Raw genomic sequence first — 461373 nt, forward strand, 5'->3', positions numbered from 1 at the left:
ATTTACCTGCACGCATGGCATAGATAGCCTGTTCCTTGTGAAACTGCCAGGGCGTAGCTATAATAACCCCGTCAATATCTTTTCTGTCCAATAGTTTTTTATAGGCATCAAGTCCACCCGTATATTCTTTGGGCAATCTTTTACCGGCTTTAACAAATTGCTCCCTGCAATATTTTAAGGAGCTTTCCTGTAGGTCACATATGGCAACGATCTCTACGTCTGAACGAAGCAATCCTTCCCCAATATGGTTTCTTCCACGTAGACCAACGCCAATATAGCCCAGCCTGATCTTATCTGCATTCTTCCCGAATAATAGTCCTGAAGGCAATATTGTTAACCCTGCTATTCCAACAGCGGTATTCTTAACAAAATGTCTGCGATCCATAGTTTTTAATTTTTAATTTGGTTTATATCTTATGTGTTATTCTTCTATTCCTCGTTCATCTGTGTAAAGAAAGTGTAGTGCTATCTGATCAGATCTCTTCTTTTAAGGAAGATTTATAATTTTTAATTTCCGACAATATTGTGTTTTGCATCTGGACTGTACTGGCATCCAGCATCTTCAACAACTGTAACTGTGCCCTGCAACGTTGCAGATTGTGGTGTTCAAACTTGATCTTGAAATACGTATCCCCGTTGATATAATCGGTAAGAAACCTGACGGCCTGCATGTAAGGCAACAGCAGCACACCCTTTACCAGGGAATTGACCTCATTATCCGTAATGAACCGGCCTGCTTCCTGCAGGTAACCTTTGGTATATGCATTGAAAAGCGGCATATTCAGTTGTATAGCCGAAAGGTTTTCTTCATCCTCAGGACGGGTATTGATAATGGTCCGTATGGCATCACCAAAATCAAATGCAATATATCCATCCATTACCGTATCCAGGTCGATTACACACTGGGCTTCATCTTTGGCATCCAGCAGCACATTATTGAACTTGGTATCATTATGTGTGACCCTTTTCTGCAGCATAAGCTGTTGTTCGGGCTGTTGAAAATACAACATAGAATCGGCATAACCGGCAATCCTATCCAGTTCTGCCGCTACACTGCTCAACCTGGACGACAAATTATTCCTTATGGCTTCATCCAGTTGTTCCAGACGTTTTTGAATATTATGGAAATCGGGAATCACTTCATACAGACTTCCTGCTGGCAGATCGGATAACATCGCCTGGAATTTGCCAAAGGCCTTACCACCTTCGTAAGCTTGTTTTTCTGTTTCCACCAGATCGTAGCTCTTGGTGTCTTTGAGAAAATAACACATCCGCCAGTAATCTCCTGCAGTATCTTTATAAAAGAATTTCCCATTTTTTGCAGGGATCAGGGTCATCACCTCTTTCTCCGTATCTCCTCCCTCTGCCATCACCTTCAGCTTTAAATGATCAATCACCTTCGTCATATTTTCAGTCAGTTCTTCCACATTCTTAAATATATGATGATTGATCCGTTGTAACAGGTAATCACAACCGTTAGTGCTGTTATTTTTAATCAAATAAGTATCGTTTATATGCCCTGATCCATAGACTTTCAGGGAAAAAACAGCAGCCTCACAATCAAATTGTGAGATAACCTCTGATATGTTCTTTACACTTTGCAAAATATAATAGGTTAATTGTTCATAATTAATAACAGGACATTATTGTTTTATCAGTTCAAACACGGGTAACCTGTCCATGGCTACTTCCTGTTCTATAAGTGTTGGTCCTTTGATCTTTTTCCCGTTATCACTCTTCCAGGTACCTTTCGGCAGGTATATCTTTTTCTTAGCGGAGCTCGTTACCACAGGGGCTACGAGGTACTTACTCCCTAGCATGAACTGTTCGGTTACTTCCTCCATTCCCTGACCGGGAAACTCATATTCCATGCTCCTCACTATGGGCTGCCCGGTGGCTACGGCTGTTTTCAGCAGCTGCATCAGGTATGGGGTATACTTTGCTCTCAGCGATACCGCTTTCTTAATCATCTCCAGGTTTAAGGGGGACAACACCCGCCAGGGGGCGACAGAAAACTGCATCATTGGCATCAAGGCAGAACATTGTGCCGAGCGTACCACCAGCGACTCATCGAGTTTATCCCGACCAATGAACGAACCATATTCGCCACCGCCAATCATATCGGGACAGGTAAACTGATACCCCAGCAGACCAGCAGTAGTCAGGTGAGGGATCAGCTTCTGAAGATCCTCCCAATTGTGTTTTTTATCACGCAAACGCTGAACCAATGGTTCCCCGCCCATCTTCCACATGGCACGGTATTCATTCAGCGGATAATCGAGCCCCAATTCCCCCCATAACCTGCTGTGCTCATTGGGACTTGCTTTTTTGAAGGATAAGGCTGAAGCAGGATAAAAATCAGCATCACCGGCATCAAACTTAAAACCATCCAAATGATAGGTGTTCACCATATGGTCCAGTCTTCCCTGAAACCATTTTTTCGCTTCCGGATTCGTGAAATCCATCACCGCACTATAGCCGTTCCACCAGCTGATGATGGCAGGTTTGTCGGCCTGAGCCCATTCCATGGATTGGTCGCCCGTATTGTCAAACAGCAGTAGCTTTTGCGCCTGAAGATCTCTGAACACCTCTGTATCAGGCGAGATAAAAGGACTCACCCAAAGCATCACTTTAAATCCAAGCTGGTGCAATGTATCCACCATACCGGTAGCATCCCTAAACCGGTCTGCCCTGAAATCAAACCTTCCATAATAGTCTGCCCAGTTATCATCAATCATAATTACTCCTGGAGGAAAACCATTTGCGATGATATCCTTCGCATATTTCAGGATATCGTCCTGATTCTGGTTATAGACCAGCTCAATCCAGGTATTGTATTGCGGACGCGTAAACAATAATGTATCTGGCAGCTTATTTTTGCTCGGAAAAAAACGCTTGCTTGCATTGCTGAAAGCATCCCTCAGGGTCTTCCCACTGGCGTCCAGTGTCAACACACTTTTTACTTCTGTAAGGACTAGCTGGTTATTGCTGAAGGAAAATTTAAAGGGTTCTTCGCTCCAGATATACCTGCCTTTGGTAGACAGCAATAAAGGAACGGCCTGATTCCCCTGAATATCTGCATACAAATTAAGGCTGTATCCTTCCTTGAAAGGCATCAGATGGGCATTGTTTACTGCACCGCCATACCATTTCTCACCCTCAGTGATATCGATAGTTTGTTGGGCAGCTAAGTTCGTAGCCATGCTGCAACAGAGCAACACGACATAGAGATATTGGATAGACCTGTTCATTCTTCTTTTTTAAGGTATAGATTGTGTTTTAATATCATCAGCAGGATAAAATCCTGCTATTTAATGTACTTCGATCGTATGGTTCAGTTTATTGAAACCAGTAGTTTCTTCCCAGACATTGTTGTTGGCCAGGCGGATACTGTATTCTGGCCTTGACGCAATGCTGGCATATTCATCCGGCAGGTTCAATAACATTTCATACTTACCGGCAGGGAAATCTGATGGGATTTTGATACTTTCTTCTACTTTCAAGGTTCCACTGAACCATCTTCTCACATCCGTAGCCAGGTCAAACGTTTTCAGCTCACCACTCGTCGTATTCCGCAATACCAGCTTTGCTGTTCTTTTATTGTAGGGTGAAGCATAACCCGCATTTTTTACATTCAGCACAAGGTTCAGGGAAGTCCCTTTCACCACATGGTCAGGAATAACGGCAGTTTGAAGGACAAAGCGGTAACCCAGGTTTTTCTTAATATTATCCATACAACCACCGGATTGCCAATCGTTGTTTACAGCGGTATTGTAATGTGCATTCAGGTAGCTAAAATGCATATCTGCAAGTTCCTGCTGCGCTTTACCTGAAGGTTCACAGTCGTTCAGGCTATAATCATCTGAACAGGTTTCCCCACCTACCACAACAAACTTACTATCGGCCTTCATATAATCTCTAAGGGCGTTCAATACCACTCCATCGGAGGTACGTGGACCAGAGCTGTTTCCATAATCCTCAAATGTTCCGAAATCGTTGGTACTGGCCAGGAAGCAATCGTTATGGTACCCTATCCTGGCATTATCCTCTACACCAAAAGCAGCAAGTTCTGCTAAAGGTGCTGAAGTCAGCACTGAATTTACACCAAATAGGTAACGTTGCTTAAATTGAGGATAACGTACCTGTACCATTCGGTCGGTCGGCATCGCCGCCAGTAAGGCTTTCAATACCTCTATCCTGTCCAGCCAGTTCTGATCCGTTAATGTACTGTTCTGTCCCCCATTCAAAGAGGCATCTCCAAAGAAATCACTGTAATAATTTTCTCCCCAAATGCCCATAAATCCGAGCTGGACACAGGCAATCACATCTGCATTGTTCGTAAGAACAGTTTTAAGCTGGGTGATATGGTTTAGCACCACACTTTTTGCTGCATCACCATAAGGCGGACAGATAAAGCCTTCCGGACAAGTGCCCGGAGTGGCAGTTGCGGTATAGACAAAACGTGGGATCAGTTTAACACCCGCTGTTCTTGCGGCCACCATATCCTTTTCCATATTGCTTAGAAAATCTGCTGAGATGGCGGTAGTAATGACATTGTCTAGGATATAGTACCTGAAGACCAGGGTACTGTAGACATCATAAGTGGCACTGGGTATCGTCTGTAGACTACGGTAGCTTTTCAGTTCTGCAGCATCCAGCAGGGAGTAATCACTGGAGTTGGTTTCTGAGTACCTGTAAAATCCCCTTTCAGGATTTGGAAAGTCTTCTGTACTTTCTGTATAGGTCACATTTATTTTTTCCACTTTCACCAGGCCTGAGTCTTCGCTTTTGCAGGATGCAAACGACGTTGCCACTGCAATAGAAAGACAAACACTATAGTGCCTTAAGTTTTTATATATCATGTCATTGAAGCCGTTCATATGAATATTTTAATTAGAGTTTAAAGAAGATATTGTTTTTATAAAGCCAGTAGCACAATCCCCATTCGGCGACTAAAGTAGCCAGGGCCGAAAGCACTGCCCCAATGTCTGCGGGAACTCCCATCAGGGTATGCAAAAGGCCACCGGTAAAAATGGCGATCAGCCCATTTAGCCATTGCAGGCCTACAGTTTCAAAGAAGAGATAAATAAAAATGGCATTCATTCCAATGACCGAGCAGATCCACACATATCTCGTGTATTGTTTTACATCAACTAGCCAATAGGTAAAAGCCAGCATCAGTAAGACCCATCCCCCAGAAGCAAAGACAAAAGAACTGGTACTGATCCTTTTGATAATGGGACTGACATTCAGCAGGTCCAGTCCAAACCCAATCAGCAAAGTGAGGATACCGGCGATAAAGAGCACCCGTATTTTATAGGCATTGGTATTTTTTGAGATCAATAACTTCCCGGCAACTGCCCCCCATATGGTATGTGCTGCAGTGGGAATGGCATTGATAGCCACCCAGCCATCGCTGTTGATCTTTCCCATCAGTAAGGTATCCACATAAGATCCAAAGTTATGCGATTCAACAAAAGGCTGATCAAAACCTGGCACCTGGATGCAACGGTACAACAATTCTGTTAACAACAGCAGACCAGCTGAAATGCCGATTTGCAACGTCCATGGCAGACCAATGATCAGGTAGGCAACAATTGTCATAAAAGCCAGCTGGGTCAGTACATTCCAGAGCTCCCAGACAGGTTGCCCGGCATATACACAATGTAATGCTACTCCACAAAGGAACAACCTGAAACTCCGGTACAGGATATGTCCCCAGTTGCTGCCCCAGCTCTCCCCTTTTTCAAGTTTACGGCTATAAGAGATATACAATGCTGATCCTGCCATAAACATAAAGGCAGGCTGTACGAGATCCCAAAAGCGGAGACCATGCCATGGGTGGTGAAAAAACTGATCCACCACCATCGCGGCCGGTACCGGCAGATCAAGATTTTTTAATGCAACATACACCAGGCAGCTTTCCGCACAAAGCAGGATCATGATCATTCCTCTTAAGGCATCAAGGGAAAGCAGGCGACCAGCAGCAATTGGATTAGCGGAATTTTTAGTCATATCTGTGGTATTGTGGAGCGTAGAACGCTCCGTTATCTGATGTAAATGAAAGTGTTACCGGAAGCTTATTCATTCATATCCAGCAGGAAAGCTGAAGAATTGGGATCAGGGATACTGCCTAAAGTTGCCGACCAGTCACTCTTGGTCACCATAATTCCCATACGCATACCTGTTCCGGTCAATCCTTTTAATTTTCCACGGGCTATTCTCATCTCGAATTTCAGGATATTGCCTGTTTCTACGACAGTACCCACCTGATAGGCTTCAGAAATAGATTGCTGTGCGAAGCTGAAAGAGTTCTGTGCACCAGTATGGTAGAAAATATCTACACCTGAAGTCAGTAGCTGCCCTTCCAGGAGAATATCAAAACCACCATCAGCATAGGCACTCAATAAACCTGTTGCGGCACTGTTATCTGAGTCAATATAGAAATCGAAGATGTCGCCATTGGCTCTTTTCGATTGCATTTCCGCATAGATATAGATGTAATTTCCATCATAATCGAATTTTGCAGAGCGGAAAATTCCTCCGTTCGGGCCAGCGGTCAATACATTTGTGGTTACATTATCCCAATCACTTAATGTATTGTCGTCAATTTTAACCGGTGTGGTCTTTGCGATGCGGATCACTGTTGATGCTTCAGCAACCTTTCCGTTGATGGTAGCGGACAGTGTGGCTACATATTTTCCTTTACCTGCATATTCATGAACAGGATTAGCCTCTGTAGAGGATGCCCCATCTCCGAAGTCCCAGTTGTAAGCACTTATTCCAGCAGTTACAGTCGTAAATGTCACCTCATTCCCTTCCACACTCAGTTCATACAATAAATCTGTCAATTTGGGTGTTTCCTCCTTTTTACAGGAACCGAGTACTGTACCTATAGTGATCAAAACGAACAGGTACCCTATATTTCTTATATTCTTCATATCAATTGATCTTTATACCGTAAACAATATTAACAACTATGGATTCTGGGCTGCCAGTGGATTACTGAGTGTCTCATCAACAGGCAGGAAATAGATAATCCTTGGACTCGTATAGCTAACCGATAAATTGGCGTAACCTGCAGGTGTTTTGGTCAGGTCGATATCCGTTTCTTTTAAACCAGCCAGGTGATATCCCCAATAAGCTTTATTAAGGCTTCTTTTATTGCGGTACACATCATAAGTGCGGTGTCCTTCAAAAGCCATTTCTATACGTCTTTCTTCCAGCACGGCATCCAGGACAGTATATCCTGAAGGCAAGGTACCATTGTAAAGGGAAGCTTCCAGTCCCCGGTTCTTACGGATCATATCTACATCCGTCAGTGCAGCTGCGGTATTGCCCATCTTCGCTTCGGCCTCCGCTTTGTTCAGGTACATTTCAGACAATCTGAACATCACTGGTGAACTCAAAGTCGGTGATCCGTCCTGAAAAGAGAACTTGCTGATATAATAGATTTCAATACCATTTTTCTTCTGCATATTTCCACTTTCATCTTTCAGGGGCACGATATAAGACCAGCGTACATCTTCCGGATGTTTGGACATCACATTACGTAAAGATGATGAGGCATACTCCTCCCCCCAGCCCGAGTTTCCGTCAGAATAAATCATGGAAGCAATAGATCCTGCTTTACCATAATCATCAACCTGAGTAAAGGCCACACAGAAAATGGTTTCTGTGCTGGTTTGCGCGTTGGCAAATAAGGTAGGATAAGTGCTGGCAGTTGAAAGACTGAACCTGCCTGATCCAATCACCTGGTCAGCATAATCTATAGCTTTCTGATTGTCCTCTTTGTATAAATTCACCCGGGACAAAAGTGACCATGCAGCCTCTTTTGAAGCATACTGTACACCTCTCGACTGTGTCATTAGTGAGGCTGCCTTCTCTGCATCAGCAATTACTGAAGCATATACCTCAGCAACAGAAGACCTTGCTTTTGTGGACTCATCTGTCAGATTCGTCCGCAGGACAATACCTGGGGAAGCCGGATCAACACTGTAAGGTTTAGCAAATAAACGTACCAGGTTAAAGTGGCAAAATGCACGGAGGAAATAACATTCACCCAACAATTGCTGTTTCGCAGCATCCTGAACATCCGATTTCTCTACTGCACTGATCACCGTATTCACACCGCTGATGATTTTATAAGATACATACCAGAAATACCTGGTATTGTTCTGTGTCGGTGAATGTGACAGGTTAAAGCTGTAGAAAAAAGGATCAGTGGTCACCTGTCCGCAAACAATATCATCACTTGCAAAATCTGACAGCTGGTAAAACTGGCGGAGATACATATTGTTCAGATCGGTGGTACCATTAAAAGCAATATGATCTTTCATGAGTGCATATGATCCATTCAGCGCATTGGTTAAACCAGCGGTTGAAGTGACCAGCGTTTCTGTGCTAATTGCATCGCTTGGGTACACGTCGAGGTTCTTACAGCCCACATTGGCGATGGTCAGAAGAATAAATATGGTGGATAAGTACTTTTTCATGTTCTTAAAAGTTAAAGTTAACGGTCAACAAATATTGCCTGTTGTTCGGATACTTAAAGTCTGATACCCCCGGGGTGACAAAGCTTGCCGGGGTAATGGTAGTCTGTGGATCCTGACCCAGGAAATTAGAGAAGGTAGCCACATTATCCGCTGTAATCCCTACGGTAATGGCCTGAAAATTCAGTCTGCTGACGAAGGCTTTAGGAAGGGAATAACTCAGGGCGATATTCCTGATGGTAAAATAGCTACCGTTTTTGAGGTAACGGGTAGATGTTTCTGTAGAGTTTGCCGAATTCTGGGGACTTGGCTCTGTGGCTTCCGTATCACCGGGCCCGGTCCATACTTTTGCACCATCAGGTAAGTTAATCTGGTTGTAATAAGGTTCGCTTCCGTCATTCATCAAAAAGCGAAGGTTATTGCTAAACACCTTGTTGCCATAATTGAAATAGGTACTCACATTCAGATTGAAGCTTTTATAACGGAAGCTATTGTTGAAACCACCCTGGAATTTCGCCAGTGCGGAGCCTGATTCCTGCAACGTCGCCTCAGCATATACGGAAGTTTTTTCAGCGACCACGGCCTTTCCGCTTTCATCGTAGATCAACTTCTCCCACACAGGGGCACCCGTCTGACTGTCAACACCTAACCATTTTGGCATATAGAACTCATAAAGATCACCCCCATCGCGGTAAATCTGGGAAATACTTTTCGAATCTGTTTTAATGATAGTTGAAGGTAATCCGTATAATTTATTGCTGTTGAAGTTGATGGTAAAGTCTGTATTCCATTCAAAATCATTCGTTCTGATATTGGTAGCGTTGATGCCGATCTCAATCCCTTTATTGATCACATTTCCAGCATTGTCCCATTTGGTCTCAAAACCAGTAGAGGGGGCTTGCGAAACTTGCAGCAGCAAATCTTTCGTGTTATTGCGGTAGGCATCTACCGTTAAGTTCACTCTTTTAAACAAGCCAATATCTATACCGGCATTGATCTGGTGTTTGCTTTCCCAGGTTAACCTTGGGCTCTCCAACTGATAAGGTACAGCACCAATGGCAGAGTTATACTGTGTAGTGAGGGAATATAAACCAAGATATCTGGACGAACCAATATCCTGTGTACCGGTAACCCCATAACTCAGCCTGAGCTTCAGGTTATCGATAACTTTACTTTCTTTCAGAAAATCTTCATTACTCAGCAACCACGCTCCCGAAACAGAAGGAAAATAAGCGTACTGATTGTTGGAAGGAAATGCAGAGGATCCATCTGCACGGAAGGAACCCGAAAGGAAGTATTTGCTTTTATAATTATAGTTGATCTGCGATAAAGCCGACTGCAGGAGTCTTTTGTCGACATAACCATTGACGAGTTGCGTGTTAGATACCACATTTAAAACCCGCAGTGACTCCGGTAAACCCTTACCAGACCCACCAGAATATTCCGTTTGTCCCCCTTCAAAAGCAACTCCTGCCAAACCGCTCAGGGAGTGGTCGCCAAACTGGAAGTTGAATTTTAACAGGTTGTTCGAAATACCGCCGTAATTGAGTACATTCAATTCCTCCAGAAAACCGGTACCATGGTTCTGACCCGACACTAATGGAGAGAAATAGTTTGAGCTTTTATTAAAAGCAGCTGAAGCCCTGTTGGTACTGGAGAAGGTCAGCCAATCGGTAATATTATAGTTGAGCGCAAAATCGTAGTTGACATCAAACCCTTTGTAAGGATGGTCAGAATTTTCAACAGTATGAATAGGGTTCACCCTATCCCTTGACCACCACTTGAAAGTAGAATTTCCATCTACATAGACTGCGGCACCATTTGCGTCATACGGATTATCCCAAGGCAGGTTTACAAACGAATTCAGCACATCTGTATAATCATAGCTATGCCCTATGGAGGCACTTATATTGATATTATTGGTTACGCTTAATTTTTTAGAGAAAGTATAAGTGGAATTCGCGCGAAGGTTGATGCGTTGAAAATCAGTATTCAGGAAAGTTCCTTTCTCATTATAATAAGAAGCTCCGATATAATAACTGTTCTTTTCTGTTTTTCCTGTAGCTGACAGGTAAAAATTATTTACAGCAGCAGGCTTGAATGTCTCTTTGGACCAGTTGTAATCCTGATCCAGCAAGGAAAGCGGACGTTCTCCATAAAATTTAATCAGGTCCACTTTGTAAGAATTATCTGTAGCACCAAGGATATAATCTCTGTAAAAGCCTTTTTGGTGGTCATACAATTCAGCACTGTTCATCAGGTCCATTTTACCAAAATCCGCTGTCCTGAATCCGGACGTAGCCTTAAATTCAAAGCGGGTTGTGCCTGTTTTGGCACTTTTAGTCGTCACAATGATCACCCCTGCATTGGCCTGTGAACCATACAATGCTGTAGCTCCAGCATCTTTAAGGACTGTAACCGACTCTACGTCATTGGGATCATAATTACCGCCAATCACGCCGTCCACAACGACAAGGGGACTTTGATTTGCATTGATAGAAGACACCCCGCGCAATCTAATTTCCGGTGCAGAGCCAGGATTACCAGAGCTGTTCAGTACTTGCAAACCGGCTACTTTACCCTGGAGCATAGTACCGATATTGTTTGCGGTCACATCTTTCAGCTTTTCGGCAGACACAACAGACACGGCGCTGGTCAGTTCACTTTGTTTTTTACTGCTGTATCCAACCACCACCACATCGTTCAGCTGACCAACGTCTTCGCTCAGCACAATGTTGATTTTCTGATTGGCTGTGACTTCCACTTCTTTAGTCACAAAACCAATGGAACGGATAATGAGGGTAGCTTTCTGGCCGGGGATCGCAATAGTAAATGCACCATTGTTATTCGTTACTCCGGTAGTAGTCGTTCCCTTAACGGAAACTATAGCCCCAATTAATGGCAGCTTGTCCGTGCCTGAGGTTAGTGTGCCTGATACCTGCGTGGTTTGAGAAAACCCGGCAAGACTAAATAAGAGGCAACAACAGAGGAGTACAACTTTTTTCATAAGCATACAATTGAATTTAGGGTTCCTGAAAGGTACATCACCTATTACATCGTAATTGGTTCAGGGATGCAAATTCAGGAGCTGGTTAGAAGGTTAAAAGTTTGGTTAATTAGTTGTTTGTTATTCTAAAGTTGAACTAAAAAATCTATAAATAAAACAGCGGTGAAGCAGGAAAGCCAAATTTAAATCTATGCAAACGTTTGTGTAGGTTACGCAAACGTTTGCTCAATTTTCGGCCGAAAAAGAAATAATAAATTATGGAGGAATAATTTTGGCACAAAAAGCCATAATAACCGTCAAATCAACAGTTATTACACAGCATATTTTAATATTTTTCTAGAAAACAACAATAAATCAAGAAGAATAACTCACCATTTCAGAATCTATGATACACTGCAAGTATTTAAAATCCACAGATTGGCCATTATTATTGGCATCAATCAATTCAAACAGAAATTCAGTAGCCTTTGAGGCCTGTTGATAAGCAAATTGTTCAATTGAAGCCAACGGCATGGTATCCATATACTCCCAGATAGGCAGATTGGCAAAACTAATGAAGCTGATATCTTTATTTACAACTAAACCTGCGGCCTTTACAGCGGCAATACAATCCAATAAAACATAGTCATTGAACACAATGACCGCAGTCGGACGTTCTTCAAGATCGAGCAGCCTTTGCATGGCAGTCACATTATCGGTCTTGCTCAGTGTTGTCGATACTATGATATCATAATTTACAGGAAGGCCATTTGCCCTTAAACATTTGAGGTAGATTTCCAGCCGCTGCAAGGTAGCCGCCAGCTTTGCCGGACCGTTGATCAGGCCTATTTTTTTATGCCCCATACTCACCAGTTTAGTGATGGCCTGCAACATTCCGGAGTGCAGGTTACCAGCTACATAATGGATATCTTTTTTATTGGGCACACGGTCAAAAAATACAATAGGGATATTGTATTTTTTAAGGCTTTCGAAGTGGTCGTAGGTATTGGTATCTTTAGTCAGGGAGACCAGGATCCCATCTACCCGATGGTCCTTCATATTTTCCACGATCCTTTTTTCCCTGTCGAGATTGTCAAGGGACTGACCGATAATGACAGTATATTTAAAATTCTCTGCAAAATCTTCGACACCGCACAATGCAGAAGAAAAAAAGGGTTCTGCCAGATTAGGGATGATCACTCCTATGGTATAAGTCTTCTGTTGTTTGAAAAAAAGTGCTGACTTATTGACCTCATAGCCCAGTTCTTTCGCTGCCTGATGAACTCTCATGGTCGTTACTGCCCCAATACTTTTATGGTCATGTAAAGCCCTGGATACGGTCGATGCCGATATATTTAGCTTTTTTGCAATTTCCTTAATAGTTGGCAGCTTGTTCTTTTGCATAGATGGGGTGGATAGGTCATTTAAAAACGGCACCAATGCCGGATTTTTCAGCTTAAATTTATCAAAAAAAATAGGAAATACTTAAAGGACGAGGTAACGATTTGAATAAAGTACATTTCAGGCTTTACCTTTTTGCAGCAAATATAGGGGCAAAAGCACAGCAGCATCCACCAGCTGTGCTTCTAACCATTATAACAATTAACCGAAAACAGTCTTGCTAACCACATGCCAACAGTTAAAAAAAATCATAACAAACTTTAAATCAAGTCCATAAATCACTATAAAAACAACAATGGTGTTCATTAATGAACAATACCGTTCATAAATGAAATATATTTACAATCTTAAAAAACAATTTAACATCTTTAAACAAAGAAATTTAGCCAGCCATTTATGATTAAAAATTTAGCCCTATGAAAAAAACAGTAGCTCTCCTGTTACTCTTTTGTGTTACCCTATTTTTCTCCTGTAAAAAAGAAGTATCCCCTTCTTCCATTAGCGGATCATGGACACTGACCAATGTCCAGGGAGGATATATGGTTACAGGGACAGGGGAACAAAAACACAAACACGTGATAAAATTCAACGGTAACGTATACGAAAAATATGTGGATGACAAATTGGTAGTGTCAAGCAATTATACCCTCACCACAGACAAATTTGCTGGAACAGGAAAAGAGATGGATGCTTTTGTACTGGAAAACACTAACTATAAAGTTTTCCTGGAGATCAAAAAGAAGAAGCTGATCTTATATGACGGTACAATCGCAGCCGATGGCACAATATCCACTTATACTAAAAACTAATTTTATCATACAGTATTAAAAAAGCTGGTCCTAATTTGAGTAACCAGTTTTTTTTAATACTGTATAGGCAAAAAAAAATTTTCAATTCTATCGCAGGACACGATACTTCAGCTAAAGTCTGATAGGCGGAATTTTAAATAGAATTATTATTTTATAACAGCTTATTTTCCTTTAAAAACCTCAGTTCTTCGCTTGTAATATGATCATCGTCTATTGCAGGCGCTGTAGTGATATTCGCCAGCTTCATTTCGTCCATGATATCCACAAAATTCTGGAAGTTAGCTCCTGATGTGGGCTTGATGACCACGATTAATGAGGTTTTGCGTCCATCCAGCGCTACCTTACCCGTATTCTTCACCATCTCCTTATTGGCCAAGATCGACTTCCTGACCTGTCTGATTCCCTCAATATTCGGATGACTTTTTCCAGCCTCCCCCATATACCAGGCCACCTGATTGTCCTTACCCAAGAGGATAGTCATTGTTCTGGAGGCTGGAAAAGCAAATCTTGCGCCCTCTTCTCCTTCATCAGGTTTAACAATGTCCATCGCTACGGGTCTGGAAAGTGTCGTGGTTAACATGAAAAAGGTAATCAGCAAAAAGGCAAGGTCAACCATTGCCGTTAAATCTACTTTAGGAAGTGCCTTTGCGTTGTTTTTAGTGTTCAGTTCAGCCATGATTAAATGATTTAGGGAAACATTCCGTGGATTATTATTTTAATCATGATGACCATTATCTCCAGATTCCACAAAGAAAAGAACAATAGATTATTCTTCCGCCATCACAATCAGAATTGCCCCGCCTACCATGACCGCAGCCCCAAGTACGAGCTGCCAGCTGATCTTCTCTTTTAAAAAGATGACCGATAAGATAATAGCAAAAACAAGAGATAACCGTTCGATAGTTACGACATAAGAAGCCGGTCCCAAGGACAGCGCCTTAAAGGAAAATAAAGTGGACAGAGAAGTGGCTATACCTGCCAGAATTAGCAACATCCATGTTTTTCCCTCTATCTGCTTCAATTCTGCAAATGTTCCCTGATAGGTCACTACTCCCCAGGTGATACAAAGAATGAGAACGGATTGTATGGCAAAGGCCATACTGGAGTCTACATTTTTAAGCCCCGCTTTAGTCAGAACAATAACCAATGCCGCTGAAACCGCTGCCGATAAAGCCCATAATACCCACATAATTTAAATTTAAGTTGTATACAATCCCTTTCTTTGATAACACAACTTCCTGAAATTGGTTTATCCTGGGGGAATTAAAAGAAACAAAGGCAGGAAGGAATGATAAAATGTATTTATTTCTGCAAATAACGCATATTAAACGACAGAAATTTATTTTTTGGTTTGAAAGTTGTTACAACATTGATTTTAGCTATAAACACCAACATCTTATTTAATTTAACAAAATCCGTATTCCATATGACGCTCTTCCTGCTGATTTTTTCTTCGCTCCTGCTTTGTTCAACCCTATTATCGCTGATAAAAAATGACTATTGGATTTTCAGGGTTTTTGATTATCCACGTCTGCAGAAATTTGTACTTTCTCTATTTTGCCTTACTCTGGTCATTATTTTTCTGGAAAGTACCCCAACTATGTATTGGACGGTTATCATAACACTGACAGCAAATGCCGCTTACCTGTTTTCATTGATCCTGCCCTTCACCATCTTCTCTAAAAAACAGGTACTAAACATCTCTAAAGTGTTGCAGGGTCAAGGGATCAGCATCATGATTGCCAATGTGTATGAAGACAATACGAATTCGGCAGGTTGCCTGAAAGAAATATACAAAACGGATCCAGATGTGGTTTTACTGCTGGAAACCAATGAAAGATGGGACAAAGAAACAAGCGTACTGGCCGATAGATATGCCTACCAGGTTAAAGTGCCATTGGAAAACACCTATGGCATGTTATTATATTCAAAATTTGCCTTAAGTGATACCGCAGTCAAATACCTGGTAGAGGATGATATTCCATCCATCCATACCCGAATTGAACTGCCATGCGGGCAAGAGCTGCAATTATTCGCCGTACATCCTACCCCTCCGGTACCTAGCGAAAACCCAAGGGCTACAGAAAGGGACAAGGAATTATTGCTGGTGGCCGACCTGGCAAAAGCATCTACCCTTCCAGTCATTGTGATAGGCGACCTGAATGATGTAGCCTGGAGTTACACTACAGAACTATTCCTGAAAATGAGCGGATTACTTGATCCCAGGAGAGGGCGGGGATTTTTCAATTCCTTCCATGCGCACTATCCTGTCATGCGGTTTCCTTTGGACCATGCCTTCATATCGACAAATTTCAAATTAAAACATATCGACCGCCTAGCGAACTTCGACTCTGATCATTTCCCCATATTTATTAACCTCCAGTATGAGGAAAATGCTAACCTGCAACAAGAATCCATGGAAGCAGATGCAGATGAAATACAGGAAGCAGAAGAAAAAAAAACCAAAGAATAAGCAGCCCTTTACTTTAAAATTTTCTAAGCTTCTTTTGGGGCAGAAGATTCCCTGATCAACAGGGCGGTTTCCAATACTGTTGTGGCGGCTTCGGCTGCGATTTCCGTTCTGGCCATCAACTTATTCAGCATGGTGTTGATCACCTCATCGGATATCTGCTGGATGGGCTGGCAAATTGCAGTGATACTGGGATTAAAGAGATCAAAACTGCTGTAATCATCAAAGGCGATGACAGCAATATCCTGAGGCACTTTACGCCCCATTTTTTTTAAAGCCTGCAGCCCGGTGATGGCCATATAGCTAGTGGCAAAAAAGACGGCATCAACCTCTTTATTTGCCTCTAGAAAACGCTGGATGCTATCGATACCTTTTTGCTTGTCCACATGGAAGACTACCCGTTTCAGGAGATGTGGCCTTTCATATTTATCCATCAAATCCTGATACGCATTGAGCCTGTCGAGCATCTGGTGCTGTTCAGAGACAATAGTAATCATGGCAATATTTTTATACCCGTTTTCGATCAGATGCAGGATCGCCTTACGGGTACCGTCATAGTTATCGACCACAACGGCATCACACTTGGCCTCCCCCGACTTCCTGTCAAAAACCACTACGGGAAGACCATCATTGATCAGTTCCTGGATTTCATTATCCAGACCGGGTGAAGGAGCAATGATATATCCATCCACTTGATGATTACGAAACAACTGGATGAGGTCAATAGACTTAATGGTATCATTATCAGTGCTTCCAAAAACTATCCTATACCCATTATCATAAGCAACTTCTTCCACCCTGCGTGCAATTGACGAGAAGAAAGGATCTGAAATATCCTCCACCATCATGCCAATGGTATTGCTCTTTCCAGTCCTGAGTCCCTGCGCCATCCTACTGGGCTTATACCCTACTTTTTCAATAAAATCAAGTATTCTCTTTTCCAGGACCACACTAATCCCCTGTGCCCTGGCCTTGCCATTCAAAACAAACGAAACAGCTGTCTTAGAGATCTTTAGTTGCTCAGCAATATCTTTAATGGCTAGCTTTTTTTTCATTGGTTTAGATTTGGTTTTTAGATTGCAGCAGGGTGATATATAAACGGACAATGATGCTAAGATAGCTATTTAGTGGAGTATCTTTACAGATTTCTTACTGAACAGTTGTATTTACTCAGCCATTCATAGCGCTCCTCAACAAGGAATCTTCTTCATAACATCTATGGACATTATTTAATTATATACTTTATATAAAATACACAAAAATACTGAATTACAACACATTGAAAATAAATGAAATATTGAATTTGACAAATTGGCAGAACTAAAAAGACCAAACACACGTGTAACCAAGCGTACGCAGAGAAGGTTCTTTTAAAAGCACCATCAGAAGTTTAGCTTTAGTTTTTACCATGTGATATTGAATGCGCAGGTGGTCCAGAAAAAATGCGGCGAAGCACTATAAAAAAAGGCCGACAAAATTTGCCGACCTTTTTTTATTAACTATTAACTACCTATTTTTACCTTATGGCATCCACCAGCTAGGGTAAAACTCTTATTTGTAGGCTTTAAGCCCACTATTTAAAAATGTCACATAATTGGACACTTCATAATCCGCTCCTTGTGGTTGTACCAGTGGCTGTTCCGTTTTGGGATCCAGCAGTACATAAAATGGTTGCGAATTGGCCTGAAACTTCGAAGCCTGTAAATCACTCCATTTTTTACCTATCGTATTTAAAACCTTACCTTTTGCATTGGTGACCACATCTTCAGGCGCAACCTCTGTTTTATCGTCAACGTATAGCTGGATAAGTACATAATCCTGGCTGATGAGTTTATACACCTCTTTGTCGGGCCATACGTTTGCTTCCATCTTCCGGCAATTCACACAGGCATGGCCTGTGAAATCAATCATCACCGGCTTATTTACCTTTTTTGCATAGGCTATCCCTTCATCATAATCAAAGAAAGTATCCAGGTTTAAAGCGGCATGAAAAATATCAGCATATTTATGCGGACCGGAAGCATGTGTTGCAACAGGGGCACTTCCACCACCACCGAGCAATGAAGGGGTGTACAAATCAAAGTCCTGTGTTTGCTGCGGAGGCAGGAAAGCAGAAATTGACTTCAATGGGGCACCCCATAATCCCGGAATCATGTATACTGAAAATGACAATACGACAATGGCCATCATCAGGCGGGGAACAGAGATAAACTGGAGATCACTGTCATGTGCAAACTTGAGTTTACCCAATAAATAGAGTCCCATCAGTGCAAAGATAATAATCCATAACACCAGGAAAATCTCCCTGTCAAACCATTCCCAATGGTAAGCCAGATCCACGTTACTCAAAAACTTAAGAGCAAAGGCAAGCTCCAGGAAACCCAGTACAACTTTCACACTGTTTAACCATCCACCAGACTTTGGCAAAGCACTTAATGCCGAAGGAAAAAGGGCAAACAGCGCAAATGGAATAGCCAGTGCAAAGGAAAATCCAAACATCCCTATAGCAGGCCCCAGTAAAGCACCACTGGTTGCAGCCTGCACCAATAAGGTACCTATAATCGGTCCGGTACAGGAAAAAGAAACCAAGGCCAGTGTTCCTGCCATAAAAAACAGTCCGGCAATCCCCCCCTTATCCGAATTGGCATCCATCTTATTTACCCATGAAGAAGGAAGGGTAATTTCAAAAGCGCCCAAGAAAGACGTCGCAAAAGCAACCAACAACAGAAAAAACAGGAAGTTGAACACTCCATTTGTAGATAAACTGTTCAATGCATCTGCGCCGAACAAAACCGTCACCAGTAGTCCCAACACTACATAGATCAGAATGATGAAAAATCCATATAAGGCTGCTCTGCTAAATGCTTTTCCTTTTTCATTCCCCTTGGTAAAAAAACTAACCGTTAAGGGCAACATAGGAAATATACAAGGCATCAACAAGGCGGCAAGTCCACCGACAAACCCTGTGATAAAGATGCCCCATAATGATTGTTGCGCTTCCTGCTTATCAATTGTTTTAACAGCATTGTCTTTCGCTTTGACCTGCTGTGAAGAATCTATTGAAGACGAATCTTTTAAAACACTAGCTGCCACAACTGTATCTTCAGGTGCATCAGTGATTTCCGTAAATTCAATTCCCTCAGCAGATAAAGTATCGGCCGTTTGCGCAAAACTGAGATTTCCCGAGAAAATCAGCATCAGCATCACAAAAGCCCACATTTTAAGACCTGTCTTAACCCCTCTTAAGTTCATTATACTAATTATTTTACAGGAATACTAAAACTGATTTCTTCAGGAGGAAGACATTGTTTATCATCGCAGGTCATGAATTCCACTGTTCCTTTTACCACTGCAGTTTTACCTTTAAGCTTTACTTTTTGTTGGAATACAGCTGTTTTTTCAAAAAAGCTAACTTCCATTTTAAAGGTATCCTCATATCTGGTAATCGCTTTCGGTTCAATAGTTTTTCCAACTACCGTATATGCACTGTTGGCCGGAAAAGTAAAAGTGGTTTTAACAGGCCCGCCATCCTTTACATTTTGTGAATACAAGTGCCATCCTGCATCTATTGTTGCTTTGATAAAAACAGTAGCTTCAGTTTTACTGGTTCTTTTTGCGGCATAACTCCAGTTAACTGGTTTCAGGATCTGACTGTGCGCTGCCATGCTGAACATGGAAACAGCGATACCTAGAAGTAATTTTTTCATTGGTTTACGGTTTGTTGTTTGATTTCGCTGAAGCTAACCAGGATTAACTTCAGCTATATGGTTTGATTTGTGTTTTATTTTAAACGGCTGATTGGGTGGTAATCGATAAATTCAGTATCCGGAGTCAGGTAACCCTCTTTCACCGGCTCTTCTTTCATCAGGTCGGTGCTTAGGTATTTTTTATTACTGTCTGAGAATACTGTCACTACACAACTGTCCAGACCTAGTTCCTGCTGTAATTTAATGGCTCCGATAACATTTGCACCAGAAGAAATACCCACGGCCAAGCCCAGCTGACTTGCCAGCTTCTGGGCCATCAGGATCGCATCTCCATCATTGGCTTGTATAACGGCATCCAGTTGATCCAGTTTTACAATCTCCGGAATAAATTCATCCGATATACCCTGAATCCTGTGGCTTCCTACTTTATAGCCAGTAGTCAACGTTGGTGATTCCGCAGGCTCCAGTGGGTGAACTTTGATGGCGGGATTTTTCGATTTTAAATATCTTCCTGTCCCCATAATGGTACCACCTGTACCCACACCGGCAATAAAGGCATCAGGGACAAGGTTATTCAACTTCAGTTGCTCCCAAATCTCTACTCCCGTACTTTGCTCATGCGCATTTGCATTGTCACAATTTTCGAACTGACGTGGTAAAAATGTATTTGGATTTTCTGCAGCCAGCTGCTCCGCCAATTTAATACTTCCTAAAAAGCCGCCATCTTCCTTGCTGATCAGCACCACTTCCGCGCCAAGACTTTTGATGATATCAATTCTTTCCTTACTCAGCCAGTTCGGCATAATGATTTTTACCGGGTGGCCCATGGCCTTACCGATCGCAGCAAAGGCAATCCCTGTATTTCCGCTGGTAGCCTCAATGATTTCGTCACCTGGCTTGATCCTGCATTCTTTGTAGGCATTAAATAAAGTAAATAATGCAATCCTATCCTTGATACTCCCCGTCAGGTTATAATGCTCACACTTTACGTATAATTTTCCCGCATTACCCTTGTATTTGTAATGCAACTGTAACATTGGTGTGTTACCTACCAAATGCCATAAGTGTTCAAATTTACTTTCAAGTCCTGCAGTTAAACAGGTTGCTTCTTTTAGATCGATTGACATATTCCTTAACTTAATCTCCTCAAACCTAGTGTCTGATTATTCGGTAAAATTGTATATAACAACTTTAATTAGCAATGAATTGATGTAATTCCATAAATTTTATGGAAAATTTGCTTTTAAATGATATTATTTCCATTTTCACCAGTAATTTGTAAGCCTTACCCAAACTTTTTTCATTTCATCATCTATAAACCTATCCGAATGCTGACCGATTTAGACCCAACAGACAGGGAAATTTTAGCACTTTTGCAGAAAGATGCGACCTTAACCAACAAAGAGCTCGCTTTTAAACTCAATAAATCTATTGCAACAGTTCATGAAAGGATAAAAAAATTAAAAGAACAAGGATACATCAAAAGAATTGTGGCTATTTTGGACAGAAAAAAGATCAATAAAAGCCTTATCGCATTTTCACAGGTTCTTTTGAAAGAACATACTGCAGAGACACTGATACAATTTGAAAATGAAGTCGCGAAATTCAGTGAAGTCATGGAATGTTTTCAAATGACGGGTGCATTCGACTTTATTTTACGTATTGCTACCAGTGATATGGACACTTATCATTTGTTTTTAAGAAATAAATTGGCCACATTAAACAACATCAGCACCGTACAAAGCTTTTTTGTACTTTCTGAGACCAAGAGTGAGACTGCTTATCCTTTATAGGATTTAAAAATCTAACATTTCAGTAAAGTAAGCCTAAACAGGATTGGGTGATTTTGAAAAAGGAAATCAGCCAATCCTGTTTTGTACCCAAATAAATTTCTATCTTCCAAAATTCTATATTCACAATTATTTGGTTAAATTAGTCATACAGTACTTTTAATACAAAGTATAGATACATGAAACCAAATATTAACTAAGCGAATTCCAAATACAGCGCAATGATGCAATTCTTAATGAATATAGAAATTTCTTACCGCTCCCTTTCAGGACAAGGTGAATTTATGGCTTAATCAGGCTACATCTTAATAAAAAAAATAATGGAAAGACGTTTAGTGATTAAACAGGTACTGATTATGGCTGGAGGTATGGTACTGCTTCCCTCCTGTTTACGACAAACAGGAAAATCTACGATTCTGTTAAAGAAGATCAGCATTGACCTGGATCAGGAGAATTTACTGGCTGAAATTGCAGAGACAATTATTCCGGCTACCGATACCCCCGGCGCCAAAGAACTTAAGCTGCATTTGTTTGCACTCAAAATGCTGGACGACTGCTATGAAGTAGCCGAGCAGGACCAGTTTATGGAAGGCCTGAAGGAATTCAGCAAGCTTGTCCGGAATAGGTTTTCTACTTCGTTCGAAAAACTTAATCCGCAACAACGCCTGGAAGTACTGAGCGGAATAAACACCAGTACAAAAACGGACTCCGCTCTTACTTTATTTTACCGGATATGGAAAGAGCAAACAATAAAGGGCTATCTGAATTCAAAATATGTCATGACCAACCTGGTCATCTATGAACTGGTCCCAGGCCGGTATAATGGTTATTATCCTGTTAAAACAGCTTAAAAAGAAAAGAATGTCAAATCTAAATATAGATGCAGCGAAAGTTAATACCTATGATGTGATCATTATCGGATCAGGAATAAGTGGCGGTTGGGCAGCAAAAGAATTTACAGAAAAAGGATTTAAAACGCTGGTATTGGAAAGGGGTCAGGATGTACAGCACCTAAAAGATTATCCCACTACCAATAAGTTCCCTTATGAATTTGAGCACCGTGGAGAACTGACACTAGATATCAAAAAGGAAAACCCAATTGTCAGCCGCTGTTATGCCTTTAAAGAAGATGCCATGCACTTTATGGTGAAAGACCATGAACACCCCTACCTGCAGGAAAAACCTTTCGACTGGATCCGGGGTTACCAGGTAGGAGGAAAATCATTGTTATGGGCAAGGCAGACCCAGCGCTGGAGTGATTTTGATTTTGAAGGACCGGCAAGGGACGATTTCGCCGTGGACTGGCCGATCCGTTACAAGGATATCGCACCATGGTACAGCTATGTAGAGAAATTTGCCGGGATAGCAGGGAACAGCGATGGATTGGCAGTGCTGCCCGACGGGGAATTCCTTCCCGGATACCCGCTAAATGCTGTAGAAGATTATTTCAAGGGGGTCATGAAGAACAAGTTCAGCAACAGGCATGTCATCAGTGCCAGATGCGCCCATTTATCGAAGCCGAAACAGATCCATTTTGATCAGGGACGGGGGCAATGCCAGAACAGGACACTTTGCCAGCGGGGATGTCCTTTCGGTGGATATTTCAGCAGTAACGCTTCTACCATTCCATGGGCCGCAAAAACAGGAAAACTCACCCTCAGACCATTCTCCGTGGTACAATCTGTGATTTATGACGATGCCAAAGGAAAAGTCACCGGGGTAAGGATTGCCGATGCAAAAACGAAAGAAATTATAGAATTCTATGCAAAAATAGTTTTTGTCAATGCCGGTGCATTGAACACCAATCTGATCCTGCTGAATTCCACGTCCAAAAGATTCCCGCATGGCCTGGGGAATGACCATGGCCTGCTGGGTAAATATGTGGCATTCCATAATTACAGCGCTAGGATAAGCGCCGAATATGACGGATTCAAGCAGTTTACCACTGACGGAAGAAATCCTGCAGGCGGCGGTTACATTCCCCGATTCAGGAATGTATTCAAACAGGAAACAAATTTTAAAAGGGGCTATGCAGCGGGATTTGGGGCCAGCCGTTACCTGGAAAGGGACCAAACAAGTATTGGGGCCTCCCTGAAAAGCAACTTACTGAATGCCAGTCTAAGCCCATGGATAGTGAGTTCCCATATGATGGGAGAAACGATTCCAAAGGAAAGTAACTTTGTGAATTTAAGCAAAGACCAGAAAGATGCATGGGGTGTACCCCTGCTGAATGTCTCGGTAGATTATGATGAAAATGATGCCCTGATGAAAAAGGATTATATTGAGCAGCTCACGGAAATGTTCAGGGAGGCTGGCTTCAAAAAAATTACACCAAACATATCTGATCAGGCACCGGGATTGGACATTCACGAAATGGGCGGTGTCAGGATGGGCAATAACCCTGAAACATCCCTGCTCAATAAATGGAACCAGTTGCATGCCTGTAAAAATGTATTCGTCACAGATGGAGCCTGTATGACCTCCACCTCTACACAAAACCCTTCACTCACCTATATGGCACTTACTGCCAGGGCTGTAGACTATGCGGTAAAAATGTTAGACATTTAAGGAAGGCTCTCTCCAGCAGAATACATCAGGAAAGAACATATTCAGAAATATATTCTAATGTTCTTTCCACCGCATGGACTATGGAATCTTTAAAAACGATAAAATTGGTCTGCTGGGCCTCTTCAGTGAAACTCTTCTTAATAAATTGCTTATTATCCTTTATGGTCTTTAGATCATAATTGTATAAATTTCCGAAGACATTTGGTCTGTTATTAAACAATAACCGGATTACTTTGGAGTATTCCAGATAGGCTTCGTTCACTAAGCTATAATTCTCTTCATTATATATTTCTACACCAGCAATCGGGATCAGTAAATTTTCAAGTCTCGCCTTCTCTTTATTAAAATTCATAATAACACTAAAGTAATCAAAATATCGTTGCTAAAAGGTATGTAAATCATTATTTTTGATAGTGATCATAGCAAGCCCTTGCAATTCTTGCAATTACATTATCCCTTGTCTGCTTGTCGGCAGCAGAATTGAAGAGTAGTACCACCAGGGCGAGGTGCTGTCCGTTCGGCAAAGTGATCATCCCAATATCATTTGTTGAAGGAGAGATTCCTTTTTTATCGGTCGCTGAAGTCCCTGATTTATGTCCTACAGGAGTACCGGGAGGCAACATCCCCTTCATGCGTTGTGGTGTAGTGGAAGTCTCCTCCATGATCTTCCACAAGAACTCTTTTCCCTTAGCTGAAAGTACATTTCCGCTATAGGTCATTTCAAGTAGCTTCAATAAATCCAGGGGCCTGGCCCTGTTGCTGAATTGTGCATTCCAGTTAGCCAGCATTTCACTTTCCGTGGCACGCAGCTCAAATCCCTTGATCCCCAACTGGTGCATCAATTGCTCCACCTCCTTTTTGCTGGTCACTTTATCCAGTAGGATATCGCAAACATCATTGTCACTCAAGGAAACAACATAACTGAGCAATGTACTGATTGGCAACCCGCTATGGCCTTCCGGATATTTATCCCGCAGCGGACTGTAGTTTTCTGGCAAATCGGACTTAAGGATAGGAATGGGCTGTTCCAAATGATATTTACCCTGATCGATCAGCCGAAGTACTGTCACTGCCAGTGGAAATTTCAATACACTCTGCATTCCCATCCAGGATTGGCCGTTATAACTCAGTGTATCTCCTGTTTCCAGGTTCATCAATGCCACACCAACAGTACCCTTGGCATGTCCTGAAATACGGATGATCTCCTCACGCAGGGAAATGTCTTGTGCAAATGAATGTTTGCTTAAAAAAAATATCAGGCACACCCACAGGGTCATTTTAGAGGTCATCATCTAGTTCATGTCTTGAATAAGGCAGATAAATTAGTAAATATCTCCGATAAAACCTTCATTTCACCAACGTTTTTGCTTCCATACCGCTATGCATAAAATGGCAGAAAATGGTGGCAGCCCAGTATAAAAATTGAGCGTATAAATACGAGGAGATGAGGCACAAACACCTGATTTGAAGAGGATCTTCCATTTTGAGAAAAAAGGCACTTAATTTGATTTATAAGTAATCGCCATTGGTATTATAACAGGATTAGAACATGACTTTCCCCTCAGGCATAACGTATTGATGATAAACAGATAGAACCCTGTAACGAGAATAAGAACAAAGCAAAGAAAGAAAATTAAGATGTGCAAAAAATGCTACAATTTAAGACACGCGTTACTTCCCCATCTGCTATCTATTGCACTATTCAGGACCCCACATCAGAACAAGGCGAAAAATTTATATAAGATTTAGAGAAATGTATAAAATCAAGACTAAAAGAATAGAAAAGGCTGAATTCAGTTCAATTGTCACCTGGCTGGATGACGGACATTCCCGGTTTGGTACGGAAAATTCCAAATTACAAACCATGGCCTTCATGGGTTACAATGAAAACATCAGAACAAAAATCGGATTATCAGGTGGAGATGCAGAACAGGTGATTCACCAGCTCACAAAAGAATTCAGGAAAGACTATGACCATGTCATCAATCACCTGCTCAATATAACCACTTTAGAGGATGTGACAGAGATGCTCCAGATTGTAGAGACTTTCATCAGGGTGAGTGTAGTTAAAAATGAAATCCTATTGTTAAAAGACCACAATTAAACAATCACTTTTTGCTGGCCTGCCCGCAGTTGTTCCTGCGGGCATTCTCTTCCTAAAATTTCACACCTACGATACAAGTATCAGATCTTTCGAATAATCTCATTAAGTATGACTAAATTAAAGTACAGATATAAGATTTAGAAAAACTGATTAATGCCTCACCTTACCAGATGATCATTTCTTCTAATTCCTGAATCAATTTTAAGAATACAGAAAAAATAATCATCATGAAAAATCAAACTATTCCCAGTCTCAACGGATTGAGAGCCATTTGTATTTTAATTGTCATTGGCGATCATTTATTCCTTAACCATTTTATTCCAAGGACAGCAATTAATAAAGTACTTGATGTCATTTTATACAATGGGGGCCTGGGAGTAGGTGTATTTTTTGTCATCAGTGGTTTTCTGATCACCTCCCTGCTGATCAGGGAAAACGAGCGTCAGGGAAGTATCTCTTTGAGATCTTTTTATCTGAGAAGGTCACTGCGAATATTCCCTGCATATTACATGCTCATGGCCATCTATTTTATGCTGCAATCGGCAGGGTACCTACACCTCAGCCACCTGCACTGGGCTGCCATACTCACCTATACCACTCAATTTATTAAAGATACACCTATTGAAATCACGCATTTATGGTCACTTTCTGTAGAGGAGATATTCTACCTTTTATGGCCATTGTTATTTATCCTGTTTTTTAAAAGAGGAAATCTGGTTTACCTGTATGCCGCAATTTTATTATTCCCCCTGCTGAGACTGATAAATTATGATTATCCTTCTTTTCCTTATAGCAAAACCATTTTAAGTAGTGGGGATGCCCTCCTCATTGGATGCCTGACTGCGATTAAATATAAAAAGATATCGGTGTGGGTAATTGCCCATCACAGACTGGTACGCCTTGCCTTCCCATTACTGGCTGTCTTCCTATTTTCCGAAGTATATGTGTATCACCTGGTTTCCCAGTCCGACCAGGGATCGGCACAGGTCTTCCTGCGTAAAACCGTACTTCCGGTACTCAACGCCTTATGCGGAGATAAGGGCTTGCTGGTAAACATATTGATCGCATTCATCATTGTCTATTCCATAAACATCCGGAATTACTGGTACCGGTTTCTCAATCTTAAAGTAGTCAACTATATCGGATTGCTTTCCTACAGCCTGTATCTCTGGCAGGAAATTTTTATTACTCCTGATACCTATAAAAACTTTTCTCTTCCACTTGTGTTGTGTTTGATTTTTATCACTGCAAACCTATCCTATCACTGTATTGAAAAACCAATTTTGCTATTAAAAGATAAGGCCAATATCATGGACATGTTAAAAGTAAAAATGAGGCTAAAACGTGCTGGCTGAGTCGACTGTTTCCTCCTTATAATCATTGAAATTTTCCATGACGAGAATTGCAGCACCGATAAGTTCTGCATCGAAACCAATTTCAGATATAATCAGGTCCATTTCATTGGCAAGACGTGGGATACAGTATTTATTTAAAGCCTGCTGGATTGGAGCAGCCATAATTTTCCCGATCTTCACTCCTCTGCCACTGATCACGATAGCTTTGGGATTCATAATATGGATCAGGATAGATAAGGCACGTCCAATCTGGTAGGCCGCTTCAGAGAGTACCTCCACGGCAAACTGGTCGCCCATCACAGCAGCATCCATCAAGGCATCTGCTGCCTCCAGTTTCGATTCTGCCACAAAATGCTGGAAACTTGATCTTCGTCCATTCTTTATGCCTTCCAGTGCCTTTTCAGCTACGGCAAGCAGAGAAGCTTCAGCCTCCAGACAGCCCTGTTTTCCACAGGAACAAATTTTACCGTCCTCTATAATGGGGATATGGCTCAACTCACCTGCATAACCTGTGGCACCTCGGAACAACTTACCGTCTATGATCATGCCTAACCCTATACCCCAACCTAAGTTGATCACCATTGTAGCTTCATTTATTGCCCTTGCAGCACCAAATTTAAGCTCTGATAAAGCAATCAGACTGGAATCATTATCTATGAAAACCGGCAAACCAATCTCATCAGTAATATATTGGGTCAGACTTTTATCCCCTGCCGGAAGATAAGTATGGTTCACCCCTTCTTTTATACTGACAAAACCTGGCATCCCTATGCCTATTCCAATGATTTTTTCTTTGTCAAGCTCATTACTTTCAATATGATCAGCAATAAGCGTTGTAAGACTTTGCAATGAATCTGGATTATTCAACAATTTCAACTCCAGAACATCCACAGGGGTGACATAATTATTCACCACATCAACCGTAACAATACGGGTAGACAACTGATCCATGGCCACGGTAATCATATATAACCTGTCGGCTTTCAGGGCATACATTAATGGCCTTCTTCCGCCACTTGAAGGTGCATAGCCCTGTTCTGTCACAAAGCCCATGTCTATTAAATGGTTCAATGCTTTTGTGATTAAAGGGATGCTTTTATCTATATGTAAACTTAACTCTGCGCAGGACATGATTTTACCATAATACATCTGGCGGATAATTTCATGATATAACTTCGAGTTTTTTTTATTTGTATTGAACACTGCTGTTGAATTTAAATATTTTAAATGTACCGGTCTCCGGAAATATGAACTGTGGGATAAGCAAAGAGAAAATTAAGGGTAACGCATTTGTTAATGATGCTGTAAAACTACTCATACCATAATTATTTTCCACATTAAAACGGCATAAGAGCAAGATTTTAACATTCTTTAAGATTTCTGCCCTGCCATTCTCAGCAGCAATAACCATTGGTAACGCACAACCAGTCCACAACTTACTGAATATGAATCAGGAAGAAAAAAAAACAGGCGATGTCAATTTATCTGATATTCATTCTGATCATTCAATTCCATTACTCCAAATTCTAATACCACTCTAACTTAAATAATATTTCAAGAACACACAAATTCTTTTTAATTTTTTTTGAAAGTTTCAAACTTATTTTATTAAGTTTGGTAAGCGTTACCAAATACCCGCTTTTGTTTTGTTTTGCATGGTTGCTATAAATTAAGATTTCTGACCACAATCTTATAAAATAACCTATACTGATTTTATTACTGTATAAAATATAAAAATTACTGCCCTCAAATAATCAACTAAACCAAAACAAAATGAAAAAAAATCTACTTTACTACCGCTTTTATGGCCTTTCTGCTAAAACGGTTTTGTGTGTATTTTTAACCTGTACGGTGATTAGACCTTCCCAGGCCGCGACAACTTCTTCTATGTCTTTAATGACCCTAAAGTCTTTCACTTTAACAGGAGTGATCAAAGATGAAAATGGCGCCCCCCTGCCCGGAGTAGTGATTACCAACACGAAGCAGAATACCTCAGCGACTACAAATGAAAAAGGGGAATTTAGTATTGTTGCCGATAAAGGCGATATCATTAAATTCCGCATGATTGGCTTTGAAGAGAAAATCATTGTAGCGAACCAGCAGGCCAGCATTACGGTGGTCCTGAAGGAAAAAATAACCATGCTGGAAAATACGGTTGTTACTGCGCTAGGTATCAAAAGGGAACAACGCTCCCTGGGTTATGCCGTTTCTGAAGTTGACGGATCCGGCCTGAATAAAGCAAGGGAAACGAATGTGATCAACTCCCTTGCCGGTAAAGTTCCGGGACTGGTGATTACGGGTACTGCCGGTGGTCCATCAGGTGCATCAAGGGTGGTGATCCGCGGGAGTACCATGGTCACCGGAAACAACCAACCCCTGTATGTGGTGGATGGTATTCCAATAGACAATTCCAACTATGGTGGTACGGGAGGTGGCATGTACGCCTCCGGTGTAGATATGGGGGATGCAATCTCTGCCATTAACCCCGATGACATTGATAAGATCAGCGTACTCAAAGGCGCCTCTGCTTCTGCGCTGTATGGCTCCAGGGCAGGAAACGGGGTAATTCTCATTACCACAAAAAAAGGCACAAAGAACAGTGAATTGGGCATTGAGTTTAACAGTACCTCTTCCATTGAAGACCAGCTAACGAGTTATGACGGTTATCAGTCCTTATATGGACAAGGAACAAACCAAAAACTGAATACCTTAGCCATTCAGGATTACAATACACTCACCAGAAGTTTTGGTGCACGTATTGACCCTGACCTCACCGTGATTACCGGTACCGGCGCACGTGTTCCTTACGCTTATGTAAAAAACAATATTGACGGTTTCTTCAGAACAGGCGCTACCTTTACCAATACACTGTCCTTTACCAACTCAACGGACAAATCTAACTTCAGGTTCTCTGCTTCCAACCTCAGCAATCGTGATATCATTCCCGAAAGCGGGATCACCAGAAACTCCTTTACTTTCAGTGGAAGTTCTAAATTCGGCGAAAAAATAACACTGGAAGCCAGGGCTTTTTACATGAATGAAAAAGTCAAAAACCGCCCTGCACTGGCAGATGACCCGACAAATATTGGTCTCAGTTTCCTTTCTTTAGCCAATACAGTCGACCAGTCGCGTTTTGCCAATGAATACAAAAATGCAGACGGCACCTACCTGGACTGGAATAATGGCAACCAATATCGCCTGAACCCGTATTGGGTGATCAATGAGATGAGAAACGATACGCAAAAAGATCGTTTGCTTGCTTCATTGCAGTTGAATTACACTATCCTAAGCTGGCTGACTTTCCAGGGAAGAGCTTCTGCAGACCAGACACAGGTAAACTTTGAAAAATATAGTCCACGTACTACTCCTGGTGCATTGACGGGAACATTGGATCAGAACAACAGCAAATACGGAACGATAGAGGCCGATGCATTATTGACTGCACAAAAGCAGATTACACCGGACATCAATTTATCTTTGCGTTTGGGTTCAAGTATCACCCGGAACCAGATGGATGGTAATGCCATGCAATTTACCAATCAAACAGTGACTGATGTGGCCATACCAACCAGCTATACTACACAATCTGTGCTTCCTCTTGCCAGTAAAAGAAGTATAAATTCCTATTACGGGTTAATTACAGCCAGTTACAAAGGCTGGTTATACATTGACGCGACCTTGCGTAATGATATTTTCTCGACTTTACCAGTGAATAATAACAGTGAGCTGTTCCCTTCATTAAATGGTAGCTTTGTATTTACTGATGCATTTAAAATAGACAAAAAGGTACTGTCATTCGGTAAATTCCGTGCATCTGTTGCCGGTGTAGCCTCTGATACGAATCCTTACCTGACTTTACCTTATTATAAAAGCAATGCCCTTTCCTTTGGTGGATTGACCACGGGGGGCTTATCTACTGAAGTGAGGTATAGTGAGGATTTAAAAGCAACACGTACCAATTCCTATGAGTTTGGGACAGAACTGAAATTTTTCAACAACAGGGTCGGACTTGATGTGACCTATTACAATTCCAAATCCAAAGATCAGCTGAATATTGTTCCAACAGCGCTGAGCTCCGGATATAAAACCCTGATTACAAATGCGGGTACCATATCCAATAAGGGCGTGGAGGTTGCTTTCAATTCTACACCGATTGCTACTAAATCGTTTAACTGGGAACTGGGTATCTCCTTTGCCAGGAACAAAAATGTAGTCGAATCCTTGGCTGCAGGAACCCCTTATCTCACTTTATCTGATGCCAGATGGATGGGCGTTTCCGTTATTGCGATGCCTGGCGAAGATTATGGCTCTCTGCTGGGCTATGATTATCAGCGTGATCCGAATGGAAATATTATCCTGAGTTCTACTGACCTACAGCCGCTGCTGAGCACTGACCGTAAGGTTCTCGGGAAAGGGATTTATGACTGGACAGGGGGCTTAACCAGTTCCATGACTTACAAAAACTTCACACTGGAGGCAATTGTAGACGTTAAATGGGGTGCAGACCTCCTGTCGCTGACCAACTATTTCGCCGCTGCAAATGGCTCATCGGTAACCACTTTAGAAGGCAGGGCAGAATGGATTGAATCAGAAGAATCAAGACTTGCTGCTGGACAGACGCCTGCGCAATGGGAAGCTTCTGGTAATGTAAGGGGGCTGGTACCCAAAGGCGTAATTCAAACCGGCACTGATGCTGATGGAAATCCTGTATACACCGAGAATACCAGGGCAGTAGATCCTTCCATTTACTGGGGAGCTTTGAATGATATCTCCAATTCCGTAGGTACACCGTTTATCTATGATGCTTCCTACATCAAGATGCGCCAGCTTACGTTAAGCTACCGCCTACCCAGAGCGTTGACAACGAAATGGGGAATCAGGGATGTGCAGGTAGCTGTAGTTGCCAGAAACCCTTTCATCATTTACAAAAATGTACCCAATGTGGATCCCGATTCCAACTACAGTAACGGTAACGGCCAGGGTATCGAATATGGCTCCTTACCGGGAAGACGCAGTTTTGGCTTTAACCTTAATTTTAGATTCTAATGAAACGATTTATATATAAATTATCCGTTGCTGCTGTGGCTTCGCTGCTTCTGGCAAGCTCCTGCAAAAAATTCGGTGATACAAACGTAGATCCTACAAGGTCATCCAATATGGATCCGTCTATACAACTTACCAATACACAACTCCGGTTCTCGGGCGACCTGAATACCAATGAAAGGGTAAGTTTCATGATGACCATGCCTTTGGTACAACATATTACCGGTTCCTATAGTAACCGATGGGGAAGTACTTACTTCAATAATCCCAATTTTATGGGCGTGTTGTGGGAAGAAGCCTATCCCAATGATCTGGTGAACATTATTGATGCAGTGAAGAGAACTGATGGTGTCGAGAATAAAACGAACCTGAATGCTGTATGCCGGATTGTTAAGGTGTACAGCTTTGCAAGAATGACAGATTTATATGGTGATATCCCCTATTCCGAGGCCGGTTTGGGCATCAAAGCTAAATTTGATACTCAGGAAGCTATTTATGACAGTTTCTTTGCAGAATTAACAGCTGCAACTGCACAGCTTGATGCAGGAAAAGACGTTGTTGCCGGTGATATATTTTACAATGGAGATATTACCCTCTGGAAAAAATTCGCCAACTCCCTGCATTTGCGACTGGCCATGAGGCTGGTTAAGGTGAATCCTGCAAAAGCACAGGCAGAAGCACAAAAAGCATACAACGCCGGTGTTTTCACCAGCAATAGTGATATCTGCAAAACCAATCATGAAGATATCCAGAACCCTTATGAAGAAGTAGGAAGGGGAAATATAAAAGGTAATGCGGTATCCGCTTCATTCTTTAACGGAGGTGCCACACCAAGTCGTTTTACGACTCCGTTTATTGCCCAGTTGCGCGATACAAACGATCCGAGATTAAAATACATTGCCAGGTATTATATCGATGAATCAAGCGCTACCCCCCAAAATCGCACAGACATTACCGACCAGCTGGTTCCCCTGGCAGGTTATGTAGGCATTGCACCGGGAAGTTATATCTGGGATGAGCCTTATTTGCCTGCAGTGTCTATCACCGTTCCCGGTAAAGGGGTGATTTCTGCAAGTAACAATGACCAGAAAGTACAATTGGCCAGTTTCCTTATACGGTTTAATGCCCCATTTTTACACCAGACTTATTCGGAAGTGGAATTGTTACTTGCTGAAGCCACAGTACGATTTGGTGCCAGCTTTGGAGAAAGTGCCGCGTCACATTATGCAAAAGGTATAGAAGCAGCCTGCCTGCAATTGAGTCTTTTTCCTGGCGGTCCAACGATGACGTCGGCTGAGATGAACAATTTTATCACCCAGAATGCATTGCTGCCTGGCAGAGAAATAGAACTGATCAATAAACAATTGTGGATTACCTTATTGCTAAACGGCCCGGAAGCTTATGCCAACTGGAGAAGATCCGGATTTCCGGCATTGGTACCAGCAGTGGGTGTTTCTGAAACGTCGGAAAGCCTGACCATTCCACGCCGTTTTGAATATCCATTTTCAGAACAGGAACAGAACCGGGAAAATTATTTGACTGTGTTACCTGCTTTAGGCGGTACGGACAGCTGGAATGGCAGGGTTTGGTGGGATAAATTATAAGAATATGAGAACTTTAAGAATTTTATTGACACTCTGTCCCCTATTTTTTTCACTGGTCTGCTGCAGTAAACCGGGTAACGGACCACAGGCAAATGAACCGGGGGGGATTAGAAGCGCTGCTAAATTAAGGGTAATCGGTTATATGTTCAGCTCAGGTGACCTGGATGTGGAATCTGCTAAAATAGATTTCGAAAAGATTACCGACTTAAACATTGCCTTTATCAATCCAGATATCAATGGTAAAATTACTATACCTACAGGATTGGCTGCAGCGGTGAAACGGGCCCACGATAAAAATGTGAAGGTGTTTTTTTCCTTTGCTGGTGGCGTTCCGCCACCCCATATCAAAGATCTGCTGCAACCAGCCAAACGGAACCTGCTGGTGACTGCCTTAACCAACTTTGCAATCGCGCACAACTTTGATGGTGTGGATGTAGATATCGAAAACGACTACATCGATGAAACCTATGAGCCTTTTGTACTGCAGTTATCCGCAGCACTGAAACAACACCAAAAGTTAATGACAGCAGCAGTAGCCACCTGGACAGGGCCTAAAGTTTCCGACAAGGCACTTGTTTTATATGATATGGTGCATATCATGTCGTATGACCAGACAGGTCCCTGGAACAAAGACAATCCAGGCCCCCACTCTACCTACGAAGCAGCGGTAGCCGACTTTGATTACTGGAACAAAACCCGTGCTATCCCTGCCGAGAAACTTTCCCTTGGCGTACCTTTTTATGGTTACGGCTTCGGCCCTGATATCCTGTCCGACTGGACTTTTGCATCGATCGTTGCTACCTATCCGGGCGCTGAGCAGCAGGATGAATGGAAAGTTGAAGGTAAAGGGACTATCTATTACAATGGTATTCCCACCCTCAGGAAAAAGATAAAACTTGCGAAGAGCAGGAAAGCCGGAGGAATGATGATATGGCAACTCATTGGCGATGGCACAGGTACCAATTCACTGCTGAAAGTGATCCATGAAGCCAATCAATAGATTATTTACATGTTAAATTAAACATCATGAAGAAATTTACTTACCTCATATACGCTGCCTTACTGCTAACCTTTTCCGGCGCATGTAAGAATGGAGAAGACATGATGACGGATGATAATTTTCATCCCAGAATCATTGACAATTCCGGTGTGTTTACCGCACCCTCAAGAATCATCAACCAGGGGCAATCAGCCATCTATACTGGCCTCACATTTTCACCAAAACCATTCGAGAAATCAAAAATTGTATGGACGGTGAACGATGTGGAAGTATCCACCGACACCGCATATACGTTTACCCCTACTACAGGTGGGGAATATCAGCTGAAATTAACAGCAACTTATAACGGTCAAACCTCTACGCGTTTATCTAAAATCCTCGTTAGTCCGGAAAGCTATACCCCAAAGACCTACACGAATGTAGCCATGAGTTATCTTTCGGAAGAAGGAAAAGCGGCCGCAGTAAACTGGGCAGAAGTTACCCATGTGGCTTTCAATGGAGCCAGGGTTATTTCCTCTTCTTCAGTAGATTTTTCAAAGAGCATCCAGGCGCAGAATGGCGACGAAATTGTTGCACGCGGCCATATCAATGGCGTACCTGTATTATTGGGTGTATCCGGCAGATTATCAGGGGTTGACGGATGGTCTTTATACAACAGTACCGATTTTGGTACAGCCATCCTGACTGCTGAAGGCAGAACGACTTTGGCAGGATTGATTGCTGCACACGTAATTGCCCATAAATTTGATGGTGTAGATATCATGATGACTGACCTAAGCAATGACAGTTATGACGCATCAGCTTCCCATGCCAGGGCGGTAACTCCGTTTATCGCTGCACTTAAAGCCGCATTGCCGACAGGTTCCCTAGTGACGGCTACAGTGACCACAAATTATATGCATTGGGAATATGGAGATCTTTCCGCGGCCGACTGGTTAAATGTGCACGCATTTGAAATCGGAACGAACGTAGGTCCAGGTGCCCCCAGAGCGCAGGGTTCTACCTACAGTTATCTGGTTGACTGTGCCGCCATATGGTTAAACAAAGGTATCCCGGCGAATAAGCTGGTCATAGGCATGCCCGCGTTTGGAGTACGTTACACCGCTATCGATGCCAATGGCAATAACCTAAGCTGGGGATCTTATGATTACCTGAGCTACAAGGCTATAGTAGCACTGGATGCTGCTGCACCGGAAAAGGAATATGCAGCCGGAATTGCCGAAGGTGTATATTATAATGGGGTTCCACTGATTTCACAAAAAGCACAATACATCAGGGATAATGGATTCAAGGGCGGTTACCTCTGGGCCGGAGATTATGACATGGCTGGCACCGGATCTTTAACCAGTACCATACATTCATTCCTCAAATAATTCAACGTATTCCTCATCAAACAGCTATTTTTTACCTGATCGTTATGTCAATATCTGCAGTTCCTGTTTCCAGACTGATTTCTATAGATGCCTTTAGGGCATCCATTATGGTCTTAATGATTTTTGTAAATGACCTGTGGAGTTTAAAGGAAATCCCTTTATGGCTTGAGCATGTGTCTGCCGAAACGGATGGAATGGGACTTGCAGATATTGTCTTTCCGGCTTTTTTATTTATCGTAGGATTATCCATTCCTTTTGCGATCCTGAACAGCAGGAAAAAAGGGAACAGCACCACAAAAATATTCCTGCATATTGTCTCCAGAACAACAGCCCTGCTCATTATGGGACTATTTCTGGTCAATACAGAGGTTTACGGAGAAGATGCACCTATACACCGTTCTGTGTATACCATTCTTCTGGTCATTGCATTCTTCCTGGTATGGATGGCTTATAAAAAGCCGGAAACCCTGTTGGTGAAAGTACTTAAAGGTTTAGGAATTTCCCTGCTTATTACACTTGCCTTCCTATATGAAAGCAATGAAGCCACAGGCATTACTGCACTGGGTATTCACTGGTGGGGTATTCTTGGATTAATTGGCTGGGCATATTTTGTATCTTCCTGTATTTTTCTTTTCTCCAATGGGAAAGTAATGGTTCAGGTTGTTGCCATGGTGTTTTTTATTTTCATCTGCTCGGCCTCTTTTTTGGGCTGGCTTGCACCTGTAGCTTTCCTGAAGGAATATATCTGGTTTGCCGGTGAAGGTGCGATGCCGACCTTTAGCATGGCAGGAGTACTTACTTCTTTAGCGTATAAAAACCTTGGTGCAAACCATAAAAAATTCTGGATCCTCCTGTTTGGCTTTGCCTTTATACTGATCGCATGTGGTATGGTGACGCGCCCTTTGTGGGGCATATCCAAGATCAGGGCTACCCCATCATGGACAACAATCTGCTCAGGCATCGGGGTGTTAAGTTTTCTGTTTACAGTCTATATCACTGATGTAAAGCAGATCACGGGCTGGTATAAAATAGTGAAGCCGGCAGGCACAAGCACATTAACCAGTTACCTGATCCCATATGTCCACTACGCGATTATTGGCCTTGTCGGGATACAATTGCCCCTATTTTTGAGAACTGGATATGTAGGATTGGGTAAATCTTTTATTTATGCACTGTTGATTGTCACCCTTACCGGTTTAATGGAGAAAAAGAACATTCGCTTAAAGATCTAAAATTGTTATATTCATATGAATCTTTGATCAAAAAACTATTCCTGCATCAGGTGCTGAATATGTTTTCTAATACTTAAAGATCGCTTTTGACCACAAAAATAAATAGATGAAATCATTAGTTATTAAATTCAGGTGTACCCTAATGCTCTCCCTGATCACCTTTTCTTCTTTCTCCCAGAAAGTATCGGATATGGATGCAGGAAAAATAAAAATCAGCTGGGAACTGCTGGAAAACAATTACAAAAATACTGGTACCGCAAGGTCACGCATGACCTTGACCAATAGCAATAATGTACCCCTCTCCCCTGCATGGGTCATATACTTTAATGCCGCAGACCCGAAACCATTGGACAAGAAAACCGCTGTATTTGATATGGAGTTAATTAATGGTGATTTTTTCAAACTTTCCCCGACTTCTTCCTTTAAAACCCTTCCTCCAAAAGGTTCAGTGACCATGGAGGTTTTGTCCCGAAACCTGAAAGACGTAACGGATTTCCCAAAAGGATTTTATATCGCGTTTGATGAACAGCCGGAAAAAGGAAAAGCCATCGATTATGAAGCGAAATCAGTTATAAATTACAGCGCTGCAGAAAAAACACTGGCTGCACAGATTTTTAACAAAAACAAATCTATTGTAAAAGTTGCGCCGCAGGATTTGCCCCCCGTCTTTCCCAGCCCCTCAGGTTATAAGAAGAACAATTCCCGTTTTACCCTGACAAAGGAAGTGAAAATTATTGCTGACCCTTTATTTAACCAGGAGGCTGGCTATCTGGCAGAGGAATTGAAAACTGTATTTGGGGTTAAACCTGTTACCGGAATTTCGGAAAGTAAAAATGTCATCCTACTTCGAAAAACAAATCTTAAAGGTGCAGAAGCTTACCAGTTGCAGGTTAGCAACGACCAGATCATCATTAGTGCATCCGGTAATGCAGGTATATTTTATGGTATTCAGTCACTAAAATCACTGTTCCCGGCAAAATCATGGTCGGCAACCCAATCTTCCATTTCCCTGACAGGCCTGGAAATCGAAGATGCCCCACGTTTTGGCCACAGGGCATTTATGATGGATATAGCACGCAATTTCCAGCCTAAAAAACAGGTCATTAAAATTCTCGATCTTTTATCATTATATAAGTTAAACGTTCTTCACCTGCATTTCAATGACGATGAAGGATGGAGAATAGAAATTCCGGGACTTCCGGAACTGACTACTGTGGCAGCGCAAAGAGGACATACGCTTACAGAAAAAGATCATTTGATTCCTTCCTATGGCTCAGGCCCTGAAACCAATACGGGTTCAGGCAGTGGCTACCTGACAAGGGCCGATTATATCGAGCTGTTAAAATATGCTACAGCCAGACATATTACGGTTATCCCGGAATTTGAAACACCTGGTCATGCCAGGGCTGCCATTAAAGCGATGGATGCCCGTTATGAAAGATTATCGAAAGAAGGGGATCAAAAGGCTGCCGAACAATACCTGTTGCGCGATCTCCGGGATCAATCGGACTACCGCTCTGTACAGGGATGGAGTGACAATGTGATTAACCCGGCATTACCCTCTGTATATAATTTTATAGAAAAGTTGAGCACAGAGATGATATCAATGTATAATGAAGCCGGAGCCCCGCTGAAGACCATTCATTTTGGCGGGGACGAAGTGCCTGCTGGTGTATGGGAGAAGTCCCCGGCTGTGGCTGAGCTGTTGAAACACGATACTACGGTGACTTCAGTTGATGAGATCTGGTACTACTATTTTGCAAAGGTAAATGCCATCCTCAAATCGCACCAGCTTTATTTATCGGGATGGGAAGAAATTGGCCTGCGGAAAAAGGAAGTAAACGGAAGAAAAAGCATGGTGCTTGATCCGCGTTTTGCAAATGAAAACTTTCATACCGATGTATGGAACAATTTAGCGCCCAATGAGGACCTGGCTTATCAACTGGCCAATGCCGGATATAAGGTGGTGCTCACCAATGTGACCAATATGTACATGGACCTGGCTTATAATAAAAGTTATGAAGAGCATGGACAGTACTGGGGAGGTTATGTGGATGTTGATAAACTATTTGATTTTATCCCATTCAATTATTATAAAAACCAGAAGGAGAACGAACGTGGAGAAATATTGAAACCCGCTTATTTTGCTAACAAAGAACGTTTAACTGAAAAAGGTAAAGCTAACATTATTGGCCTGCAGGCACCATTGTGGAGCGAAGTGATCACCAATGAAAAGGAGATGGAATACCTTTTGCTTCCCAAGATACTTGGGTTGGCTGAACGTGCCTGGTCGGCCGACCCAGAATGGGCTAAAGAGCAAGATGAGGCCAAAAGCAACTCCTTGTATCCACAATCCTGGTCTTCATTTTTAACCATAATTGGTGAACGGGAATTACCAAGGCTCGATCACTATGCGGGAGGATTCAATTACCGTATTCCTACTGCAGGCTTGATTTCGGCAGGACATAAATTAAAAGCAAATGTTCAGTTCCCAGGGTTCATCATCCGCTATACCACAGACGGCACTGTACCCACAAAGAACAGCAAAATCTTTGCAAATGGAATGACTGCGGTTAAAAATATATCCCTTAGGGTGTTCAACCAGGCCGGCCGGGGCGGTAGGACTATCAAATTATAATTATGAAGCGATATCATTTGAAATATTTTTTATCGGCCTTGCTCTTAAGCAGTGTCACATTTACGGCCTGCTCCCAACAGGCCGCAGCGGATAAAAGCCAGGAAAGACCTGTGCAAAATATCGCTAAAGGGCCTTATATCTTTGAAATCGCTCCGGCATGGTCAGAAGAATTCGAGTATACAGGGATACCTGATCAGGCCAAATGGAAATACGATAGAGGTGGCGGTGGCTGGTATAATCATGAAAAACAGTATTATAGCGACCGGGAAGAAAATGTAAAGGTTGAAGATGGAAAGTTGAAAATAACTGCTATACGGAAGAATGCAGGCCCAGAAACATATACCTCAGGGAAAATAACGACAAAAGGTAAACAAAGTTTTTTATACGGCCGTGTGGAGGCCCGACTGAAAGTTCCTCAGGGAAGAGGCACATGGCCGGCATTATGGATGTTATCGACAAACGATGCCTATGGATATTGGCCGAATTCCGGGGAGATTGACATCATGGAACATGTGGGTTATCAGCCTAATGTAATGCACATGACCATACACAATAAAGCCGCAAATGCGAAGGATAAGGCAGAATTAGTCGCCAACAAATCTAAAACTATTCCTACTGCAATAACGGCTTTTCATGTCTACCGACTGGACTGGACACCTGAGGCTATCCGGGGATATATTGATGATGAGCTCTTACTGGAATATAAAAATACGAACAAGGGATTCGAATCCTGGCCATTCGACAAGGAGTTTTATCTCCTGCTGAATTTGGCAATTGGCGGAGACTGGGGTGGTGTGGAAGGAATTGACAATGATATTTTTCCGGCAACCTATGAAGTGGATTATGTGAGATACTATAAAATGAAGAACAACTAACTCAATTGTCACGAGCTCAATCTTCCCTGGTAAAGTTAATATGATATCTCCTCAGCCAAGGAAGATTCAATTGACTATCATAAATTTTAAATATTGCTCCGTCATTCTGTTCTTCACCTTCTTTAATTAAGGGACCAGTGTTCATCTTGGAATGGTCATGAAAAAGGTAAAATTAAGCATACTTATAAAACTTGTTCAGCAATCAAACGCTCCAGCATCTCTTCAGGATCTTTACAGAAACCGGGGTGCACCTTAGATGACTGAACAACAGTACTTCGTGTAGCTGTAAGCCAGCGAAAACGTGAGGCAAGATCAAGTTGCGCAATAGGCCCTCCATCCTTTTTACCGGTACAAATCCGCTTAATCGCATCAAGGTTACAAATGATTTCACTTAAATCTGATTGCCGGGAAAATGCACTGAGCCTAATTTCATCCACCACAAACGACACCTGCAAAAATTTCTTTCTCGCACAATAAAGGATCACTCCTACATTCATAAATTCCTCCCGTTCTACCCTCGGCACAACACGGATCACAGCATACTCAAATAAGTGATTCTCTTGCATGTTGTGCTTCTTTAACGAAAATTTCTGAATGGGCAACCCTGATCTCTAAAAAGCGGGCATAAGCATCGCGGTGTTCAGCGGGAGATTCAAAAGATTCTCCTGTTAACCACTCATCAGGAATTAGGTCTACCACCCTACGGATCAATTCCTTATTTACAATTGCACTGAATTCTTTATCTACAGCTGCTAGTTCAGAAGCCTGGGGCAATAAGACATGGTCTTTGATCAGTACAAAAGGACGACAGGCCTGTTGCTCCCAGTTCTGCCAGGAATGATGGAAATACAAGGATGCCCCATGGTCTATCAGCCAAAGTTCTTTATGCCACATCAGCATGTTTGTATTTCTTGGCGTTCTGTCCATATTCGTCAGTAGGCAATCAAGCCAAACAATCTCTGAAGCCAGTTTTGGTTCAATGGTGTTTACTGTAGGGTCGTATGTAATCGCGCCAGACAAATAATGCAGGGCAAGATTCAAACCGACACTTGCCTTTAATAAGTCCTGTATTTCTTCATCAGGTTCTGTACGGCCAAAAGCTTGGTCAAGATTTGCAAACACGATTTCCGGCATTTTCAATCCCAGTGCACGCGCAATTTCTCCACCAATAATTTCCGAAATCAATGCCCTTACTCCCTGTCCGGCTCCCCTGAATTTTAATACGTATAAAAAATCGTCATCTGCTTCCGCAATTGCCGGCATTGAACCTCCTTCACGAAGGGGCGTGACATATCGCGTTACATTGACTGTCCTCAGTTCAAGTTTGTCTTTATTCATTTGATCTTACTTTCCAGGTCTTACCTGATTTTTAGACAAAGAAAGCACAAATAATAAAATTAAAAGCTATAATGTTTCTTCTTTTATACTTTCTACAAATGGCCATATCAAATTAACCAACGCTAAACTCTAGCTTTCCAGTCTTCTGTAAGTTTTTTTCTATACGCATCGATCTGATCAAGACAGGGTTTCAGGAAATTCATTTCCGGTAGGCCAACCATGGCATCAATATCGCAATTGTCATATATGTTTACCCATGTGCCGTCAATCTGGATCTCCATCAAAGGATGAGGAAGATATAATCCCGAACCCATACGCAGAAACAGGGAATGATTTCCCGGTCCTTTCCTATGTAATTCATTTTTACTTAAGATGCTGGAGATATACGTTTTTTTACGTCTGTATTGCGGTAGGACATGGTCGGAAAAATTCCCAAAAAAATCAAATAAGTCAATCGCCGTAAAACCAGGTTTAACAGATCTTGTGCTTACATCATTGTGGATAGTTTTATCGTTTTCTCCGATAGGATGATCACTTTCATGATCTGGCTTGGCCTCCCATAATTTGGAATGTAAGTTAGCAAGCATTGTATTTAAAATCAGGAATTCTGCCTGATAATTATTGATTTTGATCAGTTTATTATTTATCCTTAATCTCAAACTTTCCGGTACAAGCCTATGATAAAAAGTATTGAGTATGGGTTCTGTTTGCCGATGAACATAGAAACAGGTTTGCAATGCAATCCGAAAAGCATCATTCCCAACATTGTTCACCAGGTCTGTTCTCGCTCCATTTTCAAGAAGATAGTCAATAGTTTTTAATGCCGATGACATCAGGCAAATCATGAGCGGCGTGAAATTGACTTCAGTCCGGTAATCTACGCCATATTGAAGAAAGTAAGGCTTTAGTGATTTTAAGTTGTCAACAATATACAAATTCACCTGACCTGTATTGATCTCTGCGTAATTGTATAACAGCCAGTTTTCCGCAGCTTTATATTTTAGCTGGGCAAGCGGTTTCCTGTATTGCAGTTTATTATAGTAAACAACATAACAGTAGAATCTATCTTTCGCCTTTCTGTTATATATTTCAGGGTTCAGGGCATTCTCTTTTAATTCGGCAAAATCCATTCTTCTGGTCACCGACCAGGGAACGGGCTTGAGTTGTAAGATCTGTTCCCGGATGGCATCTGCCTGCTCTTGTTTCCCCTGCATTTCCAGTCGCCTGGCCTCCTGCTGCCATTCATCTTTACTCGAAGTCTGATCAGTCAAGGAGGATTGTTGTTTGATATGAACCAGGCCGAGCAGTTCCAATAACGCATGTTTTTTGTTATCTTCAATGATGTACAAATTCTTTACCGCCCTGGTGATACCCACGTATAAGGAATTCACATAAAACTTATACTCCTCAAGCGATTTGTCATATTTATCTCTAGACCGGGAAAAATTGAGATTCTCAGGCAGCAGGTCATTCTCGGTTACCCCATTGGTCAATTCCCTAAATTCTTTGTCATACGAAGAAATAGTATTAAAGAGTATAATATTCTCATACTCCAAGCCTTTTGCTTCCTGAATGGAGAATAACAAAGGTGTATTATAGAATCGTTTTGCCGCTGCTTTATCCTCATTGCGCAAGACCAATACCGCAAATTTCGTCGACATACTGGTCTTGGAATTGAGCTCAGCATTGATTTTCGCCGTGTTTTCCAAATATTCTACAGACCCATTGCTATCCGAATTAGGGATGACAAGATAGGTACTTTCTTTATCGATAGATCCGAACCTGGTATTTTTAATCAGCAGCAACCTATTCGCAATAGCTGTTACCGCGGGTGTATTACGGAAATTGACATTAAGTATCCTTGTGATAATATCTGATTTTAGTTCAAGATTGTAAAACAATGTTTTTACCTGCGACCAGGAAAAGAAATTCGGATGAACAATCTGGTTTGAATCCCCACAGATGATAAAGTTGCCTTGTTTATGAAGCGATTTCAGGATCAGCAGGAGCTGCACATTGGTCAGGTCCTGGACTTCATCGATAATCACATAATCATACACAGGAAGAACCTTATTCAATAATTCATATGAATGTATATTGCTGTCAAAATACTCCCCTTCCGCAATCCAGTTTTTATACTTCAGGAACAGGTCATATGTCTGTTCGCGTTCTGTACCGTTGAAAATTGATTGTTTGATCCCAAGAGAAAGGTATTCTTCTTTTGACAGGAAAGCATTTGCTACTGAAGACCCCGTGATGACACCTTTGATTTCTTCATATACCCGATACGTGTCTTTGATCTTATGGCTTTGGGCATATCTGGCAATCCAGCGATCAAAGCTCACATAATCTGCTTCTTTACCGAAAGGCATATCAATTGAAGACAAATATTCGTAAAAAGACAGGAAAGCGACTTCCTGTTTTGCATTCTCATAACCGAATGAGGAATACAGCTGACTCGCATTTTCTACCAAGTATGGAGAAAGGGAAGTATAAAGGACATTCCCTTCCAGGATTTTAAGCTTTTCCAATGTTAGGGCTGTTTTACCGCTCCCTGCTGAACCTATAATAATTCCGGGCGTAGGCAGATGCAGTATTTCTTCCTGATTCTGATCGAATGAAATGATTTTATCCTGGATATGAAAAGATTTCTCATCCCTGTTGATATAACTTATCGTGGTCGTATCACAATCGTTAACATCGTCTATTTCATATACTGAGGACAACTTATTTTCATCGATACGCGCACCATTGAGAAACCTGGATTTCTCATAGGCATGATTGTGGATGACTTCCAGGATAAAGATATACCGCTGCTGCTGATAAGTACTGATATTAAACAAAAGACGATTGGTATCATCAAGTTTTGCACGGTAAAACCCGTTGTTCATTTTCTTTACATCCGCTGTTCTAAAGTCCCCCTCCGCAAGCGACTTGCAGATTTTTTCAACCTTCGACCCAAGTTTACCAATATTCAACCCTTTATATATACGAATCTCCATAACTATAGTTCAGCAATACGCGACAAAATGTAAAATTATTAATTTCATACCACACTGGGTTAATTATTAATATATTTTTCAAGAAAAGACAAAACTGGTGCTGGGTCTACTTAAACAATTCAAAGCTGTATTGCGCATCTGTCCAAAATTCATCGAGCGCTATAATTCTTGGCTTAAAAAAAGAGATTATCCTGGGCCAGTCTTCTTGTTTAAAGACGTTCACCCCAGGCAGAAATTTAATTATCCTGCTCACTGTTTTATACTGTTCATCCAGGGTATGCAGTTGCCATTCCCAGTCCTCATTCAAATGATTATTTAATATCTTTTTTAATGCAGCGAATTGCTCAAACATTAATTCCTGTATTCCCTGATCGGTATGGGAAATTGAAATGGCAATGAATCATTTTTTGTATCCGCATGCATTTTAAAGTGCAGGTATTTGATACCTGTTTTATAATTGACCCAATTGATTTTAATTCCTTCTGCAGAAGGATGAGGAGTAATATACTGCCCAAATGCAGTCCAGAATGCCTGCCGGAGTTGTGAAGCCTGATCTTTTGAATACAATGGTGGATTATTTCTGTAATAAACGAAGGATATGTAAAAAACAAATATCGCTTTAAACCATTACAAAAAAGAATTGTTCTATAGGTGTTAACCAATAAACGTGTAACTATGGAAACTTTAAAAGGTAAAAAACCAGATAAAAATGAACCCCGGCTGAATACTGAACATATAGCAAATCAATCTGATGCGGAGGAGACCCGGTTTGAAAATCCAAGTGTAGATCCGGGGTTTGAAGGAAATTATGTAGACCTGGAAGAGTGGAATGATGATCTTAATGCAGCCCAAAATCCGGAAGAGTTACTACCTGACCAGCAAAACGATGCAATGAATTATAAAAATGACAGGGAAAATGGGGCTTATGATCCAAAAAACATTTAGCAACCTGCCAACACATTGCTGAATTATTCTTGTTTTTATCAACAGTAGGACACATTTACTGTTAGTACGAATGATCCTTTGAATAGAGATAAGACCACAGTAAACCTTAAGAACTCAATTGAGAACTTAAGGTCTGATCAGTTTTAGAATCTGATTATTTCCGGCAGGAAAGAGTTGTTGTTAGATGTGTGATCATGGCATCCCACTCCTACCGGATGATATCCGAACCAAACATGATTTTAAAATATATTATCAATTGATATGAATCTCTGCTTATGCTGCATTTCTTATTTCGGCCTTTTGGCTGTAAAATAAGATGATTGCAGAATAATAAAGACATTAAAGAATCCGTAACTTTCTTTTTAGTGCTATAGGCTTTTGGTTTCTCTGCCGATTTTCAGCTTGTTTCACTTCATCCTTTTCGGCAATAGGATTTTCTGTTTTCGGCTTGTGCTGTGTTTCATTGGTGCCAGTTGTTTTAGTAACACCTCCATGGTCATGACCAATGTGATTATCCTGTTTCATATCGTTTATATTTGATGGTTAAAGACACAATCAACATTCAAATAATTCTGATCTGAATATCAATACTTTAATTAAACAAAAAGATAATTATAAAAGTTTATCTTTTTATTCAATTACGTGATAAATAGCTTATAAGATGACAATTGAAGGATTTTAATTAAAAAAGAGGGCAAATGCCCTAACCTTGCCTCTTAGTATACATATTTCTATAGCTTTTTATACAATTTGGATTAAATTTATCGACATGAACATATACCAGACACAATTACAACTCAATGAAAGAAAAAGGGGATTCCATATCATCACTACTGAGGTTGTACATGCCTTACCGGAAATTTCGGAAATAAGAACAGGAATTTGCCAGGTGTTTATTCAGCATACCTCTGCATCCTTAAGTATTAATGAAAATGCAGATCCTACAGTAAGAAAAGATTTCGAAATGTTCTTTAATAAAACCGTTCCGGAAAATGATCCGGAGTATCTTCATGATGACGAAGGATCTGACGATATGCCTGCACACCTTAAAGCAGCCCTGTTGGGTACATCGGTAACCATTCCCATACGAAATGGGAAGTTGGCCTTGGGCATATGGCAAGGAATCTATCTATGTGAACACAGAAATTATGGTGGTGGGAGGAATTTAATGATCACTGCCTGGGGAAAATAGCCTGACAGATTTTTTAAAATGTATTCCTTACAAATATATAGCATTCCCGATTTCCTATTCAGAAGGATAAGGCTTATACTTGTCCATATATGAATATTGGAATAATTGGTTTAGGGGATATGGGAAAGATTTATGCTAAATCTTTTGCAAGGGCAGGTTATCATGTATTTGGATCAGACCTACCTGATCTTCGTGAAAGTCTTGATAAAGAGCTGGGTTCATTCGGAATTACGGTTCTGAATGATGGTAAAGAAGTATCACGCCAGTGTGATGTCATCTTTTACTCAGTTGAAGCAGAACATATCGCTGAAGTAGTGAGCCAATATGCCAGTTCCACAAAATACGGTGCTATTGTTGCAGGTCAAACTTCAGTTAAACATCCTGAGATTGCAGCATTTGAGAAATATATGCCCCGTGATGTGAATATTATCACCTGTCACTCTCTACATGGCCCCGGATTCCAGCCTGAAGGACAAAAACTGATTGTCATTCCCCACCGTTGCACTCCGGACGCTTACCGGCGGATGATGGATGTGTTATCGGTCTTGGGTTCGGATATTGCGGAAATGTCCGATTACCATATGCACGATAAGATCGTGGCAGATACACAGACAACTACGCACGTAGGCTTTGAAAGCATGGGTACCGCCTGGAAAAATGCTGGTTTTTATCCATGGGAAAGTGGTTCTTATCTGGGAGGAATCGATAACGTTAAGATCCTGACAACGCTGAGAATATTTAGCTATAAAGCACATATCTATGGTGGCCTTGCCATCCTCAATCCTTATGCAAGACAACATGTCAAAAGTTATGCTGAAGCAGAATCAGAATTATTTAAAATGATGATTATGGAAAATGAATCTGATTTCCGCAAAGTTTTATATCAGGTAAAAGATTTTGTTTTCCATGAAAGCAATGAGCCCTTATTGCTGGATGACCAGGTAATGCAGGAGTTTTCCTTAGCAGAGAACCCCGGTAACAGGCTGCCAAATTCTCACCTGAGTTTGCTGAGCATGGCTTATTCCTGGTATAAACTCCAGGTAAATCCCTATCATAACCTCATTTGCCAGACTCCACCATTCCGTTTACGGCTGGGAATTGTCGAATATCTTTTCAGAAATGAAGCGCTTTTTGAAGAATCCATTGAGGCTGCATTGTACAAAAAATCTATACGTTCAGATGATTTGGAATTCCATAGTGCCGTACACAAATGGGCAACCATTATTGGCTACGGTGATATGAAAGGATATAAAGAGCTATTTGAAGATACGAAGCTATTCTTTAGTGACAGACTGGAACACGGGCGTATACATAGCGCTGAAATGATCAGGAGATTAACAGATATTTAAAACAAAGAAGGAGTGTCTTTAAATAGGATAGACCACTCCCTCTTGTTAAAAAAAATATGCTATACATTAACAGGATCGAAAGGTATAAATACCTGCGATACCTAAAAATGATGGCCATCATGTTTGCTCCTTATTTTCCTATCCAGGATCGGAGATTAACCTTTATGCGCCAAATGATTTCAATTATTTTATTTTAGTAACTTAGTCATATGAGAAAACCATCTAACCATCATAAAATGAAATTCTACACTTCCATCTTTACTGGTACATTAATTATCGGATCATTTCAGGCCCTATATGCGCAGGAAACGGCAAAACATGAGGACACTGAATTCTATACTCCTGTACCAAAAGTGCTTACCCCAGGAAAACTGAATACTGATGCACCTTCAGATGCACTGGTTCTATTCGACGGAAAAAATCTTGACCAGTGGGTAATGGCAGACGACAGAACCCAGCCAGCCAAATGGAAAGTCGAAAAAGGAATATTCACCGTAGATAAAAAAACAGGCAATATTGAAACGAAACAAGCATTTAATAATTATCAACTGCACCTGGAATGGCGTATTCCCACCAATATTACAGGGGAAGGTCAAGCCAGAGGCAATAGCGGACTTTTTCTGGCCTCTATAGGTAAGGGAGATCTTGGCTATGAACTTCAGATCCTGGATGCTTACCAGAATGATACCTATACCAACGGAATGGCAGGAAGTATCTATAAGCAAACGACACCATTGGTTAATCCGGCAAAGAAACCCGGGGAATGGCAGACCTATGATGTCCTTTGGACAGCACCAACATTTAACGCGGATAGCTCGCTGAAGACACCAGCTAAAGTGACAGTATTATTTAATGGTGTAGTTGTACAAAATGGTTTCGAACTCAAAGGACCTACGCAATACATCGGACAGCCAGCATACAGACAAGCACATGGTGCTTCTCCCATTAAACTACAGGCACATGGTGATAAAAGTGAACCTGTTAGCTACAGAAATATATGGATCAGGGAGCTTTAAATGTTAAATTTTATGGGCCAGGGTACCATTTATGTGAACTAAGTTTAAAAAATCAATTTTATGTTTTTACTTTTGGGGTCAACCCTAGTCAAACACACACACAATTGAAATTAAACATTAAGCACACGAATGCCTGACACATTAAAAACGAACACACCCCTTAAAATTGTTTTTTTAGCATTTTCCCTCTTCAGTTCTACCTATGCAACCGGCCAGACAACTACCACCATAAAACCAATGGTTATTGTTGTTGATGCAGGTCATGGTGGTAAAGATGGGGCAACGAGAGGACTCTTTTCAAAAGAAAAAGATGTAGCCCTAGCCACTGCCCTACTATTGGGACAAACCATAGAAAAAGAAATAGAGAATACAAAGGTGATCTATACCCGGACTGAAGATGTATTTATCCCTTTGTATGAACGTATTGCCATTGCCAACAGGGCACATGCAGATTTATTTATTTCTATTCATTGTAACTCTATGCCATCTAATATGAGAGGCAGGACACATACCAATGGTGTAGAGACATTTGTTTCTGGTTCCGGAAGACTTGGAGAACAGGATGTTGCAGTAAGGGAGAATGCTTCTATCTTACTGGAGAAAGATTATAAATCCAATTATGAAGGTTTCAATCCTGATGATCCGGAAAGTTACATCATTCTCTCCTTGATGAAAAATGCCTACCGTAGACAGAGTATTAAACTGGCCAGTCTCATCCAGCAGCAATATATAAAAACAGGCCGGGTGGACAGGGGCGTTAAGGAACAAAGCCTTGCCGTATTGGCAAAAGCCGGAATGCCGGCAGTACTGACTGAAATTGGCTTTATTAGTAACCCAGAAGAAGAAGAATATATCAATTCAGCTGCAGGGAGACAAGAAATTGTTCAGAATATTAAAGATGCTATCCTGGAATACAGAAAGCAGATGATCATCAACTAAAAATAAATAAAAAAAAGCTATCACTCCTGGGATAGCTTTTTTTTATTCATCCAATTATTTCTTGTGAGCTCCAGCCATCGATGGCTTTCCCCTTCCAGAATAAATTCTTCTATATCAATAAGTCCAATTTTTTCCAGGACATGTCTTGATGCCATATTCCGCGTATCAGCTATTCCATAAATTGAGAGCAGACGGAGCTGCTCAAATCCATAATCCAGAGCAGCTTCAGCCGATTCCGTAGCATAACCTCTGCCCCAGTATTTTCTGATCAGCCTATATCCAATATCATAATAACCGATATGGTTATTGGTCAGTTCCGTAATGTATTTTAAGCCTGACCAGCCCATAAAATCATTTGTTTTTTTATCAATCACTGCCCATCGCCCTATCCCGTTATCGATGTACTGCTTCTTGATGAATTCAATCATTTGTTCTGCCTCAGTAATTGTAGTTACCGGTTTGTTCCCGAGAAACCGGTGTACTTCAGGATCAGCATCCAGTATAAAAAATGCTTCTTTATCTGTTGATTCTACTTCCCTTAAAATCAGCCGATCTGTTTCTGCTATAATTTTCATTTCATTGGTTTGATTGTATACCTGTTTAAAAATTCAGTACCCGATGAAGGAAAAAGAATTCTCACTCTTAAGGCTTTAAGTCCAGAAATACCCTGTAAATCTTCTACCTCAAACTGCTCAATTTCATGATCAAGCATACCAGAGGTATGCAGGCCATGAATGTATCCGCGATACTCTCGTTCTTCTGCCTCACTTGAATAGACTATGGTTATCTTTCCTGCCTCAGTAATGCGTTGAGTGCTACTTTTAATATATGCCTTATCAATTCGTTTTTTAACAATTTCAAAGCGGGCATTATAGGTACCATCTACATCAAAGCGCTTCTCATCCATTCTAAAACGCATGGAAATCGTACTATTATAAACCAGGATAAGTGAAGTGACCTCCATTGGATAAGGAAGTGTAAATTTTAACTGGTGATGCGCTGCTTCCATTTTACAAAGTACCTTCAGTTGCCAGAAACGAAGGGCATATAATTTTTCAATGGTAAATTCCCGTAAAGGAGCAATGGAACTTCCGATGTATAGGTTATGTTCTACTCCATCTGTTTTAAAGCGTTCATAATAATGAGGAAAAATCTCCTGTGCCTCCAGCTGACTTTTATCAATGACCAGTGCCATCTTCTCATTAATCAGGGAGATCGTCTTGTCATACTTCCGACGATAGGTATAAAAACTACCGGAATTTTTATCCGTCTCTATAAAATAATCATGTATTGCTTGTTTAAACTGTCCCGCATCTAAAGCACCCAAAGCAGGGTGCAAGACAGTTTCCAAATAATTTAGAATAAACTGTTCGGTATTGGCGAGGATATTAAATTCCAGTTGTTCCAAAAAAATATTCAGCTGTGCCCGCTCCTCTTCAAATGCTTTACGGCCGCCTAATTTTACTATTAAATGAAGCAGCTCATTCAACTGATTTTTAAGATCGATCTGTACACTTGAATTTCTTGCTTCAGAAGAACCTTTAATATCAATCTGTCCATAGAGCGGAAATACATCTTTAAAAATAACTTCCCTGGGAATATATGGTTCATCGTCCATAAGTGTTTCAAGGTTGCGCAATGCCTCTGCTTTAAATTTCCAGTATACACTCGCATGGATAGACGTATAGTAGTGCTGAATAACGGCCTGTTGCTGGTGCTGAAATTCATTAACCAATCGCTCAATGCTATCCGTCAAAAAAGGCATCGTAATGGACAGCTTATTCGCATTCACACTGTTCAATTCTTTAATTCGTGGAGATACCAATTCCAGAATACCAAGCAAAATACCATTTTTAACTACAGGAGCAAGTATAAAGCTTTTGACGTTTTTAGACTTCAATACGATTCCTAAAGGACTTTCAGGATTTGATGCCAGGTATTGATCCGTGTCAGATACCGAGAAATATGCATTCGACTTTATCAAGTGGCGGTAAGCGTCCATACATAAAACATCTTCGCTATCCTGCTGTTCTTCGTCAGGTAAAATATAACTCTTCATGGACTGGCCAAAAACAGCTACTTTGAATTTATTTTCTTCATGCAGATATAGGGTAAAGCCTACCCCAAGGTCTGCAATGCGGTAAATTGATTGAAAAATTGATTCTACATTCTGTCTGAACCGAACATTATTTAATCCGAGTAATTTCTCCTTTAATAAGGAAACAGCATTCTCAACAGTTGCATCATATAGGGTCATGATTGCAAAACCTTTCATTAACCAGCTTTCCCTTGGAAATTTCTCTTTCCATAAATCCAGGTTATCATAGTTATTCATTAGATTATCAATATCTTCAGCAGTTAATTCTACAGATTTTTCCGTAGGAGAAATTTCCATAAAATCAGCATTATACATAATCCTGTAGTGACGGACAATTCCATCAGCAGTTGGGATATCATAAAAAAGAGGCCGGCTGAAGTCGAGCTGCGTGCCATAAAATTCATTCAGAATCAGGCAACAGCTAAGGATATAAAATTGATGCTCATCAAAATCCCTGATGTTAAATTCAAAATCGGGGCCAGCCATTCTAAGAATGCTTTTAAATCGCTGGGTACGGTTAAACATGAAATTTCTATAAGGAATACTGATCGCTTTAATTTCATTCAGGGTAAGTACTTCAGGAAAATGATCCCCTAATAATTTCCTGATTAGCTTTTTATTGCCCTCAATCTGGGAAATATCTGTAAATCCCTCCCTGAATTCAGGGAAAGGCTTTACTTCCTCCAGCAGCGCTATTGCTTTTTCAGCACCTTCTTGTTGAACATCTGCAGCTATCCGTTCCAGGTTTTCGATAACCGGGGACAGAGACAATTGAAGCTGGAACGGGGTCTCTCTGAATATCGGGAGCTGCATAGGTAATGACTATTGAAATTTTGATCTGCACTAATGTAATAAAATTTAATAGGTTCGTATAATTTGGGCTCGCCAGGACAGTTTTCCACTGAAGGAACACAAAAACAGTAATACATAGATTTACAACAGATTATCCGTTCTATTTGATCAGAAAATGTGTCGATTGTCACCCTACAAATTGATCTCCATCATTTGTAAAAATCGTAAATAGCGGAATATTTGGTCTCCGTTAAATCATTATTACTTTGTTATGAAAACAGTATTAGTACTTACAGACTTCTCAGAAAGCGCAAGGGTTGCGGCTGACGTAGCAATAGACATTGCAGTTAAATTAAATGCCAATATTATGGTATTAAACACCTATAAGGGCCTTTATAAATTTCCATCAGTTGAGATTACCTCCTGGACTATGGGAAACTATGCTTTACTGATGCAGACAAGCAAAAGTAATATGAATAAAGAGGTCATTCGAATGAATAAACAGATTGCAGCTTTTTCAACGGAGGAAAGAAAACCAAAGATCATTAGTGTATGCCATTCAGGTCCACTCGCAGAGACGGTACGCGATATTGTCCATTCTGAAAACATTATGATGGTCATCATGGGTGGAAGAAAGAAAATAAATGAGAACGCAGCCCATGGTAGTGATATCAATGCTGTTTTATCAAAGTTGTCCTGCCCCACCCTCATCATTCCGGAAGATCAGAAAGCTACCGTAATCAATAGAATTGTTTTTGCAACTGATTTGGGCGGTAGTGATATCAATGCAATTAAATGGTTAAGCAAACTTTCAGAAATCTACAAAATCCTCATTCATGTAAGACATATCCAAAAAGAAGTACTAGCCGGGGAGATTGAAGAACAAGATGATATTTCAGCATGCATGACTGCCATAAGTGGGCTAAATTCAAAAAATATTTCTTTTCAATACCTCAGGGGAAATGATGTCGCACAAGAATTAGGAACATTTAATAAAATAACTCAAGAGGATATTCTTGCACTGGTACATAAAAAACACTCATTTATTTGGCGCCTGTTCCATGCTAAGGCCTGCGAAGTTGTTGCCACCCATAGAAAAACACCTATACTCATCATCCCTGAATCCTGGTAATTCAGGGATGATGAGTATAGGTGTAAAATTAATTATTGTAAAGCAGAAATTTAAATTTGCCCGTTCTAGAATACGGGCAATCTCCTGACTGATGAGGGAAATACCAACAAAGGTAGGTTAAGTTTCGCAGCCATTCTTTGGGTATTGCTACCTTTAAAAAATTGATCCCAGAAACTTTTGTTACGGTGTACCATCACCAGTATATCAAAATCAACATTATTGGTTAACCAGTTTAAGCCTTTTTCTATACGTTTCTCTTTTACATTCCTGTAATAAATACTAGGATAATTGATTACATTACCTACTTCGTCAAGGAAATGCTGGATCATCTTTGCTGATGCGCAATCTTCAGGTTGGTCAGCACAGATATGGGCAAGCATGATCTCCGCCCCAAATGGTTTAGCCAGTCCGGTCAAAGAACTAAGGACCTCAAGATCAGTTCCTTTCATGTCTGTCGCAAATGCAATCTTGTCAATGAGCTTAAATGGATGTTTTTCCGGCACAATAATTACCGGAATAGATACCGCGTCGATGACTTCCCGCATATGGTTACTCATCATAAATCCAGAAATCCCTTTCTTATGGGTACCCATGACCATGAGTATAATTTCCCCATCTGTTAAAAGCAGGTTCAAATTATCAGAAAAACCACCATTATCACATTTGCAATAAATGGTTGGTTTAAATGGGCCACTTGGCGAAACAGATAAATTGTACTTTAATTTCGCAGCGAGTTTATGTAATTCTTTCTCCGTATCTTCCTGAAACTCTTCAAGGCCATCATACGCACCCACAACCGGCATCCCTAAAGGATCCACAACCGGCAACAAGAATGAATGATACAATAAAATATTCGCATGAAGATGTTGAGCAATACCTAATGCATAATTGGCCGCAATCTCAGCCCTTTCAGAAAAATCGGTTAATACAGCTATAGTTTTCATATCCTTCAGTTAAAAATTGAATTTGTTTTCATATAAATTTAATTTAAACATGATGATTTAACCATGATCAAGATCATTGGATAGTAATGACCTTGATCACATGGTATGATGTTATGCTTTATACAATAAATTATAGTAGTCCTTCGCTAATCTGGAAGATTCAAACTCTGGAGAAACAGCTTTCGCAGCCTGTTTGACCATCTGGATCCAGCTCGTTTTATTTTTGTAATAAAGTGGTAATACTTCATTCTCCAATGTATCCATTAAACTGATATTCTCTTGTTTATCTATCTCTTCTATGGACAAGTGCTGATCGGCAGGAGGTATAATAAAACAGTTCACCCCATCATTTGCGAACTCAGGAACCCAGCCATCAGGCATGGATAGGTTTAAGGTTCCGTTCATGGCAGCCGACATGCCACTGGTACCTGATGCCTCACGGTACATCCTGGGATTATTGAGCCATACATCCGATCCTTTTTTTAATAAGGCAGATAAGCCAAGTTCATATCCTGTCAGTACAGCGCAATTGGCAATTGGTTTTGCCCTGCTTATGATCGTATTAAATAAATCTATAGAGCCCGTATCTTTAGGATATGGTTTTCCCGCCCAGATCACCTGCACAGGAAATTCCTGGTTATTCATCAGTTTTTGGAAACGGTCCCAATCGGCCATCATCAGATCCGCCCTTTTGTATCCGGCAAATCTCCTTGCCCACACAATGGTCAATACATTTTCATCAAATAATTTGCCACACTGGTCTGCCACTACTTTAAACAACTCTCTTTTCATCTCCTTTTTTCTGGCAATAATCGGCTCATCACTATCCAGGCCAATGGCTTTACCCATGGCTGGATCTGTCCAGTAAGTTTTATTCTGGGCATTTGTAATGGAAGTGATTTCACAGACTCCAGTATTATGCCCCCACATATCACGTGCAACTTCACCATGCAGCTTAGAAACACCATTCGCTTTACGGGCAAATTTAAGGGCACCAAGCGTATAATTGAACATATCTCCACCCATCCCCAGAATATGCTTGACTTCATGCACCTGCAAGTGGTAAAAGAAAGACATTTCTTTGAGCAATTCATAATTATGCTCTTCATTACCTGCCATTTCAGGGGTATGTGTGGTGAAAATCACATGTTTTTTCACTTCCTCCAGACTTTTCAATTTGGCATAGAGATAAAAATTAAGCGGGATAGCATGCCCTTCGTTCATATGGTAAATCTCCGGCGTCATATCGATTTTATCGAGTAGCATGGCTCCTCCGATCCCTAGAATAATGCTTTGTGCAATCCTCGCTGCTTCATTGGCATCATAGAGATGATGCGTAATGGTACGGGAGATCACATCATTTTCAGGAATGTCTGTAGTCATCAAAAATATAGGTGCCGACTGAAAAGTTTCCGGCTTGAGTAAGTATACTTTTACATTCACCTGTGCATCATGAACTGGCACTGTAAAGATGATCCCGGTGTCCTGTAAAAATGAATAATCCTTTTTGACAAATTCCGGCTTCATCAGGTCTTCTTCACTTCTAAGCTGGTCGTAATAACCATAAGTCCATAAAATACCAACTCCAACGAGGTTCTGTTTTAATTCATAAGCACTACGCATGTGGGAACCGGCAAGAAAGCCTAATCCACCACTGTAAATTTTGAGAGATTGATCAATAGCAAATTCCATTGAAAAATAAGCCGCAGGCAACGCGTAATCAGCAGCAGGTTCATAACCAAAGACATCGTTTCGTTTCATTACATTATTTAAATTAATCTATAAACACCTTCACACTAATATCTACCAATTTAATACATAATTTGTTTTGATCAGATAAAGTTAGTGTTAAAGCTAAAACAATTTAATGTATGCAGTCACCACCAGGAATGACATATATCAGTTATAACCTATTGGAATGGCAGCAAAAGGAAAACAGGAGAAAGATTCCAAAATAAAACCATAGCAAAAAAAACGCCAGTCAAATAGAAAGACCGGCGTTTTTGAATAACTATTTTGAAATTACACGAAAGCCATCCAGGAACTATTTTCTGTATAATCATTTACAACCTTAACCTCATTATCACTATTAAATGATGCCATCAGCGCTGTAATTTCCTGTTTTACCATCACTACACAATTATCAATCAGATCTTTCCTGAATCCCCTCTGCTCGAGGTCAAGCACGTAACCTACAGAAATTACCCTGCCAAGAACACGTCCCAGGTCAATAAGTTTACGTTGTGAAAAATTGCTGACAAAAGAAAAACTAAGTTCATTCTTGAAGTGAAGGCATGCTTCTGCCGTCAAAGAGAAACCTTTGAGGAAATCAAATAAATGTGTCTCTTTTTGTTTTTTCATCATCCTGGTTACCATATCAGCAATTTGCGCATAAAGCATTTCATTGGAACCTTCAAAAATCTGAAATGGCCTGCTGTCCATGATTCCACGTCCGCCAATATTACTGATCCTATATCCTTTGGCGCCAGACAACTGTACCAGAATCTGCGAAGACTCCTGCATCAGGTCTGTGACTACAGATTTCATCGCATTTGCTTCAAGTCCCTCCACAGCAAGGTTGTGTTCAATCCCGCTAATCTTACTGCTTCTTGCACACATCGCCGAACAAATCGTATACGCTGCCTGTATCCTGGAAATTTGAAACTGGATCTGGTCAAGCTCTAATAAGTTACCTGTACCAACGATCCTGTTTTGACAATGGGTCAATGCTTCATCCAACATACGCTTAATAAAACCCATCCCCATTCCTGGAAATTGCATTCTGCTTCTGTGCAGAATATCCAGCATCATTTTTATACCTGTAGTTTCAGGCTGCAATTTAAAATTTTTAGGTACCTCAAGATCAAGTTTATTTAATCCATAAGGAATCATATAAAGTCCCAGGTTATCGTATAATTCTTCTACTACCACCTGCTGCTTTTTAACCGTATTGTCAGCCAGGAAGAAATCTATATCCCTTCCCAGTTCTCCATTTGTAGCTTTTTGCCTTGAAGCGATGATCCAATAGTCAGCCAGCCCCGTAAGTCCCTGCCAATGTTTTGTGCCCTTAATATGATAACCATTTTCAACCTCAGTATTAGAAGTTTTCATGTTCAGCGCATCACTGCCATAATCTGGCTCTGTGATCATTAAACCGCCCATATTCTGGTTTTCAAGGAATCGGGTAAAAATACCCTGCCTTACACTTTCCTCAGCATACTTAGATACAGGCTCTAAGAAAAGCGCGATGTTAATTCCAAAAGTAAGCGAAAGTGGAAGCGATTCATAAGAAGCCGCCGCGAGTATTCCAAGACATTCCTTTACCTTACTCCCACGTCCGCCATATTGTTCTGGTATGGCAACTGACAAAGGCTGCGCGGATAAGATATCTTTCATCATTGAAGAAGGCAATCCCCTTTCTAAACTAAGTTTATTGATGTCCTCTTTTTCGTGAAATAAATGTTTTAAAGTTTGTTCAAAGTCTTTGATAAATTCTGAAAAACTAATATTCGTAATTGTCATGTAGCTAGGTAATGTATATATAATGCGAAGTTCCGACTGTAATTTATAAAATCATATGATTTAAATCATTTTTTTAAATCATATATTTTTTATGCAACTTATTTAAAGTAGTTTAAAAATGTAAAGTACGGAACAAATATCGGTTAAATTATTTATAATCATACTAAATAGGTAAATAATCAGCAGGTACTCCCTTTTTTCAGATATTTCTTGACCTCATTGAGTGAGGTACCGACAGATTTTACAGCTTCAATCAGATCATCATTGGATATGCCCAATTTTTTCGACCAGTAGTGTATTTCGTACTTTTCAGTGATATTAATTTTATTCTGCTGCAGTTTACGGAAAGAGAGATTATTGTTCATCGCTAAGTTATTTGGTTGCCTGTAAACATAGACAACTACAAATAGTTTAACTTTTTTAAATTAAATTTTTAAACAGTAGGAGAACTGGTCCATCAGACCGCACAATTAGGGATTAGATCCTTTCGTTATCACTAATTCATAAATGTAATCACTTCACTAGTAGTTTTAGTTAACACCATGTAAGCAGAACTTTCTGCGATAGAAACCCAATCCCCATTGCTATCGTTATTTGATCCTTCCTGGCAGAGCATCGTCTGTTTCATCTGAAGTGTCAATTTATTCAAGCAATCAGCAGATGCAGTATCGTCAATCCACTTAATATTATCTTCAAATAATTTAATATCCATCCGACATACTCACGTTTTATGTGATCAATACAAGTTTAAACTAAAAAAATCCATTTAAAATACCAATATATAAGTATTTTTTAATTGTTTTTTGAAGGCCATGAATCTTGCATAAAATTCATTTCAGCTTCTAAGATGAAACCTTATGCTGGTTTCATCAAAACATAATTGATTTTTAAAGGTGATGAAGCTATCATGTGCCTATTCATTGCTGTTTGTAAGCGGTAGGCTTATGAGGTTTTCATTAGCTCATACTGTTTCTTTATTTGAATTCAAAAATTCGCAAGCTCGGTCTCATTACTGTTTACAAGTGGGTAGCCACCTATACTTCTCCTATTTTTATTCTGGAATTGTTAATTTTTTAAAATCTATTCGTCTGGTTGACTTTATTCTCCCAACTCAGCTTCTTTCCGAAACCAAGTGTATGATCAGTAAATTTTATCGTATTTAGACTGATTGCCCATAGATCTCCGGGAATTGCCAGGGCGAATGGATATTTTTTATAATACGCAAGTTTAGCTTTGCTAAACATCTCATCTTCAGGCTGGAAGAATAGACCTGAAAATTGTAAGCCCTTTACCTTTCCTGTGATTAGTTTATCAGGAAGAATACTCCCGGATACTTTATTGTTCCGGATACCATTTTGAACATGTATCGTATTGATGGAGGATTTAAACACAAGTAAATTTGCTTCCTCACAATAGGCATAAAAACAAGTAGCACAATAAGGAGTATTGTTAACAGAAGTAGCAATTGTCATTGCAGTCTGCATTTTCAGAAAGGCGATAATTATTCTATCAGGCTCCATAAATCATTGGATTAGTAATTCTTGACAAATGTTGACAATTTCTGATCACCAAAATATGATCAATATCAACAATAGCTATTAAATTATCATTAAATCTTCAGAAACAACAAATAATAACAACCTGTATATTAAAACATTAACCACAAAACCCTTTAAAAACACCTGCTGTTCCACAAAAAAAAGTCATTTCTTTGTTATTTTTGAATCCTTAACATAGAAAATCTCGTATAGTATCCATTAACAATGGGATTATCACAATAAAGTTTATCAATGAAAAAATGGATAGTAGCCATTTGGCTTCTGCTACTCACCCTTATTGTATCTGTTTTTTTCTGGTATAACCAATTGGTCTATCTCTTACCCACTCCTGTTCCGAAGAACTACAAGGATGTGAGCAGGAATACGGTAATTTCACTAGATCCAGGACTAAATTTTAAAAATAATCTCCCTGTCTTTCTTCATTTTTTCAACCCCGACTGCCCCTGTTCAAAATTCAATATCAGCTATTTTAATTCTTTGGTAAAGACCTATCAGAATAAGGTCAACTTCGTCATCGTATTAATGACGGAAAAACCTTATACACCTATTGAAATCCAGCAACGGTTTAATATCCACATTCCGGTTATTGCAGATATGTCCCTGGCTGCTGTATGTGGTATCTATTCTACTCCCCAGGCAGTGATCCTAAAGGCGGATCACAGACTCTATTATAAAGGCAATTATAACCGTACCCGCTATTGTACCGATGAAAAAACAGGTTATGCCAAAATTGCACTTGATGGCTTATTAAATAATACTGATGTTCATTTCAGCCCTTTGACATTAAAAGCTTACGGCTGCACATTACCGAATTGTAAAAATTGATGGATCGCCCCAACTTTGATACCTCCCTTACTGATTATAACCACGTTGTTGACAATTACAGATTTAACGTAAAAAAAAGATCTGACAGGCTGATCAACTATTTTCTAAGTACCTATTTTTTAGCTGGTTTATTTCTTGCCACCTTTTATGATACCTGGAATATTGCTATTGGCATAGGTGGAATTACCCTGCTAGCCTATTATTCTGTGAAATGGATGCTCCCTGAATCCAATCTGTACCAATATGTCCTGAGTGTTTGTTTAGGGGTTTTCATGGCACAATTTATTTACCAGATGCATGGCCTGTTTGAAATGCATTTCTTTGCTTTTATTGGAAGCGCCATTTTAATTACCTATCAAAAATGGAAACTGCAGATACCTATGCTGATTTTTGTGGCCATCCACCATCTTGGGCTTAATTATTTGCAAAGTGTGGGGGTTGGTGAGGTATTTTTCACGAATCTGGATTACCTGGAAGTACAGACAATGGCTATTCACCTTATCCTAACAGTGGTGATCTTCTTTATTTGTGGATTATGGTCTTACCATCTCCATAAATACAGTGTATCACAGGTAACAATGCTCACACAGATCCAAGAGCGAAAGAATCATGAAGAAGAACTGGAAAAACTAAATAGGGAATTAAAAATTTCACATCAGGAGGCAGTTGATGCCAAACAGGAAGCGGAACGTGCAGCACAGGCAAAGAGTATCTTCCTTGCTACCATGAGCCATGAAATACGTACCCCAATGAATGGTGTAATGGGAATGACTTCTTTATTAGCTGAAACGATTTTGTCGGATGAACAAGCCGATTATGTGAATATCATCAGCACCAGCGGAGAAGCCTTGCTGACGGTCATAAATGATGTCCTTGACTTTTCAAAGATCGAATCCGGGCATCTGGAACTGGAGATAAAAAGTTTTGAACTCAACAAGTGCATAGAGGATGTAATCGACCTTTTTGCCAACAAGGCTTCCATACAGGGAATAGAATTACTATACGAAAAAGATAACACACTGCCAGATAGGTTCCTGGGTGATTATTTAAGAATACGCCAGGTTCTTATTAATCTCATCAATAATGCGTTAAAATTCACGCATGTCGGAGAAGTTCACCTTAAAGTCAGCCAGATAAATATAGATGATCGGAAAAGCAGGTTAATCCGCTTTGAAATAAGGGACACGGGTATTGGAATTCCTACCGAAAAACAATCGCGGCTATTTAAAGCATTTTCCCAGATAGACTCCTCGAATACAAGGAAATATGAAGGAACCGGATTAGGATTGGTGATTAGTGAACGTCTGATCAATTTAATGAATGGGACAATCACAGTGGAAAGTGAAGTGAATATAGGAAGTACCTTTTCTTTTCAGATCGCCTTACCCGTTTGTGAGGATCCAAATATAAAAACAGTTGACTATAATCCTGTTTATCATTTAAGAAAGAAGATTTTGGTGGTAGATGATAATGATACTAACCTCAGGATTTTAAAAGGCTTGCTGAGTTCATGGGATTTCTCTCCTGTCTTGGTGAATAATGCCAGGGCAGCTATGAAAGAATTGACGGAGAATGAACTTCCTGATATGATTATTACTGATATGCAAATGCCTGAAATCGATGGTGTAGGATTTGCCAAAAAGGTGAAACTGTTAAATCACCATATCCCAATTATACTATTAAGTTCTGCCGGGGATGATAGTAAATATAAATACCCTGAATTATTTGCTGGAGTACTCAATAAACCAGCTAAAAATAAACAATTATTAAACGTGATCTTACAGACACTTAATGATCAGCTGAACAGTAAACAGGTATCCAGAAAACATACACCTGGTAATTTGCTTGAAAAACACTTTGCCACCAGCTATCCTATGAGAATTTTGTTAGTGGAAGACAATCTGATTAACCTTAAGCTGGCTTCAGTAGTATTAAAAAAGCTAGGCTACGACCCTGATTTTGCCCATGATGGAAAAGAAGCGGTTGATATGTCTTTTGCTAAAGATTATGACCTGATTTTAATGGATATCATGATGCCAGAAATGAATGGGCTGGAAGCAACGAAAATCATTCGGTCTCTTCATAAGCATCAACCTAAAATCATAGCAATGACGGCTAATGCAATGCCAGAAGATAAGAACAAATGTCTGGATGCCGGAATGAATGAATATTTGTCAAAACCTGTCAATCTGAATCTGCTTGTTGATATCCTCAGGAATATACTATAAAAAAATTGCTATCTTGGTGTACACCATAACAAATCGCTAATCATGGATCAGAAAATTATTAATCTATATGATGAGTATACGCACAGTCAGTTAAGCAGGAAAGATTTTATAAGAAAACTTGCCTTACTTACCGGAAGTACAGCATTAGCGATGACGGTCTTGCCCTTGCTCGAAAACAATTATGCAAAAGCAGTAACGGTAAATGAGGAACTGTTAAACATGGAAATGGTTTCCTATCCAGGTGTTGACGGCGAGATGAAGGCATTTCTTGCCAGGCCAAAGAATAAAACCAACCTCGGGACAGTACTGGTCATACATGAAAACAGAGGATTGAACCCCCATATTATTGAAGTGACCAAAAGGGTAGCAGCCGAGGGATTCATCACAATGGGAGTCGATGCCCTCTCAGCCTTTGGTGGCACACCAGAAGATGAAGATAAAGGAAGGGAGTTAATTGGCCAACTCCATGCTGGAAACACGCTACAGAACTATTTAAATGGCCTCAGTTATTTAAGAACCAGAAAAGATGGGAATGGAAAAACTGGATGTGTAGGTTTCTGTTGGGGGGGCGCAATGGCAAATAGGTTATCTGTTAATGATCCGTACCTACTTGCCTCCGTTGCATATTATGGCACACAACCGGCTATTGACGAAGTGCCAAGAATTAAATCCAGCGTCATGCTTCATTATGGCGGATTAGACGAACGTATCAATGCTGGTATTCCAGCATATGAGACTGCTTTAAAAGCAAATCATATTGACTATCAATTGTATATTTATAAAGATGTAAACCATGCTTTCAATAACGATACCTCGCCAACCAGGTATAATGAAGCTGCTGCAAAATTAGCCTGGCAACGAACAATAGATTTGTTTAAAAAGAAATTGGGCTGATGTGCCGATACGTCAGTCTACCCTCTTTGGTAAGTACTGGGTAAATTCTTCCATGCAGTAACAATGATATCCGACGGAAGCTCTCCTCCCGTAATGAAATACCATTTATCTAATTTTTCCTTATAACACAGTATCTCATGGTATACATAGTTGTTATCTTTCACATTAGCCATGATAAATTTCGAATCTTCAGGCAATCCAGCAGAAATTGAGTTCCATTCCTCCATATTTTCAATTTAGTTTAGCGACAATATACAATTAATGGCAAATATTAACAATCATTCCGGTAGAAATTTCAAAAATTCCTGTAGCTAATGATTAATATTTTTAGCACTAACTCTAATCTATCCGCATTTTTTTCATTCTATTCTTCACTGTTATAAATACTTATCCAAAAACGATGTTTATACGGTAATAAAACAGGTAAATACACCTGACTTCAATTCAGCTGTATTCCGATACCTTAGAAAACTTTTTCACACTTACAACAATGCCCATGAGATGCTATATAATTTATAAAATAACAATGATAGAAGAACGCCCACAATCTACTGACCATGACGTCAGTGGCTCTATTTCTCTAATGCTGGTATACCTGAAACGATTCCTGCATATTGCATTGAAAATCCTGGAAATACCATATATATATGGTCTAACCTGTCAGAAATAGAGGCAATAATACTTATGTTACCGCGTTGTGGTGGCACAAAATTGTGAGTCCGGACCTAGTATGGAGAAACCTAAGAACTTCTTTTTTTATTTCAACTCATTACATTTTTTTAACACACATCTTTACAGCTTTTGAAACTAATTTTTATTATGCAGCTACCAACTCAGGAATTCACACCACTAATTATGCTCGTCACTTTCATTTTTTTGCTGGTCCCGTCATTTTTATTCATTTATTTCCACGTATATAATTCAAGAAAGAAAAGGCGCCTGGAAGAAACAATCAGGCTCGAACAGGAGTTCGCTACAGAAATATTAAAAACCAGGATAGAAGTGCATGAAAATACATTACAGGCCATTGGTGCAAATCTCCATGACAACATAGGGAATTTAGTCAACCAAATCAACCTTACCTTGAAATCTTTAACAGAACAAACAGAAAGTCTCGATGAGAAAATTACAAATGCGATCGATCTGACCAATCAAACCCTAACGGAACTTAACTTTTTGGATAAATTATTCCAAGGAAAAGAATTAAAAATGGGATTACCCTATGCAATTAAACATGAGCTCCTCTTGCAGAAGAGAATAGATAAATTTAAATATGTTTACATCAACTCAGACCAGCACCACATCAGTCAGGAAAAACAACTGGTCCTATTCAGGATATTCCAGGAAATAATTAAAAACATCACCAGACATGCTGAAGCAACGCTCATACAGGTAGAAGCCAATTTCTGTAAAAACGTGTTTATAATGGACGTTCGTGATAATGGAAAGGGCTTTAACACCAACCTTCCAATGGGTAAAGATGCCATGGGTCTTCATCATATGTATAGAAGAGCCCGTATGATTAATGCTGAAGCCATTGTCAAGAGCCAACCTGGTGCTGGAACCCATATCAGCATCCAGGTTCAGTTATAAGGACTACATTCGTCAATGAGCACTAAAACTTGTCGTCTATAAACTCCAGCCCATTATTTGCATCACCCTGCTAAACTCTTGATTTACCGATGCTTTTAAATGTATCTCCTCCTGGGTTACAGGGTGTTTGAATAGGAGTTCAGAAGCATGCAATAACATGGTAGTCATGTCCCATTGTTCTTTAAAAAAGCGATTTTGCTTATTGCAACCATGCTTGCGATCGCCTATAATGGGATAAAAAATATGTGCAAAATGCTTACGCAATTGGTGCATACGACCGGTAGTCGGACTTGCTTCCACAAGTGAGTATCTTGATGTTGGATGCTGCCCCAATGGTATAGGTAATTCAGCCCTGTCTAAAGTAACGAAGGACGTAAAAGCGTCTTGCATATTTCCATTTTCTTTAGCAAGTGGGTAATCAATATCCTGCATATCTGGAGAAAAGCCCCTTACAATTGCAAGGTATTTTTTTTGAACTGCCCCATTTTGGAACTGCTGGTGCATCGCTACTTCTACATCCTTTTCGAAAGTAAATAAGAGCAATCCTCCTGTTTTCCTGTCCAACCTATGGACAGGACTTACCCTCCTATTCACCTGATCCCTCAATAGTTGCAGGGCAAATTCCTTTGCGTCGTTCGCGATGGAAGAGCGGTGTACCAATAGTCCATGCGGCTTATTGATGGCAATGATATGCTCATCCTGGTATACAATTTCAAGCATTAATTTTTTTCACGAAGATAGCGCTTTACACGAAATCCGAGGCCAATTTATTTTCAGACTTGTTTTTTCTCCAATTCTTCATGGAACTCAATAATCTTTGTCATCGTATCAACAGTTATTTCATAATTTTTAATCCCAACAGTCTTAATGTAATCAGCCTTAATATGATTGGCATTTTGCTTAATACTGCTGTAAAGTGACTTCCCTGTATCTGTTAGATAAATCATAATTGACCTGGCATCAGTCTCACTTTTTTCTGAATAAACAAGTCCAAGATTTTCAAGCTCCTTGACTGTTTTACTGACCCCTTGCTTGGTCACCAGTATTCTCTTGACAAGGTCGTGATTGGATATACCTGTATCACCTATACTCATGAAATACGGCAAAAAGGTAACATTAAATCCTTCAGACCAAATTGAAGCCAAGTTCCTCCCTGCATAACGATCCATTAACCGTTTAAGAATATAATTAAGCCTAAATAATATTCTTTCAGACTCTATATGATCATCCATATGGTAAAAATAGGTGTAAAAGTTTAATTGTTAACATGACCTACCATCTAAATAACATTTTTCTTTCCTTATACCTACAGCCCGCATGTGATCCTACTTATCTTTGCAAGATGAAGGTTTGAAAAGAATAAAAGCAAATAAGCCAAGGTCTTTCCCATAAAAAAGGTACAGCAAATATACGCTATACCTTTTAAAATTAGTTCCTGTCCACCCCCCCGGAACGATTATTTACTGTGCCAGGATAAGTTAATGAATTCAAATGAACAATAATCAGGGCATATCGCCAATGCTTAATCTGTTTTCACCAGTAATTTATTTTTCTTTCCCGAGTAGTACCTGAAGCCGAGATATCCGCAAACAATAAAAAGTAACAATACCCATAAGTTAGCCACGAAAAGAATAAACTCCACAAAAAGAACCCAACCATTAAGAAAGTTTGTCATCAGTCTAGTAAAGAAATGAGGACGATAATCTGATAAATCCTCATTGGCAACCACCACTTGTTTAACGGTACCTGATTGATAGAAATTTAAGGTAATTGTACTCATTTTCACCCTTTCGTCAATCAACATATTCGCTATCTTTTTATCAACATTTTCATTTTTCAGATCAAGAGTCGACTTCACCTGATTATTCTTCTTTGAAGCATATTTTTTAAGCTGTCCAGTGGCTTCCGAATTGTTCTCCTTCTTCAGGAAATTTGAAAGATAAGCGGCACCCTGATTGTCCATTTTCATCGATTGGTCTTCTACAAATACAGCCATCCTGGCAACTTTATTCATAAATGCATCTATCCTGTCCACTGGAATATTTGCAATGACTACACCATCTGTCTGGTAAGAATTGAGCTCCAGTAAAGAATCTGCAGAATACCGGACCTTCTCCGTCTGAAGTATCCTGTTGTGTATGGAAAATTCAGTTACAGCACCTCCCTCTGTTCCGATGATGCTGCTTAACCTTTCTTTGGTGGACTGTACATCCCTGACTCTAAACCGCATATCTGCAGTTTTAATGATTTTCTCCGTCAGGGTATCCAATAAAGGCTCTTTTGCCAATTGATCAGCATATTCATTAGATTTTTCACTATTGCAGCCGAATAATGCTATTGTTATTAAACAATAGATAAAACTATTTTTCATACAGATTAAATTAAAGATTACAACCTTAATACCTACTTGCATCATAGGTAACCCTTAAAAAGAAGAAATGAACAGGAATCAACAGCAAAAGCCTGATCGGACAAAGATCAGGCTTTAATTTATACCGAAGCGCCAAACACTGATAAACAACAATTTATGAACATGCGCGAGCCGTATCCTTAGCTACTTATACCTGATACAGGCCCACGCAAAATTCATAAAACAAAAAAACACTCCACTACATGAATCTTAATATTTTAATCGATGAACTCCGGAACTTCATCATGCCATGCATTTTGAATTTCCAGTTCCATTTCTTTTTCTGCACGCAATTTTTTGATTTCCAGTTTTAACAAAACTGAAAACACAAGTGCAATGATCAGTAAACCTGCAAAGCTGTACATTGTCGCATTATAGCTATTTGTAGCACTGCGGATCCCTGCAGAAAACAACGGCCCAGCCATCCCCGCAGCAGCCCATGCAGTAAGCATATAGCCTAATATTGCCCCAAGTTCCTTAGTCCCAAAAAGATCCCCTATATAAGCTGTAACAGATGAAAAACCTCCACCGTAACACGAGATGATCAGAAAGATCACCACCTGAAATAAAATTGCATCAGTTATACTTGGAACAAGCAAAAATGCAAGGATTTCAATCCCCAGGAATAGTATAAAGGTATTCGGCCTACCCAGATAATCTGATAGTGTAGCCCAGCCAATGCGGCCTCCTCCGTTAAATATACCCATTAGACCTACCATTGCACCTGCTGCCACAGCTGACAGCCCGGCAAATTCCTGGGCCATTGGAGAAGCAGCTGAAATGATAGCCACACCGCAACTGATATTGATAAAGAACATGATCCATAAATACCAAAAACGTTTGGTTTTAATGGCTTCAGCCGAAGTAAGCTGAGAAAGGTCTTCTTTAACTATTTTTTTATCAGAAGTATTGTCTGTGGTCATTCCCGCAGGAGCCCAACCAACTGGTGGTGCAGCGATATAACGGGAAGAAGCAAAAATCACCAAAAAATAACTTCCTCCCATAATAAAGAAAGTATTGGAGATACCAACAGAAGCAATTAAAGCAACAATCAATGGGCTGCTGATGACAGCGGCAAACCCAAATCCCATGATAGCCAATCCTGTGGCTAATCCACGCTTATCCGGAAACCATTTTACCAATGATGATACAGGTGTAATGTATCCTATTCCTAGACCTATCCCACCAATTACCCCGTAAGAGAGGTAAAGCATCGGTAAAGATTCCAGCTGTATGGCCAATCCAGATCCGGCAATCCCCAGGCCAAACATAACCGCCGCAATAAGCCCCGATTTTCTCGGCCCCATTTTTTCTGCATAACGCCCAAGAAAGGCAGCTGAAATTCCAAGAAAGAAGATGGCAAGACTAAATGTAAACTGTGTCTCCTTCAATCCCCAGCCAAATTTATCAATTAAAGGCTTTGTATATACGCTCCATGCATAAACAGAACCGATAGATAGGTGCATTCCTACAGCAGAAGCTGCAATTAACCACCTGTTTTTTACTTTTTTCATAGCATCATCATTAAAAATTTGATAGTGCAAAGTAAAGTGATAATCAGAGGCTAAAAATGATAGTTATCAATATAAATACTGATAGTTGTGACAAGTTTTCTTTAAAATTAACCCAAAAATTTATCCATTTTTTAATTATATTGTTACATATCATTTTTAAACTAAAATAAGCTGACTATTTTTGAAAAAATTCAGGCTGCGTCTATGTCAACAATTCCTCAGAAGAACGAAATCAAAGACCTTGGGTCAACTTTACTGGATATTGCGATGGTTTTAATGGTCTCTGGTGCCAGTACTGCCAGGATCAGAAATACAATAGACAGGATTTCCGATTCTTTTGGTTTTACCTCAAATATGCTCATCAGTCAAAGAAGTATCATGTTGAGCATATACAATGATGACAATGATTGTATTTTCAACAGTTTAAAACGCACCTCACTCCATGCTGTAAATTTTCATGCCGTTTCAGAAATCAGTCAGATGAGCTGGCTGGTGGTAGAAGAAAAATGGGACATTAAAAAAATTAATGCCGAACTCATCAGGATCATGTCATTACCGCATTATCCAAGATGGGTAATTATTGGACTAACAGGCTTGGCAGGTGCATCATTCTGCCGTCTGGCAACAGGAGGTGCTTTTGATATGGCTTTTGTTTTTCTGGGTACTGCAGCAGGTTTATTTATCCGCCAGGAGGCTACAAAGATGAGATTCAACCCTTATCTATGTGTTTATTTTGCGGCACTTACTTCCTCTTTAATTGCAGGCAGTCTCGTTAAATTTCACCCACAGATGAACCACGAATTTGCTTACGCGACATCAGTGCTGTTTTTAATTCCAGGAATTCCTTTAATCAATGCATTTTCAGATATGATTGAAGGAAACCTGCAAAATGGCTTAATAAGAGGGCTTAATGGATTCATTATATCATTTTCAATTGCTTTGGGTTTATTGACATCAATGGCTATTTATCAGTTTTAAAAAATGGATTGGATTATACTACTTTCAGAAAAATGTATTTGGTTCGGATTTGCCGCCCTCGGTTTTGGGGTTCTCTTTAATGTACCCTCCAGATCACTGATACCCATTTTTATTTTGGGGGCACTGGGAGGTTTTACCAAAGTTGTCATGATGCATTTTGAAATAAACATTGTCGTCAGCTCCTTGTTCGGAGCAGCCTTAATCGGTTTCCTGAGTATCCCTTTTGCCCATTTGAAACACGCTCCACCACCGATATTTGCAATTCCAGCAGTTATTCCCATGGTACCAGGCGTGTTTGCCTATCGCATGATGCTCGGCCTCATCGACCTCGCCTCCGATAAAGACCCTGAAACTTACAGCAATATCTTATCACTGACCACCCATAATGGTTTAAAGGTCATGTTCATCCTGATGAGTCTGGCCATCGGTGTAGCATTGCCCATGTTGGTCACCAGGAAAGAATCAGCCAAACAAATCAGGTTCAGGAATCCGATCAAACGAAATTAAGCCTGTCCCCAGATTTTACCAGGATGATTTGATCTTTACAGAAAGATAATAATTCAATTGGGCATCCACCAGCTCACCCATGGTTTTACAAGCCTTAAATGAAGAATGGTCATGGTATTCACTTAATTCAAGGGCCAGTTGATCCACTTTTCGTTGCGGAGAAATCAAGTCGGTCTTCATACAGTTCAACAGATCCATCAGACGGTAATGAACTAATCTGGCCCGGCTATTAATTAAACTCCGCTCCTCTTCCTGGTATTGCCGCATGGTTTGTTTGTCCATATGCTTAATGCCAAGCATCACCAGGGGATTGTTTTCCTTAAAATAATGTGGCAGGTAAAACTGTCGACGTCCTTCATAAGATTGCTGGTCAAAATCTATTGCCCTGATCCGGTACTGGTTACCTTCAATATCAGGTGTAATATGTACTACATAATTATAGGAACGCATATCACCCAGCAACCGTATAAAACACCTTTCATTGAACTTCACAAATTCCTTACAAATCCTTATCTGATTAAATTTAGAAGTATTAATCCGATGTTCAATGAATACATCTCCGGGAAGACCAGAAATATGTTCTTCTATCAGCGTCTCTCCGTCGGTGAGGTAACTGATCCTGTTTGGGGAAAGGATATGTTCCAGTTCCAGTCCGTAAACCCTTGAAGCATCAGCAACCTTCACATAAAAGTAATCATAATTGTCATTAAACTTGTTAATCACCCGAATCCTGAACGGTTTAGAATTGCCAAAAGTACAATAATCTATTTGTGCAATCTGCAGGTGTTCCACCACTTCCAAATCCCCGGAAGCAGTCATCAGCGAATAAATACCTGTTAAACTCGGATACAACTCCATCATTTCCGACTGATCATAGTATACAGTCTGCCATAAGGTATCGTGCCCATTTTTATCCAGCAACGGAACACTTAACTGAAATCGTAATAGATCTGAATATTGCACGGCAAGCTTCAGGTTTCTGTTATACTTTACCAGATAATCATTCAGTTTATCATTAATGGTATAAAAATATTTTTTTCTTGACGGGACATCAAGCCGGGATTCATACTCTGCCATAGGTTGAAGTTAAAAATTTTATTCATTTATCACCTTTACAGCAATAAATAAAAAGTAAAAGCGACCACCAGAAGGTAGTCGCTTTGGGTAAACTGCTAATTATTATATTGGATTACGCTTCTATCAATTCATTTTTTGTTGCTTTTGGAGCTGGCGATTGTTTACCTTCAAAAGCTTTGATATACAATTGTTTCATCTCACTGATCAATGGGTAGCGAGGATTGGCACCTGTACATTGGTCATCAAAAGCCTGCTCGGACATAGTATCCAAGCTAGCATAGAATTTACCTTCATCAACACCAAATGCTTTAATGGATTTAGGAATATTCACTTTAGCTTTCAGGTCTTCAATGGCTGCAATCAATAACTCCACTTTCTCGTCTTCAGTATTGCCACCAAGGTTAAGGTATTCTGCAATTTTTGAATATCTCCATTTAGCATTCGGATATTTATACTGAGGGAAGGCCGCCTGTTTTCTTGGGTTATCCACGGCATTAAAACGGATCACATCAGTAATCAGCATACCGTTGGCTACACCATGCGGAACATGATGCGTAGCACCTAATTTATGGGCAAGAGAATGGCATATTCCCAGGAACGCATTGGCAAAAGCCATACCTGCAATTGAAGAGGCATGTGCCATTTTCTCCCTGGCTTTGATATTAGATTCCCCTTCTGTATAAGCAAGCGGCAGATATTTAAAGATTAACCTGATGGCTTCCAATGCCAGACCGTTCGTGAAATCTGAAGCCAGAACAGAAACATAGGCTTCCAAAGCATGAGTAAGGGCATCAATACCTGTTGCTGAGGTCAGACCTCTAGGCATCGTCATCATCAACTCAGCATCTACAATAGCCATGTTCGGTGTCAACTCATAATCTGCCAACGGATATTTAATGTCCGTATTCTCATCGGTAATTACCGCAAATGGGGTAACTTCTGAACCCGTTCCTGCTGAAGTTGGAATAGCTACAAAACTAGCTTTACCACCCAGTTTCGGGAATTTGTATACACGTTTACGGATATCCATAAAACGCATGGCCAGATCTTCGAATTTCACCTCAGGATGTTCATACAACACCCACATGATTTTTGCAGCATCCATTGGAGAACCACCACCAAGAGCAAGAATGGTATCTGGCTGGAAGCTGATCATTTCCTCTGCCCCTTTTCTCGCTGTACGCAATGTCGGATCAGGATCTACATCAAAAAATACAGTATAAGCTATACCAAGTTCCTCCAATACTTTAGTCACATGTGTAGTAAAGCCAAGTCCATGTAACACTTTATCAGTCACAATGAATACTTTCTTTTTACCCAGATCCTTTAATTCTTTCAGTGCTACAGGTAAGCAGCCATATTTAAAATAGACCTTCTCTGGCATTCTGAACCAAAGCATATTTTCTCTTCTACTCGCCACGCTTTTTATGTTTAAAAGATGTTTAACTCCGACATTTTCTGATACTGAATTACCTCCCCAGCTGCCACAACCAAGTGTCAGTGAAGGTGCAAGTCTGAAGTTGAAGATATCACCAATCGCACCTTGTGATGCAGGCATATTGATAATGGTACGTCCCGTTTTCATCGCAGTTCCGAATTTCTCAATCCTGTCCTGAGATTTAGCAGGATCGGTATACAAAACAGAAGTATGTCCGTAACCACCCAACTGAACCAATCTCACTGCTTTGACTAAAGCTTCATCAAAGTCTTTGGCTTTATACATGGCCAATACAGTGGAAAGCTTCTCATGTGAAAATGGTTCCTCCAGCTCAATAGACTGAACCTCACCAATAAGAATTTTAGTTTCTTCAGGAACCGTAATTCCGGCAAGAGCAGCAATTTTGAAGGCCGACTGACCAACAATATTGGCATTCAGCGCACCGTTAACCAGGATAAGTGCACCAACTTTACCAACTTCAGATTTTGTCAGTAAATATGCACCTCGTTCCTTTAACTCCTGTTTAACAGCATCATACACTTTATCAACAACAATCACACTCTGCTCTGAAGCACAGATCATTCCATTATCAAAAGTCTTAGACAGGAGGATTGAATTCGCTGCCATTTTAATGTGCGCAGTTTCATCAATAATTGCAGGTGTATTACCTGCCCCCACACCAATCGCTGGTTTGCCTGAGGAATAGGCTGATTTCACCATACCCGGACCACCGGTAGCGAGGATTAAATCTGCCTGCCCCATCAGGATCTGGGAAAGCTCTACTGAAGGCTCTTCAATCCAACCAATAATGTTTTCAGGAGCTCCGGCTTTTACCGCTGCATCTAAAATAATTTTAGCCGCAGCAATCGTAGAATTTTTAGCACGTGGATGCGGTGAAAAGATGATACCATTACGGGTTTTTAATGCAATAAGTGCCTTAAAAATTGCTGTAGACGTCGGATTTGTTGTCGGAACAACTGCAGCAACAACACCAATCGGCTCTGCAATTTTCTTGATACCGAAAGCTTCATCGCTTTCAATCACCCCACAGGTTTTCTCATCCTTGTACTGATTGTAGATGTATTCCGATGCGAAATGGTTTTTGATAACTTTATCTTCCACCACTCCCATTCCCGTTTCTTCAACGGCAAGTTTTGCGAGCTGTACGCGGGCGTTATTGGCCGCCATAGCTGCTTGTCTAAAGATCTCATCAACTTGTTCCTGGCTGAAGGTAGAGAAGAGCACTTGTGCCTCCCTGATCTTTTCGATTTTTTTGATTAACTTTTCTGCGTTAGTCGCTTCCATAATTAAGGGAATTTAGCCGGCCCCCACTACTCAACATTTATATATAATGTTTACCGGCGGTTAAAATTCTTTTTATATCAGTTGAAAACTGTCAAACTTTTTATGAATTAAAGATAGTGTACTTTATACACTATAAAAATGATTGTAGTCAGTCAAACTGCTGATAGTGATCAGTTTTAAAAAAATAATAAGCGCCATATACCCGAAAATCACTTCAACACCACATTGTTAAAATATTTACTAAAAATATCAAATGTTTTCTTCTTAATTTCTTCTGATGGTGTAGGTGTATCTTTCAGGGGATATTCCAGATTAAGCAATTCCCATTTATGCATACCCAGTTGATGGAAAGGGATAATTTCTACTCTTTCTACGGTTTTATAATCCGCAAAATACCTGGCCCACTCTTCTACGTATTCTTCCTGGTCACTCCAGCCTGGCACCAGTACATACCTGAGCCACATTTTTTTACCGGTCGACTCCCTGTAGGCTGCCAGTTGAAGAGAAGTTTTATTGGACTGTCCGGTCAGTTTAAGATGCCATTCTTCATTGATGTGCTTTACGTCTAGCAGCAAAATATCGGTATGTCTCAACAGTTCATGTACGTCCGGCGTATTCAAGCGGCCATTAGAATCCAGACAGGTATTTATTCCTTCTTCATGAAGCATTCTGAAAAAGGTACTGAGTTTACTGCGCTGCAACAATGGCTCTCCACCGGAAACAGTCACACCTCCTTCTTTCCCAAAATAGTTTTTCTGACGTACGGCACGTTTCACCAATTCCTGAATCTCCACGATTGTGCCGCCTTTAACATCCAGAGAATCTGGATTCTGACAGTACAAACAGCGAAACTGACATCCCTGAACAAAAACAACCATTCTGATCCCTGGACCGTCATGCGTTCCAAAAGTTTCCAGTGAATGGATTCTCAGGTGTTCTGGATCATTTTCATTGAGTTTAGCGGCTTCAATATCCTGTAAAGGTAAATACATATTCTAATTTAGTAAAAAAAAAAGAACCAGGTCATTTTACCGACCTGGCTCCACTATATACACATGAACACTCGAATTCTACATTTTTTCGTGGAAGGTCCTGGTGATTACCTCCAGCTGATGGGCCCTTGATAATCTCACAAAGTTAACTGCGTATCCGGAAACCCTGATGGTCAGTTGCGGATAGTTTTCAGGATGTTCGTAAGCATCAATCAACGTTTCACGATTCAGCACATTTACATTCAGGTGATGTGCACCTTGTTTAAAGTAGCCATCCATTGTATGGTAAAGGTTCTGCACCTGCTCTTCTCTGGTGTCTCCCAATGATTTTGGAATCATCGAGAAAGTGTTGGAGATACCGTCCTGAGCATCATTATAATCCAGTTTACAAACCGAATTTAAAGAAGCGATCGCACCACTGCTATCTCTGCCATGCATCGGATTTGCACCCGGAGCAAATGGCTCACCTGCTTTACGACCGTCTGGGGTAGCACCTGTATTCGTACCGTACATTACATTCGAAGTAATGGTCAGCAGGGATAAGGTAGGCACAGAGTTTTTATAGGTAGCATGTTTGCGAAGCTCACCGATAAAGTATTTGGTCACTTCCTGTGCGATTGAATCTACACGATCATCATCATTTCCATACTGAGGATATTCACCTTCAATTTTAAAATCAACAGTAAGTCCTTTTTCGTTGCGTACAGGAGTTACTTTTGCATATTTAATCGCAGACAGTGAATCTGCAATAATTGAAATACCAGCAGCACCATAAGCGATATCGATCCTTGGATCACTATCAACGAAAGCCATCTGGGCTCTTTCATAATAGTATTTATCATGCATGTAATGGATGATGTACATTGCTTTTGCATACACTCTTGCCAATTCAGCCAACGTGCGTTTAAACACATCAAAAACAATATCATAATCCAATGGTCCCTCAGGCACAGCCGGAATGTTTTTAATCAGTTCTACTCCATCATGTTCCTCTTTACCACCATTCAAAGCAATTAAGAGTGCTTTAGGTAAATTGGCCCTCGCTCCAAAATGCTGAATTGATTTTCCAATCTCCTGATAGGAAACACAGCAAGCAATACCATAATCATCAGAACCACGTGTGGTACGCATCAGATTATCATTTTCATACTGGATGGATGAAGTATCAATTGATGCCTGAGCACAGAATTTTTTAAAGTTTTCAGGTAACGCATCAGACCACAACACTGTTAAGTTCGGTTCTGGTGAAGCACCCAGGTTATATAATGTCTGAAGGAAACGGAAGGATGTTTTGGTCACTTTCGTACGTCCGTCTTTAAGGATACCACCGATAGCTTCGGTTACCCATGTCGGGTCACCACCAAAAATCTCATCATAAGATCCTGGACGCAGGTGACGCACGACACGCAATTTCATCACAAACTGGTCAATCAGCTCCTGCGCAAGATCTTCTGTCAACAATCCGTTTGCCAGATCTCTTTCAATGTAAATATCAAGGAAGGAAGAGACATTACCCAGAGACATCGCTGCACCATCCTGCTCTTTAACGGCAGACAGATAAGCAAAATAAACCCATTGTACAGCTTCCTGTGCTGTTTCAGCAGGACGGGAAATATCAAAGCCATATTCTTTAGCCATGGTCACCATATCCTTTAAAGCACTAAGCTGCGCATTGATCTCCTCACGTAAACGCACTTTATGCTCAGTCATCTCTCCACCTACATTCAGTAAATCTGCTTTTTTGGATTTGATAATCTGATCAATACCGTACAGGGCTATCCGGCGAAAATCACCAATGATACGGCCACGCGCATAATTATCAGGCAAACCTGTCAGCACATGTTTCGAACGGAAACCACGGATTTCAGCATCATACGCATTGAAAACTCCTTCATTGTGATTTTTAGCATAGTTGAAAATATCCACAACCCTTTCGGATACTTTTAAGCCCCGCTCATTCACAGCAGACTCCACCAGCTTGATCCCTCCAAAAGGTTTCATTGACCTTTTCAACAACTGATCCGTCTGAAGGCCAACAATCACTTCATCTTCCTGTTTGATATAACCAGGCCTGAAGGCTGTAATATTTGAAATGGTCTCGGTATCAATTGCCAGAATGCCATTATTCGCTCTTTCCTGTAATAATACTAATTTACAGGCTTCCCATAAACTGTTTGTTTTAGGGGTTGGCCCCGCTAAGAAAGATGAATCTCCCAGGTAAGGCCGAATATTTTTTACAACAAAATCATAAACATTGATTGTTGAATTCCATTCACCTGACTCGAATTGAATGGCTTTTGTATCTGCTTCCATAATGATATGTATTAAGATTATGATTCAAATGTAGGGAGATAGTGAACCAATAACTATGATATTAATCACATAAAGAGATGATATTTAATTTATTTTAAAAAAAATAAAACCAGGCAAATCAACCGACTGGTAAACAGCCCGATTACTTCATTTTATGAACGGAATTCACTGATATCAACAACCCGGTCAGCATCCGTATTTACTCTAAGAAAAGAGATTCCTTCCGCATTTTTCTGCCAGCTGTAATTGTGCTGGATCCATGCATATAATTCACCCGGCTTCCCTGGTGCTTTGGCAGACAAAGGCTGGTTAAAAACTTTCCCTGAGGGGTAATGAACCTGATATAACGAGGATTCCAATAAAAAAACTATGGTCTTGCGGTCAGGAGAATTCACAAAATGTAATCCCTGAATCCGCTGTCCTTCATCTTTACGCTTGACCAGATAGGCTTTCGGGTTGACAGTACTGATAAAAAAATCATTGTTAATCAAATATCCGGACCTGCCTATTTTCGTCATCCCTTTGGTAAAACGACTATCTTCAGCACCATTGGATGGCCGGTACAGGCTGACGATATCCAGCTTTTTATCTTTTAACGTAATCATATAAAAAGGAGCGGTCAAACCCGAACTGTCGGCCGATTGTACCAGCATACAGGTCTTCTGACTATTCAGGAACTGGGCAGAGGAAAACTTGTCTGTGAGATCAGTTCCTGCACCGGATTGTATCCTAATCAGTGTATCACGTAACTTCACCTGCATCAAGTCTTTGGAATCACCATCAGAATTAACAGAAGCTGAAGTGTTTAACGTAAAAATAGATAAAGAATCCTCTTTTGCTTCAACATATGCATTAAAGCTTTCATTGGCAGTAAGGATCCTGGGAGTGTAAGTCTTTTCGAGTTGTTTTTGCTGGCAACCGAATAAAAAAAGAAGAGCGAAGGAGGCGTATAAATTTGATTTCATAAATAGTTTTAATCCTCTCTGCCTGATCATATACCATCAGGCTACAGGAGCGTAAATACGCAGGATTAACGACTATTTATGAAAAAAATTATAGGGTATACGAATACATTGATAAAAAAAAAGTCAGGCACAACTCCTGAAAGGGAATATTAACTCACGATTACAAAGCTTATATACCGCCGATTGTTTTATAAATGGTTCTGGCACTTGAAATGATGACCAGCGTACCTACCAGTATCAATATCGTTTTGGTATTCAGTTTACCCGCCAGTTTTGCAGCAATGGGAGCAGCGAGTAATCCCCCAATAATCAGTCCGGCGATGGTCTGAATATGGCTGGTGCCAAGAATAAGAAAAAAAGTCAACGCACTTCCAAGGGTGACAAAAAACTCAGTTAAACTTACCGTTCCAATGATATAACGTGGTGTTTTACCTTTAGCAATGAGTGTACTGGTCACCAGTGGTCCCCATCCACCACCTCCAAAGGAATCAAGAAAACCACCGGCACCGGCCAGCCATCCCGCATGTTTAACCTTTCTCGATTCATTTTTCTTCCTGAAAGCATTCAAGAGGATACGGCCACCAAGCAGAAGTGTATAAACCGATAAAACCGGCCGCAGCCAGCTTCCGTATTCCTCCCCCAGATAACAGAGCAGAAGGGCCCCCAGAATTGCCCCCAGCACACCTGGCAGCAGTAAAGTTTTAAATAATTTTTTATTGATATTACCGAAACGGTAGTGACTGAAGCCGGAAGCACCGCTGGAAAACATTTCTGCCGTATGGATACTGCCACTGATCGCTGCAGGGTTAAGTCCGGTGGAAAGCAAAACTGTTGTTGAAATCACCCCATACCCCATTCCCAATGCCCCATCAACCATCTGTGCCACAAAACCGGCAAGAACCATCCAGCCAAAAACAGCATCAATATCCAGATTCACCGCAAAGGTATTAAAAGCCCTCACCAGATTGTCCATCGGATAAAAGGAAGAAACTGCATGCCCAATGATAATGAAGGCAAGGGCAAACAAACATCTCCCGGCAAAACGTTTCCAATAGCGCTCCTCCCTGAAATTATAGGCCTTGGAAGGAATAATCTTGAGTCCATCATTGCCAATAAGTGAAACAAGTATTCCCTTCTCCGTTGCTATTTTCCTAATGTGCTGATTCAATTCCGAATCCGTTACTTTTATAAGGATCAAATCATATTTACCAATGCTTTCAGAAGTATACAAAGCAAGATCGCTAGGTGAAGTGTCTTTTATCGTATCCGAATGAATAATCCGGTTCTTTTTTTCCAGGCTAGCAAGCGCATTATTCAGCTCAGGGCTTTCTCCTACAACCAGAATTCTGAATCCATTATTTTTTTCCAGGTTTGCCGTGGTTCCAGATAAAATATCTTCTTTAAGTAAGGTGTCTTTCATTTATGATCGCCGTTTAGAATAGCTATTTTTTACTGAGGGTAAATATATAAATATTCTACCAAACTAATAGACTTAATATGCTAAATGATATGAATCGCAGCAAATGATATCAACTTCATGGATATAAATAAGTGTTGAAAACTTCAAATACTTTTTACAATCATTCTTAATAACCTATATTTGTCCTCCTAATCCTCTGGAATTTTGTTAAAAAAAGTCATAAAGATCAATTATAATCAAATAGCTAATGTTTAAATCTGTACAAACAGCTATAGTTCAACTGTTATCTGTCTTTTTTTTGTTTATTTGTTCCTGTACAGGCATTCAGGATAAAAAAGAAACTGATAACAAATACAGTCTTTATATCCTGAATAAAGATGAGCGTAGATTTTTGGTGGAGACCCATACCCTCGACAGTGGTATACTGATCCCGGAAAAAGCCGGAGCTGAAATTATCGGCGATAGCCTGGACCGTGATATGATTGTAAAAGATGGCTTTTATTACGCCAAAGATTCTGAAAATCCTTTTTTCTCCAAATACAGGATTCAGGAAAAAAAACTCATAAAAGTTGCCAGAATCTCCGCGAATGACTTTTTTCTTGTCAATTATTTCTGGACAGCTGCAGATACGGTTTTACTTACCGGACTCAACAAGGGCGATTTCTCGCAGGCAAAATATAAGCTGGTCAATACTGCCGAAATGGTGGTTATAGATTCTGGCACGATGGATATCCCCAAACCTTCCGGAAAGTATTCGTCCATATCCCTGGGCTTTGCGGAGCTACATAAAAATAAACTTTTTGTTGGGTATACCTACCAACAGCAGCTCAGTTCATTCAACTATACCACAAGTGATACCACCTACCTGGCGGAAATGCAATTTCCACAGATGAAGACTTTAAAAACAGAAAAAGATACACGTTCAACCTATCCTGGTGGAATGAATACCGTACAACCCTATGCCTTTGAGGACGAACAAAGAAATTTTTACTTCATCTCCTGCCCAGGAATTGCGCTTGGAAACAGACCCGATCTTCCAACCGGAATATTCCGTATTAAAGCAGGTGAAGAGGTGCTTGACCAGTCCTACTTCTTCAATGTATCATCACAAATACATAACCATGCCTATGGAATATGGTACCTCGGTCAACAGAAGGCCTTGGTAAGAACCGAAAGAAAAGATCTTTTTAAAGGCCTGGGTGACCATTACAGCGCCGCACATTTTGAATTTTATGTTATAGATCTTTCCGGTAAAGTCATTCAAAAGCTCGCTTTACCTTTAGATAAGGGTACACGCCGGGCTTGCGTAATCGTGGAAGGGCAAAAAGCCTATATTGCGACCAACTCAGATACAGCTGGCAATTATATCTGGATCTATGGAATCAATGACGGAACCCTAAAAAAGGGCCTGCAATTGGGAGGCAAAACAAACTTCATTATGAGATTAGACAGGCTGCACTAATCGTACCCGGAAGAACCAATTTGTCATACATAACTATAGGCCTGGAGCTCCTGTCCTTGCTGAACATCCTGAAATTCATTCCCCAATAAGGTGACCCCAACCTCCATACTCCTGAACTGAATATTTCCGAAAATACTGGCCAATGCCGTATCAGTAGCATCAATACCTGTAGCTATTTTGATCAACCCGGTCAAAGGAACCAATTTTGTTGCGTCCATGATCACCCATCTGCCACCAAGATACACTTCAAAACAAGCATGAAAATCCTGTGGTTTTAATTGGTAGGCATATCCGGTGAAATACCTTGCAGGAATAGTCATCGCACGGCAAAGCGCAATCCCAAGATGTGCAAAATCACGGCAAACACCAACCTGCTCCGTAATGGTATCATTTGCGGAAGTCTGCGCCGTAGTGTAGCCCCCGGCATATTCAACATTGCTGTAAATCCAGTCGCAGATTGCCATCACTTTTTCATAGGCATGATCAATCTTACCGAATTTATTGAAAGCAAACTTATACAGTTTGTCCGATTGACAATACCGGCTCGGATGAAGGTAAGACAATACCGAAAATGGCATCTGAGTAATGGGTACATCATATAATTTTTCTGTAGGAATGATATCAAATTTATTTTCCACCTCCGCTTTATATAGAAAGGAGATCTTCCCGGCATCAGGAATTTCAATGACCTTTATTCTTTTCTCACCCGGTGTAATAGAATAGGCATTGTTAATTTTCACCTCATTCGAAGAGCTGAATTCTTCCTTTAGCACCTGCTGGCCGGAGGATTGAAAAGGTTCAATATTTAAAATCAATGTAGATGGAATCCATGTTTCGTAGGCCAATTTGGCTGACACCTCAAATTTCATATTTCCTTTTCTTTAGGTCCCGGTTTTTTATTAAAAGCTAAGTCCATCCATTCCTCAGGTATTCTTTCCAATGCGGTTTTCAACTCATCTGCCCATTGTTCAGAAATACTTTCAAGGTCTTTTTTACCATAGCGCTGCTCAATCATATCAAAACTATTGTTATGGTAAAGCACCACATCAATTGGAAAATCTACATCATTCGCACTCACACGCGTCGAGTCAAAAGAAAGAAATCCGGTTTTCAGTGCCAGCTGCATACTTGATTCACTCGTTAGTGTTCTGTTCAGTATCGCCTTTCCATGTCCCGAATTACCGATCACCACAAATGGGGCTCCCTCACCCAGCTCCACCCAGTTCCCTTCAGGATACAAAAGGAACAGCTTGTGTTCTTCATCATCCTTCAACTGTCCGCCAATAATGGTATGCAGGTTGAACTTCAATCCGGATTGGTCAAGCGCCTCTTTGTCTTCTTTGGCTACCCGTTTGATCTGCGCACCAAATGCATTTACAGCTTTATATAATTTGTTGTGTTCAACACCTTCATCTATCAGTTCCCTGAAATACAGTACAGCCTTATCACGTACAGAACGCAATCCGCTCGTCATGATAAACAGTGAGTATTGATCACTTTGCTGAATATAAACCTTCTTCTTTTCAGTAGTATCTGACCCTGATGTAATCCTAGTATCAGCTATTGCTACGAGGCCCTCTTTAACCTTTATTGCTAAACAATATGTCATAATAGGAGTTTTAATAAAATTCAAATATACCAATCAGCGATCAACAAAGAATCGAATTTTATATTTTCAGCCTGTTTATGTTATTATTTATCCATCTTCTAGGCTTAAAATTTGATAATTTTCACTTTTTCACTTATATTTTCTTTTGAAGTGACCGGTAAAAAATAAAAACTATAGTGGTAGTCTTTAGCCTGCAGCTGGTATTTCGCCAATGGTGCAGCTTCATTGCTCCAGCTATCATTGCCGCCAACGCCCATTTGAATCAGGTCAATATTCAGGGTCAGATACCCAGCATCCTTCAGTTTATTGGTATGTTTAGCTGCTTCTATATTCTCTTCCGTATACGGCCATACACTCATACTTAATAAGCTGTCGGCCACAACAGCGACCCCCTCCTTACCATCGGAAAAAGACATCCATCTCACATCCGTACGGTTTCCATTCTCCTGCGGAACAGCATAGGGTTCCATAAAGTCAGCTAAAGACTGCGTATAAATGGCAGCATCAAAACCATAATTCCTGTCGATGTAATTTTCCAGCAATCCCTTACCATACCAGGAAATGGTATCATATTGACGGTTAATTCCTCCCTGCATCCCTACCTTTGGCAGGTTAGGCAATCCCGGCTCGGCCTGAAGTGAATAATCCACTTTTAGGACCCCTTCTCCATTTAAAGTATATTTCAGCACTACCTTTGCACTGTCATGAATTAACGTATAGGTACTTTTCAGACTAATCAGTCCTTTATCTATACGTTCCAGCTGAATATCCTTTAGTTTCAGATCAGGTGCATACCAGGGCTTCAATTTCTTTTGTGTTTTCCATCCCCTTTTATCATTATCAGTTAAAGGACGTGAAAAATGCGGAAGGAGCGGTTTGACCACCTGTTCTTTGCCTTTCCATAGATAGGAACTCAGCGCACCATCACTTTTACTGAAACGAAGCTCGAAATCTTTACCACTGAAAACATAATATTTGTTATTTTCTGTAGAATTTACTTCAGGATATTTCCGCACGGCGACCTTCACTTTAGCCATTGTATTCAGGGCAAACTGACTTCCTGCAACCTCATGTCCGGCAGGAGCCCATTGAACTGCCTTAGGCAGGCTGAAATGAACTTCCCCAAGATATTCTGATCCCTCATCCATTTTCAGCAGCAAACGGGAAATATTGATTACGGTATCTTTTCCAGCCTTTAGGTTCAATGGTGCCAGTATTTTGTTGAAGATCAATTTACCATCTTTACGGATCAGCAAGGTGGCGGTGTACCTGTTCAGATTGCTTACCGCATAGCGGTTGGTTACTTTCAATAGTCCTTTGGAAGGATCAGTCAGTTCCACTACAGCTCCCTGATACACCCGTTTACATTCATACATGGCTGCTTTCGGTCTTCCATCAGAAGCAACAACTCCTTTGATGGTGAAATTATCGAAGTATTTTTCTCCAAAATCCCCCCCATACGCATAGTACGCTACCCCGGCACTGTCTTTCTGCAAAATCCCCTGATCCTTATATTCCCAGATACACCCCCCTATTATTCGTGGTGTAGAACGGAAAACATCCCAGAAATCTTTCATATTCCCTACGGAATTACCCATGGCGTGTGCATATTCCACAAAGAAAATCGGACGCTTATCGCCGTTATCCTGCTCCGCCAATAATTTCGGTGTAAAAATACCAGGGTACATCCGGCTCACCAAATCAACGTAGGAAGCATCCTGCGGATTTTGTGTACGGTGTGAATGGTCATTGGGCTTTAAATACAATGGGTTTGAAGGATCCATATACCCCTCTAGTCTCGGATCACCCATTGCCGGCTCATAATGTACCGGGCGGCTGATATCAAAATCATGGATCCAGGCCGCCATCGCCGCATGGTTTGGTCCGCGGCCAGACTCATTACCCAGACTCCACATGATGATACTGGGGTGATTTTTATCCCGCATCACCATCCTGCTGCTTCTCTCCAGATAGGCAGCTGTCCATAGCGGGTCGTTACTTAATTTACCACCTAATCCATGTGTTTCAAGGTTAGCCTCATCAATCACCAGAATACCATATGCATCACACAAATCATAAAGGTAAGGATCCATCGGATAGTGACTGGCACGGATACAGTTGAAATTAAACTGCTTGATCATTTGTACATCCCTCCGGATATCTTCCCGGGAAAGTGCTTTTCCTTTAACCGGATCATGATCCGGACGGTTTACGCCATAGAGGTAAGTTTCCTTTCCATTGATCAGTAATTTACCAGTTGTTGTAGAGAATGCTATACTTCTGAATCCCACCTTACAACTCTTCACTTCAAGCACATTTCCGGTGCTGTCTTCCAGAGCAATCAGCAATGTATATAAATCCGGTACCTCGTCACTCCATTTATCAGGATTTACCAGTTTGGTTTCCAGCAATCCGAACTTCACATTATCCAGTCTGGGATAAATCTCATTAATGATACTTTCTGCCTTTCTTTCCATGGGTTCCGTCTGTACCTTCTTCCCATTTTTATCGAATAAGAAGGCTTTAACCTGATATCCCAATACTTCTTTTCCAGTTAGGTTTTCAATCCTTGGACGTATACTCAATACCGCATCCCTATAGTCCTTATCCAATTTGGCCTGCCAGTGAAAATCGGCAATCCTCAGCTTAGGTTCTGCCAGCAGCATCACCTCCCTATGGATACCACTCAACCGCCAATGGTCCTGATCTTCAAGGAAACTGCCGTCCGTCCATCGGATCACCTGAACAGATATGATATTCTCCCCCGCCTTCAGGTATGGCGTTATATTAAACTCTGAAGACAGGAAACTATCTTCAGCATATCCCAGAAACTGTCCGTTCAGCCATACCTTAAATCCTGAACTCACCCCTCCGAAATGGAGGGTAACATTCATGTCCTTCCAGTTTTCAGGCAGGTTAAATGTACGCTGGTAGCTACCTGTACCATTATAATCCTGCGGCACATGGGGCGGATTTACCGGACGAAATGGATAGACTGCACTTTTATATATAGGTTTATCATATCCTTTCATTTCCCAATTGGAAGGTACCTCAATCTTTTTCCATCCGGATACCCTGCCTTTATAAAAATCCTTAGGGGCAGCCGAAGGGTTAGCAGCAAAAGAAAAATCCCAATCTCCATTAAGCGAGATCATCCTGGATGTTTTGGTCCTGTCGCCACGCAGGGCATCAGCAACATTTTCAAAGGAATAAGCAGTAGCCCGGGAAGCATCGCGGTTTATACCACTGACCAAAGGATCCTCCCATGGCTCCCTGTTATAGATTACCGGGGCATGGGGAATGGCCGTTGGTGTTTTATCAACCAGTTGTGCGTAAGAAATTGAATTTAAGAAGATGAAAAGAAGGATAAGCGACCCTTTAAGGAGCGCACAGCTATTTGATAGTTTCATTTGTTGCTATTTACAGGTGGGCACAATGGCCCAAAATCATTTCGTTGGATGGTAAAAATAAATGGTTTGCGGAAGCCATAATTATATTATTTTTCCTAAATACAATGATATATTGCTAAATCCCCAAAACAGCAGGTAAGCAAATGACCTGCCCCCCTGCTACCCGGAAAACCGCTTAGATTTATTCCAGCCTTAAAAATTTTATTTAGGCCCATAAACCGCGCCCTGGCTAGTTACAAGCCACATATCCTACTCAACACCTCCAGCAACACAAATAAATAAATGATTTTCAGATAATTAATTGTACCTTCGTATCATATTTAATAAATAATACAATGCAACAAGGAACAGTAAAATTCTTCAATGAGACAAAAGGTTTTGGATTTATCATACCAGCAAATGGTGATAGCGAAATCTTTGTTCATTCTTCAGGCTTATTAGACAACATTCGTGAGAATGATTCAGTAAGCTACGATGTCGAGCAGGGCAAAAAAGGCCTGAACGCGATCAATGTTAAAATCAGCTAATAAACTCATTTTATAAATCGTTAAAAGCATCCATCTCAACAGGTGGATGCTTTTTTTATATCCTATATTTGCATTTGGTCAATGACAGGGAAAGAATTATCTTTCAGGTGTTTTTCCCCAGTCAGCACTAACGTTTGAATACTATATGGATTTCACCGCACAGTTCCCTATTTTAACCTCCTGTTCCTATCTAAATACGGCCTCATCCGGAATTTTATCAAAATCATTACTGGAATGGCGTAACCACCACGATCTCGAATTTTATACAACCGGTTCAGCTTTCCGGAATAACCAGGCCGATTTCCTTCAGGAAGTAAGAGCTACAGTCTCAGGATTTTTTGGTGCAGGCATCCGGCATACTTTCCTGACCCCAAATTTCTCCTTTGGCTTTAACACTTTTCTTTCCGGCTTACCCGCATCAAGCCGCTTTTTATTGTTGCAGGAAGATTATCCTTCTGTAAATTATGCTGTAGAGAGCCACGGATTCAGCACAGCATATCTGCCTGTTAACCAATACCTGGAAGAAAGGATCATAGAAAAAATCAATCAATTCCAGCCTTCTGTATTTGCTTTTAGCCTGGTGCAATATACAACTGGAAGGAAACTCAGTCTGGAATTTATTAAAAAACTCAAAGGAATGTTCCCCGATGTACTTCTGGTTGCCGATGGAACGCAATATTGCGGAACGGAGAGTTTTAACTTTGAGCAATCCGGACTGGATGTTTTAATCGCCAGCGGATATAAATGGATGCTGGCTGGATATGGCAATGGATTTTGTTTGTTAAAAGACCAGGCTGCAACCCTGTTATATCCCCAGGCCCATAAAAAATCTTTTCCTAAAGAGTCTTTTCTAAAAGATAAAGAGATCTTATCCTTCTATTTTGAACCTGGACATCAGGATACTTTTGCTTTTGGCAGCCTTTATCATTCCATAAATGATCTGCAGAAAATCGGCATGGCCGTTATTGAAGAAAATATCCGAAAAATCAGTCAGCAGGCAAAAACAGCATTCGCTGAACGCGGCTTACTGGAACCTGATATTAAAATGGCTTCCCGGCATTCTTCTATTTTTAACCTGAACATACCGGATAAGGCATACAACAACCTATTGGAAAATAAGGTGATCTGCATCCCGCGGGGCAAAGGTATACGTATATCTTTTCACTTCTATAATACCCAGGAAGACCTGGAAAAACTACTGTACTTTATCGACAAATAAATGCTATTTCTCTAAAAACCGTCTTATAAATCGTATCAGTTTCTTACCTGCCCCTCAGGCACAACTATAATCACGCTTTATAAGACGGTGGATAAACAACCTAATTATACTTATATCAGCTAATTCCCTGTTAAATCAGCTCGTCATCGTCATCTTCCTCCTCATCAAAATCCAGATCACTGTTATACGTATCCAGGTCTTCATCAAGCAGATCGGTATCATCCTCACCCGGTGTTAAATCCGGATCATCTTCAAAATCATCTTCATCAAAATCATCCTCGTCAAGATCATCATCAAAATCCTCTTCATCTTCCGGATCATCCGGATCATCAATATTACTGATCAAATCATCCACATCAGCGTAGCCAGTAGCTCCATTATTCAATGGGATATGTTCCAGATCATCTGCAGCAGGACCTCCAATGATATCAGATTTATCTCTAGAAGTATCATGGCCTTCTATCGTTTCAATCGGGTTAATTACCTCTAAATCTTCATCATGTCTGTAAATTTCATTTGTATTTTCCATAGCATTATGTTTTTATAGGTTATATATTCATAACAGCCAAATTCAGATTTGGTTCTCCCAATAATCACAAAACAATTGCAATTTATCCTGCAAAACACAAAAACAGGCAAATACCTTTTGGTATATTTACGCCATGGAAAAGCCATCCCGGAAAGCTGAGCGCACACGCAATTTTATTATCGAAAAGACCGCTGCTATTTTTAACAAAAAGGGATATGCAGGTACATCCCTTACCGATCTTACCCTGGCGACCGGACTCACAAAAGGCAGTATTTACGGTAACTTCGAAAATAAAGAGGAAGTGGCCCTCGCAGCATTTGATTACAATTATGGCAATGTGAACCAGGTCATCCGGCAACAGATGCTGAATGCGGAAACTTATTATGATAAATTGACCGTCTACACTAAAGTATACGATCAGTTGCTCGCCAATAACTTTCCTGAGGGAGGTTGCCCCATTTTAAATACCTCAACAGAAGCTGATGATACACATGAATTGTTGAAAGACCGTGCAGCAAAAGCCATCCTGACCTGGAAAAAAAATATGCAACAACTGATACAAGCTGGTGTTGAGGCAGGAGAGTTTAAAAAACAAGAAGATGATTCAGCACTGGCCATATCCATCATTGCCCTTATTGAAGGCGGAATGATGATTGCCCGGGTCACCGGAGACCACAATGAAATGGGAAAGGTAATGATGACCGTTGAAATACTCCTCAAACAGATCAAATTAACTTAAGCAACTTAAACGTCTATATCTCTTTCAGTTCATTCAGATTCATCCAGCCCTCATTCCCATTTGCCAAGCCAACTTTTATCCAGCTATCTTTCTTTTCCAGAATATTTACTTTTGTGCCTTCATGGACCACGAATAATGCACGTGCCTTCTCCCCCGGTTCACTTTTAACCGTTACCGTACTGGCAAAAATAATTCCCTGTTGATTGTCCTCAAAATAACTCAATTGCCGGTTCCCCATAAAAATACAGAAAAGTCCTAAAAAGAATAGGGTCACTGCCGTAAAAAAGGCTGACTTCTTCAACAGCGGCAAAGCAGAGAAAAAATAAACAATGAGGAGTCCAGAGCCCAGCAAAATAAACAGCAGGCTGAACACGGCAAGTGTTTGGGCAGAAAATCGTAAGATCAGCGATTTCAACCATACATTAATAAAAAAATCAGGTACCTGCTCTATTTTATCAACTGTCTTTGAATTGGCAAACCTGATATTAAAATTAATATCGGCATCTCCCGGAAGAAATTTATGTGCTTTCTCATAATAGAGTATTGCCGAAGGGAGATCTTCTAATTTATAACTCGCATTCCCCATATTAAAGTAAACCGGAGCAGAGCTATATCCTTCATCTAAAATTTTTTGATACGTATCCAATGCGGCCTTATACTGGGCTTTTGCATAAAAACTATTACCCTTTTCAAATAATGCATCAGCCTGGCTCTTAGCAAAAGTCAAGCCTGGAATCCCCATGCATAGCCATAATAATGCTGCCCTTATTAGCTTATTTAATTTCATTTTCAATAGTATTGATAATACGTTTTGCTTTTTCCAGTACTTCCTGCTCAGACAACTGTGTAACCGGAGCATAACGCGCCATTTCACATAAATCAAGCGTTTCTATCAACTCACCGATCAACTGTTCATTCAGCTGCCGTAATTGCAGGGCCGCCACGATGGTTTCTTTATTTAAGTCTGCCGCCAGAAGGTTAAGTTTATCTCCCAGGTATCCGTACAGCCCTTTAAATATAGCCTCATAAAATTCACTCCGCTTTTGCGCTTTCAGCTGCGTCTCGGCATTTGCCAGATGTTTGGCTGCAACTTTTCCGGCTTGCCTGCTCTTCACTTTTACGACATCACTGTTATTCCTCCGATTTCGGTTTCGGTAGATAAATGCAGCAACACAGGCCAGCGGGCCGACAAGAAGCATCAGGATATGTCCTGCAGAACCGAAGAAACCATTGCCATCACTCAAACCAGCATCCCCAGTCTTGATATATCTGATATCATTATCCAATACTTTCACATCCTGTTTCTCCGCCGAAGAAAAGGCAGTAACATTGCGCTCTGCAATACCTTTTTCCACTTTAATGGTGAATGGTTTAGTCGACAGCATGGCATATTTTCCCGTAGCCGGATTAAAATATGAAAACTCTACGGGATCAATCACAAACTCCCCCTGATGCCTCGGAATAAGCAGATAGTTGTAAACCTTACTGCCCGAAAGCCCATAAGCTGTTTGTGTTACCGTATCTTTGATGGTAGGATCATATTTTTCTATATCAGGAGGAAATTCAGCATTCAGCGTCTGTAAGAGTTTGAGGTTTCCTGAACCCGAAACGGTAACCTTATAATTCAGGGACTCATTAGATTTCAGTACAGATCTGTCTACCGAGGCATTCACGTTGAATTTACCTACTGCCCCCGTGAAACTTGCAGGTTTTCCCGCTTCCGGCAACGGTTTAACGCGGATGACCACAGGAAGACTTTTGACATTGTAATTCACATCTTTATAGGATCCTCCAAAAAACTGATCAATGAGGTCACCCGAAGAGGGAGCCTGCAGCCTGACAATAAAAGTCATTTCAAAAGGATCAATTTTTATATTTCCCGAATGCTCCGCGAAGAGGATCGTTTTTTTCACCTCCGCAACATTATATTTCAGGCCTTTATAAGTTTCCGTAGTCCATTGTGCCTGCTGGGAAGGATTTTTAATATCCTCACTCCAAAAACCATTCAGGTCGGGCATTTTATCCAGGCGACTGTCAACGATACCTACACGGGTATATAGTTTGAAACTGACCGTGATCTGTTCTCCCTGGTATACGTTTGTCTTGTCTACTGCTGTTTTAATAAAAATAGATTTCGCCAGGTCCGCCGCTGAAACATTGTTCTCTGGTGCCTGCTGTGGCTGATTATTATGTTGCTGAAGCTGGCCTTTCACTACTTTAATAGTAATAGGAGCCGTACTCAGGCGTTTGTCATCCACTGTAATTGAAGCAGGACCGATGGTGTACGTTCCTTCTTTTACCGTAGTCAGGTAATAACTATAGGTATTGCTCACAGAAGTCCGGCCATTAACAGAAGAGTAACTGGAAGAAACATTCGGCCCGGAAAGCACCTGAAAGTCACTAAAGTCAGGTGCCGCAAAACGACTCCCATTACCATTCAGTGAAAAACTGACTTCAAATGTTTCCCCCGTTCCTACCTGTGTCCTGCTGGCAGAAGCAGTAAGCTTTACCTGCGCAAACGCCAAATTCGCGCACAACAGCAAACACGCAATAATATAATACCTGATCTTCATTTCTTTTAACACTACCAGTTTACCAATCTTTTGTGGTACGTCCTTTTCCACCTTTAAACTTCTTATTTTTTAACTTATCCTGCGTCTGTTTTTCATTATTGTTCAGGGCATCAAGCATGCGCTGTGCATCCTCTTTCGACAGCTTATCGGGCTGAGGTTTTTCTCCCCCTTTATCGTCTTTCTTATCATCTCCCTTATTCTGTTTATCCTTATCCTTGTCGTCTTTATTCTTATCCTTATTGTCGTTCTTATCCTTATTCTGCTGTTTATCTTTATTTTGCTGATCTTTATTCTTGTCGTTCTTATCTTTGTTCTGTTTATCCTGTTGCTGCTGTTTTTTAAGCTTTTCCTGCGCATAAGCCAGGTTATATCTCGTAGCGTCATCATTCGGATTATTGATCAATGCCTTTTTATAGGCTTCAATTCCTTCTTCCAGTTTTTGATTTTCCAGATAGGAGTTCCCCAGATTATGGTAGGCCTGTGAAGCCACGGTCTTGTTTCCTTTAGCAGATTCAGCTATTTGTTTAAATTTCTGTGCTGCCTCAGGGAATTTTTTCTGTTTGTACAAGGCATCACCTAAATTAAAATTACCTTCAAGCGGCTGGTCTTTCCTGCCAAAAGATTTACGGTAACTTTCTTCAGCTTCCTTAAACTTCTGTTGCTGGTACAGCTCGTTCCCTTTTTTTATATAACGCTTTCCCTGCTGCGCCCAAACCAATGGAACCTGCAGGAAAAACAATATGACCATCACTAACTGCTTCATCTTTTTCAATTAATTTCTATTCAACTATAACGAGCGCTGGGTTTTCTGCACAGGATAGACATCCGGTGATTTCACTTCAAAAATATTCACTTTGCTTAACCTTAAATTTTTACGGTCGGAAATAAAAAATTCAATCATCAGCAATAAAAAGGCAAAGCCGAGGAAAAATTGAAAACGGTCTTCAAAATCCTTGAAATCTTTAGTATCCAGTGTCTTCCGCTGCACCTTGCTGATCTGGTCGATCACGATAGCCAACCCGCTATTGGCATTGGTTGCCCTAACATAAGCCCCCTTACCCCCTGCGGCAACTTCCTTACACATGGTTTCGTTTAACTTACTCACTACAGGTTTCCCCAGACTGTCGGTATGAAAACCAGCCTCCCTGCCATTCTGGTACAAAGGTATCGGCGCACCTTCAACAGACCCCATTCCAATCACATTTACAGTCACTTCCTTATCCGCTGCCGCTTTGGCAGCAGCAACAGCATCATCCTCATGGTTTTCCCCATCGGTTATGATAATCATGGCTTTCCCCGTACCATTCTTGAAATCAAAGGAACGCATCCCCAGGTCAATAGCAGCACCAATGGCTGTACCCTGCGTAGGCACCATCTCCGGATTAATCGTACTCAAAAAAAGTTTGGCGGCAGAATAATCCGTTGTCATCGGCAGCTGAACATAGGCTTCACCTGCAAAGACAATGATCCCTATCCTGTCATTGTGCAAATTCTCAATCAACTGCGAAATGGCCCTTTTGGCACTCTCCAGCCGACTGGGTACAACATCCTGCGCACGCATACTATTCGATACATCCAGCATGATCATTAAATCAGCGCTCTTCTTCTTCACTTCCTCCAACCTTGATCCAATCCGCGGATCTGCCAGACCAATAATCAGAAAGGTATAGGCAACCATAAAGAGGATAAACTTAATTACCGGTCTTGAGAATGAAACCTCAGGCATCATGGCATGTACCACCCCTTTATCACCTAAAGCGGCAATAGCTTTCTTTTTCCAGCGGCGAACCCCTAAAAAAAGAAGGATAAAGACCGGAATAGCGGCCAGACCCCAAAGAATTTCTATATAGGCAAAACGTAACATGTATTTAAGTTATAGCTCCTTTAAGCAATGTATTTTTAAGTATAAACTCTGTTAATAAAAGGAATAAAGCAATCAGGGCAAATGGCAAAAAACATTCTGTTTTTTTATGGTATTGGGTAACATCGATTTTCGCTTTTTCCAGTTTATCAATCTGTTCATAAATCTGTTTCAGCTTTTCATTATTGGTTGCCCTGAAGTATTTGCCACCGGTAGCCGCAGCAATTTTATTCAGTGTTCCTTCGTCAATATCTACTTTCACCTTTTGATATTGGGTACCGAAGGGGGTCTTCACCGGATAAGGTGCATAACCATTGGTCCCTACCCCCACAGTATATACCCGTATATTAAACTTTTTGGCAATCTCAGCCGCCGTCACCGGAGGAATGGAACCGCCGTTATTGGATCCGTCAGTCAACAGAATGATGACTTTACTTTTTGCTTCACTGTCCTTCAACCGGTTTACAGCAGTGGCCAGCCCCATCCCAATCGATGTACCATCGTTCACCATTCCATTTTTAATGTCCTTGAACAGGTTAATCAACACATCGTGGTCTATCGTCAGCGGACACTGCGTAAAGGCCTCCCCACTAAAAATAACCAGTCCTATCCGGTCATCCGGACGATCTTTAATAAAATTGATCGCAATTTCTTTCCCTGCCTCCAGGCGGTTAGGTTTAAAATCTTCCGCAAGCATACTGCCCGAAATATCTGAAGCAATGACAATATCAATTCCTTCTGTCGTAGAATTTTGCCAGCTCAAAGCCGACTGCGGACGGGCCAATGCGACAATCAGCAGCAATAAGGCCAGCGTCCTCAACACAATACCCGCATGCCGTAACCGGGGAATTACCGCCTTCTTTGGCAGGGAGAATCCCCTGACTGCAGAAACACTGAAACTTCCGTGCAATTGTTGTGCCTTCCATACATACCAGGCAATCATCCCGGGAATCAGCAGCAGCAGCCAGAAAAATCCCGGATTTGCAAATTCAATATCTTTAAGCATGTTCACTCCGATAGCCTCCTTCTGTATCTTTTACCTTTGGTTCCTGCTGTGTTTTATGAACAAATGCTATAGCGCGCTCCATATGCTCTTCATTTTCTAAAGCTGAGGGTTTCTCCTTGGCAAACTTCACAAGATCTGCTGTGAGCAAGACCTGATGAAGCAAGGCCTTCTGTTCTGCTGTCAGTTCCTTATGGGATAAGCCCTCAAAAATCTCCTCTGTAGTTTTTTCATAGGTTTTAACCCCATATCTTTTTTCAAGATATTCGCGCATCACATCACTCAGTTCAATGTAATACAGTTTCACTTCATCCTGCTGCCATAGTTTTTTATCGCGCAGCGCCATTAGTTTATTTAATGCAATGGTATGCACCGGTATAACCGGTGTGACAATGTTCATTTCAGGCTTACGCTGTTTCCTTTTTTTCAGGTACCAAACCAGGCCCGCAATGGCAGCAATCACCACCAAGGTCAACACTACCCCCTGCCAGTTATCGCGAAGCCAGTCCATAAAAGTATAGGATACTGCCAGCGGCTGTTTAATATCATAAATAGCTTTTGTGGTATCCACTTTAACAGACTGCACTGATAACTGCGTTTCTGCTGTTTTCAGTTCCCCTTTGCTTGTCCCAAAAGTGAAAGCCGGGATTGTATATTCGCCGGCATCAAAACAAGTCAGCAGCACACTTTTAGTAACCGTAATCCTGTCAGGATCACGCTGATCACGGATCGTATCCGGCTTACTGCTACTGATCACCTGAATTTTGGAAGTCAGTGTATCGGTCAATTTTGGAAAAACAACCCGTTCCTTCAGGGATTGCTCCACACTCAGGTGTAACTTTGTCTGGTCACCAATCCTGATGGTAGACTGATCCAGCTTAGCCCTTGCTTCTGTTTCCTGGGCACAGACCTTAAGGCCGGTAAAACAGCATAAAATCACTAAAACCAGGAAATATTTTACAACGTGTTTTGTCATATGTTTTCTTAACGCGCTTCGCTTTTAACGCTTGCGCTCCCTCTTTTTAAATAATGTTCTCAAAGGTGTAATGTAAGATTCATGGGTACCGATAGTCGTGAAATCTACACCAGACCTGGTAAACACCTCCTTCAACAAAGCATTCCTTTTAAGTGCATCCACCCTGAAAGCTTCCCTTACCCTTTTATCTCCTGTATTCACCCACGATACCTCACCGGATTCTTCATCCTTCATCGGAATCAGGCCAAGATCAGGAAACTCCTCTTCATGTTTATCATACAGGCGTAATGCAATCACATCATGTTTTTTATTGGCCAGCTTCAGTTCATTTTCAAAAGCAGGACTCATAAAATCGGACAGGATAAAAGCCGTACATTTTTTCTTGATCGCACTGGTAAAATAGCGAAGTGCTTCCCCCACATTCGTCCCCTTATTTTCAGGCTTAAAATCAATCAGTTCCCTAATGATCATCAGGATATGGCTCTTCCCTTTTTTAGGGGGAATAAATTTTTCCATCTTGTCACTGAAAAATATCACTCCAACTTTATCATTATTCTGTATGGCTGAAAAAGCGAGGACAGCACATAATTCCGTAGCTAGATCCTGCTTTTGTTGTTTCTGTGTCCCAAAATTCTCTGAACCACTCACATCCATCAGGATCATCACCGTCAGCTCCCTTTCCTCATCAAAGACTTTAACATAAGGGTGGTTAAAACGGGCAGTAACATTCCAGTCAATGGTTCTGATTTCATCTCCCGCCTGGTATTCCCGCACCTCATTAAAAGCCATTCCCCGCCCTTTAAAAGCAGAGTGATACTCTCCCGAAAACAAATGATTACTTAATCCCTTTGTCTTGATTTCAATCTTTCTTACTTTTTTCAGTAACTCTTTCGTGTCTCTGGCCATCCTCAGGTTATTACAGATTAAGGTACTTCCACTGCATTCAAAATGCCGGTAATGATATCTTCACTGGTCATATTTTCTGCTTCTGCCTCATAGGTAAGTCCTACACGGTGCCGCAATACGTCATGACAGATGGCACGGACATCTTCAGGGATCACATAGCCCCTGCGTTTGATAAAAGCATATGCTTTAGCGGCCAGGGCCAGGTTAATACTTGCCCTTGGTGATGCACCAAAGCTAATCAGATTTTTGTAATTCTCCAGTTTAAACTGTTCCGGGAAACGGGTAGCGAAAACTATATCAATAATATATTGCTCAATTTTCTCATCCATGTACACCTCTTTAACGACTTGCCTTGCCCTGACAATATCATCCGGATGTACAACAGCATTTGGTTTCAGCATCCCCTGTGCAGAAATATTGGCACGAACAATTCGTTTTTCATCTTCTTTGGTCGGATAGCCAAGTACCACTTTCAACATAAAACGATCCACCTGCGCTTCAGGTAAGGGATAGGTTCCCTCCTGTTCAATGGGATTTTGTGTGGCAAGTACCAAAAAGGGTTTAGGCAAAGGATAGGTTGTATCCCCTATCGTCACCTGACGCTCCTGCATCGCTTCCAGCAAAGCACTCTGTACCTTTGCCGGGGCCCTGTTGATCTCATCAGCAAGTACAAAATTGGAAAAGATCGGCCCCTTTCTCACTACAAATTCTTCTTTTTTCTGATTATAAATCATCGTCCCCAGTACATCGGCGGGTAACAGGTCCGGTGTAAACTGAATACGGCTGAAATCTGCCTGAATGGCTTTGGAAAGTGTATTGATCGCCAGGGTTTTGGCCAGACCAGGTACCCCTTCCAGAAGAATATGACCATCTGCCAGCAAACCGACCAGGAGTCGTTCTACCATATACTTCTGGCCCACAATTACTTTGTCCATCTCCATTTTCAGGAGATCAACAAATGCGCTTTCACGCTGTATCATTTCATTTATAGCTCTTATATCCGTTGAATACGATGAATTAGCAGTCGTAACGCCAGATGAAAGATGCTCATTGTTACTTTTCAATTCTTCCATTAAATATGTATTTATATCGATAGGCAAACTTAAACAGTAGAATTGTTTCCTACCAGAGAAATATAAAGGTTAATTGTTAAAAAATGTTAAATTTATATAACAAAGCTGATAGATAACGGGATATGATGTAAGTCATTTTCTGTATACCTATCAAAAAATACTTTTGCATTTTTTATCATTTAAACCAAATTCACTGTATGATCCCTACTACGCCTGCAACTGTTCATGTCCTTTCCAATGAAACAGCTAATCCCGCTCCATTAGGCCTTTGTGCCTTCGGTATGACTACCGTACTCCTCAATATCCACAATTCCGGATTCTTTGAGCAAAATTCCATGATCCTCGCCATGGGTATATTTTATGGAGGTATTGCCCAGGTCATTGCCGGGGTGATTGAAGCGAAGAAAAATAATACCTTTGGCTTAACGGCTTTTACCTCCTATGGCTTTTTCTGGCTTTCTCTTGTCGCACTGCTGGTGATGCCGAAATTAGGCTGGGCGGAAGCTGCCTCCAATTCCGCTATGATCGCCTATTTAAGTATGTGGGGAATTTTCACTTTATTATTATTCTTTGGCACCCTGAAACTTAGCCGCGCCCTGCAATTTGTATTTGGCTCATTGACCCTGCTTTTCTTCTTATTGGTATTGGGTGATGCGACTGGCAATACGGCAATTAAACATTTTGCGGGCTATGAAGGCATTATTTGCGGTGCTTCTGCCATTTATACCGGGATTGCACAGGTACTGAATGAGATTTATGGCAGGGAAATCTGGCCAATCGGACAAATGAAGAAATAATTGTCTCATTTACCCCCTAATTTTTGTCGCTCTGCACCTTATGGGTGTGGGACCAAAGGATTATTTTTATCGTATATGCTGAGGATAGGAAGCATTTGAAAAAATCTAAACCAACCTGAACAACCATGAGTACGACAACAAAAAAAACCAGGATCATTTACTGGACAAGCACAGGGATACTGGCATTATTCATTATCCCTGGCTTCTTCTTTGCAGGAAGCGAGATGGCATTAAAAGGCACGGCACACTTAGGCCTGCCCTTGTGGTTCCATTGGGAACTGAGTATTGCAAAATTTATTGGTGGCCTAGTCCTTATACTTCCTTTTTTTCCAAAACGCTTAAAAGAATGGGCCTATGTAGGTCTTGGAATAGATTTCATTTCTGCATTTATTGCTATCCTCGCGGTAGACGGTGCAGGTGGAATGTGGTACAGCCCAATTGTCTGTTTTGTTTTCCTGGTGCTGTCCTACACTACTTTCCATCAGCTCTGGGCAGACAAAAAATACTGATTAAGCCCTTTTATGGTTTAACAGGTAGGTAATATATCCTCTATCATGCTGGAATGATGATCCACCTCCAGACATGAAAGAGGAAAATATTGATTATTTTTCTGCCTTAATATCCCACCATTTCAGTGGAAACTCCAGTTTATTCACTGAACCGATAATCAGATCAGGTTTAAACGCATATTTACTCAGGTCTTCCTTACTGGCAATTCCGGATAAGACTAGAATAGTTTTGTAGCCCATCTGTACGCCACCCTGAATATCAGTTTCCATGGTATCGCCAATGACAGTTGTGGCAGCAGTCTCGAGTCCCAGAAATTTTCTCGCAGAACGCATCATCACCGGCCCAGGTTTTCCAATAACAAAGGCCTTAATACCTGTAGCTTCTTCAATCATCGCTGTCGTTGCCGCAATACCCAAATTATTCCAGCCTGGTTTTTTAGGCGATGGATCCCTGTTGGTCGTAATAAATTTTGAACCCGCAAGAATCATATCTACTGCACGCTGAACCATTTCCAGTGTAAAGTTCCTTCCTTCACCTAAAACAACAAATTCCGGATCGGTATCTACCAGCGTCACGCCGTTTTCATGCAGACTGGAGATCAGTCCCCCTTCACCCAGCACGTAGGCCGTAACATTTGGTCCCTGGTCACCGAGAAATTTTCCTGTAGCCATGGCACTGGTGTACACATGTTCTTTAGTGACATCAATTCCGAGCCTTTTCAGCTTCCTGGTCACTTCCAAACTCGTCCGCTGACTGTTATTAGTCATAAAGGTAAAAGGAATCCCCTTCTTCAACAATCCCGCAATAAAAGTATCAGCTCCCTGAATGAGTGTTTCTCCGTTATAGATCACCCCATCCATATCAATTAAAAGTCCTTGTTGCATAATTTCTTGTTATAATTTTAAATAGTTCATTAAAACGTTTTATGAATTGAAACCATAAAAATAGCAGTAAAAATTAAACGCTATAATTCTGCACGAATATAATTCTTGGCAGCACCTTTTCATAAAAATAGTCACAATAACTTGTTGTGCGATTAAAGTAAGCGCGCATATTTAGGGGGAAACAGTTTTACTACTTTTTTAATACGCCATCGACGAACGGGCATTTTTGTTCTACCAACGGGTACAAAAATGGAAATAATTGATTTTTTGGCGTTTATCTATAACAATCAATCATTCGTCTAAAACATTTTAGCTAAGAATTTAAATTGATTCTATTTGTTTTATCAAAACGAATTATTATGAAAAGATTATCTAATGTTTCTCCGTTTTTACTTCTACTGGTGCCAATTTTTGTCATTGCTTTACTATCCATGACCGTTTCAACTAAAAATACGGACCAGAATAATATAGTTATTAATTTAAGCTCGGTCATGAAAATAGGTTAAATAGTTTTAACACTATCCAACCCGGGCGGCTCCAATCATATCACGATTTATCAGATAAATCTATTCATCATCGGACAGTAAAGCTGAATACTCCAATTAATCTAAATCATTGGATGGTTTTCATTATACCGTTTTATTACGGCACGTATCTCATCATAGCCATATTTATCCTTATCGTTGAATTGCTGTAATAACTCAGGGTCATCACCAATCGCTAAATACAAAGAAGCTTTCCTCTCCCCCCTATTGGTCTTCCCATTAAAGAGGGTATTTATTTTAATCAAATAGAGGCTGTCACTGCCTTTCTTTGTCACATACCATTGTTGCGTAACTCTACTCCCGGTAGGCGCACCAAATGCCCCCCCTCCTCCTGTAGATGTGGTTATATAGAGCTCATATAAATTAATGGTACCGGTTTCCAACCTTTCCACAAACATGGGCCTTGAAAAATCGGGCAGTTTCATCGCCTTAAAAACATGCTTTCTCTTTACGTCATAATACTCTTTAACCATCTTCACTTTAACCTTACCTCTTTTCTTCCCATCTGTGGAAACATATACCGCGGCCCCCATAAATTGGTTAGTAATCTTGCAAGGAATCGTATCTCCTAAATTCGTAATGACATATTCATTTGGAGATTGGGCAGCACTGTAATAGCTGAGAGAAAGAAAAAACAAAGTTGAAACTACTTTTAGCAGGGAGTTTTTTGATAGAGAAACCATATTTTTATTTGTCATTTTTTGACATAAATGAGAATATTTTTAAAAATTGAGCAAATATATAAGATTTTAAAATCAAATAATGAAAACATTAAAATCTATAAAACAAATAAAACATGAAGATTCAAAAAAAACAAACCAAATAAGGATATAAAAATTAACCTATATCATATTATCTATATTTCCATACCACTAAATTCCAGGTTTCTGCACCATCGTCATAATTACCCAGTACCTGGAAGCCGAGTTTACTATGTGCCCTTAGTGATTTTGAATTCCTGACAGCGATTTCTGTAATACACAAATCATAATGCTCTCCTACCAGATTTTTTGTTTCCTGGTACAGATTCCGAATCAGGCCACGGCCCCTGAAAGCGGAATCCACACATACCTGTCCGCCAACAATAAACCGGTAATCCAGTAAAGGTTTACCCTCATAACTCCAATTCTTAAACTCTTCAAACATGGGTTTCAGACTGGGTAACTCATCCTCCATCGAACAATCCATTGCCAGGTTATATCCTATTACTTTCCCAGCTGCAAGGGCAATCACCTGCGGCTGCTTCGCGGCCATTAATTTTAACAATCGCATATCATGCTCCGCAAATACAAAGCCGTCCTGAAGCTGCTGGTCTTCATGAATTGAATTCAGGTGGTTTTTACGCTGTAATTCAAGGATCTGTTCGAAATGACTGTCCGTAACAGCCAGCTCAAAAGTAACAGGGGGTGGTAGTATGTTTTCCATCATCATTTTAATCTTTTGCCAAAAATAAGGTCTTAAAAAAAGACCAGACAGACACAGTTTTAGAAAAAAGAACCAGTACAGCTACAGCATAACACCGTCCAATCGGGGAAAAATAACTTTTTCCGGAAAAAACAGATTAAATAAGTGCCAGGACGAATGCTTGCAATTCCATCCTTACAGACGATGTGCTATCAGTTGATGGTTTAAAACAGCCGCGGCTTTTGAACCAGCAGCAACAGCTGCAGACACCGAACGAAACAGGGTAGAATTATCACCAGCCGCATAAATCCCATCTATACTGGTTTGCTGCATTTCATTTACTTCAATATGCCCCGAATTGGTCAGTGCACAACCCAAGTCCTGCGGAATCTGACAATGCTGTTCAAAAGGTAGCCTTGCATACAAGGCTGCTAAAGGATAAGATTCGCCGTCTGAAAAAACCAGCCGGTCAAGGTAACCCTTTTGGTGTACAAGTTCTTGTATAGTCTTTTCTATGATGGTTATTTTCATTTCCTTCAACTCATCCTGCTGCGCTGCACTCATCGTACACTGGCCATTGGTGAAAATAACCAGCTGATCAGTCCAGTTCCTAACCAGGCGGGCAAAATCCAGCGCAGTCTCACCGTTGGATAGCAAGCCGGTCACTTGTCCCCTGTATTCATAACCATGGCAATAGGGACAATGAATAACCGAAATTCCCCAACATTCAGCGAAGCGCTGAATCCCTGGCATCAGGTCCCTTATGCCTGTCGTAAAAATCAGCTTTTTCGCCTTTATCCTTCTCCCAGCCAGTGTCGATACCATAAAGCTCAAATCTTCACCATCCACAGCACTCACCGTATCCTCCATAAATTCCACTGTAGGATACGCCATCACCTGAGATTTCGCCAGTGAAGAAATTTCTGCAGGTGTACGCCCATCCTGGGTAAGAAAATTATGGGAATGTGGTGTCTGTTCATTACATGGCTTCCCGTTATCAATGACCAGTACTTTCCTCATTGCCCTTCCCAATGTCATTGCAGCCGATAGACCGGCATAACTTCCACCTACAATAACTGCGTCATAATTCCTATTTTCTTCCATATCTTATTTCTAATTTTAAATCCCTTTTAAACAAATCTTTCGCAGCACAGGCCAATCCTTTCCTGCAAGAAAAAAACACCATATTGCCACTAAGTAAGGTTGTCTGCAATCCCCCGCTCCACCTGGGCACCTCTTTTTCATGTCTCTAAAATGAGACACGAACAGACAATTTTTTTATATGCCAATTCCTTTACTAAAAGAAAACCAGGCAAACTGTTTTAAGCTGTTTCTTGCTACAGTACCCTGCTCCGCGCTGCTTACCGTTGCAGCAATTACGCTGGAAAATAACATGGTCACCCATTCAACCGTAATATGCTGACTAATTATCCCCCGTTCACGAAGAATCGCAATGACCGCTGCCTGTCGTTTCGAAAGTGCATCAAATGATGCGCAGTCCTGATTTTCCTTACGGTGTGTATGCCCCTCGCGAGAATGGAGCTTGTGGAAAAACGAATATTTTGCCCCACAGTCAATCCCTGCATAAAGCATCCGCTCCAGCTGAACCAGCGGATCTTCAGAACTTTCCAATGCTCCTGTCATCGCTTTTCTGCAATTTTCCTGCATATCTGTCTCACAGGAAGCCAGAAGGTCGCTCCTGTCTTTAAAATAACGATGCAATGTTCTTCGGGTTACCTCCGCTTTATCGGCCACCTTCTCCAGAGGAGCAGAAAGATCTTCATTGAAAATTAAAATTGCTGCATCAACTATCTTTTTCTGGGTCTGTTCCGTCATATCACAAACATAGGTTATATTTCTCAGATATGTGACACATAATTGTCAAAGACAACCACTGATTGCCATTTTTTATTCACCAAATACATTGTCAGATCATTGTCTTTTTCGCAAAACATAGAAAAATAAAGTAAACTAGGTTGACCACGTTTAGTCAACTTAGTTTACTTTTGCGGCGTTAAATTCAAATCATGGAACAACAAGAAAACACGCAACCACAAACCAACAAAGTAGTAAAACCAATAATAATTGGTGCAATCATTATTGTCGCAGGTTATTTTGCAGTCACAAAAATTAGCCATTCCCTATCACATGAAAGTACAGACAACGCGCAAATAGAATCGAATTCCGTTCCTGTCCTCAGCAGGATTCCCGGATACATCGACCACTTCAGTTTACTGGATTATCAGCTGGTCAAAAAAGGAGATACCCTTGCCGTCATTGATGACAGTGAATATATTTTGGCTGTAAAACAGGCGGAAGCTGACCTTCTGGCGGCAAAAGCAGACCTGAGCAGCGCTGAATCACAACTTCCCACCATTGGTTCCAATGAAGATGTAGCCTCAGCCGGAATAAGTGTGGAAGAAGTTGCCCTGAAACAGGCGAAACGCGATGTGCAGCGTGATGAATCCCTGTTCAGGGAAGGTTCAATCACCCAGCGTCAGCTGGAAAAAAGCCAGTCGGCCTACCAGACTGCCATACGTCTCCTTAGCTCCAGTAAAAGCAAGCTGAAACAGGCAGGCACCCAAACGGCAAGTGCCAACGCCCAGATTTTGCGTGCAAAAGCGACCATTGCAGCAAGGGAAATTGCACTTGACAAAGCGAAGCTGAACCTGAGTTATACAAAAATCATTTCCCCAACCGATGGCAAAGTGGGCAAAACAAACCTGAAAACCGGACAATATGTTCAGGGTGGGCAGCAATTGTTCAACCTGGTCAGTAATGACAACTACTGGATTGTGGCGAATTTTAAAGAGACGCAACTGGAACACATGCAGGTTAACCAGGAAGTAGAGATCACCGTTGATGGTTATCCTGATCAGGAAATCACCGGTAAGATCACTGGTTTCAGCGATGCTACGGGAGCAAAATTTTCCTTACTGCCGCCAGATAATGCTACCGGTAATTTTGTGAAGGTAACGCAGCGTGTTCCGGTAACCATAGCCATTGATCATGCTGAAAAACTTAAAGGTATACTTAAAGCAGGCTTAAGTGTCGAGGTGGACGTAAAAGTAAAATAGTCCATTCCTTAATCCTATAACACCTCTTCACATGGAAGGTAAAAAAAATAAGTTCATAAAAATTATTATTGTAATTACCAGTATTACAGCGGCAATAATGGAGCTGATCGACACTTCCATTATCAACGTTGCACTGAATAATATCAGCGGTACACTAGGTGCCACCCTAGAGGATGCCTCCTGGGTCGTGACCGCCTATGCGATCGCAAATGTTATCGTTATTCCACTCACCGGTTTTTTAAGCCGCTATTTTGGCAGAAAAAACTATTACCTGGCCTCCATCATCCTCTTTACCCTGGCTTCATATATGTGTGGTACCTCTACTTCCTTATGGATGCTTGTATTCTGGAGGTTTGTACAGGGAATTGGCGGCGGAGCGCTGCTGTCCGTTTCACAGGGAATATTATTTGACCAGTTTGAACCGGAAGAAAAAGGTATTGCAGGCGGTATCTTCGGAATGGGAATCGTGGTCGGCCCAACAATCGGCCCTATCCTGGGCGGATATATTGTCGATAATTATCATTGGGCACTGATTTTCGATATCAATATCCCTATTGGCATTATTGCTGCAATTTTGACCTGGAAATTTGTGGACAAAAAACCCGATGAGTATAATATTGATAAAAAGTCTATTCCGATCGACTATATAGGCATCCTGTCCCTCACCGTAGGTGTGGGTGCCCTTCAGTATATTTTGGAAAAAGGCCAGTCCGAAGATTGGTTTGAAGATGAAACAATCAGGTACCTGACTGCCGCAGCCGTCCTCGGACTGGGGATGTTTATCTGGTGGGAACTCCATACCAAGAATCCGGCGATTAACCTGAAGGTGATGAAAAGCCGCAACCTTATCGGCAGCAATATCTTAACCTTTGTTTGTGGTTTCGGATTATTCGGTTCTGTTTACCTGTTTCCGGTCATGGTACAGCGGGTAATGGGCTATACCCCTACAGAAGCCGGTTTATCAATGATTCCAGGAGCACTGGTGACCATTTTTGCCATGCCTTTTATTGGAGCAGGATTAGGTAAAGGTATCAAACCCATTTATTTTGTTTCCCTGGGATTTGCCCTTTTCATCCTGCATGGATATACCTCTTCACAGGCCGCACCAGACGCAGATAAATGGTGGTTCATTGTCACCCAAATCTGCAGGGGTGTAGGAACAGGCTGTCTTACCGTGCCCCTGTTGAGTCAGGCTGTAGTAGGACTGAAACCATCCGATATGCCTTATGGAATATCACTGAACAATATGTTCCGTCAGCTTGGTGGCGCATTTGGAATCGCCATCATGAACACCTATGCCACCAACCGTTATGCCACACACCGCCTTGACCTGGTGTCCAATCTCCAGGGGAATAACCCCTTATTAACAGAACGCCTCAACGGACTGACACAGGGGGTAATAGCCAAAGGTGTAAACCCTATTGCTGCAAAACAAGCGGCAAATGGATTGCTCGACCATGCCCTGTCCAATCAGGCACAGATGCAGGCCTACCTGGATGGTTTCCTTTTAATTGCTGTATTCTTTGTCTGCACCATCCCCTTTATGCTACTCCTCAAAAATGAGAACATGGATGCAGAGACCAGGGCAAAAGTGGCTGCTGCCGCACATTAATATTAATACAAAAAACATGAAAAAATTAAGCATCATTATATCTATCTGCACACTTTCCCTGGGTGTTTCACAGGCACAGGGGCAAACAGCAGATTTAAAAACGCTCATTAACCAGTCATTCAGCTATTTTCCTGCATTTAAGGAATTGAATCAGGGACTCGATGTGGCACAGCAGCAAGTGGTCCTTGCCAAATCTTCCGGTTTACCTTCAATTGAAGCCAAAGGAAGTTACAGGTACATCGACCCGGTTTCAGAAATCACTATCCCGACAGGTTCTACACCTGTCAGCTTCCAGATCATGCCGAATAACAATTACAGCACAACACTGAATGCCAGTTATACCCTATGGGATTTTGGAGTGGTGAAAGCTGGTGTTGACCGTGCGAAGGCCGGCCTGCAATATGCAGCAGACAATGTCGCCCACAACAGAAACCAGATGGCCTTCCAGGTAGGAAGCATTTATTACCAGATCGCTTACCTCAAAGAGGCAATTGCCATTCAGGATAGCGTAATCAACTTCCTGGAAGCCAACAAGAAGGATACAGAAGTGAAATTCAAAAACGGTGATGCCTTAAAATATGATGTATTGTCTATTCAGTCGGGCATAGATCAGGAAAACAACCGTAAGATTGATTTACAGAACAGCTTAAACAAACAGTATGCACTGATGGAATACACTACCGGGACAAAGGTGAATACTACGGCAGCTGATTTCAACTTCCCTGCAGAACACCAGTCCAGCCTGGATGAAGCCCTGCAAACTGCACAGGCCAACAACCCGGAATTTAATCTGATCAGAGACAGGATTACCCAGGCTGAAGCCGAACTTAAAGTCAGCCGGACGAATGGAAAACCTTCCTTAAGCATGAATGCAGGAACGGGTTTCACCAATGGATATGCACCCGAAATTGACCGTTTCAGGTACAATTATTCTGCTGGCGTCACCCTCAGCATCCCAATCTATCAGGGAGGAAGAGCAAAGAAACAAGTACGCTTGTCACAAAGCCAGCTGGCACAGACTAAATATTCCGAAGAAACCCTGAGCAATACGTACCGCAAGGACATTCAACAGGCCTTACTGGATATCAGCAGCAATACTTCCAGCCTCGTGAATGCAAAAAGGCAGATCGATGAAGCGAAGGAAGCACAGAAACTGGCCCAAAGCCGCTATCGAAATGGGATAGGTACCAATCTGGAGCTGACCAACGCCAGCACCAATGTGCAGCGCGCTGAACTAACCAACCTTCAGTATGAATACCAGCTTTGCATTGCGAAACTGGCTATTGCCCGATTAACAGGCGTACAATACTGGTAAACCTCTTATAAATAAATGCTATGGAAATACATATTTTCGTTACCAATATCAGCAATGACAGGGATATTCTTCAGCTGAGTACCTGCCTGGACTTACATGCTGAAATTCAAAACTGGAATGTTGATCTTACCGATGATGAAAAAGTATTGAGAATAGTCACTTCGAATCCGGTCCGCAATGATTTTATCGCTTTGGTGGAATCTTGCGGATTCGCTTGCAGTCCAATGGACTGGTAAAAGCACTACCAGAATACAATGTACAGTGCCGAAAGAATTCCACAGATAATAACTGAAGCTACCATAAATGAGGGACTCACCCTGAACATCTTCGCATCTATTTCCAATCCCTGGGGGTTATTTTTACTTTTCGGATCCATCAGGGTAATGGCCATCATCAGCACAATAATGATGCAGAATACCCATGACATGCGGTTTAAGAATGGGATCTGCCCAATTGCACCGTCTGTCAGTTCCGGTAGGAATTTAAACAATGTAGATAAGGGTATGGTCAGTAAAGCGGCAGTCAGTGCCGCTGCTGAAGTTGTTCTTTTCCAGAAAAACCCCAATAGGAATATCGCGAAGACCCCTGGCGAAATGAAACCCACATATTCCTGTACGAACTGGTAAACCTGATCAAAACTGCGTAAAGCCGGAGCAATAATCATGGCAATCACGGAAGAGATCACAATCGACCAGCGTCCCACATGCAACATCCTGCGTTCAGAAGCTTCTTTATTGATAAATTTCTTGTAAATATCCAGTGTAAATATGGTGGCGATACTGTTACTTTTCCCAGCTAATGAAGCCACAATAGCCGCTGTCAATGCAGCAAAAGCCAGGCCCTTTAGTCCGGATGGCAGCAGGTTCATCAATACAGGATAGGCATGATCAGGTTTGACCACTCCTGAAGCATCCACCATTTCCGACTGGAAATAGCCATTTTGGTATAAAACATAGGCACATATTCCTGGAATGACCACAATTAAGGGAATAAGCAGCTTCAGGAAAGCCGCAAATAAAAGACCGCTGCGCCCCGTTTTCAGATCTGCCCCCAATGCCCGCTGCACAATGTACTGGTTACATCCCCAGTAATTCAGATTGTTGATCCATAGTCCCCCAACCAGCACCGCAATCCCCGGCAACTCATTGTAGAATTTATCGTCCTTTGAAAATATCATGTGAAAATGATCTCCGGCCTCTGCCCTCAAAACCGGTAGTGCGCCCATTACGGTATCAATATGCAGCTTGTCCGATACCATATCCAAAGCCATATAACAAGTCACCAGTCCCCCACCGACCAGCACAAAAACCTGGATCACATCAGTATACCCAATCACTTTCATCCCGCCCAGGGTAATGACCAGGGAGAAAATGGCCAGTCCCACAATACACAGATTGAACGAAATCCCTGTAATGGTTTCTATGGCTATGGCGCCCAGGAAGAAAATGGAAGTCAGGTTAACGAGTACATAAACCAGCAACCAGAATACAGTCATAATGGTACTCACTGTATTATTATACCTACCTGAAAGGAATTGCGGCATGGTATAAATACGGTTTTTCAGGTATATCGGAAGAAAGAATACAGCCACGATAATCAGTGTAGCCGCAGCCATCCATTCATAACTCGCAATGGCAAGCCCCATGGCAAATCCTGAACCCGACATCCCGATGAAATGTTCGGCAGAGATATTGGACGCAATAATGGACGCACCAATTGCCCACCAGGTCAGGGAACCTTCCGCTAAAAAGTATTCCTTGGTTGTTGAACCTGCCGATCTCTTGTTCCTGTATACCCAGTATCCATAACCTGAAACAATAACAAAATAAATGAGAAAGACGGTATAGTCGAAAACGGATAAATGATTCATGGAACTGGTTTAACAGGATGCAAATTTAGGATTATACCGCAATAAAAACTCAAAAAGAATCCTGATATCTATTCTGTTTACAACGCTGTGCTGACAGCAATAACTATACATCCAGATCAAATAATTAAAAGAAAATTTTTTTAATTATTAAATACAACCATAGATATTTATTGATACCTTTAATACCATAACTACTTATTTATCATCATTTACTGCTTATCTATGAAAAAGTATACCCTGATGCTTTTACTGGCGTCTTTATGCCTTGCCTGTAAAAAGGATCCTAAAGTCACTCCTGATCCGGTTGGTCCCGTTACCGTCCCCGTAGACACAGGAAAAACCGCACCAATAAAGTCAACAAAATTTGCAAAAATCGACTCTATCCGAAAAGTAATCAGTGCCAAAGCAACGTATGACGTGCTTTCTGACAGCGTCTGGGCAGATTCCGCAGGAATCACTTTCCGGGTTCAGGCAAAGGGCAGTTTCATGACAAATCAGTTTTCTCCAACACCACTGTCCAAAAACCGGATCTATCCGGGATCTTTGCTGAAAGGAAATACCATTCTCAATCAGAAATATGAAGCCTTAACAGGTTATCCACAAAATGCAGTTACAATTTATTCTTCTCTACTTAGCGTGGAACTCTTCTCAACAGCAGTTCCTTCTCTTGGGGAAACCACAAAGTATATCAAAGCTTTTTTAGGAAATAGTACTGGCGGACAGGTAGATGCCATATCTTTCAGTAATGGATCTTCATTTACCAATTATAGTGAAATTTCCATCAATACAGGTACCTCATGGGACTTCTCCAGCCTCGCCATCCTGAGACCGGCAGATAACGGACATATCAAAAAGAAAAACGGCTTTTACGCCACCATTGATTTATCGCTTTTCTCCGTATTGCTTGATCCGACTTCGGAAGGAGGATACTTTGCCCCTGGAACAAATATTGGCAGCATTCCCGATAACCCCGTGATTATTGAAGGCGTCACTTACGGACGTACCGCAATTGTCGCGATCGAATCAGATGAAGATTTTAACACCATTAAAACAGCTTTTCAATCGGTTCTCAATAATGAGTCGGCAGCCGCTACACAGAAACTACTCAATGAAGCTACCATCACTTTATATATGGAGGGTTTCAATGAAACAGAGACCAGAAATGTGAAAACGGCTACCGGCTACACGCAGCTGAGCTTATTTTCAACTGCAGTAAAAAACAGCGGAAGTTATTCTGCCAACGATTATGGCAGTCCGATCAGGTTTTTCGCAGGAACAATTGCCGATAACACCAGCGTTAAATATGGGTTCAACTATCGCCTGGATTATCCCATAGAAAAACTCTAAACATATAGGAGCTTTTCAAAACTGAAGAGCTCCAATGCGACATGAGGAGATATGCATAAAAAACAATTACAGGAATTCCGTGTTAATTACTTGTTTCTGTTTATTAAAGCATATCTCGTCTCATTTGAAATTCACACCTCATACGCCGCTAAAAACATACAGCCGCAAATTCAGCGGACTCATCATCGTATCCCGTATCGTCTTCTCTATTCTATTCCTTGGTCTGCCGGAATATGCTTCCGCCCAGGTGAACCTTCCTTCAGATACCCTGAAAAAAGATACAACAGTCGCAGATACGGCATTGCTTCAACCTCCTGCAGACAGTTCTTATAAACATTATGATGTATCTGACTTATTGAGGACGATCCTACATCCAAAAGCCAAACCCAATCCCCTGCGTAAGAAATCAGGCATCACCCTGATGCCCAATGTGGCTTACAATCCGAGTATCGGAGCACAGATCGGAATCAAAGCCGTAGCCGGAAGGATATTGGGCAAGGATCCAAATACCTTTATGTCTGTTGCCGCTACCTCAGCCTCTATTACCACAAAGGGAATTATCTACGTCTACCTCAGCCACAATGTGTTCACTCCTGGCAATACATGGAACCTGCAGGGCAGTCTCGTTGCTGCCAAAACTGTCACCCCCGATTTTGGGCTGGGAATAGGACAAGTAGCAACCGGAAGTGAAGCCGACAGGATTTTATCCAATCCAGACCGTAAAGGATATGTGCTCCATGCAGAGTATTATAACTTCAGGGAAAAGATATATAAACAGATTAGGGAAAACCTGTTTGTCGGTGCCGGAGTATCATTTGATATCAGGCGCAACATTGAAGACAGGCAAACGACAGACGAACTGACACCATACAATATCTACAGCGACCGTTATGGTTTTGACAGGGATAAATATATGGCCAACGGACTGTTGTTTAATATGCAATATACTTCGAGGGATAACCAGAACAGGGCTTATAAAGGCATTTATGCAGATGCCGGCGTGCGTATCAACCAGACCTGGATGGGAAGCAGTAAAAGTGCGGTACAGATAAGTACCGACTTCAGGAAATACTGGAGCCTTTCCGCACGTAACCCTGAACATGTTCTGGCCTTCTGGAACTGGGGTTCTTATCTCGTCAGTGGAGCCCTGCCCTATCTTGAACTTCCGGGAACAGGAAAAGACCAAAGTCTTCGCAGTGGTCGCGGATATACCATTGCCTATTTCAAAGGAACAAAATTCTTTTATTCTGAGGTGGAATACCGGTTTCCGATTACCAGGAACAAATTTCTCAGCGGGGTTACCTTCTTCAACATAGAGACAACCAATGATAACCTGGGGACCAAAATCTTCCAGAAATGGCAGCCGGCAGGGGGTGCCGGTTTACGTGTTCTCTTCAATAAGGCCACCCGCACAAACCTTTGCCTGGATTACGCCTTTGGTAAATATGGTGCGAAAGGATTGTTTCTTGGCCTGAATGAAGCATTTTAAATGCCCATCTTAGCTGGCGCATATCAAAGACATAAAAAAAGTCGTACAGAACCAACATCATCGAGTTGGACTGTACGACGTTAATACGACAAGAATACAGGCGCTTAAGCTACAGCCACCTCCCCGAATACTCCAGAAAAAAGGTCAAACGTTTGATTGGCCGCGGCCATGACAATAGCCTCTTCTTCTTCAGTTTGAGCAGCTTCATTCATAATGGCTACAAACTTAGCCCACATCATTCCTGTAGCCTCACCATAACCGGAAAAGAAAGAAACACCTGTGCTTACCCCATACTTCGCCAGCATTTGCACAATGATAGGTCCGCCCATAATAGAACCTTCCATGACGTACATCGCACCCAGTGCCTGCAAGGTATTGGTGATTTCGGGAACAGTTACCACTGGCAGGTCATTTACCTCTGCCCCCAGTGCCTCAATATCTTGTTTCAGATATTCAGCATTCCGACGCTCCGCATGGTCAGGTAATAATTGAGTAGTAAGATACGGCGCAATAGCTATTTCTACAGCATTGAAAAAGGCATAAAAATGTTTGAGTAGCTCTGCATAGTCCGCATGGCTGCGAATCGCTTTTAGTTTGAATATTACTTTTTTTTCCAGCGCCTGATGCCCCGGTTTGGTTACTTCTTTGATGTTTGTACTTAGCATGTTTGAATAGTGTTTAAGGTTGTATTTTTTCTTTAAAGCCTTACTGTTTTAGAAATGTGTATGATGGATGTGAATCATGATCCATTATTTTTTACTCTATAATTGTAATATTTGCACTTATCGCACTCCCCCCTGCATTATAATAACCTGCGGGTATATAATTATAAATCAGTTGCTGGTACACCCCTATTGGAGTGGTATCCGGAACCTTAAAAACAACGCTCTCATTCGTGGCCTGTGTGACAATGAGGTTGGCGGTACTCACAGGGAGGGTAAAGCTACCCAGTTGCGCAGTATTAACTCCACTTAATAAAGTTCCTCCGGTTACGGTAAAAGAATCCCCCCGCTTTAACACTAAGGGAACAGCAAGGGCATTATAAGGAAGTGTAGGCGCAGCATAGACCGCTATCACATCAAATGCATCTGCATAAAAAATGGTATCGGTGTTGCTCACCACCTTCATTTTGTACGTCCCCAATTCAAATGGGACTTTTGTAGTGATGCTGATCTCAGTCAGTCTGGACACGACGGCCTGTGTTTCGACATTCTGGGCATCAATAAAAAACACTTTCGTTTTTTCTAAATTTGGATTAAAATAATCCCCACTGATTGTTACTGATGCACTTTGCAAGGCAAAAACCTTACTATTTCCTGTGCGCAGGCTGGTTTGTCTAATAAACGGCGGAATGGATTTAAGCACAAGCCTGATTTTATAAACTTCAGTGCTGCCATCCTCTGCAGTAACGGTATAAGTTGTCCCATTTTCAAGTTTTACCTCAGTACCGGAAGCAGGTGAAATACGCGCCCTTTCTGCAATATTGATCTGGGGGCTGATATGATCAGGCAGTTCCTGTTCCACAGGCCAGTTGATCACAATTTCATTGTTTGATATAAAACCTTTAAGGGGCTCTCCATGGGCATCTTCCATGTTAAAACTAATGATGTCTTTAAAAGTATACTCCTGGTATTCCTTTTTACAACCTGCAAGGATAATTAACAAAAGGAATAAAGAGGTTATTTTATAAATATGTTTCATGGGGTAATAGCTCTAATTAAATATCTGTTTATTTTGCTTGTACAGTAATGTTCCAATAGGTAGGAACATTCGAAAACTGTTCAAATTGTGCTGTTGGGGCATAAGATCCGGGAGGTACCGATTCTGGTAAACGAATCGTCGCTGAAGTCCGGTCGTAAGAAATAATAGGACATATGACTTTAGTCCCGTTTACCAGTATACTGAATTCCGTAAAGTTGACAAAAATACTGCCGGAGGTCTTTATGGTAAATGTTTCTCCTTGTTTTACCGTTACTGGAAGATAATTTATAGAAGGGCGACCAATAACCAATTGTATTGGGTTTACATTCATGGCCATAAGGGATTGTATTTTTACTTTAAGCTTATAACTGCCTGGTTCCATTGAAGGAGGGATGGCCAGATAGGAAAGTACATAATTCTTTGTTCCATCAGAATTAACGTTGATAGTGATACCGTGGCTGGTGTAAACTACACTTGGTGTCAAAGCCGTTTCGACGTTATCTTCTCCAACCAGAAAAGCCTTTATCTTGGTCGGATCTGCTGTGTTAAAGTTACCACTGATCACCAGCCCCCCTGAACCTATAGCGACTTCTGAAGGGCTGGCGCCAGTCGACAGTTCATTGATAACCAAAGGTGAAATCTGTTGTATTTTAATGATTAATTTATAGACCGTAACAGATTTATCGGCTCCTGTTACCGTATAAATGGTTTTATCATCCAAAACATCAATAGGCAGTAACTCTTCTAAAATACTGGCACCAGTTGCCAGTTTAATAATTGGATCTATGACGTCCAGCTGGTAATAGAAAGGGAGATAAACAGTAATTGTTTTATCGCTTTCATCAATGATGCCAGAAAGTTCACCATCGTAAACAGGAATGGTATAAGATACGATCTTGCTATTGGATTGTTCTGGTGGAGATAGGGTTTCTTTACATGCATTAAACATAGTCAGCATCATCAGGCTGCCTATAAAAACGGTTATTTTGAATTTCATTATTGACAATAATTTTAAAGTGTTGGGTATATAGGCTATTTATTTGATTTCGAATTTTGTGCTCCCTTTCGGAACAATCACATACTCAAAAGTAAAATACATATGTGGGGTGTTTCTAAACCATTGGTCAGGGGTAAATGCATCCTTATAACAGCTAATCATTTTTATTTTGGCATAATCGCCCTTCGCCGTGCGCAATACAACGGTTCTTCTTTCCGGTAAAGCATAAGCAACGTGCATCTTATCATAACTTGAATCGCCCAGAATATTTCCTCCGAAATCATACAGGTACCAGCCTATCCCCTCTCCAAAACTTCCTTCATTATCTGTCCCTATCAGATTTTTACCTGTACGGAACAGGTTATCCGCAGGGACATCCGTCACCTCGGCAAAGGGTTTTTCAAGGATAAGGATCCCCCCCTGCCCAATACTTCCACCACCAAAATTAGTGGCATCCTTCCCATTGTTACCACTTAAAAAACTGTTGTAAAGTCCGCCAAAAGCCAAATCCCAGCGCACGGTCTTAGCGTAAGATGCCCGAACTTCCTTACCTGTTTCCAGGCTAAAATAAACGGTCGCCGGTGTAACCGTAGGATTTGAATCGTCTGTTGGTGCCAGGAAGTTCTCTGTACGCTGAAGCTTGTAATAGGAAACAGCACCAGCCGGTTCTTCCGGCTCGATAACAGGATCGTCATCTTTTGAACACCCTGCAGCCAATACACCGGCAAGCATTAACACGAACATCCATCGAACTGATTGTCTAAATCTTATTTGCATAGTTATATTTATTTTGTATTTAAATTCTTACTGCCATCCTGTTGAACATAGTACCTGAAGGTGAAATAGGGCGCTGGCCAATTCAGGTCCGTTACGGTTGGTGGATTTCCTTTATAGGCATTAACCAATTGGAGTTTCGCATACTTTCCATCAGGCAGGCGAATAGCATAGGTGCGATCCGGGATAGCCTGCATAATGTGGGTATTCAAGCTATAGAAAAACCAGCCATTAGAATTTTCTGATGATGCCCAACCTATTTTATTGGCCGTGCTCTGGTCAAATTCAGTGTCTGAAGGTGCCTGACTCACATTGGCGTAAAGCTGCCCCAACATGATCACTGCACTGGACGCTTCACCTTCGTAACCCGGATTAAATTGATAACTCTTGTCATTTACATATACTTCACTGTTATACGGCCCTGTAAAAGCCAGGTCCCAGTCCCTGCTTTTTAACCATTGCGCGGAATCTGCAGCATTCCTGATCCAGATTTGCTTCTGGTCCCTCAACCGGAACAAGAAAATATAAAAAGGCCTGTTCACCTTCCCGGGTGCACTTGTTCCCATAGCAGCTTCTGTATCGCCTGCCAGGTCTTTAATTACAGTGCTCTTTCCATCTTCAAGCAGTAGGGTTTGGTCTATCGCTTCTTTTTTACAGGCCGTGAGCAGTAGCATTCCACCCAGGAGTATCGACAGTGTTGATTTTAATTGATGCATTGTTATGTGTTTTAAATAGTCATGAAGCTATCATGAACTTGTGTCCATGCGGTTGATTAATCTTTATAAAAGCGGTACGTAAGTCCCCCCAATATCACCCTGCCCGATTGTCCCGGCATTAACGGATCTACATAATCTGCGATGTTATCGGCAGTGAGCCTGACACTCAGGTGCTGGTTGATCAGTTTCTTCTCTATGGCAGCATTGACCAGAAAATACCCCTGTACAAAAGTGTCGTAACGATCAATGAAATTATTGCCATTGCGGTCGCCAAACGGATACTTCCCTCTGTAATTGACCCTGGCATTGATACTGATATCCCAGGGACGGTATACATAAAATATCCTTGTATTGATCATATGTCTGGATCTATTTTCAATTCCCCAGTAGTCCGATGGTTTCGGTGCATATGAATTTCCCGTTGCCGGGTCATGTATATTCTGGCCATAAGGCCAATTGCCCAGACGGATACTATCTTCCACACTCCGGTCTTTCGCAACCAGGTATTGATACCCCGAACTCCATTCCAGGTCTTTTGATAAGTTTACCACGATGGAAGCATCAATCCCTTTATTTACAGCCTTCGGCAAATTCTGGTAGGTATAAATATTACGGTTATTGGTTCCTGTCGCAATCTGTATACTATTGATCTGATTTCTCAAATCATGGTAAAACACACCTGCTTCTATTTTTACCGTTTCTTTCGGCTTCCAGACAAAACCCGCATTGAATGAAGTACTTCGTTCGGCCTTCAGATTGTTTCCCAGCTGCTGAAGCAGGTATTCCCTCACTTCACTGATCTGTCCTTCACGCTGCAATTGTGCCAGTGTTTCTTTAAGCACATCATTTCCAATCACCAGGTAGTTTGCTGTCGGATTATAGAATACCAAATACCTGGTTTTGAAATCTGGTGTTTTAAATCCTGTACCTACACCCGCCTTCAGCGTTAGATTTGGCAGGATATGATAGTGTAAGCCTAAACTTGGATTCAACCTCCCACCGTAATTATTGGTATGGTCATACCGGACACCGGCCAGGGCATCAATTTTTTCATTGAGCTTCCAGTCGCCCTGCAAATAAGCGAATAGATTCACCATATTCCCCGGATTTGTAAGCGCCTCATCGTTCATACGCTCCAGGCTCCCGCCAAGACCGGAAGTAAGTTTGATTCCATTGGACGGTGTATAGGCAAACTGTTGCTCAAACCGGTTAAGGTTTTGCTTAAAAATATCCTGGCTTACCCTGGTATTGCTCTGCTGCCAGGCCACACTCATATCTGAGGAGTAGGTGGTTAAATAATAACGGCTAACACTCTGCAGCCCATTATTGAAGTGATGGTCAAAAGTAAGCGACAGATTTAAATCCTTTTCATCCTGACTATCCCCGGAGACATTTCCAAGGCCGAAATCTTTCGGCATAAATGATTCCCGGAGGGCATACCTGCCACTTATCCCTATGGTACTTTGTTTGGTCAGACGATACCTTGCCCGTCCCTGAACCGCATAATTGTTATAGGGTGGCGAAGTGGTGCCCGACTGAATATAATCTGGATTGGTATTGAACCCATCACTGTGGTAATAATTGGCAGAAACATTTACAGAACCCCGTTGGGAAGCAAAAGGTGTTTCCCCTTCAAGCGTAACATCAAGAATATTCAGACTTCCATAATTTACCGAGGCCACTGCCTGAGGCTGTACAGCACCATGTCGGGTGATAATATTGATGGCACCACCCAGGGCTTCACTACCAAATATACAGGAGGAAGCTCCTTTTATGATCTCAATTCGTTCGATATTGGAAACACTGATTCTCGACAGATCAAAGTTCCCGCTGTTACGTCCCGTCATTGGCTGTCCGTCTATCAGTACCATCACATATTCACTTCCAAATCCCTGCATCTGCACCCCAACAGCCCTGGCACCTCCCCCAATATTGTTTACAATTGCAATTCCGGTTTGTTCTTTCAACACCTCATCCAGCCTCCGGCTGCCCATGAGTTCAATCGTACGGCGGGTAATGATGGTTACCGGCATAGCACTCCTTGTGGCTTTCAGCAAATTGTCCGGTGCCGCTAAGGATCCTGAAATCTCAACTTCTTCAAGATCGCTTTCACCAGGCTCCATACGTATATTTAAAACTGATGTTTTACCGGTTTGAATGACCGCTCTCCCCTGGTAGGTCTTAAACCCAACCATGCTCACCCTGAGCTGGTAGGCTCCTGCATAGATATGCTGAAATAAAAATTGCCCTGTTATACCGCTTTTAAGCAAATGCCGGTCCGGCTCCATTAAAACGGTGGCACCTGGCAATGGTCTGCCTTTCTGGTCGGTTATCATGCCTTGTAAACTACCGGTCGACTGTGCCCGAATGGCAGCTGGGCTGAGGAAAAAAAATATAATAAACAGGAAGTATTTGATCATTTTATATCGTAATGTTGTTGGGCTGAATTATTTTTAATCGTTCTAAATAAACCGCATGCAAATGTTTGAATAGTTTTGATAATTTATTGTATGCAATTCGGTTTATCCTGTATGCAATCCGCTTTTTTTTGTATGCAATACGGTCAAAAAACGGGAAAAGCGAGGTTTGGAAAGAGAGGCAACACCCACAAAAAATTCACACAAATTCATGTATATCAGTTATTTGTAAAACAATTACAATTTTTAACATCCATAAACCCTTGCTTTCGGATTGCATACCTGCAAAATTCCTGATTTGCGGAGCGCAAAATTAAATGCTTGTTTTGCAGCAGAATTGAAATGACATGAAACCACTTTACTGCCTGTTGCTCTTCTGCCTGATATATGGCAAGACCAGAGCACTGCCCACTACGAAAGCACTTCACACGATAGCTCCCCCGGCCAGGATCATCACCCTCGGTGCAGCAATTAGCGAAACTGTTTATGCCCTTGGTTATGGTAGCAGTATTGTGGCCACAGATGTAACCAGCTTATACCCCCAGGCGGTCAAACAATTGCCAAAAGTAAGCCGCAACCGCATCTTATCTGCTGAAGCCCTACTGTCTTTCAGGCCAGACCTGGTATTGGCTCCGGAACAGGACATCACAAAAGAAATACGGTACCAACTAAAGATGGCAGGTATCAGACTGGTTACTTTCAGACAGCAATTCAGTACCAGGGCTGCGATAGATTTCATCCGCCAGGTCGCTATAGCTGTTGGAAACCCCAAAAAAGGACAAGAATTGATCGTCCGTACAGAGAAATCCTTGCAGACCGTGCTCAACCAGGTAAAATTGAACAGCAAAAAAACTAAAAAAGTGCTATTCATTTATGCCCGGGGTACAGGTACCATGACTGTTGCAGGTAAAGGAAGTCAGATAGATGCCATCATTTCGCTAAGTGGCGGTGCCAATGCGGTGAAAGAATTTGCAGAATTCAAGCCCTATAGTACTGAAATGATGGTGAAGACAAATCCAGATGTTATCCTCCTTTTTGATTTTGGGCTCAGCAGTCTCGGGGGAATGAAATCAATATTAGAAATGCCTGGTGTATCCGGCACCAATGCCGGTAAAAATAAAAACATTATACAGGTAGACGGACCCTTAATGGTCAATTTCAGCACACGACTTCCGGAAGCCATAAAAGTACTGAACGAAAAATTATATTAAGTGCTACGGAATGAAAAGAAAGTTTATTTATATCATACTCATCTTGTCCCTGGCCCTGGCCATTTGCTTCTCGCTCGCCATGGGTGCCATGCAGATCCCCCTGAATGAAGTATTGGTGATGCTGGGAAACAAACTGGGCGTATGTTCACAAACCGTAGCGCCTCCATATGAAACCGTACTGTACCTCGTACGCTTGCCAAGGGTCTTATTGGGTTTATTTGTGGGCGCAGCATTGGGCATTTCCGGCGCGGCCATACAGGGCATATTTCGCAATCCCCTGGCAGAACCCGGTTTAATTGGAATTTCTGCCGGGGCATCCCTGATGGCAGTTCTGGTTATTGTGCTTGAAGTTACCTTACTTTCCAGCCTCTCTGCTCTTGTTGGTTATTATCTCGTGTCCATCGGTGCTTTTCTGGGCGCCGCTTTGTCGGCCACCCTGGTTTACCGCTTGTCAAAAAATCAAGGCAGGCCAAATATTACCACCATGTTGCTTGCGGGGATAGCGATAAATGCATTATGTGGCGCCTTAACAGGGCTAATTACTGCCAATGCTGATGAACAACAACTCCGGACCATTACTTTCTGGATGCTGGGCAGCCTGGCAGGGTCTACCTGGCAAACCTTATTTTCAGTCTTGCCTTTTATACTCATTCCCTTGATACTCTTACCACTCCAGGGCAGAAAACTGAATGCCTTTGTACTCGGAGAAAAACAGGCTGACCAGCTGGGAATGCGTACTTCGAAAGTAAAACTCAGGGTGGTTATCCTCTGTACCATGGCAGTGGGGGCATCGGTGGCAGCATCCGGAATCATCGGATTTGTGGGACTGCTGGTGCCCCATATGACCCGGTTGATAGGTGGTGTGGATAACCGTTATGTATTGCCCGCTTCCGCATTAATGGGCGCTTTAGTCCTTTGCCTCTCCGATCTTCTGGCCCGCATGCTTACTGTTCCTATGGAACAGCCGATTGGCGTAATCACCGCCTTAATTGGCAGCCCTGTTTTTCTGTACATCCTTTTAAAAGACAAAAATGCTAAAAGTTGAATCAGTAAGCTATAAAATTGGCAACCGCACCATTATAAACGGCGTAACCCTCTCCTTGAGAAGAGGGGAATTGCTGGCGATTACAGGAGCAAACGGAGCGGGAAAATCGACCCTGATCAGTCTTTTAAATGGAGAGAATCTCCCCTCTGCAGGAAAGATCATCTTCGATGGAAAATCACTTTGCACGTATAAACCTGAAGAACTGGCCAGAAAAAGAGCCACACTAAGTCAGCATAATGCCGTTAACCTATCCTTCAGCATCGAAGAGATTGTCATGATGGGCCGTTATCCTTACTTTACCGGGAAGGCCAGAAAAGAAGACTATACCGCAGTAAATGAAACACTGAGTGTATGTGGGTTAACGGGTTTTGCTTCCCGGTCCTACCTCAGCCTATCCGGCGGGGAACAGCAACGCGTACAACTGGCAAGAATACTTGCCCAACTGTGGGACCAGCCCGGCGGATTACTCTTACTGGATGAGCCAGTGGCAGGCCTGGATCTGTTATACCAACAACAGACGCTGTCTATTGCCAAAGCATTAACCAGAAAAGGCTTTATGGTCGTGGCCGTACTGCACGATTTAAACCTTGCAGCCCAGTATGCCGACCGGATCCTGATGTTAAAAGACGGACGCAGATGGAAAGATGGAAGTCCGGCCCAAGTGTTGAACCAATTGGATATCTACAGTGTATTTGGCCTTGAAACAGAAGTAATTATGAATGCCAAAACCCTCACACCTTACATTATTGCCAAGGAAATCAGAATGGCCGCCGACGAATTCAATTCAATGATCACAAAAGAGATACAAATAAACACGCCATCTATTTAGAAAGAATATAAACAATAAAGTATCTTTGGTTCCTTATCCCTTTCCTCATAACCATAGCCATGATCGTAAAAAGCAAGATAGAAGGATTAAATGAATGGCTCTTTATAGAGGATATACCGGATGCTTTTACCCCAGGAAATACAATTGGTGAGAAAAAAGTAACCATTGAACGCTCCCCTATAAAAATGGTTAACCACCAGCTGACCAGCGGCGGACTTTTTTTAATGTACTCAGAAATGAAATTTACTGAGAATGTACGCATTTATACTGCAGTAGAAGGGGAAACCGTGACCAGTCATTTTATCTTCTATCATCCCGCATCAACCAAAAGAATTTCCCCTTACAGCGGTGGAAGCAGGCACAACATCCGTTTTATTCCATCATCAAGTGCCACCTACGAACTCAAACCTGGCATTGATTACACCTATTTTATGATGGTGATTTCTAAGGAATACTATTATAAATTAATAGACCGCCACTCCTCACTTCATGAAGATTTTGTACAGGAAATAGATAAAGGCTTATCTGCATCTTATGGAGCACAGGATATGCTCGTCACACCTGAAATGCACCGTATCATTTCAGAGCTCCGGGAGGATAAAAAAACCGGAGAACTCAGAAGATTGCATACGGAAGCCAAGGTATTGGAACTCCTCATTTACCAGATCGAACAGCTGAACAATGAACAACCGGAAGCAGGTAAACTGCTAAGGGATGCCGATATCGACAAATTGGAACGCGCCAGGATTATTCTGGAAACGCGCTTCGCCGATCCCCCTACCCAAAAAGAACTGGCGCAGGAAGTCATGCTGAACGAATCTAAACTCAGAAGGGGTTTTAAAGAATACTTTGCCACGACCATATACGATTATATCACGCGCTTGAGAATGGAACTCGCGAAAAATTTGCTTCTCGAAGAACGCAAAACGATCTATGAAGTTACCCTGATTACAGGCTTCCGGCATCAGGCGAATTTTAGTATTGCCTTTAAAAAGTATTTTGGAATATCGCCAAGTGATATCAGCGGACTAGGAAATACAGGGTAATGACACGGAGAACTGGCTCCCCCTGATGCTCCATCAGCAATGAACCCCTAAACAAATAACATTTGGGCTTTTAAACAAAGTCTCATAGGATTATTTGAATTACATTTGCCCTGTCCGTCATAGCTGATGGATTTTTTATCTCATGAGATTACACAAAACACTAAAGAGAACTATGGTCACAATTTTCTTAGCCATCGGAATAATGGCTTTAATTATTTATTTATTCATGCAGCAGGCATCTTTCGGTAAGGCCCCTTCCGGAGCCAGGCTGGAAAGAATAAAAAAATCGGCACAATACCACGATGGTGCCTTTCAGAATCAGTCACCTACCCCAACATTTACCGGAGGAGGCACTTTCTATACGGTATTCAAAGATTTTCTGTTCGGCAAACATGAACGCAAATCTCCTGATTATACCCTTCCATCAATTAAAAGAGACCTCCATGTTCAGCCCTCCTCAAAACCAGAGATCACCTGGTTCGGCCATTCCTCCTATCTCCTTCAGGTCAACGGGATGAACATACTGGTAGATCCCGTATTCAGTGGAAGAACCTCACCAGTGAGTTATGCAGGTACCAAGGCTTTTAATGGTGCAGATATCTACCATGCAGAAGATATGCCGAAAATTGATGTGCTGGTGATTACCCATGACCATTATGACCACCTGGATTATGAAACCATTTTAAAACTAAAAGATAAAATCGGTACCATCGTGACCTCACTTGGCGTAGGTGCACACCTGGAATATTGGGGCGTTCCTGCCAGCAAAATCAGGGAACTGGACTGGTGGGAAACAGCTTCGATCAATTCCACCACTACCTTTACAGCAGCACCGGCAAGACACTTTTCCGGCAGGGGCCTGGTACGCAACCAAACCCTGTGGTCGTCCTTCATCTTTAAAACCAATGGATACAGTATTTATATGGGTGGAGATTCAGGTTACGACCAGCATTTTGCAAAAATCGGCAAGGAATACGGGCCATTTGACCTGGCCATCCTGGAGGATGGACAATACAATGCCTATTGGGCCAATATCCATATGATGCCGGAAGAAACAGCCAAAGCTGCACAGGATCTGCAAGCAAAAGTATTGCTTCCCGTGCACTGGGGTAAATTTGCCCTGGCTACACATACCTGGGACGAATCTATCGACAGGGTATTGAAAGAAGCAAAAGTATTGAACCTGGAAGTGATCACCCCACTGATTGGGGAAAAGGTCATACTGGATAGTATATTGCCTGCCAAACACTGGTGGATTAAAGAGCGGCCTTAACCCTCCTGCGTCTTTTCATCTGGAGTTTTCCGGATGAAAAGGCCCAGTAAACCCACAACAGGATACACAGCAGCAAAGCTGTATTCGGCCAGAAAAACGACAGGGCAAAAGCAGCGAAATAAGTTGGCATCCCATAAAGATACGTATTCCTGATCTCAAGGATCGACTGGTCATCGATATCAGGCCGCAGCAAACTCCTGTCCCTGCTGGCCAGAAACCACAGTAGATTGAAGGAGAGATTCATCAGTACAAATAATCCCGTGTAGAGGGTAATGCTTAGCTGCTGTGCCTCAGAATGGTAAAACCTCGCCAGCAGATTGGTAGGAAAGGACACGCAGGTCACCAGAAACAGAATCAGCCCATTGGCAAACATCAGTCCCGTGTTTCTCCTGTAAATTTGCTTAAAGAGCTTGTGGTGACTCACCCAGACAATAAAAATGCTGAAGAAAGAGATGACAAAAGCCATATAACCAGGCCATTGCGCCGACAATTCGCGCCATAGGGCAGTACCGTTCATCCCTTCCTTCAACTCCGGAACATGGAGATCAAGGACGAGTAAAGTAATTCCAATGGCGAATACACCATCACTGAAGCCTTCAATCCGGCCCGTTTCTTTTTCCATGTGATTTCCAGTCTTTATTGTTTGTTCCAAATGTCCGCATACCGCTCCGCATGTCTTTTGAACTGCGCGTGTACATATACACACATCGGTATCACCTTGAGCTGATTGGCTCTTACATATTCCACCATTGCATTCAGCAGCAACCCGGCATATCCTTTCCCTTCCCTTGCAGGCTCAACCTCTGTGTGGTATACCGTTAAATTTCCGGCAGAGATATCAAAAATCATCTCTCCCTGTTTTCCTTCTTCATCAAAAATTTCAAAGGCATTCGGCCCTTCGGGCGGCATACTTAACCTAACTTCAGGATTTTCCATAGCTGTATTATTTTCGTGTAAAAATTGGTTTTCATCAGGATGAAGCGGCACTGTCCTTCGTATACAAATAGCAAACTGCCATAGCAAGCCCTGGAAGAACTACAGCTACCAACCCGAATTGTTTCCCAAAAAAAGCACCCAGCAGACAGCCGGCCAGGAACCCGCCAATAGTGATCAGCTGGTTCTTAAAGCTGGCCAGGATATTTACATCTTTCAGACGCGTACCGATCAGGCTACACAGATCCAGTGAAGCCTGCGTCACATTTCCGGTCATCATGGTCGTCGGACCATACGTAGCTTTGCTGAACAGCTTTCCAAAAGCATTCTGGAACCCCATCGCAACCACCACCAGCATCGTGACCACATACATCGGCCAGCTCAGCTGTGCCCCTTCCAGGTAACCTGAAAAATAAGCCAGTACCCCGGCAAAGATAAGCAGCAAGGCTTCGCAGAAAAGTAGCAGGGGTCTGCGGACAGAGCGCTGTCCTATCCATCCCCCAAGCATCACGGCAGCGACAAAAACAGGAAAAGTGAGCAGCTTGATCCATGCATCTGCTTCAGAGCCTTTGATCATCTGATAGGCAAACGTGATGAAATTTCCGGTCACATGTGCAGAAAAAATCCTGTCCGCCGCAACAAACGTTACGGTATCGCAAAAACCCGCGGCTGCTGTAAGCATTAATGTGACAAACCAGATATGCTGTTTATGATCTTCCATGTGTATGATTTAAATAAGTTTATGATAAATGTGCCCTTAACATCCAGGCCATCTTTTCGTGTTTCTCCATTAATCCTGTGATATAATCACTGCTGCCTGCATCATGAAGTGCATTCGCATAGCCATTGATGTTTTCACGCAAATGGATAAGGATACTTTCATGATCTGCAAGTAAAGCCCTGATATGCCCCAGGCTGTCATTTGCATGTCTGCTCTCTTCAGTCAGGTGCGTCAGCTGCAAAAACTCTTTCAATGATCCCGGCGCATAATGCCCCAGTGTACGGATGCGTTCTGCCACCTCATCCACGATCTCGTCCAAAGCAGTATACTGCTCCTCAAAGAACTTATGTTTATTGTAAAAATCCGGGCCTTCTACATTCCAGTGTGCTTTTCTTGTTTTTGTGTACAATACAAACTCGTCTGCGAGTATTTTACTTAATGAGTGCGCCACTGCTTCCAGGTGCGCAGGCTTAATGCCAATTGTAATTTCCATTTTAATCTATTGTTTAATTTCCTGTTATGCTTAATAAATTCTGTACTACTTAGTAACTGTAAAAACTGTTGACCAACCACTGATCAATGGAATACGTTCCTGGTCCGATAATGAGCAGGAACAACATCGAAAGGGTGTACATATAAGGCACATCCCTCACCTCCGCCGAATCATTGCGGTGAACCACAAAATAACCTATTGCCGTAACACCAATACTCGGCAATAACATCAGCCGCGTACCCAGTCCCAGCATCACCACAAAGGGGACAATGGTATCGGAAAATGTAGCTACCAAGCCGTTAAGCTTCTCCGGTAGTCCCAGGGGATTGGGAACGTGTTCTTTCTCCCCGTTTTCCAGCCTGAACTTTTTCAATCCATGTACCCGGAATAGTTCCAGCATGAGCAATACCCTGAATACCAGCACCGCCATATTGTTCCATGATGACCCCAGGTCCGATTCCAGTATCATTTTAATTATCTGTTCCATAACGTTTAAAAGGCAAAACATGAACAGCCCAGGGCACCCCAGAAAGCTGTATAATTATTTACAGGAACATTGCTTTTCCTTACCGCTTCATGGGCATGACCATGAACATCGCAGCTACCCACACAAGAATGAATGGTACTGGCCACTACGGGCTGTAACTGACCGCCATTGTAACCGTTGTACAGGGCTACGGGCGACCAATCCGGAAGCACCGGGATTTTCGGAGGGGAGAAGGAAGAGAAATCATCTTTCGCATACACAACTTTTCCACCAACTACAGTCAGAACTGATTCTATACCTTTGATCGCTTCGTCTTCAATCTGGAAATAATCTGCCGTTAATACCGTCAGATCGGCGAACATGCCTACCTTGATATCTCCCTTTTTTTCCTGTTCATTAGAGAACCAGGCACTACCCCTGGTATATAATTCCAGCGCAGCTTCCCTACTCAGTTTGGTATCGGTATAAATCTGCTGTCCCCCAATGGTTTTCCCTGCAGAAAGCCAGTACATAGATACCCATGGATTATAACTGCTTACCCGCGTGGCATCAGATCCACCTCCTACCGGCACGCCCATTTCCATCATTTTCTTCACCGGAGGGGTTTGCGCTGCTGCAGCTACCCCATAGCGGTCGGTAAAATACTCACCCTGGTACGCCATACGGCTCTGGATGGCAATACCACCGCCCAATGCTTTTACACGTTCAATATTCCGCTCATCAATGGTCTCCGCATGGTCAAAAATCCAGGGCAATCCCGCAAAAGGAATATCCTGGTTTACCCTTTCGAAAACATTCAGGAAACGGCTGATGCTTTCATTATAGGTGGCATGTAAACGGAAAGGCCATCTTTTTTCCACCAGCAAGCGCACTACCTTTTCCAGTTCTGCTTCCATATTTTCAGGCAGGTCGGGTCGCGGCTGCAGGAAATCCTCAAAATCTGCCGCAGAGAATACCAGCATCTCCCCTGCACCATTGTGACGGTACATGTCGTCACCCTGATATAGTTCCACCGAATTCGTCCAGTTCTCGAAATCTTCGAATTCCTGTTGAGGTCTTTGTGTAAACAGGTTATAGGCAATACGTACGGTTAAAAGTTTATTCTCATTCAGTTCGTTTACCACCTTATAATCGTCCGGAAAATTCTGGAAGCCACCCCCTGCATCAATGACGCTGGTGATGCCAAACCTGTTCAGCTCCGTCATAAAATGGCGGGTGGAGTTGACCTGGTGTTCCAGGGATAATTTTGGTCCCTTGGCCAGGGTGGAATACAGGATCATTGCATTGGGACTGGCAATAATCAGCCCTGTAGGCTCTCCGGATGAATCTTTCTGGATCACTCCTCCTGCCGGTGCAGGGGTGTCCCTGGTATAACCAACAGCACGTAGAGCTGCCCTGTTCATAAAGGCACGATCATACAGATGAAGGATAAACACCGGTGTATCCGGGGCTATCGCATTGATTTCTTCCAATGTCGGCATCCTTCTTTCAGCAAACTGAAATTCAGACCAGCCCCCCACCACCCGTACCCATTGCGGAGAAGGTGTGCGGTCTACCTGTTCTTTCAACATCCTTAGCGCATCGGCCAATGATGGCACTCCGTCCCAGCGCAGTTCCAGGTTATAGTTCAATCCACCTCTGATCAGGTGAATGTGTGAATCGTTAATCCCCGGTACTACCCTTTTCCTCTTCAGGTCAATCAGCTTCGTCGAACTGCCGGAAAACTTCATCACCGCATCGTCACTCCCGAGTGCAATGAACTTACCATCCTGAATGGCTACCGCAGTCACCGGTTCTTTATATGTAGCAATGGTATGAATTTTACCATTAAACAGAATCATATCCGCATTCATGTTATTAATTTTTAATGATTTCCAAATCGGTTAATTGTTGAAGCCCGCAATCGCTTCACTGATTCCCTCACCGGCAATGTTGAAAAAAGAAGGTCCTGCAAGTAAGACGATCTTCTTGAGTGGCTTGGAATGGTCCATTTGTTTGCCTTTCAACCAGGCTTGTGTGCGGTAAGCCGTTAAAGCACCCCTGACAACATTCCCCGCCACCAAAGCCGTCGGCGAATCTATCCCCGCATCCTTCAGGTCACTTGCCAGTGCGAAGCTCTCCACGCCAATTTTCAGGGCTTCCCTCATGGCCACACGCCCAATGGAAATCATGAGCTCGGGAGCAAACTTATTCCGGTCCCCCAGGCCAATCAGCAACAGGCTTTTGCCTCCTATATATCCTTTCGGCGGATGAATCAGCAGGGTTTCGAAAGCCTGCCCGGAAAACCTGCCTGATTTGCGCAACTCCGTCAGCAATCCCTTCAGGTCATGGTCCAGGTGGACCAGCCCGTTCAGTGCCGGCGGTAAAGCAGGCGGGGAATTGTAGATATCATTCTCCGTATATTCAAAAACACAGGCCACCTGCAAAGGCGTAACCTGTGCGGAGGGGCCTTGTACTACTCCTTCAATGGCTATTCCGTCCACTGTGCCCCATACTTTTGACGTTCCTACTGCAGTAGTCTGCTGTGCGTTTATACTCCCGTAAAAACCTGTAAACAGGATGCTGAAGCTCAATAACCTCAGTGTTTTAAAGGATAAAAAGGTGATCGCATGATCATTAAATTTCATATGCGGATTTTTTAAGGTGAATTAAAATTTAAAAGCGATACGGGTATTTATAAATAACCCGTTCTGGGCATCAGGAATGATATCATTGATAAATGCCCCGGTATCGAAATATTGTATACCTACATTCAGGTTTAAAAATTTATTTAGGCTATAGACGGCACTCGCCAGGTAACCTGTACCAATGTACCGTTTAGAAGAAGAAGATCCTGGCAGGTTGAATGTGCCGCTGGGACGGTATACCCCATCCTGTAAAGCATATCTCCAGTTGAATACCACATCCAGCTGTACCATCAGTGCATTGCTGAGATTCAGTGAGGCATAGGGATGGATGTCGATCAGGTTAACCGGCCCAATCTGTGGATTAAACCCAAAATAACCACCCTTGGGATAAAGGGGATTAAAGGTTCCCAGCCTGCCGTCGCCGGAATTCGCATCTCCGGAGATATAGTCATTTCTCAGGTTGATCTTTGGCTTCAGTGCCGCATTTTCAAAAGAGTAGCCCAATTCTGCGGAAGCTGTCCAGGCCCGGATATTTCCCGAAGCAAATGTGCCGAACTGGTAAGCCCCTTCAAAGTTATAGATGAATCCCCCGCCCTCTTTCCAGATCCGTGTACCCACCGTATGCCGGCGTTCCTGGCCTGCCCCTTCTTCAAATACAGATTCATTTCTCCGGATGCCAAGGTAATACACGTCCAGGTTAGCTGATTCCGGAAGAATGATCCGGGCATAACTTCCCCAAAGGTTCAGTTCTTTAGAACGTGTATTGTCAAAGCGCCCAGGATTAATCGTGTCGGCATACATCACAAAAGCATCTACCGACAGGTTTTTAGCTGCGAATTTCAGCTTTGCACCTGTAAAATAGAGCCTTGCATTCGGGCCTTCCCTTACAGAAACCAACCGTCCGGAACCATAATCTATTTCCTGCCTGCCTACCCTTAGCGTGATTTTTTGATCTCCCCTGCTATAGGGCACGAAGTCAACAAATAGATTCTGGACGTTCATGGCGTCTTTATCAATAGGTCGCGATCCGTTTTTGCGTCCTCCCTGTAATGCACTTCTCATTTGCCCAAAAATCCTGACCCGGCTGCCCAGGTGAAGATCGGCATGGATATCATAGCGCTGCAGCAGGAAGTTATTGTGCCCGATTCCTGTTCTGCCCCAATCTTCATTGTCAAAGGCCACATATTCCAGCCTGGCCTCCCCACCAAAAGACACATAGGCAGACGCTTCCTTATTCAGGGGCACAAATTTTATGCGGTTATAAAATCCCGATGAAGAATCGCGCAGTGCACTGTAATCTTCATCGTATCTCATCAGTTTAAAACTTTGTGCATCAGCAATGCTCAGCTTAAGCAAGCCAAGGAGGAGGAAAAGGAGTATTTTAGGCTTTGAAAATTGGGGCATACAGAATTTATGGTAAAAATGTTTCAGGTATTGACGGTAAACTTTTAGTGTTTAACCATTTTATGCGCATACTGGATACCAAGGCCGTAACCTGCACCATATTTTTTCATCAGGTCGGTTACCGCCACATAAGTTTCAGTTCTTGCCCAGTCACGCTGAAGCTCCAGGATATACTGTACTGAAGTAACCGGCTTCACTCCTGCATGCACCATTCTTTGTACCGCACGCTCATGTGCTTCAGTACTCACATCACCACAGGCATCTGTGATGACAAAAACATCATAACCTTCATCCATAGCAGAAAGTGCAGGTCCAACAATACATACCCCTGTCCACAATCCTGCTAGCACCAGTTTTTTCTTCCCTGTTCCTGTAATCGCTTGATACGCCGCTTCGTCCTCCCAGGTGTTCATTGAGGTCCTGTCGATATAAGCTGAGGTCTCCTGAGGATAAAATTCTTCCACTTCAGGAAATACCGGACCAGCGAATGAATCTTCCATCACTGTAGTCACAATCGTCGGTACATTGAATATTTTCGAGGCACCGGCAATGATGGCCACATTCGTGCGAAGTTCAGTGATAGAAATACTTTTCGTTGCAAAAGCCATTTGACCTTCAAAGTCGATCAGAACCAGGGCATGGTTCTCTGGTGATAATAAATTCTGTGATGGTTTCATAAATTATATATTTTTTGATCCGGAAGGCCAAGAAGCATACCACAGACACATCACCCTGTAAAACAACATATTAAAAAATAAAAGCCCTGATTTTACTTACTTTATATCGCCAATTCACGAACATCCGGCGTAAATTCCCTACTTTTATCCCCCATGAAGGATCTAAGCACACCGGTTTCTGCTGAGTCACCGTTCAAAGAAAAAGCAGCTCCCCTCAACCGTACCGCATATACTGAAAGAGAAACCGATATTCTTCTTTCCCTGAGCAGTGCCATTGCGACCATAAGGAATAAAACTGATCTTTTTAAGGTGATTGACCAAAAACTGAAAACACTGTTTTCCTTTGAAGAATTTGTCATCTGTACCATTAGTGAAGACCGGCTTACCCATAGTGCTTTTTTATACAACCAGCAGGAAAGTTTCCAGAACAAACCCGGAATCTCCCCCCGTTCCAATAAAAGTTACCCTCTGGATGATGGCTTGTGCCATCTGCTCCAGGCAACCGGGGGGCCAGAGGTCTACAATGTTGATCAGGTGATGCAATGGGACCATACACCACCCTGGTTAAGCTTCTGGCAGCAAATGGGGATCAAAGAAATGATTGGTCTTTGTCTGTCAGACGAACACGGCCCAACCGGATTTTTCTATATTTTCTCCAAAGAGGAAGGTGCAGTGCAGCACCTGTATTACCGCCTGCTTAAAAATATCGGTCAGCAGATTGGTGTGGCGGTATCTAATATCCGCGCCAACGAAAAAATAGAAGAGCAGCTCCAGCAGATTAACCTGTATAAACAGCAGCTGGAAGGAGAGAAAATATACCTGGAAGAACAAATCAATACTTCCAATAACTATACAGACATCATTGGCCAGAGCACGGCCATCAAAAAAGTATTCCACCTCATCGACCAGGTGGCGCCGGCCGACAGTACGGTACTCATCACCGGGGAGACCGGAACCGGAAAAGAGCTTGTCGCCCGTGCCATCCATAAGGGCTCGCTGAGGAAGAAAAAATTACTGATCAAGCTCAACTGTGCTACCCTACCACAGGCTATGGCGGAAAGCGAGCTCTTCGGACATGAAAAAGGAAGCTTCACCGGCGCAATAGACCGTAAAATCGGGAAATTTGAACTGGCCAACGGCGGTACCCTCTTTCTGGATGAGATCGGCGAGCTCTCTCCTGAACTACAGGCCAAACTGCTGAGAGCCCTGCAGGAAAAAGAAATTGAACGCATTGGCGGTAAATCGGTTATCCATACCGACGTCAGAATCGTTGCCGCCACCAACCGCAATCTGCTGGAAGATGTACGGGCAGGTAAATTCCGGAGCGACCTGTATTACCGGCTGAATGTATTCCCTATCCAGCTTCCCCCGCTCAGGGACAGGAAGGAGGATATTCCTGCATTAACCAAACATTTCCTGGCCCACTTTGCCTGGAAAACCGGAAAAGAAAAGAAAGCCATCAATGCCCTGATGGTAAAAAAGCTGAAGAACTATTCCTGGCCGGGAAACATCAGGGAACTGGAACATGTAATGGAGCGAAGCATTCTCCTTACAACCACAAAAGTCATCACAGAGGTCTACCTTCCGGAAATAGAAATGCAGGAATTGAACGGTAGCTCCGCAGCTTTAGCCGTCAAAAGCATTGAAGAAAATGAACGCGACCATATCCTGGAGGTCCTGAAACGCTGCAAAGGAAAAATATCGGGTAAAGGCGGCGCGGCAGAATTGCTTCAGGTACCTGCAACAACCCTCAATTCAAAGATGAAAAAACTGAAAATTAAAAAAGGGCTCGTGTTACCATCGTAAATCCACGGTATATCGTCAGTCTCTGCAATCATCCATTCACAACATTTTAATTAACAGCAGTTTAACTACTGGTATTTTTATTGCAGGCAGTCCATACAGCGCCATTCCCATGAAAGAAACGATTTTAATTGTAGAAGATGAATTTATAGTAGCCAACGACCTGCGGATCATGCTGGAAAAAGCGGGATATACCGTCTGTGGGATTTCACCTTCTGTGAACAAAGCGCTGGAGGTCATTGCCACAGAGAAACCCGGCTGGGTATTGCTTGATATCTTTCTGCAGGGAGACAAAACGGGCATTGAACTGGCCGGGAAGCTCCACGAACTGGACATCCCTTTTATCTTCATCTCCGCCAATACCAACCAGGCTATCCTTGAAGCTGCCAAGGCGACACTCCCTTACGGTTTCCTGGTTAAACCTTTCCGGGAAAAAGACCTGCTGGTGATGCTCGACATTGCACACTACCGTCACAGCCAGGGCATAAAATATAATTTTCAGCAGGAATCCGGAATTGATCAGAAGCTGGAACTCATCCTGGATAAAAATGAACACTACCAGGAGAAACTGAAACAGGTATGTCAGGTCTTATCGGCCGTTATTCCATTCGACTTCATCCGGTTCAGCAAGATAAATCCGGAGACTTCACCGCAGGATATCCAGCTGTATAAATCAGACAATAGCTATGAAATACCGGATTCGGAACAGTTGATGAAATTGATGAATATTGCACCGAGGGAATATAAATCCAGGAACACCGGGGCTTTTGATGGAAAGGACAAGGTCATATTTAACGGATATGCCTTCAGGAAATTCAGAATGGACAACCCCTGTGCAAAAGTACTTTCCGATCATTTTCAGCTTCAGTCTGCTTTTCTAACCCGCCTCAGCATACCCGGTGCCGGAGCATACCAGATTGCGTTTTTTTCCAGGGCTCCGGATAGCTATAACCAGGTGTATGCAGAACTGATCCATCAGCAGGAGGAACTCCTCAGCATCATCATCAGCCGGCTCGTGGTCAACAAGGAACAGGCGAAACCATTAAAGGCAGATACGCTTAAACATCCCTTAGTCAAAATGGCGGAGCCTGAAAATAGCTTTGAAGGCATTATCGGGAATAGTCCCCTTCTCCAGGCAGTATTCAGGAAAATTGAACTGGTCGCCCCGGATGAGACTTCAGTGCTCATTCTTGGAGAAAGCGGGACAGGTAAGGAAAGAATTGCACAAACCATCCACCAGCTGTCACCACGCAAACTGAAACCAATGGTGACCGTCAACTGCGCTGCCCTTCCCTTTTCCCTGATTGAGTCGGAACTCTTCGGTTATGAAAAAGGTGCCTTCACCGGGGCAAACGAAAGAAGGATCGGCAAGTTTGAACAGGCCGACGGAGGCTCCGTTTTTCTTGATGAGATTGGCGAGCTCCCCCTAGAGGCACAGGTAAAGCTGCTCCGTGTCCTGCAGGAAAAAGAAATTGAGCGGATTGGCGGTACAAAAACAAGGAAAATTGATGTAAGGATCATCACCGCCACCAACAGGAACCTGGAAAAGGAAGTGGCAGAAGGCCGGTTCCGTCTCGACCTGTACTATCGCCTCAATGTGTTCCCTGTCGAACTCCCTTCCTTACGCCAGCGCAAGGAAGATATTGAACTGTTAACCTTACATTTCATCGGGAAATTCGGGCAAAAGAACAACCGGAAGGTATCAGGGATTGCAGCGAAGGCACTGGAGCGGATGAAGGGATACGACTGGCCTGGAAATATCCGTGAACTGGAACACCTCATCGAAAGGAGTATACTGATGAGTACAACGGAAGAAATCCAGGACATTGATATTCCTGCAACAACTGCAGCCTTGCCCCATCAATCTGCTCTCCCGGAGGAAGAACAAAGCATTATGACCCTTGAGGAACTGGAACGGGCACATATCATCAAAGTGCTGAAGCATTGCAACGGGAAAGTCTCCGGTCCCGGCGGTGCAGCAGAATTGCTTCATATCCCCTCCACCACATTAAATTCCAAGATTAAAAAACTGGGAATTACTTTTGAATATACCCAATAGCTCAACACCGGCACCATGGCAGCACAGCTTAAAATGCTTATTTTTTATATCTTCCTGCAGCTTTCCTACCTGACGCTGTTCGCGCAGACTGAACTGAGGTATTCGCTGGCAGACCTTAAAAATCAACTGCAAAACAGCAGTGACAAAGCCCTTACAGCTACTCTCAATGCCAGGATCAGCAATTTCTATATCCACAATAAAATAGACAATAAAGTCAGCCGGGATAGTGCCATGTACTATGCACAGCATGCTTTAGAGGTTTCTGAAAATTTAAATAAACAACTGAAAGACAAGCTCTACTTATCGCTGACTGAAGTATATCTTTATAAAAACGAACCCAATAATGCGCTCACGGTAGCCGCATCCATGTCGCCCCTTACCAGGATAAAAATCATGATCAGTACAGGTGCATATTACCTGTATAAACAGGAAGAACACAGGAACGACCTGGATAGTGCCATTTACCTGTTAAAAAAAGCCATTACCCTGAGCAGGAATCTACGGAACCAGCCCCTGCAGCACGAAGCGGAACTGTATCTCTATGATGCCCTGGAAGAATATGGAAACCACGAAGGATTCCGCCGGGGCATGGAATCACTGATCAAACGGGCAGAGGAGTCGGACGATTTCCTGTGGGCTGCTTCTGCCGTATCCAGAATGGGCGACCACCAGCCCAATGGGACGAAAAAACTCGACTATTACCGGAAGGCCCTGGAACTGTTCTCCAGGGCAGGAGAAAAGGCAGAAGAAACCAACATGATCAAAGCCATTGGTGATGTGCTGTTGAATATGGGAAAACTTCAAACCGCAGAAAGCTACCTCCTGGATGCTTTACGCCGGTACAAAGCCATGGGGTACCAGAACCTGCAGTACACTTATGATTTGTTGTCGATTGTCAACCGGACCAAAGGAGACCTGAATACCGCCCTGTCCTATGCTATACTGTCGATAAAAACAATGGAGCATACCGAAAGCAATGCTTCTGCCGGGTACTTTTATAGTGGTCTCGCCAATATCTATGCAGAGCTGGGCAATACTTCCGAAAGCATCAACTATTACGAAAAGGCCTATGAAAATATCCAGCCCCAGGAATACGACCCCAAGTTAAGCGTATTGAAATTATTGTCGGAACAATTGCTGAAAAAAGCTCAGGTAAAAAAAGTCTTTAGCCTGGTCAACACCGCAAAAAAGGAACTGCGGATTACCGCACTGGGCAATGAAATCATTGCAGGAATTATCGGCAATGCACACTATGCCAACGGGGACTATGCCAAAGCAGAAGCCAGTTATAAGCAAATGATTAAATGGGAATCACGTACCGAGTTCAATCCCTTTCAGTCTGCAGAAAGCTTCAATACCCTGGCAGGCTTTTATATTTCACGTTCCAGGTACACCCAGGCACGGCCTTTTCTCAGCAAAATCCTTCAACTGCCCCAGGGTACCTACCCCCCTTCCAAACTGAAAATGGTCTATTACCAGTTGTACCAGACAGATTCTGCCGGAAATGACCCCACCGCAGCATTGGCGCATTTTAAAAGCTATAAACAACTGAACGACTCAGTGCTCCATGCGGCAAACAATAAAAACATGCAGCAACTGCTGGTAGAATACCAGACCGACCAGCGGGAAAAAGACAATGTCCTGCTAAGGAAGGAAGCCAACCTGCAGCACAGCAAACTGGCACAGGCACAGCTCATGACCAAATTAACCGTATCCATCCTGGTCGCCATGCTGATTATCGCGATGCTGGTATATTTCAATTACCGGAACAGGCAGGAAGCCAACCTGCAGCTCTTGCAGCACCAGAAGGAGATTACCCTGAAAAATGCCTCCCTGCAATCGATGAATGACCGGCAGGCCAAACTCCTGATGGAAAAAGAATGGCTGATCAAGGAAATACACCATCGGGTGAAGAATAACCTGCAAGTGATCATGAGCCTGCTGAATACCCAGGCCAACCACCTGGAAAACCAAACCGCTATTGATGCGATCACCGATAGCCAGAACCGCATACAATCTATTGCCATCATCCACCAGAAACTCTTCAATTCAGAGGATGTCGCCGTGATCAATATCCAGTCCTACATGGTCGACCTGATGAAATTCCTATGCGACACCTTTCATGTTAACCAAAAGATCAGGTTCGACTTCAATATTCCTGATTTACTGATTCATATCTCACAGGCTATACCGATCGGACTCATCATCAATGAAGCCATAACCAATACCCTCAAGTATGCTTTTCCCGACAATGGCGACGGACGTGTACAGCTCAAACTCCGGGAACTGGCCGATGGCAGGATCTATTTTTCCATCAGGGACAATGGTATAGGCCTCTCCCCCGATTTCGTGCCTTCCAGGGCGCAAAGCCTTGGAATGACACTCATCATGGGTCTTGGGGCACAGCTGAATGGTACAACTGAAATCATCTCCAGAAATGGAGTGCTCATCCGGATGGTCTTCCAGCCGGAAAACCTGGATAAAGGGTAAAAGGAAACTTACTTTCGCTTCCTTCTGATCAGGACCACCGCACCAGCCAGTAAAATCAGGGCCGGCACCCCAGCATTTAAACCCGTTTGTATCCTGCCAATCGCCCTTCTGCTCAGGAGAATGGCATTGTCAGTTCCTGCCGGGCGACTCGTATCCACCGGAAACAAGCCCTCAGAGAACCAGTTGAACATCCTGCTGATGAACCGCTCATTCATCCCTTTGGGATGTGACAGCTCCTGGTTAGACAAGAAATCTGCATCAGCAGCAACCATAATCTTTTGTTCCCTGCCGTTCCGCTTCCTGCTCAGGGCCATCACTACAGGGAAAGAACCCTTACGATCGCCACCCGCGGCATTAAACTGTAGCAGCTGCTGCGAACGGTCCTGAGGCGCAGACTGGATCCATCCGGAAAGCGGACTGCTCAGCACGGTATCTGCCTGAAATCCTCCGGTTCCGGAAAAAGTCAGTGCAGCAGCATTCTGGATCACCAGTCCACCATTCCCTTCGGAAAGACTTCCATAGAAGACATCAGGCGCATCTTCTTTCGAGGGATTTACCAACACACCTTTCTGCATACTTAGTCCCATCACCTCAAGTAAAGGATTAACTAAATCCTGATGTCCTGGTTCTGCAGTAATGAGCATATTTCCGCCCTTATTGATAAAAGATATCACCCTTTGCTGCTCTTGCGGAGATAAGGGAGCTGCCGGATCTGCAAGCACCAGCGCGCACAGGCTATCCGGTATTTCTTCCCGACTCAGGTTAAGATCCCCTACCTCAAAACCCTGGTTAACCAGTGCATGCCGCCCTCTCCTCAGGGTACTGAACTGCTGGTAATTCCTATCCCCTTTTTTGAATATACTTCTTTCATTATGGCCGCTGATAAAAGCGATCCTGGGTGCAGGTACCAGCAACCGTTGTATCGCTGCTGCAATTTCTGTTTCGGAAGGAAACTGGTCAATTTCATCATAAAACCTTAGCCTGCTTTCCCTGCCTTTATACCGAAGGATGCGGACCAGGTTATTCTCCTCACTGCGCAGGTCTATTATTTTCCTGATCGCCGATGGGGGCATAAACATATCCAGGTCGAGCCCCATGTTATCGGCAACTTTTTCTGCGATCTGCTGCGTAGTCAGGCCCGACAGATCTCCCTGGTAGGAAAGGTTGGTATTGTTCTTCAGGTCCGCAGCATCATAGTAATACACATATTTCATCCTCAGTCCCGGTATAAACCGGCGAAACTGTTCAAACTTTTCCAGATCAAAATTACGCGACTGGGGAAGTCCGAAATAAACATTCTGGTCCAGCAGGTTCACATAAGTTGTAATTTCCAGAGTCCCCTCTATCTGTCCTGCAATCTCCTGACTGCGTTTGGTGAGTGTTCTTGATTTGGTAGCGGTCATGTCCAGGTAACCGGTCAAAGACGGTCTGGTGGTCAGATACCCCGCAAATAACACCGAGCAAACCACCAGGGTATACACCAAAACCTGTCTGGGTACGGGTACGGCTTCCCTTCCATTCTTCAGCCGCAAAATACAGAGGTATAAAAAGAGGAAAATAATCAGCAGAAAATACAGCACATCCCGGGTCGTCATCAATCCTTTGATCATATCATCAGCCCTGCCGGAAATGGACAAAAAGTAAGTCAGGTCCCGGAGAAAATCGGTTCCCTGCCCTACGTTGCCCACAAAACGAAGCGCTGCAAATACGGCCAGTGTGCTGATGGCGGCAACCACCTGATAAGAGGTCAGGCTCGACATAAACAATCCGATCGCACTATAGGTACAGATCAACAGGAAGAGTCCAATCATTCCGGAAATAATCAGCCTGATGTCCGGATTCTTAATCAGCACCATTCCTGCTCCCGCATAGATCATCAGAATGAACACCAGAATCAGCGCAAAGCAAACCATCGACAGGTATTTTCCAAGAATGATCTCCCTGATCTTTACCGGAGAAGAAAGCAACAGCTTAATAGAGCCACTATTGATTTCCCTGCTCATCAGTCCCATGGTAATCAGCGGAATATACAGATACAAGTGCTGCTGAACCGTATCATACAGTCCATTCAGCCCCGGAAACACCGAATAGGTCAGTTTATCTACAGGAATCCCCATTGATATCGCTTCCTTGAAACTCTGAAAAAGGGAAAGAAAACCCATTCCGCTTTGCACCATAAAGATAGCGATCGCCAGCCAGGCTACGGGGGAATAGAACAGAATACTCAGTTCCAGTTTAGCAATTTTAAATATTTTAATCATCTTAGTTATGCGGTAAATGTTTAGTGGAAAGCTGGGCGAAGATCTCGTCGAGCGAGCTTTTCTCCAGGGTAATTTCTGAGAGCTGCCAGTTACGGAAAACACTTTCCTGCACGATATGCCCTGAAATAGCGGCAGAGGAATCGAAGTGCAGCCGGAAAGTCTTTTCCGTCAGCTGTTCCACATGAATGATATGTTCCATTTCCTGCAGCTGTTCCATAGGCGGCGGGTTCTGCAAGGTCATCACCAGTGAATTCGGGGCAATATAATTGTTAAAAGCATCCATCGTATCGGCAAAAATCAGTCTGCCTCCTTCAATCATTTTGATATGCTGGCAGGTAGCCTGCACTTCGGACAACATATGGGAGGAGAAGATCACTGCACGTTCCCTTGCGATTTCCAGGATCAGTTTACGCACCTGGAGGATCTGATTCGGATCCAGTCCATTTGTCGGTTCATCCAGCACCACCAGTTTGGGATCATGGATAATGGCCTGTGCAATCCCTACCCGCTGACGGTATCCGCCGGAAAGATTATGGATCAGACGATTGCTAAAATGTGCAATACCACACTTTTCTTTCACTTTATCCAGCTTTTCGGCGATTTCTTTTCCAGGAATATTCCTGATATAGGCGCAATAAGTCAGGTATTCATCAACTGTAAGATCAAGGTGTAAAGGGGCATGCTGTGGTAAAAATCCAATCAGCTTTTTGGCCTCCTCCGGCTCCTTGCGCAGGTCTATCCCATCGATCAGGATTTTACCTTCCGTCTGGCTCAGCACACCGCAAAGGATATTCATGATGGTAGACTTTCCTGCACCGTTGGAGCCCAGGAGCCCCAGGATACCGATCTCCCTGATTTTAAAGTTAATATCCCTGACCGCCCAGTCTTTGCTGTAACGATGCGACAGGTTTTCTATGCTCACAATATCTTTTTCCATGGAATTTTAAGTGTTTTTTAGGCAAGACAAGGGCTGCCCCCCTCCTGTTTAAAGGGGAAAAAGGGCAAACCTTGTTGCTGAAAATGCAGGTATCTGCAGGGTATCTTTCTAGTTTTGTGTTAAGCCGGAATTATTGATCACTTCCTGGGGAATCTTCAGCGTATACCTGCTGTCGTTTGGCGGAAGAGTATACGTTGTTCCATTTATCGTTCTGCTCAGCGTACGGGCAAATCCCGTTTCCATATTCAGGCGGCGTAAATCTGACCAGCGCAGACCACGCATCACCAGGCCCTTACGCCTTTCCAGCAGAATCAGGGACAGTGCAGAAGCCGCATCTGCAGCGGTTTTGCTGACATAAGTACCGCTCAGCCAGCGTGTCGTCAGCAGTGTATTCAGATCGGCCATGGCTGCTGCTACATTGCCCGCACGTGCATAACATTCCGACCTGATGAAATACAACTCATCCACTGCCAGTCCGTTGAATAACCTGGATGAACCTACTGCAGGTTCATAATTTCCCGTAAAGCGATAGCTGCCATGAGGTTCAGCAACATCTGTATTTTCCTTGAACAGGATATCCTTCCGCAGATCATTTGTGGTAAAAGCATTAATAATTTCAGGGTTCACCAATGCCTGGTCTTCATACCCATATCCCGGTTCAAGCACGCGGTTATTACTGAATACCACTGAATGGAAAATCACCTCCTTGTTAAACCTGGTAAATGGACTCAGTGTCTCCGTATTCAGGGTATTGAAATCGATCAGGTCATTTTTTAATTCCAGGGCTGCCGTAGCACTGCTCAATGCTTCCGGATAGGAAGACATGGACAAATACACCCTCGCCAGCATTGCGAAAACCGCACATTTATTGGGACGGGAAGCCAGCGTTGAAGTAGTGCTGATCAGTGTGGAGGCCTCTTTCAGGTCGGCTACAATCTGGTCATACGTAGCTTTCACTGTACCCCTGCCCGCACTTTCGTTGATATCTGATTTCAGGCGCAGCGGAAGTCCCGCATCCTGTGCCGCAGCTGCACTGTAGGGTTTGCAATATAACTGTGCTGCATTCCACAGGGCATAGGCCCTGAAAAACAAGGCACTGCCCTTGATATTATTCAGCGCTGCCTGATCTTCCTTTCCCTGAATTTCCTCCATAGATTCCAGCAGCAGGTTAGCATTATAAATCACATTATAAGGGGTCACCCACTGATAGGCAGAACTCCGTATCGCTGCAGCATTCCAGGTATACAGAGAGCGGTCATCATTATCCAGGGCATCATTGGCATACCTTGCATCCGTCAGCAGGTAATCATCACTGGAAATTTGCCCGTCAACCGGATAATTCATATTGAACATCTCATAATTGTCAAGCAACAGCTGTCCGTCTTTGGCCGATTCAATAAAGGATTGTGAACTGCTTTTTTTGATATCTACGTATTTCTGACAGGAAACCAGTGCAGTGCAAAGGGTCAGCAGAAAGAATTTATATAATTTCATAAAGTTCAGGATTAAAAGTTAGCGGAAAAGCCCAGACTGTAAGTTCTCGGTGTAGGATAATCAAACACCTCCGGATCAAGTCCCTGATCATTTGCACGCCAGATCAACCCAAGATTGGTGACGTTGGCATACACCCTTGGATTTTTAATCCAGCGGCTATTTTTGGCGTTGATCAAATAGGAAAGGTTGATTTCCTGCAGACGGATATGATCCCCCTTCAGCACATTGATACTCGAATAATAATAGAAATTATCGCGGTTGGTACTCATGGAAGAATACACTGCTGAAGGTACATTTGTACGCAGCTCATCACCAGGTTTCTGCCACCTATTGGCGTATTCAGCCCCCTGGAGTGTTCCTGTAGGTGAAAACAGCTGACTGTAACTCACTACCTGCGAAACCGGTCTCCTGAAATAGTAACCCAGTTTATACTGGATATTGGCAGAAACTGAAAACTCACGGTATTGGAAAGTATTCCTGAAGGAACCATAATACACGGGAACAGCAGAGCCAAAATACTGCAAAGAAGACAGCGGTGCATTCTGCAAAGCATTATAGCCCTCATTGCTATTGCCACTCACAGCCACTGGCACCCCATTCAGGAAAGCCCGCGGATCTCCGGTTTCTGGATCCAGTCCCGCCCATGAATAGGCAAACACCCTGGATAAATCATATCCTACATTATAAGAAAACCCGGAAATTCCGGCTGAGGCAAAATCGGAACTTTCATCATACAGCTTCAGCACCTTCACCTTATTGTAGCTAAAAAGGAAATTACTGTTCCACCTGAATTGACCGGCCTGGACATTTAAAGAGTTGAGCGACAAATCTATCCCTTTTCCCAATAAATTACCGGTATTGATCACCAGGTTGGTATATCCTGTACTTGGGTCAAGTGGACCGTTCGTCAGCAAATCGGTCGTTTTCTTCCTGTAATACTGCAGGCTACCACTCACACGGTTTCCTTGAGATGCAAAATCCACTCCAATATTCCAGATTCCCGTTTTCTCCGGTCTCAGCAAAGAGTTGGTCACACCCGTACTGTAGCCTGTTGAGGCATAAGGAAAACCGGTAATCGGATTATTCTCTAAGGAATAAGCAATCTGCGCCCTTGCCTGAGCCGAAGGATTCACATTTCCGTTGTATCCATAGGTGGTTTTAAGGCTCAGTGAGGGTAGAAAACTGAAGGCATAGAAGCTTTCATTTGCAATATTCCAGCTTCCTCCGAAGGAATAATAAGGTGTTGCTCCTGTATTTGTTCCGGCACCAAATTCACTGGAAATATCCTTACGCAAACTTGCGGAAAGGGTGTATTTACGGTTATAGGTATAAGCGGCATTGGTATACCAGCTATAGGTACGCACATGGTTATCCACGTAACCGATATTCAGGTTAGGAATATACGTCCCATTATAGCCCAGTTGGTCCTCCGCAAAAATAATCGGCAGCATGTGGACATAATCGATCCTGTTGTCAGAGCGTAAGGTTTGCTCATTATAACCATACACCCCATCCCTCTTCTGGATCGCATAAACATTGGTGGCATCAATACCGGCGATGGCAGAAAGCTGGTGTTTCTCCTTCCAGTTCTTTTCGTAATTCAGCTGACCTCTTAATGTTTGGTTGCTCGATTTCAGCAGGTCGGTCAGGTACTGTCCACCCAGCGGAAGCTGGTTCACAAATGGGGTAACCGAATCTCCCGTCATGGGGTTCATCGATGCCGGGGAGGTTGTAAAGTAATTCAGCTGATTGCGCATATAAAAAGAATTCTGCCTGTACAGCGTATTCTCCTCATTTCTTCCGGTATTGTAATTATAGATCAACTGAGCAGACAACCCATTTACAATCTTATAATTAGCTGAAAAGGCCACATTCAGGTTTTGTGATTTCAGGCGGGTATAACCTTCATGGATATCCTCCAGCGGTGTATATCTCCAGCTCAGGAACTGATCCGGGTAAGCCGCTTCAAAAGCAGTCACAAAACCGGGACGGTAAGTTTTTGGCAACTCCAGGGCAAGACCATTCTCGTCTGCCAGACGGCTGTATGGATAAAATGTCGGATCTGTGGCGCCGGTAATGCGGTTATTTAATGCCTGTTCATTGTTACGCTGAATATTGTAACTGATATTGGCCTGTATTTCCAGGTTTTTCAGAGGTTTGGCTGAAGCGCTGTAAGTCAGCACCATACGGTCCAGGTCTGAATTTTGTGTATTGTTGATACTCTTATCATATGCGCCGGAAACGCGGTAATTGAAAAATTCAGAACCTCCGTCAACAGCCAGTGAATAACTCTGTGTCACAGCATTGCGAAGAAAATATTTGGTATAATCCCTTCTGATGTCATTCCCCCTTAGCGCATCCAGTTGCTGCATAGCCTGGGCATCCGTCAAGGTATTTTTATACTTCCAGGCATCAACAATCTCCGCTACAGGTGATCTGTAATCCTGCATATACAGGCTGCTGATGCTGATCTCCGGCAAAGGGACATCCTGAAACGTAAATTGCTGTACCTGGGCATCTATAAAATCAGAGATGCTCATTGTCTTGTTGGAGAAAAGATCCACCTTTTCTGTTACATTCACATTTCCGTTAAATGAAATAGTTGCTGGTTTGTTGTACTTTCCTTTTTTCGTTTTCACTACAATAACGCCATTCGCCGCCCTGGAACCCCAAATAGAAGCAGATGCCGCATCTTTAAGGACAGTAATGCTTTCCACATCATTGGGATTAACCTTATCAATCGAATAAGGCGACGCAATTCCGTCAATAATCACCAATGCCTGTCCGCTGTAATTGCCGTTCAGGTCGGCACTCACCGACTCATTCAGCGTATTCTTGCCCCTGATGGTCAGGGTAGCCAATGGCGAACGCTGTGCATAAATATTACTCGAATTCGCCGGCCTCAGGTCATTCCTGAAATCCATTGAATTGGTAATTCCTTCCAATCTCCTGATCAGATTGGGATCTGTACTGTGCTGCAGCTGTTCTTTGGTAATCACCTCAAATGAACCCGTAGCGCGTTCCTTTGGCAAATCCTGGTATCCTGTTGAAACGATATTCACTTCCCTGATCTGGTTTGCCTGCGGATCCATCCTGATGATAAAATCTGTTTTCCCATTTATAGACACCGTATCGGTTCTGTAGCCCACAAAGGAAATCACCAGTTTTCCATCATCGGGAACATTACCGAAGCGGAACTTTCCGTCCACATCAGTCAGCACGGCCCTTGAAGTCCCCAGGAGTTTCACATTGGCACCCATCAATGGTCCGCCCAGCTCATTCCATACCTGACCGGTGATATCCACCTGCTTCATGTAATTCCGGATGCGTTCAAAAACCGACTTCTCCCGGTCCTTCACAATCACCGTATTGTCCTCCATACTGAAGGTTAAAGGCTGATCGTCGAATATCTTGTCCAGCACCGCTTTCAGTTCCATACGGGAGACTGAAATATCTATAAGTTTCGCCGACTGCAGCTGTTGTTCTGTATATAAAAAATTATAACCACTCTGTTTTCTGATCTGGCGGAACAGCGATTTCATGTCCGCTTTCTTTTCCGACAGGGATATTTTCTGGGCAAAGCCGGAGGCACTGACCTGCAGAAATGTTGCTGTTAATATGACGATGGTTAAGCGCATGATAAGCAATAGTTGAAGTAGATGCCTATTGGGCATAACTCGTTTCTTCGTATAAAATTTATACATTTGTTAATCTGGTTTAGAGTTGATAGAATCGCAAATTTTTTAAACATGAACCAGCCTTACTGCCAGTTGTGTTTCAGCACATCTGGCATTTTTTTTAGGGGGTTCATTCTGGTGAAAGGGGGTAGTTATTTCTTCACTGTAATCCTCCTTCCTTCCACCTTAAAGTGAACCCTGCCGGTTAATTCCAGTTTTTTCAGCACCTGTGAAACATTGCTGAAGCGGCTTACTGTTCCGCCGAACTGATCATCAGGGATTTCCCCTTCATAGACGATCTCCACGTTGTACCAGCGTGATATTTTTCTCATGATAGATTTAATGTGCTCCCCTTCGAACATAAAATAGCCATTCTTCCAGGCCATAGCCTCTTCCAGGTTTGCTTCGGCCACGCTGAGCTTATTTTCCAGCAATACCGACTGTTGTCCCGGTTTTAGTATAATCTCACCTTCCTGAACCCTTTCCAGCGATGGCGTCAGGATACGTACGCTGCCTTCCTCCAGGGTAGTTTTCCATAAGGGTTCATCGGCATAGGCATTTACGTTAAAGTGCGTACCCAGGACTTCCACCGTCTGTTTCTCCGTTTTAACACGGAAGGGTTTCCTGCGGTCATGTGCCACTTCGAAATAGGCTTCTCCTTTCAGCTCCACCCTGCGCTCATTACCACTGAACACGACCGGATAACGGATAGAGGAGGCTGCATTCAACCAAACATGCGTCTGATCGGGAAGGATCAATTGGTATTGTTCTCCCTGATAGGTAGACAGTTCATTAAACTGCACTGTTCCTGGATTTCCTGTGGAAGGAATAGCCTTATAAATCAGTTCTCCTTTACTGGTTTTGCTGATCGAAATCCCCGACTCTGCCAGTACCTGTCCGGCATTTTTTTCTCCAAGTACAATCTTACGTCCATCGGCAAGAGTCAATGTTGCCTTATTTGCTCCTGGCTGCAGGTCATTCTTCACCTGCAGCTCTGTAATAGGCGAAACATCCTGCTTTAGCAACAGATAGGTACCAAAGGAAAAACCGATCAGGGTCAGAATAGCAGCAGCAGTTCTCAACCACAATCTCCAGGTCCTGCCGGGTGTTGGCTGATCAACAGACACGGTTAGATTAAGATTTCCCCATACTTCATCCAGGTCCTGTACACGTTCCTGCATAGAAAGTACTTCCTCTCCGGTTTCCCTGTACGTCATTGCCCAGGAATTCAGGAATGCGACTTCTTCTGCCGTAGCCTTGCCGTCCCTGTATCTGTTCAGCAAATTCTTAACCTCTGTTTCTGTCATGGCGTATGCTTATGATCTGTCTTGCGTGTGTTTATAAAAGTAAGACAAGCTAAGGGGCCTGCAGGGGGTAGAAGAAATTTAATTTTTTTTCCCATTTCAAACCCTTTCCCTGAAAACTGCCAGCAAAATAAATGGAATCCCTCTTCAGGGCTTGTAATGTACGAAGTGAATGGCATAAAAAAACACCAATCCCAGCTTACCGCGTAAGATTTTAAGTGCATATCCCATTTGTTTTTTAACCGTTTCTTCCGATATACCCATGATTTCGGCAATTTCCTTATGCGTAAGGTGTTTTTTCCTGCTCAGGACAAAAACCTCACGCATCCTGGAAGGCAATTCATCAATTTCCTTATCAATTAATGCCTGAAGAATACTTTCCCTGACTTTATGGTCAGTTACAACGGAAGCTTCCATAGAAAATTCGCAGATGGAATTGATATATTTTGTCTGCACCTGTTTTCTCACCACCATGTTCAGAAACTGGTGGTGGACACAGGTATATAGATATCCGGAGAGATTATTTCCGATTTGAAGGGTATCCCTCTTCGTCCAGATCATGGAAAACACCTCCTGGATCAGGTCCTGGGCTTCTTCCCTGTTTCTCAGCTTATTCCATGCATGGTCATGCAGGACAAACCTGTAGCGGTGATAAATTTCAGCAAAAGCATTCCTGTCGCCCGACTTCAGTAAGTCTGCCAGATCCTGATCAGAATATTTGCTATAACCCTCTATCATTGTTTTACCCTCCTCAAAGAGTAAAACAATGATAAGAAATATTCAGCACATTATGGCTTTATAATCATGACTGAAGGCGTATCAGACAGCCATACACTTCTGGTCGCCAGTGCTTTTTTCCAGCTGTCGAGGCTAATTAAAAGCAGATCCTGCTGCGCCATAAAAGACTTTTCGATCAATTTGACCTCCTGAATACTCACCTGTTCAGGGAATACATTTTCCAGTGTACGCACTGCATCTTTAAAAGCCGGATTTTGCTTGGACAACTGTGCAGCATCCAGTATCGTCATCTTTACCCCGCCATTCTGAACTAATTTTTTCAGGTAGGTCAGCAGGAAGATATCACCAAGAGAAAAGAAGGGTACAAACACATTTTTAATGGCGCCCATATTCTTATCAATTAATATCCCTGTAGGGATGTCCACCGATTTAATGATACTTTTTGTCCGTTCATCAAAAATCCCTGCAGCAAAAAGACTGTCCTTTCCGGTAATGGAATCATACAATCTTTCCGGGTTAATCACCCTGCTGGTAAAACCGAGGATCTTACCAAGAAGTGTACCCTCAAAAACAGACTGTCCTATTCCGATTAACAACAGGTCGTAATCGCCTTCATTGGCGATATCTATAATATCAGTGTCAATATCCTGTGCCGGTTTAAATATAGGGACATAGGGTTGTGACAGTGCTGTGGCTTCTTCATCAATTTCCTTGAAACTCTCTTTCTCATATTCTATAGAATTGAACTGGTTGAGTTCATCCGCCAGGGAAAGGTGGAGTGCAGTAACGGTAGAATTGTCTTTAGACTTTCTGGTCATGGTATTGGCCAGTCGCATCAGCAATTGTCCTGAAAGCGGATTGCCAAAAGAAATCAGGACATTATACTTGTCGGCATGGAGCAGCAGTTCCGATCCGTCGGCCTGTTTCTTGAAAAACCGGTTAATCAGGTCCAGTGCGGGCCCAGTCATAAAGGTAGTCACCAGCGCCATAAGCACAAGGATGGCAAACATCTCCGGAGAAAGCACCCCCAGGTCGTATCCAATATTAAGGGCAACCAGCTCCATCAATCCCCTGGTATTCATCAATGCCCCTATCGTCAGACTGGAATGCCAGTTTTGCCCGACAAACTTTGCTGCAAGGGCACTGCCGACAAACTTTCCGGTCACGGCAACAATAATCACCACGATACAAATCTGCCATAATCCAGGTTCTGCCAGGAGTCCGATATGTGTTCTCAGTCCTGTAAACACAAAAAAGAGTGGCAACAACAGCACCAGGGCAATATCTTCCACTTTTTCAATAAACACATTTCTGAAATTCACATTTGGAGGCATGATCACGCCTGCCATAAAAGCACCAAACAGTGCATGAATACCAATCGTCTCCGTACACCATGCAGAAATCAGGAGAGTCACAAAAAACACCCCGACAATAGATTTATTCAGGCTTTCCTTATTGGAATGGATCTCCCCGATTCTTTGCAGAAATGGCCTCACCAACTTTAACATCACAATCACATAAGCAATGGCAAGGATAATGGTATATCCTGCACTGATGAAGGACCCCGCCTTAACAATAGCAATCACCGCAGCGAGAATACACCAGGCGGTAATATCATCCGCGGCAGCGCAGGTAATCGCTATGGAACCCAGCCTGGTTTTAGTAAGTCCCCGCTCCTGCACAATCCTCGCCAGCACAGGAAAGGCGGTAATACTCATAGAAATACCAATAAACAGCGCGTAAGACAGAAAATTCACTCCTTCAGGTGCGGTTTGCTGGTAGAGGAAATACGTTAAAATCACCCCAAGGGCAAAAGGAAAAACGATACTGGCATGACTGATCACCACTGCTTCATGGGCTTTATTTTTCAGGACATTCAAGTCCAGTTCCATACCTACGACAAACATAAAAAGGATAAGTCCCACCTGGCTCATAATTCCCAGATTGGGCAGTGAGCTTGCCGGGAAAAGGAATCCGGAAAATTCCGGGAAATAGGCACCCAGTAATGAAGGGCCGAGTACAATACCGGCAACGATCTCACCAATAACCGAGGGCTGTCCTATTTTACTAAACAGAAAGCCGAAAGCTCTGGCAACAAGGATAATAGTGATAATTTGCAACAAGAGAATAGAAAGCGGGTAACTTAGGTTATGCTGAAGCGCAGAAACAAAATGATCCCAGCCAGAGCCGGTATGTTCATGCCCGGTACCGCCTGTAACTTCCAATTTTCCACCCTGTACAATAATCAGGTAAATGAGGGCCGACAGGCCGCCAATAATGATCACATAAAACAAAAAGTTCCTGAATTTCTTCATATAAAATATTTAATTGGTCACAGCAAAAATCTTAAGATAACCATTGAAACGTAAATGAACCGCATTATAATAAAAAATTTACGAATAGCGGCATGAAGATTTTGTTAAGTCTGCCGCCTGAACGGGCAACTCAGTTGAGCTGCACAAACAGCTTGAACCTGCCATATTTTCTGCTCAGCAATTGCAGTTTTCTCTCCAATCCTCCTTTATAATTTTCGGGCGCCCTCTCTTAAAAATAATCAATTTTATCCAGCTAAAGAACTATTGGTGATTATCTTTAACCGAATTTTTCCGGATTAAAATTTAACAACATGCCTGAACCACTTTACCAGCTCGCATTGTATAACAACTGGGCCAACAAGCTACTCTTAGCGGAGTTTAAACGTCTGGGAGATGCTGTTCCATCCAGCTGTTTACACCTCATGAGTCACATCGTCAATGCCCAGGTCATATGGGTAAGCAGGATGAACGGAGAACAGCCTGTGCTGGGCGTCTGGCAGGACCATGACCTTCCGGCATGCGAGCGGTACCACGAGTCCTCTTCTGCTGCATTGCTGCAAAAAATAGCTTCCTGGAACAACGGGGAAATGACCCAGGTAAATTATACCAATACGCAACATAAGAGCTTCGAAAATTCTTTACTGGACCTGTTGCTGCACACTTTCAATCACGGAACATACCACCGGGCACAGATTGCACAGGAAATGCGGAAAAATGGACTTCAGCCCATCAATACGGATTATATTGTATTTGTAAGGCAGTAATGGAACCATACCATCAATCAAAGGTTGTTTTTCATTGATGGCATTTCCAACTCTGATCTAAAAAACTGATGAGCTAAAAAAAAATAGTTAGCTATCCTGATCAATATCCAGGTTAAAATGATAAAGTAAGCCCTGCAGATTGGACGCAGAAAACTTAGCTCTTTTCACATTATTTACCGCTGGGTCAAGACTAAAATTCCGCGAAGTACGAAAATCTGTCTTTTCCAGGACTGACCTGATAAAAGTAGCACCAGAGAGATCGCAATTGTCGAATACACTAGCGGTAAGGTCTGTAGTTTCAAAATCCGTTTCCTTCAGTGAGCAATTTATAAAATATGTTTTTCTAAGCTTGGTACCATAAAAAGTAGAATAATCGATATGGCTCGACTCAAAGCGGAAAGAGAACAGAAACTTATTGCATTTCGAAAAATCGATACCCAGCACTTTACACCCCGTAAAAGTAACATCCTTAAAGCCGGCACCATTAACTATGGTGAGTGAAAAATTGCATTGCTTAAACTGGCAGTCTACAAAATCGTTGTCGCTCAGGTCACTTTTAGAGAAATCACAGTTCACAAATTCACAATTGATGAATTCTCTGTTTTTCAGTAATTTCTCCGCATAATTGACCCCCGTAAATGTTTTGTCCTGATGGACAACCGTTTCGCTAGAATTGCTCATAAATGAATTTTAATAGATTTTTCAGCTGCAAAAGGTACCAAACGAATGCCTGATATCAAAATGTTTTAAACTTTCAATTTACCTGGAAGCAAGCCAAATTTCTTTTTAAATGCCACTGTAAAGTGTTGCTGGTGTTTATACCCCAATCTGTCAGCTACTTCGGAAACAAACAGCTTATCCTCCAGGAGCATCCTCCTCGCCTCTTCCATTCGCTTGTCATTTACATATTCAAACACAGTACTGCCAAATAACGATTTAAACCCCTGACTAAGGCTTCGCTGATTGAGTCCTGCTTCGCCGGCAATTTTTGAAAGGGAGCAATTATTCATGTAATGCCCATCCATATAAGCTTTGGCAAAAGTTAAGCGCTCCCTGTTGATCTTCTGCAATGGCTGTTTCCCCCGCCTCACAAAATCCTCATATTGTGCCACCTGGAGCAGAAAGAGTTCTGTCATCTTTGCTTCCTGGTATAAGCCATTGCTTATCCCCTGATAAGGAGAGTTTTTCATCTGACTGATTACACCGTACATTTCCGCTGAGATGGACAGCTGATGGCCAGACCAGATACAATTTCCTTTCCTGGCAGGTTCCATAAACAATTCGTGTAACAGCTGATCCTGTCTGAACAGGCGGTTAAAATGTTTGGCCGGCATACGTATTTCCAGAAAACTACCCTTCTGGTGTAAGGTTGGCAACATGTTTACTTCCACTGTATTTCCCTTGTGGTAAAACATCGCCTGCTTTCCTGAGGACATTCTTATGGCATGGCCATGGTGATATAATGTACTCTCCCCCTGCAGTCTGAAATGCAATTCCAGTACTTCCTCTTCTATATTTAACTGGATATTTTTAGGTTGCTGCAGGGCATAATCACACCATACAAACTGTAAGGCATCAAAACTCTGTTCATGGAAATTAAAACTTCCAGCCCCTTCCTGATGTGGAGTTGTAATCCGGACAGACTTCTCCGCATAAGGAATAAAAGAGGGGTTATCTAAATCCGGGCGGTCTATAGAAATCATTGTGCAGGCCATCTTGTAAAGTTAACATGCTTGTGTTATGTTTTCGTTTTTTTATTAAAACATATCTTCCACTAAGGCTAACCTTCTTCCATAACAAACCTTCACAGAAAATCTTAAGATACCATTGGTATGTATTGAATTTCTTCACAATGAAATTTCCATTCCATTGTGAATATTTTAGCGGTAGAGCTCAGTTTTTGTCAGACGGAAAAGTATGAGAGGTCGACATCCCAGCATCTCATTCGTTTTGTATTGTGTCGATAAACTTGCAATTTGTTTTCATCCTTTAAACTACTGATATTTACCATAGCGATTTTACCCATTGGGGCTACTAAGGAAAAGTTGTTACTCGCTTCTTTCTTTGAACTACTGATAGTTACTGAATCCCTTGCAGTTAAGCAATATACGGATAAAAGTTGTGATTTGCTTTCATCCTTTGAACTACTGATATTTACAACAGCTTAGTGGGCAGGTAACAGGAAGTACGGCGAGTTGTGATTTGCTTTCATCCTTTGAACTACTGATATTTACAACAGCTTGAGTCCCTATACCAGTCTTCGCATACCCGTTGTGATTTGCTTTCATCCTTTGAACTACTGATATTTACAACAGCTTTATATTCGAAAAATGATGCGACTAACTGTTGTGATTTGCTTTCATCCTTTGAACTACTGATATTTACAACAGCCGTGGTTGGACTCTGCTGCATCGTGCAGCTGTTGTGATTTGCTTTCATCCTTTGAACTACTGATATTTACAACAGCTAGTCTCAAAAATTCACTGTCTAAACACCGTTGTGATTTGCTTTCATCCTTTGAACTACTGATATTTACAACAGCTGTATTTGCAGATTGCGCCGGGGAATTAAAGTTGTGATTTGCTTTCATCCTTTGAACTACTGATATTTACAACAGCTGATACAACCGCATGTAAGTTGAGGTACGGTTGTGATTTGCTTTCATCCTTTGAACTACTGATATTTACAACAGCTTTACTTACCGCAACCTCTTTGCCGTCAAGTTGTGATTTGCTTTCATCCTTTGAACTACTGATATTTACAACAGCTTTTGATGATCATCAACTTACCATCCATAGTTGTGATTTGCTTTCATCCTTTGAACTACTGATATTTACAACAGCTACCGGTGATTATAGCATTGGCACCAACAGGTTGTGATTTGCTTTCATCCTTTGAACTACTGATATTTACAACAGCTTGTACTCGCTAATCCCTTTGAGTCTCTAGGTTGTGATTTGCTTTCATCCTTTGAACTACTGATATTTACAACAGCTTTCTTTCCTTACCGGTAATCTTGCCGGCTGTTGTGATTTGCTTTCATCCTTTGAACTACTGATATTTACAACAGCAAAACAAATTATTATGAATATCAACGGCATGTTGTGATTTGCTTTCATCCTTTGAACTACTGATATTTACAACAGCTGTGGATAGTCACGAAGTCCGGGCGCGTCAGTTGTGATTTGCTTTCATCCTTTGAACTACTGATATTTACAACAGCACCGTGGAATTACGGGCGGCACGCGACGATGTTGTGATTTGCTTTCATCCTTTGAACTACTGATATTTACAACAGCATAAGCCAGCGTAATTAACATTTTGTGGGTGTTGTGATTTGCTTTCATCCTTTGAACTACTGATATTTACAACAGCGTTTATTGGTACGGCTAGACCAAGACCCTTGTTGTGATTTGCTTTCATCCTTTGAACTACTGATATTTACAACAGCATTTGCCAACTTCTAAGTCAGCTAACTCATGTTGTGATTTGCTTTCATCCTTTGAACTACTGATATTTACAACAGCCGGGTTTTTTTTTGGAAAAACAGTGCACTTGTTGTGATTTGCTTTCATCCTTTGAACTACTGATATTTACAACAGCGCCGTATTGGTTTTATTGCGGGAGACAGAGTTGTGATTTGCTTTCATCCTTTGAACTACTGATATTTACAACAGCTAATTATCATAAACAGGCAATATCCCCCCAGTTGTGATTTGCTTTCATCCTTTGAACTACTGATATTTACAACAGCAAGTCTTTTCGATAGAATTGAAGATATTTAGTTGTGATTTGCTTTCATCCTTTGAACTACTGATATTTACAACAGCCATACAAGATCAGGAGATAAAGGTAATACGTTGTGATTTGCTTTCATCCTTTGAACTACTGATATTTACAACAGCTAAACATATTGATCTATGTGAACCAGCTAGTTGTGATTTGCTTTCATCCTTTGAACTACTGATATTTACAACAGCTAAGCGATAGGTTTGTATAGTCCATCTGCAGTTGTGATTTGCTTTCATCCTTTGAACTACTGATATTTACAACAGCCTACGGTGGTGACTTCTATAGCGCCCGTGCGTTGTGATTTGCTTTCATCCTTTGAACTACTGATATTTACAACAGCACCGGTTAATGATGATCAGCCGCAGCTTAAGTTGTGATTTGCTTTCATCCTTTGAACTACTGATATTTACAACAGCTAAGGGTGCGGTTGCCAGTCAGGATGCGCTGTTGTGATTTGCTTTCATCCTTTGAACTACTGATATTTACAACAGCTCGACAAAGCTGCACAGAGCGGTGATGAATGTTGTGATTTGCTTTCATCCTTTGAACTACTGATATTTACAACAGCACGGGGTTTATGGTCTTAAAACCTTACCTAGTTGTGATTTGCTTTCATCCTTTGAACTACTGATATTTACAACAGCTATAGATTTTGTTTCCATCCGCTTGCCTTGTTGTGATTTGCTTTCATCCTTTGAACTACTGATATTTACAACAGCTCATTAAAGTGGGTACCGATGGCGCTACTGTTGTGATTTGCTTTCATCCTTTGAACTACTGATATTTACAACAGCAAGAATTTGACAAGGATACAGGTGTTCTGGGTTGTGATTTGCTTTCATCCTTTGAACTACTGATATTTACAACAGCTGTGCTGTTTAAGGTTTGCTTTGGCTCTAAGTTGTGATTTGCTTTCATCCTTTGAACTACTGATATTTACAACAGCTATAAGTCAAAGTTTCCATATACCCTATAGGTTGTGATTTGCTTTCATCCTTTGAACTACTGATATTTACAACAGCATATCAAAAAATACCTTACTAGGTTTACCTGTTGTGATTTGCTTTCATCCTTTGAACTACTGATATTTACAACAGCCAGATGGGTTTGTATGAAGAGGCCAGACAGGTTGTGATTTGCTTTCATCCTTTGAACTACTGATATTTACAACAGCGGAAAAGCTGACAGTTAAAGCCAACAACTTGTTGTGATTTGCTTTCATCCTTTGAACTACTGATATTTACAACAGCAGCGGGAATATAGTTACGAGTTCCCTTAATGTTGTGATTTGCTTTCATCCTTTGAACTACTGATATTTACAACAGCAATAAAATTTTAAGGGTATGTCAGATATCAGTTGTGATTTGCTTTCATCCTTTGAACTACTGATATTTACAACAGCAATCCAGAATAAGTTGCAGGCAATGACCCTGTTGTGATTTGCTTTCATCCTTTGAACTACTGATATTTACAACAGCGACAACCCCGGAACCCAAAGGCGTGGTAAGTTGTGATTTGCTTTCATCCTTTGAACTACTGATATTTACAACAGCAATGCTTATAAAAAGCAAACCGGCCTTTGGGTTGTGATTTGCTTTCATCCTTTGAACTACTGATATTTACAACAGCGCACGTGGGCGTATCTCAAACGTACCGGAAGTTGTGATTTGCTTTCATCCTTTGAACTACTGATATTTACAACAGCACACCATAGTGTAAAAATCTAAATATCAGATAGTTTCATTGAAAATTAGAATTAAAAAATCCGGTGACATTAAACCATCGGATTTTATTCTGATTATTAAATTTTAATCCTGAACATCCTTGCAAGAATACCCAACATCTAACTCCTGAGAATTTCAGTCAAAATAACTCCAATTGTTGTGGTGTATCGGGAAGCGCTTCGGCATCCTTTCCATAGAAAAGTTCCATCATACCAAACTGCTTATCAGTAATAGTCATAATTCCCACATGACCTTTTGGGGGAAGTGATCTCTTCACCCTTTTAATATGAACATCTGCATTTTCCCGGCTGCTACAATGCCTTAGATAAATAGAAAACTGAAACATACTAAAACCGTCGCACATAATATCCTTTCGAAACTTGGCATACACCTGTCGTTCTTTTTTGGTCTCTGTTGGCAGGTCGAAAAATACTAAAATCCACAAAATACGGTACTCATTAAAGCGCATATCATATTAAAAAAGGCAAACCACTCCCAAAAATAATCGACATTGATATGTCCATCCTAATCTCCAACATCCAGATCATTCCGTTTGTATAAAGAAATACGTCTGCTATCAAATACCTTCATCAACGGATAATTAATCCGCCTGGCGGTTCCTTCATAACACTTAACCAGAGAAGCTGTAGTTTGTTGTAAACCCACCATCAGCGGACTAGTCCCACGTTCAAAATGCACATCAACAGTAGCAATTCCCAGCAACTGAGCTTTTATTGCACCTCCCAATTCCAGAAAATTCTCACCTCTGTCAATAATTCCCAGTACGATCTGATCTACATATGGACGATAGGGTTCCATAATATCGTCCGCGAGGCAATACGCATTATACTTATTCCGGTGATGGATACCCAATGTAGGTAGTAATCCCGACGAAACTAAACCACGCGCTACAATAGCCCTCAAAATAGCATAACCATAATTCAGCAAATTATTTGGCGGATCGCCCTCACGTCCACGGAAAAACTGCAATTTCTTAGGAAAAACATTCTTCCAGTAATAAGCTGCTGCCCTTGCCTCATAATTATCCGGATCACCCGATCGTACAGAATGCGCCCAATACACCATATTGTCACAGGCAATACCCCTCTCATACAAGACCGCGGCCTGATTTAATATTTTTGCCTGTACCGTTAACTGCCACAATTGTTTTTTCAAAGGTCTTGAAGCATCAATCTGATAACGAAATCGCTCACTTTGAATATCATTACCATCTATAGGCAACATCATACCGGTAGGATGATGCGTTTGATTACAAGTAATAATAGCTGCATTATTCTGAAGCAAGGCTGCTATACAACCATGCGTAATCGTAATTTGTTGATGATCTAAAATAATGATCCCAATATCTTCTATAGGTACTGCTTTTTTTGATTCCTTTTCGCCCAGCAATTTTAAATGAGGTAGATCAATCAACAATTGATTTTGCTGCAGACTCAAATAAGCAGGGTTGGAAAAATGAAGTGTTCTCTTGATCATACTTTAACCAGGTTTATTCAAATAAAAACAACCATTACCGAATCCCCCCTATCCTGTCAATTTCCAACTTGATACAAACTTCTTTTATCATCGCTCCATCCAGGCTTCTTTCCATCTTATTGTGTAAAGAATATTCTGCTTTGTTCACAATGCTCGTCGCTGTTTCATGTTTTATAAAAAAACACTGATAGCTAGAAGAACTGACCATTTTATATATTTGTCCCCTCTGTGTCTTTGATAAATTCTTGACATCAACCTGCAAACCATTCGATAATTCTTCCTGACTAGGGACATAGACAAGATCGTTTGGAGAGAGATGAAATAGTAACGTACCACCTTTCTCATTCACTAATGGAACAGCATTCAATCTTTGTTTCTGTCTCTCAATTACCATATTCAATGGAATGGTCTCATAACTCCTACCCCCTTGGCTAAGCTGGTAAATGGCAAAAAACAAATTCGTTCCTTTAGCAGCCTCTACATATTTATCCTTCTTATTTCCAGATTGCCCCAGTGGAAATTTACTCCCCAGTTCAAAAATCCTGACTTTATAAATTGGCTGATGAAACTTACCATCATTATACAGCGCTATATTTTTGTTCATATCTTCGATCCCTTCAGCAGAAAAAGCTATCTCATGCGCATTATTCTTACTTTCGAGATAATTCTTAAGGATCTTCTGAATTCCTGTATCCGTTATAGACTCAATAGTTTTTAAATTGAAAGACGTATCAATACTTTTCCTCGTCGCAGTCAAAACCTTTCCTTTCGGTACTTTAATTCTGTCTAACGTGACAACTCCTGAGACGGTGTCTTTATGCATTGGCTTTCTGATAGCCCAACTATCGCCCTTAACTTGCGGAACCTTTTCCTTTACTTTCTTCCCCTCTCTATCTACCCATTTTTCATAATTATTGGTAGTTTTATTGATTATCCGAAGATTCTGTTTAAAACTCACAATAATGTTTTCCAGATGATTTTTAGCATCCGCAGTAAAATTTGCCCAGGGTTTCAAAAAATCTTTGGGTATTTCCTTTTCTATCCTTTCACCCGTCTTAAAGTCTGTATAGACAGCCTTCTCAAACTTTCTAAGTTTTCTGTTGAGATCAAACCGTTCTTTGGATTTTGCATGTTTATTATTGAGCAAATTAATATGATCCCTGGTAGCACATGCAATAACAAGTGCATCCAATGCATGATGTCTGTGGTCAATCCGTTTTTTTTGAAATCCTTGCGCATACATGAACGGTATAGCCGGTAAAAACTTCTGGTGATTCTCATTCCATGCAGTGAATTCATCCGAATTCGTCAATTTATTCATCCGCTCAAAACGAGGTAGGATCAATTCATTCCAGACCTCACCCAATCCCCAGTCTTGCCTTAATCTGGCAGTGATCTTACCATTACCAGGCAGTACATTTTTAGAATTTACCCCGTCATCATTAACTTCGGTACGAACAAGATGAGATAAAACTGAGGTCACAAATTTACTGATATAGCGGGTATCATTCAGTTGCCGCTCAATCATCTTGTCCGGAATTTCTTCCAACATCAACTTGTTGCGTTTAGCACGATTCCGGCCATAATGCTCATTGATAAAATCGATGTACCCCTCAACGGTCAGAATTGGTGTAGGTTTCCCAAATCCCAGCTCCAGCATCATTCCACCATGATTTTTTATAAACTCATACCCCAGCTGCTTGTCTTTTAATTTATTTACTGCCGACTCACAAATGATCTTGTTGCTAAAGCTGTCGTCAAAAAAACGGCTTTGTGGTATAATATGTTCTATTTCATACTCAGGTGTGAATAGTTTATTCAGCGGAATAATTTTCCCGGTATAAGGCGAACGATATTTTTGTTCCAGCCACAACTTATAGCGTTGCAGCTCTGAGGACGTTGGCAATGCTGTTTTACTTATTTTTAAAATATCATCAGGAATCTCAACGGAAGAATTCAGTACACCATCCTCAAAAATCTTTAAGGCTTCCTGTTGCATAGGCGAATAGGGACGTACATTTTCAACACCAACATCGTTTAACAATTCTAATAGTAAAGCTTTAATCCGGAGATTGGTATTTTCATTATTGGTGATCTGTTCTGTAAGTTGTTTTCTGTCTTCTGCTGTATTTTTCATTTCTCTACCCAGTTCAATATGAATCTCGCTAAAGAAATCTTTTACACCTCCACCATACTTCAACCAAATATCTTTCACCACCCGCAGCGTTTCAGTTACCACCTGTTCCACAATAGGATTACGCAAAGAATGTTGCTTAAAATCCTCCAGATAGGTCTCTAAATCCGCAACAGAATTCCATTTGCCGGCTGAGGCAGCTTCGGAATGACGTCCATACACCACATAACTTGCCAGCCACAATTGTAATCCCTGAAAGTGTTTTTCCTCCGTTAAATGAATCGCTTTCTCCCGAATCCTATCTTTAATTGTTTCGTCAAACTCAGCTGTCAATATTTTTTGGATCCTATCTTTTGTCTTTTTATCAATAGCATCCCAATTCCAATACTTCCCTATCCTGAGCAAGGGTAATAATTTTCCAATCGCCTTTTCTGAAAAAGCACCATATTCACTTTTAAAAGGAGGGAATTTTTTAAAGTTTTCTACGAAACCGTCGACATCCAAATGATGCTTTTCCGCAAAGGTCTTTAACGCCTTTTCATATTCTACTTTATCCGTTACGGAATAGATAATGTGCCATAAATTTCTTGCGACTTCAGCCGTCAAAAATTGGGGGTCAGGATTTTCCAGCTTGTCCAGTCTGGTCCTGATCTGTGTGCAGGTCTCATTGCAGGGGTATCCTTTATCTTCTATATAATTCCACCTGTACTTTTCAATCTCTACATTCAGCATTTTACCCTTAAAACCCCGCTTTTCCAGAAAATACTTCAGCAATATTTTTTGTTCAATTTCCTTCCTGGAGTTTAGAAAATCAAATAACTGCTCCATATCTTCTATACTATTCAGAAATTCTGAAGTGACATTCGCATCAGTATCCTTATGATAAATTCCAAGGTTGTACATCCATTGCCATAGACGGAATTCCTGGTATAAAGGGTGTGATTTTGGAATATTTTTCAGATACTCCGTTTTCTCTATCCCGTCTTTATCTTTAAATCTCCGAAATTCTAAACTACAAGTACCAATGGATGATTTTTGACTACGCAAAGGACGCTGGTAAAAAATAATATCCTCTACAAACAAATGCACAAAATCCTTATTGCTCAACGTGATCTGCTGTGATTCATTGTGACTGTATAATTCCCTAACGCAGTCATTGTATAGATTTTCATCTTTCAATTCCTGATGGAAGACCTGCTGAACCTTTAATATCGCCTTCAGTTCCTCTTTATAAAATTTACGCTCAATCGTTCGCACCAGGTTTCCCTTTATTTTCTGTTTAGGGTTTTGCAGTAGCGTATCGTAGATATAGGCACCCACCGTTTTATGGGAACGTTCAATCTCTTTTTCTGTTTTCTTTTTTAATAATGTCCAGTCATTCTCTCCGGGAGCACGGAAACTTCTTTTTTCATTTCCCTCTTTATCCATTTTTATGGTACCATCATTATTCAAATCGGTAGTAACAATAAAGTCCCGTACCTTATCTTTCCAATCAAATAATGGATTTTTACTTGAGCGACGATAAATCCAACCGTTTTCTAAAATCAGAGAATACCAGATCTCCGCCTTACCTTTTTGCACTTCATCAGCAACCACCTCCACTACCTTTAGCGAATGAAATTCCACTAACTTGTTCGGGTTCTCATCTTCCTCCTCTCCCCGCAATTGATAATAGCCACGTTTTTGATTAAAGTTCAATAAGATCCAGGCCAATTCTTCCTTTGCAATTTTTTCTGTTAATGCTTTCTTTCTTAGGTAATAGATTGTCCAGTCGTAAGGCACCAATTTCCCATCTTTTACCAATTCCGGTTGATTTTCCCGGAATTCTTCCAGCATGGTTTCAAATGACTGTTTTAAAATAAAAACATTGTTGTGGTATACCAATTTTGGCTCGGCATTCGAAATGAACTTACCCAAACGCTTTCCAAAATCAATTTGAGCCGCATAATGTTCAGGTAGGAAATCCAAAACATGAAGCACCCTATGTAAGCGCTCCCTTCTCAGCAGGTGACGCTCCCTCAATCTGCGGACACTCCTGAATTTCGTTCGGTCAGCCGTTTGGGAAAAAGAGTTGCCCTTTCCAAATTCATCTTTTATATCCTGACCCATTGGAATAATACGGCTGCCCATTCCAATAATATTGCTATTTTCATTTGAAAATATTCTTTTTTTATCGGTTAGTGAGCTATCCCTTGAATTTTCCTTACTGTTTGTAAGCGGTATGTTCTGGTTAGTTTCATTAGAATCTCTTTGAATTAACGCCCAGCCTATACTATTCGTTCCCAAATCTAGGCCCAAGATGATTGTTTTAGACATATGATATAGATCTTGTATTACAATAAAGTATCTTTCTTACAAATGCATTCCTATTTGAATTCAATAAATATTTAACCAAATTCAGCTTAATGATTATCACCGTTATTAGATTACTATAAACATAACAAGAAAAAAAATCATACAATTACGGATTTCCTTATTTTAAATATAATTATATGTTTTATCTTTGTTACCGAAAGCAAATCACAATAAGGATTATTCCGTTGTGAAAACATTTAAGTTGCCTCGCCTTACAATGCGGGGCTTTTTTTTGCAATAGACTTATGTTGCAATGTGAAGATGTTATACTTTATTTTAAAATAGTACTGGGCTTTCTAGCTATATGGCGAATGGATCATCACCAATGAATATTCTTTTCAATGAAATCGATCAATTGATCTGCCATTAACTGCTGCTCTACTTTCTTGGGATGGCCACCTGTATTCTTATAGGGAAATACCAGCGAATAGATTTTAGGATCTTTAGTCATGGCAACCGCCTGTTGGATATATCCCGGCCACTTCGACCCGGCTTTAGTCGCATCCATATTCCCCAGAGCACAAATGATGGCAGATTGGGGATGAGCTCGGCGGATACTTTCAATGAAATTCAGATAAGACTTCACAATGAATTCTTCAGTTGGCTTTTTGTCGCCAAATCTGGCTTTGAATTGCGGGTGTTCCGGACGCTCCACTAACCAGGAATCATTCTGAAATAGGTTGACCACCACCACATTCGGCTCATAACTACTGAAATCCCAATGGCTGTTTCCATCCATAGGATCAACTCTGTCGTAAATCTCTGGCATAATTTCCGGAAACCAGCTCAGCATGATGCCAATCCCACTACGCGCTATGATGGATTGCCGGGCATTGAAATGCCTGGCGGTAATAGCCGCATAAGTATAATAATTATTAAACAAATCAGGCGCTCCGGAGTCCTTTCCTACCTCTTCAACATCAACCCCATGGCCGGCAGTGATAGAGTTTCCATAAAACTCTATCTTACGGTTTGGCAATTTTGCAGGCTTCAGCAACTTGCCATTACTTCCCAGGTCGTAACTATAAATTATATTTGCCGAAGTATTATTTGTTAACTTATAAAGCTGAAGTGTATGTTCACCAGTACCAATATCACTGCCAAAAGTAAAAGTCTGCGTCAAACTATCTGAACCAAATTTCACAGCACCAGCAACATTATTATCTATGATAGCATAGAAAAACGCAGTTTCTCTAACTGATTTCATCTTGACCTTAACAGCAGATCCATAGTATTTTATTGAAGCAAAGCTCCCAGGCCAAAACAATACAGTGGAGTCCTGGGTCTTTAACACGCGACCACTGTAGTCAACATATTTATCTGAAGGGCTAATAATAACTTGCGCACTGGTTTTACCTGCAAGAACTACTGAGGCAGTGATAAAAAACAACAAAAATTTCTGTGACATCTATCCAATATTTTTAGTGAATGGAAACTGAAAATCGAATTTATCCATTTGGATCCATTTAAACAATTCCAATAGCGTACAGATTCGACTATTCTCAGCCACAGCTTCATAACAGAACATCAGATTCCTCCTAATTTATATGCGGTAACTATTGTATCGTAGCTATGGAGTTGCCAAATATCACATCGTGTGAAGGGCTTTATCGCCATTTACTTAAATATACAGCTTTCCTGATGCGTGGCCGATTATAACGTTGAAGGAATATCGGGTAAAGGTTGAGTAAGACATTTAACACCAATAACCACAAAGATTTGACAACTCCAAATTTGAATGCCACGAAAACATTAAATCCCAACACAATAACCAGGATAATGAGGTGATCCAGTTCAGATTTTTTTGTCTGATAATATAATTTCGTTAATGCCTGGTTGTTCTTTTCTATGGGAAAAGCTTTTCTAATCACCTTTTCCCAACCAATCAACACCAATAACTTTCTGAAAATTTTCACCCCAAAACGTTCATATATTTTGCCCCTCTGCTCCCATTCCTTTTCATCATAGTAGGGAGAAGTAAGCGGATTGTTCAGCGCTTCCGTAAAAGCAACCACACACATCATCAGCAGGAAATTCAAAGCCCAGGCAAATGCAAAACCATCCATTTTAATAAAACGGACCAAGGCATAAACTAAGCCAATTGTAATTATTGCAATTAAGTATTTCTTCATTTTTAAATCAGTTTGGATGTTAAGCCATCGCAGTACGCCTCCATATGCACGGCCATGCTGTACTATAATCAATCAGCCGGAACTTGATTTCCATATAGTTTTGCATGATTTGAGTCGTCTTTATTCCTCGTTTAAATGATTGTAAACATTTAAAATGACTGTAAACATGTAAACAGAATAGTTGAGATTGAGCATGACTGTTAATTTAATTACCGCAATATATAGATTTAGCATGTCAAATAAAAAATGATGAACTAAAAGACTGTCGTGATCATTACTCAATTCTGTATTTAAAGAGAACCATTGTTCTTGTAAAGCATAGAATACGCCGGGAAATTTCAAAAGATTGCCTTGGCAAAATAGTTGAGCCAATTCATTCACCGAATTTAATACATCTCACTTTTGGCAATACAAAACGCCGACTCTTTAAAACCTGTAAAAGAAACAATGAGCCATACACGCAAGTAAATTGAGCCGTGTGCGAAATGTCCAATTCAAAAAACCGCTGATCTTCGTATCGTTACATATAAAATAACAGCTATGACAAACTTAACACAAATAAAACTCGGTAAAAATGGTCCCCTTGTCTCTAAACTCGGCCTCGGCTGCATGCGCATGTCGCCCGTCTGGGGAGGGTCAAAGAATGACGAAACTGAAAGTATAGCCACCATTCAGTCGGCATTAGACAACGGCATCAATTTTATAAACACGGGAGACTTTTATGGAGCAGGCCACAATGAATTGCTCCTGGGCAAGGCAATTAAAGGCAGAAGAGACGATGCATTCATCAGTGTCAAATTTGGTGCTGTTTTTTACAACGGACAATGGATAGGCCTGGATCTGCGCCCCATGTCTATCAAGAATTTCATCAACTACTCCCTGGTACGTTTGGGCATAGAAACCATCGATCTTTATCAGCCCTGCAGACTGGATGATAGCGTTCCGGTAGAAGATGTCATTGGCACCATAGCAGACCTCATCAAAGAAGGAAAAGTACGTCACCTGGGCGTTTCCGAGATCACTGCAGCTCAACTTAAGCAAGCCAATAGCGTATATCCTGTAACAGCCTTGGAGATAGGGTATTCTTTGGCCGACCGACAGATTGAAAATGACCTGCTGCCCACAGCCAGGGAACTGGGCATAGGCGTTGTGGCTTTTGCGAATACTGCTGAAGGCTTGCTTTCCGGTGAGATGAAAGCCCCGCTTACTGCCGATGATTATCATCTTCATTTCTCACGGTTCCAGGGAGAAAACCTGATCAAAAATTTAGAGAAGGTAGAAGTGTTAAAACAACTCGCCAATGACAAAGGATATACGCCTACCCAACTGGCAATCGCCTGGGTAAATGCTCAGGGCGAACAGATCATGCCATTGGTCAGCATGAGCCGCCGGACACGCTTACCTGAAAACATACAGGCCATGGAGATCAGTTTCAGTCCTGAAGAAATGGATCTCCTGAACACGAATTTTTCAATCGGCTCCATCCTTGGTGGCACCTATTTGCAACGATAATTGGTGGAGCATAAAAAGCTCCGCCTCTTTTATATCTTTGTGTAATTTGATATTCCGACGAAAGTAATGACAAATCCTACTGAAATAATTCCGGAAGTAATGTTTTATTCCTATTTATCTGATATAAAAAAGGATAAAGTAGCATTTTTAGAACATTCTATTCTTGTGATGCAGGTTTCCGGCCGCTTTACAATGGAAACAGCCAGCGAGAGATTTTCTATGGAGAAAGGCGAAATGCTGCTGATCAGAAGGAATCAATTGGGAGAGCTCACCAAATCTCCGCTAAATGGCGAGGGATACCAGACCATTGTCATTTGTCTGAAAGAAGACCTGCTCAGGCAAATTGCATTGGAGCAACACATAGAACCAGGGAAGAAATATACCGGTCCCACGAACATTCTTATTCCGGGAAACGATTTTCTTCATGCGTTCTTTCAATCTGTCATTCCTTATGTGCGTCATTCTGAAGAAAAAATAACCGATCATATCAGCATGCTGAAAGTACGGGAGGTGGTACAACTCCTGCTCCATGTGATGCCAGAGCTGAAAGATTTCCTATTCGATTTTTCGGAGCCTTACAAAATTGATCTGGAGAAATTTATGCTCAGTAATTTTCACTTCAATATTCCTATAGAAAAATTTGCCAGGCTAACAGGAAGAAGCCTGGCAGGTTTTAAGCGTGATTTCCAGAAATTATTTCAAATGTCACCCCGGCACTGGCTTCAGGATAAACGACTTCAGGAAGCCCGTCACCTTATAGAAAAAAAGAAAAAGCCATCAGAAATTTACCTCGACCTGGGGTTTGAAAGCCTCTCTCATTTTTCGTACGCTTTTAAGAAAAAGTTTGGGCAGACACCTACTCAGTGGGCATAAAATCCTATTGTCTTCATCCTTCGTTAAATAATAACTACCTGATGCGTTGCCTTTATAGCGGGGTTCGACTTTAAGGAAACTGTAATCAGTACTATCCCTCTATAGTTTGTCTCTCCTGCCGTAAAAGACACAGTCGCAGCACCACTGGCATTACTTGCTGAGCCATTTGAAAATACGCCAATTACATTTCCCGATGCATCAATGGCTTCATAATTGAATAAAAAATCTGCATTCGGATTTCCAACAGAACGTTTAAGGTCAATGCTGAGCACAAGTGTATTGTTTAACCCATGGGAAAGGCTTGCATTTCCAGTGAGCAGCATAAAGTCTGGATTGGCTTTTGCAAAGTTTACCGTAAGGTTTCGGGTAATACTGCCGGCAGTTACACTTACATACACTGGCCCAGGTGTATTGTGCTTAAGATATCCTGTCAGTTTGCCATCGCTGTCAGCGCTGATCGTTACCGGATTTGGGATCTGGAAAGAACCTCCTGTTGACGTAAACGTTACCTTTTTGTCAGCGATAGCAAGGTTTTTGTTCATACTTACAGGTATGGCAATCGTACTGATACCATCGGAGGCGATATTGTCCGTAAAGCTATCTATCTTAAATATATCGTCAGCTGCAGGCTGTGTAAAAATAACTGTTTTGTTTGCAGTCATCGCAGATGATCCTGTAGCCACAATAGTAGCAGTACCGACTGCTATCCCTTTCAGGTGAGTAAATGCATTTCCTGCAACATCAATTGGCAGTGACACCACTTTTTCATTGTTCGAAAAGGTGCCCATATCGGTTTTAAAGGAAATGAAACGTTTTGAAGGATCTACATTTGGATCAATATGCGCTGAAATCTTTAGTAAAGAAAAACCATCGGCCACCAAATTCTCTATAGCGGCATTTTCGAAATTAATCGCTCCGGATGAAGTCAGCGTAACCATTTTTATAGCGGTAGCATCAAGGTTAACCGCTTTGACATTGGCCGTTCCCGTTGCACTGGCCTTTAAATAAGCCTCGGCCTTACCCTCTATAGCAACAACTGATATCGTATTCGCATTATTTGAAAAAGTTCCATTATCGGTTGTAAATACCACATCCCTTTTATCTGTCGGCGTTAATGGATCTATTAGTGCGGTTATTTTTAATGTAGCGTTATTATCGGCCACCAGGCTTTCAATGGCAGGGTTCTCAAAACTTATCCCACTTGGATAGGTAAAATTCACCTGAACAGTTGCCGAGAAAGTCAAGACTGTTGCTTTTACCGTAGCCGTACCTGTTGAAGTAGATTTTAGGAATACCTTTCCATCTCCATTTTCATCCACTACAACGGTTATTGTAGCCGCCTTGTTGCTGAATGTTCCAATATCACTGCTCACCGTAACCGTTCTTTTATCCCTATCCGAATCTGCGCCGATATGCACCATCAATTCAATTTCATTTACGCCATTTGCAGGTTGGGATAATGGTGATGCAGCCTTAATGCTGATCGCATCCGATAATAACAATGGTTCATCTTTACATCCTGCAAACAGCGATAGAAAAAAGAATGAAATGACAACTCGCGTGACTCTTTTCATGAGATTGAAATTTTACAGCTTTTAACATCTCCATTTAGGCCATGTTCAGCCGTCACTTTTATGGTAAAAAAGCTAAACAGTTTAGACCCTTTGCTTATGATCCGAACATCCTGGTTGAAAACTGCTACAGCCCCACCCATTGTACCGCCATCCGTTAAATGTTTGGTTAGGGTACCGTCAGCCTTCTGAAAATACAGATTGTTGCTCAAGGCTAAATTATAATTGATTGTGTATTTTACCCCTACACTTGATGAAAGGGTAAAGTTTAAGGAGATATCCTCCGGTGGAGTGATACTGCTTTTTGAGGGCTGGATTGTACTGAGTTGAAATGGCATATGAGAAGGCGTTAAAGTTTGACTGGTAGAGTGGTTACGTCACTGGGAAAAAGTTTATGAAAAGCTGTTTTTATCTGCAGGTCAAAAGAGAGGGAAACAAATCCCGAACCTCTTACGGTATTATTGGTATTGAGTGGATTGGAATTTAATCTGGTATACCATACCACGCCGCCATTTACCTTTACGAAATCTGCAATTCTCAATCCGGCACCCGTAATCAGGTTAAATGTAGCCATAAGATCATCCCTATACCCATCCTTCTTCAAAGTACTATAGGTAAGTCCCAGCATCAGCGAAAAGCGACGATCGAAATCCCTCAGGGAAAATAGATCTTTCATAAACAAAGGCCTGTCCTGATTAATTGGTCTCAGATAAATATTCGTCCCCAAATAGGGAACCATTTTTCCGATGGATGGCAGCAGCGCAACCCCGATGTCAGCGGTAATAAATGATTTTGAACGGGTTACAAAATTATTGTTTATCGTATTTGCATTCACAATAACTGCGTCTTCATAGGAAGTAATCACCGCGGAAACGAAGTTGTTAACTTCGGTATCAGTGATTAAGATTGTATTATTTACCGCCTCTGTGTACCCGTTAAAATTGGTTGTTATATCCTCCAGGTGATCAACAAGGTCTTTCTTGATATTTTCAAAGGGAGAATTGGGTGGAAACTGGACTTTCTTCAGCTCCGCTTTTACATAATCTATCTGGGCAAGGTAATTTTTCGCATTTTCCGGGATAGTCGCATTTTCTCCTTTTGGATGGAAAAAAATTGACTTCAATGAGTGCAGTACATTGTTCATTGCACTTACATACTCAGGCTTTTTTTTCGCTGAAGCTTTATAACCGGCTAAAAATTTTGCCAGATTTAAGGAATCCGCTTTGAGTACCCTCATATTCATCGACAAGCTTTGCTGTTCATCAATCCTTTGTTCAAAGGAAAAAGCAACTTCCTCCATTGCTTTTGAGACAATTTTTTGATTCGTTTCACTTAGAGCGATTTTATCAATTTCCTGTCCGTTTACCTTCAGATCTTTATTCAGTTCATCGATTGTAGCAGACAAGATTTCCTTCATATCCTCTATGCTTAATGAAACGAAGCTATTATCCGCCTTTTGGGCCACTAGTTTTGGGATAATTTTGGATGCATGGTTAACCAATTTCGCTTTTTCATCCTCTGATAATTTACGTTTGAATTTGAAGAAGAACGAGAAATCCCTGTTTGGTGGAAGCTCTTTGATAGAAAGCCTCCATTTGGCATCAGCGCCATTGTTCTCCCAGTACGCATACATCCGGCCATCTTCCCAGTCCTTATATTTTTGCTGCTCAGCCGCACAAGGGAATACCTTGTCAGTTTTTTTATCCTTCTTTACTTTATAGAAACATTCAATGCTGATGATCTTGTCCAAAGTTATTTTACTATTTATACCCTGGGTACCGGCCAATATAAAGGGCACATCAAAGGGAAGGATATCTGAAAATGACCGACCAGAAATGTCGAGCGTGATTTCCTTTGCACCTATAAGTACAACATTTGAAGTTTTCGTAATCGTTTTCTGCTTGGTCACGACCTGGGCGTCCACAGCAGTGTAACAAAAAAAGAATAGCAGAAAAATCCTGAAAAACAGGTTTCCCCCTAAAGGGTAGAGATGATTCATGAGCGTAATTTTTTAGTTCCCCGATCAAGTCAAAATATAATATGATCAGTTTACACACTGAAGATAAGCATATTAGATTTACTTAACAAATTAATCTAAAAAAAATAAAAACAATAGCTGAGTGGAATTTTCTAAGCCTTCGTATTAAAGGAACATAACGCTTAATTATAACCATTGCCAGCAGTTTTACTTAACCTGGAAAAGGTAATACTTGAAAATATCGTAATTATTGCCAGGGTAATAAAGGTATAATGAAAAGCATGCTGCAGATCCAATGCGAAACATCCTAACTTAATACCGAGAGTACCAGGTTGGATATCGAAACCCCAAAACTAACCGACAGTTGCTGCATAATCACCAGCATAGTATTGCCCCCGCTTAATACCCAATTTTTTCGACTGCCAAATCAGACCAATTGACTAATCCCGAAGCCAGACCTCAGCAATGGGCTTATTAATTCTGAAGGGTAAATAGTGGAGACAATACATAAGTTGACATGAATATTCCAAAAAATACCTTAACGTGAATATCATGACATAATCGACAATTAAAAGCCTAGCAGGACTGCCAGCGAATTGACCAATGGTATGTACGCTTATACTACTATTTGCATAATCCGTTATTTTTGATAGGTCTGCAGTTTTATATTGGCTATATCCTTTCAACATTATTAACATGAAGCTATTGTTATAAATGTTTTTTTAATTGCATCTTGGTCTTCCTTTTTGATTCATATAATACCGTACAGCTCATAGTAATTTCCCGTCAAAGTTTAGCTTATATTGCGTTTTTTCAAAGTCTGTAAGTATAATATGGTTATCTTCCACTACACATTCTTCAGCACCTTCCAATGAGACAAAAATGTCATTTCCACCAAACTGCCATTTAATTACTCCCTGCTTATCAACCCTGCTTATCAGTAGTTCACCATGAACCAGATAGTCATCTTGTAATTTGATAACCTTAAAGCAAGTCGCCATATCGGTTTGCGTCTTCCATTTTGCTTCAAGGTCAGGAAGCGTCAGGCAAAACAAGGTATCACAACAGCAGACGATCAATTGATCGTTATCCAGGAGTGACGAATTTTTATGAATAGTCGTCGCACCACCGGAACCACTTATGATACAGCTATTAATCATTTCCTTATTCTGAAAAAGTTTAATGCCATGTTTAGAAGTGGGATATGTTTTTGCAGCCTCCCCAAAATGTTGTCTTGAATAATTAAAACTGTTGTCCGCTGAACCGTAACTATACATCGGGTCGTCTACGACCTCAATTGTCAGGTCATGGTATTCATATTGGTTCATTGTTTCCTCTTATATTAGGGCTAGCCAGTGATTTTGTTTGATTTATTGCTCCTTTTTCCTAACCAATGGTTGAATACCAATAATAAAATGCTCTTTGTCAAATACAACCTTTACCATGTCATTCGGTTGTTCAGGTGCACTGGCATAGCAGAACTGAATCACCAGATAATTTGTCCCGGCAATAGATTCCAGCGTCTGACTAAAGACTTTAAAGTCACCCGGCTTAATGGCAGCTCTAAGATTATTAAAGGCAGGTTCGGTCAGCAGATTACGTATTTGCGAAGACAAGAAAGCCTTTGCCCCTTCCTGGTTCCCAGCCCGCAATTTACTGATGAATTGGTTATAGCTTTTCATTGCTGCGCTAATCGCTTCATCACTTAATTCAGGACTAGGCTTTTCCGTTTTTGTAATGCTCAACCTGATCCGGTTAGCCGGTAAACTTTTGGCATTTGCTGCTGTTGCCTGGTAATTACTGAACACCGAATACATATAGATATTGGTTGTATCATTAGGCTCCCATTCATCGGTACGTGTCAGTCCGTCAATGCCATTAATTTTAGAGAGGTCATTTAAATCTCCCTTTTGTTTGCTTTTACCTACTTTCATAGTAAGCTGCTCAGCCAGTGAAAGGTATTTTTTAATAAATGCTTGTTGAATCTTGAGTGACTGAGGTTTATATTTGGGCCCGAAATTGTTCATGTCCCATTCATATTCAATACTGTTCAATAAAGAGTCTTTTATACTAAAAGTATAAGTCACCAATAAATCTGGAATGCCGTTCTCGGAACGTCTATAAGTAAGCGGCATAGCCATACCGCCAGGAATAATGATATCCCCTTCACCCAGATAGGGTTTACTCCCCATTTCCTTCTCATCATCCAAATAAGGTTTCACTTTTTCGCCATGTATCTTAATGGGAATCTCCTGAGCATTTACATTAAAGGAGCAAATGGATACAGTGATTATAAGAAGTAGAACCACGCTGCGCAAGAAGTATTCAGCAAAAATCATTATTTAAAGGTTAATTTTTTCTGCCAATATACAGGAATTATGCCATATCAAAAACCATAAAACCCACGAGAGTTAATTTTCTTCTTCTCCAACAGGAAATATGCGAACGATAAAGAAGGTAAAAAAAATGATAAAGAAAATATAGTTGTCATTGGGACTTAATGATATCCGTTCCCGGCAGTTTTACTTAACCGCGAAAAAGTAATACTTGAAAATATCGTAATTATTGCCAGGGTAATAAAGGTATAATGAAAAGCATGCTGCAGATCCAATGCGAAAGCATCCGAGCTAAACACAGACAGCACCAAACTGGATATCGAAACCCCAAAACTAACCGACAGTTGCTGCATAATCACCAGCATGGTATTGCCCCCGCTTGCAGAATCCTCGTCCAGGTCAGACAAGGTAACCGTATTCATTGCAGACATTTGTATGGAAGTGAAAATCCCGTAAAAAACCATCAGCAGAATATAATACCCTATAGGCGTATCCTTTTCCACAAAACCCAAAACGATTAATACCAGTCCCAGCAATATCGTATTACTAATCAGCACAGTTCTGTAACCCAAAGTTTTGATAATCCGTATAATAAATGGTTTAATAGCCACATTAGCCAATGCCGAGGGCAGCAAGAGCAAACCGGAAACAGATGCAGAATAACCAAACCCGGTCTGCAGCATCAAAGGCAGCAACAATGGCAGTCCGCCGATACCTAACCTGGTAATCAGACTGCCGGATAATCCGATCTTCAGGGTATCAATATTGAGTAACCGAAGATCAATGATCGGAGCATCGGTCTTCTTGAAGTGCTTGTAGTAAAACACAGACAATAAACCCGCCAGGAACAATCCTCCTAAAATCCACATCCAGTGGGTAAGACCGATACTCACCAGCTCCAGCACCATCGTAATCAGGATCAGGGCAAGACTAAAGTAAGCTAAACCCCTGAAATCAAACCGTCCCACAGCATGCTTGAAATTGGGCATAATCTTGTAGGCCATCGAAATACCAATAATTCCTATAGGTATATTCACTAAAAAGATCCAGTGCCAGGACAAATGATCTGATAAAAAACCTCCCAGACTGGGGCCAACCACCATCCCCAGCAGACCAAATACCGTAATAAAGTTCATGGTTTTCAAAAGCTCGCTTCGCGGGTACTGGTATAAAATAGCCAGCCGCGCAATGGGCACCATCATCGAAGCGCCAATAGCCTGAAGCACCCTGGAAAGATTAAATGTCAGCAGATCTACTGATAAGGCACAGCATAAAGAACCCGTCACAAACAGGGCCACTGCAATCATAAACATAGTCCTGGTACCGAATTTGTCAGACAGCCATCCCGATAAAGGGATAAATAACGCAAGTGTAAGCGCATAAGTAACAATCACAGAATGCATCTCCGTGGGCGAATAATTCATATCGCGCGCTATAGAAGGCAGTGAAGTATTCAAAATGGTACCGTCTAATGACTGTATAAACATCGCAATCGCGGTTACCCATGGCAAGAGGCTTGTAGCAGTAGTTTCTTTTTTATCCTGTATAGTATTTTGCATTCGATCTTAGTTCATTCAATAGGGATATCCATAAAACAGGCCCATAATTGTAAGGTTTTGATCAGTGCAAAATTAGTACCTAATTCTTTCAACTGCCAAATCAGACCAATTGGCAAATCAGACCGCCCGGATTTTGTTTTTACCTATTGTCAAATTCCTACTTATCATCTACAGTCCTACAAAAAGACATTCTCCAATGGATGATTAATTTCAGCATAGGGGAAACCGTATAAATAACATCCTTAGGCTACTTAATTTGCACCACAACGGCAATTAATGGATGAAAATTGAAGTCAATCTATATGCAATAGATTTTTAAAGAATCCGTGGATTCGCACAAGGCGAAAAATATAATACATTTAAAAATGGCAATTGAATTGCAAATTTCTTGCATAAACAAAAGCGATCGTACAAATGCTTACGAGAGAATCACCCACGTTGGCGGTGTACAAAATGGCTCACGATGGAAACAGAGACAAGCGGAAGCAATCAAGAACATAGAAGATAAGAAATATTCATTTTATACTTCTGTTGGCGGTCATGTTAGAAATGTGGTAGTAGCCTCAAGAAATGGTGTTAAGTATCTGAAAACAGAAGCGGATAGAGACACACCAGATAATTTATTGAGTTTACCTGAGTGCCCATAACAAATTACTGCCCAGAATAGCCTGGGCAGTAATTTATTAAACGAATCGAAAACCAGTCCATCCAGATAAACAAAAAAAATTCCATTTTTGATTATTCCTATTGATTATTTTGATGTTCATTGTAACTTAGCCTACGTTATATTTATATAATATTTCAAGATAGAGAAACTTAAATCGATTATTCATCAATACATAAATTGGGTATAACCATCACTTATACACTAACGAACAATCAATTAAGAGAGCTATGGAAAAAGGGTTGCAGGAGCAAATTAAACCAAAGCCATACAAACCTTAATTCACATCTTCATCCTTTGCCCAATCTTCATCCAAAGAATAGGTATAGCATTATCTGTGTTCAATTCCCTCAAAACATTTTCAGGGTAATAAACAGGTTCATCACTCAAATCAAAAGTGCCGTAATGCATTGGCATTAAGGTTTTAGCTTTTAGATCTGCGAATGCCTTCAAGGCATCTTTCGGCCCTGTATGCCCGGTGTGCATAAACCATTGGGGTTCATAAGCGCCAATTCCCAGAATTGCCAGGTCAATCGTGTACAACTCCCCTATTAATCCAAAATGTAAACCATAACCACTATCGGCACCAAAATATATGGTCTTTTTCAATTTTGTAAACTGGATCATAAAACTTCCCCAAAGGTTAATATTGGTATCAGTTAACCACCTTCTGGACCAATGTTTAGCCGGCAGATAATCAATGATAACTTCCTCAGTTGTCTGAAAACGCTGAAACCAACCTGCCTCTTCTATCTCATTTTTAATGCCCCAGCTTTTCAACAACCTTCCTGTTTCCAGGCCTGTTAAAATCTTACAGCCGGGATTGAGTTCGGTAAGCAATTGAATCGATTTTTTATCAATATGATCCCTGTGGTTATGTGAAAGCAACAAATAGTCCACACCCCTCAACTCAGAAGGACTAAAAGGAATTGGAGTAAATCTTTTCAAAAAAGGACTGCTGTGTAGTATCGGATCAATTACAATTCTCACACCATCGGCATCAATTACAAAACCGGCATGACCGATAGGAATAAGACAATCAATAGTTTTGTCACCTATGTTTGTGGTAGGCGTAAATGATAAAACAGACTGCTGATTTTTTTTCAACTTTGTCAGCGGCCGCTCGCCTCCTATCCATTTCCATACTTCTTTTATACTTCTGACAGACGTACCGTCCAAATTTTCATAACACTCTTTTTCTGAAACCGGATTTCCCGTCCAACCTTCCTTTATAAAAGAAAGGTCCGGGTTATGCGAAGGTCTTTTGCCCATGTAATCTTTAAAATAATTTATACCGTATTTAATCCCAATGAACAGGACCTATTAGATAAGACGATTAAGAACGCATAATAATTTAAAATCGGCAATAAAAACTATCTATTTTACTGAGGAAAGCTTGACCAAAGCACCCCATAAGTGTAAGTCCTGGTAAGTGACCCCACTCTTCAAATCTATTAAGCAAATATTGCTGGTTCCTATGCAAGCTCTTTGCAAAGCGGGTATTACCGCTATGAAAGCTAAATTCGACGCTGATCCCGAAAAAATAATGTCTTTTAACTGGCTCATCACCAATGCTACACATACCTCAACGATTCAAAAAGAGACCGATATAAAACATGCGGATCATTGGCAGGCTTGAAAAGAAACACTTATCTTAGTTATATGCAAAAAATCCGGAACGTTTCTTTCCTACAGATCTGCTTCTACTCATTGCTCATGAGCCTGTTTTTTTGCAACAAAGTCTCCGGTCAATCACAAATCATTCCACTCACATCCGATACACTTTCAGGAAATAAAATCGAATATTCCCTGGTCAAACAAAAATGGGCTTTTCAAAATGGCGATCGTGCTGCCTCTGCCCAGCCGACACTTGCTGATACACACTGGCCCAGGGTGGTTACCAATTTTGGTGAAGGCAAGGAACTGAAAGAATGGCAAGGCATTGGTTGGTTCCGGCTTTGGATACAGGTAGACACCGCGTTAACACAAAGACTATTGGGCTTACGCATCAATCATGACGGCGCTTCAGAAATCTACATCGACGGGAAATACCGCGGTGGTTTTGGAAAGGTGGGCCGATCCAAAGCCGAAACACAAATAACCCGTGCACCGTTCGAGGTAGTACCTATAGAACTTAATGATACCCAACCGCACCTCATCGCCATCCGGTATGCCAACTATGGCCACATTTTCCCCGATTTTGTAGGGTTTCAAACCTGGATCGGCGACTATGAACGGCTTCGCCAGCACGCCCGCCACAACTTCGATTTGTTCAGGGACATGAGAATTTGTTCCGCAGCGCAGTTATCCCTTGCCCTACTGCATTTATTTTTATTTCTTTTTTATCCTAAGCAAAAGCTTAACCTATACTATGTCATCTTTTCTGTGCTTTTTGCGGGCACCAACCTTGCTATCAGCGGTGACTCCATCTCTACAGATCCGATCATGCAATGGTGGTGGCAGCGGATCTTCTGGATCTGCGGGGTCCTCGGAACTATCTCTGCGTGGCATTTGCTCTACGCGGTTGGTGGCACGGCCATTCCACGCTGGAAGGCCATCGCAGCAGTTGTATTTACACTGGTGTACCTGATTAAGAAAGTGATTTTTGCGGAAACCAATCCCAACGACGGCTTCAACCTGCTGTTCCTTGTCATTTTGCTGGATGGGCTATGGACATTAATGGGCGCAGTCCGCCGGGGTCAGCCCAACATTTGGCTGATCGGTCTAGGGATGATGCTGATCATACTATTATACTTTTTTGTTGGAGCCGATGTATTCCACCTTTGGAAAAGCCATGCAGAACGCTGTCTCGTCATGAGTATTGGTCTGCTAACTTTCCCCTTACTTTTTTCCATTTACCTCGCGCTGGATTTTGCACGCACCAACCAGGACCTCTCGCTCAGGCTAACAGAAGTAGAAGACCTTTCCACCAGGGCACTGGCACAGGAAGCCGAGAAACTGGAACTGATCACAAACCAGGCAGAAAAATTGGAAAAAACAGTCATTGAGCGAACAGCCCAGGTGCAGCAACAAGCCGATCAGTTGCGGGAACTCGATCAGGTCAAATCACGTTTCTTCATCAATCTGACCCATGAATTCCGCACACCATTAACGCTGATCCTCGGCCCCGCAAAACAGATCCTATTAAGAGAGAACAATCCCCAAACCAAAGCCGATGCAGAAACAATCAGCAGTAATGCCGACCGTTTGCTGAAACTGATCAACCAATTACTAGACCTGAGCAAACTGGAAGCCGGGAAAATGGAACTGAACAACACTTCGGCAGAATTAATAGTACTTACCCGGCGCAATGTATTACTCTTCCAGTCTTTGGCAGACCAGAAGACAATCACACTCAGTTTTGAAGCAGCATGGGACACCATCTGGCTATCCCTCGACCCGGCGAAACTGGAAGACATCCTTTATAACCTGCTGTCCAACGCAATCAAATTCAGCAAACCCGGTGGTGAGGTAAAAGTAGAGCTGAAAGACAGCGGAGCAATGTTCGATCTGCTGGTGATTGATACAGGAATTGGCATCCCTGCCAACAAGATCCCCTACATTTTCGACCGTTTTTACCAGGTAGATGCCTCCGACACACGGGTACAGGAAGGAACCGGTATTGGGCTGGCTATCACCAAAGAAATAACCGAATTAATGGGTGGGCAGTTGGCAGTACACAGTATCCCTGGTAAAGGCACCACAGTGAAGGTCAGTTTACCCATGCAAAAGGTCGCTGCTCCATACCCAGAACAGCCGCAGCAGGAAACAAATCCCTTGCCCTCCATTCCGGCTGTTGTCATGAACACTACCACAGCTGCAAATGATGAACAACCGCTGGTTTTAGTAATTGAAGATAACCTTGAACTGCGTCGGTTTATCATGACAGTATTAAACGGCAATTATCAGGTAATAGACGCAGCCAACGGCGAAGAAGGACTTGCGCTGGGTTTAGCACGCATACCCGACCTCGTGATTACCGACCTGATGATGCCGCTGATGAATGGTTACCAGGTATGTGCCGGATTTAAAAGCAATGAAAACACCAGCCATATCCCTGTAATCATGCTCACCGCGAAGGCCGACACCGAGAGCCGGATCGCGGGGTTGGAAACCCAGGCTGATGCGTATTTGAATAAACCTTTCGATCAACGCGAACTGCTCGCCACTATAGCCAATCTCATCAGCATTCGCCGCCAGCTACAGGAGAAGTACAAACAAAGTAACATCTGGGTGGCTGACAGCAGTATCATGCCTTCTATGGAAAAAATGTTCCTGGAAAAAATAAAAAAATCGGTTGAGGCACACCTGGACGATGAGCAGTATAGTGTCGATCAGTTAGGTGATGATATCGGTTTAAGCCGTACCCAACTTCACCGCAAACTAAAGGCACTAACCGGGCAAGGGCCAGGTGAACTGATCCGCTCCGTACGCTTGCAGCGCGCTTTTGATTTACTCAAGCAAAAGGCCGGGACTGTTGCCGAAATCGCTTATAGGGTAGGCTTCAGTAATCCTAATAATTTTTCTACCAGTTTTTCCAGACATTTCGGTTTTGCACCCAGCGAGGCTGAAAAACATTAGGCCTGCAACATATTCAGAGGTATTTGCAACTTTTCCAAAGCTCATTTCAAAACTGGCAAACGTACTTTGTGGTATAATTCATTCCAATTAATACCCCAAAACGATGAACACCAAAATTTTTATACTTGCTTGCTTAACCTGCTCATTTATCCTAAGCGCAACAGCACAAACTAAGGATAATCAAAACAAACCGGCCTCAAAAATCCAAAAGTGGCCCTGGTCTGTCAAACTTGATGCAGTCGTAACCGCACCGAAAAATCATAAAATTGTTTATGAAGACAGTAATGTAAGAATTTTACAAGTGATTTGTCCGCCCGGGAATGAAGAGCCCGTACATACCCATCAATACAAAAGTACCATGTGGTTTACGCAAAGCGCCCACTTTATGTACTACACCTATGACACGGACAGCAACAACCAACTGATTAAAAAAGACAGTGTTGAAGTCAAAGGATTTCCTCCGGAAACTTTAAACAAAGGACAAATGGTTGACCGGGAAGCACCACATTCCATAAAAAACATAAGCAATGATACCTTCATAGCTTACCGTATAGAATATAAAAAAGACTTTAAAAAGTAACCGCATAAATTTTACCCTCAAAAATCTCTGCCATGAAAAAAGTAATTTTAATAAGTCTGCTCACTTTGCTGCTGTCAACCGCGTTTAAGCTTATCGATGAACCCAACCCTATCCTTGGCCGCTGGGAGTATAAAGGTGTTTATCAGGGGCAACCCTACTCCTTTCTGGTCGTGTTTCGCAATAACGGGAACTATGATGGTTTCCTTGACAAGAAAATATTCGTCAGTGGTACGTATCAGATGAAACACGATACACTTCATGTAGCCGATCCGCTGTGCAATAATGATTACTATGGAACTTACAAGGTCCAGTACCACGGCCAGATGGATTCGTTAACGCTTCATGTCGTCCAGGATACCTGCCGTGCCCGCCGTGAGGGTTCAGACGGATTCACTTTTAAAAGAGTAAACACAAAACGGTAAATGCCAGGGCAATGAAAAAGCTATATCACCTTGCAGGCTTGGCAGGCATTGTGCTGTTTTTATCGCAAAATGCCTTCATCAGCAGCGAACCAAAAACACCGGCTGAATTGGGGCGCAAGCTCTTTTTCGATCCCATCTTATCGAAAACCAAAAAGATCAGTTGCGCATCCTGCCATAAAGAAGAATTCGCATTTGCCGACACCTCCGCCCTAAGCTTGGGTGTACGTCATCAAATAGGGCTGCGCAATACACCCTCTGCCATGAATATGAAATTACAGGTAGCGTTCTTTTGGGACGGGCGTGCCAACACGCTGGAAGAACAGGCATTGATGCCTATTGAAAATAAGCTCGAAATGGATCTTCCTATAAAAACCGCCGTTTGGCGACTCAACAATAGCCGGACTTATTCAGCGATTTTTCAAAATATCTTTCACGAAGCTCCCAATGCCCAAAACCTGGCGAAAGCACTTGCAGAGTTCGAGCGCACACTGGAAACCAGCGACTCGCCATTGGATGACTGGCTGCTCAATGACAACGAAATGGCGGTCAGCGCATCAGCCAAACGTGGTTATGCGCTATTTAACGGTAAAAAAGCCAATTGTGTGCAATGCCATTTTGGGGCAGATTTTAATAATGTAGAATTCCGGTCTATCGGACTGTACGACGGCAAAATGCTGAGAGACAGCGGCCGGGCGGCAATTACAAAAAAAATTAGCGACATCGGTAAATTCAAGATCAGTGCGCTACGCAATGTGGCCATTACAGCTCCCTACATGCATAATGGTATGTTTAAAACCTTGCGCCAGGTGATTGATTATTACAATGACCCAGACAAAATAGTACCGCATGCCATCGGGCGTGATAGCTTACTGTCCAGCCCCCTAAACCTCACAGAACAGGAAAAAACTGACCTTGAAAACTTCATGATTGCGCTGACTGACAAACGTTTCCAAAAGAAATTGAAGAAAGCCAAATAAATTCAACAAATATGAAAAGAAGACATTTTATGCTGTCAATATTGCTCGCTATTCCTGCCGCAACCCTGGCTAAATTCAGCTGGTTAAAAACAGCAAAGACCCAAAAACCCTTTCTTATCCGGGCCGACGAAAGCCGGTTCCAAGGCGAGCAGAAAAAAATGGGAAACGATCTGTTAAGATGCGTTATATCCTGCGAAGACACACATTCCGGAATGCTCATGGGAACCACCACCGCAAAATCACTGGCTGATAAAGGCGGGCCACCATTGCACCTCCATACACATCAGGATGAAATCCTGTTCGTTTCTTCAGGTGAGTTTTTGATTCAAATAGGCACCGAAATATTCAGAGCCAAAGCCGGGGATGCCGTTTTTATACCGAGAGGTACCCATCATACCTTTGCGAATCCGATTGCAAATAATCCTGGTATGCTGATCTCCATTCATCAACCCGGCGACAAACAAATGGAAGTAGATTTTGCAACAGTCGCATCAGGGCATTTCCCCAAATCATGGGAAAATGATCCCACTATTGTTGGCCCTCCAATTCATGTTGATTAATTAGTTTATCTGTCATTATTATGATAACAACCCATTAATCTAATTAAGGGGCAATATTACAACAATTGCCACCCTTAATCCAATAAACAACGGCTTAATCACCCGTTTCCTCTTCCTCTGACAATTCCTCCTCCAGTTTCAAGACAGGCATTTTCAACCTGCAAAGGTTCTTCACTACATACATAAATTCATTGGCTTGATTATACACCTGCGTGGCATCAAGCTTAGACACTTCGAATTCATCATCATAACGCATCTGAAAATAGCTGTTCTGCAAAACGGAAAAAAGTCTCCTCTCCTCCTCCGTTTCCCTTGGAAAAATGGCATTGAGTTCATCAACGAAACATACCGTCAAATCAATCAGCCAGCCTAAATGATGAATATCCGGTCTAAGATCCAGATAAACATTCAGCAAGGCCTTACAGGAATGTTCAATCGCCTGATGAAACAGGAATACTGAGGCTCCGTATTTTTCCTCCTGATAACATTCAATAGCGCTGTCCTGGAAAGCCTCAGCCATTGGATAACGGTACATAAACCTTTTCATCGCATGAAGTTGCTGATCACTTTTGCTGCTGGAATCCAATGGAATCACATCATTGATAACCAATCCGCGTTTGGAATATAGCAATTGTCCTTCCTCCATCGTTTTACAGAAAAAAAAGCTCCCTTTTTGCAGAAAGCTGGCAACTGCTTCTTTATGATATACCAAAATCGTAATCTTTCCGTCCATAAAACTGCTATCCATATATTCCTGTACTTCATGGGCAATGTTACCCTCCTCGTCTACCACCATCAATAAAAAATAATGGTACTGCTTAATTTTGCAACCGGGCATGAAAACACCTTTGTATAGGCTGCTCATTACGCGCCTGCCAAAACAGATAATCCGGTCCGGACTATATCTGTCAATTAGCTTCTCCATCGATTCATTCAAAATTTGGTTACCCCGGGTAGTATCGTCTATTGTTTTCATCTCTTGTTATTTTTAATTGGTATTGATGAAGCCATCATAAACACCTGCAAAACACACCTGTAATCAGTGTGCCTATGATGGCTTCACCGTTAATCTTTTAGTTATCAATTTCACATTCTTTTATCTGAGGTTGAATCCTGACATACTTCACTCTTCCGTCATGAATAATTGTCTTCAGTTTATAATCCCCGGGAATTCGAACAAGCAAGTTCAGAACAAGCTGTAAATCCTGTGGTCTCATTTTATTTTTCAACAGATTCCTGCTGTACAGAAAAATACCACAGGCCTCTGCACCTCCATTAAAGGAATAGCTTTCCGAATAGCTGATGACGGCATTTATCAATGATTTCCTTAACTCATCAGACATGGTTTTATAACTGATGTCTTCCATGAAGGTATACAATACCCTGTTTTTATCGCCCATGAACAGATAGGCCTCCGTACATTGCGTATCTTCATCCGGAAGATATTGGTAAACGCCCACCTCTACTTTACTGTCCGACTTGAAATTTTCTCCTAAGAGATATTTGGGATCACATTTGAAGATTTGCGACATCCTGAATATATCAGTAACTGTATATTCTTTGCCGGGAGTAAATGTTTCTATGTCTGAAACATAGTTTTGCGGCTTGCCCAGTAAGAAGGATAGCTCCTGCTGCGTATACCCTAATAAAATACGTGTTGACTGGATGTTGCAAATGTTATCAATGTAACTTTTGAATAATTGTGCCTTTACCTTAATCAGGCCGGCATTGTTGATTGTTGTTTCCATTACCTATGAATTTATGAATCCAAATATCTGATGCCGCTGTATTTTGCAAGCATAATTTGCTGCGTCTCGTACGTAAACCATTGTGTATTTGAAATAATGCTGCGTAAAAAACGGAGGCCATTTTTTATGTGATTTTAGAAAACAGACACGTATGTTTGTAACGCTGATTTTAGAGGTAATGCAGAGATAAAGCTTTATTTGTAATACGTTCGAAGCAGACTGATTTCAGCAATATTTGATGTTAGGAAATATATTAGTTCTCATTGATAAAAATATTTTTACTGTCTGAATATTTATTTATATTTACATATGGAAACAACAGCTAAACCAATTAACGTGCACATCGGGAGAAAGATAAGTAGATTGAGGGAAATTCGCGGCATCAAACAGGAGGCCTTGGCGATTGACGTGGGTTTGACTCAGCAGGCGATGTCTAGAATTGAGCAGACTGGTAATGTAGAAGATACCTTATTGGAGAAGATTGCAACCGCTTTAGGTATTTCTGTAGAAGGGATTAAGAATTTTAATGAAGAGGCTGTCTTTACTATAATATCCACGACCTTTAATAATAATAGTACTGATGATTCAACAATTATTGCTAGCACTGTAAATTACCAGCCTACATTCAACCCTTTAGACAAGATTGTTGCGCTATATGATGAGAAAGTAATTCTGTTAGAACGATTGCTACAAAGTGAAAAGGAAAAGGTTGAACTCCTTAAAAATATTAAAGGTTAATTCATACTCTGATATAAATGAAATGTTAGGCTCCGGATTGGAGCCTAACAAAACAGGCGCCTAATTATATTGGTTTAAAAAGTAAAATTTTATATTAAAAGATTCAAGAAATTATGTAATTATGAGTTTTGCAAACATATTAAACAGCCATCACCCAGACTTTACTTCAATGCCTCGTCATTGTGCAGAATCAATAATTAATACTTTATCACGGAAAGACATTATCGGATGGTTGTCGTGGAACGATCCAAATGGAATCTACAATGACGTACAATCTTTGAAGGAATTGGGCAATATAATGACTGAACAGGAAGGTCGAGAGATAATGCTAAGACAGATTGATGAGAATCGGTTCATATAGCTTAATTTTGATTACAAATTGTGCTCAATTTCCTCTAAATAAACCAATCAAAATGTTATTTACATCCCCTCATTGCCAGTACACTAGTGCTAATATTAAAGTCTCAAATGAATTGTACTGCATGTAAACAAAAAATATTTTATGGTTCACGCAATTAATAAATATTGCCAAGAGCTATTCAAATACAATTATTTTTTGCTTACTTTACTATTAGATTTGGTTAAAGATAGATGAATTTTATTGACTTATTTGCTGGGGCTGGAGGCCTTTCAGAAGGCTTCATTAGAGCAGGGTTTGATCCGGTTGCTCACGTAGAGATGGATGCTGCTGCTTGTTATACACTTAGGACCAGAACAGCGTTCCATTACCTAAAGAATAATGGTTTAATGGGTGTTTACAATTCATATCTCAACGGCACAATTGATAGAAATAATCTCTATAATCATATACCAAAACGGTTACTTGATTCCGTAATTCACAGTGCGATAAGTGAGGATAAAAATCAGGAAATATTCACTAAAATTGATGCTGCTTTGCAGGGGCAAGAGGTAGATCTCATAATTGGCGGCCCCCCCTGTCAGGCATACTCTCTTGTGGGTCGTGCCCGTTCTGAAAACAATATGCAAAGTGATCCTAGAAATTTTCTATATGTGCAGTACGGAAAATACCTTGAGAGGTACAATCCAAAAATGTTTGTTTTCGAAAATGTTCTGGGTCTCCGTTCTGCTGGTGGTGGAGCTTATTTGGCACATATGCAAAAACTTTTCGCTAAGAAAGGTTACGAGATCAAAATCTCGCTGGCTAAGGCAGAGCAATTTGGTGTTCTGCAGAAACGTCGTCGTCTGGTGATAATTGGGTGGAAAAGAGGTTTGAACATTAACCTTCCAGATCTTGAAAACTTTGATGGTGGTGTAAATGGAATCGTCGAAGAAATTTTTGAAGATCTTCCTGCCCTTAACTCAGGAAATGGAATAGATAAAGGTGGATCCTATATTGAAAATACAAATGATTATCTTATAGCATCACAAATTAGGCCTGAAAATGGTGTGCTAACCCAACATATTTCCAGACCTCATACAGAACAGGATAAAGAAATTTATAGAATTGCAGTTGAGAAGTGGAATACAACTAACCAGCGCTTAAGCTATAATGATTTGCCTGATCGTTTAAAAACTCACCAGAATCGAAGTTCTTTTATGGACCGGTTTAAAGTTGTTGCCGCTAATTTGAGCTCGTGCCATACAATAGTTGCACATATTTCTAAGGACGGACACTATTACATACACCCTGATATAAATCAAAATAGATCAATCAGTGTTAGAGAGGCAGCCAGGCTACAAAGCTTCCCTGATGACTTCTATTTTGAAGGAGTAAAAGAAGGTGCAAATAGAACTGCGGCATTTAAGCAAATTGGGAATGCAGTTCCACCTTTAATGGCAGAGAATATTGCAAACTGTTTGTTAGAAACTATTACGTCTTATCAGTTATTATTAGAGCTTTTCGATTAAATATTATTATCATTGTATTAGTTAATACGATTATTTTGATTATTTATTAATGAAGCAATATATAGCTGAAGAGGCCAAGCCGAATCCTAAATCGACAATAAATTCATATCGTAGTTTTGGATATACCTTGTCCACTGCTATTTCTGACATTATTGATAATAGTATTTCCGCAAAAGCAAGTGAGATCTACATAGATTTCATCTGGCAGGGAAAAGATTCCTACATATCAATATCGGATAATGGTATAGGCATGAATCTTGGCGGACTGATAGCTGCAATGACACCAGGCAGTAAGGATCCTGACGATTTCAGACATGAAGGTGATCTTGGGAGATTTGGAATGGGCCTTAAAACAGCATCTTTCTCTCAGTGCAAGAGACTCACTGTTTCAACTAAGCAGGATGGTGTGTTGCACAACCGATGCTGGGATATCGATTTTGTAAACGAGGTGGAAGCTTGGACTTTGCTTAATTTTATATCAAATCCGGAGCTAACTCACAAAATTAACACTCTTAATAGCGGCTCAGTTATTATTTGGGAAAAGCTCGATCGGATTGTGGGAAACTCCGATACTTCAAATGAAGCTGTAAAGTCTGCTTTTTACCATGAATTAAAAATTGTAAGAGACCATATTGCTTTAGTATTCCATAAATTTATAGAAAATAAAAAAGTACAGATAATTATAAATGATTCGGAAGTAGAACCATGGAACCCATTTTTATTGGACCTTAATCCAAAGCCAGAAATGGGTTTACCAGAAATCCTAAATGGAAAGGTAGAGGTTGTGTATTATATTCTCCCTCACATGTCGCGAATTTCGCATCTGGACTATGAGAAATCAGGCGGTCCTTTGGGTTGGTACCAGCAACAGGGATTTTACATCTATAGGGGTGACAGATTATTAGTAGCTGGAGATTGGCTGGGACTGGAGAAACAACGAGAGTATTCAAAACTCGTCCGAATAAGTATCAACTTCACAAATACAAGTGATTTTGACTGGCACCTGGATATAAAAAAATCCACTGCCAGTCCACCATTTGAAATAAGAAAGGACCTTAAGCGAATTGCTAAATTAGCATGCCTTAAATCGGCCCAAATTTATAACTGGCGGGGACAAAAGAGTTTTGGAGTAAATAATGAGCCTCATTCTATACAGACACTTTGGTATGAAGAAGTTAATAGAGAAAATGTCAAAAAGTATAAGATAAATAAAAAACATACTTTAATAAAAAGGGTTCTTGATCTCGATAAAAGTGGGAACCATTTATTTAGTAAAGCTCTCAAACTCATCGAAGAGAATATACCCGTAGAACTTATTTTATATAACCAGAATGAAGATCCTTCTCAGCACGAAATAGAAAAAATTGCAGATATACCAGCAGATTCCCTCATTGATCTTGCAGTTGAACTTTATTCTATGAATATAGAAATGGGAGTTCCAAAAGAACTGGCAGCTCAGCAAATTATGAATTCAATGCCTTTTAATCAATTTCCTTTAATTAACGATTATCTACGATGAACACAATATTAGATTCTGCACGAGGATTCGCTCACCAATTTATACAATTTGAGAAAAGTAAAGGCAACCAGAATATTTCTCCTGAAGTGCTGTATCAAATAGTTGATAAGGTTGCAGCAATAGGGATTTTAGAAAGCATCGATAAAGATCAGTTATTCGAAATTCTTACTGCAGATTTGAGTAATGGAAGTGGAGAAATCACTGAAATTTCAGATCAGGTGAAACCGTGGTTAAATGATGCAAAGTCGGGTATTTCGTTTAAATTATGGAGCCGATACAAGCTTTATATGGATGAAAAGGACCCATCATTTCCTATAAATGACCTTGATGATTTTACGGACAGAATTCTTGATAAATGCGTTAATCCAAAACAAGAAGGATCTTGGGACAGAAGAGGAATGGTTGTTGGTCACGTTCAATCAGGCAAAACCTCCAACTATGTTGGATTGATTAATAAAGCTACAGACGCCGGATATAAATTAATTATAATCATAGCTGGAACAATGAATTCTTTGAGAAGACAAACCCAGCAAAGAGTCGATGAAGGATTTGCAGGTGTAAACAGCTCAACCGGGAAGGTAATTGGAGTGGGGGAAATTAAGACAGACGATCAGATATATCAATTAACCTCATCATCCATTATTCCTGATGGTGATTTCGAGCAGAAAGCTGCGACTCGAAAAGGCATTCCTATTGGTAAAAATCCTGTCGTCCTTGTAATAAAAAAAAATAAAAGTATCCTCGAAAACCTCATAGACTGGTTAGCTGCAAATCAGAAAACAGAAATTGTAAATGGGGAGTATAAGTTGCTGGACGTACCAACACTTATCATTGATGATGAAGCAGATTCGGCATCTGTAAACACAGTTAGTAAAAAAAAGATTACGAAAGCTGATGCACTTGAAGAGGCTAAGGCAATCAATAAGTTAATAAGAACGCTACTCAATCTTTTTGATAAGAATACCTTTATTGGTTACACAGCTACCCCATACGCTAACCTTTTTATCCCAAAGGAATGGAGTTCGGACCTTGAGGCGAATGTAAAAGGGAAGATCTATAAGGTCGGAGAAGATCTTTTTCCTAAAGACTTTATTCTAAACATACAGGCTCCAAAGAACTATCTTGGTGCATCGGCTATCTTTGGCTACGAATCTGCGGAATCAAGTAAAACCCCACTTGATATTATACGTCATGTGGATTTGACCCAAACGCCATTTGTAATTGCTACTGATATCGACGAGAATGGCGACATTATTTATAAAAGTCCAAAAAAGGATGATGAGCTGCCTGACAACCTTCCGGAAAGTATTAAAGAAGCTATTAAAGCCTTTTTGCTTACCTGTGCTATTCGCAGACTTAGAGGGCATGATAAAAAACATAATTCAATGCTAATTCATGTCATGCTATATGTCAGATGGATAGACAGAATAGCTCTTCTGGTCAATGAAGAACTGAGAAAGTATAAAGATTATATTTTAGGGAATGATGGTATATTTCTTGATGAGCTTAAGAGACTTTTTGATAACGACTTTGTACCAACTACAACGGAAGTAAAGGAAAATTTAAAGTATACCGATATTCGGATCAGAGAGCATGCCTGGGCAGATGTTAGAAAGGAATTAAAAAGTGCAGTAAGCAAAATTGAAGTTCGAGCTGTCCACGGTACCAAAAGTAATTCAAATCTTGAATACAAGAATATAAAGGAAATTGATTACGATGAGTACAATGGAATCGGGCTTTCTGTAATTGCTGTTGGCGGGAGCAGACTTGCGAGGGGCATTACTCTCGAAGGGCTATCTGTGAGTTACTATTTAAGGGCTTCAAAGATGTATGATACACTTATGCAAATGGGGCGCTGGTTCGGCTATCGTCCGGGATATGCAGATTTGATCAGGTTGTATACAACAGATACGCTAAGTCAATGGTTTAATCATATAGCCATGGCAACGGAGAATATGAGAGGAGATTTTGACGAACTTGCTTCCCTACCTGATGTTACTCCGAGAGATTACATGCTAAAAGTACAAAATCATCAGGGGCTATTGACCATAACTGCCGCAACTAAATTATTTTGGGCAGAAAATATTTCTATCTCATTTTCGGGACAAAATCCACAAACCTATCAACTTTCCCGATCACAGAAAGTGATTACAAATAACTTCAACGCATATAAACAGTTACTTCGATCTCTTGGTCACCCGTCAGATCAAAATTTGATTAAACGCATGGATGGAGAAATAAGTCATCTTATTTACCGGGATGTAAATACGAACTATCTCTGCAGTTTTCTAGATAGCTATCAGATTAACCAGCCTTCAATTAAGAATGCTACATTATCTGAATATATAAAGAAACAGGAAGCGAACAGGAATATTAAAAGATGGAATGTAGTATTCAGGTCAAACAGTGACAAACAAGTTTTCATCAATACAACTGGTGCCAAAAAACCCGATAGGACGCCTTTGCATGATTTAATTCTTTATCCCTTCTTTGAGAATAGCGAGAAAATCAACATTGGAGCAGTTGTAAGAAATCAATCACCACGGACATTAACAGAGCACTATCTGATATCAAAAAATCAAATTGATGATATTAGTGACAGAAAGGTCGATTTAGATGATAAAGAGCTGAAGAATAATAATGAGATAAAGGAACGCAGACAAACTGAGGGAAGCGGTCTCATTCTTATTTACCTGTTAGATCCGAGAGGAACTGTGAATGCAGATGAGTCTATGCCGTTTGTAGGATTTAGTATTCACTTCCCAAAGATACAGCATGAAGAAAAAGTATCCTATACTGCGACAGCTATTTCTGACAGTGATTATGCGCAAGACGATGATGATGACAAAGATGGGGAGGTAATATGATATCAATTAGAGAAATTTGGGACGAACAAGCTACTTTAAGTGAGAAATATATTAAAACGCCCATTGATTCTATTGAGGCTTTTAAGGTCTTTATTGCAACTAATCAGTTTACAGGAAAACGGCTTTTCATCATCAATCTTGACAAGCAAACACCAGACAACTTACTAAAGAAAGCTAAATTCCGTGGCCTTGCGATAGAGATATTGGAATTTGATGACCACAAAGAACTAACAATCATATTATTTGATAATGCTCTGGTTGATATTTTCAGTGCATTTATAGAAGATATTATTCTAGAGTTAACACAATGCCTTACAAACGATGATATTCTAAATAGTGTCTCTAAAGTAACCTCCAGATGGAAGAGATTATTTGATAAGGCTAATACTGCTGCAATGACATCAGAACAGCAAAAAGGTTTTTTTGGAGAATTATTTTTATTAAAGAATCTTTTAAATGAAGGCTATCCTGCTCAACTTTTAATGGAAGCCTGGACCGGCCCACTAGGTGGAGATAAAGATTTTATATTTGGTGATGCCGGAATTGAGGTCAAACTTACATCATCTAAACATCCTGCTCTTAAAATTACGAGCGAGCTCCAATTGGAAACTGGTAGTTTGGACAAGCTTTATTTATTTCTATTTGTAGTAGAAGAAGTCAAAAAAAATGGTCTGAGCATTATAGATTTAATTGCTGAAATACGAATAAGTTTAAACAGCAATCCTGACATATTTCAGATTTTCAATGATCGAATCAGGATTGTTGGATATCTGGAGGATGATAATGAATATTACGAACAACAGTACCATTTGAAAGAGTTCATGAAATACCACATTGATGGGGATTTTCCAAGATTGACAGGGAGTGATCTGGCAACTGGTATTTATAGTGTATCTTACAGTATTGAATTATCAGCTTGTGAAGAACAGAAAATAAATTCAAGTACAATAACTGAACTTCTAAATGGATATTGATTTTAAGCAATTTCTCGAAAACTTTAAGGCTGATGTCTCTTCAATGGTGTACACTGAAGGCGATGGGGCAATTTTTGAAGACAAATTTACTGAGTACTGCCTCGAGATTCTGGAAAATGCAGGAGAAACTGAGGGTCCGGTAGCTCAGTCTTACATATATCCTGGGGATCAAGGGAAAGACTGGAAAATCAATGGATATGCACTACGTGATAGCTACAAGGATGAATCTAAAAAGACCTACTACGAAACGCTCGATCTGTTTATAACCCAATATCAACAGGATTACGATTACACAATCACCAAAGATGTTTTTACAAAGGGCCTAAATCAGTTAAAAAGATTTTTAAATGGTGCATTGAAGGGACATATCGATTATCTGGAGCCATCTAATACTATTGCCGAACTTGTTAAACTAATCTATCGTCAGGGACATAGTTTTGATAGAATTAATATTTATTATCTCATAAATGGAAGTTCTTATCAAAAGGCTGACAAGATTGTGATCAAAGGATTCCAAGATTTAGGAGTATATTTACATGTATGGGATATACAAAGGTTCTTTCGTCTTAGTGTTTCTTCTACAGAACGTGAAGCAATTGAAATCAATGTAATTGACTTCATGCCTGACGGATCTCATGGCATCCAATGCTTGAAAGTACCCGCAATAAATGATTTATACGAATGTTATCTTGCCATTCTTCCCGGCAGCCTATTATCCAAGTTATACGCAGAATATTCAAGCAAATTACTTGAAAGTAACGTCAGGGCATTTTTGGGACAGAATGGTAAATACAATAGTGGAATACGCGATACTATTAAAAAGAAACCACATATGTTTCTGCCATATAACAATGGACTTTCAGCAACAGCAGAGTTTGTTGAAACTCAAAAATTGGATTCTTCTTTATATATCACCAAACTAAATGATTTCCAAATTGTGAATGGAGGGCAAACAACAGCATCATTGTATCATACAGAGAAATTACATAAGGATGTAGATCTCAATCAGATTTTTGTACAGATGAAACTAACGGTGATAAAGGATGCCGTAGATAAAAATATAGAAGTACCATTTATAGCGAATTTTGCAAATAGCCAAAATAAGATTTCAGCACTTGATCTTTCCTCCAACAATCCTTATTTTGTCAAAATCGAGGAATTATCGAGACGGAAATATGTAAGCTTGCCAGGCAATAGCAATCAACAAATATTATGGTTTTTTGAACGTGTAAATGGTCAGTATAGGGAGTTTCTAAGCAGACAGAAAGGAAATTCACTGAAAATATTTAAAGAAAAAAATCCTCTGACCAACAAGTACAATAAAGCAGAAGTAACGAAACTGATTACACTTTGGGAACTTGAGCCCTACTTGGTTTCACTGGGACCTGTTAAAAACTTCCCTTTATTCAATAAAAAAATCAGCGTCCTCGTCTCAAAGAATAAGCTGCCCGGTGAGAATTTTTATAAAATATTAATTTCGAACGCTATCATTTACCGTAGTGTAGACAAAATGTATGGGCGTAAAAATGTAGATGCCATCGGAGATACCAATATAAAATCTTTCATCTTAGCTTATACAATTTCCTACTTCCACCATATTACCGGCAATACTTTAGATCTATGGAAGATATATGAAGACCAGAAATTAGAGAAAGATCTCGAGTACATTTTCAAGGAATTACTTCTATTTGTACATAATTACATGACTAACGCAGCATCAGGAACCCTTTTTTCTGAATATGCGAAGAAAGAATCTAGTTGGATCCTATTGAAATCACAAAATTATTCTTTAGACAAATTTCCTATTGGAAAATATATAATTTCTCCTGAAGAAGCATTGGCAAGGCAGCAGGAAAATGAAAATGTAGATGTGGAAAACGAGATCATCATGGTCTCTAAAATCACATCGCTTGGCTTAAAATTTTGGGACGGATTGAAATTGCATATAAGAAACACAGGACAATTACAGGAGCTTGAGTTTCATGTTTGGGATCTTATAAAAATAATTAGGGATCAGAAAAACCTGGACCATTCTGCTCTAAGGACTGGGAAAATCGTGTTAGAAATGATTGAAAAGAATTTACTTGATGTTGATAGCATTAAACAGCTATCTGCATTACCAGAATTAGAGACAGTAGATTTAAAGGCTATTTATGATAGAATAAATATGCTTAAAAAAGAAGATTGGAGTAAACTTATAGCGCTGAGTGAACAAACACATATCTTTGATACATTAGAAATCAGCAATCTCAAATCCGTCCAGCGCGCTATACTATCAAAAGATAAGGTTAAGGAAGCATCACTATTAAAAGCGAACGATTCTTTGATTAAGCTAAAAAGATTCAATATAAAATACTAATCAGACATTACTTACTTGATAGATAAAAGCGCATCACTGAGTTTTCTCAAAGTAGATTCAACCTGCTTTTTCTTAAGGTCACATTCCCATATTTCAATTATATTCCAGCCTTCTCTTCTGAGTTCTTCATTAGACTTCGAGCCCCTAAGTATGTTTCCATTAATCTTATTAACCCACCATTCAGTCCGGGATTTTGGAATAACGAAATATGGGCACCCTTGATGACCATGCCAAAAACAGCCGTGAACAAAGATTACCGTTTGATATTTTTTGAGTACAATATCTGGCTTGCCAGGTAATTTTTTATTATGAAGGCGATATCTAAAACCTTTGGAATGAAGATATTTTCTTACAAGAAGCTCAGGTTTAGTATTCTTACTGCGGATACGTGACATGTTATAACTTCTAGTCTCCTTAGAATGTACATCGGTCATATTAAGGTAATTGCAACTATAATGCCAATATTAAAATATTTTTGAGTTCCAAAATAACATAAACGCTAAAACTGAAAAAGATCATGCTTATCCTTCAGCTTAACATCTTCAACCATATGATGATCTATATTAGTTAAATCCTGGATATATAAGTTACTTAAAATTTCATATTTAACAAATAGTCTCAGCATTTTCTTATACGCAAGACTGTTATGGTAAGGTACTCCTAATCTGTCGGACAGCTTTAGGTCAAACCTGTCGACAGAGTGTGACGTAATAAAACTTGTTTGAGATCTTCTAATACTTGATTATTTAATTTTCATTGTTTAATAACAATTCACTATAATTGAATAACTCTATATATTCAGATTTGAATCCATCATTACAAAAATACCTAACCGCCTTCCAACGTCTTAGACGTGCAAATACGTGTTATGGCAAAGCTCCACATAAACCTGTTCTGCTTATCACCTTATTAGAACTAGTCAATAGAGGGCTTGTAACAGATAACAGGTTTTGCGTAAGCTCCGAGCTTGTGGGGACGTTCAAAGAAAATTGGCAGTTACTAGTACCAACCTTACACCAACCAGATTTTAAACAACCCTTTTTCTACCTGCAAAGTGAGAAAATTAATGGAGAAGGTTATTGGAGTCTACAACCAAAACCTGGTTGCCAAATAAATAGCCATATAAGTTCAATAAACACCCTAAAAGCCGTCTGTGAAAAAGGATACTTCACACACGAACTTTTCGACATCATGCAAACCCCACTTGATAATGCGATACTCACAGATCATCTTTTAAACCTGTACTTTAGCGATCATAAAGATACATTCTTTAAAGCCAAAAAACGTGGAGAAGGATATCTGCATGAACAGGAAATCAGTATCTTGAATGAGCCGGAAGCGCGAACGAAACATATAAGTATACATACTGAGGAAGACATTTTTGTGAGAAACGGTCTGTTCAAGCGTCTTGTACCGAAAGCATACCTTCATTGCTGCAGTTTCACAGGCATGAAGTTGAATAGCACTTATGGACATAGCTTTGTAGATGCCTGTCACATTATCCATTTCAACATTACCCATAACGACAGTATCACTAATGGAATTGCACTGTGCCCAAATCTGCATCGTGCATTCGACCGTGGTCTGGTAAGTCTGGACGATGATTACCAGATCCTCGTATCCGATCACATCTACGAAGATGAAAACCACCCTTATAGTCTGAAGAAGCTGAAGGCGAAAAAGATGTATCTACCCGTACATCAAAATGCTCATCCTGCCTTAGAGAATTTGCGATGGCACAGACAACATATTTTTAAAGGGTAAAACCAGAAACTGTAATCATATGTCTAAAAAGAACAAATTCACTACATATTGCCTTTAAAATACTCACGCAACTCCTCATCTTCAAAATACACATAACAGCCCTTCATACCCCTAGTCATCAACGTCCTATAAGTATTCTTAATAATAGACCTCACCAGTGCTTTAGTTTCTTCAGGTTTCTCAATCATCCTCTTTTTGTAACCAAATATAGATTTATCTGATTTTGCCCTGCTTCCCGGATGAGTAAGCACCTTACCATCCACCAATCTCAAATCCTTACCCACAATCACCCCTATGTAATCTACCTCCAGGCCCTGGCAGGTATGTATACAACCGATTTCCTTAACAGATTCAGGACTAATAATCCATAAGCTTCCATCAACAGTCAGGTTCCACTGCATGCCAAAATCAAACTCAGGGATAATCACATCATTCACCGCCGGATTCCTCCTGCTATTCCATTCCCAGCAGTAGCCAGCAACCATACGCGATTTATTATTGATATTATTCTTTTCAACGATTTCCTTCCGCAGCGCATTAGGATCATCAAAGATCCGAAAATCATAGTCTATACCTTCCAGCGTTGGATTAGCCGTCTCCCGTATTTGCAGCACATTGTCGAGCCAGGAGAGATAACCATTCGACCCCCCGCAGCGGAATTGAGAACTCAGTTCCATCTCCGTCACCTCAGCATCTACAATACCCGCCCAATGCCTGACTTCATCAATAGAGCCTATATCATTGATATGAACCCTCTGATCTTCATCCAGGAAGAAAACTGTACACTGTGCGGCATTAATAATCTCTTTCACCTGGTTATCACCAAGGTTATTATACAAACCAGACTTTTCATTTAACCGGTGTGCTTCATCCACAATAAGCGTATCAAAGGTATTTGGTTTCGTATTAACGTATGCACCAGACCCACCAAACAAATTGGAAATTACTGTTTTCTTAACTGTACCCGTAAGCTTGCGTTCAATCACAGCCCGGGGCGCTGCATTTTTAGAGACATATTTTGATAGTAATTTCCTGTTAATAAGCTCAACCAATAAATTGATGGCGACAACGGATTTACCCGTACCTGGTCCGCCTTTTACAATGAATACCTGCTTCTTATTAAGGTCAGCAATAGTCGATAATTTCAAAGCCGTTTCATAAACGATTTTCTGCTCATCGATCATCACAAACTCTGAATTTCCCTGCAGCATGGATGCTATGCTATCCATCAGCATTTTGGAAGGTTTAAAACGCCCCTGATCTATTCTGAACATCAGTTTGCTCTTGTCGCCATAACGCACGTACTGCTTAATGAACTCACGTAACCTCACCGCCTCCCCTTTCAGAAAAACCGGAGCTTTTTCAATATGCGTAGCATAATGCACATTTCTGATCACATCATCGTTTACGTAATTATGTAGATAAGCACAAGGTATCAACTGGATATCATCAACTGAAACCGTTTCATTGAAATTTTCAAGCAGTGATGCGTATGACCACGCCTGATAAGAAGGATGTGTAAGTTCACGCTCAGCCCCTCCTACATAGGAATGCACAATTGCATCTTTCGACGAGATCAAAGCAGAAGACCATTGCTTTAATTCAATAATCACTGCGTATTCCTTTTTATCCAGCCCCTGACCGGTAAGAATAAAATCAATTCTTTTTGCACTCTGGGGAATTTGGAATTCAATTGATACGCCACAATCATCTGGAATCGCCTGATCATTCAATACCCTGTCCATATATTGCATGGAATTTTTCCAGGAAAGAATTTCCTGCTTGCTGACATCAGACCTCAGATTTTTCCTGAAGAATTCCCGGATCTTAACTTCAATCTGATCATTGAGTACATCCTCATTAAAACCCGTTTTAGTTGCCTGATAAACTATCATCTATTGAAAGGTTTATAATTCATCATATTTCGTGGCATTACCTTTGGCCTTGTCTACAGGATATTTGTCGGCATTTCTGCTGATTTTCGCCAGCACAATTTCCTTGACATCGAACTTATACTTTTCAGCAAGCAGGAAAGCATAAGCAAATACATCAGCCAATTCATCCTTTACTTTCTCTTCCTTTGCCAGCTCACTCTCTTTCCATAGGAAGGTTTCCAGTAACTCACCTGCCTCTATGCTGATAGCCAGTGATAAGTCTTTAGGATTGTGAAACTGTGCCCAATCCCTTTGATCCCGGAATTCCAGAAGAGCTGATGTGATTTCTTTGATATCTGACATGAAGTAACTTTTTGTATTAAAGATAACAGTCTTACTACTTTATTATAACAACACAGCAGTTTTACTCAAAAAATTCACATTCAAGAATATCAAAAGATAGCTTTCTGCATATTTTACCTGTTTGGGAAAGTCATATTTTGATTCATTACGGATAAGTTAGGCGATATGAAATGAATTTTGACATGGCCCAACAAAAAACAGAGGAATTATTTACTTTGCGACATGATAAAAAAGATACTTGCATTGATATGTTTCTGTACTTTGGCCTTGTTTGCTTATGCAAAGGCACAAGACAAATATTTCAAATTGCTTCCTATCTGAATTCAAGAACTTTCAAGCTTAGTTTTCATTGCCGTTTATAAGTGATATGCTCGTGGTGGTTTTATTAAATCACGTGGTGAATGATCTTTATGAGAATATATTTTAGATCTGCTGTTAAAAATATAATTTGTTTATCAGGAATAAAATAGCATTATTTGAATAGAAATTAAAATGATGCTCCCCTAATGAAGAAATTATTATTTCTCACCCTATTTATTTTTCATGTAGTCTGTTTAAATTTAAGTTCTTTCTCCCAGAATCTGAAAGAATTCAAGAAAGTAGATAAATTTAAATTATCAGATTACACTATAGAAGTGTATTTCAAAGACCCCCTACTTGAACTAATCAAAGCATATCCGAATTTTGACGAAAAGGATAACCAAGCTAAACATAAACTTCTTTCAGACTACTTACGCCATAACAGCCTTTATGTTTTTCAATCCATCAGGAAAAATAAAGTGCAAAAGAATTATGAATTATTAGGAAATCCAAAGAATTTACGAGGTAGGAGCTCTTTCAGCTTAAACGTACAGACAGCTGATGGTGTATTGGAGAAAAACATTGATAAAGTTAATCTAAGTGGGGAATTCTTCGAACACATGGTTCTTTTTCAATCTGAAAGAGGCAAACAGGCAATAGGAAAAGGCATCCAAATCTGGGGATATTTCGTTAAGATTGAGCCTTATGAGACTTTTAAAAATAGGATCACAGAGCTGATTCAAATGGATATTGAAAATTCTATTCCCGTTGATTTACTGGCTAAAAATCCGGAAACAATAGAACCTCTATTTGATTATCAAAGGTTTGGCTTATCTCGCGTAAAAAACCGTAAAGTTACAATATCTGTACTCCAATATGACTCTTTGGGCAATGTGTTAAACAAATACCCAAGAGTAGAAAATGATGAAGATCTCTATTTATCTTCTACCAGTAAAGAACTGATCTGGGTAATGGCTTTTCCCTGGTTTTCTGCTCAGGATAGCGTCGTCAAAAGCGGGAATCAGGTTAAGGTGAACAGTAGACTTGAAAATATAAATCATTACCTTAAAGATATCAGTGTATTCCTCAATCCGACAACCAGGCAAGTGGAAAGAATATCAGGTAAGCTAATTATTCATGGTTATGGTAGTGAAGGTCATTCCACTTCTGATATGCTTTACGTCGCTGAGTTCGCTCCTATCGGTGAGTCTACATTACCAAAAAATATTAAATACACTGGCTTGAACGATAGGGAATTTAAAAAACCTGCATTAACTATTGATGTTGAGTACGAACTAAATTAAGTTGTAATGCCAATAATTGTATTTGATCAGGCTTAAACAATATGGTAAACAGGCCATTTTCATAAATAAAAACGACCTGTTTTGTCCTATGAACTATGATTGGGTTCAACTCTTAAACAAAATAAAGCTAAACCAACAGAATAGTTCTGATCCTTCAACCTCATCTATCTTTTATTAAAAATTCATTATCATACGGAACGATGTCCCATTTGATCTGATTATTATATATAAATGGAAAATCTTCCAATTGATAGAGCTGTGGCTCATAAAAATCAACCAACAACTCCTTTAGTGCCAACCCATTAAAAATAATAGATTTATTATAACAGAATTCATTTATGAAAAAGATATTTTTTCCAGGTACTGATTTCTTCAATTCCATTGAAGGATACAAGAAGAAATCTTTCAATCCGGAAGCTCGTTTTTTCGACTCCGCATGGAAGCTAAAAAGCTCATCATCAAATTTACCAAACCGTAAAGCCCAATATCTTTCATTAGTAATTAAATCTCCCTTTAGATTCACTATGAATAACTTAGCCTTTTCATAATAAGATGCATCTAATCCATTTCTCTGCAAAAAACCTAAAAACCTGTCTGATACAAAAGCTACATTTTTTTGATGGCTATAATAATCGAAGGCTACCCTTTTGGTAGATTTGGTAATGACCATGTACAATTCATCAGGAAACTTGTATTCATCGACCGGAGGAAATTCCATTTGAGATGGATTAAATAGTTTCCATCTTTGATCAGGCATGTATTTTGGCCTGACTTTATCAAAAATGTCTTTGATTATAATTTCATCAGTTAATGGATAACCGACCGGAACTTTAGCCCTGTTAAACCAGATAAATAAGTCGCTCATAATTAAAAATCACTATACCTCCCGTTATATAGAATTGATAATTCAGTATAACAAACCAGATCGAAGCCATATAACTTTTCTCCTAGCAGTTCTTCCCTCACCAGGTTTGAACAAAAAATATATTTTTGGAAGGTGGAATCCAATGGTATAAACATATCCTCTATCACATCATTTGGCACAATCGTCTCAAATCTGTCAATTCCAAATCCTGCTTTGCTTACTAAATCTGCATTTGCATCTTTCTTAACATGGAATTTAGACTCTGAATAATTGATAAAACTAGTTTTCTCTAAAAATCGAAGATAAAAATAGACTTTATCAGTTATCTCCTGACCACTGCTTGAACATACTTTTAAAGGAACATATTGAACATTTTCTTTTTCCACATGATTTTCAAGTACGGCTAAAAAACTCCTTGAAACAATAAAACCACTGCCAAAGGGATAATAATCGAATAACAGAAGTTTTTCCCGGCAGATCAGCCACAAAAAATCAGGAAATTCAATTCGCTTCTTCCCCCGGATGCTCGCCCATTCATACGCACGCTCAGCCATCGGGTTATCCATATCGAATTTCTCCGACAATACGCCATCTAAAAATACCGGTACGCCCTTTTGCGGTTGAGGCCATAAACAGAATATATCTTTCATGTACTTGCTGATTAATTCATGTAATCTTTTACCATTCTGTAGTGAATACTTATGACATCGCAAAAACCGGACTTCTATCCGGTGATGTGATATGATCAGATAACGTCTTTGCAGGCCTTAAATCAAAATAATAGCCATAATTATGTTCATCCTCGTATTCAGGAACCTTCCTTTTCAACCCCATTACAGTCAATAAATAATTACCTGCATCAAGCCTATATTTCTGTCCCGTATATTCAAATTCTTCTTTCCCCTCTGCCCCAGACTCAGTAAGATATCCGGTATAGTCTGCTGTAGTGCCGAAGTTCCCGGGATTCCAATTGTGGAACTGCGCAAGAGAAATGAACCATAATGAATTGCTGTTATCAATCTTCAAATTAAATTCACCCTCTTGTAAAACAACTTCCCATCTATCATAAAGACTGTCTAAAGAAACTTCCGTACTGACAAAAATTGAGTAAGTGTAGGCGGGAATCTGGTTCACTGGCATCAATATGCCCTCCTGTATCGCTTCATTAAGATCTTCTTTTCTCTTACTAAAGTGAGCGAGTATTTTTTTGCTCTTTATCCCTTTAGATTTTAAAAACAACTCCAGGACAGTTGGAGAAAGTAACAAAAAACCATAATCATCTGCCGATATTTGACGTTCCACTTCCATTTTGTTATGATTTAATTACTAGTTTTTCATTATGCTTAAGTTACAGATGAGATGTTGGATTGCAGATGATGTGCAATTGATACACGATTACAAGTGTAGGCCATATTTTATCGTTAATCACAATCCCACATGGTGATGATGCTGTCTGAGTGGAGGCTTTTGAAAACATAAAATAAAGTACTGTATTGGTTACTGTCCTCGTAGTGCTGAATTGATTGCTCCGGCACAGCATCCGTCCATAATCCATCCTGATAGAACTCTGTCTTATAGAAAGAGCTTTTAAAGAATTCTTCTACTGGAATATCCTTTGCTAAGTGCTGATAAAAGGGTTTGGAACCATACCCTATAAATTTACAATAGTCACCATCCGCACAAGGCCAGCTCCAATCTTGCCATGTAATTAAATGCGGAGTTGTCTTCTCTAATTCAAAGTTTTTTTGTCCGGCAATATGTTGAATTTCCTCATCTGTCAAATTGGGATGTAGTTCACGCAATTGTCCCTTCAAATTTTTGAGGTCACCATCACAAGTAAATGAATCCAACTCATTTAACTTTCCACTGGCTAAACATTCCGGACAAATAGCCCCCAATTTCTGAGTACCATAAAATGATTCTCCGTCAAAACACATTTTACTCTGCCTGCAAATATCACAAGGTACTTCTGTATCCATAAACCCAACATACAGCTCCGGACTTTCAAAATATTTAAACTTCATAATTATCTGATCTTTTAATTGCCTTCAACATCAATTTAACACAACCGAACATGCTGCCACACTATATTTATTGGGGCCAGCAGTTCATTCACATTCTTCTGTAAGATACTCATCCGTATCAGACTATAATTTTTATTTCCCTAAACACGCATTAGCATACTATAGAGGCCTACTCACCTTATTTTGGCATCAATGGGTATGGTGATCAGTTTCTTTAGCACATCTGTGCGCTTATATCCATAAATATAAATACTTCCAGGATCGCAGGATCATGATAACAATAAATAAAACCAATAACTGGCTCGTAAATCTACTATTGGAACTGGCGATTATCATATCAAATTATAATTGGGGATAGATTCGGTTGATGTAATTAGAAATGTTTGATTTACACGGAGTAGATAAAAAATGAATTTAGTCAGAGCTTTTGATGAGATGATGTGATGGGTTTACAGTCTCCACGAATTCTTTATCCAGCCAAATTAGCATCTTCGTATCTCCCTGTTTTATTTACGCTTATCTGTATGGAATGTCCAAAAAAGATATCGTCATCATCGCAATAAATGGAACATGAACCATCCTGGTGAAAGGCTATGCTACTTATAGAAACCCGTTTTCTGAATTCTTCAGCTGTTATAAGTGCTTCTTCTTCGCCAGTATCTTCATCTGCTGAAAGCCAAATATCATTTTTGAGCGCAATCATTTTCTCTTCCATTTCCAAAAGCAGAGGGATGTAAAACCTTGATTTTAGCTGACGGTCAGCAAAAGCGATTAGCTTTTCAATTCCCCGGGCTGTGGTATGGTCAATAGTCAGTTCTATACTATCGTCGTCTATTTTTAGTTGTTTCTTATACCACTTGAGTTTTTCATCATAAGTCAGCATGCCAAATGACGGCAGTTCAATATTCTTGCTTTTAACTGTTGTCTCTTTAGGTGCTGCATACTTTTCATTACAAAGCTTGCTGAACCCTTCCTCCACTTCCCTTTCCGTAATGGAAAGCTTAAAAAATTTCAGCTTTCTAAAGAGCTCGGTCACATTCGTCGTAATGCGCTCTTCATCAAATACGATCTCAATTTCCTGTCCATTAATTTTCAGTTCCTGGTAATTCAACTTATTTGGCAAATAAATATTGCTTTCTGCACACCCATCATCAGCACATCTCACTAGCGTAAGGCCGCATTGAAAATGTTCACCTTCCGGGTGGGAATTTGTGACACGCCTTTCCTCATTCCAAAAATGTACGTTGAAGTGTCTGAGCACCAATAAAACTGAAAAGTCTTCGTTTGCAATTACAAAAGGCCTGTTTGTTGTCATCAGCCCATTAAGTTCTTCAGCATTTCCATGTCTTGCATTTTGTAGCAAGTCCATAAGTTTATAGTTCCAGGTTTCTTTCATTCGCTTTTAATTTTTCCAGGGGAGTTAATTTTGGAGTAGCAATTTTGGAATAGCGTTGTACGCTACTTTAGCACTGCCAAAGAAATTTTGCAGTTTTTCCTGCTTTGCAGTCAAATAAATAAGCGATTCCACCACCAAAATTCATCGCTGTCCGATGGTCGGGACCTTCTTCCAATTGGGCAACAAATCTCATACTCACGTTACAACAATCACACTCCGGCGTTTCATCTCCCTGAATCCAAGTCGGTTCCCCATATAATTGTCCCAAAACTTCTCTTCTGTTTCCTTCCCAATCTTCTCTCGCACTATCATAATCTACAGCGTTTGTTTCAACCGTGTTTACACCATATTCTGTTTTTCGAATTGCCAATTCAACATCATCAGGGCTAAAAAATTCAAGGTTTTCGCCATGAACAACAATGACTTTATTCCCCCCGCCTTCCGGATCCCATTCCTCGCACATTCCCGGATCATTCGCACACATAAAAATCAATTCTAAACCGATGTCAGTCTTTATTTTTCCCTGATATTGCATTTCAGCTTCACAAGTCTGGCATCTCGGCCATTCAAGAGTTTTGTCGGTTTCTTTTACAGGAAGTCCGCCAAAACTCATTTCGTTAAGCAGATGCAGATTACTTCCTGAACTGTCGTTTATCAATAATTTGATCATAAGATTTATGTCTAAGATGAGGATTGTTTTTCTTGGAGACTACGTTTATTGGTGCAATTATCCTGGGACCAGGTTTTTAATAAACTCTTCAAAGTTATTTGCAATAACTATATCACGGTCTGCATCTGGTTCAATCCAGTTAACAGTTGGTTCCTGGAGATTCGTTCTGTAATCTAACGTGATCCACCAGTGCCCATCACCCAATATCAATACTTGTTTTTCAGGAAGATCCCATTCTGATGTCAAATAGGCTGTTGATAGTATTCCAACCTTATCAGTATCCTCGTCATTTATACCAAATAATTCGTCAATTTCATACCAGCCATCCATCCAAATACTGCTGTCGGCAGATTGCAAAATCATCTTGGCTGTTCTGCCACCATTTTTTATTTTCAGGAGTGCTATGAGTTCTGCAGGCAACTGAACATTCAGTTCTGTTTCTGCTCGTATAATTGACGCTGACGTCACCGGTCCAAACGTAGCAGGTATTGTTAAATCCCAGAAGTGCTGTATTTCCATAGCTGATGGTTAAGTTAATTTAAGTATTCGCCTGCTCATCCTGAACAGACCAGCCCAATCTTGTTTCCGTTTAACTACACAATTATAAAGCCAACCAGATATATCCATGAAAGAAAATTTCGTTACTTATCATTGTTGTTACCCAAAGCATTTTTTAGATAGAAAGACAAAGGAGTAAAACTGAAAATTTCTGATGAATAACTCAATTGCTATAAACAGGCATGATTTATGATCCTTATTGGTCGGGAAACGTTTGCTTATAAGCTATTTTTTCGGAGTTAAAAAACGGTATACCAGAGCAACAAGACACAATAAGAATCGCGTGATTTTGAGATTTGAAATACATTCCAAAACATAAATTAACAAGAATTCAATGATAAGAACTAAAACAGCTGCACTAAGAACTTTAGGTATCCTTGTAATGGGTATCATCACACAATCCTGTCATTCTCAAGACTTTGATTTATCAGCTCTCGTGCTTCCGGTAACGGAAAGCAGTATTACTTCGAAATTTAAACTCGAAGACCAGAAATTTCAGACAGCTGGCCTGGATGAATATATTTCTTTAGAAAAAGAGGTTTTATACTTTGAGGGCAAATCCCTTTATGGCAGCATTGACAACAGTCCTACCACATCTTACCTGGCCAATAATGTGAGATTTTATATTGACAAAAAAACAAACCAGGTGGAAGCCTACCGCCTGGAGACCAAAACAACCGCTGAAACCAGCAAATTAGAAAAGGCACTGGAAGCGAAATTTGGCAAAACCTTTTATTATTATAAAGATCCGGATATGAATTTCAGGATTTGGGAGTATAAAGGAAATACTTATTTTCTGGAAGTAAATTCTACCACTGTCTACAATGGTCAGCAGACCGTAACGGGTGATTTATGTGTGGTGAATAACAAATCTGAAGTATTTTATAATTACTATCTGGCAGGGGGATTTGGCTATTACCAGGATTACCTGCGGGCCAAAAAGAAAAGCCAGAAAAAAGTTTACACTTACAATGATTTCCTGAATGAGATGAAGGCTGAAGGGCGTGATTACTATTTGAAAAAAGTAGTGAGGTAAATACAGATGAATAAAAAGAGGCCGTCTCCTGATTGAAATCGATCCTTTAAGATTTGAAAATGCCCTCGTATGGGGTATGAATAAAAACCACAATGATCATGATTTGAGGGTACCGCCTCTTTTTGTTTCTTAATGCCGGTCTTTGTCCATTTATCAATTACAGGTGATGCAGGTTGATCAGATATTAAACCATTGAGGGATAATGGGAAATACCCCATGCAATATCACTCAGCTTTTTCGGAAAATCATTGCCGTCTTCTCCACCAAAATTACGGATCGCAAGAACTCCCAATGAATATGTTTTATATGCCTCTTCTTCTGAGTACGCCAGCTGTTGCTCCACAACTCGTTTTTTTATATCCATCAATTGCATATATATACTTTCATTCAGTTTAATCTCCGGGTTTGCCTCAACTTCATACTGAACCTGTACCAAAGCTTCATTCAATATTTTTTCGAAATATTCCTTAGTCATTATCTTGGATAACCTTACATACATATCTTATTGTTTTGTTTGGGAATGTTTAATTACAAATTTCCAGAGCATAATAATTGATCAATGGATTACCTATGGTTTCACCTGAATCATTCTATACCATTATAAAGTATTTCAGCATCTTCATCATCGTCCTCCTCTTCAGGTTCATATAATTTTTGAAGTGCTTCTTCCAAATTATCAGCTACAAATTCCAGTCTATATTTTTCAGATTCCTCTTTAGCATCATTAATAATTAATTCGTCATCATGAACTTCAAACTTTTGCTCATGGTCCCAATAATAAACTTTTGGCTCACTTTTAAAGATATTCCTATAATCAAAACATATGAAATTCCCACCACCGTCAGCAGCAAAAGGATAGATGCCTTCAGGCAATTTATCTTTTATAAGCTCATATTCATTAAGAATATGGTATTCCTGGTCCAGATTAAAGTTTAGTAGTTCCCCAAATGATTTACCCGTTAATAATTCAGTGTCAAAAGTATTGGGAGATGGAGTTCCATGATTAAACTCCTTTACCAGGTTTGTAAATGACTTTGGGAACCTTATTGCCAGTGCCTGTTCTACAGATGTTATATAGCTTTCCTTTTCTAGATTTTCAACAAAATTCCACTTCATATTTTTGTGATTCAACATACAAACCTGCAATGATTCTAATTTACTGAGTATCCCCTATTAAAGATTAAATATAAAACTATTGTTTTAAACCTCAGTGGAGTTGAGGCACACCATAATCAAAAAACAACATACCTAATCAAGACAGATCCCAAAATCTAATTTAATGGGCAGGATTAGCGGGTGATCATTACCTACGTCAGCACATTTAGTCATCTTGCCTGGTACCAGGTATCCCATTTTACCTTTAACCAAATTACAGACCTTAAAAACAGTAGTTTTAGATTCGATTTTCACCATTGGTTATCAATTCTGATGACAAGGAAGATCAAGCGCACAAAACCAAATACCGGGATCAGAATATTCACAGCCATAAAAAATCTTCTCACATTTTTTTATTTGATGGACCTCATTACATCGCAAAGCCCCAAAGCTTCATGTGCCCGGAACAAATTTAAAACAATCGGATATTCAACACGGTTGTACAGGTGATACGAAAATACAATACCAATGCGCACTATTTGTGCCTTGCCTGACATTTGGTTACCACCTATGCAGCAGAGATAACAATTAATAATCCTGTTCTTGCTCCTTCAGCCGAATGACAGAGAACAGATCAGTACCTTGCACAGGAACCATAAAATTTCTCCAATGAAATGTACAACATCCACAAAGAAATTCTCATTAATCAGCCTCTTGTTCCTATTTCTGGCACCTGGCATTCCAGCTGCAATTGCACAGCAAAAAACTTTGCTGACTGCACAGATCCGGAAGGATTTTAAAGCCATTAACAATGAAAAAGGTCTGAAAGAAATCGTTTTGAACAATGAAGATTTTCTAGACCATATGCCTGATGGTGGTGGAAAATTGACAGGTTATTATAAAAATAAGGAACTTATAAAAATCATCTGCTGGATAGGCCTGTCTTACGGAACACAACTCACTGAATATTATTTTAAGGACAAGGAGCTTATTTTCGCCTACAAAGTATTCAATTCTTTTCTCTACGATGATCAAACGCAGCAACTGCGCTACAACGACACCAAACGAAGTTTCGAGGGCAGGTATTACTTTAATGGTGGTCAACAAATTAAGACCATAACTAAAGGCAAAAATAATGTTGACGAGGGGCAAACAGCATCAGAAAACACCATGATACAAGAAGCAGATGATTACAGAAAGATGCTTGCCACCCATAAAATCCAATAGAGGAGAAAGAAAACTACGACTGGCAAATATAGCCCGCTACCTATCGTATTTAACGATCTACCTGACTGTCGGGAAGGTATATCTCTTCCAGTAAATTGCGGAACTACTCTTGATGACATTTCAGCCTCAGCCTAAATGGTGTGGGGGGATCGATATCATTCGCCTCAGTATCGAATCACTTGTTACGGGCCACATGATCAGCGCTGTCCAGATCAAAAACTTCTTTAAAAGATTGTTTTTTTAACAAATTCGCCAAAAGATAAAAAACAATAGCGGTATACCTACGTTTTAATAAGCAACTGAACAGAACACTTCTAACGCATAAGGATGAAATTTAATCGAATCAAAAAAAATAAAATGAAACAATTGTTAGTTATTTTAAGCTGCTTTTTAGTGTTTAGTTGTAATTCCCAGCAGCAGGAAGATGAGCAGCTTATTGGTAAATGGGACGGTTCCCTTAAAGATTTGACAACAGGAGGTTCCATAGAAAAAATTGTTCTGGAGTTTACAAAAGATGGGAACTTTCTGCAACACCTGGGTGAAGGAAAGATGCAAAACACGATTGAATCAAGCTATGAAGTACAAAATAATAAATTAATCTCCATAGATAAACAAACAAAGGAAAAAACAGAAGCTAAATATGCAGTTAAAAACGATACTTTAACCATCGCATTCGAAGGTGTCGAAAATAAGTACGTAAAAGTGAAGTAATTGGAATATGCCTTCGCTTATTGCGATAATATTGCACAAATTGTTATGCCCTGGACTATTCCATTGATTGTGATCCTATACGAATAGGATGTTGGTTAATGCTGATAAATACAATCCTTATTATGGAATAAGGATCTGATCGGCATCCTAATCATAAAAATACTACATATGAAATTAGGAAGTTCGTTTATTTTGGTGGTTTCCCTTATCATTGGTTGCCAATCCCAGCCCGAAAAACAAAATAAGATAGCTCAGGCTGTAAAAAAACATTTTCCAAATACACTGGTCAATAAAACATTTAAAACGGAAAGATTAATCGGGCTCAGCACAGAAAAGTCAGACAACCTGCTTGATGATTCAACGGTGGACATGGGATGGGTAGGAAATACAATTAATTTTGTGGATACGGTACATTTTGTCAGTGCTTACAGAGCCTGGTGCGGCAATGACTGTTTCACAAGCGTGTATGGGAGGTACTACTTTACCGACAGTTTAAAAGTACGTTTTTATACGGATAGTATCGCACGGTCCGGAAGTTGTGAGGCACCAACCGTTTACACGAAGTACAGGCCAGCCATAGATTTATATCTTGTAAAAACGCCTGAAGGCCATTTACAACTTAATCATAAGGCACATCAACCACCTGCGCGCCCTCATAAAGGTCGCCAATCCGGTCTTTCTGCGCAATTGTAAGCCGCTGGGCATAGTGCTTTCCCAGCGGCCAAAAATTGTGCAGATATTGATGACTATCCCTGCATCAACTTCAGATACCCATTTTCTCTCCTGATCATCCCCTCCTGCTCTGCCAGTCCAATGGACTCCATCAAGGCCTGTTTCATTTCCTCTGTTACCCTGCTGAACCCAAACAATTTAGCCACCAGATTTGCAGCATGATCTTCCGTAATGGCAATCGATTCAGACACCACCTGTTTAATAGCCAGATTGAGTTCTTCCGGGGCAATTAACTTCAGCCTCCTGGAATTGGCAGGAAGCTGACTGCGGTCGCGGATGATGGGTTCCTCCATATCTTTGTGCCAAAGGAACTCGCCCTCCATCCTGATCTCCCCACTTTGTTCAGTGACAAGACAGGCTTGTGTGAGGGTGTACTTAATGCGCGAACCGACTTTGGAAATACCAGCTGCCTCCACCATGCGTCTTGCCATTTCATCAAAATGGACAGGACTCTCAGTTTTCACCACCTCGCTGATCCAAGACGACAAATTCCCGAAAGAATGCAAATGCATTTCCTGCTGTCCCACCGTAGCCGGTAAAACAGCTTGCTGATAATAATTCACCTGACTTACGACCTCCACTTGCTCCTCGCGCTCCAACAGGCGTTCTTCTTCTTCATAGACCCTGAGTTCCTGATCCATGCTCAGCGTTGCTGCCTTCGCCTGTTCAATGGTATCAATCAGTCGTTTCAGCTCACGTTCCGGGTTCCGGTACCAGTCGGTACTCCAGATGCGGTAGATATTCCAGCCAAACATTTCCAAAACCTGTTGCCGCAACCGGTCCCGATCCGTAGCTGATCTTGCTTTAGCATAATTAAGTCCGTCACATTCAATTCCCAGAATATAACGTCCAGGATTTTCTTCATCCACTATCGCAAGGTCAAGGTAGAAGCCCGCTGTGCCGACCTTGTTTCTCACCACATACCCAAGCGCCGTCAGCTGCGTAACAATTTCTTCTTCAAAAGGCCTGATCTCGGTAACTATAGCTGCAATGTTTTGTTCAAATTTTGCATACTGTGCAAAATATAAAAAGCTCTTCAGGGTACGGATCCCGAACTTTGCATTCTCTGTCACACGTATATCGGCCGAGGTAATATTCGTAAATACCTCACAGCGCATTTTCGCCCTCGTGATGAGTACATTCAGCCTTCGTTCACCGCCCTCGTTGTTCAGCGGTCCGAAACTCATGGGAACTGTTCCGTTGTCTATGCGTCCATACCCGATACTGATATAGATGACATCACGTTCATCCCCCTGAACGTTCTCCAGATTCTTTATAAAGAAAGGTTCATGCGGATGGTTCCTGAAGAATGTTTCTACTTCCGGGTGTTGGCGTCGCTGTAATTCCAGCGCTGCCTGTATCGCCTGCATTTGCGAGGTGCTGAAGGCCACCACACCCAAACTCAATTCAGGAGACTGTTTTGCATGTTGAATGACGGCCTGTGCCACCTTTTCAGCTTCTATAGGATTGGTACGGGTTTTTCCCCGATCATAAATAGCATCTGCAAGATGATGAAAGCGCAATCCCAGACTTTGACGTGAACCGGGACTTGGAAATATAACCAGCTTATTTTCATAAAACTCATGGTTGGACAGGGTAATGAGCGATTCATGCCGGCTACGGTAATGCCATTTCAGCATACTGCTGGGTGCACCCTGACCATCGCACATGCCAAGGATACTTTGCATATCAGCAGTCTGGTTGTCTTCATCCTCCAGGTCCGAATTTAACTTATCAAAAAAGCTGGTTGGCGGCAATTGCTTGGTGTCACCCACCACCACCAGTTGCTGCCCCCTCATGATGGCACCCAAAGCATCTACCGGTCTCACCTGACTCGCTTCGTCAAAAATAATCAGATCGAAATGTATGCTTCCCGGGGCAAGGAAATTGGCAATGGACATTGGGCTCATCATCCATACCGGTTTAATCGCCTGCATAGCCGCCCCTGCTTCTTCCACCAACTTCCGTATGGCCATATGGCGGGCTCGCTTGTTGAATTCCGTTTTCAGAACATTGACCTGTCCCCCGGCATGGGGTTTAGGTATATTTTCCCAGTGTTTTAAAGCTACCCTTGCCCTGTTGTACACCAGATTGAGCTGATCAAGTTTCCTGAATTGCTCAATCACACTTTCATGGCTCACACGTTCAAATTGGGTAAGCGCGGGATTTAATTTGAAGGCTTGTTCAATAAGGTATTCATACCAGCTCTTCAGCAATGCGGTTTTTAACCACTGAGATGCAAACTCCCAGCTTGTTGCCACCTGCACCAGGAACCCAAACCCAGCCTGGTTTGCCGTTTCTGAAAGGTTATTCCAGTCAATCACCAGCTGAATTTCAGCAAACCTTTCGGCACGCTGCTTCCAGAAAGCGGATTGGGCACGGAAAGTCATGGAGCTGAGATCTGACTGCGTGACACTTTTTGATTGATTCAATTTCAATGAAGAAAAAGCTTCTTCACGTTGTGTCCCGATGTGAACTGCAGCAACACGCAGCTCAGCAGCATAGGTACCGGAAGCCGCAGCTGCCCCCGGTTGTTTTAAAAATTCAAATAATTGTCTGCTTACGCGTTTCTCCGCATATTGCTGATGGACATCGGCAAGATATGCAGCTGCACGCCTTAATACTTCCCACTCCGAGTGCTGTTTTAACCAGCGTTTTCCGAATATCGAAGCCGCTAAGGGTTCTACCGCAGCGAGTTCATTTTCAAAACGTTTTGCTTCAGAGATGGCATCAACGATCTTCAGTCGCTCTGAAACATCATCGGGCAACCCAATCTTCAGGAAAGAGGCCAGCCGGTGATTCGCCCGGCGATAACTGCCAATCATGAATTTGTACCATTTGTTCCCGTTAACCACCAGGTTTTGCCGGATGTCTAAAATGTCCTGAGACCAGGCTTCCGGAATGAGTTTGTCCTTGTATATCTTGTATAAGTTGTCCAGTTGCTCTCCTGCGGCGATCAGTTCCATGATATCCTGTTTTTTTAGTAGCCATACCTCATTGTCAAGATCGAGATCTTTCAGGTCAGGTGCTTTGGACGCCAATTGTAATTCTGCACTCAGGAAATCTAAGGAATGAAGATCTTCAGCCAATCCAAGGCCGGTAGCAGTGTTTATTTTTTCCGATAATTCACGCAGTGAATCGACAGCCACACCAGCCTGCCTCACCTGCTCCTGAACCGTTCCCTTCTCGTGCGGCAGAAGAACGCTGAGGTCAGTTCCCCAGAACAGGAGTTTTTCCGGTGTGCCAATATCTTTTAGTCTGGCCTGAAGACGATCACAGAGGGCTGATGCATCACTCATCTTTTCAGCATTCCACAGCTCAATATCTTCAATAGGGATTTGTAACAAGCGTTGCTGACCGATTTCTCTGTCGATCTGCAATAAGTATCCGATGATCTGGTTGACAGTAAGACCACTGTTGGCGATATGGAGATTTACGGCAGTACAATAACGGTTTAACTCCTCACGGGAAACCGCCAGCTGCTGCACCTCCTGCTCCAGCTGACTCACAGTGGGCTTTCCAAGATCCATTACCCTTTTCAGTTCATTGAGCAGATCTCGCTTGTTGGCTTTATGGCTATGAAGTTCCAGGCAGGCTTCGCCCAACTGGATGGAGTCTAACCTCCGCTTAACGACTTCCAGTGCTGCCATCTTTTCTGCAACAAACAGTACCTTTTTGCCTTGTCCGATGCTATTGGCGATGATATTTGTTATCGTTTGTGATTTCCCCGTTCCCGGAGGCCCCTGTATAACCAGATTGTGGCCTTCATTGACCGCTAAGATCGCCTGCATTTGTGAGCTGTCAGCATCTACCACCTTAAACAAAGCGTTTGCATTGGTTTCTCCGTCAAGATCCTTCTGGTCTTCATCATCGGACTGATAATCTGCCTGAAATCCCTTTTCAAAGAGTGCGATGATATTTTTATGCAACCCTGGCTGATCTGCCTCGGGCCATTTCGACGTATCAAGATCATTATAGATCATAAACTTCCCGAAAGAGAAAAACCCCAGCTCTATCTCGTCATCCTCAACAGTCCACAATTGCGCTTTCGCAATGTGTTCCCTGATGGAATCAAAGTATAAAGGAACATTGATATCTTCAGATTCCGGTAAGTCCGGAATGGAAATATTAAAGTCCGCTTTCATTTTAGCTTGTAAGGATAGGTTTGCACCAATATCGCTGCCTGTATATTTCAACCGGAAACGTTCCTGTGCGCTGGAACGCTCCAGTTCAACCGGAATGAGCAGGAGCGGCGCGGAACGGACTGTTTCCGTATTTCCCGTGTCAAACCATTTGAGCATGCCCAGGGCCAGGTAAAGGATATTGACCCCCTGCTCCTCAATACTGGTACGCGCAAAATAATAGGTGTTGAGTAAACGCGTTTGCAGCTTCTGCTCGGTTTCAGCGGTTTGTAGTTTTGTATCCTGATAGGATTCATCCGTTGGCTGTTCCAACTCCGGTAATTCCGGCAATTCCGGTGATTCCGGTAGTTCCTTCTCCACATCTGCCAAGTCCTCCGGATTCTTACTGCCCTTTTTTTCCGGAATGCCTAAAAAAGTCATGGCCTTATTCTGCCTGGCAAGAATGTCAAAAATAAATTCAGATTTTTCCTGGACAATTTTCAATCCCTTGCCTTTCGGAGTTTTATAATTGAGTAAAGGATTTCTTAAACCAAGATCTAATAATTCCTTACGTGAAGCTTCAAGCTTTGCTTGTATAGGTTCCAGCATCTTATAGCAGTATTAATTAGGGTTGACGTTTTCTCAAATTTAGTTAAAAATTTTGTGCCGACAGCTGCTCATTACTGATACCGCGTAGCCAGCAATTTAAGTTTCCTTTTGCGTAGCTCCATGTGGTGCTGAATGCTGACATCATAGTCTGTTTCCAGGTGAGACAATTTATTGACCATGATAAATATCTCAATACCAAATAACAGCAGAAACCACAGCAGCCAGACTACGAATGCCGGTGTAGAGTCATGTAAAATATCATACATGAGTTGCAATTCAAAGAGAAACCCTTTATTTGCGCGCGCTTCATTTTCTACCTCAGTTCTCAGTTGCATCAAACGGTTTTCCTGTGCAATTTTTAAGGTGCGAAGCTCTTTAATCTGGTTGTCAAGCGGATCTAACATATCCCTCTTCGGATTAGCCATGTAACTCACCAGGGTTTTTGAACTATTTATCATTTTTGTATTCGTGACCGTTGTCCTGTTAGAATCAGTAACGGAACTCGATACCGGTAACTTTTCCATTTCAGTGGTCACCATCTTGATGGTGGGGTGTGCGGATAAATCTGCTACGAGCGCAGATCTTTCTGCTTCTTTTTTGTAAAGACTTGAATCTATCTGGGCAGTTTGTTTCCTGAGAACGGCCTCTTTGGAAGGCATGAGTTGATCGACCTGTGTAGTGATGGCAAACATAGATTTTTGAGCGATATCCTGCTGAAATATGATTTGATCTATGACTACAGAGCCAATGATTGCCATGATTCCGGCTATTGCACCTCTTATCCAGTATTTCAATTTCCCTTGTGCATCGGCTAAGATAATTTGCCTTTCGACCTGCAATATAATGAGCACGAATACTATTGCGCCAATAAGACTCATGTACCAGTTGCCTTTCAGGTACTCACCTACAAATGAATAACCTATAAAAGCCCAAAGAATACCAATGATGAGTAATGCCGCAGTATAACGTTTAACTGCCCGTTGTGCTACCTCGCTGCAATTTTTCAGGATTTCATACTTGTAACCCGTTAAAAAGCATCCTGTTTTCATCCACCAATCCATAACTAAAATTTCTTTATTAAAATTTGATGATGTGATATCGCCGCCAGACCATTTTTAAATCCGCGCGTATAACTAATTAACATTCCTTTGCAATCACCACTTTCCTGGTTAAGACTGTTTTCGATCTCTTTTACTTTGGAAATATGTGCTACCGCAATATTTCTCTTCATTTCAAGCTCTTCAACCATATCCAGCATTCCACTTCGCCCCCGACTCAAAATATGGTAGTCCGTTTCCTGGATAAAATCTTCATAGAAAGTCGTTACCTTATTGATGGTCCGGGCAAGTTCATTCTTTAAAGTATCCAGATTCTGTTGCAAATGGCTGCTATCCGGATTCATCAATGCATCATCGTAACCTTTTGCCTCATGGTTACGGTCTAAAAAGGTGTAAAGCAGATTGATGTTATGGTCACTTTTTACCGCCTGGGGAGCCTGTTCCGTGAAATGCGCGGCTGAAGATGTTGCTGGTTTATTGGCTGTCTCGATGAAGATTCCTTCTTCAATATCAGGAAGTTTTTTCGGTTCTGGTGCAATACGCTGACCATTGTGCAAATCTGCATAGGGCACATTGCTACTGTTGCGCTTGAAAATATTAAACATAAGCGTTAAATGATTAAGGTTGGAACTTTATACTTATTATGGCCACGCTGATGGCAGCTTTTACAGAGTGTAATTAAAAGATGGTTTGGATAGGCCCAGGGCATTCTAAATCCATTAACCTCTCTAACAAATTGGTATTGCCGGTGATGTACCTGGAGTTCATCCCCGCTTCTGCAAACCACACAGGAAGCATTGTCACGAAGGATGATTTCTGCACGTTTCGCTTTCCATCTCGGATCAAACAGTAAATTGCCATAACTTCCATGTTGCGGTGTCTGTGATACCGGTTTGCTTTGCTGGGGATGCCCTGTCAATTCATGACGGATATACCTGCCAGTTAGTTTTTGCGTGCGTAATAAGGTTGTATAACGTCTTGATTGCATCATATATCAAATGTAAACAGGACTAACTAATTACTTTTACGGGAAACCGTAATCAGCTTTAATACTCCAGCTTAGCCCTGTTTTTCAAAAAATGCGGTAACTTCTCTTTGATATATACAATGATCTCATAATCTGATGCCGAATTAATCCAGCCAAAATCCGGGCGGTATTCTGAGATGAAATCAGATAAATCTTTCCCTTCCAGATGAGTGATCTTGCTGACCAACTGTTTATTAAACCGGCTATCAACTTCATCAAGCCGATATTCAGTATCGATCTTCCTTTGCATCCGTCTGGCATCCTTCCCTTCCTTACTAAGCGCGCTAAATACTTTGTTTATACTGACTGCCACACCTACTGGGGTTACATTTACCATATTCTTTTTGTCTCCCTTCAGGTAGATGTCTTTATAGAGCATCCTGTTCAACCGATAGTCTTCTAGTGGAGAATTGCGTTTCGCCTTGATTGCCACTTCCTCCAAAACTATTGACCCTTTTATCAAGCCTATATTTTTATATTCTTCATTCCTAAAGATGACCGTATCCCTGAGAAAGCCCCTTCTGGAAACAATAATAGAATCACCCGGAAAGCCATTAAAAGTAAAGTTTCCCTCTTTGGATGAAAATGCTATTATTTTTGTTTTTTTATGAAAGAAGTACACAGAATCCAGAGGCTGATGGTTTTCGCTATCATACACCTGTCCATGAAAGCGTTTTACCTGTGAAAAACAGGGTGTAGCAGTGATGATGGTCAGCGAACAAATGAAGAAGGCTTTTAACATATAAAATTAGGAGTATCTTTTTTATCCATTACCACTAATAAAGTAAATAGTCCAGCTAGTTATATACTTTCTCCGCAGGCTTGATAAAATCGATCAAGCGGTTAATCACATAAGGCAAATGGACTTTAACTTCAGACTTTCCGGCAAATATCCATGGTGGTAGAAAACTGAACGTTTCATTGATTTTAAAATCTAGTAATTTTCTTTTAATGAAGAAATGTATACACCAAATTATTTCAGTTGAATCACCGGATTGGATGGCTGAGGCACCACTGTTTTAATATGACCCTGCGCATCGAAATTCAGTGAATCGATACACAATTGCCTCAACACATATTCACCCTGCTGAGGGAAAATCTTGTGGTAAAGAATATAATCCTGCCCTTTTGCAGTAAATACAGTATGGTGACCAGGCCCAACAACTGTCCCATCTGCAGAGCTGGTCAATATCGGACTGTTTACGCCCTTAGTGAAAGGCCCCATCGGACTATTGCCTACCGCATACCCAACCTTGTAGGTGGAATCTATTGCTTTACCTTCAGAAAACATCAGGTAATATTGGCCATTACGCTTGATCATGTGTGGTCCTTCAAAATAATCCGGCGGCGTAACTTCTTTGGGCACCCCATCAAAAGTCACCATATCACTTTTCAGCTTAACCGCCATACAGTGACCATTGATCCACCTGAATCCAGATCCCCAATATAAATAAGCTTGTCCGTCATCATCAATAAAACAGTCTGCGTCAATATTATGCACTTCCGGAAAATCTTTGGCGCTCACCAATGGCGACTGGTCAGCCTTCGCATTTTTCCATGGGCCAAGCGGGGTATCACTCACTCCTGCCCATACTTCACTCCCAACTGAAACATACATATAATATTTTCCATTGACAGCCTTTCTTACTGCCGGCGCCCATACCTTACTATCGCCCGAAGTAGGACTGGTACAAGCCTTTTTTGTCGGCCAGTTCAGGTGTCTGCGTTTAAACTTCACGAAATCTTTCGTCTCCAGCACAGCCAGCTCATCCCCGCCCCATGGATCAATCGTAGCATAAATATAAAAGACATCTTTCTCCTGAACTATAGACGGATCGGCAAAATACCCTTCAGTTATTGGATTTGACATCTTTTGAACGTTTTTCTGTGCCTGTGCAGATAGGCTTATACCCAATACCATCAGGAAAAATGTAATTCTTTTTGTACCCATACCCTTAAGATTTATGCTGTTTGCAGTTTTCATTCGTATATCATTGTTTTTATAAAGGTGATGAAGCTATCATCAGCTGATTCATTACGGTTTGTAAGCAGTAAGCTGATGATGGTTTCATTGTTACGTTTTTTGTTGATGTCTCCCCTACCAGAAGTTTATATTTATTTGGTGTAATAAGCGCCAGGCTCAGGTTCCATACAGTAAGACTCCCCAAAGGAGTGTATCGGGTACAAGAATAGTAAAAAAATATGATTTGAGACGGAATGCTCAGACATCAAACACCATAGGGTAACGGTTCGGTAGTTGCTCGTGTTAAATTTTGTTTCTGACCGGGTTGTGGTCTGGTTGTAACCTGATCATAAGTACCCCATATATAGGACAAACTTAGTACAACTTTACGCCAAATATACTTCTGTGTAGGTTTGGTGTAAGAATGATGTAAATATGGGGTACTTATGATCAAACTACTACCAAAAGAAAACCAGATCAAAAGCAAATTTGAACACCTACCGTCTCCAACCCAAAGCAGAACTAAAGCATATCCGGGCCTAAACCGTCCTGAAATGGCTTCAACATTACAAAATACCCCGGTTTTTTTCTAAAAATTAACTAAACATAAGACATTAGAAATTTTCTGAAAAATTTTTACATTATTATTTGCAATCAGCACCCTTCATTGTTTATATTTGTAACGATGCTCATGCAATAATAAGCACAAGTTTCATTCGGCTATAAATTCGACACCGACACCGCCCTGTAAAGACCCTGCCTGATTTCGATTTTAAGCTGCATAATTGGTTAATTAATTATAAACTTTAAATATTCAAAATTATGGCTATCGTTACAAGCGGCCCCTATCTAGGCTTCTCCGGTACAGTTGATGGGATCACGTATTATCCCCTCCCTGATGGAAGGACCTGTGCAAAGCGAAAAAACAAAAAAAGAACAGTACCAGCCAAACCAAAACAACTTGTTGTGGAGACAGACACCAAAGTATTCGCTAATTTTATGAAGCCTTTGAAGCGTTTTACCACTGTAGGATACGGACTGGAAGGAAAAAAACTAGGTATGAATTCCTATAATGCTATGGTTTCCTGCAATAGAAGGAATTCCATCCAGGGCGAATTTCCAAATCGCAGTGTCGACTGCGCTAAAATTCTGATGACCAAAGGATCCTTACCCGGAACGGCTGCTGCTGAGGTGAAAGTTACCGAAACAGGGCTGGCCTTTAACTGGGATACAAAGGCCTCTTCTCCTGCCCATATCAGTGACCAGGCCATCCTGATGGCCTATTTCCCTGAATTAAAGGAATCCAGGTACACCACAGGAGGTGCGAAACGCCTTACCGGAAAAGATGTGCTGGACCTCGCAGGAATCAGGAAAGGAAGTACTGTGGAGGTATATATTTCCTTTGTGAGCGATGACCGTAGCCAGATCAGCGATAGCTTATATCTCGGAAAATTTAGCTGGTAGATATGGCGTCAAGGAAAACAAATACAACCGGCTCAGCCTATAAGGGAAAAGTAGGCCCGGTGCTCATGACTACCTGGATGAATCTGGAGATTATCAAGTCCCTGCCAAGAAAGCGCCGCAGGGCTGTGCAATCGTCTGAGCAAACCGCTCAGCATGATAAATTCAGTTTGGTGAGGGAATTTCTGAGGATGGCCAGCAATGTGATCAAAATCGGCTATCAACAGCCTAAAAATAAATGTATGACACCAATGAATATGGCCTGTTCTTATCACATGACCGGGGCATTGTTGACTGAAGATGACAATAGCTTTATAGATTTGGCACTGGTGAAGTTCAGTAAGCCCATTTGGCTAACACAGCAGGTATGGAATCCACAGGTAAAGGCAGAGGAAGGAAGAAGAATCACGATAACATGGGAACTTAATCCCTATCCAAATAAGGATAGTGAACCAGATGATCGCGTGTACATTGTGCTATGTGATAAAAATATAGGAGAATGTGTCGCAGAGATTTTCGCCGGCACAAGAGAAACAGGGAGTTATTCTGCAACAGCAACTTCAATCCAAATAGGCCACGAGTTTGCCTGTTACTTATTTGTCGCTTCTCAGGATGGAAAGCTCGTCTCTGAAACAGATTACCTGGGTATGGTGACAATTTTGAAGTAGTTGTAGAAGGGTTACGCCCTGCCTGGTTTCATACCTTCGTCTTCCAGGGACTGATTAAATTGCTCCTGATGTTTTAGGGTATAGGTAAGCGCAGTTTTGACAAACTCATTCAGGGTAATATTATGGATAGCGGCAAATAAAGATGCTTGTTTATGAAGGGCCGAGGGAACCCTGACATTGAAAGTGCCTCTGTAAGTTTTTTCAGGGGCCTTTCCAATTTTTAGGCAAGTTTCCAGATAATCCTCTACAGCCTCCTGGAAAGCTAATTTCAATTCACTGACAGATGCCCCTTCGAAACTAACCAGGTCATTTATTGCCAAAATTTTACCATGAAAAACCTCATCAGCTGCACTAAAGTGTACTGACCCATGATAATTTTTATATTGTAGGATGTCATTCATCTTTTATCTGGCCTGTAGCCTTTAAGTTAGTAATTATATCACGTGTAATATATTCTTTCAGGATATTTGACGGATGAGGTTTGTGAAGAGCGATAATATGTTTATTTGCATCCGCAAATTTCCTTCTTGAACCTCCGGTTTTACCGGTTTTTACTTCTTCATATCCATAAGAAGACAAAAATCTCAACAATTCTTCCCAGGTAAAATCTTTGGGAACAGATAATAATCTCTCGAGTAATTTTTCATTACGTGACATACGCATTTGTTTTTCCTGTTCGATCTGTTCATAGTGATTCTCTTTTTTACTGCTTGAATCAAAAATAAAAATTACCGTACAAAAATGCAACTATAAATTAGTTACAAGATGACCAAAAATCATACTTATGGTTTACTTTCAGTTTTACGCTGAACATTCCTATTCACAAGAGCTCATCAATCAGGTAAAAAATAAAATTGCAGTGGACAAAATCGACGGAATAATTTACTACAACTTGTATAAAGAAAGGTTAAAAAAAGTGTTTTTATTGAAGAATGCGATGGAAACAAATAAAAATGAAAGTACCTGGTTGATATCTTCTGAAAATTGAATACATACCATACCTATAAAAGAAGTATGGAGAAGCCAATTGTGGCAATGTTTCGTTTCCAAAACAGCAAAATACGATCATTTCGACCAGAAAATCAAAATGACCATATTTTGCTGCTGAGCTCATGATGTTCCTTCTTTAAGGATCAGACCAGATTATACTTCGCCGCGTTTTCCTTCATGAATTTCAAGCTCCCCCTGGCCAGTTCCCAGGCCGGATGTCTGGATGGTCTCCACAAGGAAACTGCAGTCGCCATTCCTTCTACACTGGAAGAAAAGTTTTCCAGCACCAGGTTGCCCTGGAAGTTAATCTCGGCCAGGGCGCCAAATAAATCGTCCCAATGCACATTCCCCTCTCCCAGCATACCCCGGTTGCTTTCCGTCATATGGATATGCGCCAGACGATTTCCCGCAGCGATGATGGGCTCACGGAAGTTATCCTCTTCAATATTCATGTGAAAGGTGTCCAGGTGCAGGGCCAAATTGGGAGCATTGACGCGTTCAATCAGTTGTAACACTTCAGCTGCGCTGGTGCAAACATAACTTTCGTACCGGTTAATCGGTTCAATGGCAATGGTAATCCCAAGGTGCTGCGCATAATCGGCAACTTCCGCCCATACCTCGCAGATGATTTCCTCTTCCGCTGCCGTCCGCAGATTTCCGCTAAAGACATTGATCGCGGAATGTAAGACCCCACCCAATAAGGTGACATCAAGTGTTGCGGTTTTATCCAGGGCGGCCTTGATGAGCTTGACCGCTACTTTCGGATAATAAGGGATGTGGCAATTCGCAGGAAGGTTCAGCGAACAAACTGCCTCCAGGTGGTGCTGCTTCAGTTGTCTTTTTACGGTAAGCGCGTCAAACTCCATCGATGCCGGCAACAGGATTTCCAGTAAGTCGAACCCCGCAGCCTGACTTTGTGCGATGGCATATTTTCCACCTTCAGGTGTCCACAAAGGTGGGATCCAGGATAAGATAGATGCTCCAAATTTTATACTCATGATCTCTATATTTTATTCATTAAAAAATCCACCATTCCGAGCGTACGCCAATATAGGTACCCCAGTTTTTCACACCGGCCTGCGCCAGAAATGCGGAATATTGATTTTCAGCAGCATACTTGTTGTATTTCGCCACCGAAAAAATAGCCCGGATATGTGGCCTTGCCCAGGGACTCCGCTCTGCAGTAGGCACCAGCGTTGGCGCCACAATAAATTTAAGCATGGAGGCATTGGGCTGATCACCATCTTTACGCTGCGCATAGTGCAATTCTGTAATGAGGTGGAACCAGTTCTTTAGATACGTAATTCCCCGGCAGCCGGCTACGAAATCTGTCTTGCGGTTGAAAATAGACCGCTGGTAATAGTCTTCCGCTTTTTCATTGCTGGAAGCTCCTCCCCGGCTATGCGTATACACACCATACCCATTCAGGCTGAATTTATTGGACAGGTTGAGCATGAAATGCTCTACAGCAGTGATGGAATATGCCCCGTTGTACCGGTTGGTCTCCTCATTTGGTGCCCCATAGGTATTCCAGGTCCAGGTATTTCCGTTATCGCCTCCGTTGGCAATACCGCTTCCATAACGCAGTGCGAACTGGTTAAATGATCCGGGCAACGTCGTCTTCAGTTCAGACGTAAGCTTGGCTCCAACCAGCCAGCCATTGTCGCCCGGATAAGCAGGAAACGCATTTTTTTCTGCCGCTGACAGGTGATGGTACTCGGCCAGCAATTTAAGTGTGTGCAGTTTACCGGCAGTCAGCAACTGCTCGGCTATTAAAACTTCTTTCTGGCGGTAAGCCAGTGCCGGTCCCCCGGAAATCGTATTGACATAGGAATAGGGCGAAACATTGGAAGAAGAGGTATCCACTGCGGCAGGGAACATGACGGAGAAGGAGGTATTCTTGTATTTTATCCCAAAACCTTCCGAAGAATGGTCGTCGAAATAGAAATAATCGCAGATATGGATATCGTCGTAACGCATATAACGCGCACCTGCCCACATGCTCCATTTGCTGCCCACAATATTGCGCACTTCCACAAAGGCTTCCGGCAGACCGATGACTGTCCCGTTGATCGAGCCGCTGTTGACATTCCCCAGCATGGTTCCATTGGTGGAGTAAAAAGCAAGCCTTGCCTGGAAGACGATAGAGGTGCTATCCTTATTGGCATTTACGGGTGTGAAGTGAAATGCAGGAAGGATATCCACATAATCGCCCTGCTCCAGCCGACTGCCCAAAGATCCTTGTCCGGATAAATTGAGCTGCCGGCCTGTGTGGCCTTCCAGCGTTGGCGAATACCCCAGGCCTATTCGGCCGGTGGTACCAATGGATACATTTTTATTGACAATGGTAATCTGTGCCCCGGCCAGAAAAGGCAGGATGAGCAGGACAAGCATACAAACCGCCGCTCCTCCCTTCTTCTCCTTCATAATCTGCCAATTTCGCTTGTTTAATCGTTTAAACTTACGAAACAAAAAAGAGAGCTTAAGCATTTTTAGTTTGATAACCGCGGACCGCGAAATAAGCCACAAACGCAAAACCAGCCAGTGGCACGATTAGCGAAAGCGCAATATTTGTCGAATCAGAGAGATACCCCATCGCAAGTGTCAGCACTGCCCCACCAATAATTGCCATGACCAATACCGACGAAGCGAGTTTGGCGTGCTCACCAAGGTTTTTGATGCCCAGGGAAAAGATGGTCGGATACATGATGGACATGAAAAAGCTGGTAGCGATCAGTGCCCAGATGCCGGCGACACCAGGAAACAGGATGGCGACACCCACCAGTGCCATGTTGATCACCGTGTAAATACCCAGCAGGTGATGGTCTTTGATCCGGTTTAACAAAGCAGTACCTACAAAACGTCCGATAGTGAAAACCACCAGGGAAATGGTGAGGTAATTGGCCGCCATTTTCTCTGTAGTGCCGGGAACAGCCCATTGTGCATAGCGGATAAGGAAACTCCAGATACAGACCTGTGCGCCGACATAGAAAAATTGTGCCAGTACGGCCATTCTGAAATGCGGAATGCCCAGGATTTTACCGAGACTGCTTTTTGTGGAAGAAGTATGTGCTCCCTGCTCGTCTTTTACTTCAGGGAATCTGGTCAGGGAGATCATGATAGCCCATAACAGGATGACCGCTCCGATGACAAGGTAAGGGATTTGTACGGCCTGCGATTCGGTGTTGAAGTAATCTTTTTGTGCCTGCTCTGACATCAGCGCCAATTGGGCTGCCGTATGTTCTACGCCGGAAAAGATAAAATGCTGGCCGATCAGGATTCCGGTAACACAACCGATAGGGTTGAAACACTGCGCCAGGTTAAGGCGGAAAGTGGCCGTTTCAGGAGATCCCAGGGCAGAAACATAAGGATTAGCCGCTGTTTCCAGGAAGGCTAGTCCGGATGCGATGACAAACAGGGCGAACAGAAAAAATGGGTAAGAACTGTTCTCTGCAGCAGGAAAAAACAGAAAAGCACCGATCGCATATAAGACCAGTCCGATGATAATCCCCGTTTTGTAATTGTACCGGCGCATGACCATGGAGGCCGGAATGGCCAAAACAAAGTAGCCCATGTAAAAGGCAGATTGTACCAGGCCCGACTGCAGATCGGTCAGCTCAAAGGCTTTCTTGAATTGTTTGATCAGGATGTCGTTGAGATTACCAGCCATTCCCCAGAGGAAAAAAAGGCTGATAATCAGACCAAGCGGCCATAAATAACGGTTCCTGGTTGTTGAAGTGGCAGAGGTAGTCCCTGCGGCCGTAATCGGGGCCTCAGGTGTCAGATTGAGTTGTTGCATACAGCGGATTCTATTTGGTTTTGATATAAAATGGTTTCGATATAAAATTATAAAGCAGGTTGCCGGTGTTCCTGAATAAAAGCAATCACCTCATCGATGGTATAAGAAGGACAGGCGCCATCTTTGGTGGTCATGAAGGCACCAATGGCTGCTGCAAAATCTACATAACTGCTTTTGGAGACCGCTGGCGTTCCGGAGAAACGTTTCGATAGAAAACCTGCAAGAAAGGCATCCCCGCTTCCCACGGTATCTTTAACAGTGATGTGGTACGCAGGTTGAAAAAAGCTTTCCGCTCCGCAATAGTAAATCGCGCCCTTGCTGCCTTTGGTGAGCAGTACTTCTGCGATGCCATAGGTATCCTGTAAATAACGGACACGCAGGTCCTCATCAGCTTCGATGTCTGCGCCCAATGCTTCTATGACCTGGTTCAGCTCTGCTTTGTTGAGCTTTAAGATGTCGATTTTAGGCAGGATTTCCCTGATCTTATCGATAGAGAAAAAAGGCATGCGGATATTGATGTCCAATACTTTCACCCTGGCCAGATCCATCAGCTGCAATAAAGTGTGGTAAGTTTCGGTATCCCGCATTGCCAGACTTCCGAATACAAAGGCATCGGCATTGCTGACCAGTGCTGCATTGGCGGCATCTACAGGGATATGGTCCCAGGCTACGCCCTCATGGATGGTATAGGTATAGTCGTTGTGCTCATCGGCAACCAGGTCTACCGTGCTGGTTGGATATTTGCAATCGATTCCAATATAAGTCGCAGGAAAATTCCAGTCCGCGAATTGCTGTAAAAGCCCTTTGCCATCCTCATCGTCGCCCAGGCGTGAGATCATGGAACAGTTTACCCCTAGCTGGCGCAAGTTATAAGCTACGTTCATGGGGGCGCCGCCCGGTTTTCTTACCGTTGGGAATACATCCCACAGGACTTCCCCGAAGCATACTACTGAAGGCTGGTGTTGATTTTCTGTTGTCATATCTATTGGTTTATTTTGGTTTATAGCTTGTTTAATCGTTTAAACATACCGGTTAAAAAAAAGTTTAAAATATAGAGGATTGTCGAACCACCAATTCCGCATCTAATAGAACATGTACGGGATCATTTGGTTCAGATTTTATTTTTTCAAGGATCAGGGATACAGCCTTCTTCCCTATTCCGGCCAGGGGCTGACGGATATAGGTGAGCGGGGCATAAAACAGGTCGAATGCATCGGTTTCATCAAAGGAGAGGATTGAAAGCTGGTCTGGTATGCTGATTCCCCTTTTGATCAGGACTTTTAGTCCGGCAATAGCCAGTTTATTACTGGTAAAGAATATCGAGTCGGCCTTTACTTCGTCCGACAGGAAAGTATCGATGGCCTGTTCCACATCCTGGTCTATGGATTCAATATCGGCAAGGCTGATCAAAGCAGGATCCTGCGGGATGCCATGCAGCGCCAGGGTTTCGATGTATCCCCTCACCCTTTCCTGCAGGTGGTGGAGACTGGTTTGGTAAGAAACAATGCCGGTCTTCTTTCTGCCACAGGCAATCAGGTGTTCAGTCGCCATACAGGAAGCCTTATAATTGTCTACGCCGATATGGTCAGCGTTCAGCTCCGGGAAATAACGGTCGAGCAGAATGAAAGGGATCTGGTATTTTTTCAGTTCCCTGATCTGCTCCTGGGTATTTTCTACAGGGGCGATAATAATTCCATCGACCTGGCGGTTCACAAACAGGTCAATCAGTCCCTGCGATTTCACCGCGTTTTCATCAGAACTGCCAATGATGAGGGTATATCCATTCTTCTGCGCTTCATCTTCGATGATCCGGGAAATGTAGGAAGAGAATGGGTTGGCGATATCGGCCACAATTAATCCCAGGGAATAGGTCTTTTGTAATTTCAGGCTTTTCGCAATGTGGTTGGGCTGGTAGTTCAGCTCTGCTGCTGCCTTTTTTACTTTTTCAATAGAAGCTTCACTGATGCGGCCCTTCATACGGTTGTTCAGCACATAGGAAACCAATGCTGTTGAAACGCCCGCTTTATTCGCCACATCTTTTAATGAAACTTTCGCCATTGTTTTATGGAATACTTAAGTACCCCGGGGAAGCAAAAATATAAAGTTTAATCGTTTAAACAAAAATAAAATAAATGAATTCGAAACGGCGGAATTGATGGTGGAGGAATGGGAAAGAGTAGCCTGTTATAGGTGTAGCAAAAGATGAAGGCAGATGCGTATTGCTGAAGGAAAAATTATTACCTTCTCCCCCTAATGCTTATACAAGACTTCATGAAGAGAATCGTAGTGAATATATTAGTGGCTTTTATACTGGTTCCGGTGCTGACATTGGGCAGGGTTTACTTCATGATGGAGATCATGCATGACCATAGCATGTTTTCAGGAACATTTGCAGAATATGTGGTGTTGGATCCCTTCCTGACCTTCTTTTTGACGCCCATGATCGCCTTGTTCTTTATTTTGCTGCCCAACTATTATGCGCTGAACTATCTTGGCAAAAGACGAAGGCTGAATCTGCTTTTTAAGATTATTGTGCTGAACACGGTCTTTGTGCTCTTCATCTGTTTAATAGGAACCTTTTCGAATATATGGGTATTCCCCTACTGGAGAAATATCATTTGGCTTTTTTACTTCCTCCCTGCCAGTATCCTTTTGGCAAGTACCCTGCATTTACTTGTCGATCAGAAGGAAGGTTTGTAAGATATAGAAGAGTTGTATAGGATAGGTATCAAATTGAACATATTCAAAAAGGTTTTTTGTGGTGATGTACATTTTACTACCTTTCCCTGTAAAATCACCTGGTTCTAAAAAGAGAGATTAACACCTGTTCCTATGATAAAACCTTTTGCAGTTCATGTTCCGCAGCAGATTCTGGATGAGCTGAAATTAAGATTAGATTTAACCCGGTGGCCTGATGAGTTCAGCGGTTCTGGCTGGAGTACTGGCGCAGATCTTTCTTATATGAAAGAATTAACTGCTTACTGGCGACACACATTTGACTGGCGTAAGGTGGAAGAGGAAATTAATGCTTACCCAAATTTCATCGCTGATATTGATGGATATGAGATTCATTTTTTGCACATTAAAGGAAAGGGTAAGCGATCAGTACCCTTAATCATTACCCATGGATGGCCAGGTTCATTTCTCGAAATGATGAAGCTCATTCCGCTACTGACTGAAGATCCAGGTTTTTCCTTTGACCTGGTGATTCCCTCTATTCCTGGCTTTGGCTTTTCCGGTAAAATCACGCATCCGGGTGGCAACAGTGAATTTGTTGCCCATATTTGGCATCAGCTGATGAAGAAACTTGGGTATGATCGCTATGGGGCACAGGGTGGGGATATAGGTTCGGGGATCAGTACCTGGCTGGCCAGACGATATCCATCTCACCTGATTGGTCTGCACCTTAATTATATTTCCGGTTCTTACCAGCCTTATATAGCAGATGGGGAACAGCTTTCCGCTGAGGTACTGGCTTTTCAGAAAGCCGGAGCAGAGTGGTCTGCCAGGGAAGGTGCGTATGCGTACCTGCATGCAACGAAACCCCTGACTGCCGCTTATGGCCTGAATGATTCTCCTGCCGGATTGTGCGCATGGATCCTGGAAAAATTCAATGGCTGGAGCGATAACAAGGGTAATATTGAAAATTGCTTTACCAAAGAGGAGTTGCTGGCCAATATTACCTTATACTGGATTACACAGACCATTCATTCATCTATGCAGATTTATCACGAAAACAGTAAAAATCCAATGCTGTTTGAAAAAGGTGAGTTTGTAACCGTGCCAGTTGCTTTTGCTAAATTCCCAAAAGAATTACCTACTCCCCCACGTTCGTATGTTGAAAAGGGGTTTAATATCAATCGCTGGACAACGATGCCTGCCGGGGGTCACTTTGCCGCAGTGGAACAGCCGGAATTATTGGCAAAAGATCTTGTAGATTTCTTCTCGGAATTGGATGCACACAGACAGCACCTGGAGCAACGCAGTTGATAAAAGATTTGAATTGCCTCATATCTCATCCTATATAGTTTGTGAAGGCCTTCTTTGTTGATGATCAATGAATCCTATTTAATAAAATTTTAAGTTTGTTGATTATATTGCTATTTTTGTATAAAGCATTTATCTGTGAAAATGTTTCTTAAACCAAAGAGTCATGACAGTTGCAACGAAAAATATTCTTGACACTTACTCTTCACTATTTGAGGGATTAGATTCCTTTACTAAATTGGAGTTAATTGAACGTCTTACAAAGTCAATAAAAAAAGAGAAGAACACTAAAGAAGAAGCATTTTTTAATTCATTTGGTGCATTTCCCGAAAGTAAATCGGCTGAAAGCATCAATGAAGAAATCAAGGCATCAAGAAATTTTAGAGATAAGCATCTTAAATTTTAATACAATATCTATTAGATACAAGTATTTGCGTATTTATTTTTGGCCTCTAAATTATTTTTGAGAATTTACCACAATATCTCCTTCACGATTCAACAGAACGTTTGATTGACTTTCTAAATGTTTAGTAAAACACACCCTGTATTGATTACCAAAACCTCCGGAGCTGAAATTGATCTGGGTTAAAGACAAGCAGACAATTTAATACTTCTGTCTGAACTTTTGACGCTTTTCATATTCATAAGTATAATCGCTTGATTTATCGAAAAATAATTTCGATTTAGCCGGATCCTTAGGTATCACTTTTCCCTTGCTGTATAAAACACCTAATTCATAATAGGAGGATTTATTGAAATAGGAACACGTCCCGTTGTTGCTGATTAAGGTCCTTGCATATAAAGACTCCACATAGTCTGGCTGGAGGCTCTTTTCAAACCATTCCAATGCCGTTTTTTCATTCAGCTCAACATTATATTTCGCAGCAAGTTTTTTGTAACTGTGCATGTAGCCGTACTTATAGATCATCCCAAGGTAGTACATCGCACTTGGACTTCCATTTTCGGCTGCTGCTTTAAACATTTTAAGGGATAATTCCGGATCATTTCCTCCTGCTGATGGAATGCCTTTATAGCTTGACGGTTTTGTACCGTAATACTGCCCGAGTAGAAAAAGCGCATCGGCACTACCCAGACTACCTGCTTTTTGCAATAATGGAATTGATTTTTCGAAGTCCATGCTCGACCGGTAGCCGCCTCCAGCAATTCTCGCCATTTCCAGAATAGCATCTGTATTGTTATTTTCATAAGCCTGCTGAAGCCATTGTTCCCTCTGAGGAACTAAAGATTGAGTATAGAAAACATCACTTGTAAAATACAATAACATCCTGGTATGTTCATCTCCACGGTTTGCTTTATCAATTAACGGAAGGTAGGTCTCCCTGAATTGAACTTCTGCCACTTTTATCCGCTCACCAGCCAAAATTGATTGTTTGGCATCATATGCTGCCCTTTCAGCTGCAATTTTTCTTTCCCTGTTGGCATTCATATCATTGAGCAAGTCGCCTGCAATACCGGCAGCACCGCTTATAATTTGGTTGGTAACCTCTTGTTTAGTGGATGCCGGTGCTCGATCAGAAATGCCGATATTTGAATAACTCATGATGTAGCCCGGGCTGGACTCTGTTTTGTTGGCAGCAGAAGCTGGATTCGCCTGAGCGGCAGAAATGCCATTGGTGCTGGTAGGATTTCTGGCAGTATTGGAAACGACGGAACCCGCAGCGGTTGCATTGCTGGCTTTCATTTGGTTGATGATACGATCAAGATCCTGCACTGGTTGAGTATTGTAAGATGCTTTGGTTACAACGAGTTTAAAAGCTGACAGGTCTACCTCCTTGCCGTTTAATTTAGCCACACAAACCCAATCTTCAGATCTGCCATCACTTGTCGATGATATCGCAAATCCGGATGGCTCAGTTTTTCCAAAAGGTGTGATGCAATTGATCTGCACATTCAGAGAGGATGGCTTCAGCTCCGTATCCGGCCAGGCCGACAAACCCAATTCGCCTTTTGTGTATACCTTTTGCGGAGTAGCGTAAGATGCATGGGCAGGTACAGTTACCCGGGGATTGTAATACACCAGATAGATATCGTTGTTTCTTTTCTCAAATTGGTAAGAAACCTCCCAATTCACATGCGTATAACGGTTGTAGCCCACCGCTGCTATCGGGGCAATTGCACCATTCAGCTTTTTCTGGGCATTTACAGCCAGCACGTTAATGAAGATCAGGGCAAAAATTATAAAGTTTTTCATATAGGCGTCAATTAGGGTAGTTGTACAGAAAACATACCGAACTGCGAAATTGCTTCTTTCTTTTTGGAGTTGAAATACTTATATGTAAGTATTTTTTATCGTTCATCTTTGCCCTTATGAAGATTGTGGTGCTGAAGCTGGGATATCACGTTATTGCCTTTTCAGTAATCCCGAAAAAGAGATACCAGACGTAAAATCCCCTATTTTAATGTTTCCCGCTTTGCTGTCAGGAATAACTTTACCATTGATCTTCAGGTTTTGAAAGCGCACCTGATGAATTCCATGCGCCTTATCCAATCCTTCTATCACGGACGGGATGAGGTTGGAACCGGAATAACTGATATCCTTAAAAAGAACATTTTCAATCCCCCTGCCTGGGCCTGTATTGTATTTCGCATTATTGACCACCCGCAGGTTCAATAGCTGTCCTTCCTGGAAATCGTCAATTCTGATGTCTTCAAAGGTGACATTCCTGATGTCATTCAAATCCCCGGCACTGATGGCCATACAACCCTGATAGTTCGGGTCATCTTCATCATGCTCCAGGATATCAATGTTTTTGAACAGCAGGTTTTCGATCATTTCTCCTGTATTTGCCGTGTTCCCATGTAACCCAATATTGATCGGATGCGCCACATCAGCCCAAAGGATAGAATTGGTCACCCTGTAATTCCTCGCATCGCCATAAAAGTCCCACCTGTGCCCATATATAGCAATGCAATCGTCCGAATTTCGCATAAATACATCGTCTATGCTGACCTCAGTGCAGCTCATGAGGTCTATTCCGTCACTCCAGCCGTTTGCGCTGAATGATTTGATATTTTTGATGGCAATGTTTTTAGACCCTCCGGCATAAATGGTATAATGTTTTGGGTTAACTACGATAATCCCATCGACTTCCACATTGGTCGAATGCCTGATTTCTACACCTCTCTGCGGCTGGTCAAGGATTCCTCTGCCTGTGATTCTTACCTGATTTACCCGGTCGCATACCAGTTTGGCACGCAGCACCGCCCCTCCTGCGATATAAACCGTTTTTCCGGAGGGGATATTGATCTCATTGCCCGGCAGGTCTTTAGGCTGGTGGACACCCGGACCGAAATAAATTACATTGGTATCTGCCGGATCCGGACGGCTTTTTTCTATTTCATTCGCAAATAAATGAAGGTTGTGCAACCTGTCACCATCAAACTCTATGGATAATTTGGCTGGCCGGTCCAGTTTAAAGAATACGGTGCTTCCTTCTGTTTTGGTTTTCACTTCCTTCACTGAGGGACGCACTTTAACCGCCTGGAAGTTACCATTGTTCTTCCGTACCGCAACTTCAACGGTACCCGAGAAATCAAAATATACCATGGAGGCCTCCTGTGGTTTATCCAAATCTACCATTACCTTATATTCGAAAAGATCCTGCCACTCGCCTTGCGGCCGGCGCACACGGACCGTATAGTCGTCATTATGCTGCGTATACATGACTGCCTGTGGTGCAGGATAGGTAATCAGTTCCTGTGCATCTGCAGGAAAAGCAGGCCATATTAGTGGTAAAAAAATAAAACACATGAGGGACTTCATGATTTCCTGAGGTTTGAATAGGGAATGAGGATTGAATAATGAAGAGGTATTGCTGTACATGCAAATCATAGGCGTGTAAATGAAATAGAGTATAAATGAGACCAGCTCAAATCATAAGCGTGTCAAGGGTAAAAGTGTGTATGATAAAAATGTACCTAATAAATGTGTAAATGATAATGGGTGAATGATAAAAATAGCGACTGCACCTATTGACAGCCGCTATTTTTACCGGTTTGGAACATCGGTTTGACGATTACCAGCCTGGGTTTTGAACCAGCTGATTGTTCAATTGAATCTGTTGGGTAGGAATTGGATTCAGGTAATTTCGTTCGATCCATTTTCTGCCGCTCTCCCATAGCAAATTACCTTCCGTATCTAACTTTAAAGGAGCAGTATAGGGCGGTGCAGTGGCCGTACCCGCATGCCACCGGGCTTCCCAGAGTGTTCCGGTCCAGCGCACGCCTAGCGTGTTCATGGGCATTTCGGTTTCGGCAGTTTTCCAGCGTTTCAGGTCATCCAGCCTGAACCCTTCAAAGTACAACTCAATACTTCTCTCCCGCCTGATTTCCGTCCGCATGTCAAGTCCGTTTGTCCCTGCAAAACTGTTACTCAGTTTAGGCATGGTCTTATTTACCCTGTTGCGGACTTTGTTCAGCGAGAGATCAAGGTCGGCATCAGAGATGGCCCCATTGCGCTCAAAAATAGCTTCTGCATAGTTCAGGTAAACTTCTGCCAGACGAATTACAGGGTAGTCATATCCTTCCTGTGTATCATTCAGACGTCTTTCTGTGGTCCATTTCTGATTGGCATAGCCTGCATATACCCTCGGATTGTGTCGCCCCCGGGAGTTTGCACGGTCGACCGCATCCCCTGTCCAGGTTACCCTTGATCCCGGGTTTTCATTGTCCCAATGGTAATTGCTGTCAATCATGACATTGTATTTCAGGCGGTGGTCCCTGTTCACAAATTCTGAGCGGGTGGTGGAGTATCCCTTAAACAGGGGCGATTTGTCTACCGGCAACCCGTCTTCACACAGAAATAAATTGACAAGTTTCCGCGTTAAGCCCATGCCATTATAGGTGTGGGTTACATTCTGACCGATCTGCCTTAGAGAAAATTCATAGCGGTTCGCCAGGATATACTCTTTGTTTGCCGTTTTATTCAGTCCCGCCGGATTAGACTTTTCATTCTCCAGGATAAACAAATACTTCTGTGCTGAATCGCCCAGGATGGCAGGAGCAAAAATTTCATAAGAAGCATCCTGCATCACCGCCCTGCTGCTGGCAATAGATTTGTCGAGCAGCGTGTTGTAGCGCGTTGCATCTCCATTCCGGAATTTCTGCCAGGTACCTTCATATAAACCTACCCTTCCCAGGAAGGCCTGGGCGGCACCTTTGCTTATTCTGCCTTTGGCCGAAGCGGTGATGGCATTTTCCAGGGGCAGTGCCGTGATGGCCTCCTCTAAATCTTTAACGATGAAATCGACGACCTCATCACGGGAGTTCCTTGGAATCTGCAACTCGGGCGATTCGATGGTTAAGGGTTTGGTGACAATAGGCACCCCACCGAATTGCTGCAACAGGTCGAAATATACATAGGCACGGAAGAATTTTGCTTCGGCAACATACACGGCGATCTCTGCCGGATTTGCATAGGCTGCGCCTTTTTCCAGAAGGTTGTTGATGGCCCGGAGCCGGGTATACCCATTGTCCCAGTTCCTGTCGGATACCACAGCGCTGTTGGTTCCGGAGCTGAATGCATTGAAGGAAGCCTGCAACTGGAAGTCACTTCGGATATCGGAATGCGGACTTCCGGCTACAGAAGCCGTCGGTGCCGGGTCGTATAAAACCTGGTTAAAAGTGATCAGATAGGTATAAAACTCGTTCGCCCCCAGCCGGAACTGATCAGGCGTTTGCCAGAAGTCTTTATCGGCCACATTGTTGTTGGGATCCAGATCCAGCGACTTTTTACAGCCGGGCATGGAAAATATACTTAAGATCAGGGTGATATAGAATAGGTTCTTTTTCATGTCTGTGTGTTAAAAGGTAAGGTTCAAGCCAAAGGTGTAGAAACGGTAGAATGGGTAACGCTGACTAAAGGTGCTGACATTGTTGTTAGCGGTATCACCCGTATTATTTACCGTCCTTGGCGCTTCGGGATCCCAGCCGTCCCTGATTTTGGTCGACTCCCAGAGGTCGTTTCCTGAGAAATAAACACGGATACGGTCGATTTTAATCTTCTGCGACATGGCCTGCGGTAAGGTGTAGCCGACCACCACATTCTTCAGGCGCAGGTAGGCACCACTCTGTGCCACCCAGTCGGAAGGGAAATAATTGTAATTGTTGATCGCTCCGGTGGAAGATAACCTTGGCAGTTCAGCATCCGTTCTGCTGGGTGTCCACCACTGGTCAACGAATGCGGCATTCTGTGCCTGGTAGACTACCCCTACAGGAATCGTCCAGTTGCCCTGCCTGATGATTGTCCGCTCTGCAACCCCCTGGAAGATAAAGTTCATGTCAAAACCTTTCCAGTTGACGCCTCCGTTGAAGGAATAGATATAATGCGGATCATCTGTCCCCAGGGCTTTTGCATCTCCCTCGAAGGTGATCTTGCCATCGCCATTCAGGTCTTTGTACATATTATCACCCAGTTGCAATGAGTTTGAACGGTTCGTTCCATCACCTGCCGGGATATTGATATTGTTATTCGGAACCAGTTTTCTGTACGCTTCCAGCTGTTCCTGAGTCTGGATGCGTCCTGCATACTCCAGACCGAAATAAGTGTTCAGGGCATACCCTTCTACCGCATCATTGAATCCACGGTTGGCAGAACTGATGAGCTGCTGGCCCCCGTATTTCAGGAGTTTATTGTTATAGTCTGCAATGTTCCCGCCGATATGGTAGCTCAGGTCGCCTGCCTTTCCATTCCAGTTCAGTGCAAATTCCCATCCTGTGGTCCGCAGCTCCCCGTTATTTCCTGCAGGTGCGGTTGCCCCCAGTACCGAAGGATAAGCCCTTGCGATCAGCATATTGGAGTTGTACTTCAGGAAGTAATCAAAACTACCGGTCAGCTTACCGCCCAGAAATCCGAAATCTACCCCTGCATTGGTGGTTTTGACCGTTTCCCAGGTCCTGTCCAGTGCCACCAGGTTCCCCGGTGATACACGCACTACCGGTGCCGTACCGATAATAGGGAAAGATGAGGCCTGTGCATTTTGAGAACTGTTCAGCACCAGCAGGTTGATATAGTCATATAACCCGATCCCGCTCTGGTTCCCTGCGGTACCATAGGAAAGGCGGAGTTTGAGGTCACTCACAAAATCTACCCCCTTCAGGAAGTCCTCTTCCTTGATTCGCCAGCCTCCCAGTACGCCGAAGAAGGGTTTCCATCTGTTTGCTGCAATAAAGCGGGAGCTGCCATCGTACCTGATGCTGGCTTCCAGCAGATATTTGCTTTTGTAGGTATAGTTGGCCCGTCCGAAGAAACCGGCCAGCGCATAGTGGTCCTGAAGTTCAGAAACCGATTTGGAGCTGGCATCTCCTGTTCCCAGACTCAAGGATGGCGGAATGCCATTTAAGACATCCATGGTCCTGCCTAAAAACGAATTGTTCTCATTGCGCTCATACTGACCGCCACCCAGCAATTTAAGCTCATGGTCGCCGCTCGTTTTATTGTATTCCAGGAATACGTTGGTGGTATAATAAGCCTGTCTTTTAGCAACACGCTGGTAAAAACTCCTGGAAGAGCCACTGCTTGGCGCCAGGGAGCTGTTGAGGATAGTACCTGTGATATCATAGAAATTGATTACATTTTCATTTGTCCTGTAGTCTACATCATTGTAATTAAAGCCTACGGTGGCAACTGCCTTCAGGTCTTTGCTGATGGTATAGGTAGCGTTTGCGCTGGTATTGAAACGGGTATTGTATTCTTTGGAATCACCTCCCAGATCTGCGATACTGTTCGGGGAGGCATTACCGATCCCGGATCCCCAGATATAAGGCCTGCCATTCAGCGCTGCTGTAGGCAATCCCGGCTGGGTACCATTGTTCAGCACTGCGCCAATATTCGCCGGCTGGATGATGTCACTTCTTTCCAGGGAAAAATTGGCTTCAACTTTCAGTCTGTCCGACACCTGGTAATCTGTATTCAGCCTGAAATTGTACCTTCTGTTGGAATTGTTTCCCACCTGCAGCAGGCTTTCATCATTCAGGTAGCCCAGGGAGATACGGTAACCGGCTTTGTCAGTCCTGCCGGCAATGCTCAGCTGGTGCTCTTCGGAAGCAGCATTACCCCACAGGATATCCTGCATGGTGCCATTGTAGAAGGGAAAATCTTTCACATCAGTAAATCCGGTGAAACCGGCAGCCTTGTATTGCTCCTGTGTCAGGTAATCCAGTCCGTTTTGCTTTGCATAAATCGATGCTTTCGCCAGGTTCGCCCAGATATCGGATTCTCCCAGTCCGTCGTTTAAACGGGCTTCCAGAATCATGGGTCCCCATCCGTTCACATCCACCAGTTTGGGTTGCAGTCCCACATTTTTTATAGAATAGGAACCGTTATAGCTGATCACTGCTTTACCCGATTTCGCTTTCTTGGTGGTGATTAAAACCACACCACCGGCCGCCCTTGATCCGTAGATCGCCGCAGCTGCATCTTTCAGGAAGCTGATATTGTCCACATCGGCCGGATTCAGCGTACTCAGGGAACTGACACTCGGTACAGGTACCCCATCAATGACGATCAAGGGTTCTGTGGAATTGGTAGAGGCACTACCCCTGATCAGGAAATTCCAGCTTTCACGTCCGGGTTGTGCGGAATTGCGGGTAATGGCCACTCCGGGAACCTGCCCCTGCAAGGCAGCCAGCGGATTGCTTAAAGGGCCACGGTCCTGGAACACCTTGGCACCGACTGTAGCGACAGAACCGGTAAGGGTGGCTTTCTTTTGTGTACCATATCCCACGACCACCACTTCATTCAGGTCATTCAGCGCAGGAGAGATCTTGATGACCATGGTCCCTGAAGTTGCGGGTACCTCCAGTGGCTGGTAGCCGATATAGCTGACCTGCAGGATCGCTCCCGCGGCCGCATTGATTTTGAAGATTCCATTCGCATCGGTGATGGCTCCTCCTGTTCCATTCTTTACTTTTACCGAGGCCCCAATAATGGTCTCACTGGTTTTGGCATCAATCACTTTTCCTGTTACCACGGCTTGCGCGAAAGTCGTCATGCGGATACAGGTCATTGATAAAACGAGCAAGCAGAGACTTACTCCTTTCCATAGCACACTTTTCATATTTGATTAGTTTTAAAGATTATTCAACCTTGAAAGAGAGACATGATCAGATGGTAAAAAAACGATCTGGTGCAGGCATCCCCTTTAAATATCAGACAAACAAATCGGTTTCTGATACTCAGTATTTTGATTTTTTATGAATTATATTTTTCTGAGCCGGAGGAAGGCGTACAGGTAACAGCACCGTCATGACAATAGCAATATGAAAAAGCTTTATTTTACATAAAGAACATTTATACCTGAAATACAAACATTTATAATTTTTAAAATCACCTTAAAACAGAGATAGTACAATTTTGGAGTATTTTTAAAACCCTGTTTTTAGGTGATATTTGACCCGGCTGAGCCTTGTTAAAAACCGTTAAGTGCTGCAGTTCCCCAACTGGCCTTAGTTCAGGAACTAACCTTTTTTGAATCTTTTCATTCCCCCTTTGAATCCTTCTATTTCCTTTTGAATCTTTCCATCCTTCCCTTTGAATCTTCCATCCTTCCCCTGTTAAGGTTTCACTTTATACAAACGGGCGCCAAATAAAAAGATCACCACATAACAGATAATCGGGAGGTAATAGGCATTGGCCACACCTGCGGTATCTGCCACCCGACCCATCAGAAATGGAAACACCGCTCCCCCTACCAGGGCCATGGTTAAAAACGAAGAAGCCTGCTGGGTATGCCTGCCGAGATTTTTGATCCCAAGACTGAATATAGTGGGAAACATGATGCTGAAGAAAAAGTTAATCAGCAATAAAGCGATATAAGACGGCCAGCCGAACTTTTGCGCCACAATGATACACAATACCACATTTGCAGCAGCGAAGACCGCCAGCAGCCTGTTTGGTGCCAATATACGCATAATGAATGTCCCTATGAATCGGCCAGCCAGCATCATCCCCATAAAGACGCTCATGTAATTTGCCGCCGTCATGTCGCTGAAGCCCATGACCTCATGCCCGTAGTTGATAAAAAAGGCCCAGGTTCCGGCTTGCGCAGCAACATTGAATACCTGTGCCACCACTGCCGAGACGAAGTGCCTGTGCCGGATTAATTTTTTCTCCGGAGCGAGATCAATGTTGATCGCTTCCGCATCTGCCTGGGCAGCTCCGGAAGTTGCTGTTGAAGCCTCTATCTCCCTTCCGACAGGAACAATGGCTGCATGCGGATCGGTAGTCTCCGGAACCCTGACGAATGAAAAAGAGACCGCTATGACCAGGAGCACCAGCCCAATTACACCGTATAACAGGCTGACCGAACTCAGATCCCTGCTTCCCGGCAGGTGCTGCCGCAACAGAAAGTACGAACCGATCATCGGCCCCAGGATCGCCCCTACAGCATTGAAAGCCTGCGCAAAGTTGATCCGCTGGTCGCTGCTCCGCTGATCACCCAGGGAGGCCACAAAGGGATGGGCGACCGTTTCAAGGGTCGACATCCCACAACCCATAACGAACAGGGCCAGGCCGAAGAAACCAAAAGAGGCGGAATATGCAGCCGGAACGAACAGCAAAGCACCGGAAGCGAATAAGGATAAGCCGAAGAGCACCCCTTTTTTGTACCCGAAGCGCTTCATGAATAGCCCGGCAGGAATGCCCATTACGAAATAGGCACCAAATACCGCAAACTGCACAAAGGCAGATTGCGATTTAGAGAGGCTCAGCACCTGCTGAAAGTGTTTATTGAGGACGTCGGCCATGGTGATAGCCATGCCCCATAACAGGAACAGGGAGGTGACGAAGATGAGGGTGGAGATGTATTTTTTATCAGTGAAGGATACTTTTTGGGACATGATGGATGGGATAAATAATTTAAGGATTTGCCTGCAGCCAGATCGCCTGTCCGCCGGAGGGTTTTAGCTTTACTTTTAACACTGTAGACTGCGTGACCTTTCTTGAAGTGATACTTACCTTAGTTACAGTATCTGACTTGTCATCATCACTATATATTTTTGCCGTATAGGTTTTTCCTTTGGGAAGGAAGTCGAATCTGATCTCCAGATCCCTTGCAGCAGTATTGGTAATAGTCCCGAGAAACCAGTCCCCTCCACTACGTCTTGCCGTGCTGACATACTCCCCCGGGGCACCCTGCAGCACTTTGGTTTCATCCCAGGTAGTCGGGATGTTATCCCAGAATTCCAGTTCAGGTTCCTGCTGGTAATCAGAAGGCTGATCATACCAGTAAAGCGTCTGCAGCGGACTAAAATAAATTGCTGCCAAAGCCAGCTGATGGGCATGCGTAGTCTTAATGCGTTTATCGAAATAACAGATGGTATAATCCGCTGCACCAGCTATATATCTTGTAAATGGCATCACTGTATTGCTGGTCGCATCCGGCATCTCTTCATTTCCACGGATCCCTTCTGCCGTCATTAGGTTAGGCCAGGTACGCTGCTCGCCGGTAGGACGCCAGTCGTCGTGTATATTCACCATGATGCCATTCGCAGCGGCCTGTCGGATTGCTTTTTCCAGCCAGGTGGTCCAGCGGTGTGAACCTGACTGTACAAAGCCGAACTTCACTCCTGCGACACCCCATTTTTTATACACCGCAAACAAGCTGTCTGATTGCATCAGCAAGGCTTGCTGGTTGACATAAAGCCATACGCCGACTCCTTTTTCCTTCCCGTACTTTATGATTCGGGGAAGATCAAAATCCGGAATAGCAACCTTCGAAGCATCGGAATCAAAACTAAATGCAGGGCCATACCATTTCCAGTCGAACAGGATATACTGCAGCTGCCTTTGAACGGCGAAATCAATATTGTCCATCGCATCTTTCGTCGTTTGCGACATCACACGCATGATCTTTCCGGGTTTAATCCAGCTTTCGTCTTTTATCTTTGAAGGTGCATTCAGATTCAGGATAAGTTGATTGTTCTGCGCCAGCTGCGCCGGACTTTCCGCGACCATAATCACCCGCCAGGGAGACGCGAATGGAGAAATCAGGTCTGCCGGTGTAAACATGGAGGTGACGATGGTATGGCTTTTATCCGTACTCAGCCTGAATTTGGTACGCGAATAATCCACCAGCTGCGCCTCCGCGAGGGAAGCGAACAGTCCATTTGGCAATTCCAGCGTCAACGGACGCTCGGCTTCAGCCTCCCAGTTGCTCAGCGGCAGCTTTGCATAAGGGGCCTGTGCCCATTGCGCTACCCATGCCTGCGTTCCTTCCGCCAGGGCAAATTCTGTATTTTCAGCCATCACCCTGTAATAAGTCCCTTTTTCATTTTCAGGGAAATAAAAGCGGAAAGCAGCACCTTCGTTATACACCCGCAGCTCAATGTTCATCCGGTAGATCGGATGGTCCTCTTTCACCGTATGCACGGTGATCATGTGGTAATGATCGCGTATCAGCGCTTTCTCGCCATATACCGGCTTCCATGAGGTATCCTTTTCGGAGCTGACGATATGTTTAATCTGCAGGTTATCGAACCACTTTTTGTGCCGGTCGACTTTTAGCGCCATAGCACTTTCTGACAGGTGATTATCCAGCTGCAGATCAAGTAAAGATTCTCCTATAACCGTTTTATTTTTATAGCTGAGCTGGTAGTAAAAAGCACGTTGATGCGCTGCAATCTGTTTCTGGTAAAACCGGAGTACAAGATTTTTATCCGGGGAGGAAATGGTCTTGTCAGATTCCGGGATGATCTTCTGGGCCTGCGTAAGGCTGAAGGAAAAAGTCAGCAGAAAAATGGGTAAGCAGCGTTTATACATTGAAATCATAGGTTATTTGTTTTTTTGCTGTAACTCTTTCAGCCGCAACAATGCTTCGGCATAGTAATAATCAGCGTAAATAATGGAGGCATCAATTTCGGAACCGGCAGGATGGTTCCCGGTGGAATGCAGGAGAAAAGCACTGTTCTTCTCCCTGCTCTGGTAGGTTGCGGAGGACAGGCTGCGCAGCATTTCCTCTGCTTCCTTACGGTAGAGGGCCGCTTTGGCCGGATCCTTTAGAAAGGCCGACAGTTCCAGCAATCCGGAGGCAACCACTGCTGCCGCTGAAGCATCACGCGGGGCATTAGGGATGTCAGGATCATTAAAATCCCAATAGGGAATCCTGTCGGCAGGCAGGTCTTTCAGGTATACATCTGTCACTTTCTCGGCAAAATCCAGGAAGGCGGGATCTCTGCTCTCCCGGTAACACATGGTATATCCGTAAATGGCCCATGCCTGTCCCCTTGCCCACATCGAATCATCTGCATATCCCTGGTGGGTAAGGCCTTTGATTTTCTTGCCGGTATCCTTGTCATAAACAACCGCATGGTAAGCCCTAAAATCGGGACGGAAATGGTTCTTCATGGTCACCCGCGCATGTGACACTGCCATATCGTACAAAGCTTTGCGGCCTCCATTCCTGGCTGCCCAGAATAGCAATTCCAGGTTAATCATGTTATCAATAATCGTATTGTGCTGCGGCCAGTCCATATGCGGCACCGATCGTGGCCAGGAGAGAATGGTACCCACCTTCGGGTTAAATAAGGTCGCCAGCGTATCCGCAGCCGCCAGGATGACCTTTTTATAGTCAGGGTTGCCGGTAAGGCGGTAGCCCTTCCCAAAACTGCTGAAAACCTGAAAGCCCAGGTCGTGGTCTACTGCCTTTTGTACAGACAAGGGCCTAAGCTCCCTTGTAAACCGGTCGGCCGCTGTTTTAAATGTGGTATCTCCTGTACTTTCATACAGGTACCAGAGCGTTCCCGGCCAGAAACCGCTGCACCAGTCGCCATACCCCACAAAATGCCATTCGGTTTTCCCCTGGTCTATACTCCTGGGTATATTTACTGCAGTTGCGGGAATTACTTTTAATGTTTTTTTCGCCTGTACTGCGCAATAATCCAGCGGGACCTGCACATTGAACTGTGCCTGGCAGGAATGAAATAAGAGTACAATGAAGACGGGTAGGAATATATTTTTGAGCATAACATGAATTATAATTTTGGAAATGGTGGTTCCCCCTGTTCCGGGGCAGCCTGATTTTTGCTTTCAGGGTCGCTATTCTTGCTGAGGGGTGATAGTGCAGCCGCTATTTTCTGCCAGTGCTTCCCGGTTTTTTCGGAGCTGCACCCTTCCTTTGTAAAAGAAAATGGCAGCTTCTCTTCGTGTGCGGCATCCGAAGTTTTCTTTGTTTCCATACCCATAAGACAACAGCAATTGGTCCGGATACTCCTGATTCCGGAAATTCTTCAAAGAATTGCTCCTCCTGAGCATTCCGGGAAGCGACAAGGCTTATTTCAGATCCCAGTACACGACATTCCGAGCAGGAATCAAATGACACCCTTAGAAGCGACAAGGCTTATTTCAGGTCCCAGTACACGACATTCCGAGCAGGAATCAAATGACACTTTTAGAAGCGACAAGGCTTATTTCAGGTCCCAGTATACGACATTCCGAGCAGGAATCAAATGACACTTTTAGAAGTGACAAGGCTTATTTCAGGTCCCAGTATACGACATAGCGCTGACGGTGTGCATTGTAATACGGAATCAACCGGATCGCCTTTCCGGTCTTGCCGGAGGTTTCGAAGCTGAGTGGCACGCCTTTTACGGGTTGAAGCAGAGCAGAGATCTTTCCCCCAGGAACATCCAGTTCATGCACCAGTCCTTCCGGAATGGCATAATCATAGTCGTAATATTGGTACGGGTCTTTGGGATCATGATAAGGTTGCGGTTTTTGCATTCCAGCAGTACCCATTTCCCCAGCCAGCACCAGCGGACCGTACATCACCGCCGCTACCTTCGGATTATCGGGCGTGGCTTCCAGCCGCAGGGACATTGGAAAGGTAATTTCAACTTCATCACCTTCTTTCCAGGGATGAGCAAGGGTAATGTAACTGCCCGCCTGCTGCGTGATTTTAATATTTTTACCATTTATCCGGATCAGAGCACCCCGTTTTGCCCATGAGGGATACCGGATATAGAGCTTAACCTTGCTGTTGGCGCTGGTTTTATCTATAAACAGACGAGTGGTTGCATCTTCCGGGTAATTCGTTTCCTGACGGAGCTTCAACCCCTTCTCCTTCCAATCCAGTATGGAAGGGATAAACAGATTCACAAAAACACCCTGATCGTCATGGTAATAAATCGCTTCGCCGTATTTCGACTGACTCTCGAATCCTGAGCCTACACAGCACCAGAAAGAACTGTCACGCGTACTGTACAGACGAAACGCACCTGCTTTCAGCGGAGTAAAATAACACACCATACCTGTTTCCGGATCCTGCTGACCAAGAATATGATTGTACAGCGCCCGTTCATAGTAATCTGCATACTTCACCTGGGCATTCCAGGTAAACAGGTGCCGTGTGACCTTCAGCATGTTATACGTATTGCAGGTTTCCCCCGTATAACCGGTTATATAGGCCGATATTTTTCCGGGTTCAATAAAATGCTCCTTATCGCTGTTGCTGCCAATGACGTAAGTCTGCTTACTGAGCACATTATCCCAGAAATATGTCGTGATCGCTCTTTCCTTCTCCCTGCCTGTAAGCTCATAGGCGCGGGCTTCCCCATTGATTTTGGGAATAACAGTATTGGCATGCATCTTATGCAGCCTGTCCTGTTGCAGTGCAAGGGGGTCAAGCACCGCTTTGTGATAGAAAAGATCGCCCAGTTTTTTATGCTCCGGATTGCCCGTGATGGAATACAGGTTGTACCAGGCTTCATTCATCCCTCCAAACTCATTCCTGAGCATCAGCGCAAGCTGCTCAGGAGTTAAACCATTGACTTTCTGATACGACCAGGAGGCCATCTTAAGCACCACATCAAGTGCCTGCCGGTTACCGGTATACCAGTAATCATCAATCAGGCCGGCGACAATCTTATGCAGGGTATACCAGGGAGCCCATACCGATTTGCCTTTGATATTCCTGTCTATGTAATTTTGCGGGAAGGCACTCAGGTAACCATCCTCATTCAGCACCTGCTGCACTTCGGCCAGGCCGGATACCAGGCTGTCTGCCTTTCTCCTGAACACCTCCTCCCCGGTTGAAGCGTATTGAAATGACAAACCGGAAAGCAGGTGACCGATGCTATGGCCCCTCAGTTCCATATCGAGCGATTCCCAGCCTCCCAGTGGTTCAGGCATTTTGGTCTTGCTGCTCTTTTTATCGGTTAACATTCCCGCATTCACCCTGAAGCTGTGCAGCAACCTTTCATTGGGCAAGGACAGCATCCAGCGGCCTTCGCGGTCCATGTTCTCTTTGAAACGACTATTCAGCAATCTCACATCCTGCAGATCAAAACTATATGCTTTGACCGGTATTTTTGTCGTGACACTGATCTGATCTGCATGCTGGCCCACATATTGTGCCACTGTGTATAAGGGGGCACCGAGTAAAAAAAAACATACACCCAACCTTTTCAATACCTTTTTATCCATCATTATTCTTGTGTGATCACCTTGTTTTTATGAAACGGCATACGCTGTGGCTGCCGCAGTCTATTGCTTTTCTTCTTGTTATTGATTTGTTTTTATGAATCGACGTCCCTATCTCTACTGCAGGAGGCGCTTTTCCTCAACTATTTTTATAAAGCGACGTACCCTATTGCTGCTGCAGGAGGTGCTTTTCCTCAACTGTTTTTATGAAGCGACGTACCTTATCGCTGTTGCAGGAGGTGTTTTTCCTCACCTGTTTTACGAAACGACGTACCCTACTGCTGCCGCAAGAGGTGCTTTTCCTCACCTGTTTTACGAAGCGACGTACAATTCAGAGAAAGCACAGGTTTCGCGTAACGAAGACACCGCCCTGTACACATGATTCACGACGGATTGGTACCTGATGCCCATAATATCGGAGATCTGCGTACAGTCGAGGTCCTGATAAAAACGCATATGGATAATCTCCCTTTGTTTCGCTGGCAGTGCATTCAGCTTCAGCAACAGCAGATGTTTCAGACCGGCGTCAAACTCTGCCGACATCATCAGTTCCTCTTTCGAGAATTCCAGTTCAGGCACAGGCATGGCATCGAGCTTTACCTCCCTGCGCTGTCTGCTTTTGATATCATTTAAAGCCATACACCGGATAGACCTGAAGAAATAGGCTTTCACATTAACAATAGTCCCGATCGCTGTTTTGGTCTGCCATAACTTAATGAACAGCTCCTGCAGGAGATCATCGGCCAGGTCTTCATCTTTGATGATTTTAACTACATAAGCAAACAAAGAAGGATAAAGATCCTGGTGAAGCAGGGCAAAAGCATGTTCATCATCATTTCTGGAGTTATCCCATAAAACCCTCAATTCATCAATCGTATTCATAGCGCATTCTTATTTGGTTGATACGAATATGGAGGCTATGCGAAAAACAGGCGTGTACAAAATCGTAAAGAAGGGGTACATTTTCATCTATCCCGATTTAATGGGGCATAAAAGGGGATTTGGTTAAGGTTTAAGCTTGTATTTCTTGTTAAAAGACTTGCGGTGTTTCCTGATAAACTCTGATGGGGTAAGATGAAACAGCCTAGAAAACTGTTTGCTGAAGTATTTGGAGTCATTAAAACCTGTTTGAAAAGCAGCCTCATTGACATTACAGGAGGTATGGATCATTATTTCTGCAGCTTTCCTCAACCGGATAAAACGGATAAAGGCGCTGACCGATTGTCCGGAGATGGATTTCACCCGTTTATAGAGATTGGAATGGCTCATGCCGATTTCATTTGCCAGCGACTGGATACCGAATTCCGGATCATTCAAATGTTTTTCTACGGTCAGGATACAGCGGTCCAGGAATTTCTTGTATTCTTCCGAGATGACAATGGTATTGGACTGCAGCGTGATCTCATTGTAAAAATAACTCTGCAGGTTGTTCCTGTTCTTTAACAGGTTGGCGACACGGGCAACGAGGTAATCTTTTTCAAAAGGCTTGGCAATATAATCATCTGCCCCACCCTTAAGACTGTTCAGCTTCAGGTCCTGCGAAGAACTGCCGGTCAACAGGATCACAGGGATATAGGAAAGTGCAGGATCTTCCTTGATCTTCTTGCAGAACTCAATGCCGTCCAGCCCTTCCATTTTAAAATCGGTGATCACCAGGTCAGGCAAGTGCGTATAGGCCATTTGCAGACCGGCATCTCCGTTTTCGGCTTCATAAATGATATAGGCTGATTTAAAGATATTCCTGATATAGGCCCTGATATCGGATTCGTCATCTACAATCAGGATAGACTGTTTATCACTCATCAGCTCCCCATCAAGATCCACTTCTTCTTCATTCTCCTGCACAAGCCATTCATCAGGAGCCAGTTCCTTTAGAAAAACTGGTTCCTGCTCATAGCCGGGCGCAATGACAATAGGCGGCAAATGCGCCTCACCTTTCCGCAGTTTAAGCAGAAAGATGGTGCCCTTGCCGGCATTAGGCCTGTAAGACAGGGTCCCTGAATGTGCTTCCACAAACTGTTTAGCGAGGTAAAGTCCGATACCGAAACCGGGTTTGGAGTGGTTATCCCTGCGTCTGGCCTGATAAAAACGGTCAAAGATCCTGTCCCCTTCCTCTTCGGGAATGCCATACCCGGTATCGCTTACAGAGACCAGCACCTCATCGGCGGTCTCTGTCAGTTCAATTTTAACTGAACCCAATGAAGGGGTATACTTCATGGCATTCGAAATCAGGTTAAACAACACAATCTCGATCTTTCCGCGGTCTCCGTAAACCTCCAGATCCGTATTGCCGGCAACAAAATCATAACTGATCATCTTCACATTTGCCTGCTGTGTGAAGCACAGGTAAACATCCTTGCAGAGGTCGTAGAAATTCAATCTTGAGGCCGTAACTTCATCGGCCCCGGTATCGGTTTTGCGGAACAGCAGCAGCTGATCGACCAGGCTTAACATCCGCCGGGCATTCCTGTAAATGATATTCAGGTCCTTAAACTCTTCAGATTTCCCGGAATTCAGGCGTTCAATTAAGTCCTTTACAGGATTGATAATCAAAGTCAATGGCGTACGGAACTCATGAGAAACATTAGTAAAAAAAGTAAGCCTCTTCTCATTGAGTTCCTTTTCCTTCTCAGCGATCAGTCTTTCCTTTTCATGTGCCGCACGCTCCACCTCAAACTCTGCCTTCTCCCGCCGTGCATCCAGCTTCGCAATGGTTACCTCATATTTCAGTTTCGTTTGTTTAGCCCTGTAAAGCAGGTACAGCTGGATTAAAGATACACCGGCAAACAGGTAAAAGAGGTAGGCCCACCATGACCGGTACCAGGGAGGCAGGACAATAATTTTCAGGGCAATTTCCTGTTTCCCCCATACACCTTCGGCATTGGTAGACCTGACCCTGAAAGTATAGGTACCTTCATCCACATGCGTATAGGCGGCATTCCTGGAATTACCGGAATTGTTCCATCCTTTATCCCAGCCATCCATGAAATACGTATAGGATATTTTATCAGCTGCGCTATATTCCAGCGCGGTAAATTCGAAGTTAAACACCGCCTGATCATACGGAACCTTCAGCTCGGAGATCAGGTTACCTTCCAGCTTTGTGGCATAAGAATTATCCTGTTCGAAAGGAACATTATTTACCCTCAAGCCGGTTAACCTCAGATTAGGGCTGTTATTGGATGGAAGAATCTGGTCAGGATGAAAAATATTGAAGCCCTTGATTCCGCCGACCACCATCTCGCCGGAGCGGAGTACCAGTGCCGCACTGACCTGGAACTGATTGGCCAGCAAGCCATCACTCTGGTAGAAAGTTTTAAATGTCCGTTTGGCCCTGTTGAACTTGATCAGACCATTATAGGTAGTCATCCACAGGTTTCCTTTCCCGTCATCAAGCAGGGAAAGGACCGAATTGCTCGACAAACCATTTTCAGTAGAATACCTGTTTTTAATCCTGGAGGTCTTCCGGTCAAACAACAGCAGTCCCCCTCCTTCTGTTCCCACCCATAAATCGCCGTTCGGCTCTTCATAAATAGCTCTTACCGTATAGCCGACCGTAAAAAACTGGTGATGCTTTCCCACTTTATCGATCTTCACCAGCTGACTCAAATTACCGCCCCATAACACCCCTCTGGAATCCTGCACCATGGTAAACAAATCCGTCAGGCGGGTATCAAACAGTTCAAACTTATCCTTCTCCCTGTTCAGCCGGTATAAAGCTCCCAGCAGGCTCCCCCGGCGTAATGTTCCCGCCCAAAGCTCTTTATCCCGGTCTTCAAACAGGGTAAACACCACCTTACTGTCAATTCCGGTATTCGGATCTATACATTGGTAGCGGGTAAAATTATTTGTCGAAGGATGATAGCGGTTCAGTCCCTCGGTAAAGGTTCCCATCCAGATTTCCTTCTTGTAATCCATTTTAATGAAGGTAATCACGTCGCTCGATATGGAGCTTTTATCGCCGGGGATATTCCTGTAATTTACAAATGAGCCAAGCCTGCGGTTCCACAAAGTCAGGCCGGAACTTTCAGTACCGATCCACAGCTGGTCCTGACCAACTTCCAGAAAGGCAGAAACATCATTGCCTGCCAATGAATTTTTATCTCCCGGCAGGTGGGTAATGGTCTGGAATTGCTTTTTATTCGGATCGATCAGTTTGAGTCCCCCTACGGAAGTGCCTATCCATTTCCTTAACCCTTTATCGACATAGATGGCATGGACAATTCCGCTACGGACTGAATTATTGCGTTCCCCGGCAAGCAGATTTTGTAGTTTTCTTTCTTTGGGATCATAGCGGTACACCCCATTGCTGACTGTCCCGATATACAAATGGTGTGAATGATCGGCATACAGGCTGTTAACCGCCTTGCTGTTCAAACTTTTCTCCTGTCCGAAAACGGGCCTGATTTGATTTGCTTTTGCATCATAGGCAAACAGTCCCCCGGCAGTACCGATCCAGATATCTTCCCCGTCAATGGCCATACAGAGGGCAAGCAGGATGGTCGTATTCACCAGCCGGAGGGTCATCGACCCATAATCGAGTCTGCATAAACCCAGATTCTGCACGAAAACCCATACCTGTCCCCCTCCGGTCATCCGGACTGACTGCACCCCATACTGGAAGGTTTTTTTTCCCTTATACCACAAAGGAATCTGGCTGGCGTTGAAACTGCCTTTTTTACAATACAACAGACCCAGTTCTTCGGCACCAATCAGCATATTGCCCTTTGGATCTGCCAGGACATCCCTAATCACTGCCTGAAGTGGTTTCAGCGCATCACCGGATTGGTAATGTATGGTCGTAAATTTCCCGAACACCTCATCGTAAACGCTCAGTCCATGGCGGGTACCGATCCAGAGATGGTCCTCTGCATCGCTGGTAATGCTGTGGATAATATTATGTACCAGGGAATTCCTGTCATTGAACTTATTTCTGAAGACCTTAAAGCCATAACCGTCATAGCGGTTCAGGCCATCGCGTGTTCCAAACCACATGAATCCCTTGCGGTCCTGGTAGATACACCGTACTGTATTGTGCGACAAGCCATTTTCCACGTCGAGGTAAGTCACAATAGGAATATCTGCCGGTACACTGGCAGAACGGACATGGCTAAATTCAAGAAGGAAAACACAGCATAACAGAAAAAATCTCACCGGGACACAGTTTATAGTTGGATCTACAAGATAAACATTGTACGCAGATAAGATGAAATTTTCGTGCTTATATTCCTTTTCTGCACCTGATCTTTCAGTTGCACCTGATCTTTCTGCTGTACCTGATCTTTCTGCTGTACCTGAACTTCCCCCTGTCTTGCTGTAAAACCCTGCAGGCATTTACGGTGTTCCAATTTATTCCGCCCCGTAATAAAACAGCGTACCAAATGCAGGCTGGTCCCGGTCGTATCCCTCCGGACGGATACGTTTGAGCACCTCTTCCGTATAAGGCATTTTCAAGCCCTTACGTTTCACATAATGGTTATACACCATTTCATAAATGGGAATAAACTTACCGCGGCCCAGCGGAGAAATTTTTGTCCAGCTGCTGTATTTCCCAGTCACGTCCTTCCAGGTTTCAAAAGGCAGGTCATCATTCCCCAGATTATACCTGGCGGCATATTCAAAGCCCTTTAACAACCTGTTTTCCAGCAGGCCATACAAATCGTCGCCCTGGTTATAGGCAATTTCACAGACCGTTGCCATACAGCCGATGCCGAGTTGGGTATGCCCCTGATCGCGCCCGCTTTCCTGAATCTGACCGGTGGTGCCGCTGATATAGTTCTTTATCGTGCCGTTATCATTCCCGTTTAAATAGAAATCCAGTGCCTTATTGTACATATCTTCATTGTCCAGGAAGATAGCGGCGGAGATATACATTTTCGTTACTGCGGCTCCCCAGTTCCCATTGGTATAGGCCTTCACCCGGTAAAACTTTTCTGCTACCGGCAAAAATACAGTGGTGATCATTTTCGTCACTTTGCTCAGCTGAGCTTTACTGAGTGGCTTATAGCTGAAGCGCAGGATCTCGATGGCATTGATTATCTTTATTCCTTCCAGCCCCACCAACAGCGGTGCATCATTCGTAGGTGGGATAACCGACAGCGTATCGGCATACGCTTCCAGGATACTGATCGATTTTTTTGCATAGGCCGGATTTTTGGTAGCCGACCACATCACTGCATTCAGGTAGGCCGCACTAAAATCGGCTTCCATCTTATTCTTGGTAAAGGCAAACTCACCGTCGCGCGAGATGGTCTTAAACGGTCCCTGCAGTTGATAATCTGCTTGCGCCAGGGGATGCTTGCTTAAGATTTCAAAGGAACCATATTCCGGATCATATTTCTTCTTATTCACTGCATAAAAATGACGTAAAGATGCTTTGTTGTGCAGGATACCGGGATGGACAAACACGCGCTTTTTCTTGGACACCTGGTTTTCCAGCGGACGGATGATCATGGCCATGCCACCTTTCGCCTTGATCTCAAATGGGAAATCATCCCTTTTTTTCAGATCAAGCACACGTTTAACGATACTTCCCCCGGCATCTTCATAGACTGTAGCTTCATATTTTTTCCCGGCATCCAGAAAGTCGAACAGCAGGCTGCCTTTCCAATCGCTAAAACCGGCCGCATTCCCGACATACCAGGTATTTCCCTTGCGGCGGGAGACGCTGATATTTTCGCCGATCTCCCCTTTCAGGTAACGTGTTTCGTCCCATACGGTAGGGACATGGGTAAAAAATTCCAGTTCCTCCAGGTTGGTATAATCCAGTGGCCTGCCGTACCAGAACAGGTGCTGAAGGGGACTAAAATACACGACCGTTAGTGCAAGCTGCTGTGCTTTACTGACTTTCAGGTTCCTGCTGAAGTCATTCTTCGGGTTGGGGAAGCAAAAAGTAAAATCTGCAGCGCCAGCGAGGAAACGGGTATAGGGTAAAACTGTGGTGTGAAAGGCATCTGGACTATTCTCATCGCCACGAATGCCTTCCTGTGTGAGCAGCGCCGGATAAGTGCGGTTGAGTCCGGTTGGTTTATAGTTATCATGGATATTGATAAACAGACCAGCATCGTTTACCTTTTTAATGGCATCGCTGAGCCAGGTGATTCCTTTTTGGGTAAAGCCGTCGATAAAACCAAACTTCAATCCGCTTATCCCCCACTTTTTATAGAGTGGCAGGATGGTATCCAGGTGATGCTGCAATCCGATATAGTTCACATATAAAATAATTCCTACGCCGTTTTCCCTGGCATAGCTGATCACCTTTGGCATATCAATCGCCGGGATAGGCAGCGCCGGGTTGGAAGCCGGACTCCTTTCCGGGCCATACCAGCCCGCATCAAACATCACATATTGGAAACCGAGTTTTTTAACCAGGTTTATACAGTCGAATGCACTTTGCGTATTCAGCTCCGACCGCATGACCTTTCCCGGTTTAATCCAGTCGGGAACAGCCTGATATGGCTGTGGGTTCAGCTTCAGCGGGAGTTCGCTATGCGCATGGAGTCCGATAGCCGTTTGTGAAAAACCCACTGTTCTCCAGGGTGTTTGAAAAGGCAAAATTGCGGTCAGCGCTGTATCCTGCAGGAAAGCTACCGCCAGGCTATTGGCAGCTGTTCCTTTGGTCAGCTCCGCTTTGGTATACTGATCATTTGCCGCTTCCCCTATGGTAAGGTAAACTTTTCCATCCCTCAGCGTAGAAGGTAAATCACTGGCACCGGACAAAGAATCAATACGTACAGGTGTAAAAACGGATTCATGATGGTACTGATAGATATGATAAGGACTGGTAAAGTTAAACTGTGTCTGCTCCCTGTTGATCACCAGACTCCCTGATGGCAGCTGCGCCTGTTTGGGCAAGACATAGCGAAATGCAATACTTCCGTCAAACACGCGGACTTCTACAGTCATCTCTATTGCAGCGGAACGGCAGGAGACTGTCAGCTCATTATAATTATTTTGAATGCTGCTGTTTTCCCCAAGCCGCCATGGAATATTCTCAGAAAAACTGCGCCGGGAACTGGAGGTGATGGTTACTTTCCCTGCTGACTTCAGGTGATTGACCAGCAATCCCATAGGGGACCAGGAAATCACTTCCCTGCCCAGGTAAGTCACCCGGTACTGCAGCTCCTCAGCGGAATTCAGGCCAATTTCAAACATGGTTTCACGGTCGGGCGAAAAGACACCCGGTAGTGATGCAGGCTGGGCAAATGACGCAGCGCAGGGCATTAAAAAGAGAATTAACCGTATAGTGCTGATGTAGATAAATCGGATCATACCTGTAAGACAATGATATCAGGATCTTATACTCTGGAATATATAAATATTATCCGGCAAATGCTGATCATTACTGCCGGGAGCAGAAATGATGGGCGATATTGAGTCTCTATTGCTTATATTCCTTCACCTGGCTCAATATTTCCATGGCATTAAAGAGTGGCGTCCACTCTTTACCGTTAAACAGGAGGCGAAACCACTTTTTGTTCGTGTTTTCATAATTGACCTGAACAAATAACCATGCAGCGACTCCGGCGAAGAAGAGCGTCACCATAATCTGCAAGCTATACAGCCAGATATTCCCCCCTGTCAGCATACTTCTATTCCAGTAAAATGTTGTCCACAATGGCAACTGCAGGAAAAGTATGCGTGCCACCCACAGGGTTGATATTTTAAGCCTGGATATGAGTTCCTGAGTTTCCAGTATAGATTCAGATACATCAGCCCGGTGCAGGAGAATCAGCTGGTAAAGATACACTCCTATGGCCATTTTGATGATCAAAACCTGCAATCCTGCGGAGATCAGGAAAAAAGGGCTGGCTACATGAAGCAAATGGATGAGCAGGCTGTCAACAAATATTACCCAGGCTATGCCTGTTAATACGGCAAAAAATTTAACAGGTTTCATGCGCGACAAAAAGGAGCGTACCTTCATTTTAGTAATTTCACTGGCATTTTCTCTGCTGAAAGCCAGGTTTTCAGTTAATTTTTCATCGTATGATTTCCAGAGACTAATGATTTCTATATCTTCCATTGTTATTGATTTTTAATTTTTGAGAATTTTTCTTTTAAACTGGTCTTGATGCGGCCAATTTTAGTAGCCACATTGGTTTCAGAAATGTTCATGATCAGGGCAATCTCTTTATGGCTTTTTTCCTCAAGATAAAGTAACAGAACCGCTTTATCCAATTCCCTCAATTCCGCTATAAATTTTTGAAGCTGGTTAAGTTTTACATCTGTTTCGTTGTCATACGCCCAATCTGGCAGATACACGATCTCTTGAGAAACAGGATTGGAAATAATTGCCCTCCTGCTTTCTTTGCGGTAAAAGGATATGGCCACGTTGAGCGCTATACGGTAGATCCAGGTAGAATACTTATACCTGTTATCATATTTTTCAAAACACCTCCACAGCTGTACAATAATTTCCTGAATCAGATCTTTACGGTCTTCGGCATCAGCACAGTAAGCACTGGCTATCTTGTATAAGATACCTTTATGGGCTTCTATCACCGACAAGAACAAAGCATTATCTTTAACTACTGCACCCATCATTATTTTTGTTTAAGACGAACATTTATTAATTATTCGCATGAGTTTCAGAAATATCACAAATTAAATTGATTTACGTACTTTTTTACCACAACCGGAAGATCATGACCCGGGCTTTTCAGGCAGCTGCAGGAAATGAGTAAATTCTTTATCCGCTCTAGGTTGTTCAACGTCGATCAACACAACCTTTTTGAGTTCCGCTTGTTAAGCATAACAATCTATCCTTATATTAAAATGTGTGATTATGGAAAGCAAAAATGAAAACCAGGAACCTAAAGAAGAGAAAATGACCTTCAGCCAGTCGGACGCAGTCAATAGTCCTGAGAATAAAGAAGACGAGACGCCAAAGAGTAAAAAATTGAAGTACACCGAAGAAGATCAGCCTTTTGCGGATGGAAAAGGTACGCAGCTTGCCGAAAAAATTGAAGAAGATACACCTGGGAATGATCCGGGATTCTAAAATGGATCGCATAAAAAAGCCGCATAACAAATGTATGCGGCTTTAAAAATATAATTTGAGAACTGTCGCTTAGTAATTATAGATCGCCTGAATATCATGCAGACCGTTTACTTTCGCGCCTTTAGTCACTGTATTGGTTGCGGGATCATACACATAGATATTCAATCCATCCGCATCTGTTCTGACAGGAAGATAAACTTTACCATCAGCATAACCATAAGTAGTGGCGCCACCATAAAATAAAGGCACATTAATCTTTGTTGTGGTCTGTGCAACCACATCCAGGTACCAGTATTCTACAATAGGTTTACCCCAGTCATCCCAGGTAGTGACAAACTCATCTTTATAATTTCTTACGATAGCTTTTCCATTGCCCAGGTACATCATCCCATCAGGATCATTGTTATTTAATTTGGCCGACAGATCGAAGAAATAAGCACTGTCAAAAGTGGTTTCACCGTTTTTAATTTTATAAAAACCTGTAGGTTTATGTTTATTATCGCCATTCCAGGCCACCGGAGAAGTCAGGATATAGATATCATTATTATAAACGAACTGCGCTTCCAGACCTACCCTTCCAGAACCCGGGAAGGTAGAGCGGGTATCTTCAGACAGGGTTACATTCGCCAGTGAAGGATAATCCATAACCGCAAGATAAGCTTTATCGATGGCGTACACCTCATTCGTATAATTGTCGTCGGTATAGGTATAACCCAGATATAATTTACCATCTTTCAGGATACCGGAACATGGGGTTACTTTTAATCCTGCTGCAGGTGCAGCTACGGGTAAAGTACCGCTTTTGGTTATCGTCAGTGTTTCTGTATTGATCACCGTATACGCAATTGTCAATCCGTCCAGGGAACCTCCACCGATTAATAATGTATTCTCATCTACCCACTGGTTCCAGCACAAATAGGCCAGCTGTGTAAATGGAATTTCTTTGACCATTTTGAAGGTATTATTTTCCAGGACAAGTTTACTGAACACTTTGGTCTGGCGGTTAAGTGCATAAAAGGTATTACCTTTCCTGATGGTCCACATGGAATTGTTCAGTTTACCTGTCATCTCTATCCCATTTCCTATGGAAGTGATGGTGCCGGAGCCCAGGTTACTCACGTTTAACATATACTCTGAAATAGGACTTGCGGTTGCCCCGTAAATGGTGAAGGCCGAAGATCCTTCAGGGTTTTCAGTCCCCTTGTCATCATCCTTTTTGCTGCATGAAACTAGTGAAAGGACTGACAAAAGTCCGATTGTTGCATTTTTGGCTAATTTATTCATTGATCTGATAGTTATTATTTTTAAAAATTTCAATACGGTTGAGGAATGCTTACCGGGTATGGTTATTTAATGAGGTAGCGGAACTTCAGGTAGGCTGCCCTGCCCGGCTTTTGCAACTTAAAGTCATCATAAGCCAGCCTGTTCGTGATATTTCTGACCTCAGCAGAGACGTTGTACTTATTGTGGTCAAAACTGCAGGATAAAGAGGCATTATGGATCAGTTGTGTTGGAATAATGATCTTTGTATCTACCGTACCCTGACCGGGCCAGGAGAGAAAGTAATCTTTGATATACTGCCCGAACCAGCTTAAGGTAATATTGGTCCCTTTTCCGATCAGGTCATCTTTCATGATAGATAAATCGGCATTTCCAAGCAGGTATGGCTGGTTGGGAACGCGGTCTTTGTAACCATTGCTGCGCCTTGCATTTTGATAAGTCAGGTTCAATCCCGCATGTACCAACTTATTATAGGTATATTCAACACTGCTCTCGAGTCCATTGATATCCACATCCATTTCATTGGTATAAATGGAATACCTGGTCTGGTTTGAAATATAATAGATAAAATTCTTAGCCTTCCGCAAAAATCCTGCTGCCTCTGCACTGAGTTGGTGCTTTCCGGCAGTATGGGTATAATAAGCGCCAAAATTAAAATTGTTGCTTTCCTCCGGCTCCAGGTTGGGATTGGAAAGCACTGCAATGCCATCTCCGAACAACTCCTCTGCATCCTGCAGGCGGTAAGCATGTTCTGCCGAAAATTTGACCCCCAGACGCTTGCTCAGTTTATACCTTGTGGCGATACCTGCACCATAATAGTTGTATTGTTTTCCACGCGAGTCTGTTTTTAATCCTACGCCATTTGTATAATTGACCACTTCCCTGACCGTTGCCCTGAAGCCATAATATTTTCCGAAAATACTCGTACTCAGTCTGTCGTCAAAAAAGGCAGATTGCCAGGAAAGACCTGCGACATGTTTATTAATGGTATTCGGGTCGTTAAAAGCATTTTTGGACTGCGTGGGATCCAGCTCGTCATATCCTTTACGGCTAATCAGACTGACATTGTAATTCAACTGCAGGGCATGGTGTGCATTGATGGCATAATCCAGATTCAGCTGTCCCAGACCAAAACTATTTTTATAATGGTATATAGAAAAATCCCTGTTGAACTCCCCTGCAGTATTATCTGACTTATAAACACGTCCTGCCCAGTCATACACATTCCTTGAAGTATCGGTAATCTGAGAATTGTCGCGTGCATAACTGGCGAACAGGCTTAAGTTCAAACCTTTTAGCAACAGGTTATCCTTACGGTATCTGATGGAAGGCAGAAAAAAATTGCTCTTCTTATCTGCTGCACCGACAATAGACTCCTGGGTAGCAAGGGTCTGGATTTCCTTGTGCTGGTTGGCATACAGAAAACCTATCTTAAACAGATCGGCCCATTTTTTACCGGTAAAGCCAATATCTGCTTTTCCCATCACCGACTCATAGTCATCATGGAAACGCTTGCTATCAACATATTCGTAAGTCTGATTGTCTCCTTCTCCTACCACATGCCGGATAGCGGCATCATATTTTTCGCTGTTCCGCATGAGGTAATTGTTGGCTGAGAAATTATAATATCCATTCAGATCGATCACCCATCCTGTTTTTGGATCGGTATACCTGCCCGCAAGTGCAGCACGGTGGGTATGAAAGGAACCCACACTGTAACTGGCATCCAGGTATTGCTTCAGCCCCTGGTTCGTCACAATATTTACTGCTCCTCCAAGGGCATCAGCCCCGAGATGGGTTGGAACAGCCCCTTTATAGACCTCGATACGCTCTGCCAGATTCACAGGAATATTATTCAGTGTCAAGGAATTACCGAAGTTCTCCATAGGAATTCCATCCAGAAAGAACTTCACCTGTTTTCCTGAAAGACCATTGACAGAAAACTTAAAATCGGAGCCCAGACCGCCCTGCTCGCGGATATTAATGCCTGAACTACGGCTAAGGACCTGGTTTAAATCGGCCGTGCTATTCCCATATTTTTTCAGTTCTATCGCATTTACAGCAAAACCGGCTTGTTTTAACTCCTGACTTTTGGTTTGACCGGTAATCAGCACATCATTCAGATTTCGTGCAGCTGTCTGTAAGGTAAGATCGAGTTCGGCAGAAGGACCAGAGATGGTCACCGGTTTTTGCAGTTTGAGATGGCCTGTAGCCGATACCTTCAGGGTATAGTTCCCAGGTTTAACCTGTATAAACTGGTAATGTCCATCCTTATCTGATAAAGCCTGGTAATCCTGCTGACCGGAAAGTAAAATGGAAACGGCTTCTATGGCATGGCCATCACTACTTTTTACTGTACCTGAAAGTTTGTTTCCGGCATTTTTTTGTGCATATCCTGTAGAAAACAGGGCACAAAACAGCCAGGTCAACAAATTTTTGTTAATTTGCATCGCTTTTAAATGTTCGTTTGAAAGTATCTTTCCCAATATTGGGATTCGCTGCACAGTTACAGCTGTGCAGCTTTTTTTATATCTTAAATTCGTTGGCTATCTTTTGGGTCAACCGCAAGGGTAAGGGCTGCGTTTCCCTTCTGAAATCTTCTTTGTTGATGACCAATATTTCTTCTTTTCTATGGGTAAACATCACTGCGATGTAAGCCTCTCCCTTTTGGATCGTACAGCTTTTTTGCATGGGTCGGGAGGTTGCACAGGATGTTTTAAACAAAACCTGAAAATCCTCCTCCCCATTATTGCTGATCTCCATATCCCCACAGAAAGATAACTCCCCGGTTTTGCCCATCTGGTAATTCCCTTTATTATAAGAGGCGGGTTTGAGTGTGATATTTCCGGTATAACTTTCCTCTGCTAAGGGATGCTGCTGAGGCGTGTAAAACAGGGAGAACAGGGTAAAAATGGCTGCAAAAGAGGCAGCGATCCCGATCAGGTTTCCTGTGATCCTCAAGTGGCGTCTGCGGGAGGTGGCCGTAGTGATTTCATGCCACATGTCTGTACGTAACTCTTCCCCCGGCACTACAGCAGAAGAGGGCAGATCCAGTTCCGGATGCTCCAGCCATAGTTCCACAGCTTTCCGCTCTTCCGCATTTGCTGTACCACTATAATATTTTTCAAGAATTACCGGGCTGACCTTCATTACTTCGTGTGATTTACAGACAAGTTGCATCACCCGATGTTTTCCCCCAATGAAAAATAAAATATTTTTTCGGAGCATCAATACTGAACGATAAATGACTGATGGTGAACACCAATCAACTAACAGGAGAAAAAACATTTTATGCTTTCAGCACGTCCGGAGGTATAGCTACCCTATCAGGCAAACGGTGGAGCGGCTTATTTATAATTTTGACCGCAGGGTATTTAAGGCACGGGTAAGATGGTTTTCTACTGTTTTTTCTGCGAGAGACATCTGATTTGCAATCTCTGAGTTTTTCAATCCACTCTCACGGCTCAGGGTATACACCAGTTTACATTGCGGGGGAAGTTTACTTACAATCTCCTTCACCCTGTTTTTGAGTTCGTTGAAATAGATAAAATCTTCAATATTATTCTTTGATGTTGCCTGGTTAACCGTGGCTTTCTCCAGGTTAGTCCTGCGGATCGCCTTATTTCTAAAATATTCCGCGACTTTCAGTTTCGCTGCCCTGAACAAATAATTTTCTGCTGCACCCTGGATGCTCAGCTCTTCGCGTCGTTCCCAGATTGAGATAAAAATATTCTGTACCAGCCCCTTAGAAATATGGGGATCATTCGTATAATTCAAACAAAATGCAAAGAGCTTATCCCAGTGATTATTGTAAAGGTCTTCAAATTGTTCTTTATTCATATTATAAGGCAGCATTTCGGCCGCCTCAAATATATACATATTTAGACTCGTTACAAATAGAGAATTCATTTAGCGGCTGGTCTCCCCTATTCTTCCATCTATCAAACCTGATTTTGTTGGTATCAGACCTGCGTTTCCGTAAAAGTTTTCAGGTCTTCTTTACTGAGGATCGTCTTCTTCTCATGATGGGCATAATGGAAGTCTTCCAGTTTTTGCAACAGGTACTGCAAAGTCAGTTTTTCAGCAAAGCTGAGCTGACCGGTGATCATTTTCCCAACATGATTCATGTCCTGGAAAACCTGGTAAAGCAGGGTCTTCCCCTCTTCAGTAATTCCTATATACTTCCCACGTTTATCATGCTCATTGTCCCATTGCCTGATAAGCCGGGCTGCAATTAAGCGCCTGATCACTTCAGATCCGGAAGTCTTCTCCTGCAGGTTATGACTGATCAGCTCTGTCTTAGACAGTTGTGTATGCGTCAGCAGAATAGCCAGTGCGGTGAATTCCTCTCCGGTTTGCAGTGGTGTTCCCTCAAGGGCTTTTTTGATATAAGACTTTGCATAACGGCTCATGTAGACGAATAACCTGCCGATATTATTATCCAACTGATAGGCGATTTCCTGTGCTTCGTCCTCATTTTTCCCGAACCTGACATCTCCGTTTTCGGGAATCACACTGTGTTTGGCATCGGGCTGTAAGGCGGCTGCACCTGCTGCAGCAACGATTTCAGGTGCTAAGCCAGGCTGTCCGGCATATCCTTCAAGGCCTCCGATATGGTTGATCAGGAAACCGGCAAAATCCTGAAGAGAAACTTCATCCCCCTTATGCTCCTCCTCCAGTTGTTCTACCAGAGTTAGCAATTGATGAATGAGCGGATATGATTTCATGATTTGTGGGGTTTAATGGCTATCGGATTTTGAACAAATGTAAATTCTTTTGTGTTCATGTAGAATATAATTCTTCATTCTATTTTTGAACAGCTTCCAATCCTACCATTCCTAACGCCCTTTGCTGCTGTTGCGTGTTCAGCAGAAATAAACAGGCTTACAAAAAATTGAGTTTGTACCGAACCAGGGAATCGAACATAAGCCAGAACTTATGGCCATTGGATACACGGATCCTTTCTGACATCACGCGGTGTGCAGGCACATTTCCGATTTTCTGGAATAACTTTTTATAATAGACGTAGGCCAGGTAAACGCCTTTCCTGCAGGAACGCGGCAACTGCCTGATGCCCTTTAACGCTTCATTGAATTCGCGCAAAATGTCCTGTTCAATTGCTTTTTTGTCTGCATCTGAAAATTTTGACAGGTTGACATCAGGGAAGTAGGTCCGGCTCAGTTCCTGGTAATCAGCATTGACATCCCTCAGAAAATTCACTTTCTGAAAGGCAGAGCCCAGCTTCATTGCAGGTATGCGCAAGCGCTCAAAATCCTCCTTATTCCCGTTGGTAAAAACATGAAGACACATCAGTCCGACCACCTGTGCCGAGCCCAGAATATATTTCTCATATTTTTCAGGGGTATAATCCTGATCGTCGAGGTCCATTTCCATACTTTTCAGGAACAGGCTGATGAGTTCATGTTCGATTCCATACTGATTCACCACCTGCTGGAAGGAGTTTAACACGGGGTTGATACTGATGCCCCGCTCGATGGCCGCGAAACAATCTTTTTTAAGCTCCGCAAGCATAACGGATTTAGGATAATCGTGGAAACTGTCAACAATCTCATCGGCGAGCCGGACGAAGCCATATATCGCATAAATGGGTTGCCTCAATGGCCTGTTCAAAAAATAAATGCCGAGGGAAAAGCTGGTGCTGTAAAGCCGCGTCGTTTCCTTACTGCAGGTGGCAGATAATACGTCAAATCTCTCTTTCATCTATTTTGTCAATCTATCGGATAAAGGTATTATACGGTATACAGGATTTGACAGGGATCGTATGATCCGCTGATCAAAAGATATATTCAGTACAACAATAAACAAGTATAGTACATATTTGTTTTATTATCATCCAGATTGTACGATATAGTACAAATTTATTGGAGATTGATTGCTAAATGATCAGTCAGCCATGATAGATTAGAGGAAAAGCCTTTTACTGGCTACTTAAATTTATCATTGCATTAGCGCTATTGTTCTGGGGTAATGGTTGTAGGTTTCCTCCTTAGTTACTATGGAGTTCCGCTGTTTTTTGTGTGGGATAGCTATTTTTAGTTTTCAGGGCAGCAAATTTCTTTGTGTTGATTTTATCCATACAACCTGATTCATACATATGGAGATCAGTAGAACCTATCAGTTCTAAACTGGCCTTGTCATTAATGGCTGTATATAAAGTTTCTGTAATTGCCCGGACACGCGCCTGTGCTTCATCTTTCAATAACACCTGCAGGTTTTTTAGGTTCAGTTTCCCTAGGGTCTGCACGATTGCCTGATCAGAAACAACAATCCGATAGATATCCTTTATATGAACAAATACAACTATGCGGTATGCTTCAGTAGAATTCAGCGTGAGTGTGTTTCCTATTTGTTTTACGGATACTTTGTCCATATCCGACTCATCCATTGTTATAAAATCCCGTTTTCCCTGCACCAGGATCACCTTGGTATTTCCTTTTATGGTTATCCTTTGGATATCGGGTTTAGTCTCCACAGGATTTTCTGAGGCAATGGCAACGGAGTCATTGATCATCCATAAGGAAACGAATAAGAGCAAAGCAAACGAAGCTGATTTTAGGGTTGAGCGGAATAATGTTTTCATATCTATTTGAGTTTATCCGGTTAAAAAATAAAATTTATTAATTTCTTATACACAGGACGTTAATGAAATCGAAACGTTGCGTGCATTTTTGTGTTTTCATGCCAACGTTCTGTAAAACCCGACAAACTCCATCTATTTTTCGACCAACAGGGATTAAAAAATTTGGTCAGTTTCACTGTCGCTGTGGAAAGGGTCTCCCCTGATTGTTTCAATTTTTCTTGATGAGGGGAACTGACCAGCCTGAACTCATGAAATATTTTTTTCTGCATTTAGGGTCATGGTCAAACCTTTTAGCTTAAAAAGCTCAAAACCAGCAGGAATGAGGGCTTAAAAATCCAGAATATTATAAACAATTTTAAAACAGTTTAACCAAAATATAAACACTATGGAGACATTACAAATCTCTTTGGCAAGAGATCGCAGAACCAGAACAGAAGCCGTCACACAGCCTGTTGTACATACATTAACTGGCGCCGCAACAGAATTACTGCCTCCAGGCAGTGGTGTGGTGATTATCGCTGACAGTAAATCGACCCTGTTCGATGAATTGGAAAAAGCCGTTGCTGCAAATGATGCAGAGCAAATTAATCAGCTGGTGATGAAAAACAAACGTGCGGTAAGTGCGTTGAAAAAAGTTTCGAACCAGGAAGCGTTAAGCATACTGACCAACGCACCAGTTGTGGTTGATCTGAATTATGAGACGAAGACCATTGCTGTCAATCTTTTTACCATTAAAGGGGTAGAACTGACCAGGGCCTTTTTTCCATTCTCTGGTGGGGAATTTCAATCGGACCTGTTTAAAGTCACTGAATTCTCCAAAGAATCAAATGTTGCAGCTCCAAAAGTAATGGTGGTTTTACACCAGCCTAAACTTTCCAGATTGGAGCTGCAGGCGCTTAAAATCCCTAAAGAAATGGGTGGTATGAATTTCGGCCGTGTAGGTGGCGAGATGATGTGTACCCCGGGAGCTTTAGTAGCGACGGTAACTGCCGGTCTGATTGTGGCTGCCGTTGCAACTGCCGTAGGTAATTGCGCACCGACCTTCGGAGAGATTGGCCAGGAAGTGATCAATCCGCAAATTACCGGCGGAAAGATGCTTGCCGTAAAAGATTTGGTTGCCGCCAGGCAGCAGGCGATTATGAAGACGAAAAGGATAAGATAAATTTAACTGACGATGGGCTTCTATCCTTCTTTGATGCTAACCGGAATTATTTCGCTTTGGTTGATACTGTCCATACTTAAGTATTTTTCTTTTGCGAAATCCTGGATTGTTGAAAATGATGTCCTTTCATTAATTCCTACCTGGAACTTTTTTGCCCCGGAACCGAACCAGACCGATTATTATTTGTATTACCGGGTATTTTCTGCCCATGCAGATTCTCCATGGCGACTGGTCAGTTTCGGGGCTAAAAGAAAATGGTATGGATTTATTTGGAACCCCTACCGCAGGGACAGGAAGTCCTTTTTTGACATTTGTCAGCTGCTGATCGGTACACCGGTATCAGAAAAAAATGAGGTCGTCTACACCCTGCCTTATTTATTATTGCTTAACCATGTCAGTACCCTTTGTAAGGCCGAAATAGGCGATACCGTGCAATTCGCGATCAGTATGGTCATTCCCAGCCAAAACAAGGAAGAGCTCTCCACTGCATTTATTTCCATGCAGCATGTGCTTTAATTGCCCATAAGAAACAAATTAAGAAGATGACCCTTCCCCAATTAGCTGAAACAGAAGCCATACAATACACGTTGCTGGGCACCTTACTCACAACCTTGTTCATGAGTATTGAATACCTGTGTATGCTAAAAGGGAAACGGTTCAGTGCAGCGACTTTCTTCTCCTGGGAAATCAGCAGTACGCGACCGGGCTGGCTTTTCAGGGGACCAAGGCTCCGCTTGCTGAATGGACTTTTTGAGGATCGTCCATTTAAATTCCTCATTGTTCTGAGGATACTTGTCGCCATATCTGTTTTTTTTAATCCTGGAAATCATCTGTTTGTCAGCAGCTGTCTGGCTATATTATTCCTGATCAACTGTTTATTGAATATCCGCCATTTTCAGGGAAGGGATGGTGCCGATGAAACACTCTCCATCCTCTTATTTGGGTTATTCGTCTACTATGCAGTGGATCCGGAACTTTCATTGAGGTGGGCAGGACCACTTTTTATCGTGGCACAACTGAGCCTTTCCTATTTCATTTCGGGTTATTACAAGCTGATGTCGGGTACCTGGAGATCGGGACAGTCCATAAAAAAAGTAGTGGCAACAGAGATTTATGGCCAACCATCGCTATCTTTTCTGGTCAGGCACCAGCTGGTGGGTTATGCCTGCTGCTGGCTGATCATTTTATGGGAGCTCAGTTTTCCGCTACTCTTTTTAATTTCGGCCCCATATGCACTGATATGGCTGATATTAGGCGTCATCTTTCATTTATCCATGGCAGTGATTATGGGATTAAACACCTTCATGATGGCCTTTCTGATTTCCTACCCCCTGTTTTATTATATCCTGGTCTCCCTGTAAACCATTCAGTTTGCCGACCGGTAGAAAATTGCAGCAGGTGAGCGTACGTGTTAACAAAGAAGGGAGCCCATTTCGAATGAAGCCCCCTTGTTTGTGTATAGAGATTGTGTGTGAATTACAATACGATACTGTCGATTGCCTTGTCCAACGCTGTTTCCTGGAATTCAGCCATGGCAAAACCTTCTGCCCGGACAATCGTTACATCCGTAATACCTATAAAACCTAAAATGGTTTTCACATAAGGAGTCACAAAATCATACGCCACAGCATCACCTGAACTGTAAATACCACCTGTAGTGACCGCGATATAAGCTTTTTTACCGGTCAACAGGCCTACAGGGCCTTCAGCAGTATACTTGAACGTAATGCCTGCACGGGCAATATGATCGAAATATGATTTCAGTACAGATGGGATACTGAAATTATACATTGGCGCACCAATCACCAATACATCAGCATCCATGATTTCCTGAATTGCTTCATTGGAATGACGGATAGCTTCTTTATTGGCATCCGTATGGTTTTCTGCCGGGGTAAAAAATGCGTTAAGGTGTGCTTCCTCCAAATGTGGGAAAGGTCCGCTGGTTAAATCTCTCAGCTGTACAGCAGCTCCCGGATCTTTTGCTCTAAGTTCTTCGATAATTGCGTTTGACAATTTAATGCTGTTCGATGCTTCGCCCCTTGGACTGGAAATGATGTTTAAAATCTTTGACATGATATATTTATAATTTATTCCGATGTGTTTAACGGCGCTAAATTAGGGGATAGAAAAGTGCGGGGTCTTGATGTATGGTAATAAATCATAGCATTGAGAATTCTGTAGCAATTATTATTTTGCCAGAAAAAAGAGCATGGGCAAATATCAGCAGGAATGGAAACAAACAATGCAAGGCAATCCTGAATTTGAGGGATGGAAAATACGTGCAAGTGGTGGAGATCTGCTGATTGTTGTTCCGGAAGAAACAGATATGGATCTCTTAAAAATACAGTTCTCCAGCCTGATTTCCCCCATTGCCCCACTGATTAAATCGCCGAAGGCAAGGCTTAAATTCTATGTCGGAAATTCCGATCAGGCAGATTTCATATTTACCCTCAACTGATCCCAGGCAGGAAATAAACCATCTTCTTTTCGTGTTATATATAATTATTCTAAATAATAACGATATATTTGGCAAAATTCTTCCGGGATTTGCTGAACAAAACGGAACATATTGCACCTGAACCTGCGAATGGCAGTTTGAATGAAGAATCATTTGCTCTGCTGTACAGGCAATATGCTGCTTAGTGTTTGCGTGCCGCACAGGTATATTCCGGTGACGGGGAATTGGCCAAAGAGACCACATAAAGTCTTGAATATTGAATAATAGTATTTACCATGTTAATAGAAGGAGAGCAGCATTTCAAACAATTATTTGATGACCATTACGCCCAATTGTGCTCCATCGCTTTTTCTATTGTTAAAAGCCATGAAATAGCAGAAGATATTGTACAAAACTTCTTCCTGAAAGTATGGCACAATAGAATGCAGATCGACATCGTTTACAGCTTCAAAACCTACAGCAGTAAAGCGGTGTACCTTTTATCACTCAACCAGATCAGGCAAAATATCCGTGCGCTACCATTAACGGACATGGAAGAATTTCCGGAAATCGTGTCCCCCTCGCTCGATAGCAAGATAATTGGCGCACAGGAAAAAGAATATATGGAGCTGATGAATACAATTGAAGTTGTCATATCCCAGCTGCCCTCCAAAAGCCAGATGATTTTCAAGATGGCACATTATCAGCAGATGCGCCATGCAGCCATAGCCGAGCAGCTAGGCATTTCCGTCAATACCGTCAAAGTACAAATGTCCCGTGCCTATAAAACAATACGCTCCCAAATCAGTCAAAAGGATCTTCCCTATTTCCTGGTGCTCTTCGCGCCTGCACTGTTTTAAAATTATTTAGATTATTTACAAATAATTGTAATACCATATTAAATCCTGGTGTCTATATAAACAGAGCTTAACCGCAGACCTTAAGAATGACTGACAAAGAAGAACTGATTTTTATCTTATTAAATAATTTAGACGAAGGGGATTTCGACACACTGATCTCTCCGGAACATTCCCCGGGAAAGGACTTCCTGATACAGGAACTGATTCTCCGGGACGAAAGATGGGTTTCCCTTATGCCACTCCTGGAAAGTTATTTACAGGAACAGCGCAAAACTACCCCCTATTTTCAGCGCAGAAAGGCCGTTGCCTGGAACATCCTTCAGCAACAGATACAGGAGCCTATATCTCAATTATCCTGGTACCATAGCATTTCAGGATATGCGATGCGCATCGCTGCGGCAATTGTGCTGATTGGTACCTCAGCATTTTTTTATACCCGCAATTACGAACCTAACCGCTACACAAAAGCTTATGCATTCTCCAATACCTGGAAAAGCAGGGAGACAGGCAGTGCTATGATCCTTCTGCCGGACAGTACCCGGGTATGGCTCAATAAAAACAGTTCTGTTTCGTATATAAAGTCTGATGAAGTGAAGGTAAGACAGGTCCGTATGACAGGCGAAGCATATTTCGAAGTGAAGAGCAGCAAAGAAAAGCCATTTGAAGTCATCAGCGACCAGGGTGTCATCAGGGTTACCGGAACACATTTCTTTACGGGGAAAGACCGGGAAAACCATAATTTCTACGTCGACCTCCGGGAGGGAAAAGTATCTTTTCAGGCCTATGGCTTCCTGCCACAGCAGGTCAGCCTCTCCCCCAGACAAAAGCTTGTTTACCTTCCCAGGGATGGCAATGGCAAATACCAGCTGGTCAGTTCAGCGAAAACAGAAGCTTATTTATGGTTACGAAAACCCCTCTATTGTAAAGAAATGCCACTTCCTGAGCTGATCAGCCAGATGGAGGTCTGGTACGAGACCAAAATTACACTTAGCGGCAGGGCATTGCAGCACCTTCATTTTTCAGGCACTTTATCTCCGGAGGATTCCCTGCAGCACAACCTGGAAAAATTGAGCTGGACATCCCCTCTTACGATCACCAAAAAAAACAATCAGTATCTCATAAAATCTAAATAACAATCCTTTTACAACTCTTATTATATGATCACTTGGCACTTTAACACAAGCACCAGGAAGGGACTCCTTATGCGTATATGTACCCTTTACGCGATAGGAATACTCCTTGTCTGCTTCCCGAATCTCGATGTCTATGCACAGAAACAAACTTACGAAATCAATGTCTCCCAGCAGAAGCTTGGCGCAGTCCTGAAACAGCTCTCGGAAAGCGAGGGACTCAAATTCTTCTATAATCATGAAGAGGTGAACCTCGATGAGCCTGTTTCCTTAAAGATAAAAACCAGCGATATTTCCCTGCTCCTGAACCGCTTACTTTCCTCCAGATACGATTGGAAGGTGATCCAAAACTCCGGCGAAATCCTGATCAAAAAGAAGCAGGAACAGCAGAAAAAGAAACAGTTCAGCATCCAGGTGCAGGACAATGAACAGCAGCCACTGGCTGGTAGTTCAATCTACTTTCCTCAGCTAAAACGTTCCATCTATACCGATCAGCATGGTCGTGCCACTTTGTTTGTTTCAGCTGATCAGTCTCCGGATGAACTCAGCTATGAGATATCCCATGTAGGCTTCACAAAAGCGGAAGCCAGGGTTCAGGCAGGACAAACAGCCCTTACGGTACTTCTGCCGCAGCAGGAAGAACTGACTGAAGTGGTCATTGATGGTTACCAGAGCCGGGATGCCCGTATGCTGGCCAGTTCAACGACAACGATTAAAGGAAATCGTATAGTGATGGACGGCTACCAGAGCATAGACAAAATGTTACAGGGGCAGGTTCCGGGTTTGATGGTCATGAACAGTTCGGGAAGTCCAACGGCTAATCCGCGTATCCGCCTGAGAGGGGTTTCCACCCTACTTGGCAATGGCACCCCCTTATGGGTTGTGGATGGGGTGATTTGGGAAGAACCCGTTAGCCTGAGTAACCAGGAGGTGAATAACTTGGTGGCCACCACACAATTGAGCCGTCTGGAACAATTGGGAACTGAATCGCAGTTAAGTATACTCGGCGGTGCTATCGCCGGACTCAATCCCCAGGATATCGCATCAATCACTGTGCTTAAGGATGCCTCCGCTACAGCGATCTATGGCACGCGCGCAGCAAACGGAGTGATTGTCATCTCGACCAAATCGGGCAAACAGGGCAGTCCGGTGATCAGCTACAGCGCCACTTTGGGGATTTCACGCAGACCACGGTATGAAGATTTCAACAGGATGGATTCCAGACAAAGGGTTGGATTTTCCAGAGAGGCTTACCAGGATGGATTATTGTATCAGAATATGCCTTTCAGTTATTCCTATGAAGGTGCATTGTTCAATCTCTTTGATCAGCAGATCGACCAGACGACCTTCAACAACCGTGTGGCGGAACTGGAAACAAAAAACACCGATTGGTTTAACCTTCTTTTCGAACCGGCCATCAACCAGAACCATTACTTAAGTGTATCCGGCGGCCGTGAAATGGACAGTTATTTCATTTCACTGGGATACGATAAAAACCAGGGAACGGCGAAAGGTGACGCGGCAGAGAAATACGCCGTAAGCCTGCGCCTGAAAAATCAGCTCCGCAAGAATATTTCCCTAAACAGCAGATTCAATTTTGCCAGCCGCAAAACGACAGGGTATTATGGCGTTAATCCGTTTGATTATGCACTGAATACCAGCAGGACATTGAATGCAGAGGAATACTACCCCACCCGTTATTCCCCGGCAAGTGAATACCAGGGACTGAGTTTACTGAACTACAATGTATTGAATGAGCTTAACAATAGCGGAAACGAAGCAAATGTGCGACAAATCAATGCCCAGCTGGAACTGAATTGGGACCTCACACCGGCATTTCGTTATACAGCCCTGGCAGCCATTGGCTTTGCAAACACAAAAAGCACCCGATATGCAGGTGAAGAAACCTATTCTATGGCCCTGATCAGGGGATATGATTACGGATCGGTCGCTGCCGGAAGTGCTGAAGAACTTGCGTCGAAGCTTCCTTATGGAGGTGTGCTCTATTATGATGACCTCAACAATCTCAACTACACGCTGCGCAATACGCTGCAATACAAACAAAATCTGGGAGAAAATGGCAAACACCTGCTGAATGCCATGGCGGGAATTGAAACCCGCTCCAATCAGTATGATGGATTCTATTCCAGGGAATGGGGATATTTTCCAGGAAGAGGGAAGAGCATTTCCTATGAGTATAACCCCTCTTCCACAAGCACCACACTTACCGGCTCCACCTACGGTTCCTCACTGGGAAAACACAATGCTTCCCTGCGGGACAACCTGTCAAATAACTTATCCCTCTTCTCCACTTTCGCTTACAGTTACGACAGAAGGTATATCATCAATGCCAACATCCGCACAGATGCCTCGAATCGTTTCGGTCAGTTTACCAATAACCGTTTCCTCCCGGTATGGAGTATTGCGGGACGCTGGGCATTACATGAAGAGAAAGCATTCAGAAAGCTGGGCTGGCTCAGCGACCTGAGCATCCGCGGATCTTACGGACACCAGGGGAATGTGGTACAGCAGGTAGGGCCTGAATTGATCGCCGCCTATGGCAACAACATCGTAGATCCGGTTTCCGGTCAGTACGTCCTCAATATCAGCAGCCTTCCCTATCCTGACCTTCGCTGGGAGAAAACCGTAAGCAGCAATATTGGGTTGGATATTGCGGTCCTGGATCACCGCTTCGGACTTTCGGTTGATTATTACAAAAAAAATGGCAAAGATATCATCTTCCAGGTACCGACTGCATTTGAATATGGCGTACAAACCGCCTATAAAAATGGAGCAACCCTGAAAAACGAAGGGGTTGAACTGATGTTGCGTGCGACCGCTATCCAGCGGAAGAACTTTAGCTGGACCATTTCAGCAAACCTGGCCCATAATGTCAACCGCGTGTACCATGCCGGAGCATTGAATACCTATGCCGATTACCTCTCAGGAAATACCTTTGTAGATGGCGAATCTGCCGGAACATTTTACTCCTACAAATTTGTTGGACTGGATGGCACGCAGGGGCTCCCGCTAATTGATAAGGTCAATACCAATCTATCAGACGAAGACCTTCTTCCATCGGACTTTCTTGTCAAATCAGGTCGCAAAGACCCGCTGTTTACCGGGGGACTGAACATGTCAGTACGCATTAAGAATTTCAGTTTTGACGCCTCTTCTGCCTTTAATCTTGGGCAGCACAAACGACTGAACAATCTTTATAAAAGCACACAATACCTTCCTGCCCCGGATCAAAACCTGGATACACAATTACTGGAGCGCTGGCGCCAGCCCGGCGATGAGGCTTTTACCAATACTCCCGCCTTCATCAAAGTAAATGACTTTGCGGTAAGCAGTGTACCCCTACCCACCGCTGCAGGCACCTATGTGAGTCTGTACGATATGTACAACCAGTCTGACCTCCGTGTGGTAAATGCCAGTTTCTGGAGGGTTAGGCAGATCGGCGCCAGCTATAACTTTAACCCGGAAGTAACCCATAAATTGCACCTGCAATACCTACAGCTTGGATTTCAGGTCTACAATCCGTTCATCCTGAAAAATAAGGCCTGGGGATCTCAGGATCCTGAACAGGGAAACACCGGCAGTACCGCTCAACCGATTACCCCAAGTTATAATTTCACTATCAAAGTAGGCATCTAATTCTTCTATACATGAAACCGATTTATAAAATATTCGCCCTTACATGCCTTGTCATGCTCCTGGGATCCTGCAAAAAATTTCTGGAAGAAAGCTCCCAGGATGAGCTTGTTCCGAAAACAACCAAAGAATTCAATGAACTCCTGATGGGCAGTGGTTATCCTTTACTATCGGGAGCCAGCGTGGGTGACCCGCCATTAAATGCCCTGACCACCCTCATGGACGATGATGTAGAGGGGATTGCCCCGCGAACCTCGACCTCCGCACGCACCTTGTCTTATCGATGGGGATTTACCTGGCAACCCGATTATTATTCCGCATATGTAAACGGAGACAACACTTCGGGATCGAACCCATGGGCTTCCTTCTATAACCGGATCCTGGGATGCAATATTGCATTAAAATATGCCGACGGATCTACAGGAACCGATAATGATAAAAACTACCTCAAAGGTCAGGCCCATGTGCTGAGGGCATATTACTATTTCCAGCTGGTGAATTTATACGGCTGGCCTTACAATGACCCTTCAAAATCTCCTCAGCGCGAACTTGCAGTCCCGCTCATCCTGAGTCCTGATCTTCAGGATGCGGGAAGACCAAGGAACACCGTACAGGAAGTATATGAGCAGATCCTGAAGGATATCAGCTCAGGCATCCACTTCCTGGAAGGCACAACCAATAACGGGGGATTATTCCGCATAGGCCTCCCTGCGGCTCATTTGCTGGCCTCCCGTGTGTACCTGCACCTGGAAAACTGGCAACAGGTTATTGCACATGCAGATGCTGTGCTGGAAACCAAACCCGGTCTGCTGAACTTACAGGGCTTTACGGCAGATGCAACCACCAATAATGTCATTGTCAGTACAAAGAATCCGGAAACCCTATGGATATTCGGAATCACCACCGAAGTTCAGAGCGGAGACCTGGCCACCAATACCACCATGTTCAGCTTGTCGGCATCCCTCGCAAACAGTTATACTACTGCAGATCTGCGCTGGAATACCTATATCAGAAAAACTACGGGCAGATATCTGTACAGTGCCGTAAAATGGGCCAGCCGCTCCGCACCAGGAAAAGCATGGCGAACTGCTGAAGCCTATTTGAACAGGGCTGAAGCTTATCTGATGCTCAGCAAGAGCGGACAAGGCGGACTTTCTTCAGCACTTAGTGACCTGAATACCCTGCGCAGGAACCGTTTTGCACCTGCAACCTATACAGATGTGACCTTTACCCATGCAGATGAGGCACTGGCTTTCTGCAGGGAGGAACGAAGAAGGGAACTTTGTTTTGAAGATCAGCGCTGGTTTGACCTGCGCCGTTATGGCATGCCAGCCATTGAACATATCTGGTACGAGCCTAATGCTACACGTTATGTACTCACCGCAAAAGATCCTGCATATGTGCTCCCAATTCCGGATAATGTATTGCTGAACAATCCACTGCTGACCCAAAATCCGCTTGCCGCTGCACGGACAGGAACAGCGGTCAACTAAACCACGAAAGAAAGATGAAACCGGCCAGATGAAGAAGCGTCTGATCGCTTCATCGCCGTTAAAAACAATTATATGCTGATGAAACCATCATAAGCTTACTGCTTACAAACCATAATGAATAAGCTTATGATAGCTTCATGACCTTTAAAAAACAATATTCACTGATGAAAAAATATATCAATTTAATACTATTTGCCGGAGTGCTTGCCCTACTGTGCACTGCCTGCAAGAAAGAAAAAAACCTGGAGCCAACCGAGCCTCAGTCCTTTTATCAACTTCCGCAGGGCAACCAGGCCTATGATGACGTGTTTGTGAAATTCCATCAGGACTATGGCACTTATTTCCTGTACAGGTTTTCGGACAATGATTTCAGGTGGAATGGTACCTCCCGTTTATTGTACATGGCCAAAAATGCTGAGGAAGAACAAATCATGACTGCCTATAATTTTATCAAACAGGCTTTTCTGGATGACTATACCGCAGAAAAACTGAGGCAACTGCTGCCTTACAAAATACTGCTATCCTCCGGCATTCATCAACTGACAGTCAACGCCAGTAAGCCAACAGGATATGATACCCTGGCTACAAACATAGGGATGTATACCGGAATCAACCATGTCACCTTTGGGTATACCAATGCCACGCTATCGGCAATGACAGCGGCACAGAAACTGGAAGTACAGGCCAACCTGCATAAATCTTTTTTCAGTTATGCTTTAAGCCGCGAAAAAATCACTGTTCCGGCAGCATTTACAGCACTTTTCAATGCGACAGGAAATTCAGCAACTGCTTACAAAAGCCTGGGTTTTCTGGAATTTCAGCGTTCTTACACAGTGAACATGGACTTTACAGCTTATATCTATAATGCACTGAGATACAATGAAAGACAATTTTCAGCCCTGTACCTGACCGCCGCATTTGACGGAAGCGGATTGGTGGCAAAAAAGTATGCCCTGGTGAAACAATACCTGCAGGCAGAATGGAATATAGATACAGAAATTATTGCTAACCGTGGCCTGTAAAAGAAAAACATACCTGATTAAAGTAGCGGCAATCCTGATGGCACCGCTACTCTTAGGCTTTATGGGAACAGATGATCCGTATGACATTGCGGCCCTGCGCAGGATCTATCAGAAATCTGCCGACCAGTGGCCGAAAGCAGATATTGATTCAGGAATCAGGTATAAGGAACTTGGTGTGTTGCCAGCAGCCCCGATCCAGGCCAACGACCCAAAGTACAAAGCGCTGATTGATCTGGGAAAAAGGCTTTTCTTTGATCCGCGTCTCAGTGCTTCCAACCAGATTTCCTGCTCCTCCTGCCACGACCCGGACATGCACTGGACGGATGGAAGGATCCGTGCTATTGGGCACAACCACCGTTCGGGTAACAGGAATACGCCCGGAATTTCTTTTGCCTGGGCGAATGAACTGCTTTTTTGGGATGGCCGGGCACTGTCCCTGGAAGAACAAACCATGGGCTCCTTATCCAACCCCAAAGAGATGAATGCCGACCTGAAGTCCCTGCCGGCAAAGCTTCAGGCTATTCAAGCCTATCAACCCTATTTCAGGGCTGCCTTTCAGACTGACCGTCCGGATATAGCACAGTTGGTGCATGCCATAGCCACATTTGAGCGCAGCATTAAAACACCCCGCAGTGCATTTGATAAGTTCATCCAGGGGGATAGTGCGGCATTAAGCAATGAACAGGTACTCGGACTCCACCTCTTCCGGACGAAAGCCAGATGCATCAACTGCCATAATGGCCCCCTCTTTAGCGACCAAAACTTTCATAATATCGGATTTTCCCTGTATGGAGAAGCAAAAGAAGATCTGGGGCGGTACCAGGTGAGCCATAACCCGGAGGATGCAGGGAAATTCAAAACACCCTCGCTAAGAAATGTGGTCCGCACCGGGCCGTGGTTACATAACGGGATGTTTCAGGACCTCCGCGGACTGGTCAATACTTATGACCGGGGGATGCCGCATCCCAAAAGAAAGGATCATCAACTGGCCGACCCACTGTTTCCGGAAACGTCAGTACACCTGAAACCTCTTCATCTCAGTATCAGGGAACGTGAGGCGCTACTTGCTTTCCTGGAATCTATCAGTACACTTCCTTATCCGGTAAACCGGCCGGAAATTCCAGGCCTGAAATAAATACGGGAGATGGCAACAAAAAAAAGACCCTTCCGTATTGGTGGCTATAGCTGAACCAATACGGAGGGGTTTGTTGATTAATTCGGGAGGAATACCAGAAGCATTCCATTCGCGGTTGATGTACGGTCAATCAGGGTTTCAACAACTTACCTTTAACCAGATATTTTACGGTCAGGAAGAAAGTAATCGCAATCAACACGGTCAGGAAAATCAGCAGAAATGCCGCAATACCTTCTACCAGAGGACTATGACTTATGTTCGCATACCTGAGTGCCGCATTGGCCAGGGCCCCTGCCGAGAAACATGATCCCCACCAGGATACCATAAATGGAAGTCCTTTTTTAAAGACAAAGAAGAACAGCACCACGAAGATAAAGAGTCCGAAAAAGAAAATTACGGAAGCAAACATATCTACCTGTGGTACCTGACTCATATAGGTAAGGAATCCGATCTCAAAGGGTGCACACATCAGCAATAAGGTAGGAACCAGAAAGGTAACCACGGGTTCACGGTGGATGAGCCTGTAGCTGATCAGGACAAAGAATACGAAAACGTAAACGATACCCAGGGAGAAGAGAATCAGGTCAAAATCGTGCGTAAACCAGTCCCATTTAAGGGCAGCACCCGCAGTGGCAGTGTTGAGCACTGTTAAACCCGGAATTAATGTTGGGGGAACAGCATCTGTAATTTTTAACTGCCCGCGGTACAATCTTGAAGTGAGGATATACATAAATACCAGTCCCCCGACAGCACCCACCACCCATACGCCACGAGCCACGACCATGGAAAAGGGAACGGTTAATGAGGCCAGTAATACGGCAGAGATGAAAAATGTACCCAGAAAATTGGCAGCAATAGGATTGTTCAGCTCTGCTTTTACTTTTTCAGGATACCGGTACATTTTTAGCCCATAGCTCACCATCAGCATCAGGAAGGCTGTCCAGGCAATAAAAGTAACCGTATTTGACACGGCGATAGGCATTCCAAAAAGTGCTGCCGACTGTTTCCAGGCTACGCCCAGACCAGCTAAGGCTACGGTGGAACCAAATAACCCCACGGGCAGGTATTGTAGCGGGTTTTCTACCCGAAGTGTTTGTACAGGAGTTTCTTTGAAAACCTGCTCATTCTTTTCTATGATATTATTTACTGCTTGCATCTTGTTATACGTTTAGAATCTGATCTGTAATTGCGTAAGGAATCTGTTAGAATTGTATTGTGTGGTATTCTCGATATTATGGTCATAGCGGTCCATGACTACCCCGAACTGGAGACGCAAGGCATATTGTTCGGCGAAATCAACACCGACCATAGGTACATACTGCTGCCTTACATTGCCATCTCTTTTGAAATTGGGATCAAAGTATTCATACTTGAAAGAAGCTTCGAAGCCTTTTACCTCCTTGCTGTTCACTTTATACATCACACTAGGGAGAATATAGGCCCCGCGCATCATATAATTTGATACCGATGTGCCGGCAATATCCTGGCTGAAAAATAAGCTCTGGTTATTTCCCTGCTTGAATTCAGATTCTACTTCCAGGTGGAGACGGTGACTAAGCTGACGCTCGAAGTTTACATCGGCACCCCATGCGGAAATGCTGGCTCCATATTCCTTTCCAAGACCACCATTGATACCGACCTGCAGGTTCTTACTGAAGTCAACCTCCACCCTTGCAGGGAACTGTTTCCCATTGTCATCATCGGTAAAATTATTCCTTCTGTTCCCGTTGAACACTCCTGCGAAGTACTTGATCGGGATGTCACCTGCTTTGACCTGCCCCATGATACTTAGGCCCATCTGGTAATTCATCCATCCGTTTTCATCAAATGCGGTATACTGGTTACTGAAGTCGAATGATTTGAGAAAATCTGTCGCTACATCATCCTCTCTGCCGAAGTTTGGTCTGAAGACCCCCATCCGGACATTGAGGTAGGGATTTAGGTGGTATGTTGCATAGGCGTATTCAAGGACTTTACTGGTGGGTGTTCCTTTGAAATCACCAAAGTTTACCCTCACATAAACATCCAGTTTTTCGGATATATCACCTGCGACATACAAACGTGCATTGGGGATCGTAAAGGCATTATCGGCGAACTTATCATTTAAGTTACTGTGCTGCAAACCATCAATATCGATATGTTTATTGAAGGTTGCATTATACCGCGTCCGGATTGTTCCTCCGATCGCTACTTTTTTCAATACCCTCAACAATGGCTTTGCCAGGGTATCAGCCGATACAGATTTAGGGTCTGCGGCTGGCGTCACCTTCTGGGCACTGACACCAAACGAGGCAAGTGTCAGCATACCCATAATGACTATGATTCTATGTTTCATCTATTTATGATATTATTTTTAATGGTCGGACGGAACCTTCGCTAATTAAAATAATGGCTGTTTGCTGTGCCTGTCATTATTTTAATTGTGCCGGGTTCATAAAAATTTACATGTAAACAAATTGTACACATTCAGCTTTTGCGATGAATGAGGAGAGCCTTAACGTTAATCGCAATAAAAAGCAGCCGATTAATCCCACAGCTTAGCTGCGTCTTCAAGGACCGGCCCTGCAGCAGTTTTAATCAGCACTTTGGCCGATGCAGCATATTCTTTCATGGCTACACCACCCTTAGCGGTATTGATTTGAACATCTAAACGTACAGTGGAGATGTCCTCCATCCTGTCCAGCAGATTCTTAGCTGTTTTTACACTTAGTATTTCCGGCACTTCGATGAGCAAATCAAGGTCACTGCTTTCTTTTAAGGTGGGCATCCCTGTTGCCAGTTCAAACCCGGTACTTCCTGTGGGTCCCCATTTGAAACCCATATTTTTCATCAACTGAATCACATGTCTCAAGGAGCGGATCGTTTCCGGTGGGGATAGGTCATATGCCGCCTTCCAGTTTCGTTCCTCAGTCAGGGAGAAGGGAGTAATCACCTCCTGGACAATACCTTCCGGTAACCAGCAGGCCATACGCTGACCACGCTGAGCTCCCCGGATGCCCACAGGGATCATTCCCTGGCGCATTTCCGCCCTGCGCACGACGACAAAAGCTGCGCGTATGAGGGATGTTTGTGCCCATTCCGGAAATGGAAGATCTGCCACCAGATCTTCCATTGAACGAATCTTAAGCAGATAATGGGGCTTTAGGATTAATTCCACTGCGCTGCAAGTTTTTCCCTAACCAGATTAGAGTATACCCTACCGTGTTTTAAGGCCGGTACAGTTTGTAAACGGCGGCTTAAAGTTCCGTCGGCAGCATCAATAGCTTTTGCCAGCTCTGCTCCTACTTTTTGCACATCACTGGCAGCAGGTGCATCGGCATTTACCCCTTCAATCAATTCTTCCAATGCACCCAGGGTGTAATAGTTATTGATATCATATGCCATTGCAGGTACTTTTTTGGTTGCTTCTTCCAGCTCTGCGATGGTACGTTTGGTGATACGTGCGGCAGACTGTTTAGACATCGCCTGAACGTTAATTTCCTTGTCGTTCAAGGCAATCAGCCGGCTGGATTGCAAGCCATGCGTTAAGAAGGCACCTGAAATTGCATTCCCTACAATGATACCTGTTACGGTATGACCGGCAAGCCTTGCGGTAGCATACGCATCAGCGCTTGCTGCGCAGGAATAATGAAGTCCCAGTAACTCTTCGTTGTATCCATAAGCCTGGCTGGGCACATCGATCAGCGCTACAAGATTTCTTTTTACCGCTTTGTCTTTATCTTCCTCGATAGCCTCACGGATATATTTCGCCAGTACCCATCCTTCCTGCAGACCCACTTCACCTTTGCCTGCGCGTTGGTAACGGTTATCCGCATTGGGAACTACAGCCAGAAACATAGTCGGCTTGTTATTGAATTCCACATTTGCCACCAGCACACTTGGGAGATAGCTCAGGGAAGCTGCATTACCGGTAAAAGCATTAAACCAGGTGCGGCCACGGCTTGGAGTTTTGGCATCCTTCATTTCAGGAAGTGCAGCAGTAGTAGGATCTGCCAATAAAGAAAGTACAGTTTCCCTGGTGTTTCTTACTTTAGGATCAAGACGGTTAATTAACGACAGGTAGCGGTCGATTTGCTGGGTACGCGGTGTAGTTGGTGTTTTATCAATCGCCGTTTGAATAGCGGCTTTGAAAGTATCCACATCATCTGCGATCAATTGGTCAATCAGTCCAATTTCTGCACGTGCGTTACCACCTATCGTATCCCAGATCAGTCTGCGGTCGCGGGAGTTAAACTCTTCCACACCAGCCTCCTGTTCAATCACTTCCGGACCATTGAATCCAAACCTTGCCGTATTGGTCATGATCAGCTCTGTACACAAAGCTGCTGTGATAGACATCCCGCCGAAACATCCCACATTACCTGGGATCAGTCCGATTACCGGAACAAATTCCCGTAAGGCCACAATGGCAGACTGGATTTCAGAGATAATTAACAGTCCGTAGTTGGCTTCCTGCAAACGTACCCCACCTGTATCAAAAATGATAACCGGCACTACTTTCTTGCCATTTTTATTATCCGCCAGCACCCGTTCCAACGCGCCTGCGATTTTACTTCCGCACACCTCACCAATTCCACCACCCTGGAAAGCACCTTCAATAGACAGCACTACGGCATCCTGACCGTTCAGCTGACCTTTCAGGATCACCATGCCATCGTCACTTTCCGGCACAATACCCTGTGGAGCAAGGTGTGGTGATTCCAACTGATCGAATGGACCTAACAATTCTCTAAAACTTCCTGTATCTAATAGAGCTTCGGCGCGTTCGCGGCCTTTAAGCTCAATAAAACTTGTACGCATAAAACTATTTTTAATAATGAATTTATTTCTGATTTGCAATTTCGAGTGCCTGGGTCAGGCGCAGACTGACTACACCTGGAGTAGCCCCAAAGTCGTTGATTGTGACCTTCGCATCGATATCATTGCTGCTGATGAAGCGCTCGAAAACAGCCTTCCAGATCGACTCAAAACCTTCTGATGCCGTACGAACGACAAATTCTGTAGTCTTGTTATTTCCCGGTTCTATTAATATTTCCAGGTCGCCTGAACCGACAACTCCTGTATGTGCCCTCTGGCTGATTTCTTTGCCGGCAGGGAATGTATATGAAAATGTTTCCATTATGAATTGATTTTAAAATGTTGTGTTATTTTTTTGATGAAGATGGTGGCGGCCAACAGATCGGCGCTGCCACCGGGCGACACCCAGTGTGTAGTGATATAAGTATCCAGTACATGGTAAGCCTTCCAGTTCGCGCCCCTGCCCAATCCTCCTTTACTTAAGATGGAGGCAGCCTGCTGCTGAATTTCAGACAGTACCGTCATGTCACTTCGGTGAAGGATACAGGTATCGTCCACTACAGACATCAGGGAGAGCAGGACATTCAGGTTTCTGATTTCAGGACTTTCCCCCCGGAAACTTTCCCAGGCAGGAATAGCGGTATCGCGTAAGGAAGGGAAACCCGCTGCAGCTTCTTCACGGGCACTGCGTACCTGATAAAGCTTGCGGACTTCCGTTCCATGGGTATACTGAACAGGCATATAACGATCAGTATAAGAAGCAATTGATCCTGCCGTACGCAGGATATCTTCAGCGGAGATCTCCCCTGTTGGTTGCGACAGTAATACCGAAGCTGCCCCGGTGAGTAAACCCAACGCCCAGATGGCGCCTTTATGGGTATTCACATTTCCTGTGGCTTCCAGCATTTGCTCTTCCCCATACCGGCCGATGGCTGCCAGTCTGGCCCTCAGATCGGGCGAAGGCTGTTTGCGATAAGCCGCCAGGGCCATTTCGTGGAAACACGTTTCCAAAGACTGCGCTGACTTTTCCATCAGTGCAAGGGTTAAATCGTGGTGGGTACCATTATTATTGCAATCCACCAAACCCGGTTTGGGTGTCAACCGGACCTCTTCTGTTAATGCTTCCACAGCAAACTGAGCTAATTTCTGTGCGACAACTTCTGCAATGACTTCTTTTACTGATACTTTCATTTTACTGAATATTTACTAAAGGATTAAGCTTTACTGGTACTGATCCGCTTTAATTGAGGAATCGAGCCTTCAGGTATCCTGCTGATGATTTGCAGGCCCTTCCGGTCAGCTTTATCGTGGTGACTACCAGTTTTTGAATTTCGCTGGTGGGTTATACAATCCGCCCGATTGCTCTACCAGGTCCTGTACATTCTTCGCCGCCAGCAATGATCTTTTAGCCTGTGTACGTTGAATACCCAAATCTTCAGGATAAGCGACGATCCCTCTTTCACGCAGTGACTTAATGGTAGCTGCATTCACTTGCTGACCTACAGGAGTTACGCCGGCAACAGCGGATAAAGCATCCCTGCGTTCCTGCTCACCTTCGGCTTTATAGATATAGGCTACACCTTCTTCGGTTACCACGTGCGACACATCATCGCCATAGATCATCACCGGTGCAGTTGCGAGGCCAGATTGTTTAGCCACTTCAACAGCATCGAGGGTTTCCACGAAAACCGGTGTATTCCCGTTCTGGAAAGTCTCCACTGTTTGCACGACCAGCTTACGGCCTTTGGCCAAAGGATCATTTGAGGTCATCAGGTCCAGCCATGCTGCTGAAGAATGTCTTCTCCCACGGGGATCATGTCCCATATTCGGTGCACCACCAAATCCGGCAAGTCTTCCTGACACCACCGTTGAAGAATTCGCATTCCTGTCCATTTGCAGGGTTGAACCCACGAACATATCCAGTGCATACTGACCGGCTACCTGTGCATAAGCACGGTTTGAGCGGAGTGAGCCGTCTTTTCCTGTAAAAAATACATCGGGGCGTGCTGCAACATATTTCTCCATCCCTACTTCGCCACCAAAACAGTGTACCGTATCTACCCATCCGGCTTCAATTGCAGGAATAAGTGTTGGGTGGGGATTTAAAACCCAGTTGGTAGCGATTTTGCCTTTCAGGCCTAAACTTTGCGCATAGGTTGGCAGTAACAGTTCAATTGCGGCGGTATTAAAACCGATCCCATGGTTAAGGGATTTTACCTGATGTTTCTCGTATACCCCTCTGATGGTTAACATACCGATCAGAATATGGAGTTCCGTAATCAGTTTGGGGTCGCGTGTAAATAATGGTTCCAGCTGGTAATTTTCTTCCGACTCCACCACGAAATCTACCCATGATGCCGGGATATCTACCCTGGGCAATACATCTACAATTTCATTCACCTGAACGATCACGATACCATCTTTAAAAGCGGCGGATTCCACAATTGCCGGAGTTTCCTCGGTATTCGGACCGGTATACAGGTTACCAAAGCGGTCGGCTTTATCTGCGGCAACCAATACCACATTCGGGATCAGGTCTACAAATAAACGTCCGTATAATTCCAGATAGGTATGGATCTCTCCTATTTTCAACGTACCATCTTCCAGCATTTGTGCCACGCGAAGACTTTGGGGTCCGGCATAAGAAAAATCCAGCCGCTCTGCAATTCCTTTTTCGAAGATATCCAGGTGATCTGCCCTGGAAACGCTGGACATGATCATGTGTAATTTATTTACCTTTGCAGGATTCACCTGGGACAGTGAAGCCGATAAAAACGACGCCTGCTTCTGGTTATCTCCTTCCAGCACGACGCGGTCGCCCGGCTGAATTAAACTTTCGAGTGCTTCTACCAGATTTTCTTTTTTAAGTACCGCAGTTTGGGTTAAATGCGAAATACTTTTGATTCTACGGGCTTTTTCGTCCCGTTTTGTTGTCCATGATATAGTTGACACTTTTGCCTCCTTTTTTGATTATTTATTTGATAGTAATTCTATTCTTGTTGATTATTTTTCCATAGCCAGGCCACTTTCTCCAGTCCATTTTCTTCCATGGCGAGCACTGTTGCTTCGGGAAAAGTTTCTTCTGCTATTTTTGAGAGGACCCCGGAGGGCTCCATTTCGATAAAACACCTGGCTTCAAGTTCATAAAGCAGGCTGATCCCGTCGTACCACTTCACGGTCCTGGCCACGCTAATCCACAAATCCTTTTTTATGGCTTCGGCATTTCTGAGCAGGCGGCCGGTATGGTTGGAGAGATAGGGAATAAGCGGTTCGCGCGTGGTATAGCTGTCGATCTGTTCTTTCAGCGCCACCGACACGCTATCCAGCAGGACGCAATGGGAAGGAACCGACATCTTCAGCATTTTAGCCTTGTTGATTCCTGCCTCTTTCAGGGATTCGATAAAAACAGCCAGGCTTGCTGTCTCACCTGCCACCACCTGCTGAGTTGCTGCATTGATATTCCCCAGGTAAACTGTTGAATGGTTCCGGTTGTGTTGATCGATATACTGTTGCAGTCTGCCTGTGGTAAAGCCGACCAATGCTGCCATGCCATAATTTTCAGGGTAAGCCTCCTGCATTAATCTTCCTCTTAAGTCGACCAGCCGCAATGCCTGTTCAAAGGAAAGTACCCCACTGATGACTGCGGCGGAGAAGGCGCCAATAGAATGTCCTCCTACGAAATCTGCCGGGATTCCTTTTTCCAGCAACCTTTTAGCGGAAATTACTTCCATGATCAGCAGGCAGATCTGTACATACTGAGTGGACTGTAATTTCTCTTCCGTATCCAGATCATAGACTGGTTGTCCCAATACCTCCTCTGTTTTCGAAAAAATCGCTTTAACCGTTTGATCTGTTAAAGGCAGGTGGTGTAACATCCCTGGTTTTTGTGAACCCTGTCCCGGAAAGAGAAATACTGTTTTCATATGGTCGTTATTTTTTATCAGTATATAATTGCTTTTTAAAGGTGATGAAGCGATCATCAGCTTATTCACTACGGTTTGTAAGCAGTAAGCTGATGATGGTTTCATCAGGTGATCTGATGAGTTAATTGAAATGCTGTTGTAATCTATTGTTGTACATCTGTTCTTATTTACCTGTATCAAGGGAGGATCACTTGTTAATCTCATCAGGTGATCTGATGAATAATCCTCTAATTCTTGGATGAACCCGCTGTGTTTATACTATTCCTCCTTTTATATGCTTTTTCAAGCACTGATAGTTTATTCCTTTATTCTCGATATTCTACGCTTACTTTCATCAGGTGATCAGATGAATTAGCCTATAACGTTGTATTTTTATCTGTTAAACCATTCACTTAGCGAAAACTGGTTGTGATATTCCCTGCTGAATCTTAAATATATCCTTTAATGATTGCGGATCTACTCCTGGTGATGCATCTCTACGACCACTTTAACAGCTTTCCTGGGATCCTGATCAACAATGCAATCGAGTAATTTCTTGTGAAGGGCCGTAAAACGGTGTAATGGTATTTGCTGGGAATACGTGTCAGCGATTGATTTTTTTAGCTGCTGCTCAATGAAGGTTTTGTATAACTCTGTTAAGATGATATTCTTGCTGGCATCTGCTATAGCCATGTGAAAATTGATATCTGCTTCCAGCCAGTCCTGCAGGTTATTGTGATCGGCAGCTTTATTTCTGAGTTCCAATAAGCTTTTCATCAGGACAAGATCTTCCGCTGTGCGGTTTATAGCAGCTTTCTCTACAATCTTCATCTCCAGCAGTTCACGCACTTCCTGCATATCTGCCAGGCCGGCCGTCTGTAACCTCTTGGCCAGTGGTTCAGTCATGGCATTCTGCGAAGCAACAAAGGTCCCTATCCCCTGCTGAACCCGCAACATACCAGAATTTTCAAGGGTACGGACAGCTTCCCTGATGCTGGATCGCCCTACCCCAAACTGCTTCATGAGATCTGATTCTATGGGTAATTTCTGTTCCAGTTTGTATTCTCCGGATCTGATCATTTCGCTTAAACGCTGTGCGACTACCTCTGAGAGATTCTTACGGTCTATTAGATTTTCCATATGCTCGTCATATCATCTGACGAATCAAAGGTAAAGTACATTTACTTCTCCTGCAAGAAAAAAGAGATTTTTTTTTATTTTTACCTAAGTAACTGGATCAAAACACCTTATATTATTGAAATAAAATTCATCTCCAGGTCAGCTAAAAATTCAGCTTTCTTTTCCAGGAAATATTCTGCTTTCTGTGGGTTGTCTGTACAGCCTGAACATTCCAGGTTTTAAGGATTGGCAAAAAGAAAACTCAGGGACTGAAGCAATGGAGGTATGACAATTTCTTATTCCACCTTCCATTGCCGTATCCTGAGTTAATGAGCTACTGAATTTTGACACTGATGCCTCTGATCGTTTGCCATCCTTCCTTATCTGTGAGGCGGATCATGAAATGGTAATCACCGGTATCCACATTAGCGGGAACAGTCAGCTCCTGCTGAACAGTAAAAGTTTTCTGTCCGGTAGGGATTTGATACGCCTGGATCAACAGAAATGGATTTACTGCAACTTTAACAGGTTCCATTTCACATGAAGTGACTTCAGTACTGTGGGTATGGTGGTCGAAATTATGGTGGATATCGACACTCACCGATCCCAGTTCAACGTTATCACTCAGCACTGCCCTGAAGATAAATTTTTCGCCCCGTTTGATTACGCTGCACTGTTTAGGGAAAGCATCCGGGGCTGCTATAGAGATTTCAGGATAAGTGGTATCAATTTCATCCTGTTCATCTTTTTTACAGGCAGAAAAGAATACTGTCGCCAGCAGTAGCAGTGGCATTATTTTATTGATTTTCATGAGCATATATTTGTTCTTATTTTATTGTTGCGGGGAAAATCAGCAGCCCCATCCCCTGCTTTTCCGGCATTGGGATGGGGCTGCTGAAAGATTAATTCCTTCTTATAATTTATCGAAGTGTTCTTCTACTTCGACCTCTTTACCTGCCTGATCAACAACTTTCAGGTGAACATGGTAATGTCCGGCCGGAGCATCCGTTACATCCAGGTGTTTGTGTAAATTATAGGTCGTCTGTCCCACCATCGCTGCATCAGTAAATTCGAATTCCTTTTCAAAAGTACCACCATGGACTTCCACCACTACTTTTGCCAATTTATTCACTGCATTTACGGTCGCTTCCACATGGAGGTCATTTCCTGCGGTATTCAGGCCAACTTCGAAACCTGTTGCAGAAGGTAATGTAGGATCAAATTTAATTTCCAGGTCAGATTCCATTTCTGTGGTACGGCCTTGCTGGTCGGTCACCACCAGGTGAACATGGTAAGTACCCAGCGGGGCATCGGCAGGAACATCAAGATGCTGGTGAAACGCTGCATTTTTCAACCCCACTATTCCTTCTGTATACACCTCTTTAAATTCCCAACCTGCAGCGGCACCTTCAGGATGAATTTCAAGGGTTACACTGGCAAGGTTTGCAGTTGCCGAAACTTCTGCTTCCACATGGACATCATTTCCCTGATAGGCGATCTTACTGTTATTGGTTCCAATTTCCAGCCCGGAAATCTGTGGTGGCAAAGTCGCTTCCACATCATCATCTTTTTTACAGGAGGTAATGACAAAGCTGAACATCAGTAAGGCGATCATCGTTTTTGTAATCTTCATAGTTGTTGTTTGTTTATTATGTGATAAATTGTTTATATGCCTATATTTTTTTGTGTTTTAATGCTTAATCCTTCCACTGAACGGAACCTTCAGCGACAGGACGATATTACGTCCGGCCTCAGGAAGGGCAATGAGCCGATAGAAACTGGTATGATTTAAATACCTGGTATCCATCAGGTTCTGGACCTGCAGACTGAGCTGAAAGGCAGTTCCTTTCATTTTCAGCTGTGTGCCGGCCTGGATATTCAGCACCTGATAACCGGGAGTTTCACGCTCTGGCGGAACAATATTGTGCTGACTGGCCGTCAGCCTGTAATCGGCAGAGACATAAGTTCCCTTAAGGAAATCACCATCAGCGGGAGCATAAGTCAGGTTGAAAAGCGCTGAGGCTGGTGGGGAAAAGGGCAAGGTATATCCCTTTTTATCTCCCGATAACTGTGTGGCACTTAAATACTCCCCCAGGACTGTAGTGCTAAAGCTATTCGACAGTTTATATTTTACCTGTAGCTCAGCCCCGAAACGCTCTACCTTACTCTGGGCATATTGGAAAACCTGGTTTCCTGCACCATAGGTAAAATCATGTTCGGCCGTCGGATTCAGGTAGATATAATTCGGAAAATAATTATAAAAAGGGCTCAACTGGACAGACCAGCGTTCATCTGTCCATTGCAGGCTTACATCTGCCTGGTAAGATTGTTCAGGAGATAAAGCAGCGTTACCTTTTTCATAACTGAAATAGTGGTAGTTGACACCGTTTGCGCCCAGCTCTTTTGCGATCGGCATTCTGAAGCTCTTACCCATGTTGAATTTCAGGCTGAATTTTCCAGGGTTGTAATTGACGCCGGCCGACCATACAAAGCTGTTGAAACTACGTGAAAGTACATTCGCACGGACCAGGTAAGCCGTACTGCCCTCACCTGCAGGAGAGGGGAACCAGTCGGCATAGGGAGAAAGTTTCAGGTGCCCGTAATCGTAACGTGTGGCTCCATGGAGGATCCATTGCTCACTGAGTTTATACTTGTCATATAAAAATGAACCCGCTGTAAACTGTTCAAAGGCGGGTACCAGAAAGCTCCATCCGGCGATACTGTTCTGCTGGAACTCCGCATTCAACCCTCCGGTGATGCTGTGGTTACCGATCTGATAATGGTCGCGCAGGTTCAGGGAATAGACCTTTTTGTCGAATTCCCTCTCCAGGGTTGAAGGATCAGGCAGGGTATCCGGATATACCGGCGGCATATAACCATGGTTTACATACGCACTGTATTCCTGGCGGAAATTATGCTGGAAGCCCAGCTCCATCTCCAGTAAATGTCCGCTGAAATAATAGGATGTCCTGTTAATTATTTTGAGATGGTTCACTTCCTGTGAAGGCATGAGTATATCCGAAGCAGAGCGGTCATGAAGAAGGGTATCCACCCTTCTTGGCTCCAGTCCATGGGCGTTGGCAAAAAAGCCACTTTTGCTGTATACATTACTGATGGAAAAAACAGACTTGAACCGGTCTCCTGCATAGCCAAAATCCAAATGTGCGGCAGACTCCAATCCCGCGGTATTGCGCAGGCGCTGCTCATGAAGCCGAACGGCATAATCATAAACGAAAACAGTATCTGCCGGCACGCGGTAATCCGAATACCTTTGCCAGGTAAACCTTCCATTCGCAAACCAATGCTGCTGACGGCCAAACAGGTTCACCGATCCCCCATACTGCTGGTTATTACTTTTTCCGATCAACTCTGCAGATCCGCCGAAGGTATTTGCCGCAGGAACCGGAGCAGGCAATACCTGGATTACTCCTCCAATTGCATCAGAACCATAGAGAAAAGATGCTGCCCCTTTAATGAGCTGTACTCCTGATGCAGCGAACTGATCGATCTCCAGACCATGGTCTGCTCCCCATTGCTGTCCCTCATGTTTAACGCCCTTATCTACCACCACGACTCTGTTGAATCCTAAGCCTCTGATCAGTGGTTTAGACTGTCCTGAGCCAATCCCAATCGTTTTGATACCAGGTACACGTTCCAGTGTTTTCATCAGACTTCCGCCGAGGTTACGCTGGATAAAATCGCTGCCCAGTGTTTCTACATTCAATGATTCCTCGCGCCTCAGTTCTTCTTCCCTGCGTTCCCTGACCTTAATTTCCTGCAGCTGTTTCACTTTTTTAATCAGTTCTGCTGTGACATATACAGGTTGCCGATCCCCTTTCACAAGGAGTGTAAGGGCATGGTAACCCTCCAGTTCTGCATGTAAGGTATAACTTCCGGCCGCTATTCCACTGAGGATAAACTCTCCCTGGGCATTGGAGGTTGTCATTTTGCCGGATCCATCCAGTCTGATCCTCACCTGAGGCAATGGATTTTTGCCCTCAGCACAGAGCTTTCCGCTCAGCTGAAACACTTGTGAATACATGATCACCGGAGCGCATAAAAAAAATAAAAAGAGGAAAGAAACCCGCATGTAAGGGAAAAAATAACACCAACCGGAGCGAAGGGACAGCAAAAAGCCATACCCAATACCGGGTTAAAATGGAAGATTAAATAAAATTCGGTAAATAAAACAGGGCAGCAACGACCGGAAGAAGATCCGGGAGCCTATAAAATATTAAGCTTTACGAACGGGGGGGACCTTTATTCGTGAAACCCTGAAGGGTAAATTCATAATTCCCCGCACAGACTGGATTTCCGTAAACAATAGCTTGCGGAAGTGGCGGAGAAGGAAGTACCGGGTAAATAAAGTGCTGCTCATCTGTTTTCAGATGGACCAGAAAATCGCAGACATGACATTGATCATCAATAGTGGTTGTATGTTCTTCTTCAGCATACTGGCTAATTTTGCGATCGGCATGACTATGAATCAGTTGAAGGGAAGAAATAAATAGGGCAAGCAACAGGAACAGGATACTTATCCCCTGTCCTATCATTTGCTGATATGTATTGATCCTTTTCAAGTGCAGCAAAGTTGCATATTATATTTCAAACCGGAAACTAAAAGATAAAATAATTGCAACAGGGATGCAACAAATTCATTACTCAGCTCAATCTGAACTCGTCCTGTAGTGGCAAACCATGTTAAACCTGCGAGCCGGAAGAAACTCCAATCAAATTATTGTCAAATCAATAGGGTGTAACTGGTATTTAAAAGCAAATTAACCTATATGTTTCACAATAGCTGCCTGCAGAATCGACTCAGCATCAGTACTTATAAAAGGCAGAAAGAAATTTAACCTAAGCTAATGTTAAGAAAATCAGCACAGTTAACATAAAAATAATACAACATTAACACACAGATAACATATATTTGGTCAAGACGATAATTATATGAAAAAAAGCAAACTTAAATCATTGGTAAAAACAGCCAGAAAAACTGCGGAAAAAGACATTCACCAGAGCTTATTGGCAAGCTTAAAGGATATAGTTGGGAAATTTGGGGAAGGTTCAAAAAAATTAAATAAAGATGTAGAAAAAGGTGCAAAGCAATTGTCGAAAAAACTTGCTAAAAGCATTAAGGTAGACAAATCGGCTTTTATTGTTGTTGCTGATCCGGCAATAATTAACGAGGCGGTAAATGTAGCAGAACCTATTCTGGTAAAAAAAGAAGCGAAAGCAAAAAAGGTCATCGTGCCTGAAGCAGAAACTGAAAAAGTTTAAGCTGTACATCCTGTACCAGCTTACAGCATTCACCATACGGATACGAGGGCGTTTCATGACCATACATCAGCGCTGATCATTCAATAGTTGAAAATGTCGATGATGGGCTTAGCTGTATTTAGAACAAACGAAGTCGTATCAATTGATACGACTTCGTTTGTTTCAGTGTTTTTATTTGTGGGTATGAAGAAGAACATTGCTGGCTGTTTCCTATTCTGCTGTTCATTTGAATTTGTGCTTCAGCATCATTTTTAACCAGCCTCAGTTTCCCGCTTCAGCATGCAGTTGGAGTTCAAAATTCAATAGCAGCTCAACTCCCTGTTGAACCCCTATACAAGGCTGACAACCACTCCGGAATGCTATTCCTTCACGGCAAATCCAAAGAGGGAACGTTCTTTAATCGTTGCAGCCACTTTCTCCGGTACATATTCCTCCCAGCCCGGTGCATTTTCCTTGACAAGTTCAAGAACTTTATCGGTTTGCACATGAAGGTTATTTACATTATAGTTTTTAATATCCTCGATTTTATCATTCGCAATCAGGTATTCAAATAAATCGATCAGGTGAGGCGGGGGACTAAATTTCTTGGAGTCATATACCACTCCCCGTCCTAAAGTAGGATAGATAAAAAGCTTTACCTTTCTGCTGAATAAAGTGGCAAAAGCTTCCAGAATGCCTCCCTGCAGATATTTATAGTGTTCTTCATTGAAAATAAACTCCAGATTAGGATATCCCAGTACCACGCCCATTTTAAGCGAAGTTATTTTCGATAAGTAAGCGACCAGTTTATAATACTCATGGAAATTTGAGATCAGTACGGTCTGCCCCACAGAGCAGAGGATATCCACGCGGTCAAGGAAATCCTTTTCATTAATTTCGGCTGTATCATCGGCTCCCCTTTCCTTTAAGGCCTGCAAAGTAAGCTCGGTAACGACAATTACCTTCTCATTATCTACATCGGGTTCCTGCATGAAGCGCTCCACACCGGTATTGATCATATCCATATGGACGTTGATCAGCGGACGGAACCGTCCACGGACGATCATGATATGTTTTTTATATAAAACTTCCGATGGCTGCAGGTTTTTACCATCCGGCCCGAAAACTGCGGCATCAGACAAACCATATTTCACCAGGTGCAGGCTCATCAGCCGGTTATCAACTTTGCTGAAGCCAGGGCCTTCAAAACGGATCATATCAATCTGTATACGGTCCCTGCTCAGGTCGTCCAGCAGGGAAAGCAAAAATACTGCAGGGGATTCATGGTAGTTAAAGCAGGCATAAACCAGGTTTACCCCCAATATGCCCACTGCTGAGTGCTGTAAACCATTGTCATTATCCAGCAGCTTCACATGTAAAACCACATCATGAAATTCACCATTGGGTTCCTGCTGATAACGTACGCCCATCCAGCCATGCCCCTCATTGGTTTTATGGTAATTTAACGACGAAAAGGTATCTGCAAATGCAAAGAAAGTAGAGGCATCGCCCCTTTTTTGTTGCAGGCGCTCGATTAAAAGATCATACTCATGGGTCAGCATTGACATCAGCCTTTGTTCACTCACATAACGTTTCACCTGCTGAACCCCATAAATCGCATCAGAAAATGCCATATCATAGGCCGACATTGTTTTTGCGATGGTACCTGCTGCAGCACCTGCCTTAAAAAAATGAGCGGCTACATCCTGCCCTGCTCCGATTTCTGCGAATGATCCATAAATATGCGGATCGAGATTGATGGAAAGTGCCTTTTGTTTCGTTCCAATAAATTTATTATGCGTAGTGTCCATGCTTTTGAATAAGGTGTGTAACGATCTTATAAACGCTACAATATAGTCATCTTAAGGGAATATCAGGTAAAAAAGCCTTCCAGATAGCAAATAAGGCTGTTTACTTATCAAAAAAAAACCGATCATTGAAATGTTTTGACGAATTCAACGTTATTATTTTAAATGAAACATACGCTCCTTTTATTGCTCCTCCTTGTCACCCTTAATGCAAATTCCCAGGTCTTAAAAAAACGAACCACTTTACTGATGGGCAGCCGCTGGGGAATTACGCTGTCAGGACCTGATACGCTCTCTACACAACAAAATATAGATACCGTTATAGCTGAAGTAACGCGGATTGAGAACCTGATATCCGACTGGCGTCCGGAAACACAGGTGTCCCAGGTAAACAAAAATGCCGGGATCCGCCCGGTAAAAGTAGACAGGGAAGTATTTCAGCTGACCCAAAGGGCAATGGAACTCTCGCGCCTGACTGGTGGTGCCTTTGATATCAGTTTCGCTGCGATGGACAGGATCTGGAAATTCGATGGATCCATGAAAGAAATGCCTTCAGCGGCGCTGATTAAGCAATCTGTAGAGAAAGTAGGATATCAAAACATTATTCTGGACAGTATAAATTGTACGGTATTCTTAAAAAATAAAGGAATGAAGATCGGTTTTGGTGCTTTAGGTGAAGGATATGCCGCAGATAAATGCCGTGACATGATGCTTGCGAGAGGGATAATGTCTGGTTTAGTCAATGGTTCCGGTGATATCAGTGCCTGGGGAAAACAACCAGATGGAAGTGACTGGACCATTGGAATCACCAACCCCATGCGGGAGGATAAGCTGATTGCCATTGTTCCCTTACAGCAGGGAGCTGTAGTCACTTCCGGCAGCTATGAAAAATATGTCAGCTTTAACGGAAAACGGTATTCCCATATCATCAATCCTGTAACCGGCTATCCGGCCACAGGGCTCTGCAGTGTAACCGTCTTCGGGCCAAGCGCCGAAATGGCAAATGGTTTCAGTACTTCCATGATGGTTTTGGGACAGGATGCCGCCCTGAACTTCATCAAAAAATTTCCCGAATACCATTACCTCCTGATTACCGATAAGGGACAAATCATCTCTTCTCCGGAGTTGAATTTCAGGAAACATAAGCTGAGGTAAGCAAATGTATGCTTCCGCCCTGCTGAATTTTGCAGTTCAGGAATGCGATCAGCCAACCTGCGCCTTATTGCGGTTGAAGACCTCTTAAGGTTAATAACAATCTGTCCTGATTTGATTTCTGGATTGATAAAAGGTCAGGCTGTTTCCTGTTTTTTCCCCGCATATGGTTTCCAGCAGTTCAACCACATCCTTTTGCATGGCAAGAGAACCACAGATCATGATCACTCCTCCGCGGTTCAGCGCATTGGCAATTCCATCTGCATCCCTGCGGATGAGGTCACTGACATACTGTTTGTTCCCTTCGCGAGAAAATGCAGGGTGGAGCTGAACCAGCTTTTTAGTCACCTGGTTTTCCTCCAGGAAACTCTTATACATCTCCAGTGAAGAAGATTCCCGGAAGCCACAATACAACTGGCAGGGAGTTTTCTTCTTATTCTCATCAATCATCCCCAGGAAAGGTGCTATTCCCGTTCCGTTGGAAATCATGATCACCTCAGGTGCCTGATCAGGAAAATGGAAATGCGAATTGCTGATAATCCTGGCTTTGATCTTTTCACCGGTATTTAGCCTGTTCAAAAAGCCAGATCCAAGTCCGTTAGGCTGCAATCGCACATTCAACCGGATTTCACTGGCAATCATGCCGATGGAATACAGCCGCTCACGGTGGTCGTTCTCCGGATAAATCGCCAGCAGGTCGCCCGACCTGACGCGGAGTCTGCGCCGGGGTTTCAGGCTTAGTGAAAACATTCCATCGGCACGGGCCGCAGCGATATTTGCCGTTACGGTAAGGTTCTCCAGCGGATTAAGGTGCGTTGCATGCAAATCATCAGGCAGGGCAATTTCCGGTATTCCTTCCTGCTGGGCCAATGCTTCTACCCACAGACCGAAATCGGCAGGAGATTTATCATTCACCGTATGCACATCTGTAAGTGGCACTGCCCAGGACTGGTGGGACAATAAATTATTCAGTGCAAAGGCGAATTTACAGAAATCGGGATAAGCATGTGAGCCGAAGCCCAGAACAGAATAGTGAACGGGCTGTTGTTGTGGATGCTTTTCCAGCAGTGCGGCAAATCTTGCTGCATTCGTAGGCGCATCCCCCAATCCGTAAGTTGCCGTAAGTACCAGCAGATATTCCGCATGGGGATAAACCGTATAATTGTTCAGCGCTGTCACATAAGACTTCTGTCCCGCTTTCAGCAAAGCCTGGTGTACCGCCTGTGCAAAACGGTAAGTACTGCCATTCTCTGAACCTACCAATAGGATAAAACGGCTTTCTTCAGCAGTATATTTGTTCTTCGTCCTGTTTCCAAGTCTCTTAAAAGTAATGGCAAAACCGGAATAAATAAAAAAGAGAATATTTGCGGAAGCCACCGCCAGCACAATTGCCCAAATGGCACTGGCACGTCCGGTATGCAGGTTCAGGCTCAAGTTCGTCAGCAGTACCGTTGCAGGATACTTCAGTTCTGACAGCACCTCTCCTGTAACCTGGTTGACAGCCACTTCCCTATCCTTAAGCTTAAAAGTATAATAATCCTCCACATCTTCAGAAAAGGGGAATTCTACCGAAACAACCTCTGAAAGTTTCGTGTTTTTGAAAAGGACAAAGTCGACATCTTTCTTTTCGGGTTCAGACTTGATGGCGTCAAAATCTACACTGGAGGAAATTTTCGGCGTTTGAATCAGTTCGAACCTGACCAGGGAAAGATAGGTCCCTGTCAGCGAAACAATTAAAATCGGGATCAAAGACCAGCGTCCCAGCACCACATGGTAAAACTGGGCAAAGTTATCTCTCGCAATACGGCTGAAAAAACGCTTCAGTCCACGCTGCCGCTGAATAATCAACAAGGTACCCGAAACTGTAATCAATAACAGCAGGAATGCGGTGAGTCCCACGAAAAACCTGCCGATCTCGTGTAAGAAGAGTGATCTGTGCAGACCAATTACCCATTGGAAGAACTCATTTTCCTTCTTTGGTTTCCCTAAAATCTTTCCGTTTTCAGGATTCACATACACCTGCAGGTTCTCTCCATTGGCATCACTGCCTTTGATCTGTACAAACTGGTTTGCATCCACACTGAGCTCAGTAATTCCGGGATAGACCTTTCTGAGTGAAGGGATGGTCTGGGCAATGCTCAGCTCATTAAAGTTCGCCGCACGGTAAGGCTGAATTTTCTCCGTTAAAGGTTGGAAAGAAAGAATAATGCCGGTTACTGATGCCAGCGTAAGCAATAGAAAAGAAGATACAGCCAAAGTGAGGTGGCTGTATCTCCATATAGAAATGGTCATAGCCTTTAGTTAGGAATGAAGCGGACATAACGGATATAACCCGTACCTTCATTTTTTGCGGCAAGTGCTGCCGTAGTTAAGGGCACCTCCAGGTCTTTTACATGGTAGTTTTTATCCTCCACGGCACTTTCAAATCTTAATTTATAACCGGCATTCAATTTCGACTGATCAATCTCAATGATGTTCACGCTACGGTCGCCCCCGGTGACAGAAGCACCGGTAATGGCACTGATATTGGTAGGTTTCTTCGCATAAAACTTATGCCACTCTTTCAGGGAATTGTACCATTTTTTATCTGATCCCATGACATATAAAGTTTTCTCATAAGCACCTTTACTATCGATGAGCGAGATGACAACATACGCTCCTTCGCCCATATAATTGGTCATCTGGATCATGCATTTATATTTGGCGGCTCCGGCTTTCTGCGCCATGGACGACTCAGGCCGGGCAAACGTTAGGATAAGTAAGAACAGGGCTAGTTTGAATAGATTAGACATAAAATTATTTCAGGAAGTTAACAGATACATTATTTTTGGACAGGGATTCATTCTCACTTGCCAGGTCGAACGCAGTTTCTTCAAAACTGGTAGCCAGTTCTTTTTTAGCACCAATGGATAAAAGATACTTCAGCATGGCATCATCTTTAGCGATCATCGCTGCTTTATGCAAAGCGGTAATCCCTTCGGCATTCTTTGCATTCACGTCAATTCCCATCGGCTGCAGGCTTTGCAACAACGGAAGATCTTTAAGTACGGCGAGGTGATAGAGTGTATTGCCATTTTTCTGAGGAGTAGTCACTTTGAAACCCGCATTCTCAAGTATTTTCATTTTTTGGGTAAAGTCTTCCGTTTTAGCTCCGTTAAATGAAGGGCCATTTTGTTGCGGGCGATAAGATTCCAGCAGGTAATAAGCCAGGTTGTTACCGTCTTTATCTGCCATATTTACATCGGCTCCTTTGCCGATCAGGAATGCGACCACTTCAGGAGAATTGCTGCGTACAGCCATTGCCAATGCAGATACCCCTTTCAGGTTCGTCTGATTGATATTTTTTACCTTTGCCAGTAACAGTGTCAGGACATCAGGATCGCGGTTAAATGCGGATGCATTCATCAATACCGTATTGCCATCTTCGTCGGCCTGATTCACATCCACACCTTTTGAAAGGAAATATTTAATAATATCATTCTGTTTTGGCTTGCGTACGATAGCGTGCAGGACATTTTCATGCTGACCGGCAACTGCAGGTTTAAGGTTCAGCGTTTCCAGGTATTGATAAACTTCCAGTGTATTTGCGCCTCTGCGTGTACCCTGTGCGGCCATCAGCATTGCATTCTGACCAGGTTTCACACCTTTTTTCAATAATGCTTTCAGCATATCGATATTACCGGATCTGGCAGCATAACTAAAAGCGTTATTTCCTTTGGCATCCGTACTGTTCAGGCTCAGTCCTTTTGAGACAAAATAATCCGTCACTTTAAAATCCTTATCGCTGGCAACTGCAAGCAGCAAAGCATTAGCTCCTTCAGTACTGACATCCTTTTTAAGGTCAGCACCGTTCGCCAGGCAAAGGTCGTATACTTTTGTATCCTGCTGGCCCGCACTGGCGGCGAAGTTTAATGCAGTTGTACCATGACTATCCTGAATATTTGCTTTTGCACCTTTAGCGATCAGGTATTCCATAATTTCAACATTCCCTTTGCTTGCTGCCCAGTGTAAATAGGTACGTGCATCATGCGTCAGCTTGTTGACATCATTTCCCGGCTGATCCAGCAGGTATTTCAGCGCTTCAGCAGAGGCCTCAGAATTGATGGCCAGCACCACCGGGTCAAAGCTCATTCTATTGAACTGGGAAGGATTGTTTCCCTTCTGTACTTCAGCTTTGATCTGGCTGACATCCGGATTGCCTCTCCAGAAAGAAGTTTCCAGGAGGGTATTGTCCTGTGCATGGACCGAAACGGAAATAAATGCCGTAAAAGCGATAATTAGTTTTTTCATTCTTATCTATGGTTTTTCAATACTATGTTGTTGCTCATTAATGGTCTGGTGACTGCATCAAACGGATTGTTGTCAATCCCCTTGTATTTCTCCTGAACTGAGATCTCCTCAATCCTGTCCAAATCTAATAAGAATGATTCCAGATAAAGACTAAAATCTAATATTTTGTGCTTCCCTATTATTATTTTTACAAAGCTGGCAGTATTTAAACTTGATCAGGATCTTTAACTTGACTCCTCACAGTTTATCTTTACCAGCAGAAGTACAGCCCATTAAAACCGAATATTGACGAAACTATTTGATAAAAACACCCTATCTGTATGAAAAAACTATTTTTCTTTATGCTGTTGCTCGGCACCTGCACCCTGCATGCACAAATTCCGTATGTTACGACAAAAAATATCCAATACTATCCTGACACGGCAAAAAAAGATGAATACATGTCATCAAGATGTGTCCTGGATATTTACTATCCAAAGGGAAAGAAAAACTTTTCCACCATTGTATGGTTTCATGGCGGGGGAATGACCCAGGGACAAAAAGAAATCCCGGAGAAACTGATGAACAAGGGGTATGCAGTCATCGCTGTTAACTACAGGTTATCTCCAAAGGTAGTTGCCCCTGCTTACATTGAAGATGCAGCAGCAGCTGTAGCCTGGGCATTTAACAACATCAGCAAGTATGGCGGAAATCCTGATCTCATCTTTGTTTCCGGACATTCTGCAGGTGGTTACCTGGGCATGATGGTTACGCTTGACAAAAAATACCTGGCCAAATACCGGATTGATGCCAACAGGATTGCGGCGCTCATTCCTTTCAGCGGACAGGCGATTACCCATTTTACGGTAAGGCAGGAACATGGATTGAAAGACACAAAAGTAGTGATAGATGAATATGCCCCTTTGTATTTTGCTCGTGCAGATGCACCTCCTATGTTGCTGATTACAGGCGACCGCGAGAAAGAAATGCTGGGTCGCTATGAGGAAAATGCCTATCTGGCCAGGATGATGAAGCTCACAGGAAATACACGAACCGTACTCTATGAACTGGATGGATTTGACCATGGTGGAATGGCTGAACCTGCATTCCCTTTGTTGTTAAAAGAAGTAAGTGCCGTTTCTGCTGAAATCCTGGGCAAAAAATAATACGGCTTAGTAGGTATAAAACAGACAGGGTACATCATTTAAGCTATACCCTGTCACACATTCACCTATTGGAAAAGATATACGGCGCTTCCGCTGATAAAAGAAGTACCGGAAAAATTCTTGGTTTCCACCACTTTATCTTCCACTAAAAGTTCGGCCTTCACTTCACCATTTCCCTGTGCACTGAAATTTAACGCCAGGTTATCATATTGATTAACCGTTCTTTTCAATTTCACACTGTACGGCAGGGAGATATTATCCACACTCGTTTGGCCGCCCGTACTGTTGGTATACAATACATCTCCGCCTGTTATCCCGCTTACCGAGGTCACCCTATACTCAATGTTCACCTCTTTAGGGTAGCTGTTATCTCCTTCAGGTCCATCATTATCATCTTTTGAACAGGAAGTAAATAAGATCGTCAGTACCAGACAAGGAAGGGTAAATAATTTCAAAAGGGACTTTTTTGTTGTTAAGTTTTTCATAGATATTTTAAATAAATTTTAGATAAGGGCAAAGCTATTTCGATAATCATCCTTCTGCAATACCAGTATTCCCGGTATTATTTCTACTGGTTTTCTGGTATTTTTCATTTTTTTTAACCATTCAGGATAAATATTATTACCTTACCAGATAATTTTAAGCCTTTAAGTATAGTATATAGAGGTAATGTCTCATTTGTAACTACTCTGAATGTCAGACCAGCAAAGTGTAAATCATCAAAGATTTACCGTTATATTTCTACTCCTGTTCTTTCTTGCTTTCTGGAGTAAAGGCCAATTGCCTGTCAATGAAAAAGAATATGCGGACAGCCTGGAGAATGCTTTACGGCTGGGGAAGTCAGACAGCGCTAAGGCACGTACGAGTCTTTCGCTGGCACAATACTGGTCCAATAAAAGTGACCTGGAAAAAGGAAAAGCTTACCTTGGAAAAGGCAGACAGCTGGGAAAGTCCTACCCTTATATACAGGCCATTTCCTATTTTTTTGAATCTGACCTTTACCTGGGTACAGATACCCTTAGAAGCAGGAAAGCGATTTTAAAAGGAAACAGCCTGCTTTCTGCCTACACCTCCAAAGAAGCGTATGTATTCCGGTCGAAGCTATGGTACAACAGTGCCATTTTACAACAGCAGGCCGATCATATCTCATCAGTTGTAGATATCCTCTTGAACAAAGTCATACCGCTGACAAAGAAAAGTATGGACAGCGCAATGCTGGCCAAGTACTATTCACAGACCGGTCTGATCTTCATGAACAGCAGGCAGCACCGTAAAGCTGAAACCTATTTTAAACTGGCAATTCAGCTATCCAAGCATATACCGGCAAAATCATCCATACTCGTCAGCACCTATATCCTGGCGGCCTCGAATTATGTGTATTTACTGGAATTACCCGAAGCAAAGAAATTCCTGGATAAAGCAAAGATCATCCTCCGTCCACCTAAAAAATCGATCAAACTTGCCGATTATTACTTTACAGAAGGAAACTACTACGAGGAGAACAAGGAATATCAACTGGCCCTGGACAGTTACAATAAAGGTATAGCAATGGCAAGGGAATTAAAAAAAAGATACCTGGTCCAGACCTTATTGCTGCAGAAATATTCGGCTCTAAAACAGCTAAAGCAATACCGTGCGGCCAAACAGCTGATTGACAGCCTATCCCAGGAAAAAGAGTTTATGGCATCAGCCAATAACCGAAAGGAAATATATAATGAACTGGCCAAGACCAATCACATCCTGGGAAATGAAAAAGAAGCTTATACCTGGCTGCGACGCCATTCCCTGCTGAGTGATAGTCTGTATGAAAGTCAGCTGAATAAAGACATCCATGAGCTGGAATTGAAATTCCGCAATGCGGAAAACAGCAAAAGCATAGCCGTGCTCAAAGCTGCAAATGAAAAGGTCAACCTGGAAGCTAAAAACAGCAGACTGCTCAGCTGGCTGTTGGGCGCCTTAACGCTATTCCTCCTCTTTATCCTTATTGCGGGATATTTTTTCTACCGAAACACCAGGAAGCTGGTTGCACAGAAAGAGCTCAACCATCAGCAGGAAATCAAATATGTACAGCAACAACACCAGATCAGCATCACCCAAGCCATGCTGCAGGGACAGGAAGAGGAACGGAGCCGTGTGGCCCGCGATTTACACGATGGACTAGGCGGAATGCTCGCCGTCGTCAAAATGAACCTCTCAGGTTATGCTGTTGACCATCCTGTGGCGAAAGATACCGGCATCTCCAGCATTATTGATCAGCTTGACAACTCCATCAATGAGCTGAGGCATATCTCCCGGAACATGATGCCGGCATCGCTGGTTAAATTTGGCATTGAGACGGCATTGAATGATTTATGTGAATCCTTCCTGTCTGAACAGTTGCAGGTAGACTTTCAGTGTTTTGGCATCAGCAATAACCTGGTTATCCAGGAGCAGATCACCATTTACCGTATTGTTCAGGAACTGCTCAGCAACGTGGTACGCCATGCACAGGCAACCAGTGTTCTCCTGCAATGCAGCCAGAACAGCGGTGTATTTTTCATCACCGTAGAAGACAATGGTAAAGGATTCAATCCTGCTGAATCTCCCGAAAAACATGGAATGGGCCTCCATAATATCAAAACGAGGGTAGATTATTTAAATGGAAAGATGGAAATACTATCTTCAGAAACAGAAGAAGGAACAAATATAAACATAGAGATTCATGTCACAGCATAAACATACACTGGCCATCGTCGACGACCATCCAATTGTCATTGAAGGAATTAAAAACCTCCTGTCAGACCATACGGATATAGAGATTACAGGAAGCTTTACCAATGGCCGGGACTTCCTTGATTACTTTACACATACTCCTGTGCAGATCGTTTTGCTGGATATTACGCTGCCAGACATTGGGGGGATAGATCTCTGCAAAGAAATTAAAACACTGGCAGCCGATACGGTAGTGATCGCCTTCAGCAACCACAATGAACGCAGCATGATCATGAAGATGCTTCAAAATGGGGCCAGCGGTTATCTCCTCAAAAATGCTTCTTCAGCAGAGCTCATCAATTGTATACATGAAGCCATTGAAGGAAGGATTACTTTCAGTGCCAGTATACAGGAAATTATTTCGCGGCCCCAAATCGCCGAGATCAGAGAGATTCCCATGCTTACCCGAAGAGAAAACGAAATTCTGAAACTCATTGCTTCCGGAAAAACAACTGTGGATATTGCTACAGATTTATTTTTAAGTAAGCTGACGATAGAAACACACCGCAGAAACCTCCTTCAAAAGTTCGGGGTACGCAATGTGGCACAACTCATCAGCACAGCCACACAATTGGGGGTACTTTAACAGATAGATGTCAAACTATCCTGAAAACATCAATTAAATTTATATAAAATAGCTTTAAAACCCTATATTAAGGATGTTTGGGGCAACAATCTATGTGTCTCAACCAAATTTTAAACAATAATTATTTTTTTACTACTCAAAAAACGCCTGTCTGATTAATGGATACCTTTACGACCATTGCCGCTCTCTTTACGCTCAGTTCTCTTATTTCTTATATCAATCAGCGATATGTAAAACTCCCCGGAACTATCGGCATTATGGTGATTGCCATTGTGCTTTCCATTGTCATCCTGATTACCGGTAAATCATTTCCCGCCGCATACGATTTCATTAAAGAACTGAATTCCAGCGTGGACTTTACCCGTACCCTATTGGATGTCATGCTGGCCTTCCTTCTTTTTGCCAGTGCACTGCACTTTGATCTGGAAAAACTGAAACAGCAAAAACGGCCAGTCCTGATTCTGAGTACCGTAGGAGTTCTCGGCTCCACAACTATCTTTGGCTTTCTTTTTTACTGGACACTTCCCTTGTTCGGGATAGATGTTCCACTGTTATACTGTTTACTTTTTGGCGCATTGATTTCGCCCACCGACCCTGTTGCGGTACTTTCTGTCTTAAAAAAATCGAGGATTCCCAAGTCGCTGGAGACTATCATTGGCGGAGAATCATTGTTTAATGATGGTGTTGGAATCCTTTTATTCGTGATCCTGCGTGAACTTACAGAAGATGCCACCGTAGTATTTACCTGGTCGCACACCTTACAGCTCTTTACACAGGAAGTATTTGGAGGAATCCTGTTTGGTCTGGCATCGGCTTATCTGTGCAGTTACCTGATCCGGAGAATTGCTGATTTGCAGACCATCCTGATGATCACCATTTCCATGGTGATGGGAATTGCCGTACTGGGCAGTCTGCTTCATATTTCCATCCCACTGGCTGCTGTTGCCGCCGGCTTATATTTAAGTAATGTAAAGCTGGCGAAAACAACAGATGAAATATCGCTGAATCAAATATTAAATAAAATATGGGGATTGATTGATGATCTTTTAAACACCATCCTTTTCGTCATGATAGGGCTGCAGATTGCCGTGATCCACTTCTACTCAGCCTACTGGTTAATCAGTTTATTTGCCATCCTGTTTGTCTTAATTGCGCGTGCAGTCAGTATAACAGCCCCCGCAATACTTCTGGGAAGAAGGCTGAAATTACCCTATAACCGCCTGGCTATTGTCATCTGGGCCGGACTTCGGGGTGGTATTTCAGTCGCACTGGCACTATCCCTTCCGGTTTCAGAGTTCAAACCTATGATTGTATCCATCAGTTATATCATTGTAGTATTCTCCATTATTGTACAGGGTTTAACCTTGAATAAAGTAGTGAACAAGCTGGTCGATTAACGGAGAAATTACAAGTCCCTGCAAGCAGATCCAGTTGTTGAAATTGAAGATTTGAGGGCGCTGATAGCACATAAAATCCGTTATATACCTATAGAATAATCTGTAGGTATATAACGGATTTTATTTAAGCAACACTAACCTGATGAAGGCTGTTTTTTCTAACAGAGAATTATGTTTTTCCCTTGAATCCCGCAGAACCCGCGTCAGGATCTGCCAGATTTTAATGATCAGGGATGATTCTATTGATCTATTGATCGTCCCTAACCCTATCATTTTTGGGGATTCACTACCTCATTTTTAATGCATCTTTCCTATGGGAAAGATCTCACGGTTATAAATTTCATTCAATACTTCTCCCGTACCTGTATAAATAGCAGAGGCGCCACAAAAGATCCCCTCATATCCCGCGATATGGGTAAAAACCGGATTACCTGTAAAATCTCCCGCAGCCAACAGAAAAAACAGGATGGTCAGCGAACCAAATATCACCTGCAATCCGCGGTTGAGTTTTAGTGTACCAAAAAAAAGCAATAAAGTGAATATACCCCACATACTTAAATAACAAGCCATTGCTTCTTCCGGGGCTGCTGGGATCCAGCCCAATTTAGGCATCACGATCAGCCCCACCAGGGAAAGCCAGAAGAAACCATATGAAGTAAAAGCAGTCAACCCAAAAGTATTGTTCTTTTTTGCTTCAATGATGCCGGCGATCACCTGGGCCAGTCCACCATAGAAAATACCCATCGCGAGGATCATTGCATTCATTTCGAAAAAACCAGCATTGTGAATATTTAGCAATACTGTAGTCATACCAAAAGCACACAGACCAAGCGGCCCCGGATTGGCGGTTAAATTAGTGGCGATATTTTCTGCCACAGGGAGTTGTTGTTTCATTTGTCGTTATATGTAAAATTTTGAGATTGTCAGATGGTGGATAGCCGGTTTATTCTTCCTGACAGGATAGACTGCATCGACCTTTCATTGATCGTATCATCTGATGAATCAAAGGTAAGGCAGAGATTCCATATTTACAGAATAAACTCTCAATTTATTTTTACAGTTGCCCCTGCCCCCTGCTGATCAGTCATAAAAGCATTTTATTCTACTAAAAATATCTTTCAAATTTCAGCCCGTAACTTAAGATGGAGTTTTCCCTATTGGTACGGGAGATCCGGTTGTAATTGAAACTTGTATTTAAGCTCAGCCACTGATTCAGCCTGAAAGAGACCGATGAATTTGATTTCACAATATAATCATGGATGTTATTCAGGGAAGGCTGTAAAAAGGAGGAATTGTTCAATACGATTAATTTACTGATCACAAAATTGAAAGTCAGCCGGAAAGAATTTCTATAGGTGTGGTAAGTATCATTTATACCCGATTCCAGCATCAAATCACTGCTGTCATATAAAATCCCGTTACTTACATTGAGGTATGCATCCTCCCTGTCGTAAATGCTATAAGCAATGCCCGCCCCGGCCAGCAGCTGATTATTGATCTTGAGTGATCTGCTGGTATTGTAGTTCAGCAGTCCCCAATAGAAAAAGTGGGGAAAGGTTTTGTACAGATTAAAATCCAGCGAGGAGGAGAAATCATTGTTGGTCAATTGCCGGTTCTGCTTCCCATAGATCCAGTTGTTATTAAAATTGAGGCTTATTGTTTTTTTCTTTACGCCAAACCGCACCGCATTATTCAGCAGATACGCCTTACTCTCATTGGTGGAATTGATTGATCCTCCGGTATTGTAATTCAGCACATAATGGGTAGAATCATTAAACTGTGCAAAACACGTGTGGCAGATCAGCAGCAGCGGAAGAAACAACAGAATTCGGGGAGAAAAAATACTATTCATGTTGTATTCAACAAGAAAACCCAATTGTTGTTTGTGCGGGTATACAGATCAGGTGGGTTGTAGAGACCTCCTGCCCCATCTTCACCGCTATCAATTGATTAATTAATACAATGGTAAATAAAATGCCTGACCAATATTTGATGATCAGGCATTTTATCATTAGTAAATGAAACTCTTGTCTGTACAGACTAGTTCACCTGATCAACAGTAGTTTCAATTGCATCCTGCACACTTTGTGGCAAAGCAGAAAGCAAGTTGTAACCGGTAGCTTTTTCAATATCCCTTACAGATACACGGTGAGTTTTCCAGTCGGCATTTAAGGTATTGATATTTGGCGTATTTACTGCAATTACACGGGTGGTATTCGTTACACGACTGAGATCATTGTCACCTTTAGGAAGGATAACTGCAACTTTCCAAACATGAGAAGGTACCGTTACTTTTCCGTTTGCAATAGTCGTAGCCGAACCATTGCTTCCGACACCGCCACTTCCGTAACTTCCCATAATCACGTACACCTCGTTGCCTTGTTGTGCAATTGAGCGCAGATAGATCTCCATATTGTTCCAGGGTCCCTGATTATTTTGTGGTGCCTGAGGGATCATATTTGTCATCAGGAAGGTTGCACTATTGGCATTCGTTGAACTTGTACGGTCTCCGGAAGGCGTATTGTGTCCCCTGTCGAATCCGGAATTCCTGTAACTATTTTCATCAACCTGGAAAGCGCCTGAAGGTAATCCGTTAAATGCAGCAAAATTATCCAGACGATCAGAAGTACCGTTAAAGTCGGCCACATCCAAATGCCAGCTCACCCAGTTAGGCGTACCTCTGCTGCTGCTATAGGACTGCACATAATAATGCTGGTCAATCAGGAAGTTATCTGCGGTGAGACTTGTTGCACCAGAAGGGTTTCCGAAAAATGCATTACTGTTATCTCCTGTTACCGGCTGTGCATCTGGTCCGGCAGTGACACCACGCGGATCAGTTGGTGTTGTTGGTGTTGGCGTAGGGTCTACTGGCGGGGTTTCCGGTGCTGATGCAACGATTCCGGGATCACCCGTACCTTTGAAAGTAATGTCATCAAAATTTACCCTTGCTGTTCCGGTCTTTCTGATCTGAAAGCGAACCGGGACAGTTGCTGTTACCTGAAATGAATCCAGTTTCAATACGGTATTGTCTTCTAGGATATCTGAACCCACTTGTGTAAATGTGGTTCCCCCATCGACTGACATCATCAGCTGCCAGGTTGAATTGACATCCTTACCAAATTTACCATGTTTAATATACAGCATTTTCATGCCTTTGACATCAAAGTTCATGGTCACATTACCCGTTCTTAATCTGACACTTTTAGTCTCATTTTTTAGGTCGGTGGCCAGGCTGCCTACCAGAGCATCGTCTAAACTCCATGTTCCGGTTGACGAAGACATGGTTCCAAGTGCGTAAGGGTCTTTTTTAGAATTTTCAAATCCTTCAGTAATACTGTAAACTATGGGGTCGTTAATTTCGGGTGTGGACTTGGAACAGCCTGTAAAAACCAGGGCAAGACTTCCCAGCAGTAAAAATTTCTTCATCATCATGAATTGTATAAATAGGTAAATCGTTAAATGAGGTACAAATATGGGGTCTTCATGTTAATTTAACGTTATCAACAGGTATCAATTTAGATCTCTTAATGTATTTTTATTAACATTAAAACATTTCAACCGCAATATTTAATCATAATCCACTGAACACTAAAGAACAACACAGGGATTACACTATTTTTCACGTTTTTACCATATTATTGTTACAGAAATTGTGATTTTTAGGTAAAAAACTCAGAAACAGAGCAATAGTATCAATCCAAAACATCTCAGGAATCTATAATTTACGAATATCTTTCATCAGATCAGATGAAAGATGCCAATAGCTGTCAATGCAAAGCTGTATTTCCGATGCTGAATTATTAAAGATGCTGAATTATTAAATCTATAGTTCCCTGTCTTTCTCCGTCCTATGCAAATAAACGTCATGTTGAGGAAAAGGAATCTTAATATCATTTAATATGAAAGCCTTTGTTATGGATATCATTAAATCACTCCTCGTCGAATTGTTATCGGACATATGCCTGGTCCAAAAATAAATTCTGAGATCAATTGAACTAGATCCAAACTGTTCAAACTGAACAACCGGGGGATGGGATTTGCTGATGCGTTCCTCTCCATCCAGAATTCCCTTTAAAATCTCCCGGCATTTTTCCAGGTCAGCATCATAAGAAATACCTATGAGGATTGAAATTCTTTTCCGGTTTCCTGCAAGCGTCCAGTTCATCAGATGAGAGTTAAGCAAATCACCATTTGGCATTACCAGATCAGCTCCATCCCAGGTTGTGATGACACTGCTCCGGAAACCAATAGACTTCATGGTTCCCCCCTGTCCATCGACATCAACAATATCGCCCACATTAACGGGTTTTTCAAAGGCAATAATGAGGCCACTCACCAAATTATTGACCAGGGTTTGCAGACCAAATCCTATGCCAACGCCCAGAGCTCCAATGATAATAGTAATTCGATCCATAGGTATCCCTACCGCCGCTATTGCTAAAAAAAGGCCTGCAGAGAGGATAAATATGCGCACCAAAAGAACCCAGCTGCCGAGTCTTTGTTTTCTTGAATCATTATCCTTATTTATGGCCAGGTGTTCATCGGAAGCAAAGAAGGAAACAATTTTAGAAACCATAACAGCGATAGACATGATGGTAAAGAAAAGAAAAAGCGAATTGATGCTAAATGTATAATCTCCAATAGTCCTGTCCATATTCAAAAAACTCAGTAGTGGCTGGGACAGATATTCAAATAGTGGAAAATTTTGGCCCATTAAGATCCCCCATCCCAATATCAATAACAAGTAAAGCAAAGATGGGGCTCTTGAACCTACACGTCCGAAATTCAGATAGAAAAGTTTCTTATCCTGAACAGTATATACATCAAAGGCCATCACAAGCCCCTCATTGATAAATCTAACTACCCAAAGGAATAAAATAGCCACAACAACGTTCAAAAATCCACCTATGAAAAGGGTTTTGGAGAGATTGTACCTGCCAAATATATTCATAGCGACTGAAGCCACTTCCAGGATTACCATGAAGCCAATAGAATAAACTATCCATTTCTCCCGCAACTCATGCTGACGTTTCTGGAAAATAATAACACTGCCTGAGATGATTCCCATTAGAGCGATCACAAGCATGAACCAACGCTCAATCCTTGATGCCTGAAGCACCAGATTATCTGCAGCAGCTAAAAAGAAGAAAGATAACATAAGTAACCAGACTGACATCCAGTACCGTGTGATATAGCCCTTAAAGATAATCGTCAAACAAATACAGGAGATGAGCCAGAATATGACATTCAGAATAAATGGCGGCGAAAAAAACATAAACTGAAACATACTGATCACCAGCAGAACTGCAGTGAGTATGGGATATCTGATCACCAGTTGTCCCTCATGACTATTAGTTAGTAGTCCCTTTGCCTTATAAATCAGCTTTAGGGAACGCAGATAAATACTGGACACAATTCCAAGTCCAATGAGCACTATTAATTTCCATATATTGTTGACCGTATAGAATTTGAGCGTAAGCAAACCTTTTATTCCCGACAAATTCAGAATTTCCCGGAATGGCCTGTAGTATCCTGGAGCATGCCCGATATTGGGAAACTCCCGGTTAAAGGTAGTTTTAGCCATTTTTTGCTCCTCCTGTTCAATTTCATCTACACTTAGCCTAAGTTGATTGATTTCAGTATTATATACATTCAGCAATTGCTGGACATTACGACCTGCGATCCTCAGCGAAGAGTCAACAGGGCCTGTTTCCCTGGCAACAGTCACCAGACTTCGAAGGTAGTCGATCAGCTCCAGTGAATCCTTTGGAAAGTTGAAAAGTTCCGGGATGGTCAATAATGAGTCCATACGAAAACGGTATCCGTTCAAAGCCTTCTCTCTGGCATCCAGCTTTATTTTCCGTATTTTTGCTTCCGCAATCAGCTCGTTTATTATTTTTTTTGTTGCAGTCAGGTTACGGTAGGTCTGGGCAGTTCCTTTGTGGATGAATACTCCATCGGCGGCTGTTCTAAAACCATTTTGGATTTCCCTAAGGTTTTGCTTAAGGGTCAATGTATCCAGGCCCGACTTCATGTAACCCTTGGCACTCTGCATGGTTAATCTGACTTCTTCAAAAACCCTTGCCTGAACTGCAAGTGCCTTATCCGATTCAAATTCTGCTTTACTCTTTATTGCGGACTGTTTTGCGAAATCCTGCATCCGATCTACAAATCCTTTCGCTATACTGTCTCTCTTTTTCAATAAACTACTGCTATCCCTGTTCTGCGCTGAAGCATACAAGGAAAAGACACAAAGGAAAACAACAGCAGAAAAGCAGAAATAGATTGTCGAACGCATACTTAAATGGCTTAATCCAATAATACGAAAAAGGCCATATGAAACCAATAATTAATAAAAAGATATTTATAAATGCTAACCCATTCAAAGAATTCAACAAGGCAGTATAATTTCTTCATAAAGAATAAAATACTCGATAAAAAAATATTATTTTTATTAATAAAAAAAACAACATGTACTACACCCAACATATCCCCCGTTAATCATCCATTTTCTCAAAAAATAAATTAAAGCCATGAAAACACTTCAATTCTTCGTATTAGTCCTAATTTTTCAGGCAGGCACTTTTGCTGCATTTTCACAAACAAATACCGGAAAGGTTTATTTAATACGATCGACCGGATTTACAGGATCTGCTGTAAATTATTCGTTTTATATTGATGGCCAGCTGGCCTGCAAGATGAAAAACAAATCTTTTTCGGTACATGATCTGGGCATTGGCGAACATACTGTCAGCGTGGTTAGCGGCGGACTATCAAATGGTAAAAAATCAGTACCCTTAAAAATAACAGTAGCCACTGACAAGATCAATTATGTGAGTGTGGTTAGCACTGAAAATGGATATGTAAATAAAATCACCTGCCAGGAAATCACCCAAAATTCTGCTGAGCCTTTGTTATTGAAGGCAAAACAAAAAAAGGATTGCCTCTCCAATTGAGATCATAATGTGCATCATAGATAAAACATCCTATTGATTTCTCAAATTTCCAACTTCTAAATGGATTAGAATCATTTAAAGTGCTAACCCAATTTGTGACACCATATGTCACGAATTGGGTTAATATCTATAGATTCGATCCCTATATCTGAGATTACACCGTTTTTAACACCCCACCATCTGCTCTCAAACAGGCTCCATTTGTGGCCAAAGAAAGTGGACTTGAAAGATATGCTGCCAGGTGAGCAATTTCATCCGGTTTGATAAAACGGCCTATAAGCGAATGCGGATTCGTCTGTTGCATAATTCCGGTTTTTAGCTGTTCAACCTGCAGGTTTTGGGCATTTGCGAGATATTCGATAGTACGGGCCACTCCATCTGAATAGGTTGGGCCACCCAAAATACAGTTTACTGTAACTTCAGTCCCTTTGGTCAATTTAGATAGTCCATTACCAACAGCCATCATTGCGGCTTTCGTCATTCCATAATGTATCATATTTTCAGGGATATTGACGCCAGATTCACTACTGATAAAGATCACCCTCCCCCAATTCTTATCAAGCATCTGCGGAAGTAATTTCTTCGATAGTCTGACACCGCTCATCACATTGATCTCGAAAATTCTGTACCAGTCTTCATCAAGAAGATCTTTAAAGTCCTTAAGTTCGAAGATACCGACATTATTGATGAGAATATCAATATCATTCAACCGCAGCATTAGTTCTTCTACCTGTATTTTATCTGAAAAATCAGCTGTAATTCCAGATACTTTGGCACCAGGAAATTCTCTTTTAAGTACTGTCAGTGAATTATCCAATTTTACCTGATCCCGTCCGTTTATAATAACTTCAACATCTTCTGCTAATAATTGCTGCGCTATCGCAAATCCGATTCCCTGGGTAGAGCCGCTTATAAATGCTCTTTTTCCTTTTAATTTTAAATTCATTCCAGTTTTTATTTTTGTAATGATCAATACATAATTGTGCAAAAAAAATTTAATGAAGCATATCCAACTGCAATTCGATCTGTTCGGCAAGGATATTCTGATCAGGATATATTCTTCTCAGCGTATTCAGACCGCACCAAAACGTTACAAGAGACCTCCCTAACAACCTTGTAGATAATGGGTTATGAAGTTTACCTTTAAGCTTTTCCTTTTCAAAAACTTCAGTAAACATGTTTTCAACAGCTATCATGATACGAATTGCTTCTTCTGCCAACTCCTCATCTACATAAGTCATCTCCACAACTGTATTCGCAATAATACAGCCCCGAAGGTGATCCTGCTTATCAGATTTCGCTATACTTCTAAAAAAATCCCTGATGAGCTCCAGGGGAGCTTCATTGATTTCCAGTTCTTTTTTGAAATCATTAAATGCTTCTCTGCGCTGCAAGATGGAAGCTTTAAAAACTTCTTTTTTACCTCCCCTGAAACTATTATAAAAACTACCGGAACCTATACCGGTCATCTCTAGTAAATCGCTTAAAGAGGTGGCTGTAAATCCCTTTTCCCAGAACACCCCCTGTGCTTTACGCACCAGCTCCTCATTGTCAAATAATGTTGGCCTTCCTTTCATTCTTATTACTTTTGTATTGATCAATACAAAAGTAATAAGAATCTTTTGTTTTCAAAAATTTAGTCGAACCTGATCGAGTCAAAGGCTGTCTGTAGTGTATCGCAATTTGCAGATAGGAATATCGCTTCCAGTGCTCCGACAGGTTGCTCCAATCATTTGGATGCCACATAAATTCCCATAGAAATACTCTTGACAGGTGTGTATTTTGTTTTTCAACTTCTGCAGATTAAACGCATACAATGCAAAAAGCCGTCCCTAAGTGATAGAAACGGCTTTTTGCATTTGCATTTGTCTTGTTTACTTATTTTGTTCTATCTCTTTCAGGCTATTCATTTTCTTATAGGCCAGGAAGCCTTTAATATCTTCAAAGTGTTCACGAACACGTTTATTACCAAATTCGAATACTTTTTGGGCCAGCCCATCCAGGAAATCCCGATCATGTGACACCAGAATCAAGGTTCCATCAAACTCTTGCAGGGCTCCTTTGATGATATCTTTGGTCTTCATGTCCAAATGGTTCGTCGGCTCATCCAGAATCAATACATTTACCGGTTCAAGCAGCAGTTTAATCATCGCCAGACGCGTTTTCTCCCCACCGGAAAGAACCTTAACCTTTTTGGTGGTATCATCACCGCTAAACATAAAGGCCCCCAGGAGGTCTTTGATCTTTATGGTACCGTCACTTAATGGAATCTGATCAATGGTTTCAAATACCGTTAAATTCTCATCCAGCAAAGCTGCCTGATTTTGGGCAAAATAGCCAATCTTCGCATTGTGGCCCACTTTTAAGGTTCCTTCAAAATCAATCTCACCCATGATGGATTTAATCATAGTCGACTTACCTTCCCCATTTTTACCTACAAAAGCCACCTTTTCTCCCCGCTCAATCACCATTGCTGCTTTCTCAAACACCACATGGTCGCCATACTTCTTGGTCAGTTCTTCTACAATTACAGGATATTGACCTGAACGTGGCGACGGCGGAAATTTCAGCCGCAATGCTGAAGTATCCACTTCATCAATTTCGATGACTTCAAGTTTTTCGAGCATTTTTACCCTCGATTGCACTTGCAAAGTTTTGGAGTACGTCCCTCTAAAGCGATCTATAAACTCCTGGTTATCGGCAATAAAGCGCTGTTGTTCTTCATAAGCTTTTAACTGGTGTACACGGCGGTCTGCACGCAACTGCAGGTAGTGGCTATATTTCGCTTTGTAATCGTATATGCGGCCCATGGTAACCTCAATCGTACGATTGGTGATATTATCGACAAAGGTACGGTCGTGCGAGATCACCATTACTGCCCTGGCGGAGTTGATTAGAAAATCTTCCAGCCATTGGATACTTTCAATATCCATGTGGTTGGTAGGCTCATCCAGCAAAATCAAATCTGGTTTCTTTAATAGAATCTTGGCCAGCTCAATCCGCATGCGCCACCCACCAGAAAACTCAGAAGTCTGACGTGTAAAATCTTTACGTTCAAAACCCAGTCCTTTTAACACTTTTTCTATCTCCGCATCATAATTCACCTCTTCTACCGAATAAAACTTCTCGCTCAACTCCGATACACGCTCAATTAGCTTCATGTAATCATCGCTTTCGTAATCGGTTCTGATCGTAAGCTGTTCATTCAGTTCTTCCAGTTCCTTTTGCATCTGATGCGCCTCCTGGAAAGCCTTTGAAGTCTCTTCAAAAACAGTGACATTATCCTGTGTCAGCAAATGCTGTGGTAAATAAGCAATCACCGCATCCTTTGGACCAGATATATTCCCTGATGTGGGTTTTGTAGCCCCTGCAATAATTTTGAGGATGGTGGACTTGCCCGCACCATTTTTACCCATCAGGGCTATTTTATCGTTCTCGTTAATCGAAAAGGTTACATCACTAAACAAAGTGGTTCCGCCAAAAGAAACGGAGATATTATTTACATTAATCACGAAATGAGGTTATTAAATTGAGCGGCAAAGATAATGGAATTTGGTACAAATACCGAATACAGGCAGAAGGTTAGTTACAGACCTCCTATTTAATTTGCTAAAATAACGGAAAACGCTGACAGTTAATCCCCTTTGCTATCGCCTGCCAGGAGTCCATGCTGATAAAAAAGCCCCCAATGTATGATACACTGGAGGCGCTACCTGATTTTTTTAATCATTCAGGTGATCTTACTCTTTTACCACGACATCATGGGCACCACCTTCAACAATACTTACAGAAGAGACAAGGGTGAGCTTTGCTTTATCTTTAAATTCAGCCAATGTGGTAAAACCACAACTGCACATGGTTGATTTTATTTTGCCTACCGTAATCGCAAGATTATCTTTTAAACTGCCTGCATAAGGAACATAGCTATCCACACCTTCTTCAAACTTGAGACCGTTAGTCCCGCCCATATCATACCGTTCCCAATTACGTGCACGGTTAGAGCCTTCCCCCCAATATTCTTTCACATAATTACCACCAACAAGCAATTTCTGAGTTGGACTCTCATCGAACCTGGCAAAATATCTGCCCATCATAATAAAGTCGGCTCCCATGGCAAGCGCCAGTGCCATATGGTAATCCTGCGCAATTCCTCCATCGGAACAGATCGGAATATAAATTCCTGTTTCTTCAAAATACTGGTCTCTCGCTGCTGAAATCTCTATTAAGGCTGTAGCCTGTCCTCTTCCAATGCCTTTGGTTTCCCGGGTGATGCAAATGGATCCTCCACCCACACCTACTTTAACAAAATCGGCACCCGCTTCAACCAGGTACAGGAAGCCTTCCTTATCTACCACATTACCCGCACCAACTTTAACCTGGTTGCCAAATTCTGTTTTTATGTAGTTAAGTGTCTCTTTCTGCCATTCCGAATATCCGTCAGAAGAATCGATACACAGCACATCCACTCCGGCATTCACCAGCGCTGGTACTCTTTCTTTATAATCCCTGGTGTTGATTCCAGCACCTACAATCAATTTCTTTTTAGCATCCGATAATTCCAAAGGATTATCCTTGTGGTTATCATAGTCCTTTCTGAAAACAAAAAATTTAAAATTACCATCTTCATCCGTTATTGGGAGGCTATTCAGTTTATGTTCCCAAATGATCGCATTTGCTTCCCTTAAAGTTACCCCCACAGGAGCAGTAATCAGCTTTGATAAGGGCGTCATAAAGTCTTTCACCTTCTTATCCATAGAATCAGCGCCTACCCTGTAATCTCTGCCCGTTACAATGCCCACCAGTTTTCCAGCAGCGCTGCCGTCTTCTGTGATGGCAATTGTGGAATAACCTGTTCTGGCTTTTAAAGCGATTACATCTTTCAAGGTATCTTCTGCAATCAGATTGGCAGTGCTGATGACAAAACCCGATTTATGCTGTTTCACTTTTTCTATCATCTCCACCTGTTTCTGGATAGTCTGTGATCCGAAGACAAAAGATACCCCTCCATTTTTTGCCAGGGCGATAGCCATTTTATCATCAGAAACAGACTGCATAATTGCAGAAACAAAAGGGATATTCAATTCTATTTCAGAGGCTTCTCCTTTTTTATATTTAACCATGGATGCTTTTAAGGATACCTTGTCAGGTACACAATCCATCGTTGTTAATCCCGGGATGAGAAGAAACTCACTAAATGTTCTGGAAATTTCGTTTAAATATTGAGCCATTATTAATATATACTTTTAAGCTGGATGAGTGTCCTGATATCATAAGAAAGGTCGTACTCAGGAAATCTGAACTTTCATAAATTAAATTAAATAGCCAAATATAAGATATATAAACGCAAACGGCCGCATCATAATTAAATGATACGGCCGTTGTTTATTGGATGATAGGATTATTTAACTTTAATTTCAACCCTGCGGTTTAATTCTCTTCCTTCTTCCGTATCATTTGGTGCTACAGGTACTTTATCACCAAATCCTTTGATTGTAAAGTTAGACTCAGGAAGACCTGCATTCACTAAATAAGATTTTACAGAGTTTGCACGGTCTACCGACAGTGACATATTGTGTTCAGCAGAACCTTCTGCCGATGAGTTACCATTGATTACGAATTTAACAGAGGTATCTTTTTTCATTTCAGAAGCTACATTATCCAAAACGGTATAAGAAGCAGTTTTTAAAACTGATGAATCGAATTCGAACTGTACATTACTGAAATTAAAATTTGGTTTTGCAACTGGTACCGGCTCTTCTTTTTTCTCTTCAACAGGAGCAGGTTCCGGTTTAGTTTCTACGGGTTGCGCAACTGGAGCAGGAGTAGGTTTCGTTACCAGCTTCTTAGATTTACAAGAGTAAAGAGAAACAGTCAAAAGACATAAAACGGCTGCCAGTAAAAGATTTTTTGTGATTTTCATTTGAGTTTTTTTTAGTTTTTGAAGCATTTATAAACTTACCTGTCACCACTCCAATTTGTTTTAAGCGCTTAAGAAGTATAAGCTCCCATACATTTTTTCAGGTTACCGACAAAGATTACTCCTGCTTCGTTTAATTATTAATTTTTAGTAGCCATAAAGCTATAATTTATTTTTAGCTAAAGTAATACTATAACGGGAATTTAATTCATAACGTGTGTTTTTAAGATCTGCCTGACCAAAATAAATGATCCCTCCTTCAAATTTTTTCCATTTTATTTTTATTTAGCACATATTTTGCTACTTTCCGGTCTGATACCCGTGAAGACGATTTATGCTGAAAATTTCTCTGCCTTTTTTTTTATGTTTTATTGTAAGTTCCGTAAATGCTCAAAATGCGAGTAATGCCATTAAGTCAAATAATCAGGTAACGGATACGGCCAACAAAAGGGATTTAATAGATATTGCCAAAAGATTGTTTAACATACAGCCAGGAAAGGAGAGAGAAACCAACGCAGAGAAAAAAATATTCTTTTCGGCCCTTCCTATCGGCGCACATGTTCCGGGTGGTGGACGTGCACTGATCACCTCTACCAGTGCGGGATTTTATACGGGGAACCATAAAACTACCAATATTTCTAACGTCACTTTTACTCCCTACTGGAATTTTAAAAGCAGGTTTGGCCTCCCCCTGCGCTCAAATATCTGGCTTAAAAATAATGCCTGGAATATACAGGGGGATACGCGGTTTCTAGTCTATCCACAATACACCTGGGGTTTGGGCAGCGGTGCTGAAGATCACAAATTACTGGTAGATTATAAATATGTCAGATTCTATCAAAGTGCATTGAAACGTATCAAGCCGTATATGTATGTGGGTTTGGGTTACAACCTGGATTACTTTATCAATATCAAAACTGCTAAACCCGGATTGAAAGAATTTACGGGATATCCTTATGGGACGACCTACAGTAAAAATGAGTTCTCTTCAGGCGTCACACTTAACCTGCTTTACGACACCAGAAATAGTTCCATAAACCCACTTCCTGGCTGTTACCTCAATGTCATCCTGAGAAATAATCCGGTTTATCTGGGGAGCAAAACCAACTGGCAATCATTATATATTGATGCAAGAAAGTATATTCAGCTGAATAAAAAACCCAACCAACAGAATGTACTGGCTTTGTGGACTTACGCATGGACAGGCTTAAGCAGTTCCATTCCTTACCTGAACTTACCTGCTGTAGGCTGGGATCCTTATAACAAATCAGGCCGCGGGATGGAACAAAACAGGTACCGTGGAAAGGGACTTCTTTATTTTGAAAGTGAATACCGCAGGGATATTACAGCCAATGGCCTATTGGGCTTTGTTGTTTTTGCCAATGCGACCTCAGTTACAGAAGTCGAGAAAAACAGGTTTAAAAATATCCACACCGCAGTAGGATCCGGATTACGGATCAAGTTCAATAAAAGTTCCAATACCAATATTGCTATTGATTATGGCGTAAGTAAAGGTTATTCCGGATTTATGATTAACCTTGGGGAGGCTTTCTAGTCATCTTTCTTCTTCAGCAGCAAGGTATAAGAACCACCGCCTACAATAGTCTGAAAAGTATGGTCACTTGTTTCATAAAAGGTATTGATCTGCTTGTTTTCTATGTGTTGCATTTCCTTTTTTTCTGTTCCTCTGGATTTCAGTGTGGCCATCAGTTTATGGTATGCCTGTTCACCTGGTAACTGGTAAAACAATTGAACGACGATCTGGTTATAGGCATGAATCCTCAGCCAGGCGAGCGCCTGGTTTTTATCCGATTCTTTATTTCCAAAAGAAAAGGTCGTATAGCGTTCATTGTCTTTCTCATCAGACAATTCAGCATTCGCCTGCCATCCCCTGGCACTTAAAGTATCTGTAATTGCCTGAGCAGGCTGATCCAGGTAGGAAATGAGCTGATCCAGGGAAAGATCTTGTGCCCTGCAAAATAAGCCACTGAAAATCAGGAGAAGGGTGAATATAAATTTCATATCTTAATTAAATTATTCAGTATATATATCCCGCTACCAATTAAAACACCATGTTCTTGGGACATACAAATATCAGAATTATGAAATTAATGCAACCGATATGTTCCGTAACAAATTAAAAATAGCCACAATTCTGACGCTCTTTTAATATATTTGGAACATGGCAGATCCTAAAACAGAATTTACAGTAGAATTTGAAGGGGAAACTATCCCCGTTACAATAACAGAAACCGAGCAGGATGAGGATATCATTTTTATGGTATCTATCTCCGGACAACCGGAATTTGAAATATTTCTTTCAGAAGAAGACATGTGGGTGACCAATGATGAGGTTGCTGTAGAAGAAGATCTGATTTTTATCATAGGCGACAAATTCGAGAGTCTCCAGCCCTAGATCGTATTTCTGTGATATCCATAATGTATGCAGGAATGCTGCATACATTATGATGCATCTTCTTCCTTTTTATCCTTATTTCTGTTCCGGATCAGCTTGAATTTAATCTTCCCGTCATCTCCATCAACAGCCTGGATATGAACCACAATTCCTTTCATTCTTCTTTCTCTAATTTCCTTTTTACTCGTGATATCCTCATCTTTTTTAGGGTTGCGTAGCGGCACATCCAACAGAATATTCGTCCCTTTGTTCATGGCATACACTCCTTCAATATTCATATTCAGCACACTTGAATTAATCAGCATAGGATTGATAATGATCTTCTGCCCGCGAATATCGAGGTCGCCATTCAGGTTACTAAATGTGATATTATCCAGATCCCGGAAAGGAAAGGCGAACTTTCCCACATTCTTTATGGCATCGTAATTCAATAAAGCGCCCTTTTTAAGATCAAATACAATTTTTCCATTCATAGAACCCGGAACAACTTTTCCCTGATTGCTGATATTGCCAGATATATTTGCTTTGGTAAAGAAACTTCCCCTTAAATTTTTATAGCTAAGCCCTTTTAGGCCAAAGTTATCAAATGAATAAAAAAAGTTCTTCACGTCAACATTTGAGATCACTGTACTGAACTTAAAATGATTTGAGGCTGCAATTTGAGAGATCTGACCATTGAGTTTCACAAAACCACCGCCATTCTTTAGGCTGACATTTTTCAAATCAATTCCGGCATCCGAAAGAGAGATCTCTGCAGTAGCATTTGTTCCCTTAAATTTATTATAATTCAGCTGGTCTACACGCATACTCAATTCTACCCTGCCCTTATCCAGCATGGTATTCAGCTGTCTGGCAAAATTACTGGATTTACTACTTTTAGACTGTCTGACTTTCGCCTGTTTCCTGGCACCTAGAAAACCAATAAATTCTCCAAGATACAATTGGGGACTACGTATTTCCCATTTTAAAATAGATTTTTCCGGCGCATTGTAATACAGGTTCAGGAAATTTTTAACACTTCCGCTCATATAAACGATACTCTTGCCACTTTGCAGGTGAATATCCCTGATCAGCAAGTCCTCCTTGGTAAAATTCAAGGATATTGACGTATTTTTAAAGTTCAGCCCACGGGGGACATAACTGACATCTGCATTCTTTACATTGACCACACCTGTAATCATAGGTTTGGTCAGTTTCAGGTCTACTATATCCGCCCTGTAATGCAATTCCAGATCTGCAGCCCCCTTGCTGAATTTCAACAGGTCATCTCCCAATACATTGTTGAGTTTAGCGACCTCGAATTTAGATTTGAAGGTCCCGGTAGCCACAGGTTTGTCCAGGTTGTGAATAAATGCCGTATCAATAGTAAATGGCATTTCTGCATACTTACCTTTAAAATTAAATAACTTAATGGCTGAATTTTCATCGGTTAATCCCTTGCCATTGATGAAATTATTGGTGAATATCCCATCAAAACTGCAATCATCAACTGTCCCGCCCGGATTGGTCAGTTGACTTGACCTCACGGCTGCCGTCACCAGAATTGAAGGATCGCCCCCCGCTCCCATATTTCCCGCAATGCGTGCATTCACAGCAATGGGCTTATCCAGATTAAACATATTGAGTCTTGACGTAATATTAGGCGCCAGTAATGCTGAAGCATTCCGCCACATGATCTTTTCCGCACCCACATTGATGCTGAATTCCACAGGCGCTTTCCCGATATCAAATCTGGCACTCAGCATAAAGGGATCATCTCCAATATTCAGGATATTTGGCTTCAGTTCAATGGTTTCCTTCTCACCATCATAAACGGCTTCCATAGTTCCTTCCAGCAACTTATCTTTAATGAAACTGCCTCTTTTGGTATTGAATGCGAGGCTTCGAACCAGTGTTTTTAACCTGATATCGGCATGCCATCCATCTGAAGGATAATCTATCTTCCCATTGAAATCCTGTACTGCAAACAGGAACAGTTTATTGCCTTTCCTGTTATCCAGAATAAAGCGCACATTATTCAGGTCAAATCGCCTGATTTCCGCGGGAGAACTACTTTCCTCCGTTGTTTTTTCTTTCTTATCGGGATTTTTCCTGAAAATAGAAGTATTGCTGTATCCGTTACTGTCCGTAAACAAGTAGACTTCGGCATCTGTGATGGAGATTCTTCTGATTTCTATTGTACCCTTCAGCAAGGCAAGGGTATTTACAGAAATATCAAAATCTTTAGCCGTCAGAAAAGAATGATGGTGCTTATTCCATAGACTGTCCCGCATCTCCACATTTTTCAGCTTCACGGATACCCCAGGAAAGCCCTTTAAAAAAGTAGGTTCCATCACCTCCACCGTCATGCTGCCATTCAGGTTTTTATTTAATTCCTTTGTGATAGAAACCAACAGTTCCTTCTTGTTGGCATTGACATACAGAGCGACCCCGGTGAATGCTAAAACAATAAGGATAACAAGTGCTGCGAATATTTTTAGTGAGAGTTTTAACCAGCGGGGCATAATTGACTATTTATGGATAAACATTTAAAAACAGGAATTGTTTAAAGATCATCTTAAACATTGAAATGTTCGCTGCTCATTGCGTATAATTTGATTATTTTAGTATCAATAAATACTTACACACATGAACTCATCAAATTCACACCTTAAAAGATCTGGCAGATTACTTTCCGGTCTTGCCTGTTTTCTATTTCTTGTATGTATTTCATTCGAAAATCTGCATGCACAATCTCAGACAGTAACCAAACTCCCCATTAAAAAGGACCGGTTCAACAGAATTTTTATTCCGGTGAAAATAGACAAGGACAGCCTTTCCTTGCTCTTCAGCACTGCTTCCAGAACATTGCGTCTGACGCCTTACTTCATGGAAACCAGAACATTATACCCTGGCGGAGGCATTCTTGCGATTAAAGACAAAAAAGGAAGAAGTGCTTCCAGGATGATCTTCTATCTTCCTAAGCTGGATATTGGAAATTTAAAGTTCAGAAATGAGGAAACAATTGTCAACTACGCTTTTCCGGATAGTGTAATTACAGGCACAACAGGAACACTTTTGGTGTACCAGTACAACTGGAAAATTGACAATGACAGAAATGAAGTTTCCCTTTCAAAAATACCTTTTACAGCGGAACAGCCTTTTATCCAGGTAAAATATAAAAACGATAACGCGCCACAGGCACCTGTAAAGATTGGAGAACTTACCGATAACTTCCTGATTGATTTCGGATCAGGCACTAATTTTCAGGTTAATGCCAATACCGTTCTGGGCAAACAGCTCATTTCTTCCTACGAACTTAAGCCGGTAGTTACCTTAACTTCCAATATCCATTCCCGTAAACTTGTAGATACAATTTATGAAGTTACTGTTCCTTCCCTGTACTTCAACGGCGTCGAACTGAAAGACCAGAAAATAACCTTAAGCACTGCAGCTCCAAAAAACGTGATCGGCACTGCACTTCTGGGTAAATATAATGTGATCCTGAACAACTCCAGAAAAAGGAAAATAGACAGTGAGCTGATTCTTGAAAAAAGACTCGTTCAATAATCAAAAAGGTGTTAATCCATGACTTTGTGCAGCTGAAGCACATCCATCAGAATTAACACCTTTCATTTAAACAGCGATTTTAAAACAGGAATTTGGTACTTAAAAAGTTAGAACTGTTGCTTTCAACAATCTCATTTAAAAGTTCCTTATTCTGCTCATTCAATTTTGTTGCCACGAGGGAACGAATAGAAAATGAACGTAATGCATCTACCACTGACAGTGTTCCTTCGGCACTGTCTTTTCTTCCTGTAAACGGAAAAACATCTGGTCCACGCTGACATTGACAGTTGATATTCACACGACTCACCTGGTTGACCAGCGGATCAATCAGTGCTGCAATTTCCTGATCATCATTGCTAAAGATACTCACCTGCTGACCATGTGTGGATTCAATCAGGTACTCGATCGTTTCTTCAAGTGAATCAAAAGGCATCACCGGAATAACCGGGCCGAACTGTTCCTCTTCGTATAACTTCATATCCTTATTTACTGGATAGACAATTGCAGGATAAACAAATGATTCATTCATCAGGCCCCCATTTTCATTGACAACCGATGCCCCATGTGCAATTGCATCATCAATACATTCCTTCAGGTAAGCCGGTTTATGAGGCTCAGGAAGCGGGGTAAGCGAAACCCCTTCCACCCATGGCATTCCAAATTTCAGTTTGGCTACAGCTTCCGACAATTCCTTCAAAAACACATCGGCAAGACTACAGTGTACAAAAACAATCTTCAATGCGGTGCAACGTTGTCCGTTGAAAGACAAAGATCCCAGAACAGTTTCCTGCACGGCCAGTTTGATATCAGCATTGGAAGTAATAATAGCTGCATTTTTAGCATCAAGGCCCAGGATCGCACGCAAACGATTAATCTTCGGATGTAATTTCTTCAGTTCATTGGCCACCTTACTCGAGCCAATCAGGGTAAGCACATTGACTTTACCAGACTGCATTAAACCTGGAATGATCTTATTTCCCCTGCCATAAATGGTATTCACAACACCTTTAGGGAAACAATCCCTGAAAGCTTCCAGCAATGGATAGTGTAATAAGGTACCATGTTTAGGTGGTTTGAACAGCATTGTATTCCCCATGATCAATGCCGGGATCAGGGTAGTAAAGGTTTCATTCAGCGGATAATTGAACGGACCCATACACAAGACCACCCCTAGCGGGGAGCGTCTGATCTGGGCGACAATTCCCTGCTCTATACTGAACTTGGAAGACTGCCTGTCCAGGTCCTTCAACGCATCTATTGTTGCATAAATATACTCTACCGTACGGTCAAATTCTTTTACTGAATCGGCATAGGACTTTCCTATCTCCCACATCAGCAGTTTCACCACTTCATCTTTTTTCTGAATAATCCGCTGCGTAAACTTATCCACGCAATTGATCCTGTCAGCAACACTCATTGTTGGCCATTCCCCACGGCCATTATCATATGCTTTAACAGCGGCATCCAATGCCTCGAAAGATTCCTTTTCCGTACATAAAGGATACGTTCCAATCACTTTGCGCTGAAGTCCGTCAGCCGTTTTTATACATACGGGCGATAAAACCGTATGTACCTCTCCATTCCATGACCGCATTTCGCCATTGCTTAAATATTCGCGCTGATGTAATTCTGCGCTTAAGCGATGGGCTGCAGGAATCTCCTCTTCTGTGACAAAAATGGAGGCTAAATCTATATTTCCCATTTAAAAATTGTTTTTCTTGATGAATTCATCATGCTCAATAGCTAAAGATAAACTTTTTAATCCATTAAGATAAATCACTTATCGGATTATATTTAGGCACCAGAATTTTCATTACGGTCCAGGCCACCAGGTAAGCAACAGCACAGATGGCAAACATAATGGTATAACCGGTTTGTGGTGTACCTATGGATTTATAATAGTCGAACAAGCCACCTCCTAGTTTAGAAATCACTACCCCGCCAATACCTCCGGCCATACCACCGATACCGATGACACTACCAATCGCTTTTTTAGGGAACATATCTGATACTGTGGTGAAAATATTGGCCGACCATGCCTGGTGTGCAGAAGCACCGATACCAATCAGCACTACAGGAATCCAGTAGCTGATATCCCCAAGTGGCTGTGCTGCAAGAACAATGAGTGGAAAAATGGCAATCACCAGCATGGCTTTCATCCTTCCATCATACGGAGAGTATCCCTTTTTTATGAAATACATGGGAAACCATCCTCCACCAATACTCCCAATCATAGTCATACTATATAACACTGTCAGGGGCATCGTAATGGAAGTACCTACCATTCCGTACTGCACTTTCAAATAAGAAGGCAACCAGAACAGGAAAAACCACCAGACCCCATCGGTCATAAACTTACCAAACACAAACCCCCATGTTTGTCTGTAACCCAATAGTTTAACCCAGTGAACTTTTTCAGAATCTTCCACTTCTACGATACCATCATCCAGTAATTGATCACTATTGATATATTCCAGTTCAGAGGCTGTGATATTCTTTTGATTTTCCGGTTTATCATATAAAGCAAACCAGAAGAAAAGCCATAACAAACCTACTCCCCCAACAATCAGGAAAGTACTTTCCCAGCCCCATTGCTCCGCAATCCATGGTACGCTTAAAGGAGCGAGTACCGCACCTACATTGGCACCTGAATTAAAAATACCGGTGGCAAAAGAGCGTTCTTTTTTAGGAAAATATTCTGCTGTAGCTTTAATTGCTGCAGGAAAATTCCCGGATTCACCCACGCCCAGAACGGCTCTTGAAGCAATAAAGCCCAGTACTGAAACCGGCACAAGACCCAGGCCAATCCAGCCAAGCATAGTTGACAATCCGGATCCGATTGGAATTGCCAGGGCGTGCATGGCTGCACCTACTGACCAGACAATCAGCGCAATGGCATATCCCCATTTTGTACCCAGTCTGTCCACCACCCTGCCTGCAAACAGCATAGATATGGCATATATCAATTGAAAAGCGGAAGTGATATTGGCATAGTCACTGTTGGTCCAGTTAAACTCTTTCTCCAGCATGGGGTGCAGGAGACTCAATACCTGTCTGTCCAGGTAATTTACCGTCGTCGCAAAAAACAATAACGCACAGATAGTCCAGCGGTAATTGCTCATTTTAGTCTCTCTCATGGTTTATTTTGGTTAATATTTTGGTTAGAATTTAAAAAATGATGAGTGTCAACTTATCCGTGAATTACTGATGATATCAAGTGTTTCCTGCGTTAGCGTAAACAAAGTATCAAGATCTTTATTTTTTAATATTTCTTTGCTGATGAGTTTACTACCCATGCCTACGGCACAAACTCCGGAGCTGAACCAGCCGGTAATATTTGGTGCTGAAATTTCAACACCTCCGGTTGGAACAAATAACTGCCCTGGGAAAAGGTCTTTAACTGCAGACACATAGGAAGGGCCTAAAATATTGGCAGGGAAAAGTTTAATGATTCCAGCTTTAAGCTGATAGGCAATATTGATTTCTGTAGGGGTAAAACAACCTGGAATCCATAACAATCCGGCTTCATGAACCAGGTTACCGACTTCCGCATCAATAACGGGGCAAACAATAAAGTGTGCACCGGCGCTGATAAAATCTTTTGCCTCTTCAACATTTTTAACCGTACCGATCCCCAGGTGTAATGCTGGCATCTCGCTGTTTACCACTTCAATCAGTACCTTGAAATTATCCAAAGCCTCTTTTCCCCTGTTGGTATATTCAATAACCCTGACACCTGCACGGTACAGTGTCCGTACAATCTCCAGGCTTATTTCTGCATCTTCATAAAAGAACAATGGCAATAAGCCCTGATCTGTAATCGCTTTGATAGTTTCTTCTTTTGTCTTCATTTCAATATTGTTTTCAGTTTGTATGTTTAAAAGGAATTATGCCATTTCATATGGCTCCACAATTGCCCTGATATCTTCTTTCCTTGTGGTATTAAAGTCGCTTTCCGTGAACAATTTGGCAAATGCTGCCGAAGTGGCAAAATCTACCACCTCCTGTGCTTCCAGCTGGTGGTAAAAGCCATAAATTAATCCGGCCATGTAACAATCCCCGCTGCCTACTTTTCCAGCAATCGCTTCCGCGACAAACTCTTTAGACACCAATAACTGGTCCTGAGTGTATAAAGTAGTATAATACTGTATACCTTTACCATGGTCAAACCGGAAGGTATTCGCTACCGATTTACACTTTGGAAAAAGATCCAATATTGCTTTTGAGGAGATCTCGGACTGCTGTAAATAAGTCTGCTTCTGGTGTTCTTCCACCACGTTTTCAGGTACAGGAATACCCAGCATTTTTTCTGCTGCCCAGATATTTCCCATTACCACATCACAATATTTTACCAATCCAGGCAGAATTTCTATGGGTTCCTTTCCGAACTTCCATAGTTTTGCACGGTAGTTCAAATCTATCGAAATGGTGATATTTCGTTCAGCAGCAGCTTTCAGTGCTTCCTCGCATACCTCTGCTACGGCTTGATTGATCGCCGGACAAATTGCACTGAAATGAAACCAGGTTACCCCTTCCAGCACTTTATCCCAGTCAATCGTTCCTGGAGTTAAAGCGGAGAATGAAGAATAATTACGGTCGTAGATCACACCGGCATTTTTAAGGTCTTTACCTTTATCAAGGAAATATAAACCTATTCTCTCACCGGAATAGTGTATGGCAGAGGTATCTATGTGTAGATCGTCAAGATATCCCACCAGCTGTCTGGCAATAAAATTATCAGGAACAGCGGTAAGGTAAGCTGAAGGCACTTCCCAAAGGGAAAGTGCCGCAGCTACATTCGCTTCTGCGCCGCCAACATATACTGGAAAGGTGTTATCCGCTAACCATTCCCCAGCTGAATCCGGACAGATCCTAAGCAGCAATTCTCCAAAACTTAAAACTTTACCCATTGCAGATTAAAAATTGAAGTATGATTTTGCATTGTTATAACAGATATCCTGAACGATTTTACCAATCCATTCCATATCATTTGGAAGCTCCCCGTTTTCAATATCTTCCGCCAGGAGATTACACAGTATTCTTCTGAAATATTCATGTCTTGGGAAGGAAAGGAAACTTCTGGAATCCGTAAGCATGCCCACAAAACGGCTGAGTAATCCCATGTTAGACAAGGCATTAATTTGTTTAATCATGCCATCTTTCTGATCAAGGAACCACCAGGCGGAACCATATTGTATTTTTCCGGCAATTGTACCATCATTGAAATTCCCGATCATAGTTGCAATCAACTCATTATCTGCAGGATTCAAATTATATATGATCGTTTTTGTTAATTTATTGTCTGTATCAAGTTTGTTCAGGAACTTGGATAAGGCTGCACCCTGCGGGAAATCCCCTATAGAATCAAGACCTGTATCCGGCCCCAGGTTTTTAAGCATCCTTGAATTGTTATCCCTCAGGGCGCCAATGTGATATTGCTGCACCCAGCCTTTTTCATGGTCCCATTCCGCAAACTCCACTAACATCGCAGATTTAAACTGCAGGATTTCTGTTGGCGTTAAGCTTGCTCCGCTCCTGATCTTCGCAAAAATTGCGGCGACCTCCTCCTGGGTATAAGCTGTAGCATACAGCTGCTCCAGACCATGGTCAGATAAGGCACAGCCATTGGCATGAAAGTAATCATGTCTGCTTTTCAATGCCAGCAGATAAGTTTCGTAATCATTGATAGGCGTACCATAAACTGCTTCCAGTTTACCGATATACGCATTTAAGGCAGTCAGGTTATCCGCATTCATCGCCTTATCCGGTCTGAAGGCAGGTAATACTTTAATTTCAAAACCTTCTTCTTTTAATTGTTGGTGGTAGGCCAGATCATCTATAGGATCATCTGTTGTAGCTACCGTCACCACATTCATCTTTTTCAGCAGGTTCCGTACGCTATATTCAGGTGTTTGTAATTTTGCCGTACATTCATCATAGATCTTTCTGGCCGTTGCCGGAGAAAGAATATCATATACATCGAAATAGCGCTGTAATTCGAGATGGGTCCAATGGTATAATGGATTGCGGAGTGTATAAGGTACGGTTTCTGCCCATTTTTCAAATTTCTCCCAATCACTTTTATTCCCTGTGATGTAGGATTCATCTACTCCATTTGCACGCATGGCCCTCCATTTGTAATGGTCTCCGTATAACCAAACCTGGGTCAGGTTTTCGAAGTTTTTATCTGTAGCGATCTGATCTTGCGGAAGATGACAGTGATAATCAATGATCGGCATATCTTTAGCATATTCATGGTATAGGATTTCCGCCGATTTACTGTTTAATAAAAAATTCTCGTCAATAAAGTTTTTCATTATAATATATTGTTTTAGTAGTCATAGCCACCACCGCCATCATTCACCGGCTACAGTATTCCCATTGAGATCAAGAATCCATACACCGTTCATTGCTTACTTACGAGTGATATGCCCGTGGTTTTTATTTGAGATTATTTGGTTAAATTACTTAAAGCTATTGCCATTCCGCTTCCGGGAATGTTGTTGTTGGCGGCAAGTCTAGTGAATAAATCGAAAATAACATGTGATCTACTTGCAAATATTTGTGCAATCGTTTTCGGAAAACCAATTTTGATCAGCATGTTCACTCTTTTCTTAGCACTATGCAGTCATATCCTTACCTGCATCCTGCTATTTTTTGTGGGAAAACTATCCATGGGATCAGATCAACAGGATCCTTTACCTGATTATGATCTCCTGGTCCGATGCAGCAGTTTTTTCGATTAAGTAAGCCTTAAATCCTTCCTCAGTAGCAAAAACAGGATCTGAGTGCTCCCATGCAGCATAATATCTGAAGATAACAGGCTTTTTTTCAGTCAGCTGCATCAATGCAATATAAGTATTCCTGATATCACCGGTATCATTCGGAGTCTGACCAAATCCTGCAAAATTCTTTTCCTTTACAGCGACAGCCATTCCCAGGTGGTCTCCATGTTCACTCTGCTGATCAAAAGTAAACATGACTTTTGTCTTGTTCAGCCCAAGCTCCACCTTTTTCCGGCTTTTCAGGTTAACAATTCCGGTCACCAGTTTTGCTCCTGCTGGTGCATTGCTGAGCGACACTTTACTTTCATAAAAATACTGGCCTCCCCAGATACTGATCTCTTCGGTGATACGGGTTAACTTTCCGTCACCCAATACATTCCATTCCGGGTAACTGAGACTGAATACTGCCCTAACCGGTCCGTCAGCAATTCTTTTATAGATTATTTTACCCATATTAGGCCCTCCAAGCCGTACAAGCGTATCTGTTTTGCCCTTTCGCGGCACACTCAGTGCGAGGGAACCTGCTCCCAGTGATTTTCCCACAGCAAGGATATCCATGCCCCAGGGAGCTAAATGGTGATAAATAAGCTTCGGATCTACCCCAACCGTATCCATCATCATTTTCGGCGTAGTTTTGCCCCATATGTCCTTAATATTCCTGACATCCATATAAATCCGGAATCCAACCTTATCATTCTCCCATGCCGGTCCTTCTGTTAAAAACGGGGGAAGCTTTTCCCTGGTAAAATCGGTATTGGGCTGGCCTGCCGGAACGGTATCTGAGGGTAGCGCAGGGCCAAAAGAATCGTCCGAATTTTTCCGCATTTGCCTTACATGCGCAAGTACCCCGGCCGCTGAAGATTGAGGATCATTTAATGAAAAGTTTAGCACCACCTCTTCAGCAGGTTTGAATGACTGCAGAAAGACAAGCTGATCCCACTTTCCGTCGGCATTGGTATCCTCAAACTGCAGGACTTTATGCCCCGTCTTTCCATCGGATACGGTTATTCCGCTTTTATCAGAAAGCTTTCCCAGTTTTTTCTCCAGAAAAGTCCGTTCAAGCGTAATCAGTTCATCAGACCGCTTCAAATCAGTCCGGTTTTGCAATGTTATTTTTGTTTGCTGCGCTTGCACATGAAGTGCAGCAGCAGCAAACAAAACAACCGGTAATATTTTATGAAATACCTTCATGATAATGGAAATTATCTGGCCATCCAGCCACCGTCAATAATCAACAGTGTGCCATGGATATATGCTGAGGCCTCTGAGCATAGAAAAACAATTGGACCTTTAAAATCGTCAGTTACTCCCCAGCGACCAGCAGGAATACGGTCAAGAATAGACTGGCTGCGTTCAGCATCGGCTCTCAGGGCAGTGGTATTATTTGTAGCAATATATCCAGGAACGATAGCATTCACATTCACTCCTTTTCCAGCCCATTCATTGGCAAAAGCTTTTGTCACCTGTGCCACAGCACCTTTACTTGCCGCATAACTTGGGACATTGATCCCTCCCTGGAAGGCGAGTAATGAAGAAGTAAATACAATCTTTCCGCTTCCTCTTTCGATCATTTTTTTACCGAACTCTCTCGCCAGGATAAAAGGAGCAGTCTGATTGATGGCAATTACAGCATCCCAGTTTTCATCAGAATGTTCCGCAGCAGGCTGACGCATAATGATCCCCGCGTTATTAATTAATATATCAACCACAGGATGCTCTTCATTCACCTTATTGATAAATGCATACAGGTCATCCCTGTCACCAAGATCACATAAGTATGGTGTAAATTTACGGCCTGCAGCAAGCACTTCTTTTTCCACATCGCTACCGCTCAGCTCCATATTTACCGCAACACCTATAATATCAGCACCTGCTTCTGCAAGCGCTATTGCCATTGCCATCCCCATACCACTACTGCAGCCGGTAACCAATGCTTTTTTTCCTTCTAATTCAAATGATTTTAAAACTGACATAATTGTTGATATATAATATTAAGGTTGAAATTATTTTAGGTCGTTAATTGCACAGTGGTCCATGTCACCATAATCCAGGTTTTCACCTGCCATTCCCCATATGAAAGTATAGTTACTGGTACCTGCACCAGAATGAATAGACCAGTTTGGTGAAATCACGGCTTCCTCGTTCTGCATCCAGATATGCCTGCTTTCCTGCGGCTCACCCATAAAATGACAAACACTCTGTTTTTCAGGAACTTCAAAGTAAAAATAAGCCTCCATCCTTCTGTCGTGTGTATGTGCAGGCATGGTATTCCATACACTTCCGGTTTTCAGTTCTGTCATTCCCATTTGCAGCTGGCAGGTTTCCAGCACACTGTTCACGATCAGCTTATTGATAATCCGGTGATTAGCGGTCTCCAGTGATCCCAGTTCCACAATATCAGCTTCAGCTTTTGTTACTTTTTTTGTAGGGAATTGATGGTGTGCCGGTGCAGAATTGATATACAGTTTGGCAGGTTTGCTGCTGTCTGCAGAGGCAAACAAGACCTCAGCAGTATCTTTTCCGATATAAAGTGCTTCCTTATAACCCAGCGTATAACTTACCCCATCAGCGGTAACGATGGCCTCACCTCCAACATTGATCATTCCAATTTCCCTTCTGTGCAGAAAATAAGGCGCTTTCAGGGCATCAGGATTCGGAAGAGTTAAAGTTTCATTTACCGGCATTGCTCCACCTACAATATAGCGGTCAAAATGCGACAAAGTCAGGTTAATCTGCTCAGGAACGAACACATCAGTAATCAGGAAATTGCTGCGTAAGGTGGTTGTATCCATTCCTTTTGCTTCAACCGGACTTACTGCATAACGGCTTTCAAAGTTATTCTCCATGGTATTCTATTATAAATTATTATTTCTTGATATATTTTGTTTCATGCCATCAGGCAGATATTCTGCGGATCAATTCCACAGGGGTGATAATCGGCTCAGGGAGACTCCCCCCTTCTTCCTTTTGTTTCAACATTTCCATCAATGCTTTAACCAGTCTGTCGCCCAGTACTGCAGGAAATTGCTCAATAGTCGTAATCGAAGGACTGATAATTGCCGTCACAGGATCATTGGAATACCCCACTATCCTTAAATCGTCAGGCACTGAAATTCCATTTTCTTTCGCAAAGCCCATTGCCGTAACAGCATTCCTGTCACTTGTCACAAACAGGGCATCCGGTTTATTTTTCCCTCTGAACATCTTCCGCATGGCACTGATCGTATGTTCGGAGGTCAGTGGCTGATGATAAATCAGCTCCTCATAAACGGGGAGTGCAAATTGCTTTAGTGCACTTAGGAAACCGGCCGATCTGTCCTGGTATAAATTGGAAGTTAAGGGACCTGAAATCAGGGCAATCTTCTTACATCCTGTTTCTGCCAGATGTTTACCGGCAAGATAACCTCCCCTGAAGTCATCTCCCTTAATGGTACAGGCACCATAGCTTACCGGCGGTACACGGTCATAAAATAAGATAGGAATGTGGTGGTCTGCGAAAATGTCAAAATGACTAAAATCCTGGGTCTGCAAGGTACAGGAAACAATAAGTGCATCCACCCTGGAGGAAAACATGGTTTCTGCCAGGTCTTTTTCCATCAGCAGGTCGTCATTTGACTGGCCAATGATTAAATTATATCCCTCTGCATGCAACAGGTTTTGTATCACCGTTACTGCAGCGGCATGAAAATACATGGAAATTTTCGGAACAATCAAACCAACGGTATTCGTCCTGTTATTCCTCAATCCTGCGGCCATCGTATTTTTCCGGTAACCGAGCTTCCCTGCCATTTCCAGCACCCTTTTCCGGGTTTCTTCTCTTACATTGGAATTGTTATTCAGCGCCCTGGAAACCGTAGCCGGGGACAAATTTAATGCGGCGGCTAAATCCAGTATCGTATTGTGCTGCTGATTTTGTTTCATATTTGGAGTTAGAACAGCACTATGAAAAGCTTTGCAATAATAAATCGCAGATTCACTTAAAATAGCTTCTGTATGATAAAACGAATGTATGAAAACGTTTTCATTAAACAAACATTAATCACGAATATGTGACAACAATCAAATTTATCTTCCATACCCTGTTGCAGTGACAGACTTTACTGGCAAAATCATTTTTACAACAGACAGACAAATTGAATTTCACTTTATGACATCAATTCCTACCTTTGTACTGTAACATTTATTATTACAGATGAATAACGTAAAATTTGCCACTGCGATACATATTCTCTCCCTGTTGGCCTATAGCAAGGGGGAAAGATTATCTTCAGAATATATAGCAGGCAGCATCAACCTGAATCCCGCACTGGTTAGAAAGGAAATCAGTTATTTAAGGAAGATGGGCTTTGTCGCCAGTAAAGAAGGCAATGGCGGCGGCTCCTACCTGGCACGTCCCGCAGAAAAGATTCTTCTTTCAGAAATCTATCAGGCGGTAAAATCTTCGCAATTGCTTGGAAAGTATAACAATCCGAATCCAGCCTGTACCATTGGCCGACAGATCAATGGGCACCTGGACCATCTTTATGCGGAAGCAGAGCGATCTATGCTGCGGGATCTGGAAAAACAGACCCTTCAGGATTTCGTCTCCCGGTTTTAACCCAAATCAGATAGGCAAACAGAACATCAACAATTTTAAATCATATTGGTTCATCCAACATTCTCTAAAAAGAACAGCTAAAGACATCACCCTCACAAATACAATTAAAATTATAAAAACATGAAAATAGCATTAATCGGAGCCTCAGGATTTGTAGGCACAGCAATTTTAAAAGAAGCATTAGACAGAGGTCACCAGGTTACAGCAATTGTAAGAAATCCTGAAAACATCACTTTGGCAAATGATCAGCTGAAAGTGGTAAAGGCCGATATTCTGGATACTGACCAGGTAACCGCGGCTGTAAAAGGTGCGGATGCAGTGATCAGCGCTTATAATCCGGGTTGGAGCAATCCTGATATCTATGAAGAGTTCTTAAAAGGTTCCAAATCTATTCAGGCAGGAACTAAAGCTGCAGGAGTGAAAAGATATATTATCATTGGTGGTGCAGGAAGTTTAGAAGTTGCTCCAGGGTTACAAGCTGTAGACACGCCTGATTTCCCGGCAGCCATTAAACCAGGTGCATCTGCTGCACGCGATTACCACAACATCGTCAAAGAAGAAACGGAATTGGACTGGACATTTTTTAGTCCTGCATTTGAGATGCACCAGGGTACTTCCGGTGTACGTACCGGTGTGTACCGCACAGGATTAGACACTCCGGTATTTAACGAGGAAGGAAGAAGCATTTTATCAGTAGAAGATCTGGCTTTAGTGATCATAGACGAACTCGAAAATCCTCAACACATTAAAGCACGTTTTACCGCTGCTTATTAAGCGTAATAACCACTGAAGGATTTATCAGCAGGTAATTAAAACAGAAAAGTTCCGTCATTACAACGGAACTTTTCTGTTTCATAACTGTTCAACCCACTCTGACAGGACAATACCTCAATACACACTAAATTAAAACCACTCAAATTACTGCACAAGAATATCCCATCTTCATAAATTAATACAATTTGAAATGCAGTGATATTATATACCCAATAAAACTATCCCTGATAAAATAAAAGCGCTTTCTCATTTCTACTGTTCTTAATACCATTGATGAATCTGTTTGCCTGACGAAGAAACTCTTCCTGAACACAACAAATTTATGTCATACACAAATATCAAATCTTATCATATCATAAGAAATGACCATGCTTACTATTATTTGTGATCAATATGTTTTATGGAATGCCAAATTTTGTTACGGAATGTAAAAATTATGCGAAGAATAATAGTTGATGATGAGGCCTTTAAGATTAATACCTCAGATATCGCTCATTTAACCAGGTAACACCTCTCCTTTTGAAAAATCTTTAAACAGCCTCCTAGCCCCCTATTACCGATAATATTTCCGACAAAAAATAAATTTCAGAAACTGTAAAATAGATTTGCATTTGATTTTTTGTTTTCTATCTTTGCAGCCCCGCAAGGGAGAAACGGACCGGTAGTTCAGCTGGTTAGAATGCCGCCCTGTCACGGCGGAGGTCGCGGGTTCGAGTCCCGTCCGGTCCGCAAATAAAAAGAGGCTGTATCAAATTAGATGATGCAGCCTTTTTTATTTTAATAAGTTTTGTACCATCTCTGGACACCAACGCGTTCATTTGCATTTTAGTCATCTGATTTTGAAAAAGGTCAATGAAACAGCTCTTTTAGGCTGCTTTTTTTCTGATATTTTGTGCAATTGCGAGTAAGCCCCATTCGATGGCCACTTTTTCCTTTCCACGGAGCCTAAAGCGGCGGAACCCGTGGTTCTGTTTGATATTTCCGAAGACAGGTTCTACATCATAACATCGTTTCTTTCGCCGCTGTATTCCTTCTTCGCTGTTCAGCTTTTCGAATGCGTTTTGCTTAAGCCTGTTCAGGTTTTCATTGATTTCAATGATGCGGTTCTCTTTTGATTTATGGCAAACTGCTCTCATAGGACAGTTTTCACAATTCCTTGCCTGGTATCTTTTAAGGGTTTGCTTAAAGCCTGTTGTCGTCTTTTTTGTGTAAGACCCGATTGACAGCATTTGCTGGCCCATTGGGCAGATATAACAATCCTGCTGCTGGTTATAAAAAAGCTTGTCTGCCCCAAAAGGAGATTTGCTGTTGTACTTACCCTTCTGCTGTTTATCGAACATGCCATATTTCACAAAAGCCTCAACTTTCTGATCTTCCAGCAGTTGGTAGTTTTCCTCAGAACCATAGCCTGCATCTGCTGTAAGTTTCTTTGGTGCTTTTCCAAAGCTGCTTACGTGTTGTTCCAGGTGGATCTTCAGGGTAGTCGTGTCGGTTGGGTTGGGATGTATCGTGTAATTGACGATAAACTGGTTAGAGGTAGATATCTGTACATTATAGCCGGGCTTCAGCTGTCCGTTTTTCATGTGGTCTTCTTTCATCCGCATGAAAGTAGCATCTGTATCTGTCTTGCTATAACTGTTTCTCTCGCCCAAAATAGCCTCCTGAGCTTCATATCTGGCTATATTCTGCGGATAATTTTTAGTTACATAATTTAGCTTATCCTTCACTTTCTTGTCTATATCTTTCCGCCCGGCAAGCTTTTCATTCAGCTGCTCTACAGCTTGCTTTACCTTCTCACTATCAATCTGTTTAAAATCAGGCGGCTCAGGCATCTTGTCTTCATCACTGGCCACCTGTTGCGCATATTCCCAAATGTGGGTCAGCTGCTTTTTCATTTTTTCCTTATTGGTCTGAATGGATTTCTTCCAGACAAAAGTGTACCTGTTGGCACTAGCTTCGATCTTAGTCCCGTCGGTATTGATTTCCTCAATGCTTAATAAGCCTTCAGCGGCAAGTAGTTTTACCACATCCTCAAATACACTGCGAAGGGCATGTTTCAGGCGTACACCCCGGAAACGGTTGATGGTATTGTGATCTGGGTAGCTCATGGAGCTCAGCCACATAAAGTAGATGCTTTCACGGCAAGCGGCAGCCAGCTTACGGCTCGAATAGATATTGGTGAGATAACCATAAACCAGAACTTTAAGCAAAAGTTGGGGATGATAGCTGGAACTGCCTTTAATGTGGTAGGCTTTTAGAAGAGGTTCTATACTAATCTTATTAATCACCTCATTTACAACTCTAACAGGATGGGAATCAGGAATTAATTCATCAAGAGTGGGCGGGATGGCAAGAATCTGCTGTTGGTTATAGGGCTTAAATACGGGTTCTCTGATTGCCATATCTAGTGTGTTTTAATACATTAAATATATGAAAATCAAATAATTGAGTCAATAGCGCTGCGAAAAAATGTTATAAAAAATAAGCAGAGACAGAAGCTATAAATAAAAAAAGAGGCTGATCATGATTTATGATACAGCCTCTTTTTTGTTTTTGGGTTCGAGCCCCATATTCCGGATCAAGGATCAAGCGGAACTCTTGAGGGAGGTTATAAATTTAAGCGTAAATTTTAGAGAACCTGAACATAAAGATTTATTTGCTTCCCTCAAGACAATTCCGCTCCTTAACATATTTCAGACCAGGGTAATAAAAATTATGTGATCTGGGGGCATAACAGTTGCTGATCAAGTTTAATCGACGGTAATGTTGTATATTTGAATAAATATCAGTTCAATATTATGGCCACTAATAAAAAACATCGGCTCATATTTGAGTTATCCAAATCGGAGCGCGAATCACGTCTGAAGAGTGCATTAAATGAGGTTATTCAATTGACCGTCGATCTGCAGAAGCCTTTCGTATATAGGAATAAACTGTGTATCCAACCTAACTTCTTTATCCATGAGTATCCGAATGGAAAGAAATTCCTCATTTCACAGAACCAGGAAGATTCCAAGGAAAGTGTATTGAGAGAGCTAGCCTGATTCTATGAATAACTTAAGGCTTTTTGATTTATCGCCCCCACCCCAAATATTCAGTTTTTCGCGAATCAATGCCAAATGTTGCAGGATGAGTGTTGATTTTCGCATCATGCGTTGATTCATTCATGAGTCATTTACAATCAGCATTCCTACTTACTGAAAAGATCAATATAGTACCAGCTATATACTTATCCCAGATATGACAGCTCAATCACCGCAATTGCTACTGCATTTCTGGTAGACCAGCATGTCCTTTTGGTTTTACACCATGAATGAAAACAAGGGGATTTTTCGATTTTGACCTTGGTCAATGTTTTTTAAATGAATTTACTGCAACTTTGAAGTTTAAGCACTATAATATAAGAATGATAAGGGCGCTTGCGGATTTAATACGAATGAAAACGGCTTTAGATGAAGAGCGACTGGAAAGGGTAATTTCCTGCTTCAAACCGCTTAAGGTAAAGAAAAACGAGCATTTATTGCTGCAGGGCGGAGTGGCTAACCGGCTGTTCTTTATCCATAAAGGTTGCCTGCGATTGTATTACAGCAATGATGACCATAGTGTAGCGACACGCTTTATGGCATTTGAGCATACCTTTTTAACTTCTGTCATCAGTTTCATTTCCAGGGAACCTGCTCCGGAGTATATACAAGCCGTGGAGGCCTCGGAACTTCTGGTGATCTCCCATGATGATTTTTTTCGTTTGAGAGAAACCATTCCGGAATGGGATAAAATGTACATCTATATTCTCGAATACGGATTAACCGTGATCACCTCCAGATTAAGTACCCTCCTTACTCAAAATGCAACTGAACGCTACCGCAGTTTGTTAAAAAACAATCCTGAGCTGATCCAGAGATTATCGAATTCAAATCTCGCAGCTTACCTGAATATATCACCAGAAACACTCAGCAGATTAAAATCGCAGATATAGTACTGCCGATGCTGCTCAACCCATATAATTTTTTAAGATGAGAAGTGACGAAGTAAAAAAAGGGCACCAAAGAACACCACACCGTTCATTGTTCAGGGCCACCGGATTAAAAGACGAAGATTTTGACAAACCATTTATCGGTGTGGCGAATTCATTCATTGAGATTATACCGGGACACTTTTTCCTGAACAAAGTAGCTGAAATTATCAAAGAAGAAATCAGGGCTAACGGCTGTGTACCTTTTGAATTCAATACCATAGGTGTCGACGATGGCATTGCAATGGGACACGATGGAATGCTGTACTCCCTGCCCAGCAGGGAACTCATTGCCAGCTCTATAGAAAGTGTAATGAATGCCCACAAACTTGATGCAATGATCGCCATTCCAAACTGTGATAAAATTGTACCGGGTATGATTATGGGGGCACTCAGGGTAAATGTCCCCACTATCTTTGTCAGTGGCGGTCCAATGGCAAAAGGGTATAAGAAAGACGGCACTCCGATCGATCTGGCAACGGCATTTGAGGCTGTAGGTAAACATGAAGCCGGAAAAATCAGTGATGAAGAACTCCTTGACATTGAGTGTAACGCCTGTCCGAGCGGAGGAAGCTGTTCCGGGATGTTCACCGCTAACTCGATGAATACCCTGATGGAAGCAATGGGAATCGCACTGCCTGGAAACGGAACCATCCTGGCGCAGACTAGCGAACGTGAAGCACTGTACAGACAAGCTGCCCGGAGAATCTGCGACATTGCAAAGGACAGTGCGGCAAGGGAAACTTTTAAACTAAAAAACATTCTAAATGAAAATGCAGTAAGAAACGCTTTTGCCGTGGACATGGCGATGGGCGGAAGTACCAATACGGTCCTGCACATGCTGGCCATTGCCAATGAGGCCGGGGTCGATTTCCAGCTGAAAGACATCAATGAAATCTCCAGAAACGTTGCACATATTGCCAAGATCTCTCCTAGTCTGACAACGGTTCACATGGAAGATATCAACAAAGCCGGGGGCGTGAATGCCGTGATGAAGGAGATGACAAAAAGAGGTCAGCATGTCCTGGCAAATAACCTGACGATCAATGGAGAAACCTTACTGGAGAAAATTGCCGATGCAGAAATCAAAGATGAAAATATCATCCGCACAATAGATAATCCATATAGTCCTGTCGGGGGACTGGCAATTTTGTATGGGAACCTGGCTGAAGAAGGAGCTGTGATTAAAACAGCGGGAATTACTGGCGACAGGGTCATTACCGGCAAGGCCGTATGTTTTGATGGGCAGCCCGAAGCGATTGCAGGCATCCTGATGGGGAATGTCAAAGCTGGTGATGTTGTAGTCATCCGGTATGAAGGCCCAAAAGGCGGACCAGGTATGCAGGAGATGTTAACACCGACAAGCTTGATCATGGGGATGGGGCTGGGAAATGCCGTTGCTCTTATCACAGACGGCAGATTCAGTGGAGCCACGCGTGGTGCATCCATCGGACACGTCTCACCGGAAGCTGCCGAAGGAGGAATGATCGGATTGCTCAAAGATGGTGATGAAATTCATATCGATGTGGACAACTACATTTTATCCGTAAATCTGGAAGATGAGGAGATTGCCCGAAGAAAAGCTGCATTTGTTCCGCTGAAAAAAACCTTAACATCCAGGTGGCTTGGTCAATACAGGGCATTGGTAACGAATGCCAGTAACGGCGCTGTACTGAGAACAGATCTGTAATCCCCTTTAAAATAACAAGTCTTATTTACGAGCTGTTAAACAACAGTTGCGGGTCTGCAAATTTTAAAGAAAAAATCGAAAATCCTGTTCATCCGATGTAGACAGGATTTTCGATTTACAGTCCTCATTACAATGAATTCCGTAAGGTTAAACTAAAAGGCACCTCAATATGTTCCTGGGAATTTTTCAGGATCAGTTGTGCGGCAAGACTGCCCATCAGGCTAAAATTCGTGGAAATCGTCGTAATGCCTTTCAAAATATACTTTTTCATGGGTGTTTCATTATAAGAGATAATCCCAAGTTGTTTTCCGGGAATCAGATTTAATGACTCCATACGCTCAATAATAGCGACCAGGTCTTCTTCCCTCAGATTGATATACGCTTCTCCCTCCATCACAGGTTCGGTGGCTACGTTATGAAACACGCGCCCCATAAATCCATACTGCTGACAGAATTTTAAAAATCCCTTGATAATTTCCCTCGGATAATAACTGTGCACCGGAAAAATAAGCTTCAGCGTATGGTACTTATTGAGCTCTTCCACTGCCATTTCCAGTGATTTAAAGATATTATTCTCAAAATCTTCATAAACTGCCGCACAGCCCCCATGAATTCCCGGTAATTTGTTATCCAAAATAACCAGCTTGTGACTGGGAATCGAATTGATGATTTCACATGCCCTTTCCCCTCCTTCTATGAAATGCGGAAGGATTACAAAATGCGAATACTGATCCAGCTTGTCGCTCAGGAAATTCTCAAAAACGGATAAATCATTGTGGTAAATAAACAGATCGGCTGGCACATCAGTTCCAAGAGTCTTCACAAACTCATCATACACTATCTTTTTATACGTACTGAACTTGTTAAACAACAGACACACTTTTAAGGTCTGCCTGCACTCACTGTTGCTCACGTAAAAACCTTTTCCGGGTACCGATTTAAGGACACCTGCCCGTTTCAGATTTTTATACGCTTTTTCTGCTGTATCCCTGGAGATTTCCAGCGCACTGCTGATGTCACAGATAGACGGTAGTATATCATTTTTATGAAATGAACCCGCCTCTATGGCAGATATAATATAATTGGTTAACTGAATATATTTTGGTGTGGCAGAGCATTCATCAATGCACATGTGTTTGAAAGAATTAATCAGTCTCATCTTATCGTAATTATTTTTATATCTTCTTACCTAATCGTTCATTACATCATTTTTTTCAGGCCTTCCCACTTCACCTTCCACTTTCCATCTTTTGGAAAGCCAGGAGTTTCAGCAGTATTTCCATCCCAGCCTGCGCACATCATGGCTACTGCGGTAAGTAAACCGCCATTCCCTGGTAAATAAATCCGCAGCCTGCCATCCTGGTAGTTGTGTCCGCTGGCGAGATACGTATTGGTACGGATATTCATCATCAGTGCATCTACGGCCCGTTCAGGCATCCCTAACCGGGCTGCAGCCATTGCCGTCATCGGAAAATCCCATCCCCAGGTATCACTCCAGGTCCAGGTATCCCACACCAGTCTGAATGTTTTCTTCATGACTGCTGTATCCAGTAAACTGGTTTCCGGCAACATTCCATAAGTCCCCAGCACGGAAGGATGGTCTGTTTTATATTCAGGATTGGTATACGAATCTGTTGCACTTTCTGTGGCCAGATAAACACCATTCTGTTTCGGCAAGGGAGATAAATTCGCCAATACATCCGCCCATTTTTTATCTGCTGCGAGCCCCAGCCTGTTGCGCCATTGCTGTGCGGTGCGCAATCCCCATTCCCAATAGGCCAGCTCATAAGTCGGATTAAAGGTTTCGGCCGCTTTAAAACGTTCCTGTGCAGGAATCAGACCTGGACCCAATACATAATGTTTCGTCCTGTCATTGTACTGTGCAAAGGATGCCATAAAATCTGCCGTAGCAAACACCAGGTCTTTATACTTTTCCAAGGTATCCTTATCGGGATGGGCACGGTATAACAGTTCTGTAAAGGTGATCAGGTGAGGCTGTTGCCAGATCAGCATTGCTCCTACGGAGGAAGGGCTTTCATTGCCGTTATGATCAGTCATCTTTTGCCAGCGTACCCCCTCAAAGCCCTGTCTGGCTGCAATCTTAGCAGCATTTCCCTTCACCTTAAAATACCAGTTTGTACTTTTCGACAGGATTTCAGGTCTTCCCCATAAGGCGAAATGAAAACTATGCCACCAGTGCATCTCCAGATGGGGTTTCCCAAACCAACTGTTGTAAGTTAAACCTGTTTCCTGCGGAGGAAAGTTACCCGAACACTGAATTTTTGTGAGGTATTGCGACAAAATGATCCGCCGCTCCAGCTCCTTCGCCCGGGAGTCTGTACAATCACTGAAGTCTATTGCCGCACCACCCAGCCAAAACGCTTTCCATTCCTGAACGCTGTTTTCCTGTACTTCTGAAAATAAGGGGAGGGTAGTTTTACTTTGCTCCTGACTAAAAAGACAGGTAAAGGCAAAAGTACCGGATTTACGATCCGGGCTGATCGTGAAATGATGCGCTGACCTGGAGCTGATCACTCCCCCCTGCTGCCAGGAAAAAGAGGTGAAATATGCTGCTGAATCCAACTGATGTTTGATCACCGCCTGTTTATCACTTTTACTGACAATCGATGAATGGTGCTTTTCAGGATTTTTCCAGTTGTCACCCGAGTCACTCCAGGTACCCGTTGGATAGGAGAACCGTAACCTGACTTTTAAGCGGCCCTGAGCGATCAGGGGCGACTTGATCTGAGCAGAAATCAAATCATCATGCTGGTGTGCAACAGTAAGGACTTCCACCAATGTACCTTCAAATGTGAAGGAACTGCTGATCAGCCCTGTCCATGGGTCGAGTTGCTGTCTGATATTTTTAAGATCTCCTGCCTTTGCTAAATTTCCTTTGGAAGATCTTAACTCCAGTCCCACGCTACCCAGCTGCAAACGGTGAACATTTTGCCTGTACCAGTCTACGGCATCTTTACTGCGCTTAGAAGTATTGACCTGTACGGAATAAGGTACTTTCCGTCCGAATTGCTCCACACCACGATAAGATTCCTCAATCCTGTAGCCCGCCGTATCTTTGAAAGTATCCCATCCCCATTCTGACTGTGTTCCTAAAGGGACTCCTTTATCATACGCTTCCGGAAAAGTTTGTAATCCCGTGACATCAACAGTAAAGGCGAACTTACCATTTCCTACAGAAAGTGAGGATAAGGGATCCAGCCTGTTCACCTTCACTATATGCCGCTGAACCAATGCCTGACGATCAATTTGACCGTGTACCAGGAAGGGGAATAACATGACCAAAACGAGCGTAACGGCTTTGTATCTTTTTATCATTAATGTTTTCATCAGGATATATTTTTTTTTAAAGGTGATGAAGCGATCACATGCCTATTCATTGCTGTTTGTAAGCGGTAGGCTTATGAGGGTTTCATCAGTAAATATTTGCTTTTTATCTCTCTTTATTTAATCAGGCTGTTGATATAATTTTCCAGATGGGTGTATCCCGAATCACTGATCACATTCCCGTCAGTGGAATCATTGGCATTCAGCTTGTGTCTGACTTCCCATCGATCAGGTATTCCGTCATGATCGGTGTCTTTAGGCGCAGAAAACTTCGCTTTTATCTCTGGCTGTCCACCGGCATCTGCTTCCGTTTTAAATATCTGTCCCCGTTTCCCCATACTTTTGTAATAACCGACAATCCTTTGGTCCACTGCATCGCGTACCATTGCTGCTCCTGCTTCTTTCAACACAATTTTACAAGCCTCGGCAGCAGGAATAACGGGTGTTTTACTTTTGGCAAGAAGTGTTGGTTCAGCCAGCAGTGTAGCCTTTTCTTTTCGAAAATCTGCATCGGTGACCATTCGACCGTTGAGCTTCCCATCTTTATTCAGATCAGCATAATTGCCCTTATGATACACATGATCGGTAGCCGTAAACATGCTCAGGAAATCGGGAGTAGAAGATGGTCCGGCAATAAAGTAATTGCCTGCGAGATCCTGAAAATGGTCTGCACTGGAATGTCCGCCGACAAACCCGCTTTTACCCCAGTTGTAAATCACATTATTAATAAATTCTATGCGGGCTTTAGCTTTGGGATTCCGGCTTTGATTTCCCGTAAAAAGACTACGATAAATCGTGACATCCACCGGCACCTCCAGCAGTGCCCCGAAACGCTGGGGATCTATTCCTTCCGCAATCAGGCAATACTGAAGCGTTACATTCTTACTCTGTTTGATATGCAGGTTATCCCAGCGTCCCCACGTTATGGAAACATGGTCGAAAATGATATCCCGAAGATGATCTGCAATCACCGTACAGGTACCTTTGGACATGTTTATACTTCCCCGGAAACGGATATAACGCACAATTGTGCTGTCAGAAAAGGAAACACCATTGCCATAAATGGTAATCCCGGAACCAGGGGCAGTCTGCCCTGCAATAGTAATCCTTGGCGCAACCAATACCTTATCCGATATACGGATCACTCCGGAAACATCAAAAACTATTGTTCTCCCTGGCTGACTTACAGCATCTCTGAAAGAACCCGGACCGGAATCATTCAGGTTAACGACATGAACTACCGTCCCGCCCCGTCCCCCGGTTGCAAAACGTCCGAAACCTTGTGCACCGGGAAAAGCCAGTTGCTGGGCACCGGCCTTAAAGGTAATACCGGCAAACAGAAAGGCAACAATGAATATACGTAACATAATGTTGAATTAACAGATCGTCACTATCCACATTGCAGAGAACAGATGAATTACAGCTCAATGACCGGAAGAGCAATACTACTCCACCATTCAGCTTCATCGCATGTATACCCAGGTTACATGATCAATAAAATTCAGCAATACTCCTTAAGGAAGACGCGCTCAAATCAGGATAATATATTTGGTTTATTGTTTCAAATATATTGTGATCTGCAAGTCTGTAGGTTTCAAAAATTGACCAAATGCTTTCATTATTTGGTAATAAAGCCTAAAATATCATTGAACGGTCTTATTCTCTCTTGTCTCAGTACGTATTTTCCTCAGGTAGTCGGATGGTGAAAGTTTATACTTTTCTTTAAAGCAGGTACTGAAATAGGACAGGCTGTTGAAGCCTGTGAGGAATGCAATTTCAGAAACGGTCTGCTCGCCGGCATCCAGCAATTGCCTGCTCCTTTTTAAACGGATATCCCGAACCAGCTCTACAGGGCTCAGGGTGGTCAGGCTTTTTAGTTTTTTATAAAAGGTCGTACGTCCCATGCCAATGTTCAGCGCTACCGTTTCCATGTTAAAGCCGGGATCTGACATTCCCTGCTCAATAATCCTGATGGTTTCTTTTAAGAAATGTTCATCCCTCGAAGTGATCACTATTTCCGAAGGTTCCATCAGGAGTACTTTTGAAGGCTGCTGTGCAGATAACTTTTCAAATAGTTTCTTCCGGGAAGCAATCAGGTTCTCTATGAATGCGAGCAGGTAATCGGTATGGAAAGGTTTGGTCATGTACCCATCAGCACCATAACGCAGTCCCTCAATTTTGCTTTCCACAGATGACTTTGCTGTCAGCAGCATGACAGGAATGTGGCTGGTCCGCAGGTCATTTTTTAGGAGGTCAAGCAGCTGTATGCCGTCCATATTCGGCATCATCACATCACTGATGACCAGGTCAGGGAGATGGCCAACCGCAGCAGCCCAACCCTCTTCACCATCTGCCGCATTGATAATCCGGTAAAGTCCTTCAAGCTTTAGCGATAAGAAGTTCCGTAATTCCTGATTGTCCTCCACCAGCAGGACCAGCGGAGCCCGATCGTCGGGAAGGTTCAGTGATGGAGGGATGGTGTTCACCGGCATGTATTCATCCACAAAACGTTCATTCCTGCGCACTGCAGTCTTCAGGACACCTGTAGCCTGATAAAACTCCTTGCTGCCCTTTAATTCAAGAATAAAGGTCATTCCTTCTGCAGCATTATTTTCAGCCCGGAGTTTTCCCTGATGATTTGCTGTCATTTCCCTGGAGAGCGCCAACCCAATTCCCGTACCTTTTAGATGATGTTGATCTGCTGAACCATTTCCTTCATAATAAACTTCAAAGATCTCTGTAAGCTTATTTTTTGCTACCCCCGGTCCCTGGTCAGTTACCCTGATTTCCACGTCATCCCCTGCAGTGATTTTCAGGGCGACCCTGATTTCTTTACCTGCCGGGCTAAACTTAAAAGCATTGGAGAGCAGATTATAAATAATAATATCAATTTTTTCCTCATCTACCCAAACCATCTTTTTTTCCTCATCTTCGGGAAGGATAAAGCTGATGTTCTTTTCTGCGGCAATCCCAAGAAAATGATGACCAATCTCCCGCAGCAAGGCCGCCAGATCAACCTCGGCAATTTTCAATTCCATTTTACCGTTCTGAACTTTCCTGAAATCCAGCAGCTGATTGATAAAACGGATCATCCGGTTGGCATTCCTGTTGACAATATTCAGATAGTCCGTCCCTCTGTCTGATAAATGCTCTGTCCTTGAAATCTCTTCCAGGGGACTAACAATTAAGGTCAGCGGTGTCCTCAGTTCATGTGAAATATTGGTAAAAAAAGACAATTTCATCTCCGTTAGCTTCTGCTCTACTACCACCTTATTCCTTAACCGGATCATGGTAAAAATGATACGTCTGGCCACTATTCCTATACCAGTCAGCAGCAATGCATAAATCAAATACGCCCATATGGTTAAATAAAACGGAGGTTTTACGGTAATCGCCAGCGTTTTCTGTGGAATATTTTCAAAAAGACCTGTATTGGTAGCCTTCACTTTAAAAAGATATTTGCCTGGAGGAAGATTGGTATAGGTTGCCTTCCGCTCATCATTTACATGATGCCAGATTTTATCAAAGCCTTCCAGTTTATAGGCATAGGTGATCTTGTTGACCGCACGGTAATCCAGCACCGCATAATCAATACTGATCACATTCTGGTCATGCTTCAGTTCCAGCTGGTCAATCTCATTGATAGCATATTTTAATGGCGAGCCTTCCGCTCCGGCAAGGATATCCCTGTAATATAACTGGATCCGCGTCAATGCCATATTCGCCTTTATTTTTTTGTCCAGAATGGCGGAAGGATCAAAAGAGATATATCCTGAGGCACATCCAAAATATAACTTTCCCGCTGCATCCATAAAACACGTTGCTTCAGCGAGTCTGCTTTTAGGAAGTCCGTCATTTGAATCGTAATTTTTAAACTTTCCACTCAGCGCTTCAAATTTTGACAGACCACTCTCTGTTGCTGCCCAGATATTATTGTCCCGGTCATTCGTGATGCTCAGCACCACATCATTGGAAAGCCCGTTTTCTGTGGTATATACTTTGAAGCTTAACCGATCAGGATGCTGTTTATCGGGAATCACCCTATTCAGTCCCCCGCCAAAGGTTCCTACCCAAAGCTGTCCTGCCTTATCCTCATGAATATATTGCACATTGTTATTTCCGAGACTACTGCGGTCTCCCGGTATCTTTTTATAACTGAGGAAATGATAATCATCCGGCCCCGTTCTATCCGGGTCAACCTTCAGCAGTCCATTGCTCGTGGCAATCCAGATATTACCTTTCCGGTCTTCCTTTAAGTGTCTGATGACATTATTGGCTGATAGCTGATAATGCCTGAAGGAATTGCGATGGTTCAGGAAGATCACTTTATGGTCCTTCAAACTCATCAGGTTCAGTCCGCCGCCCAGTGTACCCACCCAAATACGGTGATGCCGGTCTTCCAAAATACTGTATACATTATTATTGCTGAGGCTATTTTCATCATTGCCATCGCGCCTGTAGTTGATCAGCGTATAAGTTGCTCGCTCCTTATGGTCGGGAACAGCTTTAAATAATCCATTCCCCCTTGTCCCCATCCATACATTTCCCTGGCTGTCTTCCAGCAATGCATACACATTCCCCAGCAATTCCTCTCCCCGATTAAAAACACGTACAGGTTTATTATCCTTATAAATGTATACTTTACCTGCCTTGGTACATACCCACAACCGCCCTTTACGATCTTTCATCATGGCCCTTACCTCATTGTCCGACCGGGTCTTTGGTGTTTTAACCAGCTGACGAAAATTGAAGCGCTCACTTAAAGAAATCACTTTATTGATTCCTCCATCTTTTGCGCTTAACCACATCACGCCAGACTGATCAATAAATAAACTGGTAATAATATTGGAGAATTGCTGATCTGCAGCACCGGGCTGGTCATGAAAATAGTCAATACGATCTGTCAATACATTATAAAAGCCAAAGCCTCCCCCTTTCATGCTCACCCAAACTGTCCCATTGAGGTCACTTAATACCTTAAAGTCCCTGCTGGCACTCTCCAGATCCTGTTGCTGCGCATAAGACCGGAATCCGTCCTTTTCCGGATTATATTTCACAATTCCCTTTCTGGCCGGTTCAATCCAGATTTGTCCGTTGGTATCTTCATACAGGGAAAAATAGCTATCCGCTGGCGATAAGCCCAGGAACCTAAACCGGAAAGACTGGGGATCCAGCGAAATCAATCCCTTTCCTGAAGTGGAAATATACAATACACCCTTGCGGGAATAACACAGGGCGTTCAGCCTTGTCCCTTTACTCAGGGGAAGCTCACGAAACTTTTCAGTAGCTAGATTCAGCATCACAAGATTCCCTTCAGCAGTTCCAAAAAACAGGTAAGCAGCATTGCGTGCCGCGCAGGTAAATGAATAGGACGACAACAATCTGGTATCTGCAGGTTTAAAAGTAGTATTCACATAACCTTGCTCCCTGGTGTACTTTAAGCAGCTCAATCCCCCTTCTGTACCCAGCCAGATCCTGTTCAGGGAATCCCTGAAAAAAAACTTCACCTGATTACCACTAATGGCAAACCTTTTTCCTCCATTTTTAGCATATACAGAAATCTTTGGCTGATCAGTTGAATGGCTTGAAGCTGCATACAGGGCACCCCGATCTAAGGTAACCAGCCAGACTCCACCTTCCGGATCCGGCCTGATGCTGGAGATCACTACATTTTTAAAAAGGGATTTATAAGGTCCATCCGATATGGGCAGGAATTGTTCAGTTTTTTTATCAAAGCGGTAAATTTTATTGTCGTAGGTCTCTATCCACAGATAACGCTCGTTATCCTCCACAATGTTCCTTACTTTGTTATTTTTAAGATTTGAAGCATCACCCGGCCGGCTTTTATAGACCACAAAATCATGTCCGTCAAACCGGTTTATTCCGTCCCAGGTGCCAAACCACATAAAACCATCTTTATCACGCGTGATTGCCAGTATTCCATCATGGGATAAACCATCCTCAGTAGAATAACGTGTAATATTGCTGCTCAGCTGTGCAGCAACGGGATGAATACCAGCAATCAGCAGAGTCAGCAGCAGAAAACTACCAGCCGGGACTCTTCCTCCAAATCTGCATTTTATCAGGTTCCTCAGGCCAAAAAAGACAGAGATCGGGTTCCAGAATAAAAGATTAAGCTGATGAAGGTGCATGAAGGATTATATCTGGTAAGGTATTGCTGGTTATTCGCATAAAAATAGCAAATCAACAGAATAAACTACCTTTTTATCTGATCATTCTTTTCCCTGATCACCGTAACGCCCATCAGTCCCATGACCACATCATTACATAAAGTAGTAAAGCCCAGTTTCAGCATCGTTTTTGCAGGATCAACTGCCATACCAATCACACTTGCTGCCCCTCCTTCGATCTCTTTCCCATTCCATAATTTACCTTCCTCGGCATCCACCACTTTCCCCGTTTTCAGGTGAATCCTCAATGGGCGTTCCGCCCCCGTATGGAAAGCAAAACCATCTTCATACAGGTCCTTTTCTATTGGCCACCAGTTTTCCGGATTGCGCAGCAGGAGACTGTCCGCTGTTCCATCTGTATAAAATATTTTTATCCTGCCATTGTCCATCCGGCTCTGCATGGGATTGGTAGATCCTGCCATTAGTAAATAGAGATGAGTCGCTTTCCCTGTAATGGGGATCTCCATCGCTGAAGGATAATTATCCCACCTTGAAGTAAAGACAATATTCTTAAGCATCGTATCTGCCGGCGTATTGAAGGTAATCCCTGAAGGAAGCGTAAACTGGTTTGCAGTCCCGGCCATTTTTCGCAGCCCCATATCATTAATTTCAGGCGACAGCATAGGGTGTGTCCAATCGCCAATTCCCTGAACAGGGAGTTGCAGCGTGGTTGTTTTCGGACGCGGGGAAAGATACCTGTTTTTAAAAATCTGCGTTACTTTATCATTAAAATAAGGGCTCAGGTTCAGCGGTTCTATAAGTCTGTTTGAAAAATCCGGATGCCCCACACCAGCTTGTTCAGGTTTTCCTTTTCCTTGAGCAAGGATTTCAAAACACAATGGATACCAATAACTGAATGTTCCCGACCGCAATTTTACAAACACTGTACGGTGCCCCACCTCTCCCACAAGTTTTGCCTGCAAATGTCCATTGGAAACCTGAAGACCGGCACACACTTGCTGGGGATCAAACACCTCTCCGATTGTTGCATTTTTGAAATCTGCCACGAGATCAGCACCTTCCGGAAAAATACGCTTCAGCACTGGCTTTCCAAACTCTTCCTCTCCCCAGATCAACCTAATCACATATCTTTCTGCCACCGCATGGCTAATCTCAATTTGCGGTACCCCGATAGATGATTCCAGCTGCCGCCATTCCACATTTTTCCCATTTACCGTAACTGATTGAAGACGGTTGCGCCTTGCTTTTACCACCATCCTGAGCTCCATAGGATGGGAAAACGAAGGCACAATCACATATTCATCCTGCTTGCCGGTTCTTTTAAATTCAAACGATATATCCGGGATATGAAGTGAGGCATGATCCCATGCCGATGGCAGTCCCGGCCGCAGCAGAAGTGAATGATGTAAAGCGTCGGGTACTATACCGAAAAGCCCCTCCACCAATGCCCTGGCATTCACTCCTATAGGGTCAGCAAAATCACGATAGGCTTCTCCCCTTACCGCATCATAATGCGAGATCTGTACAAAATTCCCCGGACTTCCACCCAGGTACATACTGCTCAGCAACTCACTTTTCCAGAGTTTAAATGCTTCTTCTGTCCTTCCGGCCTGCCAGTTGGCTAAAGCGGTATGAGCAGATTCCGCAAGGACCACATTATTTAGCGACCATTCATAAGGCATCCAGTTGGTTGTAGATACTGTATAATACCCCTGATCAGCAAGCCCTTTTGCTCTTACCGGAATATGTGGTAAAGCGGTATCCACATAGCGAAGACTCTGCCAGGCCTGGAAGGGGTCTGCCACCCCGGCATCTATACTCTGGTAAATCGTCCATAAGGCAGCTGCAGGATGCAGCAAGCTGAGCCCCAGTGCATCTTTGTATTCTGCATACCAGCCTTTTGAAGGCATCCATAGCTGGGTATTCATGGCTTCTACAATCTTCTCTGCTTCATTGTGGTATGCTGAAGGATCTTCTCCTAACAGGGAAGCAATCTTCCCGGCATACAGGTTCGCCCTGTAGTTATATGCCGAGGAATGGGTCACGCTCCCTCCGCTGTATTGCAGGGCATCACTTGCCCAAATTGCTGCATAAGCATCATACAGACCATTGTTATCTGCATCAAAATTCCGTTTTTCCCATTCCAGGTGAAGTTTGATCACCGGCCACATTTCCCTTACAAAATTCAGGTCACCGGACCAGTTGAAATGCCAAAGCAGCTCATCCATATAGATGAGATTCATATCATAATGGTGGGGCCGGATCGATTTTCCTCCCGGATCGCGGCTGATGTACCCGCGACTGAACATCGCTGTCCCCATTTTCTCTCTGGAACGTGCCAGGTTCAATGCAGTATCAGCCTCAACAGGTCCTACAGCCGGATCCTGTACCTGCGATTTTGCATAGGCAGCGAAATGCTCAGCCGCACGGTCATGCCATCCCAGCGGATCCGCAGCATAAGGACCGCGCCAGCCATTCAGGCGCATACGCCAGCCTATTGCACCGTGCAAATAGGACGGAGATTCCCATATGGCATCCGCAGCCATGCTCAACGTTCCGCCCAGCGTATTCAAAAAAGGATCTGGAGTCTCGATCCGAACCCTGTCGGCAATTCTTTTACGGGAAATCTCTGCATGTAGAAATTCCTTCTCTGGTTCCAGCATTTTATCTCCGGCTTCCGGGTCAGGATTTTGTATACAGAAGTAAAAATCCTTTCTATTTGTGATTTTTACTTTGCCGCATAACGCAGGATACTCCTTCCCGCTGGACTTGTCCATCAGCAGTGGAGAACCCTGCACCCTTGCATCAGCAAGATGAAGATCTGCCGAAGGAAAGATGCCCTGCATTTTTTTATCTTTCCCATACTTCAGCAGGAATTGATTTCCCTTAATCTCAAATACATTGTTCAGACAATTTTCAGGTTTGAGGTAAAAAACTGATTCAGGATCCGGCCCCATATCCCCATTGCGGCTAAAATTTTTACCACTTGCGCCGCCAAACGACCAGAACAACTGGATATCCTTTCCTACCCCTTCAAATGTGGCATGGATAATCATACCTTCAGCATTTCCCAATGCCAGCACTTTCAGTTCTATCTTCCCCTTGCCCAACAGAGGGTCCCTGATCTCATACCGCATACTGCCTGCATCGTACCATGCCCTGATCTCTTTTGCTGCAATCATCCATTTACTCACCTTGCCGGAAATAAGACCCAGTTTAAAATTACCACCCATTCCAGGCATGTACAGTGCAAACTCCGGCAGATCTCCCGCTTCCACCCTGAATCCTGTATTCGTGCCATACAATGCACGGGTAAAACGGCGGCTGCCATTTTTAAGGTAAAAACTAGTCCCGACAGGAGTATAACGCAATTGCCGTTCTTCCCCATGCCAATTTTTGTTGCTTAACAATGGCGGATACAGTTCCTGCGCAAATCCGGAAACGGTTAGGAACAGAAAGAGCAAATACAGGTGTAAAAACTTTATATAGGACATATCAGGCAATTTTAAAACTATAAATGAATAGGATCTGAATCCGTAATCACAGGGGTATTTCCATCCTCGGCTTTGATGACCACATCTTTCACTTTCCAATCTTTTGCAAAAGAAATTTTACCTGCAGAGATTGCTTGTATATCCAGTTTTTCGAGTGAGAAGTTCCTAAGCATACAGACCTCCATGCCTAAAGCATGAATGGCTTTTTTTGCTCCGCTGGCTTTTATATTATACAGGTTAATATCTTTTATTTTAGGGATCCCCTGAGATTTGGGTTCTACCCTGGCCAGTAATTTCGTCCAGTGTGGCGGTATTGAATCTCTATGGTATCCTGCAGGAAGTTCAGCATAACTATACGCCGGATTCCAGTTAGGGTTCACCTGCAATACATTACCCACGCCATGCATCACAATATTATTGAAGTATACATCCTCCACCGTTCCGCCTCGGGTCATAGCCGACTTGATATTCAATGCATTTCCTGTACCATAGCCCACCAGATCAGTTGCCCATACATGCCTGATTCCACCGGAAGTTTCACTTCCCAGGGTAAGCAATCCGGCACCTTTCCTGGCTACACAATTGCGGATCACCACATACTCCGTAGGCCTGTTCACCCGGAGTCCATCCCAGTCGCGGCCAGCTTTCAGGCAGAAATTATCGTCATTGCAATCAATATCACAATGCTGAACCAATACCCAGGAGGACGAATCGATGTCTACTCCGTCCGTACTGGGACCATGACCGCCAACATTATTGTTAATCGTCACGTGTTCAACGGTCACATAGGAAGAATACAGCACCTGCACCGTCCAGAAACCCGCCTGCTGAAAAGTCAGTTCCTTCACCACCACATCGGATGAGGAAGTCACCAGCACTGTTCTTGGGCGACGGGCATCATAATCGACAATCCAGCGTAATCCTTTGGCATCGTATACTTTGCGGAGATTCCAGTAGAAATCCCAAAATGGCTTTCCCTGTGCATTCACCAATCCCCCGCCTGAAATTGCAGCCTTATGCTGCCCGATAATATTGATCAGTGCGGCAGGCCATTTCATTTCAATTCCGGCAACCCGTGTATCCATATCAGGGTAATCATTGATATCCTGACTGCCAAGGAGCTCCACCCCCTTACCAATATGAAGATCAACACCGCTTTTCACAAACAATGAACCGGTGAGATATCTCCCCGGGGAAAAAGTCACTCTCCCTCCACCCTTTGCAGCGCAGGCATCGATGGCCTGCTGAATCGCTTTCGTATTCAGTGTTTTTCCATCATTCCTGGCACCATATTCTTCTACCGGAAAGATGGCATTGTTAAAACTGAACTTTCTTGCGCCCACTTCGGCGACCCATGAAGGCACTTTCGGTTGTGAAAAAGCCGCACTGAGCGGTAACAGAAGAAGCAACAGGAAGAAGCTGCGCGAGGGAAGGATCAAATTCATAATTCTATATCTTAAATTTATCTATGCTTAATATTTAGGGTGTTGCTGACCTTTTAAACCGGTGTTGATATCAATAGTAGTCGTCGCGAGTGGCAGGATCTCCACTTTATTCTTTTCAAGTCCCCTGAAAAGGTTGGTAATTAAAGCGGCATTTGCCGACAGTACGCCTTGTGAATTCAGGGGGGAAGCCCCACGCATCCGCAACACCACCAAACCTTCAGTCACCAGTCTTGTAGAATCTGCAGGAGTCATTTCATTATAGGCCGTATAGGGTACGGCAACTACTTTGTCCTGAAATCCTGTGGCTACTTCTTTTTTATAGACCCTGTAAAGGTCACTATTGGCATACTTTCCTGTTCTGTTTGCCAGTGCGATCACATTTTGTTTCGTAGCAGTAAGCGTTTCATATAAAATTCCCCAGCGGGCAAGATCTGTCCTGCGCAAGGATTCGAATCCAAATTCAAATTTACGCTCCTCAATAATCGCATTTCTGAATCCCGCATAATCTGATGGTATGGTTCCAATCTTCGTTGCATCACCAGCAAATCCGCGGGTACGTACCTTTTCCAGGCTTGATTTAGCTTCTGCTGTAGGGCCGTTGGAAACTTCATTCAATGCTTCAGCATACATTAAAAGAATATCAGCATAACGAAGCACCGGCCAGTTGATATCGCGTGCATTAATCGCAGTACCTTTCTGGTCCGACCAGTTCACCCTGAACTTACCAATCGTATTACTGGAGTAGGAATTCATCTTCCTGCTGTTGTCACTGTCAATTCCATAATTACAGATGGTCACATCCCGGCGGGTATCGCCTTCAGCAAAATCAAACCAATAGGTTGGGGTCACCCCCATGGCTGGCTGACTTTTGCCAAACAGACTGCTGGTATGGATGAAAATTCCATTCGTATACCCCGCTGCGGAACCATTGTTATCATTCCCATACTGACCATACTCCAGCATAGATTCACTGTTATATTTTCTCATAATCAGGTCACGGAACAGTGTCTCATAACTGGAGAGCAATGTATTTTCCCCTTTATCTATTACTGCCTTACAGGCATCAGCCGCAATCTGGTAGAGTTCCCTGATACGTTGCTGATCCGGGCGCTGCGCAACCTGAACAGATCCAGCCGAATAGGTATTTAAATCCCAGCGTAAAGAATATCCTGCAGCATACAAGGCTACACGTGCAAGAATTCCATAAGCTGAATTTTTTGTAAAACGTTCTGTGGTACTCACTACACCAGCACTTTTCCAGGGCAATAGGGTAATTGCTTTCTGGAGGTCAGCCACACATCCATCATAAATGACATCGCGGCTCACCCGCGAAGAAGTAAATATCCCTGTTTCCCCGACAGGAGCAGTAGAATAAGGCACATCGCCAAAGAAACGTACGATATTGAGGTAGTTCATTGCCCGAATGGCATAAACTTCCCCCAGCAGACTGTTAATTTTTGCCTGTTCTGCTTCAGAAAATCCGGTCATGCCTTCCAATCCCTTAATCGCCACATTGGAATATTCAATTCCCATATACATCGCTGTGTAGGTAGAGGTAGGAATATTTGCAGGAGTATATACATAGTTAGCCACCTGATTTTTACTATTTGTTTCCCCTTCCGTAGAAATACATTCATCGGTACCCATACCCAATTGATAATACAATTCCCTGTTGAACGTCTGTGAGTAACAGCCCACTACAACCATTTCTGCTTTACCAACAGTTTCGAAGATCGTCTGGCTGTTAAATTTCGATTCAGACGGCTGGTCTAAAAATTTCTTACAGGAAGACAGCGTAAATAAAGATAACACTATCCCGGTGGCATAGTAAATATTATAAATTCTTTTCATGATCATAACTTATTAAAATGTTACATTGAGACCTAATACATAACTTTTTGTGCGTGGATAAGCGGAGTTATCTACTCCGGAAGTAAGGATACTTGAAGTGGCAGACACTTCAGGATCATATCCGCTATATCCCGTAATCGTATAGATATTGTTCAGCGTGCCATAAACACGAAGCCCCTGCAGATTTATTTTTCTGAGTACATTTTTTGGAATGGAATAACCCAAAGTAATGGTACTGAGACGCAGGAAAGAACCATCTTCCAGATAATAATCCAAGGCATCAGTAGTGGCAATATTATTACTAGCATGCAGACTCCACATCGCTTTCTTATCAAACTGCTGCGGATTCATTGCAGCAAGCCGGGCGAGATCAGTAGTTTCTTTACCGGTATTCGGATCTACCAGTTTGAACCTGTCGTTCATCACCGTAAAGGTATTCTGATTGGGAAGATAGGGACCAATAAAACGCTGCGAATTCATGTTAAAGACATCATTGCCCACAGAGAAATTCATAAAAACGGTTAAATCAAATCCTTTATAAGCGAAGGTATTGGTCATTCCTCCCTGATATTTTGGCTGAGAACTACCGATCACGGTACGGTCTTCTGTACTCCAGACCGGATTGCCCTTGGCATCTGTTATTCCTGCAGTCGGAAGATATTTCACATCACCCGGTTTGATATTGGCCACTACCCCAGCTTTTGAACGGGCAACACCATCTTTCAGTGTATAGGTACCATTGGCATTCTGTGTGAAATCATCTGTAGTATATACGCCATCATATTTGTACCCATAAAACTGTCCCAGGGGATCACCAACTTTCACCTTAAAATCTACCCTGCTCGATAAATTAGATAAGAAATAATCCTCACCTCCCTGTCCGTAAATCGAAAGCACTTTCGACCGGTTAAAGGAAATGTTAAAATCTGTATTCCATTTAAAACTTTGAGAGTGAAGATTCACCGTTTTCAGGACAAACTCAAATCCACGGTTGCGTATGGCTCCAATATTCTGGAACTGATAAGAATAACCTGAAGAAGCAGGTATCCTGTTTTTGATCAGCAGGTCATTGGATTTATTGTTATAGACATCCATAGTCATACTGATTCGGCTTTTAAAGAAGTCCACTTCCAGTCCCACATTTGATGACATCGTCTTTTCCCATCTCACTAATGGGTTTCCTACGGTATTGCTTGGCACCAACGTAGGGAAATTGGCATTATTAATGGCATAAGTACCTGAACCGTAATCTGTCAGGTACATGTTATTATCGATATCATTGTTCCCGGAAGTTCCGTATCCTATGCGGAGTTTAAGGTTGTTAATGACCTTCTGGTTGGCCATAAATTTCTCTTCGGATATGCGCCATGCTGCCGCTCCCGAAGGAAAATATCCCCATTGATGGCCTTGTGCAAATTTAGAGGAACCATCCGCACGCAGCGTGAAGTTGATGAGATAACGGCCTCTGTAATTGTAAGAACCACGACCAAAAAATGAGGCCAGGCCCATGGTACTTTTACCGGATCCATACACATTCCTGACATTCACGGAAGAACTTACATCGTTTAGTCCGAAATTGTTTACCGGGAACTGGTAATAGGTATTATCGAGACTGATGGATTCGCTGTATACGGTTTCCTGTCCGACAAGGAAATTCAGCTGGTGGCCGCTGTAATCATGTCCCCAATTCAGGGTATTGGTAATCTGCCAGGTATATTTTTCGCTATTGTCCCTTGAACCATAGGGGCCAAGGTTATTTTGTGCGGTTCTGGTACGTCCATCATCCCAATAATCTGCACGTGTTTGTCCCCATAAATAACTGCCTGCCGTACGGAAGGTAAAATCTTTCATCAGGTCAATATCCAGGCCCAGGTTACCGGTAAATATACGGTTCCATTTGGTGTTGGTTACAGCATCGTTGGTGATAATCGGATTATAAATATCAAACTGGGAATCATACGCAAGCATATCCTCACTGATATCAGATCCGATCAGTTCCTCATTGGTATACCGTATACCACCGGTTACAGGTTGGAGGACTGTCATTTTCAATCCCCCGGCCAGATTCCCTCCCCCCTGAGTTCTGGTATCCTGAAAGTTGGTCATAAAATCCGTCCGCACTCCCTTCCAGAGTTCATGATTCACTTTGAGGCGAATGCCATTTTTATTGTATCCGTGTTTAGCCATGATCCCCTTCTGCCCTGTGTTGTTGTAACTCAGCATGAATTTTGTTTTGTCCGATCCACCACTAAGATTGATATTGTGATTCTGACTCAATGCACTCCCGCCGAAGACCAGATCCTGCCAGTCTATTCCCTCACGGGAACCATATTCACTGTTGATACGGTTAAAAGCACCGGTATAAAAATCCGGATCATTGACATCACCTCCAAAGTAAGAGGCCCAGTTCGCCTGTTTCCCGGCGAGGGTTTGAAATTCATACTGATACTTCGTGTAATCCAGCACATTCAGGACGGGCAGGCTGGCACCCAGTTTTTCAAATCCTACATACGTATTATAGTTCACAATGGTCTTTCCAGCTTTTGCCGATTTGGTGGTAATGAGTACCACACCGTTAGAACCACGCGCACCATATATTGCTGTTGCCGAAGCATCTTTCAGCACATCAATATTTTCAATATCATTGATATCTACATTGCGCAGGGCATCATCCATCTGGAAACCGTCAACAATATACAATGGTGCTGTACCCTGCGAAATAGAGTTTCCACCGCGAATGGTAATATTGATTGGCGCGCCGGGCGCACCGCTTTGTGTAACCACCCTCACCCCTGCCGCTTTACCTGTTAAGGCTTGTGCAGCTGTAGTTACGGGAGCCAGAACCAGGTCCGCTGCAGCGACTGAAGAAGAGGCACCTGTTAAATCTTTCCTTTTTACTTTAGCATACCCAATAGCTACAACTTCATTCAGCATATTTTCTTCTGATTCCAGATTCACATTTACAGTTTGAGGTCCATTAACTATCTGTTCGTGATTTTTATAGCCTAAGTACCGGAAAGATAACGTAACGGGCAGCGCCCCGGAAATGCTTAAGCTATAGGTGCCATTGGTTGCGGTCTGAACAACCTGATTTTTACCTTTCACCACAATCATTACTCCCTGCAATGGAGTTCCGTCGCTCTTATCTTTTACTGTGCCTTTTACTACCGTGGTTTGAGCGGTAGCCAGCTGCGACAGACAAACAAGCAGACTGCAGATTAGCAGGCTGATTCTCCTCATCAATTTCATATTCATAAAAAGTTTATTTTGGTTATGCGAATCTAAATGCCGCATTCAGGACTTGCATCCTGTCCCACCCTGCATGGTCCATATTTTTTTGAAAATAATTTAAAGCAGTTCATGCAATCTGGTAAAATAGCCTGTTAGAGAATGGTTATGCACTCCCAAACTGCAAATGATGAGGATTAAACCCAGTATATTGATGCTATGGATACAATAAAATTCCAAAAACGTTTGATAACTAAGTCTAGTCTTATATATTTGCACAAGCTTTAATCAATCTAAATAAGGAAACTATACTCAGACATGCTTTATATAAGCCATATATACAAACACCTATTAATAAACAAATTACAATCTCTTTATCACTTTTAATCATCCTTACTATGTTCGTTGTTTTGCCATAAAACCGGACTCATTGTAATTTTCCATTTATGTATACCACAATTACCTTTTTAATTTTCCTCGCTTTTTTCCTGCTGTATAACCTATCGAAAAAAAGCAGGTGGTCGGATAAACCCGGCTGGGCATCAAAGCTGGAAAACAGTGTTAGCCTGTCCCGCGGCTTAAGTCTGCTGTTGATGCTGATTTCCTGCGCGGTTCTTATTTACCGGAATGGAACTGTATCAGGTATATTCTGTTTTATAGTCATGCTCATGGCCATGGGAAATCTGCTGGTTTTACTATTTCCGTTTCGTTATTTATCCATAAATCATGTTATCCTATTGTTATTACTATTTGTAGGTCTTGAACAATTTATCTTTTAATTATGCCTGCCAATAAAAAATACCTTACAAAATCACCCTTTCAGAAATTCCTGAAAATAACTGCCGGATTTTTTGGTGGTTATTTTGTGATGATCTCCTTTCATCAGTTACTGGGTTATGTGTTTGAACCTAAAAATGTGGTCATTACGGCTGCCTTTACTGGCTATATTCTTTGGGCTGTTTTATTATTGTTAGCCTTTCTGGCAAAGAGTGCATGGAAAATATGGCTCTATTATCTGGTACTCACCGGAATTTTTGCTATTCCTTTTCTCTTAAAACTGTAAACTGAACCATGAACAATAGAAATTACAACATATATTTTAATACCCATACGATAAGCGGCATTATCATTTCAGCCGTCTTATTTGTTATATTCTTTGCAGGTTCTTACACACTTTTTAAAAAGGATATATCGGCATGGCAGACCGGTACTTCCTACAGGGCTAATGAAAATACAAAGCTGAACTACAACCACCTGCTGGATTCCCTGGATCAGAAGCATGTGTTGAAAGGAAGAGATATTTCATTCTATTTCCAGGAGCATACACTGGAGACTTATGTCGATGTCTCTGCTTCAAAAGATACCACCATCACGCCGAAGGAAAAACCTGATCCCAATGCAAAAGGAGGCAGAAAACGAAGAGGTGGTGGTGATGGTGCTTATTTTAAATATAACTTCAATAAAGGCAATAGTACAACCTATGAACAGTCTTATGATTTAGGTGAATTCCTATACCGCCTGCATTTCCTGGCCCAATTAAATCAGGTTCCGATCAGCATTGGTACACCATTCGGATACCTGGTGGCTGGTCTGGTCTCGTTTTTCTTTTTATTTGCGCTCATCACAGGATTATTGCTGCATTGGGATAAGATCGTTTCCAACTTCTTTGTTTTCAGGCCATGGTCCAAAGTAAAAACAGTTTGGACAGATGCCCATACTGCACTAGGGGTAATTGGCTTTCCTTATCAGTTCATTTATGCGGTTACAGGTGTAGTCCTTATTGTCAATACTATTCTGATTACTCCGTTCAGTTATATATTCTATGATGGAAAGTCTGATCAGTTATATAAAGAGCTGGAATATTTTGAAAACAAAGAATATCCTTACACTTACACGGAACTCTCTGAAAAAGCAGATGTTCAGGCTTATATCAACAGGACGCAGAAAATATGGAAAGATGCTTACATCAACAGGGTCTTTATCAAAAATTACGGCGATGCTTCTATGCAGCTGATCGTTGAGGGTGCTGCAGATGCAAAAAGTAATTTTTCAGGTAACGGTAAAATAATCTACGAGATTAAAAGCAATAAAATCATTTACCACAAATCCCCGCTGTCGGAGAGCACTTATGTAAGCAAAGTAAAAAGTCTGATCTACCACCTCCATTTCGGTAACTATGGTGGTTATGCAATAAAAATTGTGTATTTCATATTGGGAATTATGGGTTGTGTGGTGATCATTTCAGGAATCCTGATCTGGCTGGTCGCAAGAGACAAAAAAAATGTACCAGCGCACAAAAGGAAATTCAACCTCTGGCTGGCCAATATCTTCCTCGCCATATGTCTGACCATGTTCCCGGTAACCGCCCTTACTTTCATTGCGGTTAAGGTCAACAGTGCAACAGACATGGAGTTTATCTACCGCATCTATTTTTACAGTTGGTTGGCCTTATCAACTTACTATATCATCCGCAAAAACCTGAAGCGTACGAATCAGGAGACCTTATTGTTGGGTAGCTTGTTGAGCTTCTTTATTCCGGTTGCCAATGGTGTATGTACCGGAAACTGGATATGGAGGACTTATGCTACAGGTGCTACTGATATCCTGTTTATTGATCTCTTCAGCCTTTCCATCGCTCTGATAGGTTTTATCTGTTTTTATAAAATCAAAAAGAAGCAAAATTCGGAAGTAGAAACAAATTAGGATGTTATAAGAATTTCAATTGGGATTCTTGCGGCATTGGGCCGGAAAATAAGGATTATGGGCTATTGTTTTCCCTCCGAAAACGAAGAATCACGACTTTTAAATAAAAAAATATTATTTATTTGCATTTGATTTTTTGTTTTCTATCTTTGCAGCCCCGAAAGGGAGAAACGGACCGGTAGTTCAGCTGGTTAGAATGCCGCCCTGTCACGGCGGAGGTCGCGGGTTCGAGTCCCGTCCGGTCCGCATACTAGTCATCAAACACTATCAATAAGCCTTTAATCATCTGATTAGGGGCTTTTTTGATTTACCGACCTACCAAAATATTCAATTTTTGGATCAATACTCAATGTTGTGGAGCAGGGATTAAAATTCTAGCTTTGCATTTTTATATATCTTACTATTTATGCCGTCTGCTACCTCCGGATCAAGATCAAAAGTTGTGAACAGAGGCAAGACGTTCAGCTTGAAAGTGTTGAACTCTCCTGAGGTGATCACGATATGAATACCTGTTATATTTTATACTTATATGATCCTGTCTCAAATAAACTGAATCAAAGTCCGTCCAGAAAGAGGAAGATATACAAATTTTGATCCTGAAGATATGACGTCTTGATTTTAACTATTAGTTAATAACAAATCAACGGATGACTTTGGTTTGAAAAATACAAATCAGACTGAAATTTTCTCGATTCCTGACCATGGAAATATGGAGGATAAACGGATTTGTAATTGATCAGAAACCACCTCAATCCGGCGATATATCTCGACTATTGTGCCGGAGCTCTGTATAAGAATTGACACTTTACTTTATTAGCCTATTTAAAGCTTAGCTGTGCGCTTAAATGCTAGCACTTATATAATATCATGTGCTGAATTATTAATTCGCTCAGAGGTCATTATATAAAGTATTTTCATTTTGTGCAAAACCAGCAAAAGTTTATGATTGGGTGTATTTAGAACTTGGTAATGGGTTTAAAATTGTTCGATACGTCCTCGGGCAAACTGCGTGTCAGCTGCGAGTTGACTGCGACTTTTGAGCGTGTAAAAATAACTAGTGATTTTTACACGGACTTTTCACGGAAATAACATACACCTGAGTCGCTCTCTGACTGAGGACTTATCGAACAGATAGCAAGTACAATTACTTAAAACATATGTTCATTTGATTTAAATTTACAACCATAATGTGATATTAAAATAATTATTAATAGGCTATATGTTACTTATTTGAAATATAGATAAGCTTACAAAATCTACACCGGTTCCAGATTTAAAGTCAATCAGCTTTTTTGGAGGCCTCATATTTGCTTCCCGGTACTATGGGAGCATCATTGATATTTTTGAGCAAGATGAATGTGGAAGAGTAAAAAATGGTGATCAATTCTCAAGTTGCTTTGATGCTATTTCTGTAGAAAATTAATACAAAAACTCAAAGCGATTAGAAGTCAATTCAGGTGGAGGAGAAAGATCAAATTCTTCTTATAGAGGTGACACGGATTTATATCTACTTTAACATGCTCCCCACAACTTTTGGTCCTGATTCCAATTTTTCTCCTATTACCTTGAGTAATCCAGTGAGTCAACGCAGGCGGATGCCCCACCACACTATGCTAGGATCTCCCGGCTAGGAAGGAACTACATTTGAAATGGAATCACGACTTTGATGAGGTTAAAAAAGGTTGCCTGAGCTTAGAACAAGCTTGTTTAAATTTTGTACACACAAAACTGAAATTTAATATGACAAAACTATAAATTTGGATTCTCGTCAGCGAACCCGTTCGAAATCCGGGAGGATTACAGCTGTAACTAACTACATCAATATGAAACGAATTGTCTATAACATATTAATGCAAGCTGTGCTTGTTACGATATTAACATCCTGGGTATATGGACAAAAAAAGAAACTGTACTTTTTAGCTGACACGACTAATACAACAAAACATAATAGATATTTTGAAATTTCCAGCGAAGGAAAGGAAATACAATATTACATGTTCTATTGTAAGTGTATAGCACCATATCAAAAAAATGTAATATTCATATACCATCCATATAAAACAAAGCCAATTTTCACTGATGAATTGCCTAACTATCACTTTAATTCTTGGATGGAGTTATCGAATCTTGTAAGTGAGAAAGGAAAAGATTTTGAAAGATTCTACGAACTATTTATCGTAGAACCAATCTCTGGGAATAAATTCATGACCAATCCTGTTCATTTATTTATAAAAAAAGAAGAAGTGGTCGAGTAACAAACCAACAATACATTTTTCGATAATGCAACTGATACTGATTGGTTATCTCAACCAAGAAGTGAAGAATTCAAAAGCGTCATTCAACAAAATATATTTCAATATCAACATGAAGTAGTTGACAAAATCATAGAGAACCAGATTTATGATCTAAGCGGGCATAAGGTAATGCTAGACAAAGGAGTTATGCCCCAGAAAGGACTAAGAATCTGTTCATTTTAACAATAACTACTAAATCTATAGATTTAATTTCAATTGTTAAAAATATAGTCTATATTGCAGCATTAACTTACTGTTTACGACCTAAACCAGATGAAAACAGAACCACATTTTATTAAAATTGAAACACAAGCGCCTACAGGCGAAATAGTCTTCAATTCAGCCTGTTGTTGTTGATGCAGTCGGATTGGTCGCTATTTTGCTTCGAAATAAGCGCCTGCAAATTCCCAAAATTTTGGATATAACTATCAGCTGTTGAAAAACAGTTATACGGGTTTGGGCTGCCCTTCTTCCATCGGCAAGCACAATCCAAATCAAAAAATCAGCCCCCATACAACAAAATGTTATATGCGGAGAACCAATAATCAAATAAATTATCTAATCTCAAGATCATGAAAAAAAGTTTACTTATTCTCTTTTCACTTGTACTTTCAGCAGGCTTTGCTTTTGCTCAAAGTACCATAAAAGGTATTGTCAAGCGTAGTAACGGTGCCCGGGTACCGAATGCAACCATTACAGTAAGGGGCACCAATATCTCTGTAAGTGCAGATGAGCAAGGTGAGTTCAGTATCAATGCAGGTCAGGAACCTCCATTCTACCTCCAGGTACGTTCAGTGGGTTATAAAGCCCAGGATTTTCAGGTTCTGAAAATTCAGGATACCCCTTTGGACTTAGTCCTGGTTGAAAATGCGCTGCTGGACGAAATCGTGGTAACGTCCAGAAGGCGTTCAGAAGCACTGCAGGATGTCCCGATTCCAATTTCGGTGATTGGTGGAACCCAGATCGATGAATCCGGTGCTTTCAATGTAAACAGGGTGAAAGAACTTGTTCCGTCGGTTCAATTCTATTCTTCCAATCCCCGAAATACCACCCTTAATATTCGTGGATTAGGATCTGCTTTTGGTCTTACAAATGACGGAATTGATCCGGGTGTAGGTTTCTATGTAGATGGTGTGTATTATGCACGTCCAGCAGCAGGTACGCTCGACTTCATTGATGTGGAACGGATTGAGGTCCTGCGCGGGCCACAGGGTACATTGTTCGGTAAAAATACCAGTTCTGGAGCCATTAGCATTACTACCCGCAAACCGAGTTTTACACCGAGCGCAAGTTTCGAGACCAGTTATGGGAACTTCGGGTATCTTCAGGCGAAAGCATCCATAACAGGTGCTTTGGGTAAGAAAATTGCCGGACGTCTGTCCTTTTCAGGCACACAGCGTGATGGCTTAATTGAGAATATACGGACCTTGAAAAACATCAATGATATCAATAACCTGGGCTTCCGTGGACAGCTATTATTTCAGCCGAGTAACAACTTGTCTATACTCCTTGCTGCAGATAATTCCAGGCAGCGTCCGGATGGTTATGCCCAGGTAGTTGCAGGAGTGGTGACGACACTTCGGCCTGCTTACCGCCAGTTCAGTGCCATTATTGCCGATCTGGGTTATTCGCTTCCAAGCCAGAATGCTTTCGACCGGAAAGTAGATCATGATACCCCCTGGAATTCCGGTAATGACCTGGGTGGTATATCTTTAAACGCCGATTTAAAAATAGGACCAGGCACACTGACCTCTACCACAGCATGGAGATACTGGAAATGGGAACCATCTAACGACAGGGATTTTACAGGTTTGCAATCTTTAGCCAAGTCGAATAACTATTCTAAGCACCACAATTGGTCTCAGGAGGTTCGTTATGCAGGTCAGCTCTCGGAGAAACTGAGCGGTGTCGTAGGCCTGTTTTATATCGACCAGGAAGTTCAGACAGATCCTGTAGCGATTGAAGAATCGGGATCGGCTACCTGGCGCTTTTCACAAAGTACAACCAGTGAACTATGGAAAACACCGGGACTTTTTGAAGGGTATGGTGTCAGAAACAGATTCTCTATCAAATCTTCAAGTGCAGCAGCATTCGCCAATTTAGACTGGGAGGTTTTATCTGGCTTACACATTCTGCCAGGTATCCGTTTCAATTATGATAAAAAGGATGTTTCCTACGAAAGAACTACTTACGGAGGTTTGCAAACCACTGATCCGGCATTACTGGCTTTAAAAAATCTGGTATATACCAATCAGTCGTATGTGGCCGATGCCGATGAGAATAATTTCACTTATTCCCTCACTGCATCTTACAGACCAAACAAGCGACTCAATACTTTTGCTACGTATTCTACCAGCTTTAAGCCAATTGGAGTCAATGTATCTGGACTACCAACAGTTAACGGTGCTGCCGCAACTGATCTGGCAGTGATAAAACCAGAAGATACGAAGCATTATGAAGTCGGCGTTAAATCTACTCCTTTCGACAATTTTACATTGAATGTTACGCTCCATAATTCCGATATCAAGAACTACCAAACCAATGTACAATCTCCTGAGATCGGCGTTAACCGTGGTTATCTTGCCAATGCCGAAAAAGTACGTGTACGTGGTGTAGAGCTCGATGCCAATATCAGGGCCAATAAATATTTCTCCTTTTACGGATCTGCTGCTTATACAGATGCCAAGTATGTCCGCTTTACCAACGCACCACTTCCGCTTGAAGAAACAGGACTAACCGTAAATGGCGTTCAGGTGGCATTTAAGGATATTTCGGGAGGAAGACTACCAGGGATCTCAAAATGGGCCGGATCAGTAGGTGGCGAATTTGCTATTCCTGCCAGGTTTTTTAATAAGGAATCGAAATTCTTCACCGCGCTGGATGGATCTTTCCGCACAGGTTTCTCTTCCAGTCCATCACCTTCAGCCTATCTGAATATTGATGGTTATGCCCTGCTTAACGGAAGAATAGGCTATAAAACAACCACAGGATTATCCGCCTATATATGGGGACGGAATATACTCGATAAGGATTATTTTGAACAGTTATTACCGGCTGGTGGTAACGCCGGCCATTATGCGGCCGTACTTGGAGACCAAAGAACTTACGGAGTGACACTACGCTATGTTTTCTAACCTGATGATTTAACAAATTACATGAGTACAGGTTACTCAGCTCCTACTACCCATACACAACAGCGCAAAGCCAGATGTACCTCAATCGCATCTGGCTTTGTCTGTTTACAGTAAGATATCCTCAAATGACAATTCCAGGATCTCCAGAATTTTCAGAAACCGTGCCAGTGATATTTCTTTTACATTACGCTCATTAATTGAATACACATTCTGTGAAATATTCAAAAGCCCGGCCATATAGGATTGCGTATACCCCTTCTCTATCCTTTTTAGATAAATTTTCTTACTAATTAACTTAAAAGTTGTTTTATCTTCCAAAATTCTGATTATTAATCCATTTAAGAATATAGTTCATTAAACACTTGATACCCAGACACTACCTTACAAACAAACAATTAACCATCAAATAAGATAATTGTTCTGAATAAATACAATTTCTCAAAGACATATTTCCTGAGATTAAACCTTATGCACACATCATTTTTTGAATTCATACCTATTGAAAACCATATTATCTATACTTTAAACACTATGTACATAATTTAAACAGGTAGAGTTTAGCACTATTGGGCTTTATACATTAAATTTAGTTTATTGCTTCCGTATATCATTTATGTATTTAAATTATTACCACAATTAACCAAAATCGATAAAAAAAAGAGTAGACAGATGTCCTCTTCGAAGAATAAAATCGCCGGTTTAACGGCAAAATCAAGTCGGTTTTATCAGTAACAAAAAGTTATAAAGAACAATTGAGAGCGTAAATAAATACTGTAACAAAAACTAAACAGATAATTAATAGCAGGAATATTGCACAACTTCCGGGGAATGGAGAGAAATAAACAAAATTCAATCAATAAACTATTACAGTCAGTTGGCGAAATATTACGCACAGAGGGGTATGAAGGTCTGGGAGTAAATAGAATTGCTAAACATGCAGGATTAGATAAAAAGTTAATCTATATTTATTTTGGAGATCTGAATGGCCTGGTATCCCATTATTTGTGCAGCAATGATTACTGGATAAATTTCATGAGAATGAACAGAAAGTCTATGATGGAATCAAAGTTCTCTACCAGAAAAAAAATCATGGAATTTTATTTAGAAAAGCAATTTATGACCTTGCTGAACAACAAACTTCAGCAGGCTATTGTAAAATGGGATATATACAGCGATCAAAATGAGCGGTTACCCCTGAATTCACTGGAGACTCAGCGGGAAGAAACATTTTCTGATATATTTACCCTGCTGAATTTGAAAAATAATTCTTCAGAGTTGAATTACAGAGCCGTACTTACCATTTTGATCAGCGCCATCAATTATCTGGGTATTCGCGCAAATGTTTCCACCACAACTTTTTGTGAAATTGACCTGAAAGACGAATTTAGTCAGGCGGAAATTATAAAAACCATAAAAATGATCAGTACCTGGGCGCTGGAGTCAGGTATGGAATCCCCCGAAAGTTAGAATCTATAACCTGCAGAGAGGAGAAGTGTCCGTGGAAGTACCATAAAACTGGAGCTGGAAATACTGTTCTCACGAAAAGAACTCCTGTAAATATTCTTCGTGTTAAAGAGGTTCCGTCCTGATAAGCCCACAGTGAAACTCCTGATCTTTTTCTGCAGGGAGACGGAAAGCAAGGAATAAACATTTTTTGTGTGTTGCGCTGACTGACGAAAGATATTGAGCGTGTAATCCGTCTTGATCGTGAAATGATTTGGCAAGCTTGCCTCCATAGTCAAAAACGGTTTTGTCGTGGTATATGTTGACGATAATACGTTGGTGGTATATTTTTCATGCTTGTACTGGATACCTACCGCAGCAATAATATCCTTTTTGAAATAGGTAGTCCAGGACAGGGTATGATCCAGTTCAGTGGAGCTGTAGCGGTAAAACTCCGTACCGAGCTGATAAAAAAAGCCATTCAACATACAGGAAGCTTTTAATTTTATTTCAAAGCGTCTGCTTAGCCTCCTACTGAAGGTGGCAGTCCCAATAAAATAATTCTCCGGGCTGTTATTTTCAGGAATTAAAAATTGTCCGAAATCATCAATTTCTGTACGGTTCCGGATATTCCTTATTTTTCTGCTGTACGCTGCAAACAGGTTTAAATTCGTGAAGGAATACAAATTGATGTCCAGATAGTTTGCCGAAATGGTGTGATACAGACTATTTTTCAGACTATCATTCCCCCTGTTCACGGTCCGGTAATCTTCAACGATGTATCCCTCGCTAACCTCATGGATACCTGCCAGTTTATTCTCCATCCGGTAGTTCATCCTCAGCTGACGGGAATCGCGCCAATTGATCCGTGCCGTCAGATCCGGTTGATAGGTAAAGTTATTCTTCCCGCCATTGATGTTAAAGGCATGAGCCGTTCCCCCCATATGAAAAGCAAATATTCCTGTCCGGTGAATATAAAATATACCCGCATTTTTGTCTGAAACTACATACTCCTGCTGATTTATATAGCGGATATCGGTTATTGGCATTTCATGTCCTGAAGTATCATTTAAGAAGATACCCGTATGCAACTCATCTGCGGAACGACTATATCCCATCTGGAACTTAAGATGATGGTTTGCCGATAAAATTTTATACACACTCAGCTGGCCATCAAACTTCCTGCCCAACTGCTCCTGATGTTGAATGATGGAGATAAGGCCATCCTGCCTGAGATCAAGCATCCCTCCCAGGATTGTCGAACCCGATCTGGCTGTGAAGTAACTTTGATCCCCGGAGTGCAGCTCATAATTTAGCTGACCCGATAAAATCAAACTGCTGTTCAGAGCATGATGCACGGAAACCTGATGCGTTGTGGTACTGGTTTTATTTTTGGCAATGGCAGCAACCTCAAAACTATTTTTTTGGATTTCACTGAAGAGTTCAAAATCCTGACCCGACCGGAAAAAATTATGGTTACCTGTGTATTTCATGTAGGTGGAATTACCAGGTGTATATTGCAGATTCAACTGGCCCAGCGCTACAGTTTTATGCAAACTGCTTTCTTTTTCTTCATTCAAACTGTAGTTATTATTCAGGAAAGCTGTCTGCTCGTCAGACCTGTACCCGGATTTATTTTTTGATAAAATACCGAAACCATTTAACTTCAATTTTTCCGAAGCTTTATAGTTTAAATTGATGGAATGAATCTGATTGACATTACGATAGGCCCTGTCTTTATCCGAAAAAAGAAGAGAGGGAAGTTTCAGCGCCTGATCTGCAGCTCCGGATTTGACCACATTTTCAATCCCCCCATAAAAATTCAGATAGTCTTCAGTCGTAAAAACTTCCTCCCCAATATTATTGTAATTGTTTATAAATCCTATGTCAAGTTTCTTATTGAAATAGAAGCTCTTGAATTGTCCATGATAACGATCTTTAAAGCCGGCAGCAAGAAAACCCTCGCCGAAGAGGATATTTTTCTTCTTTTCATCCAATACGATATTCAGTGCGTTCTTTCCCGAATGACCAGCGTCCCCGGTAACTGAATTGTCTGAATAGTTCTCTATGACCTGTAGTTTTTCGATGATATTAGCAGGGATATTCTTTGTAGCCATTTTAACATTATTGCCAAAAAACTCCCTGCCATCTACCATAACTTTCTCAATTTTCTTTCCTTTATAGATAATCTCTCCCTTATGATTGACCTCCAGGCCCGGAAGCTTTTTTGCCAGGTCTTCCAGGTTGTCTTCATTGCCACTTTTAAAATATCTTGCCACATATTCCAGCGTATCTTTTTTAATCGCCATTGGCGTATCACCGATGATCTTTACTTCTTTCAACTGCGTGCTGTGGCTTTTTAATACGATAGACAGGACTTGCCTTTCGTCCTGTTGCACAAAAGTAAACGCCGTATCCTGAAACTGGATATGCCTGACCGTAATACTGTAGCGCTGTCCCTTTATGGTTTTCATTTCTGATTTTCCGAACGGATCAGTTTTCAGCGCAGATAAAGGTGCCTGCGCATCCATCGGCTTCAGTAATACGGTGGCCTCCCGGATTGGCTGACCATCCTGATCTGAAACAGTCAGGTACAAAACAGCAGACTGCCCAAAAATGGGTTCTGCGAGAAAAACAAGTCCGAATAATAGAAATACAACTCTTCCCATCAGCAATCGAATTCTTTGCCAGCTATAATCCGGCTCCATTCTGATAGATATCAAGAAGCTGTTTTCTTTTCTGTTCGGTAAGTTTGTTGAATTCATCCTGCGTGATTTTCTTTCCCTGTTTTGGAACTGCTACAGCGATAGTTTTCGCAGAAGAGGAGACCTTACCGGCAACAATATGTTTGCCTGGCGATTCAACCTCAAGAATTAATCCCGGAAGCCCCCAGTAGATATCCGGTCCCTGGTTCGAATTTATAGATTTGGTAAACCATGCTGTCGTTTCTTTTCCTTCAATGACAGCATGTGCTTCCTGAACAGTATATTCCCCCAGTGTTTTTGTCCTGGGTGTAATTGTCCAGTTGATTTTTACAAGCGGTTCCTCTATAATGAATTTCTTATCACTGATGGCTGATTGTTTAACCAGCTTTTTATGTTCCGTATTTTTATAAATTTCCTCACTGCTCGCTCCGGATTTCATGGTGATCACCCGCACTCCAGATGTACTGTTTTCCATATCCCCGATTTCCCTGTCCGGCGAATATATGGAAGTAGCACCACTGATTGTCAGATTTTTACGCTCTGCTCCCATTTTAGCTATCTGCGACTTTACTGCAGCCTGTATTTCCGGAGAAAGACTTTTTAGTTTTTCATTTTCCACCTGTTTGCGGGTACTAACGTTATACGATACCACTATGGAATTACTCTGTGCACAAGCACCAACCGAAATGAGTCCAATCAAAAGGACATTGAAAGTTTTTTTCATAAAATAATTTTAAAGTGTAAATTCTATGCTATAAAAATCTGTATAATTAATTATGACTACTGTTATCGATTGTTATACAGTGTTAAGAAGTGTTAAGATGTAATTCTTAACTAATTTTTAATCGTACCTTAGTCTAAGGAGAACAGAAACAATCAAGGGAAGATGGAACTTTTCAAAAAGGAGCTGAAATATTCAGGCATAGTGGTAACCGGTATCATCGGTATCGCATCAATACTCCTTTTCCAGGGATATTATGTAAAGAGTACCTATGAGAAAATAGCCCAACAAACCTTTCAGCACCTGGAAAATATGCTTTCTTCAACTCTCCTGAAGCAGGAAATTCAAAGTCTGGAAAATAAACAGCTACCGGATAAAGCAAACCTACCGGGTATCCCTGACGACAAGAAAAAACAAAACCATGGTCAAAACAGCGGAGGAGCCAGTATCAAAGTCGTAGTTCTGGGCCAGGATACGTCCCGCCGGCTAGAAAAAACACTCGATAGTCAACTCAAAGCTATCTCTTCCAGATTCGGCCAGCTGAGCGATACGGAATTATATACCTCACTTTCCAGGGCCATGGAAGAAGAACATCCCGAACTTCAATTTACACTGCTGATAAAGAAAAATAACAAATTTACCACGCTCCCGGGGAAAGTCAATCCCGAACAGCTGTATCGCGGGCCATCAGTTAGTCCGATATTCAACAAGCGTATTACCTATACCCTGCTGCTCGACGGAATGCCTGGGTATATTATTCATAAAATGTGGGTAACCATTTTCTATTCTTTTGTGGTTGCGATATTATCTATTGGAGCAATCCTCCTGCTGGGTAAAAACTTAAGAGAAAACAGGAAATTACTTTCTTTTAAGAAAGGATTCATGAGAAATATGGCCCATGAGCTGAAAACCCCATTATCTACACTGCTTGCCACGAGTGAACTGCTGACAAACGAGAAGATACTCGACAATAAAGACAGAACAACCAAATATATCAGCTATATCCGTGCAGAATTATTCCGGCTGTCTGACATGGTTGAGGAGATTTTAACCAATTCCCAGCTCGAAGAACAGAAAATATCATTGAATAAACAGCAACTGCCTATTTTTGATACTATTCAAAAGGCTATCGATCGCTATTCCTCCTCATTTAACCGGGAGAATGACGCTAAAATATCTCCGCCGAATATCCGCAGCATTCCTTATCCCCATCCCTTACAGGAAACAGAAAGATCACAGGGAAAAATAAGCCTCTCTTTGGATATCCCTTCCAACTTGTACATGTTTGCTGATCCGGTTCATATGGAGAATGTATTCGGAAACCTGATTGAAAATGCCATTAAATACAAATCAGAACAGCAGCTTTCTTACCTGAAAATCTCTGCCATCAGGAAAAAGAAGCACATTTCCATAAAATTTGAAGACAACGGAATTGGAGTTGACAACAACTATCTGAATAAAATATTTGAACCCTTTTTTAGAGTCCCGGAATCCAGGATAGAGTTGATCAAAGGGTATGGCCTCGGCCTGAGTTATGTAAAAGAGATCATGGATTTACACAAGGGAAGCATTACCGTAAGAAATAATAATCCCCTTGGATGTATATTTGAAATCAATATGCCAGATGAGGGAAGTTAATATTTTATACGTGGAGGATGAACTCCTTTTAGCTAAAGTCATTATTGATGGTCTTGAAGACCAGAATTTTAATGTGAAATGGAGCAACGATGGGTTAACCGCTTATCATTTATTTAAGAGCGGTCACTATGATATCTGTCTGATCGATATTATGGTTCCTAAACTGGATGGAATCTCACTGGTAAAAAAAATCCGTGAAACTGACAGCACCATACCTATCATTTTCCTGAGTGCACGCACACTTACCGAGGATGTGGTCAGGGGGTTTGAAGTAGGCGGGAATGATTATCTCAAAAAACCATTTGCCATTGAGGAGTTAATCGTTCGAATCACCTCATTACTAAAACGTAATTCCCATAGAGACATGAGCACCACTACTCCTGTAGCAGTTGAACGTTTAGGTGCCTATCATTTTGATTATGAAAATATGCTGTTAAAGCACAATGGAAACATCCTCAAACTCACACACACGGAAAACGAAATTTTAAGGATGCTGTCATTGAAAAGAAACCAGGTTGTGGAACGTAATGATATCCTTCAGTCGATCTGGGGAAATACGGATAATTACAATGCAAGGAGTATGGACGTCTTCATTTCTAAATTGCGTAAGTACCTCACCCATGATCAAAGCATTGAAATCATTAATGTTAGGGCAATTGGTTATAAATTAAAAATTACCCATTCATTAAATGAAAATTAAACGCAGTTGAGTTGATCAACTCAACTGCGTTTATCACAGAACTAATAAATGATAATGATATCAATAGTTCCATCACCATTATCAATGATAATTATGATAATGTCCTGTTTCGCTGCAACCTTACTTACGGATTCAGCCTGGGTAATTTTTGGGGCTAAAGCGGTGTTGTTTGGAGTACCTGCTGATACGAAACCTACTGACAGGACAAGGGCGGTAAATAAAGATAAAAGATACTTTTTCATAATTACACTGTTTAATGGTTAATAATTTATTGATTAATCCAATTTAACCTTAACACAGCGTAATACTATGACTAACAACACACTACAGACCCAAATCCAACTGTTTTCAGGTCATTTACGACGCTAAAACAGGAATCAATTCACCAATTTTTAGTCTGCTGCAGCACCTGAGCATATTTAATTCACCACTTCTGAAAAAATTCTAATTTATCGTTATTTATCCGCGACTAATACTTCCACCACTTTGTGTCACTACACTCGTAGTGGTAAATGTGGTGGATGATTTCGTACCACGGTTATAGGTTCCCCCCGAATACAGTCCATTGAAATGGATTCCCTCCGTCACACTCCCACCCGTATAAATGGTATACTTCGTGGCCGATTGCAGTTTTGCACTGGCGAAGATCAAAGTGCTGTATGCTTTGGGTGCAAGAAATGTCAGTGCCTCTGTACCATCAGCAGCCTCAATATGAATAATACTATTGGCAGCACCGCTGCCCAATATAACCGAGCGGATTTCAGAAGTACTGCTTGGTCCGCTGGTGGCACCGGCAATACCAACAATGGTCCCTCCCGTAATTTTAAATGTACGCGCATCACAGTCAAAACTTGCTTCCGGCTGGTTGGCACCAATAGCAACAACAATACCACCTGTTACGGTAAGGATTCCATTGGAATCAATCGCATCATTATTTGTGGCATAACAATAAATATTTCCACCATTGATATAAATGGCAGTTCCGGCATTCAAACCATCATCGTACGTATTAACAGTAATATTTCCCTTATTGATCGTCAGTACTCCTTTACTTTCTATGCCTTCACCCGCAGTAGATTTTATCGTAATCGTACCGCCATTGATGTTTACATAGGGTATAATACTACTGTCAGTCCCTTCATAAGAAGCAGCAATCCCGTCATCTCCGGCAGTGATATTCAGTGTTCCATCGTTGACAATCACATATCCTTCTTCCGCTTCAATTCCGTCACTGCCAGCCGTAATGTTTAAGCTTCCTCCGTCAATGATCACCGCATCATTCACATGAATCCCATCGGTCACCGCAGCGGTAATGCTGATCGTTCCACTGATCACCCGCACATAATCGTCACTTACTATAGCATGCTTGTTATTGCCTTTTACTGACAGACTGCCTGTCCCTGTAAAAATCATTTGTCCTTCGCTGAAGAGTGTCCCTTTCTGATCTTCTGCAGATGTCGCATATACAGTTCCATCGCTGAGACTATTGGTGGTACCTTCTTTCAGCTCTATAAAAGAGCGCTTACCGGATTGGATATTCAATGCAGGTCCGTCATTATTCGTAATAGAGACCCCGTTCAGCGTCAGCTTGAATTTCTTCTCACTGTACAGCTTCACAGAACCGCTGGCAGTAGTTCCCGACAGTTCAAATTCGACACCGGTTGCTGTTGAGGTCACCGTAATGTCCTGACCATCTTGCGTAATGGTTACACCTCCCCCTGAAAGAGGGTTTGTAATGGCCACTGTACTGCCGAAGTTGATGGATACCACGGTTGAAAATGTAGAGTTTGCAATAAGATCATCAGCATTGGCACCAATCTCCGCAGATCCTTCTGCAGTACCCGATGTGACGGCTGTAGCTAATATCGTTGATGTACCTCCTTCTGAAGCGGTTTCAGTGCTTTCACCGGCCGTTTCTGAACTTTTTTTACAACTGCTGAAAAATACTGAAGACAGGATTACCATACCAGATAGGATGGTCAGTGCCCAGAGCCTGAGCGCCCGGAATTCAAATAGAGATTTATATGGGTTCATGATGGGTTTAATTAATGATCTTCCTAAAATAGAAGCTCCTGCCCATAAACGACTAATGTATCGGTAAATCCAGCAAATTTACCGATAAACCGGATGCTTTGCCTTTACCGCATAGGATAAGGAAAATCAAATCAGTGCAGATCAAACTATGTACATTTCTCAGATCAGCAGCTTTAACTGTTCCGAATAACTGTCCCCAACAGGCAACAGGACATTTTTGAGTTGTACTTTTTTCTGATGAATCGACTTGATTTCTGCAAGCCTGATCACATAACTGCGGTGGATTCGCATGAATTGCTTTTCAGGAAGTAATTCCAGCACCTTTTTAAGCGTCATCAAGGTCAGTACAGGTTTTTCAGTACCTGTATGAATTTTGATGTAGTCTTCCATACTCTCAATGTATTCAATATCCCTCAGCATCACCTTCAGCAGACGATATTCCGAATGGACATAAATGAAGGCCTCATCCTGATCCGGCAGCGGATGATCTTTCATTTTTTTATAGGAAAGGGCTTTCTGAAAAGCATTTGAAAAATGATCAAATGCGATAGGTTTCAACAGGTAATCAATTGCTTCCAGCTGAAAACCTTCATAGGCAAATTGCCTGTAAGCTGTCGTAAAGATGATCATGGGTTTCCTCTTCATTGCCCATGCCAGGTCTATACCTGAAATATCAGGCATATTGATATCAAGGAATAATAAATCAACCGGATGTTTGTTCAGGTATTCTACGCCAGTAAGTGCATCTTCAAAGGTTTCCACCAATGCCAGTGAAGGAATACGTTTGGCATACGTTTCTATCAGCTGTAAAGCGAGTGGTTCATCATCAATTGCTACACATTTTAAGATCATAGTTTTCCTTAGCCCTTCAAGCTAAAGATATCATTTTGATCTCAAAATTAAAAGTACAGTAAATAATCCCTCTCCCTCAGTAATCTTCAGCGTATGCTGGCCAGGATATAAATAATTCAGCCGTTTCTGTGTATTGTACAAACCAACCCCTTTACGGCCTGTTGCTTTTTTATGTTCAAATAGCTGGTTGCGTGTAGAAAAAAGAATTTCATCCTCTTTAACTTCAATTGAAATCTCAATGGCAGAAGCCATGTGGTTACTTAATCCATACTTGAATACATTCTCTACATAATTCATCAGGATCAATGGGGTGATCCGATGTCCCTTAGCATCTCCCTTTACTGTATACTCCAGCGTCACTTTCTTCCCCAGCCGGAGTTTCTGCAGGGCAATAAAATTGCTGATGCAATCCATCTCATCCTGCAGGGGTACAAAATCGGCTTCGGACTCGTCGGTTACATAACGCATAATGTTCGAAAGTTTCATGATGCTTTCTGCCGCATTTTCACTCCCCGTTATACATAATGTGTAGATGTTATTGAGCGTATTGTATAAAAAATGAGGGTTGATCTGTGCTTTAAGAAACAAAAGCTCAGCATTTGCTTTTTCAGCCTCCGCCCGGATCGCACGGGTTTCAAAAAGATGCCATTGTTTCATCGTTTTAAAGGCCGCCCCTATGCCAATCATCATAATAAAAATAAACACACTGGTGATATCAAAAACACGGTCTTCTTTTGGCCTTTCAAAATCAGGGCGAGGGGGCGGCGGCGGAATATTCCTCCTCAGCTCAGGCCTTCGTGACTGGAAGTTTCCGTTTACCAGATGATGAAAAGGTTTTAAGAAAAAAACGGCAGACAAGAGCAGAAAAACAGTAAAAAAGTAAATCAGGTACTTACGCGTAAGAAAAAATGCAGGGATCAAAACCTCCGTGTTCAGGTAATAAATAGCAATGTAGATCACATTGAACAACACATATGCAGAGAAGGTATCTGCTGTAAAATGTGCCTGATCATTTCCCTGACTAAGAAATAACAGCGGGAAACTCATAAAAAGTAACCAGCAGCAGATTTGCATCCATACAGGGGAAGTTTTTAAACGGATCATCAACAAATCAACACAGATTTTTGTAAAAAAAAGAATTGTGCCGGTGAATAAGCAGATTATATAGATGAAAAGGTATTTTTTAGCAGTCAAGCAAAATTCGTATCAGATCTGCACTGCTGTCTGTCAGCCCCCAAAGCTGAAGTCATCATTTCCCCCACCTAACAAATTATTCTTCCCTCCTGTCTAAAAAAATACATACATAATTTATCTATGTATATAGTATTATTATATATTTGTATCATGAGTACGACAAACGGAATGTTAAAAGGCAGTCTTCAAACTATCATTTTAAAGCTGCTGCAGGAAAATAAAAAGATGTACGGATATGAAATCACCCAGAAGGTCAAAGAGATCACCAACGGAGACATCAAACTTACAGAAGGTGCAATGTATCCCTCCCTGCATAAAATGGAAGCCGAAGGTTTCTTAAGCACCAGTACGGAACTGGTAGATAACCGGGCCAGAAAATACTATGCACTTACGGAAAAAGGACAAATTGCCGTGGAGACCAAAATGGAAGAAGCCAGAAGTTTCATTGGCAACCTTGAACTATTGCTCAACCTCAATCCTAAACTCTCATGAAATTAAGCGCCCGGCAACAATTGGAGATACGCAATCATTTGATGGAGATCAGCATTTCCGCAGCCATCTTTGATGAACTGTACGACCATGTCCTGACCACCCTGGAACATCAGAAAGATTCCCGCAGGTTCAACATGAAGGAAGTCCGCAGCATGATAGATACCGAATTTAAGGAGCTAATCAACACTCCCGAGGAAAAGAAGACCTATCAGCGTATCAACAACATTGCTGGTTTTGTGCTGTTTGCCATCGCCCTCCTTACCTATGGGTTAACCATGGAACCAACTGTAAGCTTCTGGGATTGCGGAGAATTTATTGCTGCTGCAGATAAGATGCAGGTTGGTCATCAGCCAGGCGCCCCATTGTTTCTGATCATAGGCAAACTTTTCAGCCTGTTTGCCATAGGCAACACCGCAAAAGTAGCCTGGTGGATAAATTTCAGCGCTGTACTGTCCAGTGCTGCAACCATTATGTTTCTCTTTTGGACCATCACCGCACTGGCCTCCAGGTTATACAGAAAAGAAAAACTGAACGATCACCTGTTCAGCATCATGGCCTGCGGTACCCTTGGTGCCCTGGCCTATACTTTTTCAGATACCTTCTGGTTTTCTGCGGTTGAAGCAGAAGTGTACGCATTGTCTTCCCTTTTTACTGCGGTCGCCTTTTGGGCAATCCTGAAATGGGAAAGCCAGTCTAACGACAAATGGCTCATTTTTATTGCCTTTATCGCAGGACTCTCTACAGGGATTCACCTGCTGACCTTATTGGTCATCCCGGCCATCACGCTGGTTTACTATTTTAAGAAAACAGCAAAACAAACGCTGCTGGGAACCGCCATGGCTTTTGCCGCAGGCTGTGTAATTGTGGGACTGGTACAATTCGTCGTTATTCAGTATTTCGTACTCTTCGCTGCCAAAACAGACCTGCTGTTCGTGAATACCTTCGGATTGCCTTTTGGCTCCGGCGCCTTATTTTTTGTCCTCCTGTTTTGCGCCGTCATGAGCCGGGCGATCTATTATTCGGTAAAACACCAAAAATATAACCTGAACCTTGGTTTACTGTGTACTGTTTTCCTGATGTTCGGATTCAGCGCCTATTTTATGATCCTGATCAGGGCCAATGCAAAAACTGATATCAACCTGAGTAACCCGGATCATCCATTCTCTCTTTACAGCTACCTGGGCCGGACCAATTACGGGCAGACACCTCTCCTTTACGGAAATACATTTGATGCGAAACTGCTGGAGAATCAGGAAAATGGAAATACCTACAGAAAAGGAAAATCCAATTATGAAATTTCCGGGAAGCAGTACAATCAGTCATTCGATAAAAACCTGATCTTCCCAAGAACCTATAGCCAGAAAGCAGGTCACCCTGAATTTTACAGATCATGGCTGCACCTGGCTGAAGGAGAAACACCTTCCATGCTTCAGAACCTCAGGTTTTTCAGTTCATGGCAGATTGGATTTATGTACTGGAGGTATTTTCTGTGGAACTTCGCCGGCAGGCAGAATGATGTTCAGGGACAGGGAGGAATTGAAAACGGGAACTGGATTACCGGGATTAAACCATTGGATTCCTTACGACTCGGAGAACAGGGCAATCTGCCGAAAAGTATCAGCAGCAATGAAGGCCATAATGTTTACTTCGCTTTACCGCTGCTTCTTGGTATCGCAGGTTTTATCTTCTTATACCGCAAAAATAAAAGGGATAGTCTAGTGATACTCACCTTATTCTTTTTCACCGGAATCGCTATTATTTTATATCTTAACCAGGATCCCCTGCAAGTCAGGGAACGGGATTATGCCTACGCAGGTTCCTTTTATGCTTTTGCCATTTGTATAGGTTTCGGCCTGCTGGCCCTGAAAGAAATACTGACCAGGATTACCTTTCCAAAGTTAAGCCTCGCTGCTGCATCAGTGATTTGTTTATTCGCCGCTCCCGGAATCATGGCCACACAGGGCTGGGATGACCATAACAGGTCGAATAAAACAACAGCCCGCAGCTGGGCAAAAAACTACCTGAATTCCTGCGCCCCGAATGCCATTCTTTTTACCAATGCAGACAATGATACCTATCCACTCTGGTATGCCCAGGAAGTAGAAGGCATCAGGACAGATGTCAGGGTAGTCTGTATCCAGTTTTTATCCGATGCCGATTATATCAATCAGATGAAAAAACAGATGAACAATTCTGCTCCATTGCCGATCAGCATGACGGAAGAGAAATATGCAGATGGCATCAGGGATTACCTGCCTTTTGTAGATTATGGCATTCAGGACAGTGTAGAGCTGAAAGACCTGCTGGCCGTAATGAATTCGGATAATAAGGAAGATAAAGTGCAGATGAGCGATGGTTCATTGATGAATTTCCTGCCCACACGAAAGTTTAAACTGACAGTAGACAGCGATCAGCTGGTCCGTACACAGACCATTCGCCCGGAAGAAAAAGAGCAGCTCACCGCAGCAATGGAATGGGATTTCACCAAAGCCTACGTCGGAAAAGTGGACCTGGCCATGCTGGATATCCTTGCGACCAACAACTGGAAAAGGCCGGTTTATTTCGCCACAAGGGTGTCGGGAGATACCTATCTTGGTCTGGATAAATACCTTTATCTGGAAGGATATGCCTTCCGCTTACTGCCTTTCAAAACTGAAGGCGATGAGCGTGATAAAGAAAGTAAAACGCATACGGAAGCGATGTATGCTCATATGATGCATCAACTTGACTTTTCAGACTTTCACAAGGCCGCTTACCTGGATCCGGAAAGCAGAAGAGTGCTGAACAGTACCTGGGACATCAGTAACACCCTGGCTGCGAACCTCCTGACGGAAGGTAAACCGGTAAAAGCACAGCACATCATGCAAAAAAGCATGAAGGAACTTCCCCTTAGAAATTATGGCATCAATGATACCTTAGGCCGGATGTATACCGCACAAAATCTGTATGCCCTGAAAAATACGGGAGCAGCCAATAAAGTAGCGAAAGACACGGCAGACTATGTTGTGCAGGAGCTGGAATATATTGCTGCCCTGGAACCGGAATTCCAACAGGCAAGAATGCAGCAGATCAGACTGGGGCTGTATGTATTGAGCGGACTGGATAAGCTGACGAAAAGCTATCAGCAACATTCATTAAACCAGGCAATTGGAAGGAACTTCAATTACCTGGCCAATGAATTTGGATTTACCGCAGGTTAACTCCGCTGGCCAATGTATTCCATCAGCTCGGTACGGTAATTATCCGTGAAAGGAATATCCCCATCAGGAAGGTATAACCTGTTCTTTTTTACAGAAATGATTTTATCCAGCGCTACAATATATGACCGGTGGATACGCATAAAATTAGAAGATGGAAGCTTGTCTTCCATATAATGCAGACTTAGCCTTGGGATAATCGGGCGGTCTGCATTGAGCTGATATATTTTGATATAATCTTTCAGTCCCTCGATATGTGTAATGTTATCCATATTGATGCGCACGAGTGAGTAATCAGAATTGACAAACAGGGAATTCTGCTCCTGATTTTCTACAAAAGCCGGCTGTTTGTGTTTGTGCTTCAGCACATACAGTTCCATAGCCTTCGTTGCAGCTTTCAGGAAACGGTCGAATGCCACCGGCTTGACCAGGTAATCCAGTACATTTAAATTAAAGCCTTCCAGCGCATAATGCTCGTAAGCCGTAACCATAATGACCATCGGCTGATGAATCAGTCCCCCTTTTAACCATTCTATACCCGTTAAGCCGGGCATCTGTATATCCATAAAAATCAGGTCGATCTCCTGATCAACCATTACGGTAAGTGCCTCCTCTACATTTTTACAGCTGGCAACAAGCTCCAGAAATGGAATTAACCTGATATTGTCTTCAATCAATTCCCTTGCAAGAGGCTCATCATCCACTACCATGCACTTCATCATCTTAATTCAATAATTAGGTTTGTAATAAAAATATTGTTCTTTATAATCGTATTGAGCGTATACTTGTTTTTATACAACAGTTCAAGCCTCCGCCTGATGTTTTTAAGTCCTATCCCGGAATTGCCGTCATTACTGGCATTGGACAGGGCAATTTCATTCTCTACTTTAAATACAAGAACCGAACTTTCATTATCTATATCCAGATAGATGGTAAGCGGTAAGTCTGTGCCATTCCCCAGCCCATGTTTGAAGGCATTTTCGACAAAGGGAATCAATAACATCGGCTCAATTTCATAACCTTCCACCTCGGTGGAAATATCCATAATCAGGTTTAGGTTATCCCCGAAGCGAAGCGTTTGCAGTTCCACATAATTTTTCAGGTACTCCACTTCCTTGCTCAGGTTAATCCTGTGGTTATTGCTTTCATACAAGACATAGCGCATTAAGGCAGAAAGCTGAATGAGGGAAGGCTCCATTAAATCAGACTTTTTACGTGCCAACGCCACAAGGGTATTGAGTACATTGAACATAAAATGGGGACTGATCTGGGAACGAAGGAAACTCAGCTCGGTTTTCAGGGCTTCTGTTTCCTGTTCTTTTCTTCGTTTTTCCTCCACATTCTGGTCACTGATCAGGCGGTAACTGAAACTGATCGCGATAATAAAAATGTAAATGGGAAAAGGAAGACCTTCAGGAGGTCTGTGATGCCCGCCATGCTCGGGGAAAGCGTGGTGCCTGCCGGGAAGGAGGTGTGCAGCTGTAAGCTGTTGGCGCAGGAAGCTGGAACTGTACATCAGTACCAGAACGACAACAACCAAACTGGCAATGTAATTCAGCCAGCCCTTTTTCTTATAGATGCTGGGGAACAGGAAATATGCATTGAAATAGAACAGAATAATTACAAAACAATGGTCGAAGATCATTCTGTATTTACCCTGTTCAAAATATGGTGGCCTGTCGGGTCCCAGAAAATAAGGGAAGATGAGCAGGATCCAGAAGAGCAGGTGTACACTATAAATGATATACCGGTTCGAACTCCATCTGGATAATTTTTTCATTTTTCTTTGTCTTTTTACTCCTCCGCTTTAACCAATAAATTTGTTAATAAGGTATCGGCTTGCATTGCTGTAAAAATACCTAGTCCATTTGTTAAATTTGTAGGTGGATTTGTTAAATTATGTGAAGTTGTCGTCCCCGAATTTAACATTTCAACATACTCGTCGTTTACCCGGATCAAAATGACTTTATATCTGCCATAATATTTAAACGACCGCTCATTCAGCTCAAAAGAGGTGGTTTTCACCACATTGAGCTCCACACTGGTGGTCGTATCCCGGTTAAACTGATTTGATATCAACGATTTCCAGGTCTCCTGGTATTTAAAGAGCAACACATGGTTATACGATCCTGCATTTCCCCAGGAAGCCGTAACCGGAATAAATTCCGTCCGGTCTTCACCCCATACCATTTTAGGAATAATCACAGTGTCTGCATCGATAGCCAATCCCACAGGTTTTTCAGGCATGGTCGTGCTGGCGGTAACAGGTAAATTGTTGTAGGTAAAGGACAGGCTATAGCTGCCTTTCACTTTCACAAAAGTAGTGTCATTCAGGATATAATGTCCGGTCTTATCCTCTGTCAGTTCATAGGTATTGGTTCCATCAGAGACTTTCAGTTCCAATCCACCAATGGCTACGCCATAAGCATTGGTATCTACCAGCGCTTTTTGCTGCGATACCCTCACCTGAACAATTTTACCTGGCATCAGGTACGCTTCTACCACAGGCAATACCGCCACATTTTGTGCACTGTCTTTTTTACATGCGGCTATGAAACAAAGCAGCAGGATGATGCTGCTGAAGAATATCTTTTTATAGTTATATCGTGTTACCATTTTAAGCTAAGGGTTATATTAGGGGTGAAACCAAGATAATTGACATCCGTAGAAATCACCTGATTTCCCTGGATAGAATATTCGCGGTACCAGGTATTCGATCTGTTGTACATGTTGAACAGAGAGAAGCCTATTGTACCTATCTTTTTCGAATTTGTTTTAATCAGGTCATACGTTACTGCCGCATCCAGACGGTGATAGGCTTTCAAACGCTCTGTATTTTTGCCGCTGATGACAAAATATGTTTTTGTACCGGCACCTACCCGCTCTATGGTGTAACTCCCTACCGGAGCGGTGTACGGTCTTCCCGATGCGTAGATCCAGGTGGCAGAAAGTGTCCATCTGCCTTCATGGTAAATATTGATGGACTTGAATTCATGTCTTACATCCTGGCTGGCAGGAAAATAATCGGTACCATACACATCGAATTTATTGTAGGCCTCCGCAAGGGTGTAACTCACCCATCCGGTATATTTACCTACTTTTTTCTGCGCCATGAACTCAATTCCTTTGGCATAACCTTCGCCGTTATAGAAGTTCTCTTCCAGCGTAACTGAAGCATTCGGCCCCATTGGCTCTCCAGATCCGCTCTGACGCAGGGAATATTCTGTCAGACCACTTAGTTTTTTATAATAAGCTTCTACACTGAACAGGTATTTGTCTACCTCATAACTCGTTCCCAGGATATAATGCATGGCACTCCCTACCGGGATGGAACTTCCATTGGCCAGCACCCAGAAATCCTTGCTGCCAGAGGTGATATCTTCACGGATCACCCGGTTACTGAACTGATAGAAACGTCCCGTAGCCAGTTTTAACATCAGCCGGTCGTTGAGTGCATAACTTGCCGAGAAACGGGGTTCCACATAGTTTTTACCCGTAATGTCATAGTGCGTAAACCTCAGGCCGGGCTGCACGCGGAGTCCCCCGAAATTCTGTTCCAGCTCTGCGTACCCGCCAATACTCAGTCCACGGTTATGTTGGTTGATCAGGAATGCGGTATCACTTTGTGCATAAGAATACCTGATGTCCTGTATGGAGGCGAATCCACCAAAGCTTATTTTACCATGGTTGCTGATGTTCCACTCCCAATCCGATTTGGCACTGTAATCTTTCAGGTTGTTTTTCTCAAAGGTACCACTATTTACCGCCGCCGTAGTTCCGGTAGTATCTGTAATTGAGCTGCTGGTACTCCTGTCCCTGTCACTGAAATAATTGGAGAAACTCACCAATGTATTGGAATACAATTTATCGGTCCATCTCCTCGACCATTTTGCACTGGAACCGACATTTCCATAATTGGTCAGGTCGGTAATGCTTGAGCTGTTCAGGGTACTGGATAGTGCAGCGGGAATGCCCAGGTCATGACTGTTATCCAGGTTATCCTTGCCACTATAAAAACTCAGGGAAAAGATATTCTTGTCATCAGCCGTATAGGTATACTTACCATTCAGGTCATAAAACCAGGAGGATACCTGTGTCTGGTTATTGGCCATCCCCCCACCGGGTCCGCCCCCCATACCACCCCCGGTATTGGTAGTAGTATTGTTCAGTTTATTAAAAATTTTATTGTACAAGGGTCCCTGATACGATCTGCGCAAGCTGAACAACAGCGATGATTTATCGTTTACCGGAGTTTCGCCATACAGGTTCAGGCTCAGCAAACTGAGGTCGACTCCAAATGAGGCGGCTTTTTTATTTCCTTCTTTTCCGCTGATATCGGTCACACTGGAGAGCCGGCCTCCAAATTTCGCCGAAAAACCACCTTTATAGAGTTGTACATCCTTTACAGCATTCACATTAAAGGCACTGTAAAAACCATAGAGATGGTCTACCTGATAAACGGTGAAACCATCAAAAAGTACAAGGTTCTGGTCGGGCGTCCCTCCCCTCACATAGGCACCGGACGATGATTCATTACTACCACTTACTCCCGGCATCAGCTGGAAAGCCCGCAGGATGTCACGCTCTCCAATGTTGGGCAGCTCCGCAATTTTTGAGGGGGTAAGCTGGATCATACTGACCTTCCGCGTATCCGTATTGATAACCCCATCCTTTTTACCATTGATCACCACTTCATTGAGTGCATTGTCGGCCGGCAACAGATTGATCACCAGCGTTTTTTCCGACCGCTCTGAAGTCAGCCTTTCTACAGAAGCCTGGTACCCGGAATAAGTCACCAGTAAGGCACAGGTATCTGCCGGAACATTCTGCAGATTGAAATACCCGTCAACATTGGTGATAGCGGTAATGGCAGTTCCGTTGATTTTTACAGAGGCTGAAGAAAGAGACTCCCCGGTAATGTAGTCGGTGACCCTGCCCGTCAGCGAAAAGTTGGTCCGCACAGGTTTCCCGGAAGATTTGCTCCGCAGCAATTCTTCTTTCACCCTCAGCGAAAGTCCCCCTGAAGAGTTACTTTGTGCTGCAAGGGCCGCCATTCGCCTTACCCGGGCAATATCATCAGGTTTTCTGAGGATAAAATACACGCCATCCGGCTGTTTGGAATAATATATTCCATTGAACTTACAGATCTGTACAATCACCTCTTTCACCTGATCATGAAAAAAGTGATCGCTCACATTGATCTTGTGCATCTCCTCACGGTCGAACATAAACTTCACCTGGTAATTTGCCGTAAGGTAATCCAGCACCTCATCCAGCGGAGCAGTGATAAACTTATTCACCCTCGCGGTATCATTCTGTACATTTTGGGCCTTTGCCTTCTGTATAAAAAAGAGGCCACAGCAGAACAATAAAAAATAAAAACTCTTCATATCATCATTTATATGGCACTAAAATGTAGAATAATTATCCACCTAAATGTTAAATGAGGCAGATGGACTTATTCCATAGATCGATTGCCATTATTTTGCGATGAAATCAAAGATGAGTACAGATTAAAAAGAAAAAGGCGGCCGGAATATGCTTATCCCGGCCGCCTTTGCGGTATTTCAGCTCGCTTTACAACGCGCTGTTCGTTTATATCTTTATTATGGCACCTTTATTGAATTCAACATCTCCTTCACTGCGCCAATCAACTGCTGATCTTCGCCTGCCAGGATTTTGCTATAGTCATTGTTGATCATGGTATCCGGTTCCAGCTGATAATTTTCCGTAGCATGGGTTGCACCTGCACCATAAGTACCGATCATTGGAATTCCAAACACAATCTGGCTGTTAATTTGTGATTCCCACCATACCGCCGTACCGGTTCCCGCCACAGGCATACCAATCAGCTTTCCAATGCCCAGTGCTTTATAAGCATAAGGGAACATAAATGCATCTGAATAATTGCTTTCACTCATGATGACACAGCTTGGTTTTGTCCATTTGTTCAGGGGTTCCCCACCTGTGGTCACATGCCCCTGCGGACGAAGGGTGAAATACAGCTTGCCACTCAGGAAAGTAACCAGGTCATCATGCAACCATCCGCCACCATTAAACCTGGAGTCTACAATCAGCGCTTTTTTATCTTTATTCCTTCCCAATACCTTATCAAAGGTGACACGGAAACTAGGATCATCCATGCTGCGCACATGCACATATCCTACCTGTCCACCGGAAAGGCTATCAGTGAGGTGTTCCATCAGTTTTACCCATTTCTTATAGAGCAATACTGAGGTTTCCACTCTCGGTTTAATCGGTTTGATTGTTTCCTCATAGGTCGTTCCGCCTTTCAGGTCATGGAATGATATCCTGGTGAATTTTCCTGCCTTACGGTTCAGCAATTTCGACCAGTCTTCCGCTGCCGTTAAAGTCTGGCCATCGATCTTACTGATGACCATGTCTTTTTTCATTTTCGTACCTGCCACATCAAATGGTCCTCCCGGAATAATTTCCTTCACCAATAATCCGTCTTCGGCCCTTGTCAGGTCATAAATCAATCCCAGCGCAGCAGTCTCGTCACCATTTGGAAACTGGGGACTATACCTTCCTCCGGTATGGGAAGCATTTAATTCACCCAGAAATTCGCTGAGCAGCACCTGGAAATCATAATCGTTGTTGATATACGGAAGAAACTGTTTGTAGGTGGTATGGTAATAATCCCAGTCTACGCCCTGCAGTTTAGGGTCAAAGAATTTCTTTTTCACCTGTTTCCAGATATGGTCAAAAATATATTCCCTTTCAGCCATGGCATTCAGCTCCATTTCTGCATTGATTTTCACTGGTGTTACCTTACCATCATCTACAGCAACTTTCATAATGTTTCCGTTCGCCAGCACGAATAAAGATTTGCCGTCTTTACTCATTTCCAGCTGACCATAAGGCGCATCGAGTTTTGCCAGTACCTTGCTTTCTTTGGTACGGGTCATGGTTACCCATAAATCAAATCCCTTATCATATTTAGCGAGATAATATAGCTTTTCCCCATCTTTGGAAAGGGCAACACCAGTGATATCCGTAGAAGTCATGGTTAACCTTTTCGTGCGGTTATCAAGGTTATTCAGGTTCAGGACTAGAGGTTCAGCAGGCTTTTTAACCTCAGGCTTTTTCTTCGCATTTTTAGCGTCTTTGACGGCTGGTTTTTTATCTGCCGTATCTTTTTTCTCTGCTTCAGTCCTTAATTCAAAATCTTCTTTGCTCAGCTGAAACCTGTCCCAGCTTTTCTGGTCGAAGAACATGGCATAGATATCCGACTGACTACCACGGCTCAGGTTTTTCATCCCGTCCTTATCTGTCAGCCAGTACATCATTTTCCCGTCCATTCCCCATTGCGGCATTTCATCGCTGAATCCGCTTTCTGTCAGGTTAATACGTTTACCGGAACCGTCATCCTTAATCAGGACCACCTCATTCTGAAACCATCCCCCGCCTTCGGTCGACTGGGCAAGCACATATTTTCCGTCCGGCGACCAGGTGAAATACTGATCTCCATCGGCATAAGAGAAGTTTACCCCTTGCGGAAGCAAAGTACGTGTAATCTTGGTATCAAACTCATATGTTTTGAGGACATTACGTTCCTCCAGGTAAGCGATTTTCTTTCCATCAGGGGAATACACTGCCTGGAACTCATCTTTCGGACCAGCAATGACTGGTGTAGTCGTGAATACAGTGGCCACAAAAAAGTAAGGTTCAGCAGCATTGCTGATCGCCACCTCCTCAATATCCCAGGAGGCTTCGTGCTCTACAGCATACAACAGTTTACGGCCGTCCTTACTGAACTGCACCATTCTTTCCTGGAAGGGAGTATTGGTCACCCGCTTGGTCGTGGAACCATCGGCGGCAGAAACAAAAATATCCCCCCTGTATACAAAGGCCACCTGTTTACCGTCATTCGAAACAGCCATTTCATTGGCTTCACCACCAACAGGTTTAATCTCAATCTGATCGCCGGAGAATTCTGCATTCAATACAATCTCCACCTTCTTTGGCTGTTGTCCTTCAGTAAAGGTATAGATATCGCCATTATAAGTAAAAACCAGATTGCCGTTGGCAGATCTCGACAGGTTACGCACAGGATTCTTTTCGAAATTCGTTAACTGTACCACCTGCGCGGTGTTGGACAAAGAAGATTTAAATAAGTTCTGTGTCCCGTTTTTTTCACTCAGGTAATAAAAAGTATCTCCGCTGCCCCATACCGGCTCACGGTCCTCCCCTACAAAGGAAGAAACTTTGGTATAATTGTTATTTTTCAGGTTGTATGTCCATATATCACGGGTAATCGCCGAAGTATGGTGCTTACGCCAGGCATCTTCATATCCTTTTCTATCCTGAAAAATCAGCTGATCTCCTTTTTCATTGTAGTGCGCATATTCCATCCCGGCACTGTTCAGCAGCCTGCTGTTGCCACCATTTGCCGGTACCGTATACAGTTTGGTAAAAATGGCATCCATAGGAAAACGCGCAGAGGAATAAATGTCATGGCGGTCAGTTCCAAAAATGATCTCTTTATCATCAACCGTAAAATCATATGGAATATCACGACTGGAATTAAAGGTAATCCTCTTGGTCTCCCCACCGGAAGCATTCATCGTATACACATCAAAATTGCCGTAGCGGTCGGATGAAAAAGCAATTTTCTTTCCGTCATGGCTCCATACCGGGAAACCATTATAGGCATTGGCAATGGTCAAGGGAATCGCATCCCCACCCGAAGACGGAACCTTAAAGATATTGCCTTTGTATTCAAAGGCTATCCATTTTCCATCAGGTGAAACTGAGGGCTGCTGCATCCATCTGGACTGCGTTTGTGCATTTCCTTTGAAGCTCGCAAATGCCAGAAAGGAAAGTAATAGTAAACTTCTTTTCATAATCTTGTATTGTTATCAGTAGTTTATATTGTTTTAGCGCTAAATATTTGTTTAATGAGGCATGAATTCATCACTTATTCCTGGAGAATATCACATTCCACCCTGTAGACTCTTCTCTTTTACAGCAAAAAAAAATATTTTTCTCTCAGAAGAACATGTTTACCAGGTAGCAGGCTAAAGAAAAAATTCCATTATAGATGTAAATTTTCTTTTTCAGCATGATTTCATCATTCTGAGTGAAAAAAATATCAATTGTTACAGAAATGACATGAATTATATATGATTACAACAAATCTAATCTATTTCAGCCACGAATGATACGGTGTTGCATTAATTTTACATTTTCACCCATTTTCCCTATCCGCTGCCCCGACGCCAGGGATCCGGTTCTTCCGCTCCAACCCGTGTTTTTATAATTCCTGCAAATAAAAAAAGGCAGTCCCAAATTGATGGGACTGCCTGAAGTATTCAAAAAACCTTCGCTGTTTTAAATCAGTGGAGGTTTTAAATCAGCGGAGGATCAACTTATTAGACCAATGAAGCGTCCAATGTAATATCAAGGTTATACGCCTTGCTTACAGGACAGTTTTCTTTGGCTCCTGCCGCAATTTCCTGGAACTGCTCTTCCGTAATACCGGGAATTGAAGCCTTTAATACGAGATTAGAGGTAGTGATCACTCCATTGTCAAGTACAATGGATGCTGTAGTTTCCAGAGATTCCGGGTTAAATCCGGCTTCTGTAAGATCCAGGCTCAACTTCATGGTAAAACATCCTGCATGCGCAGCCGCCATCAGTTCTTCCGGATTTGTGCCAACCCCTTCAGCAAAACGGCTGTTGAAAGAATATTGTGTCTGGTTTAAAGTGGTGCTTTGCGTAGTGATGTGACCTTGTCCTTCTTTAATAGTTCCGTTCCAAACGGCAGTTGCATTACGTTTCATATGATATTTTTTTGTTGAATTGATTGCCAAAAATTACAGGAAGTGCTGATGCTCCGGCAGGCACAGTTTTGTCTGCTGACCTCCGCATTTCCCCTGCCATAAACTTAAACAAATAACAGGAAAATGAATCATTTTGTTTGATGAATAAAATTCAAAATTCAGCCCTGTCAGCCAATCATTAGTCCAACAAATAAACAAAGAAGCTATATCATTAACGAAACTAAGCCGCGGAGAATTGAATATTTGAAAATGCCTCCGTTGGGGGGTACGGATAAGAACAACTAGAAAGAGGGTGGTCATGATTGATGATACACCCTCCTGAAATCCGCGATGTGATTAAACGGTTAATTTTCTTCAATGATCTGCACTCCCCACGCTTCCAGAGTAGAAGACTGGTTTTTACTGACCACTTTATTTGTCAGCAGTTCCTGACCTTTGTGATACACATAGGTAAAAGACACTGGTTTCGCAGAATAATTGAAATAATAGTGGATAGTTTTCCCCTTTTCGTTCGTTCCTTTTTTAGTAATTAAAGGAAATGCAAGTTGCTGATCAGCATTCCACAGGCCTGCATTTTTCAGGGCCTGCTCCACAATTTTCTGTGTTAAAGCCTGCCCAGGCATAAAACCGATATAGGTCGCCGTACCTTTACCAAACTTATTCCGGGTTACGGCAGCATATTTGCCCCATACCGGATGATCGTAAGCCGCAAGCACTTCAGCTGTTCCCGGAGTGATCAGTTCCATCCATTTCTCCGGTTTGTTCTGATCTGTACCCACCTGGTACGGATCTCCTTTTAAAGTAACATTCTCAGGAAAGGTAAACTGGCTGTAGGTAATCCCACAAGCTTCGTTGATCAGTCCCGGTTGTTTGCTGCTGCGTACTTTCACGTTTTCATCAGAGAAACCACTTTTAAAAGTGTAAACTATATTTCCACCATTTTTCACATAGGCGTTCAGGCGGTTTAATAACTCGTCCGATGCGGCATACAATGCAGGAACCACTATCATCTTATATTTTGATAAGTCTTTGGTAGAAGGATCCACAAAGTCTACTCCTACATTGACCTTATACAAAGCATCATAAAATGGACGCAGAATATCATTGTAGTTTTCCGTCCTGCCCCAGCCAAAAGAAAAAGCATTAAAGGCCGTTAAGGCTTCATTACTGAACAATACCGCTACTTCATTTTTCTGCTGAACATTCACTAAATGCGGACTGAGTTTTTTGAATTCACGGCCCACAATTTTGGCTTCATCATAAGTAGGATTAGGCTCAAAATCGTGACTCAGCAATCCTTTCCAATAGGTTTCAGCAGAATTGTGAATAGAATGCCAGTGCCAGTATTCCACCATGCTGGCTCCTGAGGCCACATGACTGAAAGCCTGCAGGCGCAGCTGGCCAGGGTATGGTACCCATTGTGGAAATCCCTGTGCTTCCGTTTCCAGCACCAGGTAATTCTGTCCGTTCTTCATGGAACGGGTCACATCACCACCGAATGAAATCTCTGTACCGGTAAGCTGATCCTGTGTAGGGTGATAAATATCCACACCAGCGATGTCCATGGCTTTAGCCGCGGCGAAATGATCTACATCGGGCTGGATACCATAAGAGAAATTGCGCCATTCAAAATCAAAATTCTGTGTAACAAACTGGTCTTTACGTTTGTATTCCCTCACAATTGCAGCCTGCCATGCCAGGTAATCCGTTACCTCCTGGCGCTGGAACTTGGCAAACTCAGCGTTCAGACTGGCATTGATACTCTGTACAGGCGAACCGTTGACGGAAGGAAAATCCTCCCAGCTATTGATGCGGTTACTCCAGTAATCCAGTCCGAATTTATTGTTCAGGGTATCCAGTGAAGGATATTTCTTTTTCATGTAATCGACAAACAGCTGCTGCACATTCGATCCGCTGGTACCGTAAGATTTGGTTTCATTGTCTACCTGATAGCCTATAATTGCCGGATGCGATTTCACATGCTCCATGATTTTGCGGATAATAATTTCCGCATGACGCCTGAAATCCACATTCGTAATGTCCATGTTCTGACGTTTACCATACTGGTTCTGTCCCGCAGGCGTTACGGCTAAAATTGCAGGATACTTTTTCACCAGCCATGTCGGTACTGCATAAGTTGGTGTACCGATAATCACTTTGATCCCTGCCTTATGCATGGCATTCAATACACGGTCGATATGCGAGAAGTCGTACACCCCTTCCTGTGGTTCCACCGTACTCCAGGTAGATTCAGCGATCCGCACCACATTGATGCCGGCATCTTTCATCATGCTGATATCCTTATCCAGGCGGTCGTATGGCATATACTCATCATAATAAGCTACACCATACATCAGCTGATCTGCTTTGTAGGTTTGCGCCATCGCCTGCCGGCCAAGGCTGGCTGTCAGGAACAAAAGGCAAAAGGTACTGAGCAGTAAATTTGGTTTCCTCATTTTTTCGATTTTTAAATATGATTTTATTCTCGCTGTGCACCATGAAGCCTGTCAGACTTTGTTGCCGGTTTCATCCGAGTGGCAAATTCCGACAGGCTGCATCCTTACATGAGCGATATATACTTGATTGTTAAACGATACCTATTTGATCAGAAAAGTATTAAATGAATCTGCTTTCAGCAAGGGAGCGATACTGGTTCCGCCTACTTTAATATGCACTACTTTATCTGTAGCCCCTTCATGGTGCACCAGTACAGCTACACTGTGGTCAGGGTTCTCGAAAGCAATGATATTTTTATCCAGTCCGCTGGTCTCTACATATTTTGCTCCCGGTAATACATAGTGGCTGAAGTGTTTCATCAGGTAATATTCATTGGTATACGCATAGGTCTTAGCCGATTCGTTTACCGTGATTAAAGAGTTCTGGTACCATCCCCAGTTTCCTTTTCCACCATCAGGTAAAGAAAGGTTCCAATAGTCATAAGTGCTGACCCCGTTTTTAAGGTAGTGTTCCATCAGTGTCCAGCTATATTTACAATAGGCCCAGTCGTTTAATCCGTTACCGCATTCCTGTTCTGTCTGGTAGAGCGTTAAATTGGGATAACGTTTATGGATATCGCCAATAGCCATTTTTCCATCCCACTGAAAACCGGCACCTTTCACATATTTGGCACTCTGCGGAGAAGTCAATACTGTATCTACCAGGGAAGGGTCTCCTTTTTCAACCGTTCCTAAAAATACATCGACCCCCAATTTATTCATCTCCGGACCTAAATAGCTGATGAAATTTGAAAGTCCTTTCGCTGTCCAGGTGGCACTCGGGAAATTCTGTGCCGATTTGAATTCATTCTGTGGCATTACCATAGAAATGTTGATCCCTTCTTTTTTGTAGGCCTGAATAAATTTGGAGAAGTACAGGGCATAGGCTTTCAGGTATTCAGGTTCCTGGATAAACATATCTGAACCGGATGTCCGTTCCTGCTCTGGTTTAATCCCATTGTTTAAACCGGCAAAATCAAACCGCAGGTCTCTCCAGGAAGTGATTCCATTGGTAGGAAATGCTTTAGACGCATAATGTTTATTGGTTTTCATCCAGCTTGGCGGCGACCATGGGGAGGCCCATAACTTTAATGCAGGATTATAACGCAGGGCCGATTTAATGAAAGGAATAAGTGTTTCCTTATCATTGCTGATACTGAACTTCTTCATCTTGAAATCACCCTCATTTTCATTGAAGGAATACCATTTACGGGCAAAATCATTCGCTCCGATAGGCATTCTGAATACCGTAAAATTTGCTCCTTTACCCGGAACAAACAATTCCTGAAAAACATGATCCTGATCGGCCTGACTTAAAGCGCTCAGCGATGTCCAGCCTTGCTCATTAAAGCAGGCACCGAAACCTTCCATCGTCTGGTGCGGTTTGCTGGTAAAAACTTCTGCATCTGCATTTCCTGATGCAGCAACCGAAGTCGCCTTCTGAACCTGCCATTTCTGAGTTGCAGTGGTGCTAACCCATTCTACTTGCTGGGCATTCACATTGGCATGAATCCCCGACAAAAGAGCAGCAGCCGTCATTAGCTTTGCTCCATATTTGATACTTGTTTTCATTTTCATCATGGTTTTAATTTAAAAAGCCCTCATCAACTTATTTTGCACTGTCTTTCAATGGCTAAGTTTTTGAGGGCTTCAATATGGGAGAAGAGCAGACCAGCAGGTCTGCTCCTTAGTGTTCTTATTAAAATTTGAAGTTCACTGAGAATTCAGCTGTAAATGGTCTGATGTAAGATCCATTTAAGATGGTACCATAGTAAGCAGATGGATCTGTAATCAGCTCAGCTCCCTGGATCGTTCCTTTTGCACCACGTTGGTTTAGTGGGTTCACCACTGTTAAACCAAGGTCGAAGTTTTTGTTCATCTTGTAATTGATTCCGGCGAAAGTTTCAATCCTGCTTTTGAAATAAAGCACATTGGTTAAGTTAGCCGTTTGTTTGCTGAAATATCGGATACTTGCCCATAGTTTCCACTTGTCTTTTGTATAACTAGGATCAATTTCCATCAGCACTTTAGAGATTTCCAATACCGTGTTTCCATTGTAATTGTAATCATTTCCAAAAGCACTGAAAGTGTAATCCTGGTAGATCGGGTTTTGTAAGGTAATCAGGTAATGGATATCAAAGTTTCTGAAAGGCTTGGCTACGATATCTGTTGTCCATCCTACAGTTTTAATCCCATAATATACCGTAGCTACAGAAGCATCATTGCTGTTTTCCGGATTCACAAGGTTTAGCCTCTTCAGGTTGTTATTTTGAGTAAGGTAATTCACAGATGATACCAGACTGAAGTTATCGCTGTTCAGGTATAAACCAAAACTCGCATACGGCGTTCTGATGGTCGAAAGGTTGGGTACCACATTACTGGAATAACTTTCCAGCTGACCGTTTTTCTCTGTATAAATCGCCTCTGCAATTAACCCGAATTTAGGCGTGATTTTATAAACCGCATTCACGTCAAACGCTTTCTGGAACCAGTCATGGTTTACAGCTGTTGTCGGTGTTCCACCTAAAACAACACCGGCAGTACGGTCCTGTGCATGGTAGTTACCATTGATCTTATAGTATTTCAGGTTCAAGCCATAGCTTAGGGTGAAACGGTCAGATACGGTCCAGTCGTCAGAGAAGAAAGTGGCCAGTTTATTTTCATACCCATCATGGTATTCACTGCCTACATTATAATTGTACATGCCATACTCGTCGGTGTTCGATGTGGATCCAGGAGTGGACTTGAAAAGTTTCGCTGGATTTGCGCTTGCTTCCTGGTAATAAAATGCACGATCCGAGATAAACTGATCAATCTTATAATAAGATTCTGTGAGTCCGATTCTCCAGTTGTGTTTTTCGGTCTTGTTGACAATATCTACCCTTCCTGCCAGGGTTTGAATAGGTATATCGGGGCTGTACATTCCCATTACCGACTGTACATCACCTGAATACTTGGTTCCATCGGCATAAGTATACTGATCGTTTGCAGTTTGCGTAGACAGTCCCAATGGAATTACGGTAAACACAGTAGATTTGGCATTGTAATAACGTGCAGTGAAATTCATCTTCCATTTGTCAGATAACTGGTAATTACCTGTCAAATCCAGTGTATGAGAAGTGGAACCAGCATCTTTGCCCATGTTCACATCCGAATATTCTCCTGTAAGTGTATTTTTGAAGCGCAGTTCGCCATCCCTTACAAAATAAGAGTCCCTTCCGATACGGAAATCGGAAAGCTCTTCTGCCTCTCCCCCTTCCTGGTATCTAAAGATACTGTAGTTGGTTAAAGTAGCCGATTTCGCATATTTATATAACAAGTTAATCTCTCCCTTTTTCCAGCGCTTCGAGATACCTGCTCTGTAAATCTGGGTTTTGTCGGCATAATCCGTAAAATCCATTTTATAAGTTGCAGGATCATAGTTTGCATAAGCACCAGCAGTATAATACCAGCCATTTTTTATCGGGCCGGAAACATTGATATCTCCTTTTAACCAGCCAAACTGGTTAGACGCTGCTGTGCCGTTAATTTCCAGCTTGTCTGTCCCTAAACGTGTATAAGAGTTAACCGCAAAACCAAGGTCGCCCTGGGTAATCGCAACTTCACCCATTTTTAATAGTCCTGTCGACCCCAGACTTGTACTTCCTCTCCAGGTAGCCGTAGGTAAATTAGGCCAGAAAAAGTGTACTACCGGTAAATTGTTCTCCAGGATCGTGATTCCCCCAACACTCGCGGGCAATCCAATATTTACTTCACGTGGCCCGGTATTGTTGGCCGCGTTTAACATGACATTTCTGTTTTGTTCTTCTTTGTTTGATGATTTAGTGGTTTTGACCTTTACGGTATCAGGCAGAGATTTTTTGTCCTGAGCATGAACGCCTGTAATTAAGCATCCAAGTGACCCTAACATTAGGGTGAATAATTTTTTGTTCATAACGGCAAGTTCTATTAGTAATTTGGCTAGTGTTGTCAGTCTGAAACATCACGTTTCTTACTGTCGCTTCATTATGAAGCAATGATATATTATTTTATTTAGACCCGCAAATAATTATTTTAGACTTATAATTGTGAAGAATGGAAAAAGACGAGAAAATTATCGCTGCAAGCAAGGAATTATGGGCAGAATTTATGCCTCATATCTCGGTTGACAGCGTCGTATTTGGCTTTCATGACAACCAGTTAAAGGTGTTATTGGTGAGGATGGCCCATACCCAGAAATGGCTTTTACCGGGTGGGTATGTAAGGAAAAATGAGAATGTAAACGATGCTGCAAAGCGTGTTTTAAGAGAGAGAACAGGTGCAGAACGTGTTTATTTACAGCAATTTGGAGTATCAGGCGACACCAACAGGTCGGAAGACTATTTTGAAGCCTATGATGATGACCTCTGGCACAAACAAAGGTTCATCTCCATTGGCTTTTATGCCCTGGTAGACTATACCTCAGTGAACCTGGAATTGGACAGTTATAGTGATTTATGCGAATGGCAATCGATTGTTTCGGTTCCAGAGATGGGTATGGACCACAAAAAAATCTATGACACTGCGCTGACAGTTCTCCGGCAACAGCTCAGCTACAAGCCAATTGGCATGAATTTGTTACCTGAGAAATTTACCATGACAGAATTGCAGACTTTGTACGAAACCATACTCGGAAAAACCCTGAACCGGGGTAATTTTTACCGCCGGATTATGCGTTTTGGGATCCTGATTAAACACGAGGATGCCCGTAAAGGCGGGGCACACCGTGCACCCAACCTTTACAGTTTTGATCCTGTTAAGTATAAAGAATCCCTTCAGGGAATAGACTGGTAGATTAAGGTTTCCAGCCCCCGCCCAATGAGCGGTATAAATTGACCACTGCCTGTAATTTCTGCAGCTGGTCACTTACTCCACTTAATTGTGCAGCAAGGAGACTTTGCTCTGAGGTGAGCACATCGGTATAATTGGTGGCGGAACTGTAACGCAGCAATTCCTGTGTATAATCCACCGCCTTGGTCAAAGCGGTAATCTGCTTTGTCCGGGATGCCTGTTTTTCCACCGCAGCCTGGTAAGCATATAAGGCATTGGAAACTTCCTGCCCTGCCACCAGCAGACTTTGCTGAAAATTATTCATGGCCTGTACCTGCACAGATTGTGCGCGGGTAAGGCGGGCCTTGTTCAATCCCTGGTTAAATATCGGCTGCGTCAATCCCCCAACCAGGTTATAAAATACAGACTGGTGGAATAAATCTTTAATATCCAGACTGGAGAAACCACCGCTGGCGGTGAGGGTAAGACTGGGATAAAAATAGGCCCTGGCTGCATTGGTATCTTCAAAAGCCGTTCTCAGGGCAAATTCTGCCTGCTGTACATCAGGCCTGTTCTGCAGCAATTGGGCAGGTACCCCTACGGTCAAACGCTCTGGTGTGGTCTGCGCACTTAAAGTTCCCCTTTCTACAGGCCCTGGCGTGTTCGCCAGCAAAATATTCAAGGCATTTTCTGTTTCCCGGATGCTCTGTTTGAGATCAGGTATCGACACCTCGGTGGCATACAAACTGGCTTCACTCTGCACCACTGCTGCCCCGTTAACCACTGCACCCTTTTTCAGGGCTTTCATGGTTTCGACATTGGCAATCCTGCTTTTCAGCGTAGCTTCTGTAATGGACAGCTGCTGATCCAGTGCCAGCAGGCTGTAATAATTATTGGCAATATCCGCAATCAGCTGGGTCTGGACAGCCTTTTTTGCAGCATCCGTCCCAAGGTAACTCGCCAGTGCCGATCTTTTCGTACTGCTCAGTTTACCCCAGATGTCGGCTTCCCAGGAGGTACTCATGGACAGTTTAAACGTATTGGTCAGCGTATTGATGTTGATCCCTTCAGGGAAGTTCATCGCTGCCTGCGAAGCCTTAGCCCTTGTGGCAGAAGCATCCCCACTTAAAGTCGGCAGCAAGGCCAGCTTACTTTGCTTTAAAGTGGCCTGCGCCTGCAGAATGTTTTGTATCGCATTCTTCAGGTCAACATTCTGCTCAAGTCCGCGCTGAATGAGGGCTTTCAGTTGCTCATCCCGGAAAAGATCCTGCCATGGCGTATTGGCCAGGGTTGCAGTGTCTGCAGATTGCTGATCACGGTATAGTCCTTCGGTTTGTACCTGGGGACTTTTATAAGTTTTCGTCACCGAGCAGGCACTAAGAAGTGCAGCTGCTGCAAATAGGGTGAAAACCTGTTTGTTATATTTATGGCTCATTTTCTTCTGTTCTAAATGTTCAATTCAGCTATGCTTTCGGCGGTTCGATCAGTTTAGGCTGTTCCGCAGCTTCAATTTTCTTCGTATCCGTAACTGCATCTTCCTCTTCTTCGTCGTCATAACCGTTTTTCGCGGGACCGCTGATTTTTTCCTGGAGCGTCTGGAAGATGATAAACAGGACAGGAATTGCAAACACCCCGATGATTGTTCCGATAAGCATTCCTCCTACGGCACCTGTACCGATAGATTTATTCCCTACAGCTCCGGCGCCCGTAGAAAACATCAACGGCACCAATCCGAAGATAAAAGCAAAGGAAGTCATCAGGATCGGCCGTAAACGTGCCACAGCGCCATCGATTGCCGACTGTACAATCGGCATTCCGTTCCTTCTTCTGTCCAGCGCGAATTCTACGATCAGGATCCCGTTCTTGGCAAGGAGTCCGATCAGCATGATCAGGGAAATCTGCAGGTAAATATTACTGTTCAGTTTAAAGATAATCGAGAACAGGTATGCTCCTGCCAATCCGAAAGGAATGGCCAGCAATACTGCGAATGGCAGGATATAGCTTTCATATTGCGCACTTAAAAGGAAGTACACAAAAATCAGGCACAGCACAAAAATAAAGACCGTTTCAGATCCTGAAGCCAGCTCTTCCCTGGTCAGACCCGAAAATTCATATCCATAACCTGCGGGTAAAGATTCCGCGGCTACTTCCTGAATGGCTTTAATGGCATCACCGGAACTGTAGCCTACATTTGGTGAACCGGTGATCGATATAGAACTGAACAGGTTAAACCTTGAAATGGATTCCGGTCCAAATACCCTGGTCATTTTCACAAATTCCGTGATTGGAGCCATGTTTCCCGCTGTAGTCCGTACAAAGATCTTGTTCAGCCCTTCCGGATTTTTGCGGTATTCGGCTGAGGCCTGCACCATCACACGGTACTGTTTCCCAAATTTATTGAAGTTCGACGCATACAATCCACCATAATATCCCTGCATGGTTTCCAGCAAGGAGTTCACCGTCAGACCAGCCTCTTTGATTTTTTCAAGGTTCACCTCCATCATATACTGAGGGAAATTGGGGTTAAACGGTGTCGTTGCATACTGGATCTCTTTACGTTCAGCCAGTTTTGCCAGGAAGTCATTATTTACCTTGAAAAATTCGGTTGTGGTATGTCCGCCTTTATCCTGTAACTGGAACTCGAACCCTCCACTGGCACTGAACCCCTGTATGGTCGGCGGCGAAATGAAGAAAACACTTGCTTCACGTAAGGAACCTGTTTTGGCAAAAAGTTCCCCTACCACTTCATCCACAGACCTCTTGCGGTCGTTCCATGTTTTCAGCTTGATAATCACCATACTGTAGGCACTACCTGCACCGGCCGTAAAGTTCTGCCCTACAATACGCAGGGTATTCTGCACTTCCGGAATGGTATGCGCAATACTGTCCACCTTGATGGCCATCGCAGTAGAACGTTCCATAGAGGAAGATGGCGGCAGACTGATATTGGCGAAGACTGTTCCCTGATCTTCCGCCGGTACAAAGGAAGAAGGCGTAGTTTTCATCATATAGAATAAACCAGCAGCAGAAACTGCAATGGCACCCATCACAATCCATTTTTTCAGCGACAGGAATTGTACGGAACGCTGGTATTTCTTCGTCATCCGGTCGAAGCCCACATTAAAAGCAGTATAGAAGCGCTGCATAAAAGACTGATGCTCATGATCGTCGGCATGTGGTTTCAGCAGTAGCGCACACAAAGCCGGACTTAGCGTCAATGCATTGATCGCGGAAAGGATAATGGATACAGCCAGTGTTACACCGAATTGCTTGTAAAACACACCGGTCGAGCCCGTGATAAAAGTAACGGGAATAAAAACTGCGGCCATCACCAGCGTAATTGAAATAATTGCACCGGAGATTTCATCCATCGCATCTATGGTAGCCTTTTTGGCCGATTTATAGCCATGGTCGAGCTTGGCATGTACTGCCTCTACGACAACAATCGCATCATCCACCACAATCCCGATGGCGAGCACCAGTGCGAAAAGCGTCAACAGGTTAATCGTAAAACCGAAGAGGTTCAGGAAGAAAAACGTGCCGACAATAGCCACCGGAACCGCAATGGCGGGTACCAGGGTAGACCTGAAATCCTGCAGGAAGATAAATACAACAATAAAAACAAGGATAAATGCTTCAATCAGCGTATGGATAACCTTTTCAATCGAAGCATCCAGGTTCTCGTTGACATCCACCATATAGGTATACTTCACCCCTTTCGGGAAAGTTTTGGCGGCTTCTTCAATAATCTTTTTGGAATTATTGATCACGTCCCTCGCATTTGATCCGGGGGTCTGGCTAATCGCCATCCCTACCGATTCCCTGCCATTGGTACTGATGCTGGCCGTATAACTCAATGCCCCCAGTTCCACTTTGGCAATATCTTTCAGGCGCAAAACCTGCCCCTGCCCTACCGACTTGATAATGATATTTTCAAACTGCTCCGGCGTGGTTAAACGCCCTTTATATTTAATCACATACTGGAAGGCCTGATCTCCGTTTTCACCGAACTTACCTGGGGCCGCTTCAATATTCTGTTCTGCCAGGGCAGAACTGATATCACTAGGGATCAATTTATACTGCTGCATGATATCCGGCTTCAGCCAGATCCGCATGGAATAATCTTTTGACCCGAATACGGTCGCGTCTCCCACACCGGTTACCCGCTGTATGGCAGGTACCAGGTTAATCTTTGCATAATTTTGCAGGAAAGTCTGGTCGTATGCCTTGTCCTCACTATATAAAGAGAAGATCAGGAGGTTACTGCTCTGACTTTTGGTGACGGTCACCCCCGCCTGAGTCACCTCAGCAGGGAGTAAACTTGTTGCCCTTGATACCCTGTTCTGCACATTTACCGCGGCCAGATCGGGATCAGTACCTACCTTGAAATAAATTTTAATACTTGCAGAACCTTCATTGGTTGCAGTGGAAGTCATGTACGTCATGTTTTCCACCCCATTGATCTGTTCCTCCAGCGGGATAATGATACTTTTCAGCACTACATCGGCATTTGCCCCTGTATAACTGGCAGATACGTTTACCGTTGGCGGCGCAATATCCGGGTACTGGGCAATTGGCAGGGAAGTGAGTCCCAGGACTCCCAGTATGACAATGATCACGGAGATCACCGTAGAGAGTACTGGTCTCTGTATAAATATTTTAAACATCCTGTTCTTATTTTAAATCGGCAAAAACGGTTTCAGCCTGCTGCACATTCGCCTTAATCTGGGTTCCGTCTTTTAAGGTCGCCACCCCTTCCAGCACAATCTGGTCGCCCGCCTGAAGTCCTGTCTCCACCACAAAGAAATTCCCGGCAGTATTTTCATTCACGGTAATGGCTACATTTTTAGTCTTTCCATCTTTACCCACCACTACGGCAAACTGTTTATCCTGCAATTCAAAAGTGGCACTCTGAGGGATAAGGATGGCATTGCTGATTTCGTTGGGTATGCGGACAGTGACACTGCTCCCACTTCTAATCAGTCCCTGGGGATTGGGAAAACGTGCCCTGATATTTGCGGAACCTGTTTCTGTATTGATGAGTCCGTTAACCGTTTCGATTTTACCTTTACCAGGATAAGACGATCCGTCTGCCAGGATCAAAGAAACTTCAGGCAATTTGGCTAACTTTTGGCCCAGTGTTTTTCCGGTACTGTCTTTTGTAAAAGCAAGCAGTCTTTTTTCATTAAAAGCGAAATACGCATACACATTGCCTATGCTCGATACCGTCGTTAATGCATCCGTATTCGCTGAGCTCACCAAACTCCCCAGACGGAAAGGAATAGAACCCACCACCCCATTCACGGGACTGGTTACCGTCGTGTACCCCAGGTTCGTCTGTGCATTCACCAGCGCGGCTTTGGCTTGTGCCAGGCTTGCCAGAGCCGATTCATAGGTATACTGAGCAGATTCCAGTTCGTATGCACTGACAATATCCTTTTCTACCAGCGGTTTTACTTTCACCACGGCCAGTTTAGCAGTGCTCACCTGTGCTTCAGCAGTTTTGATCCCGGCTTTTGCCGTCCTTACAGCCTGTTCGTATTGTGGGTCGTTGATTTTAAACAAAGGCTGGCCAGCCTTTACGACAGCGCCTTCATCCACGTATATCTTTTCGATATATCCTTCCACGCGTGGCCTGATTTCGATGTTCTGTTGCCCCTGTATACTTGCAGGATAATCCGTATTCAAGGTAGCCGACCTTTGTTCCAGGGTCAGTACTTTGTATTCCTTCAGCTGTCCGGCTGCCGCGGACTGTGCTGATTTATCATCATTACTGCCGCATGATGCGAGAAAAAATCCCGATATCATGAGCAAGGTTCCAATCTTCTGTGTTGTCTTCATCTTAAATTATGCTGAGGTTACCGGAGGATAAAAACACTAACCTGTTGTTTTATAAAATCCTGCGATTTACCCAAATCAACACATCATTTCATTAAGATAAAAAGGTAATAGACCGGGATAGGAAACACACCGATGAAAAAGGGATTTAAACAGATGAACCTATTATGGATTTATAGGAGTATACAGACCTATTGCTGTGAATCAGCTGAAAAATAAACCACTCTTTACGCGATCCGCTAAAAAAAAGAGGGTATATCATTCATCAAAATCATAATTCGTAAACAGAATCTAATTTTGAACGGCCCTTAATAGGAATAAGAAGACAATAAAAAACGGCAATTTTCTATCTGAAAATTGCCGTTTTTTATGGAGATGAAGAAGCAATAAAATATTATTTGACAGCTTTGAGGCTAAATTGAATTATCATATAGCCTCATCGTTGTACAAGTCATTTGCAGGTATACAGAAACCTGGTTTTTTCTTAATCTTTTAACAACTCAGGCATCAGCAATTTATTCCAGATCTGATACCCGCTTGCATTCATATGCAGGCAGTCCTCCTTAAAAAGCTCCGGTTGCATCTTCCCTTTTGCATCCAGGATAGGTTCAGCCACTTCAATATACTTTATATTCTTCTGATCCTTCAGGAAGGCTTTGGTCAATTGATTCGCGCGGATGCCCTTGGCAAATTGCGGAGTTCTTGAGGGACTTCCCTTGATGCTGAGATAAATCATCGGGATATCCGGCAGTTTAGCCCTCAAATGCGTATACAAAGTCTTAAATCCTTCAAAAACGGCATCGCCATCCTGCGCATTTCCCAGGTCATTCTCCCCTACATATATGACCAGTTGTTTGGGATGGTAAGGCAATACCAGATCATCCAGGTACCGGTCAGTATCGCTGATAAAAGCACCGCCGATTCCACGGTTCAGTACGGTATAATCCTTAAATGTCTTGTTGAAATCCACCCATAACCTAATCGAAGAACTGCCGATAAACAGGATTGGGTTTGCCGGTGGCGTATAGATCATATCATACGCTTTGATGGCCTGAACATCATCCCAGAACCGGGGTTTTTCTTGTGCTACAACGGACTGGCAAAAAAGAAGTGTGCCGCCCAGAAATACAGTTTTTATCAGTTTATACATGGTGATGATATGGATATGTTTTACTAAATATTATGGTCTTCATTTACCTCTTTCCGGAAATTACAACCCACAACAGCTTTAACGGTGTATCGTTTTTTAGCACATCATTGTTTTGTCATTTTGATGTAAGCTATTCTGAGAATAATTAATGGATATAGTACATTTGGCGAAAATGCAGCTTTGAGAGGCAAAAAGCAAAACAATTTATTGCTTTTCATGCTTATCATATATTATAGTCAACAATAGCTGATTTAAATTATATTTGGCCGCATCAAACACAAAGAATGGACCCTAAGAAAGAAAATCAGAATATTCAGCCTGCTAAATATGTTATTTCGAAGAAAGTAGATAAAATATTTTACACTATTTATCAGATCTACCAATTCATTCTTCGCTTCTTCAAAGAAGTGTTTGTTCCTCCATATGAATTCAAAGAAATTATACGTCAATGTTATGATGTAGGAGTAAACTCTCTTCCACTCATTTCACTGACAGGATTTATTACCGGTTTCGTATTCACCAATCAGTCCAGGCCCTCACTGGCGAATTTCGGTGCCACCTCCTGGTTACCTTCTTTAATTTCCATTGCAATTGTGCGTGCCCTTGCCCCCTTGGTTACTGCATTAATTGCTGCAGGAAAAGTAGGTTCAAATATGGGTGCCGAGCTGGGCTCCATGAAAGTTACCGAGCAGATTGATGCCATGGAAGTATCGGCCACCAACCCTTTTAAATTCCTGGTGGTCAGCCGTATATTGGCGACTACCTTTATGATCCCCATACTGGTCATGTATACCGCATTTGTTGCTTTACTGGGTGCATTCTTAAATGTACATGCCAATGAGCAGACCAGTTTTGCCATGTTCTTTTCACAGGTATTTGAAACCTTAAGCTTTTTAGATCTCTTCAGTACCACATTTAAGTCGACCGTCTTTGGCTTCACCATTGGTGTAGTTGGCTGCTATTGTGGTTACAATTCAACCAAAGGAACAGAAGGTGTAGGAAAAGCAGCCAATGCAGCTGTTGTTGCGGCCATGTTCCTCATTTTTGTGGAAGAGCTGGTTATCGTTCAAATCGTAAATGCCTTCCGTTAATATGCAAAAAGTACACAAAGATATTGACAGAACCAATGCAGTGATCGCCATCCGGGGATTACAGAAATCTTTCGGCGACATGAGTATCCTGAGGGGGGTAGACCTTGATGTATACCAGGGGGAAAACCTTGTGGTACTGGGCCGTTCCGGTACCGGAAAATCTGTACTGATAAAAATCATATCGGGACTGTTGCTTCCTGATGCCGGACAGGTCAATGTACTGGGGCAGGAAGTTGCCCATATTTCTCCGAAAGAACTGACGGCATTGCGGTTAAAAGTAGGTTTTTCATTTCAGAACAGCGCCTTATACGATAGTATGACCGTACGCCAGAACCTTGAATTTCCGCTGGTGCGTAATTCCAGGAACCTGAGCCGTAAAGAAATAAACACCCAGGTGGAAGATGTACTGGATGCGGTTGGCCTGTCACAGACCATAGAACAGATGCCTTCTGAATTATCGGGGGGACAACGCAAACGTATCGGTATTGCAAGGACACTGATCCTCCGTCCGGAAATCATGCTCTACGATGAACCCACAGCCGGATTAGACCCTATCACCTGTATTGAAATCAACAATCTGATCAACGAAGTGCAGGAGAAATACCAGACCACTTCCATCATCATTACACATGATTTGACCTGTGCCAAAGAAACTGGCGATAGAATTGCTATGCTACTGGACGGACAGTTTGAATTACAGGGTACATTTGAAGAAATATTTGCCAGTACCGATGCACGTGTCCAATCTTTTTACAATTATAATTTCATAGAATAAATGAGCGCTACACAAAACAAAAAGTCTGTAATCGTTGGAATTTTCATCTTTATCGGACTCATTATATTTATAGCCGGCGTATTTACATTGGGAGGCAAACAAAAACGCTTTGTGAGCACAGTCACCCTTACTGCAGTATTTGATAATGTAAACGGGATTCAGGCAGGGAACAATGTCTTCTTTTCCGGAGTTAAAATAGGTACCGTCAGTAAGATCAACTTTTACGGCAGTTCACAGGTAGAAGTCACCATGCACATTGAGGAATCTTCAAAAAAGTACATTCATAAAAATGCAATGGCGAAGTTAAGCTCCGAAGGTTTCATTGGAAATAAAATGATCGAGATCCTTGGTGGCTCTGCGGATGCTCCGGAAGTGGAAGATGGGGATAAGCTGGCAGTTGCTGCTGCATTGGGTACCGAGGATATCATGAAAACCCTTCAGGCAAATAATAAAAATATACTTGCCATTACAGAAGATTTCAAGGTGGTCAGTGGAAGCATCATGAGTGGAAAAGGAATGCTGGGTGCTTTATTAACTGATTCACTGATGACAGACCGCCTGCGTCAGCTCACAGTGAACCTGGAAAATGCATCGGCAAGTACAGCCCGTGTCACAGCAGCCGTATCAAAATATACCGATAAACTGAACAACAAAGGGACAGTCGCAAATGAGTTGCTTACGGATACCGTAGTATTCAATAATTTAAGGACTGCGGTTGCGAGTCTAAAACAAACTGCTGCTTCCGCTGCAGAGATGACGAACAACCTTAACCAGACCAGCAGCAAACTAAATTCAGATAAAAATGCATTGGGGGTATTGCTGAATGATGAAGCTACCGGCGCAAAGTTAAAAACTACGGTTTCCAACCTGGAATCGAGCACACAAAAGCTGGATGAGAATATGGAGGCTTTGCAACATAACTTCCTGCTGAGAGGTTTCTTCAGGAAAAAGGCAAAGGCAGAAGCAAAGGAAAAAGAGAAAGCGGCAGAAGAGCAGAAACAATAGAAATATTTGCTTAATGATATCAAAAAGGACGTTCATTTATTTGAAACGTCCTTTTTTGTGTAGATTCCGTTGCCGATAAGCCCCCCTCCTTTTATGGGTTTACCCGATGTACAGCCATCAAGGTTAGTCTATTCGAAGTTTAGTCAATTCGTGGTTTAGTCAATTTATCATTTAGTCCGCTCCTGGTTTAGTCACTTGTTACCCACAGCTCTGCCATTTTTATTCCGGAACTACCCCGACCATTTTTGTCCTGCTTCTCTCTATGATGGTTGTACCTGAAAAGCAGCTTGTACGCAATCGATCCCTATCCTTGTTTTTCTTGTATCTCTGTTGTTTGATTCCGTATGTTATTAATTTTCTACATCCGAACAGCTCTTTCCATCCCCCCCTGCTATTATAGATTGATCTAAAAGAAATGGTCAAATCAATCCAACACGATATCCCGGCCAATAAAACTTACAGAAATTTGGAGCCAAAAAAAAGCGCAGTTATCAAATGACAACCACGCTTTATAGAAGGAATTAAATTTATTCTTATGCTTCAGTGTACACGATGTTACCCACATTTTTGTCGATCTGCCATCTTCCTGTACCCTCTTCGCCAATAACTTCAAACAATTCGAGTGCACGTCTTGCTTTGTATTCTTCTTCACGTTGTTCTTTGAAGAACCAGTTAAGGAATTCAATAGTTACAAAATCCTGCTCTTTGTAGCAATAAGCAGCAATATTTTTAAGTGATTGTGTCACGCTGATTTCATGATCCAATGCATCTTCGAAACATTCTTTAAATGAATTGAACTCAATTTTGATGTTTGTTACCTCAGGTGAAATAGCTGTTCCACCCATATCAAGAACGTATTTGTATATTTTCAATTGGTGTACTCTTTCCTCTTCAGCCTGCTTGAAGAAATAATCTGAAGAAAAATCGAAACCGTTACTATTGCACCATGCAGCCATAGATAAGTAAGCTGATGAAGATTGTGCTTCTTTCTTTATTTGCTGATTTAAAAGTGCTTCAACCTCAGTTGAAAGTAGACACTTTACGCGAATGATGTCTTTCATATATTTATATATTTTATGTATTCTCTGTTTGAACTGATACAAAAATAGTGCTTAATATCACATTTTTTGCATACGCAAGAAATATGGAAAGATTCTAATTATAAAGAAGAAAAAAAGAGGGAGAATTATGCCGCCAGACGATAAACCCTATCGTGAATAATGCGGTTCAATTCTAGCATAACGAAGGTACCTTCGAGCAATTCCTTGAAGGAAATAATCTCCAATAAGGTCAGTACATAGCAGTGGTCACAGGCACAGATAAAAACAATTTCCAGATCCGGGGTCTTGTCCGAATTCAGCAGTAAAGCTTCAATATCTATTGCATAAATCGCCTTTCTCAGCTTCATTATGCTCCTGTAATCAAATTTAGCGAGTTTTCCTGCAAAATCTACATACCAGCAATTTTCCCTGTCAGACTGGAATACAGCACCATTTCTGGTTTCAAAAACTTCTATGAAATCAACGGTACTTGCGGTCGCTATGTTTTGCATTTAACGGTTTAAATTATATTACAAATATTGGCATTATTTAGACTTGCTACAAATTAAATGTGAAATAATTTTTAATTGATATAAATAGCCCTTTAATCGTCTGCTAAACCGATCAAAGGGCCGTTTTTAATTTAGGACAGTATAGCTTTAGCTGCTAAATATGGATTTATATACAATTCATATCCTGCTGCAATAGCGCTGATGCCTCCTAAATCAGATTAATCAAGATCTGTTGCCGTAGCCAGGTGCGCCCATTTATCCATTTCCGCCTTCAAGGATAAGATTTTCTGGTCTGCCATTCCATAGGCATCCTTACCCAGGAACAAGGTCACCGGAGGATGTTCTGCTGCTGCAACCGAAATTATGGCGGCCACTGCTTTTTCAGGATCTCCGGGCTGGTTACCATTGATCCCCTGCTGATGCGCATTCTGGGAATCCCTCACAGCGGTGTATTCCTCAATCGGATACTGTGGAACCCCCAATGATCCGGATGTAAGGAAGTTTGTCCTGAAGTATCCAGGCAACACTACGGTCACATGGATCCCGAAAGCTTTTGCTTCTGCGGCCAGTGATTCTGATAAGCCCACGACAGCGAACTTCGTAGCGCAATAGATACCAAAACCTGGGAAGTCGCCCGAAAAGCCCCCAATGGAAGATACATTAAAGATATGTCCGGATTTTTGTGCACGCAGGAAAGGCATCGCATGACGGATCACATTTAAGGTTCCAAATACATTGATCTCAAAGTTTTCTCTGGACTCTGCATCCGACAATTCTTCCAGGCTTCCCAACAGTCCGTAACCTGCATTATTCACCACGGTATCGATATGCCCAAAACGTTCCACTGTAGCTGCAATAGAATCCTTTACACTATTTTCATTTTTAAGATCAACTGCCAGCGGTAAAAAACTGTCGCTGTTGTCTCCTACAGCTTCCTGCAGGTCTGTTAAATTTCTTGATGTGGCAGCGACTTTATATCCCCCTGCCAATAATTGTTTTACTAAACTTAATCCCAGTCCTTTAGAGGCACCGGTGATGTACCAAACTTTTTCCTGATTCTTCATAATTGTAAATTTTATAGGTCAAAATTACGCTTACAAAGGCCCTGTAAAATTACAACAATCAAGCACATGATTGCTAAATTCAAACATTTCTAAAAGCTCCGGGGGTATAGGCTGTTTGCTTTTTGAAAAAGTTATTGAAATGTGCAGCCTCTTCAAAGCCAAGGCAATAGCCAATTTCAGCGACATTCCAGTCGGTATGCTTCAAGAGTGACTTTGCTTCGGAAAGCACACGTTCCGAGATCAGGTTTGTCGTTGTCTTTCCGGTAGTTTCTTTCACCGATCTGTTCAGGTGATTCACATGCACAGCCAGTTTCTCTGCAAAATCCTTTGCAGAGCGCAAGGAAAAACGCTGTGAAGGCGTTTCGATAGGAAATTGCCTTTCCAGCAGTTCGGTAAAAATGGCCGTGATCCGCGATTTTGCATCCGGATGCTGATACAAGCTTTCCGAGGGCTGTGATTTCAAGGCAAAATGGGTGAGTTCTGTGACGTAATTCCGCAGCAGATCATATTTAAATACGTAATCTGAATCTATTTCTTCCAGCATCTTCTCGAAGACTTCAGCCACAGTTTTTTCCTGTGATTCATCCATAATATAAGCCGGCTTCCCTCTTGGATTAAACATGGGAAGTTCACTTAAACCTCCCCTAATTTTTTCGGTAAAGAAGGATTCCGTGAAAATACAGAAATAGCCGGTCATGTTTCCAGACACAGGCTGGAAAGTATAGGGAACATTCGGATTGAAAAAGATAAGTGTAGTTCCATTCACAGACAAACTCTTGTCCGCATAATGGTACAGGTTTTCCCCACGGATTAAACACACCTTATAAAAATCACGCCTGCTGTAAGTCAGGGGTGCGCCATGGGCACCACTGCAATCTTCCAATCTGAAAACATTGAAATGGCCTACCCCCTGTTGTATTTTTGGAGCAGTGTCATTGAACTTACGCTCATAAAAACCTTCCAGCGTTTCTGTCTTTTCCATAAGATGAAATTAACGATTTTATTTAGTAATCTGTAGAAATGCTTACCGGAGCAAGCTGCGATATTTCGTCATTCAGGATGTCCAGTTTTTTTAAGGCACGCTGGTGTGCATCGCTCCCGATAAACAAGCGTACCGGCGGATTTTCCATCTCTGTAAGATCGATAAATACCTGGGCAGCTTTTTCAGGATCACCAATCTGTGTTCCGTTAAGCTTGTCGTACCTGGCATGCGATTCTGCTACCTCTTTATATGCTGCTAAGGGATTTGCAGCGTACACCAGTGAATCTTCAGTAAGGAAACTGGTACGAAAAGCTCCCGGCATAACAACGGTTACTTTCACCCCAAAAGCTTTTACATCTTCAGCCAGCACTTCCGACAGCCCTATAACGGCATACTTTGCAGCAGCATAAACTGACCAGCCCGTTGCAGGTGCAAAACCGGCGATGGAAGAAATATTGATGATATGTCCCGATTGCCGGTTGCGCAGGTAAGGCATGGCCTGACGGATGACATTCATGGTGGCGAATACGTTGACATCAAAAGCAGCCCTTACTTCTTCGTCTTCCAGTTCTTCGATACTCCCCCCTATTCCATAACCTGCATTGTTTACTACCACGTCAATGGATTTAAAATATTGCCAGGTTTTGTCGAAGGATTCTTTAACGCTTTCATCATCTGTCAGGTCAACTTCTAAAGGAAGGAAGTTGTTTGATTCCTCATCAACAGCTGTAATGAGTTGTTTCAGATTCCGGGAAGTCGCGGCAACACGGTATCCTTCATTCAATAACTTTTTCACCAGTGCAAGTCCCAATCCTTTGGAGGCGCCGGTGATATACCATACTTTTTGATTTTCCATTTTGTAATTTTTGTACACAAAATTAAAGGACGAGCCGGAATGATCACTTATAGAAATCAAACCATTGATTGCAAAATTCAAACATCCGACTGGTTATTCGGCAGATATTTGCAGGAATATCTCAAATATTTGGTCGTAACGAAAAAAAAACGTTTTCATTATGAGGGGTTTAAACAATTCTTCATGGGGATAGTTTGTAGAAATAAACATTATTTCTACTTTTGTCGCGGAGAGTTGGCAGAGTGGTCGATTGCGGCAGTCTTGAAAACTGTTGACGTGTAACAGCGTCCGCGGGTTCGAATCCCCCACTCTCCGCAAATGTATAATCAAAATACACAAAAACGCTTTAAACTTATGTTTAAGGCGTTTTTTGTTTATAGCCCATAGTAAAATCACACAATTTTTCGCAGTATAAGGTGCCCCAGCAGGTGCCCTTTTAAACCCGCACCACCGGGGCACCTTAACCCTTGTAAGTTATTGACAATCATGATGTTCAATACTTATACATCTTGACAACAGTAACGCAATGAACTAAATTTACTCACATAAATCTATTGCGATGAACAAGAAACTAGGGTTATTTTTCTTCCTAAAAAAATCAAAAATCAATGCCAATGGCTTAGTGCCGATCTATTTACGTATCACGATTGCGGGCGTAAGAACAGATATTTCTTCCAAACGTTTTATTGATCCGGCTAAATGGAACAACCAAAGCCAAAAGGTCACCGGAAGCAGTGAAGAAGTACGAAGCATCAATTCAAGCCTGAAAGTATTAGAGATTAAAACCTATAAGGCAATTGGGGAAATGACTGACAAGAAACTATCTATTACCTCTTCCAGCCTCAAATCGTTTATGCTCAACGAAGGGGTTCAGCCTATCGTTGTACCTGAAAAAACGATTCTAGGTGTTTTCAAAACCCACAATTCAGAAATGAAATCCCTAATAGGCAAAGGTTTTGCCGCAGGTACATTGCAAAGATACGAAACTAGTTACAGCCATACGGCAGATTTCATTCAATGGAAGTATCAAACAGATGATCTTCCATTGAACAGAATTGACCACGAATTTGTGACCTCCTACGATTATTACTTACGGAGTGTCCGCAGTTGCGCCAATAATTCAACCGTCAAATACATTAAAAATTTTAAAAAGGTCGTTTTAATCTGCCTTGCAAATGCTTGGATTGAAAAGAATCCTTTTCTATTATATAAGGTAAAGCTTAAAAAAGTGGTGGGGGAATTTTTAAACATGGACGAGATACAGCGCATTGCAGACCACGATTTCAAATTTAACAGGCTTAGCCAGGTACGTGATATATTTTTATTCTGCTGCTTTACGGGGCTTGCTTATGCCGATGTGATGAAGCTCAAAAAAACCGAGATCGTGACCGATGACAAAGCAGAAAAATGGATCAGTACCTACAGGGCAAAGACGAAAACACAGGTTAAAGTACCATTATTAAAAACTGCTTTGGATATTCTGGAAAAATACGAAGAGCATCCGCTTTCCGCAGACCATTTGCGTGTCTTGCCTGTATCCAGCAACCAAAAGACCAATAACTACCTGAAAGAGATTGCTACCGCCTGTGACATCGATAAAGAACTTACTTTTCATATCGCAAGGCATACGTTTGCCACAACAGTAACGCTTGCCAACGGTGTACCTATCGAATCGGTGAGTAAGATGCTAGGCCATACTGATATTAAGACGACACAACACTACGCCAAAATTCTTGATTTAAAACTATCTCAGGACATGGCACTGCTTAAAACCAAACTTGCAGGTGTAAATCCTAGTGTCTGTTAAAAAAGCCATTTATTTCGGCTATTTGACAATCCCTAGATTATTCGATAATAACATTCTTTTTTTATGGGATTTTTGATACACATACATACCGGGGTTACCAGTTAAATATGTAACACATTGCAAATTGAAAGATTGCGATGTGTTACATGTATTTGATACCACCTCGGTGGTTTTAAAGATATCAATCAATAAGTTTAGGCATTACTTTCTCAGCTATCTCATCTAAAAATGCATTTAGGCTAGGATCTCCAATTATAAATTGTTTTGATTTTAAAACTTCATGTGATTGTTTTATATCAAGACTTATGGTTTTGTATAAATCATAACTAGGCTTCAATTTATTAGTTTTATATTTTAAAACATGCTCTAGTTTTTTTTTAGGATTGGCAGATTTCCAAGAATCTTTTATCTTGTTTAGTGAAAGTATCCACGCCTCGGTCTCTTCAATTGCAATGGCATGCAAAATTTTATCTGTTAAATCCTCATTTAACCATCCCTTGATAAGGATAATCATTTGTTCACGCATGGTGGAACAATAGTTAGCATCCTTATTAATTTGAGCAATTGGATATTGGGCTGATTCAGCAGTATCAAAATGAATGACTAAAAAATTTTCATCATCCACATCCTGCATTAAAAAATCGTCAATAAAAACACGTTTGTTGCACTCATCTTTTACCGCATTCCATCCACCATGTATTTCACCTCTACCGCCAGCAACATCTGTTGCATCATATTTATATTGAGGAAGAAGTGCGATAATGCTCTCATCGCTTAAACCAGTTACACCAGAAAGTATATTTGTTATGACAGCTCTATCAGAATGCCCCTCAGAAATAATCCCAAAAATCATATACTAAAAATTATTAGGTATACCTCCTAAAGAGCCTCTCATCCACATTTCTGAAATTTTAAACGGTTTGTCCTTAAAATCTTCTTTGAATCTAACTCTTCTAGTAACTGTGTGACCACTTCCATTCCTAGAAACAACAAATAATCTTTGGCTATCATCAAATAAGTTTAGTCCATCTAATACCGCAGGATTATGCGTAGTAATCAGAACCTGCTTATCTCTTAGCTTTGAAAGCTTAGCTAATTCCATCACGAGTCTTTGACATAATCTGGGATTCAATGCCGTTTCAATATTATCGATAGCAAATAACTTTGGCGTCTTAGTACTTATGAATAGTGCCAAATAAAATAAAACATGCAAAATACCCTCATTACTATTTTCAGCAGAAAGAATATTGTTTTTCTTTAGCATAAATCTATCCGTAAAATATAGAGTTGAAGTACTTCTTCCCGGTTTCAAACCGAGCCCTTTATTTTTATCATCTTTGTCGGTTATAATTTCATCCAACCACTTGAAAAATTCTTCACATTGTGTAAGAAAATCCCTTTCATAAGCATTAAAACTCGAAATCAATAAATCTAAGCCTTCACCATTTAAACCCAATGGTGTTTTACGACTTTCAGAAGGGGTTATCCCTCTTAGCGATCTTGTATTTAGATCGAAAATCGCATATTCCGTTAGCATTTTTTGATATGGATCAAAACTATTATCAGCAGTGACACTACCTGAAGGCTCAAATAGTTTATTCAAAACACTATCGACCGAAAGATCATCTGCCTTATTATTGATTTCATCTATTATTTGCCTAATTTTTGATTTTATTAAATCATTATTTATGCCTTCTAGAGGATACTTATTTTCATCGATCCACCTTGTATATATATCACTTTTATTAGCAGGATAAATTGTTGATTCAAAAAGTTTCGTTAAATTTTTAGTATTAAATTCCAGAGATATCTTTATCGAATCTTCTTGTTTTGAACTCAAAAATGAACTTAGCATTAAATCTGGCCTCGCAAACCTAACTCCTCTACTAGATAAGCCATCATATGTAAAATCATCAGTTTTAACTGCTCCAATTGCAGCTAAAGATTCTAAAATATTAGATTTCCCACTTCCATTTTCACCTATAAAAACATTAAATCTTCCTAACTCAATTTTATCATTCAAAATTGATTTATAACTACTTATATTAATGGTTGATAATAATATTCCATCTGTAGAGTTTTCTGGGAACTGTTCTAATTTAAATTTCTTTACAGCAAGCTCCCAATTATCTGTGTTGTAAGATAATATAGTTTCCAGTGCCAAATCGGAAAGCGCATAATGAGTCTTTGAACTAGTTTGGCTTAGGGACGGATTATCAGGGTTAAGTAATGCTATATTGAAATCAACAAATGGTTTTAAAGCATTTTTTCTGAACGATTCTCTAGTATTTGGTTGGTAATCGGCTAAGTACTCTTTATTGACAAATTCTATAATATCTTTTGAAATTATCTGATTTGACTTCGTCGCATCTTGCCAACTATCATCAGGTTTTATTTTTGAAAGTGCTAATAGCGTTAAAGCGCATATTCTATTGTGATATTGCTTCTTAAGCCCTAAATCTTCTAAAATGTTTTGAGCCTCTTCTATTTTTGAATCGATTTTTTGAGTCATCGCGATTTATTTAAGTTAAGATGATCTGATACAATCTGATCAATATCAATTTTGATTTTTTTATTTGTATTTAAAATTATTTCGCCAATTTCGTTAATAATTTTAATATCCGGCAATGTAATTTCTCTTAATTCAGTTGCGCTTACATTTATATTACCATTGAACGTTCTAAAATATCTGTCAAATAACTCGCTATTTAAAAGCGCAGCTAATCCAAGTGTCTCAGTACAGCTCAATGAGCCTTCCTTTTTATAAATATAATTTAAGTGATTCTCTATTCCCAATTTACTATATTGAGGTAACATATCACTTAGATAGGGTGCGGCTATTAATTTTTTCAAATCATCCTTCGAGCTAAATCGCCGTAATAGTATGTAATTTTTATTAGGTATAAGCGTTTTTCCCGATTCATTTGTAGAAATATAAAATTGTCCTTTAGATTTACCTTTGATATTTTCTCTATCTGGCCAATTATAATGCATTGAACGTATATTGTGCAACCAAAATAAAGGAACTGTATCCTGTGATTCTTGGTCTACAATAAAATCCTTACTTCTAAAATCAACAATTTTTCCAGTAGAGATTTCCCAGCCTAATTTATGCAGGGTCATATTCCAACTTCTAAATATTTTTATTACATCATCATCCTCTGTACTTGAGGGTAAATGTAATGTCTTTTGATAACTAGCCATATCAACTAATGAAGCTAGTGGATAAAACATCCAACTTCTTTGATTAAGATCGGATAAGCCAGCTGATTTAGAAATTAGAACTCTTTTATTATTTGCCAAATCGAATGGTAAATTCAATTGTTGAGGCAAAATATTGGTTTTAGCGGTTCCTGCCATTATAAGAGTTTCTTGCAAGACTTTGTCTCTTTTGAATGCCTTAGAGCGCGAATCAAAAAGATGGATATTTGATATATCTATTAAATTGAAGAATTGTTCTCTAAACATCCGGAAGTAATTTCCAGAACAGAAACTCCTAGGAGTAATAAATATTAGTTTACCGCCAGGCTTTAATAATTTTGCCGATAAGAGCAGAAATATTGAATAAATATTTGTTTGACCGTATATGACAGCCTTTGCGGCTAAAGCGCGAGAATCTTGTTTAGGTAGTTTGAAGTAAGGTGGGTTAGATACTATTATATCATATTGCTCGTGAGAACTTTCTTTACCAGCCAGAATTTGGCTGTTGTGTAGTATAAAATCATTTTTACATAGGAAATATATTAATTCGATATCTTTTGATTCAAGCCATTTTTTCAAATATGTAAAGCACAACTCTGTATAAGGAAGTATATCTACATCATTTTCAAAGGCAACGAGTTCAATAGTTTTAATCCTTGGATTTATTAGGATAAAATCCTCTGTCATTGCCGTAGATAAAATTCCGATGCCGCATCCCGGATCTAAAATCTTTACACTCTCACTATTACTTATGGCAAACTCACCCATAAATTTTGCTATAATTCTTGGTGTGAAGAATTGACCTATATCTTTTTTATGAACATTACTAACGATTGAAGAATATTGAACTCCCAATCTATCTGCATATGCAGACGGTAATTCATTTTCAAAGGGTTTAACGATATTTTTCTCTTTATCTTCTCTTAACATCGGTGCGAAGATAGACGAATATTTACAAAAGGAAAAACTCTGATCAGCGCATCTTAAACGAGTCACCTGCCCATGAAATATTCCAGAAACTCTTTTGCATAGCAATTTTGCAGCTCGCATATGACACAAAAATCTTTGTGTCAGGGCGATAGGTAAGTTTTCATCCAGATAGAGAGTCATAGATGGTGGATCGAGTATACGTTTCAATTCTGTACCATCAATATATTATGGACGAACATAAACGAGCCCCTCAAATTTCGGACGAGATTATTATGAACCAGATCTATGATTTGCGTGGGCAGAAAGTGATGTTAGATACAGATTTGGCTATTCTTTATGAGGTAGAAACCAAACAACTTAAAAGACAGGTAAGACGAAATTTAGATCGTTTCCCTAAGGATTTCATGTTTGAATTGACGCTGAAAGAGTACAATTCTCTAAGGTGCCAAATTGGCACCTTAGAGAAAGGAGCACATAGTAAATACTTATCAATGGCTTTTACTGAACAGGGAGTAGCAATGTTATCCAGTGTTTTAAATAGTAGCAGAGCAATTAAAGTGAATATACAAATCATTTGAATTTTTACTCGTATACGCCAAATGCTAATGGATAATACAGAAATTCGATTGGAAATTGAAAAGATTAAAGGAGATTTGAACAATCACGGTAAGAATATGGAAATCGTATTTCAATACCTTGATGAACTACCAAAAAAACAGGAAAATCCTAATCCTCCAAGAACCACAATTAGTTTTAAACCAGATAGCTTATAGATGATTCGAATTATTAACCTCCTTTAGGATCGTCGCCTTGAGCACCTCCCCAAAAACTAGCCAGTTAAAACTAGAGAATTGGGCGTCGGACGTCAACAGATTGAAAGTTCATTATATGAAATACAAATCTAAATTTGGAAATGCACCACTGGGATCAGGAAAAGGCAACCGGCATAGAAGAAGAAGCAAGATCGGTTGATTAATTCCTGGATTCAGTGAATGTTAAAATCACCAAATGCAGAACTGGATATTTTATCAACGATCAACGGCTAGCCAACCAATTAAAAAGTCAAAATTTGCACGTAATTTGTATTTGTTCAATTTTAAACGATAATTTTGTAGTTATGGAACACGGACAGTACATACAAGGCAAACTATTTGGTGACATGGAAAAATCCGATCAAAAAGAATACGAGACAATCTACCCTCAATATTTAGAGCGGATAGAAAAACTTCAACAAGTTATACGCAAACTTAGGGAGGATACTCTTGGTAGTGGACATTGTTTCATGGTCTTTGATGAACGCCTTGAAGAAGATGAGGCATTTTACGAATATCCTGAGGGTCATATTCATATTGAGAGACTTGACAAGAACAACATAGAGGTTCCAAGACAGGTTGTTAGAAGACTGAATAGAACAGAAATTAAAGCATTGAGAAGCAAACATGCCGTTATCCGGTAAGCCACAGCTATTTATCATCACTTGAAATACATTTCCGAACACTCATTACCCATCACATCGTTAATCGGCTTCATTTTGCTTATGAAGGTCATTTTACGGGTGCAGGTGCATGGGTAACACCACAACAGTTCAAAGAAGCAGGGTTTGATCTTCATTTGATATTCTGTGGTCTTAAAGATGTGGTTAAGTCTATTCAACGGGTGGAGATCAGATTTAAAGAAGGCGGATTCCATGTGAACCCACTAGATATTGGCAATAATTTCTATGGTAATATGCAAATGCTAAACAAGAATTTTCAAATGTTTGATAGCATAGAAATATTGGATACCTCAGATACGATTTTATCAATTTGCCATTTGTCAAGAGGCGGGGCCTATTCACCTTTGCAGGATAAAGATATTCCAAATTGGTTCAAAGATGGGTTGCCAGAGCTTTATAGAATGCTATCCACCTAAAAACATTCAATGCCCACTTGACATTTTTTAACACGGGGGAATTGTAAGATCAAGAAGTGGCTAGTACATATTATATAGCGTCTTTGTTTTCAACAAATCCTTTCAATTGAAATAAACTAGCTTTCTTATCTTTATCAACTATTGTAACATATTTATTTCTAGGAGCTTTCATCAAAAGGTTCGTAATTTCAGTGGAATTCCTGGAGTGCAAGTCAGAATGCATATAGCTAAGCAACCTTTTTGACGTAATCGGTAAATTTAAATAGCCCTCTTCAATTAAACGATCTAATTCTCTAGCTAGGAATCCATTTTGCTCCTTTATTTTAATTTTTTTTGATTCATCAATTGCTTTCAAAGTGCTTTTAGGCAAGTCTATAAGTAAAATATCTTCATCAACAAACTTCACAAAATTCTGATAACCCACACCCCAAACTTTTTTTGAAATATTATCTGCATCATTTAATCCCATATGAGTATTCCCTGTCTCATATGAACTGTAAATTGACTGCGTAATACCAGCAATTTCCGATATCTGCTTTTGAAGTAGATTATATTTTAATCTTAGCTTTTTTAAACCTTGAGCAAATTCAAGATTAGCACTTTTCTCATTAGACATTAAAAAATTATTTTTAATAGATGTATTTCTATTTGGTTACATCTACCATGTTTATTATATTTGATTTAATTATTTAAGCGACAAAATAAGGTGAGGAAGAACCTCATCTGTACGACGTCACTCAGCTCATAAAACCGCCAGTTTTAATCCAGCGAGTAGACACAAGAGTTCGCCATTCTATTGAATTTAGTATCTTCGCGTGATATTAAACCAATAGGGCGAGCTTTGTTTAAGTCTTTCGATGGAAAATTCAATCCCTCGTGTAAGGATAGAAAAGGCTCCTGGCGGTGCCATTGATCTAAAGCATCAGAGTTCGCCCCTATTGGTTTTTATCCAATAGAACTCCTAAACTTTCGAGTGACTCGTTTCAAAATATATAGATAATGAAAACGAGAAACTACCTCCATCCATTCAATTCAGAACATGCGAATAAGTATTCTGCATCACTATATATTTTATATTCCTTTTTTGCTATCCCTTCTTACCTAAAAAATATAATTAAGAACCTTCCAAAGCCCCCAGAGTAACAGATATTTAACCATTCAAATTTCTAACTCATCAAATTCAAAAAATAAACGTCTTAAACGTAAGGGGATTCCTATGTCTCAAAAGTAGCAATATTGTTTGATTAATACGAAATACATTATTGCCATGCAGCCTTAATTAATAAGTATAGAACGACCATAATAAAAAATTTCCAACAATAAACATAAAGCATTATGGAAAATATAAACAAGCTAAACCGCAGTAGTAAAGATGAAATTTTAAATGAGCTCATGGATAAACTCATTCAAAATTTCTCCCCACAGTGTATCATCTCATTCCATGAAACCCTGGTCACCAGGAATAAAAAAGGGTGTTATGCAAACCTCACAAATACAGCAATCCATTATTTCCTACTGATGATCGTGACCACTGAGGATGAATATCCCGGTCAAGAGGTCTGGAATTTCATCAAAAAGAATTGCCCTGATATAAAGGTTACTATACTCACGCACAGAGAAACAGAGATAAAAGATCCCAATAACATCAACAGGTATTTCTTTGACAACATATTCAAAAATGGAGTCTTCCTATTCAAAAAGAAAAACCTGGAATTACCCAACATCCCGGATCCAAACTTACAGGAAATCAGTCACAACACCATCCTGGTATCGACCTATACCATTGAAATGGCACAGACTTTCAGGGATTTTGCGGAACTTAATCTTGGTGAAGACCGGAATATGATCCTCCCCTTCATGTTCAACAGTGCCATACAATATGCTTGTGCCGCATTGATACATACATTTATGAATTATAAAACCAATATGCTGGATCTGGAATGGCTGATCGGTTTAACCACTTGTTTCTCTGATGAACCTACTGAATTAATGCATACTTCTTCCCCTCAGGAAAAAGAACTGTTTGACATCCTGCAAAATAAAGAGGGCCTCTCTGACAATGAAATCGACAACTATGATGCACACTACCTTTTTGTCAGGGTGATGACCTTTATTGATATGGCAGAACTCCTTTGTAGAAAAAAGATCAATGAGCTTCAGAAGAATTCCATACCTGCAGCATTAACATCACCTGAAACCAATTCATAATTATCCAAATCACAACATCATGGTACATAAAAGATTTACAGTAGCAGAGGTAGAACTGAGCTACACCCCAAATTTCAAAGTTTCCAGCAGGCCAAAAATAAACAGCTCCTTTGATGCCTATGAAATATTCATCCAGCAATGGCATTCCGGAAGAATCCAGCTATTGGAAGAGTTTAAAATCCTGCTGATGAGTCGAAGAAACAGGGTATTGGGTATAGTCAATATTTCAAAGGGTGGGATCAGCGGAACAATAGCAGATCCTAAGGTGATTTTTGTGGCAGCATTAAAATCCTGCGCTTCAGCTCTCATCCTATGCCATTATGTTGAGCATATGTTTATGTAAAGTATTCTGTTTAATCGATTGATACTTAAAGCAATTTTAGCGAATCACTTTACATAATATTGTTTGATTACCATTGCAATTATTCATTAAAACTAATTGCATATGAACGAACGATTTAAGGATTTCAATGTCCTTACTGGTGAAGTAGCTGAGTATCTTGGATCTCAACTTTTCTTTTCACCCCCTTCTATTGAAGAATACCAGAAGATATGGCGACGAATTCGCTTCTTTATGGATTCAAGAGGCTACCCGCATTATTGCTCTGATGTTGAAAAGGAACTTTTTCAATATCATTTTAATGGTCGCTCAAAAAAAGAACTTAACGTCCGAGAAACACGGTTATACAACGGTATAAAAATGCTATTAGACTTTGTGAATAAGGGTAAAGTTAGGCTACTAGTACGCCCAAAACTAAAGCAGATCGTCTTTGATGGGCCAATCGGTGAAATTATTAATAGCTATATCGAGTACAAAAAAACAGTAATTCGTCTGCACACCATTAGCTTAAGTTGTCATAAGCGAAACCTTTTAAAGCTCCATGAATATTGTACAAAACATGGAATTATAAATATTGAAGAAGTAGATCTGGCTGTTCTGCTGCAGTTTGTAAATCAATTAGATACACAATATAAAACCGGGGTTCAAAATACGTTAATGACCGTCAGAGGTTTTACAAAATACCTATTTGAACAAAAAATCCTTGCAAAGGACTACGCTCAGGGAATCCCCCGATATAAATCGGTAAGCCAGGCCAAACTCCCATCTACTTACACCAAAGAAGAAATAGAGCGGTTAATTGCATCAGCTGATAGGTTTTCAGCAATTGGAAAACGTAACTATGCGATTATACTTTTAGCAGCCAGATTGGGGCTTAGGGCTTCTGATATATGTAGGTTAAAGTTTGAAAATCTGCATTGGCAGACCTCAACGATAAAGATACACCAATATAAAACTGGCAAGGAACTGGTTTTACCGATTTTAGCCGACGTAGGAAATGCGTTGATCGATTATCTTAAATATAGCAGGCCAGTGTCAGAAGAAACCTTTATCTTCTTAACAGCCAGAATCCCTTACACATCTTTTTTTACGAGTAATGTCGTTACTCATGTTGTCCAGAGGGCATTTATTAAAGCAGGCATAGACATAAAGAACAGAAGGTTTGGGCCCCATTCGCTACGCCATAGCCTTGGATTTAGAATGCTGGAGGAAAGCACGATCCTCCCAGTGATCTCTGAAGTGCTCGGACATAAAAGCACCGAATCGACAAGGTATTATTTACGGATTGACCTAAAATCAATGAAGCAGTGCATGGTTGATGTACCACCGGTTGCGGTTGGCTTCTATGACCAGAATGGAGGTGTTTTTTATGGATAAAGTCTTTCACAGTATTTATGCGCCCCATATAAAGCAATTCATTCAACTTAAACAGAAACTGGGCTTCAAATATTCCTCTGGTATATTTTATCTTAATAAAATTGATCTTTTTGCTCTGGAAAGAAGTGATACTTCTGCAGGTATAACTAAAGACTTTGCCGATAAATGGGCGGATAAAAAGTCTAATGAAAGCGATTTTAATCGCTATAACAGAGTAAGCTTTCTGATACAGCTATCTTCTTATATTCGGGATCTGGGGATTGAATCTTATGTCCCTAAACTACCACCAATTCCTCATCATACCTTTATTCCTTATGTGTACTCAAAAGAGCAGATTGATGCAATATTCACTGCTTGTGATGGACTCAGGCTAAAAATAGCGCATAGCAATAGCTGCCTTTTTTGCATGCCTTTGCTATTGAGATTGCTATATAGTACTGGACTAAGAATTGGAGAAGCTGTAGCCCTAAAAAATGAAGATATAAATCTCGAGGACAATTACCTTCTTGTGAGGGACAGTAAGAATGGTAAGGAACGTATAATCCCAATTGCAGCATCCCTTTCTTCCGTATGTAAAGAATATATATGGCACAGGGACAGACTTCCTGATGTTCAAAAGAACTCCGAGTACTTCTTTATAAAAGCCAACGGAATGAAATGTGGCCAGGGTGTAAACAGGTGGTTCAAAAAGTGTTTGGATCTGGCAGGAATTCTGCACGGTACAACTGAAAGCCCTCGAATCCATGATCTTAGGCATACATTTGCGGTTACTGCACTTGCCACTATGGCGGAATCTGGCATTGACCTGTATGTTTCACTCCCCATCCTTTCTAATTATCTGGGGCATAGGTCTCTTGGGGCAACAAACCATTATGTTCGTTTAACCGCAAGTATGTTTCCCGATCTAATAAAAGATGTTGATATGGTCTGTCTTGATGTATTCCCTAAATACCGAAACTATGAAACCAACTGATTTTTCTAAATATATATCGGATTATGTTTCCAGATATTTACCAAATGAGAAAGGCGCCAGTGCTAATACAATAGCAGCATATAGAGACACATTTGTTCTGCTATTAAGGTATATTCAGGAAGCTAAGAAGTTAAAAATAGAGAAGCTTACGTTAAGTGCAATAACAAAGGAAAACATTCTGGAATTTCTGGATTGGCTCCAGAAAGATAGAAAGTGCAGCACATCAACACGAAACGCTCGTTTGGCTGCGATTCATTCGTTCTATTCCTACCTACAACATGAGAGTTTGGAACACCTTCATGAATGCCAGAAAATTCTATCCATTCAATTCAAAACTGCCAAAAAAGAGACCATGAGTTACTTATCAATTGATGGGATAAAACTATTATTGGAGCAACCCGATACCTCAACTCACCGGGGAAGAAGGGACCTGTCTTTACTATCCTTGATGTATGATACTGGTTCCAGGGTACAGGAAATTATAGATCTGACACCATTATCGCTAAGGCTCAATAAGCCAGCAACCATTAAGATCATTGGAAAAGGAAACAAAGCGAGGTTGGTTCCCATGTTGGATGCTCAAATTGAGCATCTACAGCGATACATGAAAGAAAACAGGCTAAATGAACCATTTGCCAATCACTATCCTTTATTCTTTAATAGCAGAAAGGAAAAGTTAACCCGTGCCGGGATAAGCTATATACTTGAAAAGTATGCTATGAGCGCTAAAGCTGAAAATCCGTTATTAATACCAGACAATATCAGCCCACACTCACTGCGACATTCTAAGGCTATGCATCTTCTTCAAGCAGGTGTAAACTTGGTTTATATCCGCGATATTCTCGGTCATGTTTCAGTTGTGACAACAGAAATATATGCGCGGGCGGACTCAAAGCAGAAACGTGATGTTTTAGAGAAAGCTTATGTGGATGTTAATCCTAATGAGGAAGCAATGTGGTTGAAGGATGAAAATTTGATTAGTTGGCTCAAAAGATTCTGATATTATTATGTAAAGTGATATAACCATAGTTATGCAATAACAGCCAATTAAAGTCGCATTATTACTTATCACTTTACATAACTAATTGCTTTGCATAATGACATTTATGTAAAGCTTTACATAAATGCCACAACCACCCCACAGGAGAACTGAAACCCAGTGTTGAAGATATTGCAATGACAAGAAAATTGAAAGCTGCAGGAAAATTACTGGATATTGAAATTCTTGATCATCTGATTATTAGTGAAGACCAATATTTCAGTTTTACCGATAAAGGAATATTATAATTGCCTATTTGATGATTTTTCATCCAGTCATTAGATAGTTGATCCATATTCATCATACTTGCCAGCCCCAAATTAGCCCCCCTGCCGTTACAGGAAATGTCCTACACTAGTATTCGTTTGTCAAAGGAAAACGCTATTCCTGCGGTAAACCATCAACGAACCTTAATGTATTTGCATATAGGCAAACGTATCTTTTAGGAAAAACAAGAGGGAAAGGAACGCGCGAATTATAGAAAATACCTGCCCCGATTTATAGCAAAGAAACTAGCTCCCTGAATTTTGGAGCAGCTTTTCAGTAAGGCAAATTCCATTCACCCACCTGCTCATCTTGCCATAAGACCCCAATTTCTTAAGTAAACACAGTATAACCAAAGTCGTACACTAATCGTAATCAAACAATGGTCAAACAAAAATGAAAGTATAGTGAAGCTATGTTTAGCTAGTGGATAACAAGGAGCTGACAGGTAGTTGACAAGGGCTAAGACCCTGTCAGCACCTTGCCAGCTCCTTGTCAACACCTTGTCAGCACCTTGTCAACTATAGTAACACCATTGGTTCACAACGGCTTAGACATGGCTTCATGACGACCAAATCCATACCTTGAAACGCTCATGGTAGCATTTAAAAACAGCTCTAAACCAATTGTGAATGAACAGTTTGAATGGGAAGCAGATTAAAAGATTATTGGCAGCCCTTTCCTGATGAAAAGACATTACACAAGAATTTCTAAAAAAGGCCATTTTAATGCAGTATGGCAAGCCAGGCGACATTCAATTTTACAACCCACAGGTTGAAATCCATGTACACTAATCCACTGCTTCCAACCTGAATGAACTAGGGCTGAATGATGTTTGTTTCTTAAAGAAGTTTGAAAATTGAGCAGCGTCATCGAATCCCAATACATACGCAATTTCCTGAACGTTCCAGTCCGTATGTTTAAGCATGATTTTTGCCTCCTGGCAGATCCTATGGTTGATAATTTGTTTAGTCGTAGTACCTGTAGCCTCTTTCAATACTTTGTTGAGATGATTGACATGTACCGCCAAACGATCTGCATAATCTTTTGCTGAACGCAGCATCAGTCTTTGATGAATAGAATCAAGTGGAAATTGTCTTTCCAGCAATTCCACAAATAATGAAGAAATCCGTTCCGATGCATTTTGTGTTTGGCTGATTGCTAAAATGGGCTGGAGTTTCTGCCCATAGTGTATCAACTCCATCACCAGGGTTCTTAACAAGTCATATTTAAACTTATAGTCAGACTCCATTTCTTTATGCATTTTGCGGAATATATATTCTATTTCCGTTACCTCTTCATCTGAAAGCTCAAAAACGGGAGTATAGCGTGGTTGAAAAACCGGCAGTTCATCTAACAGAACGCCACTTTTAGCCGACCAGAAAAAATCTGCCGTAAAAATGCAAAACATTCCAGTTTGGTCACTATTCTCAGGCACCCAGTTATATGGAATCCTGGGAGTGGCAAATAGCAATGCATTACCCTTCACATCAATCACCTTGTCTGCATACTCGACCCTGCTTGTGCCCCGAAGCCAGCTGATCTTATAATAAGCACGGCGACTATAGGGCATCACCCGTGTATGATCTGATTTATTGAAAAGTTTTTCAGTTTCAAATATGTTGAAATGGCCTATTTCGCGTGCAATACGATCCGGAAGCGCAACGCTGTTTCTTTTGTAAAAATCTTCGAGGGAAGTATGATTGATCATAATTGTATCACATGCAAAGATAAATGATAGACGCTGACAATGTAAAAATAAGCAATTTTGAACAAAGCGGACAGCAATTGCCCTCCGCCTTTATTGATGGAAGGTCTATAGCTGCATTCCTCCGGAGATTTCAATACGCTGACCATTAACCCAACGTGCGTCTTCGCTACACAAAAAAGCGACTACGCCGCCAATATCTTCTGCTACACCAGGTCTGCCCAGTGCGGTTACGGAACTTACCATTTTCTGGGAATCTTCGCTGTTCTTCAGGTGTGCATTTCCAAAATCGGTCATGATTGCACCCGGGGCAATCGTATTAGCCCTGATGCCTCTGGAACCAAATTCTTTTGCCACATAACGGGTGAAAACCTCAATGGCTCCTTTCATTGCGGCATAAGCCGATGACCGGGGAAAGGTAACACGGGTAAGTCCACTGGATACATTAATGATTCCCCCACCATCATTCAAGACTGGTATCAATTCCTGTGTTAAGAAGTAAACACCCTTAAAATGAATATTATACAATTCATCAAAAAAATCTTCTGTGACCTCACCTATCAGTTGGTAACCACCAATGCCCGCATTATTGACCAGGAAATCGAAATGATCAGTGTCAAAGACGGTGGTCAGCATTTCTGTTAGGCGTTCCCTGAAGGAGCTGAAGCCCTTGATATCCCCTACATTTAATGGTAAGGCGGCGGCCTTTCTACCCTGTTGTTTAACCAGCTCTACAACCTTTAACGCCTCTTCGGCATTACTGTTGTAAGTAATAATGACATCTAATCCTCTTTCAGTAATTCGTAAGGCCATATCCCTACCTAATCCGCGGCTACCACCTGTGATAACAGCAATTTTGTTTTGTATTGTTGACATATATTTTTCTAATTATTCAGTACAATACAAATGTAAGCGTTCTGTAAGACAGGCGATTTGAGATATTCAATCCAATAGTTGATAAATTCAATCATAGATGAATACGCATGCGGTATTCATTACCCTATTTTTAAGAAATGCTGGATCCAGATGGATAAGCGGAGTGGTTTCTATGAAGAGTTTCCAAAATCCTTTACCGCAGTATATTTCCTTCCACCACTGCAGGTAGATAAACGAACTGCAAATTATACAAATCAGATGAATGCCTATATCTTCAAAAAGAAAAGGGACAATCCATCCGGAATCCTCCCATTTTCTAACCAAATATAAACACACCAATATTTAATCTCATTCGTATAAGCCCTGTCACCATATTTTCATACCGCCGCCAGAACTTTAAAGCATTTACAAATTAATCCACTTATCTTAAAATACCATCCTGCACTGTCATGCCTCCAATTTATAGGGAATGTCTCTTTATAGGGAATGCCTCGGCGTGAAATAAAAAGGAACCTTAATCGCCTCTTTCCGGTCATCCAAGATCATGACCGCACTCTCCTGCCCCAGCTTCACAAAGTCTGTCGATACAGTGGTGATTCCATCAAACATAATCCTCTTCATTGGGGTGTCATTATAGGAAATCACCCCTACATCTTTTCCAACGCTTAGGTTTGCCTGGAGGATCTTCTCCACCAGCACCACAAAATCATCTTCCATCAATGCAATATAGACCTCCCCTTTTCTGACTACTGACTTTTCAATATGGCTGATCATGGTAAACTCAAAACCGTATTCCTTACAAAAGCGGCTGAAGCCCCACAGAATTTCACGGGGGAAATAACCGTTTGCCGGAAAAACAATATTCAGTCTGCTATACTTTTTTAACAAGCCCAAAGCATTTTTAAGGGCACCATACAGATCTTTTTCAAAATCCTGACAAACTGAAGCACAAGCCTGATCCATACCTGGAATTAACCTGTCCATGATCAGCAGCTTTTCCCGGGGAATCATTTTCAGGACTTTCAGAAACTGATGTTCATCGGAATTGAAATGCGGAATAAGTACAAAATGACTGTATTCATTTCTTTTGGCCAAGATCATTGCTTCGAGCGTATCGATATCATTGTTGTAGATAAACAAATCTGTTGAGCCTTTTTTTCCAATTGCCTTGACGAAAGCATTGTATATAATATTCTTTTGAACGCTAAGTGTATTGAACAATAAACAGATCTTCAATTCACGGCTACATGTGTTGTTCACCACAAAATAGCCCTTTCCGGGAATGGATTTAATGATCCCCTGTGCCCTGAGATTCCGGTAGCCTTTTTCTGCAGTATCCCTTGAAATCTCCAGCATAAAGCTGAGTTCATTAATTGAGGGCAGCACTTCATTCCCGTCAATTTTTCCTAGTTTAATCGCATTTAATATTCCATCCGCCAACTGTTGATATTTCGGTGAAGACGATTTTTTATTGATCGTTAGTCCACCCAAAAGATTACCATGCATGTTCATAATGTTTAATTTGGTAGAGGCTAAAATATCTCCTTTAGGAAGAAAAAAATCGGCAAAACGTGTCAATAAATCGGCTTTTCGATACATACCAGGGAGACACAAAAGAACGCAACAAACTACTAAACAGTAGATTAACGTAATTACATAAAAAAAACAATGCAAAATAACCTTCAGCCTTAACTGTCCTGCTCTTTTCCCTGCTGACTAAATTTTTTCGGGGTTACACCAAATTGCTTTTGGAAGTTGCGTGCAAAGCTGGTCGCATCTGCATAACCAACAAGATAGGCAATCTCCGAAATTTGCTGCCCCCCTGCCCGTAATAACCCGGCTGCATGATGGAGACGGATAGCCGTAATAAATTCGTGGACGGACTGGTCGGTGAGCGCTTTGATTTTTCTGTACAGCTGCGTCCTGCTCAGGTTAAGGTTTTCAGCAAGCCACTCTACTCCTAAAGAAGAATCCAGGAGATGTCCTGTGATCAATCCGGTGGCTTTAGCGATAAATGCCTGATCAAGCGGATGCTCAGCAAGAGTCCTAACCTGCTCATCCGAATGATTAAATAATTGACGTAATTTTTTTCTGCCATTGATCAGGTTGGCTATACGTGGACGAAGCGTATTGGTGTTGAAGGGTTTTACGATATAGTCATCTGCTCCTAGTTCATATCCCTCTGCCCTGTACTCATCCGACTGCCGGGCAGTGAGCAGGATAATAGGAATATGGCTGGTTCTTTCATCGCCTTTAAGCTTCTGGCAAAGCTCCAGTCCACTGACCCCAGGCATCATCACATCACTGATGATCAAATCAGGTATCTCAGCCGTAGCCAGCTGAAAGCCTTCCTGCCCATTTTCTGCTTCAAGGATTGTATAAGTCTCGCAAAGGCTGATCTTGAGGTATTGCCTGATATCAGGATTGTCCTCCACAATCAACAGGCTTAACCTGTCGGTATTCTCCGTTGTAGGCAACTCGGCATTGGCCGTTTTGACCGGCACCAACGTTTTGTCTTTTGCTGCCTGAAGAGGAACCAAAGGGATATCACCAGACAAGTCAATCAGACTGATAGCAAAACAGGTTTCCTGGCCAGGAATACTGGACACGTCTATTTTACCCTGTAGTAAATGGATGAGTTCACGGGTAAGGGATAATCCAATCCCACTTCCCAATGCATTGGGACGTTTTGACGGAGCCTGATAAAAAGGCTCAAATATTCTTTCCAGATACTCAGGAGCAATCCCCTCCCCATCGTCTGTTACTGACAAGACCACCCGATAGGGATCTGTGTCCTGAATTTCCAGCGAAACCGTAATATGGCCTCCATTGGCAGTGAATTTAAAAGCATTGGACAGCAGGTTGTAAAGCGCTTTCCCCATAATGTCAGGATCAAACCCGAATAATAGTGATGGCACTTTTGTATGGAACTCCAGTTTGATGGAACACTCTTCAGCCCTGATCTGGAAAGCGGCAACAATATGCTGAATAAATAGCACAAAGTCCTCCCTAACAGGTCTCGCATGGAGAAAACCCGATTCTATTTTACGAAAATCAAGCAGCTGGTTTGTGAGTCCCAGCAGCCGTTCGGTATTCCGGTACATGACCTCATAATAGTAGGGTTGATCCACAGCAGACACTTTTCCCTCCATCAGCTTTCTCAGGGGATCCAGAATTAAGGTCAATGGGGTACGAAACTCATGGGAGACATTGGTGAAAAATCCCGATTTCATTTCATTCATTTCCATTGCCCTTTCATTCTTGAGCCTTTCCATCAGCAGCATCTTCTGCTGGGCAGCCCTGAAACTCAACAAACGATACGTTAGATAGCCCATCAGTAGCAGTATGATCAGGTATCCGGCATAAGCATACCAGGTTCGCCACCATGGCGGAAGGATGGTCACCAGAAGGGTTTTTGGATCTTTGCTCCACAAACCATCTCCACTTGAGCCCAACACCTTAAACGTATAGTTTCCATCAGGAAGGTTGACATAGGTCGCGGTTCGCTTAGTGGCATCCGTACTGATCCATTCTTTATCAATACCCTCCAGCATATATTTATACTCATTCCGCTGTGGACTGGAGTAGTGAAGGGCTGCGAATTCTATACTGAAACTGCGGTCCTGATGACTCAGGGTAATTTCTTTCGTCAGGTTTAATGCGGTAGGGAGAATTACCCTTCCATCAATTTTCTCTCCGACACCGATGGTATGGTTGAGAACCTGCAGCTCTGTAATTGCCATCACCGGCGGATAAGGATTATCGCTGATTTTTTCAGGCGAAAAAGTGACACTCCCTTTAATTCCACCGAAGAACAATTCCCCACTCTCAGGGTCTCTGAAACCTGCACCTTCAATGAACTCCCCTCCACTCAGCCCATCCCTGATGACATAGTTTCTTATCGTCCCCGTGTTGATATTAATTCTGGAGATGCCCTTCTTGGTACTCATCCAAATGCTCCCTTTTCCGTCTGCCAAAAGTTTGCTGATGTACTGATCATTTATCCGCAGCCCTTTCCTGATCACCTGTACCGCTCCTGTTTTTGGATCCAATTTACACAGCCCATTAGCCGTTCCTGCCCATATATTCCCTTTTTCGTCTGCCGCGATGGTATAGATCCTGTCATCCGGTATTTTTTTTCCCTTCACCTGTGTATTGTACCTTTCAATTGACCCAAACTGGGCGGAACCTTTCCGCCTGTTGAGTTTGATCAGTCCGGAATACTCCGTTCCTATCCACAGATTGGAGGAAGAATCAAAGAACAGACATATCGGATTGGTATTTTTTGTGAATGCTTCCTGAACAGGAACACCAAACTTTTTATTTTCCGTATCGAAACGCAATAATCCATTGTTCGTACCAAACCAGATGGAATGATCAACAGGATCTTCGGCAATAGCCAGAAACCTTGTTTCTTTAGGCAGGGTAGTTTCTTCTGAAGAATAACTCAGCATCTTTCCCGAAGAGGGAAAATATTCCTCAAGTCCATTCCTGTACCCTACCCATATGCTTCCGTTACCGGCCCGCAATAGCGACCTTACACTTAGTTTCTGGGGATCCCCGCTGAGTTGAAGATGATGCCCACTGACCCGATCCACACCGATCAGCCCCTGGTCCTGACTTCCCATCCAGATCATCTGCCGATCCGCCAGGATAGCCCTTACTTCAGCATTAGATACCTTGTTGTTATTGGGTAAGGAGATATTACGGAATCCTGTGCCCCTGAGGTCGCCTTTATTGACTCCGCCGGATACGGTACCGACCCATAACAAATTATTGTTGTCAAGATATACACTATTTACATTCCTGTCATCCAGATTTGAATCTCCTGCTCCCTGTTTCTGGAAAACAATACTCTCCGCTGTGATCGACACCGCAAAAGGCCCTATCCATTTTTTCAGTTGGGCAGAGAGTTTTCCGATATCCTCCATGTTCTTTAACCGGTTACAGGAATCTACCAGTGCTTTCGGCAGCTCGTTAAGTTTGAATTTCGTAAAATCGTCGGTTTTGTAATTGTACCGGCAGATATAGTTGGCAAAGGTGGTCACCCATAATGTTCCCTCCTTATCCTTGTAGATATGATGTATTCTGTTAAATGGAAGCGATCGATCATCCCCTTCTATGGAGGTGTAGGTTCTGAACTTATATCCATCATAACGGCACAGTCCATTATAGGTGCCGAACCACATAAACCCATATTTGTCCTTTACGATGCTCAATACCGTGTTCTGTGCCAGTCCGTCACGCACGGTGAGCTGGTCAAAACTCACCTGCTGAGCCGATGAGCGCAGCCCTGCCCATACAATCATAAAAATCAGCAAAAATCTCCTTCGTTCCGGTCGCATTACATTTGGTGAATAAGCAGCTGAAAAATACGAATTATTGGAGGCAAACACACCAAAACCTTCCACATAATACATAATTAATTTTCAAATCAGGATAGCACAGGACGGGAAACCAAAACAAAACCTCTAATCTCGTATAAGCAATTAACCAAATATATCTGTCAGATCCGAAAAAATGGGGTCTTCCTGTAAATTTAAATTTTTAATTAAATGGATTTTCTGTTTGTCATTCACCTCCAAATCATGCCTATGGTTTAATCAATCGCTAAAGGAACAAACGCATTCAAAGATATTCTTAACAATCGCCGGGTATCAGACCAGTGGCAGGGATTAACGCATTGGCAAAAATCTTAAACACTGCCTGGCTATTCTAAACCACTAACTAACCAAATATTTCCAATTAACAATTCAAGATTATGTATCTAAAACTACATTCAAAGTTACTTCATCGACGAAATGTATGTTACGGCAAAAAACTCCTGATCACAGGTCTTTCAGCACTTTCATTCACATTGACAGACAGCCCGGCTATGGCCGCAGCTTTCAGGCCCGAAAATATCAATCCGCTCAGCAGCAAAGAAAACAGGAAGCCGGATGCTATCGTCAAGGGAACCATCACGGATGACCAGGGTGAAACACTGGTAGGTGTAATCGTAAAGGTAAAAAATACAAAACTCGCTGTGCAGACCGATGTCAACGGGGCATACTCAGTCACCATCCCAACGGGAACTGAAAATCCGGTATTGGTGGTTTCCTATTTGGGTTATGCTACCCAGGAAGTTCCCATAAACGGTCGCTCTACCATTAATATCCGGCTCCAAAGTTCAATCAGAGACCTGGATGAGGTGGTGGTGGTTGGCTATAACCTGGTGAAGAAAAGTGATGTTACGGGTGCTGTGGTCAGTGTCGGATCGGAAGAAATCAGGTCAAGGCCGGTTACAAATGCTTTACAGGCCATTCAGGGGAAAGCTGCAGGTGTCGATATTACCTCAAATGAACGTCCCGGGGTCATGGGAAGCATTTTAATCAGGGGGGTACGCTCTTTAACCGCCAGCAATTCTCCATTGTACGTGGTAGACGGAATTCCTTTTGCTGCCGGTGGTATTGAAGCCATCAATCCAAACGATATAGAATCAATTGATATCCTCAAGGATGCCTCAGCGACTGCCATATATGGCTCCCGGGGAGCCAATGGAGTGGTTTTGGTGACGACTAAAAAAGGTAAAACAGGCAAACTGACGCTGGATTATGTGGGTACAGCCACCATCGAGCATTTGAATGACCGGGCCGAAATGATGAATTCGGCACAATATGTAGAATTCAGACGGGATGCCTTCAGGGCACTTCCTGCAACTGATAACAGAAAATATCCGGATGTTCCTACCCTTGCTGCAGATCAGAAAATATTCGCAGGCGATCAGTATGTACTGGATAACCTGGCTTTAGGCTGGCAAAATGGAACTTACGACGGAAGTCTGATCCCGACAACCGACTGGGGCGATCTGGTTACCAGAACCGGAGTTACCCATGACCATGTATTGAGCGTTAGCGGTGGTACAGATAAAATTAAAGCTTATGGATCATTCGGTTACCTGAACCAGCAGGGAACACAGCTGGGACAGGATTTTGAGCGGTATAGCGGGAAGTTGAGCATTGAAATCAATCCCGTAAAGTGGTTTAAAATGGGCGCAAACCTGACAGCTACCTATAGCCTGCAAAATTATGGTTTCCAAAGTGCCAGTGCCTCCGGAGCAGGAAACATCTATTTTGCTGCCCGCGGAATGCTTCCTTTGGCTGTCCCATTCGATTCCGATGGCAACAGGATTAATTTACCGGGAGGAGATATCAATATTCAGAATCCTGTTCTCGAAGCCGATTACAATATCAATCTCCGTAAAACACTGAGAACAATAGGGTCAGTTTTCGCAGAAGTTAGTCTGTTGAAAGATCTAAAGTACCGGATCAATTTCGGGCCTGATTTCTCCCATTTCTACAATGGAAGATATCAGGATGCCAAATCCGTGAATCGTGATGCAGGGGTGGTAGGATCCGTGAATAACTATGCACAGTTAAATGAAAGCAATAAATTCGCCTATACACTTGATCATTTGCTCTACTATGATAAGACCATCAATAAACACAATTTCGGGTTAACTCTGTTACAAAGTTCCTCTTCCTACAGAGAGGAATCTTCATCCATGACAGGTAGTAAGATATCCTTGCCCAATGCGCTTTGGTATGGTTTAAATACCACCAACCTTACGGCTTTAGATGCTTTTGATACCAACTTAAGGACGTCTACATTATTGTCCTATATGGCCAGGATCAATTACAGTTTTAACAGTAAATACCTGTTAACAGCTTCTTCCCGCTGGGATGGCGCTTCACAATTGGCGAAAGGAAATAAATGGGACTTTTTTCCCTCTGCAGCACTGGCATGGCGGCTGGAACAAGAGGATTTCATGAAAGATATTAGCTGGGTAAACCAACTCAAATTGAGGTTCGGAGTTGGTAGTACCGGAAACTCTTCTGTAGATATTGGCAGTACCCTTGGTCTTTCCCAACCGCTGACCTATACATTCGGCAGTGTCGCGCAAACGGGCTATGTGTCTTCAGATGCCTCCCTGAAAGATCCCATTTCTTTGCCCAACAAGGTATTAAGCTGGGAAAAAACACTGCAATACAATTTAGGGATTGACTTTGATTTATTCAAGGGAAGAGTTAACGGCTCGCTGGATGTGTATAAATCTAAAACCAATGATCTGATTTTACTCAAAAACATTTCTTCGATTAATGGTTACACGACATCATTTGACAATGTCGGTTCCACAAAAAATAAAGGTATCGACCTGACCTTAAACACAGTGAATGTCAAAACAAAAAACTTTAGCTGGGAATCGACACTGAACTTCTCTATCAGTAAAGATGAAATTATCAAACTTGATAATGGTGACATGATCAATAACCTCTTTTTTATCGGAGAGCGGAATGGTGTGGCATATGATTATGTGAATGATGGCATCTGGCAAGACACCCCTGAGGATAAGATTGAAATGGATAAGTTTAACGCAAATATTGCCAGTCAGGCCAGTTGGTTTAAGCCGGGAAGTATCAGGGTTAAAGATTTGAATAACGATTATAAAATTGACGCCAACAATGACCGTCAGATTTTAGGACATAACAATCCCAGCTGGACCGCAGGCTTAACCAATACATTCCTCTATAAAAATTTCGACTTGTCTATATTCATCGTATCACGTTACAATTACCTGATCAGAATCGGAGCCGAAGCTTTACAAGGCCGTTTTGCACAGCGTGTGGTAGATTACTGGACCCCAACAAATCCAACAAATGACTATCCGGCACCAAATTATGCAAGTGCTGCAGGTGATACTTACATCAGTTCAAAGAACTATCAGGATGCTTCTTTTATCAAAATAAGAAATATATCATTAGGTTATAATCTGGATGCCAACCTGGCAAAAAAACTAACCTTGTCCAGATTGAGAGTCTATGCACAATGTATTAACCCCGGCTTAATCTACTCGAAGATCAAATGGATTGACCCCGACCTGGGCGGATCTACTTTTAACCGCGGTTTCGTTTTTGGAGTTAACGCAAGCTTCTAACCAAATAGACAATGATTATGAAAAAGACTATAAATTTACTGTCAGTAGTGGCGCTCATCGGCGGACTAATGATTTTACCTACTTCCTGCAAAAAGAGTTTTTTGGATGAGGAAGTGATCAATTCCCATAACACTTCAGATTTCCAAAGAACAGATGGACTGGATGGCCTGGTGATCGGCATGTACCAGAGTTTGAAATTTCACTTTAATTATACCTGGGCATATACCACAACCAACTACGGTGTTGATGAATTTACTGTTGGTGGAGACCGGACAGAACAAATGTTTAATTCTTACGATGGCAACTTCAATTCGTTCTCTGCTGATATTACCGCAGTATGGGACAATATGTATGGAAATATCAATTCTGCCAATATTGTGATCAAAAACGTACCTGTGTATTATGAAGGGGCAAATAAAAACACCCGCTTGGGGGAAGGTTATTTTATGCGCGCTTTTGATTATTTTAAACTGGTCAAACAGTTTGGTGGTGTTCCCATCAAACTTGAGCCTTCGGAAACCATTCAGGAAGAATTTTCAAGAAATTCTGCCAGGGAAGTGTATGAGCAGGTTATTCAGGATTTTATAAAAGCTTATGAATTGCTTCCGGCGACAGCGGGTGAAACAGGAAGAATCACAAAATGGGCAGCCGCACATTTTCTGGCCAAAGCGTATTTGTTCCGCGCAAGTGAATTCAATAATGACTGGAATAGTGATACCAGAACTGCAGATTTACAGCATGCAGTAGAATATGGAGATCTGGTGATCAATAGTGGCGGTTATTCCCTTGCCACCAATTTCAGTGATCTTTGGAATTTTACTACAGTAGATGGAGCAAATGAGACCAATAAAGAGATCATTTTAGCTGCGCAGTTTTCGAATAATACCACCACACAAGGTCGTTATGGAAATCAGGTACACCTGTATTATCCCTCGGTTTACCAAAATCTTCCCGGTATGCAACGCGACCTTGCCGGCGGCCGTGAGTTTCAGCGTTTAAGGTCAACAGATTATGCCATTGATGTGTTTGACCGTGTTAATGATTCAAGATTCTGGAAAAGCTTTAAGACCCGCTATGTATGTAACAATCCAAATAGTGCGCCAAAATGGACAGCTGCCAATGCCCCTTCACCGGCACTTGTCGGACAGTCGAAATTTACCGGCGGCGAGGAGTCGATCTTGTATATTGTGAATGATGCGAATGATACCCGTTATACCGCAGCAGATCCTGCCGCTACAACGGCATTACCGACAGATATCGGCCGCCGTAAGCCCAACATGTACGTAAGATACTTTTCCGGACAGCCCCAAAGTTATTTAAATGCACATGGTAACTATGGGGTAAGTCAGTTCGTGGCCCTCTCAAAATTTATGGATGGATCCCGAAACCTGGTAGCCTCACAGTTTGGTCAGCGTGATGGTATCCTGGCACGTTTGGCCGAAACGTATTTGATTGTTGCAGAAGCATACGGAAGAATGAATCAGTTTTCACAGGCTATCCCCTATCTCAATAAGGTAAGAGACCGTGCCGCATACAAAGACGGTGAAAACCGGGAAGCTTATGTTGACGGCGGTATTTCTTATAAGACCAACCCGGCAACAAATGCTACTGCTTTATCTTCCTATTCTGACAAGAATACGTATTTCGAGTCAAATAATATGGAGGTGACTACTACCAATACTTTAACCTCGATGCATTTGAATAGTGAAGCCGATATCTTCAACTCCGGTAAAGAATTTTATGATCAAATCGGAGCCGGATCTCAGAATGATAAGTTTCTGGCCTTTATTTTAAATGAACGTTCCAGGGAATTGATGGGCGAACTGATGAGATGGGAAGATCTGGCACGTACCAAAACATTGGTAGCCCGCACAGCCGCGTTTAACATTGAAGCCAAACCGGTGGAAAGTAAACATTATTTACGTCCTGTTCCTCAAACATTTCTGGATGTGATTAAAAGTGGCGGAGCTGCATTGACCCCGGCTCAAAAACAGGCCATGCAAAATCCTGGTTGGTAATTTTTCAACGCCCAACAGAAAGAGGCTGTATCAAATTAGATGATGCAGCCTTTTTTTATGATGGGTAAGTTTTGTACCATCTCTGGACACCAACGCGTTCATTTGCATTTTAGTCATCTGATTTTGAAAAAGGTCAATGAAACAGCTCTTTTAGGCTGCTTTTTTTCTGATATTTTGTGCAATTGCGAGTAAGCCCCATTCGATGGCCACTTTTTCCTTTCCACGGAGCCTAAAGCGGCGGAACCCGTGGTTCTGTTTGATATTTCCGAAGACAGGTTCTACATCATAACATCGTTTCTTTCGCCGCTGTATTCCTTCTTCGCTGTTCAGCTTTTCGAATGCGTTTTGCTTAAGCCTGTTCAGGTTTTCATTGATTTCAATGATGCGGTTCTCTTTTGATTTATGGCAAACTGCTCTCATAGGACAGTTTTCACAATTCCTTGCCTGGTATCTTTTAAGGGTTTGCTTAAAGCCTGTTGTCGTCTTTTTTGTGTAAGACCCGATTGAGAGCATTTGCTGGCCCATTGGGCAGATATAACAATCCTGCTGCTGGTTATAAAAAAGTTTGTCTGCCCCAAAAGGAGATTTGCTGTTGTACTTACCCTTCTGCTGTTTATCGAACATGCCATATTTCACAAAAGCCTCAACTTTCTGATCTTCCAGCAGTTGGTAGTTTTCCTCAGAACCATAGCCTGCATCTGCTGTAAGTTTCTTTGGTGCTTTTCCAAAGCTGCTTACGTGTTGTTCCAGGTGGATCTTCAGGGTAGTCGTGTCGGTTGGGTTGGGATGTATCGTGTAATTGACGATAAACTGGTTAGAGGTAGATATCTGTACATTATAGCCGGGCTTCAGCTGTCCGTTTTTCATGTGGTCTTCTTTCATCCGCATGAAAGTAGCATCTGTATCTGTCTTACTATAACTGTTTCTCTCGCCCAAAATAGCCTCCTGAGCTTCATATCTGGCTATATTCTGCGGATAATTTTTAGTTACATACTTTAGCTTATCCTTCACTTTCTTGTCTATATCTTTCTGCCCGGCAAGCTTTTCATTCAGCTGCTCTACAGCTTGCTTTACCTTCTCACTATCAATCTGTTTAAAATCAGGCGGCTCAGGCATCTTGTCTTCATCACTGGCCACCTGTTGCGCATATTCCCAAATGTGGGTCAGCTGCTTTTTCATTTTTTCCTTATTGGTCTGAATGGATTTCTTCCAGACAAAAGTGTACTTGTTGGCACTGGCTTCGATCTTAGTCCCGTCGGTATTGATTTCCTCAATACTTAATAAGCCTTCAGCGGCAAGTAGTTTTACCACATCCTCAAATACACTGCGAAGGGCATGTTTCAGGCGTACACCCCGGAAACGGTTGATGGTATTGTGATCTGGGTAGCTCATGGAGCTCAGCCACATAAAGTAGATGCTTTCACGGCAAGCGGCAGCCAGCTTACGGCTCGAATAGATATTGGTGAGATAACCATAAACCAGAACTTTAAGCAAAAGTTGGGGATGATAGCTGGAACTGCCTTTAATGTGGTAGGCTTTTAGAAGAGGTTCTATACTAATCTTATTAATCACCTCATTTACAACTCTAACAGGATGGGAATCAGGAATTAATTCATCAAGAGTGGGCGGAATGGCAAGAATCTGCTGTTGGTTATAGGGCTTAAATACGGGTTCTCTGATTGCCATATCTAGTGTGTTTTAATACATTAAATATATGAAAATCAAATAATTGTGTCAATAGTGCTGCGAAAAAATGTTATAAAAAATAAGCAGAGACAGAAGCTATAAATAAAAAAAGAGGCTGATCATGATTTATGATACAGCCTCTTTCTTATTGCTGATCTGCCCCACATTATCCTTTCATTTTCCTGCCGGAACCGGAAGAAGGTATGGTTACCCCAAGTCAACCGGGCTCTACCTGTGTGTAGCTTCTTTGTCCTGTGGTGCATGAATCAGCCGAGTCAATTACAGATCGCAGGCAATCAGCGATACTTTCGAATCGACCTGTGATGCATGAACCATCCGAGCCAGCTACAGATCGCAGGTAATAAGCGATACTTTCGAATCGACCTGTGGTGCATGAACCAGTCGTGTCATTTACAGATACAAATGTTTTACAACTACTTCCGTTAGTTCGATTTGGGTTTCAGTTCATCAGGACTATCTTTTGTAAAGGTATCGAACTGAATTTTCGAGGGACTTTCAAAAATATCTTTCACCGTATCAAAGGCGACTTCATTAGCCGGATGAAATTGGGCAGACAACATGTATTGTTGCAAACTAAAATAGAGTTGCTGTGCTGCAGGTTGCCCCTTTAAATCTGGCGACAGGTCTGCACTCGAAACCACCAGTTTCCCCTTTCCAACTCTCGCCTCAAAAACCAGGGCTAACCTGCGGTTTAAAAACCAGGTGTCAATAGGTTGAATAATAGGCCTGAACCCCGATGGAAAATCCTCCAGGTTCATTACCTGAGCTTTATTCACAACTTCCCACCACTGCATATCACTGTGATCCGCTGTAGGAAAATCATTAAAGGCCGGATGTTCTGGATGGCAAAGAATGCCCAGCGTATGCGGGGGACGCATTTTAAACCATGAGGTATTCCAAAAAACAGGAAGAAATGTTTGTACAACCTCCTTGCCCTTTACCACATTTCCAGACGCATTCAGAAATACATTCCCCCCTTCATCTAATATTTTTTTTGCCTTTTCATCCAACTGACGGGTATAGTAAAAGTCCGCTTTAACTTTAGGAAGTTCAGCCGGATACACCCAGAAATTCCAGTCGTTTGCAAAATCAGTGCCGTCTATGGTCACTTCCAGCTGAAGCTGAGTCGCTTTCTCAATAGTACTCAGGGGATAATCAATACGACCGATCTCAATGCAATTGCCAATTGGCAGCGTTTTAGGATGGAAAGTTCCATGCCCTAAAATCTCTCCCGAAGAATCTTTGAGCGTCCATGAAAGTTTTGCATCTTCCAAAGGAGCTTTTCCAAAATGTGCCACTTCAATGTCCGCCACCAATTTTTCCTTATTCGTATAGACAAACTTTGAGGCCCTGAGCAGTGGTACCGTACTATTGGAAAACCGCTTAAATTCCCTGGCAGTAACGTAGCCCTTCTCTTCCCAGAAAGCATCGAGTACGCCTACCAATGCAGTTCCCTGCCCCGGATAATCATTCAGGGACAGGAGCTGAAACCCGGCATAACCGGGTGTTCTTAACGCTTTCTCTATCTCATTTTTATAACATAAAACCTGCAGTTTACCTGAAGCCCTCAGAAATTCATCAGCCTGATCTGCCATATCATGATCAGCTAAGTCCTCCTGGAACATCTCGAAGTTCCTTGCCCGGTACACCCCATTGTATTTTTTAATCTCTTTGAAATTTGGGAATACACAATACTGTCCCATCTCATGGGCCACAAAGGGCACGGTGAATTGCGCGATCTTCTGGGCATAGGTAGAGATGCTTTCCGGACGTTGCCCCCAATCCAGGCCCCTCGCGCCCGCACGCACCATAAATTCATTGTTTGGAATCACGGGCCAGCTGCCCCCTACTGAAGCACCAGTATACAGCCTTCTCGAATCCTTTGCCTTCCAGTAGTCGTTGAACTTTGTCAGGTATTCCACTTGTCTGCCCCGGGGTTCATTGCCATAAGCCATCATACAGAAGGAGGCATAGTTCCCGTAATTTTTGGTCATACGGTTGGTTTCATCATAGATAAACTGATCAATCGGTTTGCCTTCACCAATTGAGCTGCCGTGGTTTGCCCAACTCGGCCCCTCAGGCTGAAGATAAAACCCTGTCAGATCAGCCGCAATGAATGCAGCCTCCGGCGGGCACCAGGAATGAAAACGCATATGGTTTAAACCATGGGCTTTTGAGATTTTGAATATCCTTTCCCAGGCCGCCACATCCATCGCCGGATATCCTGTTAAAGGAAACTCACAGTTATTTACCGTTCCACGTAAGAAAACAGGGCGGCCATTGATCTCAAAACTTCGCCCCACAGCCTTGAATTCCCGCATCCCGAACTGGACCTGTTTCTCGTCCTTTTTGCCGTCTTTGGCAAGTAAGGATGCAGTCAGGCGATACAAGGCCGGATCAAATTCATCCCAGGTGACAATTTGATCGCCCATCGGCAGGTCAACCTCCAAAAATGCTTTTCCATCCTTCACCTGATAAGGTACCGTAACAGGTTTTACCTTGATCATAACTGCAGTATTGAAGCTTTTTGCCGATAAGGTGATGTTTCCACTGGAAGTCATCCCCTTTACAGCACTGAGCTGCATCTTCACTTTTACCAGTTTACGTTGAAGATCAGGATAAAGCTGAATATCATCAAAATAAACCGGAGAACCGGCCTGTAAAAACATTTTACCCACAACGCCATTCCAATTGCCCTGTGTATGATCGGTTAAACTGTGTGAATCCTGTCCCACATTGATTTGCCTGATGCGATTATCGATTAAGAGCGTAATCCTGTGTTTCCCGGGTTTAAGACTTGCCGGCAGTTCAAAATTCTGGGCCACAACGAAGGTAAACCGGGTGCCGATTTCTACGTCATCAATCCAGACGCGGGTTTCTGAATGCGGGTATTCCAGTGATAAAACCACCCGCTTAGCTTTCCAGTCCGCCGGGATATAGATATCTTTCTGATACCAGGCTGCACCAGTATAATGTTTGTGTGGCGTTAACCAGAAAGGAATCTTAAGGTGGCCCGGTTGACGGTATTTTTCCAATCGCGGATTAAAATAATAGGAGCTATCATAAATACTCCCGGTCCACTTTGTTTTTAAGCTGATATCGTCGCCCTTTAGGTTTTCAGCCATAGAGCCCGGCAAAGTGATGGTATCAGAAAGGGTGGTATTGTACCAATCTCCAGGGATTCCCTCATCCCTCGTGTCAATTTTAAATCTCCATTTGCCCTTCAGGGAAATAGTTTGTGCAAGAGCTGCTGTGGAGCAAATAAAAATCAGGCAAATAGCCGCAATTATCCGCTTATTGGAGGATACCTTTTTCTGCATATTTAATTGAAATGAATGTCAACACATTCCTGATGTCAGGTAAAAATGCTATTATAAGGCTAAAATTAACCATCAGCATCCTGTGGTGTCCTGCAGTATCAGGATTGTTACCTCTGCCGCCTTCAAAAGCCACTCCCGCCGCCGGAAGATCAAAGTGTCGCTTGAGTCGATATCAACAGGGAACACCTTGCATTCGTCATGAAATATCCCCGGTAATTTTGAATATTGACTTGCTCCACTTATCTTCATCACATTGAATAACAGCAGATCACCTCCCCTATAAACCCAATAGTAAACATGTTCAAAAAAGTAAACAAATTAACAACGATCACCTTCCTCCTCTTCCTGCTCAGTATCCCCTGTTTAAAAGCACAGTCAAAGAATGGGCCTTATCTTTTTGCCTATTTTAAAGGAAACGGAGAAGATGGCTTACACTACGCGTATAGCCATGATGGATACCAGTGGAAGGCCCTGAAAGATGACCGCCCTTTTCTTACCCCTACCGTAAGTAAGGACAAACTGATGCGTGATCCCTGTATCATCAGGGGTGCGGATGGCCGGTTTCATATGGTATGGACCGTAAGCTGGAATGATAAGGGAATCGGTTATGCCTCTTCCACTGACCTTATTCACTGGACTGAACAACAGTTTATCCCGGTCATGGCGGGAGAAAAAGAAGCCAGGAACTCCTGGGCACCCGAGATTACCTATGATCCTGTTTCCAAAATATACATGATCTACTGGGCAACAACCATCAACGGGAAGTTTACGGAAACGGCCGCCAGTGGGGATGATGGATACAATAACCGCTTATACCAGGTAACCACAAAAGACTTTAAAACATTTACCGAAACCAGGCTACTGTTTGATCCGGGCTATAACGTCATCGATGCAACCATTGTGAAGGAGGGGAAACGCTTTATCATGTTCTTTAAAGATGAAACGCGTAAACCAGCAGCAAAGAACCTGAAGATTGCCTATAGCGAGGCGATCACAGGTCCATACCTTTCCAGCGAGCCACCATTCACCGGAAAATACTGGGCAGAAGGGCCAACCACGCTGAAAATCAATGATACCTGGCTGGTCTATTTTGATAAATATACAGAAAAAAAATACGGCGCACTGGCTTCAGGCGATTTAAAAACCTGGACCGATCAATCAGACCGGATCAGTCTGCCGAAAGGGATCAGGCATGGTACTATTCTAAAAATATCTGCCAGGGAGCTTAAAAAACTACAGGAGGAAAAATAGCGGAGGCCCCATTTTTCAGCAGCACCCCGACAAAGCGGGGAACCCTAAAATAAAAAGCTCCTGCTCATCACGAACAGGAGCTTTTTAAGCTATTAAAGGAAGAATCGATCTTATTTTGCTGCTTTCACATCAATACCAATTTCGATATCTTTACTGATCATCCATTCTGCCGGATCAGCTGCAGTGCTACCGAATTTAATACCCCAGTCTGTACGGTTAACCGTGAATTTAGCCAATACGGAAACCGCAGCTTCTTCTACTGTAACCTTAGCAGGGAAAGTTACATTCAATGTTTTACCCATTAAGGTCAGGTTACCGCTTACTGTTTTGTTAGCGCCGTCCACTGCGTCAGCTGGTGCTGTAGCAAGATCAGCAACAGTAGTCACTTTAAATTCTGCAGTAGGGTTTTTCTCTACATTAAAAAAGTCAGGGTTTTTCAAGTGCGCTTCCAGATCTGTAGCTTTTTTATCTTTCTCAGTTACCGAAGCGGTATCAACTTTAATTGATTGCATGTCTATGACAAAATCACCCGAAGTCAGCTGTCCTTCTGCTGTAGATATTTCACCTGATTTAAGTGCAATGGTACCCCAGCGTGGAGCAAAACCTCCTTTATGGAAAGCTTTCCAATCTACTTTTGAAGTTTCCAGGTTGACGGCATAAACCTCTCCGCTCTTTTCTGCAACTTGCTGTTCTTCACCGGTTGAAGCATTTTTAGTTGAATTTCCGCCACAAGCGGCAAACAATAAAGCCACGCTTGCCAATGCCAATACACTGATTTTTTTCATCTTTTTTTAAAGTTTAAATGGATTATTAATTTATATGTTGTTTTATTCGCAGCTGAAGATATAAAATATTAGTTGTTTAACCATCTAATTACCTCGGCCAGCATTTCTCCGTTAATCTTATGCACCTCATCGAAGGCATGAAAATCTGGTTGCAATCCTTTCCCCTCCAGGTAGCTCAGGGCATCAGTTGCAAAGCCAAACCGCAGCACAGGATCCTGCTTGCCATGGGAAATGAATATCCGCAGTTTCTTTAACCTTTCACTGGAAACGACCAGCGGTTTTACTTCAGGCAATAGTCTTCCACTCATCACCGCAATACCGGCAATTTTTTCTGGACTCGTCAGGGCCACACTGTAGCTCATGATTCCTCCCTGGCTGAACCCCATTAAATACACCTGGTGTTCATCAAATTCCTCTACTGTCTTTAAATCTTCAATAAACTGCAGGATGACTTTACGCGACTTTTCTGCCTGCATTTCATTGATGACCGGCCCCTGAGATCCAAATTGCACCTGGAACCAGCCATAACTATCTTTTCCCAGCATCAATGGGCCTCTGGCGGAGACGACCTTAAATTTGTCGGGCAGTGCATCTGCAAAAGAAAACATATTTTGCTCGTTACTGCCTACGCCATGCAATAAAATCACTAAAGGCACTTTATCTGTGTGTAATTTTGGCTGCCTTACGACATAATGTAGGGCAGGTTGGGGTGTGGTATGATTCATTTTAAAACTAAAACTGATGATGACGATGAGAACTAAGACTATTCCAATACTATATTTTTTCATGCCTTTTCTTTTTTAGGCCGTACCTATTTTTACAGACAACATGTTCAGGGAACCTGCCACCAGGGCATCATTGAAAATATGGGTATGCTCATCTTTTTCCTGAAGTGCCAGGGTATAAAGCAGTGGAAGAAAATGTTCCGGTGTAGGCACAGCCAGCTGGAACTCCCGCCCCTGCTTATTGAAATCAATGAGTGACCGGTGATCCCCTTCCATAATCATTTTTTTCATTTTCTCGTTGGCGGTCAGTGCCCAGTCAAATCCATATCCCGGAGTCATCATCTTATCCCAGGCCGCCAGGCGGAGGTTATGTACCGTATTTCCGCTCCCAATAATAAGCACTCCTTTACGCCTTAACGCGGAAAGTTCCTTGCCCAGGGCATAGTGGTAAGCAGCAGGTTGCGTATGGTCAATACTCATTTGTACAATGGGAATATTCGCCTCCGGATAAAGGTGTTTGACTACACTCCAGCATCCATGGTCAAGTCCCCAGTCCTCACTCAGCCCTACGGGAACAGATTTAATCAGTGCTTTGGTCGCTTTTGCCAGATCAGGACTACCCGGCGCCGGATATTGTACATCAAACAATGCCTGCGGAAACCCTCCGAAATCATGAATGGTCTCCGGATGTTCCATGGCAGTGACAAAGGTACCCCGGGTTTCCCAGTGGGCGGAAATACAAAGGATGGCTTTGGGTTCAGGCAGGTCCTTACGGATCCGTTCAAAGCCTTCCGTGAAGGTATTTTTCTCTATGGCATTCATGGGATTTCCATGGCCCAGAAAGAGCACGGGCATCCGCACTGTAGGATTAAAATCTTTTGTGGCAGCCTGCAGTGTATTCAATTTATAGGCTGCAGCTCCGAATGGCAATATACTCATGGCTTTTAAAAACTCCTTTCTCTTCATGACCTGACAAAGGTGACCAAAAGGAACAGCACACCGGTTACACAAATCGGAAGAAGAGTAGTAGTTTTAGGAAAAAACAGGAACTTTAGAAAAACATCCGGTTTAGGAAAACATTCTGGAAATATCTTCCCGGAATTCTTTTGGTGTCATGCCTGCCTTCTTTTTAAATGTATGCGTAAAATAGCTTTTCTCTTTATATCCCAGTTCATAGCCAATTTCAGAAATTGTCAGGTCGGTGGTCATCAACAGGTTTTTAGCCTCCGTCAGCTTACGGGTTTCAATAATCTCTGACACACTACGGTGCAGGATGCCCTGACAGATTAAATTGAGGTTCCTGACCGACATGAATAACTTCTCTGCATAAAAGTTTACATCTTTCGGCTCTTTATAGTATTCTTCCAGCAGATTCAGAAAGTTCCGGAAGGTTGCACCCTGAATCTTCTTTGATTCTTCATTATTCAGGTTCATTTTGCGCCGTTCAGATTCGATTATGGTAAAGAGTGCACTCAGCAACTGCCGCAATACCGAAAGATCCGGGGAAGGGAAAGTATATTCCTGATAAATTATCCCGCAGATCTGGTTCAGCCGGTCAAAGCAGACCTCATCCTTCATGCTGATATTCGCATTGTTATGATAGGAGGAATACAGCTGAAAAATGGTTTCAGGTATAAACTCACTTCTGAAACGCAACACCCAGATATCACATTTCCCATCTAACGGAACTGGTCGTAAACGGTGTACTTTTCCACTGGAAATGAAACTAACAAATGGTGCAGTGACCGTCTCGGAATTAAAATCAATGAAATGCTCCAGCTGACCTTCATTGCCTATGATCAGCTCTTCAAAATCATGGTTATGCAGGTCGTTCCCTGCAAGAAGTATTTTATTGGCTTCATCTGCATCAATTCTGAATATCTTAAAAATTTCTCTCATCCCTGCTCTTGAATATGGTTAAGCATGCAAAAATATAGAATTCAACCGGGGTGATGGTCATTAAAACCGAAATACAGAACAGATGCAGACATAAGCGTTTGATACCAACAATAATTTTCTAATCAGGGTTCAGCCCTTCCGGAATCAGTTGGCTTCAAAAATCTCCTCGCCAAAGATATTCTTCTTATAGGTCCCCAGCACCCTTCCCCTTTCATCCTCTACCACCTTATCGCCATGGATATTGGTCTTATAAATTCTCTTCTTCCCATCTTTATATTCTTCTACATCATTCCCTAAAATATCTTTTTTTAAGGTGGCAATTACATTTCCTCTTTCATCCTCCAGCACCTGCTCACCATGGATATTGGTCTTATAAATCCTCTTCTTCCCATTCCCCTCAGCATCGCTCCCAAAAACATCTTTTTTTAAGGTGGCAATTACCTTTCCTCTCCCATCCTCCAGCACCTTATCGCCAAAGATATTGGTCTTATATACTTTCTTTCCCCCATTCTGATTCTCTTCCACGTCATTGCCGAAAATATCCTTTTTAAACTTTGCGATTACATTTCCTCTTTCATCTTCCACTATTCTATCGCCGAAGACATTGGTTTTATATATTCTCTTTTTCCCATTCTCATACTCTTCTACGTCATTGCCGAAAATATCCTTTTTAAACTTTGCGATTACATTTCCCCTGCCATCCTCCACAACGATATCACCATGAATATTCTTCTTATATACCTTTGTTCCTCCATCGACGTCGTCGATACCGCCTCTACCGGAGAATACAGTCTGGGCATTTCCAAAATAGGGGGCAACCATGAGGAACATGGCGAGAATAAATATTTTCCCTGAAAAGTCCGGTTGATGGACTGAAGAAGGAGTGCTTTCCAGCAGCCTATTTTTTGCACGATACAAAAAACAGGCACAGTTGTCTGTTGCAATTTTCATAACATTAAGGTTTAAATTTGTGTGTATTCTAATGTATGAATTTCTACTGAAAATTGAATCGGCAAGCCTGTTGTATCAAAAATATTTCAGTAGAAAACAGTTTACTGCGCCGGATACCTGAAAAAACCGCTGGCAGTAGCCCCCTTCCTACAGATGGGACAGCAGAAAACCCATCCCAATTGCGTTAGTTTTAGTCGGCATTGCGTTAACAGACACCCGCTGGTGTCCCTTAAGTTTGTGCAAAAAAAAGAATACATGCCGCACATGACCACCTCACACCCTCAGGAAATATATGATGTCATTATTATTGGTGCAGGACAAGCAGGCCTGGCCATCAGTTATTATCTTGAAAAAAAGAACTGTACATATATCGTACTTGAACAGGGCCGCATTGCCGAGTCATGGCAGTCCCAGCGCTGGGATTCTTTTACCCTGAACACCCCCAACTGGATGACCTGCCTGCCTGGTATGGAAGTAAATGAAATGAATAAAGACCAGTTCATGACCAAAAATGAATTTATCAGCTACCTGCAGGATTACGCCCTGAAATTTAAGCTTCCTGTTAAGGAAAATCACCGGGTAACCGCAGTGTCCAAATACAACGCAAAGCTTCAGGAAAGTGAAAAGAACGAATACTTTGCTATCAGCACCTTACATCAGGAAATAAGAAGTACCTGGTATGCCAAAAAGGTAATTATTGCTTCAGGGGGGATCAACAAGCCAGTAATTCCCTCCCTTCAGCAGGTCATCCCTCAACAGATTGCACAATTCCATGCGGTCAGTTACCGTAACGCCGGACAATTACCTCAGGGTGCCGTATTGGTTGTAGGTAGCGGACAGTCCGGTGTACAAATTGCAGAAGAGCTGGCGCTCTCCGGACGAATGGTCTACCTGGCGGCCAGTAAAGTGGGCCGCAGCCCCAGACGTTACAGGGGAAAAGACATGATGGACTGGCTTGTTCAGACTGGCTTCCAGGAGATCAGCTGCTCATCAGCAGAGGGAACAGCACAATCCAGCAGTATACAACCACAGGTATCCGGGAAAGGGCCTCTGGGACACACCATAAGTCTCCAGTCACTACATGCTCTTGGGGTAACCATTCTGGGTAAATTATCGGGTATCACCAACGGCACATTGTCTTTTGGCCATGCAGCAGATGATATCAGGTATGCCGATGCTTTTTCCAGTAGGATGAAAAAGAAAGTTGATGATTATATTGACAAACATCAAATCATTGCAGAGGAAGATCTTGTAGAAAAAACCTGTACAAATGAACAAGTGGCAGCGCAAAGCACGGCTAGGGATAAAAAAGTAACCACAGCAATGGAAGCGACTACCGATACTGCTGACCTTCCGGATCCGGAAGCCAGGTCTGCATCTCCACTCAGTTCGTTAGGGATAGAAAATATTTCATCCATTATCTGGGCGACAGGTTTAAGTGCCGATTACAGCTGGATTAACCTGCCTGTCACTGACGAAAATGGAAAACCCATCCATCAGGAAGGACAGTCCCCCATTGAAGGACTGTATTTCCTTGGACTTCCCTGGTTGCGAAAAAGAAAATCAGGATTGGTCTACGGTGTGGCTGAAGATGCGTTCCTCCTGTCAGAAAAAATTATTCAGGACTTGTCCCTGTAAGCTTAAATTCATAAGGCCATTGTTCGTTTTGCTCTTCTTTGTCAGACACCTTCCAATGGTCTTTTGGAGCTCCAGTCACCACCAGCCATAAAAATGCGGTCTCTGCCGGAACCTTAAAAGTGGCACTCCCCTGAACATCGGAAAAAACATCACCATATACACGGCTTCCATCTTTTTTCACCGCTAAAAACCCATATTTCCAGCCCGCTTTATCGGTTTGGATTGCCCTGAAACCCTGGATACCTGCTACACCTTTAAAATCCAGTTTCAGCACTGTTCCTTCTGCAGGTACCTGAAGCCTGATCCCATTGTATCCATAGTTCTGTGGACAGCTGCTTTCCTCAATCCTGTACCAGCCATTGGCCAGGGTATCAATTTTAGTGGTATGCTGATTCGCATATTTTGCAGCCAGTTTTTCTATCCTTTTCATATCCCAGGTGATAAAACGACGGGAGGCATCAAACATCTCCTCATTAAACTGTTCCTGGTTAATGCCGGTTATCCTTTTATAGGTCATCACAATATCTTCTCCATCCTTGGTTTCACGCATCAGCTTTCCAAAAAAATCAATGCCGTGTGTATTCGACCAATATTCCAGTACATATGGAGAATGGTACATGTTTGTGGGATGAAGAAAAGCATAATTGGTTTTCTTCATGAAACTCACCAGGTGGTAATTTTCAAAACTCATCCATTCCGGGTAAACCTGCCACAGCATATACTGGGCGGACATCTCCATAATTGGTCCCCTGAAACCGGTTCCATTGTCATTACTTGCAATATACTGGAAGGCATGTCCCAATTCATGCGCCAGCGCCCCATAAGGTGCTTTACTCATCCTTACCGCCGGAGTCCACAAAATACCAACTTTGTTTTCTGCCCCTCCGCCAAATGCAGTTTGCTCATCACCACCAATAACATAAAACAAGACCTTGTATTTATCCGTCAGCGATTTTCCCTTCTTTACAATTTTCAGCTTATTGACATAAAAACCATAAAAACGTTCGCATTCCTTCAAAGCTTCCTTCACGTCAAAACGTTTGCTGACATCCGGATTCTGCATGGGATCCTTTCCAAATTCTTTGGCCCAGAAAATTGCGATGTTATCCGATTCCACCTTTCGCTGATGACTGTACTCGCTGTTGTCATCATTGTAGTCGTTGTTATCCGGTACCCGCCATACCTTTGCCGGTATATAAGTTTCTTTCTTCGCTACCTGCCCGGTTAAAAAAATACCGGTAAGTACCACCATAATGCCCTTTGAAATCGAATGTATAATCATATAATGAGGTTAGGTTTAGGAATTTTAAAGATATTCGGCCCGCAAATCATAAGCCTATCATAATTTAACCAATACCCCTCCTATTTTATCCTGTATCTTACCAGGCAGAATTTGAGGCTAATTTTGCACATTCACTTAAATATAGCCCCCCCTATTTATTCATCATCCAGTCCCAAAATACCTTAACACCTGGTCTTGTACAGAAAAAACGATACCTTCAATGCATGGACTGATGCCCAATCTCCCTAAATCAGGCGTGTCTCCATTCAGGAGAATAATTGCAACATCTTTTGGAATTCACTTTAAATAAACAAAAAAGCGTATATCTTTGGACTCAAATTTTACAATTAAAATCTTTTATGGCAAAAGCATCTGAAATTAAAGTAGGAAATATTTTACGTTTCAACGGAGAGCTGGTAACAGTTACTGAAATTCTTCACCGTACACCAGGTAAAGGTGGCGCATTCTACTTAGGCAAATTTCGTAATATTAAAACCGGAAAAATTGTTGAAGCACGTTTGGCAACTGATGAACAAGTTGAAATTTGCCGTGTTGAAACCAGTGATTTCCAATATTTATATGAAGAAGGTGATTATTTTGTAGTAATGGATAATGTCACTTTCGATCAGTTCAATATTCCTAAAGCCTTATTTGGTCCGGCAGCTAAATTCATCAAAGAAGGGATGGACGTTATCGTTTCTTTTGAAAGCGAAGAACCAATTATGGCCCAGGCACCGAACTTTGTTGAACTTGAAATTACCTATGCAGAACCTGCAGTTAAAGGTGATACGTCTTCAGGCGCACAGAAATATGCAACACTGGAAAATGGTATCGAAATTAAAGTGCCTTTGTTTGTTAACGTAGGTGATAAAATTAAACTGGATACCCGTACCGGAGACTACGTGGAACGCGTGAAATAAATGTTAATTCCTGCAAAAAGGAGAAAAAGCGGCTCATGTTGAGCCGCTTTTTTATTTTTAGCGCTTTTTCTCTGTACTTTTAAACTTCGGTGTGCCACCCATGAAAGGACACCTTAAGGCGCCATATGACAACCCAGACACTTCCTTTCCAGACTTTAATCACGATTGACAGAAATGCTTCGATTCCTGTTTTCCAACAGATTGTGAGTGGAATGATCCGTGTGATTACCGATGGACTTCTTCAGCCAGGATTTAAGATCCCCGCCAGCAGGGAACTTGCCGATAGGCTGAATGTGCACCGCACTACTGTGGTCGCTGCCTATGAAGAACTGAAGATACAGGACTGGATCGTGTCTGTTCCCCGGAAAGGGATTTTTATTTCGACGGAACTGCCCCTGCTTAAGCCGAGGGCTTTCAAAAAAACAGCGGACAAGAGTATTCATGTTGAGGAACAGAACGATTTTTTCTTAAAAGTAACGCCCCTTCCTGAGACTGAAGAGCAGCCTGTCAACTATAGGATGGTCATTAGCGATGGCTTTC

General features: G+C 42.2%; 361 protein-coding genes, 3 tRNA genes and 1 CRISPR repeat array (2 of these 365 only partly in view). Of the genes, 131 read left to right on the forward strand and 233 right to left on the reverse strand.

Features of this window, described 5'->3' with window-relative positions:
• The 9 genes from ACSBL2_RS14770 to ACSBL2_RS14810 form a co-directional block, all read right to left on the reverse strand.
• Positions 1-385: the 5' portion of a Gfo/Idh/MocA family protein gene (locus ACSBL2_RS14770; protein WP_442587303.1), read on the reverse strand. It extends 965 nt beyond the left edge of the window; 385 of the gene's 1350 nt are visible here — the first part of the coding sequence; the start codon lies at positions 383-385; its stop codon lies off the left edge, out of view.
• An 88-nt stretch (positions 386-473) separates the two neighbouring features.
• Positions 474-1499: a phosphotransferase enzyme family protein gene (locus ACSBL2_RS14775; RefSeq protein ID WP_442587304.1), complete on the reverse strand. Its 1026-nt coding sequence runs from the start codon at positions 1497-1499 to the stop codon at positions 474-476.
• A gap of 144 nt (positions 1500-1643) precedes the next feature.
• Positions 1644-3251, reverse strand: a complete 1608-nt coding sequence (locus ACSBL2_RS14780) for a glycoside hydrolase family 31 protein (RefSeq protein WP_442587305.1) — start codon at positions 3249-3251, stop codon at positions 1644-1646.
• Positions 3252-3311: 60 nt separating this feature from the next.
• Positions 3312-4880 (reverse strand): DUF4832 domain-containing protein, encoded by a 1569-nt coding sequence (locus tag ACSBL2_RS14785; RefSeq protein ID WP_442587306.1) that lies wholly within the window; start codon positions 4878-4880, stop codon positions 3312-3314.
• 13 nt (positions 4881-4893) lie between these two features.
• Positions 4894-6015, reverse strand: a complete 1122-nt coding sequence (locus ACSBL2_RS14790) for an acyltransferase family protein (RefSeq protein WP_442587307.1) — start codon at positions 6013-6015, stop codon at positions 4894-4896.
• A 65-nt stretch (positions 6016-6080) separates the two neighbouring features.
• Positions 6081-6941 carry a PKD domain-containing protein gene (locus ACSBL2_RS14795; protein ID WP_442587308.1) on the reverse strand — a complete coding sequence of 287 codons (861 nt, stop codon included), beginning with the start codon at positions 6939-6941 and terminating at the stop codon, positions 6081-6083.
• A gap of 36 nt (positions 6942-6977) precedes the next feature.
• Positions 6978-8495 carry a RagB/SusD family nutrient uptake outer membrane protein gene (locus ACSBL2_RS14800; RefSeq protein WP_442587309.1) on the reverse strand — a complete coding sequence of 506 codons (1518 nt, stop codon included), beginning with the start codon at positions 8493-8495 and terminating at the stop codon, positions 6978-6980.
• Positions 8496-8499: 4 nt separating this feature from the next.
• A complete protein-coding gene (locus ACSBL2_RS14805) occupies positions 8500-11499 on the reverse strand; it encodes a SusC/RagA family TonB-linked outer membrane protein (protein ID WP_442587310.1) in 3000 nt (999 codons plus the stop codon).
• A gap of 354 nt (positions 11500-11853) precedes the next feature.
• Complete coding sequence (locus tag ACSBL2_RS14810) at positions 11854-12882, reverse strand: LacI family DNA-binding transcriptional regulator (protein WP_442587311.1); 1029 nt, start codon at positions 12880-12882, stop codon at positions 11854-11856.
• A 413-nt stretch (positions 12883-13295) separates the two neighbouring features.
• On the opposite strand from ACSBL2_RS14810, the gene ACSBL2_RS14815 reads away from it, so the two are divergent.
• Positions 13296-13688, forward strand: a complete 393-nt coding sequence (locus tag ACSBL2_RS14815; protein WP_442587312.1) for a hypothetical protein — start codon at positions 13296-13298, stop codon at positions 13686-13688.
• 151 nt (positions 13689-13839) lie between these two features.
• On the opposite strand, the gene ACSBL2_RS14820 is transcribed toward ACSBL2_RS14815, so the two are convergent.
• Together ACSBL2_RS14820 and ACSBL2_RS14825 are read right to left on the reverse strand one after the other, a co-directional pair.
• The gene (locus tag ACSBL2_RS14820; protein ID WP_442587313.1) at positions 13840-14364 is read right to left on the reverse strand and encodes an ExbD/TolR family protein; all 525 of its coding nucleotides are present in this window, start codon (positions 14362-14364) and stop codon (positions 13840-13842) included.
• A 90-nt stretch (positions 14365-14454) separates the two neighbouring features.
• Positions 14455-14877: an EamA family transporter gene (locus tag ACSBL2_RS14825; RefSeq protein ID WP_442587314.1), complete on the reverse strand. Its 423-nt coding sequence runs from the start codon at positions 14875-14877 to the stop codon at positions 14455-14457.
• Between the two features lie 237 nt (positions 14878-15114).
• Between ACSBL2_RS14825 and ACSBL2_RS14830 the strand changes: the two genes are divergently transcribed.
• Positions 15115-16161: an endonuclease/exonuclease/phosphatase family protein gene (locus ACSBL2_RS14830; RefSeq protein WP_442587315.1), complete on the forward strand. Its 1047-nt coding sequence runs from the start codon at positions 15115-15117 to the stop codon at positions 16159-16161.
• A 23-nt stretch (positions 16162-16184) separates the two neighbouring features.
• Here ACSBL2_RS14830 and ACSBL2_RS14835 read toward each other — a convergent pair whose 3' ends face one another.
• The 4 genes from ACSBL2_RS14835 to ACSBL2_RS14850 all read right to left on the reverse strand — a co-directional run bounded on the left by ACSBL2_RS14835 (position 16185) and on the right by ACSBL2_RS14850 (position 20992).
• Positions 16185-17213 (reverse strand): LacI family DNA-binding transcriptional regulator, encoded by a 1029-nt coding sequence (locus ACSBL2_RS14835; RefSeq protein ID WP_442587316.1) that lies wholly within the window; start codon positions 17211-17213, stop codon positions 16185-16187.
• A 496-nt stretch (positions 17214-17709) separates the two neighbouring features.
• Entirely contained in the window at positions 17710-19410 is a 1701-nt protein-coding gene (locus ACSBL2_RS14840) for a protein-disulfide reductase DsbD family protein (RefSeq protein ID WP_442587317.1), read from the reverse strand.
• An 8-nt stretch (positions 19411-19418) separates the two neighbouring features.
• On the reverse strand, positions 19419-19865 hold the full coding sequence (locus ACSBL2_RS14845; protein WP_442587318.1) for a protein-disulfide reductase DsbD domain-containing protein: 447 nt from the start codon (positions 19863-19865) through the stop codon (positions 19419-19421).
• A 74-nt stretch (positions 19866-19939) separates the two neighbouring features.
• Positions 19940-20992 (reverse strand): PLP-dependent cysteine synthase family protein, encoded by a 1053-nt coding sequence (locus tag ACSBL2_RS14850; RefSeq protein ID WP_442587319.1) that lies wholly within the window; start codon positions 20990-20992, stop codon positions 19940-19942.
• Between the two features lie 201 nt (positions 20993-21193).
• On the opposite strand from ACSBL2_RS14850, the gene ACSBL2_RS14855 reads away from it, so the two are divergent.
• From ACSBL2_RS14855 to ACSBL2_RS14865, 3 genes are all read left to right on the forward strand, one after another.
• The gene (locus ACSBL2_RS14855; RefSeq protein WP_442587320.1) at positions 21194-21658 is read left to right on the forward strand and encodes an Lrp/AsnC family transcriptional regulator; all 465 of its coding nucleotides are present in this window, start codon (positions 21194-21196) and stop codon (positions 21656-21658) included.
• 317 nt (positions 21659-21975) lie between these two features.
• On the forward strand, positions 21976-22506 hold the full coding sequence (locus ACSBL2_RS14860; protein ID WP_442587321.1) for a gluconate 2-dehydrogenase subunit 3 family protein: 531 nt from the start codon (positions 21976-21978) through the stop codon (positions 22504-22506).
• Between the two features lie 10 nt (positions 22507-22516).
• Positions 22517-24223, forward strand: a complete 1707-nt coding sequence (locus ACSBL2_RS14865) for a GMC oxidoreductase (RefSeq protein ID WP_442587322.1) — start codon at positions 22517-22519, stop codon at positions 24221-24223.
• A 25-nt stretch (positions 24224-24248) separates the two neighbouring features.
• Here ACSBL2_RS14865 and ACSBL2_RS14870 read toward each other — a convergent pair whose 3' ends face one another.
• Positions 24249-24575, reverse strand: a complete 327-nt coding sequence (locus ACSBL2_RS14870; RefSeq protein ID WP_442587323.1) for a hypothetical protein — start codon at positions 24573-24575, stop codon at positions 24249-24251.
• 49 nt (positions 24576-24624) lie between these two features.
• Positions 24625-25515 (reverse strand): class A beta-lactamase, encoded by an 891-nt coding sequence (bla, locus tag ACSBL2_RS14875; RefSeq protein ID WP_442587324.1) that lies wholly within the window; start codon positions 25513-25515, stop codon positions 24625-24627.
• 461 nt (positions 25516-25976) lie between these two features.
• On the opposite strand from bla, the gene ACSBL2_RS14880 reads away from it, so the two are divergent.
• Positions 25977-26327: a hypothetical protein gene (locus ACSBL2_RS14880; RefSeq protein WP_442587325.1), complete on the forward strand. Its 351-nt coding sequence runs from the start codon at positions 25977-25979 to the stop codon at positions 26325-26327.
• 227 nt (positions 26328-26554) lie between these two features.
• The gene (locus ACSBL2_RS14885) at positions 26555-27682 is read left to right on the forward strand and encodes an acyltransferase family protein (protein WP_442587326.1); all 1128 of its coding nucleotides are present in this window, start codon (positions 26555-26557) and stop codon (positions 27680-27682) included.
• Here the strand turns inward: ACSBL2_RS14885 and ACSBL2_RS14890 are convergent.
• A complete protein-coding gene (locus ACSBL2_RS14890; protein WP_442587327.1) occupies positions 27665-28753 on the reverse strand; it encodes an ROK family protein in 1089 nt (362 codons plus the stop codon). The two genes, ACSBL2_RS14885 and ACSBL2_RS14890, sit on opposite strands and share 18 nt — an antisense overlap.
• A 702-nt stretch (positions 28754-29455) precedes the next feature.
• Between ACSBL2_RS14890 and ACSBL2_RS14895 the strand changes: the two genes are divergently transcribed.
• From ACSBL2_RS14895 to ACSBL2_RS14925, 7 genes are all read left to right on the forward strand, one after another.
• Positions 29456-32728 carry a SusC/RagA family TonB-linked outer membrane protein gene (locus ACSBL2_RS14895; RefSeq protein ID WP_442587328.1) on the forward strand — a complete coding sequence of 1091 codons (3273 nt, stop codon included), beginning with the start codon at positions 29456-29458 and terminating at the stop codon, positions 32726-32728.
• The gene (locus ACSBL2_RS14900) at positions 32728-34329 is read left to right on the forward strand and encodes a SusD/RagB family nutrient-binding outer membrane lipoprotein (RefSeq protein WP_442587329.1); all 1602 of its coding nucleotides are present in this window, start codon (positions 32728-32730) and stop codon (positions 34327-34329) included. Before ACSBL2_RS14895 ends, ACSBL2_RS14900 begins: the two co-directional genes overlap by 1 nt.
• A gap of 4 nt (positions 34330-34333) precedes the next feature.
• Positions 34334-35329 carry a glycosyl hydrolase family 18 protein gene (locus ACSBL2_RS14905; protein WP_442587330.1) on the forward strand — a complete coding sequence of 332 codons (996 nt, stop codon included), beginning with the start codon at positions 34334-34336 and terminating at the stop codon, positions 35327-35329.
• Positions 35330-35355: 26 nt separating this feature from the next.
• Entirely contained in the window at positions 35356-36702 is a 1347-nt protein-coding gene (locus tag ACSBL2_RS14910) for a glycosyl hydrolase family 18 protein (RefSeq protein ID WP_442587331.1), read from the forward strand.
• A gap of 44 nt (positions 36703-36746) precedes the next feature.
• On the forward strand, positions 36747-37934 hold the full coding sequence (locus ACSBL2_RS14915) for a DUF5009 domain-containing protein (RefSeq protein ID WP_442587332.1): 1188 nt from the start codon (positions 36747-36749) through the stop codon (positions 37932-37934).
• Positions 37935-38040: 106 nt separating this feature from the next.
• Entirely contained in the window at positions 38041-40572 is a 2532-nt protein-coding gene (locus ACSBL2_RS14920; RefSeq protein WP_442587333.1) for a family 20 glycosylhydrolase, read from the forward strand.
• 2 nt (positions 40573-40574) lie between these two features.
• The gene (locus ACSBL2_RS14925) at positions 40575-41447 is read left to right on the forward strand and encodes a glycoside hydrolase family 16 protein (protein WP_442587334.1); all 873 of its coding nucleotides are present in this window, start codon (positions 40575-40577) and stop codon (positions 41445-41447) included.
• Between the two features lie 182 nt (positions 41448-41629).
• Here ACSBL2_RS14925 and ACSBL2_RS14930 read toward each other — a convergent pair whose 3' ends face one another.
• From ACSBL2_RS14930 to ACSBL2_RS14950, 5 genes are all read right to left on the reverse strand, one after another.
• The gene (locus ACSBL2_RS14930; RefSeq protein WP_442587335.1) at positions 41630-42013 is read right to left on the reverse strand and encodes a DUF3037 domain-containing protein; all 384 of its coding nucleotides are present in this window, start codon (positions 42011-42013) and stop codon (positions 41630-41632) included.
• Positions 41991-42785 (reverse strand): HipA family kinase, encoded by a 795-nt coding sequence (locus tag ACSBL2_RS14935; RefSeq protein WP_442587336.1) that lies wholly within the window; start codon positions 42783-42785, stop codon positions 41991-41993. Before ACSBL2_RS14935 ends, ACSBL2_RS14930 begins: the two co-directional genes overlap by 23 nt.
• Before the next feature lie 122 nt (positions 42786-42907).
• Complete coding sequence (locus ACSBL2_RS14940; RefSeq protein ID WP_442587337.1) at positions 42908-45787, reverse strand: UvrD-helicase domain-containing protein; 2880 nt, start codon at positions 45785-45787, stop codon at positions 42908-42910.
• Between the two features lie 106 nt (positions 45788-45893).
• Positions 45894-46139, reverse strand: a complete 246-nt coding sequence (locus ACSBL2_RS14945; protein ID WP_442587338.1) for a DUF4268 domain-containing protein — start codon at positions 46137-46139, stop codon at positions 45894-45896.
• On the reverse strand, positions 46139-46354 hold the full coding sequence (locus ACSBL2_RS14950; RefSeq protein WP_442587339.1) for a DUF4268 domain-containing protein: 216 nt from the start codon (positions 46352-46354) through the stop codon (positions 46139-46141). The genes ACSBL2_RS14945 and ACSBL2_RS14950 overlap by 1 nt, the downstream gene beginning before the upstream one ends.
• A gap of 108 nt (positions 46355-46462) precedes the next feature.
• Between ACSBL2_RS14950 and ACSBL2_RS14955 the strand changes: the two genes are divergently transcribed.
• Positions 46463-46732: a hypothetical protein gene (locus ACSBL2_RS14955; RefSeq protein WP_442587340.1), complete on the forward strand. Its 270-nt coding sequence runs from the start codon at positions 46463-46465 to the stop codon at positions 46730-46732.
• A 339-nt stretch (positions 46733-47071) separates the two neighbouring features.
• Here ACSBL2_RS14955 and ACSBL2_RS14960 read toward each other — a convergent pair whose 3' ends face one another.
• Positions 47072-47257 carry a hypothetical protein gene (locus ACSBL2_RS14960; protein ID WP_442587341.1) on the reverse strand — a complete coding sequence of 62 codons (186 nt, stop codon included), beginning with the start codon at positions 47255-47257 and terminating at the stop codon, positions 47072-47074.
• A gap of 244 nt (positions 47258-47501) precedes the next feature.
• Between ACSBL2_RS14960 and ACSBL2_RS14965 the strand changes: the two genes are divergently transcribed.
• The 4 genes from ACSBL2_RS14965 to ACSBL2_RS14980 all read left to right on the forward strand — a co-directional run bounded on the left by ACSBL2_RS14965 (position 47502) and on the right by ACSBL2_RS14980 (position 51228).
• On the forward strand, positions 47502-47924 hold the full coding sequence (locus ACSBL2_RS14965) for a secondary thiamine-phosphate synthase enzyme YjbQ (RefSeq protein ID WP_442587342.1): 423 nt from the start codon (positions 47502-47504) through the stop codon (positions 47922-47924).
• Positions 47925-48013: 89 nt separating this feature from the next.
• The gene (locus tag ACSBL2_RS14970; RefSeq protein WP_442587343.1) at positions 48014-49273 is read left to right on the forward strand and encodes an NAD(P)-binding domain-containing protein; all 1260 of its coding nucleotides are present in this window, start codon (positions 48014-48016) and stop codon (positions 49271-49273) included.
• Between the two features lie 236 nt (positions 49274-49509).
• Positions 49510-50289 carry a 3-keto-disaccharide hydrolase gene (locus ACSBL2_RS14975; protein ID WP_442587344.1) on the forward strand — a complete coding sequence of 260 codons (780 nt, stop codon included), beginning with the start codon at positions 49510-49512 and terminating at the stop codon, positions 50287-50289.
• A 129-nt stretch (positions 50290-50418) separates the two neighbouring features.
• The gene (locus ACSBL2_RS14980) at positions 50419-51228 is read left to right on the forward strand and encodes an N-acetylmuramoyl-L-alanine amidase family protein (RefSeq protein ID WP_442587345.1); all 810 of its coding nucleotides are present in this window, start codon (positions 50419-50421) and stop codon (positions 51226-51228) included.
• 20 nt (positions 51229-51248) lie between these two features.
• Here ACSBL2_RS14980 and ACSBL2_RS14985 read toward each other — a convergent pair whose 3' ends face one another.
• Positions 51249-51803: a GNAT family N-acetyltransferase gene (locus tag ACSBL2_RS14985; RefSeq protein WP_442587346.1), complete on the reverse strand. Its 555-nt coding sequence runs from the start codon at positions 51801-51803 to the stop codon at positions 51249-51251.
• The gene (locus ACSBL2_RS14990; protein ID WP_442587347.1) at positions 51800-54139 is read right to left on the reverse strand and encodes a GAF domain-containing protein; all 2340 of its coding nucleotides are present in this window, start codon (positions 54137-54139) and stop codon (positions 51800-51802) included. The genes ACSBL2_RS14985 and ACSBL2_RS14990 overlap by 4 nt, the downstream gene beginning before the upstream one ends.
• A gap of 250 nt (positions 54140-54389) precedes the next feature.
• Between ACSBL2_RS14990 and ACSBL2_RS14995 the strand changes: the two genes are divergently transcribed.
• A complete protein-coding gene (locus ACSBL2_RS14995; protein WP_442587348.1) occupies positions 54390-55250 on the forward strand; it encodes a universal stress protein in 861 nt (286 codons plus the stop codon).
• 65 nt (positions 55251-55315) lie between these two features.
• On the opposite strand, the gene ACSBL2_RS15000 is transcribed toward ACSBL2_RS14995, so the two are convergent.
• The 6 genes from ACSBL2_RS15000 to ACSBL2_RS15025 form a co-directional block, all read right to left on the reverse strand.
• Positions 55316-56194: a universal stress protein gene (locus ACSBL2_RS15000; RefSeq protein WP_442587349.1), complete on the reverse strand. Its 879-nt coding sequence runs from the start codon at positions 56192-56194 to the stop codon at positions 55316-55318.
• 111 nt (positions 56195-56305) lie between these two features.
• Positions 56306-57955, reverse strand: a complete 1650-nt coding sequence (gene glgP, locus ACSBL2_RS15005; protein WP_442587350.1) for an alpha-glucan family phosphorylase — start codon at positions 57953-57955, stop codon at positions 56306-56308.
• 261 nt (positions 57956-58216) lie between these two features.
• Positions 58217-59716: an acyl-CoA dehydrogenase family protein gene (locus ACSBL2_RS15010; RefSeq protein ID WP_442587351.1), complete on the reverse strand. Its 1500-nt coding sequence runs from the start codon at positions 59714-59716 to the stop codon at positions 58217-58219.
• Between the two features lie 179 nt (positions 59717-59895).
• A complete protein-coding gene (locus ACSBL2_RS15015; RefSeq protein ID WP_442587352.1) occupies positions 59896-60081 on the reverse strand; it encodes a DUF3606 domain-containing protein in 186 nt (61 codons plus the stop codon).
• 131 nt (positions 60082-60212) lie between these two features.
• Positions 60213-60428, reverse strand: coding sequence for a hypothetical protein (locus ACSBL2_RS15020; protein ID WP_442587353.1), 216 nt, complete (start codon positions 60426-60428; stop codon positions 60213-60215).
• A 361-nt stretch (positions 60429-60789) separates the two neighbouring features.
• Positions 60790-61236 carry a pyridoxamine 5'-phosphate oxidase family protein gene (locus ACSBL2_RS15025; RefSeq protein ID WP_442587354.1) on the reverse strand — a complete coding sequence of 149 codons (447 nt, stop codon included), beginning with the start codon at positions 61234-61236 and terminating at the stop codon, positions 60790-60792.
• A 270-nt stretch (positions 61237-61506) separates the two neighbouring features.
• Here ACSBL2_RS15025 and ACSBL2_RS15030 point away from each other — a divergent pair, with 270 nt between their 5' ends.
• From ACSBL2_RS15030 to ACSBL2_RS15040, 3 genes are read left to right on the forward strand one after another with little or no spacing between them, the layout of a single operon-like run.
• Complete coding sequence (locus ACSBL2_RS15030; protein ID WP_442587355.1) at positions 61507-62100, forward strand: TlpA family protein disulfide reductase; 594 nt, start codon at positions 61507-61509, stop codon at positions 62098-62100.
• The gene (locus tag ACSBL2_RS15035) at positions 62100-64328 is read left to right on the forward strand and encodes a response regulator (RefSeq protein WP_442587356.1); all 2229 of its coding nucleotides are present in this window, start codon (positions 62100-62102) and stop codon (positions 64326-64328) included. Before ACSBL2_RS15030 ends, ACSBL2_RS15035 begins: the two co-directional genes overlap by 1 nt.
• Positions 64329-64370: 42 nt before the next feature.
• On the forward strand, positions 64371-65222 hold the full coding sequence (locus ACSBL2_RS15040; protein ID WP_442587357.1) for a dienelactone hydrolase family protein: 852 nt from the start codon (positions 64371-64373) through the stop codon (positions 65220-65222).
• Positions 65223-65239: 17 nt separating this feature from the next.
• Here the strand turns inward: ACSBL2_RS15040 and ACSBL2_RS15045 are convergent, their stop codons facing one another.
• On the reverse strand, positions 65240-65449 hold the full coding sequence (locus ACSBL2_RS15045) for a hypothetical protein (protein ID WP_442587358.1): 210 nt from the start codon (positions 65447-65449) through the stop codon (positions 65240-65242).
• A gap of 592 nt (positions 65450-66041) precedes the next feature.
• On the opposite strand from ACSBL2_RS15045, the gene ACSBL2_RS15050 reads away from it, so the two are divergent.
• Positions 66042-66815: a sensor histidine kinase gene (locus tag ACSBL2_RS15050; RefSeq protein WP_442587359.1), complete on the forward strand. Its 774-nt coding sequence runs from the start codon at positions 66042-66044 to the stop codon at positions 66813-66815.
• A 36-nt stretch (positions 66816-66851) separates the two neighbouring features.
• Here ACSBL2_RS15050 and ACSBL2_RS15055 read toward each other — a convergent pair whose 3' ends face one another.
• The 4 genes from ACSBL2_RS15055 to ACSBL2_RS15070 all read right to left on the reverse strand — a co-directional run bounded on the left by ACSBL2_RS15055 (position 66852) and on the right by ACSBL2_RS15070 (position 70739).
• Positions 66852-67535: a pseudouridine synthase gene (locus ACSBL2_RS15055; RefSeq protein WP_442587360.1), complete on the reverse strand. Its 684-nt coding sequence runs from the start codon at positions 67533-67535 to the stop codon at positions 66852-66854.
• A gap of 53 nt (positions 67536-67588) precedes the next feature.
• Entirely contained in the window at positions 67589-68047 is a 459-nt protein-coding gene (locus ACSBL2_RS15060; protein ID WP_442587361.1) for a MarR family winged helix-turn-helix transcriptional regulator, read from the reverse strand.
• Between the two features lie 290 nt (positions 68048-68337).
• A complete protein-coding gene (locus tag ACSBL2_RS15065) occupies positions 68338-69186 on the reverse strand; it encodes a DUF4349 domain-containing protein (protein ID WP_442587362.1) in 849 nt (282 codons plus the stop codon).
• Positions 69187-69443: 257 nt separating this feature from the next.
• Entirely contained in the window at positions 69444-70739 is a 1296-nt protein-coding gene (locus ACSBL2_RS15070; protein WP_442587363.1) for an L-lactate MFS transporter, read from the reverse strand.
• 204 nt (positions 70740-70943) lie between these two features.
• Between ACSBL2_RS15070 and ACSBL2_RS15075 the strand changes: the two genes are divergently transcribed.
• Both ACSBL2_RS15075 and ACSBL2_RS15080 read left to right on the forward strand, forming a co-directional pair.
• Positions 70944-71717: a threonine/serine ThrE exporter family protein gene (locus ACSBL2_RS15075; protein WP_442587364.1), complete on the forward strand. Its 774-nt coding sequence runs from the start codon at positions 70944-70946 to the stop codon at positions 71715-71717.
• A 3-nt stretch (positions 71718-71720) separates the two neighbouring features.
• On the forward strand, positions 71721-72224 hold the full coding sequence (locus tag ACSBL2_RS15080) for a threonine/serine exporter family protein (protein ID WP_442587365.1): 504 nt from the start codon (positions 71721-71723) through the stop codon (positions 72222-72224).
• 15 nt (positions 72225-72239) lie between these two features.
• Here the strand turns inward: ACSBL2_RS15080 and ACSBL2_RS15085 are convergent, their stop codons facing one another.
• The 6 genes from ACSBL2_RS15085 to ACSBL2_RS15110 form a co-directional block, all read right to left on the reverse strand.
• A complete protein-coding gene (locus ACSBL2_RS15085) occupies positions 72240-73301 on the reverse strand; it encodes a hypothetical protein (protein WP_442587366.1) in 1062 nt (353 codons plus the stop codon).
• Between the two features lie 112 nt (positions 73302-73413).
• Positions 73414-76044: a bifunctional acetaldehyde-CoA/alcohol dehydrogenase gene (gene adhE, locus ACSBL2_RS15090; protein WP_442587367.1), complete on the reverse strand. Its 2631-nt coding sequence runs from the start codon at positions 76042-76044 to the stop codon at positions 73414-73416.
• Positions 76045-76253: 209 nt separating this feature from the next.
• Positions 76254-77036, reverse strand: coding sequence for a pyruvate formate-lyase-activating protein (gene pflA, locus ACSBL2_RS15095; protein ID WP_442587368.1), 783 nt, complete (start codon positions 77034-77036; stop codon positions 76254-76256).
• 78 nt (positions 77037-77114) lie between these two features.
• Positions 77115-79349 carry a formate C-acetyltransferase gene (gene pflB / locus ACSBL2_RS15100; RefSeq protein WP_442587369.1) on the reverse strand — a complete coding sequence of 745 codons (2235 nt, stop codon included), beginning with the start codon at positions 79347-79349 and terminating at the stop codon, positions 77115-77117.
• Positions 79350-79501: 152 nt separating this feature from the next.
• Complete coding sequence (locus ACSBL2_RS15105) at positions 79502-80314, reverse strand: hypothetical protein (RefSeq protein ID WP_442587370.1); 813 nt, start codon at positions 80312-80314, stop codon at positions 79502-79504.
• A gap of 169 nt (positions 80315-80483) precedes the next feature.
• Positions 80484-81734, reverse strand: a complete 1251-nt coding sequence (locus ACSBL2_RS15110; protein ID WP_442587371.1) for a TSUP family transporter — start codon at positions 81732-81734, stop codon at positions 80484-80486.
• Between the two features lie 247 nt (positions 81735-81981).
• Between ACSBL2_RS15110 and ACSBL2_RS15115 the strand changes: the two genes are divergently transcribed.
• Positions 81982-83196 (forward strand): hypothetical protein, encoded by a 1215-nt coding sequence (locus ACSBL2_RS15115; protein ID WP_442587372.1) that lies wholly within the window; start codon positions 81982-81984, stop codon positions 83194-83196.
• A 23-nt stretch (positions 83197-83219) separates the two neighbouring features.
• Here ACSBL2_RS15115 and ACSBL2_RS15120 read toward each other — a convergent pair whose 3' ends face one another.
• From ACSBL2_RS15120 to ACSBL2_RS15130, 3 genes are all read right to left on the reverse strand, one after another.
• Positions 83220-84065, reverse strand: a complete 846-nt coding sequence (locus ACSBL2_RS15120; RefSeq protein ID WP_442587373.1) for a transglutaminase-like domain-containing protein — start codon at positions 84063-84065, stop codon at positions 83220-83222.
• Complete coding sequence (locus ACSBL2_RS15125) at positions 84062-84805, reverse strand: peptidase (protein WP_442587374.1); 744 nt, start codon at positions 84803-84805, stop codon at positions 84062-84064. The genes ACSBL2_RS15120 and ACSBL2_RS15125 overlap by 4 nt, the downstream gene beginning before the upstream one ends.
• 104 nt (positions 84806-84909) lie before the next feature.
• On the reverse strand, positions 84910-88215 hold the full coding sequence (locus ACSBL2_RS15130) for a glycoside hydrolase family 2 TIM barrel-domain containing protein (RefSeq protein ID WP_442587375.1): 3306 nt from the start codon (positions 88213-88215) through the stop codon (positions 84910-84912).
• Between the two features lie 335 nt (positions 88216-88550).
• Here ACSBL2_RS15130 and ACSBL2_RS15135 point away from each other — a divergent pair, with 335 nt between their 5' ends.
• Entirely contained in the window at positions 88551-88742 is a 192-nt protein-coding gene (locus ACSBL2_RS15135) for a cold-shock protein (protein WP_442587376.1), read from the forward strand.
• Positions 88743-88887: 145 nt separating this feature from the next.
• On the forward strand, positions 88888-89961 hold the full coding sequence (locus tag ACSBL2_RS15140) for an aminotransferase class V-fold PLP-dependent enzyme (protein ID WP_442587377.1): 1074 nt from the start codon (positions 88888-88890) through the stop codon (positions 89959-89961).
• 130 nt (positions 89962-90091) lie between these two features.
• On the opposite strand, the gene ACSBL2_RS15145 is transcribed toward ACSBL2_RS15140, so the two are convergent.
• Positions 90092-90490 (reverse strand): hypothetical protein, encoded by a 399-nt coding sequence (locus ACSBL2_RS15145; RefSeq protein WP_442587378.1) that lies wholly within the window; start codon positions 90488-90490, stop codon positions 90092-90094.
• Positions 90491-90623: 133 nt separating this feature from the next.
• Here ACSBL2_RS15145 and ACSBL2_RS15150 point away from each other — a divergent pair, with 133 nt between their 5' ends.
• Complete coding sequence (locus ACSBL2_RS15150; protein ID WP_442587379.1) at positions 90624-91229, forward strand: TetR/AcrR family transcriptional regulator; 606 nt, start codon at positions 90624-90626, stop codon at positions 91227-91229.
• A 13-nt stretch (positions 91230-91242) separates the two neighbouring features.
• Here the strand turns inward: ACSBL2_RS15150 and ACSBL2_RS15155 are convergent, their stop codons facing one another.
• Genes ACSBL2_RS15155 through ACSBL2_RS15190 form a run of 8 tightly spaced genes read right to left on the reverse strand, consistent with a single transcriptional unit; the run spans position 91243 to position 99621 of the window.
• Positions 91243-92016, reverse strand: coding sequence for a tetratricopeptide repeat protein (locus ACSBL2_RS15155; RefSeq protein WP_442587380.1), 774 nt, complete (start codon positions 92014-92016; stop codon positions 91243-91245).
• On the reverse strand, positions 92003-93853 hold the full coding sequence (locus ACSBL2_RS15160; protein WP_442587381.1) for a BatD family protein: 1851 nt from the start codon (positions 93851-93853) through the stop codon (positions 92003-92005). Before ACSBL2_RS15160 ends, ACSBL2_RS15155 begins: the two co-directional genes overlap by 14 nt.
• Complete coding sequence (locus ACSBL2_RS15165) at positions 93822-94565, reverse strand: tetratricopeptide repeat protein (RefSeq protein WP_442587382.1); 744 nt, start codon at positions 94563-94565, stop codon at positions 93822-93824. Before ACSBL2_RS15165 ends, ACSBL2_RS15160 begins: the two co-directional genes overlap by 32 nt.
• Positions 94566-94589: 24 nt before the next feature.
• Entirely contained in the window at positions 94590-95666 is a 1077-nt protein-coding gene (locus ACSBL2_RS15170; RefSeq protein WP_442587383.1) for a vWA domain-containing protein, read from the reverse strand.
• A 4-nt stretch (positions 95667-95670) separates the two neighbouring features.
• Positions 95671-96669: a vWA domain-containing protein gene (locus tag ACSBL2_RS15175; RefSeq protein WP_442587384.1), complete on the reverse strand. Its 999-nt coding sequence runs from the start codon at positions 96667-96669 to the stop codon at positions 95671-95673.
• Entirely contained in the window at positions 96662-97642 is a 981-nt protein-coding gene (locus tag ACSBL2_RS15180; RefSeq protein ID WP_442587385.1) for a BatD family protein, read from the reverse strand. The genes ACSBL2_RS15175 and ACSBL2_RS15180 overlap by 8 nt, the downstream gene beginning before the upstream one ends.
• Before the next feature lie 24 nt (positions 97643-97666).
• Positions 97667-98548, reverse strand: coding sequence for a DUF58 domain-containing protein (locus tag ACSBL2_RS15185; protein ID WP_442587386.1), 882 nt, complete (start codon positions 98546-98548; stop codon positions 97667-97669).
• 17 nt (positions 98549-98565) lie between these two features.
• Entirely contained in the window at positions 98566-99621 is a 1056-nt protein-coding gene (locus tag ACSBL2_RS15190) for an AAA family ATPase (RefSeq protein WP_442587387.1), read from the reverse strand.
• A gap of 197 nt (positions 99622-99818) precedes the next feature.
• Here ACSBL2_RS15190 and ACSBL2_RS15195 point away from each other — a divergent pair, with 197 nt between their 5' ends.
• Together ACSBL2_RS15195 and ACSBL2_RS15200 are read left to right on the forward strand one after the other, a co-directional pair.
• Positions 99819-100418, forward strand: a complete 600-nt coding sequence (locus tag ACSBL2_RS15195; protein WP_442587388.1) for an acetate uptake transporter — start codon at positions 99819-99821, stop codon at positions 100416-100418.
• A 125-nt stretch (positions 100419-100543) separates the two neighbouring features.
• Complete coding sequence (locus ACSBL2_RS15200) at positions 100544-100927, forward strand: DoxX family protein (protein WP_442587389.1); 384 nt, start codon at positions 100544-100546, stop codon at positions 100925-100927.
• A 93-nt stretch (positions 100928-101020) separates the two neighbouring features.
• On the opposite strand, the gene ACSBL2_RS15205 is transcribed toward ACSBL2_RS15200, so the two are convergent.
• From ACSBL2_RS15205 to ACSBL2_RS15225, 5 genes are all read right to left on the reverse strand, one after another.
• The gene (locus tag ACSBL2_RS15205) at positions 101021-101812 is read right to left on the reverse strand and encodes an HAD-IIA family hydrolase (RefSeq protein WP_442587390.1); all 792 of its coding nucleotides are present in this window, start codon (positions 101810-101812) and stop codon (positions 101021-101023) included.
• Between the two features lie 607 nt (positions 101813-102419).
• On the reverse strand, positions 102420-103055 hold the full coding sequence (locus tag ACSBL2_RS15210; RefSeq protein ID WP_442587391.1) for a hypothetical protein: 636 nt from the start codon (positions 103053-103055) through the stop codon (positions 102420-102422).
• A gap of 154 nt (positions 103056-103209) precedes the next feature.
• On the reverse strand, positions 103210-103788 hold the full coding sequence (locus tag ACSBL2_RS15215; protein WP_442587392.1) for a GNAT family N-acetyltransferase: 579 nt from the start codon (positions 103786-103788) through the stop codon (positions 103210-103212).
• Positions 103789-103956: 168 nt separating this feature from the next.
• Complete coding sequence (locus ACSBL2_RS15220; RefSeq protein WP_442587393.1) at positions 103957-104865, reverse strand: NAD(P)/FAD-dependent oxidoreductase; 909 nt, start codon at positions 104863-104865, stop codon at positions 103957-103959.
• A gap of 174 nt (positions 104866-105039) precedes the next feature.
• Entirely contained in the window at positions 105040-105597 is a 558-nt protein-coding gene (locus tag ACSBL2_RS15225; RefSeq protein WP_442587394.1) for a TetR/AcrR family transcriptional regulator, read from the reverse strand.
• Positions 105598-105788: 191 nt separating this feature from the next.
• On the opposite strand from ACSBL2_RS15225, the gene ACSBL2_RS15230 reads away from it, so the two are divergent.
• From ACSBL2_RS15230 to ACSBL2_RS15245, 4 genes are read left to right on the forward strand one after another with little or no spacing between them, the layout of a single operon-like run.
• On the forward strand, positions 105789-106838 hold the full coding sequence (locus ACSBL2_RS15230; RefSeq protein WP_442587395.1) for an HlyD family secretion protein: 1050 nt from the start codon (positions 105789-105791) through the stop codon (positions 106836-106838).
• Positions 106839-106869: 31 nt separating this feature from the next.
• The gene (locus ACSBL2_RS15235; RefSeq protein ID WP_442587396.1) at positions 106870-108450 is read left to right on the forward strand and encodes a DHA2 family efflux MFS transporter permease subunit; all 1581 of its coding nucleotides are present in this window, start codon (positions 106870-106872) and stop codon (positions 108448-108450) included.
• A 16-nt stretch (positions 108451-108466) separates the two neighbouring features.
• Positions 108467-109765, forward strand: a complete 1299-nt coding sequence (locus tag ACSBL2_RS15240) for a TolC family protein (protein ID WP_442587397.1) — start codon at positions 108467-108469, stop codon at positions 109763-109765.
• Between the two features lie 20 nt (positions 109766-109785).
• Positions 109786-110001, forward strand: coding sequence for a hypothetical protein (locus ACSBL2_RS15245; RefSeq protein ID WP_442587398.1), 216 nt, complete (start codon positions 109786-109788; stop codon positions 109999-110001).
• A gap of 5 nt (positions 110002-110006) precedes the next feature.
• On the opposite strand, the gene ACSBL2_RS15250 is transcribed toward ACSBL2_RS15245, so the two are convergent.
• Positions 110007-111635, reverse strand: a complete 1629-nt coding sequence (locus tag ACSBL2_RS15250; protein WP_442587399.1) for a sodium/sugar symporter — start codon at positions 111633-111635, stop codon at positions 110007-110009.
• A gap of 222 nt (positions 111636-111857) precedes the next feature.
• Here ACSBL2_RS15250 and ACSBL2_RS15255 point away from each other — a divergent pair, with 222 nt between their 5' ends.
• Both ACSBL2_RS15255 and ACSBL2_RS15260 read left to right on the forward strand, forming a co-directional pair.
• The gene (locus ACSBL2_RS15255; protein ID WP_442587400.1) at positions 111858-112982 is read left to right on the forward strand and encodes a thiol-activated cytolysin family protein; all 1125 of its coding nucleotides are present in this window, start codon (positions 111858-111860) and stop codon (positions 112980-112982) included.
• Positions 112983-113106: 124 nt separating this feature from the next.
• A complete protein-coding gene (locus ACSBL2_RS15260) occupies positions 113107-114471 on the forward strand; it encodes a BamA/TamA family outer membrane protein (protein WP_442587401.1) in 1365 nt (454 codons plus the stop codon).
• 104 nt (positions 114472-114575) lie between these two features.
• On the opposite strand, the gene ACSBL2_RS15265 is transcribed toward ACSBL2_RS15260, so the two are convergent.
• The 6 genes from ACSBL2_RS15265 to ACSBL2_RS15290 all read right to left on the reverse strand — a co-directional run bounded on the left by ACSBL2_RS15265 (position 114576) and on the right by ACSBL2_RS15290 (position 121079).
• The gene (locus ACSBL2_RS15265; protein ID WP_442587402.1) at positions 114576-115136 is read right to left on the reverse strand and encodes a biliverdin-producing heme oxygenase; all 561 of its coding nucleotides are present in this window, start codon (positions 115134-115136) and stop codon (positions 114576-114578) included.
• 91 nt (positions 115137-115227) lie between these two features.
• On the reverse strand, positions 115228-116172 hold the full coding sequence (locus tag ACSBL2_RS15270; protein ID WP_442587403.1) for a hypothetical protein: 945 nt from the start codon (positions 116170-116172) through the stop codon (positions 115228-115230).
• A gap of 28 nt (positions 116173-116200) precedes the next feature.
• Positions 116201-117169 carry a hypothetical protein gene (locus tag ACSBL2_RS15275; RefSeq protein WP_442587404.1) on the reverse strand — a complete coding sequence of 323 codons (969 nt, stop codon included), beginning with the start codon at positions 117167-117169 and terminating at the stop codon, positions 116201-116203.
• A gap of 39 nt (positions 117170-117208) precedes the next feature.
• Positions 117209-117946 carry an HmuY family protein gene (locus tag ACSBL2_RS15280; protein WP_442587405.1) on the reverse strand — a complete coding sequence of 246 codons (738 nt, stop codon included), beginning with the start codon at positions 117944-117946 and terminating at the stop codon, positions 117209-117211.
• A gap of 8 nt (positions 117947-117954) precedes the next feature.
• Positions 117955-118659 carry an HmuY family protein gene (locus tag ACSBL2_RS15285; protein WP_442587406.1) on the reverse strand — a complete coding sequence of 235 codons (705 nt, stop codon included), beginning with the start codon at positions 118657-118659 and terminating at the stop codon, positions 117955-117957.
• Between the two features lie 56 nt (positions 118660-118715).
• The gene (locus tag ACSBL2_RS15290; RefSeq protein ID WP_442587407.1) at positions 118716-121079 is read right to left on the reverse strand and encodes a TonB-dependent receptor; all 2364 of its coding nucleotides are present in this window, start codon (positions 121077-121079) and stop codon (positions 118716-118718) included.
• 344 nt (positions 121080-121423) lie between these two features.
• Between ACSBL2_RS15290 and ACSBL2_RS15295 the strand changes: the two genes are divergently transcribed.
• From ACSBL2_RS15295 to ACSBL2_RS15315, 5 genes are all read left to right on the forward strand, one after another.
• Positions 121424-122287 (forward strand): heme/hemin ABC transporter substrate-binding protein, encoded by an 864-nt coding sequence (locus ACSBL2_RS15295; protein ID WP_442587408.1) that lies wholly within the window; start codon positions 121424-121426, stop codon positions 122285-122287.
• Positions 122288-122297: 10 nt separating this feature from the next.
• Positions 122298-123332, forward strand: a complete 1035-nt coding sequence (locus tag ACSBL2_RS15300; RefSeq protein ID WP_442587409.1) for a FecCD family ABC transporter permease — start codon at positions 122298-122300, stop codon at positions 123330-123332.
• The gene (locus ACSBL2_RS15305; RefSeq protein ID WP_442587410.1) at positions 123319-124161 is read left to right on the forward strand and encodes a heme ABC transporter ATP-binding protein; all 843 of its coding nucleotides are present in this window, start codon (positions 123319-123321) and stop codon (positions 124159-124161) included. Before ACSBL2_RS15300 ends, ACSBL2_RS15305 begins: the two co-directional genes overlap by 14 nt.
• 59 nt (positions 124162-124220) lie before the next feature.
• Complete coding sequence (locus ACSBL2_RS15310) at positions 124221-125207, forward strand: helix-turn-helix transcriptional regulator (RefSeq protein WP_442587411.1); 987 nt, start codon at positions 124221-124223, stop codon at positions 125205-125207.
• Between the two features lie 172 nt (positions 125208-125379).
• The gene (locus ACSBL2_RS15315) at positions 125380-126480 is read left to right on the forward strand and encodes an MBL fold metallo-hydrolase (protein WP_442587412.1); all 1101 of its coding nucleotides are present in this window, start codon (positions 125380-125382) and stop codon (positions 126478-126480) included.
• Here the strand turns inward: ACSBL2_RS15315 and ACSBL2_RS15320 are convergent.
• From ACSBL2_RS15320 to ACSBL2_RS15360, 9 genes are read right to left on the reverse strand one after another with little or no spacing between them, the layout of a single operon-like run.
• Positions 126464-127102, reverse strand: coding sequence for a TMEM175 family protein (locus ACSBL2_RS15320; RefSeq protein ID WP_442587413.1), 639 nt, complete (start codon positions 127100-127102; stop codon positions 126464-126466). The two genes, ACSBL2_RS15315 and ACSBL2_RS15320, sit on opposite strands and share 17 nt — an antisense overlap.
• Before the next feature lie 14 nt (positions 127103-127116).
• Complete coding sequence (locus tag ACSBL2_RS15325; protein ID WP_442587414.1) at positions 127117-127416, reverse strand: GNAT family N-acetyltransferase; 300 nt, start codon at positions 127414-127416, stop codon at positions 127117-127119.
• 34 nt (positions 127417-127450) lie between these two features.
• Complete coding sequence (locus ACSBL2_RS15330; RefSeq protein ID WP_442587415.1) at positions 127451-128134, reverse strand: YoaK family protein; 684 nt, start codon at positions 128132-128134, stop codon at positions 127451-127453.
• Positions 128135-128153: 19 nt separating this feature from the next.
• Positions 128154-128627 (reverse strand): Dps family protein, encoded by a 474-nt coding sequence (locus tag ACSBL2_RS15335; RefSeq protein WP_442587416.1) that lies wholly within the window; start codon positions 128625-128627, stop codon positions 128154-128156.
• 49 nt (positions 128628-128676) lie between these two features.
• Positions 128677-129114, reverse strand: a complete 438-nt coding sequence (locus ACSBL2_RS15340; protein WP_442587417.1) for a DoxX family protein — start codon at positions 129112-129114, stop codon at positions 128677-128679.
• 5 nt (positions 129115-129119) lie between these two features.
• Positions 129120-130967, reverse strand: coding sequence for an amidohydrolase (locus ACSBL2_RS15345; RefSeq protein WP_442587418.1), 1848 nt, complete (start codon positions 130965-130967; stop codon positions 129120-129122).
• 30 nt (positions 130968-130997) lie between these two features.
• Positions 130998-131741 (reverse strand): M17 family peptidase N-terminal domain-containing protein, encoded by a 744-nt coding sequence (locus ACSBL2_RS15350; RefSeq protein ID WP_442587419.1) that lies wholly within the window; start codon positions 131739-131741, stop codon positions 130998-131000.
• Positions 131742-131762: 21 nt separating this feature from the next.
• Entirely contained in the window at positions 131763-133145 is a 1383-nt protein-coding gene (locus ACSBL2_RS15355; RefSeq protein ID WP_442587420.1) for an alginate export family protein, read from the reverse strand.
• A 44-nt stretch (positions 133146-133189) separates the two neighbouring features.
• Entirely contained in the window at positions 133190-133822 is a 633-nt protein-coding gene (locus ACSBL2_RS15360; RefSeq protein WP_442587421.1) for a hydrolase, read from the reverse strand.
• A 153-nt stretch (positions 133823-133975) separates the two neighbouring features.
• Here ACSBL2_RS15360 and ACSBL2_RS15365 point away from each other — a divergent pair, with 153 nt between their 5' ends.
• The 3 genes from ACSBL2_RS15365 (at position 133976) to ACSBL2_RS15375 (ending at position 140174) form a co-directional block, all read left to right on the forward strand.
• Complete coding sequence (locus tag ACSBL2_RS15365; protein WP_442587422.1) at positions 133976-135628, forward strand: sigma-54-dependent Fis family transcriptional regulator; 1653 nt, start codon at positions 133976-133978, stop codon at positions 135626-135628.
• Positions 135629-135737: 109 nt separating this feature from the next.
• Positions 135738-137684, forward strand: a complete 1947-nt coding sequence (locus tag ACSBL2_RS15370; RefSeq protein WP_442587423.1) for a sigma 54-interacting transcriptional regulator — start codon at positions 135738-135740, stop codon at positions 137682-137684.
• A gap of 15 nt (positions 137685-137699) precedes the next feature.
• Positions 137700-140174, forward strand: a complete 2475-nt coding sequence (locus ACSBL2_RS15375; RefSeq protein WP_442587424.1) for a histidine kinase dimerization/phosphoacceptor domain -containing protein — start codon at positions 137700-137702, stop codon at positions 140172-140174.
• Positions 140175-140182: 8 nt separating this feature from the next.
• On the opposite strand, the gene ACSBL2_RS15380 is transcribed toward ACSBL2_RS15375, so the two are convergent.
• The 7 genes from ACSBL2_RS15380 to ACSBL2_RS15410 form a co-directional block, all read right to left on the reverse strand.
• Positions 140183-142435: a Gldg family protein gene (locus ACSBL2_RS15380; RefSeq protein ID WP_442587425.1), complete on the reverse strand. Its 2253-nt coding sequence runs from the start codon at positions 142433-142435 to the stop codon at positions 140183-140185.
• 1 nt (position 142436) lies between these two features.
• Complete coding sequence (locus tag ACSBL2_RS15385) at positions 142437-143372, reverse strand: ABC transporter ATP-binding protein (protein ID WP_442587426.1); 936 nt, start codon at positions 143370-143372, stop codon at positions 142437-142439.
• 108 nt (positions 143373-143480) lie between these two features.
• Positions 143481-144866: a RagB/SusD family nutrient uptake outer membrane protein gene (locus ACSBL2_RS15390; RefSeq protein WP_442587427.1), complete on the reverse strand. Its 1386-nt coding sequence runs from the start codon at positions 144864-144866 to the stop codon at positions 143481-143483.
• An 11-nt stretch (positions 144867-144877) separates the two neighbouring features.
• Positions 144878-148504: a SusC/RagA family TonB-linked outer membrane protein gene (locus ACSBL2_RS15395; RefSeq protein WP_442587428.1), complete on the reverse strand. Its 3627-nt coding sequence runs from the start codon at positions 148502-148504 to the stop codon at positions 144878-144880.
• A 191-nt stretch (positions 148505-148695) separates the two neighbouring features.
• A complete protein-coding gene (locus tag ACSBL2_RS15400) occupies positions 148696-149850 on the reverse strand; it encodes a FecR domain-containing protein (protein ID WP_442587429.1) in 1155 nt (384 codons plus the stop codon).
• A gap of 144 nt (positions 149851-149994) precedes the next feature.
• Positions 149995-150585, reverse strand: coding sequence for an RNA polymerase sigma factor (locus tag ACSBL2_RS15405; protein ID WP_442587430.1), 591 nt, complete (start codon positions 150583-150585; stop codon positions 149995-149997).
• Positions 150586-150635: 50 nt separating this feature from the next.
• The gene (locus ACSBL2_RS15410) at positions 150636-152900 is read right to left on the reverse strand and encodes a cation:proton antiporter (protein WP_442587431.1); all 2265 of its coding nucleotides are present in this window, start codon (positions 152898-152900) and stop codon (positions 150636-150638) included.
• A 311-nt stretch (positions 152901-153211) separates the two neighbouring features.
• Between ACSBL2_RS15410 and ACSBL2_RS15415 the strand changes: the two genes are divergently transcribed.
• Positions 153212-153664 (forward strand): DinB family protein, encoded by a 453-nt coding sequence (locus ACSBL2_RS15415; RefSeq protein ID WP_442587432.1) that lies wholly within the window; start codon positions 153212-153214, stop codon positions 153662-153664.
• Positions 153665-153751: 87 nt separating this feature from the next.
• Here the strand turns inward: ACSBL2_RS15415 and ACSBL2_RS15420 are convergent, their stop codons facing one another.
• The 7 genes from ACSBL2_RS15420 to ACSBL2_RS15450 form a co-directional block, all read right to left on the reverse strand.
• Positions 153752-154345, reverse strand: coding sequence for a pentapeptide repeat-containing protein (locus ACSBL2_RS15420; RefSeq protein WP_442587433.1), 594 nt, complete (start codon positions 154343-154345; stop codon positions 153752-153754).
• A 65-nt stretch (positions 154346-154410) separates the two neighbouring features.
• Complete coding sequence (locus ACSBL2_RS15425; RefSeq protein WP_442587434.1) at positions 154411-155379, reverse strand: helix-turn-helix transcriptional regulator; 969 nt, start codon at positions 155377-155379, stop codon at positions 154411-154413.
• A gap of 253 nt (positions 155380-155632) precedes the next feature.
• A CRISPR array of direct repeats spans positions 155633-159161; the repeat unit is 46 nt; unit sequence GTTGTGATTTGCTTTCATCCTTTGAACTACTGATATTTACAACAGC.
• Between the two features lie 158 nt (positions 159162-159319).
• The gene (gene cas2 / locus ACSBL2_RS15430) at positions 159320-159649 is read right to left on the reverse strand and encodes a CRISPR-associated endonuclease Cas2 (protein WP_442587435.1); all 330 of its coding nucleotides are present in this window, start codon (positions 159647-159649) and stop codon (positions 159320-159322) included.
• Positions 159650-159705: 56 nt separating this feature from the next.
• Entirely contained in the window at positions 159706-160677 is a 972-nt protein-coding gene (gene cas1, locus ACSBL2_RS15435) for a type II CRISPR-associated endonuclease Cas1 (RefSeq protein ID WP_442587436.1), read from the reverse strand.
• A 34-nt stretch (positions 160678-160711) separates the two neighbouring features.
• Positions 160712-165127: a type II CRISPR RNA-guided endonuclease Cas9 gene (cas9, locus tag ACSBL2_RS15440; protein WP_442587437.1), complete on the reverse strand. Its 4416-nt coding sequence runs from the start codon at positions 165125-165127 to the stop codon at positions 160712-160714.
• 358 nt (positions 165128-165485) lie between these two features.
• Complete coding sequence (locus ACSBL2_RS15445) at positions 165486-166574, reverse strand: electron transporter RnfD (protein ID WP_442587438.1); 1089 nt, start codon at positions 166572-166574, stop codon at positions 165486-165488.
• Between the two features lie 199 nt (positions 166575-166773).
• The gene (locus ACSBL2_RS15450) at positions 166774-167298 is read right to left on the reverse strand and encodes a hypothetical protein (protein ID WP_442587439.1); all 525 of its coding nucleotides are present in this window, start codon (positions 167296-167298) and stop codon (positions 166774-166776) included.
• Positions 167299-167838: 540 nt separating this feature from the next.
• On the opposite strand from ACSBL2_RS15450, the gene ACSBL2_RS15455 reads away from it, so the two are divergent.
• Positions 167839-168810, forward strand: coding sequence for an aldo/keto reductase (locus ACSBL2_RS15455; protein WP_442587440.1), 972 nt, complete (start codon positions 167839-167841; stop codon positions 168808-168810).
• A 66-nt stretch (positions 168811-168876) separates the two neighbouring features.
• Complete coding sequence (locus ACSBL2_RS15460) at positions 168877-169683, forward strand: helix-turn-helix domain-containing protein (protein WP_442587441.1); 807 nt, start codon at positions 168877-168879, stop codon at positions 169681-169683.
• Between the two features lie 23 nt (positions 169684-169706).
• Here the strand turns inward: ACSBL2_RS15460 and ACSBL2_RS15465 are convergent, their stop codons facing one another.
• The 5 genes from ACSBL2_RS15465 to ACSBL2_RS15485 form a co-directional block, all read right to left on the reverse strand.
• Complete coding sequence (locus tag ACSBL2_RS15465) at positions 169707-171257, reverse strand: hypothetical protein (RefSeq protein WP_442587442.1); 1551 nt, start codon at positions 171255-171257, stop codon at positions 169707-169709.
• A gap of 346 nt (positions 171258-171603) precedes the next feature.
• Positions 171604-173253, reverse strand: coding sequence for a hypothetical protein (locus ACSBL2_RS15470; RefSeq protein ID WP_442587443.1), 1650 nt, complete (start codon positions 173251-173253; stop codon positions 171604-171606).
• 749 nt (positions 173254-174002) lie between these two features.
• On the reverse strand, positions 174003-174560 hold the full coding sequence (locus tag ACSBL2_RS15475; RefSeq protein ID WP_442587444.1) for a hypothetical protein: 558 nt from the start codon (positions 174558-174560) through the stop codon (positions 174003-174005).
• A gap of 42 nt (positions 174561-174602) precedes the next feature.
• Positions 174603-175571, reverse strand: coding sequence for a hypothetical protein (locus ACSBL2_RS15480; RefSeq protein ID WP_442587445.1), 969 nt, complete (start codon positions 175569-175571; stop codon positions 174603-174605).
• 158 nt (positions 175572-175729) lie between these two features.
• Positions 175730-177127 (reverse strand): MFS transporter, encoded by a 1398-nt coding sequence (locus ACSBL2_RS15485; RefSeq protein ID WP_442587446.1) that lies wholly within the window; start codon positions 177125-177127, stop codon positions 175730-175732.
• A 365-nt stretch (positions 177128-177492) separates the two neighbouring features.
• Here ACSBL2_RS15485 and ACSBL2_RS15490 point away from each other — a divergent pair, with 365 nt between their 5' ends.
• Positions 177493-177774 (forward strand): DUF3892 domain-containing protein, encoded by a 282-nt coding sequence (locus ACSBL2_RS15490; RefSeq protein ID WP_442587447.1) that lies wholly within the window; start codon positions 177493-177495, stop codon positions 177772-177774.
• 299 nt (positions 177775-178073) lie between these two features.
• Here the strand turns inward: ACSBL2_RS15490 and ACSBL2_RS15495 are convergent, their stop codons facing one another.
• Positions 178074-179063 carry an MBL fold metallo-hydrolase gene (locus ACSBL2_RS15495; protein WP_442587448.1) on the reverse strand — a complete coding sequence of 330 codons (990 nt, stop codon included), beginning with the start codon at positions 179061-179063 and terminating at the stop codon, positions 178074-178076.
• A 390-nt stretch (positions 179064-179453) separates the two neighbouring features.
• Here ACSBL2_RS15495 and ACSBL2_RS15500 point away from each other — a divergent pair, with 390 nt between their 5' ends.
• The 5 genes from ACSBL2_RS15500 (at position 179454) to ACSBL2_RS15520 (ending at position 184911) form a co-directional block, all read left to right on the forward strand.
• Positions 179454-182372, forward strand: a complete 2919-nt coding sequence (locus ACSBL2_RS15500) for an ATP-binding protein (protein WP_442587449.1) — start codon at positions 179454-179456, stop codon at positions 182370-182372.
• Positions 182373-182475: 103 nt separating this feature from the next.
• Positions 182476-182952, forward strand: a complete 477-nt coding sequence (locus tag ACSBL2_RS15505) for a hypothetical protein (RefSeq protein WP_442587450.1) — start codon at positions 182476-182478, stop codon at positions 182950-182952.
• 32 nt (positions 182953-182984) lie between these two features.
• Complete coding sequence (locus tag ACSBL2_RS15510; RefSeq protein ID WP_442587451.1) at positions 182985-183374, forward strand: hypothetical protein; 390 nt, start codon at positions 182985-182987, stop codon at positions 183372-183374.
• A gap of 11 nt (positions 183375-183385) precedes the next feature.
• Positions 183386-184351 (forward strand): cytochrome-c peroxidase, encoded by a 966-nt coding sequence (locus tag ACSBL2_RS15515; RefSeq protein WP_442587452.1) that lies wholly within the window; start codon positions 183386-183388, stop codon positions 184349-184351.
• 11 nt (positions 184352-184362) lie between these two features.
• Positions 184363-184911: a cupin domain-containing protein gene (locus ACSBL2_RS15520; protein ID WP_442587453.1), complete on the forward strand. Its 549-nt coding sequence runs from the start codon at positions 184363-184365 to the stop codon at positions 184909-184911.
• Positions 184912-185005: 94 nt separating this feature from the next.
• On the opposite strand, the gene ACSBL2_RS15525 is transcribed toward ACSBL2_RS15520, so the two are convergent.
• Together ACSBL2_RS15525 and ACSBL2_RS15530 are read right to left on the reverse strand one after the other, a co-directional pair.
• A complete protein-coding gene (locus tag ACSBL2_RS15525) occupies positions 185006-185887 on the reverse strand; it encodes a HEPN domain-containing protein (RefSeq protein ID WP_442587454.1) in 882 nt (293 codons plus the stop codon).
• A gap of 97 nt (positions 185888-185984) precedes the next feature.
• Positions 185985-186659, reverse strand: coding sequence for a helix-turn-helix domain-containing protein (locus tag ACSBL2_RS15530; protein WP_442587455.1), 675 nt, complete (start codon positions 186657-186659; stop codon positions 185985-185987).
• Positions 186660-186968: 309 nt separating this feature from the next.
• Between ACSBL2_RS15530 and ACSBL2_RS15535 the strand changes: the two genes are divergently transcribed.
• The 6 genes from ACSBL2_RS15535 (at position 186969) to ACSBL2_RS15560 (ending at position 196985) form a co-directional block, all read left to right on the forward strand.
• Positions 186969-187397, forward strand: a complete 429-nt coding sequence (locus tag ACSBL2_RS15535) for a helix-turn-helix domain-containing protein (RefSeq protein WP_442587456.1) — start codon at positions 186969-186971, stop codon at positions 187395-187397.
• Between the two features lie 591 nt (positions 187398-187988).
• A complete protein-coding gene (locus ACSBL2_RS15540) occupies positions 187989-189266 on the forward strand; it encodes a DNA cytosine methyltransferase (RefSeq protein WP_442587457.1) in 1278 nt (425 codons plus the stop codon).
• 49 nt (positions 189267-189315) lie between these two features.
• Positions 189316-190785, forward strand: coding sequence for an ATP-binding protein (locus ACSBL2_RS15545; RefSeq protein WP_442587458.1), 1470 nt, complete (start codon positions 189316-189318; stop codon positions 190783-190785).
• Entirely contained in the window at positions 190782-193652 is a 2871-nt protein-coding gene (locus ACSBL2_RS15550; RefSeq protein ID WP_442587459.1) for a Z1 domain-containing protein, read from the forward strand. The genes ACSBL2_RS15545 and ACSBL2_RS15550 overlap by 4 nt, the downstream gene beginning before the upstream one ends.
• Positions 193649-194626 (forward strand): PD-(D/E)XK motif protein, encoded by a 978-nt coding sequence (locus ACSBL2_RS15555; RefSeq protein WP_442587460.1) that lies wholly within the window; start codon positions 193649-193651, stop codon positions 194624-194626. The genes ACSBL2_RS15550 and ACSBL2_RS15555 overlap by 4 nt, the downstream gene beginning before the upstream one ends.
• Positions 194616-196985, forward strand: a complete 2370-nt coding sequence (locus tag ACSBL2_RS15560) for an AIPR family protein (RefSeq protein WP_442587461.1) — start codon at positions 194616-194618, stop codon at positions 196983-196985. The genes ACSBL2_RS15555 and ACSBL2_RS15560 overlap by 11 nt, the downstream gene beginning before the upstream one ends.
• 11 nt (positions 196986-196996) lie before the next feature.
• Here the strand turns inward: ACSBL2_RS15560 and ACSBL2_RS15565 are convergent, their stop codons facing one another.
• Positions 196997-197380: a very short patch repair endonuclease gene (locus ACSBL2_RS15565; RefSeq protein WP_442587462.1), complete on the reverse strand. Its 384-nt coding sequence runs from the start codon at positions 197378-197380 to the stop codon at positions 196997-196999.
• A 796-nt stretch (positions 197381-198176) separates the two neighbouring features.
• On the opposite strand from ACSBL2_RS15565, the gene ACSBL2_RS15570 reads away from it, so the two are divergent.
• Positions 198177-198749 (forward strand): HNH endonuclease, encoded by a 573-nt coding sequence (locus ACSBL2_RS15570; RefSeq protein ID WP_442587463.1) that lies wholly within the window; start codon positions 198177-198179, stop codon positions 198747-198749.
• A 41-nt stretch (positions 198750-198790) separates the two neighbouring features.
• On the opposite strand, the gene ACSBL2_RS15575 is transcribed toward ACSBL2_RS15570, so the two are convergent.
• Both ACSBL2_RS15575 and ACSBL2_RS15580 read right to left on the reverse strand, forming a co-directional pair.
• The gene (locus tag ACSBL2_RS15575; RefSeq protein WP_442587464.1) at positions 198791-200644 is read right to left on the reverse strand and encodes a DNA/RNA helicase domain-containing protein; all 1854 of its coding nucleotides are present in this window, start codon (positions 200642-200644) and stop codon (positions 198791-198793) included.
• Between the two features lie 12 nt (positions 200645-200656).
• A complete protein-coding gene (locus ACSBL2_RS15580) occupies positions 200657-200986 on the reverse strand; it encodes a nucleotide pyrophosphohydrolase (protein WP_442587465.1) in 330 nt (109 codons plus the stop codon).
• Between the two features lie 506 nt (positions 200987-201492).
• Between ACSBL2_RS15580 and ACSBL2_RS15585 the strand changes: the two genes are divergently transcribed.
• On the forward strand, positions 201493-202590 hold the full coding sequence (locus ACSBL2_RS15585) for a hypothetical protein (RefSeq protein WP_442587466.1): 1098 nt from the start codon (positions 201493-201495) through the stop codon (positions 202588-202590).
• A gap of 160 nt (positions 202591-202750) precedes the next feature.
• On the opposite strand, the gene ACSBL2_RS15590 is transcribed toward ACSBL2_RS15585, so the two are convergent.
• The 7 genes from ACSBL2_RS15590 to ACSBL2_RS15620 all read right to left on the reverse strand — a co-directional run bounded on the left by ACSBL2_RS15590 (position 202751) and on the right by ACSBL2_RS15620 (position 208064).
• The gene (locus ACSBL2_RS15590) at positions 202751-203455 is read right to left on the reverse strand and encodes an Imm43 family immunity protein (RefSeq protein WP_442587467.1); all 705 of its coding nucleotides are present in this window, start codon (positions 203453-203455) and stop codon (positions 202751-202753) included.
• A 2-nt stretch (positions 203456-203457) separates the two neighbouring features.
• Positions 203458-204105, reverse strand: coding sequence for an Imm43 family immunity protein (locus tag ACSBL2_RS15595; RefSeq protein WP_442587468.1), 648 nt, complete (start codon positions 204103-204105; stop codon positions 203458-203460).
• 49 nt (positions 204106-204154) lie between these two features.
• On the reverse strand, positions 204155-204763 hold the full coding sequence (locus ACSBL2_RS15600; protein ID WP_442587469.1) for a hypothetical protein: 609 nt from the start codon (positions 204761-204763) through the stop codon (positions 204155-204157).
• A gap of 113 nt (positions 204764-204876) precedes the next feature.
• Positions 204877-205479 (reverse strand): CbrC family protein, encoded by a 603-nt coding sequence (locus ACSBL2_RS15605; protein ID WP_442587470.1) that lies wholly within the window; start codon positions 205477-205479, stop codon positions 204877-204879.
• Between the two features lie 469 nt (positions 205480-205948).
• Entirely contained in the window at positions 205949-206875 is a 927-nt protein-coding gene (locus ACSBL2_RS15610) for a DUF2262 domain-containing protein (protein WP_442587471.1), read from the reverse strand.
• 67 nt (positions 206876-206942) lie between these two features.
• Complete coding sequence (locus ACSBL2_RS15615; RefSeq protein WP_442587472.1) at positions 206943-207545, reverse strand: hypothetical protein; 603 nt, start codon at positions 207543-207545, stop codon at positions 206943-206945.
• Between the two features lie 57 nt (positions 207546-207602).
• Positions 207603-208064: an SMI1/KNR4 family protein gene (locus ACSBL2_RS15620; protein WP_442587473.1), complete on the reverse strand. Its 462-nt coding sequence runs from the start codon at positions 208062-208064 to the stop codon at positions 207603-207605.
• Between the two features lie 373 nt (positions 208065-208437).
• Between ACSBL2_RS15620 and ACSBL2_RS15625 the strand changes: the two genes are divergently transcribed.
• Positions 208438-209139: a hypothetical protein gene (locus ACSBL2_RS15625; protein WP_442587474.1), complete on the forward strand. Its 702-nt coding sequence runs from the start codon at positions 208438-208440 to the stop codon at positions 209137-209139.
• Positions 209140-209323: 184 nt separating this feature from the next.
• Here ACSBL2_RS15625 and ACSBL2_RS15630 read toward each other — a convergent pair whose 3' ends face one another.
• Positions 209324-209614, reverse strand: a complete 291-nt coding sequence (locus ACSBL2_RS15630; RefSeq protein ID WP_442587475.1) for an immunity protein Tsi6 family protein — start codon at positions 209612-209614, stop codon at positions 209324-209326.
• A 110-nt stretch (positions 209615-209724) separates the two neighbouring features.
• The gene (locus ACSBL2_RS15635) at positions 209725-210255 is read right to left on the reverse strand and encodes an SMI1/KNR4 family protein (protein WP_442587476.1); all 531 of its coding nucleotides are present in this window, start codon (positions 210253-210255) and stop codon (positions 209725-209727) included.
• Between the two features lie 648 nt (positions 210256-210903).
• Here ACSBL2_RS15635 and ACSBL2_RS15640 point away from each other — a divergent pair.
• From ACSBL2_RS15640 to ACSBL2_RS15650, 3 genes are all read left to right on the forward strand, one after another.
• Positions 210904-211461 carry a hypothetical protein gene (locus tag ACSBL2_RS15640; RefSeq protein WP_442587477.1) on the forward strand — a complete coding sequence of 186 codons (558 nt, stop codon included), beginning with the start codon at positions 210904-210906 and terminating at the stop codon, positions 211459-211461.
• A gap of 357 nt (positions 211462-211818) precedes the next feature.
• On the forward strand, positions 211819-212172 hold the full coding sequence (locus tag ACSBL2_RS15645) for a hypothetical protein (protein ID WP_442587478.1): 354 nt from the start codon (positions 211819-211821) through the stop codon (positions 212170-212172).
• Positions 212173-212340: 168 nt separating this feature from the next.
• The gene (locus tag ACSBL2_RS15650; RefSeq protein WP_442587479.1) at positions 212341-212865 is read left to right on the forward strand and encodes a hypothetical protein; all 525 of its coding nucleotides are present in this window, start codon (positions 212341-212343) and stop codon (positions 212863-212865) included.
• 53 nt (positions 212866-212918) lie between these two features.
• Here ACSBL2_RS15650 and ACSBL2_RS15655 read toward each other — a convergent pair whose 3' ends face one another.
• The 6 genes from ACSBL2_RS15655 to ACSBL2_RS15680 form a co-directional block, all read right to left on the reverse strand.
• The gene (locus ACSBL2_RS15655; protein ID WP_442587480.1) at positions 212919-217634 is read right to left on the reverse strand and encodes a DUF3320 domain-containing protein; all 4716 of its coding nucleotides are present in this window, start codon (positions 217632-217634) and stop codon (positions 212919-212921) included.
• Between the two features lie 71 nt (positions 217635-217705).
• Positions 217706-218695, reverse strand: coding sequence for a DUF4407 domain-containing protein (locus tag ACSBL2_RS15660; protein WP_442587481.1), 990 nt, complete (start codon positions 218693-218695; stop codon positions 217706-217708).
• Between the two features lie 2 nt (positions 218696-218697).
• Positions 218698-219297 (reverse strand): hypothetical protein, encoded by a 600-nt coding sequence (locus ACSBL2_RS15665; RefSeq protein ID WP_442587482.1) that lies wholly within the window; start codon positions 219295-219297, stop codon positions 218698-218700.
• A 5-nt stretch (positions 219298-219302) separates the two neighbouring features.
• Positions 219303-219683 (reverse strand): HNH endonuclease, encoded by a 381-nt coding sequence (locus ACSBL2_RS15670; RefSeq protein ID WP_442587483.1) that lies wholly within the window; start codon positions 219681-219683, stop codon positions 219303-219305.
• A 55-nt stretch (positions 219684-219738) separates the two neighbouring features.
• Positions 219739-220461, reverse strand: a complete 723-nt coding sequence (locus ACSBL2_RS15675; RefSeq protein WP_442587484.1) for a hypothetical protein — start codon at positions 220459-220461, stop codon at positions 219739-219741.
• 231 nt (positions 220462-220692) lie between these two features.
• Complete coding sequence (locus ACSBL2_RS15680) at positions 220693-221670, reverse strand: family 43 glycosylhydrolase (RefSeq protein ID WP_442587485.1); 978 nt, start codon at positions 221668-221670, stop codon at positions 220693-220695.
• An 834-nt stretch (positions 221671-222504) separates the two neighbouring features.
• On the opposite strand from ACSBL2_RS15680, the gene ACSBL2_RS15685 reads away from it, so the two are divergent.
• Positions 222505-223146 carry a DUF6266 family protein gene (locus ACSBL2_RS15685; protein WP_442587486.1) on the forward strand — a complete coding sequence of 214 codons (642 nt, stop codon included), beginning with the start codon at positions 222505-222507 and terminating at the stop codon, positions 223144-223146.
• 2 nt (positions 223147-223148) lie between these two features.
• Positions 223149-223811: a DUF6266 family protein gene (locus ACSBL2_RS15690; RefSeq protein ID WP_442587487.1), complete on the forward strand. Its 663-nt coding sequence runs from the start codon at positions 223149-223151 to the stop codon at positions 223809-223811.
• An 11-nt stretch (positions 223812-223822) separates the two neighbouring features.
• Here the strand turns inward: ACSBL2_RS15690 and ACSBL2_RS15695 are convergent, their stop codons facing one another.
• The 7 genes from ACSBL2_RS15695 to ACSBL2_RS15725 form a co-directional block, all read right to left on the reverse strand.
• A complete protein-coding gene (locus tag ACSBL2_RS15695; protein ID WP_442587488.1) occupies positions 223823-224212 on the reverse strand; it encodes a type II toxin-antitoxin system HicB family antitoxin in 390 nt (129 codons plus the stop codon).
• Positions 224205-224468: a type II toxin-antitoxin system HicA family toxin gene (locus ACSBL2_RS15700; protein ID WP_442587489.1), complete on the reverse strand. Its 264-nt coding sequence runs from the start codon at positions 224466-224468 to the stop codon at positions 224205-224207. The genes ACSBL2_RS15695 and ACSBL2_RS15700 overlap by 8 nt, the downstream gene beginning before the upstream one ends.
• Positions 224469-224944: 476 nt before the next feature.
• Positions 224945-225799 carry a sugar phosphate isomerase/epimerase family protein gene (locus ACSBL2_RS15705; protein WP_442587490.1) on the reverse strand — a complete coding sequence of 285 codons (855 nt, stop codon included), beginning with the start codon at positions 225797-225799 and terminating at the stop codon, positions 224945-224947.
• 19 nt (positions 225800-225818) lie between these two features.
• Positions 225819-227228, reverse strand: a complete 1410-nt coding sequence (locus ACSBL2_RS15710) for a carbohydrate porin (protein WP_442587491.1) — start codon at positions 227226-227228, stop codon at positions 225819-225821.
• 55 nt (positions 227229-227283) lie between these two features.
• Entirely contained in the window at positions 227284-228600 is a 1317-nt protein-coding gene (fucP, locus tag ACSBL2_RS15715) for an L-fucose:H+ symporter permease (RefSeq protein ID WP_442587492.1), read from the reverse strand.
• Positions 228601-228647: 47 nt separating this feature from the next.
• Positions 228648-229580 (reverse strand): carbohydrate kinase family protein, encoded by a 933-nt coding sequence (locus tag ACSBL2_RS15720; protein WP_442587493.1) that lies wholly within the window; start codon positions 229578-229580, stop codon positions 228648-228650.
• Between the two features lie 64 nt (positions 229581-229644).
• Positions 229645-230658, reverse strand: a complete 1014-nt coding sequence (locus ACSBL2_RS15725; RefSeq protein WP_442587494.1) for a LacI family DNA-binding transcriptional regulator — start codon at positions 230656-230658, stop codon at positions 229645-229647.
• A 213-nt stretch (positions 230659-230871) separates the two neighbouring features.
• Between ACSBL2_RS15725 and ACSBL2_RS15730 the strand changes: the two genes are divergently transcribed.
• The 3 genes from ACSBL2_RS15730 to ACSBL2_RS15740 all read left to right on the forward strand — a co-directional run bounded on the left by ACSBL2_RS15730 (position 230872) and on the right by ACSBL2_RS15740 (position 232993).
• Positions 230872-231300: a hypothetical protein gene (locus ACSBL2_RS15730; RefSeq protein WP_442587495.1), complete on the forward strand. Its 429-nt coding sequence runs from the start codon at positions 230872-230874 to the stop codon at positions 231298-231300.
• 132 nt (positions 231301-231432) lie between these two features.
• Positions 231433-232590, forward strand: a complete 1158-nt coding sequence (locus tag ACSBL2_RS15735) for an epoxide hydrolase family protein (RefSeq protein ID WP_442587496.1) — start codon at positions 231433-231435, stop codon at positions 232588-232590.
• Between the two features lie 163 nt (positions 232591-232753).
• Entirely contained in the window at positions 232754-232993 is a 240-nt protein-coding gene (locus ACSBL2_RS15740) for a hypothetical protein (protein WP_442587497.1), read from the forward strand.
• 198 nt (positions 232994-233191) lie between these two features.
• On the opposite strand, the gene ACSBL2_RS15745 is transcribed toward ACSBL2_RS15740, so the two are convergent.
• The 14 genes from ACSBL2_RS15745 to ACSBL2_RS15810 form a co-directional block, all read right to left on the reverse strand.
• The gene (locus ACSBL2_RS15745; protein WP_442587498.1) at positions 233192-234799 is read right to left on the reverse strand and encodes a tetratricopeptide repeat protein; all 1608 of its coding nucleotides are present in this window, start codon (positions 234797-234799) and stop codon (positions 233192-233194) included.
• 150 nt (positions 234800-234949) lie between these two features.
• Complete coding sequence (locus ACSBL2_RS15750) at positions 234950-236371, reverse strand: glycosyl hydrolase family 28 protein (protein WP_442587499.1); 1422 nt, start codon at positions 236369-236371, stop codon at positions 234950-234952.
• A gap of 253 nt (positions 236372-236624) precedes the next feature.
• The gene (locus ACSBL2_RS15755) at positions 236625-238400 is read right to left on the reverse strand and encodes a RagB/SusD family nutrient uptake outer membrane protein (RefSeq protein WP_442587500.1); all 1776 of its coding nucleotides are present in this window, start codon (positions 238398-238400) and stop codon (positions 236625-236627) included.
• Positions 238401-238409: 9 nt separating this feature from the next.
• Positions 238410-241664, reverse strand: a complete 3255-nt coding sequence (locus ACSBL2_RS15760; protein ID WP_442587501.1) for a SusC/RagA family TonB-linked outer membrane protein — start codon at positions 241662-241664, stop codon at positions 238410-238412.
• Positions 241665-242160: 496 nt separating this feature from the next.
• Positions 242161-243444 carry an L-fucose:H+ symporter permease gene (gene fucP, locus ACSBL2_RS15765; protein ID WP_442587502.1) on the reverse strand — a complete coding sequence of 428 codons (1284 nt, stop codon included), beginning with the start codon at positions 243442-243444 and terminating at the stop codon, positions 242161-242163.
• Between the two features lie 19 nt (positions 243445-243463).
• Positions 243464-245365, reverse strand: coding sequence for a glycoside hydrolase family 97 N-terminal domain-containing protein (locus tag ACSBL2_RS15770; RefSeq protein ID WP_442587503.1), 1902 nt, complete (start codon positions 245363-245365; stop codon positions 243464-243466).
• A gap of 12 nt (positions 245366-245377) precedes the next feature.
• Complete coding sequence (locus ACSBL2_RS15775; RefSeq protein ID WP_442587504.1) at positions 245378-246568, reverse strand: glycoside hydrolase family 88 protein; 1191 nt, start codon at positions 246566-246568, stop codon at positions 245378-245380.
• A gap of 8 nt (positions 246569-246576) precedes the next feature.
• The gene (locus ACSBL2_RS15780) at positions 246577-246780 is read right to left on the reverse strand and encodes a hypothetical protein (protein WP_442587505.1); all 204 of its coding nucleotides are present in this window, start codon (positions 246778-246780) and stop codon (positions 246577-246579) included.
• A 295-nt stretch (positions 246781-247075) separates the two neighbouring features.
• Positions 247076-249028 (reverse strand): beta-L-arabinofuranosidase domain-containing protein, encoded by a 1953-nt coding sequence (locus ACSBL2_RS15785; RefSeq protein ID WP_442587506.1) that lies wholly within the window; start codon positions 249026-249028, stop codon positions 247076-247078.
• Positions 249029-249334: 306 nt separating this feature from the next.
• A complete protein-coding gene (locus ACSBL2_RS15790) occupies positions 249335-249904 on the reverse strand; it encodes an RNA polymerase sigma factor (protein ID WP_442587507.1) in 570 nt (189 codons plus the stop codon).
• A gap of 123 nt (positions 249905-250027) precedes the next feature.
• Complete coding sequence (locus ACSBL2_RS15795; protein WP_442587508.1) at positions 250028-254356, reverse strand: two-component regulator propeller domain-containing protein; 4329 nt, start codon at positions 254354-254356, stop codon at positions 250028-250030.
• Positions 254357-254371: 15 nt separating this feature from the next.
• Positions 254372-257245 (reverse strand): glycoside hydrolase family 97 catalytic domain-containing protein, encoded by a 2874-nt coding sequence (locus ACSBL2_RS15800; RefSeq protein ID WP_442587509.1) that lies wholly within the window; start codon positions 257243-257245, stop codon positions 254372-254374.
• A 157-nt stretch (positions 257246-257402) separates the two neighbouring features.
• Positions 257403-258047, reverse strand: a complete 645-nt coding sequence (locus ACSBL2_RS15805; protein ID WP_442587510.1) for a hypothetical protein — start codon at positions 258045-258047, stop codon at positions 257403-257405.
• 2 nt (positions 258048-258049) lie between these two features.
• Complete coding sequence (locus tag ACSBL2_RS15810; RefSeq protein ID WP_442587511.1) at positions 258050-258568, reverse strand: RNA polymerase sigma factor; 519 nt, start codon at positions 258566-258568, stop codon at positions 258050-258052.
• A 241-nt stretch (positions 258569-258809) separates the two neighbouring features.
• Here ACSBL2_RS15810 and ACSBL2_RS15815 point away from each other — a divergent pair, with 241 nt between their 5' ends.
• A complete protein-coding gene (locus ACSBL2_RS15815; RefSeq protein WP_442587512.1) occupies positions 258810-259025 on the forward strand; it encodes a hypothetical protein in 216 nt (71 codons plus the stop codon).
• A 69-nt stretch (positions 259026-259094) separates the two neighbouring features.
• Here the strand turns inward: ACSBL2_RS15815 and ACSBL2_RS15820 are convergent, their stop codons facing one another.
• The 7 genes from ACSBL2_RS15820 to ACSBL2_RS15850 form a co-directional block, all read right to left on the reverse strand.
• Positions 259095-260309: a hypothetical protein gene (locus tag ACSBL2_RS15820; protein ID WP_442587513.1), complete on the reverse strand. Its 1215-nt coding sequence runs from the start codon at positions 260307-260309 to the stop codon at positions 259095-259097.
• 62 nt (positions 260310-260371) lie between these two features.
• Positions 260372-262756 carry a TonB-dependent receptor gene (locus ACSBL2_RS15825; RefSeq protein ID WP_442587514.1) on the reverse strand — a complete coding sequence of 795 codons (2385 nt, stop codon included), beginning with the start codon at positions 262754-262756 and terminating at the stop codon, positions 260372-260374.
• A gap of 76 nt (positions 262757-262832) precedes the next feature.
• A complete protein-coding gene (locus ACSBL2_RS15830; RefSeq protein WP_442587515.1) occupies positions 262833-263486 on the reverse strand; it encodes a hypothetical protein in 654 nt (217 codons plus the stop codon).
• A 171-nt stretch (positions 263487-263657) separates the two neighbouring features.
• Entirely contained in the window at positions 263658-264146 is a 489-nt protein-coding gene (locus ACSBL2_RS15835) for an RNA polymerase sigma-70 factor (RefSeq protein WP_442587516.1), read from the reverse strand.
• Positions 264147-264268: 122 nt separating this feature from the next.
• The gene (locus ACSBL2_RS15840) at positions 264269-265033 is read right to left on the reverse strand and encodes a MarR family winged helix-turn-helix transcriptional regulator (RefSeq protein ID WP_442587517.1); all 765 of its coding nucleotides are present in this window, start codon (positions 265031-265033) and stop codon (positions 264269-264271) included.
• A gap of 157 nt (positions 265034-265190) precedes the next feature.
• On the reverse strand, positions 265191-266027 hold the full coding sequence (locus ACSBL2_RS15845) for a phytoene/squalene synthase family protein (protein ID WP_442587518.1): 837 nt from the start codon (positions 266025-266027) through the stop codon (positions 265191-265193).
• 286 nt (positions 266028-266313) lie between these two features.
• On the reverse strand, positions 266314-266907 hold the full coding sequence (locus tag ACSBL2_RS15850; RefSeq protein WP_442587519.1) for a GIN domain-containing protein: 594 nt from the start codon (positions 266905-266907) through the stop codon (positions 266314-266316).
• Between the two features lie 385 nt (positions 266908-267292).
• Here ACSBL2_RS15850 and ACSBL2_RS15855 point away from each other — a divergent pair, with 385 nt between their 5' ends.
• From ACSBL2_RS15855 to ACSBL2_RS15865, 3 genes are read left to right on the forward strand one after another with little or no spacing between them, the layout of a single operon-like run.
• A complete protein-coding gene (locus ACSBL2_RS15855) occupies positions 267293-268069 on the forward strand; it encodes a hypothetical protein (RefSeq protein ID WP_442587520.1) in 777 nt (258 codons plus the stop codon).
• Positions 268070-268081: 12 nt separating this feature from the next.
• A complete protein-coding gene (locus ACSBL2_RS15860; RefSeq protein WP_442587521.1) occupies positions 268082-268585 on the forward strand; it encodes a hypothetical protein in 504 nt (167 codons plus the stop codon).
• Positions 268586-268611: 26 nt separating this feature from the next.
• A complete protein-coding gene (locus ACSBL2_RS15865; RefSeq protein WP_442587522.1) occupies positions 268612-269430 on the forward strand; it encodes a hypothetical protein in 819 nt (272 codons plus the stop codon).
• A gap of 115 nt (positions 269431-269545) precedes the next feature.
• Here ACSBL2_RS15865 and ACSBL2_RS15870 read toward each other — a convergent pair whose 3' ends face one another.
• On the reverse strand, positions 269546-270145 hold the full coding sequence (locus tag ACSBL2_RS15870; RefSeq protein WP_442587523.1) for an FMN-dependent NADH-azoreductase: 600 nt from the start codon (positions 270143-270145) through the stop codon (positions 269546-269548).
• A 136-nt stretch (positions 270146-270281) separates the two neighbouring features.
• Between ACSBL2_RS15870 and ACSBL2_RS15875 the strand changes: the two genes are divergently transcribed.
• The 7 genes from ACSBL2_RS15875 to ACSBL2_RS15905 all read left to right on the forward strand — a co-directional run bounded on the left by ACSBL2_RS15875 (position 270282) and on the right by ACSBL2_RS15905 (position 279803).
• Complete coding sequence (locus ACSBL2_RS15875) at positions 270282-270530, forward strand: hypothetical protein (protein ID WP_442587524.1); 249 nt, start codon at positions 270282-270284, stop codon at positions 270528-270530.
• Positions 270531-270805: 275 nt separating this feature from the next.
• Positions 270806-271369: an RNA polymerase sigma-70 factor gene (locus ACSBL2_RS15880; protein ID WP_442587525.1), complete on the forward strand. Its 564-nt coding sequence runs from the start codon at positions 270806-270808 to the stop codon at positions 271367-271369.
• Positions 271370-271455: 86 nt separating this feature from the next.
• Entirely contained in the window at positions 271456-272502 is a 1047-nt protein-coding gene (locus tag ACSBL2_RS15885) for a FecR family protein (RefSeq protein ID WP_442587526.1), read from the forward strand.
• A gap of 69 nt (positions 272503-272571) precedes the next feature.
• Positions 272572-276156 (forward strand): SusC/RagA family TonB-linked outer membrane protein, encoded by a 3585-nt coding sequence (locus ACSBL2_RS15890; protein WP_442587527.1) that lies wholly within the window; start codon positions 272572-272574, stop codon positions 276154-276156.
• A gap of 11 nt (positions 276157-276167) precedes the next feature.
• Positions 276168-277646 carry a RagB/SusD family nutrient uptake outer membrane protein gene (locus ACSBL2_RS15895; protein ID WP_442587528.1) on the forward strand — a complete coding sequence of 493 codons (1479 nt, stop codon included), beginning with the start codon at positions 276168-276170 and terminating at the stop codon, positions 277644-277646.
• 164 nt (positions 277647-277810) lie between these two features.
• Complete coding sequence (locus ACSBL2_RS15900) at positions 277811-278668, forward strand: putative zinc-binding metallopeptidase (protein WP_442587529.1); 858 nt, start codon at positions 277811-277813, stop codon at positions 278666-278668.
• The gene (locus ACSBL2_RS15905; protein WP_442587530.1) at positions 278658-279803 is read left to right on the forward strand and encodes a cytochrome-c peroxidase; all 1146 of its coding nucleotides are present in this window, start codon (positions 278658-278660) and stop codon (positions 279801-279803) included. The genes ACSBL2_RS15900 and ACSBL2_RS15905 overlap by 11 nt, the downstream gene beginning before the upstream one ends.
• A 130-nt stretch (positions 279804-279933) precedes the next feature.
• On the opposite strand, the gene ACSBL2_RS15910 is transcribed toward ACSBL2_RS15905, so the two are convergent.
• From ACSBL2_RS15910 to ACSBL2_RS15970, 13 genes are all read right to left on the reverse strand, one after another.
• Positions 279934-280959: a hypothetical protein gene (locus ACSBL2_RS15910; RefSeq protein WP_442587531.1), complete on the reverse strand. Its 1026-nt coding sequence runs from the start codon at positions 280957-280959 to the stop codon at positions 279934-279936.
• Between the two features lie 12 nt (positions 280960-280971).
• Positions 280972-282138 (reverse strand): porin, encoded by a 1167-nt coding sequence (locus ACSBL2_RS15915; protein WP_442587532.1) that lies wholly within the window; start codon positions 282136-282138, stop codon positions 280972-280974.
• Between the two features lie 189 nt (positions 282139-282327).
• Positions 282328-282960 carry a malonate decarboxylase holo-ACP synthase gene (locus tag ACSBL2_RS15920; protein ID WP_442587533.1) on the reverse strand — a complete coding sequence of 211 codons (633 nt, stop codon included), beginning with the start codon at positions 282958-282960 and terminating at the stop codon, positions 282328-282330.
• Positions 282951-284603 carry a biotin-independent malonate decarboxylase subunit beta gene (locus ACSBL2_RS15925; RefSeq protein ID WP_442587534.1) on the reverse strand — a complete coding sequence of 551 codons (1653 nt, stop codon included), beginning with the start codon at positions 284601-284603 and terminating at the stop codon, positions 282951-282953. The genes ACSBL2_RS15920 and ACSBL2_RS15925 overlap by 10 nt, the downstream gene beginning before the upstream one ends.
• Before the next feature lie 22 nt (positions 284604-284625).
• Complete coding sequence (locus ACSBL2_RS15930; protein ID WP_442587535.1) at positions 284626-284922, reverse strand: malonate decarboxylase subunit delta; 297 nt, start codon at positions 284920-284922, stop codon at positions 284626-284628.
• Positions 284922-285791, reverse strand: coding sequence for a triphosphoribosyl-dephospho-CoA synthase (locus tag ACSBL2_RS15935; protein ID WP_442587536.1), 870 nt, complete (start codon positions 285789-285791; stop codon positions 284922-284924). Before ACSBL2_RS15935 ends, ACSBL2_RS15930 begins: the two co-directional genes overlap by 1 nt.
• Before the next feature lie 123 nt (positions 285792-285914).
• Positions 285915-287552, reverse strand: a complete 1638-nt coding sequence (gene mdcA, locus ACSBL2_RS15940) for a malonate decarboxylase subunit alpha (protein WP_442587537.1) — start codon at positions 287550-287552, stop codon at positions 285915-285917.
• A 38-nt stretch (positions 287553-287590) separates the two neighbouring features.
• Positions 287591-288523, reverse strand: a complete 933-nt coding sequence (locus ACSBL2_RS15945) for an ACP S-malonyltransferase (RefSeq protein ID WP_442587538.1) — start codon at positions 288521-288523, stop codon at positions 287591-287593.
• A gap of 456 nt (positions 288524-288979) precedes the next feature.
• Entirely contained in the window at positions 288980-289642 is a 663-nt protein-coding gene (locus tag ACSBL2_RS15950) for a FadR/GntR family transcriptional regulator (RefSeq protein WP_442587539.1), read from the reverse strand.
• A 313-nt stretch (positions 289643-289955) separates the two neighbouring features.
• Complete coding sequence (locus ACSBL2_RS15955; RefSeq protein WP_442587540.1) at positions 289956-290432, reverse strand: DUF4625 domain-containing protein; 477 nt, start codon at positions 290430-290432, stop codon at positions 289956-289958.
• A 102-nt stretch (positions 290433-290534) separates the two neighbouring features.
• Positions 290535-291254 (reverse strand): DUF4625 domain-containing protein, encoded by a 720-nt coding sequence (locus ACSBL2_RS15960; protein ID WP_442587541.1) that lies wholly within the window; start codon positions 291252-291254, stop codon positions 290535-290537.
• Positions 291255-291311: 57 nt separating this feature from the next.
• Complete coding sequence (locus ACSBL2_RS15965) at positions 291312-293663, reverse strand: TonB-dependent receptor (RefSeq protein WP_442587542.1); 2352 nt, start codon at positions 293661-293663, stop codon at positions 291312-291314.
• A 199-nt stretch (positions 293664-293862) separates the two neighbouring features.
• Complete coding sequence (locus ACSBL2_RS15970) at positions 293863-294201, reverse strand: hypothetical protein (RefSeq protein ID WP_442587543.1); 339 nt, start codon at positions 294199-294201, stop codon at positions 293863-293865.
• Positions 294202-294571: 370 nt separating this feature from the next.
• Here ACSBL2_RS15970 and ACSBL2_RS15975 point away from each other — a divergent pair, with 370 nt between their 5' ends.
• Positions 294572-294901 carry a hypothetical protein gene (locus tag ACSBL2_RS15975; protein ID WP_442587544.1) on the forward strand — a complete coding sequence of 110 codons (330 nt, stop codon included), beginning with the start codon at positions 294572-294574 and terminating at the stop codon, positions 294899-294901.
• Between the two features lie 359 nt (positions 294902-295260).
• Here the strand turns inward: ACSBL2_RS15975 and ACSBL2_RS15980 are convergent, their stop codons facing one another.
• Positions 295261-296691 (reverse strand): TonB-dependent receptor, encoded by a 1431-nt coding sequence (locus ACSBL2_RS15980; protein ID WP_442587545.1) that lies wholly within the window; start codon positions 296689-296691, stop codon positions 295261-295263.
• A 162-nt stretch (positions 296692-296853) separates the two neighbouring features.
• On the opposite strand from ACSBL2_RS15980, the gene ACSBL2_RS15985 reads away from it, so the two are divergent.
• Entirely contained in the window at positions 296854-297843 is a 990-nt protein-coding gene (locus tag ACSBL2_RS15985; RefSeq protein ID WP_442587546.1) for an FAD:protein FMN transferase, read from the forward strand.
• A 90-nt stretch (positions 297844-297933) separates the two neighbouring features.
• On the opposite strand, the gene ACSBL2_RS15990 is transcribed toward ACSBL2_RS15985, so the two are convergent.
• From ACSBL2_RS15990 to ACSBL2_RS16000, 3 genes are read right to left on the reverse strand one after another with little or no spacing between them, the layout of a single operon-like run.
• Complete coding sequence (locus tag ACSBL2_RS15990) at positions 297934-300132, reverse strand: PepSY domain-containing protein (RefSeq protein WP_442587547.1); 2199 nt, start codon at positions 300130-300132, stop codon at positions 297934-297936.
• A 5-nt stretch (positions 300133-300137) separates the two neighbouring features.
• Entirely contained in the window at positions 300138-300632 is a 495-nt protein-coding gene (locus tag ACSBL2_RS15995) for a DUF2271 domain-containing protein (protein WP_442587548.1), read from the reverse strand.
• A gap of 4 nt (positions 300633-300636) precedes the next feature.
• Positions 300637-302130, reverse strand: a complete 1494-nt coding sequence (locus tag ACSBL2_RS16000) for an ankyrin repeat domain-containing protein (RefSeq protein ID WP_442587549.1) — start codon at positions 302128-302130, stop codon at positions 300637-300639.
• A gap of 320 nt (positions 302131-302450) precedes the next feature.
• Between ACSBL2_RS16000 and ACSBL2_RS16005 the strand changes: the two genes are divergently transcribed.
• Positions 302451-303275 carry an alpha/beta hydrolase gene (locus ACSBL2_RS16005; RefSeq protein WP_442587550.1) on the forward strand — a complete coding sequence of 275 codons (825 nt, stop codon included), beginning with the start codon at positions 302451-302453 and terminating at the stop codon, positions 303273-303275.
• A 65-nt stretch (positions 303276-303340) separates the two neighbouring features.
• Here the strand turns inward: ACSBL2_RS16005 and ACSBL2_RS16010 are convergent, their stop codons facing one another.
• Positions 303341-303760, reverse strand: coding sequence for a hypothetical protein (locus ACSBL2_RS16010; RefSeq protein WP_442587551.1), 420 nt, complete (start codon positions 303758-303760; stop codon positions 303341-303343).
• Positions 303761-303968: 208 nt separating this feature from the next.
• Here ACSBL2_RS16010 and ACSBL2_RS16015 point away from each other — a divergent pair, with 208 nt between their 5' ends.
• The 3 genes from ACSBL2_RS16015 (at position 303969) to ACSBL2_RS16025 (ending at position 308009) form a co-directional block, all read left to right on the forward strand.
• Positions 303969-305990 carry a tetratricopeptide repeat-containing sensor histidine kinase gene (locus ACSBL2_RS16015; RefSeq protein WP_442587552.1) on the forward strand — a complete coding sequence of 674 codons (2022 nt, stop codon included), beginning with the start codon at positions 303969-303971 and terminating at the stop codon, positions 305988-305990.
• Positions 305977-306612, forward strand: coding sequence for a response regulator (locus ACSBL2_RS16020; protein WP_442587553.1), 636 nt, complete (start codon positions 305977-305979; stop codon positions 306610-306612). Before ACSBL2_RS16015 ends, ACSBL2_RS16020 begins: the two co-directional genes overlap by 14 nt.
• Positions 306613-306770: 158 nt before the next feature.
• A complete protein-coding gene (locus tag ACSBL2_RS16025; protein WP_442587554.1) occupies positions 306771-308009 on the forward strand; it encodes a cation:proton antiporter in 1239 nt (412 codons plus the stop codon).
• A 297-nt stretch (positions 308010-308306) separates the two neighbouring features.
• Here ACSBL2_RS16025 and ACSBL2_RS16030 read toward each other — a convergent pair whose 3' ends face one another.
• The 4 genes from ACSBL2_RS16030 to ACSBL2_RS16045 form a co-directional block, all read right to left on the reverse strand.
• Positions 308307-308903, reverse strand: a complete 597-nt coding sequence (locus ACSBL2_RS16030; protein ID WP_442587555.1) for an acetate uptake transporter — start codon at positions 308901-308903, stop codon at positions 308307-308309.
• Between the two features lie 211 nt (positions 308904-309114).
• Positions 309115-309861: a DUF481 domain-containing protein gene (locus tag ACSBL2_RS16035; RefSeq protein ID WP_442587556.1), complete on the reverse strand. Its 747-nt coding sequence runs from the start codon at positions 309859-309861 to the stop codon at positions 309115-309117.
• 188 nt (positions 309862-310049) lie between these two features.
• Complete coding sequence (locus tag ACSBL2_RS16040; protein WP_442587557.1) at positions 310050-311441, reverse strand: DNA/RNA non-specific endonuclease; 1392 nt, start codon at positions 311439-311441, stop codon at positions 310050-310052.
• Positions 311442-311832: 391 nt separating this feature from the next.
• Positions 311833-314307: a mechanosensitive ion channel family protein gene (locus ACSBL2_RS16045; protein WP_442587558.1), complete on the reverse strand. Its 2475-nt coding sequence runs from the start codon at positions 314305-314307 to the stop codon at positions 311833-311835.
• 235 nt (positions 314308-314542) lie between these two features.
• Between ACSBL2_RS16045 and ACSBL2_RS16050 the strand changes: the two genes are divergently transcribed.
• Positions 314543-314965: a DUF2846 domain-containing protein gene (locus tag ACSBL2_RS16050; RefSeq protein ID WP_442587559.1), complete on the forward strand. Its 423-nt coding sequence runs from the start codon at positions 314543-314545 to the stop codon at positions 314963-314965.
• Positions 314966-315119: 154 nt separating this feature from the next.
• Here the strand turns inward: ACSBL2_RS16050 and ACSBL2_RS16055 are convergent, their stop codons facing one another.
• The 5 genes from ACSBL2_RS16055 to ACSBL2_RS16075 form a co-directional block, all read right to left on the reverse strand.
• Entirely contained in the window at positions 315120-315911 is a 792-nt protein-coding gene (locus tag ACSBL2_RS16055; protein ID WP_442587560.1) for an SDR family NAD(P)-dependent oxidoreductase, read from the reverse strand.
• A 49-nt stretch (positions 315912-315960) separates the two neighbouring features.
• Positions 315961-316542 (reverse strand): TetR/AcrR family transcriptional regulator, encoded by a 582-nt coding sequence (locus ACSBL2_RS16060; RefSeq protein WP_442587561.1) that lies wholly within the window; start codon positions 316540-316542, stop codon positions 315961-315963.
• A gap of 297 nt (positions 316543-316839) precedes the next feature.
• Complete coding sequence (locus ACSBL2_RS16065) at positions 316840-318477, reverse strand: ABC-F family ATP-binding cassette domain-containing protein (RefSeq protein WP_442587562.1); 1638 nt, start codon at positions 318475-318477, stop codon at positions 316840-316842.
• A 228-nt stretch (positions 318478-318705) separates the two neighbouring features.
• A complete protein-coding gene (locus tag ACSBL2_RS16070) occupies positions 318706-320193 on the reverse strand; it encodes an IMP dehydrogenase (protein WP_442587563.1) in 1488 nt (495 codons plus the stop codon).
• A 170-nt stretch (positions 320194-320363) separates the two neighbouring features.
• Positions 320364-320885, reverse strand: a complete 522-nt coding sequence (locus ACSBL2_RS16075) for an OmpA family protein (RefSeq protein ID WP_442587564.1) — start codon at positions 320883-320885, stop codon at positions 320364-320366.
• 331 nt (positions 320886-321216) lie between these two features.
• Between ACSBL2_RS16075 and ACSBL2_RS16080 the strand changes: the two genes are divergently transcribed.
• Positions 321217-322437, forward strand: coding sequence for a BamA/TamA family outer membrane protein (locus ACSBL2_RS16080; RefSeq protein ID WP_442587565.1), 1221 nt, complete (start codon positions 321217-321219; stop codon positions 322435-322437).
• Here the strand turns inward: ACSBL2_RS16080 and ACSBL2_RS16085 are convergent.
• Positions 322434-322904, reverse strand: coding sequence for a hypothetical protein (locus ACSBL2_RS16085; protein WP_442587566.1), 471 nt, complete (start codon positions 322902-322904; stop codon positions 322434-322436). The genes ACSBL2_RS16080 and ACSBL2_RS16085 overlap by 4 nt on opposite strands.
• A gap of 160 nt (positions 322905-323064) precedes the next feature.
• Here ACSBL2_RS16085 and ACSBL2_RS16090 point away from each other — a divergent pair, with 160 nt between their 5' ends.
• A complete protein-coding gene (locus ACSBL2_RS16090; RefSeq protein ID WP_442587567.1) occupies positions 323065-323298 on the forward strand; it encodes a hypothetical protein in 234 nt (77 codons plus the stop codon).
• Positions 323299-323345: 47 nt separating this feature from the next.
• Here ACSBL2_RS16090 and ACSBL2_RS16095 read toward each other — a convergent pair whose 3' ends face one another.
• Entirely contained in the window at positions 323346-325802 is a 2457-nt protein-coding gene (locus tag ACSBL2_RS16095) for an AsmA family protein (RefSeq protein ID WP_442587568.1), read from the reverse strand.
• A gap of 124 nt (positions 325803-325926) precedes the next feature.
• On the opposite strand from ACSBL2_RS16095, the gene ACSBL2_RS16100 reads away from it, so the two are divergent.
• Positions 325927-326847, forward strand: coding sequence for a hypothetical protein (locus ACSBL2_RS16100; RefSeq protein ID WP_442587569.1), 921 nt, complete (start codon positions 325927-325929; stop codon positions 326845-326847).
• A 79-nt stretch (positions 326848-326926) separates the two neighbouring features.
• Here the strand turns inward: ACSBL2_RS16100 and ACSBL2_RS16105 are convergent, their stop codons facing one another.
• The 9 genes from ACSBL2_RS16105 to ACSBL2_RS16145 all read right to left on the reverse strand — a co-directional run bounded on the left by ACSBL2_RS16105 (position 326927) and on the right by ACSBL2_RS16145 (position 337553).
• Complete coding sequence (locus ACSBL2_RS16105) at positions 326927-328549, reverse strand: NADP-dependent glyceraldehyde-3-phosphate dehydrogenase (RefSeq protein ID WP_442587570.1); 1623 nt, start codon at positions 328547-328549, stop codon at positions 326927-326929.
• 64 nt (positions 328550-328613) lie between these two features.
• A complete protein-coding gene (locus tag ACSBL2_RS16110) occupies positions 328614-329984 on the reverse strand; it encodes an MFS transporter (protein WP_442587571.1) in 1371 nt (456 codons plus the stop codon).
• A 48-nt stretch (positions 329985-330032) separates the two neighbouring features.
• Complete coding sequence (locus tag ACSBL2_RS16115; RefSeq protein WP_442587572.1) at positions 330033-330698, reverse strand: bifunctional 4-hydroxy-2-oxoglutarate aldolase/2-dehydro-3-deoxy-phosphogluconate aldolase; 666 nt, start codon at positions 330696-330698, stop codon at positions 330033-330035.
• Positions 330699-330734: 36 nt separating this feature from the next.
• Positions 330735-331757, reverse strand: coding sequence for a PfkB family carbohydrate kinase (locus tag ACSBL2_RS16120; RefSeq protein WP_442587573.1), 1023 nt, complete (start codon positions 331755-331757; stop codon positions 330735-330737).
• A gap of 6 nt (positions 331758-331763) precedes the next feature.
• Positions 331764-333164 carry a glucuronate isomerase gene (uxaC, locus tag ACSBL2_RS16125; protein ID WP_442587574.1) on the reverse strand — a complete coding sequence of 467 codons (1401 nt, stop codon included), beginning with the start codon at positions 333162-333164 and terminating at the stop codon, positions 331764-331766.
• A gap of 381 nt (positions 333165-333545) precedes the next feature.
• Entirely contained in the window at positions 333546-334823 is a 1278-nt protein-coding gene (locus ACSBL2_RS16130; RefSeq protein ID WP_442587575.1) for a DUF4861 family protein, read from the reverse strand.
• Between the two features lie 11 nt (positions 334824-334834).
• Entirely contained in the window at positions 334835-335605 is a 771-nt protein-coding gene (locus tag ACSBL2_RS16135) for an SDR family NAD(P)-dependent oxidoreductase (RefSeq protein WP_442587576.1), read from the reverse strand.
• Positions 335606-335635: 30 nt separating this feature from the next.
• Positions 335636-336478 carry a 5-dehydro-4-deoxy-D-glucuronate isomerase gene (gene kduI / locus ACSBL2_RS16140; RefSeq protein ID WP_442587577.1) on the reverse strand — a complete coding sequence of 281 codons (843 nt, stop codon included), beginning with the start codon at positions 336476-336478 and terminating at the stop codon, positions 335636-335638.
• A 49-nt stretch (positions 336479-336527) separates the two neighbouring features.
• Positions 336528-337553, reverse strand: coding sequence for a LacI family DNA-binding transcriptional regulator (locus ACSBL2_RS16145; RefSeq protein ID WP_442587578.1), 1026 nt, complete (start codon positions 337551-337553; stop codon positions 336528-336530).
• Positions 337554-337824: 271 nt separating this feature from the next.
• Between ACSBL2_RS16145 and ACSBL2_RS16150 the strand changes: the two genes are divergently transcribed.
• The 3 genes from ACSBL2_RS16150 to ACSBL2_RS16160 all read left to right on the forward strand — a co-directional run bounded on the left by ACSBL2_RS16150 (position 337825) and on the right by ACSBL2_RS16160 (position 339732).
• The gene (locus ACSBL2_RS16150; protein ID WP_442587579.1) at positions 337825-338229 is read left to right on the forward strand and encodes an Rrf2 family transcriptional regulator; all 405 of its coding nucleotides are present in this window, start codon (positions 337825-337827) and stop codon (positions 338227-338229) included.
• A 120-nt stretch (positions 338230-338349) separates the two neighbouring features.
• The gene (locus tag ACSBL2_RS16155; RefSeq protein WP_442587580.1) at positions 338350-339003 is read left to right on the forward strand and encodes an NAD(P)-dependent oxidoreductase; all 654 of its coding nucleotides are present in this window, start codon (positions 338350-338352) and stop codon (positions 339001-339003) included.
• 655 nt (positions 339004-339658) lie between these two features.
• A tRNA-Asp gene (locus tag ACSBL2_RS16160) sits at positions 339659-339732 on the forward strand.
• Positions 339733-339869: 137 nt separating this feature from the next.
• Here ACSBL2_RS16160 and ACSBL2_RS16165 read toward each other — a convergent pair.
• The gene (locus ACSBL2_RS16165) at positions 339870-341405 is read right to left on the reverse strand and encodes an IS1182 family transposase (protein ID WP_442587581.1); all 1536 of its coding nucleotides are present in this window, start codon (positions 341403-341405) and stop codon (positions 339870-339872) included.
• A 396-nt stretch (positions 341406-341801) separates the two neighbouring features.
• Between ACSBL2_RS16165 and ACSBL2_RS16170 the strand changes: the two genes are divergently transcribed.
• From ACSBL2_RS16170 to ilvD, 3 genes are all read left to right on the forward strand, one after another.
• Positions 341802-342047 (forward strand): hypothetical protein, encoded by a 246-nt coding sequence (locus ACSBL2_RS16170; protein WP_442587582.1) that lies wholly within the window; start codon positions 341802-341804, stop codon positions 342045-342047.
• 392 nt (positions 342048-342439) lie between these two features.
• Positions 342440-342979, forward strand: coding sequence for a Crp/Fnr family transcriptional regulator (locus ACSBL2_RS16175; RefSeq protein ID WP_442587583.1), 540 nt, complete (start codon positions 342440-342442; stop codon positions 342977-342979).
• 37 nt (positions 342980-343016) lie between these two features.
• The gene (ilvD, locus tag ACSBL2_RS16180) at positions 343017-344705 is read left to right on the forward strand and encodes a dihydroxy-acid dehydratase (protein WP_442587584.1); all 1689 of its coding nucleotides are present in this window, start codon (positions 343017-343019) and stop codon (positions 344703-344705) included.
• A gap of 127 nt (positions 344706-344832) precedes the next feature.
• Here the strand turns inward: ilvD and ACSBL2_RS16185 are convergent, their stop codons facing one another.
• The 8 genes from ACSBL2_RS16185 to ACSBL2_RS16220 form a co-directional block, all read right to left on the reverse strand.
• Positions 344833-345864, reverse strand: a complete 1032-nt coding sequence (locus ACSBL2_RS16185) for a GntR family transcriptional regulator (RefSeq protein ID WP_442587585.1) — start codon at positions 345862-345864, stop codon at positions 344833-344835.
• Positions 345865-345905: 41 nt separating this feature from the next.
• The gene (locus tag ACSBL2_RS16190) at positions 345906-348053 is read right to left on the reverse strand and encodes a hypothetical protein (RefSeq protein WP_442587586.1); all 2148 of its coding nucleotides are present in this window, start codon (positions 348051-348053) and stop codon (positions 345906-345908) included.
• A 113-nt stretch (positions 348054-348166) separates the two neighbouring features.
• A complete protein-coding gene (locus ACSBL2_RS16195) occupies positions 348167-349417 on the reverse strand; it encodes a pectate lyase family protein (protein ID WP_442587587.1) in 1251 nt (416 codons plus the stop codon).
• A gap of 276 nt (positions 349418-349693) precedes the next feature.
• Positions 349694-354202: a hybrid sensor histidine kinase/response regulator transcription factor gene (locus tag ACSBL2_RS16200; RefSeq protein WP_442587588.1), complete on the reverse strand. Its 4509-nt coding sequence runs from the start codon at positions 354200-354202 to the stop codon at positions 349694-349696.
• A gap of 65 nt (positions 354203-354267) precedes the next feature.
• Positions 354268-357696: a DUF4450 domain-containing protein gene (locus tag ACSBL2_RS16205; protein WP_442587589.1), complete on the reverse strand. Its 3429-nt coding sequence runs from the start codon at positions 357694-357696 to the stop codon at positions 354268-354270.
• A 17-nt stretch (positions 357697-357713) separates the two neighbouring features.
• Positions 357714-359141: a glycoside hydrolase family 28 protein gene (locus ACSBL2_RS16210; protein ID WP_442587590.1), complete on the reverse strand. Its 1428-nt coding sequence runs from the start codon at positions 359139-359141 to the stop codon at positions 357714-357716.
• Positions 359142-359168: 27 nt separating this feature from the next.
• A complete protein-coding gene (locus ACSBL2_RS16215; protein WP_442587591.1) occupies positions 359169-360992 on the reverse strand; it encodes a RagB/SusD family nutrient uptake outer membrane protein in 1824 nt (607 codons plus the stop codon).
• Between the two features lie 12 nt (positions 360993-361004).
• The gene (locus ACSBL2_RS16220) at positions 361005-364247 is read right to left on the reverse strand and encodes a SusC/RagA family TonB-linked outer membrane protein (RefSeq protein ID WP_442587592.1); all 3243 of its coding nucleotides are present in this window, start codon (positions 364245-364247) and stop codon (positions 361005-361007) included.
• A gap of 754 nt (positions 364248-365001) precedes the next feature.
• Here ACSBL2_RS16220 and ACSBL2_RS16225 point away from each other — a divergent pair.
• The 5 genes from ACSBL2_RS16225 to ACSBL2_RS16245 all read left to right on the forward strand — a co-directional run bounded on the left by ACSBL2_RS16225 (position 365002) and on the right by ACSBL2_RS16245 (position 372351).
• On the forward strand, positions 365002-365283 hold the full coding sequence (locus ACSBL2_RS16225; protein WP_442587593.1) for a hypothetical protein: 282 nt from the start codon (positions 365002-365004) through the stop codon (positions 365281-365283).
• An 8-nt stretch (positions 365284-365291) separates the two neighbouring features.
• Complete coding sequence (locus ACSBL2_RS16230) at positions 365292-366923, forward strand: PepSY-associated TM helix domain-containing protein (protein WP_442587594.1); 1632 nt, start codon at positions 365292-365294, stop codon at positions 366921-366923.
• A gap of 172 nt (positions 366924-367095) precedes the next feature.
• Positions 367096-367169 (forward strand) — tRNA-Asp (locus ACSBL2_RS16235).
• A gap of 1577 nt (positions 367170-368746) precedes the next feature.
• Entirely contained in the window at positions 368747-369178 is a 432-nt protein-coding gene (locus tag ACSBL2_RS16240; protein ID WP_442587595.1) for a hypothetical protein, read from the forward strand.
• Positions 369179-369789: 611 nt separating this feature from the next.
• Complete coding sequence (locus ACSBL2_RS16245; protein WP_442587596.1) at positions 369790-372351, forward strand: TonB-dependent receptor; 2562 nt, start codon at positions 369790-369792, stop codon at positions 372349-372351.
• A gap of 105 nt (positions 372352-372456) precedes the next feature.
• Here the strand turns inward: ACSBL2_RS16245 and ACSBL2_RS16250 are convergent, their stop codons facing one another.
• Positions 372457-372669 carry a helix-turn-helix domain-containing protein gene (locus ACSBL2_RS16250; RefSeq protein WP_442587597.1) on the reverse strand — a complete coding sequence of 71 codons (213 nt, stop codon included), beginning with the start codon at positions 372667-372669 and terminating at the stop codon, positions 372457-372459.
• Between the two features lie 510 nt (positions 372670-373179).
• On the opposite strand from ACSBL2_RS16250, the gene ACSBL2_RS16255 reads away from it, so the two are divergent.
• Complete coding sequence (locus ACSBL2_RS16255; RefSeq protein WP_442587598.1) at positions 373180-373818, forward strand: TetR/AcrR family transcriptional regulator; 639 nt, start codon at positions 373180-373182, stop codon at positions 373816-373818.
• Here the strand turns inward: ACSBL2_RS16255 and ACSBL2_RS16260 are convergent.
• Both ACSBL2_RS16260 and ACSBL2_RS16265 read right to left on the reverse strand, forming a co-directional pair.
• Positions 373815-376463, reverse strand: coding sequence for a hypothetical protein (locus ACSBL2_RS16260; RefSeq protein ID WP_442587599.1), 2649 nt, complete (start codon positions 376461-376463; stop codon positions 373815-373817). The genes ACSBL2_RS16255 and ACSBL2_RS16260 overlap by 4 nt on opposite strands.
• A 22-nt stretch (positions 376464-376485) precedes the next feature.
• Positions 376486-377223 (reverse strand): GLPGLI family protein, encoded by a 738-nt coding sequence (locus ACSBL2_RS16265; protein WP_442587600.1) that lies wholly within the window; start codon positions 377221-377223, stop codon positions 376486-376488.
• Between the two features lie 162 nt (positions 377224-377385).
• On the opposite strand from ACSBL2_RS16265, the gene ACSBL2_RS16270 reads away from it, so the two are divergent.
• The gene (locus tag ACSBL2_RS16270) at positions 377386-378858 is read left to right on the forward strand and encodes a sensor histidine kinase (protein ID WP_442587601.1); all 1473 of its coding nucleotides are present in this window, start codon (positions 377386-377388) and stop codon (positions 378856-378858) included.
• Positions 378845-379558 carry a response regulator transcription factor gene (locus tag ACSBL2_RS16275; protein WP_442587602.1) on the forward strand — a complete coding sequence of 238 codons (714 nt, stop codon included), beginning with the start codon at positions 378845-378847 and terminating at the stop codon, positions 379556-379558. Before ACSBL2_RS16270 ends, ACSBL2_RS16275 begins: the two co-directional genes overlap by 14 nt.
• 41 nt (positions 379559-379599) lie before the next feature.
• On the opposite strand, the gene ACSBL2_RS16280 is transcribed toward ACSBL2_RS16275, so the two are convergent.
• From ACSBL2_RS16280 to ACSBL2_RS16295, 4 genes are all read right to left on the reverse strand, one after another.
• Positions 379600-379800, reverse strand: a complete 201-nt coding sequence (locus ACSBL2_RS16280) for a hypothetical protein (RefSeq protein WP_442587603.1) — start codon at positions 379798-379800, stop codon at positions 379600-379602.
• A gap of 217 nt (positions 379801-380017) precedes the next feature.
• Positions 380018-381592, reverse strand: coding sequence for a carbohydrate-binding domain-containing protein (locus ACSBL2_RS16285; RefSeq protein ID WP_442587604.1), 1575 nt, complete (start codon positions 381590-381592; stop codon positions 380018-380020).
• Between the two features lie 159 nt (positions 381593-381751).
• Positions 381752-382444 carry a LytR/AlgR family response regulator transcription factor gene (locus ACSBL2_RS16290; RefSeq protein WP_442587605.1) on the reverse strand — a complete coding sequence of 231 codons (693 nt, stop codon included), beginning with the start codon at positions 382442-382444 and terminating at the stop codon, positions 381752-381754.
• Between the two features lie 30 nt (positions 382445-382474).
• Entirely contained in the window at positions 382475-383548 is a 1074-nt protein-coding gene (locus ACSBL2_RS16295) for a sensor histidine kinase (protein WP_442587606.1), read from the reverse strand.
• Between the two features lie 240 nt (positions 383549-383788).
• Here ACSBL2_RS16295 and ACSBL2_RS16300 point away from each other — a divergent pair, with 240 nt between their 5' ends.
• Both ACSBL2_RS16300 and ACSBL2_RS16305 read left to right on the forward strand, forming a co-directional pair.
• On the forward strand, positions 383789-384130 hold the full coding sequence (locus ACSBL2_RS16300) for a PadR family transcriptional regulator (protein ID WP_442587607.1): 342 nt from the start codon (positions 383789-383791) through the stop codon (positions 384128-384130).
• Positions 384127-387330 (forward strand): glycosyltransferase family 117 protein, encoded by a 3204-nt coding sequence (locus tag ACSBL2_RS16305; RefSeq protein WP_442587608.1) that lies wholly within the window; start codon positions 384127-384129, stop codon positions 387328-387330. Before ACSBL2_RS16300 ends, ACSBL2_RS16305 begins: the two co-directional genes overlap by 4 nt.
• On the opposite strand, the gene ACSBL2_RS16310 is transcribed toward ACSBL2_RS16305, so the two are convergent.
• The 9 genes from ACSBL2_RS16310 to ACSBL2_RS16350 form a co-directional block, all read right to left on the reverse strand.
• A complete protein-coding gene (locus ACSBL2_RS16310; RefSeq protein ID WP_442587609.1) occupies positions 387327-388049 on the reverse strand; it encodes a LytR/AlgR family response regulator transcription factor in 723 nt (240 codons plus the stop codon). The genes ACSBL2_RS16305 and ACSBL2_RS16310 overlap by 4 nt on opposite strands.
• Entirely contained in the window at positions 388046-389107 is a 1062-nt protein-coding gene (locus ACSBL2_RS16315; protein ID WP_442587610.1) for a sensor histidine kinase, read from the reverse strand. The genes ACSBL2_RS16310 and ACSBL2_RS16315 overlap by 4 nt, the downstream gene beginning before the upstream one ends.
• A 14-nt stretch (positions 389108-389121) precedes the next feature.
• Positions 389122-389943 (reverse strand): DUF4249 family protein, encoded by an 822-nt coding sequence (locus ACSBL2_RS16320; protein WP_442587611.1) that lies wholly within the window; start codon positions 389941-389943, stop codon positions 389122-389124.
• On the reverse strand, positions 389937-392717 hold the full coding sequence (locus ACSBL2_RS16325) for a TonB-dependent receptor (protein ID WP_442587612.1): 2781 nt from the start codon (positions 392715-392717) through the stop codon (positions 389937-389939). The genes ACSBL2_RS16320 and ACSBL2_RS16325 overlap by 7 nt, the downstream gene beginning before the upstream one ends.
• 216 nt (positions 392718-392933) lie before the next feature.
• Positions 392934-396194, reverse strand: coding sequence for a S41 family peptidase (locus ACSBL2_RS16330; RefSeq protein WP_442587613.1), 3261 nt, complete (start codon positions 396192-396194; stop codon positions 392934-392936).
• 528 nt (positions 396195-396722) lie between these two features.
• Positions 396723-397133: an OsmC family protein gene (locus ACSBL2_RS16335; RefSeq protein ID WP_442587614.1), complete on the reverse strand. Its 411-nt coding sequence runs from the start codon at positions 397131-397133 to the stop codon at positions 396723-396725.
• A gap of 344 nt (positions 397134-397477) precedes the next feature.
• The gene (locus tag ACSBL2_RS16340; protein ID WP_442587615.1) at positions 397478-399589 is read right to left on the reverse strand and encodes a beta-galactosidase; all 2112 of its coding nucleotides are present in this window, start codon (positions 399587-399589) and stop codon (positions 397478-397480) included.
• Between the two features lie 141 nt (positions 399590-399730).
• A complete protein-coding gene (locus tag ACSBL2_RS16345) occupies positions 399731-401200 on the reverse strand; it encodes a glycoside hydrolase family 30 protein (protein WP_442587616.1) in 1470 nt (489 codons plus the stop codon).
• A gap of 127 nt (positions 401201-401327) precedes the next feature.
• On the reverse strand, positions 401328-403562 hold the full coding sequence (locus ACSBL2_RS16350; RefSeq protein WP_442587617.1) for a hypothetical protein: 2235 nt from the start codon (positions 403560-403562) through the stop codon (positions 401328-401330).
• Between the two features lie 140 nt (positions 403563-403702).
• Between ACSBL2_RS16350 and ACSBL2_RS16355 the strand changes: the two genes are divergently transcribed.
• Complete coding sequence (locus tag ACSBL2_RS16355; protein WP_442587618.1) at positions 403703-404440, forward strand: NrtR DNA-binding winged helix domain-containing protein; 738 nt, start codon at positions 403703-403705, stop codon at positions 404438-404440.
• A 1-nt stretch (position 404441) separates the two neighbouring features.
• Here the strand turns inward: ACSBL2_RS16355 and ACSBL2_RS16360 are convergent, their stop codons facing one another.
• The 4 genes from ACSBL2_RS16360 to ACSBL2_RS16375 form a co-directional block, all read right to left on the reverse strand.
• Positions 404442-405851 carry an efflux transporter outer membrane subunit gene (locus ACSBL2_RS16360; RefSeq protein WP_442587619.1) on the reverse strand — a complete coding sequence of 470 codons (1410 nt, stop codon included), beginning with the start codon at positions 405849-405851 and terminating at the stop codon, positions 404442-404444.
• Positions 405852-405879: 28 nt separating this feature from the next.
• Complete coding sequence (locus ACSBL2_RS16365; protein WP_442587620.1) at positions 405880-409083, reverse strand: efflux RND transporter permease subunit; 3204 nt, start codon at positions 409081-409083, stop codon at positions 405880-405882.
• Positions 409084-409090: 7 nt separating this feature from the next.
• Entirely contained in the window at positions 409091-410257 is a 1167-nt protein-coding gene (locus tag ACSBL2_RS16370; RefSeq protein WP_442587621.1) for an efflux RND transporter periplasmic adaptor subunit, read from the reverse strand.
• 481 nt (positions 410258-410738) lie between these two features.
• Positions 410739-411404, reverse strand: a complete 666-nt coding sequence (locus ACSBL2_RS16375; RefSeq protein WP_442587622.1) for a GDSL-type esterase/lipase family protein — start codon at positions 411402-411404, stop codon at positions 410739-410741.
• Positions 411405-411688: 284 nt separating this feature from the next.
• Between ACSBL2_RS16375 and ACSBL2_RS16380 the strand changes: the two genes are divergently transcribed.
• Genes ACSBL2_RS16380 through ACSBL2_RS16390 form a run of 3 tightly spaced genes read left to right on the forward strand, consistent with a single transcriptional unit; the run spans position 411689 to position 414275 of the window.
• The gene (locus ACSBL2_RS16380) at positions 411689-412495 is read left to right on the forward strand and encodes an MlaE family ABC transporter permease (RefSeq protein WP_442587623.1); all 807 of its coding nucleotides are present in this window, start codon (positions 411689-411691) and stop codon (positions 412493-412495) included.
• A gap of 1 nt (position 412496) precedes the next feature.
• Positions 412497-413270, forward strand: a complete 774-nt coding sequence (locus tag ACSBL2_RS16385; RefSeq protein WP_442587624.1) for an ABC transporter ATP-binding protein — start codon at positions 412497-412499, stop codon at positions 413268-413270.
• A complete protein-coding gene (locus ACSBL2_RS16390; RefSeq protein WP_442587625.1) occupies positions 413271-414275 on the forward strand; it encodes an MlaD family protein in 1005 nt (334 codons plus the stop codon). It begins immediately after the preceding gene.
• A 533-nt stretch (positions 414276-414808) separates the two neighbouring features.
• Here the strand turns inward: ACSBL2_RS16390 and ACSBL2_RS16395 are convergent.
• From ACSBL2_RS16395 to ACSBL2_RS16415, 5 genes are all read right to left on the reverse strand, one after another.
• Positions 414809-415336, reverse strand: coding sequence for a ferritin (locus tag ACSBL2_RS16395; protein WP_442587626.1), 528 nt, complete (start codon positions 415334-415336; stop codon positions 414809-414811).
• A 125-nt stretch (positions 415337-415461) separates the two neighbouring features.
• On the reverse strand, positions 415462-415827 hold the full coding sequence (locus tag ACSBL2_RS16400) for a hypothetical protein (protein ID WP_442587627.1): 366 nt from the start codon (positions 415825-415827) through the stop codon (positions 415462-415464).
• Positions 415828-416045: 218 nt separating this feature from the next.
• Positions 416046-416891 carry an SDR family NAD(P)-dependent oxidoreductase gene (locus tag ACSBL2_RS16405; RefSeq protein WP_442587628.1) on the reverse strand — a complete coding sequence of 282 codons (846 nt, stop codon included), beginning with the start codon at positions 416889-416891 and terminating at the stop codon, positions 416046-416048.
• Between the two features lie 79 nt (positions 416892-416970).
• Complete coding sequence (locus ACSBL2_RS16410; RefSeq protein ID WP_442587629.1) at positions 416971-417873, reverse strand: AraC family transcriptional regulator; 903 nt, start codon at positions 417871-417873, stop codon at positions 416971-416973.
• A gap of 22 nt (positions 417874-417895) precedes the next feature.
• Positions 417896-418729, reverse strand: a complete 834-nt coding sequence (locus ACSBL2_RS16415) for an SDR family oxidoreductase (RefSeq protein ID WP_442587630.1) — start codon at positions 418727-418729, stop codon at positions 417896-417898.
• 228 nt (positions 418730-418957) lie between these two features.
• Between ACSBL2_RS16415 and ACSBL2_RS16420 the strand changes: the two genes are divergently transcribed.
• Positions 418958-419044 (forward strand) — tRNA-Ser (locus ACSBL2_RS16420).
• A gap of 244 nt (positions 419045-419288) precedes the next feature.
• Positions 419289-420536 (forward strand): site-specific integrase, encoded by a 1248-nt coding sequence (locus tag ACSBL2_RS16425; protein WP_442587631.1) that lies wholly within the window; start codon positions 419289-419291, stop codon positions 420534-420536.
• Between the two features lie 181 nt (positions 420537-420717).
• Here ACSBL2_RS16425 and ACSBL2_RS16430 read toward each other — a convergent pair whose 3' ends face one another.
• From ACSBL2_RS16430 to ACSBL2_RS16440, 3 genes are read right to left on the reverse strand one after another with little or no spacing between them, the layout of a single operon-like run.
• Positions 420718-421389 (reverse strand): hypothetical protein, encoded by a 672-nt coding sequence (locus tag ACSBL2_RS16430; protein ID WP_442587632.1) that lies wholly within the window; start codon positions 421387-421389, stop codon positions 420718-420720.
• Positions 421390-421392: 3 nt separating this feature from the next.
• Complete coding sequence (locus tag ACSBL2_RS16435) at positions 421393-423048, reverse strand: AAA family ATPase (protein ID WP_442587633.1); 1656 nt, start codon at positions 423046-423048, stop codon at positions 421393-421395.
• The gene (locus tag ACSBL2_RS16440; RefSeq protein WP_442587634.1) at positions 423045-424874 is read right to left on the reverse strand and encodes an Eco57I restriction-modification methylase domain-containing protein; all 1830 of its coding nucleotides are present in this window, start codon (positions 424872-424874) and stop codon (positions 423045-423047) included. The genes ACSBL2_RS16435 and ACSBL2_RS16440 overlap by 4 nt, the downstream gene beginning before the upstream one ends.
• Before the next feature lie 20 nt (positions 424875-424894).
• Here ACSBL2_RS16440 and ACSBL2_RS16445 point away from each other — a divergent pair, with 20 nt between their 5' ends.
• The 4 genes from ACSBL2_RS16445 (at position 424895) to ACSBL2_RS16460 (ending at position 426578) form a co-directional block, all read left to right on the forward strand.
• Entirely contained in the window at positions 424895-425245 is a 351-nt protein-coding gene (locus ACSBL2_RS16445; RefSeq protein WP_442587635.1) for an ORF6N domain-containing protein, read from the forward strand.
• 27 nt (positions 425246-425272) lie between these two features.
• Positions 425273-425440, forward strand: a complete 168-nt coding sequence (locus ACSBL2_RS16450; RefSeq protein WP_442587636.1) for a hypothetical protein — start codon at positions 425273-425275, stop codon at positions 425438-425440.
• A gap of 344 nt (positions 425441-425784) precedes the next feature.
• On the forward strand, positions 425785-426123 hold the full coding sequence (locus tag ACSBL2_RS16455; RefSeq protein WP_442587637.1) for a hypothetical protein: 339 nt from the start codon (positions 425785-425787) through the stop codon (positions 426121-426123).
• Positions 426124-426323: 200 nt separating this feature from the next.
• Positions 426324-426578 (forward strand): hypothetical protein, encoded by a 255-nt coding sequence (locus ACSBL2_RS16460; protein ID WP_442587638.1) that lies wholly within the window; start codon positions 426324-426326, stop codon positions 426576-426578.
• A 70-nt stretch (positions 426579-426648) separates the two neighbouring features.
• Here the strand turns inward: ACSBL2_RS16460 and ACSBL2_RS16465 are convergent, their stop codons facing one another.
• Complete coding sequence (locus ACSBL2_RS16465; RefSeq protein ID WP_442587639.1) at positions 426649-427194, reverse strand: helix-turn-helix domain-containing protein; 546 nt, start codon at positions 427192-427194, stop codon at positions 426649-426651.
• A 719-nt stretch (positions 427195-427913) separates the two neighbouring features.
• Here ACSBL2_RS16465 and ACSBL2_RS16470 point away from each other — a divergent pair.
• The 6 genes from ACSBL2_RS16470 (at position 427914) to ACSBL2_RS16495 (ending at position 432763) form a co-directional block, all read left to right on the forward strand.
• The gene (locus ACSBL2_RS16470) at positions 427914-428786 is read left to right on the forward strand and encodes a hypothetical protein (protein WP_442587640.1); all 873 of its coding nucleotides are present in this window, start codon (positions 427914-427916) and stop codon (positions 428784-428786) included.
• 19 nt (positions 428787-428805) lie between these two features.
• Positions 428806-429129, forward strand: a complete 324-nt coding sequence (locus ACSBL2_RS16475) for a JAB domain-containing protein (RefSeq protein ID WP_442587641.1) — start codon at positions 428806-428808, stop codon at positions 429127-429129.
• A 102-nt stretch (positions 429130-429231) separates the two neighbouring features.
• Positions 429232-430503, forward strand: a complete 1272-nt coding sequence (locus ACSBL2_RS16480) for a site-specific integrase (RefSeq protein WP_442587642.1) — start codon at positions 429232-429234, stop codon at positions 430501-430503.
• The gene (locus ACSBL2_RS16485) at positions 430496-431476 is read left to right on the forward strand and encodes a tyrosine-type recombinase/integrase (protein WP_442587643.1); all 981 of its coding nucleotides are present in this window, start codon (positions 430496-430498) and stop codon (positions 431474-431476) included. The genes ACSBL2_RS16480 and ACSBL2_RS16485 overlap by 8 nt, the downstream gene beginning before the upstream one ends.
• Positions 431463-432476 carry a site-specific integrase gene (locus ACSBL2_RS16490; RefSeq protein ID WP_442587644.1) on the forward strand — a complete coding sequence of 338 codons (1014 nt, stop codon included), beginning with the start codon at positions 431463-431465 and terminating at the stop codon, positions 432474-432476. Before ACSBL2_RS16485 ends, ACSBL2_RS16490 begins: the two co-directional genes overlap by 14 nt.
• A 170-nt stretch (positions 432477-432646) precedes the next feature.
• Positions 432647-432763, forward strand: a complete 117-nt coding sequence (locus ACSBL2_RS16495; protein ID WP_442592241.1) for a JAB domain-containing protein — start codon at positions 432647-432649, stop codon at positions 432761-432763.
• A gap of 806 nt (positions 432764-433569) precedes the next feature.
• On the opposite strand, the gene ACSBL2_RS16500 is transcribed toward ACSBL2_RS16495, so the two are convergent.
• From ACSBL2_RS16500 to ACSBL2_RS16515, 4 genes are all read right to left on the reverse strand, one after another.
• Entirely contained in the window at positions 433570-434490 is a 921-nt protein-coding gene (locus ACSBL2_RS16500; RefSeq protein WP_442587645.1) for a helix-turn-helix domain-containing protein, read from the reverse strand.
• Between the two features lie 105 nt (positions 434491-434595).
• Complete coding sequence (locus ACSBL2_RS16505; protein ID WP_442587646.1) at positions 434596-435363, reverse strand: SDR family NAD(P)-dependent oxidoreductase; 768 nt, start codon at positions 435361-435363, stop codon at positions 434596-434598.
• 477 nt (positions 435364-435840) lie between these two features.
• Positions 435841-436869: a GntR family transcriptional regulator gene (locus ACSBL2_RS16510; RefSeq protein ID WP_442587647.1), complete on the reverse strand. Its 1029-nt coding sequence runs from the start codon at positions 436867-436869 to the stop codon at positions 435841-435843.
• A 182-nt stretch (positions 436870-437051) separates the two neighbouring features.
• Positions 437052-440783: a hybrid sensor histidine kinase/response regulator transcription factor gene (locus ACSBL2_RS16515; RefSeq protein WP_442587648.1), complete on the reverse strand. Its 3732-nt coding sequence runs from the start codon at positions 440781-440783 to the stop codon at positions 437052-437054.
• A gap of 341 nt (positions 440784-441124) precedes the next feature.
• Here ACSBL2_RS16515 and ACSBL2_RS16520 point away from each other — a divergent pair, with 341 nt between their 5' ends.
• Entirely contained in the window at positions 441125-444337 is a 3213-nt protein-coding gene (locus tag ACSBL2_RS16520) for a SusC/RagA family TonB-linked outer membrane protein (RefSeq protein ID WP_442587649.1), read from the forward strand.
• A gap of 17 nt (positions 444338-444354) precedes the next feature.
• Complete coding sequence (locus ACSBL2_RS16525; RefSeq protein ID WP_442587650.1) at positions 444355-446355, forward strand: RagB/SusD family nutrient uptake outer membrane protein; 2001 nt, start codon at positions 444355-444357, stop codon at positions 446353-446355.
• A 150-nt stretch (positions 446356-446505) separates the two neighbouring features.
• Here the strand turns inward: ACSBL2_RS16525 and ACSBL2_RS16530 are convergent, their stop codons facing one another.
• Together ACSBL2_RS16530 and ACSBL2_RS16535 are read right to left on the reverse strand one after the other, a co-directional pair.
• The gene (locus tag ACSBL2_RS16530; RefSeq protein WP_442587651.1) at positions 446506-448041 is read right to left on the reverse strand and encodes an IS1182 family transposase; all 1536 of its coding nucleotides are present in this window, start codon (positions 448039-448041) and stop codon (positions 446506-446508) included.
• 443 nt (positions 448042-448484) lie between these two features.
• Positions 448485-451382: an exo-beta-1,4-galactosidase gene (locus tag ACSBL2_RS16535; RefSeq protein ID WP_442587652.1), complete on the reverse strand. Its 2898-nt coding sequence runs from the start codon at positions 451380-451382 to the stop codon at positions 448485-448487.
• Positions 451383-451679: 297 nt separating this feature from the next.
• Between ACSBL2_RS16535 and ACSBL2_RS16540 the strand changes: the two genes are divergently transcribed.
• On the forward strand, positions 451680-452633 hold the full coding sequence (locus ACSBL2_RS16540; RefSeq protein ID WP_442587653.1) for a glycoside hydrolase family 43 protein: 954 nt from the start codon (positions 451680-451682) through the stop codon (positions 452631-452633).
• Between the two features lie 110 nt (positions 452634-452743).
• Here ACSBL2_RS16540 and ACSBL2_RS16545 read toward each other — a convergent pair whose 3' ends face one another.
• From ACSBL2_RS16545 to ACSBL2_RS16565, 5 genes are all read right to left on the reverse strand, one after another.
• On the reverse strand, positions 452744-453418 hold the full coding sequence (locus ACSBL2_RS16545; RefSeq protein ID WP_442587654.1) for a YceI family protein: 675 nt from the start codon (positions 453416-453418) through the stop codon (positions 452744-452746).
• Between the two features lie 68 nt (positions 453419-453486).
• Positions 453487-454206 carry an alpha/beta hydrolase gene (locus ACSBL2_RS16550; protein WP_442587655.1) on the reverse strand — a complete coding sequence of 240 codons (720 nt, stop codon included), beginning with the start codon at positions 454204-454206 and terminating at the stop codon, positions 453487-453489.
• 12 nt (positions 454207-454218) lie between these two features.
• Positions 454219-455109, reverse strand: coding sequence for a 4,5-DOPA dioxygenase extradiol (gene ygiD, locus ACSBL2_RS16555; protein ID WP_442587656.1), 891 nt, complete (start codon positions 455107-455109; stop codon positions 454219-454221).
• Between the two features lie 102 nt (positions 455110-455211).
• Positions 455212-456042 (reverse strand): helix-turn-helix domain-containing protein, encoded by an 831-nt coding sequence (locus tag ACSBL2_RS16560; RefSeq protein ID WP_442587657.1) that lies wholly within the window; start codon positions 456040-456042, stop codon positions 455212-455214.
• Between the two features lie 144 nt (positions 456043-456186).
• Positions 456187-456993, reverse strand: a complete 807-nt coding sequence (locus ACSBL2_RS16565; RefSeq protein WP_442587658.1) for a hypothetical protein — start codon at positions 456991-456993, stop codon at positions 456187-456189.
• A 264-nt stretch (positions 456994-457257) separates the two neighbouring features.
• On the opposite strand from ACSBL2_RS16565, the gene ACSBL2_RS16570 reads away from it, so the two are divergent.
• On the forward strand, positions 457258-458631 hold the full coding sequence (locus ACSBL2_RS16570) for an NAD(P)-binding domain-containing protein (RefSeq protein ID WP_442587659.1): 1374 nt from the start codon (positions 457258-457260) through the stop codon (positions 458629-458631).
• On the opposite strand, the gene ACSBL2_RS16575 is transcribed toward ACSBL2_RS16570, so the two are convergent.
• Positions 458609-459913, reverse strand: coding sequence for a DUF6055 domain-containing protein (locus ACSBL2_RS16575; RefSeq protein WP_442587660.1), 1305 nt, complete (start codon positions 459911-459913; stop codon positions 458609-458611). The two genes, ACSBL2_RS16570 and ACSBL2_RS16575, sit on opposite strands and share 23 nt — an antisense overlap.
• A gap of 359 nt (positions 459914-460272) precedes the next feature.
• Between ACSBL2_RS16575 and efp the strand changes: the two genes are divergently transcribed.
• Together efp and ACSBL2_RS16585 are read left to right on the forward strand one after the other, a co-directional pair.
• Positions 460273-460833 (forward strand): elongation factor P, encoded by a 561-nt coding sequence (efp, locus tag ACSBL2_RS16580; protein ID WP_442592242.1) that lies wholly within the window; start codon positions 460273-460275, stop codon positions 460831-460833.
• 125 nt (positions 460834-460958) lie between these two features.
• Positions 460959-461373, forward strand: the 5' end (the start) of a protein-coding gene (locus ACSBL2_RS16585; protein ID WP_442587661.1) for an aminotransferase-like domain-containing protein. It continues 1079 nt past the right edge of the window; only the first 415 of its 1494 coding nucleotides appear in the window; its start codon is at positions 460959-460961; its stop codon lies beyond the right edge, outside the window.

Origin of the sequence: Pedobacter sp. AW31-3R, assembly GCF_052180285.1 — a bacterium.
Lineage (GTDB): Bacteria > Bacteroidota > Bacteroidia > Sphingobacteriales > Sphingobacteriaceae > Pedobacter.

Excerpts from the sequence above, each read along its gene's own strand:
- ACSBL2_RS15480 (WP_442587445.1), bottom strand. The coding sequence starts at position 175,571 with ATGATTTTTGCTGAATACTTCTTGCGCAGCGTGGTTCTACTTCTTATA.
- ACSBL2_RS15580 (WP_442587465.1), bottom strand. The coding sequence starts at position 200,986 with ATGTCAGATATCAAAGAAATCACATCAGCTCTTCTGGAATTCCGGGAT.
- ACSBL2_RS16100 (WP_442587569.1), top strand. The coding sequence starts at position 325,927 with ATGAACTCATCAAATTCACACCTTAAAAGATCTGGCAGATTACTTTCC.
- ACSBL2_RS16265 (WP_442587600.1), bottom strand. The coding sequence starts at position 377,223 with ATGAAAAAAACTTTCAATGTCCTTTTGATTGGACTCATTTCGGTTGGT.
- ACSBL2_RS14845 (WP_442587318.1), bottom strand. The coding sequence starts at position 19,865 with ATGAAAAAATTACTTCTAGGTATCGCTGTTTCCATGTTCAGCATGGCA.
- ACSBL2_RS15075 (WP_442587364.1), top strand. The coding sequence starts at position 70,944 with ATGTCAACAATTCCTCAGAAGAACGAAATCAAAGACCTTGGGTCAACT.
- ACSBL2_RS15535 (WP_442587456.1), top strand. The coding sequence starts at position 186,969 with ATGGAAACAACAGCTAAACCAATTAACGTGCACATCGGGAGAAAGATA.
- ACSBL2_RS15500 (WP_442587449.1), top strand. The coding sequence starts at position 179,454 with ATGCAAAAAATCCGGAACGTTTCTTTCCTACAGATCTGCTTCTACTCA.
- ACSBL2_RS15730 (WP_442587495.1), top strand. The coding sequence starts at position 230,872 with ATGAAGAGAATCGTAGTGAATATATTAGTGGCTTTTATACTGGTTCCG.
- ACSBL2_RS15020 (WP_442587353.1), bottom strand. The coding sequence starts at position 60,428 with ATGGATATTAAATTATTTGAAGATAATATTAAGTGGATTGACGATACT.
- ACSBL2_RS15965 (WP_442587542.1), bottom strand. The coding sequence starts at position 293,663 with ATGTATTCACAAGTGTTTCAGCTGAGCGGAAAGCTCTGTGCTGAGGGC.
- ACSBL2_RS16170 (WP_442587582.1), top strand. The coding sequence starts at position 341,802 with ATGGCCACTAATAAAAAACATCGGCTCATATTTGAGTTATCCAAATCG.
- ACSBL2_RS15110 (WP_442587371.1), bottom strand. The coding sequence starts at position 81,734 with ATGAAAGACACCTTACTTAAAGAAGATATTTTATCTGGAACCACGGCA.
- ACSBL2_RS15460 (WP_442587441.1), top strand. The coding sequence starts at position 168,877 with ATGACAAATCCTACTGAAATAATTCCGGAAGTAATGTTTTATTCCTAT.
- ACSBL2_RS15465 (WP_442587442.1), bottom strand. The coding sequence starts at position 171,257 with ATGAAAAGAGTCACGCGAGTTGTCATTTCATTCTTTTTTCTATCGCTG.
- ACSBL2_RS14945 (WP_442587338.1), bottom strand. The coding sequence starts at position 46,139 with ATGTTTGAGCAATTCGCTGCATTAAAAAAGATATTAAATAATCATTTG.
- ACSBL2_RS15680 (WP_442587485.1), bottom strand. The coding sequence starts at position 221,670 with ATGGGTACAAAAAGAATTACATTTTTCCTGATGGTATTGGGTATAAGC.
- ACSBL2_RS14905 (WP_442587330.1), top strand. The coding sequence starts at position 34,334 with ATGAGAACTTTAAGAATTTTATTGACACTCTGTCCCCTATTTTTTTCA.
- ACSBL2_RS16410 (WP_442587629.1), bottom strand. The coding sequence starts at position 417,873 with ATGGAAAAGACAGAAACGCTGGAAGGTTTTTATGAGCGTAAGTTCAAT.
- ACSBL2_RS16220 (WP_442587592.1), bottom strand. The coding sequence starts at position 364,247 with ATGAATATGAAATTGATGAGGAGAATCAGCCTGCTAATCTGCAGTCTG.
- ACSBL2_RS16280 (WP_442587603.1), bottom strand. The coding sequence starts at position 379,800 with ATGAAAAAGTATCTTTTATCTTTATTTACCGCCCTTGTCCTGTCAGTA.
- ACSBL2_RS15055 (WP_442587360.1), bottom strand. The coding sequence starts at position 67,535 with ATGCTTGAAATTGTATACCAGGATGAGCATATCATTGCCATCAATAAG.
- ACSBL2_RS15825 (WP_442587514.1), bottom strand. The coding sequence starts at position 262,756 with ATGCAAATTAACAAAAATTTGTTGACCTGGCTGTTTTGTGCCCTGTTT.
- ACSBL2_RS15125 (WP_442587374.1), bottom strand. The coding sequence starts at position 84,805 with ATGACATATTGTTTAGCAATAAAGGTTAAAGAGGGCCTCGTAGCAATA.
- ACSBL2_RS15105 (WP_442587370.1), bottom strand. The coding sequence starts at position 80,314 with ATGAAATCAAATTTATACGCCTCCTTCGCTCTTCTTTTTTTATTCGGT.
- ACSBL2_RS15810 (WP_442587511.1), bottom strand. The coding sequence starts at position 258,568 with ATGATGGGTGCAGTAGTTAAAGATAATGCTTTGTTCTTGTCGGTGATA.
- ACSBL2_RS15740 (WP_442587497.1), top strand. The coding sequence starts at position 232,754 with ATGACAGTTGCAACGAAAAATATTCTTGACACTTACTCTTCACTATTT.
- ACSBL2_RS15205 (WP_442587390.1), bottom strand. The coding sequence starts at position 101,812 with ATGCAACAAGGACTTTTAATTGATATGGATGGGGTGATCTATAACGGA.
- ACSBL2_RS16205 (WP_442587589.1), bottom strand. The coding sequence starts at position 357,696 with ATGTCCTATATAAAGTTTTTACACCTGTATTTGCTCTTTCTGTTCCTA.
- ACSBL2_RS16115 (WP_442587572.1), bottom strand. The coding sequence starts at position 330,698 with ATGAAGACAAAAGAAGAAACTATCAAAGCGATTACAGATCAGGGCTTA.
- ACSBL2_RS14825 (WP_442587314.1), bottom strand. The coding sequence starts at position 14,877 with ATGTGGGTATTATGGGCTTTATCGGCAGCGGTTTCAGCGGCATTGGTT.
- ACSBL2_RS15690 (WP_442587487.1), top strand. The coding sequence starts at position 223,149 with ATGGCGTCAAGGAAAACAAATACAACCGGCTCAGCCTATAAGGGAAAA.
- ACSBL2_RS15190 (WP_442587387.1), bottom strand. The coding sequence starts at position 99,621 with ATGGAAGAATTGAAAAGTAACAATGAGCATCTTTCATCTGGCGTTACG.
- ACSBL2_RS16085 (WP_442587566.1), bottom strand. The coding sequence starts at position 322,904 with ATGAAATTTATATTCACCCTTCTCCTGATTTTCAGTGGCTTATTTTGC.
- ACSBL2_RS14955 (WP_442587340.1), top strand. The coding sequence starts at position 46,463 with ATGGAAACTTTAAAAGGTAAAAAACCAGATAAAAATGAACCCCGGCTG.
- ACSBL2_RS15755 (WP_442587500.1), bottom strand. The coding sequence starts at position 238,400 with ATGAAAAAGAACCTATTCTATATCACCCTGATCTTAAGTATATTTTCC.
- ACSBL2_RS16035 (WP_442587556.1), bottom strand. The coding sequence starts at position 309,861 with ATGAATAGTATTTTTTCTCCCCGAATTCTGTTGTTTCTTCCGCTGCTG.
- ACSBL2_RS15540 (WP_442587457.1), top strand. The coding sequence starts at position 187,989 with ATGAATTTTATTGACTTATTTGCTGGGGCTGGAGGCCTTTCAGAAGGC.
- fucP (WP_442587502.1), bottom strand. The coding sequence starts at position 243,444 with ATGTCCCAAAAAGTATCCTTCACTGATAAAAAATACATCTCCACCCTC.
- cas2 (WP_442587435.1), bottom strand. The coding sequence starts at position 159,649 with ATGCGCTTTAATGAGTACCGTATTTTGTGGATTTTAGTATTTTTCGAC.
- ACSBL2_RS15000 (WP_442587349.1), bottom strand. The coding sequence starts at position 56,194 with ATGAAAACTATAGCTGTATTAACCGATTTTTCTGAAAGGGCTGAGATT.
- ACSBL2_RS16060 (WP_442587561.1), bottom strand. The coding sequence starts at position 316,542 with ATGAAAGGAAGGCCAACATTATTTGACAATGAGGAGCTGGTGCGTAAA.
- ACSBL2_RS15280 (WP_442587405.1), bottom strand. The coding sequence starts at position 117,946 with ATGCAAATAAGATTTAGACAATCAGTTCGATGGATGTTCGTGTTAATG.
- ACSBL2_RS16575 (WP_442587660.1), bottom strand. The coding sequence starts at position 459,913 with ATGATTATACATTCGATTTCAAAGGGCATTATGGTGGTACTTACCGGT.
- ACSBL2_RS14985 (WP_442587346.1), bottom strand. The coding sequence starts at position 51,803 with ATGAAAATTATAGCAGAAACAGATCGGCTGATTTTAAGGGAAGTAGAA.
- ACSBL2_RS15760 (WP_442587501.1), bottom strand. The coding sequence starts at position 241,664 with ATGAAAAGTGTGCTATGGAAAGGAGTAAGTCTCTGCTTGCTCGTTTTA.
- ACSBL2_RS15345 (WP_442587418.1), bottom strand. The coding sequence starts at position 130,967 with ATGAATGCGGATATGATTCTGTTTAATGGTAAAATTCATACCATTGCT.
- ACSBL2_RS15980 (WP_442587545.1), bottom strand. The coding sequence starts at position 296,691 with ATGGACACTACGCATAATAAATTTATTGGAACGAAACAAAAGGCACTT.
- ACSBL2_RS15820 (WP_442587513.1), bottom strand. The coding sequence starts at position 260,309 with ATGAATAAATTAGCCAAAAATGCAACAATCGGACTTTTGTCAGTCCTT.
- ACSBL2_RS15290 (WP_442587407.1), bottom strand. The coding sequence starts at position 121,079 with ATGATCAAATACTTCCTGTTTATTATATTTTTTTTCCTCAGCCCAGCT.
- ACSBL2_RS16390 (WP_442587625.1), top strand. The coding sequence starts at position 413,271 with ATGAGCGCTACACAAAACAAAAAGTCTGTAATCGTTGGAATTTTCATC.
- ACSBL2_RS16130 (WP_442587575.1), bottom strand. The coding sequence starts at position 334,823 with ATGAAGGTATTTCATAAAATATTACCGGTTGTTTTGTTTGCTGCTGCT.
- ACSBL2_RS14785 (WP_442587306.1), bottom strand. The coding sequence starts at position 4,880 with ATGAACGGCTTCAATGACATGATATATAAAAACTTAAGGCACTATAGT.
- ACSBL2_RS14850 (WP_442587319.1), bottom strand. The coding sequence starts at position 20,992 with ATGTCAATCGATCTAAAAGAAGCAACCTGTTTAACTGCAGGACTTGAA.
- ACSBL2_RS15975 (WP_442587544.1), top strand. The coding sequence starts at position 294,572 with ATGAAAAAAAGCAAACTTAAATCATTGGTAAAAACAGCCAGAAAAACT.
- ACSBL2_RS16435 (WP_442587633.1), bottom strand. The coding sequence starts at position 423,048 with ATGACTCAAAAAATCGATTCAAAAATAGAAGAGGCTCAAAACATTTTA.
- bla (WP_442587324.1), bottom strand. The coding sequence starts at position 25,515 with ATGATGACCTCTAAAATGACCCTGTGGGTGTGCCTGATATTTTTTTTA.
- ACSBL2_RS16055 (WP_442587560.1), bottom strand. The coding sequence starts at position 315,911 with ATGAATTTAAAATTAAAAGGAAAAAGAGCATTTATAAGCGGCTCTACC.
- ACSBL2_RS15455 (WP_442587440.1), top strand. The coding sequence starts at position 167,839 with ATGACAAACTTAACACAAATAAAACTCGGTAAAAATGGTCCCCTTGTC.
- ACSBL2_RS15255 (WP_442587400.1), top strand. The coding sequence starts at position 111,858 with ATGAAAAAGTATACCCTGATGCTTTTACTGGCGTCTTTATGCCTTGCC.
- ACSBL2_RS15485 (WP_442587446.1), bottom strand. The coding sequence starts at position 177,127 with ATGCAAAATACTATACAGGATAAAAAAGAAACTACTGCTACAAGCCTC.
- ACSBL2_RS14820 (WP_442587313.1), bottom strand. The coding sequence starts at position 14,364 with ATGGCTGAACTGAACACTAAAAACAACGCAAAGGCACTTCCTAAAGTA.
- ACSBL2_RS15240 (WP_442587397.1), top strand. The coding sequence starts at position 108,467 with ATGAAAAAATTAAGCATCATTATATCTATCTGCACACTTTCCCTGGGT.
- ACSBL2_RS16195 (WP_442587587.1), bottom strand. The coding sequence starts at position 349,417 with ATGTTACGTATATTCATTGTTGCCTTTCTGTTTGCCGGTATTACCTTT.
- ACSBL2_RS16470 (WP_442587640.1), top strand. The coding sequence starts at position 427,914 with ATGGAAAATATAAACAAGCTAAACCGCAGTAGTAAAGATGAAATTTTA.
- ACSBL2_RS15870 (WP_442587523.1), bottom strand. The coding sequence starts at position 270,145 with ATGTCAAAGATTTTAAACATCATTTCCAGTCCAAGGGGCGAAGCATCG.
- ACSBL2_RS15735 (WP_442587496.1), top strand. The coding sequence starts at position 231,433 with ATGATAAAACCTTTTGCAGTTCATGTTCCGCAGCAGATTCTGGATGAG.
- ACSBL2_RS15300 (WP_442587409.1), top strand. The coding sequence starts at position 122,298 with ATGAAAAGAAAGTTTATTTATATCATACTCATCTTGTCCCTGGCCCTG.
- ACSBL2_RS14910 (WP_442587331.1), top strand. The coding sequence starts at position 35,356 with ATGAAGAAATTTACTTACCTCATATACGCTGCCTTACTGCTAACCTTT.
- uxaC (WP_442587574.1), bottom strand. The coding sequence starts at position 333,164 with ATGAAAAACTTTATTGACGAGAATTTTTTATTAAACAGTAAATCGGCG.
- ACSBL2_RS16070 (WP_442587563.1), bottom strand. The coding sequence starts at position 320,193 with ATGGCTCAATATTTAAACGAAATTTCCAGAACATTTAGTGAGTTTCTT.
- ACSBL2_RS15305 (WP_442587410.1), top strand. The coding sequence starts at position 123,319 with ATGCTAAAAGTTGAATCAGTAAGCTATAAAATTGGCAACCGCACCATT.
- ACSBL2_RS16475 (WP_442587641.1), top strand. The coding sequence starts at position 428,806 with ATGGTACATAAAAGATTTACAGTAGCAGAGGTAGAACTGAGCTACACC.
- ACSBL2_RS15845 (WP_442587518.1), bottom strand. The coding sequence starts at position 266,027 with ATGAAAGAGAGATTTGACGTATTATCTGCCACCTGCAGTAAGGAAACG.
- ACSBL2_RS16380 (WP_442587623.1), top strand. The coding sequence starts at position 411,689 with ATGGACCCTAAGAAAGAAAATCAGAATATTCAGCCTGCTAAATATGTT.
- ACSBL2_RS16105 (WP_442587570.1), bottom strand. The coding sequence starts at position 328,549 with ATGGGAAATATAGATTTAGCCTCCATTTTTGTCACAGAAGAGGAGATT.
- ACSBL2_RS16365 (WP_442587620.1), bottom strand. The coding sequence starts at position 409,083 with ATGTTTAAAATATTTATACAGAGACCAGTACTCTCTACGGTGATCTCC.
- ACSBL2_RS15645 (WP_442587478.1), top strand. The coding sequence starts at position 211,819 with ATGAAACAATTGTTAGTTATTTTAAGCTGCTTTTTAGTGTTTAGTTGT.
- ACSBL2_RS15930 (WP_442587535.1), bottom strand. The coding sequence starts at position 284,922 with ATGGAAACATTTTCATATACATTCCCTGCCGGCAAAGAAATCAGCCAG.
- ACSBL2_RS16360 (WP_442587619.1), bottom strand. The coding sequence starts at position 405,851 with ATGAGCCATAAATATAACAAACAGGTTTTCACCCTATTTGCAGCAGCT.
- ACSBL2_RS16315 (WP_442587610.1), bottom strand. The coding sequence starts at position 389,107 with ATGAAAAAATTATCCAGATGGAGTTCGAACCGGTATATCATTTATAGT.
- ACSBL2_RS15490 (WP_442587447.1), top strand. The coding sequence starts at position 177,493 with ATGGCAATTGAATTGCAAATTTCTTGCATAAACAAAAGCGATCGTACA.
- ACSBL2_RS16080 (WP_442587565.1), top strand. The coding sequence starts at position 321,217 with ATGCTGAAAATTTCTCTGCCTTTTTTTTTATGTTTTATTGTAAGTTCC.
- ACSBL2_RS15120 (WP_442587373.1), bottom strand. The coding sequence starts at position 84,065 with ATGAAATTTGAGGTGTCAGCCAAATTGGCCTACGAAACATGGATTCCA.
- ACSBL2_RS15080 (WP_442587365.1), top strand. The coding sequence starts at position 71,721 with ATGGATTGGATTATACTACTTTCAGAAAAATGTATTTGGTTCGGATTT.
- cas9 (WP_442587437.1), bottom strand. The coding sequence starts at position 165,127 with ATGTCTAAAACAATCATCTTGGGCCTAGATTTGGGAACGAATAGTATA.
- ACSBL2_RS16570 (WP_442587659.1), top strand. The coding sequence starts at position 457,258 with ATGACCACCTCACACCCTCAGGAAATATATGATGTCATTATTATTGGT.
- ACSBL2_RS16355 (WP_442587618.1), top strand. The coding sequence starts at position 403,703 with ATGGAAAAAGACGAGAAAATTATCGCTGCAAGCAAGGAATTATGGGCA.
- ACSBL2_RS15200 (WP_442587389.1), top strand. The coding sequence starts at position 100,544 with ATGAGTACGACAACAAAAAAAACCAGGATCATTTACTGGACAAGCACA.
- ACSBL2_RS16095 (WP_442587568.1), bottom strand. The coding sequence starts at position 325,802 with ATGCCCCGCTGGTTAAAACTCTCACTAAAAATATTCGCAGCACTTGTT.
- ACSBL2_RS15585 (WP_442587466.1), top strand. The coding sequence starts at position 201,493 with ATGAAGAAATTATTATTTCTCACCCTATTTATTTTTCATGTAGTCTGT.
- ACSBL2_RS15545 (WP_442587458.1), top strand. The coding sequence starts at position 189,316 with ATGAAGCAATATATAGCTGAAGAGGCCAAGCCGAATCCTAAATCGACA.
- ACSBL2_RS15230 (WP_442587395.1), top strand. The coding sequence starts at position 105,789 with ATGGAACAACAAGAAAACACGCAACCACAAACCAACAAAGTAGTAAAA.
- ACSBL2_RS15840 (WP_442587517.1), bottom strand. The coding sequence starts at position 265,033 with ATGAAATCATATCCGCTCATTCATCAATTGCTAACTCTGGTAGAACAA.
- ACSBL2_RS16005 (WP_442587550.1), top strand. The coding sequence starts at position 302,451 with ATGAAAAAACTATTTTTCTTTATGCTGTTGCTCGGCACCTGCACCCTG.
- ACSBL2_RS15650 (WP_442587479.1), top strand. The coding sequence starts at position 212,341 with ATGAAATTAGGAAGTTCGTTTATTTTGGTGGTTTCCCTTATCATTGGT.
- ACSBL2_RS15180 (WP_442587385.1), bottom strand. The coding sequence starts at position 97,642 with ATGACAAAACACGTTGTAAAATATTTCCTGGTTTTAGTGATTTTATGC.
- ACSBL2_RS15555 (WP_442587460.1), top strand. The coding sequence starts at position 193,649 with ATGATATCAATTAGAGAAATTTGGGACGAACAAGCTACTTTAAGTGAG.
- ACSBL2_RS16215 (WP_442587591.1), bottom strand. The coding sequence starts at position 360,992 with ATGAAAAGAATTTATAATATTTACTATGCCACCGGGATAGTGTTATCT.
- ACSBL2_RS16455 (WP_442587637.1), top strand. The coding sequence starts at position 425,785 with ATGGAACACGGACAGTACATACAAGGCAAACTATTTGGTGACATGGAA.
- ACSBL2_RS16490 (WP_442587644.1), top strand. The coding sequence starts at position 431,463 with ATGAAACCAACTGATTTTTCTAAATATATATCGGATTATGTTTCCAGA.
- ACSBL2_RS15955 (WP_442587540.1), bottom strand. The coding sequence starts at position 290,432 with ATGAAAATCAATAAAATAATGCCACTGCTACTGCTGGCGACAGTATTC.
- ACSBL2_RS15720 (WP_442587493.1), bottom strand. The coding sequence starts at position 229,580 with ATGACAACAGAAAATCAACACCAGCCTTCAGTAGTATGCTTCGGGGAA.
- ACSBL2_RS15915 (WP_442587532.1), bottom strand. The coding sequence starts at position 282,138 with ATGAAACATAGAATCATAGTCATTATGGGTATGCTGACACTTGCCTCG.
- ACSBL2_RS15630 (WP_442587475.1), bottom strand. The coding sequence starts at position 209,614 with ATGACTAAGGAATATTTCGAAAAAATATTGAATGAAGCTTTGGTACAG.
- ACSBL2_RS16565 (WP_442587658.1), bottom strand. The coding sequence starts at position 456,993 with ATGAAAATTGCAACAGACAACTGTGCCTGTTTTTTGTATCGTGCAAAA.
- ACSBL2_RS16255 (WP_442587598.1), top strand. The coding sequence starts at position 373,180 with ATGGAGAGAAATAAACAAAATTCAATCAATAAACTATTACAGTCAGTT.
- ACSBL2_RS14870 (WP_442587323.1), bottom strand. The coding sequence starts at position 24,575 with ATGAATTTTAATAAAGAGAAGGCGAGACTTGAAAATTTACTGATCCCG.
- ACSBL2_RS14880 (WP_442587325.1), top strand. The coding sequence starts at position 25,977 with ATGTATAAAATCAAGACTAAAAGAATAGAAAAGGCTGAATTCAGTTCA.
- ACSBL2_RS14930 (WP_442587335.1), bottom strand. The coding sequence starts at position 42,013 with ATGCAAGAGAATCACTTATTTGAGTATGCTGTGATCCGTGTTGTGCCG.
- ACSBL2_RS14780 (WP_442587305.1), bottom strand. The coding sequence starts at position 3,251 with ATGAACAGGTCTATCCAATATCTCTATGTCGTGTTGCTCTGTTGCAGC.
- ACSBL2_RS15335 (WP_442587416.1), bottom strand. The coding sequence starts at position 128,627 with ATGGAAATTACAATTGGCATTAAGCCTGCGCACCTGGAAGCAGTGGCG.
- ACSBL2_RS16445 (WP_442587635.1), top strand. The coding sequence starts at position 424,895 with ATGGACGAACATAAACGAGCCCCTCAAATTTCGGACGAGATTATTATG.
- ACSBL2_RS15725 (WP_442587494.1), bottom strand. The coding sequence starts at position 230,658 with ATGGCGAAAGTTTCATTAAAAGATGTGGCGAATAAAGCGGGCGTTTCA.
- ACSBL2_RS16030 (WP_442587555.1), bottom strand. The coding sequence starts at position 308,903 with ATGAAACAACAACTCCCTGTGGCAGAAAATATCGCCACTAATTTAACC.
- ACSBL2_RS15265 (WP_442587402.1), bottom strand. The coding sequence starts at position 115,136 with ATGCTAAGTACAAACATCAAAGAAGTAACCAAACCGGGGCATCAGGCG.
- ACSBL2_RS16405 (WP_442587628.1), bottom strand. The coding sequence starts at position 416,891 with ATGAAGAATCAGGAAAAAGTTTGGTACATCACCGGTGCCTCTAAAGGA.
- kduI (WP_442587577.1), bottom strand. The coding sequence starts at position 336,478 with ATGGAGAATAACTTTGAAAGCCGTTATGCAGTAAGTCCGGTTGAAGCA.
- ACSBL2_RS15790 (WP_442587507.1), bottom strand. The coding sequence starts at position 249,904 with ATGAATACGATTGATGAATTGAGGGTTTTATGGGATAACTCCAGAAAT.
- ACSBL2_RS16520 (WP_442587649.1), top strand. The coding sequence starts at position 441,125 with ATGTATCTAAAACTACATTCAAAGTTACTTCATCGACGAAATGTATGT.
- ACSBL2_RS16415 (WP_442587630.1), bottom strand. The coding sequence starts at position 418,729 with ATGGAAAATCAAAAAGTATGGTATATCACCGGCGCCTCCAAAGGATTG.
- ACSBL2_RS16545 (WP_442587654.1), bottom strand. The coding sequence starts at position 453,418 with ATGAAAAAAATCAGTGTATTGGCATTGGCAAGCGTGGCTTTATTGTTT.
- ACSBL2_RS16325 (WP_442587612.1), bottom strand. The coding sequence starts at position 392,717 with ATGAAGAGTTTTTATTTTTTATTGTTCTGCTGTGGCCTCTTTTTTATA.
- ACSBL2_RS15895 (WP_442587528.1), top strand. The coding sequence starts at position 276,168 with ATGAAACCGATTTATAAAATATTCGCCCTTACATGCCTTGTCATGCTC.
- ACSBL2_RS15835 (WP_442587516.1), bottom strand. The coding sequence starts at position 264,146 with ATGAATAAAGAACAATTTGAAGACCTTTACAATAATCACTGGGATAAG.
- ACSBL2_RS15215 (WP_442587392.1), bottom strand. The coding sequence starts at position 103,788 with ATGATGATGGAAAACATACTACCACCCCCTGTTACTTTTGAGCTGGCT.
- ACSBL2_RS14965 (WP_442587342.1), top strand. The coding sequence starts at position 47,502 with ATGAACATATACCAGACACAATTACAACTCAATGAAAGAAAAAGGGGA.
- ACSBL2_RS15855 (WP_442587520.1), top strand. The coding sequence starts at position 267,293 with ATGGAGACATTACAAATCTCTTTGGCAAGAGATCGCAGAACCAGAACA.
- ACSBL2_RS15770 (WP_442587503.1), bottom strand. The coding sequence starts at position 245,365 with ATGTATAAACGCTGCTTACCCATTTTTCTGCTGACTTTTTCCTTCAGC.
- ACSBL2_RS15025 (WP_442587354.1), bottom strand. The coding sequence starts at position 61,236 with ATGGAGCCTGATAGAATAATTATCGCCTTTCTGAAAATGCAGACTGCA.
- ACSBL2_RS15670 (WP_442587483.1), bottom strand. The coding sequence starts at position 219,683 with ATGATGCAATCAAGACGTTATACAACCTTATTACGCACGCAAAAACTA.
- ACSBL2_RS16200 (WP_442587588.1), bottom strand. The coding sequence starts at position 354,202 with ATGCACCTTCATCAGCTTAATCTTTTATTCTGGAACCCGATCTCTGTC.
- ACSBL2_RS15225 (WP_442587394.1), bottom strand. The coding sequence starts at position 105,597 with ATGACGGAACAGACCCAGAAAAAGATAGTTGATGCAGCAATTTTAATT.
- ACSBL2_RS16350 (WP_442587617.1), bottom strand. The coding sequence starts at position 403,562 with ATGAACAAAAAATTATTCACCCTAATGTTAGGGTCACTTGGATGCTTA.
- ACSBL2_RS15665 (WP_442587482.1), bottom strand. The coding sequence starts at position 219,297 with ATGTTTAATATTTTCAAGCGCAACAGTAGCAATGTGCCCTATGCAGAT.
- ACSBL2_RS14860 (WP_442587321.1), top strand. The coding sequence starts at position 21,976 with ATGGAAAGACGTTTAGTGATTAAACAGGTACTGATTATGGCTGGAGGT.
- ACSBL2_RS15060 (WP_442587361.1), bottom strand. The coding sequence starts at position 68,047 with ATGGATGATCATATAGAGTCTGAAAGAATATTATTTAGGCTTAATTAT.
- ACSBL2_RS16305 (WP_442587608.1), top strand. The coding sequence starts at position 384,127 with ATGAAATTAAGCGCCCGGCAACAATTGGAGATACGCAATCATTTGATG.
- ACSBL2_RS14935 (WP_442587336.1), bottom strand. The coding sequence starts at position 42,785 with ATGAATAAAGACAAACTTGAACTGAGGACAGTCAATGTAACGCGATAT.
- ACSBL2_RS15130 (WP_442587375.1), bottom strand. The coding sequence starts at position 88,215 with ATGAAACTATCAAATAGCTGTGCGCTCCTTAAAGGGTCGCTTATCCTT.
- ACSBL2_RS15035 (WP_442587356.1), top strand. The coding sequence starts at position 62,100 with ATGGATCGCCCCAACTTTGATACCTCCCTTACTGATTATAACCACGTT.
- ACSBL2_RS16535 (WP_442587652.1), bottom strand. The coding sequence starts at position 451,382 with ATGCAGAAAAAGGTATCCTCCAATAAGCGGATAATTGCGGCTATTTGC.
- ACSBL2_RS15310 (WP_442587411.1), top strand. The coding sequence starts at position 124,221 with ATGATCGTAAAAAGCAAGATAGAAGGATTAAATGAATGGCTCTTTATA.
- ACSBL2_RS16330 (WP_442587613.1), bottom strand. The coding sequence starts at position 396,194 with ATGAAAAGAAGTTTACTATTACTTTCCTTTCTGGCATTTGCGAGCTTC.
- ACSBL2_RS15050 (WP_442587359.1), top strand. The coding sequence starts at position 66,042 with ATGCAGCTACCAACTCAGGAATTCACACCACTAATTATGCTCGTCACT.
- ACSBL2_RS16560 (WP_442587657.1), bottom strand. The coding sequence starts at position 456,042 with ATGAGAGAAATTTTTAAGATATTCAGAATTGATGCAGATGAAGCCAAT.
- ACSBL2_RS16335 (WP_442587614.1), bottom strand. The coding sequence starts at position 397,133 with ATGAAACGTAATGCAACTGCCGTTTGGAACGGAACTATTAAAGAAGGA.
- ACSBL2_RS16000 (WP_442587549.1), bottom strand. The coding sequence starts at position 302,130 with ATGAAAAAACTAATTATCGCTTTTACGGCATTTATTTCCGTTTCGGTC.
- ACSBL2_RS16310 (WP_442587609.1), bottom strand. The coding sequence starts at position 388,049 with ATGATGAAGTGCATGGTAGTGGATGATGAGCCTCTTGCAAGGGAATTG.
- ACSBL2_RS15900 (WP_442587529.1), top strand. The coding sequence starts at position 277,811 with ATGAAAAAATATATCAATTTAATACTATTTGCCGGAGTGCTTGCCCTA.
- ACSBL2_RS15165 (WP_442587382.1), bottom strand. The coding sequence starts at position 94,565 with ATGAAGCAGTTAGTGATGGTCATATTGTTTTTCCTGCAGGTTCCATTG.
- ACSBL2_RS15910 (WP_442587531.1), bottom strand. The coding sequence starts at position 280,959 with ATGCAAGCAGTAAATAATATCATAGAAAAGAATGAGCAGGTTTTCAAA.
- ACSBL2_RS15695 (WP_442587488.1), bottom strand. The coding sequence starts at position 224,212 with ATGAATGACATCCTACAATATAAAAATTATCATGGGTCAGTACACTTT.
- ACSBL2_RS16275 (WP_442587602.1), top strand. The coding sequence starts at position 378,845 with ATGAGGGAAGTTAATATTTTATACGTGGAGGATGAACTCCTTTTAGCT.
- ACSBL2_RS15595 (WP_442587468.1), bottom strand. The coding sequence starts at position 204,105 with ATGAAAGATATATTCTGTTTATGGCCTCAACCGCAAAAGGGCGTACCG.
- ACSBL2_RS14920 (WP_442587333.1), top strand. The coding sequence starts at position 38,041 with ATGAAATCATTAGTTATTAAATTCAGGTGTACCCTAATGCTCTCCCTG.
- ACSBL2_RS15785 (WP_442587506.1), bottom strand. The coding sequence starts at position 249,028 with ATGATGGATAAAAAGGTATTGAAAAGGTTGGGTGTATGTTTTTTTTTA.
- ACSBL2_RS15640 (WP_442587477.1), top strand. The coding sequence starts at position 210,904 with ATGAAATGTACAACATCCACAAAGAAATTCTCATTAATCAGCCTCTTG.
- ACSBL2_RS16285 (WP_442587604.1), bottom strand. The coding sequence starts at position 381,592 with ATGAACCCATATAAATCTCTATTTGAATTCCGGGCGCTCAGGCTCTGG.
- ACSBL2_RS15410 (WP_442587431.1), bottom strand. The coding sequence starts at position 152,900 with ATGAAGAAATTCAGGAACTTTTTGTTTTATGTGATCATTATTGGCGGC.
- ACSBL2_RS16245 (WP_442587596.1), top strand. The coding sequence starts at position 369,790 with ATGAAAAAAAGTTTACTTATTCTCTTTTCACTTGTACTTTCAGCAGGC.
- ACSBL2_RS15615 (WP_442587472.1), bottom strand. The coding sequence starts at position 207,545 with ATGATCAAATTATTGATAAACGACAGTTCAGGAAGTAATCTGCATCTG.
- ACSBL2_RS16165 (WP_442587581.1), bottom strand. The coding sequence starts at position 341,405 with ATGGCAATCAGAGAACCCGTATTTAAGCCCTATAACCAACAGCAGATT.
- ACSBL2_RS15185 (WP_442587386.1), bottom strand. The coding sequence starts at position 98,548 with ATGGCCAGAGACACGAAAGAGTTACTGAAAAAAGTAAGAAAGATTGAA.
- ACSBL2_RS15245 (WP_442587398.1), top strand. The coding sequence starts at position 109,786 with ATGGAAATACATATTTTCGTTACCAATATCAGCAATGACAGGGATATT.
- ACSBL2_RS15010 (WP_442587351.1), bottom strand. The coding sequence starts at position 59,716 with ATGACAATTACGAATATTAGTTTTTCAGAATTTATCAAAGACTTTGAA.
- ACSBL2_RS15045 (WP_442587358.1), bottom strand. The coding sequence starts at position 65,449 with ATGGAGGAATGGAACTCAATTTCTGCTGGATTGCCTGAAGATTCGAAA.
- ACSBL2_RS16120 (WP_442587573.1), bottom strand. The coding sequence starts at position 331,757 with ATGGGTAAAGTTTTAAGTTTTGGAGAATTGCTGCTTAGGATCTGTCCG.
- ACSBL2_RS16480 (WP_442587642.1), top strand. The coding sequence starts at position 429,232 with ATGAACGAACGATTTAAGGATTTCAATGTCCTTACTGGTGAAGTAGCT.
- ACSBL2_RS14795 (WP_442587308.1), bottom strand. The coding sequence starts at position 6,941 with ATGAAGAATATAAGAAATATAGGGTACCTGTTCGTTTTGATCACTATA.
- ACSBL2_RS15985 (WP_442587546.1), top strand. The coding sequence starts at position 296,854 with ATGAAACATACGCTCCTTTTATTGCTCCTCCTTGTCACCCTTAATGCA.
- ACSBL2_RS15450 (WP_442587439.1), bottom strand. The coding sequence starts at position 167,298 with ATGAAGAAATACTTAATTGCAATAATTACAATTGGCTTAGTTTATGCC.
- ACSBL2_RS14915 (WP_442587332.1), top strand. The coding sequence starts at position 36,747 with ATGTCAATATCTGCAGTTCCTGTTTCCAGACTGATTTCTATAGATGCC.
- ACSBL2_RS16175 (WP_442587583.1), top strand. The coding sequence starts at position 342,440 with ATGAAAACGGCTTTAGATGAAGAGCGACTGGAAAGGGTAATTTCCTGC.
- ACSBL2_RS16500 (WP_442587645.1), bottom strand. The coding sequence starts at position 434,490 with ATGATCAATCATACTTCCCTCGAAGATTTTTACAAAAGAAACAGCGTT.
- ACSBL2_RS16320 (WP_442587611.1), bottom strand. The coding sequence starts at position 389,943 with ATGGTAACACGATATAACTATAAAAAGATATTCTTCAGCAGCATCATC.
- ACSBL2_RS15700 (WP_442587489.1), bottom strand. The coding sequence starts at position 224,468 with ATGTCACGTAATGAAAAATTACTCGAGAGATTATTATCTGTTCCCAAA.
- ACSBL2_RS15890 (WP_442587527.1), top strand. The coding sequence starts at position 272,572 with ATGCGTATATGTACCCTTTACGCGATAGGAATACTCCTTGTCTGCTTC.
- ACSBL2_RS15780 (WP_442587505.1), bottom strand. The coding sequence starts at position 246,780 with ATGGAAACAAAGAAAACTTCGGATGCCGCACACGAAGAGAAGCTGCCA.
- ACSBL2_RS16240 (WP_442587595.1), top strand. The coding sequence starts at position 368,747 with ATGAAACGAATTGTCTATAACATATTAATGCAAGCTGTGCTTGTTACG.
- ACSBL2_RS16505 (WP_442587646.1), bottom strand. The coding sequence starts at position 435,363 with ATGTCAACAATACAAAACAAAATTGCTGTTATCACAGGTGGTAGCCGC.
- ACSBL2_RS15030 (WP_442587355.1), top strand. The coding sequence starts at position 61,507 with ATGAAAAAATGGATAGTAGCCATTTGGCTTCTGCTACTCACCCTTATT.
- ACSBL2_RS15565 (WP_442587462.1), bottom strand. The coding sequence starts at position 197,380 with ATGTCACGTATCCGCAGTAAGAATACTAAACCTGAGCTTCTTGTAAGA.
- ACSBL2_RS15415 (WP_442587432.1), top strand. The coding sequence starts at position 153,212 with ATGCCTGAACCACTTTACCAGCTCGCATTGTATAACAACTGGGCCAAC.
- ACSBL2_RS14815 (WP_442587312.1), top strand. The coding sequence starts at position 13,296 with ATGAAAAAAACAGTAGCTCTCCTGTTACTCTTTTGTGTTACCCTATTT.
- ACSBL2_RS15140 (WP_442587377.1), top strand. The coding sequence starts at position 88,888 with ATGGATTTCACCGCACAGTTCCCTATTTTAACCTCCTGTTCCTATCTA.
- ACSBL2_RS15380 (WP_442587425.1), bottom strand. The coding sequence starts at position 142,435 with ATGATTAAAATATTTAAAATTGCTAAACTGGAACTGAGTATTCTGTTC.
- ACSBL2_RS15330 (WP_442587415.1), bottom strand. The coding sequence starts at position 128,134 with ATGGAAGATCATAAACAGCATATCTGGTTTGTCACATTAATGCTTACA.
- ACSBL2_RS15750 (WP_442587499.1), bottom strand. The coding sequence starts at position 236,371 with ATGAAGTCCCTCATGTGTTTTATTTTTTTACCACTAATATGGCCTGCT.
- ACSBL2_RS14835 (WP_442587316.1), bottom strand. The coding sequence starts at position 17,213 with ATGAAAAAAAAGCTAGCCATTAAAGATATTGCTGAGCAACTAAAGATC.
- ACSBL2_RS15945 (WP_442587538.1), bottom strand. The coding sequence starts at position 288,523 with ATGAAAACAGTATTTCTCTTTCCGGGACAGGGTTCACAAAAACCAGGG.
- ACSBL2_RS15685 (WP_442587486.1), top strand. The coding sequence starts at position 222,505 with ATGGCTATCGTTACAAGCGGCCCCTATCTAGGCTTCTCCGGTACAGTT.
- ACSBL2_RS15875 (WP_442587524.1), top strand. The coding sequence starts at position 270,282 with ATGGGCAAATATCAGCAGGAATGGAAACAAACAATGCAAGGCAATCCT.
- ygiD (WP_442587656.1), bottom strand. The coding sequence starts at position 455,109 with ATGAAGAGAAAGGAGTTTTTAAAAGCCATGAGTATATTGCCATTCGGA.
- ACSBL2_RS15950 (WP_442587539.1), bottom strand. The coding sequence starts at position 289,642 with ATGGAAAATCTAATAGACCGTAAGAATCTCTCAGAGGTAGTCGCACAG.
- ACSBL2_RS16210 (WP_442587590.1), bottom strand. The coding sequence starts at position 359,141 with ATGAATTTGATCCTTCCCTCGCGCAGCTTCTTCCTGTTGCTTCTTCTG.
- ACSBL2_RS15560 (WP_442587461.1), top strand. The coding sequence starts at position 194,616 with ATGGATATTGATTTTAAGCAATTTCTCGAAAACTTTAAGGCTGATGTC.
- ACSBL2_RS16270 (WP_442587601.1), top strand. The coding sequence starts at position 377,386 with ATGGAACTTTTCAAAAAGGAGCTGAAATATTCAGGCATAGTGGTAACC.
- ACSBL2_RS16540 (WP_442587653.1), top strand. The coding sequence starts at position 451,680 with ATGTTCAAAAAAGTAAACAAATTAACAACGATCACCTTCCTCCTCTTC.
- ACSBL2_RS14995 (WP_442587348.1), top strand. The coding sequence starts at position 54,390 with ATGAAAACAGTATTAGTACTTACAGACTTCTCAGAAAGCGCAAGGGTT.
- ACSBL2_RS16510 (WP_442587647.1), bottom strand. The coding sequence starts at position 436,869 with ATGCATGGTAATCTTTTGGGTGGACTAACGATCAATAAAAAATCGTCT.
- ACSBL2_RS16395 (WP_442587626.1), bottom strand. The coding sequence starts at position 415,336 with ATGAAAGACATCATTCGCGTAAAGTGTCTACTTTCAACTGAGGTTGAA.
- ACSBL2_RS16045 (WP_442587558.1), bottom strand. The coding sequence starts at position 314,307 with ATGCGTTCGACAATCTATTTCTGCTTTTCTGCTGTTGTTTTCCTTTGT.
- ACSBL2_RS16135 (WP_442587576.1), bottom strand. The coding sequence starts at position 335,605 with ATGTCAGTTTTAAAATCATTTGAATTAGAAGGAAAAAAAGCATTGGTT.
- ACSBL2_RS15995 (WP_442587548.1), bottom strand. The coding sequence starts at position 300,632 with ATGTCTAATCTATTCAAACTAGCCCTGTTCTTACTTATCCTAACGTTT.
- ACSBL2_RS15575 (WP_442587464.1), bottom strand. The coding sequence starts at position 200,644 with ATGATAGTTTATCAGGCAACTAAAACGGGTTTTAATGAGGATGTACTC.
- ACSBL2_RS16155 (WP_442587580.1), top strand. The coding sequence starts at position 338,350 with ATGAAAATAGCATTAATCGGAGCCTCAGGATTTGTAGGCACAGCAATT.
- ACSBL2_RS16550 (WP_442587655.1), bottom strand. The coding sequence starts at position 454,206 with ATGAAAAAATATAGTATTGGAATAGTCTTAGTTCTCATCGTCATCATC.
- ACSBL2_RS15570 (WP_442587463.1), top strand. The coding sequence starts at position 198,177 with ATGCAAACCCCACTTGATAATGCGATACTCACAGATCATCTTTTAAAC.
- ACSBL2_RS15530 (WP_442587455.1), bottom strand. The coding sequence starts at position 186,659 with ATGGAAACAACAATCAACAATGCCGGCCTGATTAAGGTAAAGGCACAA.
- ACSBL2_RS15960 (WP_442587541.1), bottom strand. The coding sequence starts at position 291,254 with ATGAAGATTACAAAAACGATGATCGCCTTACTGATGTTCAGCTTTGTC.
- ACSBL2_RS15800 (WP_442587509.1), bottom strand. The coding sequence starts at position 257,245 with ATGCCCTGCGCTGCGTCATTTGCCCAGCCTGCATCACTACCGGGTGTC.
- ACSBL2_RS16090 (WP_442587567.1), top strand. The coding sequence starts at position 323,065 with ATGGCAGATCCTAAAACAGAATTTACAGTAGAATTTGAAGGGGAAACT.
- ACSBL2_RS15925 (WP_442587534.1), bottom strand. The coding sequence starts at position 284,603 with ATGCGTACAAGTTTTATTGAGCTTAAAGGCCGCGAACGCGCCGAAGCT.
- ACSBL2_RS16375 (WP_442587622.1), bottom strand. The coding sequence starts at position 411,404 with ATGTATAAACTGATAAAAACTGTATTTCTGGGCGGCACACTTCTTTTT.
- ACSBL2_RS15525 (WP_442587454.1), bottom strand. The coding sequence starts at position 185,887 with ATGAAAACAATAGACGATACTACCCGGGGTAACCAAATTTTGAATGAA.
- ACSBL2_RS15850 (WP_442587519.1), bottom strand. The coding sequence starts at position 266,907 with ATGAAAACATTATTCCGCTCAACCCTAAAATCAGCTTCGTTTGCTTTG.
- ACSBL2_RS15320 (WP_442587413.1), bottom strand. The coding sequence starts at position 127,102 with ATGGAAAAAGAAACGGGCCGGATTGAAGGCTTCAGTGATGGTGTATTC.
- ACSBL2_RS15660 (WP_442587481.1), bottom strand. The coding sequence starts at position 218,695 with ATGGATTGGTGGATGAAAACAGGATGCTTTTTAACGGGTTACAAGTAT.
- ACSBL2_RS16530 (WP_442587651.1), bottom strand. The coding sequence starts at position 448,041 with ATGGCAATCAGAGAACCCGTATTTAAGCCCTATAACCAACAGCAGATT.
- ACSBL2_RS15295 (WP_442587408.1), top strand. The coding sequence starts at position 121,424 with ATGAAACCACTTTACTGCCTGTTGCTCTTCTGCCTGATATATGGCAAG.
- ACSBL2_RS15675 (WP_442587484.1), bottom strand. The coding sequence starts at position 220,461 with ATGTTAAAAGCCTTCTTCATTTGTTCGCTGACCATCATCACTGCTACA.
- ACSBL2_RS14800 (WP_442587309.1), bottom strand. The coding sequence starts at position 8,495 with ATGAAAAAGTACTTATCCACCATATTTATTCTTCTGACCATCGCCAAT.
- ACSBL2_RS15425 (WP_442587434.1), bottom strand. The coding sequence starts at position 155,379 with ATGGCCTGCACAATGATTTCTATAGACCGCCCGGATTTAGATAACCCC.
- ACSBL2_RS15370 (WP_442587423.1), top strand. The coding sequence starts at position 135,738 with ATGAAAGAAACGATTTTAATTGTAGAAGATGAATTTATAGTAGCCAAC.
- ACSBL2_RS15250 (WP_442587399.1), bottom strand. The coding sequence starts at position 111,635 with ATGAATCATTTATCCGTTTTCGACTATACCGTCTTTCTCATTTATTTT.
- ACSBL2_RS15350 (WP_442587419.1), bottom strand. The coding sequence starts at position 131,741 with ATGAAATTTAATGATCATGCGATCACCTTTTTATCCTTTAAAACACTG.
- ACSBL2_RS16075 (WP_442587564.1), bottom strand. The coding sequence starts at position 320,885 with ATGAAAATCACAAAAAATCTTTTACTGGCAGCCGTTTTATGTCTTTTG.
- ACSBL2_RS14900 (WP_442587329.1), top strand. The coding sequence starts at position 32,728 with ATGAAACGATTTATATATAAATTATCCGTTGCTGCTGTGGCTTCGCTG.
- ACSBL2_RS16110 (WP_442587571.1), bottom strand. The coding sequence starts at position 329,984 with ATGAGAGAGACTAAAATGAGCAATTACCGCTGGACTATCTGTGCGTTA.
- ACSBL2_RS15745 (WP_442587498.1), bottom strand. The coding sequence starts at position 234,799 with ATGAAAAACTTTATAATTTTTGCCCTGATCTTCATTAACGTGCTGGCT.
- ACSBL2_RS14970 (WP_442587343.1), top strand. The coding sequence starts at position 48,014 with ATGAATATTGGAATAATTGGTTTAGGGGATATGGGAAAGATTTATGCT.
- ACSBL2_RS15990 (WP_442587547.1), bottom strand. The coding sequence starts at position 300,132 with ATGACCATTTCTATATGGAGATACAGCCACCTCACTTTGGCTGTATCT.
- ACSBL2_RS15520 (WP_442587453.1), top strand. The coding sequence starts at position 184,363 with ATGAAAAGAAGACATTTTATGCTGTCAATATTGCTCGCTATTCCTGCC.
- ACSBL2_RS15365 (WP_442587422.1), top strand. The coding sequence starts at position 133,976 with ATGAAGGATCTAAGCACACCGGTTTCTGCTGAGTCACCGTTCAAAGAA.
- ACSBL2_RS16260 (WP_442587599.1), bottom strand. The coding sequence starts at position 376,463 with ATGGGAAGAGTTGTATTTCTATTATTCGGACTTGTTTTTCTCGCAGAA.
- ACSBL2_RS15475 (WP_442587444.1), bottom strand. The coding sequence starts at position 174,560 with ATGAACCAATATGAATACCATGACCTGACAATTGAGGTCGTAGACGAC.
- ACSBL2_RS16295 (WP_442587606.1), bottom strand. The coding sequence starts at position 383,548 with ATGATCCGTTTAAAAACTTCCCCTGTATGGATGCAAATCTGCTGCTGG.
- ACSBL2_RS16370 (WP_442587621.1), bottom strand. The coding sequence starts at position 410,257 with ATGAAGACAACACAGAAGATTGGAACCTTGCTCATGATATCGGGATTT.
- fucP (WP_442587492.1), bottom strand. The coding sequence starts at position 228,600 with ATGCAACAACTCAATCTGACACCTGAGGCCCCGATTACGGCCGCAGGG.
- ACSBL2_RS15155 (WP_442587380.1), bottom strand. The coding sequence starts at position 92,016 with ATGAAATTAAATAAGCTAATAAGGGCAGCATTATTATGGCTATGCATG.
- adhE (WP_442587367.1), bottom strand. The coding sequence starts at position 76,044 with ATGGAAGCGACTAACGCAGAAAAGTTAATCAAAAAAATCGAAAAGATC.
- ACSBL2_RS16525 (WP_442587650.1), top strand. The coding sequence starts at position 444,355 with ATGAAAAAGACTATAAATTTACTGTCAGTAGTGGCGCTCATCGGCGGA.
- ACSBL2_RS15635 (WP_442587476.1), bottom strand. The coding sequence starts at position 210,255 with ATGAAGTGGAATTTTGTTGAAAATCTAGAAAAGGAAAGCTATATAACA.
- ACSBL2_RS15610 (WP_442587471.1), bottom strand. The coding sequence starts at position 206,875 with ATGAAAGAAACCTGGAACTATAAACTTATGGACTTGCTACAAAATGCA.
- ACSBL2_RS14925 (WP_442587334.1), top strand. The coding sequence starts at position 40,575 with ATGAAGCGATATCATTTGAAATATTTTTTATCGGCCTTGCTCTTAAGC.
- ACSBL2_RS14805 (WP_442587310.1), bottom strand. The coding sequence starts at position 11,499 with ATGAAAAAAGTTGTACTCCTCTGTTGTTGCCTCTTATTTAGTCTTGCC.
- ACSBL2_RS15590 (WP_442587467.1), bottom strand. The coding sequence starts at position 203,455 with ATGAGCGACTTATTTATCTGGTTTAACAGGGCTAAAGTTCCGGTCGGT.
- ACSBL2_RS16430 (WP_442587632.1), bottom strand. The coding sequence starts at position 421,389 with ATGATTTTTGGGATTATTTCTGAGGGGCATTCTGATAGAGCTGTCATA.
- ACSBL2_RS16010 (WP_442587551.1), bottom strand. The coding sequence starts at position 303,760 with ATGAAAAACTTAACAACAAAAAAGTCCCTTTTGAAATTATTTACCCTT.
- ACSBL2_RS15040 (WP_442587357.1), top strand. The coding sequence starts at position 64,371 with ATGGATCAGAAAATTATTAATCTATATGATGAGTATACGCACAGTCAG.
- ACSBL2_RS16145 (WP_442587578.1), bottom strand. The coding sequence starts at position 337,553 with ATGAAACAAAATCAGCAGCACAATACGATACTGGATTTAGCCGCCGCA.
- ACSBL2_RS15515 (WP_442587452.1), top strand. The coding sequence starts at position 183,386 with ATGAAAAAGCTATATCACCTTGCAGGCTTGGCAGGCATTGTGCTGTTT.
- ACSBL2_RS15795 (WP_442587508.1), bottom strand. The coding sequence starts at position 254,356 with ATGCCTGCAGGGTTTTACAGCAAGACAGGGGGAAGTTCAGGTACAGCA.
- ACSBL2_RS16340 (WP_442587615.1), bottom strand. The coding sequence starts at position 399,589 with ATGAGGAAACCAAATTTACTGCTCAGTACCTTTTGCCTTTTGTTCCTG.
- ACSBL2_RS16020 (WP_442587553.1), top strand. The coding sequence starts at position 305,977 with ATGTCACAGCATAAACATACACTGGCCATCGTCGACGACCATCCAATT.
- ACSBL2_RS15880 (WP_442587525.1), top strand. The coding sequence starts at position 270,806 with ATGTTAATAGAAGGAGAGCAGCATTTCAAACAATTATTTGATGACCAT.
- ACSBL2_RS15495 (WP_442587448.1), bottom strand. The coding sequence starts at position 179,063 with ATGGGCAAAAGACCTTCGCATAACCCGGACCTTTCTTTTATAAAGGAA.
- ACSBL2_RS15285 (WP_442587406.1), bottom strand. The coding sequence starts at position 118,659 with ATGCATCAATTAAAATCAACACTGTCGATACTCCTGGGTGGAATGCTA.
- ACSBL2_RS15510 (WP_442587451.1), top strand. The coding sequence starts at position 182,985 with ATGAAAAAAGTAATTTTAATAAGTCTGCTCACTTTGCTGCTGTCAACC.
- ACSBL2_RS14830 (WP_442587315.1), top strand. The coding sequence starts at position 15,115 with ATGACGCTCTTCCTGCTGATTTTTTCTTCGCTCCTGCTTTGTTCAACC.
- ACSBL2_RS15015 (WP_442587352.1), bottom strand. The coding sequence starts at position 60,081 with ATGAACAATAATCTCTCTTTCCGTAAACTGCAGCAGAATAAAATTAAT.
- ACSBL2_RS15340 (WP_442587417.1), bottom strand. The coding sequence starts at position 129,114 with ATGGAACAGATAATTAAAATGATACTGGAATCGGACCTGGGGTCATCA.
- ACSBL2_RS14975 (WP_442587344.1), top strand. The coding sequence starts at position 49,510 with ATGAAATTCTACACTTCCATCTTTACTGGTACATTAATTATCGGATCA.
- ACSBL2_RS15710 (WP_442587491.1), bottom strand. The coding sequence starts at position 227,228 with ATGAAGGAGAAGAAGGGAGGAGCGGCGGTTTGTATGCTTGTCCTGCTC.
- pflB (WP_442587369.1), bottom strand. The coding sequence starts at position 79,349 with ATGGAAGCAGATACAAAAGCCATTCAATTCGAGTCAGGTGAATGGAAT.
- ACSBL2_RS15865 (WP_442587522.1), top strand. The coding sequence starts at position 268,612 with ATGACCCTTCCCCAATTAGCTGAAACAGAAGCCATACAATACACGTTG.
- ACSBL2_RS15375 (WP_442587424.1), top strand. The coding sequence starts at position 137,700 with ATGGCAGCACAGCTTAAAATGCTTATTTTTTATATCTTCCTGCAGCTT.
- ACSBL2_RS15625 (WP_442587474.1), top strand. The coding sequence starts at position 208,438 with ATGATAAGAACTAAAACAGCTGCACTAAGAACTTTAGGTATCCTTGTA.
- ACSBL2_RS16190 (WP_442587586.1), bottom strand. The coding sequence starts at position 348,053 with ATGAAAACATTAATGATAAAAAGATACAAAGCCGTTACGCTCGTTTTG.
- ACSBL2_RS15360 (WP_442587421.1), bottom strand. The coding sequence starts at position 133,822 with ATGAAACCATCACAGAATTTATTATCACCAGAGAACCATGCCCTGGTT.
- ACSBL2_RS16400 (WP_442587627.1), bottom strand. The coding sequence starts at position 415,827 with ATGCAAAACATAGCGACCGCAAGTACCGTTGATTTCATAGAAGTTTTT.
- ACSBL2_RS15655 (WP_442587480.1), bottom strand. The coding sequence starts at position 217,634 with ATGCTGGAACCTATACAAGCAAAGCTTGAAGCTTCACGTAAGGAATTA.
- ACSBL2_RS15115 (WP_442587372.1), top strand. The coding sequence starts at position 81,982 with ATGTTTAAATCTGTACAAACAGCTATAGTTCAACTGTTATCTGTCTTT.
- ACSBL2_RS15400 (WP_442587429.1), bottom strand. The coding sequence starts at position 149,850 with ATGACAGAAACAGAGGTTAAGAATTTGCTGAACAGATACAGGGACGGC.
- ACSBL2_RS16015 (WP_442587552.1), top strand. The coding sequence starts at position 303,969 with ATGTCAGACCAGCAAAGTGTAAATCATCAAAGATTTACCGTTATATTT.
- ACSBL2_RS14895 (WP_442587328.1), top strand. The coding sequence starts at position 29,456 with ATGAAAAAAAATCTACTTTACTACCGCTTTTATGGCCTTTCTGCTAAA.
- ACSBL2_RS14840 (WP_442587317.1), bottom strand. The coding sequence starts at position 19,410 with ATGAACTTAAGAGGGGTTAAGACAGGTCTTAAAATGTGGGCTTTTGTG.
- ACSBL2_RS14865 (WP_442587322.1), top strand. The coding sequence starts at position 22,517 with ATGTCAAATCTAAATATAGATGCAGCGAAAGTTAATACCTATGATGTG.
- cas1 (WP_442587436.1), bottom strand. The coding sequence starts at position 160,677 with ATGATCAAGAGAACACTTCATTTTTCCAACCCTGCTTATTTGAGTCTG.
- ACSBL2_RS15150 (WP_442587379.1), top strand. The coding sequence starts at position 90,624 with ATGGAAAAGCCATCCCGGAAAGCTGAGCGCACACGCAATTTTATTATC.
- ACSBL2_RS15170 (WP_442587383.1), bottom strand. The coding sequence starts at position 95,666 with ATGTTACGTTTTGCCTATATAGAAATTCTTTGGGGTCTGGCCGCTATT.
- ACSBL2_RS16515 (WP_442587648.1), bottom strand. The coding sequence starts at position 440,783 with ATGTATTATGTGGAAGGTTTTGGTGTGTTTGCCTCCAATAATTCGTAT.
- ACSBL2_RS15775 (WP_442587504.1), bottom strand. The coding sequence starts at position 246,568 with ATGCTCAAAAATATATTCCTACCCGTCTTCATTGTACTCTTATTTCAT.
- ACSBL2_RS14960 (WP_442587341.1), bottom strand. The coding sequence starts at position 47,257 with ATGAAACAGGATAATCACATTGGTCATGACCATGGAGGTGTTACTAAA.
- ACSBL2_RS15210 (WP_442587391.1), bottom strand. The coding sequence starts at position 103,055 with ATGACAAATAAAAATATGGTTTCTCTATCAAAAAACTCCCTGCTAAAA.
- ACSBL2_RS15085 (WP_442587366.1), bottom strand. The coding sequence starts at position 73,301 with ATGGCAGAGTATGAATCCCGGCTTGATGTCCCGTCAAGAAAAAAATAT.
- ACSBL2_RS16290 (WP_442587605.1), bottom strand. The coding sequence starts at position 382,444 with ATGATCTTAAAATGTGTAGCAATTGATGATGAACCACTCGCTTTACAG.
- pflA (WP_442587368.1), bottom strand. The coding sequence starts at position 77,036 with ATGTATTTACCTTTACAGGATATTGAAGCCGCTAAACTCAATGAAAAT.
- ACSBL2_RS15175 (WP_442587384.1), bottom strand. The coding sequence starts at position 96,669 with ATGCTTAAAGATATTGAATTTGCAAATCCGGGATTTTTCTGGCTGCTG.
- ACSBL2_RS15275 (WP_442587404.1), bottom strand. The coding sequence starts at position 117,169 with ATGAAATTCAAAATAACCGTTTTTATAGGCAGCCTGATGATGCTGACT.
- ACSBL2_RS15220 (WP_442587393.1), bottom strand. The coding sequence starts at position 104,865 with ATGGAAGAAAATAGGAATTATGACGCAGTTATTGTAGGTGGAAGTTAT.
- ACSBL2_RS16230 (WP_442587594.1), top strand. The coding sequence starts at position 365,292 with ATGAACAATAGAAATTACAACATATATTTTAATACCCATACGATAAGC.
- ACSBL2_RS14885 (WP_442587326.1), top strand. The coding sequence starts at position 26,555 with ATGAAAAATCAAACTATTCCCAGTCTCAACGGATTGAGAGCCATTTGT.
- ACSBL2_RS14940 (WP_442587337.1), bottom strand. The coding sequence starts at position 45,787 with ATGGAGATTCGTATATATAAAGGGTTGAATATTGGTAAACTTGGGTCG.
- ACSBL2_RS15420 (WP_442587433.1), bottom strand. The coding sequence starts at position 154,345 with ATGAGCAATTCTAGCGAAACGGTTGTCCATCAGGACAAAACATTTACG.
- ACSBL2_RS15195 (WP_442587388.1), top strand. The coding sequence starts at position 99,819 with ATGATCCCTACTACGCCTGCAACTGTTCATGTCCTTTCCAATGAAACA.
- ACSBL2_RS16385 (WP_442587624.1), top strand. The coding sequence starts at position 412,497 with ATGCAAAAAGTACACAAAGATATTGACAGAACCAATGCAGTGATCGCC.
- ACSBL2_RS14790 (WP_442587307.1), bottom strand. The coding sequence starts at position 6,015 with ATGACTAAAAATTCCGCTAATCCAATTGCTGCTGGTCGCCTGCTTTCC.
- ACSBL2_RS16465 (WP_442587639.1), bottom strand. The coding sequence starts at position 427,194 with ATGTCTAATGAGAAAAGTGCTAATCTTGAATTTGCTCAAGGTTTAAAA.
- ACSBL2_RS14855 (WP_442587320.1), top strand. The coding sequence starts at position 21,194 with ATGCTGACCGATTTAGACCCAACAGACAGGGAAATTTTAGCACTTTTG.
- ACSBL2_RS15805 (WP_442587510.1), bottom strand. The coding sequence starts at position 258,047 with ATGGAAGATATAGAAATCATTAGTCTCTGGAAATCATACGATGAAAAA.
- ACSBL2_RS15885 (WP_442587526.1), top strand. The coding sequence starts at position 271,456 with ATGACTGACAAAGAAGAACTGATTTTTATCTTATTAAATAATTTAGAC.
- ACSBL2_RS16025 (WP_442587554.1), top strand. The coding sequence starts at position 306,771 with ATGGATACCTTTACGACCATTGCCGCTCTCTTTACGCTCAGTTCTCTT.
- ACSBL2_RS16345 (WP_442587616.1), bottom strand. The coding sequence starts at position 401,200 with ATGAAAACAAGTATCAAATATGGAGCAAAGCTAATGACGGCTGCTGCT.
- ACSBL2_RS15135 (WP_442587376.1), top strand. The coding sequence starts at position 88,551 with ATGCAACAAGGAACAGTAAAATTCTTCAATGAGACAAAAGGTTTTGGA.
- efp (WP_442592242.1), top strand. The coding sequence starts at position 460,273 with ATGGCAAAAGCATCTGAAATTAAAGTAGGAAATATTTTACGTTTCAAC.
- ACSBL2_RS15815 (WP_442587512.1), top strand. The coding sequence starts at position 258,810 with ATGGAAAGCAAAAATGAAAACCAGGAACCTAAAGAAGAGAAAATGACC.
- ACSBL2_RS15145 (WP_442587378.1), bottom strand. The coding sequence starts at position 90,490 with ATGGAAAATACAAATGAAATTTACAGACATGATGAAGATTTAGAGGTA.
- ACSBL2_RS15600 (WP_442587469.1), bottom strand. The coding sequence starts at position 204,763 with ATGGAAGTGGAACGTCAAATATCGGCAGATGATTATGGTTTTTTGTTA.
- ACSBL2_RS14990 (WP_442587347.1), bottom strand. The coding sequence starts at position 54,139 with ATGCAGCTCCCGATATTCAGAGAGACCCCGTTCCAGCTTCAATTGTCT.
- ACSBL2_RS16225 (WP_442587593.1), top strand. The coding sequence starts at position 365,002 with ATGCCTGCCAATAAAAAATACCTTACAAAATCACCCTTTCAGAAATTC.
- ACSBL2_RS16300 (WP_442587607.1), top strand. The coding sequence starts at position 383,789 with ATGAGTACGACAAACGGAATGTTAAAAGGCAGTCTTCAAACTATCATT.
- ilvD (WP_442587584.1), top strand. The coding sequence starts at position 343,017 with ATGAGAAGTGACGAAGTAAAAAAAGGGCACCAAAGAACACCACACCGT.
- ACSBL2_RS15395 (WP_442587428.1), bottom strand. The coding sequence starts at position 148,504 with ATGCGCTTAACCATCGTCATATTAACAGCAACATTTCTGCAGGTCAGT.
- ACSBL2_RS15355 (WP_442587420.1), bottom strand. The coding sequence starts at position 133,145 with ATGCCCCAATTTTCAAAGCCTAAAATACTCCTTTTCCTCCTCCTTGGC.
- ACSBL2_RS15390 (WP_442587427.1), bottom strand. The coding sequence starts at position 144,866 with ATGAAATTATATAAATTCTTTCTGCTGACCCTTTGCACTGCACTGGTT.
- ACSBL2_RS14980 (WP_442587345.1), top strand. The coding sequence starts at position 50,419 with ATGCCTGACACATTAAAAACGAACACACCCCTTAAAATTGTTTTTTTA.
- ACSBL2_RS15620 (WP_442587473.1), bottom strand. The coding sequence starts at position 208,064 with ATGGAAATACAGCACTTCTGGGATTTAACAATACCTGCTACGTTTGGA.
- ACSBL2_RS15325 (WP_442587414.1), bottom strand. The coding sequence starts at position 127,416 with ATGGAAAATCCTGAAGTTAGGTTAAGTATGCCGCCCGAAGGGCCGAAT.
- ACSBL2_RS15445 (WP_442587438.1), bottom strand. The coding sequence starts at position 166,574 with ATGTCACAGAAATTTTTGTTGTTTTTTATCACTGCCTCAGTAGTTCTT.
- ACSBL2_RS15705 (WP_442587490.1), bottom strand. The coding sequence starts at position 225,799 with ATGAGTATAAAATTTGGAGCATCTATCTTATCCTGGATCCCACCTTTG.
- ACSBL2_RS15315 (WP_442587412.1), top strand. The coding sequence starts at position 125,380 with ATGGTCACAATTTTCTTAGCCATCGGAATAATGGCTTTAATTATTTAT.
- ACSBL2_RS15505 (WP_442587450.1), top strand. The coding sequence starts at position 182,476 with ATGAACACCAAAATTTTTATACTTGCTTGCTTAACCTGCTCATTTATC.
- ACSBL2_RS15935 (WP_442587536.1), bottom strand. The coding sequence starts at position 285,791 with ATGAAAGTATCAGTAAAAGAAGTCATTGCAGAAGTTGTCGCACAGAAA.
- ACSBL2_RS15550 (WP_442587459.1), top strand. The coding sequence starts at position 190,782 with ATGAACACAATATTAGATTCTGCACGAGGATTCGCTCACCAATTTATA.
- ACSBL2_RS15070 (WP_442587363.1), bottom strand. The coding sequence starts at position 70,739 with ATGAAAAAAGTAAAAAACAGGTGGTTAATTGCAGCTTCTGCTGTAGGA.
- ACSBL2_RS15605 (WP_442587470.1), bottom strand. The coding sequence starts at position 205,479 with ATGAAGTTTAAATATTTTGAAAGTCCGGAGCTGTATGTTGGGTTTATG.
- ACSBL2_RS15405 (WP_442587430.1), bottom strand. The coding sequence starts at position 150,585 with ATGATAGAGGGTTATAGCAAATATTCTGATCAGGATCTGGCAGACTTA.
- ACSBL2_RS16150 (WP_442587579.1), top strand. The coding sequence starts at position 337,825 with ATGAATAACGTAAAATTTGCCACTGCGATACATATTCTCTCCCTGTTG.
- ACSBL2_RS15470 (WP_442587443.1), bottom strand. The coding sequence starts at position 173,253 with ATGAATCATCTCTACCCTTTAGGGGGAAACCTGTTTTTCAGGATTTTT.
- ACSBL2_RS15385 (WP_442587426.1), bottom strand. The coding sequence starts at position 143,372 with ATGGAAAAAGATATTGTGAGCATAGAAAACCTGTCGCATCGTTACAGC.
- ACSBL2_RS15065 (WP_442587362.1), bottom strand. The coding sequence starts at position 69,186 with ATGAAAAATAGTTTTATCTATTGTTTAATAACAATAGCATTATTCGGC.
- ACSBL2_RS15270 (WP_442587403.1), bottom strand. The coding sequence starts at position 116,172 with ATGAAACATATTTATAAAATAACCTCTTTATTCCTTTTGTTAATTATC.
- ACSBL2_RS14810 (WP_442587311.1), bottom strand. The coding sequence starts at position 12,882 with ATGCAAAAGAACAAGCTGCCAACTATTAAGGAAATTGCAAAAAAGCTA.
- ACSBL2_RS15830 (WP_442587515.1), bottom strand. The coding sequence starts at position 263,486 with ATGCAACTTGTCTGTAAATCACACGAAGTAATGAAGGTCAGCCCGGTA.
- glgP (WP_442587350.1), bottom strand. The coding sequence starts at position 57,955 with ATGAAACGAAACGATGTCTTTGGTTATGAACCTGCTGCTGATTACGCG.
- ACSBL2_RS15235 (WP_442587396.1), top strand. The coding sequence starts at position 106,870 with ATGGAAGGTAAAAAAAATAAGTTCATAAAAATTATTATTGTAATTACC.
- ACSBL2_RS16450 (WP_442587636.1), top strand. The coding sequence starts at position 425,273 with ATGGATAATACAGAAATTCGATTGGAAATTGAAAAGATTAAAGGAGAT.
- ACSBL2_RS16425 (WP_442587631.1), top strand. The coding sequence starts at position 419,289 with ATGAACAAGAAACTAGGGTTATTTTTCTTCCTAAAAAAATCAAAAATC.
- ACSBL2_RS16185 (WP_442587585.1), bottom strand. The coding sequence starts at position 345,864 with ATGAGACTGATTAATTCTTTCAAACACATGTGCATTGATGAATGCTCT.
- ACSBL2_RS16050 (WP_442587559.1), top strand. The coding sequence starts at position 314,543 with ATGAAAACACTTCAATTCTTCGTATTAGTCCTAATTTTTCAGGCAGGC.
- ACSBL2_RS16040 (WP_442587557.1), bottom strand. The coding sequence starts at position 311,441 with ATGATGATGAAGAAATTTTTACTGCTGGGAAGTCTTGCCCTGGTTTTT.
- ACSBL2_RS15860 (WP_442587521.1), top strand. The coding sequence starts at position 268,082 with ATGGGCTTCTATCCTTCTTTGATGCTAACCGGAATTATTTCGCTTTGG.
- ACSBL2_RS16485 (WP_442587643.1), top strand. The coding sequence starts at position 430,496 with ATGGATAAAGTCTTTCACAGTATTTATGCGCCCCATATAAAGCAATTC.